Source organism: Bradyrhizobium sp. USDA 3364, from assembly GCF_054056355.1.
This window is the reverse complement of sequence record NZ_JBSRYG010000002.1, coordinates 4,684,130-5,141,802: the sequence shown is the minus strand read 5'-3', so window position 1 is coordinate 5,141,802 and position 457,673 is coordinate 4,684,130. Positions and strand designations below refer to the sequence as shown.

At 64.9% G+C, this 457,673-nt stretch carries 402 protein-coding genes, 1 tRNA gene and 18 pseudogenes (2 of these 421 running past the window's edge); 196 read left to right on the top strand and 225 right to left on the bottom strand.

The features are described 5' to 3' along the window. Positions 1-301: the 5' portion of a hypothetical protein gene (locus ACVILL_RS24325; protein WP_456731346.1), read on the bottom strand. The gene continues 83 nt to the left of window position 1, outside the view; only the first 301 of its 384 coding nucleotides appear in the window; its start codon is at positions 299-301; its stop codon lies beyond the left edge, outside the window. A gap of 276 nt (positions 302-577) precedes the next feature. Continuing rightward, a pseudogene (locus ACVILL_RS24320) lies at positions 578-4,053 on the bottom strand (indolepyruvate ferredoxin oxidoreductase family protein). 240 nt (positions 4,054-4,293) lie between these two features. Here ACVILL_RS24320 and ACVILL_RS24315 point away from each other — a divergent pair. The 4 genes from ACVILL_RS24315 to ACVILL_RS24300 all read left to right on the top strand — a co-directional run bounded on the left by ACVILL_RS24315 (position 4,294) and on the right by ACVILL_RS24300 (position 7,131). After that, positions 4,294-5,247 (top strand): hypothetical protein, encoded by a 954-nt coding sequence (locus ACVILL_RS24315; protein WP_456731345.1) that lies wholly within the window; start codon positions 4,294-4,296, stop codon positions 5,245-5,247. A gap of 47 nt (positions 5,248-5,294) precedes the next feature. Further along, positions 5,295-5,849 carry a carboxymuconolactone decarboxylase family protein gene (locus ACVILL_RS24310; protein WP_456731344.1) on the top strand — a complete coding sequence of 185 codons (555 nt, stop codon included), beginning with the start codon at positions 5,295-5,297 and terminating at the stop codon, positions 5,847-5,849. Between the two features lies 1 nt (position 5,850). After that, on the top strand, positions 5,851-6,651 hold the full coding sequence (locus ACVILL_RS24305; protein WP_456731343.1) for an SDR family NAD(P)-dependent oxidoreductase: 801 nt from the start codon (positions 5,851-5,853) through the stop codon (positions 6,649-6,651). Between the two features lie 261 nt (positions 6,652-6,912). Continuing rightward, positions 6,913-7,131 carry a hypothetical protein gene (locus ACVILL_RS24300; RefSeq protein WP_456731342.1) on the top strand — a complete coding sequence of 73 codons (219 nt, stop codon included), beginning with the start codon at positions 6,913-6,915 and terminating at the stop codon, positions 7,129-7,131. Positions 7,132-7,167: 36 nt separating this feature from the next. On the opposite strand, the gene ACVILL_RS24295 is transcribed toward ACVILL_RS24300, so the two are convergent. Both ACVILL_RS24295 and ACVILL_RS24290 read right to left on the bottom strand, forming a co-directional pair. Next, positions 7,168-10,350: an efflux RND transporter permease subunit gene (locus ACVILL_RS24295; protein WP_456731341.1), complete on the bottom strand. Its 3,183-nt coding sequence runs from the start codon at positions 10,348-10,350 to the stop codon at positions 7,168-7,170. Positions 10,351-10,377: 27 nt separating this feature from the next. Next, positions 10,378-11,622: an efflux RND transporter periplasmic adaptor subunit gene (locus tag ACVILL_RS24290; RefSeq protein ID WP_456731340.1), complete on the bottom strand. Its 1,245-nt coding sequence runs from the start codon at positions 11,620-11,622 to the stop codon at positions 10,378-10,380. A gap of 203 nt (positions 11,623-11,825) precedes the next feature. Between ACVILL_RS24290 and ACVILL_RS24285 the strand changes: the two genes are divergently transcribed. Together ACVILL_RS24285 and ACVILL_RS24280 are read left to right on the top strand one after the other, a co-directional pair. After that, positions 11,826-12,425 carry a TetR/AcrR family transcriptional regulator gene (locus tag ACVILL_RS24285; protein ID WP_456731339.1) on the top strand — a complete coding sequence of 200 codons (600 nt, stop codon included), beginning with the start codon at positions 11,826-11,828 and terminating at the stop codon, positions 12,423-12,425. A gap of 53 nt (positions 12,426-12,478) precedes the next feature. Beyond that, positions 12,479-14,203, top strand: a complete 1,725-nt coding sequence (locus tag ACVILL_RS24280) for a SulP family inorganic anion transporter (RefSeq protein WP_456731338.1) — start codon at positions 12,479-12,481, stop codon at positions 14,201-14,203. 26 nt (positions 14,204-14,229) lie between these two features. On the opposite strand, the gene ACVILL_RS24275 is transcribed toward ACVILL_RS24280, so the two are convergent. The 9 genes and pseudogenes from ACVILL_RS24275 to phnG form a co-directional block, all read right to left on the bottom strand. Next, positions 14,230-14,841, bottom strand: coding sequence for a pyridoxamine 5'-phosphate oxidase family protein (locus tag ACVILL_RS24275; protein ID WP_456731337.1), 612 nt, complete (start codon positions 14,839-14,841; stop codon positions 14,230-14,232). Between the two features lie 19 nt (positions 14,842-14,860). Further along, positions 14,861-15,460 (bottom strand): phosphonate metabolism protein/1,5-bisphosphokinase (PRPP-forming) PhnN, encoded by a 600-nt coding sequence (gene phnN / locus ACVILL_RS24270; protein WP_456731336.1) that lies wholly within the window; start codon positions 15,458-15,460, stop codon positions 14,861-14,863. Continuing rightward, a complete protein-coding gene (locus tag ACVILL_RS24265) occupies positions 15,457-16,611 on the bottom strand; it encodes an alpha-D-ribose 1-methylphosphonate 5-triphosphate diphosphatase (RefSeq protein WP_456731335.1) in 1,155 nt (384 codons plus the stop codon). Before ACVILL_RS24265 ends, phnN begins: the two co-directional genes overlap by 4 nt. Before the next feature lie 13 nt (positions 16,612-16,624). Continuing rightward, entirely contained in the window at positions 16,625-17,323 is a 699-nt protein-coding gene (phnL, locus tag ACVILL_RS24260; protein WP_456731334.1) for a phosphonate C-P lyase system protein PhnL, read from the bottom strand. An 8-nt stretch (positions 17,324-17,331) separates the two neighbouring features. Next, entirely contained in the window at positions 17,332-18,129 is a 798-nt protein-coding gene (gene phnK / locus ACVILL_RS24255) for a phosphonate C-P lyase system protein PhnK (protein WP_456731333.1), read from the bottom strand. Next, a pseudogene (locus tag ACVILL_RS24250) lies at positions 18,122-19,007 on the bottom strand (alpha-D-ribose 1-methylphosphonate 5-phosphate C-P-lyase PhnJ). Before ACVILL_RS24250 ends, phnK begins: the two are co-directional and overlap by 8 nt. Beyond that, positions 19,004-20,107 (bottom strand): carbon-phosphorus lyase complex subunit PhnI, encoded by a 1,104-nt coding sequence (locus ACVILL_RS24245; RefSeq protein WP_456731332.1) that lies wholly within the window; start codon positions 20,105-20,107, stop codon positions 19,004-19,006. Before ACVILL_RS24245 ends, ACVILL_RS24250 begins: the two are co-directional and overlap by 4 nt. A gap of 3 nt (positions 20,108-20,110) precedes the next feature. Further along, a complete protein-coding gene (phnH, locus tag ACVILL_RS24240; protein ID WP_456731331.1) occupies positions 20,111-20,719 on the bottom strand; it encodes a phosphonate C-P lyase system protein PhnH in 609 nt (202 codons plus the stop codon). A gap of 4 nt (positions 20,720-20,723) precedes the next feature. After that, positions 20,724-21,185 (bottom strand): phosphonate C-P lyase system protein PhnG, encoded by a 462-nt coding sequence (gene phnG / locus ACVILL_RS24235; protein ID WP_456731330.1) that lies wholly within the window; start codon positions 21,183-21,185, stop codon positions 20,724-20,726. Positions 21,186-21,289: 104 nt separating this feature from the next. On the opposite strand from phnG, the gene phnF reads away from it, so the two are divergent. Continuing rightward, positions 21,290-22,015, top strand: a complete 726-nt coding sequence (gene phnF, locus ACVILL_RS24230; RefSeq protein ID WP_456731329.1) for a phosphonate metabolism transcriptional regulator PhnF — start codon at positions 21,290-21,292, stop codon at positions 22,013-22,015. A 179-nt stretch (positions 22,016-22,194) separates the two neighbouring features. Here the strand turns inward: phnF and phnE (ACVILL_RS24225) are convergent, their stop codons facing one another. From phnE (ACVILL_RS24225) to phnC, 4 genes are all read right to left on the bottom strand, one after another. Then, a complete protein-coding gene (gene phnE / locus ACVILL_RS24225; protein WP_456731328.1) occupies positions 22,195-23,043 on the bottom strand; it encodes a phosphonate ABC transporter, permease protein PhnE in 849 nt (282 codons plus the stop codon). Next, the gene (gene phnE / locus ACVILL_RS24220; protein ID WP_456731327.1) at positions 23,040-23,924 is read right to left on the bottom strand and encodes a phosphonate ABC transporter, permease protein PhnE; all 885 of its coding nucleotides are present in this window, start codon (positions 23,922-23,924) and stop codon (positions 23,040-23,042) included. The genes phnE (ACVILL_RS24225) and phnE (ACVILL_RS24220) overlap by 4 nt, the downstream gene beginning before the upstream one ends. 80 nt (positions 23,925-24,004) lie before the next feature. Further along, the gene (gene phnD / locus ACVILL_RS24215) at positions 24,005-24,937 is read right to left on the bottom strand and encodes a phosphonate ABC transporter substrate-binding protein (RefSeq protein ID WP_456731326.1); all 933 of its coding nucleotides are present in this window, start codon (positions 24,935-24,937) and stop codon (positions 24,005-24,007) included. 76 nt (positions 24,938-25,013) lie between these two features. Then, positions 25,014-25,829, bottom strand: a complete 816-nt coding sequence (phnC, locus tag ACVILL_RS24210; protein ID WP_456731325.1) for a phosphonate ABC transporter ATP-binding protein — start codon at positions 25,827-25,829, stop codon at positions 25,014-25,016. Positions 25,830-26,031: 202 nt separating this feature from the next. Between phnC and ACVILL_RS24205 the strand changes: the two genes are divergently transcribed. From ACVILL_RS24205 to ACVILL_RS24195, 3 genes are read left to right on the top strand one after another with little or no spacing between them, the layout of a single operon-like run. Beyond that, entirely contained in the window at positions 26,032-26,697 is a 666-nt protein-coding gene (locus ACVILL_RS24205) for a transferase hexapeptide repeat family protein (protein ID WP_456731324.1), read from the top strand. Beyond that, complete coding sequence (locus tag ACVILL_RS24200; protein ID WP_456731323.1) at positions 26,694-27,866, top strand: alpha-D-ribose 1-methylphosphonate 5-triphosphate diphosphatase; 1,173 nt, start codon at positions 26,694-26,696, stop codon at positions 27,864-27,866. The genes ACVILL_RS24205 and ACVILL_RS24200 overlap by 4 nt, the downstream gene beginning before the upstream one ends. A gap of 9 nt (positions 27,867-27,875) precedes the next feature. After that, complete coding sequence (locus ACVILL_RS24195) at positions 27,876-28,565, top strand: DUF1045 domain-containing protein (protein WP_456731322.1); 690 nt, start codon at positions 27,876-27,878, stop codon at positions 28,563-28,565. A 9-nt stretch (positions 28,566-28,574) separates the two neighbouring features. Here the strand turns inward: ACVILL_RS24195 and hemC are convergent, their stop codons facing one another. From hemC to ACVILL_RS24125, 14 genes and pseudogenes are all read right to left on the bottom strand, one after another. Further along, positions 28,575-29,585: a hydroxymethylbilane synthase gene (gene hemC / locus ACVILL_RS24190; RefSeq protein ID WP_456731321.1), complete on the bottom strand. Its 1,011-nt coding sequence runs from the start codon at positions 29,583-29,585 to the stop codon at positions 28,575-28,577. Between the two features lie 64 nt (positions 29,586-29,649). Beyond that, on the bottom strand, positions 29,650-30,270 hold the full coding sequence (gene pncA, locus ACVILL_RS24185) for a bifunctional nicotinamidase/pyrazinamidase (protein WP_456734351.1): 621 nt from the start codon (positions 30,268-30,270) through the stop codon (positions 29,650-29,652). Further along, positions 30,270-31,093, bottom strand: a pseudogene (locus tag ACVILL_RS24180) (aspartate dehydrogenase). The gene pncA and the pseudogene ACVILL_RS24180 overlap by 1 nt, the downstream one beginning before the upstream one ends. Continuing rightward, positions 31,093-32,514 (bottom strand): M20/M25/M40 family metallo-hydrolase, encoded by a 1,422-nt coding sequence (locus tag ACVILL_RS24175; RefSeq protein ID WP_456731320.1) that lies wholly within the window; start codon positions 32,512-32,514, stop codon positions 31,093-31,095. Before ACVILL_RS24175 ends, ACVILL_RS24180 begins: the two are co-directional and overlap by 1 nt. A gap of 130 nt (positions 32,515-32,644) precedes the next feature. Next, positions 32,645-33,133 (bottom strand): RidA family protein, encoded by a 489-nt coding sequence (locus ACVILL_RS24170; protein ID WP_456731319.1) that lies wholly within the window; start codon positions 33,131-33,133, stop codon positions 32,645-32,647. An 18-nt stretch (positions 33,134-33,151) separates the two neighbouring features. Then, positions 33,152-33,559: a c-type cytochrome gene (locus ACVILL_RS24165; RefSeq protein ID WP_456731318.1), complete on the bottom strand. Its 408-nt coding sequence runs from the start codon at positions 33,557-33,559 to the stop codon at positions 33,152-33,154. Beyond that, positions 33,559-35,151, bottom strand: coding sequence for an FAD-dependent oxidoreductase (locus tag ACVILL_RS24160; protein WP_456731317.1), 1,593 nt, complete (start codon positions 35,149-35,151; stop codon positions 33,559-33,561). Before ACVILL_RS24160 ends, ACVILL_RS24165 begins: the two co-directional genes overlap by 1 nt. 124 nt (positions 35,152-35,275) lie before the next feature. After that, positions 35,276-36,028, bottom strand: coding sequence for a 2-amino-5-chloromuconate deaminase CnbZ (gene cnbZ, locus ACVILL_RS24155; RefSeq protein ID WP_456731316.1), 753 nt, complete (start codon positions 36,026-36,028; stop codon positions 35,276-35,278). Positions 36,029-37,001: 973 nt separating this feature from the next. Then, the gene (locus ACVILL_RS24150) at positions 37,002-38,222 is read right to left on the bottom strand and encodes an ABC transporter substrate-binding protein (protein WP_456731315.1); all 1,221 of its coding nucleotides are present in this window, start codon (positions 38,220-38,222) and stop codon (positions 37,002-37,004) included. Between the two features lie 232 nt (positions 38,223-38,454). After that, the gene (locus ACVILL_RS24145; protein WP_456734350.1) at positions 38,455-39,921 is read right to left on the bottom strand and encodes an amidase family protein; all 1,467 of its coding nucleotides are present in this window, start codon (positions 39,919-39,921) and stop codon (positions 38,455-38,457) included. Further along, positions 39,918-40,709 carry a FadR/GntR family transcriptional regulator gene (locus ACVILL_RS24140; protein ID WP_456731314.1) on the bottom strand — a complete coding sequence of 264 codons (792 nt, stop codon included), beginning with the start codon at positions 40,707-40,709 and terminating at the stop codon, positions 39,918-39,920. The genes ACVILL_RS24145 and ACVILL_RS24140 overlap by 4 nt, the downstream gene beginning before the upstream one ends. A 369-nt stretch (positions 40,710-41,078) precedes the next feature. Continuing rightward, positions 41,079-42,005, bottom strand: a complete 927-nt coding sequence (locus ACVILL_RS24135; protein WP_456731313.1) for a hypothetical protein — start codon at positions 42,003-42,005, stop codon at positions 41,079-41,081. Positions 42,006-42,246: 241 nt separating this feature from the next. Further along, entirely contained in the window at positions 42,247-43,368 is a 1,122-nt protein-coding gene (locus tag ACVILL_RS24130) for an ABC transporter permease subunit (protein ID WP_456731312.1), read from the bottom strand. Between the two features lies 1 nt (position 43,369). Beyond that, positions 43,370-44,557: an amino acid ABC transporter permease gene (locus ACVILL_RS24125; RefSeq protein ID WP_456731311.1), complete on the bottom strand. Its 1,188-nt coding sequence runs from the start codon at positions 44,555-44,557 to the stop codon at positions 43,370-43,372. Positions 44,558-44,655: 98 nt separating this feature from the next. Here ACVILL_RS24125 and ACVILL_RS24120 point away from each other — a divergent pair, with 98 nt between their 5' ends. The 4 genes and pseudogenes from ACVILL_RS24120 to ACVILL_RS24105 all read left to right on the top strand — a co-directional run bounded on the left by ACVILL_RS24120 (position 44,656) and on the right by ACVILL_RS24105 (position 48,715). After that, complete coding sequence (locus tag ACVILL_RS24120; protein ID WP_456731310.1) at positions 44,656-45,531, top strand: MurR/RpiR family transcriptional regulator; 876 nt, start codon at positions 44,656-44,658, stop codon at positions 45,529-45,531. A gap of 5 nt (positions 45,532-45,536) precedes the next feature. Next, positions 45,537-46,892, top strand: coding sequence for an aspartate aminotransferase family protein (locus ACVILL_RS24115; protein ID WP_456731309.1), 1,356 nt, complete (start codon positions 45,537-45,539; stop codon positions 46,890-46,892). A gap of 42 nt (positions 46,893-46,934) precedes the next feature. Next, on the top strand, positions 46,935-47,945 hold the full coding sequence (locus ACVILL_RS24110; RefSeq protein ID WP_456731308.1) for an amino acid ABC transporter substrate-binding protein: 1,011 nt from the start codon (positions 46,935-46,937) through the stop codon (positions 47,943-47,945). Between the two features lie 120 nt (positions 47,946-48,065). Next, positions 48,066-48,715: pseudogene (locus ACVILL_RS24105) on the top strand (aspartate/glutamate racemase family protein). A gap of 278 nt (positions 48,716-48,993) precedes the next feature. Here the strand turns inward: ACVILL_RS24105 and ACVILL_RS24100 are convergent. Next, a complete protein-coding gene (locus tag ACVILL_RS24100) occupies positions 48,994-50,328 on the bottom strand; it encodes an MFS transporter (RefSeq protein ID WP_456731307.1) in 1,335 nt (444 codons plus the stop codon). 329 nt (positions 50,329-50,657) lie between these two features. Here ACVILL_RS24100 and ACVILL_RS24095 point away from each other — a divergent pair, with 329 nt between their 5' ends. Next, a complete protein-coding gene (locus tag ACVILL_RS24095) occupies positions 50,658-51,857 on the top strand; it encodes a multidrug effflux MFS transporter (protein WP_456734349.1) in 1,200 nt (399 codons plus the stop codon). Between the two features lie 106 nt (positions 51,858-51,963). Here the strand turns inward: ACVILL_RS24095 and ACVILL_RS24090 are convergent, their stop codons facing one another. Continuing rightward, positions 51,964-52,383 (bottom strand): DUF983 domain-containing protein, encoded by a 420-nt coding sequence (locus tag ACVILL_RS24090; protein WP_456731306.1) that lies wholly within the window; start codon positions 52,381-52,383, stop codon positions 51,964-51,966. 94 nt (positions 52,384-52,477) lie between these two features. Here ACVILL_RS24090 and ACVILL_RS24085 point away from each other — a divergent pair, with 94 nt between their 5' ends. Next, positions 52,478-53,854: an aminotransferase-like domain-containing protein gene (locus tag ACVILL_RS24085; protein ID WP_456731305.1), complete on the top strand. Its 1,377-nt coding sequence runs from the start codon at positions 52,478-52,480 to the stop codon at positions 53,852-53,854. 111 nt (positions 53,855-53,965) lie between these two features. On the opposite strand, the gene ACVILL_RS24080 is transcribed toward ACVILL_RS24085, so the two are convergent. Then, positions 53,966-54,208 carry a hypothetical protein gene (locus tag ACVILL_RS24080; RefSeq protein WP_456731304.1) on the bottom strand — a complete coding sequence of 81 codons (243 nt, stop codon included), beginning with the start codon at positions 54,206-54,208 and terminating at the stop codon, positions 53,966-53,968. 292 nt (positions 54,209-54,500) lie between these two features. Here ACVILL_RS24080 and ACVILL_RS24075 point away from each other — a divergent pair, with 292 nt between their 5' ends. Then, the gene (locus tag ACVILL_RS24075) at positions 54,501-55,757 is read left to right on the top strand and encodes a serine hydrolase domain-containing protein (RefSeq protein WP_456731303.1); all 1,257 of its coding nucleotides are present in this window, start codon (positions 54,501-54,503) and stop codon (positions 55,755-55,757) included. A 494-nt stretch (positions 55,758-56,251) separates the two neighbouring features. Beyond that, positions 56,252-57,256, top strand: a complete 1,005-nt coding sequence (locus ACVILL_RS24070; RefSeq protein WP_456731302.1) for a hypothetical protein — start codon at positions 56,252-56,254, stop codon at positions 57,254-57,256. 72 nt (positions 57,257-57,328) lie between these two features. Here the strand turns inward: ACVILL_RS24070 and ACVILL_RS24065 are convergent, their stop codons facing one another. Further along, positions 57,329-58,561 carry a rhodanese-like domain-containing protein gene (locus tag ACVILL_RS24065; protein ID WP_456731301.1) on the bottom strand — a complete coding sequence of 411 codons (1,233 nt, stop codon included), beginning with the start codon at positions 58,559-58,561 and terminating at the stop codon, positions 57,329-57,331. A 247-nt stretch (positions 58,562-58,808) separates the two neighbouring features. Here ACVILL_RS24065 and glgC point away from each other — a divergent pair, with 247 nt between their 5' ends. After that, a complete protein-coding gene (gene glgC, locus ACVILL_RS24060; RefSeq protein WP_456731300.1) occupies positions 58,809-60,071 on the top strand; it encodes a glucose-1-phosphate adenylyltransferase in 1,263 nt (420 codons plus the stop codon). Next, on the top strand, positions 60,068-61,522 hold the full coding sequence (gene glgA / locus ACVILL_RS24055; protein WP_456731299.1) for a glycogen synthase GlgA: 1,455 nt from the start codon (positions 60,068-60,070) through the stop codon (positions 61,520-61,522). Before glgC ends, glgA begins: the two co-directional genes overlap by 4 nt. Before the next feature lie 7 nt (positions 61,523-61,529). On the opposite strand, the gene ACVILL_RS24050 is transcribed toward glgA, so the two are convergent. The 5 genes from ACVILL_RS24050 to ACVILL_RS24030 form a co-directional block, all read right to left on the bottom strand. Then, positions 61,530-61,844, bottom strand: coding sequence for a hypothetical protein (locus ACVILL_RS24050; protein WP_456731298.1), 315 nt, complete (start codon positions 61,842-61,844; stop codon positions 61,530-61,532). 151 nt (positions 61,845-61,995) lie between these two features. After that, positions 61,996-63,126, bottom strand: a complete 1,131-nt coding sequence (locus ACVILL_RS24045) for a serine hydrolase (RefSeq protein ID WP_456731297.1) — start codon at positions 63,124-63,126, stop codon at positions 61,996-61,998. A 180-nt stretch (positions 63,127-63,306) separates the two neighbouring features. After that, on the bottom strand, positions 63,307-63,474 hold the full coding sequence (locus ACVILL_RS24040; protein WP_456731296.1) for a hypothetical protein: 168 nt from the start codon (positions 63,472-63,474) through the stop codon (positions 63,307-63,309). 155 nt (positions 63,475-63,629) lie between these two features. After that, positions 63,630-64,145 (bottom strand): DUF417 family protein, encoded by a 516-nt coding sequence (locus ACVILL_RS24035; protein ID WP_456731295.1) that lies wholly within the window; start codon positions 64,143-64,145, stop codon positions 63,630-63,632. 163 nt (positions 64,146-64,308) lie between these two features. Then, positions 64,309-64,944: a TetR family transcriptional regulator gene (locus ACVILL_RS24030; protein ID WP_456731294.1), complete on the bottom strand. Its 636-nt coding sequence runs from the start codon at positions 64,942-64,944 to the stop codon at positions 64,309-64,311. A 248-nt stretch (positions 64,945-65,192) separates the two neighbouring features. Here ACVILL_RS24030 and ACVILL_RS24025 point away from each other — a divergent pair, with 248 nt between their 5' ends. From ACVILL_RS24025 to ACVILL_RS23990, 8 genes are read left to right on the top strand one after another with little or no spacing between them, the layout of a single operon-like run. Then, positions 65,193-66,503, top strand: coding sequence for a phytoene desaturase family protein (locus ACVILL_RS24025; RefSeq protein WP_456731293.1), 1,311 nt, complete (start codon positions 65,193-65,195; stop codon positions 66,501-66,503). Positions 66,504-66,508: 5 nt separating this feature from the next. Further along, positions 66,509-67,363 (top strand): ABC transporter ATP-binding protein, encoded by an 855-nt coding sequence (locus tag ACVILL_RS24020; protein WP_456731292.1) that lies wholly within the window; start codon positions 66,509-66,511, stop codon positions 67,361-67,363. Further along, complete coding sequence (locus tag ACVILL_RS24015) at positions 67,360-68,151, top strand: ABC transporter ATP-binding protein (protein WP_456731291.1); 792 nt, start codon at positions 67,360-67,362, stop codon at positions 68,149-68,151. The genes ACVILL_RS24020 and ACVILL_RS24015 overlap by 4 nt, the downstream gene beginning before the upstream one ends. A 53-nt stretch (positions 68,152-68,204) precedes the next feature. Then, positions 68,205-70,085, top strand: coding sequence for an AMP-dependent synthetase/ligase (locus ACVILL_RS24010; protein WP_456731290.1), 1,881 nt, complete (start codon positions 68,205-68,207; stop codon positions 70,083-70,085). After that, positions 70,086-70,958: a branched-chain amino acid ABC transporter permease gene (locus tag ACVILL_RS24005; protein ID WP_456731289.1), complete on the top strand. Its 873-nt coding sequence runs from the start codon at positions 70,086-70,088 to the stop codon at positions 70,956-70,958. Further along, positions 70,958-72,004, top strand: a complete 1,047-nt coding sequence (locus ACVILL_RS24000) for a branched-chain amino acid ABC transporter permease (protein ID WP_456731288.1) — start codon at positions 70,958-70,960, stop codon at positions 72,002-72,004. Before ACVILL_RS24005 ends, ACVILL_RS24000 begins: the two co-directional genes overlap by 1 nt. 33 nt (positions 72,005-72,037) lie before the next feature. Next, positions 72,038-73,198, top strand: a complete 1,161-nt coding sequence (locus tag ACVILL_RS23995; protein ID WP_456731287.1) for an ABC transporter substrate-binding protein — start codon at positions 72,038-72,040, stop codon at positions 73,196-73,198. A gap of 4 nt (positions 73,199-73,202) precedes the next feature. After that, complete coding sequence (locus ACVILL_RS23990) at positions 73,203-73,946, top strand: NAD(P)H-dependent oxidoreductase (protein ID WP_456731286.1); 744 nt, start codon at positions 73,203-73,205, stop codon at positions 73,944-73,946. 1 nt (position 73,947) lies between these two features. Here the strand turns inward: ACVILL_RS23990 and ACVILL_RS23985 are convergent, their stop codons facing one another. From ACVILL_RS23985 to ACVILL_RS23960, 6 genes are read right to left on the bottom strand one after another with little or no spacing between them, the layout of a single operon-like run. Beyond that, positions 73,948-75,141, bottom strand: coding sequence for an acyl-CoA dehydrogenase family protein (locus ACVILL_RS23985; protein WP_456731285.1), 1,194 nt, complete (start codon positions 75,139-75,141; stop codon positions 73,948-73,950). Next, complete coding sequence (locus ACVILL_RS23980) at positions 75,138-76,070, bottom strand: alpha/beta hydrolase (protein WP_456731284.1); 933 nt, start codon at positions 76,068-76,070, stop codon at positions 75,138-75,140. The genes ACVILL_RS23985 and ACVILL_RS23980 overlap by 4 nt, the downstream gene beginning before the upstream one ends. Before the next feature lies 1 nt (position 76,071). After that, positions 76,072-76,821: an SDR family NAD(P)-dependent oxidoreductase gene (locus ACVILL_RS23975; RefSeq protein WP_456731283.1), complete on the bottom strand. Its 750-nt coding sequence runs from the start codon at positions 76,819-76,821 to the stop codon at positions 76,072-76,074. A gap of 1 nt (position 76,822) precedes the next feature. Then, positions 76,823-77,617 carry an enoyl-CoA hydratase/isomerase family protein gene (locus tag ACVILL_RS23970; RefSeq protein WP_456731282.1) on the bottom strand — a complete coding sequence of 265 codons (795 nt, stop codon included), beginning with the start codon at positions 77,615-77,617 and terminating at the stop codon, positions 76,823-76,825. A gap of 13 nt (positions 77,618-77,630) precedes the next feature. Then, entirely contained in the window at positions 77,631-78,128 is a 498-nt protein-coding gene (locus ACVILL_RS23965; protein ID WP_456731281.1) for an aromatic-ring-hydroxylating dioxygenase subunit beta, read from the bottom strand. Beyond that, positions 78,128-79,387 (bottom strand): aromatic ring-hydroxylating oxygenase subunit alpha, encoded by a 1,260-nt coding sequence (locus tag ACVILL_RS23960; protein ID WP_456731280.1) that lies wholly within the window; start codon positions 79,385-79,387, stop codon positions 78,128-78,130. Before ACVILL_RS23960 ends, ACVILL_RS23965 begins: the two co-directional genes overlap by 1 nt. Before the next feature lie 525 nt (positions 79,388-79,912). On the opposite strand from ACVILL_RS23960, the gene ACVILL_RS23955 reads away from it, so the two are divergent. The 4 genes from ACVILL_RS23955 to ACVILL_RS23940 all read left to right on the top strand — a co-directional run bounded on the left by ACVILL_RS23955 (position 79,913) and on the right by ACVILL_RS23940 (position 85,025). Beyond that, complete coding sequence (locus tag ACVILL_RS23955; RefSeq protein WP_456731279.1) at positions 79,913-80,146, top strand: hypothetical protein; 234 nt, start codon at positions 79,913-79,915, stop codon at positions 80,144-80,146. 281 nt (positions 80,147-80,427) lie between these two features. Next, on the top strand, positions 80,428-82,767 hold the full coding sequence (locus ACVILL_RS23950) for a TonB-dependent siderophore receptor (protein WP_456734348.1): 2,340 nt from the start codon (positions 80,428-80,430) through the stop codon (positions 82,765-82,767). Position 82,768: 1 nt separating this feature from the next. Beyond that, positions 82,769-83,794: an extracellular solute-binding protein gene (locus ACVILL_RS23945; RefSeq protein ID WP_456731278.1), complete on the top strand. Its 1,026-nt coding sequence runs from the start codon at positions 82,769-82,771 to the stop codon at positions 83,792-83,794. Further along, the gene (locus tag ACVILL_RS23940) at positions 83,787-85,025 is read left to right on the top strand and encodes a PepSY-associated TM helix domain-containing protein (RefSeq protein ID WP_456731277.1); all 1,239 of its coding nucleotides are present in this window, start codon (positions 83,787-83,789) and stop codon (positions 85,023-85,025) included. Before ACVILL_RS23945 ends, ACVILL_RS23940 begins: the two co-directional genes overlap by 8 nt. 2 nt (positions 85,026-85,027) lie before the next feature. Here ACVILL_RS23940 and ACVILL_RS23935 read toward each other — a convergent pair whose 3' ends face one another. Then, positions 85,028-85,726, bottom strand: coding sequence for a DUF4269 domain-containing protein (locus ACVILL_RS23935; RefSeq protein ID WP_456731276.1), 699 nt, complete (start codon positions 85,724-85,726; stop codon positions 85,028-85,030). A gap of 48 nt (positions 85,727-85,774) precedes the next feature. Then, positions 85,775-87,412 (bottom strand): isocitrate lyase, encoded by a 1,638-nt coding sequence (locus tag ACVILL_RS23930; RefSeq protein ID WP_456731275.1) that lies wholly within the window; start codon positions 87,410-87,412, stop codon positions 85,775-85,777. Positions 87,413-87,556: 144 nt separating this feature from the next. On the opposite strand from ACVILL_RS23930, the gene ACVILL_RS23925 reads away from it, so the two are divergent. Further along, positions 87,557-88,996, top strand: a complete 1,440-nt coding sequence (locus ACVILL_RS23925) for a helix-turn-helix domain-containing protein (protein ID WP_456731274.1) — start codon at positions 87,557-87,559, stop codon at positions 88,994-88,996. A 9-nt stretch (positions 88,997-89,005) separates the two neighbouring features. On the opposite strand, the gene serA is transcribed toward ACVILL_RS23925, so the two are convergent. From serA to ACVILL_RS23910, 3 genes are all read right to left on the bottom strand, one after another. Next, a complete protein-coding gene (gene serA / locus ACVILL_RS23920; RefSeq protein ID WP_456731273.1) occupies positions 89,006-90,259 on the bottom strand; it encodes a phosphoglycerate dehydrogenase in 1,254 nt (417 codons plus the stop codon). Between the two features lie 373 nt (positions 90,260-90,632). Next, positions 90,633-90,938: a BA14K family protein gene (locus ACVILL_RS23915; protein WP_456731272.1), complete on the bottom strand. Its 306-nt coding sequence runs from the start codon at positions 90,936-90,938 to the stop codon at positions 90,633-90,635. A gap of 209 nt (positions 90,939-91,147) precedes the next feature. Beyond that, a complete protein-coding gene (locus ACVILL_RS23910; RefSeq protein WP_456731271.1) occupies positions 91,148-91,444 on the bottom strand; it encodes a hypothetical protein in 297 nt (98 codons plus the stop codon). Between the two features lie 533 nt (positions 91,445-91,977). Between ACVILL_RS23910 and ACVILL_RS23905 the strand changes: the two genes are divergently transcribed. Then, complete coding sequence (locus tag ACVILL_RS23905; protein ID WP_456731270.1) at positions 91,978-92,976, top strand: helix-turn-helix transcriptional regulator; 999 nt, start codon at positions 91,978-91,980, stop codon at positions 92,974-92,976. A gap of 30 nt (positions 92,977-93,006) precedes the next feature. Here ACVILL_RS23905 and ACVILL_RS23900 read toward each other — a convergent pair whose 3' ends face one another. The 8 genes and pseudogenes from ACVILL_RS23900 to deoC form a co-directional block, all read right to left on the bottom strand. Next, entirely contained in the window at positions 93,007-94,098 is a 1,092-nt protein-coding gene (locus ACVILL_RS23900) for an ABC transporter ATP-binding protein (RefSeq protein WP_456731269.1), read from the bottom strand. A gap of 83 nt (positions 94,099-94,181) precedes the next feature. Beyond that, entirely contained in the window at positions 94,182-95,639 is a 1,458-nt protein-coding gene (locus ACVILL_RS23895; protein ID WP_456734347.1) for an extracellular solute-binding protein, read from the bottom strand. A 30-nt stretch (positions 95,640-95,669) separates the two neighbouring features. Next, positions 95,670-96,709 (bottom strand): annotated as a pseudogene (locus ACVILL_RS23890) (carbohydrate ABC transporter permease). Further along, entirely contained in the window at positions 96,706-97,581 is an 876-nt protein-coding gene (locus ACVILL_RS23885; protein ID WP_456731268.1) for a carbohydrate ABC transporter permease, read from the bottom strand. The pseudogene ACVILL_RS23890 and the gene ACVILL_RS23885 overlap by 4 nt, the downstream one beginning before the upstream one ends. 7 nt (positions 97,582-97,588) lie before the next feature. Beyond that, positions 97,589-98,512 (bottom strand): ribokinase, encoded by a 924-nt coding sequence (gene rbsK / locus ACVILL_RS23880; protein WP_456731267.1) that lies wholly within the window; start codon positions 98,510-98,512, stop codon positions 97,589-97,591. A 4-nt stretch (positions 98,513-98,516) separates the two neighbouring features. Continuing rightward, the gene (locus ACVILL_RS23875) at positions 98,517-98,972 is read right to left on the bottom strand and encodes an RbsD/FucU family protein (protein WP_456731266.1); all 456 of its coding nucleotides are present in this window, start codon (positions 98,970-98,972) and stop codon (positions 98,517-98,519) included. Positions 98,973-99,075: 103 nt separating this feature from the next. Then, positions 99,076-101,460, bottom strand: a complete 2,385-nt coding sequence (locus ACVILL_RS23870) for an aldehyde dehydrogenase family protein (protein WP_456731265.1) — start codon at positions 101,458-101,460, stop codon at positions 99,076-99,078. A gap of 10 nt (positions 101,461-101,470) precedes the next feature. Then, positions 101,471-102,388 carry a deoxyribose-phosphate aldolase gene (gene deoC, locus ACVILL_RS23865; protein ID WP_456734346.1) on the bottom strand — a complete coding sequence of 306 codons (918 nt, stop codon included), beginning with the start codon at positions 102,386-102,388 and terminating at the stop codon, positions 101,471-101,473. Between the two features lie 345 nt (positions 102,389-102,733). Between deoC and ACVILL_RS23860 the strand changes: the two genes are divergently transcribed. Beyond that, a complete protein-coding gene (locus ACVILL_RS23860) occupies positions 102,734-103,531 on the top strand; it encodes a DeoR family transcriptional regulator (protein ID WP_456731264.1) in 798 nt (265 codons plus the stop codon). Between the two features lie 264 nt (positions 103,532-103,795). On the opposite strand, the gene ACVILL_RS23855 is transcribed toward ACVILL_RS23860, so the two are convergent. The 3 genes from ACVILL_RS23855 to ACVILL_RS23845 form a co-directional block, all read right to left on the bottom strand. Then, the gene (locus ACVILL_RS23855; protein WP_456731263.1) at positions 103,796-104,947 is read right to left on the bottom strand and encodes a substrate-binding domain-containing protein; all 1,152 of its coding nucleotides are present in this window, start codon (positions 104,945-104,947) and stop codon (positions 103,796-103,798) included. Positions 104,948-105,053: 106 nt separating this feature from the next. After that, on the bottom strand, positions 105,054-106,046 hold the full coding sequence (locus ACVILL_RS23850) for an ABC transporter permease (protein ID WP_456731262.1): 993 nt from the start codon (positions 106,044-106,046) through the stop codon (positions 105,054-105,056). After that, on the bottom strand, positions 106,043-107,617 hold the full coding sequence (locus ACVILL_RS23845; RefSeq protein ID WP_456731261.1) for a sugar ABC transporter ATP-binding protein: 1,575 nt from the start codon (positions 107,615-107,617) through the stop codon (positions 106,043-106,045). Before ACVILL_RS23845 ends, ACVILL_RS23850 begins: the two co-directional genes overlap by 4 nt. A gap of 250 nt (positions 107,618-107,867) precedes the next feature. Here ACVILL_RS23845 and ACVILL_RS23840 point away from each other — a divergent pair, with 250 nt between their 5' ends. Continuing rightward, positions 107,868-109,706 carry an outer membrane protein assembly factor BamB family protein gene (locus ACVILL_RS23840; protein ID WP_456731260.1) on the top strand — a complete coding sequence of 613 codons (1,839 nt, stop codon included), beginning with the start codon at positions 107,868-107,870 and terminating at the stop codon, positions 109,704-109,706. A gap of 371 nt (positions 109,707-110,077) precedes the next feature. Then, positions 110,078-110,764: a hypothetical protein gene (locus tag ACVILL_RS23835; protein ID WP_456731259.1), complete on the top strand. Its 687-nt coding sequence runs from the start codon at positions 110,078-110,080 to the stop codon at positions 110,762-110,764. A gap of 18 nt (positions 110,765-110,782) precedes the next feature. On the opposite strand, the pseudogene ACVILL_RS23830 reads toward ACVILL_RS23835, so the two are convergent. Beyond that, positions 110,783-110,935, bottom strand: a pseudogene (locus tag ACVILL_RS23830) (DUF1194 domain-containing protein); the annotation flags it as partial. Positions 110,936-111,214: 279 nt separating this feature from the next. Between ACVILL_RS23830 and ACVILL_RS23825 the strand changes: the two are divergent. After that, positions 111,215-113,059, top strand: a complete 1,845-nt coding sequence (locus tag ACVILL_RS23825) for a caspase family protein (RefSeq protein WP_456731258.1) — start codon at positions 111,215-111,217, stop codon at positions 113,057-113,059. A 203-nt stretch (positions 113,060-113,262) separates the two neighbouring features. Here ACVILL_RS23825 and ACVILL_RS23820 read toward each other — a convergent pair whose 3' ends face one another. From ACVILL_RS23820 to ACVILL_RS23810, 3 genes are all read right to left on the bottom strand, one after another. Then, the gene (locus tag ACVILL_RS23820; protein WP_456731257.1) at positions 113,263-113,907 is read right to left on the bottom strand and encodes a DUF4384 domain-containing protein; all 645 of its coding nucleotides are present in this window, start codon (positions 113,905-113,907) and stop codon (positions 113,263-113,265) included. Between the two features lie 20 nt (positions 113,908-113,927). After that, positions 113,928-115,706 carry a caspase family protein gene (locus ACVILL_RS23815; RefSeq protein WP_456731256.1) on the bottom strand — a complete coding sequence of 593 codons (1,779 nt, stop codon included), beginning with the start codon at positions 115,704-115,706 and terminating at the stop codon, positions 113,928-113,930. A gap of 137 nt (positions 115,707-115,843) precedes the next feature. After that, positions 115,844-117,565 carry a hypothetical protein gene (locus ACVILL_RS23810; protein WP_456731255.1) on the bottom strand — a complete coding sequence of 574 codons (1,722 nt, stop codon included), beginning with the start codon at positions 117,563-117,565 and terminating at the stop codon, positions 115,844-115,846. A 156-nt stretch (positions 117,566-117,721) separates the two neighbouring features. On the opposite strand from ACVILL_RS23810, the gene ACVILL_RS23805 reads away from it, so the two are divergent. Further along, positions 117,722-118,003: a hypothetical protein gene (locus ACVILL_RS23805; protein ID WP_456731254.1), complete on the top strand. Its 282-nt coding sequence runs from the start codon at positions 117,722-117,724 to the stop codon at positions 118,001-118,003. Positions 118,004-118,082: 79 nt separating this feature from the next. Continuing rightward, positions 118,083-119,063, top strand: a complete 981-nt coding sequence (locus tag ACVILL_RS23800) for a DUF4424 domain-containing protein (RefSeq protein ID WP_456731253.1) — start codon at positions 118,083-118,085, stop codon at positions 119,061-119,063. A gap of 8 nt (positions 119,064-119,071) precedes the next feature. On the opposite strand, the gene ACVILL_RS23795 is transcribed toward ACVILL_RS23800, so the two are convergent. The 9 genes and pseudogenes from ACVILL_RS23795 to ACVILL_RS23755 form a co-directional block, all read right to left on the bottom strand. Continuing rightward, on the bottom strand, positions 119,072-120,871 hold the full coding sequence (locus ACVILL_RS23795; RefSeq protein ID WP_456731252.1) for a serine/threonine-protein kinase: 1,800 nt from the start codon (positions 120,869-120,871) through the stop codon (positions 119,072-119,074). Next, positions 120,868-121,644, bottom strand: a complete 777-nt coding sequence (locus ACVILL_RS23790; RefSeq protein WP_456731251.1) for a PP2C family protein-serine/threonine phosphatase — start codon at positions 121,642-121,644, stop codon at positions 120,868-120,870. Before ACVILL_RS23790 ends, ACVILL_RS23795 begins: the two co-directional genes overlap by 4 nt. A gap of 6 nt (positions 121,645-121,650) precedes the next feature. Beyond that, entirely contained in the window at positions 121,651-122,352 is a 702-nt protein-coding gene (tagF, locus tag ACVILL_RS23785) for a type VI secretion system-associated protein TagF (RefSeq protein ID WP_456734345.1), read from the bottom strand. Next, complete coding sequence (gene tssM / locus ACVILL_RS23780; RefSeq protein WP_456731250.1) at positions 122,349-125,897, bottom strand: type VI secretion system membrane subunit TssM; 3,549 nt, start codon at positions 125,895-125,897, stop codon at positions 122,349-122,351. Before tssM ends, tagF begins: the two co-directional genes overlap by 4 nt. A gap of 46 nt (positions 125,898-125,943) precedes the next feature. Next, the gene (gene tssL, locus ACVILL_RS23775) at positions 125,944-127,158 is read right to left on the bottom strand and encodes a type VI secretion system protein TssL, long form (RefSeq protein WP_456731249.1); all 1,215 of its coding nucleotides are present in this window, start codon (positions 127,156-127,158) and stop codon (positions 125,944-125,946) included. Positions 127,159-127,466: 308 nt separating this feature from the next. Next, positions 127,467-128,804 carry a type VI secretion system baseplate subunit TssK gene (gene tssK / locus ACVILL_RS23770; RefSeq protein WP_456731248.1) on the bottom strand — a complete coding sequence of 446 codons (1,338 nt, stop codon included), beginning with the start codon at positions 128,802-128,804 and terminating at the stop codon, positions 127,467-127,469. A 48-nt stretch (positions 128,805-128,852) separates the two neighbouring features. Continuing rightward, positions 128,853-130,226 carry a type VI secretion system-associated FHA domain protein TagH gene (gene tagH, locus ACVILL_RS23765; RefSeq protein WP_456731247.1) on the bottom strand — a complete coding sequence of 458 codons (1,374 nt, stop codon included), beginning with the start codon at positions 130,224-130,226 and terminating at the stop codon, positions 128,853-128,855. A 12-nt stretch (positions 130,227-130,238) separates the two neighbouring features. Continuing rightward, positions 130,239-130,802, bottom strand: a complete 564-nt coding sequence (locus ACVILL_RS23760) for a DUF6931 family protein (RefSeq protein ID WP_456731246.1) — start codon at positions 130,800-130,802, stop codon at positions 130,239-130,241. A 5-nt stretch (positions 130,803-130,807) separates the two neighbouring features. Continuing rightward, positions 130,808-132,677: pseudogene (locus ACVILL_RS23755) on the bottom strand (type VI secretion system Vgr family protein). A gap of 352 nt (positions 132,678-133,029) precedes the next feature. Between ACVILL_RS23755 and ACVILL_RS23750 the strand changes: the two are divergent. The 9 genes from ACVILL_RS23750 (at position 133,030) to ACVILL_RS23710 (ending at position 144,994) form a co-directional block, all read left to right on the top strand. After that, on the top strand, positions 133,030-134,343 hold the full coding sequence (locus ACVILL_RS23750) for a type VI secretion system protein TssA (protein ID WP_456731245.1): 1,314 nt from the start codon (positions 133,030-133,032) through the stop codon (positions 134,341-134,343). 122 nt (positions 134,344-134,465) lie between these two features. Further along, positions 134,466-134,993, top strand: coding sequence for a type VI secretion system contractile sheath small subunit (tssB, locus tag ACVILL_RS23745; protein ID WP_456731244.1), 528 nt, complete (start codon positions 134,466-134,468; stop codon positions 134,991-134,993). A 16-nt stretch (positions 134,994-135,009) separates the two neighbouring features. Further along, the gene (tssC, locus tag ACVILL_RS23740) at positions 135,010-136,512 is read left to right on the top strand and encodes a type VI secretion system contractile sheath large subunit (protein WP_456731243.1); all 1,503 of its coding nucleotides are present in this window, start codon (positions 135,010-135,012) and stop codon (positions 136,510-136,512) included. A 52-nt stretch (positions 136,513-136,564) separates the two neighbouring features. Beyond that, complete coding sequence (locus ACVILL_RS23735; RefSeq protein WP_456731242.1) at positions 136,565-137,050, top strand: Hcp family type VI secretion system effector; 486 nt, start codon at positions 136,565-136,567, stop codon at positions 137,048-137,050. A gap of 69 nt (positions 137,051-137,119) precedes the next feature. Further along, a complete protein-coding gene (tssE, locus tag ACVILL_RS23730; RefSeq protein WP_456731241.1) occupies positions 137,120-137,668 on the top strand; it encodes a type VI secretion system baseplate subunit TssE in 549 nt (182 codons plus the stop codon). A gap of 1 nt (position 137,669) precedes the next feature. Further along, positions 137,670-139,637, top strand: a complete 1,968-nt coding sequence (gene tssF / locus ACVILL_RS23725; protein ID WP_456731240.1) for a type VI secretion system baseplate subunit TssF — start codon at positions 137,670-137,672, stop codon at positions 139,635-139,637. Continuing rightward, positions 139,601-140,665 carry a type VI secretion system baseplate subunit TssG gene (gene tssG / locus ACVILL_RS23720; protein WP_456734344.1) on the top strand — a complete coding sequence of 355 codons (1,065 nt, stop codon included), beginning with the start codon at positions 139,601-139,603 and terminating at the stop codon, positions 140,663-140,665. Before tssF ends, tssG begins: the two co-directional genes overlap by 37 nt. A 100-nt stretch (positions 140,666-140,765) precedes the next feature. Continuing rightward, a complete protein-coding gene (gene tssH, locus ACVILL_RS23715) occupies positions 140,766-143,402 on the top strand; it encodes a type VI secretion system ATPase TssH (RefSeq protein WP_456731239.1) in 2,637 nt (878 codons plus the stop codon). A 5-nt stretch (positions 143,403-143,407) separates the two neighbouring features. Continuing rightward, a complete protein-coding gene (locus tag ACVILL_RS23710; protein ID WP_456731238.1) occupies positions 143,408-144,994 on the top strand; it encodes a methyltransferase regulatory domain-containing protein in 1,587 nt (528 codons plus the stop codon). A gap of 82 nt (positions 144,995-145,076) precedes the next feature. Here ACVILL_RS23710 and ACVILL_RS23705 read toward each other — a convergent pair whose 3' ends face one another. Beyond that, the gene (locus ACVILL_RS23705) at positions 145,077-145,706 is read right to left on the bottom strand and encodes a hypothetical protein (RefSeq protein WP_456731237.1); all 630 of its coding nucleotides are present in this window, start codon (positions 145,704-145,706) and stop codon (positions 145,077-145,079) included. Between the two features lie 62 nt (positions 145,707-145,768). On the opposite strand from ACVILL_RS23705, the gene ACVILL_RS23700 reads away from it, so the two are divergent. Together ACVILL_RS23700 and ACVILL_RS23695 are read left to right on the top strand one after the other, a co-directional pair. Continuing rightward, complete coding sequence (locus ACVILL_RS23700) at positions 145,769-146,710, top strand: hypothetical protein (RefSeq protein ID WP_456731236.1); 942 nt, start codon at positions 145,769-145,771, stop codon at positions 146,708-146,710. 39 nt (positions 146,711-146,749) lie between these two features. Next, positions 146,750-148,132, top strand: a complete 1,383-nt coding sequence (locus ACVILL_RS23695) for a hypothetical protein (protein ID WP_456731235.1) — start codon at positions 146,750-146,752, stop codon at positions 148,130-148,132. Positions 148,133-148,278: 146 nt separating this feature from the next. Here the strand turns inward: ACVILL_RS23695 and ACVILL_RS23690 are convergent, their stop codons facing one another. Further along, complete coding sequence (locus ACVILL_RS23690) at positions 148,279-149,367, bottom strand: M91 family zinc metallopeptidase (RefSeq protein ID WP_456731234.1); 1,089 nt, start codon at positions 149,365-149,367, stop codon at positions 148,279-148,281. 309 nt (positions 149,368-149,676) lie between these two features. Here ACVILL_RS23690 and ACVILL_RS23685 point away from each other — a divergent pair, with 309 nt between their 5' ends. Both ACVILL_RS23685 and ACVILL_RS23680 read left to right on the top strand, forming a co-directional pair. Further along, a complete protein-coding gene (locus ACVILL_RS23685; RefSeq protein WP_456731233.1) occupies positions 149,677-150,183 on the top strand; it encodes a hypothetical protein in 507 nt (168 codons plus the stop codon). A gap of 163 nt (positions 150,184-150,346) precedes the next feature. Continuing rightward, positions 150,347-150,763 (top strand): annotated as a pseudogene (locus ACVILL_RS23680) (tyrosine-type recombinase/integrase); the annotation flags it as partial. A 135-nt stretch (positions 150,764-150,898) separates the two neighbouring features. On the opposite strand, the gene ACVILL_RS23675 reads toward ACVILL_RS23680, so the two are convergent. Next, positions 150,899-150,975, bottom strand: a tRNA-Pro gene (locus ACVILL_RS23675). A gap of 79 nt (positions 150,976-151,054) precedes the next feature. Here ACVILL_RS23675 and ACVILL_RS23670 point away from each other — a divergent pair. From ACVILL_RS23670 to ACVILL_RS23655, 4 genes are read left to right on the top strand one after another with little or no spacing between them, the layout of a single operon-like run. Further along, a complete protein-coding gene (locus ACVILL_RS23670) occupies positions 151,055-152,044 on the top strand; it encodes an L-threonylcarbamoyladenylate synthase (protein WP_456731232.1) in 990 nt (329 codons plus the stop codon). A gap of 30 nt (positions 152,045-152,074) precedes the next feature. Further along, on the top strand, positions 152,075-153,502 hold the full coding sequence (locus ACVILL_RS23665; protein WP_456731231.1) for an FAD-binding oxidoreductase: 1,428 nt from the start codon (positions 152,075-152,077) through the stop codon (positions 153,500-153,502). A 14-nt stretch (positions 153,503-153,516) separates the two neighbouring features. Beyond that, positions 153,517-153,960 carry a GNAT family acetyltransferase gene (locus ACVILL_RS23660; protein ID WP_456731230.1) on the top strand — a complete coding sequence of 148 codons (444 nt, stop codon included), beginning with the start codon at positions 153,517-153,519 and terminating at the stop codon, positions 153,958-153,960. 19 nt (positions 153,961-153,979) lie between these two features. Beyond that, positions 153,980-154,561, top strand: a complete 582-nt coding sequence (locus ACVILL_RS23655) for a GDP-mannose pyrophosphatase (RefSeq protein ID WP_456731229.1) — start codon at positions 153,980-153,982, stop codon at positions 154,559-154,561. Between the two features lie 310 nt (positions 154,562-154,871). Here the strand turns inward: ACVILL_RS23655 and ACVILL_RS23650 are convergent, their stop codons facing one another. Next, entirely contained in the window at positions 154,872-155,312 is a 441-nt protein-coding gene (locus ACVILL_RS23650; protein ID WP_456731228.1) for a hypothetical protein, read from the bottom strand. Positions 155,313-155,556: 244 nt separating this feature from the next. On the opposite strand from ACVILL_RS23650, the gene ACVILL_RS23645 reads away from it, so the two are divergent. Further along, positions 155,557-155,811: a hypothetical protein gene (locus ACVILL_RS23645; protein WP_456731227.1), complete on the top strand. Its 255-nt coding sequence runs from the start codon at positions 155,557-155,559 to the stop codon at positions 155,809-155,811. An 88-nt stretch (positions 155,812-155,899) separates the two neighbouring features. Here the strand turns inward: ACVILL_RS23645 and ACVILL_RS23640 are convergent, their stop codons facing one another. Beyond that, positions 155,900-156,373, bottom strand: coding sequence for a hypothetical protein (locus tag ACVILL_RS23640; RefSeq protein ID WP_456731226.1), 474 nt, complete (start codon positions 156,371-156,373; stop codon positions 155,900-155,902). A 125-nt stretch (positions 156,374-156,498) separates the two neighbouring features. Between ACVILL_RS23640 and ACVILL_RS23635 the strand changes: the two genes are divergently transcribed. Both ACVILL_RS23635 and ACVILL_RS23630 read left to right on the top strand, forming a co-directional pair. Beyond that, on the top strand, positions 156,499-157,266 hold the full coding sequence (locus ACVILL_RS23635; RefSeq protein WP_456731225.1) for an SDR family NAD(P)-dependent oxidoreductase: 768 nt from the start codon (positions 156,499-156,501) through the stop codon (positions 157,264-157,266). Positions 157,267-157,435: 169 nt separating this feature from the next. Continuing rightward, positions 157,436-157,696, top strand: a complete 261-nt coding sequence (locus ACVILL_RS23630; RefSeq protein WP_456731224.1) for a helix-turn-helix domain-containing protein — start codon at positions 157,436-157,438, stop codon at positions 157,694-157,696. Positions 157,697-157,823: 127 nt separating this feature from the next. Here ACVILL_RS23630 and ACVILL_RS23625 read toward each other — a convergent pair whose 3' ends face one another. After that, positions 157,824-158,825, bottom strand: a complete 1,002-nt coding sequence (locus ACVILL_RS23625) for a hypothetical protein (RefSeq protein ID WP_456731223.1) — start codon at positions 158,823-158,825, stop codon at positions 157,824-157,826. Between the two features lie 103 nt (positions 158,826-158,928). Here ACVILL_RS23625 and ACVILL_RS23620 point away from each other — a divergent pair, with 103 nt between their 5' ends. After that, positions 158,929-159,456 carry a collagen-like protein gene (locus ACVILL_RS23620; protein ID WP_456731222.1) on the top strand — a complete coding sequence of 176 codons (528 nt, stop codon included), beginning with the start codon at positions 158,929-158,931 and terminating at the stop codon, positions 159,454-159,456. 51 nt (positions 159,457-159,507) lie between these two features. On the opposite strand, the gene ACVILL_RS23615 is transcribed toward ACVILL_RS23620, so the two are convergent. Together ACVILL_RS23615 and ACVILL_RS23610 are read right to left on the bottom strand one after the other, a co-directional pair. After that, a complete protein-coding gene (locus ACVILL_RS23615) occupies positions 159,508-159,735 on the bottom strand; it encodes a hypothetical protein (protein WP_456731221.1) in 228 nt (75 codons plus the stop codon). Between the two features lie 85 nt (positions 159,736-159,820). Then, positions 159,821-160,087, bottom strand: coding sequence for a DUF2277 domain-containing protein (locus ACVILL_RS23610; RefSeq protein WP_244066877.1), 267 nt, complete (start codon positions 160,085-160,087; stop codon positions 159,821-159,823). A gap of 120 nt (positions 160,088-160,207) precedes the next feature. Here ACVILL_RS23610 and ACVILL_RS23605 point away from each other — a divergent pair, with 120 nt between their 5' ends. Next, a complete protein-coding gene (locus ACVILL_RS23605) occupies positions 160,208-160,453 on the top strand; it encodes a DUF2188 domain-containing protein (RefSeq protein ID WP_016840968.1) in 246 nt (81 codons plus the stop codon). Positions 160,454-160,466: 13 nt separating this feature from the next. Here ACVILL_RS23605 and ACVILL_RS23600 read toward each other — a convergent pair. Together ACVILL_RS23600 and ACVILL_RS23595 are read right to left on the bottom strand one after the other, a co-directional pair. Continuing rightward, positions 160,467-161,182 (bottom strand): annotated as a pseudogene (locus tag ACVILL_RS23600) (IS5 family transposase). A gap of 411 nt (positions 161,183-161,593) precedes the next feature. After that, positions 161,594-162,283, bottom strand: a complete 690-nt coding sequence (locus tag ACVILL_RS23595) for an ArsR/SmtB family transcription factor (protein WP_456731220.1) — start codon at positions 162,281-162,283, stop codon at positions 161,594-161,596. Between the two features lie 140 nt (positions 162,284-162,423). On the opposite strand from ACVILL_RS23595, the gene ACVILL_RS23590 reads away from it, so the two are divergent. The 5 genes and pseudogenes from ACVILL_RS23590 (at position 162,424) to ACVILL_RS23570 (ending at position 165,433) form a co-directional block, all read left to right on the top strand. Beyond that, a complete protein-coding gene (locus ACVILL_RS23590) occupies positions 162,424-162,825 on the top strand; it encodes a nuclear transport factor 2 family protein (protein WP_456731219.1) in 402 nt (133 codons plus the stop codon). A gap of 111 nt (positions 162,826-162,936) precedes the next feature. Next, complete coding sequence (locus ACVILL_RS23585; protein WP_456731218.1) at positions 162,937-163,998, top strand: alpha/beta fold hydrolase; 1,062 nt, start codon at positions 162,937-162,939, stop codon at positions 163,996-163,998. A gap of 32 nt (positions 163,999-164,030) precedes the next feature. After that, positions 164,031-164,435 (top strand): MmcQ/YjbR family DNA-binding protein, encoded by a 405-nt coding sequence (locus ACVILL_RS23580; RefSeq protein WP_456731217.1) that lies wholly within the window; start codon positions 164,031-164,033, stop codon positions 164,433-164,435. Between the two features lie 60 nt (positions 164,436-164,495). Beyond that, positions 164,496-164,850 (top strand): annotated as a pseudogene (locus ACVILL_RS23575) (hypothetical protein). A gap of 169 nt (positions 164,851-165,019) precedes the next feature. Continuing rightward, on the top strand, positions 165,020-165,433 hold the full coding sequence (locus ACVILL_RS23570) for a hypothetical protein (protein WP_456731216.1): 414 nt from the start codon (positions 165,020-165,022) through the stop codon (positions 165,431-165,433). A 96-nt stretch (positions 165,434-165,529) separates the two neighbouring features. On the opposite strand, the gene bfr is transcribed toward ACVILL_RS23570, so the two are convergent. Further along, a complete protein-coding gene (gene bfr / locus ACVILL_RS23565) occupies positions 165,530-166,018 on the bottom strand; it encodes a bacterioferritin (RefSeq protein ID WP_026193251.1) in 489 nt (162 codons plus the stop codon). A 236-nt stretch (positions 166,019-166,254) separates the two neighbouring features. Continuing rightward, positions 166,255-166,527: a (2Fe-2S)-binding protein gene (locus ACVILL_RS23560; protein WP_016843730.1), complete on the bottom strand. Its 273-nt coding sequence runs from the start codon at positions 166,525-166,527 to the stop codon at positions 166,255-166,257. A gap of 388 nt (positions 166,528-166,915) precedes the next feature. Between ACVILL_RS23560 and ACVILL_RS23555 the strand changes: the two genes are divergently transcribed. Both ACVILL_RS23555 and ACVILL_RS23550 read left to right on the top strand, forming a co-directional pair. Further along, entirely contained in the window at positions 166,916-167,221 is a 306-nt protein-coding gene (locus tag ACVILL_RS23555) for a hypothetical protein (RefSeq protein WP_456731215.1), read from the top strand. 235 nt (positions 167,222-167,456) lie between these two features. Beyond that, positions 167,457-167,741, top strand: coding sequence for a hypothetical protein (locus tag ACVILL_RS23550; RefSeq protein ID WP_029084043.1), 285 nt, complete (start codon positions 167,457-167,459; stop codon positions 167,739-167,741). A 155-nt stretch (positions 167,742-167,896) separates the two neighbouring features. On the opposite strand, the gene ACVILL_RS23545 is transcribed toward ACVILL_RS23550, so the two are convergent. From ACVILL_RS23545 to ettA, 3 genes are all read right to left on the bottom strand, one after another. Further along, entirely contained in the window at positions 167,897-169,096 is a 1,200-nt protein-coding gene (locus ACVILL_RS23545) for a lytic murein transglycosylase (RefSeq protein ID WP_456734343.1), read from the bottom strand. Positions 169,097-169,248: 152 nt separating this feature from the next. Further along, complete coding sequence (locus ACVILL_RS23540; RefSeq protein ID WP_456731214.1) at positions 169,249-169,833, bottom strand: TIGR00645 family protein; 585 nt, start codon at positions 169,831-169,833, stop codon at positions 169,249-169,251. A 162-nt stretch (positions 169,834-169,995) separates the two neighbouring features. Next, positions 169,996-171,645 (bottom strand): energy-dependent translational throttle protein EttA, encoded by a 1,650-nt coding sequence (gene ettA / locus ACVILL_RS23535; RefSeq protein ID WP_456731213.1) that lies wholly within the window; start codon positions 171,643-171,645, stop codon positions 169,996-169,998. A gap of 273 nt (positions 171,646-171,918) precedes the next feature. On the opposite strand from ettA, the gene ACVILL_RS23530 reads away from it, so the two are divergent. Together ACVILL_RS23530 and ACVILL_RS23525 are read left to right on the top strand one after the other, a co-directional pair. Next, complete coding sequence (locus tag ACVILL_RS23530) at positions 171,919-172,170, top strand: hypothetical protein (RefSeq protein ID WP_456731212.1); 252 nt, start codon at positions 171,919-171,921, stop codon at positions 172,168-172,170. Between the two features lie 117 nt (positions 172,171-172,287). Continuing rightward, entirely contained in the window at positions 172,288-173,250 is a 963-nt protein-coding gene (locus tag ACVILL_RS23525; protein WP_456731211.1) for a D-2-hydroxyacid dehydrogenase family protein, read from the top strand. A gap of 20 nt (positions 173,251-173,270) precedes the next feature. Here ACVILL_RS23525 and ACVILL_RS23520 read toward each other — a convergent pair whose 3' ends face one another. Beyond that, entirely contained in the window at positions 173,271-174,014 is a 744-nt protein-coding gene (locus tag ACVILL_RS23520) for a DUF4336 domain-containing protein (protein WP_456731210.1), read from the bottom strand. 98 nt (positions 174,015-174,112) lie between these two features. Continuing rightward, positions 174,113-175,342 carry a L,D-transpeptidase family protein gene (locus ACVILL_RS23515; protein WP_456731209.1) on the bottom strand — a complete coding sequence of 410 codons (1,230 nt, stop codon included), beginning with the start codon at positions 175,340-175,342 and terminating at the stop codon, positions 174,113-174,115. 330 nt (positions 175,343-175,672) lie between these two features. On the opposite strand from ACVILL_RS23515, the gene ACVILL_RS23510 reads away from it, so the two are divergent. Next, the gene (locus ACVILL_RS23510; RefSeq protein ID WP_456731208.1) at positions 175,673-176,551 is read left to right on the top strand and encodes a hypothetical protein; all 879 of its coding nucleotides are present in this window, start codon (positions 175,673-175,675) and stop codon (positions 176,549-176,551) included. Between the two features lie 65 nt (positions 176,552-176,616). Here ACVILL_RS23510 and sseA read toward each other — a convergent pair whose 3' ends face one another. The 3 genes from sseA to ACVILL_RS23495 all read right to left on the bottom strand — a co-directional run bounded on the left by sseA (position 176,617) and on the right by ACVILL_RS23495 (position 179,228). Next, entirely contained in the window at positions 176,617-177,474 is an 858-nt protein-coding gene (gene sseA / locus ACVILL_RS23505; protein ID WP_456731207.1) for a 3-mercaptopyruvate sulfurtransferase, read from the bottom strand. A gap of 31 nt (positions 177,475-177,505) precedes the next feature. Then, positions 177,506-177,919 (bottom strand): rhodanese-like domain-containing protein, encoded by a 414-nt coding sequence (locus ACVILL_RS23500; RefSeq protein WP_050422006.1) that lies wholly within the window; start codon positions 177,917-177,919, stop codon positions 177,506-177,508. A gap of 133 nt (positions 177,920-178,052) precedes the next feature. After that, entirely contained in the window at positions 178,053-179,228 is a 1,176-nt protein-coding gene (locus ACVILL_RS23495; RefSeq protein WP_016847779.1) for a vWA domain-containing protein, read from the bottom strand. A gap of 181 nt (positions 179,229-179,409) precedes the next feature. On the opposite strand from ACVILL_RS23495, the gene ACVILL_RS23490 reads away from it, so the two are divergent. The 4 genes from ACVILL_RS23490 (at position 179,410) to ACVILL_RS23475 (ending at position 184,210) form a co-directional block, all read left to right on the top strand. Continuing rightward, complete coding sequence (locus ACVILL_RS23490) at positions 179,410-181,308, top strand: diguanylate cyclase (RefSeq protein WP_456731206.1); 1,899 nt, start codon at positions 179,410-179,412, stop codon at positions 181,306-181,308. Positions 181,309-181,422: 114 nt separating this feature from the next. After that, entirely contained in the window at positions 181,423-181,668 is a 246-nt protein-coding gene (locus ACVILL_RS23485; RefSeq protein ID WP_456731205.1) for a GlsB/YeaQ/YmgE family stress response membrane protein, read from the top strand. 93 nt (positions 181,669-181,761) lie between these two features. Next, positions 181,762-182,604, top strand: coding sequence for an AAA family ATPase (locus ACVILL_RS23480; RefSeq protein ID WP_456731204.1), 843 nt, complete (start codon positions 181,762-181,764; stop codon positions 182,602-182,604). Between the two features lie 103 nt (positions 182,605-182,707). After that, positions 182,708-184,210 carry a flavin-containing monooxygenase gene (locus ACVILL_RS23475; RefSeq protein ID WP_456731203.1) on the top strand — a complete coding sequence of 501 codons (1,503 nt, stop codon included), beginning with the start codon at positions 182,708-182,710 and terminating at the stop codon, positions 184,208-184,210. A gap of 200 nt (positions 184,211-184,410) precedes the next feature. Here the strand turns inward: ACVILL_RS23475 and ACVILL_RS23470 are convergent, their stop codons facing one another. The 6 genes from ACVILL_RS23470 to ACVILL_RS23445 all read right to left on the bottom strand — a co-directional run bounded on the left by ACVILL_RS23470 (position 184,411) and on the right by ACVILL_RS23445 (position 193,197). Then, positions 184,411-186,054, bottom strand: a complete 1,644-nt coding sequence (locus tag ACVILL_RS23470) for a GMC family oxidoreductase (RefSeq protein ID WP_456731202.1) — start codon at positions 186,052-186,054, stop codon at positions 184,411-184,413. 29 nt (positions 186,055-186,083) lie between these two features. Beyond that, positions 186,084-186,677 carry a GNAT family N-acetyltransferase gene (locus ACVILL_RS23465; RefSeq protein ID WP_456731201.1) on the bottom strand — a complete coding sequence of 198 codons (594 nt, stop codon included), beginning with the start codon at positions 186,675-186,677 and terminating at the stop codon, positions 186,084-186,086. 107 nt (positions 186,678-186,784) lie between these two features. Next, the gene (locus tag ACVILL_RS23460; protein WP_456731200.1) at positions 186,785-187,711 is read right to left on the bottom strand and encodes an SMP-30/gluconolactonase/LRE family protein; all 927 of its coding nucleotides are present in this window, start codon (positions 187,709-187,711) and stop codon (positions 186,785-186,787) included. Positions 187,712-188,129: 418 nt separating this feature from the next. Beyond that, positions 188,130-189,017 (bottom strand): 4-(cytidine 5'-diphospho)-2-C-methyl-D-erythritol kinase, encoded by an 888-nt coding sequence (locus ACVILL_RS23455; RefSeq protein ID WP_456731199.1) that lies wholly within the window; start codon positions 189,015-189,017, stop codon positions 188,130-188,132. A 318-nt stretch (positions 189,018-189,335) separates the two neighbouring features. Next, positions 189,336-191,123, bottom strand: coding sequence for a tetratricopeptide repeat protein (locus ACVILL_RS23450; RefSeq protein ID WP_456731198.1), 1,788 nt, complete (start codon positions 191,121-191,123; stop codon positions 189,336-189,338). A gap of 415 nt (positions 191,124-191,538) precedes the next feature. Continuing rightward, the gene (locus ACVILL_RS23445) at positions 191,539-193,197 is read right to left on the bottom strand and encodes an electron transfer flavoprotein-ubiquinone oxidoreductase (protein WP_456731197.1); all 1,659 of its coding nucleotides are present in this window, start codon (positions 193,195-193,197) and stop codon (positions 191,539-191,541) included. A 192-nt stretch (positions 193,198-193,389) separates the two neighbouring features. Here ACVILL_RS23445 and ACVILL_RS23440 point away from each other — a divergent pair, with 192 nt between their 5' ends. Then, positions 193,390-194,211, top strand: coding sequence for a uracil-DNA glycosylase (locus tag ACVILL_RS23440; protein WP_456734342.1), 822 nt, complete (start codon positions 193,390-193,392; stop codon positions 194,209-194,211). A gap of 107 nt (positions 194,212-194,318) precedes the next feature. Here ACVILL_RS23440 and ACVILL_RS23435 read toward each other — a convergent pair. From ACVILL_RS23435 to ACVILL_RS23420, 4 genes and pseudogenes are all read right to left on the bottom strand, one after another. Continuing rightward, positions 194,319-195,828: pseudogene (locus ACVILL_RS23435) on the bottom strand (glycosyltransferase family 39 protein). 394 nt (positions 195,829-196,222) lie between these two features. Continuing rightward, positions 196,223-196,988: pseudogene (locus ACVILL_RS23430) on the bottom strand (ribonuclease HII). 78 nt (positions 196,989-197,066) lie between these two features. Further along, a complete protein-coding gene (locus tag ACVILL_RS23425; protein ID WP_456731196.1) occupies positions 197,067-197,513 on the bottom strand; it encodes a VOC family protein in 447 nt (148 codons plus the stop codon). 145 nt (positions 197,514-197,658) lie between these two features. Continuing rightward, positions 197,659-198,825 (bottom strand): PA0069 family radical SAM protein, encoded by a 1,167-nt coding sequence (locus ACVILL_RS23420; RefSeq protein ID WP_456731195.1) that lies wholly within the window; start codon positions 198,823-198,825, stop codon positions 197,659-197,661. Positions 198,826-198,989: 164 nt separating this feature from the next. On the opposite strand from ACVILL_RS23420, the gene ACVILL_RS23415 reads away from it, so the two are divergent. Continuing rightward, positions 198,990-199,559: a glycosyl transferase gene (locus ACVILL_RS23415; RefSeq protein WP_456731194.1), complete on the top strand. Its 570-nt coding sequence runs from the start codon at positions 198,990-198,992 to the stop codon at positions 199,557-199,559. Positions 199,560-199,603: 44 nt separating this feature from the next. After that, the gene (locus tag ACVILL_RS23410; RefSeq protein WP_456731193.1) at positions 199,604-200,542 is read left to right on the top strand and encodes a bifunctional helix-turn-helix transcriptional regulator/GNAT family N-acetyltransferase; all 939 of its coding nucleotides are present in this window, start codon (positions 199,604-199,606) and stop codon (positions 200,540-200,542) included. A gap of 258 nt (positions 200,543-200,800) precedes the next feature. On the opposite strand, the gene moaB is transcribed toward ACVILL_RS23410, so the two are convergent. The 3 genes from moaB to ACVILL_RS23395 form a co-directional block, all read right to left on the bottom strand. Continuing rightward, positions 200,801-201,364, bottom strand: a complete 564-nt coding sequence (moaB, locus tag ACVILL_RS23405; protein ID WP_456731192.1) for a molybdenum cofactor biosynthesis protein B — start codon at positions 201,362-201,364, stop codon at positions 200,801-200,803. 144 nt (positions 201,365-201,508) lie between these two features. After that, on the bottom strand, positions 201,509-202,444 hold the full coding sequence (gene ypfJ, locus ACVILL_RS23400; protein ID WP_456731191.1) for a KPN_02809 family neutral zinc metallopeptidase: 936 nt from the start codon (positions 202,442-202,444) through the stop codon (positions 201,509-201,511). Between the two features lie 96 nt (positions 202,445-202,540). Further along, on the bottom strand, positions 202,541-202,717 hold the full coding sequence (locus tag ACVILL_RS23395; RefSeq protein WP_456731190.1) for a hypothetical protein: 177 nt from the start codon (positions 202,715-202,717) through the stop codon (positions 202,541-202,543). Positions 202,718-202,825: 108 nt separating this feature from the next. Here ACVILL_RS23395 and ACVILL_RS23390 point away from each other — a divergent pair, with 108 nt between their 5' ends. Further along, the gene (locus ACVILL_RS23390) at positions 202,826-203,959 is read left to right on the top strand and encodes a DNA methyltransferase (protein ID WP_456731189.1); all 1,134 of its coding nucleotides are present in this window, start codon (positions 202,826-202,828) and stop codon (positions 203,957-203,959) included. Positions 203,960-203,983: 24 nt separating this feature from the next. Here the strand turns inward: ACVILL_RS23390 and ACVILL_RS23385 are convergent, their stop codons facing one another. Both ACVILL_RS23385 and ACVILL_RS23380 read right to left on the bottom strand, forming a co-directional pair. After that, positions 203,984-205,714: an EF-hand domain-containing protein gene (locus ACVILL_RS23385; RefSeq protein ID WP_456731188.1), complete on the bottom strand. Its 1,731-nt coding sequence runs from the start codon at positions 205,712-205,714 to the stop codon at positions 203,984-203,986. A gap of 313 nt (positions 205,715-206,027) precedes the next feature. Next, complete coding sequence (locus ACVILL_RS23380; RefSeq protein WP_456727712.1) at positions 206,028-207,344, bottom strand: ISNCY family transposase; 1,317 nt, start codon at positions 207,342-207,344, stop codon at positions 206,028-206,030. 196 nt (positions 207,345-207,540) lie between these two features. On the opposite strand from ACVILL_RS23380, the gene ACVILL_RS23375 reads away from it, so the two are divergent. After that, a complete protein-coding gene (locus ACVILL_RS23375) occupies positions 207,541-207,867 on the top strand; it encodes a hypothetical protein (protein WP_456731187.1) in 327 nt (108 codons plus the stop codon). A gap of 133 nt (positions 207,868-208,000) precedes the next feature. Then, positions 208,001-208,687 carry a glutathione S-transferase family protein gene (locus ACVILL_RS23370; protein ID WP_456731186.1) on the top strand — a complete coding sequence of 229 codons (687 nt, stop codon included), beginning with the start codon at positions 208,001-208,003 and terminating at the stop codon, positions 208,685-208,687. 70 nt (positions 208,688-208,757) lie between these two features. Here the strand turns inward: ACVILL_RS23370 and ACVILL_RS23365 are convergent, their stop codons facing one another. Beyond that, positions 208,758-208,976 (bottom strand): DUF1127 domain-containing protein, encoded by a 219-nt coding sequence (locus tag ACVILL_RS23365; protein WP_456731185.1) that lies wholly within the window; start codon positions 208,974-208,976, stop codon positions 208,758-208,760. Further along, positions 208,936-209,379, bottom strand: coding sequence for a nuclear transport factor 2 family protein (locus tag ACVILL_RS23360; protein ID WP_456731184.1), 444 nt, complete (start codon positions 209,377-209,379; stop codon positions 208,936-208,938). The genes ACVILL_RS23365 and ACVILL_RS23360 overlap by 41 nt, the downstream gene beginning before the upstream one ends. A 151-nt stretch (positions 209,380-209,530) precedes the next feature. Here ACVILL_RS23360 and ACVILL_RS23355 point away from each other — a divergent pair, with 151 nt between their 5' ends. Then, a complete protein-coding gene (locus ACVILL_RS23355) occupies positions 209,531-210,445 on the top strand; it encodes a LysR family transcriptional regulator (RefSeq protein ID WP_456734341.1) in 915 nt (304 codons plus the stop codon). A 165-nt stretch (positions 210,446-210,610) separates the two neighbouring features. Here the strand turns inward: ACVILL_RS23355 and ACVILL_RS23350 are convergent, their stop codons facing one another. Then, positions 210,611-211,231 (bottom strand): glutathione S-transferase family protein, encoded by a 621-nt coding sequence (locus ACVILL_RS23350; protein WP_456731183.1) that lies wholly within the window; start codon positions 211,229-211,231, stop codon positions 210,611-210,613. A gap of 171 nt (positions 211,232-211,402) precedes the next feature. Between ACVILL_RS23350 and ACVILL_RS23345 the strand changes: the two genes are divergently transcribed. Together ACVILL_RS23345 and ACVILL_RS23340 are read left to right on the top strand one after the other, a co-directional pair. Then, positions 211,403-212,668 (top strand): flavin-dependent oxidoreductase, encoded by a 1,266-nt coding sequence (locus ACVILL_RS23345; protein ID WP_456731182.1) that lies wholly within the window; start codon positions 211,403-211,405, stop codon positions 212,666-212,668. A 202-nt stretch (positions 212,669-212,870) separates the two neighbouring features. Beyond that, positions 212,871-214,202: an IS1182 family transposase gene (locus tag ACVILL_RS23340; RefSeq protein ID WP_456728556.1), complete on the top strand. Its 1,332-nt coding sequence runs from the start codon at positions 212,871-212,873 to the stop codon at positions 214,200-214,202. 108 nt (positions 214,203-214,310) lie between these two features. Here the strand turns inward: ACVILL_RS23340 and ACVILL_RS23335 are convergent, their stop codons facing one another. Together ACVILL_RS23335 and mutY are read right to left on the bottom strand one after the other, a co-directional pair. Beyond that, a complete protein-coding gene (locus tag ACVILL_RS23335) occupies positions 214,311-214,730 on the bottom strand; it encodes a PaaI family thioesterase (protein ID WP_456731181.1) in 420 nt (139 codons plus the stop codon). Between the two features lie 74 nt (positions 214,731-214,804). Beyond that, positions 214,805-215,917 (bottom strand): A/G-specific adenine glycosylase, encoded by a 1,113-nt coding sequence (gene mutY, locus ACVILL_RS23330; RefSeq protein ID WP_456731180.1) that lies wholly within the window; start codon positions 215,915-215,917, stop codon positions 214,805-214,807. A 141-nt stretch (positions 215,918-216,058) separates the two neighbouring features. Between mutY and ACVILL_RS23325 the strand changes: the two genes are divergently transcribed. The 8 genes from ACVILL_RS23325 to ACVILL_RS23290 all read left to right on the top strand — a co-directional run bounded on the left by ACVILL_RS23325 (position 216,059) and on the right by ACVILL_RS23290 (position 226,126). After that, positions 216,059-216,538, top strand: coding sequence for a DUF721 domain-containing protein (locus tag ACVILL_RS23325; protein WP_456731179.1), 480 nt, complete (start codon positions 216,059-216,061; stop codon positions 216,536-216,538). 121 nt (positions 216,539-216,659) lie between these two features. Continuing rightward, a complete protein-coding gene (locus ACVILL_RS23320; protein WP_456731178.1) occupies positions 216,660-217,316 on the top strand; it encodes a DsbA family protein in 657 nt (218 codons plus the stop codon). A 334-nt stretch (positions 217,317-217,650) separates the two neighbouring features. Further along, positions 217,651-221,115, top strand: a complete 3,465-nt coding sequence (gene smc, locus ACVILL_RS23315; RefSeq protein WP_456731177.1) for a chromosome segregation protein SMC — start codon at positions 217,651-217,653, stop codon at positions 221,113-221,115. Positions 221,116-221,268: 153 nt separating this feature from the next. Then, the gene (locus tag ACVILL_RS23310) at positions 221,269-222,294 is read left to right on the top strand and encodes a small ribosomal subunit Rsm22 family protein (protein WP_456731176.1); all 1,026 of its coding nucleotides are present in this window, start codon (positions 221,269-221,271) and stop codon (positions 222,292-222,294) included. Between the two features lie 212 nt (positions 222,295-222,506). Beyond that, positions 222,507-223,067 carry a LemA family protein gene (locus tag ACVILL_RS23305; RefSeq protein ID WP_456731175.1) on the top strand — a complete coding sequence of 187 codons (561 nt, stop codon included), beginning with the start codon at positions 222,507-222,509 and terminating at the stop codon, positions 223,065-223,067. Between the two features lie 34 nt (positions 223,068-223,101). Next, positions 223,102-224,358, top strand: coding sequence for a M48 family metallopeptidase (locus tag ACVILL_RS23300; protein ID WP_456731174.1), 1,257 nt, complete (start codon positions 223,102-223,104; stop codon positions 224,356-224,358). Between the two features lie 225 nt (positions 224,359-224,583). Continuing rightward, complete coding sequence (locus tag ACVILL_RS23295; RefSeq protein WP_456731173.1) at positions 224,584-225,327, top strand: hypothetical protein; 744 nt, start codon at positions 224,584-224,586, stop codon at positions 225,325-225,327. A 130-nt stretch (positions 225,328-225,457) separates the two neighbouring features. Beyond that, a complete protein-coding gene (locus ACVILL_RS23290) occupies positions 225,458-226,126 on the top strand; it encodes a hypothetical protein (RefSeq protein ID WP_456731172.1) in 669 nt (222 codons plus the stop codon). A 287-nt stretch (positions 226,127-226,413) separates the two neighbouring features. Here the strand turns inward: ACVILL_RS23290 and ACVILL_RS23285 are convergent, their stop codons facing one another. From ACVILL_RS23285 to ACVILL_RS23275, 3 genes are all read right to left on the bottom strand, one after another. Continuing rightward, positions 226,414-227,454: an IS110 family RNA-guided transposase gene (locus ACVILL_RS23285; RefSeq protein ID WP_456729119.1), complete on the bottom strand. Its 1,041-nt coding sequence runs from the start codon at positions 227,452-227,454 to the stop codon at positions 226,414-226,416. Between the two features lie 196 nt (positions 227,455-227,650). Next, positions 227,651-228,190 (bottom strand): adenine phosphoribosyltransferase, encoded by a 540-nt coding sequence (locus tag ACVILL_RS23280; RefSeq protein ID WP_076867121.1) that lies wholly within the window; start codon positions 228,188-228,190, stop codon positions 227,651-227,653. A gap of 144 nt (positions 228,191-228,334) precedes the next feature. Beyond that, positions 228,335-230,500 carry an anthranilate synthase component I gene (locus ACVILL_RS23275; RefSeq protein WP_456731171.1) on the bottom strand — a complete coding sequence of 722 codons (2,166 nt, stop codon included), beginning with the start codon at positions 230,498-230,500 and terminating at the stop codon, positions 228,335-228,337. Positions 230,501-230,840: 340 nt separating this feature from the next. On the opposite strand from ACVILL_RS23275, the gene ACVILL_RS23270 reads away from it, so the two are divergent. Further along, a complete protein-coding gene (locus ACVILL_RS23270) occupies positions 230,841-231,839 on the top strand; it encodes a VOC family protein (RefSeq protein WP_456731170.1) in 999 nt (332 codons plus the stop codon). A 57-nt stretch (positions 231,840-231,896) separates the two neighbouring features. Here the strand turns inward: ACVILL_RS23270 and ACVILL_RS23265 are convergent, their stop codons facing one another. The 3 genes from ACVILL_RS23265 to petA all read right to left on the bottom strand — a co-directional run bounded on the left by ACVILL_RS23265 (position 231,897) and on the right by petA (position 235,481). Further along, positions 231,897-232,571 (bottom strand): dienelactone hydrolase family protein, encoded by a 675-nt coding sequence (locus tag ACVILL_RS23265; protein ID WP_028333180.1) that lies wholly within the window; start codon positions 232,569-232,571, stop codon positions 231,897-231,899. A gap of 234 nt (positions 232,572-232,805) precedes the next feature. After that, complete coding sequence (locus ACVILL_RS23260) at positions 232,806-234,878, bottom strand: cytochrome c1 (protein WP_456731169.1); 2,073 nt, start codon at positions 234,876-234,878, stop codon at positions 232,806-232,808. A 72-nt stretch (positions 234,879-234,950) separates the two neighbouring features. Beyond that, the gene (petA, locus tag ACVILL_RS23255) at positions 234,951-235,481 is read right to left on the bottom strand and encodes a ubiquinol-cytochrome c reductase iron-sulfur subunit (protein ID WP_456731168.1); all 531 of its coding nucleotides are present in this window, start codon (positions 235,479-235,481) and stop codon (positions 234,951-234,953) included. A gap of 277 nt (positions 235,482-235,758) precedes the next feature. On the opposite strand from petA, the gene ACVILL_RS23250 reads away from it, so the two are divergent. The 6 genes from ACVILL_RS23250 (at position 235,759) to ACVILL_RS23225 (ending at position 239,268) form a co-directional block, all read left to right on the top strand. Further along, complete coding sequence (locus tag ACVILL_RS23250) at positions 235,759-236,229, top strand: tRNA (cytidine(34)-2'-O)-methyltransferase (RefSeq protein WP_456731167.1); 471 nt, start codon at positions 235,759-235,761, stop codon at positions 236,227-236,229. A gap of 10 nt (positions 236,230-236,239) precedes the next feature. Further along, positions 236,240-236,872: a 7-carboxy-7-deazaguanine synthase gene (gene queE, locus ACVILL_RS23245; RefSeq protein WP_456731166.1), complete on the top strand. Its 633-nt coding sequence runs from the start codon at positions 236,240-236,242 to the stop codon at positions 236,870-236,872. 34 nt (positions 236,873-236,906) lie between these two features. Continuing rightward, the gene (locus tag ACVILL_RS23240; RefSeq protein ID WP_456734340.1) at positions 236,907-237,272 is read left to right on the top strand and encodes a 6-pyruvoyl trahydropterin synthase family protein; all 366 of its coding nucleotides are present in this window, start codon (positions 236,907-236,909) and stop codon (positions 237,270-237,272) included. Positions 237,273-237,274: 2 nt separating this feature from the next. Then, complete coding sequence (gene hemF, locus ACVILL_RS23235) at positions 237,275-238,171, top strand: oxygen-dependent coproporphyrinogen oxidase (protein ID WP_456731165.1); 897 nt, start codon at positions 237,275-237,277, stop codon at positions 238,169-238,171. Then, a complete protein-coding gene (locus tag ACVILL_RS23230) occupies positions 238,162-238,902 on the top strand; it encodes an HAD family hydrolase (RefSeq protein ID WP_456731164.1) in 741 nt (246 codons plus the stop codon). The genes hemF and ACVILL_RS23230 overlap by 10 nt, the downstream gene beginning before the upstream one ends. Positions 238,903-239,007: 105 nt before the next feature. After that, positions 239,008-239,268 carry a DUF2158 domain-containing protein gene (locus tag ACVILL_RS23225; RefSeq protein WP_456731163.1) on the top strand — a complete coding sequence of 87 codons (261 nt, stop codon included), beginning with the start codon at positions 239,008-239,010 and terminating at the stop codon, positions 239,266-239,268. A 133-nt stretch (positions 239,269-239,401) separates the two neighbouring features. On the opposite strand, the gene ACVILL_RS23220 is transcribed toward ACVILL_RS23225, so the two are convergent. Genes ACVILL_RS23220 through ACVILL_RS23205 form a run of 4 tightly spaced genes read right to left on the bottom strand, consistent with a single transcriptional unit; the run spans position 239,402 to position 242,227 of the window. Beyond that, positions 239,402-240,661 carry a CCA tRNA nucleotidyltransferase gene (locus ACVILL_RS23220; RefSeq protein ID WP_456731162.1) on the bottom strand — a complete coding sequence of 420 codons (1,260 nt, stop codon included), beginning with the start codon at positions 240,659-240,661 and terminating at the stop codon, positions 239,402-239,404. Continuing rightward, positions 240,658-240,921 (bottom strand): DUF6111 family protein, encoded by a 264-nt coding sequence (locus ACVILL_RS23215; RefSeq protein WP_050403977.1) that lies wholly within the window; start codon positions 240,919-240,921, stop codon positions 240,658-240,660. The genes ACVILL_RS23220 and ACVILL_RS23215 overlap by 4 nt, the downstream gene beginning before the upstream one ends. Next, positions 240,918-241,553 (bottom strand): CoA pyrophosphatase, encoded by a 636-nt coding sequence (locus ACVILL_RS23210; RefSeq protein ID WP_433995426.1) that lies wholly within the window; start codon positions 241,551-241,553, stop codon positions 240,918-240,920. Before ACVILL_RS23210 ends, ACVILL_RS23215 begins: the two co-directional genes overlap by 4 nt. A gap of 32 nt (positions 241,554-241,585) precedes the next feature. Then, on the bottom strand, positions 241,586-242,227 hold the full coding sequence (locus ACVILL_RS23205; RefSeq protein ID WP_456731161.1) for a DUF1285 domain-containing protein: 642 nt from the start codon (positions 242,225-242,227) through the stop codon (positions 241,586-241,588). A gap of 229 nt (positions 242,228-242,456) precedes the next feature. Here ACVILL_RS23205 and ACVILL_RS23200 point away from each other — a divergent pair, with 229 nt between their 5' ends. The 6 genes from ACVILL_RS23200 (at position 242,457) to ACVILL_RS23175 (ending at position 252,373) form a co-directional block, all read left to right on the top strand. After that, positions 242,457-243,461 (top strand): AAA family ATPase, encoded by a 1,005-nt coding sequence (locus ACVILL_RS23200; protein ID WP_456731160.1) that lies wholly within the window; start codon positions 242,457-242,459, stop codon positions 243,459-243,461. Next, positions 243,461-244,402: a DUF58 domain-containing protein gene (locus ACVILL_RS23195; RefSeq protein ID WP_456731159.1), complete on the top strand. Its 942-nt coding sequence runs from the start codon at positions 243,461-243,463 to the stop codon at positions 244,400-244,402. The genes ACVILL_RS23200 and ACVILL_RS23195 overlap by 1 nt, the downstream gene beginning before the upstream one ends. After that, a complete protein-coding gene (locus ACVILL_RS23190) occupies positions 244,402-247,212 on the top strand; it encodes a DUF4159 domain-containing protein (RefSeq protein ID WP_456734339.1) in 2,811 nt (936 codons plus the stop codon). The genes ACVILL_RS23195 and ACVILL_RS23190 overlap by 1 nt, the downstream gene beginning before the upstream one ends. A 1-nt stretch (position 247,213) precedes the next feature. Continuing rightward, on the top strand, positions 247,214-249,277 hold the full coding sequence (locus tag ACVILL_RS23185) for a hypothetical protein (protein ID WP_456731158.1): 2,064 nt from the start codon (positions 247,214-247,216) through the stop codon (positions 249,275-249,277). Positions 249,278-249,449: 172 nt separating this feature from the next. Then, positions 249,450-249,872 carry a DUF2946 family protein gene (locus ACVILL_RS23180; RefSeq protein ID WP_456731157.1) on the top strand — a complete coding sequence of 141 codons (423 nt, stop codon included), beginning with the start codon at positions 249,450-249,452 and terminating at the stop codon, positions 249,870-249,872. Positions 249,873-249,994: 122 nt separating this feature from the next. Further along, positions 249,995-252,373: a TonB-dependent receptor gene (locus ACVILL_RS23175; protein ID WP_456731156.1), complete on the top strand. Its 2,379-nt coding sequence runs from the start codon at positions 249,995-249,997 to the stop codon at positions 252,371-252,373. 116 nt (positions 252,374-252,489) lie between these two features. On the opposite strand, the gene ACVILL_RS23170 is transcribed toward ACVILL_RS23175, so the two are convergent. The 5 genes from ACVILL_RS23170 to ACVILL_RS23150 all read right to left on the bottom strand — a co-directional run bounded on the left by ACVILL_RS23170 (position 252,490) and on the right by ACVILL_RS23150 (position 255,435). Further along, the gene (locus ACVILL_RS23170) at positions 252,490-253,419 is read right to left on the bottom strand and encodes an IS3 family transposase (protein WP_456731050.1); all 930 of its coding nucleotides are present in this window, start codon (positions 253,417-253,419) and stop codon (positions 252,490-252,492) included. Further along, entirely contained in the window at positions 253,416-253,823 is a 408-nt protein-coding gene (locus ACVILL_RS23165) for a transposase (protein ID WP_456731051.1), read from the bottom strand. Before ACVILL_RS23165 ends, ACVILL_RS23170 begins: the two co-directional genes overlap by 4 nt. A gap of 140 nt (positions 253,824-253,963) precedes the next feature. Continuing rightward, positions 253,964-254,281 carry an EthD family reductase gene (locus tag ACVILL_RS23160; RefSeq protein ID WP_038386021.1) on the bottom strand — a complete coding sequence of 106 codons (318 nt, stop codon included), beginning with the start codon at positions 254,279-254,281 and terminating at the stop codon, positions 253,964-253,966. Positions 254,282-254,394: 113 nt separating this feature from the next. After that, positions 254,395-254,907, bottom strand: a complete 513-nt coding sequence (locus tag ACVILL_RS23155) for a GNAT family N-acetyltransferase (protein WP_456731155.1) — start codon at positions 254,905-254,907, stop codon at positions 254,395-254,397. A 39-nt stretch (positions 254,908-254,946) separates the two neighbouring features. Then, positions 254,947-255,435 carry an NUDIX domain-containing protein gene (locus ACVILL_RS23150; RefSeq protein WP_456731154.1) on the bottom strand — a complete coding sequence of 163 codons (489 nt, stop codon included), beginning with the start codon at positions 255,433-255,435 and terminating at the stop codon, positions 254,947-254,949. 147 nt (positions 255,436-255,582) lie between these two features. Between ACVILL_RS23150 and ACVILL_RS23145 the strand changes: the two genes are divergently transcribed. Further along, positions 255,583-256,470 carry a metallophosphoesterase family protein gene (locus ACVILL_RS23145; RefSeq protein WP_456731153.1) on the top strand — a complete coding sequence of 296 codons (888 nt, stop codon included), beginning with the start codon at positions 255,583-255,585 and terminating at the stop codon, positions 256,468-256,470. On the opposite strand, the gene ACVILL_RS23140 is transcribed toward ACVILL_RS23145, so the two are convergent. From ACVILL_RS23140 to ACVILL_RS23130, 3 genes are all read right to left on the bottom strand, one after another. Then, on the bottom strand, positions 256,467-257,237 hold the full coding sequence (locus ACVILL_RS23140; protein WP_456731152.1) for a glycine-rich domain-containing protein: 771 nt from the start codon (positions 257,235-257,237) through the stop codon (positions 256,467-256,469). The genes ACVILL_RS23145 and ACVILL_RS23140 overlap by 4 nt on opposite strands. 140 nt (positions 257,238-257,377) lie before the next feature. Continuing rightward, positions 257,378-257,956, bottom strand: a complete 579-nt coding sequence (locus tag ACVILL_RS23135; protein WP_456731151.1) for a hypothetical protein — start codon at positions 257,954-257,956, stop codon at positions 257,378-257,380. A 228-nt stretch (positions 257,957-258,184) separates the two neighbouring features. Then, a complete protein-coding gene (locus tag ACVILL_RS23130) occupies positions 258,185-258,394 on the bottom strand; it encodes a DUF4170 domain-containing protein (protein ID WP_016839740.1) in 210 nt (69 codons plus the stop codon). Between the two features lie 242 nt (positions 258,395-258,636). On the opposite strand from ACVILL_RS23130, the gene ACVILL_RS23125 reads away from it, so the two are divergent. After that, positions 258,637-260,094 carry a helix-turn-helix domain-containing protein gene (locus ACVILL_RS23125; protein WP_456731150.1) on the top strand — a complete coding sequence of 486 codons (1,458 nt, stop codon included), beginning with the start codon at positions 258,637-258,639 and terminating at the stop codon, positions 260,092-260,094. A 50-nt stretch (positions 260,095-260,144) separates the two neighbouring features. Here ACVILL_RS23125 and ACVILL_RS23120 read toward each other — a convergent pair whose 3' ends face one another. Then, positions 260,145-260,402 carry a high-potential iron-sulfur protein gene (locus tag ACVILL_RS23120; RefSeq protein ID WP_456731149.1) on the bottom strand — a complete coding sequence of 86 codons (258 nt, stop codon included), beginning with the start codon at positions 260,400-260,402 and terminating at the stop codon, positions 260,145-260,147. 620 nt (positions 260,403-261,022) lie between these two features. On the opposite strand from ACVILL_RS23120, the gene ACVILL_RS23115 reads away from it, so the two are divergent. Both ACVILL_RS23115 and ACVILL_RS23110 read left to right on the top strand, forming a co-directional pair. Continuing rightward, positions 261,023-262,015, top strand: coding sequence for an SPFH domain-containing protein (locus ACVILL_RS23115; RefSeq protein WP_456731148.1), 993 nt, complete (start codon positions 261,023-261,025; stop codon positions 262,013-262,015). Further along, complete coding sequence (locus ACVILL_RS23110; RefSeq protein WP_456731147.1) at positions 262,008-262,220, top strand: hypothetical protein; 213 nt, start codon at positions 262,008-262,010, stop codon at positions 262,218-262,220. Before ACVILL_RS23115 ends, ACVILL_RS23110 begins: the two co-directional genes overlap by 8 nt. A 280-nt stretch (positions 262,221-262,500) precedes the next feature. Here ACVILL_RS23110 and ACVILL_RS23105 read toward each other — a convergent pair whose 3' ends face one another. Next, positions 262,501-262,836, bottom strand: coding sequence for a GYD domain-containing protein (locus tag ACVILL_RS23105; protein WP_456731146.1), 336 nt, complete (start codon positions 262,834-262,836; stop codon positions 262,501-262,503). Between the two features lie 518 nt (positions 262,837-263,354). Here ACVILL_RS23105 and ACVILL_RS23100 point away from each other — a divergent pair. Continuing rightward, positions 263,355-264,305 (top strand): aldo/keto reductase, encoded by a 951-nt coding sequence (locus tag ACVILL_RS23100; protein WP_456731145.1) that lies wholly within the window; start codon positions 263,355-263,357, stop codon positions 264,303-264,305. 269 nt (positions 264,306-264,574) lie between these two features. Here ACVILL_RS23100 and htpX read toward each other — a convergent pair whose 3' ends face one another. Together htpX and ACVILL_RS23090 are read right to left on the bottom strand one after the other, a co-directional pair. Beyond that, positions 264,575-265,507 carry a zinc metalloprotease HtpX gene (gene htpX, locus ACVILL_RS23095; protein WP_456731144.1) on the bottom strand — a complete coding sequence of 311 codons (933 nt, stop codon included), beginning with the start codon at positions 265,505-265,507 and terminating at the stop codon, positions 264,575-264,577. 235 nt (positions 265,508-265,742) lie between these two features. Continuing rightward, positions 265,743-267,395, bottom strand: coding sequence for an ATP-binding protein (locus ACVILL_RS23090; RefSeq protein ID WP_456731143.1), 1,653 nt, complete (start codon positions 267,393-267,395; stop codon positions 265,743-265,745). A 182-nt stretch (positions 267,396-267,577) separates the two neighbouring features. On the opposite strand from ACVILL_RS23090, the gene ACVILL_RS23085 reads away from it, so the two are divergent. From ACVILL_RS23085 to ACVILL_RS23070, 4 genes and pseudogenes are all read left to right on the top strand, one after another. Beyond that, on the top strand, positions 267,578-268,924 hold the full coding sequence (locus tag ACVILL_RS23085) for a lytic murein transglycosylase (protein ID WP_456731142.1): 1,347 nt from the start codon (positions 267,578-267,580) through the stop codon (positions 268,922-268,924). Positions 268,925-269,186: 262 nt separating this feature from the next. Further along, on the top strand, positions 269,187-269,690 hold the full coding sequence (locus ACVILL_RS23080) for a DUF1993 domain-containing protein (protein WP_456731141.1): 504 nt from the start codon (positions 269,187-269,189) through the stop codon (positions 269,688-269,690). Positions 269,691-269,905: 215 nt separating this feature from the next. Continuing rightward, positions 269,906-270,766, top strand: a complete 861-nt coding sequence (locus ACVILL_RS23075; protein ID WP_456731140.1) for an SDR family NAD(P)-dependent oxidoreductase — start codon at positions 269,906-269,908, stop codon at positions 270,764-270,766. Between the two features lie 86 nt (positions 270,767-270,852). Further along, a pseudogene (locus ACVILL_RS23070) lies at positions 270,853-271,957 on the top strand (alkene reductase). A gap of 290 nt (positions 271,958-272,247) precedes the next feature. On the opposite strand, the gene ACVILL_RS23065 reads toward ACVILL_RS23070, so the two are convergent. The 24 genes and pseudogenes from ACVILL_RS23065 to ACVILL_RS22950 all read right to left on the bottom strand — a co-directional run bounded on the left by ACVILL_RS23065 (position 272,248) and on the right by ACVILL_RS22950 (position 300,069). Next, positions 272,248-273,990: an ABC transporter substrate-binding protein gene (locus ACVILL_RS23065; RefSeq protein ID WP_456731139.1), complete on the bottom strand. Its 1,743-nt coding sequence runs from the start codon at positions 273,988-273,990 to the stop codon at positions 272,248-272,250. Positions 273,991-274,105: 115 nt separating this feature from the next. After that, on the bottom strand, positions 274,106-274,432 hold the full coding sequence (locus ACVILL_RS23060) for a DUF2160 domain-containing protein (protein WP_139864503.1): 327 nt from the start codon (positions 274,430-274,432) through the stop codon (positions 274,106-274,108). 9 nt (positions 274,433-274,441) lie between these two features. Further along, positions 274,442-275,248 carry a carbohydrate ABC transporter permease gene (locus ACVILL_RS23055; RefSeq protein ID WP_456731138.1) on the bottom strand — a complete coding sequence of 269 codons (807 nt, stop codon included), beginning with the start codon at positions 275,246-275,248 and terminating at the stop codon, positions 274,442-274,444. Next, positions 275,248-276,150 carry a carbohydrate ABC transporter permease gene (locus ACVILL_RS23050; RefSeq protein ID WP_456731137.1) on the bottom strand — a complete coding sequence of 301 codons (903 nt, stop codon included), beginning with the start codon at positions 276,148-276,150 and terminating at the stop codon, positions 275,248-275,250. Before ACVILL_RS23050 ends, ACVILL_RS23055 begins: the two co-directional genes overlap by 1 nt. Next, positions 276,150-277,235 carry an ABC transporter ATP-binding protein gene (locus tag ACVILL_RS23045; protein ID WP_456731136.1) on the bottom strand — a complete coding sequence of 362 codons (1,086 nt, stop codon included), beginning with the start codon at positions 277,233-277,235 and terminating at the stop codon, positions 276,150-276,152. The genes ACVILL_RS23050 and ACVILL_RS23045 overlap by 1 nt, the downstream gene beginning before the upstream one ends. A 12-nt stretch (positions 277,236-277,247) precedes the next feature. After that, positions 277,248-278,336: an ABC transporter ATP-binding protein gene (locus tag ACVILL_RS23040; RefSeq protein WP_456731135.1), complete on the bottom strand. Its 1,089-nt coding sequence runs from the start codon at positions 278,334-278,336 to the stop codon at positions 277,248-277,250. After that, positions 278,333-279,877 carry a glycerol-3-phosphate dehydrogenase gene (glpD, locus tag ACVILL_RS23035; RefSeq protein ID WP_456731134.1) on the bottom strand — a complete coding sequence of 515 codons (1,545 nt, stop codon included), beginning with the start codon at positions 279,875-279,877 and terminating at the stop codon, positions 278,333-278,335. Before glpD ends, ACVILL_RS23040 begins: the two co-directional genes overlap by 4 nt. Further along, entirely contained in the window at positions 279,772-280,344 is a 573-nt protein-coding gene (locus tag ACVILL_RS23030) for a hypothetical protein (RefSeq protein ID WP_456731133.1), read from the bottom strand. Before ACVILL_RS23030 ends, glpD begins: the two co-directional genes overlap by 106 nt. Before the next feature lie 2 nt (positions 280,345-280,346). After that, the gene (locus ACVILL_RS23025; protein WP_456731132.1) at positions 280,347-280,502 is read right to left on the bottom strand and encodes a hypothetical protein; all 156 of its coding nucleotides are present in this window, start codon (positions 280,500-280,502) and stop codon (positions 280,347-280,349) included. Then, on the bottom strand, positions 280,493-281,146 hold the full coding sequence (locus ACVILL_RS23020; protein ID WP_456731131.1) for a hypothetical protein: 654 nt from the start codon (positions 281,144-281,146) through the stop codon (positions 280,493-280,495). Before ACVILL_RS23020 ends, ACVILL_RS23025 begins: the two co-directional genes overlap by 10 nt. Before the next feature lie 76 nt (positions 281,147-281,222). Further along, positions 281,223-282,059 (bottom strand): DeoR/GlpR family DNA-binding transcription regulator, encoded by an 837-nt coding sequence (locus ACVILL_RS23015; RefSeq protein WP_456731130.1) that lies wholly within the window; start codon positions 282,057-282,059, stop codon positions 281,223-281,225. Positions 282,060-282,253: 194 nt separating this feature from the next. After that, positions 282,254-282,928: an HAD family hydrolase gene (locus tag ACVILL_RS23010; protein ID WP_456731129.1), complete on the bottom strand. Its 675-nt coding sequence runs from the start codon at positions 282,926-282,928 to the stop codon at positions 282,254-282,256. An 80-nt stretch (positions 282,929-283,008) separates the two neighbouring features. Further along, positions 283,009-283,203, bottom strand: a complete 195-nt coding sequence (locus ACVILL_RS23005; protein ID WP_456731128.1) for a hypothetical protein — start codon at positions 283,201-283,203, stop codon at positions 283,009-283,011. Positions 283,204-283,368: 165 nt separating this feature from the next. After that, positions 283,369-283,800 (bottom strand): acyl-CoA thioesterase, encoded by a 432-nt coding sequence (locus tag ACVILL_RS23000; protein WP_456734338.1) that lies wholly within the window; start codon positions 283,798-283,800, stop codon positions 283,369-283,371. An 11-nt stretch (positions 283,801-283,811) separates the two neighbouring features. Next, on the bottom strand, positions 283,812-285,908 hold the full coding sequence (locus ACVILL_RS22995) for a 3-hydroxyacyl-CoA dehydrogenase NAD-binding domain-containing protein (RefSeq protein ID WP_456731127.1): 2,097 nt from the start codon (positions 285,906-285,908) through the stop codon (positions 283,812-283,814). A 2-nt stretch (positions 285,909-285,910) separates the two neighbouring features. Next, positions 285,911-287,194: an acetyl-CoA C-acetyltransferase gene (locus ACVILL_RS22990; RefSeq protein ID WP_456731126.1), complete on the bottom strand. Its 1,284-nt coding sequence runs from the start codon at positions 287,192-287,194 to the stop codon at positions 285,911-285,913. Next, positions 287,194-289,462: pseudogene (locus tag ACVILL_RS22985) on the bottom strand (acyl-CoA dehydrogenase). The gene ACVILL_RS22990 and the pseudogene ACVILL_RS22985 overlap by 1 nt, the downstream one beginning before the upstream one ends. A gap of 324 nt (positions 289,463-289,786) precedes the next feature. Further along, positions 289,787-291,010 (bottom strand): SMP-30/gluconolactonase/LRE family protein, encoded by a 1,224-nt coding sequence (locus ACVILL_RS22980; protein WP_456731125.1) that lies wholly within the window; start codon positions 291,008-291,010, stop codon positions 289,787-289,789. 265 nt (positions 291,011-291,275) lie between these two features. Beyond that, the gene (locus tag ACVILL_RS22975) at positions 291,276-291,899 is read right to left on the bottom strand and encodes a flavin reductase family protein (protein WP_456731124.1); all 624 of its coding nucleotides are present in this window, start codon (positions 291,897-291,899) and stop codon (positions 291,276-291,278) included. Between the two features lie 209 nt (positions 291,900-292,108). Further along, the gene (locus ACVILL_RS22970) at positions 292,109-292,717 is read right to left on the bottom strand and encodes a TetR/AcrR family transcriptional regulator (RefSeq protein WP_456731123.1); all 609 of its coding nucleotides are present in this window, start codon (positions 292,715-292,717) and stop codon (positions 292,109-292,111) included. A 21-nt stretch (positions 292,718-292,738) separates the two neighbouring features. Beyond that, positions 292,739-295,876 carry an efflux RND transporter permease subunit gene (locus tag ACVILL_RS22965; RefSeq protein WP_456731122.1) on the bottom strand — a complete coding sequence of 1,046 codons (3,138 nt, stop codon included), beginning with the start codon at positions 295,874-295,876 and terminating at the stop codon, positions 292,739-292,741. A gap of 124 nt (positions 295,877-296,000) precedes the next feature. Continuing rightward, positions 296,001-297,107: an efflux RND transporter periplasmic adaptor subunit gene (locus ACVILL_RS22960; protein WP_456731121.1), complete on the bottom strand. Its 1,107-nt coding sequence runs from the start codon at positions 297,105-297,107 to the stop codon at positions 296,001-296,003. Positions 297,108-297,350: 243 nt separating this feature from the next. Beyond that, positions 297,351-298,676 (bottom strand): MFS transporter, encoded by a 1,326-nt coding sequence (locus tag ACVILL_RS22955; protein ID WP_456731120.1) that lies wholly within the window; start codon positions 298,674-298,676, stop codon positions 297,351-297,353. Between the two features lie 229 nt (positions 298,677-298,905). Beyond that, on the bottom strand, positions 298,906-300,069 hold the full coding sequence (locus tag ACVILL_RS22950; RefSeq protein WP_456731119.1) for a winged helix-turn-helix domain-containing protein: 1,164 nt from the start codon (positions 300,067-300,069) through the stop codon (positions 298,906-298,908). Positions 300,070-300,235: 166 nt separating this feature from the next. On the opposite strand from ACVILL_RS22950, the gene ACVILL_RS22945 reads away from it, so the two are divergent. After that, entirely contained in the window at positions 300,236-300,868 is a 633-nt protein-coding gene (locus ACVILL_RS22945; RefSeq protein ID WP_456731118.1) for an OmpA family protein, read from the top strand. Between the two features lie 226 nt (positions 300,869-301,094). Here the strand turns inward: ACVILL_RS22945 and ACVILL_RS22940 are convergent, their stop codons facing one another. Beyond that, entirely contained in the window at positions 301,095-302,399 is a 1,305-nt protein-coding gene (locus ACVILL_RS22940; RefSeq protein WP_456731117.1) for a phospholipid carrier-dependent glycosyltransferase, read from the bottom strand. Between the two features lie 236 nt (positions 302,400-302,635). On the opposite strand from ACVILL_RS22940, the gene ACVILL_RS22935 reads away from it, so the two are divergent. Both ACVILL_RS22935 and ACVILL_RS22930 read left to right on the top strand, forming a co-directional pair. Continuing rightward, positions 302,636-303,346, top strand: a complete 711-nt coding sequence (locus ACVILL_RS22935; protein ID WP_456731116.1) for a FecR family protein — start codon at positions 302,636-302,638, stop codon at positions 303,344-303,346. Positions 303,347-303,348: 2 nt separating this feature from the next. Beyond that, a complete protein-coding gene (locus ACVILL_RS22930; RefSeq protein ID WP_456731115.1) occupies positions 303,349-304,545 on the top strand; it encodes a hypothetical protein in 1,197 nt (398 codons plus the stop codon). A 47-nt stretch (positions 304,546-304,592) separates the two neighbouring features. Here ACVILL_RS22930 and ACVILL_RS22925 read toward each other — a convergent pair whose 3' ends face one another. The 3 genes from ACVILL_RS22925 to ACVILL_RS22915 all read right to left on the bottom strand — a co-directional run bounded on the left by ACVILL_RS22925 (position 304,593) and on the right by ACVILL_RS22915 (position 306,658). Beyond that, positions 304,593-305,081 carry a VOC family protein gene (locus ACVILL_RS22925; protein WP_456731114.1) on the bottom strand — a complete coding sequence of 163 codons (489 nt, stop codon included), beginning with the start codon at positions 305,079-305,081 and terminating at the stop codon, positions 304,593-304,595. Between the two features lie 25 nt (positions 305,082-305,106). Further along, positions 305,107-305,541, bottom strand: a complete 435-nt coding sequence (locus ACVILL_RS22920) for a VOC family protein (protein WP_456731113.1) — start codon at positions 305,539-305,541, stop codon at positions 305,107-305,109. A gap of 103 nt (positions 305,542-305,644) precedes the next feature. After that, entirely contained in the window at positions 305,645-306,658 is a 1,014-nt protein-coding gene (locus ACVILL_RS22915; RefSeq protein WP_456731112.1) for an alpha/beta hydrolase, read from the bottom strand. Positions 306,659-306,968: 310 nt separating this feature from the next. Between ACVILL_RS22915 and ACVILL_RS22910 the strand changes: the two genes are divergently transcribed. Next, entirely contained in the window at positions 306,969-308,495 is a 1,527-nt protein-coding gene (locus ACVILL_RS22910; RefSeq protein WP_456731111.1) for an amidohydrolase family protein, read from the top strand. Between the two features lie 110 nt (positions 308,496-308,605). Here the strand turns inward: ACVILL_RS22910 and ACVILL_RS22905 are convergent, their stop codons facing one another. Together ACVILL_RS22905 and ACVILL_RS22900 are read right to left on the bottom strand one after the other, a co-directional pair. Continuing rightward, positions 308,606-309,343 carry an enoyl-CoA hydratase/isomerase family protein gene (locus ACVILL_RS22905; RefSeq protein WP_456731110.1) on the bottom strand — a complete coding sequence of 246 codons (738 nt, stop codon included), beginning with the start codon at positions 309,341-309,343 and terminating at the stop codon, positions 308,606-308,608. A 48-nt stretch (positions 309,344-309,391) separates the two neighbouring features. Then, positions 309,392-309,907 carry a cupin domain-containing protein gene (locus ACVILL_RS22900; RefSeq protein ID WP_456731109.1) on the bottom strand — a complete coding sequence of 172 codons (516 nt, stop codon included), beginning with the start codon at positions 309,905-309,907 and terminating at the stop codon, positions 309,392-309,394. A 130-nt stretch (positions 309,908-310,037) separates the two neighbouring features. Between ACVILL_RS22900 and ACVILL_RS22895 the strand changes: the two genes are divergently transcribed. Continuing rightward, entirely contained in the window at positions 310,038-310,253 is a 216-nt protein-coding gene (locus ACVILL_RS22895; protein WP_456731108.1) for a CsbD family protein, read from the top strand. A 58-nt stretch (positions 310,254-310,311) separates the two neighbouring features. Here ACVILL_RS22895 and ACVILL_RS22890 read toward each other — a convergent pair whose 3' ends face one another. From ACVILL_RS22890 to ggt, 3 genes and pseudogenes are all read right to left on the bottom strand, one after another. After that, entirely contained in the window at positions 310,312-311,319 is a 1,008-nt protein-coding gene (locus tag ACVILL_RS22890) for a D-2-hydroxyacid dehydrogenase family protein (RefSeq protein ID WP_456731107.1), read from the bottom strand. 46 nt (positions 311,320-311,365) lie between these two features. Continuing rightward, the gene (locus tag ACVILL_RS22885) at positions 311,366-311,821 is read right to left on the bottom strand and encodes an FKBP-type peptidyl-prolyl cis-trans isomerase (RefSeq protein ID WP_456731106.1); all 456 of its coding nucleotides are present in this window, start codon (positions 311,819-311,821) and stop codon (positions 311,366-311,368) included. Between the two features lie 35 nt (positions 311,822-311,856). After that, positions 311,857-313,444 (bottom strand): annotated as a pseudogene (ggt, locus tag ACVILL_RS22880) (gamma-glutamyltransferase). A 183-nt stretch (positions 313,445-313,627) separates the two neighbouring features. Here ggt and trhO point away from each other — a divergent pair. Beyond that, a complete protein-coding gene (gene trhO, locus ACVILL_RS22875; protein ID WP_456731105.1) occupies positions 313,628-314,419 on the top strand; it encodes an oxygen-dependent tRNA uridine(34) hydroxylase TrhO in 792 nt (263 codons plus the stop codon). After that, the gene (locus ACVILL_RS22870) at positions 314,412-314,627 is read left to right on the top strand and encodes a SlyX family protein (RefSeq protein ID WP_431015206.1); all 216 of its coding nucleotides are present in this window, start codon (positions 314,412-314,414) and stop codon (positions 314,625-314,627) included. The genes trhO and ACVILL_RS22870 overlap by 8 nt, the downstream gene beginning before the upstream one ends. A 30-nt stretch (positions 314,628-314,657) precedes the next feature. Here the strand turns inward: ACVILL_RS22870 and ACVILL_RS22865 are convergent, their stop codons facing one another. Next, positions 314,658-315,545 (bottom strand): LysR family transcriptional regulator, encoded by an 888-nt coding sequence (locus ACVILL_RS22865; RefSeq protein ID WP_456731104.1) that lies wholly within the window; start codon positions 315,543-315,545, stop codon positions 314,658-314,660. Between the two features lie 398 nt (positions 315,546-315,943). On the opposite strand from ACVILL_RS22865, the gene ACVILL_RS22860 reads away from it, so the two are divergent. Genes ACVILL_RS22860 through ACVILL_RS22850 form a run of 3 tightly spaced genes read left to right on the top strand, consistent with a single transcriptional unit; the run spans position 315,944 to position 318,361 of the window. Next, positions 315,944-316,357 (top strand): TadE/TadG family type IV pilus assembly protein, encoded by a 414-nt coding sequence (locus ACVILL_RS22860; protein ID WP_028338572.1) that lies wholly within the window; start codon positions 315,944-315,946, stop codon positions 316,355-316,357. Position 316,358: 1 nt separating this feature from the next. Next, positions 316,359-318,029: a pilus assembly protein TadG-related protein gene (locus tag ACVILL_RS22855; protein ID WP_456731103.1), complete on the top strand. Its 1,671-nt coding sequence runs from the start codon at positions 316,359-316,361 to the stop codon at positions 318,027-318,029. A 44-nt stretch (positions 318,030-318,073) separates the two neighbouring features. Beyond that, positions 318,074-318,361 (top strand): PilZ domain-containing protein, encoded by a 288-nt coding sequence (locus ACVILL_RS22850; protein ID WP_456731102.1) that lies wholly within the window; start codon positions 318,074-318,076, stop codon positions 318,359-318,361. A 121-nt stretch (positions 318,362-318,482) separates the two neighbouring features. Here ACVILL_RS22850 and ACVILL_RS22845 read toward each other — a convergent pair whose 3' ends face one another. Next, complete coding sequence (locus ACVILL_RS22845) at positions 318,483-318,668, bottom strand: hypothetical protein (RefSeq protein ID WP_456731101.1); 186 nt, start codon at positions 318,666-318,668, stop codon at positions 318,483-318,485. Between the two features lie 137 nt (positions 318,669-318,805). On the opposite strand from ACVILL_RS22845, the gene hemE reads away from it, so the two are divergent. After that, the gene (hemE, locus tag ACVILL_RS22840; protein WP_456731100.1) at positions 318,806-319,852 is read left to right on the top strand and encodes a uroporphyrinogen decarboxylase; all 1,047 of its coding nucleotides are present in this window, start codon (positions 318,806-318,808) and stop codon (positions 319,850-319,852) included. A 227-nt stretch (positions 319,853-320,079) separates the two neighbouring features. Here the strand turns inward: hemE and ACVILL_RS22835 are convergent, their stop codons facing one another. The 4 genes and pseudogenes from ACVILL_RS22835 to ACVILL_RS22820 all read right to left on the bottom strand — a co-directional run. After that, a complete protein-coding gene (locus ACVILL_RS22835; RefSeq protein WP_456731099.1) occupies positions 320,080-321,690 on the bottom strand; it encodes a GMC family oxidoreductase in 1,611 nt (536 codons plus the stop codon). A gap of 172 nt (positions 321,691-321,862) precedes the next feature. Further along, a complete protein-coding gene (mhpA, locus tag ACVILL_RS22830) occupies positions 321,863-323,452 on the bottom strand; it encodes a bifunctional 3-(3-hydroxy-phenyl)propionate/3-hydroxycinnamic acid hydroxylase MhpA (protein WP_456731098.1) in 1,590 nt (529 codons plus the stop codon). A gap of 1 nt (position 323,453) precedes the next feature. After that, positions 323,454-323,900 carry a VOC family protein gene (locus ACVILL_RS22825; protein ID WP_456734337.1) on the bottom strand — a complete coding sequence of 149 codons (447 nt, stop codon included), beginning with the start codon at positions 323,898-323,900 and terminating at the stop codon, positions 323,454-323,456. Between the two features lie 448 nt (positions 323,901-324,348). Beyond that, positions 324,349-324,450, bottom strand: a pseudogene (locus ACVILL_RS22820) (hypothetical protein); the annotation flags it as partial. Between the two features lie 282 nt (positions 324,451-324,732). On the opposite strand from ACVILL_RS22820, the gene ACVILL_RS22815 reads away from it, so the two are divergent. Beyond that, positions 324,733-326,694: a putative bifunctional diguanylate cyclase/phosphodiesterase gene (locus ACVILL_RS22815; protein WP_456731097.1), complete on the top strand. Its 1,962-nt coding sequence runs from the start codon at positions 324,733-324,735 to the stop codon at positions 326,692-326,694. A gap of 14 nt (positions 326,695-326,708) precedes the next feature. On the opposite strand, the gene ACVILL_RS22810 is transcribed toward ACVILL_RS22815, so the two are convergent. The 3 genes from ACVILL_RS22810 to ACVILL_RS22800 are packed head-to-tail and all read right to left on the bottom strand — an operon-like array spanning position 326,709 to position 329,503. Continuing rightward, positions 326,709-327,689 (bottom strand): PDR/VanB family oxidoreductase, encoded by a 981-nt coding sequence (locus ACVILL_RS22810; protein ID WP_456731096.1) that lies wholly within the window; start codon positions 327,687-327,689, stop codon positions 326,709-326,711. 12 nt (positions 327,690-327,701) lie between these two features. Next, a complete protein-coding gene (locus ACVILL_RS22805; protein ID WP_456731095.1) occupies positions 327,702-328,448 on the bottom strand; it encodes a GntR family transcriptional regulator in 747 nt (248 codons plus the stop codon). A gap of 5 nt (positions 328,449-328,453) precedes the next feature. Beyond that, positions 328,454-329,503 carry an aromatic ring-hydroxylating dioxygenase subunit alpha gene (locus ACVILL_RS22800; protein ID WP_456731094.1) on the bottom strand — a complete coding sequence of 350 codons (1,050 nt, stop codon included), beginning with the start codon at positions 329,501-329,503 and terminating at the stop codon, positions 328,454-328,456. 191 nt (positions 329,504-329,694) lie between these two features. Between ACVILL_RS22800 and ACVILL_RS22795 the strand changes: the two genes are divergently transcribed. The 8 genes from ACVILL_RS22795 to ACVILL_RS22760 are packed head-to-tail and all read left to right on the top strand — an operon-like array spanning position 329,695 to position 336,406. After that, complete coding sequence (locus ACVILL_RS22795; RefSeq protein WP_456731093.1) at positions 329,695-330,408, top strand: GntR family transcriptional regulator; 714 nt, start codon at positions 329,695-329,697, stop codon at positions 330,406-330,408. Positions 330,409-330,466: 58 nt separating this feature from the next. Further along, positions 330,467-331,432, top strand: coding sequence for an ABC transporter substrate-binding protein (locus tag ACVILL_RS22790; RefSeq protein ID WP_456731092.1), 966 nt, complete (start codon positions 330,467-330,469; stop codon positions 331,430-331,432). 1 nt (position 331,433) lies between these two features. After that, positions 331,434-332,189 carry an ABC transporter permease gene (locus ACVILL_RS22785; RefSeq protein WP_456731091.1) on the top strand — a complete coding sequence of 252 codons (756 nt, stop codon included), beginning with the start codon at positions 331,434-331,436 and terminating at the stop codon, positions 332,187-332,189. Continuing rightward, complete coding sequence (locus tag ACVILL_RS22780) at positions 332,168-332,974, top strand: ABC transporter ATP-binding protein (RefSeq protein WP_456731090.1); 807 nt, start codon at positions 332,168-332,170, stop codon at positions 332,972-332,974. The genes ACVILL_RS22785 and ACVILL_RS22780 overlap by 22 nt, the downstream gene beginning before the upstream one ends. Positions 332,975-332,981: 7 nt before the next feature. After that, a complete protein-coding gene (locus ACVILL_RS22775) occupies positions 332,982-333,782 on the top strand; it encodes an ABC transporter permease (RefSeq protein WP_456731089.1) in 801 nt (266 codons plus the stop codon). A 12-nt stretch (positions 333,783-333,794) separates the two neighbouring features. Next, the gene (locus ACVILL_RS22770) at positions 333,795-334,454 is read left to right on the top strand and encodes a polysaccharide deacetylase family protein (protein WP_456731088.1); all 660 of its coding nucleotides are present in this window, start codon (positions 333,795-333,797) and stop codon (positions 334,452-334,454) included. Between the two features lie 6 nt (positions 334,455-334,460). Further along, on the top strand, positions 334,461-335,330 hold the full coding sequence (locus ACVILL_RS22765) for a fumarylacetoacetate hydrolase family protein (protein ID WP_456731087.1): 870 nt from the start codon (positions 334,461-334,463) through the stop codon (positions 335,328-335,330). A gap of 32 nt (positions 335,331-335,362) precedes the next feature. Beyond that, a complete protein-coding gene (locus tag ACVILL_RS22760; protein ID WP_456731086.1) occupies positions 335,363-336,406 on the top strand; it encodes a 5-methyltetrahydropteroyltriglutamate--homocysteine methyltransferase in 1,044 nt (347 codons plus the stop codon). Positions 336,407-336,470: 64 nt separating this feature from the next. Here ACVILL_RS22760 and ACVILL_RS22755 read toward each other — a convergent pair whose 3' ends face one another. From ACVILL_RS22755 to ACVILL_RS22740, 4 genes are all read right to left on the bottom strand, one after another. Continuing rightward, a complete protein-coding gene (locus ACVILL_RS22755) occupies positions 336,471-337,463 on the bottom strand; it encodes a DUF2778 domain-containing protein (RefSeq protein ID WP_456731085.1) in 993 nt (330 codons plus the stop codon). 262 nt (positions 337,464-337,725) lie between these two features. Beyond that, entirely contained in the window at positions 337,726-340,107 is a 2,382-nt protein-coding gene (locus tag ACVILL_RS22750) for a putative bifunctional diguanylate cyclase/phosphodiesterase (protein ID WP_456731084.1), read from the bottom strand. Between the two features lie 146 nt (positions 340,108-340,253). Then, positions 340,254-340,664 (bottom strand): DOPA 4,5-dioxygenase family protein, encoded by a 411-nt coding sequence (locus tag ACVILL_RS22745; RefSeq protein WP_456731083.1) that lies wholly within the window; start codon positions 340,662-340,664, stop codon positions 340,254-340,256. 24 nt (positions 340,665-340,688) lie between these two features. Then, positions 340,689-341,309 carry a class I SAM-dependent methyltransferase gene (locus ACVILL_RS22740; RefSeq protein WP_456731082.1) on the bottom strand — a complete coding sequence of 207 codons (621 nt, stop codon included), beginning with the start codon at positions 341,307-341,309 and terminating at the stop codon, positions 340,689-340,691. Between the two features lie 149 nt (positions 341,310-341,458). Between ACVILL_RS22740 and ACVILL_RS22735 the strand changes: the two genes are divergently transcribed. Next, positions 341,459-342,163 (top strand): hypothetical protein, encoded by a 705-nt coding sequence (locus ACVILL_RS22735; RefSeq protein WP_456731081.1) that lies wholly within the window; start codon positions 341,459-341,461, stop codon positions 342,161-342,163. A 12-nt stretch (positions 342,164-342,175) separates the two neighbouring features. Here ACVILL_RS22735 and ACVILL_RS22730 read toward each other — a convergent pair whose 3' ends face one another. Then, entirely contained in the window at positions 342,176-342,829 is a 654-nt protein-coding gene (locus ACVILL_RS22730) for a PilZ domain-containing protein (RefSeq protein WP_456731080.1), read from the bottom strand. Between the two features lie 389 nt (positions 342,830-343,218). Between ACVILL_RS22730 and ACVILL_RS22725 the strand changes: the two genes are divergently transcribed. After that, positions 343,219-344,031, top strand: a complete 813-nt coding sequence (locus tag ACVILL_RS22725) for an enoyl-CoA hydratase (protein ID WP_456731079.1) — start codon at positions 343,219-343,221, stop codon at positions 344,029-344,031. Positions 344,032-344,259: 228 nt separating this feature from the next. Here the strand turns inward: ACVILL_RS22725 and ACVILL_RS22720 are convergent, their stop codons facing one another. Then, positions 344,260-345,045 carry an SDR family NAD(P)-dependent oxidoreductase gene (locus ACVILL_RS22720; RefSeq protein WP_456731078.1) on the bottom strand — a complete coding sequence of 262 codons (786 nt, stop codon included), beginning with the start codon at positions 345,043-345,045 and terminating at the stop codon, positions 344,260-344,262. 328 nt (positions 345,046-345,373) lie between these two features. Between ACVILL_RS22720 and ACVILL_RS22715 the strand changes: the two genes are divergently transcribed. Continuing rightward, positions 345,374-346,837, top strand: a complete 1,464-nt coding sequence (locus ACVILL_RS22715) for an MmgE/PrpD family protein (RefSeq protein ID WP_456731077.1) — start codon at positions 345,374-345,376, stop codon at positions 346,835-346,837. A gap of 23 nt (positions 346,838-346,860) precedes the next feature. Here the strand turns inward: ACVILL_RS22715 and ACVILL_RS22710 are convergent, their stop codons facing one another. From ACVILL_RS22710 to ACVILL_RS22685, 6 genes are read right to left on the bottom strand one after another with little or no spacing between them, the layout of a single operon-like run. Next, complete coding sequence (locus ACVILL_RS22710; RefSeq protein WP_456731076.1) at positions 346,861-347,805, bottom strand: DUF1932 domain-containing protein; 945 nt, start codon at positions 347,803-347,805, stop codon at positions 346,861-346,863. Continuing rightward, a complete protein-coding gene (locus ACVILL_RS22705) occupies positions 347,805-348,674 on the bottom strand; it encodes an ABC transporter substrate-binding protein (protein WP_456731075.1) in 870 nt (289 codons plus the stop codon). Before ACVILL_RS22705 ends, ACVILL_RS22710 begins: the two co-directional genes overlap by 1 nt. Before the next feature lie 19 nt (positions 348,675-348,693). Then, positions 348,694-349,428, bottom strand: coding sequence for a TetR/AcrR family transcriptional regulator (locus tag ACVILL_RS22700; protein ID WP_456731074.1), 735 nt, complete (start codon positions 349,426-349,428; stop codon positions 348,694-348,696). Positions 349,429-349,487: 59 nt separating this feature from the next. Then, positions 349,488-350,366, bottom strand: a complete 879-nt coding sequence (locus tag ACVILL_RS22695; RefSeq protein ID WP_456734336.1) for an SMP-30/gluconolactonase/LRE family protein — start codon at positions 350,364-350,366, stop codon at positions 349,488-349,490. 35 nt (positions 350,367-350,401) lie between these two features. Further along, positions 350,402-351,472 carry an aldose epimerase family protein gene (locus tag ACVILL_RS22690; protein ID WP_456731073.1) on the bottom strand — a complete coding sequence of 357 codons (1,071 nt, stop codon included), beginning with the start codon at positions 351,470-351,472 and terminating at the stop codon, positions 350,402-350,404. A 4-nt stretch (positions 351,473-351,476) separates the two neighbouring features. Beyond that, complete coding sequence (locus tag ACVILL_RS22685; protein ID WP_456731072.1) at positions 351,477-352,406, bottom strand: Gfo/Idh/MocA family protein; 930 nt, start codon at positions 352,404-352,406, stop codon at positions 351,477-351,479. Here ACVILL_RS22685 and ACVILL_RS22680 point away from each other — a divergent pair. Further along, entirely contained in the window at positions 352,405-352,647 is a 243-nt protein-coding gene (locus ACVILL_RS22680) for a hypothetical protein (protein WP_456731071.1), read from the top strand. The two genes, ACVILL_RS22685 and ACVILL_RS22680, sit on opposite strands and share 2 nt — an antisense overlap. Here the strand turns inward: ACVILL_RS22680 and ACVILL_RS22675 are convergent. Then, positions 352,644-353,669, bottom strand: a complete 1,026-nt coding sequence (locus ACVILL_RS22675) for a histone deacetylase family protein (protein WP_456731070.1) — start codon at positions 353,667-353,669, stop codon at positions 352,644-352,646. The genes ACVILL_RS22680 and ACVILL_RS22675 overlap by 4 nt on opposite strands. A 151-nt stretch (positions 353,670-353,820) precedes the next feature. On the opposite strand from ACVILL_RS22675, the gene ACVILL_RS22670 reads away from it, so the two are divergent. Further along, positions 353,821-354,429, top strand: a complete 609-nt coding sequence (locus ACVILL_RS22670) for a TetR/AcrR family transcriptional regulator (protein WP_456731069.1) — start codon at positions 353,821-353,823, stop codon at positions 354,427-354,429. 3 nt (positions 354,430-354,432) lie between these two features. On the opposite strand, the gene ACVILL_RS22665 is transcribed toward ACVILL_RS22670, so the two are convergent. Continuing rightward, complete coding sequence (locus tag ACVILL_RS22665) at positions 354,433-355,377, bottom strand: fatty acid desaturase (protein ID WP_456731068.1); 945 nt, start codon at positions 355,375-355,377, stop codon at positions 354,433-354,435. A 14-nt stretch (positions 355,378-355,391) separates the two neighbouring features. Beyond that, positions 355,392-356,423 (bottom strand): alpha/beta fold hydrolase, encoded by a 1,032-nt coding sequence (locus ACVILL_RS22660; protein ID WP_456731067.1) that lies wholly within the window; start codon positions 356,421-356,423, stop codon positions 355,392-355,394. Between the two features lie 214 nt (positions 356,424-356,637). Between ACVILL_RS22660 and ACVILL_RS22655 the strand changes: the two genes are divergently transcribed. From ACVILL_RS22655 to garD, 6 genes are all read left to right on the top strand, one after another. After that, the gene (locus tag ACVILL_RS22655; protein ID WP_456731066.1) at positions 356,638-357,975 is read left to right on the top strand and encodes an MFS transporter; all 1,338 of its coding nucleotides are present in this window, start codon (positions 356,638-356,640) and stop codon (positions 357,973-357,975) included. A gap of 257 nt (positions 357,976-358,232) precedes the next feature. After that, complete coding sequence (locus tag ACVILL_RS22650; protein WP_456731065.1) at positions 358,233-359,138, top strand: LysR substrate-binding domain-containing protein; 906 nt, start codon at positions 358,233-358,235, stop codon at positions 359,136-359,138. Between the two features lie 124 nt (positions 359,139-359,262). Then, a complete protein-coding gene (kdgD, locus tag ACVILL_RS22645) occupies positions 359,263-360,204 on the top strand; it encodes a 5-dehydro-4-deoxyglucarate dehydratase (RefSeq protein WP_456731064.1) in 942 nt (313 codons plus the stop codon). A gap of 31 nt (positions 360,205-360,235) precedes the next feature. Beyond that, entirely contained in the window at positions 360,236-361,591 is a 1,356-nt protein-coding gene (gene gudD, locus ACVILL_RS22640; protein WP_456731063.1) for a glucarate dehydratase, read from the top strand. 21 nt (positions 361,592-361,612) lie between these two features. Then, complete coding sequence (locus ACVILL_RS22635; protein ID WP_456731062.1) at positions 361,613-363,061, top strand: aldehyde dehydrogenase family protein; 1,449 nt, start codon at positions 361,613-361,615, stop codon at positions 363,059-363,061. A gap of 227 nt (positions 363,062-363,288) precedes the next feature. Continuing rightward, complete coding sequence (garD, locus tag ACVILL_RS22630; RefSeq protein WP_456731061.1) at positions 363,289-364,830, top strand: galactarate dehydratase; 1,542 nt, start codon at positions 363,289-363,291, stop codon at positions 364,828-364,830. Positions 364,831-364,979: 149 nt separating this feature from the next. Here the strand turns inward: garD and ACVILL_RS22625 are convergent, their stop codons facing one another. Beyond that, positions 364,980-366,485, bottom strand: coding sequence for a CYTH and CHAD domain-containing protein (locus tag ACVILL_RS22625; protein ID WP_456731060.1), 1,506 nt, complete (start codon positions 366,483-366,485; stop codon positions 364,980-364,982). A 441-nt stretch (positions 366,486-366,926) separates the two neighbouring features. Here ACVILL_RS22625 and ACVILL_RS22620 point away from each other — a divergent pair, with 441 nt between their 5' ends. Continuing rightward, positions 366,927-367,103, top strand: a complete 177-nt coding sequence (locus ACVILL_RS22620; RefSeq protein WP_456731059.1) for a hypothetical protein — start codon at positions 366,927-366,929, stop codon at positions 367,101-367,103. A 45-nt stretch (positions 367,104-367,148) separates the two neighbouring features. Here ACVILL_RS22620 and ACVILL_RS22615 read toward each other — a convergent pair whose 3' ends face one another. Genes ACVILL_RS22615 through leuC form a run of 6 tightly spaced genes read right to left on the bottom strand, consistent with a single transcriptional unit; the run spans position 367,149 to position 373,078 of the window. Further along, on the bottom strand, positions 367,149-368,021 hold the full coding sequence (locus tag ACVILL_RS22615; protein ID WP_456731058.1) for an ABC transporter permease: 873 nt from the start codon (positions 368,019-368,021) through the stop codon (positions 367,149-367,151). Next, a complete protein-coding gene (locus ACVILL_RS22610) occupies positions 368,018-368,851 on the bottom strand; it encodes an ABC transporter ATP-binding protein (RefSeq protein ID WP_456731057.1) in 834 nt (277 codons plus the stop codon). The genes ACVILL_RS22615 and ACVILL_RS22610 overlap by 4 nt, the downstream gene beginning before the upstream one ends. Next, on the bottom strand, positions 368,848-369,906 hold the full coding sequence (locus tag ACVILL_RS22605; RefSeq protein ID WP_456731056.1) for an ABC transporter substrate-binding protein: 1,059 nt from the start codon (positions 369,904-369,906) through the stop codon (positions 368,848-368,850). Before ACVILL_RS22605 ends, ACVILL_RS22610 begins: the two co-directional genes overlap by 4 nt. Beyond that, positions 369,906-371,039, bottom strand: a complete 1,134-nt coding sequence (gene leuB, locus ACVILL_RS22600) for a 3-isopropylmalate dehydrogenase (RefSeq protein ID WP_456731055.1) — start codon at positions 371,037-371,039, stop codon at positions 369,906-369,908. Before leuB ends, ACVILL_RS22605 begins: the two co-directional genes overlap by 1 nt. Next, complete coding sequence (gene leuD / locus ACVILL_RS22595) at positions 371,036-371,671, bottom strand: 3-isopropylmalate dehydratase small subunit (protein WP_456731054.1); 636 nt, start codon at positions 371,669-371,671, stop codon at positions 371,036-371,038. Before leuD ends, leuB begins: the two co-directional genes overlap by 4 nt. A 3-nt stretch (positions 371,672-371,674) precedes the next feature. After that, on the bottom strand, positions 371,675-373,078 hold the full coding sequence (leuC, locus tag ACVILL_RS22590) for a 3-isopropylmalate dehydratase large subunit (RefSeq protein ID WP_456731053.1): 1,404 nt from the start codon (positions 373,076-373,078) through the stop codon (positions 371,675-371,677). 143 nt (positions 373,079-373,221) lie between these two features. On the opposite strand from leuC, the gene ACVILL_RS22585 reads away from it, so the two are divergent. The 3 genes from ACVILL_RS22585 to ACVILL_RS22575 all read left to right on the top strand — a co-directional run bounded on the left by ACVILL_RS22585 (position 373,222) and on the right by ACVILL_RS22575 (position 375,484). Continuing rightward, positions 373,222-374,010, top strand: a complete 789-nt coding sequence (locus tag ACVILL_RS22585; protein WP_456731052.1) for an IclR family transcriptional regulator — start codon at positions 373,222-373,224, stop codon at positions 374,008-374,010. Positions 374,011-374,150: 140 nt separating this feature from the next. Further along, a complete protein-coding gene (locus ACVILL_RS22580) occupies positions 374,151-374,558 on the top strand; it encodes a transposase (RefSeq protein WP_456731051.1) in 408 nt (135 codons plus the stop codon). Beyond that, entirely contained in the window at positions 374,555-375,484 is a 930-nt protein-coding gene (locus ACVILL_RS22575; RefSeq protein WP_456731050.1) for an IS3 family transposase, read from the top strand. Before ACVILL_RS22580 ends, ACVILL_RS22575 begins: the two co-directional genes overlap by 4 nt. A gap of 106 nt (positions 375,485-375,590) precedes the next feature. Here the strand turns inward: ACVILL_RS22575 and ald are convergent, their stop codons facing one another. Beyond that, complete coding sequence (ald, locus tag ACVILL_RS22570) at positions 375,591-376,706, bottom strand: alanine dehydrogenase (RefSeq protein WP_456731049.1); 1,116 nt, start codon at positions 376,704-376,706, stop codon at positions 375,591-375,593. A 126-nt stretch (positions 376,707-376,832) separates the two neighbouring features. Between ald and ACVILL_RS22565 the strand changes: the two genes are divergently transcribed. Continuing rightward, on the top strand, positions 376,833-377,321 hold the full coding sequence (locus ACVILL_RS22565; protein WP_456731048.1) for an Lrp/AsnC family transcriptional regulator: 489 nt from the start codon (positions 376,833-376,835) through the stop codon (positions 377,319-377,321). Positions 377,322-377,473: 152 nt separating this feature from the next. On the opposite strand, the gene ACVILL_RS22560 is transcribed toward ACVILL_RS22565, so the two are convergent. Further along, positions 377,474-378,034 carry a cytochrome b gene (locus ACVILL_RS22560; protein ID WP_456731047.1) on the bottom strand — a complete coding sequence of 187 codons (561 nt, stop codon included), beginning with the start codon at positions 378,032-378,034 and terminating at the stop codon, positions 377,474-377,476. 310 nt (positions 378,035-378,344) lie between these two features. On the opposite strand from ACVILL_RS22560, the gene ACVILL_RS22555 reads away from it, so the two are divergent. Both ACVILL_RS22555 and ACVILL_RS22550 read left to right on the top strand, forming a co-directional pair. Beyond that, positions 378,345-379,295 (top strand): hypothetical protein, encoded by a 951-nt coding sequence (locus tag ACVILL_RS22555; protein WP_456734335.1) that lies wholly within the window; start codon positions 378,345-378,347, stop codon positions 379,293-379,295. Positions 379,296-379,380: 85 nt separating this feature from the next. Further along, on the top strand, positions 379,381-380,094 hold the full coding sequence (locus tag ACVILL_RS22550) for a type 1 glutamine amidotransferase (protein WP_456731046.1): 714 nt from the start codon (positions 379,381-379,383) through the stop codon (positions 380,092-380,094). 9 nt (positions 380,095-380,103) lie between these two features. Here ACVILL_RS22550 and ACVILL_RS22545 read toward each other — a convergent pair whose 3' ends face one another. Both ACVILL_RS22545 and ACVILL_RS22540 read right to left on the bottom strand, forming a co-directional pair. After that, positions 380,104-380,415: a hypothetical protein gene (locus tag ACVILL_RS22545; RefSeq protein WP_456734334.1), complete on the bottom strand. Its 312-nt coding sequence runs from the start codon at positions 380,413-380,415 to the stop codon at positions 380,104-380,106. Between the two features lie 246 nt (positions 380,416-380,661). Continuing rightward, positions 380,662-381,597, bottom strand: a complete 936-nt coding sequence (locus ACVILL_RS22540) for a LysR substrate-binding domain-containing protein (protein ID WP_456731045.1) — start codon at positions 381,595-381,597, stop codon at positions 380,662-380,664. Positions 381,598-381,777: 180 nt separating this feature from the next. Between ACVILL_RS22540 and ACVILL_RS22535 the strand changes: the two genes are divergently transcribed. The 6 genes from ACVILL_RS22535 to ACVILL_RS22510 all read left to right on the top strand — a co-directional run bounded on the left by ACVILL_RS22535 (position 381,778) and on the right by ACVILL_RS22510 (position 390,273). Next, positions 381,778-382,764 carry a hydroxyacid dehydrogenase gene (locus ACVILL_RS22535; protein WP_456731044.1) on the top strand — a complete coding sequence of 329 codons (987 nt, stop codon included), beginning with the start codon at positions 381,778-381,780 and terminating at the stop codon, positions 382,762-382,764. Between the two features lie 95 nt (positions 382,765-382,859). Continuing rightward, on the top strand, positions 382,860-384,191 hold the full coding sequence (locus ACVILL_RS22530) for an MFS transporter (RefSeq protein WP_456731043.1): 1,332 nt from the start codon (positions 382,860-382,862) through the stop codon (positions 384,189-384,191). Positions 384,192-384,220: 29 nt separating this feature from the next. Beyond that, positions 384,221-385,549, top strand: coding sequence for an MFS transporter (locus ACVILL_RS22525; protein WP_456731042.1), 1,329 nt, complete (start codon positions 384,221-384,223; stop codon positions 385,547-385,549). A gap of 34 nt (positions 385,550-385,583) precedes the next feature. After that, the gene (locus ACVILL_RS22520; RefSeq protein ID WP_456731041.1) at positions 385,584-386,609 is read left to right on the top strand and encodes an amidohydrolase family protein; all 1,026 of its coding nucleotides are present in this window, start codon (positions 385,584-385,586) and stop codon (positions 386,607-386,609) included. 186 nt (positions 386,610-386,795) lie between these two features. After that, entirely contained in the window at positions 386,796-387,470 is a 675-nt protein-coding gene (locus ACVILL_RS22515; RefSeq protein WP_456731040.1) for an RraA family protein, read from the top strand. Between the two features lie 250 nt (positions 387,471-387,720). Continuing rightward, positions 387,721-390,273: a TonB-dependent receptor domain-containing protein gene (locus ACVILL_RS22510; RefSeq protein WP_456731039.1), complete on the top strand. Its 2,553-nt coding sequence runs from the start codon at positions 387,721-387,723 to the stop codon at positions 390,271-390,273. Between the two features lie 18 nt (positions 390,274-390,291). On the opposite strand, the gene ACVILL_RS22505 is transcribed toward ACVILL_RS22510, so the two are convergent. The 3 genes from ACVILL_RS22505 to ACVILL_RS22495 form a co-directional block, all read right to left on the bottom strand. After that, positions 390,292-391,065, bottom strand: a complete 774-nt coding sequence (locus ACVILL_RS22505) for an SDR family NAD(P)-dependent oxidoreductase (protein ID WP_456731038.1) — start codon at positions 391,063-391,065, stop codon at positions 390,292-390,294. A gap of 105 nt (positions 391,066-391,170) precedes the next feature. Beyond that, positions 391,171-391,788, bottom strand: a complete 618-nt coding sequence (locus ACVILL_RS22500) for a hypothetical protein (protein WP_456731037.1) — start codon at positions 391,786-391,788, stop codon at positions 391,171-391,173. A gap of 117 nt (positions 391,789-391,905) precedes the next feature. Continuing rightward, on the bottom strand, positions 391,906-392,103 hold the full coding sequence (locus ACVILL_RS22495; RefSeq protein ID WP_456731036.1) for a hypothetical protein: 198 nt from the start codon (positions 392,101-392,103) through the stop codon (positions 391,906-391,908). Between ACVILL_RS22495 and ACVILL_RS22490 the strand changes: the two genes are divergently transcribed. Then, positions 392,102-392,470 carry a DUF2946 family protein gene (locus ACVILL_RS22490; RefSeq protein WP_456731035.1) on the top strand — a complete coding sequence of 123 codons (369 nt, stop codon included), beginning with the start codon at positions 392,102-392,104 and terminating at the stop codon, positions 392,468-392,470. The two genes, ACVILL_RS22495 and ACVILL_RS22490, sit on opposite strands and share 2 nt — an antisense overlap. 149 nt (positions 392,471-392,619) lie before the next feature. Further along, positions 392,620-394,893, top strand: coding sequence for a TonB-dependent receptor (locus ACVILL_RS22485; protein WP_456731034.1), 2,274 nt, complete (start codon positions 392,620-392,622; stop codon positions 394,891-394,893). A 44-nt stretch (positions 394,894-394,937) separates the two neighbouring features. On the opposite strand, the gene ACVILL_RS22480 is transcribed toward ACVILL_RS22485, so the two are convergent. The 3 genes from ACVILL_RS22480 to ACVILL_RS22470 all read right to left on the bottom strand — a co-directional run bounded on the left by ACVILL_RS22480 (position 394,938) and on the right by ACVILL_RS22470 (position 397,479). After that, positions 394,938-395,798: a DMT family transporter gene (locus tag ACVILL_RS22480; protein WP_456731033.1), complete on the bottom strand. Its 861-nt coding sequence runs from the start codon at positions 395,796-395,798 to the stop codon at positions 394,938-394,940. 70 nt (positions 395,799-395,868) lie between these two features. Beyond that, complete coding sequence (locus ACVILL_RS22475) at positions 395,869-396,501, bottom strand: TetR/AcrR family transcriptional regulator (protein WP_456731032.1); 633 nt, start codon at positions 396,499-396,501, stop codon at positions 395,869-395,871. A 69-nt stretch (positions 396,502-396,570) separates the two neighbouring features. Continuing rightward, a complete protein-coding gene (locus ACVILL_RS22470) occupies positions 396,571-397,479 on the bottom strand; it encodes a LysR family transcriptional regulator (RefSeq protein WP_456731031.1) in 909 nt (302 codons plus the stop codon). A 136-nt stretch (positions 397,480-397,615) separates the two neighbouring features. Here ACVILL_RS22470 and ACVILL_RS22465 point away from each other — a divergent pair, with 136 nt between their 5' ends. After that, positions 397,616-398,389: an SDR family oxidoreductase gene (locus ACVILL_RS22465; RefSeq protein ID WP_456731030.1), complete on the top strand. Its 774-nt coding sequence runs from the start codon at positions 397,616-397,618 to the stop codon at positions 398,387-398,389. Positions 398,390-398,505: 116 nt separating this feature from the next. Here ACVILL_RS22465 and ACVILL_RS22460 read toward each other — a convergent pair whose 3' ends face one another. Both ACVILL_RS22460 and ACVILL_RS22455 read right to left on the bottom strand, forming a co-directional pair. After that, on the bottom strand, positions 398,506-402,855 hold the full coding sequence (locus ACVILL_RS22460; protein WP_456731029.1) for a translocation/assembly module TamB domain-containing protein: 4,350 nt from the start codon (positions 402,853-402,855) through the stop codon (positions 398,506-398,508). After that, entirely contained in the window at positions 402,855-404,798 is a 1,944-nt protein-coding gene (locus ACVILL_RS22455) for an autotransporter assembly complex protein TamA (RefSeq protein ID WP_456731028.1), read from the bottom strand. The genes ACVILL_RS22460 and ACVILL_RS22455 overlap by 1 nt, the downstream gene beginning before the upstream one ends. Positions 404,799-405,611: 813 nt before the next feature. Here ACVILL_RS22455 and ACVILL_RS22450 point away from each other — a divergent pair. The 20 genes from ACVILL_RS22450 to ACVILL_RS22355 all read left to right on the top strand — a co-directional run bounded on the left by ACVILL_RS22450 (position 405,612) and on the right by ACVILL_RS22355 (position 427,652). After that, on the top strand, positions 405,612-406,862 hold the full coding sequence (locus ACVILL_RS22450) for an ABC transporter substrate-binding protein (RefSeq protein ID WP_456731027.1): 1,251 nt from the start codon (positions 405,612-405,614) through the stop codon (positions 406,860-406,862). 138 nt (positions 406,863-407,000) lie between these two features. Then, positions 407,001-407,819 carry a helix-turn-helix transcriptional regulator gene (locus tag ACVILL_RS22445; RefSeq protein WP_456731026.1) on the top strand — a complete coding sequence of 273 codons (819 nt, stop codon included), beginning with the start codon at positions 407,001-407,003 and terminating at the stop codon, positions 407,817-407,819. Between the two features lie 135 nt (positions 407,820-407,954). Further along, complete coding sequence (locus ACVILL_RS22440) at positions 407,955-408,965, top strand: branched-chain amino acid ABC transporter permease (RefSeq protein ID WP_456731025.1); 1,011 nt, start codon at positions 407,955-407,957, stop codon at positions 408,963-408,965. A gap of 1 nt (position 408,966) precedes the next feature. Further along, positions 408,967-410,052, top strand: a complete 1,086-nt coding sequence (locus tag ACVILL_RS22435) for a branched-chain amino acid ABC transporter permease (protein WP_456731024.1) — start codon at positions 408,967-408,969, stop codon at positions 410,050-410,052. Next, positions 410,045-410,827 carry an ABC transporter ATP-binding protein gene (locus ACVILL_RS22430; RefSeq protein WP_456731023.1) on the top strand — a complete coding sequence of 261 codons (783 nt, stop codon included), beginning with the start codon at positions 410,045-410,047 and terminating at the stop codon, positions 410,825-410,827. Before ACVILL_RS22435 ends, ACVILL_RS22430 begins: the two co-directional genes overlap by 8 nt. After that, positions 410,820-413,030, top strand: coding sequence for a Tm-1-like ATP-binding domain-containing protein (locus ACVILL_RS22425; RefSeq protein WP_456731022.1), 2,211 nt, complete (start codon positions 410,820-410,822; stop codon positions 413,028-413,030). The genes ACVILL_RS22430 and ACVILL_RS22425 overlap by 8 nt, the downstream gene beginning before the upstream one ends. Positions 413,031-413,033: 3 nt before the next feature. Continuing rightward, on the top strand, positions 413,034-413,867 hold the full coding sequence (locus ACVILL_RS22420; RefSeq protein ID WP_456731021.1) for a phosphoenolpyruvate hydrolase family protein: 834 nt from the start codon (positions 413,034-413,036) through the stop codon (positions 413,865-413,867). A 26-nt stretch (positions 413,868-413,893) separates the two neighbouring features. Further along, positions 413,894-416,791: a flotillin domain-containing protein gene (locus tag ACVILL_RS22415; RefSeq protein ID WP_456731020.1), complete on the top strand. Its 2,898-nt coding sequence runs from the start codon at positions 413,894-413,896 to the stop codon at positions 416,789-416,791. A gap of 9 nt (positions 416,792-416,800) precedes the next feature. Further along, positions 416,801-417,238, top strand: coding sequence for an SRPBCC family protein (locus tag ACVILL_RS22410; protein WP_028338488.1), 438 nt, complete (start codon positions 416,801-416,803; stop codon positions 417,236-417,238). Positions 417,239-417,241: 3 nt separating this feature from the next. Next, positions 417,242-417,685 (top strand): SRPBCC family protein, encoded by a 444-nt coding sequence (locus ACVILL_RS22405; RefSeq protein WP_456731019.1) that lies wholly within the window; start codon positions 417,242-417,244, stop codon positions 417,683-417,685. 14 nt (positions 417,686-417,699) lie between these two features. Next, complete coding sequence (locus ACVILL_RS22400) at positions 417,700-418,518, top strand: FAD binding domain-containing protein (RefSeq protein WP_456731018.1); 819 nt, start codon at positions 417,700-417,702, stop codon at positions 418,516-418,518. Positions 418,519-418,523: 5 nt separating this feature from the next. Beyond that, positions 418,524-419,003 carry a (2Fe-2S)-binding protein gene (locus ACVILL_RS22395; protein WP_018273433.1) on the top strand — a complete coding sequence of 160 codons (480 nt, stop codon included), beginning with the start codon at positions 418,524-418,526 and terminating at the stop codon, positions 419,001-419,003. Between the two features lie 12 nt (positions 419,004-419,015). Next, positions 419,016-420,608 (top strand): xanthine dehydrogenase family protein molybdopterin-binding subunit, encoded by a 1,593-nt coding sequence (locus ACVILL_RS22390; RefSeq protein ID WP_456731017.1) that lies wholly within the window; start codon positions 419,016-419,018, stop codon positions 420,606-420,608. 2 nt (positions 420,609-420,610) lie between these two features. After that, a complete protein-coding gene (locus tag ACVILL_RS22385; protein ID WP_279708375.1) occupies positions 420,611-421,633 on the top strand; it encodes a xanthine dehydrogenase family protein molybdopterin-binding subunit in 1,023 nt (340 codons plus the stop codon). Positions 421,634-421,642: 9 nt separating this feature from the next. Next, positions 421,643-422,524, top strand: coding sequence for an AAA family ATPase (locus tag ACVILL_RS22380; RefSeq protein ID WP_456731016.1), 882 nt, complete (start codon positions 421,643-421,645; stop codon positions 422,522-422,524). Then, entirely contained in the window at positions 422,521-423,639 is a 1,119-nt protein-coding gene (locus ACVILL_RS22375) for a vWA domain-containing protein (protein WP_456731015.1), read from the top strand. The genes ACVILL_RS22380 and ACVILL_RS22375 overlap by 4 nt, the downstream gene beginning before the upstream one ends. Continuing rightward, on the top strand, positions 423,636-424,526 hold the full coding sequence (locus tag ACVILL_RS22370) for an amidohydrolase family protein (RefSeq protein ID WP_456731014.1): 891 nt from the start codon (positions 423,636-423,638) through the stop codon (positions 424,524-424,526). Before ACVILL_RS22375 ends, ACVILL_RS22370 begins: the two co-directional genes overlap by 4 nt. A gap of 50 nt (positions 424,527-424,576) precedes the next feature. After that, entirely contained in the window at positions 424,577-425,425 is an 849-nt protein-coding gene (locus ACVILL_RS22365) for an MBL fold metallo-hydrolase (RefSeq protein ID WP_456731013.1), read from the top strand. A gap of 18 nt (positions 425,426-425,443) precedes the next feature. Continuing rightward, positions 425,444-427,015, top strand: a complete 1,572-nt coding sequence (locus ACVILL_RS22360) for an isochorismatase family protein (protein ID WP_456731012.1) — start codon at positions 425,444-425,446, stop codon at positions 427,013-427,015. A gap of 10 nt (positions 427,016-427,025) precedes the next feature. Further along, complete coding sequence (locus tag ACVILL_RS22355; protein ID WP_456731011.1) at positions 427,026-427,652, top strand: FMN-dependent NADH-azoreductase; 627 nt, start codon at positions 427,026-427,028, stop codon at positions 427,650-427,652. 469 nt (positions 427,653-428,121) lie between these two features. Here ACVILL_RS22355 and ACVILL_RS22350 read toward each other — a convergent pair. From ACVILL_RS22350 to ACVILL_RS22340, 3 genes and pseudogenes are all read right to left on the bottom strand, one after another. Beyond that, positions 428,122-429,057: pseudogene (locus ACVILL_RS22350) on the bottom strand (sensor histidine kinase); the annotation flags it as partial. A 424-nt stretch (positions 429,058-429,481) separates the two neighbouring features. Then, positions 429,482-430,174, bottom strand: coding sequence for a response regulator transcription factor (locus tag ACVILL_RS22345; protein ID WP_456731010.1), 693 nt, complete (start codon positions 430,172-430,174; stop codon positions 429,482-429,484). Between the two features lie 146 nt (positions 430,175-430,320). Further along, a complete protein-coding gene (locus ACVILL_RS22340; RefSeq protein WP_456731009.1) occupies positions 430,321-430,848 on the bottom strand; it encodes a hypothetical protein in 528 nt (175 codons plus the stop codon). A 370-nt stretch (positions 430,849-431,218) separates the two neighbouring features. On the opposite strand from ACVILL_RS22340, the gene ACVILL_RS22335 reads away from it, so the two are divergent. After that, a complete protein-coding gene (locus ACVILL_RS22335; protein ID WP_456731008.1) occupies positions 431,219-432,682 on the top strand; it encodes a catalase in 1,464 nt (487 codons plus the stop codon). A 44-nt stretch (positions 432,683-432,726) separates the two neighbouring features. Here ACVILL_RS22335 and ACVILL_RS22330 read toward each other — a convergent pair whose 3' ends face one another. From ACVILL_RS22330 to ACVILL_RS22320, 3 genes are all read right to left on the bottom strand, one after another. Then, on the bottom strand, positions 432,727-435,063 hold the full coding sequence (locus ACVILL_RS22330; RefSeq protein WP_456731007.1) for a Tex family protein: 2,337 nt from the start codon (positions 435,061-435,063) through the stop codon (positions 432,727-432,729). Between the two features lie 222 nt (positions 435,064-435,285). Beyond that, a complete protein-coding gene (locus ACVILL_RS22325) occupies positions 435,286-436,140 on the bottom strand; it encodes an amidohydrolase family protein (protein ID WP_456731006.1) in 855 nt (284 codons plus the stop codon). After that, entirely contained in the window at positions 436,137-437,183 is a 1,047-nt protein-coding gene (locus ACVILL_RS22320) for an aldo/keto reductase (RefSeq protein ID WP_456731005.1), read from the bottom strand. Before ACVILL_RS22320 ends, ACVILL_RS22325 begins: the two co-directional genes overlap by 4 nt. A 315-nt stretch (positions 437,184-437,498) precedes the next feature. Between ACVILL_RS22320 and ACVILL_RS22315 the strand changes: the two genes are divergently transcribed. Next, on the top strand, positions 437,499-438,629 hold the full coding sequence (locus ACVILL_RS22315) for a hypothetical protein (RefSeq protein ID WP_456731004.1): 1,131 nt from the start codon (positions 437,499-437,501) through the stop codon (positions 438,627-438,629). 35 nt (positions 438,630-438,664) lie between these two features. On the opposite strand, the gene ACVILL_RS22310 is transcribed toward ACVILL_RS22315, so the two are convergent. After that, entirely contained in the window at positions 438,665-438,979 is a 315-nt protein-coding gene (locus tag ACVILL_RS22310) for a monooxygenase (RefSeq protein ID WP_456731003.1), read from the bottom strand. A 77-nt stretch (positions 438,980-439,056) separates the two neighbouring features. Between ACVILL_RS22310 and ACVILL_RS22305 the strand changes: the two genes are divergently transcribed. Both ACVILL_RS22305 and ACVILL_RS22300 read left to right on the top strand, forming a co-directional pair. Further along, entirely contained in the window at positions 439,057-439,635 is a 579-nt protein-coding gene (locus ACVILL_RS22305; protein WP_456731002.1) for a TetR/AcrR family transcriptional regulator, read from the top strand. 36 nt (positions 439,636-439,671) lie between these two features. After that, on the top strand, positions 439,672-440,079 hold the full coding sequence (locus ACVILL_RS22300; protein WP_456731001.1) for a GFA family protein: 408 nt from the start codon (positions 439,672-439,674) through the stop codon (positions 440,077-440,079). Here ACVILL_RS22300 and ACVILL_RS22295 read toward each other — a convergent pair. Then, positions 439,990-440,640 (bottom strand): annotated as a pseudogene (locus tag ACVILL_RS22295) (class I SAM-dependent methyltransferase); the annotation flags it as partial. The gene ACVILL_RS22300 and the pseudogene ACVILL_RS22295 sit on opposite strands and share 90 nt — an antisense overlap. Before the next feature lie 144 nt (positions 440,641-440,784). Beyond that, entirely contained in the window at positions 440,785-441,903 is a 1,119-nt protein-coding gene (locus tag ACVILL_RS22290; protein WP_456731000.1) for a branched-chain amino acid ABC transporter substrate-binding protein, read from the bottom strand. 751 nt (positions 441,904-442,654) lie between these two features. Between ACVILL_RS22290 and ACVILL_RS22285 the strand changes: the two genes are divergently transcribed. Continuing rightward, positions 442,655-442,810 carry a hypothetical protein gene (locus tag ACVILL_RS22285; protein WP_456730999.1) on the top strand — a complete coding sequence of 52 codons (156 nt, stop codon included), beginning with the start codon at positions 442,655-442,657 and terminating at the stop codon, positions 442,808-442,810. 85 nt (positions 442,811-442,895) lie between these two features. Next, on the top strand, positions 442,896-444,923 hold the full coding sequence (gene paaZ, locus ACVILL_RS22280) for a phenylacetic acid degradation bifunctional protein PaaZ (protein WP_456734333.1): 2,028 nt from the start codon (positions 442,896-442,898) through the stop codon (positions 444,921-444,923). 10 nt (positions 444,924-444,933) lie between these two features. Here paaZ and ACVILL_RS22275 read toward each other — a convergent pair whose 3' ends face one another. The 3 genes from ACVILL_RS22275 to ACVILL_RS22265 form a co-directional block, all read right to left on the bottom strand. Continuing rightward, positions 444,934-445,593, bottom strand: coding sequence for a TetR family transcriptional regulator (locus ACVILL_RS22275; protein WP_456730998.1), 660 nt, complete (start codon positions 445,591-445,593; stop codon positions 444,934-444,936). Positions 445,594-445,775: 182 nt separating this feature from the next. Beyond that, the gene (locus ACVILL_RS22270; RefSeq protein WP_456730997.1) at positions 445,776-446,534 is read right to left on the bottom strand and encodes an SDR family NAD(P)-dependent oxidoreductase; all 759 of its coding nucleotides are present in this window, start codon (positions 446,532-446,534) and stop codon (positions 445,776-445,778) included. A gap of 78 nt (positions 446,535-446,612) precedes the next feature. Further along, complete coding sequence (locus ACVILL_RS22265) at positions 446,613-447,884, bottom strand: ROK family protein (protein WP_456730996.1); 1,272 nt, start codon at positions 447,882-447,884, stop codon at positions 446,613-446,615. 253 nt (positions 447,885-448,137) lie between these two features. On the opposite strand from ACVILL_RS22265, the gene ACVILL_RS22260 reads away from it, so the two are divergent. The 8 genes from ACVILL_RS22260 to ACVILL_RS22225 all read left to right on the top strand — a co-directional run. After that, positions 448,138-449,091: a sugar-binding protein gene (locus ACVILL_RS22260; protein WP_456730995.1), complete on the top strand. Its 954-nt coding sequence runs from the start codon at positions 448,138-448,140 to the stop codon at positions 449,089-449,091. A 63-nt stretch (positions 449,092-449,154) separates the two neighbouring features. Continuing rightward, the gene (locus ACVILL_RS22255) at positions 449,155-450,681 is read left to right on the top strand and encodes a sugar ABC transporter ATP-binding protein (RefSeq protein ID WP_456730994.1); all 1,527 of its coding nucleotides are present in this window, start codon (positions 449,155-449,157) and stop codon (positions 450,679-450,681) included. Further along, a complete protein-coding gene (locus ACVILL_RS22250; RefSeq protein WP_456730993.1) occupies positions 450,678-451,739 on the top strand; it encodes an ABC transporter permease in 1,062 nt (353 codons plus the stop codon). The genes ACVILL_RS22255 and ACVILL_RS22250 overlap by 4 nt, the downstream gene beginning before the upstream one ends. Before the next feature lie 312 nt (positions 451,740-452,051). Further along, positions 452,052-453,404 carry a carbohydrate porin gene (locus ACVILL_RS22245; protein ID WP_456730992.1) on the top strand — a complete coding sequence of 451 codons (1,353 nt, stop codon included), beginning with the start codon at positions 452,052-452,054 and terminating at the stop codon, positions 453,402-453,404. Between the two features lie 41 nt (positions 453,405-453,445). After that, on the top strand, positions 453,446-454,210 hold the full coding sequence (locus ACVILL_RS22240) for an ATP-binding cassette domain-containing protein (protein ID WP_456730991.1): 765 nt from the start codon (positions 453,446-453,448) through the stop codon (positions 454,208-454,210). Next, entirely contained in the window at positions 454,210-455,292 is a 1,083-nt protein-coding gene (locus tag ACVILL_RS22235; protein WP_456730990.1) for an ABC transporter permease, read from the top strand. The genes ACVILL_RS22240 and ACVILL_RS22235 overlap by 1 nt, the downstream gene beginning before the upstream one ends. A gap of 95 nt (positions 455,293-455,387) precedes the next feature. Next, complete coding sequence (locus ACVILL_RS22230; RefSeq protein WP_456730989.1) at positions 455,388-456,320, top strand: sugar-binding protein; 933 nt, start codon at positions 455,388-455,390, stop codon at positions 456,318-456,320. 588 nt (positions 456,321-456,908) lie between these two features. Further along, positions 456,909-457,673, top strand: the beginning of a protein-coding gene (locus ACVILL_RS22225) for a chloride channel protein (protein ID WP_456730988.1). 1,023 nt of this gene lie beyond the right edge of the window; 765 of the gene's 1,788 nt are visible here — the first part of the coding sequence; its start codon is at positions 456,909-456,911; the stop codon falls past the right edge of the window.

The following is a 457,673-nucleotide window of genomic DNA, read 5'->3' as shown; positions in this document are numbered from 1 at the left end:
TGGAATGCCGCCGCGCGAGCTTGGCGCGGGCGGGAACGCGCGCAACTGCGCGCTTCCGCTCATGCGGCGCCGTCTCATGCGGCGTCACCCTGGTGGTCCGCACGGGCTTCTGCCGCTCGACTTTCGGCTCCTCGACCTTCGGCTCAACGGCTGCCCGCTGATCCGGACCGTGGTCGGACTTTGCCTCGACCGGAACCGGCTCGAACTGCGCCGGCGGGCCAAGCGGCTTCGGCGACAGCACGGCCCGGGAGAGATCGAGGCTGAAGAACTCGCTTGGGCGATAGTCGTCGGCAAGCGCCACGCCGCCCCAAGCCAGGCACGCGGTACAAACGGTTGCAACAAAAACGGTTTTCAGGACCGTCAAAAGGGCCTCCTGAAATCACTCGAACAGAACAGCTATCATGTAGGGGCCTGGCCGCACGAATCCAGCCACAGCTTGCGGGCAAGGTTACCAGTCAACGATGGCAGCAGCCGAAAGTTCCCGCGAGCCCGTTCCGATGGAATCGGAACGGAGCTCTAGATTCTGTTCTGGCGCATCCTCTTCACGCGAAGCCCCTTCGCTCGAAAACGCTTTGGCCTATTCAGCCGCCTGCGCCAGCGGCTGGCCGATCGCGCGCTGCAGCCGCGCACATTCGGTGCGGTAGCGGGCGACGTTGCCTTCCTTGATGTGGCCATAGCCGCGCACGAGGTCAGCAGCCTTCGCCAGCGCCACGAGGCGCGGCAGATCGAGCGGCTTCTTGCCGTCGAGATGACGCAGGATCATCGCCGAATACTCGACAGGCAATGCGCGCTCCATCTTGCGCTCGGCGGTGTAGCCGAAGATGTCGAACGCGGTGCCGCGCAGGCCCTTCAGCCCCGCCAGCAGGCCGAACGCCTTGAAGATCCACGGCCCGAACTCGCGTTTCTGCAAACGCCCGGTGACGGGATCGCGCTGCGCCAGCAGCGGCGGTGCCAGCAGCACCTTCAAGCCGGACTTGCCCTCGAACTGCTCCCGCAACGCCTTGCTGAATTCGCCGTCGGAATAGAGCCGCGCGACCTCGTATTCGTCCTTGTAGGCCATCAGCTTGAACAGGCCTTTTGCAAAAGCCTCGGTCAGGTCCTGCGAGCCCGGAGCTGACGCGGCCTCGGCTGAGCGGACGCGCGCGACGTCGTCGAGATATCGCTTGGCGTAAGCCGCGTCCTGATAGTCGGTGAGGAACTTGGCGCGGAACGCGATCGCCTCATCGAGCGTCTTCTTTGCCGGCACGGTGCCTGCATTCTTGAAGCGCGCGGCACTGACCACGCGCGGCAGATCGTGCGCGGCAAGCCGGCCCCAGGAGAACGCGGTCTTGTTCATCTCGATCGCGGCGCCGTTGAGCTCGATCGCCTTCAGGATCGCCTCCAGCGACAGCGGGATCGCGCCGCGCTGGAACGCGAAGCCGAGCATGAAGGCGTTGGTGGCGATGCTGTCGCCCATCAGCGCGGTGGCAAGCCCCGTGGCATCGAGGACGTCGAGATCGCCAGGCGTCACCGCACCGTCGAGCGCATCGCGCATCGAGCTGGCCTCGAAGTCGATGTCGGGATCGATCACGAAGCTCGCGGTCGGCAGCAGGTCGGCGTTGACGACGGCGCGGGTGACGCCGCGTTCGGCGCGGCTCAGCGCCGGCACGCTGGTGGCGACGACGAGGTCGCAGCCGAGGATCAGATTGGCATTGCCCGGCGCGATGCGGACCGTGGTCAGCATGTCGGAACTGGGTGCGAGCCGGACATGGCTCATGACAGCGCCATTCTTCTGCGACAGGCCGGTGAAGTCGAGCGTCGAGCAGGCGAGCCCTTCGACATGCGCGGCCATGCCGAGCAGCGCGCCGATGGTGATGACGCCGGTGCCGCCGATGCCGGTGATCAGGATGTTGTAGGGGGCGCTCAGCGCGGCCACCGGCGGCGTCGGCAGATCGGCGAACAGCGCCTTCGGATCCGCGGCGGTGCGGTCGGCCTTGCGCAGCTTCGGATCCTGCACCATCACGAAGCTCGGGCAGAAGCCCTCGATGCAGGAGAAATCCTTGTTGCAGTTCGACTGGTCGATGCGGCGCTTGCGGCCGAGCTCGGTCTCCAGCGGCTGCACCGAGACGCAGTTCGACGCGACCGAGCAGTCGCCGCAGCCTTCGCAGACACGCTCATTGATGAAGACGCGCTTGGCCGGATCGGGAAACAGCCCGCGCTTGCGGCGGCGGCGCTTCTCGGCGGCGCAGGTCTGGTCGTAGATCAGGACGGTGAGGCCCTCGATCTCGCGCAGGGTGCGCTGCACGGCGTCGAGCTCGCGGCGATGATGGATGGTGTGGCGCCGGACGGGAAATAATTGGCGGGATATTTGTCGGGATCGTCGGAGACGATCGCGAGCTTCCTGGTGCCCTCCGCCCAGACCTGATGCGCGATCTGCGAAACCGTGAAGCCGCCTTCGGCCGGCTGGCCGCCGGTCATCGCGACCGCGTCGTTGTAGAGGATCTTGTAGGTGATGTTGACGCCGGCCGCGGCCGCCGCACGCAGCGCCAGCAGACCCGAATGGGTATAGGTGCCGTCGCCGAGATTCTGGAACACGTGCTGTTCGCTGGTGAACGGCGCCTGCCCGATCCAGCTCACGCCCTCCGCGCCCATGTGCGAGATGGTTTGCGTATTGCGGTTCGGCACCGACAGCGCCATGCCGTGACAACCGATGCCGGCCATGGCGCGGCTGCCATCGGGAATCTTGGTCGACGAATTGTGCGGGCAGCCGGAACAGAAATACGGCGTGCGCGACAGCTTGGCGGTGCCGGTGCCCTCGGCCGGGCGATCGAACGCCTCGAGCTTTGCAAGTCGCTGCTCCAGCAGCGGGCTGCGGTGGCCGAGCTTGCGCAGCCGCGCCACCACGGCCGCGGCGACCATGGTCGGCGTCAACTCGCCCTCGCTTGGCAGCAACGGCGCGCCGCTCTCGTCGCGCTTGCCGACCACCGAGGGACGCCTCGCAGCGTCCATGTTGTAGAGGATGCGGACCAGCTGGTCCTCGATGAAGCCGCGCTTCTCCTCGACCACGAGGACGTCCTGCAAGCCTTCGGCGAAGGCACGCGCGCCGCCCGCTTCCAGCGGCCAGGTCAGCGCCACCTTGTAGATGCGCAGGCCCAGCATCTGGGCATCGGCATCGGTGATGCCGAGATCGGCCAGCGCCTGGCGCAGATCGAGATAGGCCTTGCCGGTCGCCATGATGCCGAGCCGCGCCGGCTTGGAATCCAGCACGATGCGGTCGAACCGGTTGACGCGGGCGAAGGCCGCGACCGCCTCCATCTTGGGTCCGTGCAGCCTGCGCTCGGCGTCGAGCGGCGGATCCGGCCAGCGGATCGAGAGCCCGTCCGGCGGCATCTCGAAATCGTCGGGCATGATGATCTTGATGCGATCGGGATCGCTGACGATCGAGGCCGAGCTTTCGACCGTCTCGGAGATCGCCTTGAAACCGACCCAGCAGCCGGAATAGCGCGACAGCGCGAAGCCGAGGATGCCGAGGTCGAGATAATCCTGCAGCGTCGCGGGATTGACCACCGGCATCAGCGCCGAGGCGAACACCTGCTCGCTCTGATGCGCGAGCGTGGAGGACTGGCAGCCATGGTCGTCACCGGCGAGCGCGATCACGCCGCCATTGGGCGAGGTACCGGCGGAATTGGCGTGCTTGAGCGCATCGAGCGAGCGGTCGACGCCGGGGCCTTTGCCGTACCAGATGCCGAACACGCCATCGACCTTGGCGCCAGGGAACATGCCGACCTGCTGGCTGCCCCATACCGCGGTCGCCGCCAGATCCTCGTTGAGGCCGGGAACGAAGGCGATGTCATGCTCTTTCAGGAACGATTTCGCCCGCCACAGCGCATGGTCGTACATGCCGAGCGGCGAGCCGCGGTAACCGGAGATGAAACCGGCGGTGTTCAGCCCGTGCACGCGGTCGCGTTCGCGCTGCAACATGGGCAATCGGACCAGCGCCTGGGTACCGGAGAGGAAGATTCGTTTCGTATCCAACCGGTACTTGTCGTCCAGTCCAACTTCCATCAACGCCATCAGTTTCCCCGTCAGTTATTTCATGCCGGTTCGCACCGGTCTCATTATCTTGATCTTGCACATGATCATGCATCAGCATGCACTGATTTTGTTATGCATGAACAGCGCCGTTCCATGGCCGCAGCACATATCTCATGTTGCGCATGCGAGGCCTTGTTGCCCTGCGAGGCCTTGTTGCTCGGCGAGGCCTTGCCGAACCCCGGCATCTTTGAAACGGTGGCGCGCAAAGGGAGACCAAGGATGATTACAGTCGAATCCGCGTTCACGACGGAAATCGTGGAGAACGGCAATCTGCTGGTGGGTCCCTGGCGCAGCCCGAAGCAGATGCTGCAGGCCCAGACCTACGACTCCCACGCCTCAATCCACGACGATGCCACCGCGCAGAAGCTCGGCTTCCGCGGCGGCACCATCGAGGGGCCGACCCATTTCAGCCAGTTCGCGCCGCTCGGCGAGCGAATCTGGGGCCGCGCCTGGTTCGAGACCGGCTGCCTGTCCGCGCATTACCGCAACCCGGTGTTCGAAGGCGAAGAGGTGCAGGCCCAGATCGAGAAGCCGCAGCCGGGCCAGACCGTATGCGAGATCGGGATGATCAAACGCGACGGCACCGAAATCCTGCGCGGCACGGCCTCAATCGACGGCGATGGCACCGAGACGGCTCTGAGCCGCCGGCTCGGTGAATTGAAACCGCTGACCGATCCCGTGATCCTCGCCGACATCAAGGTCGGCATGAAGACGGCCCGGCAGGCGATCAAGATGGATTTCGACCAGAACATGGGCGACCTCTATCCCTTCTCGCTGGCCGACAAGCTCAAGGTGATCACCGAGCCGTCGGATGGTTACTACGCGCAGGAGCACAATCCATGGGGGCGGGCCATCATCCCGATGGAGATGCTGAGCGTGCTGTTCCAGTACCGCGCGCGCGAGGACCGACTGCCGGTCCGCGGCCCCGCGGTCGGGCTGTTCGCCGATCAGGAGATCCGGCTGCTGCGCGGACCGCTATTCCCGGGCGAAACCTATTGGGTCGAGCGCGAGGTCGTGGCGCTCTCCGGCAGCAAGCGCACCGAGAGCATGTGGGTGCGCTCGACCGTGTTCGATGCCGACAACGCCGTGGTCGCAACCATGCTGCTGAACGGCGCCAGCATGAAGGACTCCTACGCCAACTATGCCAGCGAGCATAAGGCACTCTACGGCTGAAGCGACAGCCGCCCTCTCCGCAAGCCGCCGAAACAAGGACAACAACAATGGCCCGCCTGCCTTATCTCGAAGCCGATCAGGTCGCTCCCGAATATCGCGACATGCTCAAGCGCAACACCAATCTGCACAAGCTGCTGGTCAACTCGCCGGACATGGCGCGTGCCTTCAACGGTATCGGCGGCTATATCCGCTTCAAGAGCAAGCTCGACCCACGGCTGCGCGAGCTTGCCATCCTGCAGGTCGGCTGGCTCGAGAAGTCGGAGTACGAGTTCACCCACCATGTGAAGATCGGCAAGGAGTTCGGCGTCACCGACGAGGACATCAAGGGCCTGATCGCGGAGACCGACGGCAACCCGTCGAAGCTCGAACCGCTGGCGAAAGCCATCCTGAAGGGCGCCCGCGAGATGGTGCGCGAGCTCGCGATGTCGGATGCGACCTTCGCCGAGATCAAGCAGCATCTCTCCGACGAGTACATGACCGATCTGGTGCTGACGATCGCATTCTACTGCGCCGTGGTGCGCGTGCTCGCCACCATGCAAATCGACAACGAGCCAACTTACAAAGAGGTACTGCAACAGTACCCGTTACAGGGAGTGAAGTGACATGCGCCTGCAAGATCGCGTCGCCATCGTCGTCGGCGCCGGCCAGAGCCCCGGCGAAGGCATCGGTAACGGCCGCGCCACCGCGCTAACCTTCGCCCGCGAAGGCGCCAAGGTGCTCTGTGTCGATCACAATCTGGCATCGGCGCAGGAGACCGTCGACCTGATCGCGGCCAAGGGAGGCACCGCCTCGGCTTTCAAGGCCGACGTCACCAGCAATGCCGACATCAAGGCGATGGTGGCGGATGCGCATGGCCGCTGGGGCAGCGTCGATATCCTGCACAACAATGTCGGCGTCAGCCTCTCCGGCGGCGACGCCGAACTGCTCGACATCACCGAGGAGGCATTCGACCGCTGCGTGGCGATCAATCTGAAGAGTTGCATCCTCGCCGCCAAGCACGTGATCCCGATCATGCGCGAGCAGCAGCGCGGCTCCATCATCAACATCTCGTCGATGGCCGCGATCACGACCTATCCCTACGTCGCCTACAAGGCGACCAAGTCGGCGATGATCGCCTTCACCGAACAGCTCGCCTACCAGAATGCGCAATACGGCGTTCGCGCCAACGTGATCCTGCCGGGGTTGATGAACACGCCGATGGCAGTGGACACGCGCGCCCGCGAATTCAAGAAGAGCCGCGCCGAGGTCGAGGCCGAGCGTGACAGCAAGGTGCCGCTGCGTCACAAGATGGGCACCGGCTGGGATGTCGCCAATGCGGCGCTGTTTCTCGCCTCCGACGAGGCCAATTTCGTGACCGGTGTCACGTTGCCGGTCGACGGCGGCGCAAGCGTGCGGCGTGGTTAACCAGCCGCTTTAACCCGATTAATCCCAGACGATTAACCCGATTAATCTTGGCGATTAACCTATGTGACCACGCGCGGTTAATCTCTGTGACGCAATCACGCGCTATTGCGCCGCAACGATTCGAAAAAATTGAAGTATTCCAATGACACGGCGATGTGACGGCGCGTCCACATAAATCGAAATCCTGACTCGTTGTGGTCGCACGAAATTCATCTGCGCTCTGTATCTCGCACGCCAAGAACTTCTGGAGTGCCTGGACCAATGAGCGAAGAATTCGAACTCAGACCCGATCAGTGGGATGCGCTGAAAGCGTTGCGGGCTCCCGCAGCAAACCCCTCACGGCTAAACCGGTTTGCCGTCGAGAGCCTGATCACGCTCGGTTATGTCGCGGTACGAGGCGACGCGTTTGAGCTGACGCCCGCGGGCCGCAAGGTGCTGGTCCGCGGTTCGTCACAATTGCTGCTCGATATCGCAGCCTGATCCTTCGAAGCTGACATCAAGCTTACACACGCGGCATCATGCCGCGTGTGCTTTTCCGGGAATGGTCGCCTCGCCGTGCTGCGTCAGCGGCTTCATACCGGTGACGCTACGCAGCAGCACGTAGAACACCGGCGTCAGGAACAGACCGAAGATCGTGACGCCGATCATGCCGGAGAACACCGCGACACCCATCGCGCGCCGCATCTCCGAGCCCGCGCCGGTCGACAGCACCAACGGCAGCACGCCCATGATGAACGCCATCGACGTCATCAGGATCGGCCGCAGCCGCAGCCGGCTCGCCTCGATTGCGGCTCTGATCGGCGAACGCCCGGCGAATTCGAGCTCGCGCGCGAATTCGACGATCAAGATGGCGTTCTTGGCCGACAATCCGACCAGCACGATCAGGCCGATCTGGGTGAAGACGTTGTTGTCGCCCTTCGACAGCCAGACGCCGAACATCGCGGCCAAGAGGCCCATCGGCACGATCATGATGATCGAGAGCGGCAGCGCCAGGCTCTCATAGAGCGCGGCGAGCACCAGGAACACCAGGAGGATCGCGAGCGGAAACACCCAGATTCCGGAATTGCCGGCGATGAACTCCTGATAGGTCAGGTCGGTCCATTCGAAGGCGAAGCCCGGCGGCAATACTTCGGCCGCGATCCGCGTCGCCGCCTCCTGCGCCTGGCCGGAGGAGTAACCGGGAGCGGCAGCGGCGTTGATGTCCGACGACAGGAAGCCGTTGTAGCGAATGGCACGCTCCGGGCCTGCGCTCTGACGGACCTTCAGCAAAGCCGACAGCGGCACCATGTCACCGGACGACGAACGTACCTTCAACTGCCTGATGTCGTCGGCCCGTGCGCGGAACGGCGCGTCCGCCTGCACATAGACCGAATAGGTGCGGCCGAATTTGTTGAAGTCGTTGACGTAGTAGGAGCCGAGATAGATCTGCAGCGTGTTGAAGACTTCGGTGACCGGTACGCCGAGCTGCAACGCCTTGGTGCGGTCGATGTCGGCAAACAGCTGCGGCACGTTGACCTGGAAGCTCGAGAACACGCCAGCGATCTCCGGCGCCTTCTGCATCGCCGCCATGAATGCCTTGGTGGTGTCGTTCAGCGCCTCATAGCCGAGGCCGGCGCGATCCTCGATCTGCAGCTTGAAGCCGCCGATGGTGCCGAGGCCGTTGACCGGCGGCGGCGGGAACATCGCGATGAAGGCGTCCTGGATGCCGGCATATTTCTTGTTCAGCGCGGCCGCGATCGCCGGACCGCTCAGCGACGGATCCTTGCGCTCGTCGAACGGCTTCAGCGTCGAGAACACGATGCCGGCATTCGAGGAGTTGGTGAAGCCGGAAATCGACAAGCCGGGAAACGCCACGGAGCTTTCGACACCCGGCTGGGTTAGCGCGATGTCGCTCATCTTGCGGATCACCTCCTCGGTGCGATCGAGCGTCGCGCCGTCGGGCAGCCGAGCAAAGCCGACCAGATACTGTTTGTCCTGCCCCGGCACGAAGCCCGACGGCACCTGCTTGAACAGCACGCCGGTGAGGCCGATCAAGAGCACATAGAGGCCGATCACCACGGCCTTGCCATAGATCACCTTGGTGACGGTACGACCGTAGTTCTCGGAGGACTTGGTGAACACCTTGTTGAAGCCGCGGAAGAACCAGCCCAGCGACCTTTCCATGCCCCGGGTCAGCCAGTCCTTCGGCTCGTGATGGCCCTTCAGCAGCAGCGCCGACAGCGCCGGCGACAGCGTCAGCGAGTTGATCGCAGAGATCACGGTCGAGATCGCGATGGTCAGCGCGAACTGCTTGTAGAACTGCCCGGTGAGGCCGGAGATGAAGGCGAGCGGCACGAACACCGCGATCAGCACCAAGGCGATCGCGATGATCGGGCCGGACACTTCGCGCATCGCCTGGTTGGTGGCGTCGCGCGGCGACAGGCCGGATTCGATGTTGCGCTCGACGTTCTCGACCACGACGATGGCGTCGTCGACCACGATGCCGATCGCGAGCACGAGGCCGAACAGGCTGAGCGCGTTGATCGAGAAGCCGAACACATGCATCACCGCGAAAGTGCCGACGATCGACACCGGAACCGCGATCAGCGGAATGATCGAGGCGCGCCAGGTCTGCAGGAACAGGATCACGACCAGCACGACGAGCGCGATCGCCTCGAGCAGCGTGTGGATAACGGCTTCGATCGAGGAGCGCACGAACTGCGTCGGGTCGTAGACGATCTGGTACGACACGCCTTCCGGCATGTTCTTCTTGATCTCGGCCATGGTGGCGCGGACGTGGTCGGAGATCTCCAGCGCGTTGGAGCCCGGCGCCTGGAAGATCGGGATCGCAACCGCCTGCTTGTTGTCGAGCAGCGAGCGCAACCCGTATTCGGAGGCGCCGAGCTCGATCCGGGCGACGTCACGCAACCGCACCACCTCACCGTTTGCGCCGGTCTTGACCACGATGTCGCCGAACTGCTCTTCGGTCGACAGCCGTCCCTCGGCGTTGACGGAAAGCTGGAGGTCGAGACCCTTGACGCTGGGCGAGGAGCCAACAACGCCCGCAGCGGCCTCGACATTCTGCGCCTGGATCGCGCGCACCACGTCGCTCGCCGTCAGCGAATGCTCGGCCGCCTTCTGCGGATCGACCCAGACCCGCATCGAATAATCGCCGGCGCCGTAGAGCTGGACGTCGCCGACGCCGTCGATCCGCGCCAGCCGGTCCTTGACGTTGAGGACGGCGTAGTTGCGCAGATACGTCATGTCGTAGCGGTTGTTCGGCGACAGCAGATGCACGACCATGGTGAGGTCGGGCGAGCTTTTCTTGGTGATGATGCCGAGCTGGCGCACCACGGCCGGCAGGCGCGGCTCGGCCTGCTGCACGCGGTTCTGCACCAGCTGGGTCGCCTTGTCGGGGTCGGTGCCGAGCCGGAAGGTCACCGTCAGCGTCATCGCGCCGTCGGTGGTCGCCTGGCTGGACATATAGAGCATGCCCTCGACGCCGTTGATCTGCTCCTCGATCGGGGTTGCGACCGTCTCGGCGATCACCTTCGGATTGGCGCCGGGATAGGTTGCGCGCACCACGACCGATGGCGGCACCACGTCGGGATATTCCGAGATCGGCATCGCCACCAGCGAGATCAGGCCGGCCAGGAAGATCAGGATCGATAGCACGCCGGCGAAGATCGGCCGGTCGATAAAGAATTTTGAGAGATTCATGGCTCCGCCCCCCCCCGCGCGCAGCGCCTAGCGCTGCACGACGTGCTGGTTGGTTTCAGTGGATGCGTGCTGCATGCCGCGGGCGCCCATCTCGGCGACCTCCATCTTGAGGAGTGCGCCGGGTCGCACGCGCTGCAGGCCGTTGACGACGATGCGGTCGCCGGATTTCAGGCCTGCGGTGACGATCCGCAGGCCGTCGACCGAACCGCCAAGCGTGACGGTGCGATAGACCGCGCGGCTGTCGTCGCCGACCAGCATGACGAACTTCTTGTCCTGGTCGGTGCCGACGGCACGCTCGTCGATCAGCACCAGCGTCTGCTGCTTGGGCTGGCCCATGCGCACGCGGGCGAACTGCCCGGGGATCAGCCGGCCGTCGTCGTTCTTGAACACGGCGCGGACCCGGATCGTGCCGCTCTGCCCGTTGACCTGGTTGTCGATCAGCTGGATGTGCCCCTTGGCGCTGAGACCGCCCGACGTCACCATGTCGACCGGGATCTGATCCAGATTGCCGCGCTTGCCGGAGGCATCCGCGATCGAGTTCAGCGCGCGCAGTACGACTTCCTCATCCGCGTCGAAGCTCGCATAGATCGGATTGACCGAGACCAGCGAGGTCAGGACCGGCGACGAGGTGCCCGCCGCGACGAGATTGCCGACGGTCACCTCGATCCTGCCGACCCGGCCATCGACCGGTGCGCGGACCTCGGTGTAGTCGAGATTGAGCTTTGCGGTCTGCAGCGCGGCTTCGGCGGCCTTGACGTTGGCGATCGCCTCGCGATTGGTGTTGTCGCGCTGGTCGAAATCGCGCTTGGTCACGATGTTGTTGCCGACCAACTGCGCGCCGCGCTCGACCTCGTTGGCGGCAAACACCGCGCGGGCCTTCGCCGCGTCGAGCTGTGCCTGGGCCCGATCGACCTCGGCCGCGTATGGCGCGGGGTCGATCTTGAACAGGATGTCGCCGGCCTTCACCAGCGCGCCCTCGGTGAAATTGGTCGACAGGATCGCGCCCGCCACCCGCGGCCGGAGCTGGACGCGGTCGACGGCTTCGAGCCGGCCCGAGAAGTCATCGAACAAAGTGGTCGGGCGGGGCTGGATCACGGCAACCGTCACCGGCACCGCGGGTTCGGGCGCAGCGGCGGTAGCGGTCGCCTGCGCGGCATGGAAATAATGGCCGGTCGCGATCGAGCCGGCCACCCCAAGGGCGCCAAGGATCACGACACCGCCGACGACGCGTCGGAAACGGCCGGAACGGGGATTTTGGGTTGACGAAGGCATTCACGCGCTCCAGAGATCTGTAGTGTTCGCTACAGATGTGGAGCTGGACGCCGCTTCGCAAGATACTTATGTATCGGACGCTACGAATTTCTTATCTCATTCATGGGGAAATGGGAAGTCGCGGAAAAACATCACGTTCAACAAGAGGATAAGCCAGGGACAATCCGCCAAAGAAACGGCCCCGGCTTAGGGAGTGACGACAAATGGGAATGGGACGCCCCCGCGCTTTCGACGCGGACGCTGCTTTGGACCGGGCCATGGACGTGTTCTGGCGCCACGGTTACGAGGGCGCGACGATCGCGCAGCTCACCGAGGCAATGAGCATCAATCCGCCGAGCCTCTATGCCGCCTTCGGCAGCAAGGAAGGCCTGCTGAAGGCTGCGCTCGACCGTTACACCGAAAAGCGCGACGCCTGGATGGACAGGGTGATCGATGCCCCGACCGCGCATGAGGTGGCCGAGCGATTTCTGATGGAGCATGCGGACGCCCAGACCGACCCCGCCAACCCGCCCGGCTGTCTGCTGGTCCAGGGCGGCCTGGCCTGCGGCACCGGCTCGGAGAATGTTCCGTTCGAACTGGCGGCGCGGCGCACCCGCACCGAGGACCAGTTGCGCGAACGCTTTGTCCGCGCCAGGGCCGAAGGTGACCTGGGCGAGAGCGTCGACCCAGCCACGCTTGCGCGCTATCTCTCCGCGGTGACATCAGGCATGTGCGTGATGGCCTCCTCGGGTGCGAACCGCGAGACGCTACGTGAGATCGCGGCGGTGTCGCTGAAGGCGTTCGAGGAGCAGGCGAAAGGATAGAGCGGTTCACGTCAAGCGCATGCGAGCTCCAACGGGGTTGGAAGTGACCGGCGATGAATCATTGGACCGGCTGGCTACCAGGTCTCAACACGCTCCGTCGATATCAAGGGGCCTGGCTTCCACACGATATCTTCGCCGGACTTGTGCTCGCGACCATGCTGGTCCCGGTCGGCATCGCCTATGCGGAAGCGTCGGGCTTGCCCGGCATCTACGGACTTTACGCGACGATCATCCCGCTCCTCGCCTATGCCGTGTTCGGACCGAGCCGTATCCTCGTCCTCGGACCGGACTCGGCGCTTGCTGCCGTCATCCTGGGCGTCATCGCTCCGCTGTCGGGCGGCGATCCCAAGCGCGCGGTAACCTTGGCCGCCATGATGGCGATCGTCTCCGGAACGATATGCATCGTTGCGGGCCTCGCGCGGTTGGGTTTCCTCACTGAGCTTCTGTCCAAGCCGATCCGCTACGGCTACATGAACGGAATCGCCCTGACGGTGCTGATCAGCCAGCTGCCAAAGCTGTTCGGCTTCTCGATCGAAGGCGACGGGCCGCTGCGCAGTCTCTGGGCGATCGTCGGCGCGATCCTCGACGGAAAGACAAATGGGGCCACCCTCGTGATCGGCCTTGCGACATTGGCGGTGATCCTGCTGCTCGCGCGGAACAAGCGGCTGCCGAGCATTCTGATTGCCGTCGTTGCGGCGACGGTCGTCACCGGCGTGCTCGGTCTCGGGACGCGCTATGGCGTGAAGGTTCTCGGTCCGCTTCCCGAGGGCCTGCCGGGCTTCGCCATTCCCTGGATCGGCTACGGCGATATCGTGCAGGTGCTGATCGGCGGTTGCGCCGTCGCGCTGGTGTCATTTGCCGACACCAGCGTGCTTTCGCGATCCTATGCGGCAAGATTGGGCGATCGCGTCGATCCCAACCAGGAGATGGTGGGGCTCGGCGCGGCCAATCTGGCGGCCGGCTTTTTTCAGGGCTTTCCGATCAGCAGCAGCAGTTCACGCACGCCGGTAGCTGAAGCCGCCGGAGCGCGCACCCAATTGACCAGCATCATCGGCGCGCTTGCCATCGCCCTCCTGCTGCTGATGGCGCCGAACCTGCTCCAGCACTTGCCCAACGCCGCGCTGGCCGCCGTCGTCATTGCGGCCGCGCTCAGCCTGTTCGAGATCAGCGACCTCAGGCGAATCTACCGCATTCAGCAGTGGGAGTTCTGGCTATCGGTGGTCTGCTTTGTCGGCGTCGCCGGGCTGGGCGTGATTCCGGGAATAGGCCTCGCCATCGTGCTCGCCATCGTCGAGTTCCTGTGGGACGGCTGGCGGCCGCATTCCGCCGTGCTGGGCCGCGCCTCCGGCGTGAAGGGCTATCACGACATCACGCGATATCCGGGCGCCCGCCAGGTCCCTGGGCTCGTCCTGTTCCGCTGGGATGCGCCGCTATTCTTCGCCAATGCCGAGTTCTTCAGGGAACGCGCGCTGGCTGCCATCGCGAAATCTCCGACGCCGGTGCGCTGGCTGGTGGTTGCGGCCGAGCCGGTCACCAGCGTGGACGTGACTGCCGGCGACATTCTGGCCGAACTGGACGAGACGCTGCACGCGCGGGCTATCGAGCTTTGCTTTGCCGAGCTCAAGGATCCCGTGAAGGACAAGCTGAAGAAATTTGGCTTGTTGGCGCAACTTGGCGAGGACAACTTCTTCCCGACCATCGGCGTCGCCGTTTCGCGCTACCTCGAGGTGAATGACGACGTGACCTGGGAGGACTGGGAAGACCGCACTGAATCCTAGGTTCGATCCCGGCGGTCCGGAGCGCGTCACCACATCGTCTGCCGCGCGCGCTCCGGCCATTCGCGGTCGTACTTCTCGCCGCCGACCGTGTGTTCGCTCATCTCGGCGAGGATCTGGCCCGGCGTCGGCAAGGTTCGCGGATCGACCTGCTTGTCCGGATTCCAGAGATCGGAGCGCACGATCGCGCGGGCGCACTGGAAGTAGATCTCCTCCACATTCATCACGATGACCGTGCGCGGCGCCTTGCCTTCCATCTTGAAGGAAGCCAGGAGCTCCGGCTCGGCCGTGACATAGGCGCGGCCATTGACGCGCAGCGTGCTGCCGGAGCCCGGAATCAGGAACAGCAGCCCGACGCGGGGATCGCGCACGATGTTGCGCAGCGAATCGCAGCGATTGTTGCCGCGGCGGTCCGGCATCATCAGCGTCTTCGCATCATGGATGCGCACAAAGCCCGGTAGGTCGCCGCGCGGCGAACAGTCGAGCCCCTCGGGGCCCGAGGTCGCGAGCGACACGAATGGCGATTTCTCGATGAGCACACGATAGAGCGGCGTCACGTGGTCGGCGACCTTCACGGTCGACGCGTCGTTCGGAAAACCGTAGATCGCCTCAAGCTGCTCGACCGTCTCGATCACCGACATTCGTGCTGTTCTCCTGTTGCTAGCCGTCCCAGCGTTCGCCCTTGATGATGCGGACAAGCTGCCGCGCGTGATATTCGGCGGTGCCGGAATTGACGATGGTGAAATCGGGCGCCGACGTGCTCTCGTCGATGGTGCGGGCCAGCCGCTGCGCGAGCGGGCCGTCGCTGCCACGGGCCCGCGCGGCCAGTCGCGCCGCCAGTACGTCGGGCGGTGCCGTGACCGACACCACGACCGCATTGGCATAGTTGCGCCGCGCCGCAGCGATCACCGTGCGCGAGACATTCGCGATCACGGTGCGGCCGGCACGGATCTCGTCGTTGATCTGCCGCGACAGCGCGTAGCGATGGCCGTGCGCCTCCCAGTGCATGGCGTAGTCGCCGCCGGCTGCCGCGCGCTGGAAGGTTTCCGCGCTGACCTCTTCATTATCCTCCGACGCCGAGGCCTGGCGGGTGATCAGCCGGCGCGGAAACACGACGTCGCGATCGCCGGCGCAGGCGGCCTTGGCCAGCCCCAGCAGTGTGTCCTTGCCGGCGCCGCTCGGGCCGACCATCAGGATCAACCGGCCGGGACCGATCGTGGTAGCGTGCTGCGCGGCAGCGGCGGCAGGGACTTCGCTCATGCGACCCTGGCTCCTTCGCGCCAGACGCTGCGCACGACCGGCAGGTCGCGCGCGACGTGAACGCGGATCAGGTCGGCCCGCCTGCCGACCGCGATCTCGCCGCGATCGGACAGGCCGACCGCTTCGGCCGGCGTCTTGGTCACGGTGCGGACGGCGGAGGCGAGATCGATCGCCGGCACGTGCTGCGGCAGCTGTAGCGCCGCCATCAACAGGCTCGACGGAATGTAGTCCGACGACAGGATGTCGAGGATGCCTTCCCGAGCGAGATCGACGGCTGCGATATTGCCGGAGTGCGAGCCGCCGCGCACCACGTTCGGCGCGCCCATCAGGATGTCGATGCCGGCCGCGTGCAGGCCGCGCGCGGCTTCCATCGTGGTCGGGAATTCCGCGACCGCGACCTTGTCGTTGATGGCGTCCACCACGTTCTCATCCGTGGTGTCGTCGTGGCTCGCCAGCGGAATCCGGTACTGATGCGCCAGCGCGACGATCGCACGCATGTTGGTCGCGGCATATTCCTTCTGATAGGCGAAGCGCCGGGCGAACAGCACGTCGAGCTGCGCGTCCGTCATGCCGCCGCCCTTGCCGCGATAGTAGTCGCGCAGCTTGACCTCGTCGCGGAACTGGCGCTGGCCCGGCGTATGATCCATCAGCGACATCAACCGCACATCGGGGCGATCGATCAATTCCTTCGCCTCTTCGACCACGTCGGGCATCGGGATTTCGCAGCGCAGATGCAGGAAGTGATCGGCACGCAGCAGGTTCTCCTCGCGCGCCGCCGAGATCGCCGCCGCCAGCACGCCGGCGCGGCCGTCGACTTCCTCGGCGCCGTCCTCGCGCCAGACCCGCAGCGAATCCAGCACCGTGGTGATGCCCGAGGTCGCGAGCTGCCCGTCATAGGAGATCACGGCGGCGACCGGATTCCAGAACACCTTCGGCCGCGGCACGTAGTGCATCTCGAGATGGTCGGTGTGCAGCTCGATCAGCCCGGGCATCAGGAGATCGCCGGCGGCATCCTCGGCCGCCTCGGGCGCCCTGCCCTCGCCGAACTCGGCGATCTTGCCGTCAACGATTGCGACCCAGCCCTGCTCGATCACGCGATCGGCGAGGACCAGCCGGGCGTTGCCGATGAGGGTGTCTTGCTTGGCGGTCATTTCAAACGGTCCTTCAGGCAGCAGCCGCAAACGAGGTCACATCGACGATCCGGTCGGCAATCAGATGCCGGATTTCGTCGTCATGGACAATCGCGACCATCGCGACGCCCTTGGTCTTTTTCTCCGCAACCAGCTCGACCACTACTGCGCGATTCGCCGCATCGAGCGAAGCGGTCGGTTCGTCCAGCAGCAGGATCGGCAGGTCCGAGATGAAGCCGCGCGCGATATTGACGCGCTGCTGCTCGCCGCCGGAGAAGGTCGAGGGCGGCAGGGTCCACAGCCGCTCCGGAATGTTGAGCCGGCGCAGCAGCTTCCCGGCGCGTTCGCGGGCCTCCTCGCGCGCCACGCCGTTGACGATCAGCGGCTCGGCGACCACGTCGATCGTCGCCACCCGCGGCACCGCGCGCAGGAACTGGCTGACATAGCCGATGGTCGAGCGGCGGATGCTCAGCACCTGGCGCGGCTCGGCGCTGGCGAGGTCGATCACCTGGCCGTGGTGGCGGATGCCGATCCGGCCGCTGTCGCAGCGGTAGTTGCCGAAGATCATCTTCAGGATCGAAGATTTGCCGGCGCCCGACGGGCCCGACAGCACCACGCATTCGCCTGCGACGACGTGGAACGACACGCCGCGCACCACGGGCAGCTCGACGCCACCCTGCAGATGCATGGTGAAGGTCTTCTCGGCGTTGGCAAGTTCGATCATCGCGGTCATTGGCAAGCTCATGGCGGAAGAATCGAGGAAACGAGCAGCTGCGTGTAGGGCTCGCGCGGATCGTCGAGCACCTGATCGGTGAGGCCGGTCTCGATGACGCGGCCGCCCTTCATCACCATCACGCGATGCGACAGCAGGCGCGCAACGGCGAGATCGTGGGTCACGACGATGGCGGCAAGGCCGAGCTCGCTGACCAGATTGCGCATCAGGTCGAGCAGCCGCGCCTGCACCGAGACGTCGAGGCCGCCGGTCGGCTCGTCCATGAACACCAGCCGCGGCTCGGTGACGAGGTTGCGCGCGATCTGCAGCCGCTGCCGCATGCCGCCGGAATAGGTCTTCGGCGCATCGTCGATGCGGCCGACATCGATCTCGACCCGCTCCAGCCAGGTCGAGGCAGTGTCGCGGATCCGGCCGTAGTGATTCCAGCCGACCGCCATCAGCCGCTCGCCGACATTGGCGCCGGCCGACACGCCCATGCGCAGGCCCTGCGCCGGGTCCTGATGCACAAAGCCCCAGTCGGTGCGGAACAGGAAGCGCCGCTCCGCTTCGCCGAGTTCGGCGAGATCGCGCAGCACGCCGTCGCGCATCCGGTAGGACACCCGGCCCGCGCTCGGCGCGAGCTGCGCCGAGAGCAATTGCAGCAGCGTCGACTTGCCCGAACCGGATTCGCCGACGATCGCCAGCACCTCGCCCGGATGCAGCGCAAACGAGACATCGCGGCAGGCCGCGAGCCGGCCGTAATTCTTGGCAAGCCCTTCGGCCACCAGCAGCGGCTCGTCGTTGTCGAGGCTCGAAAGGTCAGACATGCGCCTTCTCCTTGTGCGGCGCTGCACTCTCGGTGCCGTGATGGCCGGCCGCCTGGCGCTGCTCGCAGAAGTCGGTATCGGAGCAGACGAACATCCGCCCGCCTCTGTCGTCGGTGACGATCTCGTCGAGGTAGGAATCGTCGGCGCCGCACAGCGCGCAGGGCGCGTTGAAGCGGTAGCGCGTGAAACGGATGATCCTCGAAATCCAGCGACACCACGGTGGTGTAGGGCGGGATCGCGTAGATGCGCTTCTCGCGGCCGGCGCCGAACAGCTGCAGCGCCGCGCAATTGTCCATTTTCGGATTGTCGAATTTCGGCGTCGGCGACGGGTCCATCACGTAGCGCGCATTCACTTTCACCGGGTAGGCGTAGGCGGTCGCGATGTGGCCGAAGCGCGCGATGTCCTCGTAGAGCTTGACATGCATCAGCCCGTATTCGGCGAGCGCGTGCATGCGCCGCGTCTCGGTCTCGCGCGGCTCGAGGAAGCGCAGCGGCTCGGGGATCGGCACCTGGTAGACCAGCACCTGGCCTGCATGCAGCGACGCCTCGGGAATGCGGTGGCGGGTCTGGATCACGGTTGCGTCCGTGGTCGAGGTCGTGGTCGCAACGCCCGCGGTCTTGCCGAAGAATTTGCGGATCGAGATCGCGTTCGTGGTGTCGTCCGAACCCTGGTCGATCACCTTCAGCACGTCGTCGGGCCCGAGGATCGCGGCGGTGACCTGCACGCCGCCGGTGCCCCAGCCATAGGGCATCGGCATCTCGCGGCTCGCAAACGGCACCTGGTAGCCGGGGATCGCGATCGCCTTCAGGATCGCCCGGCGGATCATCCGCTTGGTCTGCTCGTCGAGATAGGCGAAGTTGTAAGTCGGCGCGTTCATTCCGCGGCCTCCCGCAGTTCCGGAGCCTGATTGGCTTCGGCAAATTCCTGCCGCAGCTTGCGCAGCAGGCCGAGCTCGGACTGGAAGTCGACGTAATGCGGCAGCTTGAGATGCTCGACGAAGCCGGTCGACTGCACATTGTCGGAGTGCGACATCACGAACTCCTCGTCCTGCGCCGGCGCCGCCGCCTCCTCGCCGAGCTCGCCTGCACGCAGTGCGCGGTCGACCAGCGCCATCGACATGGTCTTGCGCTCGCTCTGGCCGAACGCCAGGCCATAGCCGCGGGTGAAGCACGGCGCCTCGGTGGTCGAGCCCTTGAACTGGTTGACCATCTGGCACTCGGTCAATTCGATCGAGCCGAGCGGTACGGCGAAGCCAGCGTCCTCGGCGAAGAATTCGACCTCGACCTCGCCGAAGCGGATCTCGCCGGCGAAGGGATGGTTGCGGCCGTAGCCGCGCTGCGTCGAATAGCCGAGTGCGAGCAGGAAGCCTTCATCACCGCGCGCGAGATTCTGCAGCCGCAGATCGCGATCGGCCGGGAAGCTCAGCGGCTCGCGCGTGAGGTCGCCGACCACAGCGTCGGCATCGGCCTGCGGCGAGGATTCGATCAGGCCGTCGCGGCCGAGAATGTCGGTGACCCGGGGCGTGGCCGCCTGCGCGGCCTCCGCGGTCGCCGGCTGCTCCGGCACAAAGCCTTCCGCAAGCTGCGGATCGAGCAGGCGATGGGTGTAGTCGAAGGTCGGCCCCAGGATCTGGCCGCCCGGCACGTCCTTGAAGGTCGAGGAGATCCGGCGCCGCACCTGCATCTCGCCGGTGTTGACCGGCTCGGTGGCGCCGAAGCGCGGCAGCGTCGCGCGGAAGGCGCGCGCCAGGAAGATCGCCTCGATCATGTCGCCGCGCGCCTGCTTGATCGCCAGCGCCGCGAGCTCGCGGTCGTACAGCGAGCCCTCGGTCATCACGCGGTCGACACCGAGCGCGAGCTGTTCGGAGATCTGCGCCAGCGTCACCTCGGGCACATCGCGGTCGCCGCGCCGCTCATGCGCGAGCAGGCGATGGGCGTTCTCGATGGCGCGCTCGCCTCCCTTGACGGCTACATACATCGCTCACACTCCGCTTGCGATCAGCCGCGTGGTGCGCGGGATCGCGACAATATTGTCGTCATGGACCAGCACGACATCGATGCCGCGCGGGAACAGGGCCTCGTTGATCGACAGCCGCTGGAACAGGTCGCGCGGCTTGATCATCGCCTGCAGCAGCGCGCTGCCGTCGATGCCGGGCCCCTTCAGCTCGAAGGCCGGGCCCTGCGCCAGGCTGTCGACCTGCAGGATCAGCGTGGTCGAGCGATCGGGATATTCGCTGCTGCCGAACGCGAAGCGTTCCAGCGCCGGCAGGTTCGCGGCGTCGCCGATCAGCGCGAAGCTCGCGATCGAGGAATCCGAGATCACCGGCGCACTGGCATGAAACTTCAGCCAGCGGGCGACATCGGGCGTTGCCGACATCGCGGCGTCGAGCCAGATCGGCGTGTCGTGATCGAACAGCGTTAGCGCGATCGCGGCCGCGCCGCGCATCATGCCGGCCGGCGTTCCGACGCTGGCGGCGACGCGCTGCACGCTGCCCGGCCGCGCCATCGCATCCATCACGGAGCGGAAAGTTGATTGCGCCGACAGCACCTTGTCGGCAAAGCCCGCGGGCATTTCGGCAATCGTCGTCATTGCATCATCCCTCACCGCGCACCATCGTGTAGAAATCGACCCGCGTCGCCGCGGTCTCGGCGGCCTTGCGGCTGCGTTCGGCGTTCATGGCGAGGCGCAGCGGCGCGATCACCTTGGCCTCCACCTCGCCGGACAACTCCGCCGACTGCACCATGGCGTCGCACAGCGCGATCATCTGCGCCTTCTTCGCATCGCGGCCGAGCGTGTAGCCGAAGCCGACCTCGCCGGTCGCAAGCCGCACCGCGGCGCGCGACACCGTCGCCTCGCCGAGATTGAACGGCGCGCCGTCGCCGCCGATTCGCCCGCGCACCATCACAAGGCCGTTCTCCGGCTCGCGCAAATTCTCATGCGCAGGCAGCGTGATCGCCGCCAGCCGGCCTGCGATGTCGGCGGCGGCGGAGTGCGCCAGCACGCTCATCGCGGCCTTGCGCTGGGCCTGTTTACTGCTGGGTCCGGTCGAACTCATGAGCAACCTTGTCTGCATCAAGTTGTCTATGATAATAGACAACTTGATAGCGGAGCGCCATGACTGTTTCGTGACAAACCAACGATTTCTGGTATCACCGCGACATGAGCATGCAGGAAAGTTCCGGTGTCGCCTTGTGGCGGCAGGTCGCCGACGGCATCGAGCGCGGTATCGCTGACGGCCGCTTTGCCGCGGGCGAAAAGCTGCCGGGCGAGATGGAGATCGCCGAGACCTACCGGGTCAACCGCCACACCGTACGGCGGGCTCTCGCCGCATTGGCCGAGCGCGGCCTGGTGCGCGCCGAGCGCGGCAGCGGCACCTATGTCGAGGCCCAGCGCCTCGCCTATCCCCTGCGCTCACGCACCCGATTCTCGGAGATCGTCGGCGCCGGCGGCCACGAGCCGCGCGGCCAGTTGATCGAGGCAAGCAGCGACATCGCCAACCGCGAGATCGCGCGTGAACTGGGCCTGAAGATCGGCGCGCCGCTGATCCGGATCGAAGCGGTGCGCCTCGCCGACCGGACGCCGATCTGCGTTTCCACCACCTGGCTGTCGGCCGAACGGTTTCCCGACGCAGGCAATGTGTTCGCCGACGTTCGCTCCATGACGAAGCTGCTCGGGCATTACGGCGTCAAGGATTACCACCGCTCCTCGACGCGGATCACCGCGGCGATCGTCGATGCGACCGACGCCGCGCGGCTCGACCTGCCGCTGGGCCGGCCGGTGCTGGTGGTCGACGCGACCGACGTCGACATGCTGGACCAGCCGCTGGTGACCAAGCGCTCGCGCTTTGCCGCCGAGCGCGTCGAGTTTCTAGTCGAGAACGGGTGACGGCATACGCCCTCGCCCGCACGATTTCGGAATATTGGAAATGTATCCCTGAGTTGCCCGACGTGTCAAGTTGACTCGTCGAACGCCGGCAGCCGCCAGCTCCTTTGCATGGGGTTGTTTTCGATATTTTGGCTGCGCGCCGCCGCGGCGGCCGCGCGCGAGGACAGGCGAAGGAGCAGCTACACCACCGCCCGCTGGCCGATGATGGCAAAGCGCAGCTTGCTCGAGATGAAGTCGATCGCGGCGACCGCGATCAGGATCATCAGGATCAGGAACGACACCTTCTGCCATTCCAGCACGCGGATCTGCTCGGCGAGTTGCAGGCCGATGCCGCCGGCGCCGACGATGCCGATGATGGTGGCCGAGCGGGTGTTCGATTCGATGAAGTACAGCACCTGGCCTGCGATCACGGGCAGCACCTGCGGCAGCAGGCCGAAGCGGATCTCATGCAGTGCGTTGCCGCCGGAGGCGCGGATGCCCTCGACCTGCTTGCGGTCGGCCGCCTCGATCGCCTCGGAGAACAACTTTCCGAACGCGCCGAAGTCGGACACCATGATCGCGAGCACGCCGGCGAACGGGCCGAGGCCGACGACGTTGATCCAGACCAGCGCCCAGATCAGCGTGTCGATGCCGCGGATCGAATCCAGGAAGCGGCGCACCGGAAAGCGGATCAGGTTCGAGGGGATGATGTTGCGCGCAGCCAGCAGGCTGACCGGCAGCGCCAGGAGCGCCGCGAGCGTGGTGCCGAGCAGCGCGATCGACAGCGTCTCGCCGAGCGCCTGCATGTAGAGCGGGAACGACGAGCCGGGATTGGGCGGGATCATCAGCATGGTGATCCAGCCGAGCTGGCTGAGGCCGCCGATCAGCCTGGAGGGCGAGAAATCGAGATCGACCAGGCCGTAGACGAAGATCGCGAGCGCGGCCACGATCATGGCCGGCATCGCCAGCCGTGCCGACGCAGGACGCTCGAACACGCCGGGGTATTTTGCACGCAGTTCCGCGGCGTCCGGCTTCGGCATCTGGCTCATCGGCGGCTCTCCTTGCCGAACAGCCGGCCGCGCAGCCAGCCGGTCGAGATGTCGATGATGAAGACGGTAACGATGATGGTGACGAGGATGGCGCTGACGTCGGAATAGTAGAATTTGCGGATCGCGACCACGAGCTCCTGCCCGATGCCGCCGGCACCGACGAAGCCCATCACCGAGGCCTCACGCACATTGATCTCGAAACGCAGCAGCGCATAGCTGGCATAACCCGCCGAGACCTGCGGCAGGATTGCGAAGCGCATGCAGGACAGCCAGCTCGCGCCGGTGGAGCGGATGCCCTCGACCGGCTTCATGTCGGCGTTTTCCACTATCTCGGTAAACAGCTTGCCGAGCGCGCCGGTGGTATGGATCGCGATCGCCAGCACGCCGGCCATCGGCCCGAGGCCGAACGCGATCACGAAGATCAGCGCGAACACGATGCCGGGCACCGTGCGGGCGAATTCCAGCAGGCGGCGGATGATGAAGCGCACCCACGGCCCCGGCGAGGTGTTCTGGGCGGCGAAGAAATTCAGCGCAAACGCGAACACGGCGCCGGTCAGCGTGCCGACATAGCTGATCAGGATCGTTTCGCCGAGCATCCGCAGCCATTTGTGCCAGCCCCAGAACCATTCGGGCAAATCGGTCCAGACCCGCGCGCCCGAATCGAGCGTCAGGATGCGGTCGAAATAGCTGACGAAATTGCCGAAATAGGTGAACAGCGTGCGCAGGTTCACTTCCGCGCCGAAGGCCGCGACCACGAGGACGGCGCAGAACAAGGCAGCCGCCAGCGCGGCCTTCAGCCGCTTGCGCGCAACCGCCTTGCGGTAGGCATCTTCCAGCACCGCCAATTGCTGCGCTGGAAGAATGGATACGGCAGTTGCCATCGTTCTGGTCAGCCGGGCTGGAGGTTAAACGGAAAGGAGCCGGGTCATGGAACCCGGCCCCGCGTGTCTCCGTCGTGAGATCAGCTCGCCTTCTTGCGCAGCCTGTCGACGAACTTGATCAGCTCGATCGTGCTGTCCCAGTCCTTGGTGGTGGCGGGATGGAAGCCCTTCTTCTGGCCGTCGGAGAGGCGGTCGAAGGCGGCCTTGTCCTTGGTCGGCGCGTCGAAGAAAGCCTTGGCGATCGCCGCCTTCAGGTCTTCCGGAAGGTCGGCATTGTAGGCGTAGGGGCCGTTGATGATCGGCGCCGACTTGTTGATGATGCGGAAGTCTTCCTTCTTCATCGCCGAGCCGTCGGCGTTCTTCAGCATGCCCTTGGTCAGCATCTGCGCAAGCGTCGAGTCGTCTTCGTTGGTCCACTGGTTGGCCGCCATGTCGACCGTGCCCTGCGCGAGCGCCAGCACGGCGTTCTCGTGGCTGCCGGTGAACACCACCTTGCCGAAATAGCCCTCGGCATCGTGGATGCCCATCTTGTCGAGCTCGAAGCGCGGCACGTTGTTGCCCGAGGTCGAATTCGGATCGACCAGGCCGAGGTTCTTGCCCTTCAGATCATCCACCTTCTTGTACGGGCTCGAGGCCTTGACGAAGAACACCGAGTAGTAGCCGGTCGAACCGTCGGCATTCATGTCGTTGGCGAACGCGTCGGTCTTGACGCCGGTCAGGCGGGCGCGGGCGAACGAGGCCGAGCCGTAGCTTGCGATCTGAATGTTACCGGCGCGCTGACCTTCGATGACGGCCGCGTAGTCGTTGGCGATGCGCAGCGTGACCTTCACGCCGAGCTCCTTCGACAGATACGCGACGAACGGCGTCCAGCGTTCGGTGACGCCAGAGGCGTTCTCGGCCGGCACCACCGCGAAGGTGAGTTCCGGATATTTTGCCTTCCAGTCCTGCGCGGACGCTGAACCAGCGAATGCCAGCGCGGCAGCGCCGGCCAGAATGATGCGACGAGTGATCATGACTACCCCCTTGTTGTAGTTACACCTGTTGGCCGGGCCAAATGCCCGGCTTTCCGGATTGAGAAATGCGCGACGCTCAGGCCGCGGCAGCCGAGCCGAGCGCCGGAGCAGTTGCGCCGTCGGGCGCAGGCAACGGTGCCGCGCCGATGACGTCATTGGCCTCGAGGTCATAGAGCTCTCGGGCGATATGGTCGGTGAGCGCCGCGGGGGCGCCATCGAACACCACGCGACCCGCCGCCATGCCGACCAGGCGATCGCAATAGGTCCGCGCCAGGTCGAGCGAGTGCAGGTTGCAGAGCACCGTGATGCCGAAATGCTTGTTGATGCGCAGCAGCGCATCCATCACGATCTTGGTGTTGCGCGGGTCGAGCGAGGCAATCGGCTCGTCGGCGAGAATGATGTCGGGCTCCTGCACCAGCGCGCGGGCGATCGCGACGCGCTGCTGCTGGCCGCCGGAGAGCTGATCGGCGCGCTGTGCGGCGAGCTGGGCGATGTCGAACTGCTCGAGCGCCGACAGCGCGAGCGCCCTGTCCTGCTCCGGCCAGACCTGCGCCAGCGAGCGCCAGGACGGGATCTGGGCCAGCCGGCCCATCAGCACGTTGGTCAGCACGTCGAGGCGGCCGACCAGATTGAACTGCTGAAAGATCATCGCCGAACGCGCCCGCCACTGCCGCAGCGCCTTGCCGCGCAGCGCGGTCACATCAGTGCCTTCGAACAGGATACGGCCGGAGGTCGGATCGGCGAGGCGGTTGATCATCCGCAGCAGCGTCGACTTGCCGGCACCGGAGCGGCCGATGACGCCGACGAAGCTGCCCGGTGCGATCGAAAAAGACGCGTTATCGACTGCGGCTTTTGTGCCGAAACGGCACGTCAAACCTTCTACCACCAGCATGTATTGCTCCAACCGCGTCGCGTTGCGCCATCGCTATCCCCGGCGTTTTACAGTTATGTGACGACCGCGCTGCGGTGCGGCGATCGTCCACACCCTCTCCCTTGCCGTCATCGCAACGTCATGATGTTGTCATCAAGCATCCTGAAGACGAGCGCGCATCCCCCCGGAAGCCCAAGATTCTTCGACATTTGCGGAGGCCCTGATGGCCGGAAAAACACTCTCGGTTGTGCCGACCGTCGACCCGACTGCGTCGGTTCGCGAGAGCAAACTCGGCAAATATACCGAGGTCGGCGCGCGCACGATCCTGCTTGAAGTCAGCATGGACGACTATTCCTACGTCGTGAACGACAGCCAGATCACCTACACCTCGATCGGCAAGTTCTGCTCGATCGCGGCGATGACCCGCATCAATCCCGGCAACCACCCGATGCATCGCGCGACTCAGGCGCATTTCACCTACCGCGCCAGCGCATATTTTCCCGGAGAGAGCGACGACACCGACTTCTTCAACTGGCGACGTGCGCATCACGTGCATATCGGCCATGACGTCTGGATCGGTCATGGCGCGATTCTTTTGCCGGGACGGAACATAGGAACCGGCGCGGTCGTCGCGGCCGGAGCGATCGTGACCAAGGATGTACCGGCCTACACCATCGTTGCCGGCAATCCGGCGCGTCCGGTGAAGCGGCGCTTCTCCGAGACAACAGCGGATCGCCTCGCCGCGCTCGCGTGGTGGGACTGGGACCATGAGACGCTCCGCCGCGCTCTCCCCGACTTTCGCAGGCTCGCGGTCGAAGAGTTTCTCGACAAGTACGAGGCCGAGGACGTATCCCAATCAAAGAACAAACAACGGAGCGCCGCGTCGTGACTGATATCTTCATCGAAGGTGGCCGCGCGCTGGTTGACGGCGCGTTCGTCGAGACCTCGCTGCGGACCTCGGGCCGCGACATCGGCGCGATCGACGCCGAGCAGGGTCGCACCGCGCTCCACATCGATGCCGGCGGCCTGCTGGTGCTGCCCGGCATCATCGATCTGCACGGCGATGCGTTCGAGCGGCAGATGATGCCGCGCCCGAGCGTCGACTTCCCGACCGACGTCGCGCTTGTTGACAGCGACCGGCAGGCGATCGCCAACGGCATCACCACCGTGTTCCACGGCACGACCTGGTCGTGGGAGCCGGGGCTGCGCAGCGCGGAGAATGCACGCAAGCTGCTCGATGCGATCGAGGCGCTGCGGCCGCAACTTGCCGCCGACACGCGGTTCCATCTGCGCCACGAGACCCACAATCTCGAGGCCGAGGCCGAGATCATTCAATGGCTCACCGAGGGCCGCATCGACCTGTTCGCCTTCAACGACCACAGCAACGTCAAGCCGAAGAAGCGCAACCAGCTTGCTGAACGCACCGGGCTCTCGATCGACGCCGTCAACGACATGCTCGACCGGATCGTGGCGCGCCGCCCGGAGGTGCCGGCCTCGATCGCGCGGCTGGCCGCCGCTGCTCGCGCGGCAAACATCCGCATGCTCTCGCATGACGACAACAGCCCGGAGATGCGTCAGGAGTTTCGCGCGCTGGGCGCCGCGATCGCGGAATTCCCCGTCAATGTGGAGACCGCGCGCGATGCCGCGGTCGCGGGCGACTTCATCGTGTTCGGCGCGCCCAACGTGGTGCGCGGCGGCAGCCACACCGGCTGGACCAAGGCATCAGACATGATCGCACAGGGCCTTTGCTCGGTGCTGGCGTCGGACTACTACTATCCGGCGCAGCTGCTCGCCGCGTTCCGTCTGGTCGCCGACGGGACCCTCCCGCTTGCCAAGGCTTGGGACCTGATCTCGTCGGCGCCGGCGCGCGCCGCGGGCCTCACCGATCGCGGCGTGCTCGCCGCGGGCCACCGTGCCGACATCATCGTCGTCGACGACAAGGTGCCGCTGCGGCCGCGCATCGTCGCCGTGATCTCGGCCGGACGGCTGGTGCATCTGGCGGACGCGAGCTGCCTCGTTCACTCGCTGGCGCCGCGCAAGACCGTTGCGGCAGCGTAGCCCAGTCCTATGGCCACCACTCCGCGCTACGCAATCTATTATGCGCCGTCCCCCGACAGCGCCCTTCATCGTTTTGGTTCGACGCTGCTCGGCTATGATGCGGTGTCGGGCGATGACCTGCCGTTCCCCGATGGCGTGCTGCCCGACTGGCGCGAGGTAACGGAAGACCCGCGCAAATACGGCTTCCACGCCACGTTGAAGGCACCAACCGCGCTCGCCGACGGCAGGAACGAGACCGAGCTGCTCAACGCCTGCGCCGCCTTCGCCGGCCGCGCCCGGCGCATTCCGGTGATCGAACCGGTGGTCGATGCGATCAGCGGCTTCATTGCGGTGATCCCGGCCAGCCCCTCGGATGATCTGCAACAGCTCGCCGCCGACTGCGTCACCGAGTTCGATGCGTTCCGCGCGCCGCTGACGGCGACGGATCGCGCCCGGCGCAAGCCCGAGCGGCTCACCGCGCGGCAACGCGACTATCTCGATCGCTGGGGCTATCCCTACGTCATGGAAGAATTCCGCTTCCACATGACGCTGACGGGACGGCTGAGTGACGAACGGCGCGGCCCGATCGTGGCACAGCTGCGCGAGCGGTTCGCGGCGATCGACCTCACGAGGCTCACGATCGACCGCATCGCGTTGTTCAAGCAGATGGATAGCTCGTCACGCTTCCAGATCATCGGAAGCTGGCCGTTGCGCGCGTAACGGCGGCCGCTACGCGTCGACCCTTGTGCGGGCGATGATCTCGGCGGCGCCCTTCGCGAGCAGTTCCATCCCGACGGCGCGGCCGAGCTCACGCGGCCGATCGGCGGGCCCGCTCCGCACCACCTCGATGAAGCCGGCTCCGGCCTCGTCGAGCACCGAGGCGCGCAGCGTCATCTCGGCTCCCGCGAGCGTGGCGTGGCCGGCGATCGGCGAATTGCAATGGCCGTTGAGCACCCACAGCACCTCGCGCTCGGCCTCGGCGGCAAGCCGCGACGGCGCGTTGTCGATCTTGGCAAGCCGCGCCCGCGTCGCCCAGTCGGTCTCGACGCATTCGACCGCGACGATGCCCTGGCCGACCGCCGGCAGCATCTCGTTGACGGAGAAATCATGCGCGATGCGCGCGGTCATGCCGATCCGCTCGAGGCCGGAGCGCGCCATGACAAGCGCATCCGCGGGCCCCACCTCGCCGCCGTCGGGCAACCGCTGCTTGTCGCCGCGATCGAGCTTTGCCACCCGCGTGTCGGCGGCGCCGCGATAATGGATCACGGTCGCTTCCGGAAACAGCCGGCGCAGATAGGCGGCACGGCGCACCGCGTTGGTGCCGACCATGTAGCCCTTGCCGCGTGCGGTGCGGATCGTCTCCAGCGACAGGCCGGGCCGCAGCACGAGGCTGTCATTGGCGGCATCGCGCGCCAGCATCGCCGCGATGACGAGACCCGGCGTCTCCTCATTGCCCGGCACGTCCTTCAGCGAATGCATCGCGGCCTGCAGCGTGCCTGCGCGCATGGCCTCGCGGATCTCGGCGACGAAGGCGCCGCCCTTGCCGCCGTGCCGCAACAGCTTGCTGGCCTGGTCCTGGTCGCCTCGAGTCTCGAACTTGACGATTTCGACGGCAAGGTCGCCCGCCGAGGCGCGCAGCAGCCGCGCGACTTCGTCCGTCTGCGCGAGCGCCATCGCGCTCTTGCGCGTCCCTATCCGCAAAACCTGTCTCGACACGGAATCTCCGTTGCGCGTGATCATCAACGGCTGGGGATTAGAACAAAAGATCAGTCAAAACAATGGTTTTTGCCCCAGCTCGGCCCGCTCAGGCGATCTCCTCGACCAGCGCGACGCCGGCGCCGCGCATCGCCGCGGCGGCTGATGCAAGCGAACCGCCGAGATCGATGGCACGGCAGCCCGACAGCACGACCGTGGTCTCGAAACCGAGCCGCCGCGCATCGAGCGCCGAATACTGCACGCAAAAATCCGTCGCGAGCCCGGCCATCACGACGCGCCTGAGGCCGCGCTCGCGCAGATAGCCGGCGAGCCCGGTCGGGGTCGTCCTGTCGTTCTCGAAGAACGCCGAGTAGGAATCGATCGCGGGTCGGAACCCCTTGCGGATCACGAGCTCGGCGCGGTCGGTCGCAAGCCGAGGATGAAACGCCGCGCCGGCGGTGCCCTGGATGCAATGATCCGGCCACAGCGTCTGCGGCCCATAGGGCATGGTGATCGAGGAGAACGGGGCCGCGCCCGGATGCGAGGTCGCAAACGAGCTGTGGCCTGCCGGATGCCAGTCCTGGGTCAACACGACATGATCGAAGCGCGCGGCGAGCTGGTTGACCACCGGCACGACGGCGTCGCCATCCGTCACCGCCAGCGCGCCACCGGGGCAGAAATCGTTCTGCACGTCGATGATCAGCAGCAGATCGTTGGGCTCGATCTTCATCATGTGCCGATCCGCAAGGATGCACGCAGCTTGCGCAGGCAGGCGAGGCGATCACCGACAGTGCGGTGATGCGGCCGGTCTTCGGGTTCTCCGAGGGGATGTTCTCGATCATCATCGAGAACCGCGCGGAGTCGGAATCGACCTCGATGCGGTGGGTGTTGCGCGTCACGGTCGGGTCCGCCCAGATCTCGACCCTTGTGCGATCGGGGCCGATGCCGGCGAGCGACAGCGCCACCGCGACGTTCAGGTTAGCCGGAAAGCCCTTCGCGGCCTCGCGCGCGGCCCCTTCGAAGATGCGCAGCGGCTCGGTGATGCCTTCAATCCGGATGTTGTTCTCGACCAGATGCGGCGCGCCAAGCAGGCCCGCGACCGGCTTCCGCGTCACGAGCTTTACCGAATGAATGGTCCCGATCGCCGCCGCGGTCACCGCATCGAGCCCGATCAGCGCGCCGGTCGGCACGATGATCTGGCCGCCATGGGCTCTCGCGAGTTCGACGAGGTCCTCGTTCTGCAACAGCGCGCCGACGCTGAGCACCACCGCGGTCTTGCCGCGCTCGACCACCGGCGCCACGATCGCGCGGACCACCTTGCTCGGCGCGCACTCGACCACGATGTCGGCGATCTCGGCAAGCTCTTCGATCGGCACCAGCTTCGGCGCAGAGCTGAGCTCCGCGACCCAGCCGCGATGCTTGTCCGGGCTGTTCGCCGACACCGCAACCAGCGTCAGGCCCTCGATGCCCTCGTCGAGCGCCTTGACGACATCGGCGCCGATCGCGCCGAGACCGGCGACCGCCACCCGCAGCTTTGTCTTCCCGTCTGCCATCATTTCCCGCCGGCGAGTTGCTTGACCAGGCGATAGAGGTACTCCTCGCCTTCGTAGAACGATTTGACGAGCACGCGCTCGTCCTTGCCATGATTCCTGTTGTCATCGACATCGGCGGCCAGCCCGGAATGGCCGTAGGTTGGAATTCCGGTATTGCGCAGATAGCTGCCGTCGGTCGCGCCGGTGCTCATCACTGGAATGATCGCGGCATCCGGCCAGAACTCCTTCGACAGCTTCTCGATCGACCCCATGATCTCTTCGTTCAGCGGCGACGGCGGGCTCAGCACCGCCTTGCCGGTCGGGGTCACCTCGATCTGCTTGTCGGCCAGCACGCGCTCGATCGCGGCCTGCACGCCGTCGACCGGCTCGCCGGGCAGGATCCGGCAGTTCACCTTGGCGGTTGCCAGCTGCGGCAACGCGTTGATGGCGTGGCCGCCCTCCAGCATAGTCGCGACGCAGGTGGTACGGAGCTGCGCGTTGTAGCCGGGCTTGTCCGACAGCCGCGCCAGGGCCGACGGGTCGGGCTGCGGCGCCAGGATCGCCCTGATATCGTCGGCATTCTCCTTGCTCTCGGTCTCGGCGGTCTTCGCGAAATAGATCCGCGTGGTCTCGTTGAGATTCATCGGGAAGCTGTAGTTGGACAGCCGGACCAGACCTTCGGCGAGCCGGTAGATCGCGTTGTCCTTGCGCGGCAGCGATGAGTGGCCGCCGCGATCCTTCACCGTGAGCTGGTAGCCGACCGAGACCTTCTCGCTGGTCTGTACGCTGTTGCGGATCGCCTTGCCGTTCTTCAGGCCGACGCCGCCGCCTTCGTTGAGCGCGAACTCGGCGTCGATCAAGTCGCGGTGGTTCTTGATCAGCCACTGCATGCCGAGACCGTTGGCATCGAGGATCTCCTCGTCGGTCTCGAGGGCGACGATGATGTCGCGATCGGGCTTGTAGCCTTCCTTCTTGTAGCGGATCAGATTGGTGATGAAGGCGGACGCCATGTATTTGTCGTCGCTGCTACCGCGACCGTAGAAATAGCCGTCCTGCTCGCTGAGCTTGAATGGATCGACCGTCCAGTCCTCCCGGAGGGCGGGGACGACGTCGATATGGGCGACCAGGAGGATCGGCTTGCGCGCGCCGGAGCCGTGCAGCCGCGCCACCAGATTGCCCTTGTGCGGCGCCGGCGAGAACACGTGCACGTCGGCCTCGGGGAAGCCGGCCGCACGCAGCCGCGCGCCCATCGCCTCGGCCGCCTTCTGCGTATCGCCGGTCGCGGTGGTCGTGTTGATCTCGACCAGTTCCTGGTAGATGCCGCGGGCAAATTGCTGCTGCTCGGTCAGCCCCTGCGCCGCCGCGCCGGTTGCGAGCAGCGCTGGAGCGAGCGCTGCCGCGAGCTGCAGCGATCGAACCATGTTTCGGGCCTTGTGCGACATCGTGCTCTCCCAGAACTCCACCACCTGATTGGAGATGAATTCAGACAGGCGACACGCGCTTTGGCAAGACGGCGAGCCCTTCAATTTCCGCGCGCATGCTCCGCAGTTTCGCACACGCTACCAGGAGTCCTTATTTCGCGTCCTTGACCGCGATCACCTCGATCTCGACCAGGAAGCCCGGATTGGCGAGGGCCGCGACGCCGACCACCGAGCGCGCCGGCAGGTGCGGCTGGCTGCCGCCGAAGAACTGGGTGTAGCCCTCCATGAAAGCCTTGAAGTCCATCGGCGCGGACGTGGTGTGGACCAGGAACACCTGCATCTTGACGACGTCGCCCATGCCGAGCCCCTGGCCTTCCAGAATGGCCTTGATGCGGTTGAGCACGCCGACGGTCTGGGTCTTGGTGTCGCCATAGGCCTGCGGGCTCGACGGATCGACATCCTTGTTGGCGACGGGCGGCACCTGGCCGCTGACATAGACCGTCGTCGCGTTGCCGGTCACCGTCACGGCCTGTGCGATCGGGAATGTGGAATTGGGAATCGGATGCCTGACCACATCCGCACAGGCAGCGGTCGCAACCGCTGACAGCGCGGCGCCCAATGCGATACCGATGAACCTCATCAAACTCTCCAAATATTGCTAGCGGCGGGCGTCCTGGACATCCTTGGTCGTCACCGCGTCCTGATAGTTGTTGCCGAAGTGCGTCCGCAAATAATTCACAACGGCGGCGATCTGACCATCGGTCATCATGTCGCCGAAAGCCGGCATGCCGCGGCGGCCATTGATGACGAGGAAGATCGGATAGGTGCCGGCCTCCAGATTCTTGTTGCCGGCGAGCGATGGATAAGTGCCGGCGCCGCTCGCGCCTGTTGCATCCCCCATGTGGCAGCCCTGGCAGACATTGCCGAACAGTTCTTCGCCGGTCATCTCCACGAAACGATAGCCCGACGAGAAGGTGCGCTTGCCCGCCGGGCTGTCCTGCCCGAGGGCTGCGGTCGCCGACAGCAACGCCAGCGCGGCGGCGACAGATGTTCCGGTCCGCATCATCACGTCTTCACCACGCGTTCGTGCAATCGGGTAATGGCATCGAGCGCGGACAGGATTGCGCCCTCCTGCCAGGCCGGCAGTTGCGAGGCGTGCTCGCCCGCCAGCGCGATCCGGCCGTCGATCTGGCAGAGATTGCGGTAATGCTGCGCCCGTCCGGCCTCGGTCCATTCGCCGGCGCAGCCGAGCGTGAACGGCACGCGATGCCACGCTACCGCGACGCCATTCTCGAATTCGCTCTTGTATTGCGGATGGATCTTGGAGCCGAACTCGACCGCGCTGGCGACCCGCTCGGCCGGCGTCATCGCCGTGAACTCGAAGGAATTGGCGCCCTCATACAAATAGGCGCCGAGCAGGACGCCACGGCCACCGCGGTTGAAGCCATAGTTCGGATAGCCGATATTCCGGATCGGCAGGTCGGTGTAGCTGATGCCGCCATAGATCGCCTCATCCTCCTCCCAGAACCGCCGCCTGAATTGCAGTCCGACCTTCACCGAGGCGGCATAGGGCAAGGAATCGATCGCACTCTTCATCGGCGCACCGACATCGAGCGGGAGCTGGCTCAGGATCGGCAGCGGGATGGTGCAGATGCACCAGTCGGCGGTCGCCTGCTGCACCGCGGACGAATTGGCCGTATCGACATAGCTCACGGTGACGCCGGAGCTGCTCTGCTGGATCTGCGTCACCTTGGAATTGTAGCGGATGAGATCGCCGACTTCGCGCACGAACGCCTTGCCGATCATGTCCATGCCGCCGACCGGCTGGAACATGGTGGTCTGGAAATCGTAATGCGCAAAGCTCTGGACGTAGCGCCACATTCGCGACCGCAAGAGCTCTTGCAGCGAGATCGGGTCGCTCGGCAGCGGATCGGGCATCAGGCCGCCGCCGGGATCGCGCGCATAGCCGCGGACATCGGCTGAGCGGAGGTTGGCATTGTACTTGTAGTCGCGATCCAGCGCGCCCCAATCGCGCAACGCCTGCAACAGGATCTCCTGATCCTCCTTGCTGACGGTCTCGTCGAGCTTGCCCTGCTGGGTGACCTTCGCGAGCAGCTCCGATACCTGGCCCTGGAAGTCCGCCTTGATGCTGCGAAAGCGCTGCGGCTTGCCCTCGAATGCACGCGTCGCGTGCAGATAGGCATTGTGGTTGAGCTGAATGAAGGGTTCCAGCGTCACATTGAGCCGGCGGCAGTAATCGAGCAGCGCGCGGTGATGATAGGGAATCCGCCACGGGCCGGGATTGAGATAGAGCCCCTGCTCGAACTCGCAGGTCTGCTTGAAGCCACCGAGCTCCGTAAAGCTGTCGCCGCCGCGGATCGACCAGTTGCGGCCGCCGGCGCGGCTGTTGAATTCGAGGATCTGAACCTTGTAGCCGGCCTTGCGCAGCTCCAGCGCCGCCGTCATGCCGGCAAGCCCCGCGCCGAGGATCAGCACAGAAGTGCCCTTCACGTCGCCCGCGAGCTTGAGCGGCCCGTTGTAGGCGGACTCGGACGCGAAGCCGAGGCTCGTCATCGCGTGATACATCGCCGAACTGCCGGCGATGGTCCCGATCAGTGCCAGCAGATCCCGCCGCCTGATCACAGATTCGTTCTGCACCCGCGTTCACCCAGCCACTGAATTCGATGGCGAAGGGAAACGGTTGACGCGATCCGTGTCAAGAAAGGGCACACGCTTCCACATGCACCCACACGCGCTTTTGATGCGTGACGCGACCGATACATCACACCACACGCTCGCGATGCACGCGCCGGCAATCCATCTCGAAATCGAGCCCGACCACCGGCGGCCGGTCGAAATGCCAGGTCAAGCCGTTGCGAAGCACGCCGCGGCGGCCGAGCGCGCTTTCGAGCACCGGATAGGCATCGTGCACGGTATAGAGCTGCACCGCGGTGGTGTCCTGCCAGGAGCTGTCGAACGCGCTCATCCGGCGTTCCATTTCACCGAGCACAAACTTCGCCTTCGCCAGGATACCGGCGGGGCTGGTATCGCCGGGCGCAACCGTGTGATCGCGGTAGTTGGCCTTACCCTCGACCGACTCACCGCTGCCGGCCACGACGAAGCTGCGAGGCGCGTCCTTTGCGGCCGGCAACGTGTAGCAGAAGGCGTGGAAGCTGGGCTCTCCGGGCGGATCGAGCTTCGGACAGACATTGCTGCGCGCCACCGGATTGACGCCGTCGCGCATCACGCCCCAGGCGATCAGCGTCTCGATATAGATCTCGTTGAAGGCCCTGAATCCGTCCTCGGTGAACGGCGCAGGCGAGCGCAGTTCGCAGGCGGCGAATGCCGTCAGCGGGCGCCCGACGGCCTCGAGGATCTTTGCAATTCGCTCGAAGCCGGCTTTCAGCGGCACAGGCTCAAGGAACCTGACGCGCTCGATGGCAAAGCCGGGTAGCGCGCCGACGCCACAGGAATATTGGCTGACGCCGGGCATGAAGCGGTAGCCGCCGTCGGAAGCCTCGATGGTGCTGGTCATGGCGCCTCTTGATAGATGCGGTCACGACGACGTCGTTCCGCGATGCAGGATACACTCGAACGACTCGATTTCATCACAGCCGTCGTCCTGGCGAAAGCAGGGACCCATACGCCGCGGCGGGTGTTGCAGGCGGGACTCGTCATTCCAACATTGCGTAACAATTTGCATTTGGGGTTATGGGTCCCGGCCTTCGCCGGGACGACAGCGTGTTTGTTGCGCTGTCTGTGAGTCACATATCCGCGTTCTCGCGGCATGAATTGCCCGAGCTTTGCTCTTGGTTCCGCCCTCTCACTTCACAGAGGGCGCAGGGAAAGCCGGGTGCCGATCGCACCCATGGGCCCCGAGCAATGGGTAGAAAGCTCGGGGGTAGGACCACAGGTGTAACCGGAGCAATCCGGCTTTCCCTGCACGATGGGCTACGGCTTATACGTGCTCTCCCCGGCGAGACTGGGCTTTGTTGTCACCGCCTTCGCAAGAACGCCTAAGCGTTCTGCGAGAGGACACCTGCCACTAGGGCGTCAGGCCTGCACGACTTCGCCGTCCGCTTCATGCGCACTCGTCAGCTGCGCAATCGGCGTCCACCGCATCTCGACCCGCGTTCGTGACGACCGCGAAGCGCCCCTCGATCGGGCGAGACTTCGGATTTATAGCATTGAACCATACTTCGGATAAAGCGAAATATTTTTGTCGCGGGGGCTTGCGCCGTCGGGCAACTCAGTGGCACGCGCGCGTGAGGGAGCCACCGGCGGAAGGGCTCCCTCTCCCCTTGCGGGAGAGGTTAGGGAGAGGGGCCCACACGGCGTGCCCTCTCCAGCCAGGCGAGCACGCACCGCACATAGCCGAGTTTGCTCGCGCGAACTTCACGCCAATCATCTCGCCCGGGTCACCCCTCTCCCCACCCTCTCCCGCAAGGGGAGAGGGAGCCTGAGAGGTGTGCTCACCTCACACGTTCCGAAACATCGCGCCTCGCGCGCTAGTGCGCTTTGCCGACGTAGGGGCAGCCGCCTTCATCGAGCGGACGGAAGGCCTGGTCGCCAGGGACCGTCGCGAGATATTCGTAGACGTCCCATTTGCTCTTGGACTCTTCCGGCTTCTTGATGCGCATCAGGTACATGTCATGCACCATCCGGCCGTCCTCGCGCACGACGCCGTTTTGGGCAAAGAAATCATTGACCGGGGTCTTGCGCATCTGCGCGATCACGGTCTCCGAGTCCACCGAATTGGTCGCGGCGACCGCCTTGAAGTAGTGCCGCAGCGCCGAGTTGACGCCGGCCTGGTAGGCCGTCGGCATCGCGCCATGCCGCTTGAAGAACTCCTGGGCGAAGACGCGGGTCTCGGGCGTGCGATCCCAATAAAAGGAATCGGTGAACAGCAGATCGTGCGCATGCGCGAGGCCCAGTGCAGGCACGTCGGTGAGCGTCACCTGCAGCGCGACCACCTGCATGCTGGCGCGGATGTTGAACTCGTCGGCCTGCGACACCGCGTTGCGGAAGTCGGAGCCGGCATTGGCGAGCGCCAGGATCTTGGCGCCGGAGGACTGGGCCTGCAGCAGGAAGGACGAGAAATCGGCGGTGTCGAACGGATGGCGGACCGCGCCCAGCACCTTGCCGCCGGCCGATGTCACGGCCTTGCTCGCGTCGCGCTCCAGCGCCTGGCCGAACGCATAATCCGCGGTGAGGAAGAACCAGGGCGTGCCGCCGCGCGCAACCACGGCCTTCGCCGTCGCGTTCGAGGAGGCGTAGGTGTCATAGGTCCACTGCACGCTGGTCGGCGAGCATTGCTTGCCGGTGAGATCGGACGAACCGGAGCCCGAGATCAGGAACAGCTTCTTGCGTTCGCGCGTCACGGTCTGGATCGCGAGCGCCACCGCGGAATTGACGCCTTCGGCGACCACGTCGACACCCTTGTTGTCGATCCAGTTGCGGACGATGCCGGTCGCCACGTCAGGCTTGTTCTGGTGATCGGCCGAAACGATCTCGATCTTGCGTCCCGCGACCGTGCCCCCGATTTCCTCCGCGGCCATTTGGGCCGCGATCACCGATCCCGGGCCGTTGCCGTCCGAATATTGCCCGCTCATGTCGGTGATGATGCCGACGCGCAGGACGCCATCCTCCGCTCGGACAGCACCGGCAGTGAATGAAAGACACACGGCGGCAATTGCGATCAGGACATGCGAGCGTTTCGTGATGGACATTTCGTTCCCAGAGTTCGGATGGTTCGGACGATCTCCTGAAGGAATTGGAGATCACCGACAACCCCGTTCGCCAGCATGGCGCTCTGCGATTCCCTTCAGAAATTCCGGGAGAAGGAACATGACCGAGGCACCGGCACGATCGCGGCGCCGCTCATGCAAACGCCGCGACAATTTCGTCGCGGCGTTCCCAGGATCATACGATTGGATAATGCGCAGTGGCGTCGAGGTCGCCTCAGCCTCGCTCCCACAATTGCCGTGTCAAAACGCCGGCCTTGCGCTCGATCGCCTCGGCGGCGTCGAGACACAGGTCCTCGCGATACCGCGAGCCGACGATCTGGACACCGACCGGCAAGCCTTCATGCAGCCCGACCGGCACCACCGCCGCCGGCAGTCCCAGCACGTTCATCGACGAAATGAAGCGCAGGTCATTCCAGAACAGATCCTTGACGCGCTGATTGCCGCCGAGATCGGCATTGACCTCCGGCGTCCTGCGCACGGTGGTCGGCATCAGCACCAGTGGGTGCTGCTCAAGGAAGCTCATCCAGTTCCTGATGTGGCGCGAGCGCTCGGCGATCGCCTTCATGTAGCCGGCCTGGTCGAGCTGATTGGCGAGCGCGATGAAGCCGTGGAACGTCTTCCGGAAGTCGGCGCTGGAGTTCGCCAGCATTTGGTCCTGCAGCAGCACGCGGGTCTCGGTCATGATCAGGTCGCACCAGAGCTGCCAGACCTTGTTGAGGTCGGGGACCTCGACCTCGCTGACCGCGTAGCCGGCATCGGCCAGATGATCGGCCGCCTTGCGCTGAAGCGCGATCACGCCGCGATCGGTCGCCATGTCCTCCGGGATCTTTGCCAGCGCGACCTTGACCGGCGCCACGGGCTTCGGCCCCGTCAGCGGCGCCGGCACATACCAGGGATCGCGCGGGTCGCGCTGCGCCATCACCTCGAGGCCGAGACGGACGTCTGCGACGTGGCGCGCCAAGGGTCCCTGCGACGACATGAACTGCGCCATCAGCGGCCGCTCCGCGGTGGCGCTGGGATTGAACGCGGGAATGCGGCCCTGGGTCGGCTTGATGGTGGCAATGCCGTTGCAATGCGCCGGCCAGCGCAGCGAGCCGCCGATGTCGTTGCCATGCGCGATGGTGCCGATGCCGGCTGCGACCGACGCGCCGGCGCCGCCCGAGGAGCCGCCGCAGGTCACGTCGGCGTTCCAGGGATTGCGCGTCAGGCCGTGCAGCGGGTTGTCGGTGAAGCCGCGCAGCGAGAATTCCGGCGTGTTGGTCAGGCCGATGATGACGGCGCCGGCCTTCTTGAGATTGGCCGTCACCGGCGAGTCGCCCGGCGCGATATTGTCCTTGAACGCGACGACGCCGTTCGAATTGGCCTGGCCCTCGACGTCGATGTTGATCTTGATCGTGACCGGCACGCCGTGCAGCGGCCCGACAGCGCCGCCTCCGCGCTTGCTTTGAGCCAGCGCCTCGTCCGCGGCCTTGGCGGCCTTCATCGCGGCGTCGCCGAGGTCGACGACCACGGCGTTGAGCGCCGGGTTGGCGTCATGCATGCGGTCGAGATGGGCGCGAACCACCTGCTCCGACGTCACTTCGCTATTCCTGATCGCCTTTGCCGTATCCACGGCCGACCATTGCCAGATCGGTGCATTCGTCACGTTATTTCCTCCACTTGTTTTTGCTGCTTGGTTCAGTCGAGCCGCAACGGCTCGCTAAAGACGGGCTGATCCACGCGGTCCTCTGGGGGAACGACCACCGCTTCGGCGCTGAGCACATGATCGAGCATCACGCGCCGGGCCCGCGCGGCATTGCCGGAGCGGAACGCGCTCATCAGACGCTTGTGAAACTCGATGTTCTCGCAGGTGAATTCAGACGCAAACCGCTGCACGCCCTGCTCGCTGATCAGATGACGGATCGCCTCGTTGACGAAGCGGGCGACCAGGCCGAGCAGCCGATTGGGACAGGCCTCGATCAGGATGTCGTGGAAATCGATCTCCGCGTGGCGGTGATGCTCCCAATCCGCGGTGCCGCCGGGATGGTGCTCCTGGACCGCGATCGCCTTGCCGAGCGCCGCGAAATGCTCCGGCGTGAGGTGGCCGATCACGCTGAAGGCGAGCTCCGGCTCGATCAACCGGCGGATCTGGTAGATCTGCGCGATCGAGACCGACTGGAAATAGAAGTAGTTGCTGAGCAGCCCGACGATCCGGTTGATCGACACCGGCGCCACCCGCGCGCCGCCGCCGGGCCCAGTGGTGTTCTGCACCAGCCCCTGCACTTCCAGTGACTTGAGCGCCTCGCGGATGGTCGAGCGGCTGCAGCCGAACATTGCGATCAGCTCACCCTCCTGCGGCAGCCGGTCGTTGGGCTGCAACCCGGCCTGGAAGATATGGCTGCGGATCAGGTCGGCGACGGCGTCCGAGCGCTTGCGCTTGATCGAGGCGCGCCGAGAGGGGTCGAGGGACGCTAAAACCGATTTATCCATTTTATAATCATAAATAGGTCTGAAACGGCTTGGCAAGGGGCCTTGCTCGGCTTCCCCTCTCCTTGTCATGCCCAAGCTCGGCCCGAGCATCCGCGTCTTGGCGACCGCATCGGGAAAAGACGCGGATGGCCGGGATATACGGAAGCGACGTCGTCGTTCGGACGGCTATGCCGGCCATGACGGATACGGAACAGCACGCCAACGCTCTGATGTCTTGTGCGATCGCCCTGCAAACTCTGGGCGTGTCGAATCAGCGCGTGCTTCTCCCGGCAGGACAGCCCGAGTACGCGCGACACCGCCTGCAATCCGCCGCGCACGACTTCGGTGAGATAGGCGCCGGCATGGTTGCGGCAGGCGAGCGATGGGCCGCTATTGTGAAAACGCCCAGTACAGGTGCGTCTCGTCTTCCGACAACAGTCTCACATGGTTGATAAAGTCCCAGACCATTTCTCCGAAGGCACTGCCGCCGCCCTGGCTTGACTTGGCGGATACCATATCGAGCTCGTGCCAGCCCCTGTACATTTCCTCGTCGATGCTTTCCAAGCGGTCCTTCATGGCCTGAGCATTGAAAGCGCGACAAGAGTCGGTGAACAGGCTTCTGACCGGATGGATTTGCCACATGCCGCGATGGCGCTCTTCGCTGCCCTGCTGCCCGTAGACACCCGACTCTCCACTGAACGGAAACGCGCCGCGCGTCGCCTTGATCATCTCGCGGCGCTTGGCGTTGCCTTCCTTGATGTCGACATACACCGATATGACCATATCGTTGTAGTACCAGAGGTCCAGGCACGCCGGATATCCAGCGTTCAGGATCACTTGCACTAGCTTCTTGATGCGCTGCCCCTTGTAGCCCTTCATGCCCTGCGCAAGCGCAAGGAGGCGCATCAGAAACGTCTTCGCATCGTTTGGAGTCCAGACGCAGATATCCTCGGCCTCGAAATCGATCGGATCATGATCGACGGGTGGGATGTAGATGATTCCGGGATTGGCCGAATTGCTGAACATCCAGTTGTTGCCGCTGGGGCTAACCTTGACACATCCCACATAGCGGCTGAGGTACCAGTTCACCACATCGGGGTCGTCGGTCATGAAGTTGAAATAGATCAGTTCCTTGACTCCGACACCGAACTTCTCAGCGACGGTGTACCAGTCTTCCTGAGGCCGGGTATCTCCCGGTCGGACAGGGCCGTGCGGCCGGTAGGGAATGCCGCCTTGCATTAATCCCCAATTGCGTGGGACGGGCATGCCCTTTGGTGGTCGTTCGATAGGATGAGGCGAGCGTTTCGGGGGTGCCATGGCATCAGCCTCCTCACATGCAGCGTGATCGCATCACATGAGTGCAAGTTGCCGCTGCCGGGGTTCACGCACTCACGGAGATGTTTTCCGCTTTCGCAAGCTTGTCCAAATGGGGCATATCAGGTTCTGCGCAAAGCGGATCGATCCATCCCGGCAGGCTCCAAAAGGCGTCCTATGCGAACGATGCGACCCAGATAAACGCATAGAGGCCGAGGCTTCTCTCTCGAACGTGGTCACGGCCTCAGCCGTGCCCGCGCTGTGCCTCGAGACTGCGGCTGTAGCGCGACATCGCAAAGCAGAACATGAAGTAGATGACGCCGACGAAGACGTAGACCTCGACACTGAAGGACTGCCAGGCCGGATCGACGATCGCGGTCTTGGCCGTGGTCAAGAGATCGAAGATGCCAATGATCAGGACCAGGCTGGTGTCCTTGAAGAACGCGATGAAGGTGTTGACCAGCGGCGGGATGACGTGGCGGATCGCCTGCGGCAGCACGATCAGCGCGTGCTTCTCCCAATAGGACAGGCCGAGCGCATCGGCCGCTTCATACTGTCCGCGCGGCACCGCCTGCAAGCCGCCGCGCACGACTTCCGCAAGGTAGGCGCCGGCATAGAAGATGAAAGCGATCTGCGCGCGCAGCAGTTTGTCGATGTTGACGCCGTCGGGCATGAACAGCGGGAACATCACGCTCGCCATGAACAACAGGCTGATCAGCGGTACGCCGCGGATCAATTCGACATAGAGCACGCAGAGCGAACGGATCGCCGGCAGCTTCGAGCGACGGCCGAGCGCGACCAGAATGCCGAGCGGGAAGCCGAACGCCAATCCGAAGGTCGCGAGGATCAGCGTCACCGGCAACCCGCCCCAGCGATCCTGCGTGACAAAGGACAGGCCGAGGAAGCCGCCCCACATCAGGCACCCGATCACGATCAGGGCCGCGGCCCACAACAGGAACAGCTCCTTGCGCCAGAAGCTGCGGCGGCTCGAGACCGCGAACAGCGCGATGAAGATCAGGACCACGAGCGCCGGCCGCCACTGCTCGTCGAACGGATAGGTGCCGAACAGGATGAAGCGGTACTTCTCGGGGACAACTGCCCAGCAGGCGCCGATGCCGCGCAGCGCGCGGCAGGCGCTGCTGTCGTTGCCGGAGACGATCCAGACCGCATTCGCGATCCCCCATTGCCAGAACGCGAAGCACGCCTTGCCGAGCAGGAACAGCAGCAGCAGGGTCATGATGCTGGACGGGATCGAGGCGAACAGGTTGGCACGCAGCCACGCCGTGAAATGGCCGCCGAGCGCCCGCGGTGCGGGGCGCGGGCCGATCGGGAGCGGATCCTGCGGAAGGTGTGCCACCGAGCTCATGTCAGCGCTCCACCAGCGCGATCCGCGCATTGTACCAGTTCATGAACAGGCTGATGCCGAGGCTGATGGTGAGGAACACCATCATGATCAGCGCGATCGACTCGATCGCCTGCCCGGTCTGGTTCAGCGTGGTGTTCGCGATCGAGACGATGTCCTGGTAGCCGACCGCGACCGCGAGCGAGGAATTCTTGGTCAGGTTCAGATACTGGCTGGTCATCGGCGGGATGATGACGCGCAGCGCCTGCGGCAGCACGATGTGCTGCAACACGAAGCCGCGCTTCAGCCCGAGCGCCTTGGCGGCCTCCGACTGGCCGCGGGGCACCGCCTGGATGCCGCTGCGCACGATCTCGGCGATGAAGGCCGAGGTGTAGGTGACGAGCGCGATCAGGAGCGCGAAATATTCCGGCGCCAGAGTCAGCCCACCGACGAAGTTGAAACCGCGCAGTTCCGGCAGCGCAATGCTCCAGCTCGCACCCAGAAGCCATGACACCAGCGCAGGCAGTGCGACGACGAGGCTGAGCGCGTACGGCCAGGCCGGCCGCGCCCGGCCATCGACCATCTGCTGCGCGATCAGGCGGCGCCGGACGAAGCGGAAGGCGACCAGGCCAGCCACCAGTGCGAGGATGGTCCACCAATTGGACGCGCTGAGCGGGACCGACGGCAGGATCAGGCCGCGATTGGAGAGATAGACGCCCTCGACCGGCTTCCACGCCTGGCGCGCCGCCGGCAGCCCCTGCATCAGCACGTACCAGAACAGCAGCTGCAAAAGCAGCGGCAGGTCGCGCAACACCTCGACATAGACCGCGGCGAGCCGCGCCAGCAACCAGTTCGACGACAGCCGCGCGATGCCGACCAGTGTGCCGATCACGGTCGCCAGCACGATGCCGATCACGGCGACGCGCAGCGTGTTGACGATGCCGACGATGAAGGCGCGCAGATAGGTGTCCCTTGGCGTGTAGTCGATCCACGAGTCGGCGATCGGCATGCCGGCCTCGCGACCGAGGAAGGCAAAGCCGGTCGAGATCCGCCGCACCGAGAGATTATGCAGCGCGTTCGACCACAGGAAGGCGACGATGGCGACCGCGATGCCGACCACCAGGACCTGCCAGAACAGGCCGGCGACGCGGGGATCGCTGAGCGAAAGCCGCCAGGGTCGGGCGGGAGGGCGTTTCGGCGTCGATGTCGTCACAGCACAAGGATCCTTGTGAGGATTGCATCGGAACGGGAAGCTCCAGACTGCGCACTTCATATGTTGCACCAAATTAAGATTCATGCAACATATGTTTCATGGCCCAGGCCCAGCCGAAACCATCGCCCCTCAACGAATTGTGCAGCGCGCTGCCGTCGCTGCCGATGCGGTTGCAGGAGGTCGGCCGGTTCGTCGCTGCCAATGATTACGACGCCACCACCCGCTCGATGCGCGAGCTTGCCTCCGTCGCCGGCGCCGATCCTGCCTCGTTTACGCGTCTGGCAAAAGCGCTCGGCTATTCCGGCTGGGACGAGTTGCGCGCCGCACTGACCGAAGCGCGCAGGCCCGCGCAGGGTTCCCCCTTCTCCGGCCGCGCCAGGAGCCGCCGCGCCGGGCCGAATGCCGATGTCAAACTGGTGCATGACAAGCTCGAGGCTGAAGCGGCGGGGCTCGCGCGGATTTCCGCCAACGCGATTGCAGATGCCGCGCGTGCGCTGCACACGGCGAACCGGATCTGGATCACGGGCTTTCGCAGCTGCCGCAGCGTTGCGGAACTGCTGACCTATCAGCTCCGCTTGTTCCGCCCCGACGCGGTGCAGCTGGTCGGCGGTTCCGGCCCGTTCGATCTCGACCATGGCGCCTTCCGCGCCGACGACGCCGTGGTCGTGATCGGCTTTGCACCCTACACCCTGGTCAGCGTCGAGACGGCGCGTGCGGCGCATCAGGCGCGCGCCACGCTGATCGCGATTGCCGACACGATCGCAGCGCCGATGGCCGAGGGCGCCGATCATCTGCTGCTGTTCGAGGCCGCCTCCTCGCCCGGCTTCTTCCCGAGCCTCACCGGCGCGATCGCAGTCGCGCAGTCGCTGGCCGCCGTCGCCTTCACGCTGGGCGGCGCAGGGGCAAAACGCAAGCTGGAGGAGACCGAGGCCAGGCTTGCCAAGATGTCGCAATACACTGTCGAGAAAGGATGACCGTCATGGCCGCCAGCAAGAGCCGCGTGATGCATCGCAGCCTGCGCGAGACCCCGCCGAAGGCGATTGGCGGCGAAGGCGTCTGGTTGATCGGAGAGGATGGCCACCGCATTCTGGATTCCTCCGGCGGCGCCGCCGTGTCCTGCCTCGGCCATCAGCACCCGCGGATCCTGGCCGCGATCGCCAAGCAGGCCTCAAAGCTTGCTTACGCTCACACCAGCTTCTTCTCGTCGGAGCCCGCGGAAGAGCTCGCCGAGCGGCTGGTCGGCCACGAGCCCGGCGGCCTCGGTTACGTCTATTTCGTCAGCGGCGGGTCGGAGGCGATCGAGGCCTCGATCAAGCTGGCGCGGCAATATTTCATCGAACGCGGCGAGCCGAAGCGCGCGCGCTTCATCGCGCGCCGGCAGAGCTATCACGGCAACACGCTCGGCGCGCTGTCGGCCGGCGGCAATGCCTGGCGCCGCGAGCCCTACGCGCCGCTGCTGTCGCCATCGTTCAGCCACGTCACGCCGGCCTTCGCCTATCACGAGAAGCGCGACGATGAATCGGAGGCGGCATTCGTGGCGCGGCTCGCCGCCGAGCTCGACGCCGAATTTCAGCGGCTCGGCCCCGATACGGTCGCGGCCTTCATTGCCGAGCCCGTGGTCGGCGCCACCGCCGGCTGCGTGCCGGCGCCGGAGGGCTACTTCAAGGCGGTGCGCGAGATCTGCAATCGTCACGGCGCGCTGCTCATCCTCGACGAGGTGATGTGCGGCATGGGTCGCACCGGCACGCTGCATGCGTGGGAGCAGGAAGGCATCTCGCCCGACATCCAGGCGATCGCCAAAGGTCTCGGCGGCGGCTATCAGCCGATCGGCGCGATGCTCGCCAGCGGCACCATCGTCGACGCCGTGCGCAACGGCTCCGGCGCGTTCCAGCACGGCCACACGTATCTCGGGCATCCGCTCGCCTGCGCCGCGGCGCTCGAGGTGCAGAAAACGATCGCTGAGGAGAAGCTGCTCGACCAGGTCAAGGAGCGCGGACGCCAGCTCGAGCAGCGGCTGATTGAACGCTTCGGCAATCACCGCCATGTCGGCGACATCAGGGGCCGCGGCCTGTTCTGGGGCATCGAGCTGGTCGCCGACCGCGGCACGCGGCAGGCATTCGATCCGAAGCTGAAGCTGCATCAGCGGATCAAGTCCGCGGCGTTTGCCGGCGGGCTCGGCTGCTATCCGTCGGGCGGCACCGCCGACGGCCAGCGCGGCGATCACGTGCTGCTCGCCCCGCCCTATATCGCAACTTCCGGCGACATCGACATGATCGTCGAAAGGCTCGGCGCTGCGGTAGACAGCGCGTTGAAGGACATTGGTCACGGAGCATGATCCGGAGAGGATGATGCTGAAACAAGAAGGGAGGAGGACAAAATGAGGAAGGTATTGATCGGGGCGAGCCTGCTGGTCGCAGGGCTCTCGACCGCAAGCGCGGCGACGCTCGACACCGTCAAGCAGCGCGGCACGCTGGTGTGCGGCGTCTCGACCGGCTTTGCCGGCTTCTCGGCGCCGGACTCGCAGGGCAATTTCAAGGGCCTCGATGTCGACTATTGCCGCGCGCTCGCCGCCGGCATCCTCGGCGATCCCGCCAAGGTGCGCTACGTCGCGCTGACCGCCCAGAACCGCTTCACCGCGCTGCAGTCCGGCGAGATCGACGTGCTCTACCGCAACTCGACGCAGACCTATCTGCGCGGCACCACGCTCGGCCTGCGCCAGGGCCCGGTCAATTTCTACGACGGCCAGGGTTTCGTGGTGAAGAAGGACCTCGGCGTGAAGGAGCTGAAGGATCTCAAGGGCGCGACCGTCTGCGTCGCCCAGGGCACCACGCATGAGGTGACGCTGGGCGATTACGGCCGCGCCAACGGCATCGACTGGAAGCCTTTGGTGTTCGATCGCCCCGACACCATGTACCAGACCTTCTTCGGCGGCCGCTGCGATGCCATGACCCAGGACGCCTCGGCGCTCGCCGGCGCGGTCGCGACCGCAGCACCGAAGGCCGACGACTATGTCGTGCTGCCGCAGACCATCAGCAAGGAGCCGCTCGGCCCGTTCACCCGCAATGGCGACGAGGTCTGGAGCGACATCATCACCTGGCTGCACTACGGGTTGGTCGAAGCCGAAGAGCTCGGCGTCACGCAGGCCAATGTCGACGAGATGACGAAGTCGCAGGTCCCGGCGATCCAGCGCCTGCTCGGCGCATCCGGCGATCTCGGCTCGCGGCTCGGCCTCGACAACAAATGGCTGGTCGGGGCGATCAAGGCCGGCGGCAATTACGGCGAGATCTTCGAGCGCAATGTCGGCAAGGCAAGCCCCTTGAAGCTCGAGCGCGGCCTCAACGCCACCTGGAGCAAGGGCGGCCTGATGTACGCGATCCCGTTCAAGTAAGCGAAGTCACGTGGCCCCTGCGCCTGTCTCGCCGAAGCCTTGGCGAAGGCGGATGCGGGGAGAGCCTTTCACCCAACCTCTCCCCGCGAACAGCGGGGAGAGAGAGAAGAAACAGCGATCATGCGCATCACGCTCATTCATGCCCTGAAGCACTCGATCGTGCCGATCGAGACCTCGTTCGCACGTCATTGGCCGGAGGCGCGGCTGATGAATTTGCTCGACGATTCTCTCTCGGCCGACCTCGCGCGCGACGGCAAGCTCACGGAGCGCATGACCGAGCGCTTCCTCACCATGGGCCGCTATGCCGCAAGCACCGGTGCCAACGGCATTCTGTTCACCTGCTCGGCGTTCGGGCCCTGCATCGAGGCGGTGGCGCCCGCGAGCACGCGCCGATGCCGGTCCTGAAGCCGAACGAGGCGATGATCGAGCAGGCGGTTGCGCGGGGAAAACGGATCGGTCTGCTCTCGACCTTCCCGCCGACGCTGGTGTCGATGCCGCCGGAATTTCCGTCGTCCGTGACGCTGGTGGCCAAACTCGCCGAGGGCGCGCTGGCGGCACTCGATCGCGGCGATCGCGCCGAGCACGACCGCATCGTGATCGAAGCGGCGAAGGATTTGCGCGACTGCGATCTGATCGCGCTCGCCCAGTACAGCATGGCGCCCGCGGCAGAACGCGTCGCTGAAGCCACCGGCCGCGAGGTGTTGACGACGCCCGACAGCGCGGTGCTGAAGCTGAAGGCGATGCTCGGGATCAAAAAAGCACAACCATAAACGCCGAGTCCCCGACGGCTTTTGCCCGTAGCCGACAAACGAGTCTGTCGATAGTGTGCCGCGCGGCCTCGGCGGAGGCTCATGTGATGTCATCTTCCGCGCGTCACACAATCTTCCCAGGCTGAGGCGGCCAACTTTCGGCTGAGATGAGGGCAAACTCCCGATGCGAAACATCTCCCCCCTTGCGATTGCAGCCTTCGTTGCTTGTTGAGGCCCTTATTTGCTTCGTCGCTTCGGTCCTCGCAATGACGGAGGAGCGAACCCGGGCCGTACTGATCCTACGTCTTCGCGTCAGTCACGTTGAGATCGACGCCCTGCGGATCCCTAATCGTCGACACCGTGATCAGCGAGATCAGCGACAGCACCGCGATGTAGACGCCGACGCGCCAGGACTGGCCGTAGGTGCCGATGATCCATTGCGCGATCATCGGCGCGAAAGCGCCGCCGAAGATGGCGCCGAGCGCGTAGCCGATCGAGACACCGGAATAGCGCACCTTGGCCGGAAACAGCTCCGCATAGAGCGCGGCCTGCGGACCGTAGGACAGGCCGAGCGCGACGGTGAGGCCGACGGCGCTGCCGAAGAACAGCAGCAAGTTCTTGCTGTCGATCAGGAACCACATCGGCACCGCCCACAGCACCATCAGGGAGTAGCCGATTTGGAAGCAGCGGACGCGGCCTATTCTGTCGCCGAGGATACCGCCGACCAGCGTGAAGATGAACCAGCTCACCGCCGCGAGTGTACCGATCAGCAGCAGCTGCTCGGACGGCATCTTCAGCGTGTTGGCACCGTAGCTGATCAGGAACGCGATCAGGATGTAGCCGGCCGCATTGTTGGCCATGAAGATCAGCGCGGTGCGGAGAATCTCCTTGCTGTGGTTGCGCATCAATTCCTTGAGCGGCGCGGAGGATTCCTTGTGCCGCCGCTGCATCGCCTGGAACACCGGCGATTCCTCGACGGTACGGCGGATCACGATGCCGACGACGATCAGGAGGATCGACAGCAGGAACGGGATGCGCCAGCCCCACTCGATCATCGCCTGCTTGCCGAGCGTCGTGGTGAGCACCCACAACACGCCGGTCGCGAGGATCATGCCGAGCGGCGTGCCGATCTGCGGGAACGAGCCGAAGAAGCTGCGCTTGTCGCGAGGCGCCGACTCCACCGACATCAGCGCCGCGCCGCCCCACTCGCCGCCCGCCGAGAAGCCCTGCAGGATGCGGAGAAGAATAAGGAGTGCCGGCGCCCAGGCGCCGATCTGCGCATAGGTCGGCAGCAGGCCGACCAGCGCGGTCGCCGCCCCCATCAGCAGCAGCGTAACGACCAGCATGTTCTTGCGCCCGAAGCGGTCGCCGAGATGGCCGCAGACGATGGCGCCGAGCGGGCGGAACAGGAATGACAGGCCGAGCGTCGCAAACGCGACGATCTGCGCCAGCAACGGATTGTTCGCGTTCATCGGCGCGAAGAACAGCGCGCCGAACACCAGGCCCGCCGCCTGGGCGTAGACGAAGAAGTCGTACCATTCGATCGTGGTGCCGACGAGCGTTGCCGTGAGGACCTTGCGCTCCTCATCCGACAGCGTAGCGCCGCGCGAGCGCGCGGACATTTCGATGGACATGTGGCCTCCCCAAAACCCGTTCTTGAACTTGTTCTTGGCCGTGCGGGCGCGAACGGTGGCGAGGCGCCTGTCCGGCACGGATGCTGGCCCCGGGATTAGCAGAGGTTTTTGCGCGGCACGAGCAAAATAGTTGCAGCAGCAACGATATGGCTGTTGGAACACCAGCAAGCCCGGTTCCATGACCGGATTACCTCAGCCACCGCCGACGGTCTCCCATCCCGAAACGCGGATTGTGCAACGCAGCAAGAGCATTATGATCCCGGCTCTCCAAGAGGTCTTAAGTGTCTGACATCAATGCCGATGCCTGGGTTTCCTCAGGCCACCGCCCGATGGGTTTTCCCGAATTTGTCGTCGTCATCGCCTCCATCATGGCGCTGAACCCGCTGGCGATGGACATGATGCTGCCGGCGCTGCCGAACATCCGCTCCGCGTTCCAGATCGCCGACGCCAACCGGCCGCAGATGGTGCTGTCGATCTTCCTGGTCGGCTTCGGCGTCGGCCAGTTCGTGATGGGCCCGCTGTCGGACCGCTTCGGCCGCCGCCCGGTGCTGCTCGGCGGCATGACCGTCTATACCATCGCCGGCCTGCTTGCGATCATGGCGCCGTCGTTCGAGACGCTGCTGCTGGCGCGCGCGCTGCAAGGCCTCGGCACCGCGGCAACGCGCGTGATTGCGACCTCGATCGTGCGCGACTGCTACGCCGGACGGCGCATGGCAAGCGTGATGTCGCTCGCGATGATGGTGTTCATCGCGGTGCCTGTGATCGCGCCGTCCTTCGGCCAGGCAGTGATGCTGCTGACACATTGGCGCGGCATCTTCGTGCTTTTGATGATCTATGGCGTGATCGCACTGGCGTGGAGCGCGATGCGGATGCCGGAGACGCTGCCGCAGGAGATGCGCAAGTCGCTGGCGATCCCGGAGGTGCTGTCCGCGTTCCGCCAGACCGTCACCAACCGCCAGACGCTCGGCTATGCGCTTGCCGCCGGCGGCGTGCAGGGCTCGCTGTTCGCCTTCGTGTTCTCGTCGCAGCAGATCTTCACCGAGATATTCAAGCTCGGACATTACTTCCCGGTCGCCTTCGCCGCATGCGCGGTCGGCGTTGCGATCGCCGGCTTCCTCAATTCACGCATCGTCGGCCGCATCGGCATGCGGGTGATCTCGCACGCCGCGCTGACCGGCTTTGCCGCGGTCGCCGGCGCGCTGCTGCTCGCGGCGAAGACCGACACGCTGTCGCTGCCGCTGTTCATGGCGCTGTCGGGCCTGATGATGTTCGCCTTCGGGCTGATGATGGCGAACTTCACCGCGCTCGCGATGGAGCCGCAGGGCAGGATCGCGGGCACCGCCTCCTCGCTCTACGGCACCATCACCACGCTGCTCGGGATCGGGGTGGGCACCACGATCGGCCAGGATTACAACGGCACGCTGCTTCCGTTCGCGACCGGCTTCTTCCTGTGCACGCTGGCCGCGCTTGCGGTCGTGCTGGTGACGGAGAAGGGCCGCATGTTCCGGCCGCATCACCATCCGGTTTGAAGATCCGCAGCCCGGATGGAGCGAAGCGCAATCCGGGACGGTATCGCCCGTGGGACGACCCCGGATTTCGCTGCGCTTCATCCGGGCTACAATTCCGTAGTCCGCCTCAAGCTTCGCGAGTCCGCCCGACGCCATTCCGCACCGGCGCAACCGCTCGCCGCGTCGCCGCGAATCCCTCCATCCCGAGTTGCCACTGCAGGCCGACGATCGCGCCCTTGGTCGGCTGCAACAGCGCGAGCGCGCTGAACAGGGTCACCGGCAGCCAGATCGCCAGTTGCAGCCAGGCCGGCGGCGCGTAGGTCATTTCCATCCAGAGCAGGGCCGGCACCACGACGTGGCCGACAACGACGATCACGAGATAGGCCGGGAAATCGTCGGCGCGCTGCGGGGTGAAGTCCTCTCCGCAAGCCTCGCAATGGTCCGCCACCTTCAGAAAGCGCCCGAACAGATGGCCGCGCCCGCAGTTCGGGCACTTCATCGCAAAACCGCGCATCATCGCCTTTGGCAGGGAAACCGTCTCGGTCATTGCCGTGTTCCTTTGGCTGTTGTCCTTGACCTGATCTGATGATCCATACAATATGCGCTCGATAGCATACAATCAAGACAAAGCGCCGAATTGCATGGATTGGATCCCTACAGTTTCGGAATGGCACGGCCCGATATTCCTGCGCATCGTCGATGCGCTTGCCGCCGATATCGCGAGCGGCCGGCTGGTGCGCGGCCAGCGGCTGCCAACCCATCGCGCGCTAGCGACCGCGCTCGACATCGATCTCACCACGGTGACGCGCGCCTATGGCGAGGCGCGGCGGCGCGGACTGCTCGATGCCCGCGTCGGCCAGGGCACCTTCGTCTCGGAGACCACCCAACGCGCAGCGTCCGACCTGCCCGCGCCCGTCAACATCGACCTGTCGATGAACCTGCCGCCGCAGCCGGTCGAGGCCAATCTCGATCTGCGCATCGCGCAGGGACTTGCCACCATCCGCTCCGAGGCGGGGTTCTCCGCCTATCTCGGCTATACGCGTCCCGGCGGCACCACTGAGGAACGCCAGATCGGCGCCGCGTGGCTACAGCCGCGCGTGCCGAACGCATCCGCCGACCGCATCGTGATCTATCCGGGCGCGCAGGCGATCATCTTCAACGCCCTGCTGGCACTGACGTCGCCCGGCGACGTGGTGCTGACCGAGGCACTGACGTTTCCCGGCATCAAGGCCGCGGCGGCGCGGCTCGATGTCCGCCTGGTCGGCGTTGCGATGGACGCGGAGGGCGCGAGGCCCGACGCGCTCGACGAGGCCTGCCGCAAGCACAAGCCGAAGGCGGTGTACCTGATTCCGACGCAGCAGAATCCGACCACCGCGACCATGGGCGCGGCGCGGCGCAAGGCGATCGCCGATATCATCAGCAAGCGCGGCTGCGTCCTGATCGAGGACGACGTCTACGGCCCGCTCGAACCGCAGATGGCGCCGATCGCAACGCTGATTCCGGAGCGCACCTACTACGCCGCGAGCATCGCAAAATGCATCGCGCCGGCGCTGCGCGTCGCCTATCTCCTGGCACCCGATGCCGCCGCCGAGCAGCGCATGCGCGCCGGCATGCAGGCCACCATGCAGATGCCGCCGTCGCTGATGGTCGCGCTGGTCACGCAATGGCTGCGTTCCGGCGTCGCCGCCGAGATCATCCGCGCCGTCCGCAACGAGGCGGCCGCGCGCCAGCTGCTTGCGACCCGCTTCCTCAAAGGCGTCAGCTATGCGGCGCGGCCGGCGAGCCACCATCTCTGGATGCCGCTGCCGAAGCATTTCGACGGCACCGACCTGCTGTCGCATCTGATGCGCAACGGCCTCGCCGTGGTCGGCGAAGACGCCTTTGCGGCGGGCGAAGCCGCGCCGCGTGGCCTGCGCGTGTCGCTGGGTGCGGCGCGCAACCGCGCCGAACTGGGCCAGGCGCTGCAGGTGCTGTCGAATGCGGTGCGCACGCCCGTCGGCGCGACGCAAATTGTGTAAATTCAGGACTGGCCTGGTTCCAGCTAACCGGCCTGATTGATCTTGCCGGTGGTCTATTTCGATTTTCGGACGGCTGGCGAACTCCCGAGGTGGTGACCCGGGCTTCCTGCTTTAGAGTCGTACCGAACTGGGCGACTGGCATTCTCGATTAAACAAAAAAGCCAGAAAACGATTATCAATGCACGGTCGCGGCGGGAGGCAGCGCCAGCCGCCGCCTTCGTACTTCGATACGCGTATTGCAGCCAAGCCGGGCGGGCAGTCCGGCTTGGTAAGCGAAATTGCAATCCAAATCAGGCCGATCAAGATGAATGCCGCAAGCAGCGACAGCGAGACGACTTTGGTTTCTGCATCCATCTGATAGGGGCCGATCGTCCTGTGGATTCCCATGGATCGCAAAACTAAGTTGCAGCCGCCTTAAGAAATTCCTTAGAGCATCCGGTTTTCTCGATAAGACCTGCTGTGGCAGTATGGTAAAGCTGCTTCGGCGAGCACCCAAATTTCGACCATCGTCCGGGAATAAACTCGCCCGAAAAAGATTATTGTGCTGGGGCGTTCGCGCTAAAAAATCGAGCGTTCAAGGCATCAGGCAGGGGCAGGCTTTCCAATGACGTGCGGATATCATCGGGCAGTCCGGATTGCCGTGCGGATGCTTTGTCAGGCAGTGGCCGCGATCTTGTGTCTTGCGTTTGTCACATCGGGCACGGCGCGCGCCTCCGACGCCCCTGCCCCGTCGCCGGACAAGCTCGAACGCATCACCGAATTCTTCAACAACGAGGTCAACAGCGGGAAGATTCCCGGCGCGGTGATCCTGATCCAGCAGCACGGCAAGCAGGTCTATCTCAAGACCTTCGGCTATCGCGACGTCACGACCAAATCGCCAATGCGGCCGGACACGATGTTCGCGCTGCATTCGATGACCAAGCCGATCACCAACACCGCCGCGATGATGCTGGTCGACGAGGGCAAGCTGTCGCCGCAGGACCCGCTGTCGAAATACATTCCAGCCTTCGCCGACGTGAAGGTCGCCATCGAACCGGACGGCGGCAACGATCCGGCCAAGGTGGAACTGGTGCCGCCGATCCGCCCGGTGACCATCGAAGATATCATGCGGCACACTTCGGGCATCACCTACGAATATATCGGTGCCGACTGGATCCAGAAGATCTACCGCGCCGGACATCTGTTCGACGGCAAGTTCGACAACAAGGAATTCACAGCAAGGCTCGCCAAGCTGCCGCTGTCGCGGCAGCCCGGCACGCTGTGGCGCTACGGTCATTCCACCGACGTGCTCGGCCGGGTAATCGAAATCGTCTCGGGCAAGACGCTCTATCAGTTCGAGAAGGAGCGCCTGTTCGATCCCCTCAAGATGAACGACACCAGATACGTGCTCGATGCCGAGACCGAGCGGACGCGGCTGGCCGAGCCGCTGCCCTCCGACAAGATCCTGATCGAGGGCGAAAACGACCGGCGTGCGCATCCGGAATGGGAATCCGGCGGCGGCGGCCTGGTGTCGACTATTCTCAACTATGCGCGGTTCGCGCAGATGCTGCTCAACGGCGGCGAGCTCGACGGCAAACGCTATCTCAGTCCGGCCGCCTTCAAGACCATGACGACGGACCATATCGGCCCGGGCTCCGGCGTCGGCCGCGACTACTGGTACTTCCCCGGCGACGGCTTCGGTTATGGCTACGGCATCGCCGTGCGCACCGATCCCGGCATCGCTAAGCCGCCGCCGCCCGGCTCGATCGGCGAGTTGAAATGGGACAGCGGCAGCGGCACCTATTTCGGCGTCGATCCGAAGCTCGACATGATCTACATCATGCTCGAGCAGACCCAGAACGAACGCCAGCGCATCACGCCCGCGTTCCGCAAGCTGGTCTACGACGCGTTCAGCCCGGACTAAGTCACTCCGTCATTGCGAGCGCAGCGAAGCAATCCATCTCTCGGCAAAGGGATAGATGGATTGCTTCGTCGCTTGTGCTCCTCGCAATGACGGAACCGGAAGCATCCCGCCTTATGACCTCCGCCGCACCGCTTCCTGCCTGCGCCCGTGCTGCGGCCGCGATCATGCTCACGGTGCGTTCGTTGCAGACGAACGCACACTGATCCGTAAACAGGCCGATGCACGGTTCGAATCCGACCGCACCATTGTCGGCGAGCCGTCGATGACGCCACCGCAGCACACGCATTGGTGGTACGATGCCAATTCCTGTTCCATGACGCGCTCTTCAGCGCTCGCTGCTTCCCGTACGCTATATACTATCGTATATATCGAACCCGACAAGGCAGGCGGGTGAACAATCCGGTCGGGAACCCTGCGCACAACAATCATCGGCCGGAGACGATCGCCTCACAATTCCTGCCTGGTCCAACCAGCTCCATCGAGGAAACGCGATCATGATAAAGAACAAAGGCGACGCGGGACGTCCGCACGCAACGGGAGAACTGCTCAAGATCCGCCGCGCAGCCCTGCTGAGCGCGACGGCCACCGTTCTCGCGCTTGGCTCGGCCACCATAGCACGCGCCGAAACAGCTCCGGTCGGCGTTCCCGACAAGAGTTTCCCGGAGAGCGTGACCTCGACCTCCGACGGCACACTATATGTTGGCAGCTTCAATCATGGCGGCGTGACCAAGATCTCGGGCGGCAAGGCCGAGCAGCTGGTCAAGCCTGGCGCTGCCGACAGCCGCTCGACGCTCGGCGTGCTCGCCGACGAGAAGAGCGGCACGCTCTATGTCTGCTCCAACGACATCAGCGCGATGGGCGTCGCGGGGCCGGGCGACACCAAAGGCGCATGGCTGAAGACCTTCGATCTCAAGAGCGGCGCACCGAAAGGCAGCTTTGCCCTAAGCGATCCGAAATCGTTCTGCAACGACATCGTGGTCGGCGCCGACGGCACCGCCTATGTCAGCGATTCCTTCGCGCCGTTGGTCTACAGCCTGAAGCCCGGCGGCACCGCGCTCGCGACATTCGCCACCGATCCGCAGCTCGCGCCGGCCAAGGACGGCGTCGGGCTCGACGGGATTGCGATCGGCGCCGACGGCAATCTCTATGTCACGACCTTCATCCCGGCAAAATTGTTCAAGATCGAGGTGAATGACGGCAAGGCCGGCGCCGTGACCGAGCTGAAGCCGTCGCGGCCGCTCGACCACGCCGACGCGCTGCGCGCCCATGGCAGCGGCTTCCTGCTGATCGAGGGCAACGGCAAGCTCGACAAGGTCACGGTGAAGGGCGGCGAGGCCACGATCGACACCATCAAGGATGGTCTGGCCGAGCCGGTCTCAGTGACCGAGGTCGGCGACGTCGGCTGGGTCGCCGAGGGCAAGCTGTCCTACGTGATCGGCGAGAACAAGGGCAAGGACCCCGGCCCGTTCAAGCTGACGCCGATCGCGCTGCCGAAGTAGCGGCCGCCGCCGCCATGGCCGGGCTTGTCCCGGCCATGACGGATACGGAAAACTCCCGCGCCGCGTGGCAGACTAGATCACATAAAACCCATGCGTGCCGTCGCGTCGGAGCTGGTCAACGAGGCCGTACTCCCAATCGAGATAGGCCTGCATCGCCTGCTCCGCGACGCCGGTGCCTTCATAAGGGCGCCGGTAGCGATGTGCGGGGTCAGGCCGCGGTACGACGCGTGGCGGGCCGACGTCCAGCCGGCCGTCATAGCCGCCGTCGAGCACGTAAGTTTCCCAGCCCATCTGCGCGAGCCAGGATGCCGTCATGTCGGCGCGGATGCTCCTGTCGTCGGTCAGCACGATGCGCGCGCCGCGCACGGGCGCGGCCATGTCGATCTCCTGGACCAGCTGGCCGCCGGCATAATGGCGGAAGCCGGCAAGATGGCCTGCGGGATATTCCTCCGCATCGCGGACGTCGAAGCGGTACAACGTGCGATACGCGTCACCCTCCAGCGCCACGAGTTCGCTGGTGCCGATGTGACGGACGGCGGCGCGATAGGCGACGTCGCGCGCATTGGCAGCAGCGCCCGCGAACGGCCCGACGTCGCCGCGCTTGCCGGCGCCGTGTTCGAGATGGTGTTTCGCGAGCGTCCAGCCGATCGTGCCGTTGCGCAGCGCCCGCACCTTGTTGGGCAACCCCGCGTTGATCAGCGACTGGGTGCCGATGATCGAGCGGGTGCGGCCGGCGCAGTTGACGATGATCGTGGTGTCGGGATCGGGCGCCGCGCTTCCCGCGCGCAGCACCAGCTCCGCGCCGGGCACGCTGACCGACCCCGGGATGTTCATGGTGGCATATTCGTCGAAGCGGCGGACATCGAGGATCGCGATGTTGGCCTTGGCCGAGATCAGCGCGGCGACCTCGTCGGCGCTGAGCGAGGGCGTATGCCTGCGCGACTCGACCAGCTCGCCGAACGCCTTGGCATAGGAGTTGACGTCCTCGAACACCTCGTAGCCGGCCGCCTTCCAGCCCTGCAAGCCGCCTGCGAGCGCGGCGACGTTGCCATAGCCCAGCGCCCGCAACTGGTCGGCCGCGGCAGCGACCAGTCCCTCGCCATCGTCATAGAGCACGATCGGCACGTCCTTGCGCGGCAGGCGCAGCTCGGCTTCGAGCGCGATCCGGTCCGCCGCCATGTTGGCGGCAAACAGCGGATGGCCGGTGGCGAATTCCGCCTCATGCCTGACGTCTAGCAGCGCGATCTCCCGGCGCAGTAACAGCGTTGCACGGATGTTCTGGGAGGTGACGGAAGAAAGTGTCATGAGTTGCTGGCCTGGGCGAGAAAATGCGCAGGCCTGCTCTAGGCCGAAATCGCGTCTCGTCAATAGGCTTAACCAGCCCGCAACCCCGATCCTCATGAGCCAGGGTCCGGGGAACGAAAGTCTGCCATCCGCTTTGCTCAACCGGGGCGCGCTTGCTAACGTTCCAATCGGCCCCATTGGCGCCCGATCAGGCCTTCCGGACAAGAGAAGGTAGCGGAGCCACGCCTGAAGTTCTGGGAGGATGACCATGAGACCAGTCGGAAATGAACCATTGTCGCGTCACGCCCTCGCTTTCGTGCTGGCCGGCGGACGCGGCAGCAGGCTTCAGGAGCTGACCGACAAGCGCGCCAAGCCCGCCGTCTATTTCGGCGGCAAATCCCGCATCATCGATTTCGCGCTCTCCAATGCGGTGAATTCGGGCATCCGCCGCATCGCGGTGGCGACCCAGTACAAGGCACACAGCCTGATCCGGCATCTGCAAGGCGGCTGGAACTTCTTCCGCCCGGAACGCAACGAGAGCTTTGACATCCTGCCCGCAAGCCAGCGCGTGTCTGAAACGATGTGGTACGTCGGCACGGCCGACGCGGTCTACCAGAACATCGACATCCTCGAGGCGCACGGCACCAAGTACATTTTGGTGCTCGCCGGCGACCATGTCTACAAGATGGACTACGAGATCATGCTGAAGCAGCATGTCGAAAGCGGCGCCGACGTCACGGTCGGCTGCCTCGAAATGCCGCGCGCGGAATCCAGCGCCTTCGGCATCATGCATATCGACGACACCGGCCTGATCCAATCCTTCCTGGAGAAACCCGCCGATCCGCCACCGATGCCCGGCAAGCCCGACAAGTCGCTCGCCAGCATGGGCATCTATGTCTTCAATTCGGAATTTCTGTTCGACGAATTGCGCCGCGATGCCGCCGACCCGAACTCGGCGCACGATTTCGGCAAGGACATCATTCCCCATATCGTCAAGCACGGCCGGGCGATCGCGCATCAGTTCAACGATTCCTGCGTCCGCTCCGGCGACGATCCCCGCTCCTACTGGCGCGATGCCGGCACCGTCGATGCCTATTGGGGTGCCAACATCGATCTCACCGACGTGGTGCCGGAGCTCGATCTCTACGATCGATCATGGCCGATCTGGACCTATGCCGAGATCACTCCGCCCGCCAAGTTCGTCCACGACGAGGACGGACGGCGCGGCCAGGCGGTGACCTCGCTGGTCTCGGGTGCCTGCATCATCTCAGGGGCGTCGCTGCGACGGTCGCTGCTGTTCACCGGTGTCCACGTCAATTCCTACGCCAGTGTCGAGAACGCGGTGATCATGCCCTATGTGAACATCGGCCGCGGCGCGCGGCTCAAAAACGTCGTGATCGATCGCGGCGTGCGGATTCCGGAGGGGCTCGTGGTCGGCGAGGATCCCGAATTCGACGGCAAGCGCTTCCGCACCACCGAGAACGGGATCACGCTGATCACGCAGTCGATGATCGACAGGCTCGTCACATGACGCAACTGCGCGTCCTCGCGGTCGCCTCGGAAGTCTACCCGATCGTCAAGACCGGCGGCCTCGCCGACGTGGTCGGCGCGCTGCCGGCGGCGCTGCAGCAGCACGGCGTCACGACGCGGACGCTGGTGCCCGGCTATCCCGCTGTGCTGAGCGCCCTGGCCTCGGCCGAGACGCTGCTGCACTGGCCGGAGTTTTATGGCGGGCCGGTCCGCGTGCTCGGCGGCACGCATGACGGCCTCGATCTTCTCGCGCTCGACGCGCCGCACCTTTATGCACGCCCCGGCAATCCCTATGTCGGCCCCGACGGACGCGACTGGCCCGACAACGGCATCCGCTTTGCGGCGCTGTCGCGGATGGCGGCCGACATCGGCCGCGGTGCGATCGCCTCCTTCATCCCCGATATCGTGCATGCGCATGACTGGCAGGCCGGCCTCGCCCCGGCCTATCTGCATTATGGCGGACAACCGCGGCCGGGCACGGTGATGACCGTGCACAACCTGGCCTATCAGGGCCAGTTCTCGCCGGAGATGCTGGCGACGTTCGGCCTGCCCGGCGAGGCCTACTCGCTGCACGGCGTCGAATATTACGGCACCATCAGCCTGTTGAAGGCCGGCCTGCAATTCGCCGACCGCATCACCACGGTGTCGCCGACCTATGCGCAGGAGATCCAGACGGACGAGGGCGGCATGGGGCTCGGCGGCCTGCTGCGCGAACGCGCCGACGTGCTGAGCGGCATCCTCAACGGCATCGATATCGCGGTGTGGAATCCGGCGATCGACCCCGATATCGCGGCGCGCTTCAGCGCCCCGCAGATACCGGAGCGCGCGGCCAACAAGGCGGCGCTGCAGCGGCGCTTCGGGCTTGATCCTGCGCCGGATGCGATGCTGCTCGGCGTCATCAGCCGGCTGTCATGGCAGAAGGGCCTCGACCTGCTGCTCGAGAACATTCCAACCCTGCTTGCCGAAGGCATTCAGCTCGCGCTGCTCGGCAGCGGCGATCGCGATCTGCAGGATCGCTACGCCGCGCTGGCGCGCGACAATCCGGGACGGATCGCAGTCGTGATCGGCTATGACGAGGCGCTGGCGCACCTGATCCAGGCTGGCTCCGATGCGCTCGCGGTGCCGTCGCGGTTCGAGCCGTGCGGCCTCACCCAGCTCTGCGCGTTGCGCTACGGCGCGATCCCGATCGTTGCCAATGTCGGCGGCCTTGCCGACACGGTGCTAGGCTTCGACGAAGCCACCGTCACCGGCAGTGCGGCAACCGGCATCAAGTTCGCCCCCGTGACTTCGGAGGCACTCGCCCACGGCTTGCGCACGGCGAACCTGCTGTTCAACGACAAGGTGACCTGGCGCCGGCTGCAGCAGGCCGGCATGGCCACCGATGTCTCCTGGCACAACCGCGCCGGCCGCTATGCCGCGCTCTATCGCGAGCTCGCAGCCGCGCGCAGATGAAGCACGCTTAATTCAAGAGATCGCAGGACGCGATGCGGTTGATATCGGCGAGGCGGCGGTCGGGATTGCCCTTCAGATCAAGGCTTGCGACGAGATCGAGCAGGCGGCCATAGGCGCGGTCGGCGACCGCAACCGGCAGCGGCTCCTCATCGAAGGCTTCGACGTAGTTGCCGACGAGGCCGCTCAACAGCCGGCAAACGCCGCGTTGCTCCGGGTCGGCCTTGCTCAAGATCTCGAGTTTTTGCTGGAAATTCCTGAAGGTCCGCAGGCCGTGGGGCTGTTGCGACAGCCAGATGTGCAGATCAGGATTAATATCGGTCATATCAGCCTCTTCAAGCGGGAGAAGAAGCTACCGGCTTATACAGCCGATCGGGGTGTTAGGCCATCACGATTTTCGCATGCGTCCTCTGCCCCGCCGCACGGACCGTGTCATCGGATTGGCACGCGATGTAGCTAAAGTGCTTTCGTTTTGATCAGAGTCGCACGAGTGCCGGAAGAATCCTGTAGCGTGCGATCTCGTGCGGATAGTCGCCGCGATTGGCGAGCAGCACGATGCCGAACCTGCGCGCAGGCACTAGGCCGATATAGGCCGAGGCATTGTTGAGCCCGCCGGGCTTGTCGATGACGGTGACGCCGTCCAGCCGCACATGCTCCCATGCCATCGCCTGGCCGAACTTCGCATCGACGCGAAAGCTCTCGCGCTCGGTCATCTGCAACGCCGCGCGCAATTCGGGATCGATCACCGCGCCGTCGAGACAGGCGCGCAGCAAGGTGCCGAGATCGCGCGCCGACGAGAACATCTGACCGGTGCCCGGAAAATCGTAATAGCTCTGCTGATCGCCGATTGGGCCGATCGGCGTGCCATCGTGGGCGTAGCCCTGGACCATGCGCTGCATGATCTCGGGCGCGACCGTCGCGCGGTTGTCTTCGGCACGGTCAGGAACGAAGGTCGATGTCATTCCGAGCGGCTTGAGGATGCGGCTCTCGATCAGCGTCGCGATCGGCGTGCCGTAGCGCCGCTCCAGCACCAGCTGCAACAGGACATAGCCGGCGTGGCTGTAGATGCGCTGCTTGCCGGGCTCGACGCCCTCAGGCGGCGTCCATGCATTGAGCATCGCGACGAACTGATCCCGGCTGAAGGTCTCGTTAGGCCATGGCGGATGATCGGTCGGCAGCAGCAGCCCCGACGTATGGTTGACGAGTTCGCCGATGGTGACGCGGCTGACATAGTCGCCGTGCAGTTCGGGCAGATATTTGCCGACGGGATCATCCAGCCGCAATTCGCCGCGCTCGGTGCCGAGCGCAACCAGCGTCGCTTCGACCAGCTTGCGCAGCGAGGCGAGATTGAACAGCGTGTCTGAAGTGATCGGCCGCTTCCCGGCAGCGTCCGCGAAGCCGTAGTTGAAGAAGCCGACCCGGCCGCCGGCATAGACCGCCGCGGCAAGGCCGCCGGGATCGGCTGCAGTCACGGTCGGCGCCAGTTCCGTCGTGACGATATCCCTGATCTGCGCATCCATGTCGGAATCCGCGCGCGCCGCCACAATCGCGCTAGCAGCGACGGCAAGCAGGACGGCCGCGATCCGGACCGGGAACCATTGTTTCATCAAGAGCGAAATCGGGACGATGTTGCGATGTACCCCGCAGGCAAACCCATTCAGCCATCCAGAGATGGCGACATCGCGATCCTAGCGATGGAACCTACGCGTCCGAATTCACGATTGCGCGCCTTCCACCGTTACCTGCCCCAGCCGGGAAAGGGGCGGCCCGATCGCTTGTCCCGGGGGTCACTCCCGGAAATCGCGATCGCGGCCGCCCTCCCACTCCAGCCACGGTGCGGGAACTGAAATCACACTAAAAAAAGCGGGGTGTTTGAAAATGTCGGGAGCGTGCTTCGACGCAAAGGCAAGACCAACGCTTTCCGGGCCGGCCATCGATATGTCTGACTTCGTCACATTCCGCTCCCAACCGGGGACCGTTTCCTAGTAGCAACAATTCGTCAATCAACGGTTGCATAGGCTGATCGGATTCGAGTGACAAGACGTGCCCGCCTGCGGCGAATTGTCCTGTTCCGGATGCTCGCGCCACACAATCGCGGATTAAGCGTGAGTTAACCATCGAGCGCGAGGTTCGGGACCTTTGCGGCGCGCGAGCGGACGATCGACCGCGGCAACGACGCCAACAGCAGCACCAGGCAGACGCACAGCAGCACGATGTCCTTGAACAGGAACTCGCCGGCCAGGTTCCAGGCCATTGGATCGGTCGACAGGCTCCATTTGACCACCCCGGGAGTCGTGAAGAAGAACGACCACGTGATGGCAAAGGTGATCACGCCCATCAGCGAACCGAGCGCCGACAGCAGCGGGCTGAACGCGCCGGCGGCCAGCAGCACGGCGATGCCGAATTCGGCGACACCGAGCACATAGGCCTCGCCGCGGAGGCCGAACACGGAAAGCCACGAGATAAACGGGCTATTGCTGATGAACTGCACGATGCCTTGCGCCGATTGCAGCGTGAACTTCTGCATGCCGAACGCCACGAAGATCACCACCATGACCCAGCGCAGGATGGCAAGCGGACGATAAGATCCCTCGCCTTGTTCGGCGATTTTGAACGACAGATTCATGCGGATGTCTCTTCCTCGCTGCGATGCCACCATCGGCCGCTGTTGCGGCGCTCGTGGCAGACTACGCAGCGCGCCGTGGGCGCGTTACGCGCGGAACATCGCCGCGCTGTTCACAAGGATGTGCAGGCGAGGTGATGACGTCCGTCGTCCAACCGCGACGGTCTCAGGCGCGCTGTCGCAGTGGCCGCGCGGCGTCCTTGGCCGGCACCGGCATGGTGAAACCGTACAGGAACAGGTCCACCACCATGTCGGCGAACTCCCTTGGATCGATCCCGCCCTTCGGGTCGTACCAGGTGTGGCTGAAGTTCAGGATGCCGAACAGCATCATGCTGTAGATCTTCTTGGTCCGCCTGACGATCTTGCCTTCCTTGTCGAGCTTGGCCAGGAGATCGGAGACGGTGTCGACCAGTTGGCGCTCCAGCGCCTTGATCGCATCCTGCTCGGTCTCGCCGAGGAACGAGAGATCGTTGAGGATCACGCGCTGCTCGTCGCTGGAACGCGCATTGAGCGCGACGATGGCCTGGATCGCGGCGCGAAACTGCTCCAGCACCGTTGCCTTGCCGGCCATCGCGGCGTCGACATCCGCAATCATCTCGCGGATATGCGCATCGAGGATCGCGAACAGGATCGCTTCCTTGGAGTCGAAATAATGATACAGCGCGCCGCGCGACAGCTTGCAGGCATCCGCAAGGTCGGCGATCGAGGCACGCATGTAGCCCTGCCGCGCGAACAGGCCGCAGGCGGTGGTGAGAATGCCCCGCTGAATCTCGTCGTAATTTTCTGAGCGCGTCCGCGCCATACCTGTCTCTCTCGTCCACCATCGGCGCCGCCGGAATCGCCCGGCCGCCGTCTCTCTATACTACTGCCGCTCCGCGCCCTCCCCCTCTTTGCGGGCACCATCCACCAGAACTGTTCGACCGCTCGTGAGGCTTCGACCTGCTCAAAAAATAATTTGAACGACCGGTCGGATTATATTAGACTGCCTGTCATCAAGCAAGTGGATTGCGCATGCCGGGAGCAACCCGGCGGCATCGAGGGAGGCTGCGCGTGGATGCTCACAAGGTCGATGCCGTCGTGATCGGAGCCGGCGCCGGCGGGCTGTGCGCCGCGGCGCGCCTCGCCCATGGCGGGCTGCATACGCTCGTCGTCGACGACAAGGACCGGCTCGGCGGACGCGCCTCGACCGAGGAGATCGATGGCTTCAAAGTCAATATCGGCGCGATCGCGATCGAGTTCGGCGGCGTGTTCGAGGAGACCTTCCACACCGTCGGCGCCCCGCTCGACATCCGCGCCCCGGAGCCCGCGAGTTCGTTCTTCATCGACGGCAAGGTGATTGATGTCGGCCGCGGCGGCTGGTCGCTGCTGCTCGGGCAGCTCACAAAACAGGCCTCGCGCATCCTGGAGAAATTCGCGGACGCCCGCTCCGGCAATCTTCCCGACGGGCGGCAATCGACCGAGGACTGGCTGAAGGGCTACACCAGCAACGCCACGGTGCACGCGCTGTTCCGCAATCTCTGCGCCGCGATCTTCGCCTGCAACGCCGCCGAACTGCCGGCCCGCGCCTTCCTCACCTATTTCACCAGCAAGGGCGCGTTCAAGAAGTTCGGTTTCTGCCCGCAGGGCACGATCGGCGTCTGGAACAGCCTTGGTAATGCGATCCGGCGCAATGGCGAGATCTGGCTCGAAACGCCGGCGACGGCGATCCACACCGCGAGCGGCCGCGTCGAGGGCGTCACCGTGCTCAGGAACGGCGAGCGGGTGCGGATCGATACCGATCTCGTCATCAGCAACGCCGGGCCGAAGGCCACCGTCGCGCTTGCCGGCAGTGACGCTTTCCCGGCAGATTATATCGCCAGGGTGAAGGACGACCTTCGCCCCGCCGCCAACATCGTCATCAATGTCGCGAGCCGCGAGCCGCTGATCAACCATCCCGGCATCGTCACCTTCGGCAAGACACGAAGGCTCTGCAACATGGCGAACCTGTCCGCCACCTGTCCGGAGCTCGCTCCACCCGGCTGGCACCTCTATGTCGCCTATGCCGTGCCGGTGCCGGCGCTCGGCAATTTCGACGCGGATGCCGAGGTCGCGCTCGCACTCGAAGACCTCCGCGAGCAGTTCGCGAATTTCGACCAGGCAAGAATCCTCTCGATCCGGGTGATGCGCGACGATTGGCCGGCGCAACGCAGCTGCGCCGGCTACGACCTGCCGCGCGAGACCGGCATCGAGGGCCTGTGGTGCGTCGGCGACGCGGTGAAGCAATATGGCAATGGCGGCACCCAGGCCTGCGCCGAAACCGCCAAGATCGTCACCGATGCGATCTTTGCCGCGCGCCCGCACCTCGCGGCCGGCCGGGTCTGATCGCGATGCCGACGACCATCCCGCATCCGACGCCGCAAGCAGCGCCGCTCACCGCGCCGGAGCGGGACTGCCTGCTCGAATTCCGCAACATCCGGATCGTCTACGACAACGCGATCGAGGCGATCCGCGATGTCTCGATCGCGGTACCCGAAGGCAACATCGTCGCCCTGCTCGGCGCCAACGGCGCCGGCAAGTCGACGCTGCTGAAGGCGATGTCCGGCATCCTCTATACCGAGGAAGGTGTGATCGAGAACGGCAGCATCCGTTTCCGCAACGACGAGGTGCATCGTCTCGCGCCGGACGAGCTGGTCCGCCGCGGCATCGTGCAGGTGCCGGAGGGCCGCCGCGTGTTCGCGGCGCTGACAACAGACGAGAATTTGCAGATGGGCGGCTACACCCAGACCGGCGCCGAGGCGCGCGAGCGGCGCGACAAGGTATTCGCGCTGTTCCCGCGGCTCTATGAGCGGCGCGACCAGATCGCCGGTTACATGTCCGGCGGCGAGCAGCAAATGCTGGCGATCGGCCGCGCGCTGATGACCGATCCCGTGCTGCTGGCGCTCGACGAGCCGTCGCTGGGGCTGGCGCCGCTGATCATCGACCGCATCTATGAGGTGATCGTCCGGCTGCGCGACGAGCTGAAGATGACCGTGCTGCTGGTCGAGCAGAACGCGCAGCGCGCGCTCGACATCGCCGACTACGGCTACATCCTGGAGACCGGCCGCGTCGTGCTCGACGGTACAGCAAGGAAGCTGACGGCCAATGAGGACGTCCAGGAATTCTATCTCGGCGTCTCCTGCGCCGGCCGCAGGAGCCTGCGGGACGTCAAGCATTACAAGCGTCGCAAGCGGTGGCTGTCGTGACCGCGCTGCTCACGGTCGAGAACCTGTCAAAACGCTTCGGCGGCCTGCAGGCGGTTGCCGATGTCAGCCTTGAGGTGACGCCAGGCGAGATCTGCAGCGTGATCGGCCCGAACGGCGCCGGCAAGACCACGCTGTTCAACATGATCTCGGGCATGCTGCGGCCGAGCGGCGGCAGGATCACCTTCGACGGCATCGACCTTGCGACCATCTCGCCGTGGAAGTTCGCCGCCGTCGGCATCGGCCGCACCTTCCAGAATCTCGCGCTGTTCAAGCACGGCACCGTGGTCGAGAACATCCTGACCGGCCGCCACACCCATCTGCGCTCGACCGTGCTCGACGCCGTGGTGTTCTTCGGCCGCACCCGAAAAGAAGAGATCGCGGCCCGGCAGCGCGTCGAGCACATCATCGAATTCCTCGAGATCGAGCACATCAGGGACGCCGTGGTTGGCACGCTGTCCTACGGCCAGCAGAAGCGCGTCGAGCTCGGCCGCGCGCTCGCCTGCGAGCCGAAGCTGTTGCTGCTCGACGAAATGGTTTCCGGCATGAATCAAGAGGAGACCGAGGACATCGCCCGCTTCGTGCTCGACATCCGCGACGAGCTCGGCATCACCGTCGTGATGATCGAGCACGAGATGCGGATCGTGATGGACATCTCCGACCGCGTCCATGTGCTGAACTTCGGCCGCAAGATCGCCGAAGGCACGCCGGACGAGATCAAGCGCGATCCGGCGGTCGCGGAGGCCTATCTCGGCGGCCAGCGCGCCGAGACGATGAAGGTGGGCGCGTGATGTCGACGCTGGACAGTTTTCGTACCGCTCATCCGCCGCTCCAGGCGAACGCCGTGCGCACTGTGCCCACGGCGGGCGCCGACGCGTTCCAGGCCGCGCTTGAGGATGCCGCCACCACCATCCCGCAATTGCTGCGGCAGCGCGCCGCGATGCACGGCGAGGCGCTGGCCCTGCGCGAGAAGGATTACGGCATCTGGAACCCGTATTCCTGGCGGCATTATTACGAGACCGCGCGCGCCGTGGCGCTCGGCCTGCTGTCACTCGGCATCAAGTCGGGCGACCGCGTCGCCATCGCCGGCGAAAACACGCCGGAATGGTTCTATGCGGATCTCGGCGCCCAGATGATCGGCGCGGTCGCAGTCGGCATCTACCCGACCAATCCCTGGGTCGAGCTGCAATACATCGTCAAGCATTCCGGCGCGCGCGTCGTCGTCACCGGCGATCAGGAGCAGACCGACAAGGTGCTCGACGCGATGGCCAAAAATGGCGGCCTGCCGGACCTCGAGGTCATCGTCTGCATCGACATGAAGGGCCTACGCCATTACCGGCAATCGGAGCTGATGTCGTTCGCCGCGCTGTGCGAGCGCGGCAGAGCCTACGCGCAGGAGACCCCAGAGGCCAACGCCACGCTCGACCGGCTGATCAGCCAGGCCGCGCCCGACGATGTCTGCATCCTCGTCTATACCTCGGGCACGACCGGTCCGCCGAAGGGCGCGATGCTGACCCATCGCAATCTCGTCTACGCCGCCTATGCCTACGCCAAGACCGTAGGGATCGCTGACACGCCGTTCGAGGCGGTGAGCTATCTGCCGCTGTGCCACGTCGCCGAGCGCTGCTACGGCACGGTGACGCATCTGGTGCTCGGCGGCACCGTCTCCTTCGCCGAATCGATCGACACGGTTGCCATCAACATCCGTGAGATCGCGCCGACCTTCTTCGTCGGCGTGCCGCGCATCTACGAAAAATTGCAGCAGGGCTTTCTGTTCCGCCTCGGCGAGAGCGGCCGGCTGCGACAGGGTTTCACCAAGGCCTGCCTCACCTGGGGCCGCAGGCTGTCCGACCGCCGGCAGGCCGGCAAGGCTAATGTGCTCGATCACACCGCCTACGGGCTGCTTTACCTGCTGATGTTCCGCAATTTGCAGCGCCACCTGGGCTTTGCCCATAGCCGGCACCGGCTCTGCGCCGGCGCCTCGATCTCGCCGGAGACGCTGCGCTTCTTCGACATCATCGGCCGCCCGGTGTCGCAGGGCTATGGCCTCACCGAAAGCGGCGGCGTCGCCTTCATCCAGACGGAAAGCCATCACCGCATCGGCGGCTGCGGCATCCCCCTGCCGCAGACCGAATGGAAGTGCGATGCCGACGGCGAGATCCTGCTGCGCAATCCCGGCGTCTTCAAAGGCTACTTCCTCGACGAGAAGGCCTCGACCGCATCGCTCGAACAAGGCGGCTGGCTGCGCACCGGCGACATCATCGATGTCCTCGACAATGGCGAGATCGCCGTGGTCGACCGCAAGAAGGCGATCATCATCACCGCCGGCGGCAAGAACATCGCGCCGTCCGAGATCGAGAACGCGCTGAAGGATTCCGAGTTCATCAAGGAGGCGATCGTGGTCGGCGAGGCCAGGAAGTATCTCGGCGCCATAATCCAGGTCGATTACGACAATGTCGGCCGCTGGGCCCGCGACCGGGCGATGGCCTACACCAACTACAAGTCACTGTCGCAACTGCCCGAGGTTCACGAGCTGGTCGAGCGCATTGTTAACGAGACCAACAAGCGGTTCGCACGGGTCGAGAACATCAGGCGCTTCGCCATCCTCGAGAAGGAGCTCGACCATGACGACGGCGAGCTGACCGCCACGCAGAAGGTGCGCCGCGCCATGATCGAGAAGAAGTTCGCGCGCGAGCTTGCGGTCATCTACCAGGCGGAGGGCTGAATGCAGTATCTCGTCCAGCTCCTGATCTCGGGGCTCGCGATCGGCGCGATCTACGGCCTGATCGCGATGGGCTTCGCGGTGATCTACAAGTCGACCGGGCTGGTCAATTTCGCGCAGGGCGAGATGACCATGATCACGGCCTATATCGCCTGGACGATCTCGATCACGGTCAGCGGCAATGTGTTCGTCGTCGCCGTCGGCGCCATCCTCGCCGCGGTCGTACTCGGGCTCGTGATCGAGCGGCTGGTGATGCGGCCGATGCTGGGCGAGCCGGTGTTCGCGACCGTGATGGTCACGATCGGCCTTGCCGTGATCCTGCGCTCGGCGATCAACTTCATCTGGGATGCCTACCCGCACGGTCTCGATATCGGCATGGGCCGCGGCATCGTGCATCTCGGCAGCATCGGCGTGCGCACCGGGCAACTCGCCGTGATCGCGACACTGCTGTTGCTGCTCGCTGCGATCTGGGCGTTCTTCCGCTACAGCAAGGTCGGCGTCGCGATGCGCGCGGTCGCGGCCGACGACCGCACCGCGCTGTTGATGGGCATCAGCGCCACCAAGGTGCATGCGCTGGCCTGGGCCGCGTCGTCGGTGATCGCCGGCATCGGTGGTGTTTTCTTCGCGCTGTCCTACGACCTGTCGCCGGCGATGTTCCAACTCGGGCTGAAGGCGTTTCCGGCCACCATTCTGGGCGGGCTCGACGCGGTGCTCGGCTCCGGCCTCGGCGGCCTCCTGATCGGCATCACCGAGAACCTTGCCGGCGGCTATCTCGGCTCCGGCATGAAGGAAGTCGCGGGCTTTGCCATGATCATCGTGGTGCTGATGGTCCGCCCGTTCGGCATCTTCGGCGAACGCGACATCGAGAGGGTGTGATGCGCACGGGCGATTACAAACAAAGCTATGGCGAGTTGGTTGCGCTGATCGATTCCCCTCCGGTCTGGCTCTGGTCGGCCGTACTGCTGCTGACGCTGATCGCGGCACCCTACTTGCTGAACTCCTACGCGCTGTCGTTCCTGATGATCATCCTGATCACGGTGACCGGCGCGCTCGGGCTCAACATCCTGACCGGCTACACCGGCCTGATTTCGCTCGGCCATGTCGGCTTCCTCGTCACCGGCGCCTATGCCTATGCGGTGCTGGTCTCGAAGTACCACATGCCGCCGCTGGTCGGTTTCCTCGGCGCCGGCGTGGTGCCGGCACTGGCGAGCCTGATCGTCGGCGCGCCGTCGCTCCGCCTCAAGGGGCTCTATCTCGCGATCACGACGCTCGCGTTCTCCTTCATCATCAACACCGTGATCCTGGAAATGCGCTGGCTCACCAACGGCGCCCGCGGCATCCAGGTGCAGCGGCCGGAGATTTTTGGCATCAGCTTCGACAGCGATACAGCGTTCACCTATCTCTGCCTCGCCATTGCGGCGCTGACGCTGCTTGCGACGCTCAACATCCGCCGCAGCCGGGTCGGCCGCGCCTTCGTTGCGATCCGGGACAACGACACCGCGGCCCGCGTCATGGGCATCAATTTGCACGCCTACAAGCTGTTCGCCTTCGTCACCTCGGCGTCCATCACCGGCATCGCCGGCGCGCTCTACGGCATCTATCTCTCCTTCGTCAGTGTCGAGGGCTTTCCGTTCCTGCTTTCGATCGAGGCGCTGGCGATCCTGATCGTCGGCGGACTCGGCTCGGCGCTCGGTGCCGTGCTCGGCACCATCCTGATCGTGCTGCTGCCGGAGGCGACACGGATCGTCTTCAGCCTGTTCAGCGCGCAGATGGACGCGACCTTCACGACCGGGGCGCAGGAGCTGAAGAGCATGCTCTATGGTCTTGTCATCATCCTGTTCCTGCGCTTCCAGCCGAGAGGGCTGGTCGGCGCCTGGCACGACATCAAGCGGACCTGGGTGCACTGGCCGCTGCGCTACTAACAAGAAAAGACACAACACCATGAGGAGGAAACAATGATCAGACATCTGGCGGCGGCTTCGCTGCTGCTTTCCACCGCCTGCCTTGCCATCGGCCCGGCTGCGGCCGCCGATCGCGGCATTACCGACACCGAGATCCTGATCGGCGACGTCGAGCCGCTAACCGGCCCGCCGGCGCTGCTCGGCGTCGCAGCCTCGATCGGCCACAAGATCGCGATCGCGGAAGCCAACGCCGCCGGCGGCATCAACGGCCGCAAGATCAAATATGTGCTGGAGGATGACGGTTACGTCACCGCGCGCACCATCCAGGGTGTCAAGAAGGTGATCGACGTCGACAAGGTGTTTGCGATGCTCGGCATCTCGGGCTCGGGCCAGTCGATCGCCGCGATGCCGGTGCTGGAGAAATCCGGCATCCCGACCGTGATCGACGTCGCGCCGGTCAAGTTCCTGTGGGAGCCTCCGCGCAAGAACGTGTTCGTGGTCGGACAATCCTACGAGGAAGGCATCGTCCACCTCGTCAACTTCCTCGCCGACAAGAGCCCCGGCAAGAAGTGGGGCCTGATCACCCAGGACGACGACTACGGCATCACCGTGCGCGACGGCTTCGACTCCGTCGTCAAGGCGAAGAAGCTGAACGTCGTCTACAGCGGCAATTACAAGAAGGGCCAGCAGGACTTCTCGTCCGACATGCTCCAACTGAAGGAGTCCGGCGCCGAGGTGTTCCTGGCCGGCGGCATCATCGCCGAGAACATCGCGATGATGAAGGAGCTCGAGAAGCTCAGCATCAAGCCGGTGACCGGTATCTTCTGGCCCGGCCGCATCGAGCCGGTGCTGAAGCTGATGGGACCGGCCGGCGACGGCATCTACGCAGTCGACTATGTCGAGCCGTTCGCGGGGGCCGCCGGCAAGGCGTTCCTGGAGAAAGCCAAGCCGCTGGTCTCGGAGGCCGAATTCAAGGGCATCAACCGCTACACTATGACCGGCTACGCCGCCGCGAAGGTCTTGGTCGCGGCGATCGAGCGTTGCGGCAAGCAGCCGACCTGGGCCTGCACCATCGCGGAGCTGGAGAAGACCAAGAATGTCGAGACCGGCGTGATGGCACCGATCAGCTTCGGCCCCGGCGTGCGCTTCTCCAACCAGAAGCTGCAGATCATGCAGGCCGACGCGGCGACGCTCAGCTTCAAACCGGTGGACTAGAGCCATGAAGGTCCTGATCGTCTTTGCTCATCAGGAGGCGCAGTCATTCAACGCTGCAATGCTGGCGCGGTCGGTTGCCGAATTGACCGCGCTCGGGCACATGGTCAGGATCTCCGATCTGTACGCCATGCGCTTCAACCCGGTGGCGACATCAGAAGACTTCGGCGAGCGCCGGTTTCCCGACCGGCTGCAATATGACCGCGAGCAGAAATACAATCTGCAACAGGGCGCGCTCAGTGGCGACATAGCCGCCGAGATCGAGAAGCTGTTGTGGTGCGACGTCCTGATCCTGCAGTTTCCGCTGTGGTGGTTCTCCGTCCCCGCCATCATGAAGGGCTGGATTGATCGCGTGTTCGTCAACGGCGCGATCTATGGCTCGGGCCGCCGTTACGACACCGGCGGCCTTGCCGGCCGCCGCGCCATGGTCGTGACCTCGACCGCCGCCTATCCCGGCATGTGCGCGCCCAACGGGCTGGTGGGCGCGCTCGATGTGGTGCTGTGGCCGATCCAGAACGGCACGCTGGCCTATGCCGGCTGCAAGGTGCTGCCGCCCTTCGTGTCGTATTCAGTGAACTTCGTCGACGAGGCCGCGCGGCACCGCTATCTCGACGACTATGCCGAGCGGCTGCGGCAGATCGAGGCCACTGAGCCGCTGTTCTTCCATCCGCTCGCGGATTTCGGCAAAGACTGGCGGTTGAGGCCGGGTGTGACCGCGCAGACCGTCGGTCAGGGCAAGCCGACGGCGTAACTCACATTCGCTTGGCGACTTCTTCCAGCATTACTTCGGTGGCGCCGCCGCCGATCGTCAGCACCCGTGCGTCGCGCACCATGCGCTCGATCGCCGTACCGCGCATGAAGCCGCTGCCGCCGTGCAGCTGCAGGCAGCCATGCACGACCTCGTGCAGCACCTCCGGCGACAGCGCCTTCACCATCGACACTTCGCGCAGGCAATCCTGCCCGGCCGCGGCGAGCTCGGCGGCATGATAGGCCAGCGCCCGCGCGGCGGCCGCCTTCGCGGCGAGCTGGGCGAGCTTCAGCCGCACCCCCTGCTGGTTCCAGAGCGGGCCGCCGAACGCCTGCCGTGTCTTCACATAGTTCGTGGTCAGCTCGATCGCCTTGGCGGATTCGCCGGCGCAGATGCCGCCGATGCAGATGCGCTCGTTCTGGAAGGTCTCCATGATGCCATAGAAACCCTTGCTCTCCTCGCCGAGCAGATTCTCCACCGGCACGCGCACATCCTGGAACGCGAGCTCGGCCGTATCCGAACAGAGCCAGCCATGCTTGTCGAGCTTGGTCGCCGTGATGCCCGGCGTGTTGCGCTCGACGATGAACAGCGAGATGCCGCGGCTGCTCTTGGCGTGCGGGTCGGTGCGTGCGGCGACGATCAGGATGTCGCCATAGACCGCGTTGGTGATGAACATCTTTGCACCGTTGATCACCCAATGATCGCCATCGCGCCGCGCGCGCGTCTTCAGGCCTGCGACATCAGAGCCGGCATCGGGCTCGGTCACCGCAATCGAGCAGACCGTCTCGCCGCGGATGATCGCCGGCAAGTACTTCTGCTTCTGCTCCGGCGTGCCGCGCAAGGAGATGTGCACCGCCGACATGTCGGTGTGAACCAGAATCGACGAGGTGAAGCCGCCGAAACTCGAGCGTCCGAGTTCCTCGGCGAACACCATCGACGCCAACGGCCCCATGTCGGTGCCGCCATATTCGGCGGCGTGACGCATGCCGAGAAAGCCGAGCGCGCCCATGCGGCGATAGATCTCGCGCGGGATCTTGCCGTCGTGTTCCCACGCCTCGGCATGCGGCACCACTTCCTTCTCAACGAAGCGGCGGACCTGCTCGCGCAACATGCGCAGCTCCTCGGGCAGATTGGGCTGCTCCGTGAAATGGAATTCGGTCTCGGTGAGCTGGCGCGGGTCCGAGGTCATGACGTTCATTGTGACGCCCTCTCATGGCCGATGTGAAGATGGTTGCGCAGGAATTTCGCAAGCGACGCGATCGCTTCTCGCGCCTGCGGAATCTCGGGAAACATCTGGAAGACGTGGATCATGCCGTCCCAGACCTCTAGCTCGACGTCGACGCCGGCGGCTCGCGCGCGCGCAGCCAGTTCAGTCGAGTCGTCGCGAACGGTTTCGCGATCTCCGACCTGCACCAACAGCGGCGGCAGAGGGGCGAGATCGGCATAAAGCGGCGAGGCCAGCGGGTCGCGGGGATTGCCGTCCTTGCCGAGATAGTTCTTCGCCAGCGCCAGGATCATCGCGCGCTGGTGGATCGGATCGGCTTCGGCCCTGCTTTCGTAGCTCGCGCCGGTCGCAGCGAGATCGGTCCATGGCGACATCAGCGCACCGGCCGCCGGCAGCGGCAGACCACGGTCGCGCGCCGCCAACATCGCAGCGAGCACGAGATTGCCACCGGCCGAGTCGCCGGCGAAGGCAATGTCCGCCGGGCGCAATCCCTGATCGCGCAGATATTGATAGGAAGTCAGCGCATCATCGAGCGCGGCCGGGAAGCGATGCTCCGGCGCGAGCCGATAATTGATCGCGAGCACGCGGCAGCCGGATGCATCGGCGATCCGCGCGATCAGCTCGCGATGCGAGACGACCGAGCCGATGCGAAAGCCGCCGCCGTGAAGATAGAGGATCGCCTTGCCGCGCGGTGCGTCTGCCGGCGCGATCCATTCGGCCTCGACGTCGCCGGCAGAGACAGGCTGGCACGTCACCGGAACCGAACAGCCGGCAAAGGCCAGGTCCCAATCGCGGCGCATCTGCGCCACTGACGTGTCGCGGAACCAGTTGCGATAGATCGTACGCAGGCGCTCGACGGCACGATCGACCGGGCTGATTGCGATATCGTCTGCGCCGCTCATCTCAGCCGCCGATGCCCATGCCGCCGGACACGCCGAGCGTCTCGCCGGTGATGTAGGCGGCCTGGTCGGAGGCGAGGAACAGCGCGGCGGCCGCGACCTCCTCCGGCTCGCCGAGGCGGCCGAGCAGCGTTGCGCCCGTCATGGCCTGCAGGATCTTGTCGCCGCCCTTTGCGACTGCCTGCTCCAGCATCGGCGTGCGGATCGGCCCCGGCGCGATCGCGTTCGCGGTGATGCCATAGCGTGCATTCTCCCGTGCGATGCTCCTGGTGAAGGAGATCACGCCGCCCTTGGCCGCGGAATAGACCGCGCCGCCCTTGGAGCCGAGCCGCGCCGCCTCCGAGGTGATGTTGATGATGCGGCCGAAGCGCGCGGCCTGCATTGCGGGCAATGCGGCGTGGGTGCAGGCCAGCACCGAGGTGAGATTGATCGCGATCAGCCGAGCCCAATCCTCCGCATTGGTGTCGGTGAAGAAGGCGTGCTGATCGATGCCGGCATTGTTGACGACGATGTCGAACGGGCCGTCCTGCGCCATCACGGCCTGGACCGCGGTGGCATCGCTGACATCGAGCCCTGCGACCACAGCTCCCGTCTCGCGCGCGAGCTCGGAGGCTGCGGCCACGTCGAGATCGGCGATCACGACCCTGGCGCCTGCCCCGGCAAAGCTGCGGGCAATCGCGGCACCAATGCCGCGCGCGCCGCCGGAGATGAAGGCGCGGCGGCCATCGAGACGCCCGAATGGCAAGGTCGCCACCTCAGCGCCCCGTGAATGCAGGCTTGCGCCGCTCTATCACGGCGGCGAGCCCCTCGCGCGCGTCGGCCATCCCCGAGAGCTCGGCGACGGTGCGCGCCTCTTCCGACAGGCATTGCTCGATGCTGGTGCCGGTGCCGGCCCAGACCAGTCGCTTGGTCGCTGCCAGCGCCTTCGGCGCGCCAGCGGCAAGTTCGCGCGCCAGCGCCAGCGATGCATCGACAAGCTCGGCATCGGGTACGACCTTGGTCACGATACCCATCTGCAACGCCTCAGCCGCCGGGATCACCGGATTGGTCAGCAGGATCGACATCGCCCGCCGCAGCCCGACCAGCCGCGACAGCGTGACGGAAACGCCGGCGTCCGGCGCCATTGCCACCCGCGTCGCGCCGGCGAGGAATTTGGCCGATTCCGCCGCGATCACGATGTCGGAGGCGCAGACCAGGCCGAACCCGCCGCCGCCCGCGGCGAAACCTTGCACCGAGGCGATGACCGGTGCCTCCAGCCGCAGCAATCCGGTCACCGCATTCTGCAGATAGGCGGTGGCCTGCCGGATATAGTCCGGCAGCTTCTCGCCCTTGGAAGCAAAGGCGCGGACGTCGCCGCCGGCGCAGAAATTCGTGCCCTCGCCGCTCAGCAGCACGACGCGCAGATCCGGATGGCCGTGGCAGACCATGATGGCGTCGCACAGCGCGCTCAGCAGCTCGGCGCTCATGCCGTTGGCCGCATCAGGACGATTGAGCCGCAGCTGTGCGATGCCGTCGGTGATGTCGAGCAGAACGGGGCCCTTGTCGATCATGGCAAAATCTTCCCTAAACCAGGAATGACAGCGTGTAGATCGCCTTGTCGTTGTTGACGAGGATGACCTTCTTGGCGGCCATCCGCAGTTCGCCGTCGACATGGCGCAGTCGGTATTCATTGCGCGCCGCCCACAGCGTGTCATCGCGCAGGCTCGACTCGAAGATCAGGCTGTTGCTGGCGACCGCGATGTCGCCATTGTCCGGCTGCTCGTCCATCAACTCGATGTTGGAGATCAACCGGCGCAGGTTCGACTGCGGCGTCTGGGTGAAGTGCTTGCCGGTCATCAGCTGCCGAACCCGCAGCGCGATCCGCGAGCGGTTGTCGTAGATGATCGACATCTGCCGTTCGGGATCGATGTCGGCGCCGTTGGCCGGCACCCAATAGACCCCGTCATCGGTCCAGAGCTTTTCCCAGGCCTCGTATTGATGCTCGTCCTGCAACCGCGCCTCGCGATAGAGCAAGGTGGTGATGGCGCTCATCAGCGTGGCGCTGCTCTCGCGCGACAGCATCAGGCAGGCTCCATCAGCTTGCGATAATGGGTCCAGATCCCGCGCGACGGCACCTCGTCGGTGACGTGGCCAACCGTGAAGCCGAGCTCGTCCTGCCGCTCGCGCTTCTCGCCGCGGCCGAGGAATATCCATTCCGGATTACGCGCCAGCACGCCGCGGTGGCAGCGCTCGTACATTTCGGAATCATCCGCCAGCAGGAAGCCGGCCGGGCCGACCGAGCCCATGGTCTGCTGGCGCAGCCTTCGGTTCAGGTCGGGGGCGCCCTTGAACTGCAGCGCGGTGACGTGCTGCACGCTGTCGTCGACGCCGAGCGGCTGGATCACGAACATCTGGATCTCGGCGATGAACAGGTTCGGGAAGATCATCACATGCGGCGTGCCGTCGACCATGATCTCGCGCGCCGCGGTGTCGCCGTAAGCCGTCTTCATCCGTGCGGTGTAATCGGGCAGCCGTTCCTCGCTGGTGCCGAACCAGCTCATCGGCGCGTCGCGCTTGCGGAATTCGGGCCGCAGGTCGATCTCGGTATGGCCGTTGCCGTAGTCGCGCGTCAGCGCGGTCGATGCGCCGCCATAGAGCTTGCCGATCATGCTGTCGGCGACGCCGAAGATCGAGGTGTGCACGAAGGCGGGATGATAGCCGTCGCACTCGTTCTCCAGGATGAACTTCCAATTCGCCTTGACGCGGTGCTTGAGGAAGCCCGCCGTGATCTCGACCTCGCCCTCGGGCGAAGTGCGCACCAGGCGATCGATGGTCTCGGCGGCCCCGCCGAGATGCTTCTTCAGGGTTGGGCCATCGGCGGCGAAGGAACCGAACACGAAACCGCGATAGGACTCGACGCGCGTCACCCGCCCGAGCGCGAGCTGCGACTTGTCCTGTCCCTCGTAACCGTCCGGGAAGGCATAGCCGACCAGGCGGCCGTCATTGGCAAAGGTCCAGGAGTGGAACGGACAGGTGAACGAACGCGCATTGCCGCGGTCATAGGAACAGATCTGGTTGCCGCGATGCGAGCAACGATTCAGCAGCAGGTTGACCTTGCCCCGCTCGTCGCGCGTCATGATCACGGATTGAGGGCCGATCGACTTGACGACGTAGTCGTTGGCGTTCGGCACCTCGCTCTCGTGGCCGACATAGACCCAGGTTCGGTACCAGATGTTCTTGAGCTCGGCCTCGAAGATCTCGGGGTCGGTATAGAGCGATCCGTGGACCCGGTCGGGCCGGATCAACCGTTCCCACGGCGGGACGCCGGTCATCATGTTCATCGCTCCGTCTCCCTCGCCGGCCGCTTGCCGCGGATACTTTCACCGACCGCCAATAATAATCCGAACGGTCGTTTGATCAATAGATAGCACGGGCGCCGCGGACGGGCAAGCAGCATTACGGACGCCGGACATCCCCGGCGCAGCGCGCAAGGTTGCAATCCCCGGTGGTCGGCGGTGCCACGGTCTCAGCCTGGTGCGGTGGTCGTCGCGTTCGCGTCGGCCACCGATCGCGCGCGTCAATGACCGCGACGGAACGATTGCTCACGACTTCAATCCAGGAGGCCCTGATGGTGCATTCGAACGGCGATGCGTCAGGCACGCCTCGAGAGTTGAGGCCGCGCCGTGATCGCGGCTGAGTTGCAGCCGTTGATCGTCAGCGGTTCCACCGTCTGTTGAATGCCGGCAACACCATCAGACAAAAACGCGCAATCGTGCAGATTGTGCGTTTTGAATCACGAAGGTGCCGCATCCCTGTCAAATCCTGCTTGCGGGTGGCGCAACAAGAACACTATGGGGAAAATCTACATGCAGCAGGCACCGCTGGGCGCACGGAGTGCGGAATCGTCTGGATATGTTCTCTACTTCCAGCTCGCCAGCAATGGCACGAGACGCGCGTGCAGTCTGACGATCCAGGCGGAAACCGCCGACGAGGCGGCGCGCATTTTCCGCGAGAACTGGGGCACGATCGAATCGATGGCACGCGACGGCGTGAGCACGGGAATGGTCGGCTCGGCGCCCGTCAGCCTCGCGATGTCCTGAGGCACATCGTTCGACCTCCCGATCACACTACACTTGAGGCGTGACAGGATGACGACCGCAGCTTGACGCCGTGATCGCGCGCCCGTCTGACGCGCTAACGCGACAATCAAGTCATGAGGTGCAGGGCTCGCGCACATGCACGAGCCCTGCCTCGTCTTAGAACGCTTCAAATCCGATCCAGTTAGAGGGATTTCAAGTCTGCTCCGGTTCTTTTCACGCGCGCCGACTGCTAGAGGCGCGGCGTGAACGTGTTCGCGTGAATCGGAAGTCCAAGAGTGCCTGTGAATGCTGATGGCCGCCTTGTCGGCGATCGTCGAAATGCCGCCGACAAGGGCCGCACTTACCTGCTGATCGGTACAGCATTCCTGCTTGCCGATGTCTCCTCCGCGGCGACGCCGGCAAACGCCCAATCGAGCGTCCCGTTGCCGCCCGTTTCGGTCGACCAGCCGATGCAGAAGCGCAAGCCGGCAGCCGCTACGGCAAGGCCGGCGCAGCGAACCCAGGCGGCTGCCGCGGCACGGCAGCGCAGCCGCAATACCCAGTCGGCGCCCCCGACACCGTCGGAGCGCGCGGCCGCGGCCGCAGCAGTGCTGAACGAAGCCAAGCTCCACTATCGCGCGATGCCGAGCTCGACCACGCTGCGCAGCGGCGCCTCGCCGCTCGACACCTCGCAGACGGTCAATGTCGTGCCCGAGCAGGTGTTGAAAGACCAGCTGCCGCGCAACCTCGACGACGCGCTGGCCAATGTCAGCGGCGTCACCCAGGCCAACACGCTGGCCGGCACCCAGGATGCGGTGATGCGCCGCGGCTTCGGCGACAACCGCGACGGCTCGATCATGCGCAACGGCATGCCGCTGGTGCAGGGCCGCAGCCTCAACGCCTCGGTCGAAAGCGTCGAGGTGCTGAAGGGCCCGGCGTCGCTGCTCTACGGCATCATGGATCCCGGCGGCATCGTCAATACGATCAGCAAGCGCCCCGAGCTCTACCAACACGGCTCGGTGACCCTGCTCGGTTCGACCTACGCCAACAACAAGAGCGGCGCCGACGGCACCATCGACATCACCGGCCCGATCGGCGATCGCGGCCTCGCCTACCGCTTCATCGGCTACGACGTCAGCGAGGATTACTGGCGCAATTTCGGGCGCCACCGCGAGATGCTGGTGGCGCCGTCGCTGGCCTGGTACGGCGAGAACACCACCGTCCAGCTCAATTACGAGCACCGTGAATTCATCACGCCGTTCGACCGCGGCACCGCGTTCGATCCCGCAACCAAGGCGCCGCTTAAGATCCCGGCGACGCGCCGGCTCGACGAGCCCTTCAACAACATGTGGGGAACCTCGGACCTGATGCAGGCCTCGGTCGAGCACCGCCTGAACCAGGACTGGAAGCTGTTCGCGGCCTACAGCTACAACACCGAGACATTCAGCGCCAACCAGCTCCGTATCACCGGTATCAATACCAAGACCGGCGTCGAGACCCGCAGCAATGACGGCACGCAGGGCTCGCTCAGCAATGCGAGCTACGGCACATCCTATCTGCAGGGCAATGTCTGGCTCGGCGGTTTCCGCAACGAGGTGCTGTTCGGCGGCGACGGCCAGTACCGCACCATCTATCGCGACAATCTGATCCGGCAGTCGACGCCAAGCTTTAACTTCTACAATCCGGTTTACGGGCTGATCACGCCGGGCACCACAGTGTCCGCTGCCGATAGCGCCCAGACCGACAAGCTCGGCCAGTGGTCGCTGTTCTTCCAGGACACGCTGCACCTGACCGAGCGCTTCGCGCTGGTCGGCGGCGTACGCTACATGGATTACGACCAGCTCGCGGGCAAGGGACGGCCGTTTATCACCAACACCAACGTGTCCGCCGACAAGGTGCTGCCGCTCGGCGGCGCCATCTTCAAGCTCACCGACGAGCTTTCGCTCTATGCGAGCTACACCCAGTCGCTGAAGCCTAATTCGACGATCGCCCCCCTGAGCAATGGCGGCGGCGTCGTGCTCGGCTCGAACATCGCGCCCGAGGAAGGCACGCAATACGAAACCGGCCTCAAATTCGACCTCAACAAGCGGCTCTCCGGCACGGTCGCGGTCTACGACATCGAGAAGCGGAACGTGCTGGTCAGCCAGATCGATCCCGCAACCGCCCTCAACGTGTACACTGCGGCCGGCAAGGTGCGCTCGCGCGGCGCCGAGTTCGATGTCACCGGCAGGCTATCAGACAATTGGAGCTTGATCGGCAGCTACGGCTACACCGACGCGCGGGTGACAGAGGACCCGACCTACGCCGGCAAGCAGTTGCAGAACGTCGCCCTGAACACGGCCTCGCTCTACCTCGTCTATGATTTCGGCACGGCGCTGCCCGGCCGGCTTCGGCTCGGCGGCGGCGCGCGCTATGTCGGCGATCGCCCCGGCGATGCCGCCAACACCTTCGTGCTGCCGTCCTACGCGGTGGCGGACATCTTCGCGACCTACGAGACCAAGGTCGAGACGCTGCCCGTGATCTACCAGTTCAACGTCAAGAACCTGTTCGATACCGTCTACTATCCGTCCGCCGTCAACAATCTCAACGTGGCGATGGGCGATGCCCGGCGCTTCTCGCTCTCGGCGACGATGAAATTCTAGCATGGCCATGGCGCGGACAGCGATCGGACTGCTGGCCGGCCTCGCCGCGACCGCTGTCACCTGCACCACGGTTCGTGCCGACGAGCTCACGCTCTACGCAACCCGGGAAGCAAATTTGCTCGAGCCTGTCATCGCGGCCTTCACGGCAGAGCGCGGCACTACCGTCAGGGCCGTCTTCGTTGAAGACAGCCTGGTCAAGCGCCTGACGGCGGAAGGCGACAACTCGCCCGCCGATGTCCTGCTCACCATCGGTCTCGACAAGACGACCCAGCTTGCGGCGCGCGGGCTGACGCAGGCGTTCGCATCGCCAGCGCTTGAGCAGGCGGTGCCGGCCAACCTTCGCGGCAACGGCGGCCAGTGGGTCGCGCTCGCCATCCGTCCGCGCGTGGTGTTCACGCGCAAGGACAGTCTCCTCGCCGCGATCGGCTATCGGGAGCTCGCCGACTCGAAATGGCGCGGAAAATTGTGCATGCGATCGCCCTCGCACCAGAACAATGTCGCGCTGATCGCGGCCTATCTCGCCCATCACGGATCGGACGCGACAGAGACCTGGCTTGCCGGCGTGAAGAACAATCTCGTCCACAGGCCGGCCGACAAGGACAACGACGTGGTTCGCGAGATCGCGGAGGGACGCTGCGACATCGGGATCGGCAACACGGTCGCGCTCGCACAGCTCCGCGGCGGCCGTGAAGGCAGTGACTGGCGCGCATGGGCGGACGCGGTGAAGGCGGTGCCGACCGCATTCGAGAGCGGTGGCAGTCACGTCAACCTGACCGGCGCGGCGATCGCCCGGCATGCCCCGCATCCGGCGGCCGCGCGTGCCTTCCTCGAATTCCTCATCACGCCGGAAGCCCAGACGATCTTTGCCGCCGCCGAGCTGGAATATCCCGTGCTCGCGACCGCCAAGCGGGCTCCGATCGTCGAGGGGCTCGGATCGTTCCCCGCCGATGCGCTGCCGATCGACGAGATCGCCGCGCATCAGGCCGCCGCAATCGCGCTGATCCGAAAGGCCGGATTCGATGAGTGACCTCCGACGTCCGATCAAGGCCGCGCTGTTGCAGGTTCATTCCATCGCCGGCCTCACGCTGGCGCTGCTCTGGGCCGTGGTCGGTCTCACCGGCGCGACGATGGCTTTCGAGGACGAGATCGTGGCCAGCCTGAACAGCCAGATCATGCGCGTCGACGCCAGCGCGGCCCGGCGGCTCACGCCGGACGAACTGGTCGCGCGGCTCCAGGCGGGGGGCGATTTCGGCAAGGTCTCGGCCATATCGATGGCCAGCGATCCATCGGCCGCGGCGCGCATCCGCTTCGCGCGCAGCGACGGCGGCGCGCGGCCGTCCTCGGTCTATGTCGACCCCTATGACGGACATGTGCTCGGCTCGCCGCTCGGCGAGGACTTCTTCGCCACCGTCCGCAAGCTGCATCGCTGGCTGCTGTTGCCGGGCGACGGCAACGGCATTGGCCGCAAGATCACCGGCACTGCCGCGATCTGCCTGATCGTGATGCTGGTCACCGGCCTCGTGCTGCGCTGGCCGCATCGGGCGCGCAGCGTGAAGATGTGGCTGAAGCCAAATCTCGGACTGCGCGGGCGCGGCCTGCACCGCTCGCTGCACGCCGTGATCGGCACCTGGGTGCTGCCGGTCTATCTGGTGATGACGCTGACCGGGCTGTGGTACTCGTTCGAATGGTACAAGGCCGGCGCCAACTGGCTGTTCGCGCGGCCCCAAGCCGCGGCCGCGGCGATGCAGGCCAAGGCGCCGCGCGCGGCGGGTGCCGAGAAGGGCAAGGTTGAAGCCAAGTCTGAAGCGAAGTCTGAAGCCAAGACCGATACCAAGCCCGAGGCAAAGCCGCTTGTTTTCGATCACGTCTGGTCGGCGTACCTGCAGCAGGAGAATGGCAGCTACGGACGGGCCCTCCTGACCCTGCCCGCCGGCGCCGGCACGGCGGTGCGCGTGCGATCATGGGGGCAGGATTCGTCGCTCGAGAGCGTGCGCGACGAATTCCGTATCGATGCCGTCACCGGACGCGTCATCTCGTCGGACCGCTATGCCGACAAGACGTTCGGCGAACGCATCCTTGCCGGCGTGCTCGATATCCACCGCGGTGCCATCCTGGGATGGCCCGGCAAGCTCGCCTTCATGCTGGCCGCCGCCATGATGCCGCTGTTCGCCGTGACCGGCCTGCTGCTCTATCTGTCCCGCCGCAGGCACCGGCGGCTGGCGCGGCCGCCGGTCGCTCACCTCGTTCCGGGCGAGTGAATTCACGAGCCGAAATCACACGCCGCGAGCCGGGCGCGCAACGTGGCGTCCGTCTCCGCAGCAAGTTCGATCAATCCCCGATAGGGATCGCCCGATATCCCGAGCACGGCGGCGAACGCAGGCTCGGTCTTGGCGCCGCCCGTCCTTAACTCTCTGATGGCTCGCTGCAGCCGTCCATCATCGAGCGCGAGCAGCCGCCGTTCGACCTCGAAATGAATCCAGCCCGGCTGCTGCTCCACCGGACGCTGATCGCCGAACAGTTCGAACGCCCAGCCATCCCATACGAAGCGGGCAATCACCGGCCGCGTTGGAGAGGTCCAGCGGTAAAGGGTGAAATCATCGGCCGATTGATAGTGGGTCCAGACGATGTCCGCGAAAGCGTTCGGGTCCGGCGCATGGCAGACGATATCGACGTCGCTGCCGGGCACTGCGAGCCCGAGCGGCAGCGTTCCGACGATGCGGGGATCGAACGGCTTGAGCCGCTCCATCGCGGCGGAGCTGGTGACGGCGGATGTGTAATGCCCGACTGTCATCGCGTGGCATGCCCTCGAGATCGCGACGACGCAATACCACGCGCGCGTGGAAGGCGTGAAGCTCTGCAGATGGGCGGAAACCTGCGGAAAGCGGCTTCGGAAACGTTGCGGGGCGACCTCGACCGCGTCGCCGTGGTCGAAAATCGCCCCGCTGAGGCGGACAGGCATGCTGCTCGCGCGCCAACCCGTCCAGCCGAGAATGATCCGTTCGATCGATTAGCCGAACTGGTTCATCGTGTTGTGGGCGCCGCCCGCCTTGAGGGCAGCCTCACCGGCGAAGTATTCCTTGTGATCGTCGCCGATGTCGGAGCCCGCCATGTTCTGATGCTTGGCGCAGGCGATGCCCTGACGGATTTCGGCGCGCTGCACGTTTTTGACGTATCCGAGCATACCCTGTTCCCCGAAATACTCCTTCGCGAGATTATCGGTCGACAGCGCGGCCGTGTGATAGGTCGGCAGCGTGATCAGATGGTGGAAGATGCCGGCGCGCTTGGCCGAATCCGCCTGGAAGGTACGGATGCGCTCGTCGGCCTCGATCGCCAGCGGCGTCTCGTCGTATTCCGGCTTCATCAGCTCGGCGCGGTTGTACTTGCTGACATCCTGGCCGGCTTCCTTCATCGCGTCGTAGACCTGCCAACGGAAGTTGATCGTCCAGTTGAACGACGGCGAGTTGTTGTACGCCAGCTTCGCGTTCGGAATGACCTTGCGGATGCGATCGACCATCGAAGCGATCTGCTCGATATGCGGCTTCTCGGTCTCGATCCACAGCAGGTCGGCGCCGTTCTGCAGCGAAGTGATGCAGTCGAGCACGCAGCGATCCGCACCGGTACCGGGACGGAACTGGTAGAGGTTGCTGGCAAGCCGCTTCGGACGCATCATCTTGCCGTTCTGGTTGATGATGACGTCGCCGTTGCGCGCATTGGCGGCCGTCACTTCCTCGCAATCAAGGAAGCTGTTGTACTGGTCGCCGAGGTCGCCGGGCTTGTGGCTGACGGCAATTTGCTGCGTCAGGCCGGCACCGAGCGAGTCGGTGCGGGTCACGATGACGCCGTCCTCGACGCCGAGCTCGAGGAACGCATGGCGGCAGGCGCGGATCTTCGCGATGAACACCTCGTGCGGCACGGTGACCTTGCCGTCCTGGTGGCCGCACTGCTTCTCGTCGGAGACCTGGTTCTCGATCTGCAGGGCGCAGGCGCCCGCCTCGATCATCTTCTTGGCGAGCAGGTAAGTCGCCTCCGCATTGCCGAAGCCGGCGTCGATGTCGGCGATCACAGGCACGACGTGGGTCTGGAAGTTGTCGATCTTCTCGATCAGCGCCTTTTCCTTGGCCTTGTCGCCTTCCTTGCGGGCCGCATCGAGCGCGCGGAAGATGTCGTTGAGCTCGCGGGAATCCGCCTGACGCAGGAAGGTGTAGAGCTCCTCGATCAGGGCCGGCACCGAGGTCTTCTCGTGCATCGACTGATCCGGCAGCGGGCCGAACTCGGAGCGCAGCGCCGCGATCATCCAGCCGGACAGATACAAATAGCGGCGGTCGGTATTGCCGAAGTGCTTCTTGACCGAGATCAGCTTCTGCTGGGCGATGAAGCCGTGCCAGCAGCCGAGCGACTGGGTGTACTTGGTGCTGTCGTTGTCATAGGCGGCCATGTCGGCGCGCATCAGCGCAGCCGTGTAGCGGGCGACGTCCAGACCGGTCTTGAAGCGGTTCTGCAGGCGCATGCGCGCCACGGCTTCGGCGGTGACGCCGTTCCAGGTGTCCTTGGTCTTGAGCAGCGCCTCGGCCGCCTCGATCTCGCTCTGATACGAAGCCGGTCCCTGGATAGCCCGGTCGTTGATCCCGCGCGGTTGGAAGTTCATGTCCGTGATCCCTTCGGTGACGAAATAACTGGGCTCTTTTGTAAGCCCAGCCTCGCCGGGAGCTAGACCTGGCGCGGAAAACTTGTCATAACTTACAAGAAACTGATGTATTGTTGTAAGAATCTTACAAAAACGGATTTGGCCATGGCAACCTCAAGCGCCCGCTCCGTCTTCATGGGACCCCGGCTACGTCGGCTGCGGCGAGACCTGGGGCTGACCCAGACCGACATGGCGGCGGATCTCGAAATCTCGGCCCCCTATGTCGCGCTCTTGGAACGCAATCAGCGACCGGTGACGGCGGACATGCTGCTGCGGCTCGCCCGCACCTACAAGATCGATCTGGCCGATCTCGCCGGCGACGGTGGTGCCGATCACACCGCGCGGATGCAGTCGGTGCTGAAGGAACCGATGTTTGCCGACATCGACATTCCCGCGCTCGAGGTCAGCGATCTCGCGGTCAGCTATCCCGGAATGACCGAGGCATTTCTGCGCCTCTACACCGCCTATCGCGAGGAACAACTGGCCCTGGCGGAACGACGGGCGCCGGATCTGGCGGGCGCCGGGGCGCACCCGGGTCAGGAGAACTATGACGCCAACGATCCCGTCGCAGAGGTGCGGCGCTTCCTCGCCGCGCGCCGTAACAACTTCGCCAATCTTGACGATGCCGCCGAGCGCCTCGTCCACGAACCTGCCGGGCCGGCTGGATTCATCGAGCGGCTCCGGGAGCGTCACAAACTCCAGGTCCGCTATCTGCCGCCGAACGTCATGCTCGGTTCAATCCGTCGGCTCGACCTGCATCGCAGGCAGTTGCTGCTCGAGGACTCGCTCGATACCGCCGGCCTCAACTTTCAATTGGCCAAGCAACTGGCCTATCTGGAACTGGAAGGCGAGATCAGCGCGGCCGTCGAAGCCGGCAAGTTCACCACCAAGAGCGCCGAGCTACTGGCCCGTCGAGCACTTGCAGCCTATGCCGCGGCCGCGCTCATCATGCCCTACTCGGTGTTTGCCAAGGCGGTCGAGGCGCGTCGCTACGACCTCGAGGCGTTGGCGCGACAATTCGGCACCAGCTTCGAGCAGATCGCGCACCGCGTCACGACCCTGCAACGGCCGGGCCTCGAGAAGGTCCCGTTCTTCCTGATCCGCGTCGATCCGGCCGGAAACATTTCCAAGCTGCTTGACGGCGCCGGCTTCCCGTTTGCGAAGCACGGCGGCGCGTGCCCGCTGTGGTCGGTCCACGACATCTTCAAGACGCCGCGCCAGATCGTCACGCAATGGCTGGAATTGCCCGACGGGCAGCGCTTCTTCTCGATCGCGCGTACCGTGACCGCCGGCGGCGGCGCGTTCGGCGCCATCCGCGTCGAGCGGGCGATCGCGATCGGCTGCGCCGCCGAGCATGCGGGCCAGTTGATCTACGCGCGCGACGGACAGGGGCCGAACCCGGACGAGCCGACGCCGATCGGCGTCGCCTGCCGGGTCTGTCATCGCCCGAGATGCGCCGCGCGATCGGCGCCGCCGATCGGCCGCGAGATTCTTCCCGACGACTTCAGGACCTCGAGCGTTCCGTTCGGCTTCTCGGCGGACTGAGGCGCTCGATCACCCCTGCGGCCGGGTCTGGTCATACAGCACCCGCACGCGGATCGTGCCGTCAATGGCTCTCAAGTCGGACAGCAGCCCCTCGCCCTCGCCGCCGACCACGTCGGTCTCGAGCACGACATAGCCGACTTCCGGATCGGTCTGCAGATATTGCGCCAGGATGTTGATGCCGTGCCGGGAGACCGCGTCGTTGACCTGGCGCATGACGCCCGGAACGTTGCGGTGAACGTGGATGAAACGGGTGCCGATCGGTCGCGCCGGCAATTGCACCTGCGGAAAATTGACCGCGCCGAAGGTCGACCCGACATCGGAATAGTCGATCAGCTTGCGTGCAACCTCGCCGCCGATGCGATCCTGCGCCTCTTCGGTCGAACCGCCGACATGCGGCGTAAGGATCACATTGGGAAGGCCCTGCAGCGGCGAGACGAAGCGCGCCTCGTTCGACACCGGCTCGACCGGAAACACGTCGACCGCGGCGCCCGCCAGCCGGCCCTCACGCAGGGCGCTCGCCAGCGCATCGAGATCGACCACGGTGCCGCGCGAATTGTTGATCAGGTAGGCCTCGGGCTTCATGAGCTGGAGCTGGGCCGCGCCAATCATGTTGGCGGTGGCCGGCGTCTCCGGCACATGCAGCGACACGACGTCGCTGGCCGCGAGCAGCTCGTCGAGCGTATCGACCGGCTCGGTATTGCCGTGACGGAGCTTGTCGGTGTGATCAAAATAGATCACGCGCATGCCCATCGCTTCCGCGAGGTTCGACAGCTGCGAGCCGATGTTGCCATAGCCGACGATACCGAGCGTCTTGCCGCGCACCTCGCGGCTGCCTTCGGCGGACTTGTCCCAGCCGCCGGCATGCGCGGAAACCGACCGCGGAAAGATTCGGCGGAACAGCATCACGATCTCGGCGATCGTCAGCTCCGCCACGCTGCGGGTGTTGGAATATGGCGCGTTGAAGACGGGGATCCCGAGCTTTCGCGCGGCGTCGAGATCGACCTGATTTGTGCCGACCGAAAAGCAGCCGACAACGAGCAATCGATCAGCGGCCTCCAGGATTTCCGCGGTCAGCTGGGTCCGTGAGCGAATTCCCAGCATATGGATGCCCGACAGCGCTTGCCGGAGCTCCTTGGGTCCCAGCGCCTTGGGCAGACGCTGCAGCTCGGTATAGCCGTTCGCCTCGAACATCCGGGCCGCGGAATCGTTCACGCCCTCCAGCAGCAGCACGCGTATCTTGGTTTTGGGAAGCGACAGCATCATCGAGATCCAGATTCGTAGGTTCGGGCAGGTCTCTGCACGAGCTCAGTTTCGATGGATCACGTGATAACATAGAAAACAATCGGGCCAGAGGCGCCATGGCGGCTGGCCCAACGATTCCCGATCAAGTCCCCTCGATCCGCGCATCCAGACGCGGGGGAACCGATTCAGTCAGATGTCCTGGTCAATTCGCCGGCAGAGGCCCCGTGGCAGCGGCCCCTGGGGCGTTGGAACGCCTGCTCCGGCTCACCGACCGGAGCTCCGTCAATTCCGGTTGGTGCTCGGCTCAGCGGGGGGTTATGTCCGGAGCGGCGGTTTCACTCCGCCGCTCCGGTACCCCGCAAGTCTGCTGCAGTTGTGGCAGCATCCCAACTGCTTACTGGCAGGGATAGCGCCGGCCGTCCTTGGCCTGGAACGTATTCGACGCCGGATCGTACGAGCGATAGCGCTGGGCGCAGGACGCCGCGTGCTGCTGGGCGGCAGCAGCTTCCTGCTGCGCGGCCGCGTTGGCCGCACCGGCCGCGATGACGCCCCCGATGAGGCCGCCGACCAGCCCGCCGACGGCAGCGCCGCCATCGCACTGCCCGTAGCGGCACCAGACCTTCTCGGTCACTGCGGGCACTGCCGCCGCAACACCAGCGTCGTGCTGCAACGGAGCCGAGATCGCGGAGACGGAAAACATCATAACGCCGGTGGTGGCCGTCAAAACGACTTTCAAAAAGCGAGCCCTACGCATCATATCTCCTGCTTCATTGCTGTGGACGCAGGCCGGCGCCAGCGTCCTGATTCCCTCTACATGGATGGGCTCGTCCGGTCCCGGACCGGACGACACCCGTACACGCGCGGCCGGTTACAATTCGCGCGTCAGCCTGCTTCACGGACGGGCGGAGTTCATTGGCCGGCTGCGTTCACGACGCGGCAGAGGTTATCGCCAATGCCTGGAGCCAACTGTCCCGGCGGCAAGATGAAGGTCGCATCGATGCGGCTGCCCTTGACGTCCTTACGGACGACAACTTGCAATGTTTGTGGCCGGCCGGATCCGGTGGTCTCCTGCTGCGTAGTCACTGTGCCGAGTTTCTTGTCGACGTTCACACCGACAAAACCCTCCGCCGCAACGGCGCGGGACACCTTGTCGAGGGCAGCACCGGGATTGACCGACGGGAAGATCATCCAGGTCTTGTGCGTCATGCCCGTGACCATCGGAACGCCGGTGCTCTGGACGTGATCTGCGCAACTATCGGCGAGCGCAGGTATGGACGAAAGAACCGTGAGTGCGAGTACGCAAGTAATCCTTGTAAGCATGCTTTCATAACCCGTTTGAGTTGGTCGAGAGCATTTAGGCCAAATGGCCTACGAGTCCATGGATGCCGTCGCATTCCGGATGGATGCATTCGGATTGTGGCTAGAGCGATCGATCGCGAAAGCGGCGCCTTCGCTCGCGCTCTCAAACGTCGGCGCGGCTGGCCAAAGGCCGAACTTTCGTGCAATTTCGGATAGTGAACTAGATCACATGCTACCTTTGGCACCGAATTGCGCGATTTGGATACCTGCTTCGAAAATCGGATACTGAAGGGATCAAGGAGAGTTCAGGCCGGATTTGTCAAAGCTGTGCTAGTGTGACGATGCGGTCTATGCGTGTGGCGAACGTTCCCAGCGATGGATCTCCGGTCGGATGGATCGAGGCATTTCGCGGACGGCAAACATCCAATGGTTAGAATTTGATGGTCGAAGACGTACTCGCTGCACCACCCACACGGTCGGGATCTTCGTTTGACGAACTGCTCGAAATGCTCAGACCGCACGGGATCAACGCGCACTCCTCGCCGCGGCCTGAAGACGCGTTTCGTTGGCATGCGGACATTGCAATCGGAGCGGAAATCGACGTCGTAAGGGCGGAACTCTCCGCCGGCTGGGATTGGGACTATTCATACGAGGACTCTGCTGGAGAGCTCGCGATAAGCCTGCTGAATGCCGGCAAGGCCGAGATGCTCATTGCAGGAAAGAGCGTCGAGCGAACCCCGTCCGAGATCGCCATCGTCCCGCTTCCGACGATGCAGGCGCAGCGCGTCGCAGCGGTCGATGGACGATACTCGAGCGTCACCCTCACCCTGCATACGGGCATGGTGACGAAGGTGCTGTCTGCGGCGTTCGGGAGCACGGCGCTGGAAGACCTCAACCTGACGCCAATCGTCGATTTGTCGACGGGCGTTGGGCAGACTCTTCTTCAGCTCGTGCGTGCGAGCACCGCCGGTCTGTATGACGGGATCCTGGCGCGCTCTCCGAAGGCCAGCGCGCTGCTGTCGGAAGCTGCGATACAGCTCATCCTCGAGAACGTCCCCCATCGGCTGATCGACCGCCTGAACCGCCACCCGCTGGATGCGCCGCCACGCTACATTCGGCGGGCTGTCGAGTATATGCGGGCCAATCCACACCTGCCGCTGACGATCTCGGATATCGCCGCAACGGTCGGCGTCAGCAGCCGGTTGCTACAATTGGGCTTCCGCAAGATCCACGGCACTACGCCCGTCGCCTATCTGCGCAAAATTCGGCTCGAGGCCATCCACGACGAGCTGTCGCGACCGGAGAACATGCTTCCGATCAGCGAAGTCGCATTGAAGTGGGGCTTTACCCATATGGGCCGGTTCGCTGCGGTGTACCGCTCGGCGTTTGGCCTCTATCCGTCCGACACCGTCCGGCGCGCGCGAGGTTTTTGCAGCTAGGCGGGCGGTTGTCGGGCCCGCAGCGGCGGATCAGGAAATCGCCATCCCCGATGCCTTGTCGAACAGATGCGTTCGTTCGAGGTCGAGCGCGACTTCGATGAATTGATCCGGCTCCGCGGCGACGCCGACCTGCATCTGCGCCGTGAACGCGAATGCGCCGACGGTCCCGACCACGAGCGTGTGCGGCCCCAGCGGCTCCACGTCCTTCACGAGCATGCGGACGGAAGAGCCCGCCGTCACGCCCTGCCGCAACACATGATCGGGCCGCACGCCAAGCACCACGCGCTTGCCGACGCTGCCGGCATAGGCCGCCTCGCGCGACTTCGGCACGCGCAGCGCCGTGCCCGACGGCTCGGTGAAGATGAGCGCACCGTCGCGGGCTGCGATCTCGCCATGGATGAAATTCATGCTGGGTGCGCCCATGAAGCCTGCGACGAAGAGATTGCTGGGCCTCTCGTAGATCGTGATCGGATCGGCCGCCTGCTCGATCCGGCCCTTGTTCATCACCACGACGCGGTCGGCCATCGTCATGGCCTCGACCTGGTCGTGCGTGACATAGACGATCGTCTTGGCGAGCCGGCGGTGCAGCGCCTTGATCTCGGTCCGCATCTCGATGCGGAGCTTGGCGTCGAGATTGGACAGCGGCTCGTCGAACAGGAACACGTCCGGGCTACGCACGATGGCGCGGCCGATCGCGACGCGCTGGCGCTGCCCGCCGGACAGCTGCTTGGGCCGGCGTTGCAGATATTGCTCGAGGTCGAGGACGCGTGCCACGTCATTGACCGCTTTCTCGATGCTGGCGCGCTGCTCGCCCCGCACCTTCATGCCGTAGCCGATGTTCTCGGCGACCGTCATGTGGGGATAGAGCGCGTAGTTCTGGAACACCATCGCGCAATTGCGCAGACCGGGGCGCAATTGCGTCACGTCGCGGTTGCCGATGCGGATGGTTCCGCTGGTCACGGCCTCCAGTCCCGCGATCATGCGCAGCGTCGTGGTCTTGCCGCAGCCGGACGGGCCGACCAGCACGACGAACTCCTCGTCGGCCACGTTGAGGTCGAGCCCCTCGATGATCTTGTAGGGTCCGTATGCCTTGCTGACGTTCTCGATCTCGACGTGCGCCATGGAATCCTTTTCCGTCCCTTCGTCGACGGCAAGCCAAGTCCCGGATGACACTCGCGCATCATCCGGGACGCCTCGGTTGAAAGTTAGTTCTTCGACGGCAGGCCCATCGCCGCGCGATAGGCCGCGAGCTGCTTGGCCCTACCGAATTCGTCGGTCAGGCGATTCCACTCCTTCGCCATCGCGTCGAGCGCCGCCTGCGGTGTGGTCTGGCCGGCCAGCGCCTTGCCGAGCTCGATCTCGACGACCTCGGTATAGGAGAAATAGCCGGGCAGACGCATGTCGAGCGCGACGTTCTTGGCGTTGATGGAGTCCGATTGCGCGCCGAGATATTCCTTGGCCTCCTGCGGCGAGAAGATCTTGCTCCACAGCTGCAGATTGGCGGTGTGCGATTTGCGATAGGGATTGACGCCGCTGCCGCCGGTGATCGCCGCCTGGCCCGACACCTCGGGGCTCGTCAGCGTCTTGACGAAGTCCCACGCCGCCTGCTGGTTCTTGCCGGCCTTCGGCACGGCGATCTGCCAGCCGCCGAATGCCATGAACGGGCCCGGCAGGACGCTCGGGAATTTATCCCATTTCTTGGTCTTCGCGTTCCAGATCTCGTCCGAACCGGGCAGCATCGCCGAGCCGACCTTGCCCGAGATCTTCGATTGCTTCGGGTCGGCGGCGATCACACCCGTGTCGCCCCAGCCGATCGATTCCGCCACCTGGCCGCCAGCGACCGCCGCGTTCACCTCGCCGAACGAGAAGTTCAGCGCGTTGGGCGGTCCGAGCTTGGATGCGCGGATGTATTCCTCGAGCCCCTTCACCCAGCCCGGATTGTTGATCTGCGCATCCATCGTCTCGGGATCGAAGAACATCGCGCCCGGATAGTTCGGATTGTTGGTGTAGGCGGCCGCATGGCTGAAGAAGAACCAGAACTGCTGGCCGCCGCGACGGAAGGCTTCCGCCGTTCCCCACAGCCCCTTGTCGGGCCGCTGGAAGAACTCCGCGATGTCGAGATACTGCTTCCAGGTCTTCGGCGGCGCGAGGTCGTAGCCGTATTTCGCCTTGAAGGCGTCCTTCTCCTTGGGATCGCTGAACAGGTCGGTGCGGTAGGTGTAGGTGTGGACGTCGCCGTCCATCGATTGCGAATAGATCTTGCCTTCCCACACCATCAGGCGTTCGCGATAGGCCGGCTCGATGTCGTCCCAGTCCTTGCCGGACTGCATCTCCTTCGGCATCTCGCTGAGATAGGGCACGAAGTCCGGCAGCCAGGCCGGCGCGAAGCTGACGAGATCGAACGTCGCGTCCGATGCCGTCAGCGATGTCGCGATCTTCGGATAGAGCTCGGACCAGGGAAACTCGACGACATTGACCTTGCCGCAGGTCTTCTTGGCCCATTCATCCGCGCCGAGCTTGAGGGCGGAGGCGATATACGGCCCGGTCTGCGACGCCACCGTCAGGGTGACGCCGGTGTAATCCGGACTACAGGCAGCGTTCGCCTGGCTCGCGGCGCAGGCCAGCGCGAGCGAGGTGGTCAACATCAGGAACGTCCGTCGCAACATCGTGTAGTCCTCCCTACAAAGTTTTTGCTATTTGATGGCCCCGAGCAGCAGGCCCGACCGCATCATCCGGCTGAGCAGGCCCGCCATGATCATCATGGGAACGATGGCGACGAGCGCCGCGGCCGAGATCGCCCACCATTCGTCGCCGCGCTGGCTGTTCTGTCCCGCGACCAGGATGGGGGCAGCGTCTGCCATCTCGAATTGGTCAGGAACAGTGCGAACAGAAACTCGTTCCAGACGAAAGCCAGCGTGATCATGAACGTCGCCAGCAGCCCGTTCATCGACATCGGCACCACGATGCCGATGAAGATGCGCCAGCTCGGCACGTTGTCGACCATCGCGGCTTCCTCGACCTCGATCGGGATCGCCTCGAAGAAGTCGCGCATCAGCCAGACCACGATCGGCAACGAGAAAGCGACGTAGCACAGCGTCAGGCCGACAAAGCTATCGATCAGCTGGAAACCCAACCGGCCGATCTCGCTGTAGAGCAGATACAGCGCAAAGGCGGTGACGATCGGCGGGAACATGCGTTGGCTGACGAACCAGAACAGGATGTCCTCATTGCCGAGGATCGGTCCAGGCAGCGGCAGGCGATTGGCGACCACAGCCACGACCAGCGCGATCGGAAAGGCGAGCAGCAATGCCTGCGGCCGCGTGAAGGCGAACATCGTGTTGAACAGCAGGTAGCCGCCGAGCGCGAGCAGGAAGAAGGCGAGGCCCGCGCCGAGGCGGACCCTGAATTCGAACCGCACCAGCGCATAGGCGGCCATCGCGCCGATCGCGGTCGCGATCGCCGCCGCCGACAGCCCCACGATGGTCGAGTTCAGGAATGTCCGGAAGAACTCGCCGCGGATGCCCTGATAGAGATCGATGAACGGCTGCAGGGTCGGCGTGAAATCGATAAACGGCAGATAGGTCGGCCCGCCGACGACGCCCGGCGGCGTCTTGAATGCGGTCACCACCACCCAATAGAGCGGAAACACCGTGATCAGGCACCAGGCGAGAACGCCGACCGCGACCAGGCGGCGGCTCCATGGCGACAGTCCGGTCAAGCCCTGTCCGCTCATCGGCGCTTCTCCAGATGCGGCCGTAGCAGCGCCAGATAGGTGACGCCGATGATCGTGATCGCGATCAGGAACAGGAAGCTGAGCGCCGACGTGTAGCCGAGATTGAACTTCTTGAAGCCTTCCTGATAGGCGAACAATGTCAGCGTCTCGGTGTCCACGCCGGGCCCGCCGCCCGTCATCACGAACACCGTATCCATGATCTTGTAGCTCTCGATCAGGCGGATGAAGACGACCGCGGCCGAGATCGGCAGCATCATCGGAAAAGTGATGCCCCAGAATTGCTGCCAGGCGCTGGCATTCTCGAGCTCGGCGGCCTCGTAGACATCCTCGGGAAGGGTTTGCAGGCCGGCCAGCATCATCAGGATGACGAACGGGGTCCACTGCCAGACCTCGACCGCGATGATGCAGGCGAGCGCCCAATGTCCATTGGTGAGGAACGGCAGGTTTGCAAGGCCGAACTTCGACAGGAACTGGTTAAGCGGCCCCATGGTCGGGTTGAAGATCATGCGCGCCACCAGCGCGACCGCGACCGGCGCTAGAAGCATCGGCAGCAGCAAGGCGACGCGAAACAGCCGCTCGCCGGGCACACGCGCATTCAACGCGAGAGCCACGCCGAAGCCGATCGCGTATTGCAGTCCGACCGCGATGAGCGCAATCAGCGTCGTGGTGAAGAGCGCGTTCCAGAACCGCGGCTCCTGCAACAGCGTGCCATAATTGCCGAGCCAGACGACGCGAGGCGGGATCGGCGGAATCAGGCGATAGCTGAGGAAACTCGTGGTGAGCGAATAGATCAGCGGAAAGATCGAGATCGCCAGCACGACGAGCACCGCGGGCCAGATGAAGACATGCTTGATCGGATCATTCCGCATCATCGCAGCATCAACCCTTTAGCAGCGCGTCGATCTCTGCGCGCTGCGGCATCGCGGGCGCTGTGCCCGGCCGGGTCACCGAGATTCCCGCCGTGGCCGAACCGAACCGCGCGGCCTCGAGCGGATCGACGCCGTCGGCGAGCGCCGCCGCGAAGCCGCCGACGAAGGCGTCGCCCGCGCCGGTGGTTTCGACCACCTTGCCGGCGGCAAAGGGCGGCACGTGCAGCGAGCGGTCGCGCCCATGGAACAGCGCGCCGCGCTCGCCGAGCGTGATCAGCGCGGTGCCTGCGCCCCTCGCCAGCAAGGCGTCGCCGGCGCGGCGGGCGCCGGCGAGGTCGCCGACCGCGATTCCGGTCAGCGCTTCGGCCTCGGTCTCGTTGGGAACGACGTAGTCGCAAAGCGCAAACAGGCTGTCGTCGAACTTGATCGCCGGCGCCGGATTGAACACCGTGATGCTGCCGGCCGCGCGCGCGATCTCGAGCCCGCGCATTGCCGCATCGACCGGCTGCTCGAGCTGCGTCACGAACACACGGGAGTCGCAAATGGCGTCCGCCACCGCATCGACATCGGCCGGGCTGATGCCGCCCGCGGCGCCCGGCACCACGATGATCGCGTTGTCGCCGCGCGTCTCGTGGACATAGATGAACGCCGCGCCGGTCGGCGCTTCAGCAGTCCTTGCCACGCGCGGCCGGATTCCCTCGGCCTCCCAGGTCTTGATCGCAAGCTCGCCGAAGGCGTCGCTGCCGATCCGGGAGATGAAGCTCACGCCGGCGCCGGCTCGCGCGGCCGCGACCGCCTGGTTGGATCCCTTGCCGCCGGGCCCCATGGCGAAGCCTGACCCAGCGATCGTCTCGCCGATCGCCGGCATGTTGCCGGCGCGGAACGCGAGGTCGACGACGAACACGCCGAGGACGGCGACGCCATTCTTGCCCATGTCGTCACTCCCCGTCCGGCGCGATGACGCCCTTGCTGAACAAGAAGCAGCCGTAGAAGCGGCGCTCGCCGGTCGCGATCACGCAATAGGCCGCCTTGGCCTTCTCGTAGAACGCATGGCGCTCGACGCCGACCAGAGGCCAGGATCGTCCCTCGGCGCGATCGATCGCGGCCTGCACCTCGTGCTGTACGGGGGGCACTTCCTGCGGCTGGCCGACAATCTCCATGCGGATCGCGGCATCATCGACGAACGTATCGAGCGGCATCACTGAGAGCACGGCTTCGACGGCCTTGGCGGCGCTCACATTGTCGATGCGCAGCAACTCGCCGAACACGCTCTGGCGCGCGATTGAGTCGGCCGGAAAATTGGTGTCGCACACCACCAGGCGATCGCCGTGCCCCATCGCCCGCAGGGCATAGAGCACGTCGGCATTGAGCAGTGGATTGATGCCCTTGAGCATGTTGCGTCCCTCCCTCGTCTTCAAATTTGCCGAACTCTGACGGTCCGGATCCCCCATCCGTATCACCGCAAGGTGATGTCTCTAGAACTCGCTCGAAAACGCGCTAGTCGCCATACGGAATCCAGATGTTCTTCACCTGCACGGCATGGCGGAGCAGGATCGGGCCCTCGCTCGCGGCCTTGTCGTACCAGTCGAGCGCCAGGCCATGATCGACCAGCGTCCGCTTGAGATTGCCTATCGACAGCCGTTCGGCTGCCGCCGAGGCCTCCTGCGATCCGAACGCCCAGAGCGCGTCGACATCGTCGTGCTCGGCAAGCACCTTGACCAACTCGTTGCGATCGCCGGTGACGATGTTGACCACGCCAGCCGGCACGTCCGACGTCTCGAGCACCTGGTAGAAGTCGGTCGCGGCGAGCGGATGCCGCTCGCTCGGCACGGCGACGACCCGGTTGCCCATCGCGATCAACGGCGCCACCAGGCTGATGAAGGCAAGCAGCGGCGCCTCGTCCGGACAGGCGACGCCGACCACGCCGATCGGCTCGTGCATCGCGAGCGCCACGCCGCGCAGCGGCGGCGCGTGGATGGATCCCTCGAACTTGTCGGCCCAGGCGCCATAGCTGAACAGCCGCTCGATGCTCGCATCGACTTCCGCGTGCGCCTTTGCCGGCGATACGCCGGTCATGTCGGCGATGCGCCGGGCGAACTCGTCGCCGCGCGCGGAAAGGTTCTCGGCAAGGTAGTAGAGGATCTGGGCGCGATTATGCGCCGTCGCCCGCGCCCACGATTCAGCGGAGCGCGCTGCCGCCACCGCATTGCGGATGTCCTTGCGATTGCCCTCGCCTGCCTCGCCCAGGCGCCGCCCCTTCGGCGAGAGCACCGCGCGCGAATAATTGCCGTCCGGACGCACCTGCTTGCCGCCGACGAACAGCTTTGCCGTCCGATCGATCGGCGGCACGTCGAATCCGGCGCCGGCCCCGGAAGCCGTCGGCAGGGGCGATGCCTTGACCCGGGGCTTGCGCCCGCTCCAGGCCTTCGGCTTGAGGTACTCAACCATGCCTTCCCGGCCGCCCTCGCGGCCGAAACCGGACTCGCGATAGCCGCCGAAGCCGACGCTGGCGTCGAACAGATTGGTGGCGTTGACCCAGACCACGCCGGCCAAAAGCTTCGGCGCGATGTCGAGCGCCAGCCCGATCGTCTCGCTCCACACGCTGGCGGCAAGGCCGTAGCGCGTGTTGTTGGCGAGCATCACGGCCTCGTCGGGCGTACGGAACGTCATCGCCACCAGGACCGGGCCGAAAATCTCTTCGGTCGCAACCGTCGAGGATGGATGCACGTTCCAGAGCAAAGTCGGCGGATAGAAGCATCCTTCCGCCGGGATCGCGCCGGACGCCTGATATTTCTCGGCGCCCTCCTTCACCCCGGTCTCGACCAGCGACTTGATCCGCTCGAGCTGCACCGGCGCCACCACCGCGCCCATGTCGATCGCCTTGTCGAGCGGCATGCCGACGCGAAGCGTCTCCATGCGGCGGATCAGGCGCCTGCGGAAGGTCTCCGCAATACCCTCCTGCAGCAGCAGCCGCGACCCCGCGCAGCAGACCTGGCCCTGGTTGAACCAGATAGCGTCGACAACGCCTTCCACCGCACCATCGATATCGGCGTCGTCGAACACGATGAACGGCGATTTGCCGCCGAGCTCAAGCGTCAGCGATTTGCCGGTGCCTGCGGTCGACTGGCGGATCAGCCGCCCGACCTCGGTCGAGCCGGTGAAGGCGATCTTGTCGACAGGACTTTCAACCAGCAACGCACCGGTCGCGCCGTCGCCGGTCACGACGTTCAGCACGCCCGGCGGCAGGCCGGCCTCGGCTGAAAGCTCGGCGAACAGCAGCGCCGTGAGCGAGGTGAACTCCGCCGGCTTCAGCACCACCGTGTTGCCCGCCGCGAGCGCCGGCGCGATCTTCCAGGCCAGCATCAGCAGCGGGAAATTCCACGGGATGATCTGCCCGATCACCCCGATCGGCGCCTGATCGGCGAATTCCCGCTCCTGCAACTGCGCCCAGCCGGCGTGATAGTAGAAATGGCGCGCGGCAAGCGGCACGTCGAGATCGCGGGTTTCCCGGATCGGCTTGCCGTTGTCGATCGCCTCCAGCACCGCGAACAGCCGGGCATGACGTTGCAGCATGCGCGCCAAGGCATAGAGATGACGCGCGCGGCCGTGGCCGCCGAGCTTCGCCCACGCGGCCTGCGCGGTGCGCGCGGCGTTGACCGCAGCCTCGACGTCGGCGGCAGCGCCCTGCGCGATGCGCGCCAGCGTCTTGCCGGTGGCGGGCTCGGTCGTGGTGAGGTGCTTGCCCGCATGCGGCGCCGTGAACTTGCCGGCAATGAAATGCCCGAACGTGGCGCCATGCCGCGCCAGCCAGGCGCGTGTCTCGCCGTCCGCCTCGGGCGCGGGGCCATACTCCATGGTCTCGAAATAGTTTGCGACGCTCATCGCTGGAGTCTCATCCCACGGGGTGGCGGTTGAAGGCCGAGTAGTGGCCGGTCACGTGATGCTCAAGCTGCCGCTCGATGTCGGCGAGCAGGCTGGAGGCGCCGACGCGGAACAGGTCCGGCTCAAGCCAGTCGCGTCCCAGCTCCTCCTTCATCAGGAACTGGTAGTTGAGCACGTCCTTTGCCGTCGAGATTCCGCCGGCCGGCTTGAAGCCGATCTTGAAGCCGGTGCGCTCCTGATAGACGCGGATCATCCGCAGCATCGCCAGCGTCACCGGCAATGTCGCGTTGACGCCTTCCTTGCCGGTCGAGGTCTTGATGAAATCGGCACCGGCCATCATGCAGACCATCGATGCCTTGGCGACGTTGCGCAGCGTCTTGAGGTCGCCGGTGGCCAGGATCGTCTTTAGATGCGCGTTCTCGCAGACGGCGCGGAAATCCTGCACCTCGGCGTAAAGCGCCCGCCAGTCGCCGGCCAGCACATGCTCACGCGTGATGACGATATCGATCTCCTGCGCGCCGTCGCGCACCGACGCCTCGATCTCCTTCAGCTTGAGTTCGTGGGGAACGAGCCCCGCCGGGAAGCCGGTCGAGACCGCGGCGACCGGGATGCCGGATCCATCGAGCGCTTCGACGGCCGTGCCGACAAACCGGTGGTAGACACAGACCGCGCCGGTATGCAGTTCGCGCCCGGCGAAGCCGAGCTTCTCGATGATATCGCCGCGCACGGGCGCCTTGGCCTTCGCGCAGAGGCGCTTCACCCGCTCGGTCGTATCGTCGCCATTGAGCGTCGTCAGGTCGATGCAGGTGATCGCCTTGAGAAGCCACGCTGCCTGCGCATCCTTCTTGACCGTGCGCCGGCCCGGCAGGCTCGCGACCCGCCGTTCGGCGGCCGACAGATTGATCCTGATCTCGTCGACCCAATCCATCTCGAGCGCACGGCCGCTGTTGCGCGGGAACGCACGCTCCGCACCCGGAGAGGACGGCTGCGCAGCGAATGCCGACGGATTCTGTATGAAGACGCTCTGCGTCATGACGGCGCCGTGCGGTCCTAGCGAATCGACGAAATCGCCAGATAGACTGAATGTGTCGATCGCAACATGTGATCCTCCCCTGACCTTGCCGCTGGGTTTGCCGACTGCCTGGGAACGACATCGTTCCGACCACCGGATCAGCCCGTTGGACTGAATGTTATTATTGTAACAAATCGACGTTGATAAACTCACAACATTGTAAGATCATTGTCAATCGGATAAGCAAGCCCGGCGATCAAAATGGCTGAAACATCGAACGCACGACCAAGCGAGACGCGCGTCCAGCGCCTGCAGAGGCTCCGCCGCGCCGTCGAGTCGAGCGGCACGTTGCATCTGAAGGACGCCGCCGAGCTCCTCAAGGTTTCCGAAATGACCGTCCGGCGCGACCTCGCCGGGCCGGACGCCGCGCTCGCGCTGCTCGGCGGCTACGTCGTCAATGCGGCGTCGCCGACCGGGATCAAATACGCGTTCGAGCAGGAGATCGATCAGCACACCCAGGACAAGCGTCTCGCCTGCCGGGCCGCGGCTGCCCTGATCCAGGCGGATGATACGATCTTCGTCGACTGCGGCACGACGATGCAGTCACTGGCGGACTGCCTGCCTGAGGACCTGCCGCTCTCGGTGATCTGCTATTCGATGAACGTGGCGTCGATCGTCACGCGCCGGCCGGCCACGCAGGTGATGCTGATGGGCGGCCTCTATCATCCCTCGTCGCAATCCTTTGCGTCGGACGACGGGCTGTCCTACCTGCGGCGGCTCGGGATCAACAAGGCCTTCATCTCCGCCGGCGGCGTGCACTGGACCCGCGGCGCGAGCTGCTCCAATTTTCACGAGGTCGCCGTCAAGCAGGCCGTGATCGAGACCGCGATGGAGAGCATCCTGGTGGTCGACGCGAGCAAGCTCGGCAGCCTGAAGTCGGCATTCTTCTCCGATATCGGCGCGTTCTCGCGGATCATCGTCGGTGGCACGGCGTCATCGGACATGCGCAAGCACTTCCGCAGCCTTCCCGTGGAATATGTGACCAGCGCAATCTCTTGATGAGATTAGGTTGAACCGGCAGAGGTTCACCTCTCCCTTGGGAGAGGTCGGCGCGCAGCGCCGGGTGAGGGGTTACGGTCGCTCTTTGGAGCTGCGCCCCCTCACCCGATTTGCTCTGCAAATCGACCTCTCCCCATGGGGAGAGGTGAAACGAGCGCGCAGCCTTCGCTCGAATACGTTCTGACCCGGGCGGGGGCTGGCTCGCCCGGGTCAGCTTCGTCCACGATGCACGCCGTTGCGACACCGCGCATCGCTGGCCAAAGATCAGTTGCAGGCCGGCTTCGCCTTGTTGCAAGCGTCGGTCAGCTCCGGCGGCGGCTCCTTCTTGAACACCGTCTTGTAGGATTCCAGCACGTTCGACTGCGTCACCGGCAGCGACTGCACACCGACCCAGGCCGGCGTTTCCTTGCCGAGCAGCGCGTTCATCATGGCCATCGCCTCCGCGGCGCCCTGATCATAGGGACGCTGCGACCCGGTCGCCTTCAGCGGCCCGCCTTTCGCGATCTCAATCGCCGATTGCAGGCCGAGATCCACGGTGGTGACCGGAACGTCGATACCCTGTGCGCGCATCGAGCTCAGCGTATCCAGCGCCGGCTGATCCCAGACCGCGAACACGCCCTTGACGTCGGGATTGCCGGTGAGGAAGTCGCCCGCGATCTGCGACACCTTCGGCGGATCGGTGAAGTCGACCTGCTTCATCTTGATGTCCGGCCGGTTCTTCTGCATCCACTCGCGAACGCCCTTGGTGCGCTCGTTGGTGCTGAAATAGTCGACGCCGAAGTTGACGAGACCGATGGTGGCGCCCTGCGCCATGCAGGACGCCAGGATCTGCGCCGCTATCTGCCCATTGCCCAGATTGTCCGCCGAAATCATCGAGGCATATTCGTCGGGATGCTTGAGGCCGGTCGGAATGCTGTCCATCAGCACCAGCTTGATACCGGCCTTGGCGACCTTCTTGTAGGTCGGCGCGGTCGCGGTGAAATCGACCGGAATCGAGATGATACCGTCCGGATGCTGCTGGATGGTGTTCTCGATATCGGCGATCTGCTTGTCGACCTGATATTCGGCGGACGCGACACCCGTCACCGTCACGCCGTACTTCTTCAGCGTATCGGTGATGCCCTGGATCTGCAGTTGCGCCCAGTCGAGATTGACGGTTTGCATGGAAATGCCGACCTTGAAGTGCTTCTCCTTGATCTTGGCGGCGTCGGCGTCCGACAGCGCGAGCACCTCGGGCGATGCAGCCTTCTCGCCGTGCGGCCCCTGGCCGACGATCGATTTCGGCCCGAGCGTCGCGAGATCGACACCCTTGACGCAGGTCGCGGGCACTTCGGCGCGGGCCGAGGGGACGATCGTAATGGCCGTCGCCGCGATCAGCGCGGTCAGCGGCAGGGTTTGTCGCAAGATTGGCTTCATTGTTTCCTCCCGTGTTGGTCGCCGATTGACCGGAGGCCGGCGACCTTGCCCCTACCTCGCCGCGCAGCGGCTTGCGGCCGATGCGCGGCACTTTCCGGATCACGCTCTAGCGTTTCGTGAAGGCGACGGCGGCCACGATGATCGCTCCCTTGATGACGAGCTGCAGTGGCGAGCTGACGCCGAGCAGCACGAGGCCGTTGTTGAGTGTGCCGATGATGAGGCTGCCGAACAGCGTGCCCAGGATGTAGCCGCGGCCGCCGAACAGGCTGCAACCACCGAGGATCACGGCGGCGATGACGTCGAGCTCCATGCCCTGCACGACGTCGGGCCGCGCGGCATGTGAGCGCGCCGACAGTACAAGCGCCGCCAGCCCGGCCAGCGCGCCGGTCAGCACGAAAGCCGCGGTCGTCACCCATTTGGTGTTGATGCCGGAATAGAGCGCCGCGGTCGGATTGCCGCCGACCGCATAGATGCGGCGGCCGAACACGTTGTAGTGCAGCAGCAGGATGCCGACGATCATCGCCACCAGCGTCCAGGCGATCGGAACGGGTATGCCCAGGAACGAGCCTTCGCCGAAGATCGCGAAATAGGTCTCGTTGGTGATGATGACAGGCTTGGTGTTGGTCACCATCATCGCGAGGCCCCGCGCCATGCTGAGCGAGCCGAGCGTGACCAGGAAGGACGGGATCGAGAGCTGCGTGGTCAGGATGCCGTTGAGCAGCCCGACCAGCGCACCGGTGCCGAGGCCTGCGACGGCGCCGACGATCCAGCTGTTGTTGATCTGGCTCATGGCGAGTGCCGCCGCCATGCCCGACAGTGCCAGTGTCGATGCGACCGACAGATCGATCTGGCGCGCGATGATCACGAAGGTCATGCCGACCGCGATGATCGACACCAGCGTGGTCTGGCGTCCGATGTTCAAGAAATTGTCGACCGACAGGAACCAGGGCGAGGACAGGCTGAACACGACCAGCAGCACCACGAAGGCGATGTACAGCATGTAGGGCCGCTCGCCCCGCAGCAGATTCCGCAAGAGCTTGCGGCGACGATCGGATCGGGTCGACGGAGCGACGACGTTGGGCGCGGTCAGTTCGGTCATGCGGGCAGCTCTTGCAATACGCCTTGTCCGGAAGCTTGGTAGATCTGCAGCAGATGATGGAGCTCTTCGGCATCATCGATCTCGCCGCGCGCAAGCGTCCGCGCCACGCGCCCATCGACGATCACCGAGATGCGGTCGCAAAGCTCGATCAGTTCGACGAGGTCCGACGAGACCACCAGGACGCCGCTGCCGTCGCGGGCGGCATTCCTGATGACGCCATAGATCTCCTCGCGTGCGCCGACGTCGACGCCGACCGTCGGTTCGTCCAGCAGCAGCACGCGCGGCCGCGGATCATTCCACTTTCCGAACACGACCTTCTGCTGGTTGCCGCCGGACAATGTCCTGACCAGGCTGGAGGCGCCCTGCGCCTTCACCGAAAGCCGCGCGACCGCAGTGTCCGCGCGCCTCGCGGCAGCGCGCTGCTGCATGAAGCCCCAGCGCGAGAAATGCGGAATCCGCGGCAACGTGATGTTGCGCTCGATCGAATGATCCAGCACCAGACCCTGCACGTGCCGGTCTTCCGGCACCAGCGCGACGCCCTGCTCGATCGCATCGGCTGCGCTCTTCGGCAGCCACGGTCGCCCTTCGATTGCGAGCGTGCCGCTTTCGACCGGTTGAAGTCCGAAGATGGTCTCCAGAATCTCGGTGCGTCCGCTGCCGATCAATCCGGCAAGGCCGTGGATCTCGCCCTTCATCACGGACAAGTCGACGGCGGACAAACGGTCGTTCGACACCCCCGACAGCGACAGGACGGGCGACGGATCGAACGAGCGCGTTGCGGCAGGCACGACGCGCGCCGCAGCGGGCGCCAATCGATCGGTGCCGATAATGGCGTTGACCAGCCGCTTCATGTCGGTGTCGGCAGTGACGAAGGTGCCGGCATTGGCGCCGTCGCGCAGCACCGTGACGCGTCGCGAGATCTCGAACACCTCGTTGAGCCGATGGGTGACATAAATCACGCCGACGCCGCGGCGCGTCGCCTTGCCGATCGCATCGAACAGAATGCGGACTTCATCCGATGTCAGCGAGGAGGTCGGCTCATCGAGGATCAAGAGCCGCACTTCGCCCATCAGCGCCTTGGCGATCTCCGTCATCTGGCGGTAGGCGAACGGCAGCGAGCCGACGGTCGCTCTGGTGTCCAGTGGAATGCCAAGCTCGCCCAGGAACGCTTCGGCCCTGGCCATCAGCTCGCGCTTCCGGACAAAGCCGAACCGCGCGCGCGGCTCGCGGCCGAGCAGCAGATTGTTGGCGACGCTCAGCGATTCAACGAGGCTGAGGTCCTGATAGACGACGGCAATCCCCGCCTCGCGCGATCTTGCCGGACTGTCGAAGGTCACTGGTTTGCCGGCGATTTCGATGGTGCCGCTGTCGGCCGCATGAACGCCGCTGAGGATCTTGATCAGCGTGGATTTTCCGGCCCCGTTCTCACCCAGCAGCGCATGCACCTCGCCGGCTCGGACCTCGAGGTTGACGTCGCGCAATGCCCGCACGCCGCCAAAGCGCTTGTTGATGCCACCGACCATCAAAAGCGACGTCGACGGCCGAGGCTCGGCCGCGATCGAACCGGACAATTCCAAACCTTCCTCCCATCACCCGCGCGAGGCGCTGATACGATGATGACACATTGTTATTTTTGCAACTTATTGTGTTATAATTCTATCACCTCGGGCGGCCTGTCAATGGGAGATCACGCCGGCAGGCGTCCGAATTGAGGTCGGCCGGCCGCGCCGCCGCCGGCCTCCGCTGGGCACGACGACAACCATCCGGGTTGTGCTACGCTTCGATCGCCCGTCTCATCAACGCCAACGCCGGTGAACCCAGATGAAACTGAGTGCTGCGATTGCCGTGGTCCTGATCGGGTCTTGCCTGCCTGCAACGGCGCAGCAAGGCGGCGGCGCCGCCGCCCTCTACGCGCAGCGCTGCGCGCAGTGTCACGAGGGCACCAACACGGATGTTCGCGCGCCAAGTCGCGCCGCGCTGCAATCAAGATCCTACGACGAGGTTCTGGGCGCGATCACCACGGGCTCGATGGCATCGTTCGCGCAGGGGCTGACCGGTGACGAGCGTGCGGCGATCGCCTCGCTCGTCACCGGAAAGACCGCTTCGCACGCGGCGGCCGAGAATGCAGGTCAATGCGCGCAGAGCGAGGCCGGCTTTCCGCAGGCGATCGACGGACCGCGCTGGAACGGCTGGGGCGCCGACATCAACAACAGCCGGTTTCAGCCGGCGGCCATGGCCGGTCTCTCGCCAGACCAAGTCCCCCGGCTGCATCTGAAATGGGCCTTCGGATTCCCTGACACGTCCAACGCCAACGCGCAGCCGGCCGTGGTCGGCGGCCTGCTGTTCGTCGGCGGCGGCGATCGCAAGGTCCACGCCCTCGACGCCAAAAGCGGATGCACCCGCTGGGTGTTTCCGACCGAGGCGCCGGTCCGGACCGCCGTCAGCTTTGCACCGCTGGATAACAACCAGTTCGCCATCTTCTTTGGCGATGTGCGCGCCAACGTCTACGCGGTGAATGCGACGACCGGCGCGCTGATCTGGAAAAGCAAGGTCGAGGATCATCTGGCCGCCCGGATCACCGGAGCACCCGTCTTCCATTCCGGCGTCGTCTATGTCGGCGTGTCGTCGATCGAGGAGGCGATCGGGTCTCGCCCGACCTACCAATGCTGCACGTTTCGCGGCAGCGTCGTTGCGCTGAAGGCCGAGAGCGGCGCGCAGATCTGGAAGTCCTATACGATCCCTGAAGCGCCGCATCCGACGCGGACCAACGCCCTCGGCACCCAACTGTTCGGCCCGGCCGGCGCCTCGGTCTGGTCCGCGCCGACGATCGACGTGCGGCGCCAAGCGCTCTATGTCGCGACGTCGAACAGCTATGCCGATCCGGCAACCGACACCAGCGATGCCATCCTCGCGTTCGATCTCGCGACCGGCCGAATGCTCTGGCATCAGCAGGCGACGCCCAAGGACAGCTTCGTCGTTGCGTGTTTCGGCGCCGACCAGAGCAATTGTCCGCAAGACCGCGGCCCCGACCATGACTTCGGACAATCGCCCATCCTGGTGAGCTTGCGGGACGGCAAACGCGTGCTGGTGATCGGCCAGAAATCCGGCGTGGTCCACGCGCTGGATCCCGACCATGAAGGCAAGATCCTGTGGCAGACGCGGATCGGCAAGGGTGGCGCGCTCGGAGGAACCGAGTGGGGCTCCGCCGCGGACCAGGACCGAATCTATGTCGCCAACTCGGACGTCCGGTTCCTTCGCGACGGCACGCGGCGCCTGAATTCAAGCGAAGGCGGCGGCCTGTTCGGCCTCGACCTTGCCACCGGAAAGATCGCGATGCAGGTGGCGCCGGTCGCCTGCGGCGATCGCCCCCAGTGCAGTCCCGCCCTGTCCGCAGCGATCACCGTGATTCCCGGCGTCGTCTTCTCGGGCGGCGTGAGCGGCTTCCTGCGCGCCTACGCAACCGATGATGCAAAGCTGCTGTGGGAAATCGACACCGCGCGCGACTACACCACGGTGAATGGCGTTGAGGCCCATGGCGGCGCCATGGACGGACCCGGCCCGGTCGTCGTCGATGGCATGCTGTATGTCAATTCCGGCTACGCGCAATGGAGCGGATTGCCCGGCAACGTCCTGCTGGCCTTCGAGGCCGGCAATCCCTGATCCCTGACGAGCGCAATGTCGACGAGATTCTCGTCAAGCCATGACGGCACCAAATTCATGGCGCACTTGCAGTCCTCGGGGCGGGTAACGACGACCTCGCCTTTTGCGCGCAGCGCTACCAACGGTACGGCGATGGTCGATCTTACCGTCACTGGCGTCCAAGCGAGCCAGGTAAACTTCTGAACAGAATCGCGGCTGGCGCCCGATGATGCTGCCGAGGCATCGGGACTGCATCTCCATTAAGACGGCTCAGCATGTTCATGCCTGCGGCAATCCGACACACCGCTGCAAGGTCAACCGTCATCAATCGAGCAAGGACAAACCTTTCAGCGCGCCTCGTCCGACCGCCGCTGGATATATGGAAGGTCACCATGCCCGACACCCATACCCGCGACCCCTCGTGGAAAACCGACCTGATCTGGCACTATTTCCACAGCGTCACGACCGCGGCCAAGGCGCCCGCCGCTTATCGCAAGTTCTACAGCAACCGAGACCCCAGCGACGAATTGGACAACCGCCATCGTGTCTATGAAATGCTGGTGGACGAGCCGCTTAACACCCGTCCCATTCTGCTGGCGACCGCGGACGAGTCGATGGAAAACTACAAGAAGAGCAAGCTGCCATGGAACCAGAACAACGGCGGATTCCTGAAGGCAGTGAACAATGAATATTGGTGCGGTTCGATCCTCAAGATCGTATTCGTCCGCTACATGGGTTGGAAAATGGTCGAACCGACGGCTCGCGACCAGGTGAGCGCCGGCCGCGATCCCAGCAAAGCGGTGGATTGGACAATCAAGAACCTCGAAAACAAGGTGCCGGTACGAGCCTCACTCGGCGGTGCCCACTATGTCGGCATCGTCGGCCACCGCACTACAGGAGCCGACAACAAGGTCACAGAGTTTCTGTGCCTCGACCCATGGGCATATGGCATCGACGGCGGCAACATGGACATGAAATATGCCGGTACAAAGACCGCGTTTCTCGGGGTCAGCAAACGCGACGGCGCGATATGGACTTATAGCAACAAGGCCGTCGCCTTCGTTGAACGGCCATCCTAGAAAATCATGGCGGCGGGTTGCCATCATTGTACGTGAACCTCGGTGCAATGGGGCCTTCATGATTTCATCCGCCACAGCACCAGCGGATTCCGGCCCATCAATCACACGCCAGGGAATAATAACTTTCTGATCGCTCGACGCCGACCGCTCGATGTATGTGACAGCTATCCTGCTAGAGCACAGCCAGCCATCAGGTTAAAAAGCAAGGGCAGAAACTATAACTATTTCAATATCTTATCGCACCCCGCACCGGGTGGTCCGTGGCTTTACACTCTTCCGTGTGCGGTTGAACGTCTTCGCCACCCTGAACGACCATACTAGGAATGGATTGAACCGAAGATTGGTACTTGTACTGAGGAAGGCCTTCCGACGCTTGCAGAGCTTGACGCGGCCGAGTTTGTCCGGGGCCAACTTCGATAGAACTGGTTCGGGCGATTCTGGACGGTGGCCATGAGCTTGTACACACACTTCAAAGTTTTTGTTCTTCTTGCCGCTTCGGCTCTTCTGGCTTCGCAGCCTGCGTGGGCAACGAAGCGGGTGGCTTTGGTAGTCGGAAATTCGAGCTATCAAAATGCGCCACTACTTCCGAATCCTGCCAATGATGCCACCGCTATCGCCGCGACCCTAAAGAATGCCGGGTTCGATTTGGTGGAGTCTCGTCTCAACCTGACCTCAAGCGACATGCGGCGGGCACTGAGGGATTTCGCCGATCAAGCTCGCGATGCAGACATCGCCATCGTCTACTATGCGGGTCACGGAATCGAGATCGACGGGACGAATTATCTGATTCCAACGGATGCCAGACTTGAACGCGACACTGATATTTATGACGAGGCCTTCTCGCTCGATCGTGTCCTGCTGGCAATTGAGCCCGCGAAGCAACTGCGCGTCGTGATCGTTGACGCCTGCCGCAACAATCCGTTCGCCGATACGATGAAACGAACCGTCGCTTCGCGCGCGATCAGCCGCGGGCTCGCCCGGGTAGAACCTTCGGTATCCAACACGCTGATCGCATTTGCCGCCAAAGCCGGACTGACCGCACTCGATGGCAACAGCAAGAACAGTCCTTACGCGACGGCGCTAGTCAAGTATATCGCAAAGCCTGGGCTCGATTTGCGCAAGGCTTTCGGCTTCGTCCGCGATGACGTCTTGCAAGCGACGGGCAACCGACAGGAGCCTTACGTCTACGGTTCACTGGGGGGCGACGATGTCGCGCTCGTGCCGAAGGCAGAGGAGCAGGTGCCGCCGCCGGTCAACGCATCGTCGGAAATTCGTCGCGACTACGAATTGGCCCTGCAACTCGGCAACAAGGCCGCTATGAGCGCGTTCCTCGCCCAGCATCCCGATGGCTATTACGCAAATCTGGCCAAGCTTCAGCTCAATCAGATCGACGCAGAGGACGCACGCATTGCCGCAACCCGGAAATCGCAAGAAGCGGAGGAGCAGAAGGCTCGACTTGCGTCCGAAGGTGCCCAGCCCGCCGCGCAGGAAAAGGCGGCCGCAGATTTCAAGGCCGCGGAAGATGCCCGTATCGCAGCTGAAAGAACAAAGCTGGCAGCGCAGGAACAAGCTGCCGAGGCTGAACGGAAGCGGGCTGCATCCCAATCGTCGACGGTCGCCATGCTTTCCGCCAATGGACCCGTCCCCGACGGTGCCAAGCCGGACAGTCCCGCACCCGCCGTCCCGTCCTCGAATAGCGGGGGCACGAAGGTTGCCGCCTTGAACACGGCACCGCCGCAGGAGGATATTGCCAAATCAGTCCAGAGCGAATTGAGCCGGGTTGGGTGTTTCACAGGCTCCATCGACGGTGAGTGGAACGCCGCATCGCGTCGTTCCCTGAGCCTCTTCAACCGGCACGCCGGGACCAAATTTGACGTCAAGCTAGCAAGCCTCGATGCGCTCGATGCAATCAAGCTGAAACCAGCCCGGGTTTGCCCGTTGATTTGCGAGCAGGGCTATAGAGCGGACGGCGATCAGTGCCGCAAGATCACCTGCGCCGAAGGCTCGTTTCTGAACGACGACAACGAATGCGAGAAGCGCCGCGGGAAAAAGCCGGTGGCGAAGCGCAACATGGATGAGCGCCCGTCGCGCGCGGATCGTCCGCTACGCGGTATCTCCGAGCCGCAAGCCGATTTCCCCAAACGAAGGCAAGCGACCGCTAGGCCCGCTGGTGGCAGCGGCCAGATCGTGTGCGATGCTTATCTATGCCGCCCGGTCCGTCGCGGGTGTCATCTCGATTACCGTGGCGGCGGAGGTCCCGGCGGCGGTACCGGCAATGTTGAAGTCTGCAACTAGGACAGCATGCAGGGCGGCGCGCTCGACATCGTGTACGGGCCGCCGTCCCCTCCGCAATTTCCGCAATTGACGAGCCCAAGCCGCAGCTCCCTGGACGCAAGGAGCCGAACAGCAGCCTCGGCCGCGAGAGTATTCACCACATGATCGCGCGCGGGAGTGTGTCCTCAACCGCCTGAGTAAGCCGGAACAACGCGATCGCTTGCCTACTTGATAGAGTATGATTTGATGTCGAACGACCAATTGTTCGGCACCAGCTTTCCGCTGCCGCTGTCCGTTACACGCAACTGACGTGTCCAATCCGACAGATAGCTCAACGTATCGGCCGGCCCCTGAATCTTGCGCCGAATATCTGGCAAATCAAGCAATTGCACACGTCGCTCGCTCAGGATCGCAACGATCACAGCGGACCCGGCCGGCGGCGCGACGACATACTCAAATCCATGTTGTTGTGCTGCGGGAGTCGGAACAATGAACTGAACACCAGGCTTCACGAAATTGATGTCCCGTTCGATCGACTGCGCCAATAGCTCGGCGGTTGGAAAGATCTGGGACATCCGCCCTTCCGCATCAACATCCACGAGCATCAGATAGCCAGGCTTCTTGGCCGTTACGCCGAATGATACCTTGCCGCCAATGCTAACAGTTGGACCCGGCAGAATTTCAAGCGACACGCTGGCAGCGTTTGCCGAGCCGCGGGGGGCCTGCACATGCCACAGCAAGGTAGTATCTCTTACGGCAGATGGAAATGCCGATGGCAGCGGCGCGGCGCTCACGATCCCGCTTCCCGCCAGCGAGAGCACCAGCGCGAGCCATGATTGCTTCGGGAAAACCGGCTTCGCTGACGACATGACCTGCAGTCACAGCATTGTCAGGGAACGCTGAAAAAGCCGATAGACGCGATCCGCGCGTCCGCCGGCAGATAGCGCTCCAGACTCTTGATCATCTGCCCCGAGGCGCGGCGCCGGTTGAGCTGCATCAGGACCGTCTCCAGATCAACCATCCGCTGTTGCGAAGTCACCGCAACGATCTGCTCGGCACCGAACGGCTCGCCCACCCGAAGAGGCAGCCGCAGATTTACCGATCGAGCAAGCGCGGCATCGGAACCCACCGGATACAGCATTTGGATAGTTCCGTCTCCGGACACGTTGAACAGCAGCACCGCCCGCGAACCGACGTCGGACAATTCGACCTCGACGGTCTGGCCGCTGCGCTGTTGTCGATCATCCGGCCAAATACGCATCGCCTGCGGCGATCGCGTCGCGATGCGCTTGAGCTCCCGAATTGCCGCAGTTCTGTTGACCACCGTCGTCAAGCCGTCAACGTCAACACCATAAGCAACCACGTCGCCCCAGGCAATTACGTCATGCGACACGGGGTCCCAGATCAGGTCGGGATTATCAGTTGGTTGAACAGCCTGCACACTGGCGTCCTGTGGTTTGACGTTCGCGAAATAGGTGATCTTGCCGTCAAGCGCCGCCAGGCGGATCGGTGTTAAGAGACGGAAGGGCGACAGCGCGGCACCGGGCGCGGCCGAGCCGGGCGCGGCGACGCCGGCCAGAGCGGTTTGCGAAGTGGCCGTAACGGCCGGTGGCGCGGGGGCTTGTTTCTCGGCAGGCGCGAGGGCAGGAACCTGACCGGGAGCAGCTCTCGCGGCCGTCCCTTGGATCAGCACTACGCCGCGCGTCAATTCGAAGGCCACCTCGGTCTCCGGCGTCTGCGCCGGCGACGATACCGTCACGATGTTCTGGCGTTGGTCGGACAATTGATAGACCACCTGCCGAACATTGCTGAAGAGCTCCTTCAGCGTCACTTTTCCATCATGATTGATGTCCGCGTTGCCCTCCACGGCTCGCGCAACGGCATAACTCAAAGCGCCGCGCAAGCCATCGATCCCGGGAATTCGCACTTCCGGCGCCTTGGTGTAACGATCAACCGCGGCGATAAACGCAGTGTGGTCGAGATCGAGTTCGGACTTCGGGTCGTCGCTGCTCGACACTGGCTTCAATTCATCAACCAGCAGTGTGTAGCGTGGCACCTGTCGAAAGCTCATCTCCGCCGCACGCGGATCGATATCGCGCACCATTCCGCCGCCGTGGCAGGTATCCGCAACGAAAATCACTTTTGCGCCACGCAATTCGAATTGCCGGATGAAATGGTTGAATTCGCTTCCCAGAATCCGCTCGGCCGATCCGGCCGGCGTGGTCGCAAATTCGGGCAGCAGGAACACGTTCTCCATTCCGTCCGGTTCGGAGCCCTTGACGCGCTCGGGTTCCTGCGTGCCGTGACCTGCAATCGACAGGAAGATGAGATCGTTGTTCCTTGTCCGCTCCACCAGTGAGCTGATCTCACGCAGCACGCTTGCCCTATCAGCTTGTGCGTTGGTCAGCTCCACCACATCGCTGACGCCCATGGTCCGCAAGCTGGACACGATGTCATTGGCATCCGCGACCGCGCCCTTCAATTTGCGGACATGCTGGTAGTCGTCGATGCCGATGACGAGCGCTCTAAGAGCTGCACCGTCGGGATTGCTTATTGACAGTTCACCCGCCGCGCGCGCGTGCTGGAGTGGCAGGCCGATCAACGCAGCGAGCAGGATGGCTGCACACAGCCAACCGGCCCTTTGATCAAAGCCCCTGAGCCTTCGCATCGTGATCCACCTCGATATCAAGCAGGCCCGCCCTGGAACCGCACCGGCATGGCAGAGCGGCAGGACGCCTGGATCTCCAGAAACCAGCGCAGAGGCGGTGATCCATGTTCATCTGTAGCCCTAGGGAGACCACAGGTTCAGCGCCGCCTGTTCGCCGTCTTACGGCCCGTCGGCGCCTCGGTCTCCTGATAGGCGCTCACGGAAACAGTGGTCTGATCATCTGCGAACGCGCGAAAGCGGACCGGAACGTAACCGCGTGCGAGCAGGCTTGCGAGCGGATAGACGTTGCGGCAGACCCTGCCGTTGCAGCCGCCCGTCGAGGATTCCATGACCTCCGCCTTGCGATCCGGCGTGAACCGCAGGAACAACATCACGTGGGAACCCGGTTTGTTCAGGGCGTCACCGGGCTTGAGATCCCATGGGTTGGTCACGGGTGCGGCGATCGCGGGGATCGCGGCGGTCGTGTAGTGGACCGAAAGTCCCCATGTGGCGCTGACGAACGCCGAACAGTCGACCCCCGCCACATCCGGTCGCGGTTCGTTGCGGGTGCAGACATTGCCCGCAAGCGTCCCGCTTTCGATCCGCTGTCGGAAATTCGCGAGCGAACCATGGCAACCCCAGCAATAGGGCACGCCCCGCACTTCCTGGTTTACCTTGCCCTGCAGATACCAGGGCCGGCGAATCCGGCTGAAACCGGAGCATTGGCTGTCGGGATCGCTGCCGTAGTTCGCCGGTGTCAGCTTCCACTGAATGCCCTCGAAGGCGAAGGCCGTCTCGATCGCCTGCTGGCGATTGGACGGCCGCACGGCGGCGGTCGCGTTGAACTTGATATCCGGCTGCGCCGCCGGCGCGACCGCCGTACGCGACGGCCTGACGTCAATGACGGATACCTTTCCCATGGGCCGGAAGCCGACGCCAACCACCTCGACACCCTCCGGCTTGGTCCGCAGAAAATAGACATCGCCGTCGCCTGAGACGGTGACAAACCGCCGGGTAACGGGTGTGTTCTCCAGAGGCAGCTCGTAGATGCCCTCAAGGCGTCCGTTCGCGGCATAGCGTGCGACGAATGTAGAGGCATTCTTGCCCGACGGAGGAATGTCCTCGGCCAGCACGTAGAAGCGGTCACTGTTGTCGATCTCAAGAAACTCCACGGTGCCGAGCTGGCTGCGGACACGCAGGCCGAGCTGACCGATGGTCTCGTTGGAGACCATGGTCTGGATTTCGACCCGAACGCTGGCATTGCCCTTGTCGGGAATAATGTCGGCGATCACCGATCCCTTGCTGCGCGAGGCGATATACTGCCGGTCGGGCTGCCGCGTCGTCCTCACGATGGCCGCGCGCGTATTCTGATCCAGCAAATCGGTAGGGCTGCTCGGCGCCTGCGAGCCCATCTGTGCGAAGGCCGAAATGGCGACCTGATCGTCCGCTCCGCGGGATGAGACTTCCTCCAGCTGGATCACGTCTCCGCCCAGCCCGCGGGTGGACTGTCCCGGTGCCGCCTTCAGCATGCGCACGCCGCCGTCCCAGACCATGATGTCGTCGTTATGGACGACGAGGTCGGTGGGCTGCACATCGCCAGGCATCTTAAGGATGTCGGGAGCCGCGTTCGGTTGTTTGGGGTCGAACTGCAGAATGCGGCCGTTGACCTGATCAAGCACAAACAGATTTCCCTGTCCGTCCGCGCTGAGCGCTTGCGGGCCCGCAAGTTCGACGTCCTGGCCGGCCGGGACGATCCCGACCATGGATGCAGCCGAACCGCTGGCAAAGCTTCGCACCACGGCATCGTCGGCCCTTGCCCTGCTGGCAACGATGGTCGCGCAGACGACAAAGAGCCAGATCCAGCTAGATCGACGAAGCATATCCGCCTCAATGTAACCGAACCGAATGCGGCGTCAGTCCGACTAATCCAAGACCGCGCAAGTGCAGCATCAATTAGTGGCGAGCAACCCCAATCCCGTTCAACTCTCTCACTGGACGGTGATAGTTCCAATTCCTTCAGCTTGCAGTGCAAAATCATGGCCAGAAACAGATTTGAGCAAGTCAGCGAAATCCAGCCCGATGCGATCACTCTGGTCTTGAGGCGCGACGACGGGGGCGCCTCCGGGTCAATCGTGTTGCCAGCCGCCGCAAGCGGAGGACGCTTGAGCAGCGACCAGGTCAGCGCCCAACTACCTGCCCAGGATGCCTTTCGCGGCGCGATCCGTCTCGCCAATGACATGAAGCTGGCGATCGTGGTTTGCGACCCGGATGGTGTCTGGAAGCCGGAATGGGGAGATCTCTACCAGGCGATCAATTGATCCCGCGCTGCGGCGCCGCATGGAGGCCGGCATGGCAAGTGGAGCGTTAAGCGGGCAGTCATTGAGATCGCAAGCCCTGATGATCGCCCTGTTGGCCGCAACCGGTTGGCCCGCGCAGGCGAACGACTCCGCGGCCGAATTGTCCATTGGCGGGCTGCAATTCGTTCGCACCAAGGACGTGGCCATGGCGAGCGAGGAGCTTCGTATCGGGTTGGACAGGGTCAGCGTTCGCTACCAATTCGTCAACCAGACAAGCAAGCCGGTGGCACTCACGGTCGCCTTTCCGCTGCCCGACATCGATTTGTCCGAAGCCGAGAACATTGCTTTTCCATCAAGCGATCCGGTCAACTTCGTCGAGTTCGAGACCAAGATCGACGGCAACGCGGTGCCGCTGACCATCGACCAACGCGCCATGGTCGGCAGCAAGGATGTGACCGCCCTCCTCCGTCAATTTAGGCTGCCTTTGCTGCCGCTCGGCGATCGGGATATCCGGATCGCCGACCTGCCTGCGGCGACCCGAACCAAGCTGATCGATGACGGCCTTCTTATGCCTGCCGGCATGAACGACAACGGTCGCCAGCAATACATGCCTGGCTGGATAACCAAGACTTCGGCTGTTCGCGAGCAGGTGTTTCCTGCGGCGCGTACCGTCATTGTCGAACATCAATACCGCCCGAGCGTCGGCTCCAGCCCTGACACGGTCCTGCGCTCGGGTCTGCGCCGCAACGCGGCGCTAGCTCCCAAGGTCGAGCGATACAGGCGAGACTATTGCATTACGGATGCGTTCCTTGCCGAATTGGACAGGCGCGCAGGCAGCGACCAGGCGAATACCGCAGGACTGCAGGAGCGGCGCATTTCCTACGTGCTCAAGACGGGCGCGAACTGGGCGGGTCCAATCCGGTCCTTCACATTGACGATCGATCCGGGAAGTGACGACCGCCTGGCTAGTTTTTGTCCCGGGCGGCTCAAGCCGTCATCTGCCAACAACTCGCGCCAATTTACGGCGAGCGACTTCACGCCGGATGCCGACCTGAAGATCTTGATAATCGGCAAGTTCTAAAGAGCAGCTCAATTCGTGAGCATCACATAGCGCGCGGCCGCAATGATGGTCACGTTGCTGCGCTGAGCTTCGCTCGTCGCCTGCAGGAAGAATGTGTCGGCAGCCATCGGTCGCGGCTGGCGCAACGAATCCAGAACCCGCGGGACCGCAACGACCAGCAGGAGTTGCGGACCAGTCGTCCGCTCCATCGGCAGGGCAAAGGAAAGCGAGTCGATGCCTGGCTTCAGGAGATAGGACAGGCTACGCACCTCGCCGCGGTCCGAGACCATGAGCAGTTCCACCACCCGGTTGGCAAAATTCTCAACGGTCCCATTGAGGGTCTCGCCGGCCTTCAACTCGGTAGCTGACAGGTTGATGCGCGGGGCACGTGTCTGGTCGCTTCCGACCTGGCTCAGGAATCTGACGGCCGGACATTGTGCTTGGTTCACCTGCCTGACGCCGACAGTGGCCTCAAATCCCTGCTCCTTTCGAAACGCTTTGTCGAAGGTATCGAACGGCGCTGTCGAAGCACCGTAACCTTCAATGACGGCTGCGCTTGAACTCACCGCAACAGGCAGGATGAAGAAGCAGTCTCCGCCCGCATATTGGGCGACATATTTGCGGATGCGCTCGGCTCGCCCCGGTCCATCGGGATACGGAGACGACGTCGCCGTCGGCTGAGACGGCAGCTTCACCGGCTCCTGACGTGCTAGCTGCGAAGGGACAGGCTCGCTCGGCGGCGCGGATGCCCCGGCGAGTTTCGGAGGCGGCGGTAAGGCCGCCAATCCCGACGTTTTCCAGACAAATCTATAGTAGGTGTACCCACCGCCGCCCAGAACAAGCAGCAGCCCCGCGACGCAGGCGCCGACCCAGATGCGGCGAGCTCTCCGCAACGGCGCCCGCTCCTGCGGCGCAGACGTGCCAGCTTGCGACTTCGCCAATTGATCGAAGCCGTAGAGCGGTGCTGCGGACGACTGAGCCGAACCCGCCGGTCCCCAGTTGGCGATCTCAGCCATGGTCGGGCGCAAGGCCGGGTCCGGCTGCAGCATCTTCTCGAGAAGCGGCCTGATGCGCATGTCCACTGCGCCGAGATCCGGCACACGCCGACGTTTCTCGACCAGTTGGAACTGGCTGCCGCCCATATCGAGCTTTTGTCCGGTCAAGGCATGGAACAGCACGAGACCAAAGCTGTAGACGTCGGACTTCGCGGTGACATCATTGCCGTACAGGCCGACCTGTTCCGGCGAGGCGTAATTGTCCTTGCCGGCGAAGCCGGAACCGATGATGGTCTTGTCACCCATCTGGGTCGACCGGGCGATCCCGAAGTCGATGATCTTCGCCCGCCTTACATCATCGAGCGGCACGATGATGTTGTCGGGGGAGACATCGCGATGGACAATGCCGTGCTCGTGAGCGGCCTGAAGGCCCGACGCGACCCGCCGCACCAACTTGACCAGCGCTTCGAAGGTCAGCGGCCCATCGTCGAGCATGTTTGACAGCGAGCGCCCGTTCACAAATTCCATCGCGAGATACGGGCGCTGCAGCACGGGTTCGACCGTGAACAGGAAGTAGCGAACGATTGCTTCATGCGGAAGATTGTGAAGAGCCGCCGCCTCCCGGCGGAACAGCGCGAGTGCCGCCTCGTTCTCGACCATGTCGGGTAGCAACATCTTGACCGCGACCGGCGATCCGGTCTGGATCTCGCGGCATCGGTAGACCTCCCCCATGCCGCCTGATCCGATCATCGCTTCGATTTCGTAAATGCCGTTGAGCCGGGTGCCGGCCGGCACGCCGCGGTAGGATGACCGAAACGGATCGTTCGCGGTCATGGTCGCGGCTCCCGATTGAGCGGCGTCCTCGTGGGCTCTGAGGATCGCGGCGCGAGCAATCGCACGATCAAGATCGTAACGTTATCGAGCCCGCCGCGATCAAGCGCCAGCGCAAGCATGTCGTCGCAGGCTGTCTGAGCAAGTCGAGTGGCCGCGTGCTGCTGAATCTCGTCATCCTGCACGTGTCGCGTCAAGCCGTCGCTGCAAATCACGAAGATGTCTTCTGGTTCGGCTGGACCGGTCACCACCTCAAACTCGGGCTCGGCGACAACGCCGACAGCCCGGGTGATGGCATTGCTCGGCCAATCCTGGACCTCTTCGCGCGATAGTGTGCCGCCGGCGATCAGTTCCTCCAGTTCGCTATGGTCGTGCGACACCTGCGTGATACCGTAGCGATTGATCAGGTATACCCGGCTGTCGCCCGCCCAAATACAGGCATAGTGGCCGTCGCGCACGAGCAGGACTGCCGTCGTGGAGCCGACAATGGCACCCTGCCTTGCATGGCTGAGTGCCAGGATCTGCTGGTTGGCGCTGAACAGACGCGCTTCGCATTGCGCCAACAGATCGGCGGCCGAGTCCGTCGCGCCGATCGCATCAAGCGACTGCACTACGATGCGGCTCGCAAGATCGCCGGCCTCATGACCGCCCATGCCGTCAGCGACGGCCCATAGGCCGACGTCGGTTCTGACCAGGTATGAATCCTCGTTTCGCGCCCGCACCCGTCCGGCGTGGGTGACGCTACCGACATCGAACAGGGACGGGACGTGTACCATCGCGCGTCATCCCGTCCCGGACACCGCGCGGCCGACGTCGCCGGTCAGCAGCGTGGAATAGTGAAAGGGATCCGGCAGTCCGCGGCAACAGAGCGTCATCGGCGGGAAACCCTCACCTCCGGCGGTCCACCAGAAACTTGCCGCGGCATAGACTTGCGGGTTGGCGCCGCAGAGCGTCCAGAGCGACTCGCCAAACCCATCGACCTTCGAAACCATTCCCAGCGTCGCCTCATTCAACGCCACGATGGACGATGCATCGGTCCGCGGCGTCAGCAGACGCGGGAGCGCGAGACGATCCACCGCATCAGCGATCCGCTCGAACGTCGCAGCCCGGTCCAGGGTCGATAGCAAGAACGTCTCCACTTGCCCGAACCACTCGTCCTGCGGATCGATGTGCGGCGGCGGCAACGCGGCGGCGTCATCCGATACCGAATGCAGCGTCAACGGATAGTATCGCCCTACGCCGTCAAGCGACGGCATGATCGCTCCCGCGACGGTGGTGCCGCAGATTGCGGCACCAAGCCAGAATCGCCACACCGGCGCGGTCAGGAATGCTCCCTGCCAAGCGACGCCAAGTTGATTGCGGCTCGCGGAGACAGCAGCCTGCACCCACGGCTCCCAGACTTCAAGGAAGCTCCGCGGCGTCGCGATCGCGATGAAATCACGCTTGGCGCCGATCTTGCCGAATAAGCCGCACCGCATGGTCAAATTCCGGTTGGGCAACGAAACTCGCGCAGCACCGACAGGTTTAGCGGATTGCGCAACGATCCTGTCGAAATCTGATAGTTGAGCTCACGTCCGGCAACGATGAAGGTTGCGCTGGCGGTTTCCGCCTTCGCGACCAGCGAGCCGGCCTCCAGCATTCGGAACAATGACCAGGGGCCGACGCGCTCAAGTACGGATGGCGAGCCGGTCTCGTTGCTGACCGAAATTGCTGTCCGCGGCGACGGCCCGGGCCAGAGGACCGTCGTCGGTGAATTGCTCTGCTGCGGTGGTGGAGCAGCGGGCTGCGGCGCACCGAACATGGAGGGAGCTGCGGCAGGTCCTGGCGTCGTGGGGCTGGTGATCGTCGTGCCGCCGATCTCGGTCTTGACTGTGATGCCCGGTCCGCCCGCAGGTGGCGGCCGGATCGCAAGGGACACTGCCGGCACGCCGCCGCCAGTCTGGAAAAAGGCATCGCGGATATAGGCGGCACTCTGGAACTGCTTCAATGTGTCGGGCGAGAAAGATCGACCGACAGGGCTCTCCTTTCGCCAAACCCAGTCCGAACGCGACGTATCTGCGTAGGGCGCCAGGAATTGAGTGAAGAACTTGTCCATGATGCCGTTCGGACTGAACAGCTTGGCGAAATCCGCGAGCGGCACTTCCTGACCGCTGCTCCGCACAAACGGATAGCGGTTGGTCACCGTCTGCTGGCAGACCGGCGTAACTTGATCGCGCAACGACTGCAGGATCTGACCGGCCGTGGAGGCGGCGATGCTGCCTTCGAACTCCGCAGCCGCCGCTCGGAGCATGTCGGAAAATGGCGGCGGCATGCGCGAGGCGTTGTTGCGCAGCGCCGCAACCTGGGTCTGAAGCCCCGCAGTCGCCTGCGCCGTCAGTTGCGGATTCTCCACCATCAACGTCAGATTCTGTGCAATGTCGTTCAGGTTTGCGATCGTCGAGTCGATTGGCCGGCGCGTGCTCTCCCCTTCCAGCACCGCATGGTAGGGCTTGAACTGCGACTCGATCGCCGCGCCCGGCGTGCCATCCCGGGCATTGTTGAACAGTGCGGGCGTGGTGACCGCAGGCGGCGCTGCAGGCGTGCCGGAACTTGCCGGCTTCGGGCGTTCCTTGGTCAGCATCGTCTCGTCGCGCACCGACTCCAGGATTTGCCGCATCGGCGAGGTCGGCGCCGAAAGCGCCCTCAGCACCTCGTATTTCGGCTTGTCGGCGAGCAACTTTTTCAGACGCAGACTGCCAAGCGCAGTCCGCCACGTCGTCACGAATTCATTGGAGTAGATGCTGAGCAGATCGCCAGCCAGGTTGTCATACTGCTGGTCAATGGCCGACTGCTGGCCGGCGTCGCCCAGGACCCACCGCTCTCGCTTCATGCGCTCCGACAATCCGGGCAGTCGAGCGATGAACTTCTGATTGAAGCCGTTGTAGGTGAAGAACTCGGGTACCCGCACGTTGTCCAGGGGCTGGCCGGTCGTGGTTTCGAAGACAACTGCCACGTCCGGACCGCCTCGGCGGCTGGCGATCCAGTCGCCGGCGGTCGATCCACGAGCCTCCGACTTCAGGAACTCGTAGGCACGTTGCGACACGCTGAGGCGCGCCAGCGAATTCTGGGCCTGCTTGATCAGCCGGCCGTCAAGCTCGACCAGCGGCGGCTGCTCGGTTTCGAGGTCGAACATCGCAACAAGGTTTTCATCGAGCAGACGCCGTCCTTCGGCATTGGTCGCGCCGGGATAAAGGTTGTCCGCCCAGTCGCGCTGCATCCAGGAGCGGATCAGCTCGCGGTCCGGGGATTGCAGGCCGCCAAGCATCAGGTAGACCTTCAGCGCCTCATAGACGAAGGCAGGCTCATTGATACGCGCATTGAGCTGCTCTTCCAAACGGTACAGCAAGCGAGGCCTGAACATGCGCTCGAGCGCAGTGTGATATGCTGCCTTCGCGGGCGACAACAGGCGCGCGCGCTGACTGAGTCCGTAGCGTGCCGAGAGCGCTACCGGCTCATTTCGTGATGCATAGCCGGCGGGGGCATTCCGCAGTCGGTAGAGCAGCGGCAGCACCTTGTCGAGATCGTGATCGGCGATCAGCGTCTGCTTGATGAGCGGCGCCCCGGCGGCCGCATACTCCTTGTCCGCCTGCAGGCTCTGCTCGATCAAGTCGGAGTTGCGCTTGTAGCTTGTCAGCCAGGCACCGATCAGTCCGATCGCCACCAAACCTATCACCGACAGCGCCGCGGTCTTGAGGATCAGGGCACGGCGCACTGCAGCACGGTCGGTCGAAACCCAGTCCGCCTCGCCGATGATAACCTTCGAAATCAAATCGGCGAGGAAATAGCTCTTGCCGGTTCCGGAGTATGATCCGGCACCGACTTCCTCCGCGCCAAATGTACGCGCCAACGATCCGATCAATTGATCGATCGGCGTACCCTGCTGAGTGCCCGAGGTGAAATAGAACCCACGCAGATTGGCGTTCACGTGGTACCGTGTCGGCTCAAAGATCTGATTGAGGAAATCGTGCATTTGCGGCTTGAGCCGCGCCATCTGCGCCGGGAAGCCGAACAACTGCACCCGATGCTGCGGCGTAGGCTCGTCCTGGAGACGGTCGAGCGTTTCCTCGCTCAGGCGCTCCAGCAGGCGATCGAACTCGACCGGGACCTGCCCCACCAGATTCTGGGTCTTGTCGGCGGTCTGGAAAGTGGCGCCCCAGACCTGGCGCCGGCCGGCCTCGCCGAGATAGGCGAAATATTCGGTGAAACCGGCAACCAGATCGGCCTTGGTGAACAGCGCGTAGACCGGGAAGCTTACTTTCAGCCTTTGATGCAGTTCGAGGAGCCGCATCCTGATGGCATCGGCATGAAGTTCGAGCTCCTGCTTGGGCAGCGTCAGCACGTCCTCCAGACTGATTGCGACGAGAACGCCGTTGATCGGCTGGCGCGGCCGATTTTTTTTCAGGATGTCCAGAAACGACAGCCAGCTTTCCTTGTCGGCCTTGCCGTTTGAGTCCTGGGTTGTGTAGCGACCGGCGGTATCGATCAGCACCGCTTCGTCGGTGAACCACCAATCACAGTAGCGAGTGCCGCCGACCCCGGCGATCGCCGCCGGCGTTGCCCCTCGCGCGAGCGGAAACTTGAGCCCCGAATTCACCAGCGCGGTGGTCTTTCCCGCGCCGGGCGGACCGATGATGACGTACCAGGGCAGATCGTAGAGATAACCGGACTTGTTGCCGCTCGCGGTCTTAAGCGTTGCGAGCGCATCCTTCATGCGCTCCTTGAGCACGGGCTCGTCGCTGACGGCCTGATCCGCACCGCTGACGCCGTCAGCGATTTCCTTCGCATTCCTGCGTCGCTTGAAGAAATGAAGACCGGCGACACCTGCTGCCGCGGCGCCGAGCAGCAGGATCGCGATCTGGCGAATGATGTGATTTTCCAATGGATGCCAGTCGCCGAAAGCAATGAAGGGACCGGCAAGGTAGATCACTGCTCCAAGCGAGCTGAGTCCGACTCCATAGAGAACGATGCGTAGTATGTCCTTGGCGAGCATATTGACCGATACCTGTCGCTTATCGCGTGGAGCTTCTGGCGTCCGCCTATTCGCTACGTTCGATGAAGATTTCGACCCGACGGTTTTTGGCACGCCCCTCGGGTGTCGAATTGCTGGCAATTGGTGAATCCGATCCCTTGCCGTCGACATCGACGCGCGAACCATCGGCCAAGCCGGGTTTCAGCGCGGCGGCTACCGCCTTGGCGCGCTCGACCGACAATTCGAAATTCGAGGGGAAACGCACGGTGCGGATCGGCGAGCTGTCGGTATGGCCAACCACCCGGATGCGGCCGGGCTCCTTGTCGAGCGTCGCCGCAACGCGGGCCGCGACCGGCTTGAAGCCATCCAGGATGGTTGCCTGGCCCGAGGCAAATAATGCGAGATCGCAGACCCTGATCACGATGAAGCTCGCCGTCTGATCCGCCGTCATGGCGCAAGCCGTCTTCTCCTGTGCAAGCGCGTTGCGAATGCGCTGCAGCTGGGTGATGCGATCTGGGGGTGGCGGCGGAGGTGGAGGCGGCGGCGGCGCAACGACGCGGCGCTTGAGCTCGATTGGATCGCCGGGATGCAATGCCAGCGCGACTTCGGCGGCATTCTCTGCACGGCCAGCCAGCAACGTCCGCAGCACAAAATAGGATCCCGTGAGCAGCGCGGCGACCACGGCCGCCACCAGCCAAACCGGAATACGGAGGTGCTTCCGCCGACCGGCCAAGGCCTGGCCGCGCCAGTGGGGCGACAAATCATTGGTTGGCTTGGGTCGAACCCGGCGCAACGTCTCATAGAGGTTGCGCTGGATCACCTGAAGGTTCGCAAGCCCGCCCGGCGACGTCCGGTGAATGCCCTGGAACCCGAGTGCAAGACAGGCGTGCTGGAGTTCGAGCACCGGATAATTGACCAGCGGATCAGTCTTCAAATGGTCGAGAATCTCAAAGAAGCGTACGCCACCGACGCGTTCGCCGAAGAACCGGCTGAGCATCGAGTATTGCGCCCAGACGTGCCGATCGTCGGTCGGAATGTGTTGCACGATGTCGTCGGCAGTAGCGCACAGGATGTACTTCGCCGTATTGGCCTGGTGCTCGGAAATGCCGGCCGAGCGGATATCCTTCTCGAAGAACTTGATGGCGTCGGCGACTTGCTCCATCAGGCTCGCGAATGACGCCCGCATCAGCGCTACGCGCAGCCGGCCAAGCAGCTGCAGCAAGGGGCCGCCGGCGCGCATCACCGGATTGGCGTTTGGCGCGACCAGATCGTCGACACGCAAGGGCGGCCCGGGCGGCAAGATCGGTTGCTGCGCCGGAGCCTGCGCCGGCGTCGAAATCCATTCCTCCGACGGCTGGCTGGTCGGCGGGGCAGCGTAGCTTGCGCTTTGTGGTACGGGAGAAAATGAAGGCGGAGGCGACGGGCTACCCGGCGAAGCCACGGGCGATGGCGAGTACACTGGACGGCTTGCAGGCCCCTCGCCTGCTGGAGGTTGAGGAGCCGGAGCCGGCGGCATCTTCCCGCCGGGGTTCGGACGGATGATGGTCCGCTCACCCCGACCGAAAGGGTTAACCGGCTTGTCCCTGTCGGTCATGGCCGCTCTTCCAGGATCGCCCAAAGGTACAGCTCAAGCTCCGGCCAGTCGCCGGAAAAATGCATCCCGATCGACGCCGCAGTGCTGAATTCTGGCCACAACGGCGACTTGCGATCGAGATAGAAATAAACGTGGTCCGTGATGGCTCGGATGTGCGGTGGCGGCGTCGGCAAGTGCACCAGGGTCAAACCCGGGAGATTTGCGTGCACAATCTCGGTCATCTTGGTATTGGGCCCGACCTTGAACAAATGCGGGAATTCGTTCTGGATCTCGACGAGAGGTCGCCGCGCGGCAACCTCCAGCACCAAGGTAGCATTTCGGAACAACGCCCGATCGCGGATCGGCGATACGAACGCGTTCTGGGCGCGTTCGATGATCTCCAGACGGATCGCTCGCCTGCCGAGCCGCGCGCTGAGGAAGTCCTGGATGTCGCGCACCAGAGGCGTGAAGACGTATTCGAGGTTATCGTGATCGTATGCCGGGTAGTCCCGTGCGCGTCGTTCGGTGGTCGCGAAAGTCGCAAGCTCACCGGCAAACCTCAATAGCTCCTCGTACAGCCGCTCCGGATGCACGCTGCCGGACCGCTTGAAATGAGTCAGCACGGGAATAGTCCGGTTCAGCACCTGCAGCACCAGGTAATCGACGCTCTGCAAGCCGCCGCCGGACGATGGATCGACCGCGTAGCGTGCGAGCTCATCGAGCTTGGTCTCAACCCAGCCAATGATTCGATTGAGCCAACCATCGACGACCGGATGTGCAGCGCAGACCAGCATCGGCGGCACAAACTTGTCATCGAACAGGATATTCTTGTCGCGTACTTCGAGGATACGGGCAATGCCGAGGCCCATGTATCCCGGCTTGCTGGTCTTGCGCAGTTCGAACGACAGCCGCGGATAGACAATGTCAATCTCTTCCTCGATGCGCAGCGCCGAAGTTGAATCGATAAACGTCTCGGAAGTCCGAACGTAGCGACTTGCGCTGTCGGTGCGATCCTCATCCACCTCCCGCGTGTTGGGCGCAGCGACCGGCATCATCAGCCAGACGATCTGGCCTGCGGCTGAATCCGGCACCTCGATCGCTTCCGGGATCGGACTGTCGGCGGGGATATCGAACGGCGTCCCATCGGGCATGACGCCGGTCGCGCTGCGCACGGCGAATTTGCTCTGCTGTGTAAGATCGTTGTCGATCTCGAGCTGCGCAAAGCCCCACGGGTGCGGTGTTGTGTAACGAACGCGCTTTTCCAGCAGATGCTCGAGATAACGATCGTTCTGCTGCAGATGATGCGGCCGCAGAAACAGACCTTCCGACCAGAAAACTTTGCTGTACCAGGACATTCCTGCATCCACTTGGCAATGATCGGCGACGGCATCGTCACCGACAGTTCACTTTGACCCCGACTTGTCTGCGCGGTCGTAATATTCAGAGAAATGAAGCATGAAGGTATCGATCGGCGCGCTTTCGTCGCGACCGAGATGCGCCTTCCAGCGCGTCAAGAATTCATCCCACAACTTACTCTTGTTCGAGCCGAAAAAGGATCTTGCTCCGCGCTGAAGCTCGAGCTCGCGCGCCATCAGCGTCGGATCGATACTGGCGATCAGCCCGCTGACGGCATGCTGCATTGCCGCATAGGTCTTCAATTGATGGGATTTGAGATCCTTGAAGCCCTGAGCGAAGGCATGCGGCGCATCAAGGTAACTGCGCGTCGGCGGCCCGAACAGGATGCGCATCGCGTCTTCCGCGGTCGGCGAGAATTTCAACGGATTGTTCTCGATGGCCTGGATGGTGGTTTGACTGGTGCTACGCGTCAGCTGCTTGGCCTGGGTCCGCGCCTGCAGCAGAGCCATCAAACTTTCCACCGTCATGCGCAGTATGATGCCAAGCTGCTCCGCGAGTTCGGCCTCGGTCTTGTCGGCAAAGAAATTCTCCGGCAATCCGGCAGCACGCGCCACCAGGCGCGCGAATTCGAGATTGCCGCTCGAGGTGGCTGTAGCCGGCCCTGGTTCGGCCACCTGCGGCCGCGGCGCTCCCGTATGCCCCCCCGGTGGCGCCGGCGGTGGCGGGACAGCCGGTTCATCGTCGACCCAGACCGATGGCCGGCGCGGCGTCGGCATCGCGTGCTGCACGTCGACCGGCGGTTTGGGCGTGGCGACCGGACCGCCTGCCCAGCTCATGTCGTCGTGCGGAGGCAGCTCTCGTTGAGGCATCTGGGGCGAATGCCGGACGGGGTCGACGCCCGCCGGCGGAACGCTCGCCGCCCAGTCCAGGAATTCCGCATTGACGGGCCGCGCTGCTTCGCGCGGCTTTCTCAACTGCTGCGGGTCGATTGGCGGCGGCACGTCGCGACCGGGAGCCCACAGCTCCTGGTAATCGGCGTGCTGCTGCGCGAGAGGAGCTTGCTGCTGCGCGCCATGGCTCGGAGTGCCCTCGGCACGTTCGTCCAGGTCCAGCGAAACGCCAATGACATAATGGCCGATGACGAGCCGATCGCCATTGCGTAGCCGATGCGCTCCCCGCATGCGCTGGTCGGCGCCGTTGAGAAAGGTGCCGTTGGTCGAGACGTCGTGCAACCAGTAGCCGCCGTCGCGATAGTGGATCTCGCAATGCTTCCCCGAAATCATCCGGGACGGATCGGGCAATGTCCAATCGAGATGACGATCGCGGCCTATATCGACCGAGCGCCGGCCGGTGACCGTAAATGACACGGGTCCGCCATCGGGGAGGTTGGGCTCGTTCTCGATGTTGAAGCGAAGCACCATCACATCGTCTCGTCAGCGCAGAGGGCGCGGTTCGCCGCGTGCCAATTGAATACCATCCTCCAGGCAGGCCGTCATTATCCGGTCCCTGGACTCACGGGTAAGCCGGCAAAGTCCGATCAAAAGAGCCGCGCGAACCGCCCGCGCCGTCTGATCTGGCTTGGCTTCGACCGGAGCAAATTCGGCAGGGACGACGCTCCCGCCGGACCAGCCCGCCGCCAGCGCCAGCCAAGTCGCCGGCTGTTCGGGATCGTTGGCATTGCCGACCGCCAACGCCTTGTTGCGCGATTGCTCGTCTGGCTGCCGGACCCAGGTCTCTGCAAAGCTGAGTGACCTGCCTTCATTGGCGTCGAAATTGTCGAACATCTGCCGAAGCGAGCGACATCCCCAGGCGACAGCCACGCGCCTGGGGAGCAGGTACGCGCAGAAGGACACAGCCTGGTGCCAGTTGCCTGCATCAGCGGCCTCCTGCAGGAAATCCAACGAGAGCTTGTCCGGGGCAGCGTTGCCGACGTCGTATCGCGCCAGCGGATAGGCTTCAAACAGATCGCGGACTGTGCTGAACCGAACTTGACCCATGGCCGTCAGCCGACAATGGTTGGTGTGCCGTGGGCAACCAACGGGCCGCCGGCCGCGAGCGCCATGGCGGCCTGCGCGGTCATGGTGATGGTCGGTGCGTTGATGACGATTCCGGCGGGGGACAGGATGATCTGGCTGGGACCAACCTGGAGGGTGATGTTGACATTGGCCGTAAGCGTGATGCTCAGCCCTGCATTGACGGACTGATCCATCGCCAGCTTGATGTGCTGACCACCCAATTCGATATCGAGCTTGTCGTTGCCGTTCTTGAGTGTGGTCTTGCGGGTATCGCCGCCGAACGCGGCTTCACCGATGGTCCTGGTCTCGGTGTCGCGGACCGTGACGTCGTAGTCCTTTTCGGCGTGCAGGGTGATCTTCTCGGACCCTTTCTTGTCCTCAAAGTTCCATTCGTTGTAACCGCCCCCTCCCTTGGTCGAGTCGGACTTCAATCCCGCGATTGTCTTCTTGGACGGCAGATCGTAGGGCAGCTTGTATTCATCGTTATACACCGTACCGATAAACCAAGGGCCGGTCGGGGTCTCCTTCCAGGAATTCCACGACGACTTCCTGCCCGACGCGCGGGATGATCTGACCGCCCCAGCGCTTGCCGGACCAGACCTGGGCCACGCGCAACCGGCACGACCGCTTCTTCTTTCGATCCCAGAAAAAGCGAACGTAGATTTCGCCCAACGATTCGACGTCGATTTCCTCGCTCGAATTGTCGTCCTTGGTGACGACCTTGGCCGTCTGGATACCATTGATCCTCGGCTTCGGCGTCATCATGGGAGATCGAAACGGCCGATCGCTTGGCAGAAATTCATAGCTGCCGAAGTAGACGTGCTGTCCACCGTCGCCGGGACCGCCAGTGCGGTAGGACTCGATGGAAAACGAGTGAGCTGCTCGTACGACGAGATATTCAACGTTCTGCGAGTCTTTCGAATGCTTCTCGAGCTTGGTTAGTCCGCCGGGGAACAGATTGACGGCGTCGCCGTTGCCGCGGCGGCGCCGATCCATCGCCTGCTCGGCCTGAAGCTGGATCTTGGCGTATCGCTCGCCCTCGGATTTCTCCTTGAACTTGCCGGGATAGTCGTAGAATTCCATCTCGGATCGCGTGTAGTGCTCGGCGCCCTTGGCGTCGCTGATCATCTGCGCGTTGGGTTTCTGGTAGTTGTAGTCGTTGAGCTCGAACTTTCCGGTGCGAAACCGGCGCTCGGAAACCCATTCATAAATATGCTGCTCCTCGCGGCGGTCGGATCCGGTCAGCGGGACATAGGGGATCTTTGCGAGACCGTTGATTGGGCTGTGCGAGGACTTGGAGTCAGCCAGCACCAGCGTATGCTTGCCACCCTCATGCTTGAAGAAGTAGTAGATGCCGTGCTGCTCCATCAGACGGCATACGAAATCCAGATCGCTCTCGCGATATTGAACGCAATACTCGAGCTTTGGACATGAGCCTTCTTCGGTAAGCTTGGACTCATAATCCGTGAAGCCACGTTCGTTGAAGACCTCCTTGATGATGTCGGGCGCCTTCTTGTCCTGAAAAATCCTGCAATCGGTAGTGCGCGACAGTAGCCATAACCAGGGCCTCAGCACGATCCGGTAGCTGAAATAGTCGTTCCTGACCCCAAGCCACTGCGCTTCCGTGAGGATGCCGCTGAACTCGCGCTCCTTCCCGTGCAACTTGATGGTGAGCGTGCACTGCTGGCCGATCGCACGATCAAAGTCGAGATCGGCGTCCTCGCTGAGGCATTCGATACGATATTCGAAAAGTTCGCTCAGACCTTCAGAGGCCTCGAACCTGACAAAAACCAGAACGTCCTTGCCAAGGGGGGTCTTGAGCTCGCAAAGGCGGGTATCCTGGGTAAGCTGGCCCATGTGGGCGTTAAACTCCTTCGTTGACCGCACGATCCGCGCAACGGGCGCATCAGGTCGTCAAGCACGAAACAACTGAGATCCGAGCCAGCCATCGGTGGGACGACCGGCCAGCCTGCCCGGTGTAGCCCTCTCCTGACGCGCCAAAGCTCGCGCCCGATGGAACATCCCGGCACTCATGTAGTCGGCTCCAAGAGCTTGTTGGTTCACGCGAAACGGTCGTGGCCGCCGGGAATGAACCGAGGTCATCGTTGATCTGACCTAACAGACGATCGGATCATGATCCCCGCCTGATCCGCCGCTAGTGACGGACTTGGCAAAGGGGGCCAGGGCCCCGCAGACGGACCATCTTGGCATGCTCGATGTTACATCCCTGACCCAGCCCATAGCCCCGGACGATCCTTGCGGGCCTGACCTCGATGCGGCCGGGGATGTCCAGTACCTCAATTTCTTCGCAGGTGCGGAATCGCTGCTTCCAATGTCGTATTTCGAGGTCGTCAACGCCAACGGAGAACGCGGACGCTTCGACCCAAAGGCCATCGACATTGCCGGCCAGTTCGCCGCCGCACAGCCGCTCTTGGCACGCACCCGCGATCTGCGCCTGACCATGCTGCTCGCCAAATTCTCCATCTTGAACCGCGATCTCGACGGCTTTCTCAGCTGCCTGAAAGCGACCACCCTGTTGCTGCGCGAACAATGGGAATCGGTTCACCCGAGAGGCGAGGACGGCGACTATGCTTTTCGCGCCGTCACCGTCGAGGCCATCGACGTGTTTCCGACGGTGATCAACCCGCTCCAATTCCTTCCCCTGATCGAAAACCGCAGGCACGGCAGCCTCAACTACCGTGCCTATCAGATTGCCAAGGGCGAAATTCCCGCCGCTGACGCCGATGTCGAGATTCCCGATCTTGCAACCATCGAGCGTATTGTCGGCGAGACCGATCTCGACACCCTGAAGGCGGTCAGCGCCCGCTGTTCCGCGGTCGCGGCCGAGATCGCCGACATCAAATCGGTTTGGCACGAAAAGTTGAACTCGGGGCAACCCATCAGTCTCGACAGGGTGGCGGGTGTCGCGAATGGCATGGCCAACTGGCTCGCGGCTCTGGTCACCGCACGCGATCCGGCCGCAATTGCTCCATCCCCGGACGAGACTGCTCGAGACGGCCCGCAGCTTGCGATCGAAATCGTCGGCGCGGTGACCTCGCCAGGACAGGCATCTGCGGCGCTAGCGGCCGCTGCCGACTATTTCGCGCGGAAGGAACCGTCGAGCCCGGCGCTGCTGCTGGTGCGGCAGGCACAGGACATGGTTGGCAAATCGTTTATCGAAGTGATGCGGATGCTGATGCCCGACCAGGTCGAGAGCGCGGCCATCAATATCGGTCGTGACAAGGTTTTCGACCTGCCGATCCAGCGCATGGCGGAATTGGCGGCAGCGCTCCCGGCGGCAACGGAAAGCGACACGCAAGATGCTGGTTTTACAGCAGAAAATAGAGCGCAGGCGTTGGACTTGCTGAGCAAGGTTGCATCGTTCTTCCGGACCGCAGAGCCGTCCAGCCCGATCCCGTTCCTGGTCGATCGCGCACGCGAACTCGCGCAGCGAGACTTCCTCAGCCTGCTGAACGAAGTCCTGCCCGAGGGCGCTCTGAAGGTGATCGACAAATCGAATTGAACCCGCCTTCCGTTCGACGGGACTAACCAAACAGAAGGAAGCCCGCCGACGAAGACCAAGGCACTTCCCTGCCTCCGTCGCGCAAGTCGGCTTCCGCAGAGATTTTTTGAAGAGGGCATCCAATGGCAACCGATAGCGGTCAAAAATTCATTCGCCGGAACCGCGCACCGCGCGTGCACATCACTTATGAAGATCCGTATGATGCCGAGCGCTTGATCGAATTGCCGTTCGTCATGGGCGTCTTGTCCGATCTTTCCGGCAACAACCCCGGCGTCGAAAAGGCGAAGGTCGAGGAGCGCAAGTTCCTCGAGTTCGACATGGACAATTTCGACAACCGCATGGCGGCGATCCAGCCCGGCGTGACGGCACGTGTCGCCAATCGTCTCAGCGATGGGTCTGACGAAAAGATCTCCGTCAACCTCCGCTTCAATAAGATGTCGGACTTCACACCCGTGGCGGTCGCCCGCCAGGTACCCGCGACGGCCACGCTGCTCCAGGCACGCGAACAACTCGCCAACCTGCTGCGCTACATGGACGGCAAGGTGGGCGCCGAGGACCAGCTGAAGAAACTCCTCGCCGATCCTCAACTGATGGCCGCACTGCGCGAGCGCGCGGCCAGCCAGTCCACCGAACCCGACACCAACAGCTAAGGGAAGGATGGGGACCATGGCCAAGGAAGCAACCCATAAAGAGACCACCACCCAGGTCGGGACCGTCGAGGCTGACGAGTTTGCTGCCCTGCTGAAGCAAAGCTTCAAGCCGCGCACCGAACGTGCGGCAACCGAAGTCGAGAACGCGGTGTCCACGCTCGTTCAAGAGGCGCTCAAGGACACCAGCGTCATCAAGTCGGACGTGCTCGACACCATCGAGGAGATGATCGCGCGGATCGATCAGAAGCTGACCGCGCAGATGAACGAGATCCTGCACGCACCCGAATTCCAGGCGATCGAGAGCGCCTGGCGCGGCCTCCATTACCTCGTCTTCAATTCCGAGACCGACGCCAACCTCAAGATCCGGGTGATGAACGTCTCCAAGACCGAGCTGTATCGGAACCTGCGGCTTTATCCCGATGCGCGCTGGGATCAGAGCCCCCTGTTCAAGCAGATCTACGAGTACGAATTCGGCCAGCTCGGCGGCGAGCCGTTCGGCTGCCTGATCGGCGACTACTATTTCAGCCACCTCCCGACCGACGTGCAGCTGCTTCGCGATCTCAGCAAGATCGCCGGCGCCGCGCATGCCCCCTTCTTCAGCGGCGCCGAACCTACGCTGATGGGAATGGACTCCTGGACCGAACTGTCCAATCCTCGCGACATCGGCAAGGTGTTCGACACGCCGGAATACGCCGCATGGAAGGGACTCCGCGATCAGGACGACTCGCGCTATCTCGGCCTTTGCATGCCGCGTGCGCTGGGCCGCCTGCCCTACGGTGCCAAATCAGAGCCCGTGGAAGAATTCGCCTTCGAAGAGGAGACGGACGGACACACCGGTGACAAATACGGCTGGATCAACGCCGCTTATGCGATGGCAGTGAACATCAACCGCGCCTTCAAGGAGTTCGGCTGGTGCACGCGCATCCGCGGCGTGCAGTCGGGCGGCGAGGTCATCAACCTGCCGACGCATACGTTCCCGACCGACGACGGTGGCGTCGACCTGAAATGCCCCACCGAGATCGCGATCAGCGATCGTCGCGAGCACGAGCTTGCAAAGGCGGGCCTCATCCCGCTGATCCACCGCAAGAATACCGACAAGGCCGCCTTCATCGGTGCCCAGTCGCTCTACAAGCCGAAAAAATACTTCGGCGAGAAGGGTGTGGACGCAACCGCATCCGACAACCTGTCGTCACGTCTGCCTTACATGTTCGCAGTGTCCCGCTTTGCGCACTACCTGAAATGCATGGTTCGCGACAAGATCGGATCCATGAAGGAAAAGGATGAGCTGACGGTCTGGCTGCAAACCTGGATCAACGAGTACGTTGATGCCAATCCAGCCTTGTCGTCGGAGGCGCAGAAAGCGCGCAAGCCGCTGGCCGCTGCGAAGGTGGAAGTCATAGCAAACGAGGAGAACCCGGGATACTACAACGCGCGCTTCTTTCTCCGTCCACACTTTCAATTGGAAGCGATGGACGTCGGTCTCAGCCTTGTTTCGCGCCTTCCAGGCCCGAGCTCCTGACGCCGCGTTATCGCAACCGTCACCCATCCAGTTTTTTTGAAAGGGCCATGCTATGGCTGTCGACATCTTTCTGAAGCTTGATCCGATCAAGGGCGAATCGCTCGACGACAAACACAAGGACGAAATCGACATTTTGAGCTGGTCGTTTGGCGAGAGCCAGAGCGGCACCTTCCACAGCGGGTCGGGCGGCGGCGCCGGCAAGGTCAACGTTCAGGATCTCCACTTCACGCACTTCGTGGACAAAGCCACGCCTGAACTGTTCAAAGTCTGCGCCAATGGCAAGCACATCGATACCGCGATCCTCACCGTCCGCAAGGCCGGTGAAAATCCGCTGGAGTATCTCAAGATCGAGATGAAGCACGTGCTGGTCTCCAGCGTATCGACCGGCGGATCGCATGGCGAAGATCGTCTCACCGAGAACGTGAGCTTGAACTTCGCGAAGGTGAAGATGATCTACAAGACCCAGACGGAAAAGGGCGGCGCCGGCGCATCGCCGACCTTCGGCTGGGACGTTCCGGCAAACAAGGAATGGGCCTGATCGTAAGCATCCTGTCCGGCGCCGGTTGCCAGCAATGGCAATCAGCGCCGGCGGTACAGGGGATTGTCAATGACTGTTGCGCCAAAGAAGGATCGGCTCTCTCCGCCATTGATGCTCGCCTTTCGTGCGGCTTACGACGCTCGTGATGCGCGCAAGCCACTCGAACTGCGCGATCAGTACGGTGAGCGAGTGATAGCGGGACGGCGCAGCACTGGTCGTTTCCCGATCTCGGAGACGTTGCTAAGGCGGGAGGTTTCGCATGACGTTGAAACGCTCCTTAATACTATCGCCCTCGAATCGACGCTCGACCTGACTGGCCAAGGCTGCGTTCGCACCTCGATTTTAAACTATGGTTTTCCCGACATCGCAAACCGTTCGATCGACGAAGTCACCGACGAAGAGCTCAGCGACGCCCTGCGCATATCGCTCACGACGTACGAGCCGCGGCTCGATCGCAAGTCCATACGGGTGCGGCGCGACAGCTCCGTAGGCCCCGAACAGCTCAAGCTGCGCTTTGTCGTGCAATCCGACCTGAAGTGCGAGCCGCTCAACGTGCCCGTGGAATTCATCGCGGACGTCGACCTCGACAGCGGCGATATACAGATCAATCGACTATAACATGGATCGCGAGTTCCTCGACTTCTACAACCGTGAACTGTCGCTGCTGTACGAGCACGCGGAAGACTTCGCCGACGAATATCCTGGCATCGCGGAGCGCCTCGGCGGGCTGATCCGCGATCGCTCGGATCCAATGATTTCGGGCCTGCTCGAAGGCGCCGCGTTCCTCGCCGCCCGCGTTCAGCTCAAGCTCAAACACGAATTTCCGGAATTCACGGCAAACCTGCTCGAACAGCTGGTTCCGAACTATCTCGCGCCAACTCCATCAGCCATGCTGGTCAAGGCACAGCCCCCCTATGCCGATCCGGCATTGCGCGACGGGAGGAAAATCGCGCGGGGCGCCTACTTCGATGCAAGCTACCGCGAAAGGGAACGGAGCCTCGCCTGCCGATTCAGGCTTTGCCGCGATATCGTGCTTTGGCCCTTTGACGTCACCGGTGCCGAATATTTTGTGACCTCGGGCGCATTGCAGGCCCTCGGGATTCCAGTCGGCGGAGAGGTCATTGCGGGGCTCAGGCTCTCGATGACCCACCGTACCGCCGCGCGGCTCGACGAAGAGCCGGCAGACGCGGAGGCTCGCAACAAGCCGGAAACCTGGTTCGCGGGCTGCCGCACCAGCGAATTGCCCATCTATCTGACCGGCGCCGAATCTGACGCTATCGCGCTCTACGAACAGCTGATTTCGAACTGCGTCAGCGTCTATTTTCGCTATCTCGACGATTTCGGTGATCCGGTCGTCATCCGGGCTCCGAACGACTGCGTGCAACAAGTCGGCTTCGGCGAGGACGAATCCCTGTTTCCCAACGATAACCGGGTCTTTCGCGGCTCGGAGTTGTTGCGGGAATATTTCGTGTTTCCGCGCAAGTTCCTCGGCATCAATCTGACGGGACTTCGCGCTGTGATGCCGCGGCTGCGCAGCAAGTCAATCGATGTCGTCTTCGCGTTCGATGAGCACAACTCTCGGCTTGCTGCCTCCGTCCGGGCAGAGACTTTCAGTCTCTACACTGCCCCGGCAATCAACCTGTTCGAGAAAACCACCGATCGCATCCCTGTCAAATCGAATACGCACGAATACCACGTGGTGCCCGACCGAAGCCGCTATCTCGAATACGAGCCGCACCAGGTGCTGGAGGTATACGCGCACTTTCCTGCAGAAAAGGACAAGCGGCACGTGCGTCCGCTTTACTCCGCCGCAGTCGACCGGACGGCCGCATCGGTCGAGGGACTTTATTTTACGGTTCGTCGGCTACCGAGGCGCCGCACCGTCGAGGAAAAGACATATGGCGCGGCCTCGGACTACACCGGGACGGACATGTTCCTTTCGCTGCTCGAACCTGGCGACCTGAGCGGCGACAGATCCGCCGCCGAGTTGAGCGTCCGGGCGTTGTGCTCAAACCGGCATCTCACGGAACATCTGCCGGTCGGCCAGGGCGGAGCCGACTTTCGCCTGTTGGATGACACCTCGCTCGATCTAATGTGCATAGCCGGTCCCACTCGGCCACGCGAGCCGGTGGTGGCGCAGTTGCGCAGTCGCAGCGAAATCGCCAACAGCGGCGTTGTCAGCTGGCGCCTGATCAACATGCTGAGCCTGAACTATCTCGGCCTCGTGGAACGCAGCGGCGGCAAGAATGCCGGAGCACTGCGGGAGATGCTGTCACTGTTCGCCGACCAGTTCGACGACGCTACGGAACGAAAGATTCGCGGCGTTCGCAGCGTCGAGAGCAGGCCCGTGGTGCGACGGGTGCGAGAGCGTACCGGCAGTGGCGCAGCGCGTGGGCTGGAGATCACCGTCACTCTCGACGAGAAGGCATTCGAAGGCAGTGGCGTGTTCCTGCTCGGGGCTGTGCTGGAGCGCTTCTTCGCCGACTATTCGGGCTTCAACACCTTCACCCAAACCGTCATCTCGACTTCGGAACGCGGCGAGATCATGCGCTGGCCGGGCCGCATGGGCACCCGGAGGCCGCTGTGACGCTGATCGACCAGATGAAGGCCGAGCCTTGGCGATTCGATTTTTTCCAGACGCTCCGCCAGCTCGAGCGATCCAATCCGGATCAGCCGCGGATCGGCGACAGTGCCGTGCGTCGCGAGGAATTTGTTGAGCTGGGCCAAACCCCCTATCTGGAATTCCCCGCTTCCAATCTGAGCTCGGTCGAAGACCGCGATGGCAGGCTCAGGATCCTGGTCAAATTCCTCGGCTTGCTCGGACCGCAGGGCGCACTGCCGCTGGCCACCACCGATGAGAGCGTCGGCTGGCAGTTGATGCGAGACGATGCTTTTCCGCGCTTTCTCGACCTTCTCAATGGACGCTTTCTACAATTGTTCTTTCGTGCCTGGGCGGACGCACGGCCGATCGCACAGCATGACAGGCCATCAGATGACCGCTTCATCGCCTATGTCGGCTCCTTTGCCGGCCTCGGCTCCGACGTCTTTGCCAATCGCGACACGGTACGGGACATGGCGAAGCTCAGCTTCGCTGGGCTGGTCTCACCCAGGGCGAAATCCGCGTCGCGACTGGCCCGGCTGCTGCAGGGGCTGTTCGATGTCAGGGTCGAGATCGACGAATTTGTGGGCACCTGGCTCCCGTTCGACGCGAACTATTGCAGCCGCCTCGGCACGGCGCACGCCAGGCTCGGCCACGACGCGCTTCTGGGCTCGCGGGTGTTCAGCGTCGAAGACAAGATCAGGGTTCGCGTTTTCGTGAGGGATTTCGCTCAATACGAGCAGTTCCTGCCCACCGAAGTGCCTAACCTGTCCGAGCCGCTGGCTGACGCCGTCTACTTCTATATCGGCGACGAACTCGAGTGGGAGGTGGAACTCGCCATTCCGGCGGGAGCGGTCGTCCCGACCAAGCTGGGACAGAGCGGACGCCTTGGGTGGACCAGCTGGGTCTCACCGAACTGGGCCTCGACCGAGGAATACCGCCGCGATGCTCGCTTTCACCTTGCCGAGCGTCTGAGAGCCCGGCGAAGCACCGCGACAGACGCCCCGCCCATTTGAACCTATGCACCGGCCCGATTGTCCTAACATCATGGAATTCGCGCCAATTTCCACGATGAGCAGGGTATCGCCCCCGGGGGATTGAGCAGGAGGCTCCACCGTGACCGACATCAGCCTTGAGGCCGTGACTGGAAAGCTGAACCGCGCTGGCTACGACGCCTTCATACAAGCCCTGCGTCACGCCAAAAGCGCGAGCAACCGCAACGTCGAGCTCGCACACTGGCTGTTTCACATCCTGCAACAGGAGCGAACCGACCTCAGCCTGTCGGTGGATCACTACAAGCTGGACCGCGCGCGGCTGCTGTCGGACCTCGCAGGCGTGATCAACGGCTTCCGCAAGAACGAAACCGACATGCCCGGGGTCGCCAATTCGGTGATCGATATTCTCGACCGCGGCTGGCACTACGCCACGCTGTTCTTCGGCGAGACTCAGATCCGCACCGGCCATCTCCTGGTCGCCGGACTGAAATCGAATGAGATCCGTCGTGCGCTCAACAGCATCTCGCAGGAATTCGCCAAGATAAACGTAGACGCATTGGCAGCCGAGCACCGCGCCGTCTGGGCAGGCTCCGAGGAAGAGACCATGCGTCCGATGGACGGCTCTGGATTGGCCGGTGCCGCCTCTGACGGTGCAGACCGGGCAAATCCCAAGGGAACGACGCCGCTCGACAGGTTCTCGCAGGATCTCACCGCCAAAGCCAGATCGGGCGAGATGGATCCAATCCTCGGTCGAGACGACGAAATCCGCCAATTGATCGACGTGCTGATGCGCCGACGGCAAAACAATCCGATCCTCACCGGCGAGGCCGGCGTCGGCAAGACCGCCGTGGTCGAGGGATTTGCTCAGCGCATTGCTGCCGGCGAGGTGCCGCCGCCACTGCGCAACGTCAGGCTCTGCGCGCTGGATATCGGCCTGATGCAGGCCGGCGCCTCGATGAAGGGTGAATTCGAGCAGCGCCTGCGCTCGGTGATCGACGAGGTACAGAATTCTCCCACCCCGATTATCCTGTTCATTGACGAAGCTCACACGCTGATCGGGGCCGGTGGCACGGCCGGAACCGGCGACGCGGCCAATCTCCTTAAGCCTCCCCTCGCCCGCGGCACGCTGCGTACCATCGCCGCGACCACCTGGGCAGAGTATCGCCAATACATCGAAAAAGACCCTGCACTCACACGGCGCTTTCAGCCGATCCAGGTCGACGAGCCGGATGTCGAGACCTGTTGCATCATGCTGCGCGGCCTCCTGGGTCCAATGGAGAAGCACCACGGCGTTCGGATTTCGGACGCCGCGATCGTGACCGCAGTCAACCTGTCGCATCGCTACATTCCATCCCGACAGCTGCCGGACAAGGCGGTCAGCCTGCTGGACACAGCCTCGGCGCGGGTAGCCATCAGTCAAAGCGCGACGCCAGCCCTGATCGAGGATGCTCGCGTCGCCATTGCGGCTCACGAGGCCGAACGATCAGCGCTGGTCAGCGACGGCGACCTCGGGGACGAGAACAGCGAGCGCATTGCCGCGGTCGACGGCGACATAGCTACGCTAAAGGACAAGCTGACCGGTCTTGAGGCCGACTGGGCCAGGGAACAGGAGCTCGTCAAGGACATCCGCAGCATTCGCGAAATTCTCTCCGAGAACGGCGACGAAGATCGAGCAGCGAAACGCATGGAGCTGCGCGGCAAGTTCGAGACACTGGAGGGCATCAATCCGGAAAAGCGGATGATCTATGCCCATGTCGACCAGCAGTCGGTGGCCTCTGTCGTGTCCGACTGGACCGGCATTCCGACCGGCAGAATGATGCGTGACGAAATCGAGACCGTCTTGAAGCTACCCGAAATTCTCAATCGCCGCGTCGTCGGCCAGTCTCACGGGCTGACAATGATTGCCAAGAGAATCGAGACCAGCCGCGCCAAGTTGGACAATCCGTCCAAGCCGATTGGCGTTTTCATGCTGGCCGGACCGTCGGGCGTGGGCAAGACGGAAACCGCGCTCGCGCTTGCTGAAACCCTTTATGGCGGCGAGCAGAACATGATTACGATCAACATGTCGGAGTTCCAGGAGGCCCATACGGTCTCGACCTTGAAAGGAGCACCTCCGGGCTATGTCGGATATGGTGAAGGCGGTCGGCTCACCGAAGCGGTCCGGCGCAAGCCCTACAGCGTTATCCTGCTCGACGAGGTGGAGAAGGCCCATCCCGACGTCCATGAGATATTCTTCCAGGTGTTCGACAAGGGCGTCATGGAAGACGGTAACGGCCGGCGAATCGACTTCAAGAACACATTGATCATTCTGACCACGAACGTCGGCACCGATCTCATCATGGGCCTGGCGCGCGATCCAAAGTATCGCAACGAGCCGGAGGAGCTGGCCAAGCTGCTGCGGCCGGAGCTGCTGAAGGTGTTCCCTGCCGCGTTGCTTGGGCGCATTGTCTCGATCCCCTACTTTCCGCTTTCAGACGAGATGCTTGCGGGCATCGTCAGCTTGCAGCTCGACCGGATCGGACAGCGTCTCCGCGACAATCACAAGGCCGCCTTCGGCTATGACGATGCGGTTGTCCAGCACATCGTATCCCGTTGCAACGATCCGGACTCCGGCGGGCGGATGATCGATAACATCATCACCAACACGCTGTTGCCCGAACTGTCGCGTGAATTCCTCAGGAAGTCTCTCGCCAAGGAGGAAGTCAAACAGACGCACGTCTCGATCGTGAACGACAAGTTTGCATACTCGTGGAACTGACTGCGATGAACATCCAGACCGAGCACCGCCAGCCGGCCACCGGAGCCACACCATACGATGAGGTGTATTATCCCGGGCATGTCTACGGGCTCACTCACCCGAACCATCTGGCAACGATCGCGACCGTCTACGGCATGCGGCCGGCTCCAGTCGAGCACTGCCGGGTTCTGGAGCTCGGCTGCGGCGTTGGCGGCAATCTGTTGCCGATGGCATTCCAGTATCCGGACAGCGAATTCATCGGTATCGACCTGAGCGGTGTGACGATCGAGCGTGGGCAGAGAAACATCGCCGCATTGGGCCTGAGCAACATCAGGCTTCTACATTGCGACATCATGGATGTCGACGCGGCCTTCGGACAGTTCGACTACATCATCGCCCATGGCGTGTATTCATGGGTGCCGCCGATCGTGCGCGAGAAGATGATGACCATCTTCAAGCGGAATTTGGCACCGCAGGGGCTCTGCTACGTCAGCTATAACGCGCATCCGTTCTCGCATCTTCGCGACATGGTCCGCGACATGATGCGCTACCACACCCGAAGCATCACCGGGATGAAGGAGAAAGTTGGACAAGCCCGCGCCATCGTGAAATTTCTCAGCGAAGGGTCAAAGTCCAGCTCGGTGCACGGCGCGGTCATGCGCGATCAGTGTCACCGCGTCCTCAATGCTCCGGACGAATTGCTTTTTCACGACGATCTGGATCAGGGTGCGACAGCCTTCCTTTTGCACGAAGTCGTCGAAGATGCCGGCCGACACGGCCTGCAGTATCTGAGCGATGCCGATTTCTCACGACGCCATCTTGCCGGCTATACCGAGGAGGTCCGCGCCACGCTGCAGCGCTTTCCCGAAAGCGAATTCATGGCGCGCGACCAGTATCAGGACTTCATTGACGGCAACGGCTTTCGGCGTACGTTGCTCTGCCACCAGGACATCTCTCTTGACCGCCGGGTCGACCTCGACTTCGTCACCGGATTCTATCTGCTAGGCACCTCCAGCCCACGCCGATCCGACGCCTGCCTCACCGACGATTCCGAGATGGAGTTTGAAAATCAGAACGGGAGCCGAATCACGGTGACCGATCCGCTCCTGAAGGCTGCACATCTTTGTCTCGGCCGGGCCTGGCCGCGCGCACTCTCGTTCACTGAACTGCTCGATGGCGCCCGGTCGCTGCTGGAGGGCCGGCAAACAGGCGACGACCAACGGAAATTAACGGAAGCGCTCTATATCCTGACTCGCAGTGGAGAGGTCTCCTTTCTGAAATCACCGCCCTTTCTCGTGACAGAAGTCATGGATCGGCCGCACGCGAGCCTGCTCGCCCGCAAACAGGCGCAGACCGGCCCGCTGGTCACTAATCTGCTCCACCAGACGGTGCAATTGGAGGACGACAGGACGCGGCACTTCCTGCAGTTGCTCGACGGCTCTCGGACGATCGAGCAGATCACGGCCGAAATGATCGAAGCCTTTGGACCGACCATCGAGGTCAAGCAGATCGACGATGCCGGGCGGCCCGCCGAGCCGTTACTGCTGTCGACCCGACAAAGCGTTGGCCGTTCGCTGGCGACGGTCGGCAAGTTGGGTTTGCTAGTTTCCTGAGACCTGCAACTGTCGACCTCGGCAAAGATGGACGGCAAGGAGCCGGCCTATCATGTTGCGGCGCGGACGTCAGCCCCGGCGATTAGCCATCGTGGGTGTATTGCTGGCCAAGGAGCCAACCAGTGAGAATGCCGCCCGGTCCGCCGGCATAGACCGGATCGAGGCCTACACCGGCGCGCAGCATCCGCCACTCATGCTCGCCGACCCAAGGAATCCCGGGATCACCCTTCTGATATTGCGACAGCAGCGTTCGGGCGACCTCCGCGGCATTCGCGTAGATCGGGCCATTCGCCCAGCGGGGTCGCGGTAGGCCCGTCATGCGGCAGTAAAGCGCTGTGCAGACATACGCGGACGCCTCCTCCGCATTGCCGTCAAGGCCGGTGCGCAACAGGTCGTAAGCCGCATGCAAGGCCTCGTGAACGATATAGGCCTCGTCCAGCCTTCCCGTCGCCGACACGACTTCCAGCGTATTCGCCGCAACGGCCGTGCCGTCCGCCCGGGTTCGCGCGACATCATTATATTGCGCCGCAACGCCTGCCGCGAGATCGGTCGGAATCCCGACGGTGACCTGTCCCAACCGGATCGCGCGTGCGACGTGATGGAACGTTTGCGGCGCAATCGTCACGTGGCTGCCACGGATCGGAAACCGGAAGCGAATGCGCGCGACGGCCGGGCCGTGGAGTACGTCTAGCACCCTGCTTCGCAATGACATCGGATCGTCCTTGTCCTGACTGCTCCATGGATCGTTGTCGGCACTTCCAGTTGAGAGGTTCATTGAACCCGACCACGTCGGGGCTAGACCAATTGGAGATAGACTCCGACCCGGAGCGCGGCCTCGTGACGACCACCGACCCGACCACGACCGACACCTACCGGAAGATCGCGGCGCGGCTAAGCATGCTTCGGCCGCAGATCGATCTGTCGAAATATTTCGCGGGACCGAATCCCAATGTCCGCCTTTATGACGAAAAGGCGTATATCCGACGTCAATTGGAGAAGTACGGCGTGGCGGCCGCGACGAGCACGCTCGACGGCGTCACCTTCCTGCCCAAGGATTGGGAAGACCTGATCAAGACGCTGCGCATTGCCAAGACGTCGGACGGATTTGATGCCTTCGCCGAAGGCAAGAGCCCGGAGAAACCGTCGCATTGGGCCCTTGATCTGTCGATGGCAGCCACGATCGGCAAGGGATTTCGAGAGATCTGGCGTCCGAAGCTATCCGACAGGCCACTTTCAACGCGAGACCTCCCGGGCCGGCACGGCTTCGGGCTTGGGCGCGGCAGAGGCCAATGGAGCGACGACTATAGTGCGCAGTTCGGCAAGGACCCCCAGCCCCAAGACATCACGTCGCTCCATTTCGCAGTAGCGCCTGATCGGGTCAACGTTCACATCGACGAGACAGGCTTCGTGTTCGAAGGCGCAGACGGCGCCCTCACGGTCGGACCGAATTTCGGGCATCACGCGGTCAACGAACTGTTCTGGAAGAGCAACCCCCATTTGCCTCGCTGGGCAATCGATCACATCGACCTGATCCTGCCGAACAGCGCCAATGACTTTTCGCGATTTGGCATATCGGTCGACCTATATCAGCGCAAGGACCTACGCGTCACCGTCACCGGGTCCTGCGGAATTTTCGGAGGCTTCGAGTGCTCGGGAACGTTGAGCGTCAGTGGAACGCACGATTTGCTTGGCTCCAAACCGAGAGGCACACGCTGACGCGGTTCGTAGTTCTGCGGTCCGGATCTGGGAGGCGATATGCCGCAGTTGAAAGACAAGGTCGGTCGGTTTGCGACGACGGGTCGCAGCTGCCAGAACTGGAAGCAAGACCAGGAGCTGGTCATCTCGCTGCTCAACAAGATCGCCATTTCCGACGGGGGTGCGGAGAGCACACTCAAGCCGCAAATGGTCGTGACAGGTCATGCCAGCGACAGCCTCTACACCTCCATTCTGTTTTTCCAGCAAAAGAACTTCGCGGGCACCCCTGACGGCTATATTCGACCTGGCGGGCCAACTTTCAGCAGGCTCGTCGACCTTTCGACGAAGGCGGCCGCCAAGCCTCCCTCTCCAAAGGGCCAGTGGGATGGAATCACGACCCCATCCGTCGATGCCGCACTCCGCAAGGGTTTGATCGACGATTCAAAGCTAGATTACGCGGAAGTGGTTGACATCATCAGGGCGACCGTCGCGGACGGCACGGTTACTGCATTCGAGCTGGACGATCTGACGACCATTGCGAGCACCTCCAGAACGCTCTCGCCAACTTCAAAAAAGCTCATCACGCTCTTCGTCGGCGACGAAAAGAAGAAGTGGCTTGGGGTTGGACCGTACGACCTCAATTCGGATCAGAAGAAACTCGCCGCGGAGATGGTCTGCGATTTCCTGAAGAACACGAGGACTACGTTCTTTCCGAAGCTCGATCCGCACCGCGTCGGGATAGGCATTCTCAGGCGTGTTGCGAAGCCGAGCCTCATCGATCAGGATCAGGCAAGCCTGTGCGGACCGTCCGCGCTGATGTTCAGCTACGCATCCGACAAGCCGGGGCAGTATGCGCGGTTCGCCATCGACCTGTATCAGAAGGGGCAAGCGAGCCTCGGCCGCCTGCTGATCAAGCCGGGAAAGGACGTAAAGAACTACACGCCGCCCTATTCGTTGGACCACGTCGATTGGCTGACATGCGCCTCCATCCGCGACTCCGAAAATTGGTTCCTCGATTTTGACGACACCGGCAGAATAAGCGATGTCGCTGGAATCACCGTGCCGAGCGAAATGGAGCAATGGTTCCGGAAGGCGGGATACCAGGACGTGCGGGAGGAGACCAATCTGAAATTCAGCAAGGGCATCGACAACGTCATGGAAGCCAACGCCCTGCTCGCCGGCGGATACCGCGTATGCCTTTTCATAAGCGCCAACATGATCGAATATGACGACCAGTCTGACGAAGGTTCCGTGCTCACGCGGCACTGGGTCGTCTTACGCGACAAGATTCAAGTGTCGAACGGAAACGTGACGACAACGATCTTCACCTGGGGCAAGGGAGATTACGCGATCCCGCACCCGAGCAAAGGCGGGGCTCTGAAGCCCCTGCCCCTTGCGGATTTTCTGATGAATTATTACGGCTACGTTGCTGCCAAGGCGTAAGCGGCGCTCGCCGGCATTCGCCGGCTACCGAGACGCTTTCCAACCGTCCCAACGCTGCCCAGCCGACAACAAGACCTTGGCCATGAACCCACCGTCAACATGGCGGCCCGGAGAGCGGTGACATTGCGGTTTCGCTGGAAACTTCTTCACGGTCGACCAACCATCGGCCTGCGCGCAAGCGTCCGTCCTTTGATCCGGATCTGGTCGTACCAGTAAATCCAATTGTACTTCCTTACCAACCCGCCCATGGGTGGCAGACGAGCGAGCCTCCAGTACAGGTCGGGCTGGCTGAGCCTGAACCGCTCGATTATCTGCACGGGCGATGGAGATGTGTTCTGCGGATTGTCAAGGAAGACGGCCGCTTCCCACAACGCATCATCGGGCGCAGGATCCTTGCCTTTATAGGGGCCTTCGGTCGGCGCATAGAACGCCCTGAAAAGCGGAGGCCCGCCCTTATCGGACACGTATATGTTCGTCAAAATGACTGCGAGGTACTCTTCAGAATCCTGGTACCAATGGTCTGCTGGGGCAAAGTTCATCACGCCCGATATCATTCGTGAGGCGTGAACGAGTTCGTGGTACAGCACCTCGTCAGTTGCCATTGCGGGGGCATGGCCATGGTGAGCCTTCTTGAATTTCTTTCGAAGAAGCTCTGCTTTCTCGGGCGAAAACAGGACATCACAATTTGCGCCTCCGCCTTTCCCGACGACTTTGAACATTTCCTTTTTCTTTGGATCGGCAGTAAGGCGGGCACCGCGGGCAATAATATATTGCTGTTGATCAAGGTCGTCGGCCACCGTCAGTGCGTTGGCGTCATCCAGGTTATATGGGCGGATTCTCGCGAACGACGGTTTGCTGGTGCCGAATTCGTCAAGCAAGGCCCGGCCAGTCGGGTGGCTTTGTATTTGTTTCAGGAGATCGACAATCTGACGCCTGTAGCTGTTCTTGGCCGCCAAGTATTTCTGCTTCAGCGCATCAAATTTTCCGGCATGGGTGTCGGCACTCTCATGGTTCACCACCATCCACGATCCCATGCTTCGGAAGGCTATGAGAATGCTGTTCGGCAGTCCTTCATCTACCACGGGATCGCCTAGATCCCACTGCAACATCGAAGCCTCGAGCGGCGATGCATGCTTATCGATATATTTGTTGAACTTTTTATACTGCTCGTTCTGCTGAAAGGTAAAACCTAAAAAATCGTAGTCCAGCTCCGTAAGATCAACATCGTTGGCCATGGCAACTCTCCACACTATGCATTCGGCCACGCGATGGTCCGCCGAGACACTACGCTGAATAGTCGCAAAGCAGATGCGAACGGTTCGTCCGCTCACGAACACACGACCGTGAGGGGTAGCGACGCGGTTCCACGCCGGTTGAACCGATTTGAACAGGGACGAGACATATCTCGAGGACCTGTCTCGACCTTCTACGGGGGCCGCATCGTGGCGTGTACGGAACCGGAGATTACGCCTTGGCCCGAACGGGTCCGGCGCACGGGTGAGCTAAAGATATTCCCTGGACCAAGTTTCACTCCAAGCGTTTGGGTGAATGATCTCGATACAGCGATCACGACGATCAACGAGCTTCTCAAGCAGAACGGCATCTATCTGGCGTTCAAAAAGGCTGACGGTGCAGCTGGCAGCCCGATCGTGGCCGAAACGTATCCGGGTTCCGGCCTCCACGGCAGCGCCGTGCAGACCATCGTCGACTCGCGTAGTGGCCCTTCGATGAGTTCAGTGAAGCTGCGAGTGCCTGCAACTCCGAAAGTCGGCCGCGCTGACGCTGGCCAGGCAATGCGGCTCCATATCCTGGTGCACGAACTCGTCCATTGCATCGGCCTTTCGAATTGCGCACATAGCAACGATGACGTCTTCATAGGGACACTCGTCATCGATAGCAGCGGCACGGTCCCACCCCCGAAACTAGGCGGGCACACGATCTCAAGAATTAAGAAGGCGTGGCCAGAGACATGGGTCAGCGTGCAAGGCGGCGCTCTCGCCAAACAATCGGCCGACGAGCTGAGAAAATCGATGGAAGGAATCAAACTCTAGTGGGAGTCGCCGGTCCGGCCCGGCGCGGCTGTATTGTGGGCTTTATGGGTGCGCTCGGAAGGCGCTCGCATTTCGTGCGATTTCAACAGCATACTTGGATGGGTGAAGAAGCAGCGCACGTTGCCCGCTAAAGGGTGCTTTCACCCTGCTTTTAACATCAAGGTTGGGTCGCGCCACACCGGCACGCGGGCGGGGTGCGATCGCGGCGGCATCACCGTACCCCGAAGCTGGGCACTCGTACGTCGATCTCGAGCGTGGTATCTTTTACCGGAGGCCGATCGGGAAGCGAGCAACCAAGAAGCGTCAGACGCCAGCCCCGCTTCCGCCCCGGCTACTGGCTCATATGCGTCGTTGGAAAGACCGCATGCTGATGAGCACCTGCTTCGTCGAATTCGATGGCAAGCCGGTCGCTTCCGTGAAAAAGGGCTTCAAATCTGCCGTGGACCTGGCCAAGCTGCCCGGGAAAGTCACTCCGCACACGTTGCGCCATGCGGCAGCGACCTGGTTGATGCAGCGCGGCGTGTCGATCTGGGAGGCGGCCAAGTTCCTCGGCATGTCCCCGGAGGTCCTGCAGGAAACCTATGGCCATCACCATCCCGATCATTTGCACGGGGCGGCGGCAGCCATTGGGCAAAAAGCGCGGTATGTTGCGGTGGTCAAATCGGTGGTTGACTCGGGAACGGCCACCGATGAGAACAAAAAACCTAAGGAAATCTGGTCGGAGTGGCAGGATTCGAACCTGCGACCCCTGCGTCCCGAACGCAGTGCTCTACCGGGCTGAGCCACACTCCGACTAAGAGCCGGGCTTATAGCGTCGGGTTTCGGGGACCGCAAGGGACCACAAGGCACCCAATTGAGGATTCTAGTCACAGTGGATACAGGCCTGAAAACCCATGTTCTGCCCGCCGGCGCCGCCGCCACGGCGACCGCCGCCGGGGTCCTGGCCGAAGGCGGCCTGGTCGCGTTTCCGACCGAGACGGTTTACGGCCTCGGCGCCGATGCCGGCAACGCGGGGGCGATCGCCCGGCTGTACGAGGCCAAGGGCCGGCCGGCCTTCAATCCGCTGATCGCCCATGTCGCCGATCTCGGCGCCGCCCGCCGGATCGCCCTGTTCGACGGGCAGGCCCTGCGGCTTGCGGAAGCGTTCTGGCCGGGTCCGCTGACCCTGGTGCTGCCGAAGGCGTTGTCCTGCCCGGTCGCGGAACTCGCGACCGCCGGGCTCGACACGGTCGCGATACGCATCCCGGCCCACAAGGTGGCGCGCGACATCATCAAGGCCTTTGGCGGTGCCGTGGTCGCACCGTCGGCCAATCTGTCCGGCCATGTCTCGCCGACCACCGCCGAGCATGTGAATGGCGATCTCGCCGGCCGCATCGACCTGATCGTCGACGGCGGCCCGGTCGAGGTCGGGGTCGAATCAACCATCGTCGGCTGCTTCTCCGATCCGGTGCTGCTGCGGCCGGGCGGGCTGACCCGCGCCGAGATCGAGCGCGTGCTCGGCCATCCCTTGCAGTCGCCGCCGCACGACGCCGAGGCCGACGGTCAGCCGGTCGCCCCCGGCATGCTGGCCTCGCATTACGCGCCGCGGACCCCGGTCCGGCTCAATGCCAGCGACGTCCATGTCGGCGAAGCCCTGCTCGCGTTCGGGCCGGCCAAGGTCGCACGGCGCGAATGTGCGCTGGTGGTGATGAACCTGTCCGAACGCGGCGATCTCGCCGAGGCTGCCGCCAATCTGTTCGGCTACCTTCGCACGCTCGACAAGAGAAGCGCGGATGCTATTGCGGTGATGCCCATCCCCGAGGACGGGCTGGGCGAAGCCATCAATGACCGGTTGCGCCGCGCAGCCGTTGGACGGGGTTAAATCCCTGCTCGCGTGAAAGACCAAGAAAAAATGAACATCGTCCAATCAGCGGCGCCGCCGCTTCCGCCCGAATTGCTCGAAAAATTCCGCGCCATCGTCGGTGCGAAATATGCCGTGACCGACGCCGCCGACATCGAGCCCTACGTCACCGAGGAGCGCGACCTGTTCCACGGCCGCTCGCCGCTGGTGCTGCGCCCGGGCTCGACCGCCGAAGTCGCCGCGATCTGCAAGCTCGCGACCGAGCACAGGATCGCGCTGGTGCCGCAGGGCGGCAACACCGGGCTGGTCGGCGGCCAGACCCCGCACAATGGCGAGGTCGTGGTGTCGCTGCGGCGGCTGGACAAGATCCGCGACATCGACGTCGAATCCAACACCATGACCTGCGAGGCCGGCGTGGTGCTGCAGATCGCGCAGCAGAAGGCAGCCGAGGTCGATCGGCTGTTTCCGCTGTCGCTCGGCGCCGAAGGCAGTTGCACGATCGGCGGCAACCTCTCGACCAATGCCGGCGGCACCGCGGCGCTCGCCTACGGCGTGGCGCGCGAGATGGCGATCGGGCTCGAGGTCGTACTGGCCGACGGCCGTGTGCTCAACGCGCTGTCGAAGCTGAAAAAGGACAACACCGGCTACGACCTGCGCAACCTGTTCATCGGTGCCGAGGGCACGCTCGGCATCATCACCGCGGCGACGCTGAAACTGTTTCCGCGGCCGCGCGCGGTCGAGACCGCCTATGTCGGCCTGAAGTCGCCCGCGGCCGCGCTCAAGCTGCTGTCGATCTCGCGCAACGAGGCGGCTGGCAGCCTGACCAGCTTCGAATTGCTCGCCGACATCGCGGTTGACTTCTCGATCCGCCACGGCATCGATATCCGCGATCCGCTCGAGAGCAAGCACCCCTGGTACGTGCTGATGGAATTGTCGTCGTCGCGCGACGATGCGCGCGACACGCTGGAGGCGATCCTCGCCCAGGGCATGGACGACGGCATCGTCGACGACGCCGTCATCGCCGCCAATCTGAGCCAGCGCCAGGCGTTCTGGAAGCTGCGCGACGAGATGTCGGCGGCGCAGAAGCCGGAGGGCGGCTCGATCAAGCACGACATCTCGGTGCCGGTCGCCGCCGTGCCCGCCTTCATCGCGGAAGCCAATGCCGCGGTCGTGAAGCTGATCCCGGGCGCGCGGCCGGTGCCGTTCGGCCATCTCGGCGACGGCAACATCCACTACAATGTCAGCCAGCCGGTCGGCGCCAATGCGGCCGATTTCCTGGCGCGCTGGCACGACGTCAACGCCGTCGTGTTCGAGATCGTGCTGCGGATGGGCGGCTCGATCTCGGCCGAGCACGGCATCGGCGTGCTGAAGCGCGACGAACTGCCCGACGTCAAGGACAAGGTCGCGATCGAGCTGATGCGGCAGGTCAAGGCGATGCTCGATCCGCTCGGCATCATGAACCCGGGCAAGGTGCTGTGACCGTGCAGGCGACAATGCCCTCCCCTTCCCTCGCGATTGCAGCGATCACCGACGCCGACGTCGCCGACGTCGTCGCGCTGTGGCAGGCCTGCGGCCTGACACGGCCGTGGAACGATCCCACCTCGGATATCGCGCTGGCGCGGCGCGGACCGAATTCGGCGGTGCTGGTCGGCCGCGATGCAAGCGCGATCGTGGCGACCGCGATGGTCGGCCATGACGGCCATCGCGGCTGGGTCTATTACGTCGCGGTCGATCCCAACCGCCAGGGCGAGGGACTTGGTCGCGTCATGATGACCGCGGTCGAGGGCTGGCTGCGTCAGGCCGGCGTGCCGAAGCTGCAATTGCTGGTGCGGCGGGAGAACGCCAAGGCCAGTGCATTCTACCAAACGCTCGGCTACGAGGAATCGACCTCGGTGATGCTGGCCAAATGGCTCGACGGTCGCGAAGCGACGCCGTGAGCGAGTTGAGGATCGACGCATGAGCATCGCCGACCGCGTCCGCGTCAAGGACGTCGAGCTGCTTTCGAAGCGCCGCTACGAGCTGAAGAGCGCGACTTTCGATTACCGCCGCAGCAATGGCGAATGGCAGACCCAGGTGCGCGAGGTCTACGACCGCGGCAACGGCGCGGTGCTGTTGCCCTACAATCTGAAGGCCCGCACGGTGGTGCTGGTGCGGCAGTTCCGCTACCCCGCTTTCGCCAACGGCTATGATGATCTCCTGATCGAGGCCGCCGCCGGCATGCTCGACGACGCCGCGCCGGAAGCACGCATCCGCGCCGAGGCGGAGGAAGAGATCGGTTATCGCCTCGAGCACGTGCGAAAAGTGTTCGAAGCGTTCATGACGCCGGGCGCGGTGACCGAGAAGCTGCATTTCTTCGTCGCCGAATACGACGCCGCGATGCGGATCGGCGACGGCGGCGGGCTCGCCGACGAGGGCGAGGACATCGAGGTGCTGGAGCTTGCGATCGACGACGCGCTCGCCATGATCAGCGACGGCCGCATCGTCGACGCCAAGACCATCATGCTGCTGCAATACGCAGCACTACATCTGTTCAAGTAGGTACCGCCGCGGCCACTTGCAGGGAGGCGCGCTGCCAAAATATCGAAAACAACCCCATGCAAAGGAGCCAGCAGCGGCCGGCGCTCGACTGCGGCCGGCGCTCGACTTGACACGTCGGGCAACTCACGGATAGGCTTCTAATATTCCGAAATCACGCGAGCGCACGCTGGCCCCTATCCCCGTCACCCTGAGGTGCGAGCCTCTTCGGCGAGCCTCGAAGGATGAATCGGCCACCGGCCGGGCCGTGCATCCTTCGAGACGCGCGAAGACGCGCTCCTCAGGATGACGGGGATAGATCGAACGAAGCGTACTACTGCATCGTGATCGCAAGGCCGCTCAGATCGGCATTCGCCATCAGGCCGACCTGATGACCGGTCAATTCGAGCACCGCGCCCTTCTGGTTGGTCAGCACGATCGCGCGGGCACCGCGGCCGAGGGCGAGCCCTGCCCCGGCCGCGCCGTAGACGCCGGCAACGTCGGACGGACGATTGATGTTGCTGACGCGGCCGCGCAGCACGGTCTTGGAGCCGCCGAACACCAGGCCGTAATCGAGACCGCCGGTCGAGAGCGGATAGGAGCGGCCGCGGAACGTCAGCACGCCGCTGCCGCCGGAGCCGCCGATGATCCATCCGGCCTTGTAGATCGTGAGCCTGACGAAGCCGCCGTCGGCACGGGCCGCGGACGAGAAGGCAAGCCCCGTGAACGCGATCAGCGCGACCAGTGCGGCGCGAGGGGTGGATGAAAGTTTCATGTGCGGTCTCCCCAGGAATGGCTCACGTCGCGACGTGGATACGAATCGCAACCCGCCGACTGTAGCAAGCACTCAACCCGACGCAATTTGGGACAGCGGGGGCCGTTCACCCGAATTGCTTCGGCGCAAGACGCATTGAACCTGTTCCCGGGACGGCAATACTCACTGCATGTCCGGGGCGATCGGCCCCAGAGCTGCAAGATTTAACTCGCTGAGCCCATATTTTTCGAACCGGAGATTTCCCATGCGTCGTCTTACGATTGCCTGCGCCGCCGTTGCTGCCACCGTGTCCGTGCTTGCCACGGCAAGCCCGGCCAGCGCCACGCCCTATCACCTGATCCGCTGGCAGGACACCGGCTTCTGCCAGATCTGGGACCAGAGCATCCCGACCACGCCGTGGCCGGCGAACTATGCGATCGTCAGCGAGGAGCTGCCGACTTTCGACGCCGCCTTCGTCTACAAGACCGGTCTCCTGAACAACGGCACCTGCGCGTTCTGAGCAATCGCCGATCGATCACGCGCCGGGCGGGCACGCGGTGATGCCGCGGCGCCCGCCCGCGTGTTGTCCGGAATGACGCGATCAAGCGTCAGTGATGCTTGATCAATGCGTCGCGCGCGGCGGCGAGTTCGAGGAACGCCGCGCCGTTGCCGCCGCCGTCGGGATGCACCGTCTTGGCGGCGCGCTTGAACGCCTGCTGGACTTCGGTCACCGCAAGGTGGCGGCCGAACGGCAGGCCGAGCAATTGCCGGTAGCGCTCGTCTTGCGTCAGCGCCTTCGGCGTCAGGCCGCGACGACCGAACTGCGGCGCGGACAGCATGTGCAGCGCATCGCTGACGATGCCGAGGCGGCGCTGCGCCATCGACTTGGTGCGGCGGTCGGCCGATTTAATCGCCGCCTGGCGCAGGATCGGCAGCACCTGTGCGGCCGCATGCCGCAGCGTCTCGTCGATGTCGGTCGCGGCGATCTCGGCGACCATTTTGGCCATCTCGCGATAGTCGGGATCCGGCGCCGCGCAGAAGCGCTCGATCGCAACTTTCCAGTGTCTGATATGCGGGTCCATGATCGGTCCGTACTGTCATCCGAATCCGGATAACAGCAACGCGCAAACGCGGCTTGGCGTTTCGGTTGGCGCAGTTTTGAATAGTGTTGTCGACAACGCTCACAAATCAGAAACGAGGAAACGCCATGGCCCTTCTCGACAATCACATCGCCGTCATCACCGGTGCAGGCTCGGGGATCGGGCGCGCCATCGCATTGGGTTACGGCCGCGAAGGTGCGCGCGTGGTGCTGCTCGACATGAACGGCGATGCGGCGGCGGAAGCGGCCAGGGAGATTCGCGACGCCGGCGGCAAGGCGGAGAGCTTTGCGCTCGACGTCACCGATCGCGACGCCTGTATCGCGATGGCGAAGCAGGTGGCCGACAAGGTCGGAGCGGTCTCGATCCTGGTCAACAACGCCGGCATCGCGCGCCGCAACGGCATGCTCGGCACCGATGAGGCCGTGATCAAGGACTGGGAAGACATCATCTCGATCAATCTCACCGGCGTCTTCAACGTGACGCATTCCTTCCTCGCGCCGCTGCGCAAGAACAAGGGGCGCATCGTCAATATCGGTTCGATCCAGTCCTTCGTGCATCTGCGCACGCCGAGTTCGCCGGCCTACACCGCCTCCAAGCACGGCGTGCTCGGCTTCACCAAGGCGCTCGCCGCCGAGCTCGGCAAGGACGGCGTGCGCGTCAACGCGATCGGCCCCGGCTTCATCGAGACGCCGCTGAACGAGAAGGTGCGCGCGACCAATCCCGACCTCGTGAAAGTCTTCATGGACCACACTCCGCTCGGCCGCGCCGGCAAGCCGGAAGACATCGTCGGTCCCGCGATCTTCCTCGCCTCGGACCTGTCGGCCTATGTCTCGGGATCGATCGTGATGGTGGACGGCGGCTACCGCACATTGTGACCGATGGAACCGCAATCGTGGCGATTTCTGGGTATTTTGCTTACAGAGCAGGGAGTTAGCGGCGCGTTAAGGGCTTGTTAACCAAACCGGCACACCGTGGATCTACGGGGTAGTTGGTTCTCGATGTCTTCGCTTCATCGACGAGGCGGGCGTTGATCGGGAGGAGTTCATGTCTTACGCATCCACCGTACCTTCGCCGGAAGCACTGCTGCCGTCGCTGGCTCCAAATCAAATTGTCCCACTGCTGATCGGCGCAACCGTCGATGAAGTCGAGCGGGAACTGGTGCTGCAAACGCTCGCACGCTGCGACGGCAACCGCACCCGCGCTGCGCGGGTGCTCGGACTGTCGGTCCGGACGTTGCGGAACAAGATCCGCGAATATTCGGCCGAAGGCATCGACGTGCCGCTGAGCGAGCACGCCGCGGCCTAACACACTAAGGCGCGATGAGATCACGAATCGTCATCGCGCTTTATTTTCTTGGTTGGGAATGGTCTTCGCGCGAGCGCCTGGCGTTTGCCGCAAGGGAAAGCGGCTTCGCGCGTTTCAAGATCATCTTCTAGATCGGCAGGTCGATCGCAAGGCGCCGCCAGCGCGTCAGCAACTCGCTGGCGTCCTCGCCGAGACAACGTGCGAGACGCACGTCGGCCGCCGCAGATTGTTGCAGCATCTGCGCGACCAGAGCCGTCGCATAATCCCAATAGTCGCGGCGTCCATGCGGATCGTCATCGACGAGAGATTTGGCCAGGATCTCGATATAAATCGCCCTGACCGCTTCTTGCCAGAGTTCACCGACGCGCATCTCCACAAGGCGCGCGCCGGCCCGCGCCTTCCACATCAGCCAGTAGCTTTCCTCGCCAGCTGCCCAATCCGATGACGGCAGTGACGAATCGAGACATGGCGAGCGACACGCTATTGGCCGCATCGTGCGCGTGTCGCTGAAGACTGAATAGCCGAGCTTGTCGTACCAGCCGACGCGGAGCAGTCTGCGGATCTCGGCCTGCTCATCCGCCCCGAGTTGCTGCCTGCCGGTTCGTCCGAGATCATCGATGATCGCGCCGAGGCGATCGCGATCGTACGGCTCGACCTCGAGCACCACGCCGATATTGCGCGGAAACAGCGCATCGAGCATGGCGACCATCTCGCGGTAGAACGCGCGCGCCAGCCCGCCGCCACGCCACGCTTTTGCGACGCCGACGTAGTTGCAGTAGATCAGATCGCTTGCGTGATCATAGGTGAAGAAGCCGAGCCCGATCGCGCGCCCGGCGGCGCGCAGGATGAAGCAGCGCGAGTCGAGACGATAGGACATCTGGCGGCCGCCGACGCTGAATTGTCTGATCTCGCCGACATCATCCGACAGCAGCCAGCGCACGATGTCGTCGGGGCTGTCGCGCTCGCTCGCGGGAAACAGCTCCTCGTAGAGGTCGAGCACGCCGGTGCTGCGAAAGGCCGCTTCGTCGAGCACATCGTGCCGCGTCACGACGATGTCGAGCGGTTGCGATGCTTCGCCGTAGCTGCCGACCAGAACCCGCAACACGTCCTCCGTTGTCATAATGCCCATGGAATTATGACTGTTGATCGATTGCATCGGTGCCGATGGGCAGAATTGAAGCTGTCGTCCAACCTCTGTTACAAGCGGCTTCAAATCGCGACGGAGTATATCAGTGGCTGACGAGACAATTTCCCGCCAGGGGGCACGAGGTGCGCAGGGACCGCAGGGCCGTCAGGGCGAGCCGGGAAAGCCCGGACCACAGGGGCACCCGGGACGGCCGGGGCCGGAAGGTGCGCGCGGCAAGCCAGGCCCCGAGGGCAAGGCTGGAGCGGTTGGAAAGGCAGGTCCGCAGGGCAAGCCGGGGGCGCAAGGCAAGGCTGGCGTGCAGGGTCCGCGCGGCGAAGCCGGTCCTCAGGGACCGCAGGGGCCGGCCGGCCCGCGTGGTGAAGCCGGCCCGCCCGGCCAACTGCCGTCGATCGAGCAGGTGATGCCGTGGCTGCACATGATCTTCGACGCCTGGGAAGACTACAAGCGCATCAAGGAGCGTGAGGCCGCGGAGCTCGCCGAGCACGATGCCGCCGAGCGTGCCGCAGCGGAGGCGATCGCGCTTGACGTCGACGCAGTCGATTTCGCTGAGGATGACGACGAAGACGACGATCACAAGAAAAAGAAGAAGCACCGCAAGAAGGACAAGAAGTAAGCCTTCTTTCATTGCGACGACACGGCCAGCCATGTCCGGGTCGCGCGAAGCTTACCGCTCGGTCCCGGGTTTGGCCGGAGGATCGGAGGGCCGGCCGAGCTGCATGAGCTGAAAGACCCAGCGCATCGCGTAGTACCAGGCCACACCCGCGAACGCGCCGCACGCCGACAGGATGATGACGTTGGCGAGGTCGATCGTGCCGCTCGACCACAGCATGCCGCAAGTCCAGAGCACGGCGAACGCAATCGAACAGAATGTGAGCAGGGCGGCAGGCTTCATGGCGTTGCTCCGGATCGGGCGGACGGCAATGATGCCCCGGGAGGGAAGCGCCGTACCGTGACCTGCATCACGGAATGCCCTGACCTCAGCCGAACCGCAGGCGCGAACGCTCCCTCGCCTTCTCCGCCTCGACCTCGCGATCGCGCGCCGGCGCCGCGGTCTGCAACGAGATCAGAAGCTTGCGCGCGGCGTCCGAGACCTCGGTCACGGCAAGGTTGAAGGCGGCCTCATTGGACTGCGACGGCTTGTTGAAGCCGGACAATTTGCGCACGAACTGCAGCGCCGAGGCGTGGATCTCATCCTCGGTGGCGGGCGGCTCGAAGTTGAACAGCGTCTTGATATTGCGGCACATGTCGGTCTCCCCTCGCCCGCAGGGGCGGGCGGCTGTCTCAAAGACGATCGGCTGCTGCAAAATACGACATCGTGGTCTATTCTGGCAGCCCCATCGTCCACGGCGGGAGCGAGGTTCCGGATGAGCCACGTGATCTACAAGGTGGTCCAGCACGACGGCGGCTGGGCCTATACCGTCAACGGGGTGTTCTCGGAACCGTTTCCAACCCATGCCGCGGCGCTTGCCGCCGCCCGCCGCGCCGCCAATGAACAGCGTGTTCCCGGACGCACCGAGGCGATCCAGTACGAAACGTCGGACGGCAAATGGCTGACCGAGACCGCCTCCGGCAACGATCGCCCGGAGACCGAGGTCGAGGACGGCCGCTAGGTGGTGTGGACACTTATCGTGTCCATAGGACGATTGCAGCGAGAGTGACGACGGCTCGGTAATTTCGGGCTGTCTTTTCGAAGCGCGTTGCGACGCGGCGGAACTGCTTGAGTTTGCTGAAGCAGCATTCGACGAGATGCCGCTGGGCATAGAGATGCTTGTCGAGCGGATGCTTGAGTGCACGTGACGGGTTGTTGGGGATGACGGCGAGCGCGCCCTTGGCCGCGATGGCTTGGCGCAAGTGATCGGCGTCATAGGCCGTATCGGCCATGACCACCTCGGCGGGCAATCCCTCAATCAAGGTGGCGGCTTGCGGTGCATCGCCCTTCTGGCCCGCGGTGAGCGTGAACCGCACGGGGCATCCCAAACCTCGGACGGCCATATGTATCTTGGTGCTCAAGCCGCCGCGCGAGCGGCCGATCGCCTGATCTTCAGACCCCCTTTTTTCGCCCCGGCGGCGTGCTGATGCGCCCGGACGATGGTGGAATCGACGATCAGATATTCGAAGTCCGGATCATCGGACATCGCCTCGAAGATCCGCAACCAGACACCCTTGGTGCTCCATCGACTGAAGCGCCGGAACACGCTGTTCCAATCCCCAAACGCCTCCGGAAGATCACGCCAGGGAGAGCCGGTGCGAACGATCCAGAGCACCCCTTCCACGAACATCCGGTTGTCGCGTCCGGTCGAACCCTTCTGGTCAGGCCGGCCGATGATGAGCGGCGCCATGCGCTCCCAAGCCGCGTCGCTCAACACCAAACGATCCATCACACCCAAGGCCGCCTCCCAAAACAAGCCTTGAATCTGATTTGCCCTCAAAAGGGAATCCTTAGAGTCCACACCGCCTAGAGCATGATCCGGAAAAGTGGAAACCGGTTTTCCGAAAAGATCATGCTCAAACAAAGAGATGAGAGCGCGATGAGTTTTGGTTGAATCGGCTTGGTGCGGTCTTGCTTCACCTCTCCCCGACGGGGAGAGGTCGGATTGCGAAGCAATCCGGGTGAAGGCTCTTGCTCTCTCGATAGACCGTAACCCCTCACCCGATTTGCTGCGCAAATCGACCTCTCCCAAGGGAGAGGTGAACTTTTGACGCCGTTCCAGCTCAACCCAATCTCATCAGGCTTTAGTCCGGCCGCGGCTTCAGAACGGAACCTGCACGCCGAGCCGATCGAAGAAGGCCCGCCCGCGATCGGTGACCCGCAGCGCGCGTGGAATCCGGTGCGGCGCAACGCCGCGCATCTCGACCAGCCGTGTGAGCACGGCATTGGCAAACGGACCCGCGAGATGCGGCACCCGCTCGGTCCAGTCATTGCAGAGCCTGAGATGCGGCTGCCGCGCCGGATCGAAGTCGATCTCTTCGGCACGGCACCAGGCCAGCCCCTGCTCGGTCACCCGGCCAACGCGGCCGTCGATGATGACGAGGCGGCGGCGGATCAGCGCATTCGACAGCAGCACGCCGAGCTGCCCGGCGAGGTGATGGTAGCAGGTGCGCGATTGCCTGAGCTGCTCGGCCGGCATCGCACGCCGGCGCCCGGCAGTGCCCTTGGCCGCGAGATCGACGAGGTTCTCGATCAGCGCCGCGACGTCGTCGTCCCTGATCCGGTAATATCTGAACCGGCCCTGCGCCCACACCAACAGCACGCGCGCGTCGACCAGCTTCTGCAGATGCGCGCTGGCGCCTTGCGGCGAAATGCCGGCGACCGCGGCGAGCTCGCCCGCGGGCAGTGCCTTGCCGTCGGCCAGCGCGCTGACCATGGCCTCGCGCACCGGATCGCCCAATGCCTCGGCGATCCGCGAAAATCCCGTCTGCACCGGTTGGGATGATCCCACCGCACCGTCCTCCAGTTCACGCTGGAACCGTCCTACGCGCATTCGCAACATCGCGAAACTCATTTCAGATTTTCCTGAAACGTCGCGACGGCCGCCTCCGCTCAAATCGGCTTCAGTCAACGAAACACAAGGGAACAATCATGACAGCAGGCAATAGCGACGCGGAACGCATCTACAGGCTTTGGGACGAAGCCCTCGGCAACAAGGACCTCGAGGCGGCACTGGCGCTCTACGCGCAAGACGCCTCGATCGAGAGCCCGCTGGTGCAGCATTTGATGCAGAGCAAGGACGGCATCGTCCAGGGCCGCAACGCGCTGCGCGAATTCGTCACACGCGTGTTCCGCACCAACCCGCCGCAGCGGCGGCGCTTCAAGCAGGGCTTCTTCAGCGACGGCAAAATTCTTACCTGGGAATATCCGCGCCAGTCTCCGGACGGCGACCAGATGGATCTCGTCGAGGTCATGGAGATCAGGGACGGCCTGATCCAGCGCCACCGGGTCTATTGGGGTTGGTATGCACTGAACGTACTGAAGGCGAGCTAGCGGGACACATCTTCGCCAGCCGCGCGGCGCAGCTCTCGGACAACGCTTTCCGTCATGCTAGGCTTGCGCCGCCGCGGCTGGACAAACGCGCCGCGCATGGGGAGAAGCACTATGATCCGTTTGTGCGCGGCGCTTCTGGCCGCCCTCGTCTCGATGTCGGTACCGGCCATGGCTGCAGATTATCCCGCGCCGCAAGATGGCGAGTGGATCGCGAGGGACTTCAAGTTTCACAGCGGCGAGGTGATGCCGGAACTGCGGCTGCACTACACCACGGTCGGCGCGCCGACCGGGCAGCCGGTGCTGGTGCTGCACGGTTCCGGCGGCTCCGCCGCCAGCATGCTGACGCCGGCCTTTGCCGGCCAGTTGTTCGGCCCGGGCCAGCCGCTCGACGCATCGAAGTACTACGTCATCATCCCCGACGGCATCGGGCACGGCAAATCGTCGAAGCCGTCTGATGCGATGCGGACGAGCTTTCCGAAATACGACTACAACGACATGGTCGATGCGCAATACCGGCTCGTCACCGAGGGGCTCGGCATCAAGCACCTGCGGCTCGTGATCGGCAACTCGATGGGCGGCATGCACACCTGGATCTGGGGCGTGCGCTATGCGCAGATGATGGATGTCCTGGTGCCGATGGCCTCGCAGCCGACGGCGATGGCGGCGCGCAACTGGATCCTGCGGCGGACGATGTTGGACACGATCCGCAACGATCCCGACTACAATGGCGGCAACTACACCAGCCAGCCGCGGATGATGAAATACGCCATCGCGACCTATCGCTTCGCGAGCGCCGGCGGCACGCTCGGCTACCAGACGCTGGCGCCGACTGCGCCGCAGGCCGACAAGATGGTCGACGACCAGCTGGCGCTGCCGGTCACCGCAGATGCCAATGACTACATCTATCAATGGGAGGCCTCGCACGATTACGACCCGTCGGCGGGAATGGAGAAGATTGAGGCCACCCTGCTCGCGATCAACGCGGCCGACGACGAACGCAATCCGCCGGAGACCGGCGTCACCGAAGCGGCAGTGAAGCGGATCAAGAACGGCAGGATCTATCTGATCCCGGCGAGCACCGAGACGCGCGGGCATCTCACCACCGGCGATGCCAAGTTCTATGCGAAGCAGTTGCAGGAGTTGCTGCAGACCGCGCCGCAGCGGACGATGTAGGTGTCGCGGAGATCAGAGCCGAGATCAAAGCGATGTCGCAAGACCGCTTCCGCAAGATCGCACTGAGTCTCTCCGAGGTGGTCGAAGGCGCGCATCACGGCACCGCCGACTTCCGCGTCGGCACGCGCATCTTCGCAACGCTCGGCTATCCCGACAAGGACTGGGGCGTGGTCAAGCTGACGCCGGAGCAGCAGGCTGTCGTGGTCGAGGCCGAGCCGGAGATCTTCCGGCCGGTGCCGGGCGGCTGGGGCAAGGGCGGCAGCACCAATGTCCGCCTCGCGAAAGCCGACGCAACGACGCTGCGCAGCGCACTGACAATGGCGCGGGACAATATCGCGGCGAAGCCGGCGAAGAAGGCCACGCGCGAAGACGCCGTCCTGAGTGCCATGATCCCGCACTGCATCAAGCAGGACCACACTGCTTCGCTCATTCTTTGAGCATGCATCCCGCACGCGGTTCGTGCCTAATCGCGCAAAAGGTTTTCGCGGAGGAATGCAATGCGAAGGCTCACGCATATCGCAGTGCTCGCGTGGCTCGCGATGAAGGCGGGCGCTGCGCTGGCTTTCGACAACGGCCAATACGACAACGTGCCGCCTGACATCCGCGCCTGGTTCAAGAGCGTGATCGCGCCGAACGGCGTGCCGTGCTGCGATATCTCCGACGGCCATCGCACGAGCTATGATGTTCGCAGCGGCGCCTATTGGGTGCCGATCGAGGGCGAATGGATGATGGTGCCGGAGCGCGCCGTGATCCGCGATCGCGGCAATCCGGTCGGCGAGGCCGTGGTGTGGTACGTGCACCACCGCGGCAACATCATCATCAGCGTGCTTCGTTCCGGCGGACGCGGTCTGAGGCGGTGCCCCCCGCTGCGCAGAGCCCGCGCCCGAGATCGCGCCAATTTGAGACAAATACTCTTTGTTAACCTTACTTTTTAACCAATAATTAAGGATGAGTTTGCGGGCGCAGCGCGGCCCGGCCTAGCGTCCGCACAATGCTCCGTAACCACGGGTTGGTGCGTGCCATGAGCTTTCGAACAAATGGGGCGCTGATTGCGTCCCTTGGTGTTGCAGCGCTGCTGCTCGCGTCCTCGACCGCGACCGATGCGAGATCCGCAGGCGCGGCGCGCGGTACGTTCTCCTCGCACCATCCGGCATTCCGCCATCATGTGCGGGTGCCCGGCATCGTGTTGCCCGGGACGAGCGGATATTACGACGACGCATTGGCGGCTGCTCCGATCGCCGCCGAGGTCCCGCCGCCGGTCTCGAACGACGTTCGTTACACCTACACCCAGGACGTGCCGTGGGACTGGGCGCATCGCTATCCACCGGCCGTGGTGCCGTCGGATCGCCCCTATGTCTCGAGCTGCCCGACCGAGAGCGTCACGGTGCCCGGCCGCAACGGCGACCGCACCGTCAACATCACGCGGTGCTACTGAGAAAGCACGCGACCAGGATCGCGCAAGAAAAAGAGGCCGCCCGCAAGGACGGCCTCTCGTATTTCCGGCGTCGCTCTCCGCGCGCGAAGCAGGCGATCAGGAATCCTCGCCCTTCAGATGGCCGACGTGCTTCTGGGTATAGAGCTCAAGACCAATACGCTTGATCAGGTCGAGCTGGGTCTCGAGGAAGTCGATGTGGTCTTCCTCGTCCTTCATCAGCTGCTCGAACAGGTCGCGGCTGACATAGTCCTTGACGCCGTGGCAGTAGGTCGCCGCCTCCTGGTAGAGCGTGCGGGCGCCGATCTCGGCGGCGAGATCACACTCGATGATCTCCTTGACGTCCTGGCCGATCTTCAGGGGATCGAGCACCTGCAGGTTCGGGAAACCGTCGAGAAACAGGATGCGATCGACGAATTTGTCGGCGTGCTCCATCTCCTCGATGGACTCCTTGCGCCAGACCTTGGCCATCTCCAGGAGGCCCCAATTGTTGAGCATCCGGTAGTGCAGCCAGTACTGGTTGATGGCGGTCAGTTCGCTGCGCAGCCCCTTGTTCAGATAATCGATGACCTTCGGGTCGCCTTGCATGATCCACTCCACCTGTCGCGGCCAAATCGGCCAGCACCGTATTTAGAATGCTTCTAAATCAGATTACCGGAGAGAGCAACCCTTCGCGGAAGCAGCGCGCGGATAATCGGATTTGGGGGATTTGGCGGAGACAGGGCCATCGTGCGGCGCAGGAGAAGCCGATTCGCGTGAAGACAGCACGTCAAGACAAGAAAGCTGAGGCGTCGGGTCGGATTCGAGGCGAACCGGAAATCGCTCTAGCAGGCCGCGAGTGCGAACTCGGCCGGCTCGGCGTCCTCGTTGGCGGCGTGCGGATGGCCGCTATGGGGGCAACCGGAGCAGCAGGCCTTGGCGCAGGGACCAAGCGCCTCGTCGATGATCGCCTTGATGGTGCGCGCGCAGCGGCCGCATTCGGCACTGCAGCCGAGGCAGCCATACACCTGCTTGGCATTTCGGGTCACAGACCCGCCGCCATTCACGGCATTGCGGACATCATGGTCGCTGAGGACGTTACAGGAACAGACAATCATCGGAGAGAGGCAGGGTCCAACGGTGATGCTTGGCAATATGGATATTGTCGGCGCCTGCGCGATGCAAAAGGAAAAAGCGGTTTTTGTAGCAATTCCAAACTGATGCGGGATTCATATTGGAATGAGTCTAAAACGCATCGGGTTCGGGAATACCAAGCCAGGCGGCCTCACGGGCCGATCCGCGCCGCCATCACCACAAACCGCCCCGAGAATCCGCGTCGGCCCGGCACTACAAGCTTGTGCGTTGCAAGATATTCCAAAAGCTGCAAGCATTTGGACGCGAATACGGCAGCGTCGTTCATTGATCATTCAAGCTGAATATGGAACCTTCGGCGTCAGACAGATCGCCAGCGCACGCTGTCACTGCTCCCGTGAGAAAGGTGAGGCCATGAAGAAGACATTGGTGGCGCTTTGCGCCGTTGCCGCTGTGGCGGCTTCGACCGTGGCGGTGCCCGCCCCGGCCCATGCACAACGCGGTGTCGCCGCCGGCGTCGCTGCGGGATTGATCGGTGGTGCCATCGTCGGCGGCGCGATCGCATCGCAGAACCGCTATTACGGTCCGGGCTATGGCTACTACGCACCCGGTCCGGCTTACGTCGCCGAGCCAGGTTACGGCCCCGACTGCTTCTGGCAGCGTCAGCGGTTCTGGGACGGCTACACCTGGCGCGTTCGCAGCGTCCGCGTTTGCGATTGATCCCGTTCATCTCGATTAAATCGAACCAGATGTCCCGGAAAACCGACTGTTTCTCCGGGACCTCTGCTGTCGAAGGCCAGAAAAAACCGCTTTTCTGCGCGATCAGCCTGCGGACGTTTACTTTCGGTTGACTGTTCTGCGCTGTTTAGCAAGACAGCAGTTCGAGATCAGCGTGCGAGTCACCTAAACCCGGCGTCGAGCCACGACGCCACCACCTTCCAGGAGAGCCAAAGACATGAAGAAGACTTTAGCTGCCCTTGTCGCCGTTACCACGATTGCCGGTTCGCTGGCCGTTGCTCCGGCTGCCAAGGCTGGTGACGGCGGCGCCGTCGCGGCCGGCGTTGCCGGCGGCCTGATCGGCGGCGCCCTGCTCGGCGGCGCGATTGCAGGCGCCCGCCCCGCTCCGGTCTATGTTGCACCGGCCCCGACCTATGTCGAAGAAGCTCCGTGCCGCTGGGTTCGTGAGCGCTTCTGGGACGGCTACGGCTGGCGCTTCCGTCGCATCCAGGTTTGCGACTGATCGACCAACACGTGATCTGCATCACCCTCGAAAACCCGGCTTCGCGGCCGGGTTTTTCTTTTCTACTGCGAAACAATCCTGGCAGTCGTTCTTAAGGCTCTTTGTTTGCGCATGATCTTTTCGGAAAACCGCTTCGTACTTTTCCGGATCATGCCCTAGCGCTGTCCGTTCATCGCGCGCAGCACCGCCTCGCTCGGCCAGCAATCGACCTTCAGCCCGGCCTGCTTCTGGTAGGCGCCGAGCGCCGCGCGGGTCTGCATCCCGGCCTTGCCGTCGAGCTTGTCCTTGTAGAGGCCGATCTTCGTCAGCTGCTGCTGCATCGCCTCGACATCGGCCGAGCGCAGCTGCTTCGACGCCGACCACGGCGTCGCGAACGGCTGCGGGCTCGTCATGCGGTCGGCGAGATGGCCGACGAACAGCACGTAGAGATCGGAGAAATTGTACTCCTTGATCACGAAGTAGTTCGGCGTGGTCAGGAAGGCCGGACCGTAGATGCCTTCCGGCTGCAGCAGCGAGGCCGATTGCGCCTGCTCGGTGGCGTTGAGCTTTTGCCCGCGCACCGGCACGAAGCCGGCGCGCAGCCACTGGCTGATCGGCTTTGTCACCTCGGGCACGCCCATCGTGCAGTCGGCATTGGACGGCGCCGTGACCTCGTAGGCCCAGCGCACGCCGGGCTGCCAGCCCTTGTTGACCAGCTGCTGCGCCGCGGAAGCGAGCGCGTCGGGCACCGAGTGCCAGATGTCGACCTTGCCGTCGCCGTCGAGATCGACGCCGTGCTTGTAATACTCCGACGGCAGGAACTGGGTGTAGCCGGTCGCGCCCGCCCAGGAGGAGGTCATCTCCTTGCGCGTCACGGCGCCCTCGCCGAGGATCTTCAGCGCGAGGATGAACTCGTTGCGGTACTGATCCTTGCGGCGGCCGACATAGGCCTGCGTCGCCACCACGCGCAGCGTGTCGTAGGGCAGCGCATAGCGGCCATAGTCGGTCTCGCGGCCCCAGATCGCCAGCACGATGGGGGCCGGAACGCCGAACCGTCTCTCGATCGCATCGAGCGCCGGACGATACTTCTGCAACAGCCGCTGCCCCTCCGCGGCAAGCCGCGTGATCGAGGCTTCCTTGATGTAGTCGGCCGGCACCTGCACGAACTCGGCCTGCGCCGGCGCGCCGGTCTTGGGACGTCCGGGCAAGATCAGGTCGGGCAGCTTGTAGTCGGGCTCGAGGGAGCGCGTCTCGCGCTCGAAGGTCGCGCGCGACACGCCGGCCGCCTGGACCTCCGGCCATAGCGAGGCGATGAACTGGGTGAAGGCAGCGTCGGCCGCGCGCGCAGGCGAGACGACGGATGAGGATGCAAGCAGAAGCCCGAAGGCAAGCGCGCGGAGGAATGCCAAATGCAACAACCTGTTCACGCAGCGGTCCAATGGGCGCGCCATCCGGCGGACACCCGCGATATCCAGTGTCGTGAGCCTTATCACGACACTGGATTGCTGTGAACCTTCTCGCAGGCGCGCTAATGCCCCGCCTGCTGCTTGGCGCCCTCGATCGAGTCGTTCGACAGCTTGTCGACGATGGCGATGCCGATGGCCGACAGGATGAAGACGCAGTGGATGATGGTCTGCCACATCACGCCGGTCTCGGTGTAGTTGCCCTTGCCCGACGACAGCGCGCCGGCCTCGATGAAGGTGCGCAGCAGATGGATCGAGGAGATGCCGATGATCGCCATCGCCAGCTTGATCTTCAAGACGCTGGCGTTGACGTGGCTGAGCCATTCCGGCTCGTCGGGATGGCCCTGCAGGTTGAGGCGCGAGACGAAGGTCTCGTAACCGCCGACGATCACCATCACCAGCAGGTTCGAGATCATGACGACGTCGATCAGGCCGAGGACGGCCAGCATGATCTGCTGCTCGCTGAAATCGAAGGCATGGGCGAACAGGTGCCAGAGCTCTTTCAAGAAGAGCACGACATAGACGCCCTGGGCGATGATCAGGCCGACATAGAGCGGCAATTGCAGCCAGCGCGATCCGAAGATCAGCATGGGAACGGGACGCAGCGACCGGCCCTTGAGCGGAGCGCGCGCCTCGGAAAGTGCGGACATGTTGGAGTGCTCGCAGGATTCGATTTGCGGGAGCGCTCTATCTACGCAATCCCGCGCGCTTGAAAAGCGACAACAGGCCGCAGATTGCGCCGCGCTGCCGTCACGATCTTGCAAATAAGGAACCGTCGAACGCGGCACGATTGCGGCGCTCGACCGAACCGATCACCGCGTCAGCTTCTTGTACTTCACGCGGTGCGGGATGATGCTGTCCTGGCCGAGCCGGCGCATCTTGTCCTTTTCGTAATCCTGGAAGTTGCCCTCGAACCACTCGACATGGCTGTCGCCCTCGAAGGCCAGGATGTGGGTCGCGATGCGATCGAGGAACCAGCGATCGTGGCTGATGATGACGGCGCAACCGGCGAAATCCTCCAGCGCCTCTTCCAGCGCGCGCAACGTGTCGACGTCGAGGTCGTTGGTCGGTTCGTCGAGCAGCAGCACGTTGGCGCCCGACTTCAGCATCTTGGCGAGATGCACGCGGTTGCGTTCACCGCCGGACAGCGCGCCGACCTTCTTCTGCTGGTCGGCGCCCTTGAAGTTGAACGCCGAGCAATAGCCGCGTGAATTGACTTCCTTCTTGCCGAGCAGGATCAGTTCGTTACCGCCGGAGATCTCCTCCCACACCGTCTTGTTGCCCTCGAGCGCATCGCGCGACTGGTCGACATAGCCGAGATGCACGGTCTCGCCGACCGTGATGGTGCCCTTGTCAGGCGTCTCCTGCTTGGTGATCATCTTGAACAGCGTGGTCTTGCCGGCGCCGTTCGCGCCGATCACGCCGACGATGCCGCCGGGCGGCAGCTTGAAGGTGAGATCGTCGATCAAGAGCCGATCGGCAAAGCCCTTGCTGAGGCCCTCGAAGTCGACGACGTTGGCGCCGAGCCGCTCGGCGACCGGGATGATGATCTGCGCGGTCTGGGTCTGCTTCTCGCTCGCCTTCTTGAGCAGATCCTCGTAGCGCTGGTAGCGCGCCTTCGACTTGGCCTGGCGGGCCTTCGGCGACGACGCCACCCATTCCTGCTCGCGGGCCAGCGTCTTCTGGTGAGCTGCGTCCTCGCGGCCCTCCTGCTCGAGCCGCTTCTGCTTCTGCACCAGCCAGGACGAGTAATTGCCCTCGTAGGGAATGCCGCGGCCGCGGTCGAGCTCGAGGATCCAGCCGGTGACGTTGTCGAGGAAGTAGCGATCGTGGGTCACGATCAGGATCGCGCCGGGATAGTTGCGCAGATGGCCTTCCAGCCACGACACCGACTCGGCGTCGAGATGGTTGGTCGGTTCGTCGAGCAGCAGCAATTCCGGCTGGTCGAGCAGCAGGCGGCACAGCGCGACGCGGCGGCGTTCGCCGCCCGAAAGCTTGGTGACGTCGGCATCGTCGGGCGGGCAGCGCAGCGCGTCCATCGCCTGGTCGACCTTGCTGTCGAGATCCCACAGGCCCTGGGCCTCGATCTCGTCCTGCAGTTTGGTCATCTCATCGGCGGTCTCGTCCGAGTAGTTGACGGCGAGCTCGTTGTAGCGGTCGAGGATCGCCTTCTGCTTGGCGACGCCCTGCATGACGTTTTCGCGGACCGAGAGCTTGGGGTCGAGATGCGGCTCCTGCTCGAGGTAGCCGACGCGGGCGCCCTCGGCGACCCAGGCCTCGCCGGTATATTCCTTGTCGAGGCCGGCCATGATCTTGAGCAGGGTCGATTTGCCCGAGCCGTTGACGCCGAGCACGCCGATCTTGGCATCCGGGTAGAAGCTCAGATGGATGTTATCGAGCACCTTGCGGGTCGGGTAGCTCTTGGTCAGACCCTGCATGAAATAGATGAACTGGCGAGCCATCCGCTGTCCCTGGAATTGATCCGATTTGTGGAAATTTTGCTGCCGCCGATGTAACGGCCGGCCCCCGAAAGCGCAACCGCGGGGCGTGCGTTTTCCATCCGTTCACCACGTTCCGTCCATTCACCACGGGTGATTACGGGTTCGACACCATGTGTGCGCCGAATCACGACAATTGAAACCATCTTTTAATAAATCAGGCCAAAACTCGTTCTCAACGCTGGAAAACGGCGATTTTCGCGGCAAAACCGCGGCCAAAACAGTTGAGGCCACGTCATGGCTACCATCATTTCAGCACCTCTTTCGCGCCCGGCCAGCAAAGGCGAGGCGACGATGTTCGACGAATTCCGCACCTTCTGGCGGGCCTTCGTTGCCAAGGCCTTCAATCCCTACCGTCCGGAACTGCATTACATGCGCGGCCCGGGCCCGGCCTGCCGCGCCAAGCAGATGGCATTGTCGCCGGCGGTCCGCTCGATGCTTGCAGACATCCGCTCCACGAAGGCGCGGAAGCCGTCCCTGCCGGCATGACGCTCGCCCTTATTTGAAAGCGCGGCCGCTTGCGCGCCCGCCGATTGCGCGCGACCATGACGGGTCTTCCGACGGTTGATCTCCCGCCGTCGCCCTCACCCTGAATGGACCTTTCCGATGACGCGGCTCCGCTGTGCAATCCTCGACGACTATTTCGACATCGCGCTTTCGGTGGCCGACTGGCCAAAGGTCGAGGACCGCGTCGAGGTCACCGTGTTCGACAAGCCGTTCGCAAGCGAGGCGGAGGCCGCGGCGAAGCTCAGGGAATTCGAGATCATCTGCGCGATGCGCGAACGCACCCCGTTCCCGAAGAGCCTGATTGAGGCACTGCCCAAGCTGAAGCTCCTGATCACGTCGGGCATGCGCAACGCCGCGATCGACATGGAGGCAGCCAAGGCGCGCCAGGTGGTGCTGTGCGGCACCCAATATAGCCAGGATCCCACCGCGCCGCTGACCATGGGGCTGATCCTGGAACTGACGCGCGGCATCGGCCGCGAGAATGCACGCATGCACGCCGGCGAGGCGTGGCAGACCTTTGCCGGCACCGAGATCGAGGGCAAGACGCTCGGCGTCATCGGCCTCGGCAAGCTCGGCAGCAAGGTCGCCGGCATGGCCAAGGTGTTCGGCATGAACGTGATCGCCTGGAGCCCCAATTTGACGCCGGAGAAGTGCAAGGAGGCCGGCGTCGGCTACGCCAGCAAGGACGAACTGTTCGCGAACGCCGACATCATCACCATCCACGTCGTGCTCAGCCCGCGCTCGCGCGGACTGGTCGGCGCCGCCGATCTCGCCCGCATGAAGCGGTCGGCCTATCTCGTCAACACCGCGCGCGGGCCGATCGTCGACGAGGACGCCCTGCTCGCGGCGCTGCGCGACAAGACAATCGCGGGCGCCGGCATCGACGTGTTCTCGGTCGAGCCGCTGCCGCCGGATCACCCGCTTCGCAAGCTCGACAATGTCGTGATCACGCCGCATCTCGGCTATGCGACGCGCGAGAGCCTGCAGACGCATTATCAGCAGATGGTCGCGTGCATCGACGCCTTCACCAAGGGCAGCGAGCCGCCGCGGCGGCTGGCCTGACGGAGCCTTCGCGGCGGCGGCTAGCCGAGCCAGCGGAAGGCGCGTTCGAGTTCCGCGCGGCCGTTGCGGTCATACCAACGCCCATGGGCGAGGATGATCCGCTCCGGATTCCACTCGATCATGCGGGCGACGGCCGCCTTCAGCGCGTCACTGTCCTGCGAGAACGACGAGCGCAGATCGGTTGGCATACTGCCGTCGGGATCGCGCACGCCGCCCAGCCAGGTCAGGAACCGCATCAGGGGCGAGCGGACTCGCTTGGCCTCAAAATTCTCGATCAAGTCCGTCAGCAGCAATGTCCGCGACGGCAGATGAAAGAACACGACCTCCGTCATATAGCTGCCCGCCACCGGCAGCGTTGCGATCCACTGATCCCAGGGATAGCCGGATGATTGGTCCAGTGGCTCGCCTTCGACGGTCAGTCGGTCGCCGGCTTGTTGCGTGATCTCGCGCGCGAGGAAGATGCGCGCGTCCGGATAGGCTGCATGCCATTCCGGAATCCACCAGCAATGCAGACGATTCGGACCGATGATCCAATTCGGTACGCCGAGTTCAGTGACTGCGGCCTCGAGTTCAGCCGCCAATGGTGTCGGCGAATGAATGAACAGCCGCCCACCCGGCAGACGAATGATTGTCGCGCGCGTTGGAAACGGCATTTTGAACCAGCGCGGACCAAACCGGATGATCGGACCATCGATGATCCAGATGTCATCGGCGACCGGCTTCAGCGTATTCAGCGGCGGATAGGTCTCGCAGACGTCGTGCATCGCGTTGCCTCGTGGCGGCAACGTCGAGACAGACTGACTCGTTGCAACAAAAAAGGCGCGCTGTTCGCGCGCCTTTTTCAGATTGATTGCCGGCTGGCCTAGCGCACCGTGACCGGCGCGGGCAGCGGCTGCACCGCGGTCGGCTGCGTGCCCGGCAGCGGCGCGGCCTGAGCCTGCGTCGGCGCGGGGGCCATCGGGTTCGGAGGCGGCGCGGCTGAGGCCGTCGCCGTTCCCGGCGGCGGGCCGCCGGGCAGCACCACCACGCGGGTGCCGACCTTGGCGCGGTCGAACAGATCCGAGACGTCCTCGTTCAGCATGCCGATGCACCCTGACGAGACGAACTTGCCGATCGTCGACGGCTGGTTGGTGCCGTGAATGCGGTACACGGTCGAGCCGAGATACATCGCACGGGCGCCGAGCGGATTGCCGGGTCCGCCGGCCATGAAGCGCGGCAGATAGGGCTGGCGCTCGATCATCTCGGTCGGCGGATGCCAATCCGGCCACTCGGCCTTGCGGGTGATCTTCTGCACGCCGGTCCAGGTGAAACCGTCGCGGCCGACGCGGACGCCGTAGCGGACCGCCCGGCCATTGCCCAGGATGTAATAGAGGTAGGTGTTCGCCGTATCGACGACGATCGTGCCGGCCGGCTCCTTGGTCGCGAACGCCACTTCCTGGCGGCGCAGGTTCGGCGCCAGTTGCGCCGGGCCGTTTTCCGGCTGCTCATCCGGCGGCAGCGCTGCGATCTGTACCGGCTTGCCATTGGCATCGACCGGCGCCTGCTGCTGCGGCACGGCTCCGGTGACGCCCTCGGGCGGACGCATGCCGCCGCGGTCGTCGCCATAGGAAACACCGGCGGCCGGAACACCGTTGTCGCGGTTGGCCTGTTGCGCGCCCGGACGATCGCCATAGATCACCGGCGGCGGCCCCATGGGACGGCCATAGCGGGGATCATCGGGCGACATCACGGGGCCGGTCGGCGCACCACGGTCGGAATAGACCGGGGCGTTCATCGGACGGCCATAGCGCGGATCGTCCGGCGACATCACGGGACCGGTCGGCGCGCCACGATCGGAATAGGCCGGCGGACGGCCATAGCGCGGGTCGTTCGGCGACATCACCGGGCCGGGCGGCGGCAGCGAAGCCGAATCCTGCGGCTCGTCGTCATTCAGGGCGTCGAAATCCGGCAGGTTGCCGGGCGGATAGGGCTGAGGCGCTGTCGAATAGGCCGTGCCCTGGGGCGCCGGATAACCCTGCTGCGCATGCGCAAGCGAAGTTCCTGCCACGCCGAGAGCCGCGGCAGCGCAAATCGTCAGAATGCGGTTGATCATCATTGCTCTTGTATAGTCCCCAAGCCACACCGGACCGTTAACGGCCCAATGAAGGAAGATAGCGGCGCATTCAAGACAATTCCGCGAAACCCGGGCTATTCCGGGCACATTGTGAATTCGCATCATTGCTGCGGCAAAGATGTCTCACGACGCGGCAAAGTCCGTCTACGTGGCCAAAGTCATCGATCGCCGGCATTTTGTAACGAACAGTCCCGGGGCGTTGCGATATTCTCGAATCGGCCTGATTCGCGCTTGCGACGCCGGCCTTTTGTGTGGTCACCGCGTTCCCTCGACATCGACACCCTCCCGTAGAAGGGGGAACCCGCGCCCATGCTTCCCGGCCTTCGTTTCCTGTTCGCTGCGATCGTACTGGCGACCTCGCTTCTGGTGTTCGGGTTGGGGGCAGCCTCGCTGTTTCGCGCGGCGCATGAGGAATTCGCCAGCATTCCGGCCCGACGGGCCCCGCCCGAGCCGCAATTCGCACAGCAGCCCGAGGCCCCGCCGGTGCTTGCCATGGTGCGGGTCGACCCGCCCGCTGCGGACAACGTGGCGGACGACAGCCCGGCGCCCCCGCCCGAGCCAGCCGCATCCGAGCCCGCGCCTCGAGCCGAGGCCGCGCCTCCCGCCGAAGCCCCGCCTGCTGCCGAGCCGGAGCAGGTCGCCGCCGTGAAGGCCGATGATCCGCCTCCGCCTGCCCCACCGACGCCGGAAGCCCAGGCCGCGGAGGCCCCGGCGCCGCCAGCCCAATCTGCCGACACTGCGGCACAGGATCCGGCCGCGGATCCTGTGCCCGCATCGCCGCCGACACCGGCTGCCGCCGACGCGGCGCCGGCCGCTGCCGAGCCGGCACCGGCCGCAGCCGAACCCAAGGTCGCCACCGTGGCGGATCCGCCCGCCGCAGCCAGCGAGCCCGCGCCGGCGCCACCCGCCCCGGCAATGACCGCGGCGGAGGAGCCCGCACCGCCGCCGTCACCGGAGGCCATCGCGGCCGCGACCAAAATTGCAACGCTGGGCGGGCCGGAAGTTGTCGTCGAACAGCCGGCGGCGCCGAAGGCCGTTGAGGCGAAGAAGCCGGAGCGCAGCGCGACCAGCAAGCCGGCGCATCGCAAGGAGCGGCGGCGGATCGTCCGCGCGCATCCGGTCCGGCAGATGGTTCAGCAGGTCGATCCGTTCGGTCAGACGACCCTGGTGCCGGTCACCCGACGCTAGAGCTCTTGTTTTGACGCGTTTTCTTCACGCGAACCGGCATCCACTTCGCTCGAAAACGCTCTCGTTCAGGCTGGTCCCGTCGCGATCGGCGGGCCGCTCGCCTGTCCCCATTCCGACCACGAGCCGTCATACAGCGCGGTATCGGTGACACCGATCCGGTAGAGCGCAAGCGTCAGCACGCCGGCCGAGACGCCGGAGCCGCAGCTGGTGATGATCGGCGCGTCGAGCGTCACGCCCGCACCCGCGAACGATTTGCGCAGCTCGTCGAGCGGCTTCATCTCGCCGGTCGCGGCATCGAACAGCTGATTGTAGGGCACGTTGCGGGCGCCCGGGATGTGGCCGGCGCGGATGCCCGGCCGCGGCTCCGGCGCACGGCCCTCGAAGCGATCGGCGGCGCGCGCATCGATCACCTGCTCGGCACGGCTTTCGACATTGGCGATCATCTGCTCGATGCTGCGCACGCGCTTCGGATCATAGCTCGCCTTGAACGTCGCAGGCTTCGGCTTGACCTCGCCGCTCTCGACCGCCCGGCCCTCGGCGCGCCACTTCTTCAATCCGCCGTTGAGAATGCGCACGTTGCGATGGCCGTAGGACAGGAACATCCACCAGGCGCGGGGTGCTGCGACCCAGCCGCCGGCGTCGTAGATCACGACCGTGTCGGCATTGCCGATGCCGAGCGCGCCGATGTCGTGGCCGAACTGCTCGGCGCTCGGAAACATGTGCGGCAGCGGATTGGAATGGTCCGACACCGCATCGACGTCGAAGAACACCGCGCCGGGCAGATGCGCGGCGAGATAATCGTCCTTCGGCAGCGGCAGCACGCCGGGCAGCTTGAAGGTCGCGTCGAGCACCTTGACGTTGGCATCGCCGAGATACGCAGCCAGCCATTCGGTCGAAACGAGCGGATCGTCGTGAGCGGTCATGATTTGATGTCCTTGCAGGCGTGAGGGCCCTTCAGCCCTTCTTCTTCGGCTCCCACGCCTCGATCGGACCGCCGGCCTCGCGCCAGGCGGCAAAGCCGCCGCCCATGTGCGCGACCGGCTTCAGGCCCATGTCCTTCGCGGTCTTGGCGGCAAGCGCCGAGCGCAGGCCGCCGGCGCAGTGGAAGATGAACTTCTTGTCTTCCTGGAAGATCGGCTTGGCGTAGGGGCTGTTCGGATCGATCCAGAACTCGAGCATGCCGCGGGTGCAGGAGAACGCGCCGGGGATCTTGCCGTCGCGCTCGATTTCGCGGGGATCGCGGATGTCGACGATCACGACGTCGTTCTTGCCGATCATGGTGATCGCATCGGCCGCGCTGATGGTCTCGATCTCGGCATTGGCCTCGTCGATCATCACCTTGATGCCGCGGTGGATGTTCTGGGGCATGGGGCTCTCCCTGGCTTTTTGTTGTTGGTCATTCCGGGGCGATGCGGCAGCATCGAACCCGGAATCTCGATCGAATTTCATCAGCTCGAGATTCCGGATCGGTCCTGCGGACCGTCTGGAATGACGCGATTGTTTACCGCACCAGCTCCCGCATCGCGTTCTCCAGACCTTCGATCGTGATCGGATACATGCGCTCGGAGAACAGGCGGCGGATGATGGTGGTCGATTCCGAATAGTCCCAGTGCTTCTGCGCCACCGGATTGAGCCACACCGCATGCGGATAGGTGCGGATGATGCGGTCGAGCCAGACCGAGCCGGCCTCTTCATTAACATGCTCGACCGAGCCGCCGGGAACCATGATCTCGTAAGGCGACATCGAGGCGTCGCCGACGAACACCACCTTGTAGTCGTGCGGGTATTTGTGCAGCACGTCCCAAGTCGGCGTGCGATCGGTGAAGCGCCGCTTGTTCTGCTTCCAGACGCCTTCATAGAGGCAGTTGTGGAAGTAGAAATATTCCATGTGCTTGAATTCGCTCTTGGCGGCCGAGAACAATTCCTCGACCTGCTCGATATGCGAATCCATCGAGCCGCCGATATCGAAGAACACCAGCACCTTGACCGCGTTGCGCCGCTCGGGGCGCATGTGCACGTCGAGATAGCCGTGGTTGGCGGTCTCCTTGATCGTGGTGTCGAGGTCGAGCTCGTCGGGCGCGCCGGTGCGCGCGAACTTGCGCAGCCGCCGCAGCGCAACCTTGATGTTGCGGATGCCGAGCTCGACATTGCCGTCGAGATCCTTGAACTCGCGCTTGTCCCACACCTTCACGGCGCGGTTGTTGCGGTTCTTCTCCTGCCCGATCCGCACGCCCTCGGGATTGTAGCCGTGGGCGCCGAACGGCGAGGTGCCGGCGGTGCCGATCCACTTGCTGCCGCCCTGGTGGCGGCCCTTCTGTTCCTCGAGCCGCTTCTTCAAGGTCTCCATGAGCTTGTCCCAGCCCATGGCCTCGATCTGCTTCTTCTCTTCCTCAGTGAGATATTTCTCGGCGAGCTTCTTCAGCCACTCCTCGGGGATCTCCGCCTTGCCCATGGCGTCGAGCAGGCTCTCGAGCCCCTTGAACACGGTGCCGAACACGCGGTCGAACTTGTCTAGATTGCGCTCGTCCTTCACCAGGGCAGCGCGCGACAAATAGTAGAAGTTCTCGACCGTCTGTTCGGCGAGATCGGCGTCGAGCGCTTCCATCAAGGTCAGATATTCCCGTAGCGTCACGGGGACCTGGGCGTCGCGCAGTGATGTGAAGAACTGCAGGAACATGGTTACTTAAATCGCCCGCCCTGCCGGTGCCGTCAAGGGCCCCTCCCCAGCCCGTTCCGGCGGATCAGCCATTCACTTTCACTTAACCACCCCGGCGAGCTTCGGTCCGGCCCCCGAAACGTGACGTTAAGATGGGACGTTGATCACTGGAGGTAACACGACGCCAGTGGACCCGATCGACGTGCCCAACAGCCCTGCCAAGCTGCCGAAACTGTTTTCGCCGACGGCGATCGTCGCCGCCGTCGTGACGGCGATGAGCGTTTTCGTGCTCGGTCTGTTGATCTGGAAGGCGGTCGAGTCGCGCACGACGGCGCTGGCGCAGGGCGAGCGCGACATCCGCAACCTCACCCACTCGCTGGCGGAGCACGCCTCGCACTCGCTCCAGGCGATCGACGTATCCATGAACGCCATGGTCGACCTTCTGAAATACCAGAAGCCGCGCGTCGACCGCTTCAACGCCGCCCTGCGCAAGACCGCAGACGCGCTGCCGCAGATCAGGGAGATCGGCGTGATCGACCCCGACGGCAACCGGATCTATTCGTCGGCCGCGGAGTTGCCCGCGCACAACAATGCCGATCGCGGCTATTTCATCAGCCATCGCGACTCGCCGGATGCGACGCTGCACATCAGCGAACCGTTGCAGTCGCGCCTCACCGGCCAACCGACCATCGTGCTGTCGCGGCGCGTCACCAGGGAAGACGGCAGCTTCGGCGGCGTGCTGTTTGCGACCATCGAAAGCAGCTACTTCGACAAGTTCTACCAGGCCTTCAAATTCGGTCCGCATGCCGGAATTACCCTGCTTCGCCTCGACGGCGTCGTCCTCGCGCATTGGCCGACGGGCAAGTGGAGCAAGGAGGTTTCCGCGGCCTTCAAGGCGCAGATCCAACAGGACCGCGCGGGCTACACGAAGACCACATCGCCGTTCGATGGCCGCGTCAAATTTCTCGGTTTCGAACGCGCATCGCAGTATCCGATCGTGGTCACCGTCGCGCTGCCGGAAGCCCAGGTGCTCGCCGCATGGCACGAGGATCTGCGCAACGACCTGCTTGTCGCCATCATCCTGATGGGAAGCGTCATCCTGTTCGCGATCCTGCTCGGCAAGGAATTCGCCAAGCGGGCCAAGGTCGCGCGGATGCTGAGGGAACGCGAGGCGCGCTACCGGCTGCTTGCCGACAACATCGCCGACGTCGTGATCCTGCTCGACCGCGACGGCCGCTTCCTGTTCGTGTCGCAGTCGGTCGAGACAATCCTCGGCCGTAAGCCCGACGACCTGATCGGCAAATCCTGCTTCGACTTCGTGCATCCCGATCACCTCGCCGACGTCGCCAGGGCGACAGCGGAATTGACCAACTGGACCACCACCAAGACCGTCGAATTCAAGACCTTCCGCGCCGACGGCAGCGAAGTGTGGGTGGAGATCAACTTCAAGCTGGCCGGACTTGCGGAAGATCACCAGGCCATCGAGGTGGTCGGCGTGCTGCGCGACGTGACCGAGCGCCGCAAGATGGAGGACGAGCTCAACGCGCTGAACCTCCGCCTGTCGGAGCTTGCGACCACCGACGGCCTGACCACGCTCGCCAACCGGCGCAGCTTCGACAGCGCGCTGCCGCGCGAATTCCGCGACCGCGAGGTGATCTCCCTGATCATGCTCGACATCGATCACTTCAAGGGTTTCAACGACACGCAGGGCCATCAGGCCGGCGACGAATGCCTGAGGCGGGTGGCGCGCGTGATCGCGGATGCCACCACCAACACGACGGCGATGGCGGCGCGATACGGCGGCGAGGAATTCGCGATCATCCTGCCCGGCGTCGGCGAGCAGGATGCGCTGAAGGTCGCCGAAGCCATGCGCCTGACGGTACGATCGCTGGCGATCGCCAACCCGGCGGCGCGGCGCGGCGTGGTCTCGATCAGTCTCGGCATTGCCAGCCGATCGGCTGCGACCGCGAACGAGACCGAATTGCTCGGCCAGGCCGATCTCGCGCTCTACGAGGCGAAGCGTTCGGGACGCGACCGCACCGTGCTGGCCTCGTCGCTTGCCGGTGACAATCATTCCGCGGGGCGGAAACAGTACGCCTGACATACTATGCGCCAGGTGCCATCCAGGGTACCGCTGCGCTGCGGAATCCGCCCTAGACCGCCCGGCTTTTTCAATTACAATTGCGCCTGACAAGACATTGGGCAGGACGTTTGAATGGGCATCATTGCGGCACTGGTGATCGGTGCGATTGCCGGCTGGCTCGCTGGGCTGATCGTGCGCGGCGCGGGCTTCGGGCTGATCGGCAACATCGTCGTCGGCATCATCGGTGCGCTGGTGGCGAGTTGGCTGTTGCCGCGACTGGGCGTCAGCCTCGGCGGCAGCGCGATCCGCGACATCGTCAACGCGACGATCGGCGCCGTGATCGTGCTGGTGATCCTGTCGGTGATCAGACGCGCGTGACCGGAAAATCCGCATCCCCAACGACCGCTGCGAGAGCGGTCGTTTCATGTTGAGGCCGAACCGGCCAGCGAACGAAGCAAGGCAAACAGATAGATGAAATTCACGGGTACCAAGGACTACGTCGCCACCGATGACCTCAAGGTCGCCGTCAATGCCGCCATCGTGCTCGAGCGCCCGCTGCTGGTGAAGGGCGAGCCCGGCACCGGCAAGACCGTGCTGGCCGAGGAAGTCGCCAAGGCGATCGATGCGCCGCTGCTGACCTGGCACATCAAGTCGACCACCAAGGCGCAGCAGGGCCTCTACGAATACGACGCGGTGTCGCGGCTGCGCGACAGCCAGCTCGGCGACGCGCGGGTGTCCGACATCAAGAACTACATCAAGCGCGGCAAGCTGTGGGAGGCCTTCACCCACGAGAAGCGCCCGGTGCTGCTGATCGACGAGATCGACAAGGCCGACATCGAATTTCCGAACGACCTGCTGCTCGAACTCGACCGCATGGAGTTCCACGTCTACGAGACCGGCGAGACCGTCAAGGCGAAGCTGCGCCCGATCGTGATGATCACGTCGAACAACGAGAAGGAACTGCCGGACGCCTTCCTGCGCCGCTGCTTCTTCCACTACATCAAGTTCCCCGACGCCGACACCATGGGCAAGATCGTCGACGTGCACTTCCCCGGCATCAAGAAGCGGCTGGTTGAGGAAGCACTGCGGATCTTCTTCGAAGTCCGCGAGGTGCCGGGCCTGAAGAAGAAGCCGTCGACCTCGGAGCTGCTCGACTGGCTCAAGCTGCTGTTGAACGAGGACATCACGCCCGAGATGCTCAGGGAGCGCGATCCGCGCAAGCTGATCCCGCCGCTGCACGGCGCGCTGCTCAAGAACGAACAGGACGTGCATCTGTTCGAGCGGCTGGCCTTCCTCAGCCGCCGCGAAGTCTAGTTTCGACAACGGCAGGCGCCGGGCGATGGCTCCGGCGTTTTGCTTCGATAGCTCAACGAACAATCCAACAAAAACAATCCAACAAACAAGAAGACCAGGGAAGATGAACGTCCAGACCCAGATCCGGGCCGAAGAGCCCGTCACGACAGAGCATTTCGACGTCCTGATCGCCGGCGCCGGCATCTCCGGCGTCGGCGCCGCCTACCACCTCGCCACGCAATGCAAGGGCACCAGCTTCGTGGTGCTGGAGACGCAGAAGACGTTCGGCGGCACCTGGTCGACGCATCGCTATCCCGGCATCCGCTCCGACAGCGACCTGCACACCTTCGGCTATCGCTTCAAGCCGTGGACCAGCGCGCCGATCGCGACCGCGGCCGAGATCCTGAAATACATGGGCGAGGTGATCGAGGAGAACGATCTCGCCCGCCACATCCGCTATCGCCACACCATCACCGCGGCGAAGTGGTCGAACGAGACCAATCTGTGGACCATCGATGCCACGCGCATCGACAGCGGCGAGCGGCTGCGCTTCACCACCAACTTCTTCTGGATGTGCCAGGGCTATTATCGCCACGACGCCGGCTACACGCCCGAATGGACCGACATGGCGAAGTTCAAGGGCACGGTCGTGCATCCGCAGACCTGGCCCGACGACCTCGACTACAAGGGCAAGCGGGTGATCGTGATCGGCTCCGGCGCCACCGCGGCGACCTTGATCCCGGCGATGGCCAAGGACGCCGGCCATGTCACCATGCTGCAGCGTTCGCCGACCTATTTCCGCACCGGCCGCAACGCGATCGAGATCGCCGAGGAGCTGCGCCGGCTGCAGGTCGACGAGCACTGGATCCACGAGATCGTCAGGCGCAAGATCCTGTTCGAGCAGGACGCCTTCACCAAGCGCACCTTCGCCGAGCCGGAAGGCGCCAAGAAGGACCTGCTGGCGGCGGTCGAAGCCGTCCTCGGCAAGGACTACGACATCGCCACCCACTTCACGCCGAGCTACCGGCCGTGGCGGCAGCGCATCGCCTTCGTTCCGGACGCCGACCTGTTCCACGCCATCAAGGGCGGCAAGGCGTCCGTCGTCACCGACGAGATCGATCGCTTCACCGAGAAGGGCATCCTGCTCAAGTCCGGCAAGGAGCTCGAGGCCGACATCATCATCACCGCGACCGGCTTCCACCTCTCCGCCAATGGCGGCATCGACTTCGAGATCGACGGCAAGCCGCTCGACTTCGCCGACACCGTGACCTATCGCGGCATGATGTTCACCGGCGTGCCTAACCTCGTCTGGGTGTTCGGCTATTTCCGGGCCAGCTGGACCTTGCGCGTCGACCTCGTCGCCGACTTCGTCTGCCGCATGCTCAAGCACATGAAGGAGACCGGCGTGAGCAAGGTGACGCCGGCGCTGCGCCCCGAAGACCACAACATGCCGCTGCTGTCGTGGATCGATCCGGAGAACTTCAACCCCGGCTACATGATGCGCGGCATGCACCTGTTGCCGAAGCGCGGCGACAAGCCGGAGTGGCAGCACAACCAGGACTACTGGGCCGAGAAGGACGAATTCCCGGCGATCGACCTCGAGGACAAGGCATTCGTCTACGGCTGAGCTTCTTCTGCTTTCCGGTCTCCAACGGCGACACACCCACCGCTGTCGTCCCGGCGAAGGCCGGGACCCATACTCCGCGGCGTATGTTGTCGACGGGGGCTCGTCATTCCACCGGCGCTCAACAATGAGTTTCGGTGGTTATGGGTCCCGGCCTTCGCCGGGACGACGCTGAGCGATCATCGTCGCGCCCAGCTCTTCCCTCACGCATATTCCGGCAGCTTCGCCGCCGCTTCGGGGGTCTTGCCGCGGATCATGTCGGAGGCCTTGTCGGCGATCATCAGGGTCGAGGCGTTGAGGTTGGCTGAGATCATCCGCGGCATGATCGAGGCGTCGATCACGCGCAGGCCCTCCATGCCGTGGACCCGAAGCTGGTCGTCGACCACGGCCCACGGCGCGTCGGCCGGTCCCATCCGGCAGGTGCAGCCGGGATGAAAGGTGGTGGTGCCGCGCTGGGTCGCGGCCGCCAGCAGCTCGTCGTCGCTCGTAACCTTCGGACCAGGAAAGTCCTCATAGGCGTAGTACGGGCTGAGCGGCTCGGAGGCGAGCAGCCGGCGCGCCAGCTTCATGCCGGCAACGACAACACGGCGGTCGATTTCCTCGGCGAGATAATTGGTCTGGATGATCGGCGGCGCAAACGGATCGGCGGAGCGGATCCGGACGTAGCCGCGGCTCTCCGGCCGCTGCTGCCATGACGCCACCGTCATGCCGGGCTCGTCCTCGAGCTGGCCCTGCACGCCTTCCTTGTAGCTCGCCGGCGTGAAGGTGAGCTGCAGATCGGAGCTCTCGGTGGTCTCGCCGGAATGCCAGAAGCAGTAGACCATGGTCGGAGACAGCGACAGCAGGCCGCGCCGCGTCGTCGCCCATTTGATCGCCTCGCCCCACAGGCTGAGGCCGCGGCGCATTTCGTTGATGGTCCGGATGTTCTTGACCCGCGCCACCGAGCGCGGCGCGTAGTGATCCTGCAGGCCTTCGCCGACACCCGGCAGCGCGTGGCGCACCTCGATGCCGTGCGCCTGCAACAGCTCGGGCGAACCGACGCCGGAGAGCTGCAACAGCTGCGGCGAGTTGTAGGCGCCGCCGGAGAGGATGATTTCCTTGGTGGCGCGGATCTCCAGGGGATCGCCGTGCTTGCCGCCGCGGTTGTAGCGCACGCCGACCGCGCGCTTGCCCTCGAAGATGATGCCGGTGACATGGGCATGCGTGCGCACGTCGACATTCGGCCGACGCCGCGCCGGATGCAGGAACGCGGTCGCGGCGCTGACCCGGCGGCCGTTCAGGATGGTGCGCTGGCAGTAGGACACACCCTCCTGGATCTGGCCGTTATAGTCGGGGTTGCGCGGAATGCCGAGCGAGACCGCGCCGGCCATGAAGGCCTCGCAGAGCGGATCCTGCCAGTCCATCGTAGTCACGGTGAGATTGCCGTCGCGGCCGCGATAGGTGTCGTCGCCCTCGCCGATCCGCCTCTCCATGCGCCGGAAATACGGCAGCACGTCGGGATAGCCCCAGCCGCGATTGCCGAGCTGCGCCCAAGTGTCGAAATCCTGGCGCTGGCCGCGATTGTAGATGTGGCCGTTGATCGAGGATGAACCGCCAAGCGTCTTGCCGCGCGGCGCGTAGATGCTGCGCCCGCCGGTATAGGGACCCGGCTCCTGCTGGTAGGCCCAGTTCACGCTCTTCATATGGAAGGTCTTGATGAAGCCGGCCGGCAGATGGATGTAGGGATGCCAGTCGCTCGGCCCCGCCTCGAGCACGCAGACCCTGGTGCCCGCGTCTTCGCTCAACCGGTTGGTCAGCACGCTCCCGGCGGAGCCTGCGCCGATAATCACATAATCGAACGTTTCCATCGTCTCGTTTCTTGGCGATGACGTCAGCGTCAACGCACCTTTTCGTGGAGTTGATAGTTGAGATGGGCCTTCACCGTCGGCCATTCGCTGGCGATGATGCTGTAAACCACGGTGTCGCGCAACGTGCCGTTGGGCGCGATCTGATGGCTGCGCAGAATGCCGTCCTGTTTGGCGCCCAGGCGCTCGATGCCGCGCCGGCTCTGGTGATTGAAGAAATGCGTACGGAACTCGACCGCGATGCAATCGAGCTTCTCGAACGCGTGCTGGAGCAGCAGCAGTTTGCACTGCGTATTGACTGCGCTGCGCTGCACACGCTTCGCGTACCAGGTCGAGCCGATCTCGACGCGGCGGTTCGGCGTGTCGATGTTCATGTAGGTGGTCATGCCGGAAATCCGGTCTTCGACGTCGAACACCGTGAACGGCAGCATGGTGCCGGCGGCCTGCAGGCCGAGCCTGCGGTCGATCTCCTTGGCCATGTTCTCCGGCTGCGGAATTGCGGTGTACCAGAGGTTCGAGAGGCCACCGTCCTTCACCGCTTCGACCAGCCCGTCGCGATGATCGTGGGACAGCGGCTCCAGCCGCGCATGCGCGCCGCGAAGGGTGACCGGTTCAAGCCAGGGCATTTTGCATCCTTTCCGTCATTGCGAGGAGCGAAGCGACGAAGCAATCCATCTCTCCGCGTCCGTGGCTACATGGATTGCTTGGCTTCGCTCGCAATGACGCTCCTACGTCACTTGTTCAGAAAATTCAGCGGCAATCCCGGGCGCGACCAGTCCATCGCGATCAGCTCGCCCTTGCCCGATAGCGTGATGTAGGCGGTCTTCAGATCGGGGCCGCCGAAGGCGATGTTGGTGGTGACGCGGTCGCCGGTCGGCACCTGCTCGACCACGGTGCCGTCGGGCGCGATCACCGAGATGCAGCCCGAGATCAGCGTCGCGACACAGACATTGCCGTTGGCTTCGACGGCGAGCGAGTCGAACATCTGGTAGCCGCCGAGGCCAGCGATCGGCTTGCCGCGCTCGCCGCGATAGATCACGTCGCGCGGCTTGATGGTGCCGGGCTCGGAGACCTCATAGGCCCACAGCCGCGCGGTCGGCGTCTCCGCGATGTAGACGGTCTTCTCATCCGGCGAGAGGCCGATACCGTTCGCCGGCAGGATGCCGTGCACGGCCTCGACGATCTCGTTCATGCCGGGCTTCAGATAGTAGAACGCGCCGACATCCATGTCGCGGGCACGGCGCTTGCCGAGATCGGAGAACCACAGGCCGCCCTGTCTGTCGAACACCAGGTCGTTCGGCCCGCGCAGTTCGTGCTCGCCGCACTTCGTCACCACGGTCTCGACTTTGCCGGATTGCAGATCGACGCGCTGGATCGAGCCGCCGAGATAATCCTCCGGCTGCGGCCCCGGCATGATCATGTTGCGGGTCGGGATCCAGGAGAAGCCGCCATTGTTGCAGATGTACATCTTGCCGTCGGGGCCGAGCGCCGCGCCGTTCGGGCCGCCCGGCACCTTGGCGACGATCTCCTTGCGGCCATCGGGATAAACCCGGGTCAGCCGCTGGCCGCGGATTTCGACCAGCACGACCGAACCGTCCGGCATGACGACCGGACCTTCGGGAAACTCGAGATCGGTGGCGAGAACTCGGATATTGGCCATGGCATCCTCCCGGCTCTTTGGCTGCAGGCGGATTCCAAACGGTCCCGCATGCGCAACGTTGTTGTTTCATCCTGTTATCGCAAACGGGGTTTGGCTTGCCAAGCAATTGCCCCGCAACGCTGCCCGGCGTTGCGGTGGGATGGTGCGGCATCCAACGCTGTCGCTACCGTGACTCTGTCAAATCCGTCATCCTGAGGAGACGCGAAGCGGCGTCTCGAAGGATCGGCGGCCACCAGCCGGGCCGTGCATCCTTCGAGGCTCGCTCTGCTCGCAGGATGACGGGAGAGACATCACGCAATTCGAAGCACGCAGGATACAACATTGTATTCTCGCGGCATGAACTGCCGGAGCTTTGCTCCCGCCCTCTCCCCCTCACCGGGGAATGACGATGGAGAGGGAGCCGCGCGCCGCGATTGCGTCAGCTCAGCGAGCCCGCATGCACCCACCAGCCGGGGTGATCGGTGCGGAGCTTTTCGCCGGCGGCCTCTGCGTCGGCGTCGGTGGCGAAGACCGAAAAGCAGGTCGCGCCGGAGCCCGACATGCGCACGAGACGAACGGACGTCGTCTCGCGCAATGCGGACAGCACGTCGCTGATCACGGGCTCGATGCGCGCGGCAGGGCCTTCGAGATCGTTGGTGCCGCGCGACAGCGCCTCGATCCAGTCGTCGATTACACAGCCGGCCTCCGGCCAGGACGGCGCCTGGATCATGACATCGGTGGCGCCGATCAGCAGTTCGCCATGGCGCAGGCCGAGTGCATTGAAGACATCCTTGGTCGCAACCGGCACGCGCGGATTGACCAGCACGCAGGGCATCTTCGGCAGATCGAGCGGCAGCAGGCCTTCGCCGACGCCGGTCATGTCGCAGGCCCGCGAGGCGACGCACACCGGCACGTCGGCGCCGGTCTGCAGCGCGACCTCCATGATCCTGCTGTCGTCCAGCGAGAGCTCGTTGAGCCGCGCCAACAGCCGCAGCGCGGCCGCGGCGTCCGCCGAGCCGCCGCCGATACCGGCCGCAACCGGCAGCACCTTCTCCAGCGTGAAGTGGCCGACCTCGAGATCCGCGACGCGCTCGCCGAGCAGGCGCGCGGCCTTGAGCACCAGATTGTCCGATGTATCGCCGCAGGCATCGGCCAGCGGTCCCGCCATCGTCAACGACAGCTCGCGGCCCGGCTCGAGCGTGAGACGATCGGCGCAATCGGCAAACGCGACGACGCTCTCCAGGTCGTGGAACCCATCGACGCGCCGCCCGACAACCTTCAGTGTCAGGTTGACCTTGGCACGCCCTTCTTCAATCAGCGCCGGCACGGCGATAAACCCCTAAAAACAAACATCATGATGCGATTAGCGTAAATCGCCGTACGATCCTATCCCTTTGTTTGCATGGAAATTCCGCGATTTGGGGTACATCCGAGGGCGCCTCACAGTGATGCCCATGTCTGCTCCGTCATTCCGGGGCGATGCGCAGCATCGAACCCGGAATCTCGAGATTCCCCGATGCGCAATTGCGCATCTGAGGTTCGCCCTTCGGACGCCCCGGAATGACCGGGCTGGTGGATCGACGCAAATGCCCGGGGAGAGCCCGGGCATCGCGGTATTTCTGGAAATGCAGTGCGAGGACGCGGACTAGCCGCCCTTGCCGTCGTCGTCCTTCTTCTTGTCGGCGGCGGCGGCGTTGGAGGTGTCGTCGGGCAGGCCGTTGTCGATCTTGGCCTGGATCTTCGGCAGCTCCTCCGGCTCGGGCTTGAGGTCGCGGGCATGCGCCCACTGGAACTTGGCTTCCAGGGTACGGCCGACGCGCCAATAGGCATCGCCGAGATGGTCGTTGATGGTCGGATCTTCCGGCTTCAGGTCGATCGCGCGCTCGAGGTTCTTCACCGCCTCATCGTAATTGCCGATGCGATAGTAGGCCCAACCGAGCGAGTCGACGATGTAGCCGTCGTCGGGGCGCTGATCGACGGCACGCTTGATCATCTTCATGCCTTCGTCGAGGTTGATGCCCTGGTCGATCCAGGAATAGCCGAGATAGTTCAGCACATGCGGCTGCTCGGGCTGCAGCTCGAGCGCCTTGCGCATGTCGGCCTCGGCCTTGTTCCACTGCTTGGAGCGCTCCTCACAGATGCCGCGGTAGTAATAGGTGACCCAGGCATTCTTGTCGCCGCCGGCGGCCGGCAGCGCGTCGATCGCCTGCGAATAGGTGGTGGCGCAGTCGGCGAACTTCTTGCGGCCGCGCTCGATATTGCCGAGTGCCAGGATCGCCTCGATGTCCTTCGGCTGGTCGGCCGTGACTTCCTTGAGGATCTTGATCGCCTCCTCGCTGCGGTCGGCGGCGTCGAGATTGGTCGCGAGCTGGATCTGCGCGTTGCGCTTCAGCGGCGAGGACGCCGGCATCCGCTCATAGACCTTGATCGCCATCTGCGGCTTCTTCACCGATTCATAGAGATCGGCGAGCGAGAGCAGCGCCAACGGATGGTTCGGCTGCAGATAGAGCGCGAGCTGCAGATAGACCAGCGCGAGGTCCTCGCCGCCGCGGCGGGTCAGCGTCGCGCCGATGCCGTACAGCGCTTCCGCAGCGCCGGCCTGCGGTGAATCGATCAGCGGCGGCAGCTTCTTGCCGGCCTTCGTCTCCTTGATGCCTTCGAGCACCAGCGGATGCCGCGGCAGCTTCTTGTCGAAAGCCTCGTACATCGCGGTGGCGGCGGCGGCATCCTTGTTGCGCGAGGTCCAGCGCGCATATTCGTCGACCGTGCGCAGCATCGAATCGTCGAGCTTGTAGACCTTCTCGAAGCGGGCGCCGGCATCCTTCTCCTTGCCGGCGAGCTCGTAGATCATGCCGGCATGCAGGTCCTTGAAGATCGGATACCACTCGGGGCCGGTCAGCTTGTCGATCGAGGCGACCGCAGCCTTGCTGTCGCCTGAGCCATAGGCCGCCCAAGCCGACAGCAGCGTGGCCACGAGGTCGGTTATCGGGCCGCGGACCGACTGGTTGATGTTGGACTGCGCGGCGGCGTATTTCTTCAGCCTGAGGTCGCGCACGCCGACCACGAGGCGGGCGACGCGGTTGGCCTTGTCCTGGGTCAGGATGCGGTCGGCGAGCTTGACCGCCTCCTCGATGTCGCCGTCGGCGAGCGAGGAGATGAAGGCGCGGTCGAGCAGCTCGGAATTCTTCGGATCGGTGCGCAGCGCCGAGCGGTAGAACGCCGCGGCCGAGGCCGCATCGCGCTCGACGCTGGCATGGCGGGCGGCGAGATAGCTGCCGGCTGTCGTCAGCGACTTCAGGTCGTTCTTGGACGGGAATTGCGCGGTATTGTCGGTCGGGTGGTCCGGCGTTTGCGCCGACAGCTGCGCAGGCGCGGCGAGCGCCGCGGCAGCGAGAAGGGCAATCGTCAAGCGGTTGAAACGGGTGGACAGCATCACGGTCGCCTTGCTCCAGGGATGTACAGCCAAGATGGATTTTACGGCCAAGATCTTGCGATCAGTCTCAAAATGCGAACCCAAGCGGCGGCATCACGGCGAGCCGACAATGCCGCTTTTGGCGTTTATCCGCAAGGATCGCCCGTCGCGAATCAATTGACAGATTAGGCCTTTAGACCCGCCGATCCAGCCAGCCCCACCGCAAGACGCTCCCACTATGGCGGTATCGTGACCGGGCTGGGCATATTCGCGCGCAGACGCAAAAAGCGCCCGATCCTGGCGCCACGGCCCCCTTGTTCCGCGTCTCCCAATGCATCCGACGGTGCAATCCGGCCGCTCCACGCGCGGAGAGGCCAAGCGGTGGTTGCCGCAGGAAGCGCTGCGGCTCACGCAAATGTGGTCGGCCGTTTGGGCCTTACATCGCCTCGTAGTTCGGACCGCCGCCGCCCTCCGGAGGAACCCAGGTGATGTTGCCGTTGGGGTCCTTCACGTCGCAGGTTTTGCAATGGACGCAGTTCTGCGCGTTGATCTGGAAGCGCGGCGCGGAGCCCTCCTCGACCCACTCATAGACGCCGGCCGGGCAGTAGCGGTTGGAGGGACCGGCGAACACGTCGTGCTCCGACGTCTTCTGCAGGTTCATGTCGGCGACCTTGAGGTGGACCGGCTGGTCCTCCTCGTGATTGGTGTTGGACAGGAACACCGACGACAGCTTGTCGAACGAGATCTTGCCGTCCGGCTTCGGATAGGCGATCGGCTGGTGCTGCTTGGCCGGATCGAGCGTCTTGCGGTCCGGCTTGGCGTGCGACTGGGTGCCGAACAGCGAGAAGCCGAGCGTGTTGCACCACATGTCGAAGCCGGACACCACCATGCCGAACATGGTGCCGAACTTCGACAGGAACGGCTTGGCGTTGCGGACCTTGAACAGGTCCTTGCCGATCGACGACGAGCGCCAGGCGTTTTCGTACTCGACGAGTTCGTCGTTGGCACGGCCGGCACCGAGCGCGGCGGCGACGTGCTCGGCGGCGAGCATGCCCGAGCCCATCGCGTTGTGGACGCCCTTGATGCGCGGCACGTTGACGAAGCCCGCGGCGCAGCCGATCAGCGCGCCGCCCGGGAACGAGAGCCGCGGCACCGACTGGTAGCCGCCCTCGGTGATGGCACGCGCGCCATAGGCAAGGCGCTTGCCGCCCTCGAACAGCTCGCGGACGTCGGGATGCGTCTTGAAGCGCTGGAATTCGTCGAACGGCGACAGATAGGGATCGTCGTAATTGAGATGCACGACGAAGCCGACCGCGACGCGGTTGTCGTCGTAGTGATAGAGGAACGAGCCCCCGCCGGTCTTGTCCTTCAGCGGCCATCCGAGCGTATGCTGCACCCGGCCCTTCTTGTGCTTTGCCGGGTCGATCTGCCAGACTTCCTTCAAGCCGATGCCGAACTTCGGCGGCTCGCTCTTGGCATCGAGCTGGTACTTCGCGATCAGCTGCTTCGACAGCGAGCCGCGCGCGCCCTCGGCGAACAGCGTGTACTTGCCGAGCAGCTCCATGCCGCGGGTGTAGGAATCCTTGTGGCTGCCGTCCTTGGCGATGCCCATGTCGCCGGTCGCGATGCCGCGCACCGCGCCGTTGTCGTCATAGAGCACCTCAGTGGCGGCGAAGCCCGGATAGATCTCGACGCCGAGCGCCTCCGCCTTCGGCGCCAGCCAGCGGCAGACATTGCCGAGCGAGCCGATGTAGCAGTGATGATTGTGCATCAAGGGCGGCATGATGAAGTTCGGGATGCGGAACCAGCCCTGCGACGTCGTCAAATAGAAGCGGTCGCTCGTGACCTGCGTCTTCAGCGGGCAGTCGGCATCCTCGCGCCAGTCGGGCACCAGCTTGTCGAGGCCGGCCGGATCGATCACCGCGCCCGAGAGAATGTGCGCGCCGACCTCGGAGCCCTTCTCCACCACGACGATCGAGAGCTCCGGATTGAGCTGCTTCAGCCGGATCGCGGCCGACAGGCCCGACGGGCCGGCGCCGACGATGACGACGTCGAATTCCATAGACTCGCGCGGAGGAAGGTCTTCAGCACTCATGATCTTGATCTCAGCCCATTGAGAACGCTTCTAAGCTTTTCAAAAGTCGTTGTTTCCGATTTTTCGCGGAAGGACAACCATGGAATTGCGCTTCGATGGGTTTGCACGGCCCCGATCCCGCAGAGAATAATCTTTTCCGAAAACCGGCCTCCACTTTTCCCATTCATGCTCTAGATTGCAGACATCATGGCCCTGATGCCCGAGCCCACCCCTACACTGCAGCAATTGCTGGCCTTTTACCTCGAGGCCGGGGTCGATTGCGCGCTTGGCGACGAGCCGATCAACCGGCTCGAGGAGCCGGAGCCAGTTCCCGCTCCCGCCGCGCCGCGGCCGGTGGCGCTCAATCCGCTGCGTCCGCCGCCGATGCCGGCAGTTCCGCGCAGCGAAATCACCGTCGCGCCTGATGCCGCGATCGCCTCGGCGCGCGAGGCGGCGCGGACCGCGCCGACGCTGGAAGCGTTGCGCACGCTGATGGAGACGTTCGACGGCTGCGCGCTGAAACACACCGCGACCAGGCTGGTGTTCGCCGACGGCAATCCGCAGGCGCGCGTGATGTTCGTCGGCGAGGCGCCGGGCCGCGACGAGGACATCGAGGGGCTGCCGTTCGTCGGCCGCTCCGGCAAGCTGCTCGACCGCATGATCGCGGCGATCGGGCTCGACCGCAGCAAGGCCTATATCGCCAACGTCATCCCGTGGCGGCCGCCGGGCAACCGCACGCCGACGCCGCAGGAAACGCAGGTGTGCCTGCCCTTCATTCAGCGCCACATCGAACTGGTGAATCCCGACGTGCTGGTGACGCTCGGCAACCCCTCGACGCAGGCGCTGCTCGGCACGCGCGAAGGCATCATGCGCACGCGCGGCAAATGGATCGACTACGACACCGGCACGCGCGCGATCCGTGCGGTTGCGACGTTCCACCCGGCGTATCTGCTGCGCTCGCCGTCGTACAAGAGATTGTCGTGGCAGGATCTGCGCGCGATTTCGAAGGTGCTGCAGCAAGCAACGGCTTCATGACTTCGTAGCCCGGATGGAGCGAAGCGCAATCCGGGTCAGGCCGCAGCAAGTTGAGAAAGCGGCCCCGGATTTCGCTACGCTCCATCCGGGCTACTGCTAACCGACCCTCACGTCCCCTTCGGCCGCACGATCGCCCAGCCGATCCGCAGCACCGGCTGCCGTCCATTGACCAGCCGGTCGAACGAGCGCGGCACTTCCGGCACCAAACCCGGAAAGCGCTGCGCGAGTTCAGGCGGCGGCGTGCCGGCGGTGTCCTGCGCGCGCCAGACCACGACGCCGCCGGTCTCGTTGAATTTTGCAACGGACAGCCACGGCGTCCGCTGCGGCGTGGCGTCGAGCAAAAGATGCGGGCGGCGCCCGTTCATCGCGATCAGGCTGGCGATTTCAGGGTCGCCGGCCACCGCGCGCAGGCGCTGGTTGGTGCGGCGCTCATAGGCGTCGTCGAAGAAGCGCCCCATCGCGGCTGCCGGCAGCGAGGTCGGCACCTCCTTCGTGCTGGTCCAGGGCAGGAACAGCGCCGCGGCCAGCGCCACCGCGGCGGGCGCAGCGATGGCCAGGGCCCACACCGAGCGCAACAGCCGCTGCCGCCGGAGCGAGATCAGATCGCCGGTTGCGACGACGACGGCGAGCCCCGACATCAACAGCGCCACGCCGGCGCCGCCGAAGGCGCGATCCAAATCGAACAGCCCGGAGATGAAGCTGCTCACGATCGCCGGCGCGAACGCGAAGAAATAGACGAATTGCTGCGCCAGCGGGCTGACGGAGGGGCGATAGATGATCGGCGCGTCCTCGGCGTCGCGGGCGAACCAGCGCGAATTGAGGATCGCCAGCAGCACGATTCCACCGGTCGCCACGATCAGCCCGCCGAGCACGACGCCCCAGCGCAGCGCGCGCGCCTTGAGATCGGCAGCCGCGGGCAAGGCCGGCGGCGCCAGCACGTGGGCGCGGACCAGCCAGATCAGATAGGGCAGCGCCAGCACAATGATGACCAGCAGCGCGTAGAGCGGATCGATCGACTTGAGCGTGCGCCGCCCGCGCTCGGTCGCCAGCGCAAAACCGACCACGAGCAGGATCATGCCGATCGCCGCCGGCGTCGTCAGCAGCAGCAGGCGCGCAATCGATCGACCAGGCGAACCAGGCGCTGCGCCGGTTCTGCCCGATCAACTGCCAGGAATGCAGCAGCAGCAGCGCCCAGAGCGGACGCGCCAGGATCAGCGGGCCGAACTCGACGCTCGGCGAGGAGAACACCACGACCGTCATCGACAGCAGCACCGCCAGCACGCCCTGCGGGCCGCCGACGATGGCGCGTGCCAGCTGGTAGAGGGCGATGAAGGTTGTGATCTCGCAGACCTGCGCCAGCAGATAGACGCCGAACACGTGATTGCCGGCGGCGCGGAAGGCGATGTCGGCGAGCCAGAACGCCAGCGGCGGCCCCATGTCGGTGCCGACCTGATATTCGCGGCCGAAGGCGAGGATGGTGGCGAGATCGCCGGGCGGGCTGCCGTAGAAGATCAGCGGCAGCAGCAGCCAGATCGCGGCCTGCACCAGCACCACGACCCAGACCACGAGGCGCGGCCGGGCGCGGATCAGTTCGACAACCAGGGAGGTAAACCGCATGAAACGCCTGAAATGCCCCAGCCACCCGCGAGCATGATCCGGAAAAGTGCGAAGCGGTTTTCCGAAAAGATCATGCTAAAACACGGCGGCGCCATCTGATCCCGAGGGTTTTGATAAACGGCGAAGGCTGTGGAGGCAACCGGCCTCGAGTATGCCGGTGCACTTAACCTCAAACTCCGCTGTCGTCATCCCGCGAAAGCGGATGATCCGGTACGCCGGGGCCTCTCGCGAAAACGACCGTCGCTGGAATACTGGATCGCCCGGCCCCGTCTACGCCAATGCTTCGACGCGGCATGCGGACCTGGGCGCGCCGAAGCTTCAGCGAAGGCGGCGAGCCGGGCGACGACACCGTTGTGTGCGTTGGCGCCGCTGCCTGGGCGGTCGTCGTCGCCCTCTAGGCCGCCTCTGACGCCGCGGCTTCGCTTTCCGCATCGACCTTGAACAGGTCGGGCTCGGCGAGAAGCGGGAAATGCTTGAGCCGCGCGGCGACGACGGGGGCGAAGAAGCTGCGGTGATGGGTGGTCGGCCCGAGCCGGTCCAGCGCCTCGAGGTGCTCGGGCACGCCATAGCCCTTGTGCTGTTCGAAGCCGTAGCCGGGGCAATCCAGCGCCAGCTGGCACATCAGGCGGTCGCGCGTCACCTTGGCGATGATCGAGGCGGCCGCGATCGAGGCCACGATGCCGTCGCCGCCGATCACGGCGTCGCAGTCGCAGGGCGTGGCGAGCTTGTCGCGGCCGTCGACGAAGACGTGGTTGGGCATTTCCGGCAGCGCATGCACCGCGCGCGCCAGCGCCCACAGCGAGGCGCGCAGGATATTGTCGCGGTCGATTCGCGCCGGCGAGGCCACCGCGACCGAGAATGCGGCAGTCGCGCAGATCTCCTCGAACAGTTCCTCGCGGCGCTCGGCGGAGAGCCGCTTGGAATCGTCGAGCCCCTTGGGAACGCGCGCAGGATCGAGCACCACGGCGGCGGCAACCACCGGCCCGGCCAGCGGGGCCACGCCCGGCCTCGTCGCAGCCGGCGACCGGCCAGACGCCGCGCTTGATCAGCGCGCGCTCACGCCGGAAGCTCGGCCGCGTCACGACGGTGATGCGCTTGTCCGGCTTGGCTGATTTGGCCGGCGCCTTCTTGGACGTGGTTTTGGACTTGTCCCGAATCATGCGGGGATGGTGATCAAGCTGGCCCGGCGGCGCAACCGGGAACCTGATGCCCTTCCCCGTTATTCAAACCGGCTCGCTCTAATCCGGAATCGACACCCGCCCGTTATCGAGAACCTCGAAACCCGGCGCGCGCACCACTTCCCAGGCGTGGCCGTCGGGATCGCCGAAATAGCCGCAATAGCCGCCATAGCTGGTCGGCTGCGCGGGCTTCAGCAATGTGGCGCCCTTCGACAGCGCGAACGCCATCACCCGATCGACCTCGGCGTCGTCGTTGCAGTTCCAGGCGATCGAAACGCCGCGGAATGCAGCCGGCCGCGGCTGATCGGGCAGCCCGACATCGTCGGCGAGCAGATGCCACGGAAACAGCCCGAGCACGCTGCCGCCGGTCTCGAAGAACGCAACCTCCTCGCCGGTCGCGCGCATCTTCCTGGTGAAGCCGAGGGACTCGTAGAAGGCGATGCTGGCGCGCATGTTGCTGACGCCGAGCGTGAGGACGGTGAAGCGTGCGGTCGGGGCGTTACTCATTGTTGCACTCACTCTATTTATGGATCTATGCGTCGTCGCCTTGTTGTTCTTCGTAGCCCGGATGAAGCGAAGCGCAATCCGGGCCTCGTGTCAGCGGCAAGATTCCCGGATTTCGCTGCGCTTCATCCGGGCTACTGGATTTCGGCTAGAACAAGCTCAGCTGCTGCCCGTTGCGTTTCGGCTTGGCGAAGTGATCGGTGGTCAGCTTGGTGCGCCGCTTGTTGAGGCCGAGCTTTTCGCAGGCGATTTCGAAGCGGCGGCCGATCATCCAGGCCATCGGGCCGGTGCCCTTCATCCGCGTGCCCCACTGCGAATCGTAATCGCGGCCGCCGCGCATGTCGCGGATCAGCGTGAAGACGTGGCGATAGCGGTCGGGATAGTTTGCCATCAGCCATTCGCGGAAGAGATCGCGGACCTCGAGCGGCAGCCGCAGCAGCACGTAGCTCGCCTCCCTGGCGCCGGCGTGCACGGCGGCATCGAGGATGCGCTCGATCTCGGAGTCGTTCAGCGCCGGGATCACCGGTGCGACCATCACGGTGGTCGGGATGCCGGTATCGGCAAGGCGCTTGATCGCCTCGAGCCGCTTCGGCGGGGTCGAGGCGCGCGGCTCCATGGTACGGGCGAGCTTCGGGTCGAGCGTCGTCACCGAGAGTGCAACCTTGGCCAGGTTGCGCTTGGCCATCCGCGCCAGGATGTCGATATCGCGGGTCACCAGCGCCGACTTGGTCACGATACCGACCGGATGGCCGGCGCGCTCCAGCACCTCGAGGATCCCGCGCATGATCTTCCGTTCGCGCTCGATCGGCTGATACGGATCGGTGTTGGTGCCGATCGCGATCATCCGCGCCTCGTAGTCGGGCGCCGCCAGTTCCTTCTCGAGCAGCGCGGGCGCGTCCGGCTTGGCGAACAGTTTTGACTCGAAGTCCAGCCCCGGCGACAGGCCGAGATAGGCGTGGGTCGGCCGCGCGAAGCAATAGACGCAGCCATGCTCGCAACCGCGATAGGGATTGATCGAGCGATCGAAGCCGATGTCGGGCGAGTCGTTGCGGGTGATCACCTTGCGCGAGGTATCGAGCGCGACCGAGGTCTGGAACGGCGGCAGGTCTTCGAGGCTCTGCCAGCCGTCATCGAAGGCTGTCCGCGCCTCGGCCTCGTAGCGGCCGCTGGCATTGGACTGCGCGCCGCGGCCGCGCCGCCGCTCGCGCTCGATAGCGACCGCAAGCTCGGGAAAAGGGGTGGGTGCACCCGCCGGGTTATCGGAGGGCGCCGTTACCGGCGGGTGCTTGAGGGCATGAGAGGATGCTCGGCTCATGCTCTGAAGCTAGCACAGCCTAGGAACAAATCAAGAACACGAGCGGAGAAATTCCACAAAGTGATGGCGCAAAAATCTGCAGGCGAACAGGCTGCTTTGAATATGACAAGGTGATAACACGGCCGGAGTTTCCAGAACCATTTGAGCCAGCGAAGCCTCAAATCATGCTGAGCGTGATCATTCCAACCGACGGGATCGAGCGCACCGCGGTCGCGACATTGGCGGCGCTGGTGCCGGGCGCGGCCGCCGGTGTGATCCGCGAAGTGCTGCTGGTCGACCGCACCAATACCGACATCATGGAGCGCGTCGCCGACGTCGCCGGCTGCCGCTTCCTGCGCTTCGAGGGCACCCGCGCCGCGGCGCTCGCGGCCGGCGCACGCCAGGCGCGCTCGCCCTGGCTGATGTTCCTGCATCCTGGCGCGGTGCTCGATGCCGGCTGGATCGAGGAGACCACCCAGTTCATCCAGATGGTGGCGGCCAGCGGCAAGGACCGCGCCGGCATCTTCCGCTACGCCCGCGCGCCCTACTCCGACCCCGGGCTGCGCGACGGCCTCAAATTCGTCGCCCGGATGATCGCCGGCCCCTCGGCGGAACAGGGCCTGCTGATCGCGCGCCAGCATTACGAGCGGATCGGCGGCTACCGGCCGGACGCCCCCCGCTCCGAGGCGCGGTTGTTGCGCCGGCTCGGCCGCTCCTCCCGCACCATGCTGCGCAGCCGGATCATGGTGGCTTGAGAAAGCGCTTGCAGATTGTTTGATTCCGTCAAATAATATGTTTGATGAAATCAAATTCCAATGCCACCCTCGAGAGCCAGGTCGCCGCGGTCCGCGGCTTCAACCGGTTCTATACCCGCAAGCTCGGCATCATCGAGCCGAAGCTGCTGCAATCCCCGTTCACGCTGCAGGAAGCGCGGATCATCTACGAGCTCGCGCATCGCGAGGACTGCACCGCGACCGACCTGGTGCGCGATCTCGACCTCGATGCCGGCTTCGTCAGCCGCACGCTGGCGGCACTGCAGCGCCGCCAGATCGTGACGCGCAAGCCGTCGAAGGCCGACAAGCGGGTCAATGAGGTGGCCCTCACCGCCAGGGGCCGCGCCGCGTCCGCCGACCTCGAAAGCCGCTCGCGCGCCGAGGTCGGCGCGCTGCTGAAGCAGATGGACGGCGACCGCCGTGCGGCCGTGGTGCGTGCGATGGGCACGATCGAGCAGTCGCTGCAGCCACCGGCTGAGAAGCCGGTCGGCTTCCTGCTGCGCAGCCACCGCGTCGGCGACATGGGCTGGGTCGTCTCGCGTCAGGGACAAGCCTACGCAGAGGAATATGGCTGGGACATCAGCTACGAGGCGCTGGTGGCCGAGATCTGCGCGCAGTTTCTGCGATCGTTTGATCCGGCCTGCGAGCATTGCTGGATCGCGGAGGTCGATGGCGAGCCGGTCGGCTCGATCTTCCTGGTCAACGGCGGCGACGGGGTCGCCAAGCTGCGGCTGTTGCTGGTCGAGGAGAAGGCGCGCGGGCTCGGCGTCGGCCGCGCGCTGGTCGAGCAATGCATCCGCACCGCGCGCGAGAAGGGCTACAGGAAGATGACGCTGTGGACCCAGAGCATTCTGGTCGCCGCACGCGGCATCTACGCCCGCGCCGGCTTTCAGCGCGTGAAGGAAGAGAAGCACCACAGCTTCGGCGTCGACCTCATCGGCGAGACCTGGGAGCTAGATCTGTGAGACCGCAGCGCCGCGAAACCGGGCGGCGCGTCACGGCGGAGCTCATCACATTCTATACCCGCAGGGCCCACGCGCTGCGGGCCGAGGCGTATCGCAGGGCGGTTCGGGCGGCGTGGCGCGGCTTGAATAGAATCTTTAGGGGTCGTTGATCAGTTCGCGCGCGTCATTCCGGGGCATCGCGCAGCGATGAACCCGGAATCTCGAGATTCCGGGTTCGTGCTTCGCACGCCCCGGAATGACGATGGAGAGATACAAGGACTACGCGCTTGCGCCTTTCGCCTTCGGGCGGCGCAAATGTTCGTCGAGCCGCGGCATGATCTCGACGAAATTGCAGGGGCGCGTGCGGTAGTCGAGCTGCGCGGCCAGGATGCCGTCCCAGCCGTCGCGGCAGGCGCCGGGCGAACCGGGCAGGCAGAAGATGAAGGTTGCGCCCGCGACACCCGCGGTGGCGCGGCTCTGGATCGTCGATGCGCCGATCTTGGCGTGGCTCAGCATGTGGAAGGCGATCGAAAAGCCGTCCATCCGCTTCTCGAACAGCGGCTCGACCGCCTCCGGCGTCACGTCGCGGCCGGTGAAGCCGGTGCCGCCGGTGGTGATCACGGCATCAACGCCCGGATCGGCGATCCAGCGCCGGATCACGGCTCTGATGGCCTCGACATCGTCGGTGACGATCTCGCGCGCCGCGAGCTTGTGGCCGGCCGCGGTGAGCCGGTCAGCCAACGTGGTGCCCGACTTGTCATCCGCCAGCGAGCGGGTGTCGGAAATCGTCAGCACCGCGATGTTGAGCGGGATGAATGATTTGGATTCGTCGAGTGAGGACATTTTCGATCACCTCGTGTCCCGGACGCGGTGCAGCGCTTCAGCGCTGCTCCGCAGGGCCGGGACCCATCTTGCATCGCGGCAGGCCCCGGAACAGCAGCGCAGCATTTCATGCCGCGCTGCATCGGGGGCATGAGAGCACCAAAACTAACCGCCGCCGAACGTGTTGCAGGCCTGCACGGTGCCCTGCTGGAAGCCGGTCATGAACCATTGCTTGCGCTGCGCGGCGGAGCCGTGGGTGAAGGAATCCGGCACCACCCTGCCCGTCGCCTGCCGTTGCAGCGTGTCGTCGCCGATCGCATTCGCGGTAGTCAGCGCGGCGTCGATATCGCCGGCCTCGAGGAAGCCCGGCCGCTTCTTCTCCTCGCGGTTGACCCAGACGCCGGAAAGGCAATCGGCCTGCAACTCGACCTTGACCTGCAGCGCGTTGGCTTCGGCCTTGCTGCCGGCCTGCTGTTGCAGCCGGTTCACGCGCGGAATGATGCCGAGCAGGTTCTGGATGTGATGGCCGGCCTCATGCGCGATGATATAGGCCGTGGTGAATTTGCAGGCGTTGCCCGAGCAGCCGCGGAAGCGCGTCTCGACCTCGCGGAAGAAGCCGGTGTCGAGGAAGATGGTTTTGTCCGGCGGACAGTAAAACGGTCCCATCGCCGACTGCGCCATGCCGCAGCGGCCGCCATTGGTGGCGTTGCGGAACAGCACGATCTTCGGACCGGTGTAGGTCTGGCCGGAGGCCTGGAAGATCTCGCTCCAGCGATCGTCGATTTCACCGAGGATGCCGGCGATCATGCTGCCCATCTCGTCGGTCGGCGCGCCGCGCTTGGTCTGCCCGCCCGACGACTGCCTATCGGTCTGGTAGGTCGGCGCCTGGTTGCCGCCGGTCAGAATCTCGGCGCCGCCGATCAGGATGCGCGGGTCGATACCGAAGGCATAACCGAGCAGGCCGAGCACGATGATGGTGCCGATGCCGAGCCCGCCACCGCCCATCGGAATGCCGAAGCCGCCACCCCCGCCTCCGCCCATCCCGCCTTCGTCGCGACGGTCTTCGATGTCGTCGCTGCGGCGGAAATCATCGTAGCGCATGGCGGTTTCCCTTCATTCCAGTCGGCGCCCCAATGCGGGACACACCAACTTAAAATTTCCATTCTGTTAATCAATATCCTGCCCGGCAAAAATTGCCTAGCCCGGAAGACGCACCTCGTTTGCGGTGCGAACGCTGCATGCGCCGGCCAATTTACCGGTCGAATCGTGCCGGTTTGATGATCCGCAAATTTTTTCGCCGAACGCGCTGATGTTGCAGCACAACGCCGACGACAACGCGTCATGCCGCGCAAAAGATGCTGCAATCTTTTGCATGAAGATTTCCAATTAAGTCGATTTTTACTTTGCCGGGTCAATGTGACGCCAGTCGGTTGTTTAGTCCCGCGTCGCCGACAGCGTCGCCTGAGTCAGAGTTCTTGAGTCATGGTAGTGTCGCGTCGCGGGGCGTCTGCAAAGGCGCCCCGCACTAAATTTGAGAATGCCCCGTCGAGCCGAATCGTCATTGGCGATTGCGTCGCCGAGTTGTCGAAGCTTCCGTCAGGCTCGGTCGATCTGGTGTTCGCAGATCCTCCCTACAATCTGCAGCTCAAGGGCGATCTCAAGCGCCCCGACGAGTCGCATGTCGATGCCGTCGACGACGACTGGGACAAGTTCTCGTCGTTCGCCGCCTATGACGATTTCACCCGCGCCTGGCTCTTGGCCTGCCGCCGCGTGATGAAGCCGTCGGCAACGCTGTGGGTGATCGGCTCCTATCACAACATCTTCCGCGTCGGCGCCATCATGCAGGACCTCGGCTTCTGGCTCCTGAACGACATCGTGTGGCGCAAGTCCAATCCGATGCCGAATTTCCGCGGCCGCCGCTTCACCAACGCGCACGAGACCATGATCTGGGCCGCGCGCGACGAGAAGGCCAAGGGCTACACCTTCAACTACGAGGCGCTGAAGGCGTCCAACGAGGACGTGCAGGCGCGCTCCGACTGGCTGATCCCGCTGTGCACCGGCGAGGAGCGCCTCAAGGACGACGACGGCAAGAAGGTCCATCCGACGCAGAAGCCTGAGCAACTGCTCGCGCGCGTGCTGCTGTCGTCGTCGAAACCCGGCGATCTCGTGATTGATCCGTTCAACGGCACCGGCACCACCGGCGCCGTCGCCAAGCGGCTCGGCCGCAGCTACATCGGCTTCGAGCGCGACCGGACCTATGCCGCCGCCGCCGAAGCCCGCATCGCCGCGATCGAACCGCTGCCGGAAGCAACGCTGGCGCCGTTCATGACCGCGCGCGAGGCTCCGCGCGTGGCGTTCTCCGAACTGATCGAGCGCGGCATGATCGTGCCCGGCGCCAAGCTGGTCGACGCCAAGAAGCGCCACGGCGCGCTGGTGCGCGCCGACGGCGCCATCATGCTCGGCGACAAGGTCGGCTCGATCCACCGCATCGGCGCGGTCGCGCAGGGCTCCGGCGCCTGCAACGGCTGGACCTTCTGGCACGTCGAGACCAAGACCGGCCTCAGGCTGATCGACGAGCTGCGCGCCGAGATCCGCTCCGAGATGGCGGCGGGCTGAGCAAGCCTGCCGCGACCCGCGTCACTAGTTGCAGGCTTTGAACCTTGGGTCGGCCGGCTGATTTTCCACGGTGACGCAGGAGTGCCCGGGATCGCCTTGTGGCAGCGGCGAATCGCGAAGCACCAGGAATTTCACGGAATGAGCACCGTGCAGGCCCGCCGGAAAGCGCATCGGCTTCTGGACGATATATTCGCCGTGGCGATTTTGCGTCAGCGCACCTGATTCCAGCAGCTGAACCAGTCCGGCCTCCTGCGGAAAGACCTCGTAAGGCTGCACCGGGAGGCTGGCGATCACGGACTTCGGATCGATCGTGACGAGTCCACCCGGAGAATAACTATAGAGATCGTCGCGCGCCCGGCTCGGACCTGCGCGCACGATGATATTGGAGGCGTCGCCGTCGATCCGCAGCGTACCGGAATTCTTGATGACGGTAAGCCTGTTCTGCTGCCGATCGAGCGTTTCGACGCTTCCCGACGGCAAGCTGACGCTGGCCAGCGAATGTGCGGCAAGCACCTTTGACGGATCCCTGCCGGTCGCCTCGCGCACGGCACCGACTGCGCGGATCGACGGGCTCGATGGAATGTCGTCGAAATAGCTGAGGCAAGAGCTCCATCCGAGGAAAGACACCCTGTCCTTAGGCAGGCCAGTGGCGCCGGCCAGCGATCGCTGCTTGCCGTCCGACCGTTCGAGACCGGTCGCCATGCTGCTGACGACCAGCCGCTCGACGCGGTCGACCGCGCCGCTGAACTGCCAGATCACGGGCGAGAAGGTCGGCATCACGAGATAGAGCGGCTCAGCGCCGGGTTCGATGACGACACGCCCGGCATGAATCACCGCGTCCTGCGGCCCGATCGTCACGCTCGAAAGGGCTTCGGTGCTGTAGGCACTGAACAAGACGACCTTCGCATCCGCGGACGGCGCCGGCATCGCACAAGCGGCCCGTTCGGCGTCGATCGCGACCTGCCGCTTTCGTGCCAGTTCCTCCTGCTCGCGCAGGCGCCTTTGCGCAGCGTCCGGGTCGCTGGAGGGAGGCATGGGCGCGCGCCGGAATTCCATCAATTCCTGCTGCGAGATCTTCCCGTCATGGTCGGTATCGACCGCACGAAACAGCGCCTCGCCGGCGGCCTCGTAGCCGGCGCGCGACAGTTCGCCTGATGTCGTCGCCTCGAGCGCCAGCGCAAGACGGGTTTTCGCCGCAAGGCCGTTCAACGCAGCGGCCTGCCGCTGGCTTGCCTCGTTGAATTTCGCCGCTTCGGCAAGGCTGACCTTGCCGTCCTTGTTCACGTCGAGCGCCATGATCATGGTGACCGCGCGCTGGACCACTTCCTCGCCGCGGCCAAGCGGCGACTTGCCGATCATCGACTGCGCGCGTGACCACCGCGACTCGTAAGTGGCGCTTCTGCGAACCTCGTCCTCGGTCACGAAGCCGTCGCCGTCGAGGTCGTAGCGCAGCACGGACATCCAAGCGACGGACCTTGCCTGGACTGCTTCCATCAGCGCATGTAGCTCGACATCGCGCTGCGTGAGCTTGCCGTCGCCGTCGGCATCAAGGTTGAAGAACTCGCTGCGAAGCTGCTCGAGGCAACGATCCAGCGGCTGCCCTGCCGGTAGCCGCAACAGCAGCTGCTCCTGGGCGACCTTTGCGGGCGAAGGCGGCGACCCGGCCGGCGCTTGCGCGACGGCGGGCTGTCCGGCCAAGGCAGCGATGGCGAGACCGGCCAGGCCGGCATGACGGAGCGATGATACCAAGGGCATGCGAGTTCTCCCGATCCCCGGCATTAGGCCGCGCGTGCGCGCCGGACAAGCCGCTACCTCCTGTTGAATCCGGGAACGGTAAACGGCTGCTTGAGGCGGCATCCGGCCTTCCGCGGATGTCCAAACAACGACGTTAAGCATCGCCCGGCACGGTTTGCTCCCGATTGTCGCGGCGCACGGAATGACGGGGTATTGAATGCCCCCATCTGTCCGTAGCGGGTGAAGATGTCGTGTTTTTGTAGCTCGTGATCTGTCGCCTTCGTTTTGGAGTTTTAGGCGCCCCCGGAAGGCGTGGACGGGTGCGCCGAGTTTGTCATGCCATGGATAGAGGGGTCTGGTCAGCCCTGCGGGTCGGTTTCTTTGTTCGATTTGAAGCCCGTTTCTCCGTCCCGACCCGCGCTTTCTCGACGGCGGCGCGCGCAGGAGCGGTCAAGGACGCGCGCTTGCGCGCCCGCCAGGGCTTGTCCTTGACGGCTCCGAGCACGCTGCCAGGCTGAGGCGCGTCGGGGCTGAGCTGCTGTCCGTCAGGCGCAAACCTTGCCAATCGATGCGGGCCAAAGAACACGCTGAGGGTGCCATCGGGATACTCATGCACTCGCACCAAGGCCCTGACGAAGTGAGGCCTGAGCCGGCTCTGCGGCAGCTGCAGCCGCCGACCGTTCCATGCAACGGTATTGTCGTTGGCGACGGTTCGCTCCTCGATCACGCACAGCGCCTCGCGCCAGGCCTCGTGGCGGTCGGCCACGAAGGCGGTGCCTTGCTGTTCGGCCTTGATCGCAAATGCGGCGTTGTGCTCGGCGATGTAATGCGCCTTCAACCACGCATTGGCGGCTTCGACCGTCCTGATCCCGGCGAGCCGCAGCTCCTTTGGCAGGCGGTCCTGCAGCGTACCAAACAGCCGCTCGGAGCGCCCGCGCGCCTGCGGCGAATAGGCCGCAATATGCTCGATCCCAAGATGCGATAAAGCCCGTCCCACCTGGGTTTGTTGCGTCTTCGAGACCTTCTCGCCAGCTTTTGGGGTAAGGAAATAATGGCTGCCGCGATCGGTGTAGAGCGCACAGAACAAGCCACGCTCGCCAATCACTTCGCGCAAGGCCTGGAACGTCGAGGTCGTGCCTTCTTCCTCGACCAGCAGCATCGAGTAGACCTCACTGGTCGCATCGTCCATCGTCACGATCAGGTCCATCGCCGGCAGATCCTCGATCCAGACGTGGCGCGACCCGTCCTGGTGCAACAGCATCCCCGGCAGCGGCCGGCGTGGGCGCTTCTTGCGGTGCGCCGAACGCTTCGGCGCCTTCCGTACCAGGCCCGCCGCCTGCAGGGCGAGCTTCGTCACCGTATAGCCCAGCATATAGTCATGCCGCTTTTGCAGCTGCTCGTGGAAGTGCTTCACCGTGAAGTCCGCGTACTTGTCCCGGAACAGTCCCAGCATCCGCTCCAGTTCTTCCTCTGGAGCCCGCCGCGGCGATCGCCGTCCCATGCGTCGGTCGACCAGCCCCTCATCGCCCTCCGCCTCATAACGCTCCGCCCAGCGTTGGAAGGTCCGAACACTGATCCCGAGAACCTCCGCAGCAGCCTCCTGCGTCAGTTCCCTCGCCTCCGTCCGTTCCAGCAAATCTGAAAACCGCATCCGTCGTACACCCTCGTGAATGGATGCCGTGCCCATCGTGCCCCCCTCGTTCCGGGGCACCGAAAACACGACACTTCACGAGCTACAAACAGGCGACAGATCACGAGCTACTGACAATTGAATGCCCCCATCTTGATGCACCGGCGGAGCGGGCCTACGCTCTGCCCCGTCACTCGCCGTTTCGATTGGTCGTCCGATGCGAAGACAATCCGAGACATTGCTGCTGGTGCCGCTGCTGCCGATCTTCCTGCTCGGCATGTTTCCGATGCTGCTGATCGGCCTGCTCGGATTCTTCGGCCTGATCATTTTCGGCATCCTGCTCGTCTGCGTCGGACTGACGCTCGCCCTCGAGGCGCATGGCGAGTTCAATGAAGAGATCATCGTGCACGGCTATGCCCGCGGCTCCGAGCGCGCGACCCAGGTGTCAAACCTGCATGCCGCGACCCGCTCCGCCGCCATGCTGGACATCGCGGGAGTTGCGCTGGTCGCAGCGGGTACCCTGGGCTGCCTCCTGGCCGGCTGACCAGCGCGCCACGCGACCCTGATTCACAAACTCGTCGCTTGCGCATCGCAGCGAATTTTGCGCATGAGGGGTCCAGCGGCTTTCCCCGCCCATCCCGATCTCGCCGGTCACAAGAACCAAGGGAGTCCCCTTCATGATCAAATTCTATTTCAACGGGTCGCCGAACCCGACCAAGGTCGCGCTATTTCTGGAAGAGTCGGGCCTGCCGTTCGAGGCGATCCCGGTCGACACCCGCAAGGGCGACCAGTTCGCGCCGGAATTCCTGAAGATCAATCCGAACGCCAAGGTGCCGGCGATCGACGATGACGGCGTGCTGGTGTTCGATTCCAACGCGATCCTGCTCTACCTCGCCGAGGAGCACGGCAAGTTCCTGCCCGCCAACACGCCGGCCAACCGCGCCGCGACGCTGTCCTGGCTGATGTTCATCGCGACCGGCCTCGGCCCGTATTCCGGCCAGGCCGTGCACTTCAAGCATTTCGCGCCGCAGGTCATCGACTACGCCCACAACCGCTACCAGTTCGAGGCGCATCGTCACTACAAGGTGCTCGACGATCATCTGGCGAAGTCGCGCTACATGGTCGGCGACAGCTACACGATCGTCGACATGGCGTTCTGGGGCTGGGCACGGATGGCGGTGTTCATTCTCGGAGAGGAAGGCTACGCCAAATATCCGAACGTGAAGCGGCTGGTCGACGAGATCTCGGCGCGGCCGGCGGCGGCGCGCGCGCTCGCGCTGAAGGACAAGCACACCTTCAAGGCCGAGATGGACGACGCGGCGCGCGACTTCATGTTCCGCCACCTCAAGAACAAGGTGGCGTAAGCCTCCTTAAACGGTACGCGGGGTGGGCGCGCTTGCGTGTTGCCCACCCCGCGCATGTTCGCATCGCGCCTCATGGCGGCCAGTACGGCCTGCCCTTGTCGTGCCGGCCATGATGCGAGATGTCGGCGCGGCACACGCCGACATCCTGCAGCTCGCGCTCGCTCATGGCGGCAAGCTGCCGCCACGCGCGCCGGTTCTCACGCCATTGCCTGAACCAGACCAGCGCCGCGACTGCCGCCGTGAGTGGTTCAACCCGCCGCGCGAACCTCGGCAGCCGGAAACGGACCAAGGGCCTTTTCGGTCAAGACCGAGTCGCAATATTCCCTCACCTCCTTGATCCTGCCGCCATCGAAGCGGAACACCAGGCAATAGTCGTTGTCGTAGCGCTGACCTTCCTTGGTGAGGTTGTTGCCCTTGGCCTCGACCACGACGATGTCGCCATCGGCGATGATCCGATGGGCGACGGTGCGACCGCGCTCGACCAGTCTCGAGCGGACATGGCCGTGCAGGTCGGTCATGATCGATTGCTTGCCGGTGAAGGTGCGCGACCAGGAATATTGCCCGGTCACTGTCCAGATCGCGTCGTCGGCAAGCGTTGCCATGAACAGCGATTTCTCGCGCACCGCGGGATCGGGACTGCCCGCGATCACGAACATCTCCTGCACCAGTTTCTTGTTGTCGGCTGCGCTCATGGCGCGTCTCCTTGCGATGGGTTGGCTGTGATTTCAGGCGCTTCCTCACGCGAAGCCCTAACCGCCGCGCGCGAGAACGCCTTGCTTTCCGATCCTGCGGCGCCGGCGAACATTCTTCCAATCGATAGGTAGTATGATATATATTCACCTGATGAATTTGAATTCGCTTGACCTCAATCTGCTGGTCGCGCTCGACGCCCTGCTGCGCGACGCCAGCGTCAGCCGCGCCGCGATGCGGCTGCATCTGTCGCAGCCGGCGACCAGCCACGCGCTGCAGCGGCTGCGCGATCTGATCGGCGATCCGCTGCTGGTGCGCAACGGCGCGCGGATGGAGCTCACGCCGCGGGCGCAGGCGCTGCGCTTGCCGCTGGCGCAGGCGCTCGACCAGGTGCGCACGCTGTTCATCTCAGATGCTTTCGACCCGGCGCGCAGCGAACGGCATTTCCGCCTGATGATGCCCGACCTCGCGGTCGAGCTGTTGATGCCGCCGCTGATGGAAAAGGTGACGCGGCTGGCGCCGAACGTCACCATCGACGTGGTGCCGTGGCGGAGCTCGCCGATCTTCACCCCCGATTTCGCCCGCACCATCGATCTCGTGATCTCGATCGGCGACTCCTTCAAGGGCTTTCACCGCCAACGCCTCTACACCGACATCGACGCGCTCGCGGTGCGGCGTGGCCACCCGGTCGGCGCCAAACTGAAGAAGCGCGAAGCGTTCCTCGCCGCGCGGCACGTCGGCGTGATCATCCGCGGCCACAACGAGGATCTGATCGACACCTGGTTGCGCACCAAGGGCATCGAGCGGCGGATCGCGCTGGTGGTGCCGGGCTATATCGAGGCGCTGCACGTCACCGCGCGCACCGACCTCGTCGCCTTCGTGCCGCGCCGGCTGATCGCGGCGTTGTCGAAGCAGCTCTCGCTGGTCACGGTGACGCCGCCGCTTGATCCCGGGATCGACGAGCAGCACATGTTCTATCCGACACGCGCGCAGATGGATCCGGGCTCGATCTGGCTGCGCAAGCTGATGCTGGAGACGGGACGCGAGCTGGAGACGGGGAAGGCGTAACGGCACGCTCTATCCCCCCGTCGTCCCGGCGAAGGCCGGGACCCAACCCCAAATCTTCGTGTGGCGCGACGCTGGGGCCACAGCCCTGTTCAACGACTGGCAGCGGTGGTTATGGGGGTCCCGGCTCGCGCTTCGCTTGGCCGGGACGACGCCGAGTTTTTTTGCCTACGCCCTCTGCTCCGCCAGCACCTTCTGCACCGCCGGGCGGCTCTCCATCGCCGCGCGATGCGCCTTCACCTTGGGCAGGGTCGCGATGTCGACGCCGTCGCCGTCGAGCCAGAGGGTGAGCGTGTAGAGATAGGCGTCGCTGACCGTGTAGCCGTCGCCCATCACCCACGGGCCCTTCAGCATGTCGCGCTCGATCAGATTGAAGCAGGCGCCCATGGTCTTCGGGATCATGGTCTTCATGTCGGCAAACGAGCTCTCCTGGGTCGCCCAGCGCGCACCACGCATCTTGTGGGCGTGGCAGACATGCACCGTCGAGCAGAGATAGGAATTGAAGGCCTGCAGCCTGGCGAACTCGAAGGCGTCGTCGAGCGGCGCGAGCTTCGCCTGCGGATAGGTCTGCGCGATGTAGGCCAGCATCGCCGGCGTCTCGGTCAGCACGCCGCGGTCGGTGACCAGCGTCGGCACCCGGCCCTTCGGATTGATCTTGAGATATTCCGGGCTGTTCTGCTGGTTGTTCTTGAAGTCGAGCCGCTCGACCGTATAGGGCGCGCCGGCTTCGGCCAGCGCGATATGAGAGGCGAGCGCACAGGTACCGGGGGCGGTATAGAGCTTGAGCATGTCGTTGTCCTCTGCGGGCCTTGTCGGTCCGTCGCGAACCCGGCCCTTACCTTTTTATGGGATGCGGCGGACGTTAGCGGCACCACCCGTCGCCGTCCACCCCGCGGTACCGCGGAGCTTGCCCGCGGCGTGGCCGACGTGCGATGACCATGGCCGATCGAGAGGGATTTCATGACTGTACTCATTGCGGGCGGCGGAATTGGCGGGCTGACGCTGGCGCTCAGCCTGCACCAGATCGGCGTGCCCTGCCGTGTGTTCGAAAGCGTGCCCGAGCTGAAACCGCTCGGCGTCGGCATCAATGTGCTGCCACATGCGGTGCGCGAACTGATCGAGCTCGGCCTGCACGACGTGCTCGACGCGACCGCGGTGCGCACACGCGAGCTCGCCTATTTCTCCAAGCACGGCAAGCCGATCTGGAGCGAGCCGCGCGGGCTCGAGGCTGGCTATAAATGGCCGCAGTTCTCGATCCATCGCGGCCGCTTGCAGCAGCTGCTGCTCGATGCCGCGACCGAACGGCTGGGACGCGAGAATATCCTGACCAGCCATCACCTCACCGGCTGGAGCGAGACCGCGGACGGCGTCCGCGCCGACTTCATCGACCGCGCCACCGGCAAGCCAGCCGGCAGCCATGACGGCGCGGTGCTGATCGCCGCCGACGGCATCCATTCTGCGGTGCGCGAGAAGCTCTATCCGCAGGAGGGGCCGCCGATCTGGAACGGCCGCATCCTGTGGCGCGGCATCACCCGGGCGAACGCCTTCCGGACCGGCCGCACCATGATCATGGCCGGCCACGAGATCCTGAAATTCGTCTGCTACCCGATCTCGAAGGAGGCAGGCGCGGACGGCAAGTTCGACATCAACTGGGTCGCCGAGCGGCACATGCCGCCGACCTATCAGTGGCGCCGCGAGGACTATAACCGCACCGCGAAACTCGACGAGTTCCTGCCGTGGTTCGAGAACTGGAACTTCGACTGGCTCGACGTTCCGGGCCTGATCCGGAACTGTCCGCACGCCTACGAATATCCGCTGGTCGATCGCGATCCGATCCCGCAATGGACGTTCGGCCGCGTCACGCTGATGGGCGACGCCGCGCACCCGATGTACCCGATCGGCTCGAACGGCGCCTCGCAGGCGATTTTGGATGCACGCACGCTGACGCGCGAGATTCTGGCGCATGGCCCGACGCAGGGCGCGCTCGCGGCCTACGAGGCCGAGCGGCGACCCGCGACCACGGATCTCGTGATGCTGAACCGGCGCAACGGCCCGGAACAGGTGATGCAGCTCGTCGAGGAGCGCGCGCCCGATGGCTTCAAGGTCGTCACCGACGTGCTGTCGCAGCAGGAGCTGGAAGACATCGCCGCCAACTACAAGCGCGTCGCAGGCTTCCAGGTCGAGGGGCTGAACGCCAAGCCGCCGATCGTGCAGCGGAAGGGCTGACGCAAACCGAGCTGCAATCTATTCGCGTCATCCTGAGGAGCGCGTAGCGCGTCTCGAAGGATGCACGGCCGCGGCCGGTGGCCGTCGACCCTTCGAGACGCGCTACGCGCTCCTCAGAGGGTGTGAATCTTTGTTCGGGATGAGGGTTGAGTTTTCCTACGCGGAGTGATTCCTGCAGCTGTACTATCCGAGAGGTGCAGCGATGCCTGGCGACGAACTGTTTGCCGATCTTCCGGTACAGAAAGCTGAGCGGGAGAGCGATCCGGGGCAGCCGCGGATGCGGGAACCGGTACGCGATCAGATCGAGCTTCGGGCAGTCGATCTGGAGGCGCTGGTAGCCGCCGATCATCCAGTCCGGGTGATCTGGGCTTACGTCGAGAAGCTTGATCTGGGCGAGCTTGAAGAGGCGATTAGAGCTCGAACCCACACGGCGGGACAGGCCCCGGCGAGCCCGCGGCTTTTACTGGCACTGTGGCTTTATGCGACGAGCGAGGGGGTTGGCAGCGCGCGAGCGCTGGCCAGGCTGTGTGAGAGCCACGACGTCTATCGGTGGCTCTGCGGCGGGGTGAGTGTGAACTATCACGGCCTTGCCGACTTCCGCACGGCGCATCCGGAGCTTCTGGATCGGCTGTTGAGCGAAAACATCGCCAGCCTGTCGGTGGCCGAGATCATCGACCTCGATGAGGTGGCGCAGGACGGAGTGCGGGTACGTGCCTCGGCTGGGAGCAAGTCGTTCCGCCGCCGCAGGAAGCTTCACAAGGAGTTGCGCAAGGCGCAACGATTGATCCGACAGCTGAAGGACGAAGCAGCCGACGATCCGCAAGCCAGCAGCCGGCGGATCGCTGCGGCCAACGAACGGGCCCTGCGTGAACGCGAGCAGCGCGTGGCGGCAGCGCTGAAAAAGCTGGCCGAGATCGAGGCGGAACGCGAACGGCGCAGCAAGACCAACAAGAAGGAGGTCGAGAAGCAGAAGGAGCCGCGCGCCTCCACCACCGACCCCGATGCCCGCGTCATGAAAATGGCCGATGGCGGCTTCCGCCCCGCCTACAATTGCCAGCTCTCGACCGTCGCCGGTGGCCAGATCGTGATCATCCCGGACGTCAAAACCGTCGGCTCCGACCGCGGCTTGGCCCGGCCGATGCTGGAGGAGATCAACCGCCGCCATGGCCGATGGCCGAAGCGGTTGCTGATCGACGGCGGCTTCAACAAGAATGAGGATACCGAGTGGGCGGCTGACCGCGGCATCAAGGTCTACGGGCCGCCTTCACGCAGCAAGCACCAGCGCGACCCATATGAGCCACGCGACAACGATGGGCCCGGCGTCGCCGCCTGGCGAGCCCGCATGAAGAGCCCACGTGGCAAGTCGATCTACAAGCGTCGAGCCCAGGCGGAGTGTATCAACGCTCGCTTCCGCAACTGGGGCCTGCAGCAGTTCACCGTACGCGGCCTCAAAAAGGTCCAGACGGTCCTGCGCTGGTTCGCACTCACCAACAACATCCTGGCCGGCCACCGCCTGCTCCAGGCTGCAGCTTGAAGCCTGGCCATCAAATCGTCAAAGCCCAATCCCGCTTTACCGCAGCTGCTAACTTCAAATAGGGTCACAGCCTCTCAGGGTGACGGATTAAGCTGGAGCGCAAGCGCCCTACCGCAGCGCCCGCGCCGCTTCCACCAGGCGGATGCTGCTGCTCGCCGTCGCGAGCAACGTGCCGTCTGCGGCCGTCAGCCGGCCTTCGACAAAGGCGATGGTCTTGCCGAGCTGGGTCACCGTCGCCTCGCCGGTGATCGGCCCGGGCTTTGCCGGCGCCAGGAAATTCACAGTCATGGAGATCGTCGTGGTGAAGAGCCTGCCCTCGGTCATCACGAACACCGCCGGTCCCATCGTGTCGTCGAGCATCGCCGAGAGCATGCCGCCCTGGATGAAGCCGGCCGGATTGCAAAAATCCTGCTTGCCGTCGAACGCCATCCTGATCCACCCGTCGTACGGACGTGCGTCGAGCAGGCGCCAGCCGAGCAGTCTTGCGACAGGCGGCATCGGAATGTTGTCGAGCGCGGTTGCGACCATGACGGCCCCCGTTGTGCTGCGGTAGGTCGTAGCTGGTCGCTGCTGACAGCATGGTGTCAGCAGGGCGCCATCCTCTAGAGATCGAGCCCGTGCGCGACGACCTTGCGCATCAAATTGGGAAACGCCTCGCCGTCCAGCGTCGCCACCGGCACCCAGCGCATGCCGTCCGGCGCGCGTGTCCGCGGCGGAACACTGGCGGTGTAGACGACGAGCTCCAGCGGAAAATGCGTGAACACGTGGGTGACGGCACCGGCCTTGCGGTGCCAGCGCGCGATGCCCTTGAGTTCCGGCGCCTGCGCCAGTGCGGCGGCATCCTCCTGCCCGGCAAGCCATTGCGATCCCGGCACCTCGGTCATGCCGCCGAGCAGGCCCTTTTCCGGGCGCGAGCGTACCAACAGTTCGCCGCCCCGCGTCACCACGAAGGCGGCGCCGCGGCGCAAGATGCCGCTCTTCTTCGGCGCCTTGCGTGGAAACGTCTCCTGGTCGCCGCGGACGCGTGCAGTACAATCGTCATTCAGCGGACACAAGGCGCAGGCCGGCTTCTTCGGCGTGCAGATCGTGGCGCCGAGATCCATCAAGGCTTGCGCGCTGTCACCGGCGCGGGACTTCTCGTCGCCGGCGCGGGCCGGGCCGAGCAAGGTCGCCGCCATCTGCTGGATCAGCGGCTTGGCCTGCGGCAGCGCCTCCTCGATGGCGTAGAGCCGGGTGACCACGCGCTCGATATTGCCGTCGACCGGCATGGTGCGGCGGTCGAACGCGATCGCGGCGATCGCGGCCGCCGTATAGGGCCCGATCCCGGGCAGCGCGCGCAGCCCCTCCTCGGTGTCCGGAAAGACCCCGCCATGATCGGTGAGCACCGCGACCGCGCAGGCATGCAGGTTACGCGCCCGCGAATAATAGCCGAGCCCGGCCCACATTCTGAGCACGTCGTCGAGCGAGGCACGGCCGAGCGCGGTCACGTCGGGCCAGCGCAACAGGAATTTCTCGAAATACGGTCCGACCGCCCTCACCGTGGTCTGCTGCAGCATGATCTCCGACAGCCACACGCGATACGGATCCGCCCGCTCCCCCGCCGCCGCGCGCCACGGCAGCCGGCGGCGATGCCGGTCATACCAGGCAAGCAGCCGCGCCGGGCGGTCGGCCTTCCGGTCGGGCGATCTGGTTTTGGCGGCCGCGCGAGAGCTCATGAACGCATCTTAAGGCACATCTCGCCACGTCATGCCCGGGCCTGACCCGGGCATCCACGTCTTTCTTCGCCGGGCACCGAAACGTCGCCACAATGATGAACATTGTTTCGGCCGCATCGCCGGCGCTGCTATAACCCCGTCATGTCAAAACCCGGCCCGATCAGCGCAAAGCCCCTGTCGATCCTGCTCAGCGACGTCTTCACCGACGCCTATGCCAAGCAGGGCTTTGCCGCGCGCGAACTGGTGACGCGCTGGACCGAGATCGCGGGCGAGCGGATCGCGGCCTATTGCGAGCCCCTGAAGATGCAATGGCCGCGGCCCGTCGAGGGGCAGCCGCAGGAGCCGGCGACGCTGGTGCTGCGGGTCGAGGGGCCGATGGCGCTGGAGATCCAGCATTCCTCCGACGTCATCCTGGAGCGGGTGAACCGCTTCTTCGGCTGGCACGCGGTCGGCCGCCTGACCATCCGCCAGGCGCCCCTCTCACGCCGCAGCCGCCCGGCGCGGCCGCGTCCGCCCGACGCCAAAACCATCGCCCGGGAGGCGGCCAACCTTAGCGCTGTGGAGGACGACGACCTGCGCGCGGCGCTGGCCCGGCTGGGTGCCTCGATCAAGCGAAATTGACGCTTTTCGGCTGCTTTCCCGCGAGATCGCGGCATTGCCACAATGGTCGTTTCAAGCTAGCGAAGGCTTCTTTTCGGGACCCCTTCATTCCGGCGTGAATGCGCCAATCCGGGAGCTGACCTTGATCATCACGCGCCGCGCTTTCACCACCGCTCTCTCGCTGACCGGCCTTGCCGCCCTCGCCGGCCTGTCGCCGCTGCGCCTGATCTCGGATGCGTTCGCGCAGTCCGCCGCCGAGGTCGCCAAGCCGCAGTCGCTGCCGGACATGGCGCTCGGCCCGCAGGACGCCAAGGTGACCATTACCGAATACGCCTCGATGACCTGCCCGCACTGCGCCAACTTCAACGAGACCGTGTTCCCGAAGATCAAGTCGACCTACATCGACTCCGGCAAGGTCCGTTACGTGTTCCGCGAATTCCCGCTCGACATCAAGGCGGCCGCCGGCTCGATGCTGGCGCGCTGCATCGCCAAGGACGATGCGCCGAAATACTTCGCCGTGATCGACCTGCTGTTCCGCCAGCAGAACGACTGGGTGGTCAAGAACACCACCGAGACGCTGACGCGGATCGGCAAGCAGGCCGGCCTCAGCCAGCAGCAGGTCGAGGACTGCCTGAAGGATCAGAAGCTGCTCGACAAGATCGCCGCCGACCAGAAATACGCCAACGACGTGCTGAAGGTGAACTCGACGCCGACCTTCTTCATCAACGGCGAGATGCTGAAGGGCGAGACCTCGTTCGAGGATTTCAGCAAGCACATCGATCCGCTGCTGAAGAGCTGATCGCGCGCCTTTGAACCTGGCGTCGTCGTGCCCGGTTTTGAGTCGGGCACGATAATTGTGGATGATTTGCGATCACGGCATGCGGCCGTCGCATTATTTCGTTGTTGAAAACCTGATTCGCTTGATGCGAATCTCAGAGGACATGCGGAGGCCACAAAACCCCTGCAAATCCCTTGGGAAAAGCTGGGTCAAGCGGTTGCCCTGACGCGCAGGCGTCGCCATTGTCGCCGCTCATGAGAGCTGCACGCAGCTATTCACCCCAAACACCGACATTGCCATCCATGGTATTGTCACGGCAGGGAGATTCGCGCCCGGCCAAACGAGATTTGTGTACATGAAGCTCACGCGCCTCCGCCTGCACGGTTTCAAGTCGTTCGTTGAACCCACCGATTTCATGATCGAGCCGGGCCTGACCGGCGTCGTCGGACCGAACGGCTGCGGCAAATCCAATCTCGTCGAAGCGCTGCGCTGGGCGATGGGCGAGACCTCGCACAAGTCGCTGCGAGCCGCCGACATGGATGCGGTGATCTTCGCCGGCTCCGGCAACCGTCCGGCGCGCAACCACGCCGAAGTCGTGATGACCATCGACAATTCCGATCGCTCGGCGCCGGCTGCTGTCAACGACAGCCAGCTGCTCGAAATCTCCCGCCGCATCGAGCGCGAGGCCGGCTCGGTCTACCGTATCAACGGCCGCGACGTGCGCGCCCGCGACGTCCAGATCCTGTTCGCCGACGCCGCCACCGGCGCGCGCTCGCCGGCGCTGGTCCACCAGGGCAAGATCGGCGAGATCATCCAGGCCAAGCCGGAGCAGCGCCGCCGCGTGCTGGAAGACGCCGCCGGCGTCGCCGGCCTGCATGCCCGCCGTCACGAGGCGGAGCTGCGGCTCAAGGCGGCCGAGACCAATCTCACCCGCGTCGAGGACGTGATCGGCCAGCTCACCGGCCAGATGGAAGGCCTGAAGAAGCAGGCCCGCCAGGCGATCCGCTACCGCGAGGTCGCGGCCAAGGTGCGCAAGTCCGAGGCCATGCTGTTCCACCTGCGCTGGATCGAGGCCAATGCCGACGTCAACGACGCCGCGCATACCCATGATATCTCCGTGCGCGAGATGGCCGAGCGCACCCGCGAGCAGGCCGAATCCGCCCGCATCCAGGCGATCCGCGCCGCCGAACTGCCGGCGCTGCGCGACGCCGAGGCGCGCGCCGCTGCCGGCCTGCAGCGCCTGACCAATGCGCGCGAGATGCTCGACCGCGAGGAGCAGCGCGCCAAGGAGCGCGTCGGCGAGCTCGATCGCCGCCTCACCCAGTTCGCACAGGACATCGCGCGCGAGCAGCAGCAGACCTCGGATGCCGACATCGCGCTGCAGCGGCTCGACACCGAAGACGCCGAGCTGAAGGAAGAGATCAAGTCGCGCGTCGAGAAGCGCTCCGGCGTCGACGAGCGCGCTGCCGAGGCTGAGGAGATTCTGGCTGCAACCGAGCGCCAGTTCTCCGAGCTGACCACGCAGCTCGCCGATCTCACCGCGAAGCGCAACCAGTTCGAAGCCGGCGTGCGCACGCATCGCGACCGGCTGGCGCGGCTCGACCAGGAGATCGCCAACGTCCAGGCCGAGGAGACCAAGCTCGCGCAGGAGACCGGCAATCTCGGCGACATCGACGCGCTCGCCGCCGCGATGGAGATGGCGCAGCAGACGCTCGCCGAATCCGAGGCGACCGTGCAGTCGAGCGAGGCGCACCACGCCGCCGCGCGGCAGACGCTGGAAGCCTCCCGCAATCCGCTCACCGAAGCGGAGAAGCGCGTGCAGCGGCTCGAGACCGAAGCCCGCACCATCTCCAAGCTCGTCACCAGCGAGACCAAGAATCTGTGGCCGCCGATCATCGACGGCATCACGGTCGCCAAGGGCTATGAGAAGGCGATCGGCGCCGTGCTCGGCGACGACCTCGATGCTCCAGTGGATTCCTCCGCGCCGATGCGCTGGACCAATGTCGGCGAAGCCGCGGGCGATCCTGCGCTGCCTGACGGCGTCGAACGGCTGGCCGATCACGTCCAGGCGCCGCCGGAACTGGCGCGCCGCCTGGCCCAGATCGGCGTGGTCGCCAGGGAACGCGGCGCCGCGCTGGTGTCGCAGCTGAAGACCGGCCAGCGGCTGGTGTCGCTTGAAGGCGACGTCTGGCGCTGGGACGGCTTTGTCGCCGACGCGCATGCCCCGACCGGCGCCGCGCGCCGCCTCGCCGAACGCGCCCGCCTGGTCGATATCGAGCATGAACTCGAACAGGCCCGCATCGATGCCGCCGCCAAGCGCCAGGCGCTGGAGGCCGCCGAAGAGGAATTGCGCTCGGCGTCCGCCGCCGAGGGCGCCTCGCGCGAAGCCGTGCGTGCCGCCCGCCGCGAGACCGATGCGGCGCGCGAGCGCCATGCCGCGACCGAACGCGAGATCAACCGCCACGCCGCGCGCAAATCGGCGCTGACCGAGGCGCACAGCCGCGTCGCCGCCGACCGCGCCGAGGCCGAAGCCGCGCATGAGAGCGCCGTTGCCGCGCTGTCTGAGTTGCCGCCTGGTGTCGAGACCGAGGCCCAGCTCGCCGCGGTCCGCTCCGAGATCGACAACCAGCGCCGTGCCGCGGCGCAAGTCCGCGCCGAGGCGCAGGCGCTCGCCCGCGAGGCCGAACTCGCCGACCGCCGCGTGCAGGCGATCGTTGCCGAGCGCAACGAGTGGCAGAACCGCAAGACCAGCGCCGCTTCCCAGGTCGAGACCGTCGAGGCGCGTATCGCCGAAGTCTCGGCCGAGCGCGAGGAACTCGCCAATGCGCCGGAAGTATTCGCCGAGAAGCGCAGCGCGCTGATCTCCGAGATCGAGCACGCCGAGGGCGATCGCCGCATCGCCGCCGATGCGCTCGCGACCGCGGAAGCCGCGATGGCGGAGACCGATCGTCTCGCCAAGGCCTCGCTCGAAGCGCTCTCGTCGTCCCGCGAAGCCACCGCGCGCGCCGAAGAGCGCATGGAAGGCACCCGCCGCCGCCTCGCCGATATCGAGCGCGAGATCCACGACATGCTCGAGGTCGAGCCGAGCGCGGTCGTCGGCATGGCCGAGATCGAGCCCGGCGCCGAACTGCCGCCGGTCGCGCAGGTCGAGGAAGAACTCGAAAAGCTGCGCCGCGACCGCGAGCGGCTGGGCGCCGTCAATCTGCGCGCCGAGGAGGAGTTGAAGGAGGTCGAAACCCAGCACACCGCGCTGACCACCGAGCGCGACGACCTGGTCGAGGCGATCAAGCGGTTGCGGCAGGGCATCCAGAGCCTCAACCGCGAAGCGCGCGAGCGTCTGCTGACCTCGTTCGAGACCGTCAACAACCACTTCAAGCGGCTGTTCACCGAGCTGTTCGGCGGCGGCGAAGCGGCGCTACACCTGATCGAGAGCGACGATCCGCTCGAAGCCGGCCTCGAGATCATCGCCAAGCCGCCCGGCAAGAAGCCGCAGACGCTGTCGCTGCTCTCGGGCGGCGAGCAGGCGCTGACGGCGCTCGCGCTGATCTTCGCGGTGTTCCTCACCAACCCGTCGCCGATCTGCGTGCTGGACGAGGTCGACGCGCCGCTCGACGACCACAACGTCGAACGGTTCTGCACCCTGCTGAACGAGATGACCGGCTCGACCGAGACGCGCTTCATCATCATCACGCACAATCCGATCACGATGGCGCGGATGAACCGGCTGTTCGGCGTCACCATGGCCGAGCGCGGCGTGTCGCAGCTGGTCTCGGTCGATCTGCAGGGCGCGGTCGACATCCTCGACCAGAACGTGGCGTAACGCGACACTCGCCCAAGCACCGTCATTGCGAGGAGCTCGGCGACAAAATTGCGGAGCAATTTTGCGCTGAAGCGACGAAGCAATCCATGCTTCAGCAAGCGGCGCTATGGATTGCTTCGCTTTGCCCGCAATGACATGGGAATGGTACGGCACATGACCTCACCCGACCTCCCCGCCGAACTGCGCGCAGCCCTCAACGCCAGGCTCGAAGGCCTGTCGCGCAGCGATGCCGCCGGCCGCGCCGCGATGATCTCGCAGACCTATCGTGAAGGCGGCGGCTCCTCGACGATCAGGACCGAGACCGACGCGCTGGCATACGCGCTGGCGCGGATGCCCGCGACCTATGCCGCCGTGGTGGCGAGCCTCAATGCGCTGAGCGAGATCCGGCCGGACTTCGCGCCGGCGAGCCTGCTCGATGTCGGCGCGGGCCCGGGGACGGCAAGCTGGGCGGCCGCGGAAGCCTTCCCGTCGTTGCAGGAGTTCACTCTGCTCGATGCCAATGAGGCCCTGCGCACGCTGGCGCTGGACCTCACGCGCCGGAGTGACCGCCTGCGCCGCGTCACCTACGAGCTCGGCCAGGCCCGCATTTATGCGGCGCACGCCGAGCCTGCTGAGCTTGTGATCGCGAGCTACGTCATCAACGAGCTCAATGACACCGAGCGCGACGCGCTCACCGATGTCATGTGGGAGAAAACCAGCGATACCCTGCTGGTCGTCGAGCCCGGCACCCCCGCCGGCTATGCGCGGATCATCGCGCTCCGCGCCCGATTGATCGCCGCCGGCGCGCATGTCGCCGCGCCCTGCCCGCATGACGGCGGCTGTCCGCTGGTTGCACCCGACTGGTGTCATTTCTCGCAGCGCCTGCAACGCTCGCGCGCCCACAAGCAGATCAAGGGCGCCGACGCACCGTTCGAGGACGAGCGCTTCGCCTATGTCGCGCTGACACGGGCGCCACTGGCAACACGACCGTCCCGCGTGCTGGCGCAGCCGGACGTCGGCAAGGTCGAGATCGCGGCCAAGCTGTGCACGATGGGCGGCGTCATCGTCGCCAAGGTGCCGCGCCGCGCCAAGGCCGAATACGCCCGCGCCCGGCGCTGGCGCTGGGGCGATGCGGTCGAGATATCCAGTGCGGGTCGTCCCGGCCTAGTGCGCAGTGCGCACGGGGGCCGGGACCCATAACCACCGATCTCGGTCGTGAAGCAAAGCCGACGCCGCTTGTGCCCTTTTCACGGGCCGCGGCGTATGGGTCCCGGCCTTCGCCGGGACGACGATGTTGAACCAATCCCCGCCAGCCCCGACCAACCCTTTGCCCACCTTTTCGCGGCGGGCTGCCCTGCGCCCCGATCTTGGGCTACGGTGCCGCCGTCTCGTCCATCAGGAGTTGCCCTGTCATGTCGACCAGCTGGATCGTTATCGGCGTCATCGTCCTTCTCGTGCTGTTTGCGTTCGGCGCCTACAACCGGCTGGTCGCGCTCAGCCAGCGGGTCGGCCAGGCCTTCGCCGACATCGACGTGCAGCTCAAGCAGCGCCACGACCTGATCCCGAACCTGGTCGAGACCGTGAAGGGCTATGCCGCGCATGAGCGCGGCACGCTCGACGACGTCATCAAGGCGCGCAACTCGGCGATCTCGGCGCAGGGTCCGGCGCAGGTCTCGGCGGCGGAGAACCAGCTCTCCGGCGCGCTCGGCCGGCTGATCGCGTTGTCGGAGGCCTATCCGGACCTCAAGGCCAACGCCAATTTCCAGCAGCTCGCATCGGAGCTTTCCGATCTCGAGAACAAGATCGCCGCCAGCCGCCGCTTCTTCAACAACGCGGTCCAGGAGTACAACACCGGCATCCAGCAGATGCCGGCCGCGCTGTTCGCCGGCATGTTCGGCTTCACCCGCAAGGATTTCTTCGACCTCGGCGCCAGCCGCACGGAGGTCGAGGCGGCACCGAGCGTGAAGTTCTGAGGCGCAACGCACGCCGGCGAGAGGCTGCTCCGTCATGGCCGCCTATGGTCTCTACACGCATATCGCATCGAACAAGTTTCGTTCGATGCTGCTGCTCGCCGGCCTGTTCCTGCTGATCTACGTGCTGGTCTATGCCGGCGCGCTGGTCGCGGAGGTGATGATCGATAGCGGCCGCACGGTCGACTATTATGTGACGCGGGCCTCGCGCGACCTGGTCTCGGCCTTCCCATGGGCGACGATCGCAGCGATAGCCTGGATCGTGATCGCCTATTTCTTCCATCAGAAGATGATCGACGCCGTCACCGGCGGCGAGAGCGTGACGCGGCAGCAGCAGCCGCGGCTCTACAATCTCCTGGAAAATCTCTGCATCTCGCGCGGCATTCCGATGCCGAAGCTGAAGGTGATGGACAGTTCAGCGCTGAATGCGTTCGCGACCGGACTGAACCCACGCCAATATTCCATCACGGTCACCACCGGTCTCCTGAAGGCGCTGAACGACCAGGAGATCGAGGCCGTGCTCGGCCACGAGCTCACCCATATCAAGAACGGCGACGTGCAGCTGATGGTGATCGCCGTGATCATCGCCGGCGTGGTCGGTTTCTTCGGCGAGTTGTTCTTCCGCCTGTTCACGAATCTGTCGTGGAACTCGAGCGGCGGCGGAGGCGGCTGGTCGTCCTCGTCATCCTCGCGATCGTCGTCATCCTCCTCGGACCGCGACAGCAAGGGCTCGGGCGGCGGCGCGATCGTCGTCATCATCATCGCGGTCGCGCTGATCGTGCTGGCCTGGCTGCTGTCGCAGGTGGTCAAGCTCGCGCTGTCACGCTCGCGCGAATTTCTCGCCGATGCCGGATCGGTCGAGCTGACCAAGAACCCCGATGCGATGATTTCGGCGCTGCGCAAGATCGAGAACCGCGGCGAACTGCCGGACGCCACTTCGGCGGTGATGGAACTCTGCGTCGACAATCCGCGCGAGGGCTTTGCCGACCTGTTCGCCACCCACCCGTCGGTGAAGTCCCGGGTCGATGCGCTGGTGAAATATGCCGGCGGCCATGATCCGGGACCGCTGGCGCTGCCGGATGAGACATCGGACGCGACGGAGGCGCAGGACCAGCCGTCGACGGCTGGCGACCAGCCTCCGCCGGTGACCCACGGCCCGTGGGGCGACAAGCCGCCGGCACAACCGAACAATCCGCCGCCGCTGCCGGGCACCAGCCCCACGCAAGGACCGCTCGGCCCGCTTCAGGGACCACTCCAAGGCCCGCTCCAAGGCCCCTGGGGGCGGCATCGATAATCATGATCTCGGCGCAAACGCCCCGCGTCCGTCGCGAGGAAACCGCTGCGCACTTTTCCGGATCATGCCCTAGCCTACTCAGTCCATTAAGGAAATCGCTACCAAACCAATTGTGGACGCCTTAAGGAATTGAATTATCCCTCGTTTCTGCCATGTTCGCGCCCAAAGCAGTGTGGGGACTTGCCGATCGCCATCGCGGTCGGGAGCGCGCTTTAAGGGACTTCCATGGCAAAGCCGGTTGTGATCGTGGTGGGCGCTGACAAGGGCGGGGTCGGCAAGACCACCGTCTCGCGGACGCTCCTGGACTATTTCAGTGCCAACAATGTGCAGACCCGGGCGTTCGACACCGAGTCGCCGCGCGGCACGCTGAAGCGCTTCCACCCCGACGTCACCGAGATCGTCGACATGACGACGACCGCGGACCAGATGAAGATCTTCGATACGCTGAGCTCCGGCCCCTCGGTCACCGTGATCGACGTCCGCGCCGGCCTGTTGTCGCCCGCGCTCGCCTCGCTGCGCGACATCGGCTTCCTCGACGCGGCGCGCTCCGGCCAGATCACCTTCGCGGTGTTCCACATCCTGGGCCCGTCGATCGCCTCGCTGGACGAGATCGCCGAGACCGCCGGCTTCATGGGCGGCGCGAAATACTTCCTGGTGAAGAACTTCATCAACGACACCCAGTTCTTCCAGTGGGACCAGGCGACCTACAACTCCTACTTCCACCGCATCAAGGACGCGACCGACCTCACGATCCCCAAGCTCAACGAAATGGCCTATGAGCAGGTCGAGGTCTCCTCGGTTCCGTTCCTGAAGTTCGTCGCCAACAAGCAGATCAACGACGACGCCGCGAACTACTCGTTCGTGCTGCGCGGTTATGTCCGGCACTGGCTCGCCAATGTCTGGAGCGAGTACGACCGGATCAAGCTGACCGACCTGGTCGGCGCCAAGTCGGCCAAGGGCGAAAAATAGTCGCGCTTAAAGGCATCGAAAAAGTCGCGCCCGGGGCAGCGGAAAGTCGCGCCCGGGGTAGCGAAAAAAGTCGCGCCCGGGGCGGCAATAGGGCTGGATTAGGCGAAAATTTGGCCTGATATAGCGGGCGATGTCATCCACGCCCGTTTACATCATCTGCTCGCCCCGCCCGCAGGTCGGCAAGACGCTGATCGCGCGGCTGCTCGGCGAATTCCTGCTGCTCAAGAACGGCGATGTGGCCTGCTACGACATCAATTTGAAGGAGCCGTCGCTGCTCGACTATCTGCCGCGGATCACTGAAACCGCAGACGTGATCGACACCTACGGCAAGATGCAGCTGATGGACCGCGTCATCGTCAATGACGGCATCGCCAAGGTGATCGACCTCGGCTACCACGCCTTCGACGAATTCTTCAAAATGTGCGACGAGATCGGGCTGATGAAGGAAGCGCTGCGCCGCCGCGTCGCGCCGGTCATCCTCTATGTCGCCGATACCGACCGCGCTTCGGTGCGCGGCTACCAGACGCTGCAGGGCCTGATCCCGCCGAACGGGCTGATCGTCATCGACAATGAATTCGTGGTGCGCGGCGAGCTGCCGCCGGTGATGTCCGCCAGCCGGGTCCTGCGCTTCCGCGCGCTGCCGGTGTTCCTGAAGACCTATATCGACCGGCTGACCTTCTCCTTCACCGGCTATTTGCGCCAGGAGAGGGATTCATCGACCGAGCTGCATCAGTGGATCCGGCGGAATTACACCACGTTCCGCGATCTCGAGCTGAGCGTGTTATTGCAGAGGTCGTGATCGTCGTCCCGGCGAAGGCCGGGACCCATATGTGGACGGCCCCCGTGGCACAAGAGGTTTCTGGAACTGGTCGGATCGCTGTCATCCATATGTCCGGCCTGTTTGATGCGGTCGGATTGACCGCTGGGCCAAGATGGTTTCCGCGACGCGAGTGCCAAACAACCTGGCGACCTTCTGAAGGCCAATGGGTCCCGCGGCTTGTCTCGCGTGCTGGATCGATCGATCATTCCATCTGCTCTTGCAGCTCCGGTTCGGCCGGCGAGTGCAGCGTCCGGCCGGCCAAACTCTTAGGTGACGATTGCCGGCGCGGCATTGATCCGTGCGGCGTCGTAGTTCTCGCCCGTGACCATCAGCTTCCAGGCGATGCGGGCAACCTTGTTGGCGAGCGCCACCGCCGCCAGCTTCGGCGGCTTACGCTTGAGCAGCGCAACGAGCCAGCGCGAGGGCTGGCCGCGTCCGAGCCTTGCTTGCCGGATCACCGCAGTGGCTCCTGCCACGAGCAGCCGACGCAGGGTCTCGTCGCCGGCGCGGGTGATCTTGCCGAGCCTGGTCTTGCCGGCGGTGGAATGGTCTTTGGGTGTCAGGCCGAGCCAGGCCGCGAACCACCGGCCGGAGCGGAACGCGTGCGGGTCGGGGGTCTTCATCACCAACGCCGTCGCAATGATCGGACCGACCGAGGGGATCTGGGCCAGACGGCGGCTCGTGGCGTTGGCCCGGTGCCAGGCCAAAAGCTTGGCCTCGATCGTCTTCAGTTCGCCCTGCAGCTGCGTGTAGTCGCGGCCCTGCATGGCGAACAGCTCACGCGCCAGCGCCGGAAGGCTCTCGTCCTGCGCAATCCGTGCCAGCAGCGGCTCGATCTTGTCCAGTCCCTTGGCGGCGACCAGGCCAAACTCCGCCGCATAGCCGCGGATCGCATTGCTGAGCTGGGTGCGGCGGGCGATTAGCCCGTCGCGGACGCCCGTCAGCATCAGCGCGGCCTGCTGCTCGGCGCTCTTCACCGGCACAAACCGCATCCGCGGCCGGCTCATCGCTTCGCACAGCCCGTCCGCGTCTCGCCCGTCATTCTTGTTGCGTTCCACATACGGCTTCACCAGCTGCGGCGCCATCAGCTTCACCTCATGGCCGAGCTTGCCAAGCTCCCGAGCCCAGTAATGGGCCGCACCGCACGCCTCCATCCCGACCACGGTCGGCGGCAGTTTGGCAAAGAACTCCAGCACCTGCTTGCGCGACAGCTTCTTGCGCAACACCGCCTGCTCCGCCGCATCAACCCCATGCAGCACAAAAATATGCTTCGACGTATCCATTCCAATGCGGATAATCTCTCTCACGGACGGCTCCCTTGTCTGAGATTTGCAACAACCTCATTCTGGCACACTGATGCCGTAGGGGGCCGTCCACCCCATCAACCACAGGGTAGCGTCGTTGAAACACGCTGTGGCCTCAGCATCGCGCAACAATTTGCATTCGTGCTAATGGGTCCCGGCCTTCGCCGGGACGACGTATGGAGAGAGGAGCGCTAGCTAGCTAATGCCCCTCGAACGTCATCAGCGTGCGCACCGGAACGTCCATCGCGCGCAGCTTGTCGGCGCCGCCGAGGTCGGGCAAATCGATGATGAAGCAGGCGGCGACCACATTGGCGCCGATCTGGCGCAGCAGCTTCACCGCGCCCTCCGCGGTGCCGCCGGTCGCGATCAGATCGTCGACCAGGATCACGCGCTCGCCGGGCTGCACTGCGTCGGCATGCATCTCCATCTCGTCGATGCCGTATTCCAAGGAGTAGGCGATCCGCACCGTGGTGTGCGGCAGCTTGCCCTTCTTGCGGATCGGCACGAAGCCGGCGGAAAGCTGATGCGCCACCGCGCCGCCGAGGATGAAGCCGCGGGCCTCGATGCCCGCGACCTTGTCGACCTTCGCCCCCGCCCAGGGATGCACCAGCTCATCGACCGCCCGGCGGAAGGCACGGGCATCCGCCAGCAGCGTCGTGATGTCACGAAACAGGATGCCCTTCTTCGGGTAGTCCGGGATGGTGCGAACGGTCGCCTTGATGTCGTGGTCGAAGGTCATTTCTGTCTCGCTTTCTCCGCGTCGTCATTGCGAGGAGCTCGCGGCAAAATTGCAAGGCAATTTTGCGCTAAAGCGACGAAGCAATCCATCTCTCCCCGGATTGAGGCATGGATTGCTTCGCTGCGCTCGCAATGACGGTCCAAATCAATTCACTCCCGGATTAAGCCGGAATGCATTCTCGACGATGCGCAGCCCCACCTCGTTGCCGAGCGACATCAGCGATTCCGGATGGAATTGGACGCCGCCGACCGGCAGGGTCTTGTGCTCGATCACCATCGCGACGCCGTCTTCGGTGGTCGCGGTCACCGCCAGCACCTCGGGCACGCTGTCGCGCTCGACATAGAGCGAGTGGTAGCGTCCGATCACGATCTCATTGGGCAGGTTGCGCATCAGCCTGCCGCCGCGCACCTGGACGCGCGCCGGACGGCCATGCGCGGGCTGGCCGAGCTGGCCGAGCTGCCCGCCGAAATACTCGCCGATCGCCTGCACGCCGAGGCAGACGCCGAAGATCGGCAGCTTCTTCTCAAGCGCGGCGTCGATGGTTTTCGCGATGCCGAAATCCTCGGGGCGCCCCGGGCCGGGCGACAGCACCAGCAGGTCCCAGCCCCTCTTCTTGAGCATGTCCTGGGCATGGACATGCCGGACCACGGTGACGTTGGCGCCGACCTGGCGGAAGTAGTCCGCCAGCATGTGCACGAAGCTGTCGTCATGATCGATCAGCAGCACGTTCTTGCCTGAGCCGGTGGCGTCGGGCGCGAAGTCGGACAGCGGCTTCGGCGGATCGCCGCGCAGCGCCTGGAACAGCGCGGCCGCCTTGACCTGGCACTCGCGATCTTCCGCGGCCGGATCGGAGTCGAACAGGCAGGTCGCGCCGACGCGCACCTCGGCGAGCCCATCCTTCATGCGGATGGTGCGGATGGTCAGCCCGGTGTTGATGCTGCCGTCGAAATTCACGCAGCCGATCGCGCCGGCATACCAGCGCCGCGGCGACCGCTCGTGGTCCTCGACGAACTGCATCGCCCAGAGTTTCGGGGCGCCGGTCACCGTCACGGCCCAGGCGTGGGTCAGGAAGGCATCGAGCGAATCGAAGCCCGGCCGCAGCATGCCCTCGACATGATCGACGGTGTGGAACAGTTTTGAGTAGGTCTCGATCTGCCGCCGCGCCAGCACCTTGATGGTGCCGGGCACGCAGACACGCGCCTTGTCGTTGCGGTCGACGTCGGTGCACATGTTGAGCTCGAACTCGTCCTTCTCCGAGTTCAGGAGCTTGCGGATCTGCTCGGCATCGCCGATCGAGTCCGAGCCGCGCGCGATGGTGCCCGAGATCGGGCAGGTCTCGACCCTTCGGCCGTCGGAGCGCACGAACATCTCCGGCGAGGCGGAAACCAGGAACTCGCCGTCGCCGAGATTCATCAGCGCGCCATAGGGCGACGGGTTGATGCGGCAGAGCCGCTGGAACACTTCCGCCGGCGAGCGCTCGCAAGGTTCGGCGAACAGCTGCCCGGGCACCGCCTCGAACAAATCGCCACGCGCGAACGCCGCGCGCGCGACTTCAACCGTCGCCTGGTATTCGCCAGGCGCATGGTCGGCAAAGCCCTGCCGCCCGGTCTTGGCGTAGAGGCTCGGCGCGGTCTCGTTCGACTGGCCGGCGGTCGACTGGCCTTTCCAGGAGAACTCGTAATTCAGCGCCACGCCGCGGCCGGTGGCGCGGTCATAGGCCAGCAGCCGGTCCGGCACGTAGAGCACGATGTCGCGCTGGTCGGCCTCGCGGGCGCGCTTCTGCACGAGGTCCTCGATCTGGAACACGAGGTCATAGGCAAAGGCGCCAAACAGGCCGAGCAGCGGATCGGCATTGGAGGTGAATGCCGCGACCATGTCGCGCACCAGCGACATCACGCTGGCGCGGCGGGTGCGCTGGTCTTCCTCGACCGGCGCTTCGCCGCGGATGATATGGCCGGCGAGCCGCGTTGCGCTGCGCTCCGAGACCACGACGCAGGGCTCGCGCAGCACGTCGCCGAGGAAGGCGATCAGGACCTCGCCGCGCGGGTTCAGCGCCTGCAACGAGAAATCGGTGCCCGCGGTTTCCAGCACCAGCGGCGGATCGGCGAAGCCGAGGTCAAAGCTCTCGTAGCGGCCCGGCACCGTGGTGCCCGAGGACAGCACCACGCCGCGGCAGCGGTCCAGCAGCGCGATCAGGTCGTCGAGGCGGTTGGCGCCGCCGGTGAACTGCTCGACCATGCGTGCGACCGCGAGGCCGCCATTGGTCAGGTACTCGCTCTTGGCCGGCAGGGAGAAGACTGTCCTGTTCATGTGATCCTCTTACGAGACTTGCCGAGAGAGCGCCACACAGGACAAAGGAAGGTACCGTCGCACTGCGATGGCGACCTTCGACGTTTGTGAAAAAAGAAAACGCACCGGCCACCTATGAGAAGGTGGGCCACCAACGACGGGATGGACTGGCGACGGTGCTCATGACCCGTTACTCACCACCCGGCGCGGGCCGTGTCAAGGGATGGCCTCACACCCCGCCCCAATCCTGGACGCCCTCTGGGCGGCATTTTCGGGTTTGAAGGAACGGGAATCCGCGTAGGATTTGTCGAAATGGCGGCCGGTCGGCCGCCCAAGAAACAGACAGATGGCGGAGGCGCAGATGGCGATTTTGGGTCTCGGATATGCCGGCTTCGGCTCCGACGCGCTCGACGACTGGCGGCAATTCGGCACCGGCCTGGTCGGGCTGCAGGCGGTCGAGCGCGGCAATTCGCTGCTCGCCTTCCGGATGGACGACCGCAAGCAACGCATCGTGATCGACCGCGCCCAGGGCGAAGGCACAAGGTTCTTCGGCTGGGAGGTCGCGGACGCCGCGGCCCTCGACGCGCTGGCGGCGCGGCTGGAGCATGCCGGCGTTGTCGTGGCATCAGAGCCGCAGGCGCTCGCAGATAGCCGGCGGGTGCGTGGGCTGATCTCGTTTCGGGATCCCGCCGGCAACCGCCTGGAGGCGTTTCATGGCGCCGAGATCGACGACACGCCGTTCAGGCCGGGACGTTCGATCTCCGGCTTCCGCACCGGCGCGCTCGGGCTCGGCCATGCCGTGCTGACGGTCGAGCACATCGCGCCCGTGATGGCGTTCTACGTCGACGTGCTCGGCTTCGGACTGAGCGACTACATCGAAAAACCGTTCCGCGCCTATTTCTTCCACGTCAATGCCCGCCACCACTCACTGGCGCTGATCGAGACCGGCACGAACGGCATGCATCATCTGATGGTGGAGCTGTTCTCGCTCGACGATGTCGGCCAGGCCTATGACGTCGCGCAGCAGGAGGACCGGGTCAACGTCACGCTCGGCCGTCACACCAACGACCTTATGACGTCGTTCTACGCCAAGTCGCCGTCCGCCTTCATGGTCGAGTGCGGCTGGGGCGGCCGCGAGATCGACCCGGCGAACTGGACGCCGTTCGAGATGCATGACGGCCCGAGCCTGTGGGGCCACGAGCGCGTCTGGCTGTCGCCGGAGGATCGCGCGGTTGCGCGCGAGATGCGGATGCGTGCCGCCTCTGAAGGCAAGCGCGCACCGGTCCAGGTGCTGGAAGGCAATTTCAAGCTGATGTCGGGGACCTGCCCGTGGTGGGACGGGGTAAAGGCGGAAAACTAGTTCTCCGTCGTCCCTGCGCTTTCGCAGGGACGACATCGCATTTTGCGGCTGGGTCACCTACCCCAGATGCTTCTTGAAGAAGTCCGTGGCGCGGCCCCAGGCTAGTTCGGCGGCCTCGCGATCGTGGACCGACTGGCGCTGCTCGTTGACGAAAGCGTGCTCGGCGTCATAGCGGAACAGCTCGAGCGACTTGCCGGCGGCCTTCATCGCTTTCTCGAAATTGCCGACCAGCTCCGGCGTGCACCAGTCGTCCTTGTTGGCGAAATGCGCCTGCAGCGGGATCCTGACGTCGGCGGGCTTGGCGGCCTGCTCCGGCGGGATGCCGTAGAACACGACGCCCGCGGTCAATTCCGGCACGTGCACCGAGCCGATGATGGTTACCGCGCCGCCGAGGCAGAAGCCGGTCAGGCCGACCTTGGCGCCGTTCTTGGCGAGATATTGCGCGGCGCCGCGCACCGTCTGCGTGGTGGCGTCCATGAAGTCGAGCGAGTTCATCTCTTTGCCGGCCGCATCGGTGTCGTGATACGGCACCACCTTGCCCTTGTAGAGATCGGGCGCCAGCGCATCGAAGCCGGCCACCGCGAAGCGATCGCACAGGCCCTTGATCTGGTCCGACAGGCCCCACCATTCCTGGATCACGACGACACCAGGCGCGTTACCGCGCGCGGCGTTGGCGAGATAGCCCGACGCTTCCTTGCCGTCCGGACGCTTGAAGCTGATGCTGGTACCCATGAGTTCCTCCGCAATGTTTGCCGGCTGATTGGCCGGCATCTTGTCCGCACTCGGCGGCAGACGCAATTGACGACACTGTCATTCCGGGGCGATGCGGTAGCATCGAACCCGGAATCTCGAGATTCCACGGTTCGCGATTGCGAATTGGGGTTCGCTCTGATGAGCGCGCCGGACTGACTTGCATCAAGCAAAAAGCCCCCGAAGGGGCTTTTTCAGATCGTTCTGCGCCAAGCCTTAGTGGGCGTCGGCCCAGACCTTGCGCTTGGTGAAGTACATCAGGATCGCGAACACGATCAGGAAGAAGAACACCTGCATGCCGATCCGCTTGCGCTCCTCCATGTGCGGCTCGGCCGCCCACATCAGGAAGGTCGTGACGTCGTGCGCGTACTGCTTGACCGTCGCCGGCGAACCGTCGTCGAAGGTCACCTGACCGTCGGACAGCGGCTTCGGCATCTTGATGGCGTGGCCGGGGAAGTACCTGTTGTAGTACGAGCCCTCGGGAATCGTGACGCCGGCCGGAACCTTGTCCTCGAAGCCCTGCAGAATGGCATCGACGTAGTCGGGCCCCTGCTCCTGATAGGTGGTGAAGAAGTCGATCACGAATTGCGGGAAGCCACGCTTGTAGGACCGCGCCTTGGTGATCAGCGACAGGTCCGGCGGCGCTGCGCCGCCATTGGCTGCGCGCGCGGCCTGCTCGTTCGGGAACGGCGACGGGAAGTAGTCCGCCGGGCGGCCCGGACGCTCGAACATCTCGCCCTGGTCGTTCGGACCGTCCTTGATCTTGTACTCGGACGCGAACGCCGCCGCCTGCGCCGGCGAGTAACCGGGGCCGCCGGGATCGGCGAGGTTGCGGAACGCGACATAGGACAGGCCGTGGCAGGCCGAGCAGACTTCCTTGTAGACCTTCAGGCCACGCTGCAGCGAGCCGCGGTCATACTTGCCGAACCAGCCCGAAAAGGACCACTGCTGCTGCGGCGGCGCATTGCCGCCCTCCTCCGCCTTGGCGTTCTGGGTGCTGCCGGCGAACAGGCCACCGGCGACCACCAGCGCGAGCATCACGGAGGCTGCGGTCGCGGCCCTGCCCTTGCTCTTCGCCAGCACGTCGTCGGCGATCGAGTTCGGCACCGGCCGCGGCGTCTCGATGCGGGCGAGCAGCGGCAGCACGATCAGGAAGTAGGCGAAGTAGCAGACCGTCAGGATGCGGCCGGCGATCACATAGATGCCTTCCGGCGGCTGCGAGCCGAGGTAGCCGAGCAGGATGCAGACCACCACGAAGATCCAGAAGAACTGCTTGGCCAGCGGACGATACTTCGACGACCGGGTCCGTGCGCTGTCGAGCCAAGGCAGGAAGCACAGGATGATGATCGCCGAGAACATCGCCACGACGCCGGCGAGCTTGTTCGGGATCGAACGCAGGATCGCGTAGAACGGCAGGTAGTACCATTCGGGCACGATGTGCGCCGGGGTCACGCCCGGGTTCGCCGGGATGTAGTTGTCGGCGTCGCCGAGATAGTTCGGCATGTAGAAGATGAACCAGGCGAAGAAGATCAGGAAGCACGACACGCCGAACGCGTCCTTGATCGTCGCATACGGCGTGAACGGAACGGTATCCTTCTCGGTCTTGGCCTCGACGCCGGCCGGGTTGTTCTGACCCGCGACGTGCAGCGCCCAGACGTGCAGCACGACCACGCCGGCGATCACGAACGGCAGCAGGTAGTGCAGCGAGAAGAAGCGGTTCAGCGTCGGGTTGCCGACCGAATAGCCGCCCCACAGCAGGGTCACGATGCTCTCGCCGAAATAGGGCACGGCCGAGAACAGATTGGTGATGACGGTGGCGCCCCAGAAGCTCATCTGGCCCCACGGCAGCACGTAGCCCATGAAGCCGGTTGCCATCATCAGGAGGTAGATGATGACGCCGAGGATCCACAGCACCTCGCGCGGCTCCTTGTACGACCCGTAGTAGAGGCCGCGGAACATGTGGATGTAGACGGCGAAGAAGAACATCGACGCGCCGCAGGCATGCATGTTGCGCAGCAGCCAGCCGTAATTGACGTCGCGGACGATCAGTTCAACCGACTTGAAGGCGAGGTCGGCGTGCGGCGTGTAGTGCATCGCCAGGATCACGCCGGTCAGGATCTGCAGCGCCAGCATCATCGAGAGGATGGCGCCGAAGGTCCACCAGTAGTTCAGGTTGCGCGGCGTCGGATAGGCCACGAACGAGGAGTGGATCAGGCCGAAGATCGGAAGGCGCCGTTCGATCCACTTCAAGGCGGGGTTGCTCGGTTGGAAATCAGATGGTCCGCTCATTGATGCGATCCTGAAGAAGAAAAACGACGCGATGGGTCCAAGGGGAAGCCGAAGTCCCGGAGGGGCCGGGACTTAGCCGATCTGGATTTTGGTGTCGGAAAGGAAGGCGTAGGGCGGCACCGCCAGGTTGGCGGGCGCCGGCCCCTGGCGGATACGACCGGAGGAGTCGTACTGCGAGCCGTGGCAGGGGCAGAAGAAGCCGTCGTAATTGCCCTCATGGGCGATCGGGATGCAGCCGAGATGGGTGCAGATGCCGATCACGACCAGCCACTGGTCGTGGCCGGCCTTGACGCGGGCCGAGTCGGGCTGCGGATCGGGCAGGCTCGAGAGCGCGACGCTCTGGGCCTCCTGGATCTGCTTCTTGGTGCGATGGCTGATGTAGATCGGCTTGCCGCGCCAGAAGACCTTGATGTCCTGGCCCTCGGCGATCGGCGTCAGATCGACCTCGATCGGCGCGCCGGCCGCGATCGTCGCGGCGTCGGGGTTCATCTGGGCAACCAGCGGCCAGATGGTGGCGGCTGCGCCGACCGCGGCGGCAGCTCCGGTTGCAACAAAGAGAAAATCACGGCGTGTGGGATGGTCCGCCGAAGACGCTGTCGTCACGATTCCTAGCCCTTTCTTTTCTGCAGCCGGTGGAACCGCCCCAGAGACGTGGAACACGCCCCAAGAAAGGCTGCCGGCGCCCGCGGCCCCCGCGGCGGCAGAAAACTGCCATTCCACACCCCAAATGGCGGAACAGCAGTCCAGAATCGTTCTATTGGCACCCTTGCCGGACGAGCGCAAGCCCGCTATCGGCTCGCACACGTGCAATGCACGAAATCCGCGCCGAGCGATGTTTTATTGAGACAATTTCATCCGGATTTCACAGGCCGCCCGCACCATGCAGATCGCGCTGTTCCAGCCCGACATCCCTCAGAACACAGGGACGATTCTGCGCCTCTGCGCCTGCCTGAACGTGGCAGCCCATATCATCGAACCGGCGGGATTCGACACCTCGGACCGGAATTTCCGCAGGGCGGGTATGGACTATCTCGACCATGTGCGGTTGAAGCGTCACGACTCATGGTCGAAATTCAAGGAATGGCGGGCCGAGGCCGGATGCCGGCTGGTCCTGTTCACGACCAAGGCGGCGAAATCCTACCTTGATTTCGCGTATACGGCCTCCGATGTCCTGCTGTTCGGGCGCGAAACGGCAGGTGTGACCGACGCGGTGGTGGCTGCCGCGGATGCGCGGCTGGTGATTCCGATCAGGCCGACCATGCGGTCGCTCAATGTGGCCGTCACGGTGGCCATGGCCGTCGGCGAGGCGCTGCGGCAGACCGGTTCGATGACGGCCGGTTCGCCAACTTAAGGGATTTTTGGTGAGCTACGCGGTCAAGGAGATCTTTCTTACCCTGCAGGGCGAAGGCGCCCATGCGGGCCGCGCCTCCGTGTTCTGCCGCTTCGCCGGCTGCAACCTCTGGAGCGGCCGCGAGCAGGACCGCACCGGGGCCGTCTGCCGGTTCTGCGACACCGATTTCGTCGGCACCGACGGCACACTCGGCGGCCGCTATGCCGACGCGGCCGAGCTCGCCGGCACCATCGCCGCGCAATGGACCGGAGGCGAAGCCGACCGCTACGTGGTGCTGACCGGCGGCGAGCCGCTGCTGCAGGTCGATACAGCGCTGATCGGGGCCCTGCATGGCCACGGCTTTGCGATCGCGATCGAGACCAACGGCACCATCGCGCCGCCCGACGGGCTGGACTGGATCTGCGTCAGCCCGAAGGCCGCATCCGAGCTCGTGGTGCGCAAGGGGCACGAGCTCAAGCTGGTCTATCCGCAGCCGGAGAACGCTCCGGAGGATTTCGCAGGGCTCGCCTTCGAGCGCTTCTCGCTGCAGCCGATGGACGGCCCCGACGTGATCGAGAATACCGAACGGGCGATCGCCTATTGCCTGAAGCACCCGCAATGGCGCCTCAGCGTGCAGACGCACAAGACGCTTGGGATCAGATGAACTCTACTTTGCCAGAACTGGATTGTTGAACGAGATGTGGGAATTGACGAAAGCGTTTCGGTTCGAGGCTGCGCATGCGCTGTCCGGAACGACCTTTGGCACCGCCAGCGAGGAGATTCACGGTCACTCGTTTCGAGCCGAGGTTACCGTCCGCGGTACGCCCGATCCGGCCACCGGGATGGTGATCGATCTCGGCCTGCTCGAGCGCGCCATGGCCGAGGTACAGAAGACGCTCGACCACAAGTTCCTGAACAAGATCGAGGCGATCGGCGTGCCGACCTTGGAGAATCTCTCGCGCTTCATCTGGGAGCGGCTGCAACATGCGGGCAAGCTGACCCGCGTCAGCGTCCATCGCGACAGCTGCAACGAGAGCTGCACTTACTTCGGCCCGCAAGGTTAGTCATGCTGCCAACAGACCCTGCCATCATCGAGGACCGCAAGGCGCGTGCGCGCGGCTGGTTCGAGGCGCTGCGCAACGACATCTGCGCGGCCCTCGAGAAGCTCGAGGACGACGCCTCCCCCGCGCTCTATCCCGGCCACGCCGGCCGCTTCACGCGCACCCCGTGGGACCGCACCGACCACACCGGCAAGCCCGGCGGCGGCGGCGTGATGTCGATCATGAAGGGCCGGCTGTTCGAAAAGGTCGGCGTGCACTGCTCGACGGTGCATGGCGAGTTCGCCCCCGAATTCCGCGCACAGATTCCCGGCGCCGCAGACGATCCACGATTTTGGGCCTCGGGCATTTCGCTGATCGCGCATCTGCGCAATCCGAACGTGCCCGCCGTGCACATGAACACCCGCTTCGTCGTCACCACCAAGGCGTGGTTCGGCGGCGGCGCCGACCTGACGCCGGTGCTGAACCGGCGGCGCACCCAGGAAGACCCCGATACGATCGCCTTCCATGCCGCAATGAAAGCGGCGTGCAGCGGGCCGAACGGCGTCGCCGACTACGACAAGTACAAGAAATGGTGCGACGACTATTTCTATCTGCCGCATCGCAAGGAAGCCCGCGGCATCGGCGGTATCTTCTACGACTGGCACGACAGCGGCGACTGGGAAGCCGATCTCGCGTTCACCCAGGACGTCGGGCGCAGCTTCCTGAAAATCTATCCCGAGCTGGTGCGGCGCAATTTCGAGGCGGCGTGGAACGCGGAGGACCGCGACGAGCAGCTGGTCCGCCGCGGGCGCTATGTCGAGTTCAACCTGCTCTACGATCGCGGCACCATCTTCGGACTGAAGACCGGCGGCAATGTGGATTCGATCCTGTCGTCGCTGCCGCCGGAGGTGAAATGGCCGTAACGAGCCTGCCGCGCGCAATGCTGATCGACATGGATGACACCATCCTGTCGGCCTATGGGCGCCCCGAGATCGCCTGGAACACGATCACCACCGAGTTCGCCGCGGAGCTGGCTCCCCTGCCCCCCGAAATGGTCGCGACTGCGCTGCTCGCATATGCACGGCAATTCTGGTCGACGGCCGAACCGATCTGGCGGATCAAGCTCGGCGAGGCGCGGCGGCTGACCGTGAAGGGCGGCTTCGCTCAGCTTGCGGCCTCCGGCCACCGCGCGCTACCGGACGAACTCGCAGACCGCATCGCCGATCGCTTCACCGCCTATCGCGAGGAGGAGATGTTCGTCTTCCCCGGCGCACATGAAGCGATCGATGCGTTCAAGGCGCTCGGCATCAAGCTCGCGCTGGTCACCAACGGCGCCGCCGACATGCAGCGCGCCAAGGTTGAGCGCTTCGCGCTCGGCCATCGCTTCGATCACATCCAGATCGAGGGCGAGCACGGCTTCGGCAAGCCGGAGGAGCGCGCCTATCTGCACGCGATGGAGGCGCTCGGTGTCACCGCAGCGGACACCTGGATGATCGGCGACAATCTCGAGTGGGAAGTCGTGGCGCCGCAGCGGCTTGGCATCTATGCGATCTGGATGGACGTGCACGGTGTCGGGCTGCCGGTGGGATCGACGATCAAGCCGGACCGCATCATCCGCTCGCTGACCGAACTGGTTCCGGCCAAACGCAAATAGCCGTTTTCCACGTCAATTCCATCGCACCCGGCGCCGGCCGTGATTTGACTGTCATCACCGGTCGCTAGCCTGCCGCCCGCGTCATCAAGCGCGGAGGGATTACCGATGGAACTGAAACCAGGCGATGTCGTCATGCTGAAGTCCGGCGGCCATCCGATCACGGTGGTGGAAGTCGAGGAAGACAAGGTCGATTGCCTGTGGATGGGCACGGACGGCGATCTGTTTCGCGAAACCCTGCCGCTCGTCGCACTCGAGTCGACCGAGATCGATCCGGAAGACGATGAAGAGGAAGACGACGACGAGGAAGAAGACGACGAAGACGAGGACGACGACGGCGACCGCAAGAAGAAGCGCAAGGCGGCGTGAGATTTGTTGGAGCGATGCTGCCTGGCAGGCGCCGGCGGCATCGTCTCCATGCAACGTTCGACTGATCGTCGTTCAGCGAATCGTCACCATGCCGCCGATGATCACGGCGGCATCGAGATGCCGGCAATAGAACTTAGAGTCGGTGGTCGCGGGTGAAACGGGCCGCGGTCTGGTCGGCGATATCGGACAGTTTCTTGGGCTCCAGCGGAAAATCCGCGGCTAGCCAAGCATCCTCGGCCAAGGTCAGGACGTGTCCCAGTGCCGGTCCCTCGGCAATCCCGCGCGCGATGAAATCCGATGCCCGCAACGGAAAATGCGGCGCGCGCCAGCGTCGCGGCAGCGTCACGAGTCCGCGCCACTGATCGACATCGTGGCCGACGCCGGTTCGCGCCCAGGCGAGCAGCAGGCGGTCGCGATAGGGCTCCTCGTCGAGCCGGTACAGCCTGCGCTTGGCATGCGCCTCGTCCATGCCGGGCAAGCGCCACCAGCGATGGCCCATCGAATCGAGCGCCTTGGCCTCGGCGTTGGAGAGCCTGAGCCGGCTCGCGATGCGCCGCCGCGCGTCCTCGGTCACGGCGACCGTCAGCGCGGCGAGCCGGCGCATCGCGCTCGGCGCGAGCTCCATCAGCTTCTCGATCTCGATCATCGCCGCGAACGGCCCGGTATAGGCGAGGCCGCCGAACAGCGGCAGCAGCAACCCGCCGTCGCTCATCGCGACCACCGCGCCGGCTGCACCGTTCGCAACCACGAGCTTGAGCATCTCCATGCGGATGCGCTCGGCCGAGAGGGCGGCAAGACCGGCGCGCCCACCGACGCAGGCGAGATAGCCGGCGCGATCGACCTCGCCTGCGCCATAGGCGGCGTGGAAGCGGAAGAAGCGCGGGATACGCAGATAGTCCTCGGCAATCCGCTGCGCGGGATCGCCGATGAAGCGCACGCGACGCGCCTCGATGTCGGCGAGGCCGCCGACGTGATCATGCACGACACCCGAGGCGTCGACCGACAGGCTGTTGATGGTGAAGTCGCGCCGCTCTGCATCGCGCACCCAGTCGCGCCCGAACGCCACCTTGGCCTTGCGGCCATAGGTCTCGGTGTCCTCGCGCAAGGTCGTCACCTCGAACGGCTGGCCGTCGACCACCAGGGTCACCGTGCCGTGTTCGATGCCGGTCGGCACGCTCTTGATGGCGGCTCGCTTGGCGCGGCGGATGACCTCTTCCGGCAGCGCCGTGGTGGCGATGTCGATGTCGGCGAGCGGAATCTTCATCAGCGCGTTGCGCACCGCGCCGCCGATCACGCGTGCTTCCTCGCCGTCGGCATTGAGCAGACCGAGCACGCGCGCCGCGGGCCCCGCAGCGAGCCACGGCGCGTCGGACAACAAGCGCACCTCGCTCATTTCTCAGCTCCCGGCACCAGCCTGCCATTCTCGATATGGGCGGGAACGTAGGTCGAATTCGGCGGCGCGCCGGTCAATTCGGCCAGCAGCACGAAGCTCACGATGACCATCACCAGCGCCGCCAGCGTCAGCTTCGCGATCATGTCGAGCGGCCAGGACGCCGGCAGCGTCACGCCGGACCGCGTCGCGATGAGGAAGATGGCATAGACCGCGAAAGGGATCAGAAAGATTCCGATCTCGGTCAACACCGTGCGGATCATGACAGATAGATCCGCTCATATAGCACACGCAGGATGCCTGCGGTCGCGCCCCAGATGTAGCGCTCGGCGAACGGCATCGCATAATAGGACCGGTCCATGCCGCGGAATTCCTTGGTGTGAATCTGGTGATTCTCCGGATTCATCAGGAAGGCGAGGGGCACCTCGAACGCATCGACGACTTCGGCCTCGTTGATCTCTAACGCAAATCCCGGCTTCACCTTGGCGACCGTCGGGAGGATGCGGAAGCCGAACGCGGTGCCATAGAGGTCGAGATAGCCGACCGGGTCGATGAATTCCCGCCTCAAGCCGACTTCTTCGCAGGCTTCGCGCAACGCGGCATCGAGCGGCGAGGCATCGGTGGCGTCGATCTTGCCGCCGGGAAATGAGATCTGGCCGGCGTGGCTCGACAGATTGGGCGAGCGCTGCGTCAGCAGCACGGTCGGCTCGGGATGATCGACCACCGGGATCAGCACCGCGGCCGGGCGAACCGGCTGCTCCTGTGCGACGATCTCGAGCATGCGGTCGTTGCCGGAATCTCCTGTGCGCGGAATGATATGCGGATCGACCAGCCCCGGCGGCACTTCGAAATTGAGCCGCGTGCGGGCCCGCGCGAAGAATTCCGTCGAGCTGATCGTCGCCGGCTTCACCTTCAGCAACGGCTCGTTCAAAGTGCGTCCCTCACCTGGCTCGCATCGGCCATCGCGAAAAATTCGCCGCCGGACTCGATGCCGAACATCTCCTGACCATCGACCATCCGCTGCTCGCCCATGTCAACCAGATCGTAGTAGAGCGCGCGGGTCACCTTGGCCCACAGATCGGCGCGGACATGCAGATAGGGCGTCAATCCGCCATCTTCGGCGGCCTCGAATCTGAGGCCGTGGCCCTTCTCGCAATCGACCCAATCGTCGACATTGGTGCGGAACCTGAGCAAACGGCCGCGCGCGTCTTGCTCGGTCCGCATTTCCACGGCAAGGAACGGCGCGTCGTCGACGCGGATGCCGACCTTCTCCACCGGTGTCACGAGAAAGTGCTTGCCGTCCTCGCGCTTCAGAATCGTGGAGAACAGCCGCACCAGCGCGGGGCGGCCGATCGGCGTTCCCATGTAGAACCAGGTGCCGTCAGGCGCGATTCGCATATCGAGATCGCCGCAGAATGGCGGATTCCACAGGTGAACCGGCGGCAGGCCCTTGCGTCCGGCCGGACCCGACGTCGCAGCTTGATTGGCAGCGCTGGTGAGCCCTTCGAGGCCCTTGCCTCGGATGCCCGTAGTTTCACTGCCGGAATCGCTCTGCCCTTGCTTCGCCATTGTTTGCCTTAAAGTTTCCTACCTTCAATCTGGCACGTTTGGTGCACATATCGTGAGATGTGGTCGGAAGGATATTCTCGCCACATCGTGATGCCGTTCATATCCTGAAATACCGATAAGGTGGGGATAGTTTAATTCAACGAATACATGGCTTTCGCGCAGGTTTAGCATGAGGGCCAGGAGATGACGACGCAGGAATCAAGCGTATCGTCGAGAAGGAGCGGATCGAATGGCTGGTGCAGACAGCGTCGAAAAACTGGAGGATGTGATCGTCCGTTCGGCCGAGCAGGTCGCGGGCCAGATCAAGGCCGCCAAGGAAGCGGTGTCCACGGTCATTTTCGGCCAGGACCGGGTGATCGAAAACACCCTGGTGACGATCCTATCCGGCGGCCACGCGCTGTTGATCGGCGTCCCCGGTCTGGCCAAGACCAAGCTGGTCGAGACGCTCGGCGTCACGCTCGGGCTCGATGCCAAGCGTATCCAGTTCACGCCCGATTTGATGCCGTCGGACATTCTCGGCGCCGAAGTGCTCGACGAGAGCTCCGCCGGCAAGCGCTCATTCCGCTTCATCTCGGGTCCGGTGTTCGCGCAGCTCCTGATGGCTGACGAGATCAACCGCGCCAGTCCGCGCACCCAGTCGGCGCTGCTGCAGGCCATGCAGGAGCAGCACATCACCATTGCCGGCGCGCGACACGATCTGCCGAAGCCATTCCACGTGCTCGCGACGCAGAACCCGCTCGAGCAGGAAGGCACCTATCCGTTGCCCGAGGCTCAGCTCGACCGCTTCCTGATGGAAATCGACGTCGATTATCCCGATCGCGACGCCGAGCGGCGCATCCTGTTCGAAACCACCGGCGCCGAAGAGGCGCATGCCAAGCCGTCGATGGACGCGGAGACGCTGCTCACGGCGCAGCGCCTGGTGCGCCGCCTGCCGGTCGGCGATTCCGTGGTCGAAGCGATCCTGACGCTGGTCCGTGCCGCGCGTCCCGGCACCGAGGGCGGCGATGCCGGCAAGCTGATCGCCTGGGGACCGGGTCCCCGCGCCAGCCAGGCCTTGATGCTCGCGGTGCGCGCCCGCGCACTGCTCGACGGACGGCTCGCGCCGTCGATCGACGACGTGCTCGATCTCGCCGAGCCCGTGCTCAAGCACCGCATGGCGCTGACCTTCTCGGCGCGCGCCGAAGGCCGCACCATTCCCGACGTGATCAAGCAGTTGAAGTCCCGGATCGGTTGATGGCCGCAGAAAACAAGCACCAGAACGAGGAGATCCTGGCGGTTCGACGTGCAGATGGCGAAAGCCGAACGCTCGCCGCATCGTTGCCGCGCCTGGTGCTTGAGGCCCGCCGTGTCGCTGCCAACGTCATCCACGGCCTGCACGGCCGCCGCCGCGCCGGCGCGGGCGAAAACTTCTGGCAATACCGCCGCTTCGTCTCCGGCGAGCCGGCCCAGCGCGTCGACTGGCGCCGCTCGGCACGCGACGACCATCTCTATGTGCGCGAACAGGAGTGGGAGGCCGCGCACACCGTGTGGATCTGGCCCGACCGGTCGCCCTCGATGGCCTTTGCCTCACGCGATGCGCGCGACAGCAAGCTGGAGCGCGGACTGATCGTCGCCTTCGCGCTTGCCGAGCTGCTGGTTGCGGGCGGAGAACGCGTCGGCATTCCCGGCCTGATGAACCCGACCGCAAGCCTTAAGGTGATCGACAAGATGGCGGAAGCGATGTTGCACGACGACAAGACTCGCGCGAGCCTGCCGCCGTCCTTCGTGCCATCGTCGCTGGCCGAAGTGGTCGTGCTGTCGGATTTCTGGTCGCCGATCGCTGAGATCACGACGATGCTGGCCGGGCTTTCCTCCTCCGGCGCGCACGGCACCATGATCCAGGTCGTCGATCCGGCCGAAGAGACCTTCCCCTATTCCGGCCGCATCGAGTTCATCGAGCCCGAGGCCGGCAGCGTCATCACCGCAGGGCGCGCCGAGAGCTGGGCCAGCGACTATGTCGCCCGTGTCGCGCTGCATCGCGAGCAGATCCGCGCCGAGACCAACCGGCTCGACTGGCTGTTCTCGACCCACACCACCAGCCGCTCGGCGGCTGAACTGCTGTTGTTCCTGCATGCCGGCATGATGGTGAGCAAGGGCGGCGGCCGCTCAACCGTCAAGGCGGGACGCAGCGCATGATCGCAGGCCTCCCCCTCTCCTTCGCCGAACCGCTGCTGCTGCTGGGACTGGTCAGCCTGCCGGTGCTGTGGTGGCTGCTCCGCGTGATGCCGCCGCGGCCGCGCCGGATCGAATTTCCGCCGACGCGGCTGTTGTTCGACATCGCGCCCAAGGAGGAGACGCCGTCGCGCACGCCTTGGTGGCTGACGCTGCTGCGGCTCGCCGCCGCCGCGCTCGTGATCTTCGCCGCCGCCGGGCCGATCTGGAATCCGCAGACCGGCATCGCCTCGGGCAAGCAGCCGCTGGTGATCCTGCTCGACGACGGCTGGAGTGCGGCTTCGAGCTGGGATGCGCGGATTAGGGCCGCCGACGAGCTGATCGCCAATGCCGACAGCGACCGCCGCGGCGTCGCGCTGGTGCCGCTGTCCGAGCCTGCACGCGACATCACGCTGATGCCGGCCGGCGCCGCCCGCGTCGCGCTGCGCCAGCTCGCGCCAAAACCCTACTCGATCGATCGCGTTGAAACCCTCGCCACGCTTGGACGTTTCCTCAAATCGACCGGCGACTGCGACATCGCCTGGCTGTCCGACGGCGTCGACACCGGCCGCGGCAGCGAATTCACTGAAGGTCTCGGCAAGTTGATCGAGAGCCGCAATCTGACGATCTATGCGGGCGGTACGCAGTCGGCGCAGGCGCTGGTCGCGGCCGAGAACGCCGCCGCCAGGATGACCGTGAAGGTGCTGCGCACCGAGAGCGGCATCGCGGCCGGTACGGTGCGCGCGCTCGACGCCAAGAGCTCGCCGATCGGCGAGGCCCGCTACACATTCGGCCCGCAGGATCGCGAGACCGAAGCCGCCTTCGATCTTCCGGTCGAATTGCGCAACGACATCGCGCGGCTCGAAATCTCCGGCGAGCATTCGGCCGGCGCCGTGCAGCTGCTCGACCGGCGCTGGCGCCGCCGCGCCATCGGCGTGGTCTCGGGCGCGAGCAACGACACCGCGCAGCCGCTCTTGGCGTCGACCTTCTATCTCTCCCGCGCGCTATCGCCGTTCGCCGATGTCAGATTGGGCGATCGCGGCGCGCCGCAGCAGGTGATCGGGCAATTCCTCGATCAGCGGTTGCCGATGATCGTGATGGCGGATGTCGGCACGCTGTCGCCGGAGATCCGCGACCGGCTCAACGCCTGGATCGAGCAAGGCGGCGTGCTGGTGCGCTTCGCCGGCCCGCGCCTCGCGCAGGCCGATGACGACCTCGTTCCCGTCAAGCTGCGCCGTGGCGGACGCACGCTCGGCGGCAGCCTGACCTGGGAGAAGCCGCAACACATGGCCTCGTTCGCCGCCGATGGTCCGTTCGCGGGCCTCACCGTGCCGAAGGACATCACCGTCAGCCGCCAGGTGCTGGCCGAGCCCGACGCCGTGCTCGCGACCAAGAGCTGGGCCTCGCTGGAGGACGGCACGCCGCTCGTCACCGGCGAGCATCGCGGCAAGGGCGTGGTCAGCCTGTTCCATGTCGGCGCCGACATGCGCTGGTCGGATCTGCCGATGTCCGGCACGTTCGTCGAGATGCTGCGCCGGCTGATCGACATGTCCGGCTATACCTCGAAGCCCGGCCCAGGCGTCGCCAGCGATCCCAATGCCGAGACGGTCACGCCGCTGCGCACGCTCGACGGCTTCGGCGTGTTCGGCCCGCCGCCGTCGACTGCGAAGCCGATGTCGGCGGACTATCGCGACCGCGGCACCGCCGACCATCCGCCCGGCTTCTACGGCACCACCGAGAGCCCGATCGCGGTCAACACGCTCGCTTCCGCCGACCGCATCGCGCCGCTCGACATCTCTGGCCTGCGCGCGAAGCGTGCGAGCTACACCAACGCCGAGCCGCGTGACCTGCGCGGCATCATGCTGTCGGCGGCGCTGGCGCTGTTCCTGCTCGATGCGATCGTGGTGGCGATGCTCGGCGGCGGCCTCGCCGCGCTGATCCGGCGGCGCGCCGCGCCCGCGGTGCTTGCCTTGGCCTTCATCCTTGCGACCACGATGGTGCCCTCGCCGACGCACGCGCAGAACGGCAGCAGCGACGATTTCGCCATCAAGTCGGTGTCGCAAACCCGGCTGGCCTATGTCGTGACCGGCAATGCGGACGTCGATTCCATCGTCAAGGCCGGGATGTCCGGATTGACGCTGTTCCTCGGCCAGCGCACCGCGCTGGAGGCCGGCGATCCCGTCGGGATCGATCCGGCGCGCGACGAGCTCGCGTTCTTCCCGCTGATCTACTGGCCGATCGTGCCTGGTGCGCCGAAGCCGCCGCAGGACGCCATCAACAAGATCGACGCCTACATGAAGCAGGGCGGCACCGTGCTGTTCGACACTCGCGACGCCGTCGAGGCGCCGCCGGGCGACAACGGCGCGTCGCAGACACCAGCCATGCAGACGCTGCGCGAATTGCTGTCGACCCTCGACGTGCCCGAGCTCGAGCCGGTGCCGCGCGAGCACGTGCTGACCAAGACCTTCTATCTGCTGCGCGACTTCCCCGGCCGCTTCAATTCGGGCCAGACCTGGGTCGAGGCGCTGCCGCGCGAGGACGACGACGAGGCCGCGCAGCGCCCGGCGCGCGGCGGTGACGGCGTCTCGCCGATCATCATCACGTCCAACGATCTTGCCGGCGCCTGGGCGATCCGCCCCGACGGCCAGCCGATGCTGCCGCTGACACCGGGCGAGCCGCGCCAGCGCGAATTCGCCTTCCGCGCCGGCGTCAACATCGTGATGTACACGCTGACCGGCAACTACAAGGCCGACCAGGTGCACGCGCCTGCCCTGATCGAGCGGCTGGGACAATGATATGAACTACGGTATTGCGTTCACACCGCTGGTTCCCTCCCTCGTGCTGTGGCTCGCGCTCGGCGCGATCGTCGTCATCGCGGTGCTGCTGCTTGTGTCGCGCGCACGCGGTGCCGCGGTGCGTGTCGCCGCGCTGGCGCTGATCCTGCTCGCGCTGGCCAATCCCTCGTTCACGCGCGAGGACCGAGAACCGTTGTCCTCGGTCGCCGCGGTCGTGGTCGACAAGAGCCCGAGCCAGAATTTCGGCACCCGCAACCAGGAGACCGACAAGGCCAAGCAGGCGCTGGTCGACAGCCTGAAGCAGATCAAGGGCCTCGAGGTCCGCGTCGTCGAGGCCGGCCAGGCCGACGGCGAAACCGACGGCACCAAGCTGTTCGGCGCGCTGACGTCGGCGCTGTCGGACGTTCCGGTCGAGCGCGTCGCCGGCGCGTTCATGATCACCGATGGCCGCGTGCACGATATTCCGGCCAACGCGCAGGCGCTTGGCTTCCAGGCGCCGGTGCATGCCTTGATCACCGGCCGCAGGGACGAGCGCGATCGCCGCATCGCGATCACGGCCGCGCCGCGTTTCGGCATCGTCGGCCAGACCCAGACCATCACCTTCCGGCTCGACGACCAGGGCGTCACGGGCGAACGCGCCAAGGTCACGATCCGCCGCGACGGCGAGGTGGTCAACGAGCGCACGATGACCTCAGGCCAGACCTCGAGCGTCGACATCGACATCAAGCATGCCGGTCCCAACATCGTCGAGATCGAGGCCTCGCCGCTCGAGAACGAGCTGACGCCGGTCAACAACCGCGCCGTGGTCGCGATCGACGGCGTGCGCGACAAGCTGCGCGTGCTCTTGGTCTCCGGCGAGCCGCATGCCGGCGAGCGCACCTGGCGCAACCTGCTGAAGTCCGACCCCAGCGTTGATCTCGTGCACTTCACCATCCTGCGTCCGCCGGAGAAGCAGGACGGCACGCCGATCAACGAGCTGTCGCTGATCGCGTTTCCGACCCGCGAGCTGTTCCAGCAGAAGATCAACGAATTCCAGCTGATCATCTTCGATCGCTACGCCCGTCAGGGCGTGCTGCCGATCGCCTATTTCGACAACATCGCGCGCTATGTCCGCGCCGGCGGCGCGGTGCTGGTGTCGGCCGGTCCCGACTACGCCTCGACCACCAGCATCTGGCGCACACCGCTGGATTCGGTGCTGCCGGCCGAGCCGGTCGGCGTCACCGAGAAGCCGTTCTACGCGCATTTGAGCAATGCCGGGAAACGCCATCCGGTGACGCGCGGGCTGGAAGGCTCGAATGCCGAGCCGCCGCACTGGAGCCGGTTCTTCCGCACCGTCGACACCCGCAATGCGATCAACCCGCCTGTCATGACCGGCGCCGACGGCAAGCCGCTGCTGCTGCTGTCGCGATTCGGCGAAGGCCGCGTCGCGCTCCTGCTCTCCGACCAGATCTGGCTGTGGGCGCGCGGCTATGAAGGCGGCGGCCCGCATCTCGATCTGCTGCGGCGGGTGTCGCACTGGCTGATGAAGCAGCCCGATCTCGACGAAGAGGCGCTGCGCATGCAGGTGCAGGGCAAGGACCTCATGGTGGTGCGACAGACCATGGCCGACACCGTGTCGCCGGTCACCGTGACGTCGCCGAGCGGCGCCACGCATGAACTGACCTTGACCGCCGGCGATCCCGGCGAGTGGCGCGCCACGCTGCCCGCGAGCGAGCTCGGCCTGTGGCAGGCCACCGACGGCACTCTGAAGGCGCTGATCAATGTCGGCCCGACCAACCCGAAGGAATTCTCGGAGGTCACCTCGACCACCGACATGCTGAAGCCGCTGGCCCAGGCGACCGGCGGCGACGCGCGGCGCATCGTCGACGGATCGAGCCTCGACATGCCGCGCATCGTGCCGGTGCGCGCCTCCTCGATCTTCCGCGGCGATGGCTGGCTCGGCGTCAAGATGCGCGACGCCAGCGTGGTCAAGGGCGTCGGCGTGCTGCCGATGTTCGCCGGCCTGGTCGGCCTCTTGCTGTTGCTCGGCGCATTCGCGGCCACCTGGCTACGCGAGGGACGCTGAGTTCGGTCACGCCCTGACATCCCAGCCGACCCGTTGCTTCAATCACACACCAGCAACGGATCGACACAGTGTGCCGGAACCACCGTTGACATCGCGGGTGCCCTCCGATGTTATAATGTAACATCGGGCGGCTGGGGAACGAGCGCCGTCCCGTTGGGTGGGCTCAATCGGCATGAAGTGGTTCCGGAAACACATCAGGACTGGCTCGCGGCTGGCGCTGTTCGCGCTCGCCGTCCAGTTCGTGCTGTCGTTCGGGCATTTCCACCCCATTGCGGCCGCCCAAGCGGCGCCCGCGACGCATACCGGCCTGTCGCTGGTCGATCTTGCCTATATCGGGACCTCGGCGACGCCGGACCTCGCGGTCCAGGTGACCGGGACCGCGCCGCCCGCCAGGCACGACAACGACCGGCATCCGGCCGACCATTGCGCGATCTGCACCGTCATCTCGCTCGCGAGCAGCATGCTGTTCACGGCGCCGCCGGTGCTGTTGCTTCCGGAAGCCGTCGAGCTTCTGCTCCGCACCACCAATGCCGAATTCGTCCATCTGAAGTCGGCGCACGCGGCCTTTCATTCCCGCGCACCTCCACTGTCCTGACATCGACTGATTGCTGCACGCCCTGAACGGACGGCCGCGTCATAGTTGCGGCCTGCTCCCGCGGGGCAAATCGGGATCGATCCGTCATGTCGACGGATCTGGATCGGATTTGGATCGGGACAATGACACTTCAGAAGAAACGAGCACTCCACATCGGAGGCGCGAGCTGGCTATTGCTCGGCGCAATGCATCACGGCGCGCTGGCGGACGACACGCCGACGCAACTCCCTGACATCACCGTGACGGCGCCAAGCCCGATCCAGCGGCACCGGACCGCGCCAACACGCACGCCGACCCACGTGGTCCGGGCCGCGCCGAGCCGCAACCGCGAACGCGCCGCAGCGGTGCAGCCGACGCCTGCGCCAACGGCGCCGGCACCGCAGCAGGGCGTGCTGCCCGTCGTCACGGACCAGTTCGCGACCGTGACCGTGATCCCGAACGAGGAACTGCGGCGCTCCGGCGGCGCAACGCTCGGCGATCTGCTGTTCTCGAAACCCGGCATCACCGGTTCGAGCTTCGCACCCGGCGCATCGAGCCGGCCGATCATCCGCGGCCTCGACGTCAACCGCGTCGGCATCGTCGAGAACGGTCTCGGCGGCGGCGGCGTCTCCGATCTCGGCGAAGATCACTTCGTGCCGATCGATCCGTTCTCGACCAACCAGATCGAGGTGGTGCGGGGACCTGCCGCGCTGCGCTACGGCTCGACCTCGATCGGCGGCGTGGTCAGCGCCACCAACAACCGGATTCCCGACGCGATGCCGACCTGCGCGGCGACGCCGTTCCAGACCTACGGCCTGCCGGTGAAGGCGCCGCTCGCCGATGCCGGCGGCCCGGGCTGCCTCAATGTCGAGACCCGCACGTCGGTGAGTTCGGTCAATCGCGGCGTCGAGGGAGGCATGCTGCTGGACGCCGGCGGCAACAATGTCGCCGTGCATGCCGACGTCTATGGCCGTACCACCAGCGATTACAGCATTCCGAGCTATCCTTATCTATTCGTCCCGGGCCAGCCGTTTAACGGCCGCCAACCGAACTCCGCGACGCAGTCGGACGGTGCGTCGGTCGGCGCATCATACTTCTTCCAGGGCGGCTATATCGGCGCGGCGATCACCCAGAACGATTCGCTCTACCACATCCCCGGCACCGACGGCGCCGATCATCAGACAAGGATCGACGCGCACCAGACCAAGATCGCCGTCAAGGGCGAGTACCGGCCCGATGCGGCGGCGATCGACGCCGTGCGGTTCTGGGTCGGCGCGACCGACTATCGCCACAACGAACTCGGTCTTGCCGATCCGGCCGACCTGTTCAGCGACGGCGTGCGCCAGACCTTCACCAACAAGGAGCAGGAAGCCCGCGTCGAGGTGCAGATGATGCCGTTCAACGCGCGTTTCGCGGCCGTGACGACGGCGTTCGGCCTGCAGGCCGGCCATCAGGAATTGAGGGCCCCAAGTCCGGACGATCCAGGCAGCCCGCTCAACGGATTGTGGGACCCTAACAACAACAACAGGGTCGCCGGTTACGTCTTCAACGAGCTGAAATTCAGCGAGACCACCAAGGCGCAGATCGCCGCACGCATCGAGCACGTCAACCTCTCCGGGACAACGCCGGCATTCATACCTGACGTGTTCGACGTCAACACCGACCCTGCCAGTATTGGTCCAGCCACGCCGCGCGATCTGCACTTCACGCCGAAAAGTGCGAGCATTGGCGTGATCCAGAACCTGCCGTGGGATCTGGTTGCGAGCATTACCGGCCAATACGTCGAACGCGCGCCGAAACCGGCAGAGCTGTTTTCGCGCGGCGCCCATGATGCGACCGCCACCTTTGACATCGGCAATTCCAATCTCGGCATCGAGACGGCAAAATCGATCGAGGTCGGACTACGCCGGGCGACGGGGCCGTTGCGATTCGAACTCACCGGCTACTACACGAAGTTCAACGGCTTTATCTACCGCCAATTGACCGGCAACACGTGCGACAGTGCAGCTTGCGTGGACATAGCCAATCCGGACCAGCTTGAGCTGAACCAGGCGAGATACGCGCAGCGTGACGCGATCTTCCGCGGCGCCGAGTTCCAGAGCCAGCTCGATATCGGACCGCTCAACGGCGGCATCTGGGGCATCGAGAACCAGTTCGACGTGGTGCGCGCCACCTTCACCGACGGCAGCAACGTGCCGCGGATTCCGCCGGTGCGGCTCGGCAGCGGCGTCTACTGGCGCGACAGCAACTGGTTCACGCGCATCAACCTGGTGCACGCCTTCGCGCAGAGCGACATCGCCGTGACCGGCGAGACCCCGACCGCGGGCTACAATCTGCTGAACGCGGAGGTCACCTACAACACCAAGCTGAATTCGTCATGGATCGGCGCGCGCGAGATGACGCTTGGCCTGGCCGGCAACAATCTGCTCAACCAGAACATCCGCAACTCCGTCTCCTACACCAAGGACGAGGTGCTGATGCCGGGCCTGGGCGTGCGGGCTTTTGCCAATCTGAAGTTCTGAGACAAGCGTATCCCTCTGCCGTCAGCGGCAGAGGGATTTATGTCGCGTAGCCCGGATGGAGCGAAGCGCAATCCGGGACTACTTTTGAACTGCACCCCTGATGTGAGACACGATAATCAGGGACAGGTGCCAACCGCCTGGTGCGGCTGGGCGGGTTGATGGGTTAGGGCCGCGACGCGGGGCTGCTGCGCAGCAGCCCCGCGTCGCGGTAGGTTTGCTTCGAACTCGGCCGGCGGCCGGTAGGCCAGGGCCGAGTGCAGCCGTTGACGATTGTACACGTCTTCGATGAAGGCGCCGATCGCATTTCTGGCATGCTGCGCATCGCGGTAGGTCTGACCGTTGACCTCCTCCTGTTTGAGGGTCTTCATGAAGCTCTCCGCCCTGGCGTTGTCATAGGGATTGCCGACCCGGCTCATGCTGGGAGCAATGTCGCGCTGCTGGAGCAGTTCGGTGTAGTTGCCGCAGGCGTATTGGATCCCGCGGTCGGAGTGGTGGATCAGGCTGCCGGGCGTCGGTTGGCGCGCCGCCAGCGCCATCGAGAGCGCGGCAACCGCCAGACGAGCTTCCAGATGCGTCTCCAGGGCCCAGCCGACCACGCGCCGGCTGAAGGCATCGAGCACGATGGCGAGATAGGCGAACTCCTCCCGCAGACGAATGTAAGTGATGTCCGCCACCCAGAGCTGGTCGAGGCCATCAGGCACCATGCCGCGGGCCAGGTTCGGGACCACCCGCCACGGATGGCGCGAGTCCGTCGTAACCGGCACGAACGGCCGCTGCCGCAAACACAGCAGATTATCCTCGCGCATCAGGCGCAGCACGCGTTTGTGGTTCACCGCAAAGCCCTCGCGGCGCAACTGCGCGGCGATCCGCCGATAGCCGTAATGCCTGTAAGAAAGCGCCAGCCGCTGGATCGCGTCCCGCACGCCAACCTCTTCGGCACGTGGCGCGGAAGCCGCCCAGTGCCGGTAATAGCCGGCCCGGCTGACACCAGCCAACCGGCACATCCGTTCGATCGTCAGTTCGCCTTGCTGCGAGGGGACCGTCATCGCTTGGATGACCGCGTAGACCCCGTCACGCCAGGCTCGCTGCTCGGCCGGCGTGCTTCCTTGACCCGCCGCAAGGCTTGCCGAAAAAAATCCAGTTCAATCTGCTGCTGGCCGATCTTGCGCTCAAGTTCCGCAATCCGCTCCGGCGCACCAGGGTCAGCAGCCGCGACTTCGCGCGCCCGCACCCTCACTCTCGGCGCAACGGCATCGCTCTTGCGCGGCCGACCGATCGGTCGCAGGGCTTCCGCCCCGCCCGCACGAAACAGATCGCGCCACGCGTACAGATCCTTGCGCAGCACCTTCAGCTCTTGCGAAAGCGCCCTGATGCGCTCCCCCGCCAGAATGCGGCGGACTGCCTCGAGCTTGAACTCGCGGCTGAAAACACGGGGTGATTTGTTGGGCATCCGTTCTCCGTTAGAGAACTGTCCCTAATTTCCCGTGTCTCACTTTTGGGGTGCACTCCACTTTTGCCGTGGACGGTCTGTCCCGGATTTCGCTTCGCTCCATCCGGGCTACGAATTTTCTCCGTGCGGGCGCTTGGCGATCAGTGGCCGACGACGACTTCGCTGATCTGAATCACCGGCTGCTGGTCGGTGTAATTCGGAATGTCGCCCAAGATCTCCTGGGCGTGCTTGCCCATGCCGGCCGCGAAGGCCTCGACCGAGTCACAGAAGATGTGGCACATGCCGACATAGGTGGCGGGTTGGCCCGGTGCGCCGCCGGCGATGCCTTTGTCGACGGTGTAGTATTTGCAGGCGTCGCCCAACCGCGCCTTCACCAGGGGCATGTGCTTGTCGCGGTAATAATCGTGATCAAAGCGTGCGCCTGGATTGTTCGGATACATCACACTGACCTTGATCATGGCGCGCACTCTCCCTGTTGATATGACATGCGCCGGTCTTGTCCCGGCGCTTGCCTCAACTGTGCGTCAGATTGCCGGAGGGCGCAACCGTTCCGGCAGTGCTCGCGCAGACGTCAGATCGCCTTGCTCCAGTCCGGCTGGATCTGCCCGGACACGCCCTCGAACGCGCCGTCGACCAGTTCCATGACAAGCAGACGACTGTAGTCGACCGGGCCGGGCATCGTCATCCGCCCCTTCGCCACCGGTTTGAAGCCGACCCGCGAATAATATGGCTCGTCGCCGACCAGCACGATCAGCCGATGGCCCTTGGCGCGGGCGTCATTGATTGCACGTTCGAGCAGCGCGCGGCCGACGCCGCGGCTGCGGAACGGCGGCTCGACCGTCAACGGCCCGAGCATCAGCGCCGGCGTATCGCCGATCGTGATCGGCAGCTGGCGCACCGAGCCGACCAGCAGCGTGCCGATCCGCGCGGTGAAGGAGACGTCGAGCAGATGATCGACATGCTCGCGCAGCCGGTAGGCGCTGAGCACGAAGCGGCCGGGCCCGAAGGTGCGCTCGTGCAGGCGCTCGATCGCCTGGGCGTCTTTCGGGGTCTCGGGCAGGATGGTCAGGGACAATTCGGTCATTGTGGGGCGCGGGATAGCATCTGGCGCGGGCGCGGTCCATCACCGCCATGTCGCCGCGGGCTGCCTGCCCTCGAGCACCTCCGCGATCCGCAGCCGCGTCCCGGGGGTGGTCTCATCAGGCAGATCGGCCGGATCGAAGAAGCCGCACGCCACGATCTCGCGATTCGGATCCGGCAGCCGGTCCTGCCGGTAGTTCCTGACGACATAGACCGCGACATGATCGCGCGGCGAGACGTGGCTGTTGTGGAAGATACCGTGCAGCACCGGCTCGCCGGCGAGCTCGATCCGCCCCTCCTCCTCCAGCTCGCGCCGCAGCGACTCGATAAAACTTTCGCCAACCTCGACCCCGCCGCCGGGCAGGTACCAGCCATGGACATAGCTGTGCTTGACCAGGAACACCTTGTTGTCGGCGTCGAGCACCACCGCGCGGACCCCGAGCGTCATGCTGCGGACCAGCCGCCAGTAGAAGTGAAACACCCATCTGATCTGCGGCTCGAAGCGCTTGCGTAAATCCAGCAGGATCGTCACTGAACCCCCGATATCATGGTGTTTGATCCTGGCTTTGATCCTTGCGCGCCCGCGCAGCTCTTGCCAATACAGGACAGCACGTTCGGGATAGCACGACATGACCGGCTGCCGGCCACTTTTCGCGGACAATCCGAAGGGAATTGCCTGATGGCGGCGTTCCGCCTCGCGCATCTGTCGGACCCGCATCTGCCGCCGCTGCCGGCGGCACGGCTGCGCGACCTCGCCGGCAAGCGTGCCTTCGGCTATCTGAACTGGACGCGCAACCGTCACAAATTTCACCGCCGCGACGTGCTCGACGCGCTGGTGTCGGACATGCAGGCGCAACAGCCGGACCATGTCGCCGTTACCGGCGATCTCGTCAACCTGGCGCTGGATGCCGAGTTCAATCCGGCCCGGCAATGGCTGGAGGGGGTAGGCCCGCCTGCCGACGTCACCGTGGTCCCCGGCAATCACGATGCCTATGTGCGCGCGACCCGGCATCGCTTCGTCAGCCATTTCGGCGACTATCTGCGCGGCGATGCCGATGGCGCGGCGAGCCATTTTCCGTTCCTGCGCCGCCGCGGCCCGGTGGCGCTGATCGGCGTCTCCTCGGCGGTGCCGACGCCGCCGCTGATGGCGACCGGCTGGCTCGGCCATGCGCAACTCGGCGCGCTGGACACGATCCTCGCGCAGCTGTCGCGGGAGAACTCCTTCCGCGTGCTGCTGGTGCATCACCCGCTGCACTCCGACGGGCGCGCCAAGCGGCTGACCGACTCGCATCAGCTGCTCGCGCTGCTCAAGCGGCATGGCGTCGAGCTGGTGCTGCATGGCCATGACCACATCCATTCGACGATGTGGTTCGACGGCCCCGAGCGGAAGATCCCGGCAATCGGCGTGCCGTCGGCATCGGCGCTGGCGCGCAAGCACTATCCGGCGGCGGCCTATAATCTGTTCTCGATCGAGCGCGACGGCAACGCCTGGCGCTGCGAGCAGACCGTGCGTGGCCTCGGCGATCACGACGGCATTCGCGAATTGAAGCAAACGCGGCTGTCCTAATCTCCGCCCCCGCCGCCGCCACAACCACCGCCGCAGCCGCCTCCGCTGTCGCCGCCACCTCCACCGTCGCCGCCGCCTCCATCACCGCCGCCGTGGCCGCCGTCATCGCCGCCACTTCCGTCGCTGCCGGCATCGCCGAAGCCTGCCGACGATCCATCGATCGACGAGTCCGAGAAGTCGCCGCCGCAATAGGGGCTGCTGCCGCCGATGCCGCTGCGGCGCAGCGCCCCGCAGTCGGTGTGATAGATGAAGCCGTTCGTGATGTTCAGCTTGGCGTCGAGCGCGAACAACAGCGGCAGCCGCGTCGGCCTGACGGGATCGATGTTCTCGTATTTGCAGCAGTACCACCACACCCGCCGCAGCCCCTCATTGCTCCTGCGCTGCTCCTTCACCAGCACGACGGCCGGCCTGTGATGCAGGAAGCCACCGAAGGCGCGGCGGCAGAACGCGTCGTATTCGCGGGTGTAGAGGATGAATTCGTGCCAGAGGTCGTCGGCGGCTTGCGAGGGCATCGAGACGAAACGCTTGCCGCTCATCAGATAGGCGAGGAAGAACTGCCGCAAGCCGCGCGAGACCAGCGCGCTGTCCTTGCGGGTGAAGCCGGGATGATGCTTTTCGAGCCGGGCCAGCAGGCCCTGTGGCCAGTTGAAGGTGCGGATATATTCGGCGCGCCGCAGCGTCTGCCATTTGCCGAACAGCACGGCGCTGCCGATCACCGCGGCCGCCGCCAGGACGCCGAAAAATGCCGAGGCGGGTGTTACGACCACGATGCCCCCCCGCCGTCAGCGGCTAAAGCGCGATTGAATCGTCATCGCGCTTTAGCTCCCTTTTTGCGCATGATCTCCGCGCAAACGCGTTCCGCGTTTTTCGCGAGGGAAAACCGCTTCGCGCTTTTCCGGATCATGTTTCAGAAATTCTGCAAGCTCGCCAGCAGCGCGAGGCCGAACAGCGCCAGCGCGCCCATCACGAAGCCTAACACGAAGACGCCGACCCGGCCGCGGCGCTTCGGCGGTGCCGCCACCGGGGCGGGCGGCGGTGCCGGCGGCTCGGCGACCGGAAGCGGCGTTGCCACCATCGCATGCTCGCGCTCGATCAGGCGCCGCGCCACATAGTCGGTGACGGCATCGACGATCACGGCGACGTCGTGCGATTCGGCGAGCACGATGCGGCCGAACCTCGTGTCCTGCACGAAGCGGTAGATCCGCTTGTCGCGGCCCATCAGCACGTGGGCGACCACATCGATCCACAGCCGCGGTGTCTCGCCCTGACTGATGCCGCGGTCGAACAGGTCGACCTTCTCGGGCACCTGCGCAAACAACGGATCGAGCGCATCGTTGAGGATCTCGAGCCGCGCCACCTCGGCGTCGCGCAACTCGACGACGACGCCGGTGCGGTCGGCAGCCTCGATCCGCGCCCGCCGCAGCGCCTCTCGCAGCGTCGGCCGCATCTCGCGCGCCTCGCTGCCGGTGTTCTGCGGATCGGACATGCCTCGCGGGGCCTCGTGGTAACGGGTTTCCTACCCATTAACCTATCAGCAACCATGACGTCCGCAAAGGACGTTGGTTCCCAAGCACTTAGGCTGCCACTTATCCCCAGATCAAAAACCCCTCGCATTGTCCCAAAGCGGTCGACCCCACCCGGATGAACCGGATGGGGCCGCCGTCCTTGGACGTTTTCTTAGCTTTGAGAATCTTGGCTTTGAAAATCCCGGCCGTTACGCCGAAACCCGCGACGGCTCCTCGACGATCGAGAAGCGCACGCCGGCCTTGTGGCGGCTCTCTTCGGAGACTTCCTTCCAGCACTCTTCGGCTTCCTTGCGGGTCTTGAACGGACCGCGGACCTGGGCGGAGCCTTCGACGAGCTTGTGGAAGTTCATCGACCCGAACTCGCCGCCGATCACCCAGAAATTGCTGCCCTTGCTCATCGTCAGTCTCCTTTGAAAAACCGTGCTGCCTTTGCTCAGCCGCCTGAAACTTGATCCTCGCTGCCTGTTCGCCGGTTCGACATTCTTGACAGAGCATTGCGAAGTGCGTGTCAGGAGATAAACGCGAAAAGGCGAAGTTCGTACAGATGCCTTGTTTTTTATTGGTGATGTCATGTAACATCTGAACTTGTAATAAATGTCGATTTGTAAATTTTGTCGCAACATAGGTCAGAAAGCCTGCCATGTCTGGCGAGTCCGGAAAGAAGCTGTTCGTCGGTCCGCGGTTCCGGCGGATCCGCCAGCAATTGGGGCTGTCGCAGACCCAGATCGCCGAGGGGCTCGGCATCTCGCCCTCCTACATCAACCTGATCGAGCGCAACCAGCGCCCGGTGACGGCGCAGATCCTGCTGCGGCTGGCCGAGACCTACGACCTCGATCTGCGCGACCTCGCCACCGCCGACGAAGACCGCTTCTTCGCGGAACTCAACGAGATCTTCTCCGATCCCCTGTTCCGCCAGATCGACCTGCCGAAGCAGGAACTGCGCGACCTCGCCGAGCTCTGCCCCGGCGTGACGCACGCGCTGCAGCGGCTCTACGCCGCCTACACCGAGGCGCGCCGCGGCGAGACACTGGTGGCGGCGCAGATGGCCGACCGCGAGGGCTCGCAGTTCGACGCCAACCCGATCGAGCGGGTGCGCGACCTGATCGAGGCCAACCGCAACTATTTTCCGGAACTCGAGACCGCGGCGGAAAATCTGCGCGACGAGCTCAACGTGCCGACCGAGGGCCTGTTCACCGCGCTCGCCACGCGCTTGCGCGAAAAACATTCGATCGTCTGCCGCGTGATGCCGGTCGACGTGATGCCGGTCGACGTGATGCGCGAGACACTGCGCCGTTTCGACCGGCATCGCCGCCAGCTCCTGATCTCCGAGCTGGTCGACAGTTCCGGCCGCAGCTTTCAGCTCGCGCTGCAGATCGGCTTTGTCGAATGCGGCGCGGCGATCGACGCCATCGTCAGCCGCGCCGGCACGCTCGACGACACCGCGCGCAGGCTCTACCGCATCACGCTCGCCAACTACTTCGCGGCCGCCGCGATGATGCCCTACCAGCCGTTTCATTCCGCGGCCGAAGCGTTGAGCTACGACGTCCACGTGCTGGCGCAGCGCTTCAACGCCGGCTTCGAACAGGTCTGCCACCGCCTCACCACGCTGCAACGGCCGAACGCCCGCGGCGTGCCGTTCTTCCTGCTGCGCGTCGACAATGCCGGCAACGTGTCGAAGCGGTTTTCCTCCGGCACCTTCCCGTTCTCCAAGTTCGGCGGCACCTGCCCGCTCTGGAACGTGCATTCGACCTTCGACATGCCCGACCGCCTGCTCAGCCAGGTGATCGAGCTTCCCGACGGCACGCGCTACTTCTCGATCGCGCAGATGGTGCGCCGGCCGGTGGCGCCCTATCCGCAGCCGCAGCCGCGCTTTGCGATCGGGCTCGGCTGCGAAATCCGGCATGCAGCAAAGCTCGTCTATGCGACCGGCATGGATCTGGAAAAGGTCGAGGGCACTCCGATCGGCGTCAACTGCCGGCTCTGCGAACGCGAGAACTGCAGCCAGCGCGCCGAGCCGCCGATCACGCGCACGCTGATCCTGGATGAAACGACCCGGCGGGTGTCGTCCTTCGCGTTCTCGAACGCACGGGAATTGTAGTCTCGTTTTCTCATCTTCCCCTGGAGGGCCCTCCAGGGGAGGGTCAAGAGTCAATCCACCGGCGCAAAGGCCTTGCACCAGCCGTCCTTGCTGATCGAGCCCTCGACCACCTTGCAGCCGTCGGGCGCGACGAACAGCGTGCACAGGCCGCAGGAGTAGATGCCGTTCGGCGTGTCCTGATAGTCGGCCTGCGGTTTTGTCATTTTGTCGGAGGCTGCGGCACCTCGCAGCAGAAGCGTCGCGGGAAGTCCCGCGATGGCAACACCGATGACGGCGCGCCGCGAACGTCCTGATCGTTGTTTGGCCATGGTGTTCACCCCATGCGTCGTCCCGGCCAGGTGTGCAGTTGCGCACGGGGCCGAGACTCATACTCCGCGGCAGACATTGTAGACGGGATCCTTCGTTGTCGTCCTGGCGAAAGCCAGGACCCATAACCACCGCATTTCATTGTGAATGAGATTGTGGCCCTAGCGTCGCGCAGCAATGCGCATTCGTGGTAATGGGTCCCGGCCTTCGCCGGGACGACGCTGAGTATGTGTTGTCGCTTGTGAGTCAAACATCCGCAGTCTCGCGACATCATCTGCCCGAGCTTTGCTCTTCGTTCGGCGGCTCTGAAATCAGACGGCGCAGCGAAAGCCGGGTGCCGATCGCACCCATGGGCTCCAAGCAATGGAGATAAGCTCGGGGGCAGACCACAGCTGTAACCGGAAACGCTCAGGGCTTTCGCAGATTGAGCGAGGAAGCGCAGGTTGAGTGGGTGCCACATTTCGGGCGGCGGCGCTTCGCCGGCGACCCGCCTACACGATTGTTCTGGCTGGCAAATATGTCCGTCGCGCCAATGTCGGCGACAGTCCTCTTTCGTCTTGGCATATTTTATGATATCAAAAAATATCAGCAATTATGCTGGACGCATCGGGGAGTTGCTCCCATGACCATGCAAGATCATGCCACTTCGAGCCCGTCCACGATCAGGGTCAGGGTCGACGACCGCCCGGCCATCCTCGTCGGCAGCGGCTATGTCGCACTTCTGCTCGCGCTGATCTTCCTCGCGCTCACCTGCTGGATCACCTATGGCGCGTTCACACGCAACGCCTATGGCGATCTCCATGCCTCGACCTGGTCGCTGCTCGGCGCGCTGCTGTGCCTCGTCATCGCGATCCTGTTCGGCTCGTCGATCTATTCGTTGCAGCCGAACGAGAGCGCGGTGCTGACGCTGTTCGGCGCCTATGCCGGCACGGATTCGGCGCCCGGATTGCGCGCGACCGTGCCGTTCTTCAAGATCGCGAAAGTATCGCAGCGGGTCCGCTACCATGAATGCGGCAAGCTGAAGGTCAACGATCTGATCGGCAACCCGATCGAGATCGGCGCCGTGGTAGTCTGGCGCGTCGACAACAGCGCCAAGGCGATCTTCCAGATCGACGATTATGCGGACTTCGTCGGCGCGCAGACTGAATCGGCGCTGCGCCACATCGCCGGCCGCCATCCCTATGATTTCGACGAAGCGGTCGCGCATGCGAGCCCCGATGAAGCGGTCAGCCATGCCCAGGTGGCGGCGCGCACGCTGTCGCTGCGCGAGAGCGGCGACCAGGTCACCAACGAGTTGATCGTCGAGCTCAAGGAGCGCCTTGCGGTGGCCGGCGTGACCATCGACGAGGCCTGGATCAACCATCTCGCCTACGCGCCGGAGATCGCCCCGGTGATGCTGCGCCGCCAGCAGGCGAGCGCGGTGATCGCGGCGCGCAAGCTCGTCGTGTCCGGCGCGGTCGACATCGTCAAGGAAGCGCTCGACAAGCTGAAGGAGCAGACCGACATCGACCTCGATCCCGAACGCAAGGCGGCCATGGTGTCGAACCTGCTGGTCGTGCTGGTCTCCGACAAGGACGCGACGCCGGTCGTCAACACCGGGACGCTGTATGCCTAAGCGCGGACGTCCCAAGGGGCCGGACAAGGAGCCGATCCTGCTGCGGCTCGGCAGTCCGCTGCTGGACATCCTCGATCGCCTGGCCGCCGCGGAATTCCGCTCGCGCCAGGGCCAGATCGAAAAGCTGCTGCACGAGGCGCTGGTCCGGCGCGGCGCCTGGCCGCCGAAGGCGAACACGGACGAGCAGTCATCGGACTCCAACTGATACGCTCGTGGCCAGGACGCCGGCGTGCCGTCAGACATCGTCGCAGGTCGGCTGCGCGCCGCAGCGAGGGGACGGACATCATGCGACAGCACAACCGGCCGGGGCTATGCGAGCCAGCATGCGCGCGCGACATCCGCCTGAGCTATGCCCATCCGTTGAACGCGCCCCGGATCTGTGGCGCGCAACGGCCCCCGCCTCCGCGCGGGGCGCTGCGAAGCGCCGCCGCGCGAGAGTGACATCGGCCATCAGGTCGATCTACGCCGTGTTTGGTTCGTAGCCGTCAGCTACCCGGCGGCGAGTAGGCTGCCTTGAGCTTGCTTGCGTGCTGACGCACCACCTTGATCTCGTCCGGCGTGAACAACCGGATCAGCTTCACATTCTGCATGGCGCCGGCCGCCACCACCACGCCGCTGATGGCGGGTGCGACGGTCGGATCCGGCACGTCGAAGATCACCATCACGCCGGGACCATCGACTGATGTGCTGTACATCGAAATCAATTTTCCTCCGCCCGCCTCGATCAGCTTCTTGGCGGCCTCGTATCGATTGGTCGCCGGGTTCTCCATGATGTTGTTGAGAGAGCGCGGCGTATATTCACCCGAGAAGCAGAAATGCATGGCAATCGCTCCAGTTGGCTGGGAATGAAAACAACATTCACCCGGGCATGGACCCAGGCAGAAGACAATTACGTCATGAAATGAGGAAGAAGAGGCCTGCCGATGGCCAGTCGCGCTGCCGCTCATTCTCCGGAATTCGGCGTGACCGGTGGCAGCTCGCCGCGCAATCTACATCAAACATCGTGCAAATGAAATCGCATTCCTGCGCCACGAATAGATCGATCCATGATCAACGCGGCGCTGAGGGGCAGCGTGCCTGACCTGACGCACGAGCGAGCAAGCCCCGCTGTCCCGAGTCCCCCGCCAAGAACGAGAAGCGTGGGATGGGTGGAGCGCAGCGATGTCAATCATTCACGCGACAGGCGATCGATGGGCATCGCCTCGCTCCACCCATCCTGCGAGCGGTCAAGCGCCGCATGGCGTCTGCCGGTCGTTGTGGCCGGCTCAGCGCCTTGCAAACAAGGCCGATCTGCCGCAGTGTCCGGCGCCTGCCATCAAGAACAAGCGAAAGAACAAACATGAAGCATCGCGCGCTCGGCCGCTCCGGCCTCACCGTTCCTCCCCTTTGCTTCGGCTGCAACGTGTTCGGCTGGACGGTCGACGAGGCCTCGTCGTTTCGCCTGCTAGACACCGCGCTCGATCAGGGGCTGACGTTCCTGGATACGGCCGACGTCTATTCGCGCTGGGTGCCGGGCCACAGCGGCGGCGAGTCCGAGACGATCCTCGGCAAATGGATGAAGGCGCGCGGCAACCGCAACTGCATCATCCTCGCCACCAAGGTCGGCATGGACATGGGCAATGGCAATGTCGGGCTGAAGCCGGACTACATCGCCCGCGCCGTCGAGGACTCGCTGCGGCGGCTGCAGACCGATCACATCGATCTCTACCAGTCGCACAAGGATGATGAGACGACCCCTCAGGAAGAGACGCTCGCGGCCTATGACAGGCTGATCAAGGCCGGCAAGGTCAGGGCGATCGGCGCCTCGAACTTTTCGCCTGAGCGGCTCCAGAGTGCGCTCGATATTGCCAAGGCGAACGGGCTGCCCCGTTACGAGAGCATGCAGCCCGAATACAGCCTGGCGGAGCGAGCGAGCTACGAAGGCGCGCTGCAACGGGTCTGCGAGGAGAACGACGTCGGCGTAATCACGTTCTTCTCGCTCGCCGCCGGCTTCCTGACCGGCAAATATCGCTCGGAAAGCGACTTCGCCAAGAGCCCGCGCGGGACGCGCAGCATTCCGAAATACATGAACCCGCGCGGCATGCGCATCCTGGCCGGTCTCGACGAGGTTGCAGCCGAGACCCGCACCGAGCCTGCCGCTGTGGCGCTGGCCTGGCTGATGGCAAAGCCCTCCATCACCGCGCCGATCGCCAGCGCGACCAAGCCCGAGCAGCTCACGACCCTTGTCGCGGCAACGAAGCTCGAGCTGACCAAGGCGCAGGTCGAACGGCTGGACGCCGCGAGCGCGTAGCTCGGCTTACAACTCCGGGCGTCTTCGCGGCCATCCTTCGAGACGCCCGCCTTAGGCGGGCTCCTCCAGCGACAAAGGCGGAGCCTTTGCGCGGGGATGAGGCCTTGTTTTGCGGCACAATTCTAGACCCTCATGGTGAGGAGCGCCGCTTGCGGCGCGTCTCGAACCACGAGGCCCAGCTCCCGCGCAGCCGCCGAGGGCGCGAGATGCAATAGCCCCGCCGCGCGCGGGGCGCATTCAAGCGAAGCCCGCGCTCAATTCATTCCGCCCTATCCCCACGGTCCGCGCTGGCCCGACGATCCGCCCCACGGGCTGCGCGGCGGATAGGTCGCACCGGCCGGGCGCGGCGCGGTCTGGGTGCCGAGCTCGGCGGCGAGCTGCTGGAGCGCGGCGATGCGGTTCGCGGTCGAGGGGTGGGTGGCGAACAGATTGTCGACGCCGTGGCCCGACAGCGGATTGATGATGAACATGTGCGCAGTAGCCGGATTGCGCTCCGCTTCCATGTTCGGCACCTGATGCGCCGAATTCTCGATCTTGGCGAGCGCGGAGGCCAGCCACATCGGCTGGCCGACGATGCGCGCGCCATAATTGTCGGCGGCGTATTCGCGGGTGCGGCTGATCGCCATCTGCACCAGCATCGCGCCGAGCGGCGCCAGGATCATCATCGCGATCGAGCCTATGATGCCGGGGCCGTTGTTGTTGCGGTTGCCGCCGAAGAACATGCCGAACTGCGCCAGCATCGAGATCGCACCGGCGATCGTCGCCGTGATCGTCATGGTCAGCGTGTCGTGATGCTTGATATGCGCAAGCTCGTGCGCGATCACGCCGGCGAGCTCCTCGCGGCTGAGCTGCTGCATCAATCCTACCGTGACGGCGACCGCCGCGTTCTCCGGATTGCGCCCTGTCGCGAACGCATTGGGCTGGGCCTCGTCCATCACGAACACGCGCGGCATCGGGAGCGCCGCGCGCTGCGCGAGGTCGGCGACGAGATTGTAAAGGTCCGGCGCCGAGCGCGCGTCGACCTGATGGGCGCCGTACATCGACAGCACCATGCGATCGGAATTCCAGTAGGTGAACAGGTTTGTCGCAGCCGCAACGATCAGCGCGATCACGGCGCCGGTCCCGCCGCCGATCAGATAGCCGACGCCCATGAACAGCGCGGTGAGGCCGGCAAGCAGGAGCGCGGTACGAAAATAGTTCATCGTGGTTCCCTGGCGGCAGGCGGAATGCTGCCACAACTGACGCCGCTGAGGTAGGGATTTTGCCGATCGCGCCGCAAGGGGAACCAGTGCGTCGCAGCGACGCGGCGCGGATTAACAATCGGTCATCCGTAGGCACTCATCCGTAGCCCGGATAAACCGCAACGAAATCCGGGTATGCCCGCGGCGAAAGTGATCCCGGATTGCACTTCGCTTCATCCGGGCTACCGGCCCCTGCCTACTCCGCCGGCACTCGTGCGGTCACCGCCGGCGCCTCGCGCAGCGCGACCCGGAGTATGCGGGCGAGCTGGGCGCGGCTGTACGGTTTTGCCAGGAACAGGATGCCCTGTTCGAGCTTGCCGTCCTGGTCGATGGCATCATCAGTGTAGCCCGACGTGAATAGTACGCGCAGCCCCGGGCGGCGCTTTTTCGCCTCGGTGGCGAGGTCGCGGCCATTCATCGCACCGGGCATGATGACGTCGGTGAACAACAGATCGACCGGCGCGCCGCTGTCGAGCACCGCCAGCGCCTCGCCGCCATTGTTGGCCGACAGCGTGGTGTAGCCAAGGCTCTCGATCTGGGTCAGCACGTAGGAGCGCACCAGTCTGTCGTCCTCGACGACGAGCACGATCTCCCGCGCGCCACGGACCTCCGGCTGTCGCCGCTCGGGCACAGCGGCCGGCGAGATGGCCGCCGCGCGCGGCAGGAACAGCATGACCCTGGTGCCGCGGCCGAGCTCGCTCTCGAGCACGATGTGGCCGTTCGACTGCTTGACGAAGCCGTAGACCATGCTCAAGCCCAGGCCGGTGCCCTTGCCGACGTCCTTGGTGGTGAAGAACGGCTCGAACACTTTTGTCAGATCGGCTTCCGCGATGCCCTGACCGTTGTCGATCAGGGAGATCGCGACATAGTCACCGGCGGCCAGCCCGTCATGGCCGTACACGTCCGATGGCTTGAGCTCGGCGGTGCGGGTCTCGATCCGGAGCCCGCCGCCCTTCGGCATCGCGTCGCGTGCGTTGAGCGCAAGATTGATGATCGCGGTGACGAGCTGGTTGGCATCGACCAGCGCGCGCGGCAGATCGGGCATCGGACGGAAATCGATGTCGACATGATCGCCGATGGTCGGCCGCAGCAGCTCGATGGCGTCGACCATCAACGCATTGATGTCGACATCGCTCGGTTGCAGCGGCTGCTTGCGCGCGAACGCGAGCAGATGCCGCGTCAGCGATGCGCCGCGCTCGGCGGCGTCGCGGATCAGCCCGGCGATCTCGACGAGCTGGCGGTTGTGGGTGACCGCGTCGGCCAGGATGTCGATGGTGCCGGTGATGACGGTGAGGATGTTGTTGAAGTCGTGCGCGATGCCGCCGGTGAGCTGGCCGACCGCTTCCATCTTCTGCGCCTGGCGGATCTTGCTCTCATTGGCCTCGGCCTCGCGGAAGCGCTCGAGCAAAAACTCCGAGCGCTGGCGCTGCCGCCCCTCCTCTGCGAGCGCGACATGCGCCTCGCGCAGCTGCGCCTCGGTCGGGATCGCGAGGATCCGCGGGATCAACGGCCAGAGCAGCACCGCGGTGAAGATCGAGGCGATCGCGGTCAGCGCCTTGAGCAGCCCTTCGAGACCGTAGATCGGCACCCACAGCGTGTAGATCGAGAACACATGCGTGAGGCCGCAGGCGAGGATGAACGCGGCGAACGGCCAGGCCATCCAGCCGAACTGAAAATCGCGCCGTTTGGAGACGAGGATCGCCAGCGCAAACGGGATCGAGAAATACGAAGCGGCAATGATCGCGTCTGAAATCACATGGAGCCAGATCAGTTCCGGCTCCCACAACAGGCAGATGCCGTGTGGCGAGAACGTCGACGAATCCAAAAGACGCTCGAGAAAACTCCACATGGGTCCCTCCGGGCGTGATCGATCCACCGACACCCCTGCCCGCGAATCACCGACCGATCATAGCGACGGCGCCTCTGCTTCCCGTAGCGCAATTGGTCTAACAGCGGCACCCCGTTGTTGCCCGGTGTCGCCCTGGTGTATGCAGGATCGGCCCGTTCCCCTTCTCCCAGCCGGTGACATCGATGCCAGCTTTTCCCCTCCGCGCCCCGATCATGATCGCAGCGATCGCAAGCGCGTTGGCACTCTCCTCGCTTGGTCAGGCACAACAGTTGCTGCCCAATCCCGCCGGGCCGGCCCCGGTGAGGCCGCGCCCGGCCGCCGTCGCCTCGCCGAGGGCTGCGTCGTGCCACGACGGGCAGAGCTTCGATCGCTTCCTCACCGAGCTGAAGCAGAAGGCGGTCGCCGCCGGCGTCTCGCAGCGCACGATCGCCGAGGCCGCGCCGTACCTGGTCTACGACCAGGGCATCGTCAACCGCGACCGCGGCCAGCGCGTGTTCGGACAGATCTTCACCCAGTTCGCCGGCCGCATGGCCGCGAATTATCGGATGCAGCAGGGCCAGCAATATATCCGGACCTATGCGGCCGCGTTCGCGCGCGCCGAGAAGGAATACGGCGTGCCGCCGGCCGTCATCGCCGCGTTCTGGGGACTGGAGAGCGACTTCGGCGTCCAGATGGGCAACCTGCCGACGCTGAAATCGCTGGTGTCGCTGGCCTATGACTGCCGCCGCTCGGAGATGTTCCAGGGTGAGACCATCGCGGCACTGAAGATCATCGAGCGCGGCGATCTCACGCCCGACGAGATGATCGGCTCGTGGGCCGGCGAGCTCGGCCAAACGCAATTCCTGCCTACGCATTACTTCAACTACGCCGTCGACTATGACGGCGACGGCCATCGCAATCTGCTCGCCAGCGGTCCCGACGTGATCGGCTCGACCGCCAACTACATCGCCAACGGATTGAAGTGGCGACGCGGCGAGCCGTGGCTGCAGGAGGTGCGCGTGCCGCAGGCGGCGGACTTTCCGTGGGACCAGGCCGATCTCACCATCAAGCTGCCGCGCTCGAAATGGGTGGCGCTCGGCGTCACCTTGACCGACGGCAAGGCCCTTCCGAACGACGAAATGCCGGCCTCGCTGCTGCTGCCGATGGGCCGGATGGGCCCGGCGTTCCTGGCCTACCCGAATTTCGTCGCCTACACCGAGTGGAACAACTCGCTGATCTATTCGACCACCGCGGGCTATCTCGCCGGCCGCATCGCGGGCGCACCGCCGATGCAGCGGCCGCGCGCGCCGGTCGCGCAGCTGCCGTTCAACGAGATCAAGGAGCTGCAGGGGCTCCTGGCGCGCGCCGGCTACGACGTCGGCAAGATCGACGGCGTGCTCGGCCAGGCGAGCCGCAGCGCGGTGAAGGCGATGCAGGTGAAATACGGGCTGCCAGCGGATTCCTGGCCGACCGCCGAGCTGCTGGCACGGATGCGCGGCGGCGGCCGCACGCAGCCGGCCGCGGACGCCGCGATGCCGGGGATGCGGTAGAGTGGGGATCGCTCGGCCCTTTCTCCCCGTCACCCTGAGGAGCGCGTAGCGCGTCTCGAAGGGTCGACGGCCACCGGCCGGGCCGTGCATCCTTCGAGACGCCGCTACGCGGCTCCTCAGAATGACGGTCGAACGGTGGCGCCACGGAAAATATTTGACCGACTGTTACAGCTCCCCGCAGTTGTATTCTTCCCTTTGCAGCCCCACTTGCAGCATCGCCGTTCGGTAACATCCGGACCTCATCAGACCCAGGGAGCATCACATGTCCTTTCATGACGCCGTCGTCCCCGCCTATTTGCAGATCCTCAACAGCCTCACCGGCGAGCTGACCAAGGCCGAAGCGCATTGCGAGGCGAAGAAGATCGCACCCGAGGTGCTGCTGGGATCGCGGCTCTATCCGGACATGCTGCCGCTGACCAAGCAGATTCAGCTGGTCTGCGACCATGCCTCGCGGGGCTGCGCGCGGCTGACGCACAGCGAAGTGCCCTCGACGCCCGACACCGAGACCACTTTCGCGGAACTGAAGCAGCGGCTGGCGAAGACGATCGACTATGTGAAGTCGTTCACGCCGGCGCAGTTCGAGGACGGCGACGCCAAGGATGTCACTTTTCCGATCGGCGCCGGCAACACCATGACCTTGAAGGGTCAGCAATTCCTCAACGCGTTCTCATTCCCGAACTTCTATTTCCACGCCGTCACCGCGCACGGCATCCTGCGCCACAATGGCGTCGAGGTCGGCAAGCGCGATTTCCTCGGCGTGAGCTGACGCGAAGCGCTCCTCATGGTGAGGAGCGCGTCTTCGCGCGTCTCGAACCATGAGGCCCCACTCGGGCCGCATCCTTCGAGACGCCGCTGCGCGGCTCCTCAGGATGAGGATCACCTGGTCGCGAGGTGATATTCCCCCGCCGCGGGATTTTAGCCTCGCACGCAGAGCCGTGCTACTGCTCCCTGACAACAACAAGACGTCAGGGAGCACGCCATATGTCGACCACAACCCACGCACCGAAAGCCATCGATCCCTCTTCATCGCTGCATGCCGAAGCGTTGGGACTGGCTAAGAACCACGGCCGCCTCGCCGGCCGGCGCATCATTGTGGTCGGTGCGGGACAGCGCAGGACTGTCGACGAGGAGCCGCCTGTTGGTAACGGCCGCGCCATGAGCGTGTTGTTCGCGCGCGAGGGCGCGTCGGTCGCCTGCCTCGACGTCAACAAGGAAGCCGCCGACGACACCGTCGCGCAGATCACGAAGGAAGGCGGCAAGGCCTTCACCGACGTGGTCGATGTCTCCGACGTCGCGGCGATCGCGCCTGCGGTCGAACGCTGTACGCAAAAGCTGGGCGGGCTCGACGGGTTGGCGCTCAACGTCGGCATTTCCTCCGGCCTGTCGCTGCCCAAGATGACGGCGGAAGCCTGGGACCGCGACTACGCCGTCAACGTGCGCAGCCACATGCTGTTCGCGCAGAAGGCGCTGGAGGTGATGGCGCCCGGCGGCGCGATCATCCTGATCTCCTCGATGGCGAGCCAGCGCGCCGGCGGCCGCAACCCGGCCTATGAATCCTCCAAGGCGGCGCAGATCGCGCTGGGCCGGGCGATCGCCCGGGCCGGCGAGGACAAGGGCATTCGCTGCAACGTGATCGCGCCCGGCTTCATGGATACGCCGATGGGTCGCGACGCCAGCCGCAGGCGATCGGACCGCGCCGTGACAGTGCCTTTCGGCCGCCAGGGCACCGGCTGGGAGGTCGCCTATCCTGCGCTGTTCCTGATTTCGAATGAATCGTCCTACGTGAACGCGCACACTTTGTTCCTCGATGCCGGCCACATGGGCGGAATCGTGCGCGGCTAGCCTGCAAACAGCGAATACCCGGGCCATTGCGCTCGTCGCGGCAATGCACAACTCTCCCTCATCAGTCACTGTCTGGAACATTTCACATGAGCCAATCGACCAAACTCCTCGAGCCCTTCAAGCTGGGCGCGCTGACCTTGCCGAACCGCCTGGTGATGGCGCCGCTGACGCGCAACCGCGCGGTGCCGCCCGGCATGGTGCCGAGCCCGCTCGCGGTGGACTATTACGGCCAGCGCGCCTCCGCCGGCCTTCTGATCACCGAAGCGAGCCAGGTGTCGCAGCAGGGCCAGGGCTATCAGGATACGCCCGGTATCTATTCGAAGGAGCAGGTCGAAGGCTGGCGCAAGGTCACCGATCGCGTGCATGAGTGCGGCGGCCGCATCTTCATCCAGATCTGGCATGTCGGCCGCATCTCGCACACCTCGCTGCAACCGAACGGCGGCGCGCCGGTGGCGCCGAGCGCGATCCGCGCCAAGGGCAAGACCTTCGTGAACGGCACCTTTGCCGACGTCTCCGAGCCGCGCGCGCTCGAACTGTCGGAAATCGCCGGGATCATCGAAGACTTCAAGCGGGCGACCTCGAATGCGCTGGCCGCCGGCTTCGACGGTGTCGAGATCCACGGCGCCAACGGGTATCTGCTCGACCAGTTCGCCCGGGACGGCACCAACAAGCGCACCGACGCCTATGGCGGCGGAATCGAGAAGCGCGCCCAGCTGATGCTGGAAGTGTCCAAGGCGGTCACCATCGAGGCCGGCGCCGAGCGCACCGGCATCCGCATCTCGCCGGTGACGCCGGCCAACGACATCACCGACTCCAATCCGCAACCGCTGTTCGACCACATCGTCGACCAGCTCAATGCGCTGAAGCTGGCCTATATCCACGTCATCGAGGGCGCCACCGGCGGCCCGCGCGACAACGCGCCGTTCGACTACGCCTCGCTTCGCAAGCGCTTCAAGCAGGCCTATATCGCCAACAACGGCTACGACTTCGCGCTGGCGGAGAAGGTGCTGGAGGCAGGTGCCGCCGACCTGATCGCGTTCGGCAAGCCGTTCATCTCCAACCCCCGACCTGGTCGAACGGCTCAAGGCCGGCGCCCCGCTCAACGAATGGGACAAGGCGACCTTCTACGGCGGCGGCGCCAAGGGCTACACCGACTACCCGACGCTGAAAGCGACCGAGGCGGCAGAATAAAGTCGGCCTCGCTCCCTCGCGATCGTCATTGCGAGGAGCGAAGCGACGAAGCAATCCATCGACCCGCATACGCGGAGGCATGGATTGCTTCGCTTCGCTCGCAATGACGGAGGGAAAGAAAGCCGCAACATCCCCAGGTCGTCATTCCCCCGGTGCGCAATTGCGCACCTGAGGATGCGCCGCCAGGCGCAGACCCGGAATGACGAATGAAATGCTGAAACGGCAGTGAAACAAAAAGGCCGGGATCGCTCCCGGCCTTTCGCTGTTTTCGGATGGCGTGACGACGAAGCTTACTTGGCTTCGGCGCGCTTGGGCGGGTTGGCCGGCCACGACTTGATCAGCGTGTCGTAGTCAACAGTCTCGCCCTTCGGCTTCTCGTTCGCGAGCTTGCGCTGCGGAGCGATGGTGCCGTCCTTCTCGGCCTTCTTGTACCAGAACTCGGCGGTTTCCTTCTTGTTCAGCTTCGGTCCGCAGGCGCCCTGCACACCGGACTTCTCAAGACGCTCCATCACCGAATCCTGGGCCGCGGCCAGCGCATCCATCGCCTGCTGCGGCGTCTTGGTACCGGACGACGCATCGCCGATGTTCTGCCACCACAGCTGCGCGAGCTTCGGATAGTCGGGCACGTTGTTGCCGGTCGGGGTCCATTGCACGCGCGCAGGCGAGCGATAGAACTCGATCAGGCCGCCGAGCTTCGGCGCACGCTCGGTGAACGACTTGTCCCAGATATCGGACTCACGGATGAAGGTGAGGCCGACATGGCTCTTCTTCAGCGACACCGACTTGGAGATGATGAACTGGAGATAGAGCCAGGCCGCCTTGCGGCGATCCGGCGGGGTCGACTTCAGGAGCGTCACGGAGCCGGCGTCCTGGTAGCCGAGCTTCATGCCTTCCTTCCAGTAGGCGCCGTGCGGCGACGGAGCCATACGCCACTTCGGCGTACCGTCCGCGTTCATCACGGCGATGCCCGGCTTCACCATGTCGGCGGTGAAGGCGGTGTACCAGAAGATTTGCTGGGCGATGTTGCCCTGCGCCGGCACCGGACCTGCTTCAGAGAAGGTCATGCCCTGGGCCTGCGGCGGAGCGTACTTCTTCAGCCAGTCGAGGTACTTGGTGATCGAGTAGACCGCGGCCGGGCCGTTGGTGTCGCCACCACGCTCGACCGAGGAGCCGACCGGGCGGCAGCCTTCCATGCGGATGCCCCACTCGTCGACCGGCAGACCGTTCGGAATGCCCTTGTCGCCGTTGCCGGCCATCGACAGCCACGCGTCGGTGAACCGCCAGCCGAGCGAGGGATCCTTCTTGCCATAGTCCATATGGCCGTAGATCTTGACGCCGTTGATCTCCTTGATGTCGTTGGTGAAGAACTCGGCGATGTCTTCATAGGCCGACCAGTTCACGGGCACGCCCAGGTCATAGCCGTACTTGGCCTTGAACTTGGCCTTGTACTCGGGGTTGGTGAACCAGTCGTAGCGGAACCAGTAGAGGTTCGCGAACTGCTGGTCGGGAAGCTGATAGAGCTTACCGTCCGGCGACGTGGTGAACGACTTGCCGATGAAGTCGTCGACATCGAGCATCGGGTCGGTGACGTCCTTGCCCTCGCCCTTCATATAGTCCGAGAGCACGATGGTCTGGCCGTAGCGGAAGTGCGTACCGATCAGGTCGGAGTCGTTGATCCAGCCGTCATAGACGTTCTTGCCGGACTGCATCTGGGTCTGCAGCTTCTCGACGACGTCACCTTCCTGGATGATGTCGTGCTTGAGCTTGATGCCGGTGAGTTCGGAAAACGCCTTGGCCAGCGTCTGCGACTCATATTCGTGCGTCGTGATCGTTTCCGAGACGACGTTGATCTCCATGCCCTTGAAGGGTTCGGCCGCCCTGGCGAACCACTCGAGCTCCTTCTTCTGGTCGTCCTTCGACAGCGTCGAGGGCTGGAATTCCGCAATCCACTTCTGGATCACGGCGTCGTCGGCAGCGCGGGCCGGCGTGGCGATCGCGAGCGAGGTCGCGATCAGCGCGGCGGCGCTGGTCATAGTCAAAAGACTATCCCTTGTCGTTCTCAAATGTCGCATAGTGATTCCTCCGGTTGCAGCGACAAACAAAACCCCAGGCCCGGGTAGACCCCGGATCTGCTCTTCTTCGCTTTCGTCAGACGGTGCGAAAGATCGCCACGGCCGACAGAAGCGAAATCAGCGTTGCGAGCCACAGGCTCGAAATTTCCACGCCCTCGCCGATCGGCAGGGTGAGGATTGGATCGGTGCCGACGAGGCCGATCCACACCAGGTGGATCACCGCCGCCAGCACCAGCGAAATGAACAGACGATCACCGCGCGTCGTCGGGATGCGCAGCACCCCGACCCGCTCGGCCTCGGGATAGACGGCCGCGAGCCAGGTCATCACGCCGAGCGTCGAGGCGAGCAGCGCGAAGAAGATCGCGGTCGGCAGCGTCCAGGCCATCCATGCGATGGATTCCATGATTGCCTCCTAGACCCGGCCGAGCGCGAAGCCGCGCGCGATGTAGTTGCGGACGAACCAGATCACCAGCGCGCCCGGAATGATGGTGAGCACGCCCGCGGCGGCGAGCAGCCCCCAGTCCATCCCGGCGGCCGAGACCGTGCGCGTCATGATCGCCGCGATCGGCTTGGCCTGCACCGACGTCAGCGTGCGCGCGAGCAAGAGCTCGACCCAGGAGAACATGAAGCAGAAGAACGCGGCGACGCCGATGCCGCTCGCGATCAGCGGCACCAGGATCTTGATGAAGAAGCGCGGGAACGAATAGCCGTCGAGGAAGGCGGTCTCGTCGATCTCGCGCGGCACACCGGAGACAAAGCCTTCGAGGATCCACACCGCGAGCGGCACATTGAAGATGCAGTGCGCGAGCGCGACCGCCCACGGCGTATCGAACAGGCCGATCGCCGAGTAGAGATTGAAGAACGGCAGCGCGTAGACCGCCGCGGGCGCCATGCGGTTCGACAAAAGCCAGAAGAACAGGTGCTTGTCGCCGAGGAAACGGTAGCGCGAGAACGCATAGGCCGCCGGCAACGCCACCGCGATCGAGATGACGGTGTTGAGCACGACATATTCGAGCGAATTGATGTAGCCCGAATACCAGCTCTCGTCGGTGAAGATGCGCTTGTAGTGCTGCAGCGTCGGCGTGTGCGGCCACAAGGTCATCGTCGAGACGATCTCGGCGTTGGTCTTGAAGCTCATGTTGACGAGCCAGTAGATCGGCAACAGCAGGAAGATCAAGAACAGCGCCATGATCAGGCGGCGGCCGGGGATCGAGTGCATCACGCCGCTCCTTCCTTGGCCGGACGCTCGGTGCCGGCATTGGTCATCACGGTGTAGAACACCCAGCACACGATCAGGATGATCAGATTGTAGACCAGCGACAGCGCCGCGGCCTTGCCGAGGTCGAACTGGCCGAGCGCGATCTTGACGAGCTCGATCGAAACGAAGGTCGTCGAGTTGCCGGGACCGCCGCCGGTGACCACGAACGGCTCGGTGTAGATCATGAAGCTGTCCATGAAGCGCAGCAGCACCGCGATCAGCAGCACGCGGTTCATCTTCGGCAGCTGGATCGCCTTGAATACCGCCCAGCGCGAAGCGCCGTCGATCTGTGCCGCCTGGTAATAGGCGTCAGGGATCGACTTCAGGCCGGCGTAGCACAGCAACGCAACGAGGCTAGTCCAGTGCCAGACGTCCATCACGATCACGGTGACCCAGGCGTCGATGTCGTTGGAGACGTAGTTGTAGTTGAAGCCAAGGTAGTTCAGCGTGTAGCCGAGCAGGCCGATATCGGGACGGCCGAAGATCTGCCAGATGGTGCCGACCACGTTCCACGGAATCAGAAGCGGCAGCGCCAGGATGACGAGGCAGGCCGCGACGCTCCAACCCTCGCGCGGCATCGACAGCGCGACGATGATGCCGAGCGGCACCTCGATCGCGAGGATGATCGCCGAGAACAACAAATTGCGGCCGAGCGAGGCCAGGAAGCGGCCGCCGAGATCGGTCGAGGGATCCAGCAGCTCCTTGAACCAGCCGACGCCGTTCCAGAAGAACTGGTTGTTGCCGAAGGTGTCCTGCATCGAATAGTTCACGACGGTCATCAGCGGCAGCACAGCCGAGAACGCGACCACCAGGAACACCGGCAGCACCAGGAACCAGGCTTTTTGGTTGATGGTCTTGTCCATCAGGCGACCCCTTCCACCAAATGGCTGTCGGCATAGACGTGGACATGCGCGGGATTGAAGACGAGGCCGGCGGTGTCGCCGGAAACCGAGAAGCCCGGCGGCACGCGCGCCGCGAGCTTGGTGTTGCCGACGCGCACACGGGCGAACTGGATGCGGCCGAGGTCGTCGATCCGCTCGATGCTGGCCGACAGCAGCCCTGACGCCGGCGCCGCGACATCGACGAATTCCGGCCGCACGCCGATCTCGATCTTCTTGCCCGCCGGCAGGACACCGTAATTGCGGTGCAGGCCGATGACATGGCCGTCGATCCGCGCCTCGTGGCCCGAGACCTCGGCGGGCACGATGTTCATGCCGGGCGAGCCGATGAAATAGCCGACGAAGGTGTGCGCCGGCTTGTCGAACAATTCGGCCGGTGTGCCGCTCTGCACCACGCGGCCGTCATGCATGACGACGACGGTGTCGGCGAAGGTCAGCGCCTCGGTCTGGTCGTGGGTGACGTAGATCATCGTGAGGTCGAGCTCGCGATGCAGCGCCTTCAGCTTGGAGCGCAGCTGCCATTTCAGCTCGGGATCGATCACGGTCAGCGGCTCGTCGAACAAGACGGCGGCGACGTCGGAGCGCACCAGGCCGCGGCCGAGCGAGATCTTCTGCTTGGCGTCGGCGGTGAGCCGCGTCGCCTTGCGCTTCAGATACGGCGTGAGGTCGAGCAGATCGGCGATCTGCCTGACCCGCGCATCGACCTCGGATTTCGCGACGCCGCGGTTCTTCAGCGGGAAGGCCAGGTTCTGGCCGACCGTCATGGTGTCGTAGATCACGGGGAACTGGAACACCTGCGCGATGTTGCGCTTCTGCGTCGACAGCGGCGTGATGTCACGGCCGTCGAACAGGATCTGCCCGCGCGACGGCGTCACGATGCCGGAAATCAGATTGAGCAGCGTGGTCTTGCCGCAGCCGGACGGCCCGAGCAGCGCATAGGCGCCGCCTTGCCGCCAGGTCATGGTGACCGGCTTCAGCGCAAAGGATTCCTGCGGCGCATCGTTGCCGCCGTAGGAGTGCGCGAGATCGACGAGGTCAATGCGGGCCATGAAGCATCTCCCTCACTTTGAAAAAGCTGTCGCAGGTGAAGCGACGAGGCGATTGGCCGCGTCGAACACGAAGATGTTGTCGGGATCGAGCGCGGCGTCGAGCACCTGCCCGGGTTCATATTCATGCACGCCATGCAGCACCGCGACCCAGTTCGAGCCGTGGACATGGACGTGGACAAAGCTCTCCGAGCCGGTGATCTCGGTCACCGTCACCGCGGCGGAGAATTTGTGGCGGCCGGCCGCAACGCTGCCGACCTCGAGCTGATGGGCGCGGAAGCCGATCCGGTAGGCGCCGTCAGGCAGATTGGCGTAGAGGCCGGCCGCGGGCGCCTGCTCGCCGCCGGCATAGATCACCTGGGCGCCCTTCTTCTCGATGCCGATGATGTTGAGCGGCGGATCGGAGAACACCTGCGCGACCCGCAGCGTGTCGGGATGGCGGTAGACCTTTGGCGTCGCGCCGGTCTGCAGCGCCTGGCCCTCCCACATGCACACCGTGTCGCCGCCGAGCAGCAGCGCTTCCGACGGCTCGGTGGTGGCATAGACGAAGATCGCACCCGACGCCTCGAAGATCCGCGGCAACTCGGCGCGCAGCTCCTCGCGCAGCTTGTAATCGAGATTGGCGAGCGGCTCGTCGAGCAGGACCAGGTCGGCCCCCTTGACCAGCGCGCGCGCGATCGCGGTGCGCTGCTGCTGGCCGCCGGAGAGCTGCAACGGCGTGCGCTTCAGATACGGCTCGAGCCGCAGCAGGCCGGCCGCTTCCGCCACCCGCTTCTCGATCTCGGCCTTCGGCTTGCCCTGCACCCGCAGCGGCGAGGCGATGTTCTCGTAGACCGAGAGCGAGGGATAGTTGATGAACTGCTGATAGACCATCGCGACCGAGCGCTGCCGCACGTCGGCGCCGGTGACGTCCTTGCCGTCGACCAGCACGCGGCCGGTGGTCGGCTTGTCGAGGCCGGCGAGCAGCCGCATGATCGAGGTCTTGCCCGACAGCGTCGGCCCGAGCAGCACACTGAGCGTGCCACGCTCCAGCGTCAGCGAAACGTCGCGGATGGTCGCAATGCCATCCACGGTTCGCGTGACGTTCTGCAGTGTAACGCTCATGCCCGTCCTCCCGCTTCGCGGAGGGGACGTTCACCGGACGCGCGGTTGGCGGACATCCACTCGTCGAGCGCGGCGATTTCACCCGCTGTCATCCGCAAGCCCAGCTTGGATCGTCGCCAGACGACATCGTCCGCAGTCCGAGCCCATTCGTTCGCCATCAGGTACCGGACTTCACTCTCCGTCAAGGTGGCGCCGAACGAGCGGCCGAGATCTTCGGCCGATGCTGCATTGCCCAAGACCTTGCTGGCGCGCGTGCCGTAGGCGTGCGCGAGACGGTCGGCATGTGATGGCGCGAGGAACGGATGGTTGTGAACCAGCTCGGCGGCGAGCGCCGCGACCGCGGAGACATCCATGTCGCCGCCGGGCAACGGCGCCTTGCCGGTCCAGCCCACCTGCGCCTTTGTGCCGCGGAGGTAGGGCGACAGCCGCTCCAGCGCCTCCTCGGACAGGCGACGATAGGTCGTGATCTTGCCGCCATAGATCGACAGCAGCGGCGCACCGCCGGGCGTATCGAGCTCGAACACGTAGTCGCGGGTCGCGGCCTTGGCTTCGCTGGCGCCGTCGTCATAGAGCGGACGCACGCCGGAGTAATGCCACACCACGTCTTCGGGCTTCACCGGCTTGGCGAGGTATTCGCTGGCGGAGGCGCAGAGATACTGGATCTCCTCCTGCGACGCCTTCACCTTGGCCGGATCGCCGTCATAGTCGCGATCGGTGGTGCCGATCAGCGAGAAATCGTCCTGGTAGGGAATCACGAAGATGATGCGGCCGTCGGCATTCTGGAAGATGTAGGCGCGGTCGTGGTCGTAGAGTTTCGGCACCACGATATGCGAGCCCTGCACAAGGCGCACCTTGGCGCGCGCGTTGACGCCGGCGCCCGACGCCAGCACCTGCTCGACCCAGGGACCGCCGGCGTTGACCAGCACGCGCGACTGGATCGTCTCGCGCGCTCCGCTCGTGGTGTCCTCGACCGTGACGTGCCAGACGCCGTCGACCTGCCTGATCTCGACCGCGCGGGTACGGGTGCGGATCACGGCGCCGCGATCGGCGGCGTCGCGCGCGGTGAGTGCCACCAGCCGCGCGTCGTCGACGAAGCAGTCGGAATATTCGAAGCCCTTGGTGTAGCGGCCCGGGATCAGCGGCTTGCCGACCACGTCACGGGTCAGATCGAGCGAGCGCGTCGCCGGCAGCAGATGCCGGCCGCCGATATGGTCGTAGAGGAAGAGGCCGAGCCGCAGCAGCCAGGCCGGGCGCAAGCCGGCATGGTGCGGCAAAACGAAACGCAACGGGCGGATGATGTGGGGCGCGATCTGCCAGAGGATCTCGCGCTCGATCAGCGCCTCGCGCACCAGACGGAACTCGTAATATTCGAGATAGCGCAGGCCGCCATGCACGAGCTTGGTCGACCAGGACGACGTCCCGCTGGCCAAGTCATTCATTTCACAGAGGAAAACAGAGTTTCCCCGGCCCGCCGCATCGCGCGCGATGCCGCAGCCATTAACGCCGCCTCCGATGATGGCGAGGTCGTAAATTCGATCCAAAGAACGCTTCCCCCGGCAACCGCCTTCGCTTTGACGGTTTTACTTTCGGATTGGAGTAAATCACAACCAAAAACGAAAGCAAACCGAAAATGGGGAACTTTAGTTGGGGATTTTTTGAGCGGAGTGATCACGGCGCGGGCTTTGGGAGACCGGACGGGCCGCGCAACGCTTGAGGTAGCACCGGACGAGACGGTGGCCGAAGATAAGGGGCGCCGTGGCGATCGTCCGACACGCAATTCCGGCAAAGCCTTCTCCGGGTCGTAGGTGCGGCGAACCTCACCGCCCACGCGCCTTGCGTACGCGCGACTGTCGCGCACGTACCAAACCATGAGTGCAAGCACGCCGATCGCGGCGAGCAACGCATGACCGCTGGCAAGCAGAAGGTAGAACAGCGAGCACGCGACGAACAAGATCGCATACCATTTGAAGGCGAAGCGGAAATAGATTCCCGCGACGGAACGATCCATGTTCACCGGATCGACCGATTGCTTGGCAGCGACGCCGACATCACGAGAAAGAACAGCGGAAAAAGCACGAAGACCACGACGTAGGCCCAGACATATCCGCCACCGAGCGCCACTTGCAGGCCGCTGTGTCCCGTCGATTTTCGATACGTCAGCAGCACCCAGAATCCGAAGGGAATATCGGCAGCAGCAGATAACGCCACTGCTCGCGCCAATTGCGCAGGATCGTCACGAGATCGCCAAGCAACGCTATCAGGAGCAGGGAAAACGTGACGGCGTAGAGCGCGACCAGCGGCAGGAAGAGATGCTCGAACCTGACACGCGCGACGACTGCGTCCGCCGGAATCGGGATCGCGTCCGCAAAGAGGTTCGCGAGCGACGGGATGGTGAGCAAGCGCATGTCGAAGCCCATCGCCTGGCCGAGCCAGAACAGGACGATCGCCACCGCACCGATTGCCGCCTGCGCGAGGAAAGCGCCGCTCGCGATGCACTGACACAGCGATCCCGACAGGAGAATCCGCGACAGTCCATAAAGCAGTTTCCTGCCACGACCATTCTGCTGCTCCAGTTCTGCAAGCCAGGCCGGGCCATTCCCGCTACCGAAGCGAAAGATATCGGCACGGAGGCGCTGCGGTGGCGGCTTTGTCTCGGCCTCGAAAGCGTGCATCATCGCGCGTGCAGCAACACCGCCAGCCAGCGCCGTTGCGCACGCGGATGCGGTACTAAAGCCAAGGGCAAACGAGACGATGCCGAACATCGCCGCAATGCCCAAAGACGAGACGATCTTGAATTGCGCGCTGACCAATGGACGCTCCACCCTCGGGCAAGCCTACAGCAGCCGTCGGAAAGCATCCGAAACAAGTTCGCTAAAACTTGAACAATCAGGCGCCCTGCGCGCTGCGCAGCGTCGCCGGTGGCGCGTCTGCGTTGTCATCGATATCGACGGCCGGCTTGTCCATCGCGACCACCACCTCGATACCGCGGCTGTGACAGATGTTGGCGAGGCCCGCAGGCAGCGGCGAATCGGTGACGAAGGTCTGGATCTGGCTCATATGCGCGATGCGCACCGGCGCGCTGCGGCGGAGCTTGGTCGCATCCGACACCAGCATCACGTTGCGCGCATTGGCGATGATCGCCTGCGCCACCTGCACCTCGCGATAGTCGAAGTCGAGCAGCGCGCCCTCCTCGTCGATCGCGGACGCACCGATGATGGCGTAGTCGACCTTGAACTGGCCGATCAGCTGCGTCGCGGTGGAGCCGACCACGGCACCGTCGGCCCGGCGCACCGTGCCGCCGGCCACCACCACCTCGATGCGCGGATGCCGGTACAGCAGCATCGCGACGTTGAGGTTATTGGTGATGACCAGGAGATCCTCGTGCGAGGTCAGCGCGCTGGCGACCTCCTCCGTCGTGGTGCCGATATTGATGAACAGCGAGCAGCCGTTCGGAATCCGGGCGGCCGCGGCGGCGCCGATCGCCTTTTTCTCCTCGGCGGCGACGAAGCGGCGCGCCTCATAGGCGAGGTTCTCGACCCCCGAGGCGATGATCGCGCCGCCATGAATGCGGGTCAGCGACCGGTCGTCGCAGAGGTCGTTGAGGTCCTTGCGGATGGTCTGCGCCGACACCTCGAATCGCTTGGCGAGGTCTTCGACCATGACCCGGCCGAACGCGCGCGCGATGTTGAGGATTTCAGTCTGGCGGTGGGAGAGTCCGGCCACGGCGGCCCCCTTGAAACGGCAATCGGGTGGAGCAGGATCATTTCGGAAAACCGGTTTGCACTTTCCCGGATCGTGCTCAAGCCTATGGTGCGACCGTTCGGCACGGAGGTCAACGAGCAAGCATCGGTGGGGTTAAGAACTGCGTTGCAGCATGTCGGCCAGTGCTTCCGGCATGATCCTCACCACGCCAATCCTCACCACCCCATGGCCGAGGCGACCAGGCGAATCAATTCCGGATCGTCGAACGCCCCGGCGCTCGCGACGGCGCCGGCCGCAAGCAGGTCGGCATGACTGAGCCCGGTTCGCATTCCGACCGTCGCGATGCCTGCCGCCGTCGCGGACTGAATGCCGGAGCGCGAATCCTCGAACGCCAGCGACGCTGACGCCGACGCGCCCGCGAGGCGCAGTCCCTCGAGATAGGGCAAAGGATGCGGCTTGCCGTGCGCCAGTTCGTCGCCGATCACCAGCGCCCTGAAGCGGTGCGCGATGCCCAGTCCGGCGAGCAGCAATTCGGCGTTCGCGCGCGGCGCATTGGTCACCGCCACCATGGGCACGCCGGCGCGATCGGCGCGCTCCAGCAGCGCCATCAATCCCGGCACCGGCACGATCTGGCCAGTGACCAATTCGCGGAAGATCCGCTCCTTCTCGGCAAGAATGCCGGCGCGGCGCTCGGCCGGCTCGTGTGCAAGGAAGCGCTCGCCGATCGACGCGTTGGAGAAGCCCTGCAATTCCTTGCCGAAGCGCGCGTGATCGAACGAATGTCCGTGAGGGCCGAACACCTGGTTGAACGCCGCCAGATGCAGCGGATCGGTGTCGGCGAGCGTGCCGTCGATATCGAAGAGCAGCGCTCTACTTTGTGTCTGCGACATCCGGGAGATGTTTCCGTGAGCCGGATGCATCAATACAGACTCTTGCGGCGCGCGCAAACGGCGCGCCGCCAAGCTCCTTGTCAGGAGGCCAGCTGCAGAATCTGCCCAGTGACAAGGCGGCGCGCTGCACGCTCGGCCTCGCGTGCATTGCGGAAGATCTGGCCCTCAAGAGCCCGGAAGCGGTGCGAGGCTGCAAAGAATTCGTATCCGCGTGCATCGCGCACCACGATACCCGCGGTCTCTGAACTTACCTCGATGACGTAGCAGTCTGACATTATCGGCCTCGGTTTAATTCCGGGCCGACAACGGTGTCGCTGACCGTTTGTTCCTCGGTTTATTTGCGAACCGAAGCGCCGTTTTTGCCTTCAAGCCGCGCTCCGGCCCCAGTTTCGACGCGTTTCTCCCGAGCCCGAATCGGTAACGCTTTTGTGCGAACGACGTCAGGTCGAAATCGTCGCACCGTCGCGCTGGATCGGTTGCGGATGACCCTGATCGTCGATCGAGACATAGGTGAAATTGCCGTCGGTCACCAGGATCGACTGCTGCTCGCGGCGGCGCAGCACCCAGGCTTCGAGATGCACCGTGATCGAGGTGCGGCCGACGCGCACGAGGTTGGCGTGCACCGAGACGAGATCGCCGACATAGACGGCCTTGCGGAAGTTCATCGCATCGATCGCGACCGTCACGGTGCGCGACTTCGCGACCTTTCCTGCGAACACGCCGCCGCCGAGATCCATCTGGCTGAGCAGCCAGCCGCCGAAGATATCGCCATTGGCATTGGTGTCGGCCGGCATCGCCAGCGTGCGGATACAGAGATCGCCCTGCGGCTCGTTGCCGCTGATCGGCGGCGCGTGAACGTGGGTGTCGGTCACTTGCGAGTCGGTCACTTGAAGGCCTCCCAGCCGGGATCCGGCGCAAATCGTCCGCCGAACTTGCGCATCAGCGTCTGCATGGTCGACACCACATTATCCGCGCCGCGGCTGCGCGCATAATTGAGCGGGCCGCCGCGGAACGGGGCGTAGCCGGTGCCGAAGATCATCGCGCCGTCGACCATGTCGGGGTTGTCCACGATGCCTTCGCGCAGGGCGGCGACGCAGACATTGGAGATTGGCAGCACCAGGCGGTCGATCATTTCGTCGGGCACACGCGGTCCGGTCTCCGGCAGCGGCGTCTTCTCCGCCTTGCCGTCCTTCCAGGTGTAGAAGCCCTTGCCGGTCTTGCGGCCGAGCTCGCCCCTGGCGACCTTCTCGCGCAGCCAGGCCGGCGTCGGCGGCAAGGTGTCGCCAAACTTCGAGCGCAGCATGTCGCCGACATCGAGGCAGATATCGAGGCCGACCTGGTCGGCGAGCTCGATCGGGCCCATCGGCATGCCGAACTCGACCGCGGCCGCGTCGATCAGGCGCTGGTCGGTCTTCTCGTCCAGCATCATCATCGCTTCCAGCATGTAGGGCGTCAGCGCGCGGTTGACGAGGAAGCCCGGCGAGCTCTTCACCGGCAGCGGCAGGCGGTCGATGGCGCCGACGAAGGCCAGGGCCAGCCTGAGCAGGCCGGCATCGGCACTGTCATGGCTGACGACCTCGACGAGCTGCAGCCGCGACACCGGATTGAAGAAGTGCAAGCCGAGCAGCCGCTCCGGCGTTGCGAGCGTGGTACGCAGATCCTGCAACGGGATGCTCGACGTGTTGGTAGCGAGGATCGCGCCCTGCTTCATCTTCGGCTCAAGCGAAGCGTAGATCTTCTGCTTCAGCTCGAGCTTTTCAGGCACCGCCTCGATGATGAGATCGGCATTGCGGACGCCCTCGCCATCCATGTCCGGGATCAGCCGGTCGAGCGCGTCGCGCTGGTCGATCTTCTTGCGCATGATCTTGCCGAACAGCTCCGCGGCCCGCTTCATCGCGCCCGCGATCGGCTCGGCCTTCATGTCGGCGAGCGTGACCCGCATGTCCTGGTTGGCGCACCAGGCCGCGATATCGCCGCCCATCGCACCCGCGCCGATGACATGGACGTGCTGCACCTTGTTGCCGGAGCCTGCCACCTTCTTCATCTGCTCGCGCAGGAAGAACACCCGGATCAGATTCTGCGCCGTCGGCGTCACCATCAGATTGGCGAACGAGGTCTTCTCCGCATTGAGCATCGCCGCGCGATTGCCGGCGTGCTTTTCCCAGAGATCGATCAGCGCGTAGGGCGCCGGATAGTGCTTGCGCGGCGCCGCCTTCTCGGCCTCGCTGCGCATCCGCGAGGCGAGGAAGCCCCTGACCGGACCGATGTTGAGCAGCGAGTTGAGCGCGCCCGGCTTGGCGCGCTTCAGCCGGCCGAACACCGCGTCCTTCACCGCATTGCGGACGTGGCGTTCCTGGGTCACGGCGTCGACCAGGCCGAGCGCTTTGGCGCGCCGCGCATCGATCGTCTTGCCGGTCAGCATCAGGGTCATCGCCTGCATCGGGTTGACCAGTTCGGTGAAACGCACCGTGCCGCCGAGGCCGGGATGCAGGCCGAGCATCACCTCGGGGAAGCCGAAGCGGGCATCATCGATCGCGATCCGCATCTGGCAGGCCAGCGCGACCTCGAGGCCGCCGCCGAGACAGAAGCCGTGGATGACGGCGACCGACGGCACGCGCAGCGCCTCGAGCCGGTCGATCACCGCGTGGGCGCGGCCAATCTGGGTCTCGACCGCGCGGGGGTCGCTGACGCCGCGAAACTCGTTGACGTCGGCGCCGGCGATGAAGCCGCTCTTCTTCGCCGAGCGCACCACGAGGCCGGTCGGGCGCTGGTTCTCCAGCGCCGTGACGATGGCGTCGAGCTCTTCGAGCAGATCGGCGGACAACGTATTGGCGCTGACGCCGGCGCGGTCGAACAGCAGCCAGGCAATGCCGTCCTCGTCGCGGGTCAGCTTGAAATTCCTGTACGGACTGTCGGCGGCCGGCGTCGGCCCGAGTTCGAGCACACGGTCGGCGAGAAGGTCCATGATCCGTGAATCCATGATCACACCGTCTCTATCAACATCGCGCCGCCCTGACCGCCCCCGATGCATTCGGTGGCGACGCCGCGCCTGGTGCCGAGCCGCTTCATCGCATTGACCAGATGCAGCACGATGCGGTTGCCGCTGGTGCCGACCGGGTGGCCGAGGCTGATCGCGCCGCCGTCGACGTTCAACTTGGCGCGGTCGATCTCGCCCGCCTCGCCATCGAGCCCGAGAATCTCGCGGCAGAATTTCTCGTCTTTCCACGCCGCGAGGCAGCCCAGCACCTGGGTCGCAAAGGCCTCGTTCAGCTCCCAGGTCTCGACGTCCTGCAACGTCATTCCGTTGCGCTTCAAGAGCGCGCTTGCCGACAGCACCGGGCCGAGGCCCATGATCGAGGGATCGAGCGCCGACCATTGGCTGTCGAGGATGACCGCCTTCGGCGTCAGCCCGTGCTTGGCCACCGCCTTTTCGGACGCCAGGATCACCCAGGAGGCGCCGTCGGTGATCTGCGAGGAATTGCCGGCGGTGACCTGGCCCCAGGGACGCTCGAACACCGGCTTCAGCTTTGCCAGGGTCTCGGATGTCGAGTCCGGGCGGACGCCGTCGTCATGGTCGTAGAACTTGCCGTCGCGGGAGAACGCCGTCTCGACTTCACCCTTGAGGAAGCCTTCCTTCTGCGCATTCGCCAGCCGCTGATGGCTCTCGGCGGCGTAGGCATCGGACTGCGCGCGGGTGATGCCGAAGAGATGGCCGACCTTCTCGGCGGTTTGCCCCATGTTGAGCTCGGTGATCGGGTCGGTCAGCCCGCGCTCGAGGCCGATGATCGGCTTGAAGTAACTCGGCTTCACCCTCAGCGCTGCGGCGATCTTGGCCCCCAAGCCCTTGGCGCCGGCAAAACCGGCGAACCAGCGCACGCCGGAATTGGGCCAGACCAGCGGCGCGTGGCTCAGCGCCTCGGCGCCGCCGGCGAGGATCAGGTCGGAGATGCCCTCGCGGATATAGCGATAGCCGGTGTCGATCGATTGCATGCCGGAGCCGCAATTGATCTGCACCGTGAAGGCGACCATCCGTTCGCCCATGCCGAGCCGGAGCGCCGCGACCCGCGCCGGATTCATCTCGTCGGCGATCACGTTGACGCAGCCGAGGATCACCTGGTCGAAGGCGGTGGGCGCGAAGGGCTGCCGCGCCAGCAGCGGCCGGCCGCATTGCACGGCGAGATCGACCGGGGTGAACGGGCCGGGACCGGAGCGCGCCTTCAGGAACGGCGTCCTGCTGCCGTCGACGATAAAGACTGGTCGCGCCATCAGCTCGCCGCCCTCTGCTCACCCAGCTCCTGGAAGAACTGATGCACGTCGGCGGATTTCTTGTAAATCGGGGACAGCGCCTCGGGCGCAAAATCATCGACCTCGATGACTTTTGTGACGGCTTCATGAGCAGCGCGCAAGCCTTTCACCGTCGGCCTGGTTGATGACGCCCTTCTTGATTGCCTCCTGCCAGTCATGCAGGCGCGCAGCGCGCATCTGCCGGGCAGCGTCCTCGGCCTCGTGCACGAGGCGGAAGGCCTTCTCCAGCCGCGCGATGCCGCCGTCGTCCTCGACAAAGGCGAGGTCCGGCGTCAGGCGGTCGCGCGCCGCCGATGGTGACAGCACGAGCTGAGCGCAGAGATGCACGACCCGGTCCGACGGGCCGGTGACGCGGGCGCCGAACGGCTGGATCAGGAATTTCAGCATCCACGCCACGGGGCGGTTGGGCAGATTGGCAAGGATCTCCGCAAAACGGTTCTCGATGGTCTTGAAGCCCGATGCCATGCACCATTCGAGCGCCGGAAGATCCTCCTTCTGCCGACCCTCGTCCTGCCAGCGTTTAAGCGCGGCCGAGAGCAGGTACAGCTCGGACAGGATGTCGCCGAAGCGCGCGGAGAGCATCTCCTTGCGCTTCAGCGCGCCGCCGAGCGTGAGCAGCGCCATGTCGGCGCACAGCGCGAACGCCGACGAATAGCGCGACAGCTGGCGATAGAACTCAGTGGCATCGCCGGCATCCGGCGCCGGTGCGAACAGGCCAAAGCTCCAGCTGCGGCCCCAGGCGCGGAACATGGTCGCAAAACTGTGGCCGACATGCTTCCAAAACGCGGTGTCGAACGCGGTCAGGCCCTTGTCGCGATCGGTTTCGCCGAGCGCGTTCATCTCCTGCAAAAGATAGGGATGCGCGCGGATCGCGCCCTGCCCGAACACGATCAGATTGCGGGTCAGGATGTTGGCGCCCTCGACCGTGATGCCGACCGGCACCGAGCGGTAGAGCCCGCCGAGATAGTTCTGCGGCCCGTCGATCACCGCCTTGCCGCCATGGATGTCCATCGCGTCGTCGATTGCGATCCGCATCCGCTCGGTGGCGTGCAGCTTCATGATCCCGGAGATCACGGCGGGGTGATGCCCCTCGTTCAGCGCAGCACAAGTCAGCCGCCGCGCGGCGTCGAGCAGGTAGGCGGTGCCGGCGATGCGCGCGAGCGGCTCCTCGATGCCCTCGAACTTGGAAATGGAAATGCCGAACTGCTCGCGGATGCGGGCATAGGCGCCGGTGGTGCGCGCGGCATAGGCGGCGCCGGCGGCCGACAGCGACGGCAGCGAGATGCCGCGGCCGGCGGCGAGCGCCGTCATTAGCATCTTCCAGCCCTGGCCGAGTCTCTCCTGGCCGCCGATGATGTAGTCGAGCGGGATGAAGACGTCCTTGCCCCAGTTCGGGCCGTTCTGGAACACCTGCATCGCCGGCAGGTGGCGGTGGCCGATCGAGACGCCGGGCAGATGGGTCGGGATCAGCGCGACCGTGATGCCGAGCTCTTCCTCGTTGCCGACGAGGTGATCGGGATCATAGGCCTTGAAGGCAAGCCCGAGCAGCGTCGAGACCGGACCCAGCGTGATGTAGCGCTTGTGCCAGTTCAGCCTCAGCCCGAGCACCTCGCGGTCTTCGAAATTGCCCTTGCAGATGATGCCGGTGTCGATCATCGAGGCGGCGTCGGAGCCGGCCTCGGGGCTGGTCAGGCCGAAGCAGGGAATGTCCTGGCCGGAGGCGAGGCGCGGCAGCCATTTGTCCTGCTGCTCTCTGGTGCCGAAGCGCATCAGGAGTTCGCCCGGCCCGAGCGAGTTCGGCACCATCACGGTGACGGCCGCGGTCAGCGAGCGCGACGAGATCTTGCGCACCACTTCGGAATGCGCGTAGGGCGAGAAGCCGAGCCCGCCGAATTCCTTCGGAATGATCATGCCGAAGAATTTCTTGGCCTTGATGAAGGCCCAGACCTCGGGCGGCAGATCGCGCCATTCCCAGTTGATCTTCCACTCGTCGAGCATTGTGCAGAGCTCGTCGACCGGACCGTGCAGGAAGGCGGTCTCCTCGTCGGTCAATTTGGCCGGCGCATAGGCCAGGAATTTCGACCAGTCGGGATTGCCGGTGAAAAGATCGGCATCCCACCAGACGTCGCCGGCTTCCAGCGCCTCGCGCTCGGTGTCCGACATGGTCGGCAGCACGCCACGCGCCCAGGAGAAGATCGGCTTGGAAAGGTAATCGCGGCGGAAGCTCATGGTGGGGTCCCTCATGGATCGGCGCGGATGGTGGCATCCTAACGGAAAGTGCCGGTCACGGGTGAACACTTCGCCTCGCAAATAAAGCGAAATTGACGCGGCCACGGCGCCGTTTGTTAACGGCACGCGACGCGTTCAGTTCCGAAAGCTGAGCTGCGACAATCAGGTAGCGAGGCATGGCGCCGGCGGGTCACGCCGGCGCTTCCGCTTCATCCCCTCATCCTGAGGTGCCTGCGCAGCAGGCGTCTCGAAGGATGAGGCCGCCAGCCGGGCCTCATGGTTCGAGACGGCCAAGGGCGCCTCCTCACCATGAGGATCGACAGCTTACGCCGGCCCGGCGCCCTGGGTCGCGGTATAGACCGCGTAGAGCGACTGGCTTGCGGCCATGAACAGGCGATTGCGCTTGGGGCCGCCGAAGGTGATGTTGCCGCAGACCTCGGGCAGCCGGATGCGGCCGAGCAGCTTGCCGTCCGGCGACCACACCGTCACGCCGTTGTAACCGACCGCGCGGCCGGCATTGCTCGAGCACCAGACATTGCCGTTGACGTCGCAGCGGACGCCGTCCGGTCCGCACTTCACGCCATCGATCGTGAAATCGCTGAACCGCTTGCCGTTCGAGAGCTTATTGTCGGCGCCGACATCGAACACGAAGACGTCGCCCTTGCCGCCCGCGCCGCTATCGCCCGGTCCCTTGCCGGTCGAGACGACATAGAGCTTTTTGTAGTCGGGCGAGAAGCAGAGGCCGTTGGGATCCGGCACCTGGTCCTCGCTCACCACGAGATCGACGCGGCCGGAGGGATCGATGCGATAGCAATTGGTCGGCAGCTCGCGCTTGGCCGGCACGAAGCCCGCCGGCTGGCCGATCCGGGGATTGAGCTTGCCGGCCGCGTTGCTCGGGCCACCCGCAGCGTCGGGCTCGCCCTCATAGAGCTGGCCGCCATAGGGCGGATCGGTGAACCAGTAGCTGCCGTCGGGATGCGCGACGACGTCGTTCGGCGAGTTCAGTCGCTTGCCGTTGTAGGAATCGGCGAGCACGGTCGCGGTGCCGTCATTCTCGTAGCGCGTCACCCGGCGGGTGAGATGCTCGCAGGACAGCTGGCGGCCCTGGAAGTCGAACGAATTGCCGTTGCTGTAATTCGACGGCATGCGGAAGACGCTGACATGGCCGTCATCCTCCGACCAGCGCATCTGCCGGTTGTTCGGAATATCGCTCCACAGCAGATAGCGGCCCTGCGAGCTCCAGGCCGGGCCCTCGGCCCATAGCAGCCCGGTATGGAGGCGCTTGATCGAGGTGTTGGGCTGGGCCAAATCGTTGAAGGACGGATCGACCGCGATGATGTCGGGGTCCCAGAAATAGGTGGTCGGCGCACCGCGCGGACTGAAATCGCGCGGCGGGGTCGTGATCGTGGTCGGCGGCCCGACCGGCGCGGGCGCGTTCTGGGCCAGCGCGCCACTGACGCCGGTTGCGGCAGCAGCCGCCCCCACCGCCAATCCCTGGACAAGTGTTCGCCGTGAAACGTTCGGATCGCGCCGCTCTCGACGTGTCATCGCATCATCCCACTCTGTTGGCCGGCCGTTGATCCGGCCTGGCGCGCGGGAGGTTAGACTGCTCGCCCCGAGGTTGCGAGTGACGGTTTTTCATCCCCGAGGGCGGAAATTTCACATTGTTGTGGTTTCTGCTTCCGTCATCGCGAGGAGCGAAGCGACGACCTGTCCGCCGAAGCCTTGGCGAATGCGGAAGCAATCCATCCACCCAGCCCGTGGACGGATGGATTGCTTCGCTTCGCTCGCAATGACGGTTATACGGATCGGCTCAATCCGGCCGGATCATCTCGAACATGTTTTCCGGCTTGATCTCGAAATAGTCACCTCTCCGCCCGGCGCGGACGATGGGGTGCGCGAGGCCGGTCTGGTAGACGCCGTCCTTGATGAAGGCCTTGTCGATGTGGACGGCGACCACCTCGCCGAGCGTCAGCCAGGCCTCGGCCTTCTTGCCGTCGGCGCCCTGGAGCTGGATGATCTGGCTCACCTTGCATTCGAACGACACCGGGCTTTCGGCGACCCGTGGCACGTTGACGAGCTTGCCGGCGACCGGCGTCAGCCCAGCGATCTTGAACTCGTCGACATCGCGCGCGACATGCGCCGCGGTCGCGTTCATGTGCTTGGCGAGATCCATCGTCGCCAGGTTCCAGACGAACTCGCCGGTGTCCTGGATGTTGGCGACGCTGTCCTTCCAGTTGGTGGAGGAGAAGCCGATGATCGGCGGCACGTAGCAGAAGGCGTTGAAAAAGCTGTAGGGCGCGAGGTTGACGTTGCCGCCCTTGTCACGGGAGGAAATCCAGCCGATCGGCCGCGGCGCCACGATGGCGTTGAACGGGTCGTGCTTCAGGCCGTGGCCGTTCTTCGGCTCGTAGAAATGCAGGTCTTTTGCGGTCACGGCTCAGCCCCCTAAGTAGCCCGGATGGAGCGCAGCGCAATCCGGGACGGTCTCGCAAGCGGATCGAATACCCGGATTACGCGGAGCCTGTCATCGGGCGCGCGATCGCGCGACCCGTTGGCTCCATCCGGGCCACAAACTCGATTTGCCTGCAATGACGGGAGAGTCAACTGACGAAAATGTCAGGGCTGGCGCTCAAGGGTTGGCGCTCAGTTGGCGCGGGAACGCGGCGACAGGCCGGCAATCACGAAATCGATCATCTGGTCGATGGTCGGTCCCGGCTTGGTTGCGCATTGGGCGATCATCTGCGGATGGAAGAACCGCATCATCGCGGTGCAGGCGCACAGCGACGCGAGTTGCAGGTCCGGCGCCTCGAACTCGCCCGACGCGGCTCCTTGCGCGATCACCTCGCCAATAATGGAGGCGATACACTCCATATGGGCGACGCAGACGTCCCAGTCCTCCTGCATCGCGATCTCAACCATCTCGTGCAGCTTGGAATCGCCGACATAGCGCTCGGTGTTCATGCGATTGATGGTCGTCATCATCTGGCGCAGGCGCGGCGCGGCCGGCCCCTCCGACCGTGCGATGCGCTGCGCCTCGATCTCGACCTCGCCCATCAAGCCGCGGGCCACGCTTTCGTGGATCGACTTCTTCGAATCGAAGAAGCGGTACACGTTGGCGGGGCTCATCCGCAGCTCTTTGGCGATGTCGGCGACCGTGGTCTTCTGGTAGCCGATCTGCCGGAACAAGCGCTCCGCCACCACGAGAATCCGCTCGCGGGTGTCGGTTTCGCTATGTTCCGAGATCAGTGTCATGTTGGCCTGCTCAATCTTCAATTATTCGGCCGCCTCAGCAAGTGGAAATGCGTGTTGCGCATCGCCGGCATGCTGCGGCGCAGTATCTGTTTGCTCGGGGCCGCTTTCCTCGAGGGTCTTGCGGAACCAGAGGGCGTAAAGGCCCGGCAGATACAGCAAGGTCAGGAAAGTCGCAACAAACAAACCGCCCATGATGGTGATCGCCATCGGACCCCAGAACGCCGAGCGCGACAGCGGGATCATGGCGAGGATCGCGGCGAGCGCGGTCAGCACCACCGGCCGGGCGCGCCGGACGGTGGCTTCGACGATCGCCTCGCGCCGGGTCAGGCCGGACGCCACGTCGCTCTCGATCTGATCGACCAGGATCACCGCGTTGCGCATGATCATGCCGGCGAGCGCGATCAGGCCGAGCAGCGCCACGAAGCCGAACGGCTGGTTGGCGACGTTCAAGCCGAGCGAGGCGCCGACGATGCCGAGCGGCGCGGTCAGGAACACCAGGAACAGGCGCGAGAAGCTCTGCAGCTGGATCATCAAGAGCGTCAGCATCACCATGACCATCACCGGGAAGAGGATGAAGATCGACGCATTGCCCTTGGCGGATTCCTCGAACGCGCCGCCCGGCTCGATCCGGTAGGCCGGCTCGAGATGGGCCTGGATATCCCTGAGCTTCGGCGAGATCTGGTTGGTGACGTCGGGCGCCTGCACGCCGTCGACCACGTCGGAGCGCACGGTGATCGCCATGTCGCGGTTGCGCCGCCACAGGATCGGCTCCTCATGCGCATATTCGATTTTTGCAATTTGCTGCAGCGGGACCGCCACACCATTGCGTGACGTGATGGTGAGGTCGCCGACCCGACCCAGATCGAGCCGTTCGGACGGCACTGCACGGGCGATCACGCCGACCTTTTCGATGCCGTCGCGGATCGTGGTGACCGGCGCGCCCGAGATCAGCATCGCCAGCGCCTGCGAGACGTCCTGCGGGGTCAGGCCGAGCGCGCGCGCCCGGTCCTGGTCGACGGCGAGCTTCAGGTAGGGTGACTGCTCGTTCCAGTCGAGCTGGACGTCCTTGACGTTCTTATTCTGGCGCATGACGTCGCGGACCTGGTAGGCGATGTCGCGCACCTTGTTGGCGTCGGGGCCGATCACGCGGAACTGGACCGGGAAGCCGACCGGCGGACCGAAGTTGAAGCGGTCGACGCGAACCCGCGCTTCGTTCAGCGCGCCGTCGGCGGCGGCCTGCTCGATCTTCGCCTTGACGCGCTCACGCGCCTCGACGTTCTTGGCGAGGATCACGATCTCGGCGAAGGCCTCGTTCGGCAGCTGCGGGTTGAGGCCGAGCCAGAAGCGCGGCGAGCCCTGGCCGACATAGGCGGTGTAGGTCGCAATATCCTGGTCGCCCTTCAACAGCCCTTCGGCCTGCTTCACTGCCTTCTCGGTGACGTTGAAGGCGGTGCCTTCGGGCAGGCGGAGCTGCAGGAACAGCTCGGGCCGCTCCGACAGCGGGAAGAACTGCTGCTGGACGTGGCCGAAGCCTACGATCGCGGCGACGAACACGCCGACGGTCGCCGCCACCACCTTGATGCGGTGATCGACGCACCACTGCACGACGCGGCGCAGGCCGCGATACATCCGCGTCTCGTAGATCGCGTGCGGATCGTGGTTCTGGTGCACCTTGATGTTGGGCAGCAGCTTGACGCCGATATAGGGCGTGAAGATCACCGCGACGAACCAGGAGGCGACCAGCGAGATCGCCACGATCCAGAAGATGCCGCCGGCATATTCGCCGACCGCGGAATTGGCAAAGCCGATGGGGAGGAAGCCGGCGGCCGTCACCAGCGTTCCCGTGAGCATCGGAAACGCGGTGGATTCCCAGGCAAAGGACGCCGCCTTCATGCGGTCCCAGCCCTGCTCCATCTTCACCACCATCATCTCGACCGCGATGATGGCGTCGTCGACCAGCAGGCCGAGCGCAATGATCAGCGCGCCGAGCGTGATGCGGTGCAGATCGAGGGACATCGCGTTCATCACGATGAAGACGATGCCGAGCACCAGCGGCACCGACAGCGCCACCACGATGCCGGTGCGCCAGCCGAGCGCGACAAAGGAGACGAACAGCACGATTGCGAGGGCCTCGACGAAGGAGTGCACGAACTCGCCGACGGCGTGCTCGACCACTTTGGGCTGGTCGGCGATCTGCTTGATATCGATGCCCTGCGGCACCGCCTTCATGAACTCGGCGGTCGCCTGCTGGACCTCCTTGCCGAGCTCGAGGATGTTGGCGCCCTTGGCGGTGACGACGCCGATGCCGAGCGCGGGCTTGCCCTCCTGGCGAACCTTGAAGCTCGGCGGATCGACATAGCCGTGGCTGACGGTCGCGATATCGCCGAGCCGGAACACGCGGCCGTTGCTCTCGACCGGCGTTTCGGCAACCGCCTTGACGCCGTCAAGCGCGCCGGTGACGCGCAGCGGCACGCGCTGCGACGAGGTCTCGACGGTACCGGCCGGCGTGACGTTGTTCTGCTTGGCGAGCGAGTCGAACAGCGCCTGCGGCGTGATGCCGAGCGTCGCGAGCTTGGCATGCGAGAACTCGACGAAGATGCGCTCGTCCTGGATGCCGTAAAGGTCGATCTTGGTGACGCCCGGCACCTTCAGCAGGCGCTGGCGGAAACCTTCCGCGACCTTCTTGAGCTGCGCGTAATTGGCGCCGTCGCCGGTCATCATATAGAGGATCGAATCGACGTCGGAGAATTCGTCGTTGACGACGGGACCGAGGATGCCGGAGGGCAAGTCGCCCTGCACGTCGGCCAGCTTCTTGCGCAGGAGATAGAAGAAATAGGGCACGTCCTTCGGCGAGGTCGAATCCTTGAAGGAGACCTGCATCGCCGTGAAGCCCGGCTTGGAATAGGTCTGCACCTTGTCGAAGAACGGCAGCTCCTGCAGCTTCTTCTCGATGGGATCGGCGACCTGCATCTGCATTTCCTGCGAGGTCGCGCCCGGCCACATCACCGAGACGTTCACCACCTTGACGGTGAAGAACGGGTCCTCGGCGCGGCCGAGCTTCTCGTAGGAGAAGAAGCCGGCGGCGCCGAGGATGATCATCAGGAACAGCACCAGCGTCGGATGGCTGACCGCCCAGGCCGAAAGGTTGAAGCGCTTCATCGAACTCTCCAAGTCCAAATCGTATCGACTTCAATCGTCATTGCGAGCGAAGCGAAGCAATCCATTCTTCAGTGCGTCGCGACGTGGATTGCTTCGTCGCTTCGCTCCTCGCAATGACGCGGGACTAAAACGACAGCGACGACACGACCCGCACCTTCTGGCTCGGATCGAGTTTCTGCACACCGAGGGCGACCACCTTGGCGCCATCGTCGACGCCGCCGGAGATGACGACGTTGCTGCTCTCATAGGCCTTCACCTTGACCGGCTTCAGCGCGATGTCACCCTTGTCGTCGACGATGTAGAGCGAGGGATCGCCGCCCTGGCTGTACAGCGCCGACAGCGGCAGTTTCGCTACCCGCTCGCTCGCCTTGTCGGCCAGGGTCAGCGTCGCGGTCATGCCGAGCGAGACGGCCTCGTCGGCATCCGGCAGCGAGAACTTCGCGAGATAGGTGCGGGTGGCGGGGTCCGCCTGCGGCGCGACCTCGCGCAGCTTGGCGGCATAGCTCTTCTTCGCGTCCGACCACAGCGTCACCGTGGCAACGCCCGACCTGGCACGAGCAAGAAGCGTCTCTGGGATCGCGACGACAGCTTCCTTCTCGCCAAGTCGGGCGACACGGATCGAAGCCTGACCCGCGGCAACCACCTGGCCGGGCTCGATCATGGTCGCTGTGACGACACCCCGGGTGTCGGCCACGAGCGTTGCATAAGAGAGGGAATTCCTGGTCAGCTCGACCGAGCGCTCGGCACGGTTCAGCCGCGCGCGGGCCTCGTCGCCGGCGGCCTTGGCGGAATCGAGCGCCGCGTCGGTGGTCCAGCCCTTCACCTTCAGATCCTTGGCGCGCTGCTCGGCGGCCGCGGCCTGCGCCAGCACGCCGGTGGCGGCGCGGAATTCGGCCTCCGCCTGCTCGGCCTGCAGCTTCAGATCGACCTCATCGAGCGTGGCCAAGGGCTGGTCGACGTCGACTGTCTGTCCGACCTCGACCAGCCGCTTGGCCACCTTGCCGGCAACCCGAAAGCCCATATCGGCTTCGATACGGGGCTTGATGGTGCCGACAAAGCTGCGCTCAGGGGTTTCAGCTTCATAATGGACGGTCGCCACCAGAACGGGGCGTCCCGGATCGGCCTGTTCGGCCGCCTTTTCGTTGCAGCCGGCCAGCGCGAACACCGCGAAAGCTAACGATGCTCCCGTCAAGAGCCTGTAGTAGCTCGAGAAAATGGAACGGCCGAACATCTGAATTCTCCATCGGGCTGATGACTGATGAAGAGTATCGATTTATCACTGATGAATGTCAATATTCGTCAATAGTAACCTATTCGTGAGGACGAGCCGGGATCGGCGCGGGAAGTGGCAATTCTTTGGGGTTGCGTAACCCGGATGGAGCGAAGCGAAATCCGGGAGGTCAGCCGATGAGGTGATTGGCCATGGACTACGCTTCGCTCCATCCGGGCTACGAGCGACGACGGCTTGCGCCGGCTACTTCGCGCCGGCGAACTCGGTCTTGGTCTCGTGGCCGCCGAGGAACACCAAGAGGCCGCCGATCAACGGCAGCAGCGACAGCACCAGCAAGCCCGTGGACGTGCTGCCGGTCGCCTCCTTGACCCAGCCGATCAGATATGGCCCGAGGAAACCGGCGAGGTTGCCGATCGAGTTGATCAGCGCGATCGCGCCGGCAGCGGCGGTGCCGGCAAGCCAGGCCGTCGGCAGCGTCCAGAACACCGCGAAGGTGCAGAAGATGCCGATCCCGGCGACCGTCAGCACGACCATGGTCAGGGTCGGATCGCTGATATAGCTCGACACGGCGAGCGCCAGCGCAGTCAGCAGCAGCGGCGCGCCGACATGGAACACGCGCTCGCGCGTCGCGTCCGAACGGCGCGCCCACAGGATCATCGCGACAGTGCCGAACGCATAAGGGATCGCGGTGACGAAGCCGGTCTGCGCGTTGGTCAGGCCGAACGCCTTGACGATCTGCGGCAGCCAGAACTGCACGCCATAGAGCGCGCCGACGAAGCCGAAATAGATCGCGCTGAGCGCCAGCACCTTCGGCGAGGACAGCGCCTCGAACAGCGTGAAGTGCCTCGCCGCCTGCTTGGCCGCGACCTCGGCATCGAGCTTCGCCTTCAGCCACGCCTTCTGCTCGGCCGAGAGCCAATCGGCCTTTTCCGGCCGGTCGGTGAGATAGAACCAGGTGACGATGCCGAGCAGCACCGAGGGGATGCCCTCGATCACGAACAGCCACTGCCAGCCCTTCAGCCCAATCGCGCCGTCGAGGCCAAGCAGCAGGCCGGAGATCGGCGCGCCGATCGCGGTCGACACGGGCACGGCGATCGCGAAGGCGGCGAGGAAGTGCGCGCGATACTCGGCCGGATACCAGTAGGTCAGATAGAGGATGATGCCGGGGAAGAAGCCGGCCTCCGCCACGCCGAGGAAGAAGCGCAGCGCGTAGAAACTGTTCTCGTCATAGACCGCCGCCATCAGCGCCGACAGGATACCCCAGCTCACCATGATGCGGGCGATCCAGCGCCTGGCGCCGAACCTCTCCAGCGCCAGATTGCTCGGCACCTCGAAGATGAAATAGCCGATGAAGAAGATGCCGGCGCCGAACGAGAACACCACCGGCGAGAACTTCAGCTGGGCATTCATGGTCAGCGCGGCGAAGCTGAGATTGACGCGGTCGAGATAGGAGAAGAAGTAGGCCAGGATCAGGAACGGGATCAAACGCCAGGAGATCGCGCGGATCGTCGAGGTCTCGATCTCGCTGCGGGCGCCACGATCCGGCGCGACGGTTGCGGTCTGGCTCATCGGTTTCCCCCCAAAGCTATTGCTTGCCTTGAGGATTATTGCGTGGCTCAGCCTTCGGCAATGGCAAAAACTCGCAGCACACAGCGCAAACGGGGACCCCTTGCCGGGCTGAAAGACCTTGCACCGCGTCATTGCGAGCGAACGAAGCGACGAAGCAATCCATCGGTCGGCATGCGCGGTGAAATGGATTGCTTCGCTTCGCTCGCAATGACGGACGCGACAGTCAGCCCTACTCGGCGAGCTGGAAGCGCGCGAAGCGATCGAGCTCCTCCTCTATGCGGCGCTTCAGCTCCTTGCGCCCCGCCTGCTTCTTGCCGTTGCCGACCCAGCTCCATTTCTGCATCAGCAGCTTCTTGTTCTGCCGGTCGGTCTTGAGGTCGAGAGCGGCAACGATGTCGTCGCCGACCAATACCGGCAGCGCGAAATAGCCGAACAGGCGCTTCTCCTTCGGCACATAGGCCTCGAAGCGGTGGCCGTAGCCGAAGAACAGCTCGGTGCGCTTGCGCTGGATGATCAGGGGATCGAACGGCGAGAGGATGTGAACCAAGGAGGGATCGCCCTCGCCGGTCGCTTCCAGCACCTCGGGCCGCGCCCAATGCTCCTGCTTGCCGGCGCCCTCGAGCGCGATCCGCACCAGCTCCTTGCGGCGCACGCGCGCCTCGATCAGGCTGCGCACCGCCTTCTTGCTCGGCGCGTCGAGATGGCAGATCGAGTCCAGGCTGACGATGCCCTGCGAGCGCAGCGCGCGGTCGAGCAGATAGGCTGTTCGGGCCGAGGCGGGTGCGGGCTTCGGCGGCTTGTCCCAGCCGAAATGCCTGCTCATCAGCTCGTAGGTCTTCAGCATGCCGGCGCGTTCGCTGATCGTGACGACGCCGCCATAGAAGGCGAGCTGCAGCGCACGCTTGGAGGGTTTGCGGCTCTGCCAGAGATGCTCCTTCTCGGTCAGCACGTCGTCTTCGATGTCGCGGATGGTCAGCGGCCCCTCGCGCAGCAACCGCATGATCTTGCGCGTGTCCGCCGGCGTCACCGACGCGAACCATTTGTGGCCCTCGCGCTTGTGCGCCTTCATGACAGGCAGAAAGATATTGATGTCCTTGGACGGCACGTAGGACAGCGCGTGCGTCCAGTATTCGAACACGCTCTTGTCCTGGCTCTGCGCCTGCTTGAGGTCGGCGCGGCGGTAATCCGGAATGCGGGTGAACAGGATGTGGTGATGGCAGCGCTCGATCACGTTGATGGTGTCGATCTGCACATAGCCGAGATGGTCGACGGCGGCGGCCACCGCCGACGCCCCCTCCCCGAACGGCGCGTTGGTATCGAGCCGCTGCGCGCGCAGCCAGATGTGGCGGGCGGCGGCAGTGTTCAGGGATAAGGGTTCGGCGGCGCGGGGCATTGCCCCGGCAATGTAGTGAGATTCGCGCGGCTGTGGAGACCTGGGTCACCGGCCCGAATCCGAATGTGACCTAAATCACATTCCGGGCCTTGAGCCAGTCCTAGGTTCCCAGCATCAAGACGACAGCAAGCCCGATTGGCTAGCCTGACATTTAAGGACGAAAACCATGATCCGCTCCCTTGCCTTGTCTCTTTTGACAATCGGCGCCGCGCTGTCGATGACGGCGGGCGTTGCACTGGCCGGCAGCGACACCGTTCCGGCCGCCCAGATCCTCAATGCGCTGAAGCCGAAGCAGGCCACCCGCAGCCTCTCCGCCGGTGCGCAGGCCGACCCGGCCGCCTCGGCCAGGGAGGCGAGCTTCCTCAATACCGTTCGCAACCGCCAGACCCGCTCGCTGTCGATGGGCGAGCGCCAGGAGATCGCCGACATCGCCGCCAACAAGCCGAAGATCGATCTGGAAATTCACTTCGACTACAACTCCGCTGACATCAGCAGGGGCTCGACCCAGACGGTGCAGGAGCTCGGCAAGGCGCTGTCCGACGCCAGCATGAAGGGCTCGACCTTCGTCATTGCCGGCCACACCGATGCGATTGGCAGCGAGGCCTATAACCAGGACCTGTCGGAGCGCCGCGCCGACACCATCAAGAGGTATCTGATCGAGCATTACGGCCTGAACGGCTCTGATCTCGTGACCGTCGGCTACGGCAAGACCCGGCCGAAGGATCCGAACGCGCCGATGGACCCGACCAATCGTCGCGTGCAGGTCGTCAACATGGATACCAAGAAGGCCTCGCAGTAATCTCCCGCATTGGCGGCTATGAACGTGCTCGGCCTCGTGGTTCGAGACGCGCCGCGAGCGGCGCTCCTCACCATGAGGGTCTAAGATTTCGCCGGGAACAACACCTCATCCTGAGGAGCCCGCCAAAGGCGGGCGTCTCGAAGGATGGGCGGCAACGCCCCCCTGCCACGTTCCTTCATGTGCGACAGCTCTGGTCCGGCTGGCGGATCGCGTGCTTCCGCGATTCTTAGATCCAGTTCTGGAAAAGCATCAGCCGATTGAAGGTCGCCATCGAGGTCTCGATGGCGGCCGCTGTGACCGGCAGCATGGCGATGAAGCCGGCGCCTCCGACCGCCACGAAAGCCCACAGCAGCCAGCTTGGCACTCCCTTGCGCGTCAGCGCATGGACCAGCACGAAGCTCGCCGTCGTCGCGGCCGGCAGATAGTAATAGATGAAGCCGAGCGTGCGCGGCAGCAGCGCCCAGGCGAGATATGGGCCGAGATAGAACGCAAGCACCAGAAACGCCCCGCGGCTGCGCCCGACGATCCAGTCGCGCAGCGCGACGATCAGCGCGATCAATGCCGGCCACAGCACCAGCGGATTGCCGAGGAACACGATCGCGGCGAACCTGTCGTCGCCGACCTTCTCGAACAGATACCAGACCGGGCGCACCAGGAGCGGCCAGGACGGCCACGAGCTCATATAGGTGTGGCCCGCGATCGCGGTCGTGGTGTTGTCGGCGAAGATGCGGCGCTGCGCCTCTATGAGGTCGGTGAAGGATAGACCGTAGAGCGGCACGAAGGTCGCGAGATAGACGGCGGCCGGGATCAGCACGAAACAGACGATGAAGTGCGGGAGACGGAAATCCGGCCACAGGTCCGGCCGGTACCAATCCTCCGCATTGGCGTCGGCAAAGCGCGTGCGCCAGCCCTGCATCAGGTGGATCACAACGACAATCGCGATGCAGGTCGCGAGCACGAACAGCCCGCTCCATTTGCAGCCGCTCGCAAGCCCCGCGGCCAAGCCCGCCAGCGCGAAGGCGGAGTGCGGCCGCGTCTGCCTGAAGCCGTGGATGAAAGCCGCGATCGCGAACAGACAGAAGGCGAGTGCGAAAATATCCAGCATCGCAATCCGCGACTGCACGAACAGCATCTGGTTGAAGAAGGCGAGCAGCACGGCTGCGATCGCGCGCTGCTGCGACGCGAACAGCGCCAGCGCACCGAGATAGACGCCGACCAGTGCAAGCGCACCGAACAGCGCCGCCGGATAGCGCCATCCCAGCGGCACGTCGCCGAACGCCTTGATCGAGAGTGCGATGATCTCCTTGGCGAGCGGCGGATGCATCGGGTTGAGGATCGGGCCCTCGAGCACCGGCAGCAGCATCTGCCGCGCCGCCGGCACGTAATGCACCTCATCGAAATAGAGCTTGTCCGGCGTGGTGATCCCGAGCAGCAGCACGACATGGGCGACGATGAAGATGATCGCCGCGACGATCGCCGTGCGCGCGGCGGGACGCCGCAGAACGGAACGGGATTCGGATGCGATGTTCAAAGCGCAAGCACGCCGCGGGCGGAACGAGTGTGAGCGAAGTGTGAGCTCGGACTGCGCGTGTGATGTGCGCGCGCGTGACGTGTGTGATCTGAACTCACGTATCCGCAGCGTTGAATGCAGTCGCATCGACAGACACTAACCATCCAGTTCACCTCGGCTCGGCTTGTGACAAATATACAATATCAGGCGCGTGCACGATCCGGTACGATGACAACGTTAAGTCGATCGGTATTGCAATGAATTCGCCTCACAGCTTTTTCCCCTTGCTTGCACTCGGTCTTGCCGCCGCACTGACGGCGCATCCTGCTCAGGCGCAGACGCGCGTCGGCGAAGCGGCGATGGTGAAGAACGAAGTTGTCCGCGTTGCGGCGGCGACTACGCCGATCAATGTCGGCGACGCGCTGCTGCGCGACGAGACGGTGCGCACCGGTCTCGAGAGCGCGGCGCGGCTCGTGATGGCCGACAGCACCAATCTCTCACTCGGGCCGAATGCCTCGCTCAAGCTCGATCGCACAGTGTTCGACGACGAGCATCACTATCGCGATGTCGCGATCCGCCTGACATCGGGCGCGTTCCGCTTCGTCACCGGCCACTCGGACAAGGCCGCCTACAAGATCGTCACGCCGCTCGCGACCATCGGCGTTCGCGGCACGGTGCTCGATATCCTCTCACAGCGCGGCAAGACCACGGTGGTGTTGCAGGAAGGCGCATCGACGGTGTGCACGTCGAGCCGGCAGTGCATTGACCTGACCCAGCCCGGTGACACCGCGATCATCACTTCGAGCGGCGGCCACACCATGATCCAGAAGACCAACAACCCGCCCTGGACTTTTGCCGCGACTTGCAGCCAGGCAGCCGGGCTCTGCACCGTCACCCAGTACGCCGACGCGACGCCGGTGACGCCGCCGGTCGACGACGATCCGACCGGCATGCTGTGCGGGCGGTGAGCATGGCGCGCCGCATCCGTCACTTGATCCTGCCGACAGCTCTGACGATCGCGCTGTCGCTCGCTATGCTGCAGACGCTGGCTGCACCGGCCGAGGCGCAAACCCCGAGGCCGACGTCGACGCCAACCACAGGCTGCACGTCGATTCCCGATACCGAATTCGCGGTGTCGCCGAACTGTGGATCGAGTCCCACGCCGACGCCTACTCCCGCAGCAACACCACCCCCCACGCCGACACCGACGCCTAGCCCTTCGCCCAGTCCCTCGCCGACTCCAACTCCGACACCAACTCCGCCGCCGATCACCGGGGCGCCGTCGAGCGGCAGCTCGATCAACGGTCTCGCGGACCAGCGCTTCAACCAGATGATCACCAACCGCGTGCTCGGCACGGTGCTGCTCGGCGTCAACGAGCAGGTCAATTGCAGCGACTGCATCAGCGCGTTTGGCTCGGCCGGCTCGTTCTCGGCCGGCATCCATGGCCGCAAGACCATCACGCCGAACCTGTCGCTGCTCGCCGGCATCGCCTACACGCAGTATGGCGAGGGCGGCTACAACGTCACCAGCGCGCCGATCGGCGCCTTCGCGTTGCGCTACGACTTCGTCGACTGGGGCTCGTCGCGGCCGTTCTTCGATATCGGCACCATCCTCTCGCCGTCGGAGAGGGTGCGCTACACCCGCAGCTATGCCACGAGCCTGGGCCCGGTGTCGGTCACCAGTCAGACCTCAAGCGAAAATTACGGCGTGTACGGACGCGCGGGCTGGATCAGCCGGCTGTCGGCGCGCGACGAGGTCGCAGCTTCCGTCGAGGTCTGGCAACTGTGGCAGCGGGTCAAGGGCTACAGCGATCCCGCCATGGCCTTCAATCCGTTCGACGCCACCATCGCCGACGGCACCGACCGCACCAGCCTGGTCAAGGTCGGCGGCCAGTGGACGCATCTGTTCGGATCGAGCGTCGAGACCAACATCAATGGCGGCTGGGTGCAATCCTTCGCCGCCCATTCCGGCATCGTCGCGACCGTCACCGGCGACGGCACCATCGTGCCGACGATGGGCAACCAGGGCTGGTTCGAATATGGCGGCCGGGCCGGCTTCCGCATCACCAAGGGCTGGATCGCCGACCTGTTCCTCAACGGCACCGCCGGGCCGCAGCCGGTCGGCAACACGGTTCACGGCGGCATCGGTCTGCGGATCAATTATTGAAGCAAGCGCTTCCCCGCCCCGCAGGCGCGGAGCGAGGAAGAAGTGGCTCAGGCCGCCGCCTTGCCTTCATAGGCCCGGCGCAGGCCCTCGACGTCGAGCTTGATCATGCCGAGCAACGCCTGCATCGCGCGCGCGGCGCCCGCCGCGTCGGGGCCGCCGATATAGCTGTGAAGTTCGCGCGGCACGATCTGCCAGGACACGCCGAAGCGGTCGCGCAGCCAGCCGCACTGCTCCTCCTTACCACCATCAGCGAGTAGCGCGGCCCAGAGCCGATCGACCTCGGCCTGATCGACGCAGTCGATCGAGAACGAGATCGCGTGGGTGTACTCCATCTTCATCCCGCCGTTCAGCGCCATGAAGCGCTGACCGGCCAGGGTGAATTCGACCACCAGCACGGTGCCGGCCTTGCCGGCCGGACCGTCGATGGTGTTGTGCTGGATCTTGTCGATCCGGGAGTCCGGCAGCAGCGAAACATAGACGTTCGCGGCCTCCTCGGCCTCGCCGTCGAACCACAGGCAGGGTGACACCTTTGACATCGATGAACTCCGCGCCGGCGGGCGATCAGGCGGTGGCAGCGGCGGACTGCTTCGTCGCAGCCTCGACGTCCATCCACATCACTTCCCAGATGTGACCATCGGGATCCTCGAAGCTACGGCCATACATGAAGCCGTAGTCCTGCTTCGGCGACGGATCGGCGGTGCCGCCCGCGCCGGTGGCCTTGGTCACGTAACCGTCGACCGCGTCGCGGTTCTCGGCGGAAAGGCAGACCAGCACTTCGCTCGTGGTCCTGGCGTCGGCGATCTTCTTCGGCGTGAACTGCCGGAATTTGTCGTGGGTCAGCAACATCACGAAAATGGTCTCCGAGATCACCATGCAGGAGGCGGTGTCGTCGGAGAATTGCGGATTCTTGGTGGCGCCGATCGCCTCGTAGAATGCGGTGGCATGGGCCAGATTGCTGACCGGCAAATTGACGAAGATCATCTTGGGGTTGGCCATGAACGGCGCTCCTTTTGCGGGTTGTGCGCGGAGGACGAACCGCATAGCCGCTTCCCGACATCGGCGCGCAGATTTTTATTGCGACGTCGTGCCGCAGGCGACTTCAGGTCACGATCGGCGTCGGCATGGTCAGAAATGCCCGCGTCACATGCCAGAACAGCTCGCGATTGGTGGCAAGCGCCACCGAATGGGCGGTGCCGGGCAGGATGATGAACTGGCGGTCGCCGTTCGGCAGCTTGTTGAAGAACTCCTCGAGGTCGGGGACCGCCGCGATCCCGTCATATTGGCCGCGGACCAGCAGCACCGGCGCCAGCACCTGCTCCGGATGCACCACCGGCAGATTGGCGGTCATGTCGAGATAGGTGCCGGTCGGGATCTGGTCGCCGAACTGCATCTCGACATCGGCCAGCACTTCCATCACCGCGGGGTCCGACGTGCCGGGCCTGTCGCGGGTCGCAATCGAACGGATCATGTCGCGGTCGCGCTCGCCCTTGTTGTGACTGCGGTAATAGGCAAGCTGCTCGGCGCGCTTCGCCAGCGTCGGCGAGCCCTCGCCCTTGTAGGTGAAGGCGGCGAACACCAGCCGGTCGATCCGCTCGGGGGCCGCCATCGCGAACGCGCCGGCGCGCAGCGCGCCGGAGGATTCGCCGAGGAAGTGATATTTCGTCTGCCCGGTCTCGCGCGCGATCACCTCGACCGCGGCCTTCAGGTCCTCGACACCGCTCGCGATATCCGCATTGCCCGACGTGCGGCCGGACTTGCCGTAATTCTCATGGTCCATGGTCCAGCAGTCGAAGCCGTAGCGCGCGAAGGTGTTGAGCAACGAATACTCGCCCTTGCCCGGCACGGTGAGGTCGAACACCCTCGATGTCACCGACGAGCCGTGAACGAAGAACACCACGGGCCGCGCCGGCTCGCCCGGTTTCGGCGCGCCGATCCGCTTGCGGAACATCCACAAGGGGATCTCGCCCTTCTTCGCCCAGTATTCGTTGCTCCATACTTCTCCCTCGGCGGGAACGGCGGTCGCGGCTTGCGCGGGCGCTGCTGCGAGCGCGCCGGCGGCCGCAGCAGTGCCGATACCCTTGATGATGGTACGCCGCGAATGGTCGGAATGCATCTTGGCCGGCCTCCCCTTCGGAACAACGGGACTTCGTTCGTCCGCCGGATTGTACGATGCTAGCATCCACAACCGTCATTGCGAGCGCAAGCGAAGCAATCCATGGCGCTGCTTGCGGAAGCATGGATTGCTTCGTCGCTTCAGCGCAAATTGCTTTGCAATTTTGTCGCGAGCTCCTCGCAATGACGGCCAGTGGATGCACGATTTTGTGAACGCGCATTCCGGCGTTCGGCGCGGACGACGGACGGACTTGGCCCTAGTCTCCGCGGCGATCCGACCGGAAACATCCGGCGAGAAGCGGGAGCGAAGAATGAGCAGCAATCTCACCGACGAAGAACTTGCCGCCTTGATGCCCTCCGAACTGTGCCAGCACCAGACGCCGATCCCGACCCAGATCGTCTCCAGCGACGAGTTCTATCCCGACCCGCAGAACGAACGGCAGCGCGAGGTCGAGGCGCGACTGCTCGCGATGGCCGACGATCTCGGCGGCAAGCACGGCCTCGACCGCCGGAGATTCTTCCAGACCGCGGCCGGCATGGCCGCCTCCTTCGTCGCGATGAACCAGGTCTACGGCGAACTGTTCGACGTGACGCCGGCGGAGGCCGCGACACCCGCGATGGCGCAGGAGCGCGCCAACGGATTGAAAGACCAGTTCATCATGGACATGCACACGCATTTCCTGCGCGACGACACCCGCATCATGGGCTTTGTTGAAATGCGCAAGGCGGTCGGCAAGGCCGGCTGGAACAAGGAGCTCAACGATCACGAACAGACCATCGAGGATCTCAAGTTCAACAACTACAAGAAGGAGATGTTTCTCGATTCCGACACCAAGATCGCGCTGATCTCCTCGGCGCCCTCGGATATCGAGCAGGACTGGTTCCTGACCAACGAGCAGATGGCCGACGCGCGCAAGAAGATGAACGACGAGGCCGGGTCGCGGCGCGTGTTCTGCCACGCCATCTTCACGCCCGGGCAGCCCGGTTGGCTCGACAAGCTCGACGCCGCATTGGCGCTGAAGCCGGAATCCTGCAAGGGCTATACGATCGGCGACAACACCCACAAGGAGATCAGCCGCTACCCGTGGCGGCTGGACGACGAGAAGGTCGCCTACAAGGGCTATGAGAAGATGGTCAAGGCGGGCATCAAGAATGTCTGCGTCCACAAGGGACTGTTCCCGCCCGGCATCGAGAAGCAGTACCCGAACCTGCGCGGCTTCGCCGACGTTGCCGATGTCGGCCAGGCGGCCAAGGACTGGCCGCAGCTCAACTTCATCATCTATCACTCGGCTTATCGCCATGTCGGCGGCGACCCGAGGGTCGCGCTCGCCGAATTCGAGCGTACCGGCCGGATCGCCTGGACCTCCGACCTCGCCGACATCCCGGCGCAGTACGGCGTCAACAATGTCTATGGCGATGTCGGGCAATTGTTCGCGACTACCCTCGTCGCCGAGCCCAATGTCTGCGCCGCGCTGATGGGCACCCTGATCAAGGGGCTTGGCGTCGATCACGTCTGCTGGGGCACCGATGCGTTGTGGACCGGCGCGCCGCAGTGGCAGATCGAGGGCCTGCGGCGGCTGGAGATCCCCGAAGTGATGCAGAAGAAGTTCGGCTACGCGCCGCTCGGTCCCGCCGACGGGCCGGTGAAGACCGCGATCTTCGGCGACAACAACGCCCGGCTCTACAACATCCAGCCGAAGCGCGCGATGCTCGACCTCAAGGGCGATCGCTTCGCGATGATGAAGGCGCAGTATGAGAAGGCCGGCCCCGAGCCGTCACACACGCGCTACGGCTACGTGGTGCCAAACGCAGTGATCGATCACCGGGTGTTTGTGTGACGCTCTAGCCCGTCATTGCGAGGAGCGACAGCGACGAAGCAATCCATTCATCCGCATGCAAGGAAAGATGGACTGCTTCGCTTCGCTCGCAATGACGAGCAGCCGGAGTTTCACCGTCCCTGAAATTTCGGCTTGCGCTTCTCGCTGAAGGCCTTGACGCCTTCCTTGAGATCGTCGCTGTCCCTGACTTCATCGAGCAGCCGCCGCACGTCGGCGACCGTCTCCAGCGGCCCCTTCGGCATGGCTTCACGGGCCAACCTCTTCAGCGCGCGGACCACCAGCGGCGCGTTGCCGGCGATCTTCGCGGCCATCTCCTGTGCAATCGCGATATGTTGTCCCTTTGGCACAACCTTGTTGACGAAACCGATCTGGTAGGCACGCTCCGCCGACATTTCCTCGCCGACCAGCAAAAACTCCATCGCGATCTTGTGCGGCATGCGCGCCATCACCGACGAGACGCCGCCCGCCGTGGTTCCGATCTTGCCCTCGGGATAAATGAAACGCGTCGTCTCCGACGCCACGCACAAATCGGCCATCTGGACCAGCACGAAGGCCCCGCCGACCACCCAGCCAGACGTCGCCGCAACGACCGGCTTGTCCAGCTCGACGCCCAGACCGGGGACCGCGTGCCACATATTGGCTGGAAGGTCGGCGACATCGGCGCCGACCGAGAAATACTTCTCCTCCGAGGAAGCCAGCACCGCGACGCGATCGTCGCTGTCGCGGAATCGCAGCCAGGTATCGCGCAACTCGCTGCACAGCGCATTGTTCAGCGCATTGTGCTTTTCGGTGCGGGTCATCGTGATGGTGGCGACGTGATCCGCACTCTCGTAACGAACGAGCGTCATGCTGGCCTCCCTGTTTTGTTGTTCTTTCAACGCGGCCTGGCCGCGTCGTCACTTCTTCTCGTCGGGATGCCGGTGCACCGGGTCGACCCACAGCACGTGCTCCGGCTTCTCGACCGGCTCGATGTCGAGATTGATCGCGACCGCCTCGCCGTCGGAGCGCACCAGCACGCATTCCAGCATCTCGTCGGGGCTGGCATTGATCTCCTGGTGCGGCACGTAGGGCGGCACGAAGATGAAATCGCCGGGGCCGGCTTCGGCGGTGAACTGCAGCTTCTCGCCCCAGCGCATCCGCGCCTTGCCCTTCACGACATAGATGATGCTTTCGAGGTGACCGTGATGATGCGCGCCGGTCTTGGCGTCCGGCTTGATGCTGACGGTGCCTGCCCACAATTTCTGCGCGCCGACGCGCGCGAAATTGATCGCGGCCTTGCGGTCCATGCCGGCGGTCGACGGCACATTCGGATCGAGCTGGTTGCCGGGAATCACACGGACGCCGTCGTGCTTCCAGCGCTCGTCGTCGTGATGGTGGTCGTGGGAGTGGGGGTGATCGTGGGAACCGCTCATCGTTCTTGCTCTCGTTGGTCGATTTTCGTGCCTGGAACGCTAGCGAAAAGCGCCCCTGCAGGCGAGCGCAAAATGGGAACATCGCCATGTGCCGGCGCGTTGCATCAGCGTATTCAGAAGGAGTAATTTCATGGGTAGCACGACCGACAAGATCAAGGGCACGGCCAATGAGGCGATCGGGAGGTTCAAACGGCGTCTTGGCAAGGTCACCGGTTCTCCGGCGATGCAGGGCAGAGGCGTGATCCTGGAAGCCAAGGGCAAGGGACAGAAGGCACTCGGCGGCGTCAAGAGCATCGTCAGACACACCGTCAATAGGGTGACCGCAGCGGCTCACTGGCCTCGCTGAAAGAGAGACGAGACGGCCGGTCCCATCGAGCCGGCTGCTCGAGCATGAGCAACGTTGGTCAGTTGCGCGGGCGCGGATGTGCCAGCACATCCGGATGTGCCAGCACATCCGGATTGACCACATTCGTCGGCGCACCGGCGGCGTAGGCCAAGATCTGATCGAAGATATCGGTGAACTGGATCTCGTATTCGTCGCGCGAGACATAGCCGAGATGCGGCGTGCAGACCACATTGTCCATGTTGAGCAACGGGTCCGACGTGTCGCGCAGCGGCTCCTTCTCGTAGACATCGATCGCCGCCATGCCGGGCCGGCCGGCGCGCAGCGCATCGACCAGCGCGCCGGGCTCGAGCAGCGGGGCGCGGCTGGTGTTGACGATCAGCGCAGTCTCCTTCATCCGCGCGAGGTCCTCCGCCTTAACGATGCCGCGCGTCGCGTCGACCAGCCGCATGTGCAGCGACAGCACATCGCAGCGGGCAAAGAAATCGGCCTTGCTGGCCGCGGTCTCGTAGCCGTCGGCGCGCGCCTTGGCCATCGCAGGTTCCCGCGCCCAGACCAGCACGTTCATGCCGAACGCCCTGCCATAGCCCGCGACCACGGCGCCGATGCGGCCGTAGCCATAGATGCCGAGCGTCTTGCCGCGCAGCGTATGACCGACGCCGATCTGCCAGTTGCCGGCCTTCAGCGCCGCCATCTGTTGCGGGATCGCGCGCATCGCCGCGAGGATCAGGCCCCAGGCGAACTCGGCGGTGGCGTAGGACGGCGTATCGGCATGCTGGCTCGACGACACGATGATGCCGAGCCGCGTGCAGCTGTCGATGTCGATATGCGGATAGACGCTGCGCTGGCTGATCAGCTTCAGCTTCGGCAGGCGTTCGAGCAGCGGGGTGCGGATCTGGGTGCGTTCGCGGATCAGCACCAGCGCGTCGGTGTCGCGCAGCCGCCCGGCAAGCGCATCGACGTCCTGGACGTGGTCGTTCCAGATGGTGACGTCGTAGCCGTCGAGCTTGCGGAAGCAATCGAGGGAGCGCAGCGTGTCGAAATAATCGTCGAGGATCGAGATCTTCATCGCTGCGCCCTCTTTCTTGTGGGCCGATGAGCTGACGGCCGGGAGCTTACTTCACGCCGAGCAGTTCGACGTCGAAGATCAGCGTCGCATTCGGCGGGATCGCGCCGCCGGCGCCGCGCGCACCATAGCCGAGGTTCGGCGGGATGATCAGCGTCCGCTTGCCGCCGACCTTCATGGTGGCAACGCCCTCGTCCCAGCCCTTGATCACGCGGCCCTGGCCGATCGGGAATTCGAACGGCTCGTTGCGGTCGACGGAAGAGTCGAATTTCTTGCCCTTCTGGCCGTTCTCATAGAGCCAGCCGGTGTAGTGCATGACGCAGGTCTGGCCGGTCTTCGGCGAGGCGCCGGTGCCGACCTTGCTGTCGATGATCTGGAGGCCTGAAGCTGTGGTCATGGGCTTTCCTGCGGTTTGGGCCGTTGCCGTTCCGGCAGCGGACGTGGAGACCGCCGCCGCAAGGCCGGCGAAGGCAGTCTTGATGATCGTGCGTCGTGAAGATTGCATCCCGGACGTCCTTCCTTGATTGATAGCGATCCCGATCAGTAGCCGAGCGCGCAGCCGTCCTTGCGCGGATCGGAGCCGCCGGTCAACGTACCCTTGTCCCAGTCGATCCAGATGCCCTGGCCGCCGCCGAGCGGGGCGACCACGCTGGTGGTCTTGTGGCCGATCTTCTTCAGGCCCTCGACGATCTCCGCCGGCACAGAGTCCTCGAGCTGGTAGACGCCCTCGTAGTGCAGGCCGCGCGGCATGTCGATCGCCTCCTGGATGTCGCAGCCATAGTCGAGCATGTTGGTCAGCACGTGGGTCTGGCCGACCGGCTGATACTGTCCGCCCATCACGCCGAACGGCATCACGGCACGTCCGTTTTTGGTGGCCAGCGCCGGGATGATGGTGTGCAGCGGCCGCTTGCCCGGCGCGATGCAGTTCGGATGGCCGGGCTGGATGCGGAAGCCGCCGGCGCGGTTCTGCAGGAGGATGCCGGTCTTGTTGGAGACGATCGCCGAGCCGAACGAATGCGCGATCGAGTTGATGAAGGAGCAGACGTTGCGATCCTTGTCGACCACCGTGATGTAGACCGTCGACGGATTCATCGGCGGCGCGACGTTCGGCAGGTCGAGCAGCCGGTCCATCCGGATGTTCTTGATGTGCTCGTCGGCGAACTCCCTGGAGAGGATGCCGGCGACGTCGACATGCACCTGCTGGGGATCGCCGATATGCTGCTCGCGCATCATGTAGGCGATCCGCGCGGCTTCCGCCTCGAGGTGGAAGCGCTCGACGCTGAGCGGCTTGAACTTGGTCAGGTCGAAGCGTGACAGGATGTTGAGCATGACCAGCATGGTGATGCCGGGGCCGTTCGGCGGGCACTGCCAGACGTCGTGGCCCTTGTACATCGTGCCGATCGGCGAGGTCGTCTCGGTCGCATGCGCCGCGAAGTCCTCCAGCGTGTGCAGGCCGCCGATGCCGCGCAGCGTGTCCACCATGTCGGCGGCGATCTCGCCGCTATAGAAGGCGTCGCGGCCCTTCTGCGCGATCGCGCGCAGCGTCTTGCCGAGCTCGGGCTGGCGGATCACGTCGCCGGCGACCGCAGGCTTGCCGTGCGGCAGCAGGTAGCGCTCGGTGTTGGTGCCGTTCTTCAGCTTCTCAAAACCGTTCTTCCAGTCGAAGGCGATGCGCGGGGCGACGACGTAGCCCTCTTCGGCGGCCTTGATCGCGGGCTGCAGCAGCCGGTCGAAGCCGAACTTGCCGTGATCCCTCAGGATCACGTCCCAGGCATCGATGGCGCCGGGAATGCTGACGGCATGCGCCGAGGTCAGCGGCACTGAATGGATCTTGCGTTCGAGATACCACTCGGCGGTGGCCGCCATCGGCGCCCGGCCGCTGCCGTTGTAGGCCGTGATCTTGCCCTCGCCCTTCGGCTGGATCAGCGCGAAGCAGTCGCCGCCGATGCCGGTCGATTGCGGCTCGATGACGCCGAGCAGCGCGCAGGCCGCGACCGCAGCGTCGGCAGCGCGTGCCGCCCTCGCGCATCACCTCGATGGCCACGAGTGCCGCCTCCGGATGCGACGTCGCCACCATCGCGTTCTGGGCGTGGACGGTGGAACGGCCGGCGAAATGGAAATTCCTCATAACGGAGTGCTCGCTTGATCGTGATGGTCTGATGGTGCGGCGGCGGATGGATGCCAAGGGGTTACAAAGTACATGGCACATTCATCCCCGGCAGGGCAATGCCTGGCATGCCAGAGGAATTATCCCGATAATGCATGGCTTTGCGGGGTTTCGCGGGCCGTGTTGGCCTGATAAACCCCGGCCATGCCCCTCAAGGTCGCTGCCTTCTACCAGTTCGCCGCGCTGCCCGACTTCCGCGCGCTGCGCGAGCCGCTGCGCGCGTTCTGCACCGAGCTTGATCTCAAGGGCAGCGTGCTGCTCGCCCATGAGGGCATCAACGGCACCATTGCCGGTACCGGTGAAGCCATCGACCGCTTCGTCGCCGAGCTCAGGCACGGGCCGCTGTTCGGCGGCCGCCTCGACAATCTCGAGCTGAAATTCTCCGAAGCTGCGCAGATGCCGTTCCAGCGGCTCAAGGTGCGGCTGAAGAAGGAGATCGTCACGCTCGGCGACGCCACGGTCGATCCGACGCGGCAGGTCGGCTCCTATGTCGATGCCGCCGACTGGAACGAGCTGATCGCCGCGCCCGACATCATGCTGCTCGACACCCGCAACGCGTTCGAGGTCGCGATGGGCACCTTCGAAGGCGCGGTGGATCCCAGGATCGCGAGCTTCGGACAATTCAAGGAGTTTGCCGCGCGGCAGCTTGATCCCCAGAAGCACCGCAGGATCGCGATGTTCTGCACCGGCGGCATCCGCTGCGAGAAGGCGAGCGCCTATCTGCTCGCGCAGGGCTTCGCCGAGGTCTATCACCTCAAGGGCGGCATCCTCAGATATCTCGAGGAAACGCCGCAGCAGGACAGCCGCTGGCGCGGCGACTGCTTTGTGTTCGACGAGCGCGTCGCGCTGGGCCACGGCCTGCGCGAGCGTGCAACGGCATTGTCGGGCAAAGCGGAGAGCGCAAGCGGCTCTTGCGAGGCTGCGGTCCATGAATGACACGGCAAGGCTGAGCGAACGGATCGATGCGCTGGAAGTCCGCCTGACCTACCAGGACGAAGCCATCGAGACGCTGAACCAGACCATCACGGCACAATGGAAACAGATCGACGCGCTGACGCGCCAGATCGCAGAGTTGCGCGACCGGCTTCAGGAGGCCGAACGCCAGGCTCCCGGCCCTGCCAACGAGCGCCCACCGCATTATTGATCGATGCCGACCGACTGCGGCGGCATCCGATTACATGTTGCTCACCTGACGCATCGGCTTCGCGCCGCTGAAGAACAGGCTGGACAGCCGCTGCACCATCGCCGTCGCGCGGCTGCCTTCGAGGCCCGGACGAACGCACAGCAAGCGTTTCTGCACCGGCAGTTCCGGAAGATAATAGTCCTTCGCCGAAACCAGGGAGGACGGAATCATCCGTTCGGGGCACGCCGTCAGGCCGTAGCCGGCCCGTGCGGCTTCCAGCCGCAGTTGGTGGTTCGGGCTGCGGAAGACGATCTTGTACGAGATGTTGTGCTTGGTGAGCGTCCGGATCATCCAGTCGTCACCGGGCCACGCCAGGATCGGGATCGGGGCGCCCGGCCGCAGAACAAAGTCGCGTGACCGCACCCACACCGAACGCTCGTCGGCCTCGGCGGCGATCGTCACCTCGTCTTCGCTCTCGAGCGAAGGATTGCTGTAGACGAAGGCGATGTCGATGTAGCCGTCGATCAATCCCCTGATCACGATCGGCGACATGTCGGCGTGAACCAGCACATCGGCGAGCGCGTCGGCCGGATGCAGCTTGAGGAATTCCTCGGCGAGCATCGTGCTCATTCCGAGCCGCAATGGCTGCGGTCCTTCATGATTGCCGCCGAGCCGCAGCAGTTGATCGTTCGCTTCGAGGATTCGCCTTGCCTGCTGCACAGCAACCTTGCCGAGCTCGGTGGTCGTGGTGCCATTTGCGGTTCTGATGAACAGCGCGCCACCGACCAGGCTTTGCAGTCGCTTGACCTGCGAACTGATCGCCGGCTGACTGAGGCCGAGACGCTCACCGGCCTTCGACAGACTTCCCGTCTCTGCAATCGCAACGACGGTGCGAACGATCTCGGTAGGAATATTCAAATGCTGACGCGGTCTGTGCATCGCGGGCCCTCCAATCTCAGCACGGGACGCAAATACGTTCTCCAGTATGTGATTCAGCTATACTAACATTTGGTTGCACTTTCGTTTAGTTTCAATTTGTCGCGACACCACCGCGATTGCAGTCCTTATGTATTGTTACGTGCATTGCCACGTAGAGCTACGGTATCGGACGGCTGCATCTGCACACGCGCGTAGCGCTGCAACGGCAGGCGTCCCCGGATTTCTGCGGACACGGCATCAAACATTTTGATTACCCCATAACGCAGCGATCCCTCGATCAGTTCTAGCGCTGCCATCCATCTGAATTGCCGTCACTGATTCGCGAAAGCGTTTTCATAGTTTTCCTTAATCAAAGCCCCGCAACGTGACGCAGTAGCTCGCGTTCCGAGGTATTGCCAATGACCAGGTTCTTCCGCTGCCGAAGCGGCGCTTCTGCTGTCGAATTCGCGCTGATGCTGCCGCTGTTTCTCGCCTTCATTTTCGGCATCATCGTATTCGGCTCGTACCTCGCCATGGTGCATGGCGTTCAGCAACTCGCCGCCGAAGCGGCGCGGTCCTCCATCGCGGGAATGACCGACACCGAACGCAACAGCCTCGCGACAAATTACGTCACCGCCAACGCATCGACCTATCCGTTGCTCGTTCCCGGCAATCTCACGGTCAACGCCGCGCCGTCGCCATCGAATGCCAACGTCTATGTCGTGACGGTCAACTACAACGCGGCCGGCAACTTCATCTACAAGCTGCCCTTCGTCCCGGCGCCTGCGAGCACCATCGTCCGCTCCGCGGCGATCCAGTACGGGGGATTCTAGAATGAGAGGCGTCCTCATTCTGATGCAGCGCTTCGGCGCCGACGAGCGCGGCAATTTCGCGATGATCTCGGCCGGCCTGATGACGCTCCTGATCGGATGCGCCGGGCTTGCCATCGATCTCGGCTCGATCTTCGCCGACCGGCGCAAGACGCAGAGCACCGCCGACCTCGCCGCGATCGTCGCCGCCGCCAATTTGAGCAATCCGGTCAACGCCGCCAGCGCGACGGTGACGCAGAACAATTATCCGGCCAGCGCGCTGGTCAAGGTCGAGACGGGGACCTACACCGCAAACAGCGCCATCGCGCCACAGTCCCGTTTCGTGACCCCGGCGGTCGGCATTCCGAACGCCGCGCGCGTCACACTGACGACCAAGACGCCGCTCTACTTCGCGCGCTACCTCACCGGCGCGAACAGCTTCAACATCACGACGACCGCCACCGCGACATCGACCGAAATGGCTTCGTTCGCGATCGGCTCGCGGCTGCTCTCGGTCAACGGCGGGGCGCTCAATGCGCTGCTCGGCTCGATGCTCGGCACCACGCTGTCGCTCTCGGTGATGGACTATAATTCGCTGATCAGCGCCAAGATCGACGCATTGGACTTCCTGTCGGCGCTGGCGACCCGGGTCAACCTGACCGGCATCACCTACAGCGACCTGCTGAGCAGCAACATCAAGGTCGGCGACATCATCGCGGCCGCGCTGACCACGCAGCAGATCACCAACGGCGCGGGCGCCGCGACGACCGCGCTGTCGACGATCTCCCAGGCGGTCACCGGCTCCTCGACCAAGATCTCGCCGGGCACCCTGGTCGATCTCGGCCCCTTCGCCAACCTCACGGTGGGGCAGAAGCCGAAGGTCGGCGCCAGCGTTTCGGTGTTCGACCTCATCAACACGGTGGCGCAGATCGCCAACGGCAACCACCAGATCGCAACCTCGATCAATCTCGGCCTGCCCGGCATCGCCAACGTGTCGGTGATCGCAACGATCGGCGAGCGCCCGGTCGGCTCGAGCTGGATCGCGATAGGCACCCAGGGCGTCAGCGTCCACACGGCGCAGACCAGGATCCTGGCGACGGTCAACGTCCTCGGCTCCGGCAGCGTTTCCGCGGTCAACCTCCCGGTCTATGTCGAGGTCGCCTCGGGTACCGCGACGCTCAATGCGGTGTCGTGCGGCCATCCGAACATCAGCACCTCGCAAGTCACGATCGGCGTCACGCCGGGCATCGTGGACGCCTGGATCGGCAACGTCACGGTTGCCGACATGACCAACTTCACGACCAAGCCCAATCCGCCGCCGGCGACGCTGGTCAATCTTGGTCTCGTCACCGTCACCGGCCGTGCCCATGCCGGCATGGGCAACACCACGTCGACCAACGTCAATTTCAGCTACAGCGACATCCAGGCGGGGACGAAGAAGACGGTGACGACGACCAACTTCCTGTCGTCGCTGACCGGAAGTCTGCTCGGCGACCTCTCGCTGACCATCAATGTCGGCCCGCTCGGGCTTCCGATCCCGGGATTGGGTGCGCTGGTCATGAGCATCCTGAACGGCGTGACGAGTTCGGTCGATCAGGTGCTGGCGTCCTTGCTCTCGACGCTCGGCATCGGACTAGGCCAGGTCGACGTCTGGGTGCTGGGCGTCCGCTGCGACGGCGCGGTCCTGGTGAACTAGGGGACCAGTCGCGACGGGCATCACATCGGGGTAGGGAGACTGCGGTGAGTACAACAATAAGATACAAGACCGACAGCCAGCGAACGGCCTTGATGAAGCGCGGAACGATCTTCTTCCGCAACACCAGCGTCGGATGTCTCGTGCTCAACATCTCGACCGGCGGGGCCGGGCTTGCGGTGGAAAGCGATGCCGCACTCCCGTTCGCGTTCGACCTCGAGATCGAGAGCGAGCCGATCCGACGGCATTGCATCCTGGTCTGGCGGCTCGAGCGCCGGCTCGGCGTGACCTTCGAGTTCGACCGGATGCAGCGCCCCGAAGGCGGCCCGGTCTAGTTATCCCGACGACCGCAATATGCGGCGGCTTCGCGCCCCCAGGGCCACGGGCGGCGCACTTCGTTCTCCGCAAGGTCGAACTCATTCTGGATCGTGGTTAGCAACCGCTGGGATATACCAGCTAATTGTCCCGATCGCCGTCGTGCTTCGACGGCGCGGGCTGCGTGGCGCTGACCGGATCGGACGCCGGGAAGGTATCCTCCAATCCCTCCTTCAGCGGGGTGCGGGCCTTGCGCTCGGCAGCCTGTGCCTCGTGCGGCTTCTCGGCATGCTTGTCATGCGGGGCAGGATCGAATTTCCGGGCCATATCGTCCCTCCATTTCCCCCAAGACAACGTCCGGAGGACAACGCGCCCACGCAAACGGGGGTTCCAGAACCGCCTTGGCCCGTTGCGCCGCAGCGTGTATCAGGGGCGCAAATTTGACCTGATCAGGAACTATCCGCGTGCCCCAGGATCCCACCAAGAAGCCGCTCATCGACGTCCTGTCGGGCCACCGGCAGGCCGTGCCGCCGCTCTGGATGATGCGGCAGGCCGGCCGCTATCTGCCGGAATATCGCGAACTGCGCGCCAAGGCGGGCGGCTTCCTCGATCTCTGCTTCACGCCCGAATTCGCGGCCGAGGTCACGTTGCAGCCGATCCGCAGGTTCAATTTCGACGCCGCGATCATCTTCTCCGACATCCTGGTGATCCCCTACGCGCTCGGCCGCTCGGTGCGCTTCGAGGCCGGCGAAGGGCCGCGGCTCGATCCGCTGGCAACTCCCGGTGAGATCGCGACCCTCGCCACCCATGCCAATTTCGACCAGCTTGAGCCGGTCTTCGAAGCCCTGCGCCGGGTCCGGCGCGAACTCGCCCCCGAGATCGCGCTGATCGGCTTCTGCGGCGCGCCATGGACGGTTGCGACCTACATGGTGGCCGGACAAGGCACGCCGGACCAGGCACCGGCGCGGATGCTCGCCTACCGTCATCCGGACGCCTTCGCCGGGATCATCGACGTGCTGGTCGAGAACTCGATCCACTATCTGGTCGGCCAGCTGAAGGCCGGTGCCGATTGCCTGCAGATCTTCGACACCTGGGCCGGCGTGCTGCCGCCGCGCGAGTTCACCCGCTGGTCGATCGAGCCGACGAAACGCATCGTTGCCGGGGTGCGCAAGCAGGTCCCCGGTGCCAGGATCATCGGCTTTCCGCGCGGCGCGGCCGGCATGCTGCCGGCCTATGTCGAGCAGACCGGCGTCGATGCCGTCTCGATCGATTGGGCAACCGAGCCGTCGATGATCCGCGAGCGCGTGCAGGGCCGCGTCGCCGTGCAGGGCAATCTCGATCCGCTGGCCCTGATCACCGGCGGCGCCGCGCTCGACCGCGCGGTGGACGATGTGCTGGAGAATTTCGGCCAGGGCCGGCTGATCTTCAATCTCGGCCACGGCATCCTGCCGGAGACGCCGATCGCCCATGTCGAGCAGATGGTCGCGCGGGTGCGGGCGTATAAGGGCTAACGTCCTGCAGCCCGGATGGAGCGCTGCGCAATCCGGGACTCTCTCGCCGGTCGACGGACCGGCCCCGGATTACGCTTCGCTTCACCCGGGCTACGCCACTGCTCTATCACCGTCACCCTGAGGCGGCCGCTTCTCCAGCGGCCCTCGAAGGGTCGACGGCCCGGCCGGTGGCCGATTCATCCTTCGAGGCTCGCTCCGCTTGCACCTCAGGATTACGGGTCGAGATGTTACCTTGCGTCCTCCAAAATCATGTCCGCGGCCTTTTCCGCGATCATGATCGTCGGCGCGTTGGTGTTGCCCGACATCAGGTCCGGCATGACGGAGGCATCGACCACGCGCAGGCCATCGATGCCGCGCACCTTGAGCCGCTGGTCGACGACCGCGAGCGCATCGTTGCCCATTCGGCAGGTCGAGGTGGGATGATAGACCGTGCTGCCGGTGCGGCGGCAGAAATCGAGCAGATCGTCGTCGCTGACCACCTTGGCGCCGGGATCGACTTCGCCGACCGAATATGACTTCAGCGCCGGTGCGGCCAAAATCTTGCGCAGGATGCGGATGCCGTCGATGAAGGCGCGGCGGTCGGTCTCGGTCGCGAGATAATTGATGCGGATTTCCGGCGGCACGCTGGGGTCCGCGCTCCTGATCTTCAGCGAGCCGCGGCTCTCCGGGCGCAGCTGGCAGACCGATGCCGTGAAGCCCGGGAACGGATGCAGCTTCTCGCCCATCCTGTCGGTCGAGAACGGCAGGAAGTGGATCTGGATGTCGGGCGACGCCAGCCGCGGGCTGGTCTTGAAGAACGCACCCGACGTGCCGGCGGCGATCGTCAGCGGTCCCTTGCGCAGCGCTGCATAGCGCAGGCCGGCCATCACGCGGCGCACCGGATTGTTGATGACGTCGTTCAGCGTGACGGTCTGCGCGCAGCGGGTGACGATGCGCACCTGCATGTGATCCTGCAAATCGTTGCCGACGCCCGGCGCATCGAGCACGATCTCGATGCCGTGCTGCTTCAAGAGATCGGCCGGCCCGACGCCGGAGAGCTGCAGCAATTGCGGCGAGTTGTACGCGCCGCTCGACACCAGCACCTCCTTGCGCGCCCTCGCCTTGCGCAATTGCCCGTCCCGCTTGTAGGCGACGCCGCTCGCGCGGATGCCGTCGAACAGGATGCGCTGCGCCAGCGCCGAGGTCTCGACATGCAGATTGCCGCGCCTCAGCGCCGGCCGCAGATAGGACCGCGCCGTCGAGGCGCGCCGGCCACGCCGCGTCGTGGTCTGGAAGAAGCCCGCGCCCTCCTGGCTGGCGCCGTTGAAATCCGGATTGGTGGGAATGCCGACCTCGGCCGCGGCATGAACGAAGGCTTCCGACAGCGGATCGTGATGCCGCCAGTCCGATACCGGCAGCGGTCCGCCGGCGCCGTGATATTTGTCGCCGCCGCGCTGCTGATCCTCCGCCTTCCGGAAATACGGCAGCACGTCGTCATAGCCCCAGCCGGCGTTGCCGCGCTGCCGCCAGCGGTCATAGTCCTGATGCTGGCCGCGCACATAGAGCAGGCCGTTGATCGAGCTCGAGCCGCCGAGCACTTTTCCGCGCGGCTGGAACACCTGCCGCCCGTTCAGGCCGGGCTCGGGCTCGGTCTGGTACATCCAGTTGACGGATTTTTCCTTGAACAGCTTGCCGTAGCCGAGCGGCACATGGATCCAGATGTTGGTGTCCTTCGGCCCGGCCTCGAGCAGCAGCACCGAGTGCTTGCCGTCGGCGCTCAGGCGATTGGCGAGCACGCAGCCGGCCGAGCCGGCGCCGACGATGACGTAATCGAACTCGGCCGCATCATTGTTGTTCACTGGTTTCCCCCGACAAGTCTTTTTCCGGAATGTCTTTCTTCCGGTGGTACAGACAAAGCGGCGGCTTGAAAAGGCTAGAGCTCCATTCCGATTTGATCGGAACGGAGCTCTAGCTTTTTGTTTTGACGCGATTTCTTCACGCGAACCGGTGTCCACTTCGCTCGAAAACGCTCTAGTGCCATGCGCTGAGGTTCTGGAGCAGTTGCCCGACAAGCATATTGAGCTCGTCGGCGTTCCCGGCCGCACCGAACACGTAGCGATCAGGCCGCACGATCACGGCCGCGGCGCCATGTTGCCGCATCCAGTCGGCGAACAGACCGTCGCGCTCGACCACGCTCAGGATACCGCTTGCATCAGAACTTGCACCAGATGTCGCGATGACGACGCGCTCGCCGGCGAGATGCTGCCAGGCGGCACAGCACGCATCCGACAGCCACGCCATCGGCTCGGCCGCCGCCGTCACGATCGCAAATTCCGGTTTCAGCAGATCGTCGAGCCGGCATGTCCGCCCGTCCGGCGCGCGCACATGCGGCTGCACGAACAGCCGCCCGGCAAGACCGGTATCGCGCGCAATAAGCCCTGAGACGAGATCGGGGATGAATTTCTGCCTGATGGTTTCTGCCTTGCCGGCCATCAGATCGGCGCGCAGCCGCGCGTCGCGTGCGGCGGCAGCGTCCGGATCGAGCTCGCCGATGATCTTGCCGAACTCCTTGGCGCTGGCGACGACGGCGCGGACATGCGGCTTGCGCTCGATCTCGTAGCTGTCGAGCAGCGTCTCGTCGGCATCGCCACGCAGCACCAGGCGGAGCTTCCAGGCAAGGTTGACCGCATCGCGGATGCCGGCACACAGCCCTTGCCCGAGGAACGGCGGTGTCTGGTGCACGGCGTCCCCCATCAGCAGCACGCGGCGGTCGCGCCAGCGCTGCCCGAGCAGCGCGTGGAAGCGATAGACCGCCGAGCGCCAGATGGTGAGGTCGGAAGTATCGGTGAAGCCCTTGAGCAGCTTCACGACGTTATCAGGCGCGCCGGCCGCCTCCGGATCCTCGCCGGGCAGCAGCTTGATCTCCCAGCGCCGCAGGTTGCGCGGGCCTGGCACGAAGGTGCCCGGACGCGTCGGCCAGCAATACTGGAAACTCCTGGCCGGTCGCTTGGCGGGATCGCTGGTCAGCGTATCCACCACCATCCACCATTCATCGAAGGCGAGATCTTCGAGACCAATGTCGAGCTGCTTGCGCACAAAGCTGTTGGCGCCGTCGCAGCCGACCAGATAGCGCGCGCGGATCAGGAACTCCTCACCTCGCTCGCGCCGCGCAGTCAGCGTCACCATGCCGTCGTCCTGCTCCAGCGCCACGCCGGCGGCAGCAAGGAAAACGTCCGCGCCCGAATAGTCGGCGAGCTTGTCGCGCAGCGCCCGCTCGACGTCCGGCTGCACGAAGGTGACGTTCGGGATCCAGCCGAGCGGGAACGGTGGCGGCATCGGGTCGAAGATCTTGATGATCTCGCCGTCGACGCCGAGATAGTGCGAGCCGTTATGCGGCGCGATCGCCTGCTCCATGAAGTCGCCGAGCCCGATCGCCTGCAGCACGCGCAGCGCCTCGTGGTCGAGCGTGATCGCGCGCGGCTTGTCGTAGATCTCGGCAACGCGCTCGACGACAGCGACGCGCAAGCCGTCCTTTGCGAGCAGATTGGCGAAGATCGCGCCGACCGGCCCGAGACCGACGACGGCCACATCATGGATGGGGGTTGCCGCTGACAATGCCATGCTACTTCGCGAGGTAGCTCTCGAGCGTCAGCGGTTTCGGCTTCACCTGCGGCTCGCGGATCGCAACATCGGCAAACGGCGTCGCCTCCTCGAACCAGGCCTGCCGCGCCGGCAGTCCCCATGGAAACGAGATCTTGTGGTCGGACGGGTCCCAGCCGATCGGCTCGTTCTCGATATCCATGATCTGGTAGTGCGTGTTGAACAGCTCGACGCGATGCCCGTCGGGATCGCGCATGTAGACATACATCGCGTGTCCGGGCCCATGCCGCCCCGGGCCGCGTTCGACGGCGGCGCCATAGCCGAGCTCGCCGGCGAGATCGCAGGCGTTCAGCAAATGATGGATCTCGGGCGCGAGGAACGCGAAATGATGCAGCCGCCGGTCCGGCGCCGTTGAAGAACACGATGTCGTGCGGATTGCCCTTGCGCTGCAGGAACGCGCCGCGCAGATCGAAGGTGCCGACGGGCGCGATATATTCGCTGAGCCGGAAGCCCGCCGCGGTGTAGAACTCGCACGCCTTGCGCACCTCTGGCGTCAGCACCTGATAATGATCGAGCCGCAGCGCCGAGCCGCCGGCATGGCGGGTGAATTGGGTGATCATGCGCGGCTCGACCGGCATGGTCGCGCAGAACTCCAGCGGCGTGCCGGCCGGATCGGTCGCATGCAGCGTGCGGCCCTGATGTGGAACCTCGGCCCACGCGGCGCGGCAGCCATGCGCCTCGAAGAAGGCCTTGAGCCGGTCGAGGTCGTCGTCCCTAAACACCCGCAGGCCGAGCCGTGCGCAGACGGCGCCTTCGCCCTTGCGCAACACGAGGCTGTGATGACAGGCCTCCTCGACGCCGCGGAAATACAGCGCCTCGCCCTCCTCCGCGGTCAGGATCAGTCCGATCACCTTTTCGTAGAACTGCCGGCTCGCCGCGAGATTACGGACGGTGAGGACGACATGGCTGGCCCGTGTGATACGAAACCCGGGATCGTGGTTCGTGGTCGGGAGGCTCATGCGCACCTTCTGGTTTTGCCGCTCGCGGGAACCCGACTCTTTGCGAAAAACTGGCGGGCGATCAAGCAGGGCCGCGCTGGGCAGGCTTTGCCGGTCAGTGACGTCCCGTCACGCATTTGTATCGATTTGTTAGCAATGCCCGCCGGTGGAACCGGAACACACGCCCGCCGCGGCACGGTCCGTTCCAATAGTTCATATTTTGTCAAAGGTTTGCAGAGAATTCTTCGTCACTGCGCCATCGCCAAACCGCGCAGGCGAGTGACGCGCAGGCAACGTAGTGAGATGCGTACCTATCTCAGATCATATTTCGCGACCCTGTTCGCGGGCGACCTCGCGGCCTTCGGTGCGCCACCGACCGATGAAGCGCTTGCCGGCCACATCCGCGCCGAGCAGGTTTCGCTCGTGCTCGGCTATTCCTTCGGCATCATGCTGGCCAATGCCTGCAACGCGCTGGTGCTCGCGGTCGCGCTATGGCAATCGCCGGACTGGGCCTTTGCGCTGGTGTGGGCGGCCGCCGTGAGCAGCGCGGCGCTGTTCTTCGGCCTGCAGGCGCGCGCATCGCGCCGCATCGCCAAGCCGCAATTCGTCTCGCGCCGAACCATGTACCGGCTGGTGCGCAATGCGCTGGCGCTGGGGACCGCCTGGGGCGTCGTCCCGGTCGCCTTCTTCGCGAACGCATCGAGCGGCGCGCAATTGGTGATCACCTGTCTTTGCGCCGGCATGCTGGCGGGCGGCGCCTTCGCCTTCTCCACGATTCCGATCGCCGCGATCGCGTTCACCGCGCCGATCTTCGTCGGCACGGCGATCTGCCTCGGCCGGGACGGCGACTTCGTCTATCTCCTGATGGCCGTGCTGGTCGTGGTCTACGGCTCGGTGCTCCTGCGCGGCGTGTTCGTCAACGCATTCGAGTTCAGGCGGCGGATCATCGCCCAGCACGAGGCCGAACGGACGGTGCGGCAGGATCCGCTGACGCATCTGCCGAACCGCGTCGCCTTCAACGAGGCGCTCAACGGCGCGCTGAACCGCCTGTCGCGCTCGGGCGAGGAATTCGCCGTGCTGCTGCTCGATCTCGATCGCTTCAAGGAGATCAACGACAGGTTCGGCCATCCGGCAGGCGACGAGTTCCTGGTGCAGGTCGCGGCCCGGTTGCAGCGCTGCACGCGCGCGGCCGAGCATGTCGCGCGGATCGGCGGCGACGAGTTCGCGCTGATCATGTCCAATCTGACGCGACCCGAGGATGCGTTTGCGATCGCCGAACGATTCGTCGCGACCTTTGCCGACCCGTTCACGATCGACGGGCTCGAGGTCGTCAGGACGATCAGCATCGGCATCGTGCTGGCGCCGCGGGACGGCAGCACGTCCCACGACCTGCTCAAGCATGTCGACATCGCGCTCTACCGGGCGAAGAAATCCGGCCCCGGCACGATCTGCTTCTTCGAGGCGAGCGACGACCAATCGGCGCGCGACCGCCGCGCCCTGCAGCGCGATCTGGAACAGGCCATCGAGGCGGACCAGCTGTTTCTGGTCTACCAGCCGTTCCTCGACATCCGCACAGGCCGCGTCACCGGCTTCGAGGCGCTGCTGCGCTGGCAGCATCCGACGCGCGGCCTGATCCCGCCCAGTATCTTCATCCCGATCGCCGAGGAGAGCGGGCTGATCCACCAGCTCGGCGAGTGGGTGATCCGCCATGCCTGCGCGATGCTGTCGCGCTGGCCGGACGACATCAGGATCGCGGTGAATTTCTCCGCGGTCCAGTTCCAGAACGTGGGCATCCTGCAGACCATCGTCGACGCGCTGGCCGAGGCGAATGTCGCGCCGAACCGGCTCGAGATCGAGATCACCGAGTCGATGCTGATCTCGAAATACGGCTCGGCACCCGCGATCCTCAACGGGCTGCTCGAGCTCGGGCTGACGGTCGCGCTCGACGATTTCGGCACCGGCTTCTCGTCGTTGACCTATCTGCGCAAGCTGCCGTTCAGCCGCATCAAGATCGATCAGTCCTTCATCCGGGACATGCTAAGCCAGCCGGATTGCGCCGCGATCGTCAAATCGGTGATCGGGCTCGCGCAGGACCTGCAGATCGGCGTGGTGGCCGAAGGCGTCGAGACCGCGGATCAGCTCGAATATCTGCGCCAGACCAGCTGCGACGAGGTTCAAGGCTATCTGATCGGCCGGCCGATGTCGGCCGGCGAGATTGCCGCGCTGCTCGATCACGATCCGCGGCACTCGGTGCACGCCGCGTAGCAGGTCCGCGCGCGTCAGAGCGCGTCGGCGCGATGCAGGGTGTCGACCGTGATGGTGCCGCGGGCGCGCGACACGCACGCGCAGATCTTGCGGCTCTCCCGCTTCTGATGGTCGCTGAAGAAAACGTCGCGATGGTCGATCTCGCCGTCGACATCGACCACGTCGAGCGCGCAGACCCCGCATTCGCCGCGCCGGCAGTCGCTCATCACCTCATGGCCGGCTTCGTTGAGCACGTCCAGCATCGAGCGATCGCGCGGGATCACGAACTCGGTCCCCTCGTCCCTCAACCGCACGCGGAACGCTTCGGTCGGCAGCAACCCGCTCGATCCGAAGGTCTCGTAGCGCAAGTCGGTCATCGGGCGCCCGGAGGCTTCCCAGGCCCGTCGCGCTGCATCGAGCATCCGCATCGGGCCGCAGAACAGCGTCATGGTCCCCTGCGGTAGGCTTGCGAAGACGCGCGCGAGGTCGAGCCGCCTGCCCTCGTCACCAGCATGGAGGACGAGACGGTCGCCGAGCAGTTGTTCGAGCGTATCGAGGTACGCTGCATCGCCGCGCGTTCGCACCGCATAGTGCAGCACAACGCCGGCGTCGCGGCGGGCCAGCGCCTGCGCCGCGCCGACAATCGGCGTGATGCCGACGCCGCCCGCGATCAGGCAGAACTGCCGCCGCGTCCAGTCGAGTTGCACCAGCGAGGCGGGCTGCGTGATCTTGAGCCGCGCGCCCGGCGCGAGCGACCACATGTAGCGCGAGCCGCCGCGGGAATCCGGCGTACACCGCACCGCGATCCGATAACCTTCCGGACCGGCTTCGCCGACCAGCGAATAGGACCTGACCTGCGGCCGGCCGTCGATGGTGACGCCGACATCGATATGGCTGCCGACCGGATAAAGCGCGCCCGAGAAATTGTCGGGCCGCAGCAGCAATTCGCGGATGCCGGGCGTGAGGTCGCGGGTCGCGAGCAGCGTCGCCGACGTCCAGGTCTCGATGAATCGCATGGCGCGCTCCGTTCAGCCTGATGTGATCAGCGCCAGCGCCGGCAACAGATCGAGATGGGTGCGGTTGCGCAGCGCCAGCCGCAGATTGCGCGCCGCAAGCCGGGCATGCTCGCGCATAACAGCCTCGGCGCGCGCGCCCTCGCGGTTCTCGATGGCGTCGACCACCACGCGATGATGATCCTGCGCGATCAGCAATATCTGGCGCGCCTCCGGCAGCGCCGATTGCGCCATCACGAAGGCGCTCGGCGAGGCGAACGGCAGCGCCGAGGCGCGATCGATCTGCCGGATCAGCGGCGGACTGCGCGACAGTTCGGTCAGCAGCGCATGGAAGCGTGCGTTGAGCGCGACATAGGACGAAAACGCTTCGACGGAGATCGGGTCCTGCCGCACCAGGCCGTCGATCTCGTCGAGGCATTGCTTCAGCGGTTCGAGATCGCGCGACGACACGCCGCGTTCGGCGGCAAAGCGCGCCGCCAGCCCCTCCAGCGTGCCCCGCAGCTCGATCGAATCGAGAATGTCGCGCTCGGAAAACGCCTTCACCATGAAGCCGCCGGACGGGATCGCCTCCAGCAGGCCTTCCTCCTCCAGCCGCACCAGCGCCATCCGCACCGGCGTGCGCGACACCCCGGTGATCTCGACCGCCTGCAACTCGGAGATGCGCTCGCCCGGCCGCAGGCGGCCGGAGAGCACGAGGTCGCGCAGCGCAAGCTGCGCCCGCACGGTCTGCGACACGGAGCGATCGGCCTCGCGGTCCGCCATGCCTCTTACTCCGCTGCCTGCAGCCGCTGCGGCGGATCTTCCTTCGCCACCATGCGGTCGATGACGCGCCGCGCCCACATCGCGCCGGCGTCGATGTGGAGATTGTAGAACACGCGATCCGGATTCTCGTCCATCGCGCGCTGCTGCGCTTCCAGGATGATCTCGTCCTCGTGAAAGATGCCGGCGACGCCGTCGCGGATTTCGGTAGTCAGGCGCTGCTCGGTGATGCGGTGGTTGCGGACGAAGGCCCAGAAGTAATGGCAGGTCTTCTCGGTCTCCGGCGTGATGGTGTTGAGCACATAGCCGTTGACGCCCTGCGAGCGATCGCCCTCCGGCGCGCCCGATCCGGCCGGCGCGACGCCGACGTCGATATTGACGGTGCACGGCGCCTCGAAGCGGATGATCTGCCAGCGATCGACCGGGCCCGGCTTCTGCAATTGCCTGGCCCAGAACGGCGGCGCCTCGATGCCCTTCATCCAGCGCGTGACGGTGACGGTCTTCTCGCCATGGGTGACGTCGAACGGCGCTTCGGCGACCGCGTCGTTGCCGATGCTCGAGCCGTGCACGAAGGTCTCGTGGGTCAGGTCCATTAGATTGTCGACGACGAGTCGATAGTCGCATTTGACGTGAATGGTCTTGCCGTCGCCGGCCCAAGCCGGATCGTGGTTCCAGTGCATGTCGGGCACCAACGCGGGATCGGCGAGCGCGGGATCGCCCATCCAGAGCCAGATGAAGCGGTGGCGCTCAACGACCGGATAGGCGCGCACGCAGGCCGACGGATTGATCGTCTCCTGCGACGGCATGAACGTGCAGCGGCCCTGCGCATTGTATTTCAGGCCGTGATAGCCGCAGACCACGGTGTCGCCGTGGAGCCGCCCCTTGGACAGCGGCACCAGGCGATGCCAGCAGGCATCCTCGAGCGCCGCCACCTCGCCGTCGCCCTTCCGGTACATCACGACGTGCTTGCCGCAGATCGTCCGCGGCAACAGCGCGTGCTTGATCTCGGCGTCCCAGCCCGCCGCGTACCACGCGTTCATTGGAAAGGGCTTTGGCATGAGCTTCTCCCTACTCTGCATTCTCTTTGTATACAGAAATCGCCTCCGTACAGGAAAATCTATAAGTAAATTGGATACACCGTCCCGAATAGCCTAACCTTCGGTATACAAATGCGTCAACAACTGGAAAATCGATTTTCGATTGACGACGACAACGCGGTCAGCCAGTCTGCCCGGCCATGAACATCGGGTTGAGTTTTCGCGAGGGCTTGGCCGGCGCAGGGCCGCGAAGCCTGACATCGGCGGTTCAGGAGCGGCTGCGGGCCGACATCCTGTCGACCCGGCTGCTTCCCGGCCAGAAGCTGCACATTGCTGGCCTCGCCAAGCAGTTCTCGGTCAGCCTCGCCGCCGTCCGCGAGGCGTTGTCGCGATTGGTGGCCGACGGCCTGGTGCAAGCCTCCGACCAGCGCGGCTTTCGCGTTTGCCCGGTCTCGCTCGCCGATCTCGCCGACGTCACGCAGACGCGGATCGACATCGAGGGGCTCGCGATCCGGCGCTCGATCGAGCGCGGCGACGAGACTTGGCGGTCCTCGGTCGCGGCGGCCTGGGAAGCGCTGAAGGCCGTCCCCTATCGCTACCCCGACGATCCAACCGTGCACTACGAGGAATGGGTGGCCCGTCATCGCATCTTCCATCGCGCGCTGGTCAATGCCTGCGGTTCGCAATGGCTGCTCGGTTTCCGCGACGTGCTGCATGAGCAGAGCGAGCGCTATCGGCGGCTTTCGATCCGCCGCGAGGTCGGCAGGACCCGCGACGTCGAAGCCGAGCACGCCGCGATTGTGGACGCCGTTTTGGCGCGCGATGCGGATGCGGCAGTTCGCGCATTGTCAAAGCACTTCGGTATCACCAAGGAATTCGTCGAGCTCGCTGCTCCGCGCATAGCGGAGGTCAACGGCACGACCTGATCGACGGCGCGCCAGGCGCGGAAAATAACAACAATCGATATCCGGGAGAAACAGAACCATGAACATCACGCGCCGCCGCGCGCTGGCAACCCTGATCGCCACCACCTTGCTGGCCGGTCCCGCCTTCGCCGCAGAGACAATCCGCGTGGGCCTGCCCACCAAGACCTATTGGCCGACGACGATCGCAGAGACCGCGGTACGTCAGAAACTGTTCGAGAAGGAAGGCATCAAGGCCGAACTGACCATCTACCGCAGCGGCGCCGAGACCTTCGAGGGCATGGCGGCAGGCGCCGCCGACATCATCCTCGATCCGCCGTCGCTGGTATCAGCCGGCCGCAAGAAGGGTGTGATGTCGCGGATCGTCGCCAATGCGGCGATGGGCAATTTCGGCTGGCAATTGATGGTCCCGGCCAAGTCGACGCTCGAGGTCAAGGATCTCAACGGCAAGAAGGTCGGGATCACCGCAGCAGGCTCCGGCTCCGACCTGCTCGCGCTCTGGACCATCCAGGACAGGAAGATCGACTTCACCCGCGTGCCGGTCGGCGGCGGCGGCCTGGTGCCGAACCTGCTCGCCGGCAACGTCGATGCCGCCGTGGTCTATTCACCGCTCAGCTTCCAGGTCGCCAAATCGGGCGAAGCGAAGACCATCCTCGATTATGCGACCGCAGCGCCGCCGAACCTCACCGCGGGCTGGATCGTGCTCGACAAATTCGCCGAGGCCAAGCCCGAGGTGGTGCAGAAGGCCGTCAACGCGCTCTATGGCGCCGTGCAATTCATGCGCGCCAACCGCGACGTCACCGTGAAGCTGATTGCCGACCTCTACGAGATGCCGGCCGAGATCGCTGCGATGGAATACGACAGCACGATCATGAAGCTCGAGACCGACGGCAATATGGGCGCGGCCAATGTGCCGGCGGCGGTGCAGTTGTCGCTCGATCTGGCAAAACTCGGCGGATTGAAGGACATCGTTCCGGTCGAGGACGTGATCTCCACAAAATTCAAGCCAGTGCCGACCAAGCCGTAAGATGCAGGCCACCCTCACCATCAAGCTCGCGCGGGTCGCGATCGTGATCGCGATCTTCGCGCTGTGGGAGGCGCTGTCGCGGACCGGGCTCGTCAATCCGCGCCTGCTGCCGTCGGCATCGGACACCCTCGTGACGCTCGGCGACCTCCTGCAACGGTCGAGCGTCCGGACCGACCTCATGGTGACCGCGACCGAGGTGCTGACCGCCTTCGCGCTCGCGGTGCCGATGGGCGCGCTGATCGGCTTCCTGATCGCGGAGAACCGCTATTTTGCCGATGTCGCAAAGCCGCTGCTGTTCTTCGCCTTCAGCATCCCGAAATCGATCTTCCTGCCGATGTTCATCCTGGTGTTCGGGGTCGGCTTCGCCCAGAAGGTCGGCTTCGGCTTCTTCTCGACGATCTTCATCGTGATCATGTCGACCACGACGGCCGTGGAATCGGTCAAAGTCGAACACCTGACGGTGGCCCGCTCCTACGGCGCCACGCGCGCGCAGACCGCGTTCCGCGTCTATCTGCCGAGCATGCTGCCGATACTGCTGGAAGCGCTGCGGATTTCGATGATCTTCAACCTCACCGGCGTGATCCTCGCCGAGATGTACGCCTCGCGCGACGGCATCGGTCACCAGATCGCGACCTGGGGCGAGAACTTCCAGATGAAGCAGCTGCTCGCCGGCGTCGTGATGGTCGCCGCGATCGCCATGATCTTCAATGAACTCATCAGATGGGTGGAAACACGATGCAGCCATTGGCGAACGTGACACCGTTGAAGCCTCCGCCGCGCGCCGGCGCAATCGAGGTCAGGAATGCCGGCCAGGTCTTCCGGACCAGGTCCCAGGACGTCGTCGCGCTGGAAGACGTCTCGCTCGACATCAAGCCGGGGCGCTTCGTCGTGCTGGTCGGCCCGAGCGGCTGCGGCAAGTCCACGCTCCTGATGATGATGGCCGGCCTGCGCGCGCAGACCTCGGGCACCATCACCATCAACGGTGCGCCGATCCCGCAGCCGGACCCGAACCGCGTCGGCGTCGTGTTCCAGGAAGCAAGCCTGTTTCCGTGGCTGACCGCCGAGGACAATGTCGAGTTTCCGCTGGCGCTGCGCAGCGTCGCCAAGGCCGAGCGGCGGGCCAAGGCGCAGGACGCCCTCAAGCTGGTCGGCCTCGAAGGTTTCGGCAAGCGGCACCCGCACGAGCTGTCGGGCGGCATGAAGCAGCGCGTCTCGATCGCGCGCGGCCTGGTGCAGGATCCGCCGGTGCTGTTGATGGACGAGCCGTTTGCCGCGCTCGACGAGCAGACCCGCATGACGATGGGCGACGAGTTGCTGCGCATCTGGGCCGCGACCGGCAAGACCGTCGTGTTCGTCACCCACAGCCTGACCGAGGCGGTCTATCTTGCCGACGACGTCGTCGTGATGTCGCCGCGGCCCGGCCGCATTGTCGATCAGTTGCAGGTCACGCTGCCGCGGCCGCGGACCTACGAGATGCTGAGCGGAGATGCTTTCGGCGCGCTGCGCGACCGCATCTGGCGGCACATCCGCAAATCGGCGTGAGACGGCGATGAGCGCGAAAACACTTCGTCATCTGATCGTCATCGGCCTACTCGTGCTATGGGAGCTGTTGCCGCGCACCGGCCTGATCCCGGAACTGTTCCTGCCGTCGTTGTCCTCCACCCTGCTCGCCGGCTGGAATGAAGCCGCCGAATATGGTCACGCACTCGCGGTGACGCTTTACGAAGTCGCGGTTTCGATGGCATTCGCCTGTGGCGGCGGCATCTTGCTCGGCGCGGTCGTTGGCAGCCTGCCAAGGCCGCGTCTCCTGATCATGCCGATGGTCTCGAGCCTCTATGCGGTGCCGCTCGTGATCCTCTATCCGGTGTTCACGGTCTGGCTCGGGATCGGCGCGGAATCCAAAATCGCCTTCGCCTCGATCTACGGCTTACTGCCCACCATGCTGGCGACCGCCGCCGGAATCCAGACCATCGATCCGCAACTGCTGCTCGCCGCCCGCAGCATGGGCGCGACGCTGAGCCAGCGGCTGGTCCGCGTCATCATCCCCGCGGCGATCCCGACCGTGCTGTCGGGACTGCGGATCGGCGGGGCGCTCGTCATTGTCGGCGTAGTGGTCTCGGAGATGCTGATTTCCTCGGCCGGGATCGGCTATCTGATCTCGCGCTACCGCACCATTCTCGACAGCCCGCACGTGTTCGCCGGCGTGCTGCTGGTGTTGTTCATGGCGATCGCCTTCAGCACGGCGATCCGCTGGGTCGAGCGCAAGGCCGCGATCTGGCAGACCGGAACGCGCGCCGGCCAGGGCGCCGCCGACGAGGTCGGCTCCGGTGCGATGCAGCCGGCCACGTAAGGGGATCGCGACGTGTTCGACCTGACCTTGACGTTCGACAATGGACCCGAGCCCGACGTGACGCCGTTTGTGCTCGACGTCCTGGGCGAGCGCGGCATCAAGACCACGTTCTTCGTGATCGGCGGGAAGCTCGGCGATCCCGCACGCCGCCGCCTCGCCGTACGTGCGCATGACGAAGGCCACTGGATCGGTAATCATACCTATACGCACAGCGTCCCGCTCGGGCAGCAGCCCGCCGCGGACACGGCAGAGCGCGAGATCGGCCGCACGCAAGCTGCGATCGGCGACCTCGCCCATCCGAGCCGCTGGTTCCGACCGTTTGGCGGCGGCGGCAATCTAGACGACCGGCTGCTGAAACCCTCCGTGGTCGATTATCTCTCGCACAACAAGCACAGCTGCGTGCTCTGGAACGCGGTCCCGCGCGACTGGGACGATCCTGACGGCTGGACCGAGCGCGCGCTCGATCAATGCCGCGCGCAACCATGGACGCTATTGGTGCTGCACGACCTGCCGACCGGTGCAATGGCGCATCTCGACCGCTTCCTCGATCGCGCCGGCGCAAACGGCGCCCGCTTCCGCCAGGATTTTCTGCCGCAATGCGTTCCGATGCGCGACGGCAAGATCGCGCTTCCCATCCGGGACTATGTTTCCTCCATTGAAGAGAGTGAGTGAGAGACCATGAAGATCGCAAGTTTCAAGGCGGCGGGCACCGCAAGCTACGGCATCGTGACTGATGCCGGCGTGATCGACGCCGGCAAGCGGCTGAAAGCGTACCCGACGTTGAAGGCGCTGCTGACGAGCGGTTCGCTGGATGATGTGAAGAAGCTGCAAGGCGAGAACGCCGATCACGCGCTGAAGGACATCGTGCTGCTGCCGACCGTGCCCGACCCCGACAAGATCTTCTGCATCGGCGTCAACTATGCGACGCATCTAGCCGAGAGCGGCCATCCGACGCCGCCGCATCCGATGATCTTCACCCGCTTCGCCAACAGCCAGGTCGGCGCCGGGCAGCCGATGATCCGGCCGCTGGAATCCGAGCGCTTCGACTATGAAGGCGAATTGGCGGTCATCATCGGCAAAGCTGGCCGCCGCATCCCGCGCGAGGCCGCGCTCGGCCATGTCGCCGGCTATGCCTGCTACAATGACGGCAGCATCCGCGACTGGCAGCGCCACACCTCGCAATTCGCGCCCGGCAAGAATTTCGTCGGCACCGGCGGCTTCGGGCCGTGGATGGTGACATCAGACGAACTGCCCGACATCAGCAAGCAGCATATCGCGACCCGCCTCAACGGCGTCGAGGTGCAGGCCGCGCCGATCTCGGATCTCGTGTTCGACGTCGCGACCCTGATCGCCTATTGCTCGACCTTCACCGAGCTCGTGCCGGGCGACGTCATCGTCACCGGCACCACCGGCGGCGTCGGCGCCTATCGCACGCCGCCGCTGTGGATGAAGGACGGCGACGTCGTCGAGGTCGAGGTTTCCGGCATCGGCGTGCTGCGCAACCCGGTCAAGGACGAAGCCGCGGCAACCGCAACGCGTGCGGCCTGATCGGGCCGCGCAACAACAAGAAGGAGGACGTCATGAACCTGCCCAGGCACCTGCTGCCGACCACCGTCGTCGGCAGTTACCCGCAGCCGGAATGGCTGGTCGATCGCGCCATGCTGTCGAAGTCGGTGCCGCGCACCCGCATGCATGCGATGTGGCGCCTGCCGGCCGAGCATCTCGAGGAATCCCAGGACGACGCGACGATCGTCGCGATCCGCGACATGGAGCGCGCCGGCATCGACATCGTGACCGATGGCGAGATCCGCCGCGAGAGCTACTCCAACCGGTTCTCCACCGCCCTTGAGGGTGTCGATGCCGACAATCCCGCAATGATCACCGCACGCACCGGCAACACGCAGACGCCGGTGCCGCGCGTGGTGGGCCCGGTGAAGCGCAGAGGTCCGGTGGAACTGCACGACATGCAGTTCCTGCGCAAGAATACCGATCGCGCCGCCAAGATCACCCTGCCCGGCCCGTTCACGATGAGCCAGCAGGCCAAGAACGAGTTCTACAAGGATGACGAGGAGCTCGCGATGGCCTTCGCGGAAGCCGTCAATGCCGAGGCACTCGATCTCGAGAGGGCCGGTGCCGACGTCATCCAGCTCGATGAGCCCTGGGTGCGCAACAATCCGGATCTGGCGAAGCGCTATGCCGTGAAGGCGATCAATCGCGCGCTGCAGGGCATCACGATCCCGACCGTGGTGCATCTCTGCTTCGGCTATGCCGCAGTGGTGCCGGGTTCGACCAAGCCGGCCGGCTACTCCTTCCTCGCCGAGCTCGACGATACCGTCGCCGACCAGATCTCGATCGAGGCGGCACAGCCGAAGCTCGATCTCGGCGTGCTCAGGGATCTGTCATCGAAGAAGATCATGCTGGGCGTGCTCGACCTCGGAGATCCCGGGATCGAATCCGTCTCCGTCGTCGCCGATCGCATTCGCAACGGCCTGAAGCACGTGCCGGCGGAGCGGCTGCTGGTCGCGCCGGACTGCGGCATGAAATACATGCCGCGCCAGACCGCATTCGGAAAGTTGAAGGCGATGTGTGAGGCCGCCGCGACGGTCAGGAAAGAGATCGGCTAACCGCCCTCGCCGCCCGGGCACGGCAAGATCGGTCGCCAGCGCTGCCGGCGACCGGCCTCTCGGCCTACGAGTTCGACGCCGAACGGCTCGAGGCCGATTGCGTGTCCTTGATGCTGATCACGACAGCGATCCGCTTGACGGTACCGTTGCGGTAGGCCTGCAGGAACCGGTCGTAGTGCTTGACCGAGATGCAGCCGTTGGAGTCGCCGTTCGGCCCGAGCATGTAGCTGTGGACCAGCAGGCCGACGCGCCCGAAGGTCTCGCTGCCGTCGACCGGGGTCATGCGCAGCGCGGGCACGCCGTGGAACAGCTTCTCGCGCGGCTTCATCTCATAGATGCCGGGCGGCGTCGCGCCTGCGTTGCGGGCTTTCACATGCGCCGGATCGTCGAGCAGATTGCCGAGGCCGGAATGCGCCTCGAACTTGGTGCCGTCGGGCATGTACACGATGCGGCCGGTAATGTCGTAGACCGCCGTGGTGCTGTCATAGCCGAGGGCGCCCAGATTGGGGCTCGGACCGGACAGCAAGCCGTCATTCGGATCGAGCGAGGCCAGCTGCAGCTTGCCCGGCATCATGTCGGCGATCTTCTGGAAGAACGTCCGGTTGTCGCCCTGCTGCACCGGCGCCTGCGGCGGTGGCGGCTGATCGTTCCGTGCAAGCAGATTGGCCTCGGCCGGCCGCGACCGCGGCATCGGCACCGTGGTTGTCGTCGCCGTGGTCGTGGCGGCGACGGATGCCGTCGCCGCCTGGCTGGTGGTCGGCAGGTCGGTCTGCGTGTCGCGCAGCTGGCCGGCCAGCGCGTCCTCGATCTGACCGAACTCGGAATTGAAATCGCCGCGGCTCGAACGGAACCCGCGGCGCAGTGGATAGTAGAGTGAGGACGTATTGATGGTGGAGCGGGAGCCGAAGCGATCGTCGAAGTTCAACGAGGCGGTGGTGTTGGCGAATGCCGGTCCATGCAGCCATGCGGTGGGGTCGATGCCGACCATCCAGGCAGCAAGGCCAGACGATATCGCAAGCGCGCTCACGGCAAACGCCGTGCTGCCCACCAGAGACATGCCGCGGCTTGACCTACGCCCGGCAGCTTTCGTCGTTCGTTGACCCATCCATCCCCAAGTTCGGTGCTCTGGGGCCTGTTGCCCGGCCCACGTGGGATTCACCGATCGCTCATCATATCAGGGAATTAGAGTAAGGCATAATCGAGACGAAGCGGGCAACGACAAGTTTTTTAAACGTTTTTCGGATCGAAAGTGCCAGAGAATCAGTCCGAGGAGGGCCGAAACGTCCAAAAAAGTCCCGATTCGGGACAATTTCGGCGACTCAGGCGATCTTTTCTTCCCAGAGGGTGAGGACCGGAACCGGCTTCCCGATCGCGTATCCCTGGGCGTAGTCGACCCCGATCACGCGCAATTCGTCCAGGATCGCGAGGCTCTCGACGAATTCCGCGACCACCTGCTTCTGCATGATCTTCGCGGTCTTGGTGATCATCTCGACCATCGCGCGATCGACCTTGCTGTTCAGGATCTCCTTCACGAACGAACCGTCGATCTTGATGATGTCGACCGGCAGATGCTTCAGATAGGCGATCGAGGACATGCCGGTGCCGAAATCGTCGAGCGAGAAGCTGCAGCCGATGTCGCGCAACCGCGCGATGAACTTCTGCGCCTCGTCGAGATTGGAGATCGCGCTGGTCTCGGTGATCTCGAAACACACCAGGGCCGGCGAGATGTCATGCTGCGCGAACAACTCGGCGACGAAGTCGACGAAGTCGCCATCACCGATGGTGGCGCCGGAGAGATTGATGGCGTAGCTCGCAATCTTGCGCGGATGGTGCTTGCGCTCGGCGATGATCTCGAAGGCGCGGCGAACCACCCAGCGATCGATCAGCGGCATCAGCCCGTAGCGCTCGGCGGCGGGCAGGAAGCTGCCGGGCGGCACCAGGGCGCCGCTCTCGTCGCGCAGGCGCAGCAGCAGTTCGCGCCGGTCGCGGCCCTTCAGCGCGCCGTTGATCGGGCGGATTTCCTGCTCGTAGAGGCAGAAGCGTCCCTCGTCCAATCCCTTGCGGATGCGATTGACCCAGCTCATCTCCGCGACGCGCACCGCCATGCCGGTGTCGGACGGACGATGCTCCTGGACGCGGTTGCGTCCCTTGTCCTTGGCGAGGAAACAGGCGACGTCGGCAAGCCGCAGCGCATCCTGCACTCCGGCGCTATCGGCCAGCGCGACTAGGCCGATGCTCGTGCTGATCCGGAAGCTCGAGCCCTCATGGACGAAACTCGACTGCTCGACCACCGCCCTGATCCGCTCCGCGACGTCGGCAGCGACGTCATGCGTGGCGGAGCCGTCGTCGCGCAGCAGGATGCCGAACTCGTCGCCGCCGAGCCGCGCGACCAGCCCGCTGTCGCCGACCTCGGCCGCCAGCAGCCGCGCGATCTGCTTCAGCAACCGGTCGCCCGCCACGTGGCCGCAGGTGTCGTTGACGATCTTGAACTGATCGAGGTCGATCAGCATCAGGTCGGCGCCGATTCCCTCCGCGCCCGACATCGCCTTGTGCAGCTCGAACTCGAACTGCCGCCGGTTGGCAAGGCCGGTGAGCGCATCATGGGAGGCGGCCCAGGCCAGTTCCTCGACCAGCCGCCGCTCGGCGGTCATGTCGTGAATGATCATGACGCGGCCGGCCGGCTCGCCTTCATGCACGATCGGGGTCTCGACCACAGAGACCGGCACGCTGGAATGATCCGGCCGCACCAGCAGCCGCTGCTGCGGCCGGCTGTCGTCATCGGCATCCGCGCTCTGGAACGACCCGCGCACCGGCTGCTCGGCAATGCTGAACAGCGACGAAAGCTGCCATCCGGTCACATCCTGCCCCGACGCGATCAGCCGTTGCGCGGCGGCGTTCATGTAGCCGACGCGATCGTCCTGCGTGGTCACGATCACGGCGTCGCCGATCGAGGCCAGCGTGAGCTGAGCGCGCTCCTTCTCGACGGCGAGTGCAGTCTCGGCAAGCCAGCGCCGCCACAGCATCCGCCGCGTATGGACCAGCACGATGCCGGCAAGGCAGCCCGCGATCACGAGATTGACCAGCAGCAGCAGCGCGGAGACCTGGCGCGACGCCTTGCCCAATTCATCCGAGAAATCGACGGCAAGCGTGCTCAACGCGGCGTCGACCGCGCCGATCCGCTCGGCCCAGTGCCTGATGGTCGCAGCCGACGGATCATGCAGCGCGACGTCGTTCGCGGCCTCGTTCCTGATCTCGATCAGCTGATCGAGCAGCGCATCCGAATTGCGCCATGCCGTCACCGCGCCGGCCACGTGGTGCATCGTGCGGAAATACTTGAACAGCCAGATCAGGCCGCCGATGTCGTCATCATGATTGCCGGCTCTGGCGAAACCTTCGCGGGCCACTGCGTCGTTGTTGCCGGGCGCTTCCAGCGCGCGCCGCGCCGTGCGATCGGCCAGCGGCACTGCGATCGCGGCATCGAATTTCTGCAGATAGAGCGGCGCGCCGGTACTGACATAGGTTTGAAGATAATGAATGGCGTCCTTCTGCCCCTTGGACCAAAGGCTCTCGCCTGCCACATAGGCGCGCACCGCGGACATCACCTGCAGGCTGCCGGCCGACAGACCGCCCAGCAGCAGGACGATCGCCAGCAGCGGCCCCACCACCCGCCACAGCGACCAGCTCCGAAATGAAAAGAACATGCCCAATGCGCCCTGACCTAAAATGATCGGCCGAGCCTAGGAACCGTGACTTAACCTCACGTTGCAAAACGCCATGAGTTTGAACCGACTTGCCTCTAGCACAATTGCGTCAAACTTTACGCATCGGACAACCTGGATCGCGACGTTCAGGGACGCAAGGTCGGCGACGTGTTCGGCGCCGGCGCCTGCTCCATCTCGGCCTCATCCGGCAGCTTGTCGACATGGACGGCCAGCGGTGTGCCGATCCAGAGCGGATCGTCGCGATGATCGCGACGCGGATTGGTCGTGTTGGGATGCACCAGGATGCTCAAGCTGCCATGGTTCAGCATCAGCCACGGCACCAGCGTCGGAAACAGCTCGGCCGCGAACGCCACCTGATACATCGCCTGGTCGTGCGGGCCGACCTTGACGTCGTGCCAGCGCCCGAGCGTGACCAGGAAGCGCTCGCCCATCCAGTTGCGCAGCCGCTCCGCCTCGCCCCGGCTGGTTGCAGGATCGTAGTAGACATGGGCGTGGTAGCTCGCGATCTCGCCGATCGTCCGTGGCGCGTCCGTCATCTCACCCTCTCCTTCTGCGACCGGTCAGCTGCGCCGCAGCACGCTGAACTGGAACGACTGCGTCGCGCCCCAGGGCGTGACATGCCGATGCTGCTCCCCGGCGATCAGCTCGAATCCCGGACCAATGGTCCGGCTAAGCGTTGCGGGATCATAGCGCTGCACCGGCAGACCGCTGCATTTCTCCGGACCGTCCAGCGCGAAGGTACCGATCACGGCATGTCCGCCTGCCCTGACACCGCGATGCAGCCTCTCGATATAGGCCGCGCGATCCTTCTCCTCGACCAGAAAGTGAAACGCCGCGCGATCATGCCAGACGTCGAAGGCCTGCTGCGGCTGCCAGATCGTCGCGTCGGCAGCGACCCAGCGCACGGCTGCGCCCGTCGCTCCGATCCGCTGCCGCGCGCTTGCCAGCGCAGCTTCGGAGAGATCGAGCACCGTGAGATCGTGGAAGCCGCGCGTCAGCAGCGCATCGACGAGGCGCGAGGCCCCGCCCCCGATATCGATGATCGATGCGTCGCGGCCGGGCACGACGGATTCGATCAGGCGCAGCGATGGCTGCGGATCGGCCTGCGACCAGCTCACCTGCTGCTCGCCCTTGGTCTGATAGACGGTCTGCCAATGCGAATGGCGATCAGAAGCAGTCATGGCGATCGATCCCGAAAGGTTTAACCATGAGCTAGGCGCGGCGGTTTCCCGCGTCAACCGGCAGCGGCCGCGCAACCGCAAATGCCGCATTTGCATCGCCGCATTTTCCAACTAACCTGACGGACAGGTTGAGATCGAGGCGTCCGGGGATGGCCAATTTCGGCTGGACACGCGTCAACAAGCCTGCACCTGCGGAGGACGCCGCCAGCGATTTGCGCGGCCTCACCGACCCATTGGCGTTTCTCGCCGCGCTCGACAAGGTAGTGCCGCGCTATCTCGATCTCGCCGACAACGGCGTGCTGGTCTATCCGGCCTGCAAGCGCCGGTCTGGCGATCTGCTGGGCGACGACCGCGCGATCTGGGAGCACACGCGGCTCGAGGCGATGCGCTATGTCCCGATGGTGCCGCGGCAAGACACTTCGTTGCTGGCCGATCCATCGCGCCAGGCCGAGATGATCGATGCCTTCCTGCGTCAACGCGCGCACGACAAGACCGTCGTCGACTTCACGGGCACCGCGATCGAGGATTACGGCATCGCGATCTACGCCGGTTTGAACTGGCTCAACCATTGCGGTTCCATCGTGAATGCAGATCCGCAGAAATTCTCCGGCAGGCTGCGGGCCTTCCGCAAGGTCATGGTGGTCGCCCGGCAGTGGTGGGCACTCGACGGCGCCGCGGATCGCTGCCGGCAGCTGCTGGAGGCGCGCGAGCGGCCGCCACTGGTGTTCTTCCTGCTATGGGCCGAATGCACCAATCTGGCGCGGGAGATCGCGATCGCGGCAGCCGGCACGGCAGCAACCGAAGAAAATATCGCGCGCATGCGCAGAGCCGACGATCCGGAACAGCTGACGTAGGAAAGCTCGTGGTCAGGCAACGGGGTCTACGTCGGCGGACACCGACTGCAATTCCTTGGACTTGCGCGCGATCAAGCGGGCCAGCTCGCTCTGCTTGTAGGTTTCGACGAATTTGATGGCGAAGCCGTTCGGCAGATGCCGGACCACGCGCCCGACGCAGGCGCCGATCGCAAGCGGCATGCCGACCGGCGGCTGCACCTCGGACGACACCGCCGCGCCCGACAGCGACATGTCGATGATGAAGCAGCTCTGCATGGTGCCGTCCGCCAGCGTCAGCATGGCATGCGGTGCGACCGGAACGAAGCGCGGGTTGTTGCGGGCCTCGCGGATGCTCGGATCCTTCTGCTTCTTCTCGATCCAGGTCAGCTTGTCGGCGAACTTCTCGCGCATCGCATGCGTCATCTCGAGCTCGAGCAGGAAACTGCCGCTCATCGTGTCGGTGATGCAGCCGTCGAACTTGCCGAACTCCTCGAAATACGAGGTTAGCCGGTCGCCGATCTTGCCGACGACAGGCACGTCCACGATCATGCGGAACGGCGACACGCGCGTGGTCCGGCAGGCGAAGGTGCGCAGCTTGCCCTGCGCGTCATACCAGTTCGGCAACGTGTAGCTGCCGTTGACCGTGATCCTGACTGCGCGTTGCTTGAGAAACTTTTCGACAGACACGACTGAACCTCGCCCGAGGCGATGTGAATACACGGAGGTCGGGGGTTGACCGGCGTCCTTGCCGGTCCGGTGGGGGGACGTCCGCTACCGACGCGATGGCAGCGGATGGCTGCGACACGCATCCCAGCGCGTCGCGGAATGCTCCTGGCGCGCAGGTACGTACGGTCGTACCGTCGAAAAACTAGGAAAACGTTAAGCCGGGACGGAGCGCGGCGGCGCACTCTATGGCGCAACCCTTGCGCGGCAGTTTATTTTGCGAGCCGTACAACTACCGGGAGAGTTGTCGCACGCCGGTGCAATCGGGCCGTGCTCCAAACCGCCTGCCTCGGCTTCCGGCCGGATGCTAGCTTGGCGGAAAATCAGAGCGGACCTCATCAGAGCGGACCTATATGGCAAACATCTCGGACAAATCGCTTGCCGACGGCAAGATCCTGCAAAGCGTGGTCGACGGCGTCGGCGTCATCACCTTCAACAACCCCGACAAGCGCAATGCGATGTCGCTGGAGATGTGGGAAGGGCTCGGCGAGGCACTGACCGCGCTGCGCGACGATCCGGCGGTCCGCGTCGTCATCCTGGTCGGCGCCGGCGACAAGGCCTTCGTGTCGGGCGCCGATATCAGCCAGTTCGAGAAGACCCGCCACAACGCGGAAGCCTCCGAGGAATATTCGCGGCGTAGCGCCGCCCAGCGCGCTTTGCTCGCCGACTACCCGAAGCCGACCATCGCCTGCATCCGCGGCTTCTGCCTCGGCGGCGGCATGCAGGTCGCGATGCTGACCGACATCCGGATCTCCGGCTCGAGCGGCCAGTTCGGCATTCCCGCGGCCAAGCTCGGCATCGCCTATGGCTATGACGGCTTGCGTCATCTGGTGTCGCTGGTCGGCCCGTCCTGGGCGCGGCTGATCATGTACACGGGCATGCGAATCGACTCCGCGGAAGCGCTGCGGATCGGCCTCGTCGATCGCGTGCTGCCGGATGCCGAGCTGTGGGATGCGACCATGGAGATCGCGCGCACGATTTCGGGCAACGCGCCGCTGGCGATCAAGGCCGCCAAGATCACCATCGCGCAGGTACTGAAGGATCCCGCCGATCGCGACATGGCCGCGATCAAGCAGATCGGCATCGACTGCATGGACAGCGCGGATTTCCGCGAGGGCCGCAACGCATTCATGGAAAAGCGCAAGCCGCAGTTCAAGGGCCGGTAGCGCGGCAGTCTTGCCCCGCCCCGCCAGCGGCCCTGCCCTGCCGCCGCAGGTGCGCGCTTGCCAAAATATCGAAAACAACCCCATGCAAAGGAGCCGGCGGCTGCCGGCGTTCGACAGGGTAACTTGACACGTCGGGCAAATCAGAGATACATTTCCAATATTCCGAAATCGTCCAAGCGCCCCTGCCGGGAGGGAAGCACAGCTTCAACGCCCTCGCGACGATCCTGCCTACTTCCTCTGTTCGTTGATCGGAACCGTATAGTTCAGGATCAGCCGCCCGCCGTCCGGATAGATGGTCTGGCCGGTGATGTAGGAGGCATCGTCGCTGGCGAGGAATGCCACGACGGAGGCGACCTCGCTCGGCTCGCCGCAGCGGCCGGCCGGCGTGCGCGACAGCACGCTGCGCCGCGCGTCCTCCGACGAGAAGATCGCGGTCGCCACCATCTCGGTCAGGATCGTGCCCGGCCCGACCGCCACGACGCGAATGCCGTGCGGCGCCAGCGCTACCGCGGCCACCGAGGTGAGCTGCTTCATCGCGCCCTTGGACATCGCATAGGTCGCAAGCGAGGGGATCGCGAGCAGCGCATTGACCGAGGACATGTTGACGACGACGCCGCCACCGCCCTGCGCGATCATCTGGCGCGCCGCGGCCTGGACGCCGAAGAACGCGCCCTTGAGGTTGATCCCCATGACGTCGTCGAACTCGGCCTCGCTGATATCGAGGAAATCGCGGTTGCGCGCGACGCCGGCGTTGTTGACCATGACGTCGAGCCGGCCGAACTCCTTCACCGCGTGAGCGACGATGCGGTCGACATCGGCACGCTTGCTGACGTCGGCTTCGACGGCCCGCAACCGATCGTCATGTCCGAGTTCCTGGGCGGTGTGGACCAGCCCGGCGGCATCGACATCCGAGATGACGACCCTGGCGCCATCGGACAGGAAGCGCGCAGCGCAGGCCTTGCCGATGCCGCGCGCCGCGCCGGTGATGGCGACGACCTTGCCGGGATTCTTCATGGGAGTGCCTCCAGGATTTTCGGTTTGCGTGTTCCGCCAGCGCCGGATGCAAGATGCGGTCCGAGCAATAGCCTATAACGCGGCGTCGGGGAACGCGACGGATTCACCGTCACCTGCTGCAATCAGGGCGTCATACTATAGTGCACGCTGCTTGCTCGTGCCGTTCCGAACCGCGCTTCAGAAACGACTCCGACGTCTTCGTCAAGCGGTCGCGGCAGCGAAGCAGGCCACCACTTCGCGCGCCTCCTCCCGCCCGAGATAGCCTGATATAGCCCGCCGAGATCGGCTCGCTCAGCCGCCCATACCAATCTCGCCCCGGGAGACCACCATGTCGATCACTGACCGCCGATCGCTACTGCAGGCTGCGGCCACCATTCCCTTCGTCGCATCGGCTGCAACCACGGCGCTGGCGCAGACGCCGGCCGAACCGGCCAAGCCCGCGCCTGCGCCCGCAAAGGACGTGACGCGCAAGCTGGCGCATTATCTCGTCGAGGCGAATTACGAGGACTTGCCGGCCAATGTCCGCAAGGAAGGCGTCCGCACGCTGCTGAACTGGGTCGGCGTCGCAATCGGCGGCTCGCATCATCAGACCGTCGACATCGCGGTCTCGGCGCTGGCGCCATTCTCGGGCCCGGCCCAGGCCTCGCTGTTCGGGCGGCACGAACGCTTCGACATCATGAACGCCGCCTTCCTCAACGGCGTGTCGAGCCACATTTTCGACTATGACGACACCCATCTGAAGACGATCATCCATCCGGCCGGGCCGGTGGCGTCCGCCATCCTCGCACTGTCGGAGATGCAACCGGTGTCGGGCAAGGACTTCCTCAACGCGCTGGTTCTGGGTGTCGAGACCGAATGCCGAATCGGCAATGCGGTCTATCCCAACCATTACGACGTCGGCTGGCACATCACCGGCACCGCGGGCGTGTTCGGCGCGGCCGCTGCGGTCGGCAAGCTCTTGAACCTCAACGAGCAGCAGATGGTGTGGGCGCTCGGCCTTGCCGCGTCACAGCCGGTCGGCCTGCGCGAATCCTTCGGCTCGATGAACAAGAGCTTCAATCCCGGCCGTGCCGCGTCGAACGGCATCTTCGCCGCGATGCTCGCCTCGAAGAATTTTACCTCCTCCGACAGCATGATCGAGGCCAAGCGCGGCTGGGCGAACACGATCAGCACCAAGCAGGACTACAACGAGATCCTCGGCGACCTCGGCAAGCGCTATGAAGCCGCGCTCAACACCTACAAGCCGTTTGCTTGCGGCATCGTGATGCATCCGGCGATCGACGCCGCCATCCAGCTGCGCAACGAGAACAAGCTGACCGCCGACCAGATCGAGCGCGTCGATCTCAAGGTGCATCCGCTGGTGCTCGAGCTGACCGGCAAGAAGACGCCGCGCGAAGGGCTCGAAGGCAAGTTCAGCATCTATCATGCGGTCGCCGTCGCGCTGGTCGAAGGCGCCGGCGGCGAGAAGCAGTTCAGCGACCGCGCGGTGACCGACCCGACCATCGTCGCGCTGCGCTCTAAGGTGATGCCCGTGGTCACGCCGGGCATCGATCCGGCGCAGGTCGACATGACCGTCGTGCTCAGGGACGGACGCACGCTGCACCGCTACATCGAGCACGCCATCGGCAGCGTCGAGGTTCCGATGACCGACAAGCAGCTCGAGACCAAATTCGCCGACCTCGCCGACGGCATCATTCCGGCCGCGGCGGCTCGCCGCGTCATGGATACCTGCTGGAATGTCGAGACCCTGCCGAACGCGGCCGAGATCGCCAAGCTGTCGGTCTCGACCTGACCCGGCGCAATGCCGCCCGGCGGTCACGCCGTCGCCTTGCGTGATCCCGGATTGATGTGCGCGAGAATCCGGTCGGCCTCGGTACGCCAATCGGCGCTGCGGGCGAAGTCCGCCGTGCCCCTTGGTCCAAACACGCCCTCGTCGGCAAGATCGGCGATCCAGCCCTGCCGCTCGGCGGTGCCGGAGGCGGACCATGGCGTCAGCCCGGCCTCGCGCACGGTCTCCGCCACCTCGCGCACCTCCTCGGCGCGCCGGCGGCCGTGCTCGATCACCCGCTGGAAGAAATAGGCGCCCTGCTTCTCCCAATCGATGCTAGGGAAGGTCTCCTTGAGCGAGACGAGCACCGCATCCTCGACGCCATAGGCGCGTGCGGTGGTGAAGCTCTCGATCACCATCGCCTCCAGCCCCTTGATCATGATGCTGCGGCACATCTTGACCGCCGAGGAAACGCCGAGCTCGTCGCTCGCGACCTTGGCCGCGAAGCCGAGCGCGACCAAAAGCGGCGCCAGCTCGCGCGCGCCACGGCCGCCGAGCAACAGCGGCACCTTGATGCGATGCGGCGGCAGCGAGGTCATCACCGCGCCCTCGACATAACGGCCACCGGCGCCGTCGATGTGGGCCGCCGCGCGCTGCTTGGCGCCCGGGGACGCCGAGTTGAAATCGAGAAACCACGCGCCCTTCCCGATTGCGGGCGCGCACGCCTCGGCCACCGGCACCGCCTGGCTCGCCGTCACCGCCGAAATGATGAAATCGGCTCGCGCCGCCAGATCGGCATGGGACTGCGCGAGTTCGACGCCGATCTCCGCCGCGTGCGCGCGCAACGGCGCACCCTGCCCGGCGTCGAGCTTGATGTCGTAGGCTGCGACCTTGACGCCCTGCTTGCGCAGATCTTCGGCCAGGATGCGGCCGACCTCGCCATAGCCGAGCATGCCGATCTGCCACTGCCGCGGATCGCTGGAGATTGTCATCAGCTCAGGTCCCGTGTTGTGGCGTCGAAGAGCGCATCGACCGCGACGCGCCGGGGGATCAGCGCCTGCTGGGCGCAATAGTCGATCATCAGTTCGAGCTGCTTGCGGTTCGCCTCGACGCCGAACGGCACCATATCAGGCACCCCGGGCGGACTCGCCTCTGCCTTGCTGCGTTTGAGGAGATCGTAGAGGCTGCGCACCACGTCGGGCCGCGACGTCGCGAGCCGCTCCGTCACCACGACCAGGTGATTGACAGGCACGACGCCATGCCGCGCGTACCACCGCGCCGCCTCTGCGGCCGGATCGGCGAACAACGGCTTGAGCGCCGGATCGCTCGACGTCTCGCCCAGCACGGCATCGAGCTCGCCGTCCTTCAGCATCTGGATGATGGTTTTGCCCTTCGGCGCGCGCTCCGTGCTGTCGACATATTCGGCGACATGCGGATCCTCGAACGTGACCCAGCTGACGCGGTCGAGGTTCACGCCATGGTCATTGGCAAGGATGCCGCGCATCCATGCCCCCGTCGTGGTCGTGAACGAGCGGATGCCGACCCGCTTGCCTTCGAGATCGGCAGGCGTGAGCGTGCCGCGATCGGCACGACAAAGCGCATGGCCATGCTGGAAGCGACCGACCATCGCCGCCGGCAGCAGCAGCAGCGGCTTGCCGTGCGCGCGTGCCATCAGATAGGTCACGATCGCCATCTCGCAGACGTCGAACGCCTGCTCGCGCACCATCGGCTTGAACGCGGCGTTGGTCGGCGAGAACTCGGTGAAGTCGAGATCGAACAATTCCGAGCGCAGCTCGCCGCGCTTCACCGCTTGGATGTGCGGGTGATTGCCAAGCACGGTGTGCAGCCGAAGTTTCTCCATCGCGACGAACTCCGCAGGGTCAGGTCAGGGCTCGTCCGGGATTCGCGCCCGCCGGCTTGCGCGGCGCGGGCGCACTCTGGTCGAGCGGCGCGGCCTGCAGCGCGGCGACGGTCGCGCGCACCAGCTCCTCGATGGCGTGGCCGGCGTCGGTGCCGTCGGCGCTCCCGCGCGACAGCCGCGAGACGCGCTCCGGCGTCACCAGCGTGTAGTAGAGCGCGCCGAGCAGGAAGTGACCGCGCCAGACCAGGTCGGTGCGCGGAATATGCGGCAGGCTCTCATGGATCGCATCGATGAAAGCGTGGCTGGTGTCGTCGAAGGTCTGCGCGATGATCTTGCGCACCACCTCGTTGCCCTCGGCCGACATGATCGCGCGCAGCCGCGTGAACCGCGTCCCGCCGCCGGCAAGGTCGCTGCCCGAGGTGAAGGCCGGCAGCACATAGGCGCGCACGATCGCCTCCAGCCGGTCCTGCAAATCGCGCACCCGCCGCGCTGCGGCCAGCAGCTCGGAGCGCCGCCGGTTCATCGGGCCGCAATGGCGCCGGTAGATCTCGAGCAGCAGACCATCCTTGGTCTTGAAGTGATAGGTCACGCTGCCGGGATTGGCGCCGGCGGCCTGCGCGATGTCGCGCACCGAGACGGCGTTGAAGCCGTAGGTCGAGAACAACTCCTCCGCCGCGGCGAGGATCGCCTCGCGCATGTTCGGCTTGCGGGTGCTGGCGGCCTTGAGGTCGGATTTGACGGGCTTGCGGACCATATTTGTACTATCGTCCAAATAATCAGGTCGCGTCAACAAGGCGGCCCGCAGGCCCGCGGTCAGGACAGCTTGACGTCGGGCTCGGCACGACCGCGCGCCGCGGCATCGAGCAGGAAGGTCTGGCCGTGCCCTGGATCGGCGCAGCGTTGCGCCGCGTCCATGTCCTGCCAGGCCGAGGTGACCAGCACGCGCGAGAAATCGCGGCCGACAAAGGCCGGACAGCTCGATTGGCTCGCCGGCACCTTCAGCGAGCGCAGGTGCCGGCCGGCGGGATCATAGATATCGATGCGACCGCCGCCCCAGCGCGCATTCCAGATCATCCCGTCGGCATCGACGACCGCACCGTCGAGTCCGCCGATGCCTTGATGCCTGATCAAATCGATGGGCTCGCCGGTCGGCAATCCCGTTGCCGGATCGAGCGGTACCCGATGCAGCACGTTGGTCGCGGTATCGGCGAAATAGCCGATATCGCCCGCGGGTGAGAAGCAGATCGCATTCGGGATCGTGATCCCGGGATAGAGCCGCGTGATACGGCCCCGATGCAGGGCGTAGATCGCACCGGCGCCTTGCTCGGCCTGGCGCCCCATGGTGCCGAGCCAGAAGGTGCCCGACGGATGCACGCGCGCATCGTTGGAGCGCGTCACCGGGTTGTCGGCCTCGAGCGCTGCGAACAGCTCCAGGCGGCCGTCGGCGACTTGCCGGACATAAAGTCCATCCTCGGTCAGGATCAGCTGCTGCTCGCCGTCGATCCGCGCCAGTGCGCTCGCCATTTTCGGCAACGCATGAATGACGGTGCGGCCGCTCGCAAAGCGATGTTCGAACAGGCGCCGCTCGCGGATGTCGAACCACCACGCGGTGTCGGTCGATGCGTCATAGGTCGGGCCTTCGCCGAGATGACAGCGCTCGGCCGACAGCACGGATGTCGGCACCTGTTCCATCGGCGGCTCGGCGGCACGGTCGGTCATTGCGTCACTCACAGGGTTGAAAAGCGGTAGACGATGCTGCGCCGATAGATCTGCCCGGGATCGAGCCGCGCCGACGGAAAGTCCGGCCGGTTCGGCGTATCCGGCCAGGCATGCGGCTCGAGACAGAGTGCATCGGATTGCCGGTACAACCGATCGCCCTTGCCGGCGGTGGAACCGTCGAGGAAATTGCCGGAATAGAACTGCAATCCGGGCTGATCCGTGAACAGCTCCATCACGCGGCCGCTGTGCGGCGCCTCGAGACGCGCAGCGAGGCGAAGGCCCGTCCCCGAGGCCAGACAGAAATTGTGGTCGTAGCCGCGCCCGAGCCGCAGCTGCTCGTCATTCATCCTGATCCGCGCGCCGATTGCGATCGGCGTGCGGAAATCGAACGGCGTGCCGTCGACCGGCCGCGGCGGGCCCGGCAGCGGGATCGCGGTGGCGTCCACCGCGAGGAAATGGTCGGACGGGATCGTCAGCAGGTGATCGAGGATTTGCCGCCCAGAGCGCGCGCCGTCGAGGTTGAAGAAGCTGTGATTGGTGAGATTGAGGCAGGTCGGCCGGTCGGTCGTCGCCTCATAGGTGACCGAGAGTTCCATCGGACTGCGGATGCGATAGGTCACGCGCATCGCGAGATTGCCCGGATAGCCCTCCTCGCCATGCGGGCTGTCGCGCTCCAGCACCAGCGTCGGCCCCGGATCATCTGACAGTTCGACGATCCGCCACAGCTTGCGATCAAAACCCTGCACGCCGCCATGCAGCGCGTTGAGACCGTTGTTGGCCTCGAGCTTCACCGTCTCGCCGTCGAGCACGAAGCGTGCGCCGGCGATCCGGTTGGCATAGCGCCCGATCGTCGCGCCGAAGAATTTGCGTTGCGCCAGATAGCCATCGAACTCGTCATGGCCCAGCACGATGTCGTCGCAATGCCCGTCGCGATCCGGTGTCGACAGCAATTGCAGCGCGGCGCCAAAAGGGATGATGACGGCCTCAAAGCCGCGCGCACCGCGCAGCGTCACGCGCTCCACGACGGTGCCGTCAGGCATTTTGCCGAAGGGCGCGCGTGCAATTCCGGCTGATGTCATGTGGTCAGTCCCCGAACGCCTCGACGAGGCGCCGTCGCCCCAGCATGAAGCTATCGGCGACAAGCCGCAAGGGCGCGAGGTCGACGTCGGATTTTCGGTCCGACGTCAGCGCGACGAAACGGCGATACAGCGCGGGATATTCCTCATCCGCAGCATCGACCACCAGCATGTTGCCATCGCGCAGCTGCCTCCCGCCTTTCGACAGCATCACGGGCCCGGCCTCGGTCTCGCACAGGATGTCCCAGATCGGCGGGCCGGGCTGGCGGAAATCGAAAGCGGCGTGGATCGGCAGGCCGCTCGCATCGGAGAGCTCGATTGCCGCTGCAATCGGCGCCTCCCGATTGGAGGGAAAGTCCAGTACCGCGTTCCTGACAAAGGGCTGATGCGGCAGGATCTCGGTCAGGATCGACAGCGCATTGATGCCGGGATCGAACACGCCGAAACCACCGGCCTCGAAGATCCAGGCTTGGCCGGGATGCCAGACGCGCACGTCTTCCTTCCAGGTAATGGTCACCTTGTTGATGGTGCGGCCCGCAAGCAATTTTCGCGCCGGTCCGACCGCGGGCGCACAGCGCGAATGCCATGTCGCGAACAACGTCCTGTTCGCATCATGCGCAGCCGCAAGCAATGGTGCGAGTTCGTTGACGGTCGCGCCCGGCGGCTTCTCCAGCAGCACATGCTTGCCGGCGGCGAGCGCGATGGCAGCCTGCGTGTGCCGGATCTGCGGTGGCGTGCACAGCGCGACCGCATCGATCTCCGGCCCGTCGCGCAACAATTCCTGCAGATCGCGGAAGTGCGGCAGGCCGGGCGGGGTCTTGGCGGGATCGACCACCGCGACGAGTGCCGCGCCTGACGTCTTGGCGATCGCAGGGACATGCTGCCGGCACGCGATCTCGCCGAAACCGACGATGGCGATACGAAGCAGATCGCTCATGGCCGTCCTCGCGTTCATGCCCACCCGGTCGGCCGATGCCGCCAGGCAAGGTCAGAAGCCAGCGCCGAGTACCAACGGCATGATCCGGTTTTGGTTGCAACCACGCAAATCCGCGACGTCCTGTTGTGCGTCGCGCGGCCCGGGCATCGGTCCTGTTCAATCAAAACCGATGCTCCAGATCCTTGATTTGACGCACGTTCTTTCGCGCGAACCGGTCACCACCCGCCCGAAGCCGCGCTAGCGCGCGGCCTCGAATCCGCCGAGCACGGCCGTCAGATTGGCACCGAGGATATCGGAAAGATAGCCGCCCTCCTGCACCAGCACCGTCGGCAGTCCGAACCGGGCCAGCCCCTCGCCGATGCGGCGGAAACCGTCGGTGGTGACGGCGAGGCCCGCGAGCGGATCCTTCTCGGAGGCGTCGAGACCGAGCGCGACCACCAGCGCGGTCGGCGCGAAGGCGCGGATCGCCTTCTCCGCCGCCGCAAGCGCCTTGATGTAGTCGTCGTCGCCGGTGCCCTTGGCGAGAGGAATGTTGAGATTGGTGCCTAGGCCGGGCCCGGCGCCGCGCTCATGCGCATAGCCCCAGACGAACGGATAGAAGAACGACGGATCGGCATGGATCGAAACGGTGAAGACATCCGGCCGCTCGTAGAAGATGCCCTGCGTGCCGTTGCCGTGATGCACGTCGACATCGAGGATCGCGACGCGCTCGTGCTTCTGGCGCAGATGCTCGGCCGCGATCGCGCTGTTGTTGAGGAAGCAGAAGCCACCGGCGAGATCGCGATAGGCGTGGTGGCCGGGCGGACGGCACAGCGCGTAGACGGCATCCTCGCCGTCGAGCACCATCTGCGCGGCGGTGACCGCGACGTCGCTCGAGGCGCAGGCGCCGGCCCAGGTGCCGGGGCCGATCGGGGCCGCGGTGTCGACCGTGTGCCAGCCGAGCTTGCCGACAATGTGGGTCGGATAGGTGCCGGCGTTGCGCACCGGATGCATGTTCGCGATCATCTCCGGTCCGGCATTGCCGAGCGCCGACCATTCCTCCCAGGCGCCTTCGAGAAAGCTCAGATATTCCGGACTGTGCACGCGCGCCCGCGGTCCCTGTCCGAATTCGGTCGGCTCGATCAGCGTGTGCCGGCCGGCCTTCAGGCCCGCCAGCAGGCGGTCGGCGCGCTCGGGCTGCTCGGTGGTGCGCTGGACCACACCGCGGACCAGGAAGAATTGCGGATCATGGCTGCGGTGCAGATCACTGTAGACGGCCTTCACGGGTCACTCCTGTTCGATGGGCAGCTGGGCCGAGCCTTCGCTGGCACGTCATACACTATCAGCGACAGCGATGATCTGAAACCGAGCGCGATTTCATGCTATGTCCGCATGCAGCGCAATGATTCAAAGACGCAGGACACAAATCCCGGCCATGGCGAGCAAGGTGGTGACGGAGGATGCGGCAACGGGGCGGCGCGGCCGGCCGCGTTCCGCCGCGACCACGGCCGCGATCCTGCAAAGCGCCTATACGCTGATGGCGACCACCGGCCTCGCCGCCACCACCATCGACGCGATCGCCAGACATTCCAACGTCTCGAAGATGACGATCTACAAATGGTGGCCGTCGCGCGAAGCGTTGCTGATCGATGCCTTCCTCGATCAGGCCTCGCGGGCCGTGCCGCTGCCGGAGGCGGGCAATCCCGTGGCCCGCATCCGCCGCCATGTCGCGACCTATGTCGAGGCGCTGCAGGGCGAATTCGGACGGGTGCAGCTTGCGGTGATCTCGGAATGCATCTCGAAGACCGGCACGGCGGAATTGTTCTACGAACGTTACCTTGGCCTTCGCCGCGCCAGGATGCTTGAGATCATCGCGGCGGGCCAGAAGGACGGCAGCATCGGCGCGCCGGGCGTGCCGGGCGACATCTATGATGCGATTTATGGCAGCCTGTTCTATCGCTATGTCTTCGGCATCAAGCCGCTGACGCCGGCCTACGCCCGCAACCTCGTCAATCTGGTGCTGCGACCGCGCGCGGACGTTTGAATGTCAGGCCGAGCGCTGGCGGCGGAACCAGGCCCAGGTTTCGCGCGTCACCGCGCGGTAGTTTCTTCCGCGATACACGATGTGACCATCGACGATGGCGTTCAGCTTCGGCAGCGCATGGAACGGCACCGTCGGGTAGGCATGGTGCTCGACGTGATAGGGCATGTTCCAGGCAAACCATTTCATGATCCGACCGGTCATCGTGGTGCGGGTGTTCTCGAACGCACTCCGGGTCCGCTCACACCCGGTATGCTCCGCATAGAGATAGGGACGCAGGATGAGCTGGCCGGCCAGCAGCGGCACGATCCACACCCACAGCAGGATCGCGCTGTGCAGCGCGAACGATGCCACGAGCAACAGCAGGTAACCGGCGAGATAGAGCCTCGCCTCCAGCACGATCGCGGCGCGCTTGTGCTGGGGAATCCACGGCACGACCACCTGTCCCGTGAGTGCATGCCGCAACATCAGCCGGATCCGGACCAGCACCTGCAGAAGCCCCGAATACGCGATTGCAAGCTGGGTATCCGATGCGGGCTTGGGACCGACGATCAACTCTGGGTCCTTCTCCGGATCCTGCGTATAGCGATGATGGTCCCAGTGAAACAGGCAGTAGTATTGATAGGGCAATCCGATCATGAAGGCGGACAGATTGCCGACCGCCAGATTGAGCGCAGGGCTGCGGAACGCTGTCTTGTGCGCGGTCTCATGCACCACCATGAACAGAAACGCGACGAAGTAGCCCTGCACGGCAATCAGCGGCAGCGCCCATGCCAGGCCGGAGCGCGACGACACCAAAGAGATCAGCGCGCCGACGATCACGATCATCCCGTAGTGGCTGGCCGCGCGCACCGTGCCGGCAAGGTTCGACTTGGTCGACAGATCGCGGAGGATCAGCGGGCTGAGCGGCTTCAGGCGGGGTCCGGCATCACTGGTCTCTGCGGTGCTCATGGTCGTCTCACCTGTCAGCGTTGCAGCAGCGCCGCGATCTCGGCGTTGATGAAGGCGCGGTCTTCGGCGTTGTTGATGGGATTGCCGGCCCGATGCCCATGGATCGAGGGAATCGCGTGCAGCGCCGCGGAGCGGGCGTTGACCAGGCGGCCGAGCTCGTCCTCATTGTCGCGCGGATCGAAATAGCGGTCGGTGCGACCCGGCATCAGCAGGACGTGCGCCTTGATCGCGGCCAGCGCCCGGTCGAAATCGCCGCCGAATTCGTCGCAGCGGCTGATGTCGCCGGCTTGCCAGATCGCGATCTGCGCCAGCAGGTCATTGGCATCGCGCCGCGCGAAGGCGCCATCCCATGATCCCGCGAGGTAGTCTTCCAACGAGGTGAAGCCGGCCTTGCGCCAGACTTCCTCGCGGTAGAATTCATGCGACATCGCCCAGCCGGCATAGACGCGTCCCATCGCGCGCAGGCCCGCCGCAGGCTTGGCGACGAAACGGCCGTCCCGGAAGGCCGGATCGGCGGTCAGCGCGGCCTTCACGCCTTCGAGAAAGACATGATTATACGGCGAGCACCTTGCGCTGCCGCAAACCACCGCTGCGCGCTCGACCATATCGGGATAACGCGCGGCCCAGTGATAGGCCTGCATGCCGCCCATCGACCAGCCGTAGACCAGCGCGAGCTTCGCCACACCGAACCGCTCGACTAGCAGCCGCCGCTGGATCGTGACCGCATCATGATAGGTGAAAGCCGGAAACGGCGCGCCGCCGAGCACCTCGCCCGAATTCGACGGCGAGGACGACAGGCCGTTGCCGAACAGGTTTGCGATGACGATGAAGTAGCGCTGCGGGTCGAGCGCCCCGCCCGGCTGCACCAGCCATTCGATGTCGGCATGCTGTGCGGCGAACGACGTCGGATAGAGGATGACGTTGTCCCTCGCCGCATTCAGCGTGCCGAACGTCTTGTACGCGAGCCTGAGCTGCGGAAATACCGCGCCGCCCTGCAAGGTCACCTTGCCTGCCTCGAACACCTCATAGTCGCGTGGCGTGGTCATGCGCATTCGACCTCGATCGGCAGGGCGCAACGCTGCGTCGCCAATAACTGTACTAGACGTACACTAATTAAGGAACCGACGCAACAGCGGCGAAGGTGGCATGACACCGGGCCGATCCATTCAAAATCGGTATGGATCAATACCCGTTTCGGCTTGGACCCATTGTCGTCATCTCTCTAGGACAGACCCCGAGGAAATTTTCGAGGAGGCGCTAATGAGCGCAATTGTGTCCGCCACGGATGCGCGGCGGTCCCGCGTCCGGCTGTTGATCGTGACGATGCTGTTTCTCGTCACCACCGTGAATTATGCCGATCGCGCCACGCTCTCGATCGCCGGCCCCGCTCTTTCCAAGGAACTGCATCTCGATCCCGTCGCGATGGGCTACGTGTTCTCGGCGTTCGGCTGGTCCTATGTGATCGCGCAGGTGCCGTGCGGCTGGCTGCTCGATCGCTTCGGCTCCAAATGGGTCTATGCGATCAGCATCATCGTGTGGTCGGTGCTCACCGCGCTGCAGGGCATGGTCGGCTTCCTGGCCGCGGGAACCGCCGTCGTCATGCTGTTCGCGCTGCGCTTCCTGGTCGGCATTGCCGAGGCGCCGTCATTCCCGGCCAATGCGCGCATCGTCGCGGCCTGGTTCCCCGGCAATGAGCGCGGCACCGCATCGGCCTTCTTCAATTCGGGGCAGTATTTCGCGACTGTGATCTTCGCGCCGCTGATGGGCTGGATCGCGCATGAGCATGGCTGGAGCCACGTGTTCTACGTGATGGGCGGGCTCGGTATCATCATGGGGATCGTCTGGATCAAGACGATTTACGAGCCGAAGGATCACCCTGGGATCAACGAGGCCGAGTTCGACTACATCAAGCAGGGCGGCGCGCTGGTCGACATGGACGCGGCGAAGGACGGCAAGGCGCATGACAGCGGCCCGCGCTGGGACCACATCCGCCAGCTGCTCGCCAATCGAATGATGCTCGGCGTCTATATCGGCCAATACTGCATCAACACGCTGACCTACTTCTTCCTGACCTGGTTCCCGGTTTACCTCGTGAAGGAGCGCGGGCTGTCGATCCTGCAAGCCGGCTTCGTCGCGACCTTGCCGGCGCTGTGCGGCTTCATCGGCGGTGTGCTCGGTGGCGTGATCTCGGACTACCTGCTGCGCCGCACCGGCTCGCTGACCATGGCGCGCAAGGTCCCGATCGTCGGCGGCATGCTGCTGTCGATGGTGATCATCGGCTGCAACTACGTCGACAGCCAGGCGCTGGTGGTCGGATTCATGGCGCTCGCCTTCTTCGGCAAGGGCATCGGCGCGCTCGGCTGGGCGGTCGTCTCCGACACCTCGCCGAAGGAAGCCGGCGGCGTCTCCGGCGGCCTGTTCAACACCTTCGGCAACCTGTCCTCGATCACCACGCCGATCATCATCGGCTACATCCTGGCCGCCACCGGCTCGTTCAACGGCGCGCTGGTGTTCGTCGGCGCCAACGCGCTGGTCGCGGCGATCGCCTATCTGTTCATCGTCGGCGAGATCAAGCGGGTGCAACTGAAGGCGGCCTGAGCCGAACGGTGGTTCGACAGACCATCTCCTCATCCTGAGGAGCCCGCGCAGCGGGCGTCTCGAAGGATGCAGGCCACAATCGGACCTCATGGTTCGAGACGCGCGTTCCGCGCTCCTCACCATGAGGGGCTGACACGCAAAACCAGAACGGCGGCTGCAGCCGCCGTGCTTGTCTGCTTGTTTGTCTTCTTGGCCAGCGGGAGGCATCGATGCTAGAACGTACAAATCCCCGAGCGATCCATTCCGGGTTAGCATCGATGTTCGACCTGAGCCAGCTCCGCTGTTTCGTCACGGTGGCCGAAGAATTGCACTTCGGCCGCGCCGCGGCGCGGCTCAACATGACGCAGCCGCCGCTGAGCCGGCAGATCCAGGTGCTCGAGCACATCATCGACGCGCCGCTGCTGGAACGCACCAGCCGTTCCGTGCGGCTGACCCCGGCGGGCCGCAGCTTCCTGCCCGAGGCACGGCGCATCCTCAAGCTGGCGGAGTCGGCCTCGCAAGTCGCCCGCCGCATCGCGCTCGGCAAGACCGGCTCGCTCAAGATCGGCTTCACGGCTGCTGCGGCCTACGGCTTCCTGCCCGATCTGATCGCAGCCTGCCGCTCCCGCATGCCCGAGGTCGATTTTTCCCTGAAGGAGATGGTCTCCGGCGATCAGTTCGAGGCACTCACCACCGGCCAGATCGATGCCGGCCTGCTGCGCCCGCCGATCGCGCGGCCGGAATTCGCGAGCCGGCGCGTCGTCGCCGAACCGCTGCTTGCCGCGATCCCGAAGAAGCATCCGCTGGCTGTGGCCGAGACCGTCAGCATCAAGGATTTCGACGACCAGCCCTTCGTGATGTATTCGCCGTATGAGGCGCGCTACTTCCACGATCTCCTGGTGTCGATGTTCACCCGCGCCGACGTGCTGCCGCGCTACGTGCAGCATCTCAGCCAGATCCACTCGATCCTCGCGATGGTGCGCGCCGGGCTCGGCGTCGCCATCGTGCCGGAGGCGGCCGCCAGCCTGAAGATATCGGACGTCAAGCTGAAGCCGCTGAAGCTGCGCACGGCGGTGCCGGTCGAACTGTTCATGGTGTGGCGGCGCGATCACGAGAACCAGTTGCTGCCGTCACTGATCGAGATCGCGACCGAAATCGCCGCGCCGCAGCTGCGCGGCGATTGATGCAGAGTTAGCATCGCTCGATACCGCGTTTGGCTTGGACGCGCATCGAAGCATTTCCTAAGAATTCCGCCATGGACGCGCGCTGCTCGCGCATCCTTCCCAACATCATTCAAGGAGTGGCGCCATGAGCAAGATGACCCCTCAGGAGATGGCCCGGCAAATCGGTGGCGGCCTCCTGTCTTTTCCGGTGACCCCGTACAACGCGGACTACTCGTTCGACGAGGCAACCTATCGCGCCAACATGGACTGGCTGTGCGGCCATGACGTCGCCGGCTTGTTCGCCGCGGGCGGCACCGGCGAGTTCTTCTCGCTGACGCCGAGTGAAGTGCCGCAGGTCGTGAAGGTCGCGGTCGAGGAGACCAAGGGCCGCGTTCCCGTGCTGGCCGGCACCGGCTACGGCACCGCGATCGCGCGCGAGATCGCAATCGGCGCCGAAAAGGCCGGCGCTGACGGCCTGCTGCTGCTGCCGCCCTACCTCACGCATGCCGAGCAGGACGGCCTCGCTGCCCACGTCGAAGCGGTGTGCGCGTCGGTGAAGATCGGCGTCATCGTCTACAACCGCGACAATGCGATCCTGCAGCCGGATACGCTGGCGCGGCTGTGCGAGCGCTGCCCGAACCTGGTCGGCTACAAGGACGGCATCGGCGACATCGAGCTGATGACCCGGGTCTACACCCGGCTCGGCGACCGCCTGACCTATATCGGCGGACTGCCCACGGCGGAAACCTTCGCGTTGCCCTATCTCGACATGGGCGTCACGACCTATTCGTCGGCGGTGTTCAATTTCGTGCCGGAATTCGCCACCAAATTCTACGCCGCGGTGCGCCGGCGCGAGCATCAGACCATCCATGCAGGCCTGAAGGATTTCATCCTGCCGCTGATCGCGATACGCAACCGCAAGAAGGGTTACGCCGTGTCGATCATCAAGGCCGGCATGAAGGTGATCGGCCGCGATTCCGGGCCGGTGCGGCCGCCGCTCACCGATCTCACCGGGCAGGAGATCGCGGAACTCGCGGCGCTGGTGGCAAAGCTGCCGCAAGGCGTAGCCCAGCAGGCAGCGGAATAAGCCGAACGGCAAACGACGAAGGGAGGAGCCCATGATTCAAGACACGATCCGCAGCGGCTTTGCCGGCGCCCCTGTCGTCACGGCGATGGAGGTGATCCCGGTCGCCGGTCGCGACGGCATGCTCCTCAATCTGAGCGGCGCGCATGCGCCGTTCTTCACCCGCAACCTCGTCGTCCTCACCGACAACTCCGGCCACACCGGCGTCGGCGAGGTGCCGGGCGGCGAAAAAATCAGGAAGACGCTCGAGGATGCAAGCGGCCTCGTCGTCGGCCAGACCATCGGCGCCTGCAACAACATCCTGGCCTCGATGCGCCAGGCCTTCGCCGACCGCGACGCCGGCGGCCGCGGCAAGCAGACCTTCGACCTCCGCGTCACCATCCACGCCGTGACCGCGGTGGAATCCGCGCTGCTCGATCTGCTCGGCCAGCATCTCAATCTCCCCGTCGCGGCGCTGCTCGGCGAAGGCCAGCAGCGCGCTGATGTCGAGACGCTTGGCTATCTCTTCTTCGTTGGCGATCGCAAAAAGACCAGCCTTCCTTACGTCGAGGGCGAGACCGGCAAGGTAGACTGGTTCAACCTGCGCCATCAGGTGGCGATGACGCCGGAGGCAATCGTGCGCCTCGCCGAGGCGACGCAGGCGCATTACGGCTTCGCCGACTTCAAGCTCAAGGGCGGCGTGCTCGCCGGCGAAGCCGAGATCGAGGCCGTCACGGCCATTGCAAAGCGGTTCCCGAAGGCACGCGTCACGCTCGACCCGAACGGCGCCTGGTCGCTCGACGAGGCGATCCGGCTCTGCAGCAACATGGGTGGCGTGCTCGCCTATGCCGAGGATCCCTGCGGCGCCGAGGCCGGCTTCTCCGGCCGCGAGATCATGGCCGAGTTCCGCCGCGCCACCGGGCTGCCGACCGCGACCAACATGATCGCGACCGATTGGCGCCAGCTCTCCCACGCGCTGCGGCTCGGGGCCGTCGACATTCCGCTCGCCGATCCGCATTTCTGGACCATGCAGGGCTCGGTGCGGGTGGCGCAGACCTGCCGCGACAACGGCCTGACCTGGGGCTCGCACTCCAACAACCATTTCGACATTTCGCTCGCGATGTTCACCCATGTCGGCGCCGCCGCGCCCGGCAAGGTGACCGCGATCGACACCCACTGGATCTGGCAGGACGGCCAGGCGTTGACCAAGGAGCCGCTGCAGATCAAGGGCGGCAAGATCGCAATCCCGGATCGGCCGGGCCTCGGCATCGAGCTCGATCGCGGTGCCATCGAGGCCGCGAACGCGCTATACAAGCAGCATGGCCTCGGCGCCCGCGACGACGCGCTGGCCATGCAGTTCCTGATCCCCGGCTGGACCTTCGACGACAAGCGTCCCTGCCTCGTGCGCTAACAAGAAAGGTTGGAGAGAAACATGACCGCTCACCAGAAGAACTTCATCGCCGGCGAATGGGTCGACGGAACAGGCATCACGCGGGACATCAACCCCTCCAACACCAAGGACGTGGTCGGCGAATACGCCAAGGCCGACAAGACGCAGACCGAAAAGGCGATCACCGCCGCGAAGGCCGCCTTCCCGGCCTGGGCGCGCTCGACGCCGCAGGAGCGCTTTGACGCGCTGACGAAAATCTCCGTCGAAATCCTTGCCCGCAAGGAAGAGCTCGGCCGCCTGCTGGCACGCGAAGAAGGCAAGACGCTGCCCGAAGGCATCGGCGAGGTGGCGCGCGCCGGACAGATCTTCGCTTTCTTCGCCGGCGAGGCGCTGCGGCTGATGGGCGAGAAGGGTGCATCGGTGCGCCCGGGCCTCGACGTCGAGATCACGCGCGAGCCGGTCGGCGTCGTCGGCATGATCACGCCGTGGAATTTCCCGATCGCGATCCCGGCCTGGAAGATCGCCCCGGCGCTCTGCTACGGCAATTCGGTGGTGTTCAAGCCGGCCGAGCTGGTGCCGGGCTCCGCGCACGCGCTGTCCGACATTATCGCCCGCTCCGGGATTCCGGCCGGCGTCTTCAACCTCGTGGTCGGCTCGGGCTCGGTGGTCGGCCAGACCTTGCTCGAACACCCTGATGTCGCCGCGATCTCCTTCACCGGCTCAGTGCAGACCGGCCGCAAGATCGCGCAGGCCTGCGTGCTCTCCAATCCCATGAAGAAGTTCCAGCTCGAGATGGGCGGCAAGAACCCGCTGGTCGTGCTCGACGATGCCGACGTCAAGGTCGCCGTCGAGGTCGCCGTCAACGGCGCCTATTTCTCGACCGGGCAGCGTTGCACGGCGTCGTCACGCCTGATCGTCACCGCGGGAATTCACGATCGCTTCGTCGACGCGATGACCGAGCGGATGAAGGGGCTCTCGGTGGACGACGCGTTGAAGAGCGGCGTGCATGTCGGCCCGGTGGTCGACCAGAGCCAGCTCGACCAGGACCTCCGCTACATCAAGATCGGCCAGGACGAAGGCGCCCGCCTGCACTGGGGCGGCGAGCTGCTCAACCGCGAGACGCCCGGCTTCTACCTGCAACCGGCGCTGTTCACCGGCGCGACCAACCAGATGCGCATCGCGCGCGAAGAGATCTTCGGCCCGGTCGCCTGCGTGATCCGCGCCAAGGATTACGAGGAGGCGCTGGCGATCTCCAACGACACCGAGTTCGGCCTCGCCTCGGGGATCTGCACCACCAGCCTGAAATACGCCTCGCATTACAAGCGCAACAGCGAGGCCGGCATGGTGATGGTCAACCTGCCGACCGCCGGCGTCGACTACCACGTGCCGTTCGGCGGCCGCAAAGGCTCGAGCTATGGCGCGCGCGAACAGGGCGCCTATGCCCGCGAGTTCTACACCACGGTGAAGACGGCCTACACCTTCCCGGGTTGAAGATGGATTTGCATCTGTCTTCCCGACGGAAGTGCTCACCTCTCCCCTTGTGGGAGAGGTCGGAACGCATCGTCAGATGCGTTCCGGGTGAGGGGTTGCGCCCTCTCGTGGGACCTGTACGCCCTCACCCGCGCCTTCGGCGCGACCTCTCCCCGATGGGGAGAGGTGGGAGTTCGCAGCTCCGTCTGATTGATCAACGAACCCTTTGCTCGTGAGGAGCGTAGCGCATGGACCAATCCACTGGCGCCAGAGAGCAGCCCCGCTATATCAAGCTCAACGCGCGCGACAATGTCGCGATCGTCGTGAATGATTTCGGCCTGCCCGCCGGCTCGCGCTTCGCCTCGGGCCTGACGCTGCGCGCCTTCGTGCCGCAGGGCCACAAGACCGCGCTGGAAGACATCGCCGAGGGCGCGGCGATCATTCGCTATGGCGAGGTGATCGGCCATGCGCTGTCGCCGATCCTGGCCGGCGAATGGGTCGACGAGGCCCGCATCCGCATGCCGGACGCGCCGCCGCTCGACCAGCTCGAGATCGCAACCGCGGTGCCGCCGGCGCTGCCGCCGCTCGAAGGCTTTACCTTCGAGGGCTATCGCAATCCCGACGGCTCGGTCGGCACCAAGAACATCCTCGGCATCTCTTCGTCAGTGCAATGCGTCAAGGGCACGATGGAATATGCGGTGAAGCGCATCCGCGCCGAGCTGCTGCCAAAATATCCCAATGTCGACGACGTCGTACCGCTGACCCACGCCTATGGCTGCGGCGTCGCGATCACGGCGCCCGATGCCGTGGTGCCGATCCGCACCCTGCAGAACCTCGCGCTCAATCCGAATTTCGGCGGCGAGATCCTGGTCGTCGGGCTCGGCTGCGAGAAGCTTGCGCCGGAGCGGCTGGTGCCGGAAGGCGTTGGCGATGCCATCGTGCGGATGCAGGACGAGGCCTTCGACGGCTTCGGCGCCATCGTCGATGCCATCATGACCCAGGCGGAGGCGCGGCTGAAGGTACTCAACACGCGCGAGCGCGAGACCTGCCCGGCCGCCGATCTCGTGATCGGGTTGCAATGCGGCGGCAGCGATGCGTTCTCCGGCGTCACCGCGAACCCCGCGGTCGGCTTCGCCGCCGACCTGCTGGTCCGCGCCGGCGCGACCGTGATGTTCTCCGAGGTGACCGAGGTCCGCGACGCGATCCAGCTGCTGACCCGCCGCGCCGTCAACGCGGATGTCGGCCGCGCGCTGATCCGCGAGATGGCCTGGTATGATGCTTATCTGGCCCGCGGCGGCGCCGACCGCAGCGCCAACACGACGCCGGGCAACAAGAAGGGCGGGCTCGCCAACATCGTCGAGAAATCCCTGGGCTCGATCGTCAAGTCGGGCTCCGGCCCGATCGCCGGCGTGCTGTCGCCCGGCGAAAAGGCGCGTCAGAAGGGCATGCTGTTCGCGGCGACTCCGGCGAGCGACTTCATCTGCGGCACGCTGCAGCTCGCCTCCGGCATGACGCTGCAGGTGTTCACCACCGGCCGCGGCACGCCCTACGGCCTGGCCGCCGCACCCGTCATCAAGGTCGCGACCCGCAGCGAGCTGGCGCGGCGCTGGAAGGATCTGATCGACTTCGACGCCGGCTGCATCGCGACCGGCGAGAAGACCATCGAAGAGACCGGCTGGGACCTGTTCCACCTGATCCTCGACGTCGCAAGCGGCCGCACAAAACCGTGGTCGGACCGCTGGGGCATCCACAACGATCTCACGCTGTTCAACCCGGCGCCGGTGACCTGAACGCTACGCTGCCCACGCGCGTCATTCCGGGGCGCGCAACGCGCGAACCCGGAATCCTTTCATCCATCTGCTCTGCGGCGCGATGGATTCCGGGTTCGACGCTGACGCGTCGCCCCGGAATGGCGAGTGGGATTTGCGCGTCGCACGCGTCAAAACTCCTTCAGTCCCCGCACTTCATTCGCGGCGGTCTTGATCAGCGGCTTGACTGCCTGCTCCTCGCGACCCAGCACCACGCCGGATGCAAAGGCACGGTCGCGCTCCCTACGGTGCGGGGCCTTCAGCGCGGCATCGACCGCCAGCCTGCGGTGCGCGACGAAATCGTTGAGCGAGCCGAGCGCATTCTGGATCCGCTTCAGGTGCTTTGACAGCCGTTTGAGCTGCTTCCGTTCGTGCTTGCCCGGGAAGAGGCTCTCGAAGAAGTCGATAGCGTATCTGATCTTCTTGGCCCTGATGCGCACCTTATGCCGCTCGCGGGCCGACAGTTCGTCGAGATGCCGGCCGTCCTTGCGCAGCTTCCTGATGCGGCGATGCAGCACCGCGGCGGCGAACTCTCCGATCGGGCCGCCTTCGTCATCGGCAGTGATCGTCTGTCTTGCTTCGATCCATTGCACGGTATCGATCAGCATCGACCGATAACGCTGCGAATCGACCGCCTGCCTCGCGCGGGCAAATGCCCGGTCGCGACGGCCGGAGAAGTCGCGCCGGATCGCCCTGCCGCCCCGTCGCAACAGCGCGTCATGCAACGCGGGCTCGATGTCCTGCTTGACGAACACATCCAGTTCGCGCGCCGGCGCGAGCGCATTGGTGAGCCACTTCAACTGCGCCTTGACCTCTTCAGTCGAGGCCGTGGACAAGATCTTCGAGAACAGCGAGATCGTCGCCCGCAGCCGCCGCAGGCCGACCCGCATCTGGTGAACGCCTTCCGGCTCACCTTCGCGGATGGCATCAACATTCGATGAGAAGTGACGAAGCGTGGCGCGCGCGATCACCCGAAAGGCCTCGCCTGCCGTGAGCCCGGAATCAAGCACGACGCTTTCGGCGGAGACGAAGCCATGCTCGCCATTGCCGGCGAGTTCATACCCACGCTCAGCCTTCGAACAGAGATCGAGCTCGGCGTCCGACCGCCGCTCCAGCGCCCTGGCAATCCGGAACAGATCGAGCACCCGCCCGCTCTTCAGCTCGAGCTCGACCTCCTGGATCGGACGGGACCGACGGCCAGCTGTTGTGTGTCCGCGATCGATGGCGAGTTCGATCTCGCTCCGTTTGGTGCGCAGCGGCACCGTGATGCGCCGCACCGACGTCTCGAACACCGGCTTCAGCTTGCGGCGCAGCCTGCCGGACGCGAGCTCCTCGAGCGGTGTACCCTCGGCCTTGTCGAGATCGAGCGCATCATCCTCGAGTTCGGTCTCCCATTCACCCCGCTCAAACTGCGGACCCGCCCTGGACTTGATCGTCTGAACATGGTCGCGACCGTCGCTGCGCACGCGCAGCGTGAGCCCATGCCGCTTCAGCTTGTGCCTCGCGGTATCAAAATAGGTCGAGACGAGATCGCTCGCGGACGGCTCACCACTCTTGGCGCCGGCGATCCGCGGCTTCTCCAGCGCCCTCAGCTTGCGCCCGGGAACGCGAAATTTGAGCTCTGTCTCGACGGCCATTGCCTCTCCACGGATCAGGCGCCGCGATAAGGTGACAAGCACAAGTCCGCCGAGACGGGATCTCGGCGGACTCTGGATCACACGGCCGCTCAACCGTCAGTCGTCATCGTCGTGATGGATGATGGTCTTGCTGCGATTGCCGTACTCGTCCTGTCTCTTGGTCACAGTGGTGCGGTCACGACGCGGTTCGCGCTCCCTGATTACCGTGGTGCGGTCACGATCGCGGTCGCGATACCTGCCAGTTGTGATGTGAAGGACGAACGTCGGCTACGACATACAGTTCCTATGCCGGCTCTGCTGCAGATGCTCATACGCATATTTCGAAACATCGAGCAGGGAACTCGCTGAACAGGCATTCACGTGTGTGGCGAAATGCTCATGTTCCGCGCGTTGAATAGCCTGATTTGATGTCCCACGTCCTCACTAACAGGAGGACGTTCCATGAAGCAATCACAGCACTTCCTCGACAATGCCGAGAACTGCGCGCAGCTTGCCGAGCACGCCGACGACGAGCCGACCTACAATCGCTTCAAGCGAATGGAAGCGGCCTGGCGCGCGCTGGCCATCGAACAGGACTGGCTCGACGGCGAGACCTCGCCGGCGCAGAGCGCTGCCTAGATCCGGGCTCGTGGCGGCGATTGCGACGCTGCCACGGCTCCCACGCTACTCGGCGCTGCGCTGCCGTTGCCAGCGCAGCAGATAGGCCTGCAGCCGCCAGATGATCGCCGACAGCACGACGCCGACCAGCATCAGCACTACGACCGCGACCATCATGCCGGAGGCTTCGCCGCGCGCCTCGGACTCGATGATGAGACGGCCGATGCCGCGCTCGGCGCCGATGAATTCGCCGACGATCACGCCGATCAGCGCGAACGAGATCGCAGGCGTCAGCGAGGCGAACACCCAGGCCATGGTCGAGGGGATCACCACGGTGCGGGTGATCTGCCACTCGCTGGCACCGAGCAGCCGCGCGGCGTTGGTGAACCCCTCGTCGATCGAGCGCGCGCCCTCGAAGGTGTTGAAGAACACCAGGAACACCACGACGATCCAGGAGGTCACGATCTTCGACATGTCGCCGATCCCGAACGCCAGCACGATGATCGGCGCCAGCGCGATCCGCGGGATCGAATTCACCGCGGTGATGAAGGGCTGAAAGATCGCGCTGAGGCGATCCGATCGCCCGAGGATCAGCCCGGCGACAAAGCCAGAGACCACGCCGGTGACGAAACCGAAGAAGGTGTTCTTCAGCGTGATCGCGGTCGCGGCCCACAGATTGTTCTCGTTGCGCGCTAGGCACTTTGCGAACTCGCCGTTGAACCAGCCGTTGAACGTGCCGAGCTTCGAGGTCAGGCAGCTCTGGATCAGGAAATTGTCTGATATCATCGACGGTTTCGAGATGAAGTACGGATCGAGCAGATCGGGCACCAGCCACGGCAGCTTGGTGCGGAGGTCATAACCCCATTGCCAGACCGACAGCACGACGGCGCAGATCAGGACCTGCCAGCCGATCGTGCCGAGCGTGCCGTACCTCTTCATGCGCTGCGGCCCTTGACGAATTCCTCGCCGAGCGAGTGCCAGATGTGCTGGAACAGCTCGGCATAATGCGGGGTCTCGCGCACCTTCACGGCATCGCGCGGGCGGTCGAAATCGACCTCGAACATGTCCTTGATGCGGCCCGGCCGCGCCGAGAACAGGATGATGCGGTCGGCCAAAGTCAGCGCCTCGCCGAGATCGTGGGTCACGAACAGCACGGTCTGCTGCTCGCGCTCCCAGATCCGCAGCAGCACCTCGTGCATGTCGATCTTGGTGTGCGTGTCGAGCGCGCCGAACGGCTCGTCCATCAGCAGGATTTGCGGCTCGACGATCAGGGTCCGCATCAGCGCCGCGCGCTGCCGCATGCCGCCCGACAGCGCCGACGGATAGGCGTTCTCGAATCCTCTCAAGCCGGCTTGCGCGACGCATTCCGCGATGCGCTCCTTGCGTTCCGACACGGGCACGCCCGATAGCTCCAGCCCGTAGCCGATATTGTCGCCAACAGTCCGCCACGGAAACAGCGTATCGCGCTGGAAGACATAACCGACATTGGGCGTCGCCTTGCCGGGGAGGACGCGCTTGCCGTCAATCAGGATCTCGCCGCCGGTGGGGCGGATCAGCGAGGCGATCATGTTGAGCACGGTGCTCTTGCCGGAGCCCGACGGGCCGAGCAGCGCGACGAACTCGCCGCGGCGGACGTCGAAGGTGACGTCACGCACCGCCTCGATTGTCGTTTTGGCGAGCTGGAACGACTTGCTCAGGCCCTTGACCTCGACGCGGCGGTCGGCCTGCGCGCGCGGCAATATGGTTGCGCTTGTCTCGAGCGCGCTCAACCCGGATAGGCCTTTCGCGCCGCGTCGATGAGGTTGGAATTGACCACGTCGGCGATCTTGAGCGGCTTGATGCCGGTCATCTCGCGGAACCAGACTTTCTCGCCGCGCGCGAAGCTCGCCGCGTCGACGGTGCCCTCATAGTCCGCGACCTTCTGGATCGCCGTGATCTCGAGCAGATTGGCGTCGCGCGAGGTGCTGCCGACATAGGGTTCGATGGCGTCGTAGACCTCGGTCGGCTTGTGCGCCTTGATCCATTGCGAGGCGCGCCACAGCGCGGTGACATAGGCCTGCATCTTGGCGGGATCCTTGTCGATGGTGGCCTGCAGCGTGAAATGCGCGGTCACCGGGACCTTGCCGCCGATATGCTTGTTCCAGATCGCCTCGTCGGTGCCATCGAACAGGAGTTCGCCCCAGCCCTGCTGCTGTGCGTCGTTCAACAGCGACAGCGAGCTGACGAGGATGTCGACCTGCTTCGATTTCAGCGAGCCCAGCATGGTGTCGACATTGCCGGTGCCGATCCAGGTCACCTTGTCGTCGAGCCCCATGGTTTCCATGTAGTAGGACGCCCAGACATGGTTAGTGCCGCCGAGCGAGGACACCGAGACGATCGGCTTGCGGCCGTCCGGCCGTTTCCATTGCGCGAAGGCCTCCAGCGAGTTGATGCCTTGGTCCTTCAAATCCTTGCGCAGGATGAACATCACCGAGTTCGACCGCGTGTCGACCGGCAGCAGCACCCGCGCGGCGCGGCCGTGATTGGTCAGCTGCATCGGATGGGTGACGTCGCCGATGCCGATATCGCCCTGCGACGAGGCGATGATCTCGCGGGTCTTCACACCGCTGCCGCCCTGCACCAGCTTGCAGTCGAGCCCGGCTTCCTTGAAGTAGCCGATCCGATCAGCCACGAACTGCGTCTGATAGACCGGCACCGCGACCGGATAGATCGCGCGGCCGGTGATGGCCTGCGCCGATGCCCTCCCGGTCGCCAGCGCCGCGCCGCCGGCGATCACCGTCAGGGCCGATCGCCGCGACAGGTTGGGCACCGCGATGCGCGCCATCACGCGTGCTCCTTCGCCGAGATCCTGTCGAGCGCGCCGAGCACCGCATCGCCCATCTGGACGGTCGAGAGTTTCTTCGCTCCGGTTTCGGCGATATCGGCCGTGCGCGCGCCGGACGCAAGCGCGGTCTGCACCGCCTGCTCCAGCAAGTCGGCGTCATCGGGGCGGTTCAGCGTCAACCGCAGCAGCATCGCTACGCTGAGGATCGAGCCGAGCGGATTGGCGATGCCCTTGCCCGCGATGTCGGGCGCGCTGCCATGCACCGGCTCGTACAGCGCCTTGCGGCGGCCAAAGCGATCGACCGGGCCGAGCGAGGCCGACGGCAGCATGCCGAGTGAGCCCGACGCCATCGCCGCGCAATCCGACAGGATGTCGCCGAAGATATTGCCGGTCACCATCACGTCGAACTGACGCGGCTCGCGCACGATCTGCATCGCGGCGTTGTCGACATAGAGATGGGTCAGCTCGACGTCGGAGAACTCCTCCTTGTGCAGCTTGATCACCTCTTCGCGCCAGACCACGCTGGTCTCCAGCACATTGGCCTTGTCGACCGAGCAGACCTTGTTGCGCCGCGTCCGCGCCAGCTCGAACGCCGAACGCGCCACGCGGCGGATCTGGTTTGTGGTGTATTGCTCGGTGTTGAAGCCGCGGCGCTGCCCGTCCGGCAATGTCTCGATGCCGCGCGGCTCGCCGAAATAGATGCCGCTGGTCAGTTCGCGGATGATGACGAAATCGACGCCGTCGAGCACCTCAGCCTTGAGCGGCGCGGACGCCGACAGCGCCGGGCTCGCCATGATCGGGCGCAGATTGGCGTAGAGATCGTATTTGCTGCGCAGGCCCAGCAGGCTGCCGGCCTTGCGCGCGGCCGCGGGCACTTCGGTGGTCTCGGGTCCGCCGGTCGCGCCCCACAGGATCGCGTCGGCCTCGTCCATCGCTTCCGCGGTGTCCTCGGGCAGCACCTTGCCGGTCGCCAGATACGGGATCAGGCCGTACTGCGCCTCGCGCAGCGTCATCGGCACATTACGTTTCGCGGCGAACCAGTCGAGCACACGGCGCGACTGCGCGGTGACCTCGGGTCCGATGCCCTCGCCGCCGACGACGGCGACCTTGACCATGTTGGATTGCGTGCTCATGCGGATATCCTTGTGGAGTGAATCCAGGGCCGCGCGGTGCGGTCGGCAGCCTGGAACGCGTGGATCTCGTCATCGCGCCGCAATGTCAGCGCCACCTCGTCGAGCCCCTTCAACAGTCCCTCGCGCCGCCGCGGGTCGATCTCGAAGGAATGCCGGGCGCCGGACGGCGAGACGATGGTCTGGGCCTCGAGGTCAATCGAGACCTTGCCGGCGCCCTGTGTCGCCTCGATGTCGGCGGCGAGCTGATCGACCACCGCCTTGTCGACGATGACGGGCAAAATTCCGTTCTGGAAGCAGTTGGCGAAGAAGATGTCGCCGAAGCCGGAGCCGATGATGGCGCGGACGCCGCGCTCCTGCAGCGACCACACCGCGCCCTCGCGCGACGAGCCGCAGCCGAAATTCGGTCCCGTCACCAGGATCTCGGCCTCCCGGTACGGCTCGCGGTTGAGGATGAAATCCGGGTTCTCCGAGCCGTCGGGCAGGTAGCGCAGCGAGCCGAACGCCCATTTGCCGAGCGTGCCGCGGATCGAATTGCCGACCAGCCGCTCGATGCGGATGATCACGTCGGTATCGATATTGCTGCGCATGATCGGCGCGGCGGTTGCGGTGAGCTTGTCGAACGGTTTCGGCATCGTCTAGCGCCCCATCATCCTGACATCGGCGATCGCACCCGCAATGGCCGAGGCCGCCGCGCTCGCGGGGCTTGCCAGATGCGTCCGTGCGCGCGGCCCCTGCCGGCCGACGAAATTGCGGTTCGAGGTCGAGACCGAGCGCTGCCCGGGCGCCACCACCTCGCCATTGGCAGCCAGGCACATCGAGCAGCCCGGCTCGCGCCACTCGAAGCCGGCGTCGATGAAGATCTTGTCGAGCCCTTCGGCGACCGCCTCCCGCTTGACGTTCTCCGAGCCCGGCACCACCCAGGCACGGACCCCGGCCGCGACCTTGCGGCCGCGCGCGACCTCGGCCGCGGCGCGCAGATCGCTGAGCCGGCTGTTGGTGCAGGAGCCGATGAACACCCAGTCGACCGGCGTGCCCGCGATGGGCGCGCCGCCTTGCAGGCCCATATATTCGAGCGCGGTCTCGATCGCGGCGCGCCGCAAGGGATCGTCGACCGCCTTCGGATCGGGAATGACGCCGTCGACGCCGACGACATGTTCGGGGCTGATGCCCCAGGTCACCTGCGGGATGATCTTTTCGACGTCGATCACGACCTCGCGGTCGAACACCGCGTCGGGATCGCTCGCCAATTCGCGCCATGCCTTGACCGCGAGATCCCACATCTCGCCTTGCGGCGCATAGGGACGGCCGCGCAGGAATTCGAAGGTCTTCTCGTCGGGCGCCACCATGCCCATCTTGGCGCCGAGCTCGATCGAGAGGTTGCAGATCGTCAGCCTTCCCTCAATCGGCAGCGCGCGGATCGCACTGCCGGCATATTCGACCGCATAGCCGGTGCCGCCGGCAGCGCCGATATGTCCGATCAGCGCCAGGATCATGTCCTTGGCGGTGACGCCGGGCGGCAGCTTGCCCTCGAAGCGCGCGCGCATCGTCTTGGGCCGGCGCTGGATCAGCGCCTGGGTCGCCAGCACATGGGTGAGCTCGCTCGATCCGATGCCGAAGGCGAGCGCGCCGAGGCCGCCATGGGTGCAGGTGTGGCTGTCGCCGCAGACGATCGTCGCACCCGGCAGGCTCAGGCCGAGCTCCGGCCCGATGACGTGGACGATGCCTTGGCCGGGCTGATCGACATCGAACAGCGTGATGCCGCTCGCCGCGGTCTCGACCCGCAGCGCGGCCAGCAATTCCATGCCGATCTTGCTGGTCCCGGCGCGGCCGGGCGCCGTCGACAGCGCGTGATCCGGCGTCGCAAACGTCAGCTCGGGATTATGGACCTTGAGGCCTCGGCTCTTGAGATCGAGCAGGCCGCGCGAGCCGCCGAGATCGTGCAGCAGATGGCGGTCGATATGAAGAAGATCGGTGTCCTCGCTCAAACGGGCAATGACATGCTGGTCCCAGATCTTCTCGAGCAAACTTCGGCCGGGCATCCGCCTTCCCCTGTGCTCTGCGTTTCCATGCATCTTGATCTTATTGGCGCCAATCTGTGCCAAAGTTGTCGTCAAGTGAAGCAGTTTCGGCCTAACATCACATATGTGATGGGGCGGGCAATTGACCCGCCGCGGAGACAGCCATGCCGAACGCGAATAAGACGGCGATCGTCAAATCGGCCATGCGGACGTTTGCAGTTCTGGAGTTCTTTCGGGAAACGAAGCGGGCCGCTTCCGTGACTGAAATAGCTTCCGCACTGGAGATGCCCCAATCGAGCACGTCAGTGTTGCTTCGCAGTCTCGTTGAATTGAACTACCTCGAATACGAGCGAAAGACGCGGCGCTTCATCCCGAGCTACCGGGTCAATCTGCTTGGCGACTGGATCCGTCGTTCTCCGTTCCGTGACAAAAAGCTCACCGATCTGATGGAGGAACTCTGGACCGCAACGGGCGGCGAAACCGTCATGCTTGGGCAGCAGGCCGGCGCCGCCGGGATGCAATATCTGCACGTTGTCCCCGGCGGCTCTCAGCTTCAGTACACTGCGCATGCCGGTCAAATACGACCGATGGTTCGGACCGCGCTCGGACATGTGCTGCTGAGCCAAATGCCGAACACCAAGATTCGCGGCATTATCCGCCGCAACAACGCCGAGGAGCCGAGTCTGCCGGCGCGCGTTCGCGAAGCGGCGTTCCTCGAAGAGGTCGAGCGCATTCGTCGCCGCGGCTTTTCCGAGACGAGCGGCCGTACGACGCCGGGCGCAAGCACCATAGGCATGCTTGTTCCCCTGCCAAAGCGACGCGCTCCGCTGGCTATCGGCATCGGCGGACCGATCGAACGGATCGCGGCAAAGCGCGAGCAGATCATTGGAGTCATGCAGAGCCGGCTGAAGGAACTGGCAGATGAAGCCGGGTCAAGGTTCGTCGAGAAATGACCTCACGGACGCTTGACGCGTCGTGCGGACGACAGAAGCGTAGCCCCGGATGGAGCGAAAGCGAAATCCGGGAGCGCGCCTGGAGTGCACCCCAAAAGTGAGACACGGGAAATTAGGGACAGTTCTCTAACGGAGAACGGATGCCCAACAAATCACCCCGTGTTTTCAGCCGCGAGTTCAAGCTCGAGGCAGTCCGCCGCATTCTGGCGGGGGAGCGCATCAGGGCGCTTTCGCAAGAGCTGAAGGTGCTGCGCAAGGATCTGTACGCGTGGCGCGATCTGTTTCGTGCGGGCGGGGCGGAAGCCCTGCGACCGATCGGTCGGCCGCGCAAGAGCGATGCCGTTGCGCCGAGAGTGAGGGTGCGGGCGCGCGAAGTCGCGGCTGCTGACCCTGGTGCGCCGGAGCGGATTGCGGAACTTGAGCGCAAGATCGGCCAGCAGCAGATTGAACTGGATTTTTTTCGGCAAGCCTTGCGGCGGGTCAAGGAAGCACGCCGGCCGAGCAGCGAGCCTGGCGTGACGGGGTCTACGCGGTCATCCAAGCGATGACGGTCCCCTCGCAGCAAGGCGAACTGACGATCGAACGGATGTGCCGGTTGGCTGGTGTCAGCCGGGCCGGCTATTACCGGCACTGGGCGGCTTCCGCGCCACGTGCCGAAGAGGTTGGCGTGCGGGACGCGATCCAGCGGCTGGCGCTTTCTTACAGGCATTACGGCTATCGGCGGATCGCCGCGCAGTTGCGCCGCGAGGGCTTTGCGGTGAACCACAAACGCGTGCTGCGCCTGATGCGCGAGGATAATCTGCTGTGTTTGCGGCAGCGGCCGTTCGTGCCGGTTACGACGGACTCGCGCCATCCGTGGCGGGTGGTCCCGAACCTGGCCCGCGGCATGGTGCCTGATGGCCTCGACCAGCTCTGGGTGGCGGACATCACTTACATTCGTCTGCGGGAGGAGTTCGCCTATCTCGCCATCGTGCTCGATGCCTTCAGCCGGCGCGTGGTCGGCTGGGCCCTGGAGACGCATCTGGAAGCTCGTCTGGCGGTTGCCGCGCTCTCGATGGCGCTGGCGGCGCGCCAACCGACGCCCGGCAGCCTGATCCACCACTCCGACCGCGGGATCCAATACGCCTGCGGCAACTACACCGAACTGCTCCAGCAGCGCGACATTGCTCCCAGCATGAGCCGGGTCGGCAATCCCTATGACAACGCCAGGGCGGAGAGCTTCATGAAGACCCTCAAACAGGAGGAGGTCAACGGTCAGACCTACCGCGATGCGCAGCATGCCAGAAATGCGATCGGCGCCTTCATCGAAGACGTGTACAATCGTCAACGGCTGCACTCGGCCCTGGCCTACCGGCCGCCGGCCGAGTTCGAAGCAAACCTACCGCGACGCGGGGCTGCTGCGCAGCAGCCCCGCGTCGCGGCCCTAACCCATCAACCCGCCCAGCCGCACCAGGCGGTTGGCACCTGTCCCTGATTATCGTGTCTCACATCAGGGGTGCAGTTCACCCTCAACGGAGGGGCCGGCCCCGGATTTCGCTTCGATACATCCGGGCTACAATGCTCGACCTTGCGTCGAATCCCTACGACGCCAGCGCTTCCTCGGGCAGCACGGCCGCGAGATGCTGGCTCTCGGCAACCGCACGGTTGGTGATGCGGCCGCGATGGACGTTGAGGCCGGCGCGCAGGTGCGGATCCTCGACCAGCGCGCGCAGTCCCTTCGCGGCCAGCGCAAGGCCGAACGGCAAGGTGGCGTGGTTGAGCGCGTGGCTCGAGGTGACCGGCACAGCACCCGGCATGTTGGCCACGCAATAATGCACGATCTCGTCGACCAGATAGGTCGGCGCCTGGTGCGTGGTCGCTTTCGAGGTCTCGAAGCAGCCGCCCTGGTCGATCGCGACATCGACCAGCACCGCGCGGCGCTTCATGCCGCCAAGCTGCGCGCGCGACACCAGTTTCGGCGCGCTGGCGCCGGGCACCAGCACCGCGCCGATCACCACGTCGGCCGCGAAAACTTCCTGCTCGATCGCTTCCAGCGTGGCGTAACGGGTGCGGACGCGTCCGATGAAGAGGTCGTCGAGCATGCGGAGGCGCGGCAATGAACGGTCCAGAATAGTGACATCGCTGCCGAGCCCCGCCGCCATCCGCGCCGCATGGGTGCCGACCACGCCGCCACCGATGATCGCGACGCGCGCGGGCGGCACGCCCGGCACGCCGCCGAGCAGCTTGCCCATGCCGTCGGCGGATTTGCGCAGCGCGGCGCCCGCGGCCTCGATCGCGAGCCGGCCGGCGACCTCGCTCATCGGCGCGAGCAGCGGCAGCCCGCCATGCGCATCGGTCACGGTCTCGTAGGCGATCGCCGTGCAGCCGGAGGCGATCAGCCCCGCGGTCTGCGGCACATCGGGCGCGAGATGCAGATAGGTGAAGAGGATCTGTCCCTCGCGCAGCCTGATCCATTCGGACGGCTGCGGCTCCTTCACCTTCACGATCATCTCGGCGACCGAGAACACCTCTTCGGCGGTATCGGCGATCCGCGCGCCGGCCTGGGTGTAGGCATCGTCACCGGCACCGATGCCGTCACCGGCGCCGCGCTGCACCACGACCTCATGCCCATGCGCCACATATTCCCGCACCGAGGCGGGCGTCAGCCCGACCCGATATTCCTCGACCTTGACTTCCTTGGGCACGCCGACGCGCATGGTCCGCTCCTTGCAAAACTGGTTTCCGCCGACCACAAGGCTATGCCCCGTCACACGGCGTTTCTCAGCGAAATCCGGCTTGCCCACAGCGTGATACGCTCATATCCTTCGCATTCGGCTCGGCTATTGAAGGAAAGCTGCGTGGACGGTCTCGATCGTATCGACCTCAGAATCCTCGCCGAGCTGGTCGCCGATGCCCGCGCGAGCCAGATCGAGCTTGCCGAGAAAGTCGGTCTGTCGCCGACCGCCTGCGCGCGGCGCATCCGGCATCTCGAGGAGATCGGCGTGATCCGCGGCTACCGCGTCGACCTCGAACCATCAACACTCGGGCTGGTGACGACGGTGGTCGTCACCATCACGCTGGAGAGGCAGAGCGAGGATTATCTCGCAGCCTTCGAGGCCGCAATCGCGCGCTGCCCCGACGTCGTGTCCTGCCATCTGATGTCGGGCAGCGACGATTATCATCTGCAAGTCATCGCCCGCGACATCGCCGACTTCGAGCGCATCCACAAGCAGCATCTGTCGCGGATGCCGGGCGTCGCCCGCATCCATTCCAGCTTCGCGATGCGCGAAGTGGTTCGCCGCACCATTCCCGAGACCGCGCTGCGCGGCTGAGCAGCACAGAAGGTTCACCTCTCCCTTTGGGAGAGGTCGGCGCGCAGCGCCGGGTGAGGGGTTGCGGTCTCTCGTTAGGACAGAAGCCCCTCACCCGATTTGCTCTGCAAATCGACCTCTCCCCGCTGGGGAGAGGTAAACCGAAGCCGCGGTCAAGACGATCGCGCTCTCGCGCGCGGCCACATCCGCGCCAGCGTCTCGTCCTGCTTGACGAGAGCATGCCAGAGCGTGGCGGCGATATGCAGTGCGACCACGGCATAGACGACATAGGCGAGCGCGCCATGCGCAAGCTCGCCGGCCTGTGCGACCGCCTTGTTGTCCGCGAACAGCCGCGGCCAGCTGAAGGTCCAGAAATAGCGCAGCGAATAGCCGCCGGCCGACGAGAACATGTAGCCCGTCACGGGCATCACGAAGAGGATGGCGTAGAGCGCCCAGTGATTGAGCTTTGCTACGATTCTGACCAGCGGCGAGAATGATCCCGGCTCCGGCGGTGCCTTCGTCGCGGCCCGCGCGATCAGCCGCAGGATCGCCAGCAGGAATAGCGTCATGCCGAGCGACTTGTGCACCTCGAGCAGCTCGCGCCGCGGCGACGTCCCCGCCGGCTGCAGCCTGCAATAGAGCCCGATCAGCATCGCCGCGATGAACAGCACCGCCGTCGCCCAGTGAATCCTGCGCAGCAGCGGGTCGTAGCTGGCTGTCTTGTCCGTCGTCACAGGGCGCCTTCGTGTGAAGCCAGCCCGTGCGGGTTCGGCCCGAAAAAAGGAAGGCCGTTCAATAGAGGATCGGGCGGAGCCTGCCTACCGGCGCGAGCGCCACATTGGATCACGATCGCGAAGGCCCAGCTTCACGCCGAGTCATGCCCGGGCGCGCTGTCACAAACGCCGCGCTGTCACAAACGCTGTCACAATGCGTAGCCGCCCGGCCCGCTCCACACGCATTTTTTAGTCGTGATTCGCCGCCTTCTATGACAGAATTACTACAGTTCAATATCAATTCGGTTACACGCGGAGCGGGTGAATGAGCATGGAACGTCGGGCACGGCCGGTTTCGCTGGCCTGGTCGAATCCGGTGGTCCGGTGGTGGGGCCTCTTGAGCCTCGTCAGCGCCGCCAACATCGCGGTGTGGTTCGCGCTGTACCGCGAGTTCCATGAGCAGGCGAGCGGCAGCTTCAGCAACACGTCCGGCATCGGCCTGATGCTGCTGCTCTGCGCGGCCTATGTGTTCGGCTGCGCCTTCCGCTCGGTCTTGCCGCGCGCCGACGTGCAGCGCATCTGCCTGTTCGACACCTGGCTGTCGAGCGTCGTGGTCGGCCGCACCGTCGCCACCGTCGCCGAGGTCTGCTTCGCCGCGCAATGGGCGATCGTGCTGCATCAGCTCGGCACCATGACCGGCGCCGAGACCACCGTAACCATCGCGTGGATCATCGTGCCGCTGATCGTGATCGCGGAATGCTTCTCCTGGTATGCGGTGCTGACCACCCATTATCTCTGCAACGCGATCGAGAACTCGATCTGGGCCGTGGTGTTCTTCCTGGTCGGGATTGCGCTGTGCCGGCTGCTGCCCGAGTTTCACGGCCCGGTGCGCTGGGCCTTCATCGTCGCGATCCTCGGCATCGCCGGCTTCCTCGCCTTCCTGATGACCATCGACGTTCCGATGTATCTCAACCGCTGGCGCGCCAATCTCGCCGCCGGCGGCACGCTGCTGCATCCGCTCGACGGCCTGCGCGACGTCAGCCGGCGCTGGGTCGTGACCCATGACATCGCCGAGTGGCGCGAGGAGATCGCCTGGATGTCGCTGTATTTCAGCATGGCGGTGTGGTCGAGCCTGGCGCTCTGCGTCGGCTATTCGCTCGAAGGTCAGCTGCCGCGCTACCGCACCGAGCCGGCAATCGTCGCGACGACGCCTGCGACCGTGAACACGACGCCGGCGCAGCACACCGCGACGATCGACGCGGCGGCACCGTCGCGGAATTGATCGGCAGCCGCCGCGCCTGGCTTGTGGCCCCCGGCGCTTTCGGAGTAAGGGCCGGGTGATCCTCGCTCCTCCGTCAGCGCGTTCCATGTCCCGCATCACCATCATCGAAACCGGACTCGTCAGTCCGCAATACCGCGAGCGCCACGGCAGCTATCCGCAGATGTTCCAGCGGATGGTGGCATCAACCGATCCGACGGTTGCCTGCCACGTCGTGAGCGTCGCCAACGGCGAGGCGCTTCCCGATCCCGCCACGCTGGATGCGATCCTGATCACGGGATCATCGGCCGGTGTCTACGATGATGTCGCATGGATCGCACCGCTCGAAGCCTTCGTGCGCGCGGCCCATGACAGCCGCGTTCCGATGGTCGGCGTCTGCTTCGGCCATCAGCTGATTGCGCAGGCGCTCGGCGGCACGGTGCGCAAATCCGAGAAGGGCTGGGGCATCGGGCGTCACGTCTATCGGCTCGCCCAGGACAATGGCTTGCTCGAGGGCGAGACGATCGCGGCCGCCGCCTCGCATCAGGACCAGGTGATCACTCCGCCCGCCGCCGCACGCACCATCATGTCATCAGCGTTCACGCCGCATGCCGGGCTGCTCTATGCCAACGGCACGACGCTGTCGGTGCAGCCGCATCCGGAATTCACCGCCGATTACGCCGACGCGCTGTGCGACCTGCGCCGCGGCCTCGCGCCCGATGCCGTCGTCGACACCGCCAAGGCATCGCTCACCGCGCCGCTCGACCACGCCACGCTCGGCGGCGTGGTCACGCGCTTCCTCACGCGACATGCGCCCGCCTGAGAGAGTTCCTCAGGTCATGCTGCCCAGCATGAAGCAGCGCACGCGCGGGTGGCCGTCGATATAGTGCTTCCAGACCATGGTTCGTCCGACCTTGTTCGGCTCGGTGATCAATGCCTCGTCCGGCACCACGACCCATTCGTCGTCGATGTGCACGCGATAGTGCCCGTGATCCGATTCCCAATCGGGATCGGCGACCACATAGCCATCGGCGTCCGAGCAGCATTGCCCGTAGCCGCTGCGCAGGCTTTCGAACCAGGGCTTTAGGGGTGAATTGGCGTAGCGGCCGTCGTCGCGCGCCAGGGCCGGCGATGCCATCCACATCGTGGATGTCAACCACACCGTCCCAAGCAGCAGTGCCGCACGCGTGATGGCGTGCACGTTGTCGTCTCCGTAAGTGTCGATCCAGCTGCGGGCGCGCATCACAGACTGTTCGCCCGCAACACTGCCGTTGCAGGCAAGAACACGACACATCCGCGCCCCAGCACCTGGCATTCAGCCATGCAAGAGCAACGCCAGACTGCGTTCCGGAAAACTACGGAAGACGAAAGTATGGGGTACGCAGCACGATCAACGGCTCGCTGCTGCCACCTCGGGGACCAGCGGCGGAGCGCTGCGCGACGCCGCTTGCAGCGCGCATTCGACGAACCGGCGCGGCAGCAGCGAGGCGTTCGAGCGCATCGCCACCAGCATGCGGCTCTCCGCGTCGGGCGTATCCAGCGGCTTGGCCACCACATTCATCACGCCGGCCTGCTGGTAGCAGGACGGCAGGATCGAGAGCCCGATCCCGGCTGCGACCAGGCTGAGCACGGTGCGCAGCTCATGCGCCTCCTGCACCACGCGCGGCGCAAAGCCCGCCCGCCGGCACAGCATCGCGGCCTGGTCGCCGACACCACAGCCGCTCTCGGCCATGCCGACGAATTCATGCTCGGCAAGATCGGCCATCTCGAGCGCGCCTTTGGCGCCGGCGAGCGGATGATCCAGCGGCAGGAACACCATCAGCCGGTCGCGCCACACCACATGCACCTGCAAGTCCGCGGCCGGCCTGAAATCGAGCGGCGGCCGCATGATCGCGACATCGAGCTCGGCGTCGGCGAGCGCACGCAGCTGCGTCGCCGTCGACATGTGCCGGAGCTCGATCTTCACCCGCGGATAGTTGGCGCGAAAGCTGCGGAACAGTTCGGCGAACATGTCGAGCATCGGCACCGAGCCGGTGAAGCCGACACGGATCATGCCGGCCTCGCCGCGGGCCGCACGGCGCACCGTCTCCGACGCGAGGTCGAGCTCGCTGACCGCGCGCCGCGCATGTTCCAGCAGCAATTGCCCGGCCTGTGTCAGTTCCACCGCGCGCCGCGTTCGCGCCAACAGGCGCGTGCCGAGTTCTTCCTCCATCGCCTTGATCTGCGTGCTCAGCGGCGGCTGGCTGACATGCAGGCGCTTGGCGGCGCGGCTGAAGCTGAGTTCTTCGGCCACCGCGATGAAATAACGAAGCTGCCTGTAATCCATCGCTTATTCCGATTCCCTATAAGTCGGGGGTCAACAAGGTATTTGACCTCACGGGGCCGTTTCCCGATCTTCGCGCGAAATCACCTGTCCTCCAAGGGAGAAGCCCGAGAAATGCGTCAGGTTCAGGCAGAATGGCGCGGCGCACGCAGCGGGGCAGCCATGCAATATCGCAGATAGACGATGACCGCTCCGTTCCGCGTTCTCGTCACCGGCGACACCCTCGCCCCCGCGGCCGTCGATGTCCTCGGCGAGATCGGCGCAGATGTCGTGCTGATGCGCGATGCCGTGACGCCCGATCGCCTCATGCACGAGATGGCGACGGCGCCGACACAGGCGATCCTGATGCGCGGCAATCCGGTCATCTCGTCTGCGATCATTGCCGGCAATCCGCATCTGCGCGTGATCGCAAAGCACGGCGCCGGCGTCGACAGCGTCGATATCGATGCGGCGACCGCCAGGCGCGTGCCGGTGATGTTGGCGGGCGACGCCAATGCGCCGGCAGTTGCCGAGCACACCATCGCGCTGATCCTCGCGCTCGGACGTGACGTCGTCAGCCTGAACGCACGAACCCATTCCGGTGCCTGGGACCGCGCCACCTATCGCGGCCGCGAAGTCCGTGGCCGCACGATCGGCCTGATCGGCTTCGGCCGCATCGCACGGCACGTCGCGCGCGCAGCGGAGGCACTCGGCATGACCGCGGTCGCGCTCGGCCGCACCAAGGGCCGCGTCGACCCGGCGCTGGCGCGCGAAGCCGCCGATCTCGCCGAGCTGCTCGCGGTCTCCGACATCGTCAGCCTGCACGCACCGCTCACCGACGCGACGCGCGGCATGATCGATGCCGGGCGGCTCGCGGCGATGAAGTCCGGCGCCATCCTGATCAATACCGCGCGCGGCGCGCTGGTCGACGAGGACGCATTGTGCGCGGCGCTGCGCAGCGGACATCTCGCCGGGGCCGGCCTCGATACGCTCGCGGAAGAGCCGCCCGCGAAGGACAGGCCGATCCTGCAGGCGCCGAACGTGATCGTGACGCCGCACATCGCGGCGCAAACCGGCGCATCGATCACGCGGACCGGCGTCGAGGCCGCGCGCAACATCGTTGCCGTCCTGACGCAGCGCGACATCGATCGCGCCAACGTGGTGAACCCGGCAGCGCTGGACCCGCCTTAAGGCGCGCCGGGAAGTGCGAAGCGGTTTTCCGAAAAGACCATGCTCAAACAAAGCAACGGCCCAACAAGAGGCCGGCATCATCAGGGGAAACGAACATGAATCTGGGGTGGCTGTCCAAGCTGTCCGCCGTCGAACGCAAGACATTCTTCGCCGCCTTCGGCGGACTTGCGCTCGATTCGATGGACACCACGATCTACGCGCTGGTCACGCCGGCGCTGATCGCGACGCTCAGCCTGTCGCGGCCCGACGCCGGCATTCTGGCGTCGAGCTCGCTGATCGGCACCGCGGTCGGCGGCTGGCTCGCCGGCATTGCCGCCGACCGGTTCGGCCGGGTCCGCGTGCTGCAATTCACCATTCTGCTGGTCGCGGTCTCGACCTTTGCCGCCGCCTTTGCCCACGGCTTCTGGTATCTCCTGGTCGCACGCGCGATCCAGGGCATGGGCTATGGCGGCGAGGCCGCCGTCGGCGCCGTGCTGGTCGCGGAAGTGGTTTCGGCCGGCATGCGCGGCCGCGTTGCCGCCGCGATCCAGAGCGGATATGCCGTCGGCAACGCGCTATCAGTGGCGGCATTTCCCGTCATCTTCGGCTGGCTGTCGCAGGACATGGCCTGGCGGGTGTTCTTCGCGATCGGAATCCTCCCCGCGCTGCTCGTCTTCTTCGTCCGCCGCTTCGTGCCGGAGTCCGCGATCTTCGTCGAGGAGAAGGCGCAGCGCGCCACCTCGGCGACGAGCAACTTCTGGACCATCTTCACCGGCGAGCATCTGTTCAAGACGCTGGTCGCGACGTTCTTCACCACGGGCACGCTGGGCGCGGCCTATGTGATGATCACCTGGCTGCCGACCTATCTGCAAACCGGATTGCATCTGCCGGTCACGCACACCGCCGGCTATCTCGCCGTCAACATCTTCGGATCGTTCGTCGGACCGATTGCGTTCGGCCTGATCGCCGACCGCATCGGCCGCCGCAAGGGCTTTATGCTGTTCCTGATCTGCCAGGCGCTGAACGTCGCCGCCTATACCCAGGCGCCGATCGGCCAGGGCATCACGATCATCCTCGGCTTCTTCCTCGGCGCGTTGCAGGCCGGCCTCGCCTCGGGCCTGATGCCGACCTTTGCCGAGCTGTTCCCGACCAATATCCGCGCCAATGGCGCAGGGTTTGCGCTGAGCGCGGGACGCGGCCTCGGCTCGATCGTGCCGGCGACCGTCGGCATTCTCTCGACCCGGATGCATCTCGGCGATGCCATGGCGATCTGCGCGATCTGCGGCTACACGGCCGCCTTCTGCGCCGCAGTGCTGCTGCCCGAGCAGCAGGGCATCGACCTCAGAACGATGGCAGCAGCCTCCGCGCCTGACGGCACTGAACGCCTGCCGGCCGGGCGCGAGGCCAAACACCCCAACAACATCCGAACTGGCGTCGCGACCCAATGAACGCCATCCCATTGAACGGGAGGACTGCAATGAGTGGTGCGTCCGTCAGCGAGCTGGAACAGCAAACCATCCGCCGGGTCTATTGGCGGCTGATCCCGATCCTGTTCGCGATGATGTTCTTCAACTACCTCGACCGCATCAATCTCGGCTATGCCGGACTGACGATGAACAAGGATCTCGGCCTCAGCCCTGCGATCTTCGGTTTCGCGGCCAGCATCTTCTTCCTCGGCTACATGGTGCTCGAAGTCCCGAGCAATCTGATGCTGCACTGGCTCGGGGCCCGGATCTGGCTGGCGCGGATCCTGATCACCTGGGGCCTCGTCGCCACGCTGACCGCCTTCGTCTGGAATCCGTTCAGCCTCTATGTGATGCGGTTCGGCCTCGGCGTCGCGGAGGCCGGCTTCATGCCCGGCGTCGTGCTTTACCTGACCTACTGGTTCCCCGCGCGCTATCGCGCCCGCGCGGTCGCCGGCTACATCATCGCCGGCTCGTTCTCGGCGGTGTTGGGCGGGCCGATCTCGACCAGCATCATGACCTGGTTCGATGGCGCCGCCGGCCTGCATGGCTGGCAATGGATGTTTCTCGCCGAGGGCGTGCCGACCATTCTGCTCGGCCTGTTCACGCTCTATTATCTGACCGACCGCCCGGCCAAGGCGAGCTGGCTCACCAAGGAGCAGGCCACCTGGCTGGAGAGCGAGCTCGCCGCCGAGCGGGCCGAAATCGAACAACAGGGGCAGCACAGGTTGATCGAATGCGTCCTCGACATCAGGGTCTGGCTGCTGGCGGCGCTGTTCGGTTGCGCGCTGGTCGGCATCTATGGCCTGCTGCTGTGGCTGCCGCAGATCATCAAGGGCATGGGCAATCTCAGCAACATCCAGGTCGGCTTCCTCTCGGCGATCCCGCCGCTGCTCGGCGTGATCGGCACCATCGTGGTCAGCCGCAGCTCGGACAAGACCGGCGACCGCAAGTTTCATCTCGCGGCCGTCTATCTGCTCGCCGCGGTCGCGATGCTCGGCAGCGCCTATGTCGCGAGCCCGGTGCTGGCCTTCGTGTTCCTGTGCATCGTCGGCTTCAGCCTAAACGCCGGCAATCCGCTGTTCTGGAGCATCAATGCCTCGCTGCTGACAGGTGCGGCCGGCGCCGCCTCGATCGCCGTGGTCAATACGCTGGCGCAGTTCGGCGGGCTGATCGGCCCGTGGTGCATCGGCCTGATCAAGGACTCCACCGGAAGCTTCTCCTGGGCGCTGGTCGGCATCGCCGGCTTCCTGGTCGTCGCCTCCGCCATCGCCGCCACCATGCGCGTCAAGCCGCGCGAGCCGGAATTGACGGCCGCGATCCCGTCATCCGTCACCCACTGACAACCCTGCCAAGGAAGCAATTAAGGAAGCAACCATGATCATCGACTGTCACGGCCACTACACCACCGAGCCGGCCAAGCTGCAGATCTTCCGCGACAAGCAGCTCGCTGGTCTCGCCGACAAGGCGCGCCGGCCGCTCACCACCAATCTCGGCATCACCGACGACGAGATCCGCACGAGCGTCGAGGGCGCGCAGCTTCGCTTGCAGAAGGAGCGCGGCACCGACGTCACGATCTTCTCGCCGCGCGCCGCCGGCATGGCGCATCATGTCGGCAAGGAAGCGACCAGCCGCGAATGGACCACGATCTGCAACGACCTCGTGCACCGGGTCTGCACGCTGTTCCCGCAGAACTTCGTCCCCGTCTGCCAGCTGCCGCAGAGCCCGGGCGTGGCGCCCAAGAACTGCATCGAGGAGCTGGAGCGCTGCGTGACGCAGCTCGGCTTCGTCGGCTGCAACCTGAACCCCGATCCGGCCGGCGGCTACTGGTGCGATCCGCCGCTATCAGACGAATGGTGGTATCCGCTCTATGAGAAGATGGTCGAGCTCGACGTGCCGGCGATGGTCCATGTCTCCTCGTCCTGCAATCCCTGCTTCCACGGCACCGGCGCGCACTATCTTAACGGCGACACCACCGCCTTCATGCAGTTCCTGACCTCGGACCTGTTCAAGCGATTCCCGACCCTGCGCTTCATCATCCCGCATGGCGGCGGCGCGGTGCCCTATCACTGGGGCCGCTACCGCGGCCTGGCGCAGGACATGAAGCTGCCGCCGCTGTCGGAGCATCTCCTGAAGAACGTGTTCTTCGATACCTGTGTGTATCATCTCCCCGGAATCGAGCTGCTGACCAGGGTGATCCCGGTCGAGAACATCCTGTTCGCATCCGAGATGGTCGGCGCGGTGCGCGGCATCGATCCCCAAACCGGTCATCACTTCGACGACACCCGCCGCTATATCGACGCGCTGCCGCTGAGCGCCGCGGACAAGGCCAAGATCTTTGAAGGCAATGCCCGCCGCGTCTACCCTCGCCTCAACGCCCATCTCGACCGCCGCGCGCACTGAGCGGTCACGAAACAACGCTCTATCCCCTCATCCTGAGGAGCCCGCAGGGCGTCTCGACGGATGCAAGCCACAGACGAGGCCTCATGGTTCGAGACGCGCGTTCCGCGCTCCTCACCATAAGGGTCTAACCAGGCAGCAAGACCGACAAACGACGTCAAGCAAGCATCGCAGACCCGGAGAAAACCGATGGCCATAGGATTTGCAATTCACAAGGCGAAGCGGAAAGTGTCGCCCGATCTCGTCGCGCGCTACCGCACGCTGCCGGTCGCCAATATCAGCGATTCGATGTCGCGGATCGCAGGCACCAACCGGCTGCGGCCGATGCATAAGGGCGGCTGGCTCGGCGGTCCGGCGCTGACCGTGAAGACCCGGCCCGGCGACAATCTGATGGTGCACAAGGCGATCGACATGGCCCAGCCCGGCGACGTGATCGTGGTCGATGCCGGCGGCGTGCTCGTCAACGCGATCATCGGCGAGATCATGTCGACGCTGGCCGAGAAGAAGGGCGTCGCGGGCTTCGTGATCGACGGCTCGATCCGCGATGCCGGCGCGATCCGCGCCGGCTCGTTTCCGGTGTTCGCCGCAGGCATCGCCCATCGCGGGCCCTACAAGGACGGCCCGGGCGAGATCAATTGCGCCATCTCGATCGACGGCATGATCGTCGAGCCCGGCGATCTCATCGTGGCCGACGACGACGGCGTGCTCTGCGTGCCCCATGACGACGCCGAGGCGATCTGCAAGCTGACCGAGGCCAAGAAGGCGACCGAGGAAAAGGCGATCCAGCAGATCCTCGCCGGCACCAGCGACCGCCGCTGGGTCGATGAGGCCTTGCAGCGCCTCGGCTGCGAGTTCAAGGACTGACCTGCCGAAGCCCAAGACGCGGGAATGCCCGCATCTTGGGCACCAACCAGGGAAAAGCCGGCCGGAATCACCCGGTCGGCGGCCCGTGACGACACTCGCGCCCGGCATCGGGAATTCTTCCCGATTACGGATGGAAAAGAATCCCGATCCCCCGGAACACATCTTGTTTGCCAAAGCCGCAGCGCTCCCGCAGTCTCCAGCCAAGGTTCGTCGGGGATAAAAGCCGAACCGCGGCTAAGGGGTGGGCGTCATGGCTGGTACGTTGTTGCGTACGGCAACACGGTTTTTGTCTTCTTCGGTCTACACGCGCGGCGCTGCGGCGGTTCTCACCGCCATCGGAGCCGCAGCGCCGCTGACCGTGGCCGCCCAGACCCCCGCTCCGACCGAACTGCCGCCCGTCAACGTGATCGCGCCCACACCTCTGGCCGGCACCCGCAGCGCAAGGCCGGCGGCACGGCCGGTGGTTCGGACCACGCGAACCGCGCGAACCCGAACCGGACCTGTTGCTCCGGCAGCGGCAGCTGATATCGGCACCACGACCCCCGGCCCATCCGATCGCGACGCCACCCTGATCGACCGCGACAAGGTCCCGTCCAACACGGCGGTGATGACGACGCGGGATTTCAGCCACGACTACACGACCAACTTCCTCGATGCGGTGAACCGCAAGCTGCCGGGCGTTTCGCTCGGCGATCAAACCGGCAATCCGTTCCAGCGCGATCTCAATTATCGCGGCTTCAACGCCTCGCCGGTGCAGGGTACGCCGCAGGGGCTCGCGGTCTATCAGAACGGCGTGCGCATCAACGAATCCTGGGGCGACGTGGTCAACTGGGACTTCATCCCGGAGAAGGCCATCGGCAGCATGGCGCTGTTTCCCAACAACCCGGTGTTCGGCCTCAACGCGATCGGCGGCGCGCTCAGCATCCAGATGAAGAACGGCTTCACCTATCAGGGCTCCGAGGCTGAACTGTTCGGCGGCTCCTACGGGCGCGTGCAGGGCAACGTGCAGGCCGGCGGCCAGAGGGACAACATCTCCGCCTATGCGGCGTTCGAATCCGCGTATGATCGCGGCTGGCGCGACTACGCCAACTCGTCGCATATCAACCGCATGTATGTCGACGTTGGCGCACGCAACGACGACACCGAATTTCACGTCAATTTCACCGGCGCCAGCAACCTGCTCGGCAATGTCGCGGCGACGCCGGTTCAGATGCTGGGTCAGCGCTGGTCGAGCGTCTACACCTGGCCGCAGTCGACGCTGCTGCAGCTCGCCTTCGTCAACGCCACGCTGAACCATAATTTCTCCGACACGTGGTCGTTCCAGGGCAACGCCTATTTCCGCGGCTTCCGGCAGTCTCACACCGACGGCAACGGCACCGATGTCGAATCCTGCAATCGTGGCCGCAATCTGTGTCTCGACGGTCCGGAGGATAATATGCCGATCTTCGGCGCGACGCCGGTCCCGAACACGCTCGGCACGGCTTTCCTTGGCGAGATCGACCGCAACAACGCCGCCACCAATTCGTACGGCGGCACCGCGCAGCTGACCAACACCGACCAGATCTTCGGCCACAACAATCATGTCGTGATGGGCGTCGCCGTCGACCACGGCAACACCAAGTTCAACGCGACCAGTGAGCTCGGAACGATCAATCCGAACAACCTGTTCGTGAACGGCACCGGAATCTTCATCGACCAGCCCGATGCCGGTCTCGCCCCGGTCGACCTGCGCGCCACCAACACCTACGCCGGCGTCTATCTCACCGATACCTTCGACGTGACGAACAGGTTCTCGGTCACGGCCGGTGGACGATTCAACTATGCCCAGATCGATTTGCAGGACCAGACCGGGACCAACGATGCGCTCAACAGCAACAACCGCTTCCAGCGCCTCAACCCGGTGATCGGCGGCACCTACAAGATCACCCCGAACCTCACCTTCTATGCCGGCTATTCGGAGGCCAACCGGGCGCCGACGCCGCTCGAGCTCGGCTGCTCCGATCCGGCGCGCCCCTGCGTCATCGATGCCTTCCTGGTGTCCGATCCACCGCTCAAGCAGGTGGTGTCGCACACCGTCGAGGCCGGCTTCCGCGGCACCTGGGGCAACGACGCCAGGACCGGCATGCTGAGCTGGGGCCTCGGCGCGTTCCACACTCTGTCCGACGACGACATCATCCGGGTGCAGAGCCCCATCGGCACAGGCAATTTCGGCTATTTCCAGAATGCTGGACAGACCCTGCGGCAGGGCATCGAAGCGAAGCTCGAATATCAGGTCAACCGCTGGAACGCCTATGCCAACTACACCTTCGTCGACGCGACCTATCGAAGCGCGAATACGTTGCCGGCTCCCGACAACCCGAACGCCCTGACCGACCCGGACAACGATGACGTCCGGTTCATCAACGTCAAGCCCGGCGATCATATCCCTGGCATTCCCGCGCACCGCTTCAAGGCCGGTGTCGAGTACCTCGCCACTGATGCGTGGAAGATCGGCGCCGACGTCAACGTCGTCGGCAGCCAGTGGATCGTCGGCGACGACACCAACCAGAGCCCGAAGGTCCCGGCCTACGCGGTGGTGAACCTGCACACCTCCTACAAGATCACGCCGAACATCGAGGTGTTCGGCCTGATCAACAACGTGTTCAACCAGCATTATTATCTCGGCGGCGCCTTCTTCGAGACCGGTGGCTTCGCCAGCACCACCCGCGGCGTGCCCAACCTGATGGCCCAACTGACCGATCCACGCACCTTCGTGCCCGGCATGCCGCTCGCGGCCTATGCCGGCATCAGGGCGAAGTTCTAGGGCAATTCCTGGAAGACGCTACGCCACCGTCCCGCCGTCGACCGGCATCGCGATGCCGGTGACGAACGACGCCTTGTCCGACAGCAGGAACACCGCGACCTCCGCGATCTCCTCGGGGCGCGCCGCGCGGCCCATCGGGTTGCGGGTCACCGCGGCCTTGATCAGTTCCTCGGGATCGGCCTCGTTATGGCCCGCCTGGTCGGGCCGGTTGACGAACACCCGCAGCATCGGCGTGTCGATCGCGCCGGGACAGATCGCATTGACGCGCACGCCGTCCTTGGCGTGGCGCTTGGCAAGCGCCCGCGCGAGACCGATCACGCCGGCCTTGGCCGCCGAATAGGTCGGGCTCCAGGGCGAGCCGACCAGGCCCGAGGTCGAAGCGGTGAACAGGATGCTGCCCTTGCGCCGCGCCGTCATCTCTCCGAGCGCCGCATTGGTGGTGATCAGCTGCGAGCGCAGATTGAGGTCGACGCTGAGATCCCAGCCTTCCAGATCGTCGATCACGGACGGACCGGGAATGCCGAGATGATTCCAGACGCAGTCGAGCGCGCCGAATTCCTTCATCGTCGCCGTGACGATGTCGCGCGAAAAACCGTCGTCGCGCAGATCGCCGGTCAGCGCCAACGCACGCCCGCCACCCTTGTTGATCTCGTCGGCCACCGCCTTCGCGCCGGCCTCGTTCTGGTCGACCACCGCGACCGCCGCGCCCTCGCGCGCGAGGATGCGTGCGCCGGCGCGGCCGGCGCCCGACGCTGCGGCGGTGACGAGTGCGATCTTGCCCTGCATGTCCATGTTTCGATCCTGACTGTGCCCGTGACCTCGAGCCTTCTTGGTGCTGGTTGAGATTCTGGTTGGATCAGGACCGCGGCGCGGCCGTCTTGCGCTGAAGCGCTATCTCTAGCGGCCGCCGAACAGGACCGGAGACTGGCCGGGCAACAGCTGCGAATGAATGTCGCTGTCCATGCGCTCCGCCCCCTGCTGGGTGAAGCTCGCTCCGAACGAGAGGCTGAGATTGGAGGTCGGACGGAACTCGACGCCCGCGCGCGCCGAATAGCCGGCGTTGACGCCGGGATTGCCGCTGAACGGCGCCAGCGGCCCGCCGGCGCCGGGCGGATTGTATTTCAATGAGTCGAACCCGGCGAAAAACGTCACGGGTGTATTGCCGGCGCCCTTGAAATTGTAGCCGAACTGCGCGCCCTGATATTCGAGCGAGCCGAATGCCGCCGACTGGTTGAGCGCGCTCCAGCCGTAACGGCCGCCTTCGCTGCCGACGAACCAGCCGTCCGGCCGGCCGTTCAGATAGGCGGAACCGCCTTGCGCGCCGGTGGCGTCAAAACCCGGAAAGTTGCCGTAAGTGTCCGCCTTCTGGCCATCGGCCAGGCTGCCGCCGAAGCCGAACAGCGACCCCGGCGTCCAATACTGCACAGGCCCGGCCTGCGCATTGGCCTCCTGGCCAGCGAGGCACAGCGCCAGGAATGGAATTGCGAGACCGAGCTTGCTTGCGAAAGTGGACATCAGGTTACCGTCATGTACCCGGAAACTATACGCTTTGGGGGTCGACAATGCCAGCGGGGCAGCTCGGTCAGGATATGGCTAGTCTGAGCAGGTCGAACCTGACAGCCAACCTACACCTCACTCGATCACATGAAGCGCGGTCGTGTCCCTGCCGACATCGCGACGTTTGCAAAGTCGTCCGATCGCCTGGAAATTGGTCACATCAACCAGCAATGCGGATTGACAGGCTGACACGTTTTCGAAACTGTGCGACACCGCGTCGCATGCGCCGTCCGTTGGTCCTATGACCTTGCGACGCGGGAATGGCGTCGTCATGAAGTGGTTTCGTTCGAACATCAGGCACGGGGCTCGGCTGGCGCTTCTGGTGCTGTCGATCCAGTTCGTGCTGTCGTTCGGCCATTTTCATGCCATTGCGTCGGCACAGGCGACGACCAACGCGGCGCATCTCGAACACACCACGCGCGACGCGCCTCCTTCAACTCCCGATTCCGATCAGGCCCCAGACCTCTGCGCCATCTGCGCCGTCGTTGCGATGACGAGCACGGCGACGCCGGCACCGGCGCTGCCGCCACTGCGATTGCCCGATGCCGTCGCTCTGCTTTCCTGGCACATCGACAATCATGCGACCCCGGTCGACATCGGCCGGCTTCACTTTCAGCCGCGCGCACCTCCGATCTCCTGACATTCCACCACGACTGAACTTCGAGCGCAGCCGCACGCCGGCCGCCGCTTGAGCAATGGGGAATCTGGCCGTCGCGCATCGACGGCGGGCTCGACCGCGTCCTTTTCAGGAAGGATCCGGCTCGCGGCCTGATGAGATCGGGAATCAACATGTCAGGAAATATCAGACGACACGCAGCCGTCGGCGCGGCATCGCTCTTGTTCTGCGGGATGAACGGCGCGGGATTGGCGCAGACCACAGCGCCGACCACCGAACTTCCCGACATCACGGTGACGGCGCCGCAGCGCCACACCGCGCCATCAGGGCCGAAGAAACCGAAGACGCGCGTTGCGACCGGGACCGGCCGACGCGCACGAAGAGCGGGTGCGGTATCGGCTGCGCCCGAATCCGCCGAGCAGGCTCAAGCGCGGGGCATCGCCGGCCAGAATGCGCGGCTCGACCAGGCCCGCGCTGCTTTGCTGGCCCCGACCGGCGCCGGCACCTACCAGATGAGCCAGCAACTCCTGGAGTCGCTGCCGCAGGGCACCAACACCACGCTGGACAAGGCGCTGCTGCAGGCGCCGGGCGTCTCGCAGGACTCGGCCGCCAGCGGCGAGTTGCACGTGCGCAACGAGCACGCCAACCTGCAATACCGCATCAACGGGATCATGCTGCCGGACGGTGTCGGCGCCTTCGGCCAGATCATCGATACCGGCATCGTCGGCAGCATGGCGCTGATCACCGGCGCGCTGCCTGCGCAATACGGCCTGCGCACCGCCGGCGTGCTCGACATCCAGACCAAGGCCAATGCCTTCGACAATTCCGGCAGCATCAGCGTCTATGGCGGCAGCCACGGCAACTTCACGACCAGCGTCGACTATGGCGGCACTGTCGGGCAAACCCAGTACTACGTCTCCGGCCGCTATTTCGGCAGCGACGTCGGCATCGAGAATCCGACGCGGGCCTATAACGCCATTCACGACCGGACCGATCAGGAGAAGGGTTTTGCCTATGTCTCCACCGCGATCGATCCGACCAGCCGGTTGACCTATATCGGCGGCGTCTCCAACGGCTCCTACCAGATCCCCAACAATCCGGGGCAGCCGCCGGCGTTCACGGCCTACGGCGTATCGAACTTCGATTCCGCGCTGCTGAACGAACGGCAGCAGGAATTGAACCAGTTCAACGTCGTTGCCTATCAGAAGTCGGGCGACGGACTCGATTACCAGATCGCCTATTTCAATCGCTACAGCCAGCTGCACTTCATGCCCGATCCGGTCGGCGATCTCGTCTTCAACGGAGTCGCCTCGGACGTGTATCGCCAGAGCTATATCAACGGCATCCAGGAGGACACCTCCTACAGGCTCGGCTTCGCGCACACGTTGAAGTTCGGCATGTCCTTCAGCGCCGAGCGTTCGCTGGTCAACAATGGCTCGACCGTGCTGCCGCTGGACGATGCCGGCAACCCGATCGACGCGCCGCTCTCGGTGTTCGATTCCAGCGCCAAGACCGGATATCTGTTCTCAACCTACGTCGCCGACGAGTGGAAGATCACCAACCAGCTGACGCTCAACGCCGGCCTGCGCTTCGACCAGATGTGGCAATATGTCGATGCCAACCAGCTCAGCCCCCGGATCAGCCTGACCTGGAAGCCCACTGAAGGCACGACCTTCCATGCCGGCTATGCGCGCAACTTCACGCCGCCCGAGCAGGTGCTGGCGGCGCCGACCAACCTGGCGCTGGTGCAGAACACGACGGCACAGCCCGGCGTCACCGCCAACGATCCCGTGCGGCCGGAGCGCTCGCATGTGTTCGACATCGGCGTCACGCAAAAGGTCTATGCGATCCCCGGCCTCGAGGTCGGCATGGACGCCTATTACAAGATCGCGACCGACCTGCTCGACGACGGCCAGTTCGGCGCGGCCTATGTGCTGACCGCCTTCAACTACGCGAAGGGCACCAATGAGGGCGTCGAGCTGAAGGCGACCTACGACCACGACAATCTGCATCTCTACGGCAATGTCGCGATCGCGCGGCAGGTCGCCACCCAAGTCGTGTCCAACCAGTATCTGTTCGATCCGGACGAACTGGCCTTCATCGCCGGCAATTACGTCAACACCGACCATGCCCAGACGCTGACCGCGTCGGTCGGCGGCTGGTATCAATGGCACGACACCAAGTTCAGCGCCTCGATGATCTACGGCTCGGGTCTGCGCGACGGCTTCGCCAATACCGGCACGGTGCCGGCCTACACCCAGGTCAATCTCGGCGTCTCGCACGACTTCAATATCGTCGCGCCGAACAAGCCGACCACACTGCGCTTCGACGTCGTCAATTTGTTCGACACCATCTACCAGATCCGCGACGGCTCCGGCATCGGCGTGTTCGCCCCGCAATACGGTCCGCGCCGCGGCTTCTACGCCGGCATCACGCAGAAGTTCTGACGAGAGACTCCAACCCGGACGTAGCCACTGCGCGACTTCCGGTTTCAGGTCGGTCGCGCGGCCGGTCTGACTTGTGTCATGGCGACGCCGGAGATCGCGAGCAGTCCGCCGACGATCAGCTTCAGCGTCACGCGCTCGCCAAGGAACAACACGCTCGACATCAAGGCGAACACCGGAAGCAGCAGGCCGAACGGTGCGACGCGGCCCATGGAGCAACGCCCGATCAGCCAGAACCACAGGCCAAACCCGGCAATTCCTCCGATGAAGATTGTGTAGGCGAGCGCCAGCCAGCCACGCTCATTCGCCGTGACAAGGCTCGCCGCTTGTCCATGTTCAAGGAGCAACGACATCAACATGACCTGCGGCACCGTGAGCAGCGAGAACCACCCCATCAACATCAGGGGATCAAAAGGACCGTAGCGTTTCGTCAAGACGTTGGACACCGCGAACGCGAAGGCTGCCCCGACCACGAGCAGCAACGGAAGCGCGTTTGCCGAGAGCCCAGGCCCCGTTGCCAACACGACCACACCGACGAATGCAAGCACCACCCCGGCGGACGTGGTGAGAGACGGCCTCTCCGCGAGCAGCGGCCAAGCCAACAGGACCGTGAAGGGCGGAGCGAGTTGATATGCGACGGCCGAGATGCTTCCCGAGCCGAGCCCAAGGCCGACATAGAACAACCCGAAATTCAACCCACCAAGGAAAAGCGAAATGGCGGCGATCGGGCCGAACTGCTGCCGCGTGGGCCTTTTGACGAACGGAACAAGCAGCAGCGCGATGGCCAGAAAGCGCAGTGCGAGAAAGAAGAGCGGTGGAAACTCCATAACGCCCACCTTGATGGCCACGAACTGATAGCCCCAGAGCAGGGGCACGAGCACCGCGCAAACGATCTGGATGGGAGACATAGCTTTCTTCTTTCAAGACCGATCGGTCTATATATCGGCGCACCAACAGAAGAGGCGTCGATGGGTTGTCTTACTTGATGAAGCGGTCGAGAAAAGCGTCAACGGTGGCTTGCGAAATGATCCGTGTCGGTGCCGTTTTACCGACCACCCGCAGGCCCTCGACGAAACAGACGAGAATTCGGGCGGCACTCGAAGGCTCGACGCCATCGGCCAACTTGCCCGCTGCCTTCGCACGGGAAAGTGCACCAGCCACCCGGGTCTCCATGTCTTTGAAAAAGCCCCCGATGCGACGATCAACGTCGGCATCGCGGCCAGCCAGTTCCATCGCTGTGGCTACCAACAGGCATCCGCGTCGACCATTGGCACCGCTGTTGCGCTCAACGTAGCCGGCAAGATAGGTCCGCAGGCCGTCGACCGGCTCTCGGCTCGGATCGAGTTCGGTATCCATCCGTGTCAGCGCATCGGCAATATAGCGATCGAGCGCATGCAGGAAGAGCGAGTGCTTGTCACCGAAAGCGGCGTAAAGGCTGCCACGCGAGAGCTTCGTCGCACGAAGCAGGTCAGGGAGCGCCGTCGCGTGGTAGCCGCGCGACCAGAACACATTCATCGCGCGCTCGACAGCGACCTCGACGTCGAAACTTCTGGGGCGGCCACGGGGCTGCCGCGCTGGGGTCTGGCGGCTCATGACCGATATATAGATCATTCGGTCTATATATCGCAAGTGCCGCTTTGAGCCATCCGTAAGATGAGTGGAGCCAACGGGCTCCATACCTTAGTTCGCGACCAGCAGGTTTTCCTTCAGCAGGGCTGCCAGCCAATCGGCAAACACCTGCAGCCGCCGCGACAGATGCTGGCGGTGCGGGTACAGCAACGTCATCGGCATCGGCGTAGCGCGGTGCTGCGGCATCAGCTCGACGAGTTCTCCGGCATCGAGATGCCGCTTCACGTCATAGGCTGGAATCTGGATCAGGCCGAGGCCGGCGAGGCAGCAGGCGATATAGGCCTCGGCGCTGTTGACCGTGACGCGGCCGCGCATCGCAATCGTGCGCGCCGCGCCCTGCTCGCACCACTCCCATTCCTCGATGCGGCCGGTCGACGGCGAGGCATAGTTGACCGCCCAATGCGCGCCGAGATCTTCAGGCGCCCGTGGTGTGCCGTGACGCGCGAGATAACCGGGGCTTGCGACATTGATCAGCGTCAGATTGCCGAGCGGCCGCGCGATCAGGCCGGAATCGCCGAGCGGGCCGACGCGCACGGCGCAATCGACGGAGTCCTCGATCAGGTTGATGGCACGGTCGGTGACGCCGAGATCGATGTCGATCTGCGGATAGCGATCGAGAAAAGCGGGCAGCGCCGGCGCGATGACCAGGCGGCCGATCCGTCCGGGCACGTCGACCCTGAGCCGGCCCGAGGGTTCGGCGGCGGCCTGGCGAAACAGGCCCTCGGCCTCCTCGACATCGGCGACGACGCGCAGGCAGCGTTCGTAGAACGCGGCGCCGTCATGCGTGGGCGACACCTTTCGCGTCGTGCGATGCAGCAGCCGCGCGCCGATGCGCTGCTCCAGCTCGGCGACGGCCGCCGAGACCGACGAACGCGGCAGGCCGAGCGTGTCGGCCGCGCGCGTGAAGCTGGAGCACTCGACGACGCGGGCGAAGATGCGGAAGAGATCGATGCGGTCCACGATCAGGCCCCATATTGTTCGCGACTTCTGACAAGTGAAGCCAGAATTGGCAGCTTTATCGGCGAATCCTAGACGATACCGTTAGCTCCGGAAAGCGGCCGCAGGTGCGGACGCGAGACCTGAGGAGACGAGCGTCATGACCGACGACAGCATCAAGGGCAAAACCGTCATCATCGCCGGCGGCGCGAAGAATCTCGGCGGCCTGATCGCGCGCGATCTTGCGGCGCACGGCGCGAAGGCGATCGCGATCCACTACAACAGCCCGGCGACCAAGACCGATGCGGACGCGACCGTGGCGGCGGTGCAGGCCGCGGGCGCCAAGGCAGTCGCCTTGCAGGCCAACCTCACGACGGCGGGCGCAATGGAAAAACTGTTCAGCGACGCGGTCGCCGCGATCGGCCGCCCCGACATCGCGATCAACACGGTCGGCAAGGTCCTGAAGAAGCCGATGGCCGAGATCTCGGAGGCCGAATACGACGCGATGAGCGCGGTCAACGCCAAGTCCGCGTTCTTCTTCCTCAAGGAGGCCGGCCGTCACGTCAACGACAACGGCAAGATCTGCACGCTGGTGACGTCGCTGCTCGGCGCCTACACGCCGTTCTACGCCGCCTATGCCGGCACCAAGGCGCCGGTCGAGCATTTCACCCGCGCGGCATCGAAGGAGTTCGGCGCACGCGGCATCTCGGTCACCGCCATCGGCCCGGGCCCGATGGACACGCCGTTCTTCTATCCCGCCGAAGGCGCGGACGCGGTCGCCTACCACAAATCGGCCGCGGCGCTGTCCGGCTTCTCGAAGACAGGCCTCACCGACATCAAGGATATCGTGCCCTGGATCCGCCTCTTGGTATCGGACGGCTGGTGGATGACCGGCCAGACCATCCTGGTCAACGGCGGCTACACGACGAAGTGAAGCGCGATCTCAATTGCCGGAATCCGCGATGCTCGCCGTCGCGCGCGCCGGGTTGCAGGCGAAGACGATCGACAGGGGCTGCTCTCGGACGTGCGGCTGAAAGCCGCGTTCGCGCGTCACCATTCGAATCGCGTGCCGACCCCGACGGATGTCGAGCCCTTCGCATCGACATCCGATTCGACGCGGATGTGGCGCGTCACGTCGACATTGGCCGACACTCCTGACTGGCTGGCGCTCGCGCCGGTCCGCACGCCGACGCTCAGCCTGTCGCCGATTGCGCGCGAGGCGCCGACCATCGGACCGCCCGCCCCGGCGCCCACGTCCAGATTGTCGACCCCAAGCGAGCGGCGCATACGGTCCACCGTGCCCTCACCACCGCTCGCGAACTGAGCCGCAGCCCCCGCGAGCTGCACGGCCTGTGAGGTCGTCAGGCTGCCGGAAGCTTTCTGAAAGAGAATGCGCGACAGGATCTCGTCCTGCGGCAGTTCAGGCTGCGAATGGAAGGCGAAGACCGGCGCGGCCGCGGGGCCCGAGATTCCGACCTGCGCGGTGATGTCGGAGGCCTGTATCTCCGCCGCGAAATCGAGCTCGGGCGCGAGATCGCCATTGAAGGAGAGATTGCCCTTGGTGAAGGTCAGCGTCTTTCCGAGCACCACCAGCTTGCCCTGATAGAGCGAGAAGGCTCCCTTCGGAACCGGCGTGTTGCTCGTGCCGCCGACGTGAACGGAGCCGCCGAGTTCCGCGGTCACCCCGCGGCCATGGATGAAGACGTGGTTCGGCGCCGAAACCGTCACGTCGAGCGCGGCGTTGAAGAGCGCCGGGCGCTTCTTGTTGCCTTTCGGCGTCTCGGCCTGGCGCGCAGCCGCGAGCCGTGCCGCGGCCTGTCCCGAGGCGTTCACATGGTTGATGCCGTCGATCGGCTTCAGTGTCGACGGCAGGCGGTCCGGAATATCGACGTTAACGCGGGTCAAGTCGACGCGCCCGACGATCCGCGGATCGCGCGCCAGGGCGCCTGTGACGTCAATAGCGAGATTGGCCTGCGCGGTCGCGAACGCGCTGGAGGCAAGCGTCGCCTGCTGACCGCGAACCGAGACCGTTCCGGGAAAACCTGCATCCGGGGCGACCCGTACCTGACCGGAGCCGGACAACGTGCCGCCGTTGGGCGTCACCGCGGCCAGGCGTTCAACGACGATGCGGTCTCCTTCGGCGGTGATTCTCGCCTCGACGGCATCGAGGCGCGTGCCGAGCATGCTGTCGCGGAAGGTGCCCCCGCTCATGGTGACGACACCGCCGATCTGGGGCTTGGCGCGCGTGCCGCCGACACGAGCATCGAGCGCGACGTTGCCGGACACGGTACGGCCGGAGGCGGAAAGCGCGGCATTGGCGACGGCGGCATCGAGGCGGCCCTTCGCAGTGAGCGCGATCGGACCCGTGGCGTCGAGCGGCACTGTGCCCGACGCCGTGATCGTGCCGGCTCGTCCCGCGGCAATGGTGGTGTTCAGGCTCGCGCGGCTCCCATCGAGCCGCCCGTCCGCGGCAACGTCGATCGGCGGCAGGCCGGCGCTTCTGGTCTGCGGCGCCGTCAGCTGCTTGACGGCGACCTTGTATTGCCCGATCGGCGCGGTCGCGGAGCCGGCGATCGTGGCTGAGGCGTCAAGCGTCCCGGCGAGCCCCAAACCAGGCACCGCGACATCGGCCTCGCCGAGCGGGATCGCGCTTGCCACCGCCTTGAGGTCGAGCGTCTTGCCGGCCTTGCCATCGACCGTGAAGCGGCCGCTTCCAATCCCGAGCGCCAGGTGCTCGATCAGCACCGTGCCATCGTCGCGCGTGAAGCTCGCGGGGCCCTGCAGCACGATTGCCTTGGCGCCACGCCGCGCGGTGAAGCGGTTGAGATCGAACCGCACCCGCTCCCTGGACATCAGTGCGCCCGCGGCGTCGAGATCGAAGCCGGCAGCCTTGGCGGACAGGCCGATCGTGCTCGCATCGGCATTGCCCCTGGCCGTCAGCGTGACGTTCGAGACCGTCTGACCGCCGAACTCGACACCGTTGACCTGCGCATCGGCATTGAGCACCGGATGGCTGTAGAGATCGGCGCCATCGGCACGCAGGTCGAAACTGCGGACGGCCGCACCGGCGGCGCGGATCCGCGCCCCCTTGCCAACGAGACGGACGGATTGCTGGCCGCCATCGGCCGAAGCGGCAACGTCGAGCGAGGCCGAACCGGCGAGCTCTGTGAGGGCAAGCGGCGAGAGGTCGGCGAGCGTTCCGGCTGTGAAGCGAATCTGTCCGCTGGCGAATCTCTGTGCGTCGATCGTTGCTGCCCCCTTCAGCGATGCCGACCCGATCGCGATGTCGATGGTCTTTGCGTGCCATCCGGCAAAGGCGGGAGCTGCGCGATCTTCGGGCTCCGACGATCCGCGGCTCACCTGAACAATCCCGCGCGCCGGGTTGCCGTCGACGGAGCCGTCGAGCCTGACGTCGATGGCGCAGAGCCCATTGATGTCGTTGACCGTCGCGGCGAGTTCGAGATGCGGAATCGGGCGCCGCATCGCGGTGGCGCGATCCACCGAGGCTGCGAGCGAAACCCCGGGATGCGCGAGCCCGCCGGTCAGGCTGACGTCGAGAGCGCCCGCACCGGTGAGGCGCGTGTCGGCCGCCGAGAGATCCGGCAGGTCTACACGCGCCGACAGGTCGCTCGAGTCGCGCGTCACCGTCCCTTTGGTGCGAACCGCAACATGGGCACCATCGAGCGACGCGCTGCGGACCGTGTAGGTGTCACGGCCATCGGCGGAGATGTCGGCTGCAAGTGCGAGCCGGGGCCCCACGAACCCATCGAGCGCCGCAACTCCCGTCGCAAGCTTCTCGCCGGCACCCGACATTCTCATATCGAAGCTGCCACGCTGGAAATCCGTGTCGAGATCGAGGCCGAGCGCCACCGAACCCTTGAGCTTCAGCCCGGCAAGGTCGGCAAAGGCGCCGAGGTCGGGCACGGTTCCGGTGGCACGGCCATGCAGGCGATCGGCGCTGACATCACCCGTATAGCTGGCCTGAACCGTAGATGTCCCGATCTCGAATCGCTCGATCCTGGCATGGCCGCCCAGGTCCGTGTCGCCGTGGAGCACGAGCGACGCAGTGTCGCCGATCGCGGCCACCAAACTCGCATCGCGTGGCGCCATGCCGGTGGCGCGCAGGTTCGCGTCAAGGACGATGCGCGTCGCGGGATCGCTGGCTTCGGCACGCGGGACGGCTGTGATGGCAGCATCAAGCGCCGCGACATCTCCGTCCGGCAGATGAGCGCCCGACAGCGCGAGCTTGACCGATGCCGTGGGAGCCTTGATTGGGCCGTTGACGCGGCTGTCGAAGACGAGGCTTCGGATCGAGCCTTGGTCGGTCTCGGTCACGTCGCCGTTGCTTGGCAAGGCGCGGATCGAAGCTGCGAAATCCACGACCTTGTCGGCTCCGAGCAGACCTTTCGCGTCGAGCCGCGCGAGACGGCTCGTAAGCGTCAGCCCGTCGAGGGCAACGCTGCCGTCGTCACCAAATCGCGTCGTACTGTCGAGGCTGGTTTCACCGGCGAAGACCGGCGCGGCGATCGCCGGCAACAACGGCCCGAGATGGCTGGAGAGCCTGGTCGCGAGCACGCGGCCCGCCCCGTTTCGGTCGAGCGTAATCGTACCGGTCGCATCGATCGTGGGGCCGGCCTGCAACTTCAGGGCACCACGAAAGCTGTCGAGCGTGCCCTTGCCGCCCAGCGCGAATGTGACGGGCGGCTCGCCCGGCAGATGGCCGAGCTTCGACATGAGTCCGTGGGCAGGCTCGTCGAGCGTGACGTTGAGGGTCAGCGCATTTCCCTGCGGAACGTAGGCGAGAGCGGCCTTGAAGTGGCCCGGGAAATCCTTGCGGGCGGCATCGAGATTGAAGACGAGCCCTTCCGAGGGCGAGCCGAGCTCGGCATTGCCGGTCGCCGCGACACTGAGGGCCTCCCCCAGAACCGGCTGTCCCAGCGTCAGGGCCCGCAGGTCGAAAGCCTTCACCTGCACCTTGACCGGAAGGTCGGGCAGGATCGGCTGATCGGACTCGGCGGCAGGCTGGTCGGACGGCAGCGGCTTTCGCTTGATCCCAAGCGTGCCGATCTCAAGGCGGTCGATTTCCAGTCGCCCCAGCAACAGTGCGCTGCGTCGCCAGACGAGACGCGCCTTGTCGAGCGTCAACCAGACTCCGTCCTTGTCGGTGATGCTGACGTCGCGCACCGTTGCATCCGAGGACAGCACGCCATCGACGGCGCCGATATGGACCTGGGTCGCCGGCGTCGAGAGCGTCCGCGAGACGAGGCTGGCCAGGAAATCCTGCTGGTTCTCGCCGCTCCCGCCCGCCATCGCGTAGAGAACGACACCGAACACCGCGGCCGCAATGAGGCCCAGGGCCGCGGCAGCGGAAGCGATGATGAACGGCCGTCGGATGCGCATCAGAAGGCTTGCCCAATGCTGACATAGATCGCGTAGCGGCTGTCGCCGGGGCGAGGATTCAGCGGTGTCGCAACGTCGAGGCGGATCGGGCCGACCGGCGTGAGATAACGCAAGCCGAGCCCCGCGCCGTAGCCCACATAGTCGTCGAAGCCCGGCAGGGATGATCGGGAGGCGGTGCCGAAGTCGAAGAATGGCACGAGGCCGATAGTCGGCGTGATCCTCACCCGCACCTCGGCGGAGCCCTCGATCAGGCCGCGACCACCGGTGATTTGACCGAACATCATCGGCGAAATGGTGTTGAAGCCGTAGCCGCGCACGGATCCGCCGCCGCCGGCGAAGAAGCGATGCGCATCCGGAATCTGGTCGAGCGGCGCGCCCGCAAGCGAGCCTGCGGCCAGGCGACCCGCCAGAACGTAGTCGGCCTGCTCGTCGAGCGCATAGTAGGCCGAGCCCGCAACCCGCGCCTCGAACAGATCGATCGTGGAGCCCATCAGCTTCGGATAGGCATTGACGGTCGCCGAGAGGCGCACACCGCGCGTGGGGTCGAGCGGATTGTCTGTCGTGTCGTAGCGGCCGGTCGCCGTGAAGCCGATCAATGTCGCATCGACGCGCCCCAGCACGTCCTGCGATTTCGATTGCTCGACCTGAAGACCGGCCTGCAGCGAAGCCGCCTCCGAAAAGCGATGGATCACGCCGAACGTGCCGCGCACCGTATCGTCGGTGTAACCGCCGAGGTCGTTGTTGCCGACACGCTCGCGGAACGCAGTGGCCTCGATCAGAAGATCGTTGGCCGTACCGAACAGGCCTGGCTTGATGAAAGTGCCGGTAAATCGTGCACCGAAATCCGAGGCGTGCAGATTGTTGAAGCTGGTAACGGACGTGCCGTCGATCCGTTGCAGAAGCGAGGCGGACGCTTCGAGCCTCAGGCGCTCGCCGCCGCCGAACATGTTCCGATCCTCGTAATAGCCTGCAATGCCGGGACCATCGACGGTGGAATATTTCGCCGAGAGGCCCACCACGTGCCTGGGCCTTTCCGTCAAGTCGATGAAGACCGGCAGATTGCCATTGGCATCGAGCTTGTCGGCCTCGCGGACCCGAATTCCCCCGATCGCCGGGATCCTGGCGATCGAGGTTTTCGCCAGGGCGAGCCGCTCTGGCGAATAGGGCTCGCCTTCTCTCAGATAGACATGCGTGGCCACCACTCGCGGATCGACGTCTCCGCCCGCGATCGTCATGGCGCCGATGCCGGCCTTGGGACCTGGTTCGACCCGCAACCGAAGGTCCATCGCGGCGGCGGCATGATCGACGGTGGCCTTGACGTCGGCGATCTTCGCGAGCGGATGTCCGTTGCTGCGGAACCAGTCGACGAGTTTCAACTGCGCGGCGCGCAGATCGGCGGAGATCGCGGGATCGCCGGACTTCAGCGCAAACGCGCGGCGCGGCAATCCCTGCGGCGCCTGGTCGCGCGGATAGTCTACATCAACGGCGCGCAGCTTGAACAACGGACCAAGTCGCGCGACGACCTTGACGGGCACGACGGTCCGATTGCGAAAGCCGTCGGCCCGGCGTGCTGCGGCGGCAAGCCCGGCCTCGTCGAGGGAGATTGGAACTCCATCTATCGTCACATCGATCTGGGCGTTGTAGCGGCCAAGCCCCCAAAGGGCATCGAGCAGCGGATTGACGTCAGCCTGAAGCCGGCGCGCGAGACCTTCGCCGCCCGGTGGCGGTTCCTGTCGAAGCCGATAGGTGCCCGCGGCATCGCGCAATGCCTGTTCGGCGTCGCTATCGCTCTTGCCGTCCGGCGTCTTGGCTTCGATCTGCAACCGATAGGACAGCGTCGTCGCGCTGACCGGCGGCGGATCGTCGGAACCGAACAGGCCAAAGAAGTCGAGCGCGTGGGCCTGCTCGCACAGCGAGCAACCGACGACGGTGACGCATGCCAAACGAAGAACGCGTCGCGCTGCAGCGATGAAATACCTTCGCCTTGCCCGCGCCGGCAGAGGCGGCAGGCATCGACGCACCACGATTTGCTTGATTGTTCCGCTCCGCCCTCGCCTGTTGACACGACCCGAGTCTCCGCACTTCGGGTTCCGGCGATCCCCTGTCTCCGCATTCAACAGGCACCACACGCGAAGTTGATACACTCATGATGGACAATGTTGGGCAAACGTGAGGGAACCTCGATGTTCGTCGCAGTTATCGACTCTCCGATGCGCGTCACCATCGGTTCCGGCAACCATACCTTGTCGACAATCCACCACGCGCATCGCGTCATCGGGATTGCTTGGCGCTGATGCTGGAATCGTCGCCAGCTACTAGAGGCACAGTGCAAGCTCGGCCGATCCAATTCGCAAATGCAGAGGGGCAGGATCAGGCCGAGCCGGCAGACTACTGCCGCGGCCGATCAACGCGGAGCCCGTCATCGCGCGGCGCGTTGCGCGGCCCATGGGCCAATCCGGCCCTGCCGCCGATTTGTTAGACGGCGCAAGCCTCCGCCGCAAAGGCATTTCCGTTTATCGGAATCAAGACTCAGTACGACACTCGCTCGAGCACCGCACATTGCGCAACCTCCGCGACATTGCGCCGCGAACTGCGCTGCGGCGCAACAATCAAAATGAGACTGCCCGTTAAGCCATCGGACGGCGACGACATCCGGGCCGCGCCCGCCTTCGGCTAGCTTTGCCGCCAACAACCGGACGCCATCCGCCTTCGTCAGGCCAAATGGACGCCGGCGACAACAGCGAGGGAGGAGAGCGATGTTGAAAGGCAGTTTAGGACTGATTGCGTTGAGCAGCCTGTTGCTTTCGGGCACGGCGTTCGCTCAGGAGAAGATCAAGGTCGGCGTCACCGCAACGCTCGAAGGCACCTATACGGTGCTCGGCGAGGACGGCATGCGCGGCTTCCAGACCGCGCTCAACGTGCTCGGCAAGAAGATCGGCGACAAGGAGCTCGAATTCGTCGTCGCCTCGACCGACGCGACGCCGGACTCCGCGGTGCGCGCGGTGCGCAAGCTGATCGAGCAGGACAAGGTGCAGATCCTGCTGTCGCCGCTGTCCGGCGACGAGGGCATCGCGGTGAAGAATTTTGCCAAGACGCATCCCGAACTGACCTTCGTCAACGCCGCGTCCGGCGCGCAGGAGACGACCTATGTCGATCCGGCGCCAAACTTCTTCCGCTACAACATGGACGGCGCGCAGTGGCAGGTCGGCCTCGGCAAATACGCCTATGAGACCAAGGGCTATCGCAAGATCGCGACCGTCGGCGAGGACTACTCCTTCATCTACACCCAGGTGTTCGGCCTGGTGCTCGAGTTCTGCGGCGCCGGCGGCCAGGTCACCAACCGGCAATGGGTGCCGCTCGGCACCAAGGATTTCGCCTCGGTGATCGCGGCACTGCCCGACGATGTCGATGCGATCTATCTCGGCCTAGGCGGCGCCGACGCCGTCAATTTCCTCAACCAATATCAGCAGGCCGGCGGCAAGGCGCATCTGATGGGCGGCTCGATCATGATCGATCAGACCATCCTGTCGTCCAAGGGTAACGCCAAGAACGCGCTGGTCGGCACCATCGCCGCGAGCGGCCAGGCCGATACCTGGGAGGATCCGGGCTGGCAGAAATTCGTGAAGGCCTATCAGGACTCCTTCCCGGAGAGCAAACGGTTCCCGAGCCCGTCGCTGCTCGCCACCAACTATTACGGCTCGACGATGGCGCTGATCCTGGCGCTGCGGCAGGTCAATGGCGATCTCTCCAACAACCAGGCCAAGCTGAAGGACGCGCTGGCCAAGATCGAGATCGACGCGCCGAACGGCAAGATCAAGCTCGACGCCAACCGCCAGGCGATCGGCACCAATTTCGTCACCGAAGTGGTCGATGACGGCAAGGGCGCGCTGTTCAGCAAGGTCGTGAAGGTGATCCCAAACGTCAACCAGACCCTGGGCTACGACCCGGCTGTTTTCGCCAAGATCGGCCTGCCGAGCCGCACGGTGCCGGAGTGCAAGAAGTACTGACGTATTTGTTGCAGGTGCGAGCAAGCCAGCCGTGACGGAGGCGCGCGGTTGCATCGAGTGCCCTGCTCGCCCTTGCTTTCCGCGGGCGGATGATGAACGCTTGTCGAAAAGACAAGAACATCCCGCGGGAGGGGAGGCATGAGCAGGGCGCTTGCCGTCTTCCACGGCCGGTTCGGTCGCGCGACGGTCTATCAGTTGAACCGTCCCTTCAACGTGCATGCGCACCGCGAGGGGCACCTGATCTTTCATGTCGGCGGCACGCCGGCGCAGATCGACGTCTCGGAGCAGCGCCTGCTGCTCAAGGACGACACCGTGGTCGCGGTCAACCCGTGGGAACCGCACAATTTCCTGCCGACCGACATGGATCACGGCGCGATCTTCTTCGTGCTCTATGTCAACGCCGAATGGTTCACGCCGCAGCCCGCCAGCGCACAGGGCCTGCGGTTCGGCCGTACCTTCTTTCCGCGCACCGAAGCGCTCGACCGGCTGATCCGCCGCACCGCAGCACTGGTGTGCGGCGCGCCGTCGCTGCGCAGCCTTGATTGCGAGCTCAGGCAATTGATCGACTCCTGCTACGAGGAGAGCTGGCAGGCCGCGCAGGACGCGCGCGCCGCCGCGGCGGTGACCGATTTCCGCGTCCGCAAATCGATCAGGCTGATGTCGGAAAGCCCCGGCGCCGAGATCGAGCTCGATGCGATCGCGCGCGAGGCTGGCCTGTCACGGCCGCATTTCTACCGGCTGTTCCGGACGCAAACCGGCGTCACCCCTCACCTCTACATGAACACGCTGATCATGGAGCAGGCGCTGGATGCGCTGGTCGCGACCGAAGCGCCGATCGCCGATATCGGCTTCGATCTCGGCTTCTCCTCGCAGAGCGGCTTCACCCGCTTCTTCGCCGCCAATGTCGGCATGGCCCCGACCGACTATCGCCGCGCCGCCAAGGTGTTGCGGCCGTGAAGCGAGTTCCCGAGAAAAGCGATAAAGGGAAACGATAAAAGATACTCTCGATCAAATCCGGCGCTTTCGCCCTCGGTAGGATATCAGACACGCGGCCCGGCAGACGGCCGCGACGTCAGAGGGAACGCGACGGAGATGGCCAGGTTCATCGAACGCCATCCGGCCTGGGCGCTGATCGTGATCATCGCGGTCGCGGTGCTGGCGTGGCTGGTGTTCGCGATCTGGCCGCCGGGGCTGGAAGCCGCGATCGGCCGCAAGCGCGTATTCCTCAACGCCGTGCTGAACGGCATCACGCTCGGCGGGCTGTACTTCCTGGTGGCGAGCGGCTTCACGCTGATCTTCGGCCTGATGCGCAACGTCAACCTCGCGCACGGCTCGCTCTATCTGTTCGGCGGCTATATCGGCTACGCGATCAGCACCTGGACCGGATCGTGGATCCTGTCCTTCATCGTCGCCTTCATCGCGGTGGCGCTGGTCGGCGTGATCCTGCAGCTCGCCGTGTTCCGCCGCATGGAGGGCCAGGACCTCAGGCAGACCATGGTCACGATCGGGCTCTCGATCGTGTTCGCCGACCTGATGCTGTGGGTGTTCGGCGGCGACTTCTACCAGGTCCAGACCCCGAGCTGGCTGATCGGCCCGGTGCAGCTGCCGCTGCTCACCGCGATCAAATCATCCGGCGAGCCGGTCTATCTGCAATATCCGCTGGTGCGGCTGGTGATCTTCGCCGCCTCCGTCGTGATCGGGATCGCGATGTGGCTCGCGCTCAACCGCACCCGGATCGGCATGATCGTGCGCGCCGGGGTCGACGACCGCGACATTCTCGCGGCCACTGGCGTGCGGATCCAGCTCGTGTTCGTGCTGGTATTCGCGCTCGGCGCCGGCCTCGCAGGGATCGCCGGCGTCGTCGGCGGCACCTTCCAGTCGCTGTCGCCGGGCGAGGACACCCGCTTCCTGCTCGCCTCGCTCGTCGTCGTGATCGTCGGCGGCATGGGCTCGATCCCGGGGGCTGCGCTCGGCGCCGTCATCATCGGCCTCGCCGAGCAGCTCGGCTCGGTCTACATCCCGACCTACGCCATCGTCGTCACCTTCCTGATCATGGTGCTGGTGCTGGCGCTGCGGCCGCAGGGCCTGCTCGCGAGGCGATGAGATGTCGTTGCTCCAGAGCACCCAGTTCCGCCCCGACCGTTCCGCCAACGCGACCCGCCGCGCCCTGGTCCGCGCCTGGCCGGAATTCCAGAATCCGGCGGCCTGGCTGGTCGCGCTGATCCTCGTGATCATGCCGCTGATCGCCAACGGCTTCTTCCTGATCGAGATCTTCGCCACCACACTGATCCTCGGCATCATCGCGCTCAGCCTGATGTTCCTGGCCGGCTATGGCGGCATGGTCAGCCTGATGCAGCTCACGATCGCGGGCTTCGCCGGCTACATGGTCGCGGTGTTCGGCATGAGCGGCAATGCCAATATCAGCCTGGGCTGGCCGTGGTGGCTCGCAACGCCGATGGCGCTGGCGCTGGCGACGCTGTTCGGCACGCTCGGCGGCGCCCTCGCGGTGCGCACCGAGGGCATCTACACCATCATGATCACGCTCGCGATCGGCGCGGCGTTCTACTACTTCACCAACCAGAACTGGGCGATCTTCAACGGCCACACCGGCATCAACACCGTCGCGACGCCGCATTTCTGGGGCGTCGACTGGCGCGCCGATATCGCCTTCTACTATGTGACGCTCGGCGTCGCCGCGATCTGCTACTTCGCCGTCCAGTATGTCTCGCGGGCGCCGTTCGGCCTCGCGCTGCAGGGCGTGCGCGACAATTCCCGCCGCATGGCGGCGCTCGGCTTCAACCCCAATGCCCATCGCATCGCGGCCTACGCCTTCGCCGCCTTCATCGCAGCGCTCGGCGGCGTGCTGCAGGTCTGGAACTACCGGCAGATCTCGCCCGGCTCGGTCAGCGTCGGCGCCTGCATCGACGTCCTGATCATCGCCGTGGTCGGCGGCATCACGCGGCCGATCGGCCCATTCATCGGTGCGCTGATCTTCGTGCTGCTGCGCACCTTCGCGCTCGACGTGCTGATCAAGTTCGGGCTCGACGGCAACCGCTTCCGGCTCTTGATCGGGCTCGGCTTCCTCGCCATCGTGTTCTGGTCGTCCGACGGCGTGATCGGCCTGTGGGAACGCTGGCGCCTGCGGAATGCTTCCGCGACGCAACGTTCCGGCGGAGGCCGCCATGGATAGCGTCGCGCAGCGCCTGTCCGCGGTCGGCGCCGGCGCGGCGCTGGAGCTGCGTGGCGTGACCCGGCTGTTCGGCGCGCTGGCGGCGCTGACCGACGTCACCATCACCGTGCGCCCCGGCGAGCGTCGCGCGGTGCTCGGCTCGAACGGCGCCGGCAAGACCACGCTGTTCAACTGCATCACCGGCGACTTCCCGCCCTCCTCCGGCACGATCCGCTTCTTCGGCGAGGACATCACCCAGTTCCCGCCCTATGAGCGGATTCGCCGGGGCTTGCGCCGCACCTACCAGATCTCGGCGCTGTTCCCCGGGCTCACCGTGCAGGACAACATCTACCTCGCCTGCCGCGGCGTCTCGCGTGGCCGCTTCTCGTTCCGCCGCCCGGGGCAGCACGATGCGCTGATGCACGCGACCGAAACGCTGGTGCAGGCCGTGCACCTCGCTGATGTGAAGGACCAGCGCGTCGCCGAGCTGGCGCATGGCCAGCAGCGGCAGCTCGAGATCGCGCTGGCACTGGCCGGCGCGCCGCGCTTCATCCTGTTCGACGAGCCGGCGGCAGGGCTGTCGCCGACCGAGCGGCGCGAGCTGATCGAGATCCTGACCTCGCTGCCGGCGCATATCGGCTACATCATCATCGAGCACGACATGGACGTCGCGCTGCGCGTCGTCGAGAGCGTGACGATGATGCACAACGGCCGCATCTTCAAGGAAGGCCTGCCGCGCGAGATCGAATCCGATCCCGAGGTGCAGGAGCTTTATCTCGGAGGCGGCCATGAATGACCGCCGCACCGCTCCCGCGCTCGAAGTGAAGGGCCTTGACGTCTATTACGGCCATTCGCACGCGCTGCAGGGCGTCGACCTCACGCTCGATGGCGGCGTGTTCTCGGTGGTCGGCCGCAACGGCATGGGCAAGACCACGCTGTGCAAGGCGATCATGGGCCTGGTGCGCGCCAGCGGCGGCTCGATCCGGGTTCGCGGCGAGGAGGTCACGCGGCTCAATCCGGCGCGGATCGCCCGGCTCGGCGTCGGCTATGTGCCGCAGGGCCGGCGGCTGTGGCGTTCGCTGACCGTCGACGAACACCTGGCGCTGGCCGCCGGCCTGCGCCGCGGCGCCTGGACCATCGAGCGCATCTACGACACCTTCCCGCGCCTCGCCGAGCGCAAGAACAATGGCGGCAACCAGCTTTCCGGCGGCGAGCAGCAGATGCTCGCGATCTCGCGCGCGCTGCTGACCAACCCACATCTCCTGATCATGGACGAGCCGACCGAGGGCCTTGCGCCCGTGATCGTCGCCCAGGTCGAGGACATGCTGCTGCGCCTCGGCGACGAAGGCGATATCTCCGTCCTGGTCATCGAGCAGAACATCGGCGTCGCGACGGCGGTGTCGCGCAACGTCGCCATCATGGTCAATGGCCGGATCAACCGCATCATCGACTCCGCACGCCTCGCGACCGACCGCGAGTTGCAGCAGCGATTGCTCGGCGTCGGCACTCACGGCTCGGACGAAACCGACGCCGAGGCCGCACCGGCAAAGGTCGAAGCGGCCGGCGCGCCGCAGCCGGAACGCAAGGGGCCGGCCCGCATCTACGTCTCCAATCCCGTGCTGCCGACGCGCTGGTCGCAGCCGGTGCCGATAGCCCGGATCGAGGCCGCCGCACGGACGCAGTCCGCCGCCGTCACGCGGCTCGAGGAAGCAACCCGCACGCGGCGCGAACCGACAACGTCCCGGACATCCGGGCCGCCGGTCGTGCTGGTCGTCGGCACGCTCGACACCAAGGGCGCCGAGCTGCGCTTCATCCGCGACATCGTCGCGGGCACTGGCCTGCGCACGCGGCTGGTCGACGTCTCGACCAGCGGCAAGGCGGCGAGCTGCGACGTCACCGCGCAGGAGGTCGCACTGAACCATGGTCGCGGCGGCTCTGGCGTGTTCGGCACCGATCGCGGCGCTTCGGTGACGGCGATGGCGGAGGCATTCGAACGCTGGCTGCGGCGTCAGGGCAATATCGCCGGCATCATTTCGGCGGGTGGCTCCGGCGGTGCGTCGCTGGTCGCGCCCGGCATGCGCACGCTTCCGGTCGGCGTGCCGAAACTGATCATCTCCTCGGTCGCCTCCGGCGACGTCGGTCCCTATGTCGGCCCCGCCGACATCACCATGATGTATTCGGTCACCGACGTGCAGGGCCTGAACTCGATCTCACGCACCGTGCTCGGCAACGGCGCCCATGCGCTCGTCGGTATGGTCAAAGCGCGGCTCGATGAGCAGGCTGGCAAACAGCGCGATACCGCCGCCGGTCTCCCCGCCATCGGCATCACCATGTTCGGCGTCACCACGCCGGCGGTGCAGAAGATCTCCGCCGACCTGCGCGAGGATTTCGAATGCCTGGTGTTCCACGCCACCGGCGTCGGCGGCCGCTCGATGGAAAAGCTGGTCGAGTCGGGCCAGCTCGCAGGGGTCATCGACCTCACCACGACCGAGGTTTGCGACCTCCTGATGGGCGGCGTGTTCCCGGCGACCGAGGATCGCTTCGGCGCCATCATCCGTAGCCGCGTGCCCTATGTCGGCTCGGTCGGTGCGCTTGACATGGTCAACTTCGGCGCGCCCGATACCATCCCGGAGCGCTACCGGCAGCGCAAGTTCCACGTCCACAATCCGCAGGTCACCTTGATGCGGACCACGCCGGAAGAGAACGAGCGCATGGGCCGCTGGATCGGCGAACGCCTCAACCAGATGGACGGCCCGGTGCGTTTCTTCCTGGCCGAGGGCGGCGTCTCCGCGCTCGATGCGCCCGGCCAGCCGTTCTGGGACCCGGATGCCGACGCCGCGCTGTTCCGCGCGCTGGAGCGCACCGTGCGCCAGACCAGCAACCGGCAGATCATCCGCATCAAGCGCAACATCAACGATCCCGAGTTCACCGCTGCCATCGTCAGCGCGTTCCGACCACTGCTCGGACGCGCCGGTGGCCGGCGGAGAGTGGCGAGGTGACCCATGGCGAGCTTTGAACGCGCGGCGCTGTTGAAGAAGTTTCACGCCATGATCGCACGCGGCGAGCCGATCGTCGGCGGCGGCGCCGGCACCGGGCTGTCGGCGAAATGCGAGGAGGCCGGCGGCGTCGACCTGATCGTGATCTACAATTCCGGCCGTTACCGCATGGCCGGCCGCGGCTCGCTCGCCGGGCTGATGCCTTATGGCGACGCCAACGCGATCGTCGTCGAGATGGCCGGCGAGGTGCTGCCGGTCGTGACCAAGACGCCGGTGCTCGCCGGCGTCAACGGCACCGATCCATTCCGCGACATGGACGTGTTCCTCGATCAGCTCAAGGCGCTCGGCTTCGCCGGGGTACAGAACTTCCCGACCGTCGGGCTGATCGACGGCACCTTCCGCGCCAACCTTGAAGAAACCGGCATGTCCTACGCGCTCGAGATCGACATGATCGCGAAAGCGCATGACAAGAACATGCTGACCACGCCCTATGTGTTCAGCGAGCAGGAGGCGGCCGCGATGGCGATCGCCGGCGCCGACATCATCGTCTGCCACATGGGCCTGACCACGGGCGGCACGATCGGCGCGCAGACCGCGCCAAAGCTCGCCGACTGCCCTGCCCGCATCGAGGCCTGGGCCGACGCCGCGCTCAGCGTCAATTCGAACATCATCGTGCTCGCGCATGGCGGTCCGATCGCGGACCCCGAAGACGCCGATTTCATCATGAAGCAGACCCGCAACTGCCACGGCTTCTACGGTGCTTCCTCGATGGAGCGCCTGCCGGTCGAGCGGGCGCTGACGGATCAGGTTCGCAAATTCAAGGCGATCGGCGCGCGCTAGAGCCGCCGTGACCAAGGGAGGAAGAGATGTCGGGGATGCTGGTCGGTGAATTGATCCTCTGGCTCATCGTCGCGATCGTCGCGATCGTCATCATCGTCTATGTCGTGAACTGGCTGTATCACCGCTCCTCGAAGGAGGTCTCCTTCGTCCGCACCGGCTTCATGGGCGAACGCGTGGTAATCAACGGCGGCGCCTTCGTGCTGCCGTTCATCCACGATTACACGCCGGTCAACATGAACGTGCTGCCGATGGGGATCGTGCGCTCCCGCCAGGACGCCGTGATCACCCGCGACCGCATGCGCGTCGACATCGAGGCCGATTTCTACGTCCGCGTTCAGCCGACCCGCGAGGCGGTCTCGATCGCCGCCGCCACGCTGGGCCGCCGAACCATGGAGCCGCAGCAGCTGCACACCCTGCTTTCCGGCAAGTTCATCTCCGCGATCCGCTCGGTCGCGTCCGAGATGACGATGGAACAGATGCACGAGCAGCGCGGTGACTATGTCGCCCGCGTCAAGGCCAATGCCGCCGAGGCGCTGGCGCAGAACGGCCTCGAACTGGAGTCGGTCGCGATCACCGATCTCGACCAGACCGACCTCGAATATTTCAACCCCTCGAACCGGTTCGACGCCGAAGGCCTGACCCGGCTGATGGAGGACATCGAGGCCAAGCGCAAGCTGCGCAACGACATCGAGCAGGACTCGATGATCAAGATCCGCTCCCGCAATTTGGAGGCCGAGCGGCAGGCGCTGGAGATCGAGCGCGAGAGCGAGACCGCCCGCCTCGAACAGGAACGCGACATCGAAATGCGGCGCGCCCTGCAGCGCACCGAAGTCGCCCGCGAGCGCGCGCTGCGCGAGACCGAGGCCGAGCAGGCCCAGATCACCGCGCGCGAAGCCATCGAGAAGGCGCGCATCGCCAACGAGCAGGCGATCACCGAAGCCCGCATCGCCTCGGAGCGCGAGACCAGGCACAAGGAGATCGAACGCACCCGCGCGGTCGAGGAAAAGGAACTGCTGGCCCGCGAGGAGATCGAGAGGGTCAGGATCGCCAACCAGCGTTCGGTCGACACCACGCGGATCGCGTCGGAGCGCGAGGTGCGCCAACGCGAGATCGAGCGGATGCGGACGGTCGAGGAAGCCGAGATCGCCGCCCGCGAGGCGATCGAGAAGGCGCGCATCCAGCAGGATCGCGTCGTCACCGATGCCCGCATCGCCAATGAGGAAGAGACCCGCCGCCGCGAGATCGAGCGCACCCGCGCCGTCGACGAGGCCGAGATCGCGGCCCGCGAGGCCACCGAGAAGGCGCGCATCGCCCAGACCATGACGGTCAATGTCGAGCGCATCTCCTCCGACGAGCGCACCCGGGCGCTGGAGATCCAGCAGGTCCGCACCATCCAGGAGGCCGAGATCGAGGCGCAGAAGGCAGTCGAAGCCGCCCGGATCGCCCGCGAGAAGACGCTGGCTGCCGAGCGCATCGCCGCCGATCACACCACCCGCAAGCTCGAGATCGAGCGCAACCAGGCGGTCGAGATCGCCGGGATCAGCGCCCGCGAAGCCACCGAGGCGTCGCGGATCGCCCAGGAAGAGCATGTCCGCTCGCTCGAGATCGCGCGCACCCGTGCGATCGAGCAAGCCGACATCGCCTCCCGCGAGGCGATCGAGGCGGCACGCATCTCGCAGGAGAAGTCGGTCGCCGCGCAGCGCATCCAGGCCGAGCGGGAAACCCGCGGGCTCGAGATCGCGCGCACCGAGGCGATCGAGGCGGCCGAGCTGAACCGGCGCGACGCCATCGAGCGGCAGCGGATCGACGTCGAGCTGGCGCTGGAAAGCGAGCGGATCGCCTCGTCCCGGACCCGCGAGGTGCTCAATATCGACCAGAAGAAGACGATCGAGCTTGCTGATGAGGAGCGCGTGATCGCGCTCGCCGCCAAGCGCTCGGAACGGATCGACGCCGACCGGCAGGTCCGGCAGGCCGAGATCGTGGCGCGCAAGGACATCGACACCACCGACGTCTCGCGCGAGCAGGCGCTGGAGGCAGCCCGGATCGCACGGCGCCGCGCGATCGAGCAGCTCGAGGTCGCCCGCAACCAGTCGCTGCAGGAGGCCGAGATCGCCGCACGCGAGGAGGTGGAGCGCGCCCGCATTGCCTCGGATCGCGGACTCGACGAGGCGAGGGTCGGCCGCGAGCGCGAGCTCCGCAAGCTCGAGGTCAACAGGGAGAAGGACGTCGAGACCGCGCTGATGGAGAAGGCCATCGCGCTGCATCAGAAGTCGCTGGAAGAGTCTGCGGCGCGCGCCGCGGCCGAGGATGCGCGGATCCGTGCGACGGAAGCGGCCGAGCGCGTCGTCACCGCCCGCGAGAGCGAGATCGCAAAGCGGCGCAAGACCGTCGAGGTGCTGCTGGCCGAAAAGCAGGCCGAGGAGACCAGGATCGCGGCCGAAGCCGAACGCGTCCGCGCCGCGGTCGAGGCCGAGGCACAGCGCATGCTCAACGAGGCCGAGAACGTGCTGACCGATCAGGCGCGCTACTCGCTGTTCCGCCGCAAGCTGCTCGACCGGATCGAGGGCATCGTGCGCGAGAGCGTCAAGCCGATGGAGAAGATCGAGGGCATCCGCATCCTTCAGGTCGACGGCCTCAACGGCAACGGCAATGGCGGCGGCAACGGCCGCAGCGCCACCGACGAGGTGATCGACTCGGCGCTGCGCTACCGGGTGCAGGCGCCGCTGATCGATTCGATCCTGTCCGATATCGGCGTCGAGGGCGGCAGTCTCGCCAGGATGCCCGGCCTGATCCGTGAGGCCCGCGACATGCAGGGCATCAAGGACTCCACGCGCAAGAGCGGCGGTGACGCCAAGCCGGCGGCGCCCGAGGGCGGCGGCGAGCCGGCGGCGCGCCCTGAGCGCACGCCGCGCAAGAAGGACTGAGCTGACGCCATGGCACGGGTTTACGTCTCCACCGTCGTCAACGCCCGCAATGACCGGGTCTGGGCCCGGGTGCGCGATTTCAACGGGCTGCCGAACTGGCACCCCGCGATCGCGGAGAGCCGGATCGAGGGCGGCGAGCCCTCCGACAAGATCGGCTGCGTCAGGGATTTCCGGCTGCGCAACGGCGATCGCATCCGCGAGAAGCTGCTTGGGCTGTCCGACTACGACATGTTCTGCACCTACTCGATCCTGGAATCGCCGATGGGCGTCGAGAACTATGTCGCGACCTTGCGGCTCACGCCGGTCACCGACGGCGACCAGACCTTCCTGGAATGGACCGCCGAGTTCGACTGCGCGCCGGAACGCGAGACCGAGCTCGTCAACAATATCGGCGGCGGCGTGTTCCAGGGCGGCTTCGACGCGCTGAAGCGGGCATTCGGAGGATAGGCCGTGCCGCACATCGTCAAAAGCACGATCCTGAATGCACCGACCGATGCGGTGTGGGCCGTGCTGCGCGATTTCAACGGCCATGACCGCTGGCACCCGGCAGTCGCGACCAGCGGCATCGAGCGCGCGCAGCCCTCGGACAAGATCGGCTGCGTCAGGCGCTTCAAGCTGAAGGACGGTGCCGAGCTGCGCGAGCAGCTGCTGGCGCTGTCCGATCTCGAGCAGTCGTTCAGCTACTGCCTGCTCGATACGCCGATCCCGATGTTCAACTACGTGGCGCATGTCCGCCTGCTGCCGGTCACCGACGGTGACCGCACCTTCTGGCACTGGGAATCGCGTTTCACGACGCGGACCGAGGACAGGGACGGCATCACCCAGATGGTTTCCGAAGACATCTACCAGGCCGGTTTCGAGGCCATCCGCCGGCATCTGAAGGAGGCCGCGTAAGCGGGAAGCACATCATGCCAGTCACGGTGAAGACCTTCACCAGCAGCCATGACGCCGCGGCGGCGCTGTCGTCGGACCGCAGCGCCCGCTATCTCGGCGGCGGCACGCTGGTGATGCGGGCGCTGAACGAGGGCGACATCTCGATCTCGACGGTGGTCCGTGCCAGCGACCATGCGATGACGCGGATCGACGCGTCAGGCTCGCGCATCACGCTCGGCGCCGGCATCACCTTCGCGCGCATCCTGGCCGAGCGCGATCTCGGCTTCCTGCATGGCCCTGCCCGCTCGATCGGCGGACCGGCGGTGCGCAACATGGGCACGGTCGGCGGCAATCTGTTCGCGCCGGTGCCGTATGGCGACTTCACGGTTGCGATGCTCGCGCTCGACGCCGTCGTGTCGGTGCAGGGCGGCCTCGGCGGCCGCGAGATCCCGATCGACGAGTTCCTGCAATCGCGCGACCGCCAGACCGGCGTGCTGGTGCTCGCGATCTCCTTTGCAAAACCCGGCAGCACTGAGGCCTTCCGCTACCGCAAGATCGCGCGGACGAAGCCCAAGGGCGGTGCCGTCATCACCTTGGCTGCGCACCTTCCGATGAATGGCAGCCGCATTGTCGGCGCACGCGTCGCGCTCGGCTCGATGGCGCCGACGCCGATCCGCGCCCGCGCCGCCGAGCGCGCGCTGGAAGGCCGCGCGCTCGACGCCTCCACCATCGGTGCGGCCGCAGCGGCAGCGGTCGAGGGAACGTCGCCCGGCGACAACGCGCTCGCCAGCGGCTGGTATCGCCGCGAGATCGTCGGCGTGCATCTCCGCCGCCTGTTGTCCGGTCAGGAATAATCGTGATGGCCAAGACTGCGCTTCAGTTCCAACACAACGGCCGCGACGTCGCGATCTTCGTCGACGGCGGCACCAACCTGCTGGTCGCGCTGCGCGAATTGATCGGAGACATGACGCCGAAATTCGGCTGCGGCCAGGGCGGCTGCGGCACCTGCAGCGTGCTGATCGACGGCGAGCTGCATCTCTCCTGCCTGACGCTGGCCGAGACGGTCGCCGGCCGCTCGGTCGAGACGCTCGACGGCATCAAGGACGGGCCCAACCTGCACCCGCTGCAACGCGCCTTCGCCGACAATTTCGCCGCGCAGTGCGGCTATTGCACCCCGGGCATGCTGATGGCCGCAAAGGCGCTGCTCGACCGCAATCCGCAGCCCAGCCGCGCCGAAGTCGTCGAGGCAATCTCCGGCAATATCTGCCGCTGCACCGGCTATGAGCCGATCATCAACGCCGTGCTGGCTGCCGCATCCGGCGGCCGGGCCCGCGCGTAAGGAAACAGTGCCATGCTGGAATTGCGCAAGGACCTCTTCGCCGACGAGCGCGACGACAATTTGAAGGAAATCGGCAAGGGCACGCAGCGCCAGGACATGCTCGGTCATGTCACCGGCACCTCGCCCTATTTCGACGACCACAAGCTGCAGGGCATGCTGCACCTGAAAGTGGTGCGCAGCGTGCATCCTCATGCAAGACTGCGCCGCATCGACACCTCGGAAGCGGAGCGATCGCAGGGCGTGCGGCGCGTGATCCGCGCCGCCGACGTACCGCGCAATCTGAACACGCTGCTCTCGCTGATCAATTTCGGCAAGGACGACGAGCCGTCGCTCGCGGTCGACAAGGTGCGCTACAAGGGCGAGCCGATCGTTGCCATCGTCGCCGACAGCCCGCGCGAGGCCTTTGAGGCCATCGCCAAGGTCAAGATCGACTATGAGCCGCTGCCGGCGGTCTTCGACGTCGAGGACGCGCTGAAGCCGGGCGCGCCCGTGGTCAACGAGGTCTATCCGAAGAACACCTTCACCTATCACGAGACCTACGATCACCAGCAGCTGCGCTTCGGCGATTCCGATCGCGCGCTCGCCACGGCCGACCACGTGCTGGAGCAGCGCTACCAGATGTCGCCGATCGAGCACGCGCCGACCGAGACCAACGGCTCAATCGCAGCGCCCGACACCAACGGCCGCTACATCGTCTACACTTCGACCCAGGCGCTGTTCTTCTCGGTCGACACCTGCGCCAAGATCCTCGACGTGCCCTCCAACACCTTCCACTTCATCGGCGGCACCGTCGGCGGCGGGTTCGGCGGCAAGGTCGATACCCTGACCGAGCCGCTCTGCATCCTCGGCGCGATGCTGACCGGGCGGCCGGTGCGCTACGTGTTGGGGCGCGAGGAGGAGATGCAATACGGCCCGCCGCGCGGCGCCGAGCGCATCTACATCAAGGACGGCGTGATGCGCGACGGGCGCGTCGTCGCCCGCAAGGTGCGCGCCTATTTCGACAGCGGCGCCTACACGCGGCTGTCGAGCTATGCGGCGGTGAAATGCGCCGCCCATCTGCCCGGCCCCTACACGATCCCGAACGTGCATGGCGACGTCTATTGCGTCTTCACCAACCGGACGCCCGCGACCGCGATGCGCGGCTTCGGCGTCACGGCGATGGATTTTGCGATCGAATGCCAGATGGACAAGCTCGCCCATCTGGTCGGCATGGACCCGATCGAGTTCCGGATCCTCAACGCGTATCGCGACGGCGACATGAAGGCGCACCGCCGCGAGGCCAAGAACACCGCACTGATCGAATGCGTGCAGGTCGCTGCGGAGAAGGCGAAGTGGCCGATCCGCGAGGACTTCAAGCGGATGTCGTCACGCAAGGATGGCGGCGGCGCCCGCGCTGCAGTGACGCCGACGCCGCGCGAGATGCATGCGCCGCCGGCGGCAGCATCCCAGCAGCGTACGACGTATGATCGCGCACCGGTCGCGACCCGCGAGCCGCCGCCACCGCCGCCTTCTTCTCCGCCACCGTCACCTCCGCCGCCGCGGCCTAGCGCGCCGTCGCATGGCGCCACCCGCTTCTCTTCCGTCTTCGGCACCAGGAGGCGCTGACCATGACCCGGCATCGCGGACGCGGCATCGCGTCGGTCAACTATCCCATCGGCATGAATCTCGGCGGCGACCCGAGCCAGGCGCTGGTGCATTCCAACCCGAGCGGCAAGTTCACCGTCGCATTGTCGTCGATCGACCTCGGCCAGGGCATGAAGTCGGTGACCCGGCAGATCTGCGCCGAGACGCTCGGCGTGCCGGTCGAGGACGTCTATGTAGACACCGCGGATTCCGACACCGGTCCGCACTGCATGGGCTCGTTCGCCTCGCGCGGCACCCATCGCGTCGGCAACGCCGTGATGGCAGCGGCACGGGAGGCGCGCGGCGTGATGATGGAGGCGGCCGCCGAGGAGCTCGAGGTGAATGCCGCCGATCTCGATACGGACGGTCGCGGCAACATCCACGTCAAGGGCGCGCCGCACCGCTCGATCTCGACCAAGGACGTCGCGATCGCAGCCCAATTCAAGCAGGGCAAGACGATCTCCGGCCGCGGCATCTTCCTGGTGCCGCTGTCCGACGTCGACCCCGAGACCGGCGAGATGTCGCCGGCGACCTGCTACGCGCATGCCTGCCTAGTCGCCGAGGTCGAGGTCGACGACGAAACCGGCGAGGTCGACATGGTCAGGATGGACTCGGCCTATGAGCTCGGCCGTGCGCTCAATCCGCGGCTGGTCGAGCAGCAGCTGGTCGGCGGTGCCTGGATGGGCGTCAGCCACGCGCTCTACGAGACGCCGGAGCCTTACTATCCGGAGCCGGTGCATGGCCCGCGCGATTTCGTCGAATATCTGATGCCGGGGCCCGGCGACATCTGCCCGCACGACATCGCAGTGCTGGAACGCCCGGCGCCCGACGGCCCGTTCGGCGCCAAGGGACCGGGCGAGATGTGCGCCAACCCGGTGCTGCCCGCGGTCGCCAACGCGATCTTCAACGCCGTCGGGGTCCGGATCGACGATCTGCCGATCACGCCGGAGAAGGTGTTGCGCGCGATCAAGGCGCAGGGCGGCGCGCGGCCGCAACCGCGGCGCTGAGGTTTTGACATGCCGGTCCGCAGCAACATCGTCGGCATCGACAGCCCCGAGGCGCTGGAGAAGGCGCTGCGCGCGGCCTATTACCTCGCCGACGACGGCATCGCCACCGCCTCCTATCTCTCGCTCGCACTCGGCAAGCCGCTGCTGCTCGAAGGCGCGCCGGGAGTCGGCAAGACCGAGGCCGCGAAGGCGATCGCCGCCGTGCTCGGCCGCCGGCTGATCCGGTTGCAATGCTATGAAGGCATCGACGCCGCCGCTGCGCTCTACGAGTGGAACTATCCGCGCCAGATGCTGGCGATCCGGCAGGCCGGCGAAGAGAGCATCGACATCTACGGCGAGTCGTTCCTGATCGAGCGACCGATGCTCGCCGCGTTGCGCGCGCCTGACGCGACTGTGCTGCTGATCGACGAGATCGACCGCGCCGACCAGGAGTTCGAGGCGTTCCTGCTCGAATTCCTGTCCGACTTCCAGATCTCGATCCCGGAGCGCGGCACCGTGCGCGCCGCCGAGCATCCCGTCGTGGTGCTGACCTCGAACCGGACACGTGATTTGCACGAGGCGCTGCGGCGGCGCTGCGTCTATCACTGGATCGACTATCCGAACGCCGAGCGCGAGGCGCGCATCGTGATGATGCGGGCGTCCAGCGTCGCCGAAGCCACTGCCCGCGCCGTGGTTGCCGCCGTCGGCCGGCTGCGCCGCGAGCCGCTCAGCAAGGCGCCGGGCATCGCCGAGGCGGTAGATTGGGCCGAGGCCGCGACCCTGCTCAACAAGGGCGGCGCGCGCTGGCCGGATGCGTTCAAGCGCTCGATCGGCGTCGCGCTGAAGGACGAGGAGGACCTGCATTTCATCTCACCTCGGCTCGACGCGATCATCGCGGAGGCGGCCGCGTGAGCGCCGACCTCGAGCTGCCGCGCGCCGCGCGGATCTTCGTGTCGTTTGTCGCGCTGTTGCGCGCCAACGGCTTCTCGGTCGCGCCGGAGCAGACGATGAGCTTCCTCGCCGCGATCGAGCTGCTCGGACCTCGGAGCCTGGAACACATCCGCCGGGCCGGGCTCGCGACGCTGGCGCCGCCGCCGGAGCGCCGCGCGACCTATGACCGGATGTTCGACATCCATTTCCGCGGCGCCGAGGCGATCGAGCAGGCCGAGGGCGAGGACGAGGAGACCGTCCGCCTGCAGGAAGAAGGTCGCGGCCAGGACGAGCCGCCGCTCGCCGATGAAGCCAATGAATCCGGGCTCGCCGCGGCGCGGGCCGAGGCGCTGGTCGAGCGCCGCTTTGCGCAAGTCCCGACCAGCGATCCGCTGCGAAGACTGTCGCGCGAGGCGGCCCGGCGGCTGCCGCGACGGCGCGGCCACCGTCGCCGCCGCGCGCGCAGCGGCCCGTTCGCCGACCTGCGCCGTACCTTGCGCGACAGCGTGCGCAATGACGGCGAGGTGCTGCGGCTCGGACGGATGCGCCGCCTCCAGCGGCCGCGCAAGATCCTGTTGTTGATCGACGTCTCCGGCTCGATGAAGGCGCGCACCGAGGAGAACATGCGGCTCGCGCATGCGCTGATGCAGGCGGCCGGCAATGTCGAAGTGTTCACCTTCGGCACGCGGCTGACCCGGGTCACCTCGGCACTGCGGCTGAAGCGGCGCGAGCAGGCGCTGAACGCAGCGTCGTTCCTGGTCAGCGACTGGGATGGCGGCACCAGGATCGGCGATGCGCTGCAGGCCTTCCTCGCGGTGCCGCGGTTCGGCGGATATGCCCGCGGCGCGGCCGTCGTGATCGTCTCCGACGGTCTCGAGCGCGGCGATCCGGCCGCGCTGCGCGATGCCGTGGCAAAGCTGTCGCGGCGGGCCTGGCGCGTGAGCTGGCTGACGCCGCTGGCGACCGCAGCCAACTTCAAGCCGCAAACCGAGGCGCTGATCGCGATCCAGCGCTTTGTCGATGATCTCGTGGACGGCGGATCGAGCGCGGCCGTGGTCGCACATCTGCTGTCGCTTGCAACAAGGAGAGCTGCGTGACCGGACTTGTCGACGGACATCATCACATCTGGCGTCAGGCCGATCTTGCCTGGCTGTCCGGCCCGATGCAGCCGCGCATCTTCGGCCCCTACGAGCCGATCCGCCGCGACTATCCGATTCAAGAATATCTCGACGACCTCAAGGGCACCGGCGTCACCCGCTCGGTCTACGTCCAGACCAACTGGCCGAGCGGCCAGTTCGAGGATGAGGCGGCCTGGGTGCAGCAGACCGCCGACCAGCACGGCTGGCCGCACGCCCTTGTCGCCTACGCCGATTTTTCCTCAGGCGACGTCCGGCCGCAACTGGATCGCCTGAAGCGCTACCCGCTGATGCGTGGGGTGCGCATGCAGCTGCACTGGCACGAGAACCCGCTCTATCGTTTCGCCGCGCGTCCCGATCTCTGCACCGATCCGGTGATCCGGCGTAATGTCGGCCACCTCGCCGACTATGGCTGGAGTTTTGACCTGCAGGTGTTCGCGCCGCAGATGGCTGATGCGGCCGGCCTCGCCGCAGCCTGCCCCGACGTGACCTTCATCCTGCAGCATGCCGGGATGCTCGAGGATCTGTCGCCGCAGGGCCGCGTCGCCTGGCGCGCCGGCATGGCGCAGCTCGCACAATGTCCGAACGTGGTGTCGAAGCTATCCGGGCTCGGCACCTTCATCCATCGCAACGATGCCGCGCATATCGCCGGCGTGATGACCGACACGGTCGCGATCTTCGGTGCGGAGCGCTGCCTGTTCGGCTCGAACTTTCCGATCGAGAAGCTCTGGACGAGCTACCGCGATCTGATCGACGCCTTCAAGACGGCAGCGGAGCGGTTGGGCCCGGAGCAGCGCGAGGCGGTCTTCAGCACGACGGCGGCGCGGGTTTATCGGCTGGAGCCATAGACGCGCCGCGAGCAGAGACACAACGACGAACAGGAATTGGAGGGAGCGAGATGCCGTTGGAGATCAAGATCCTGGACTATGGCGATATCGAGCTGGAATCGAGCTTCCTCGTGCTCGGGCACAATTGCGGCCGCACCCGCCGCGTGCTGACGCTCGGCTTCCTGATCCTCGGCGGCCCCTACCCTGTGCTGGTCGACACCGGCTATCGCTCCAACCAGATCATGGAGACGCTCGGCATGCGCGGCCTCCAGTTCCACGAGAACATGATCGAGAACCAGCTTGCCCGCCACGGCGTGCGGATGGGCGACGTCCGCTTCGTCTGCCACACCCATCTGCACATCGACCATGCCGGCAAGGACGACCTGTTCCCGATGAACACGACCGTCGTGCTGAACCGCAAGGAACTGGAGTACTCCGTCTCCGGCCTGATGCACCCGCAATATCCCGCGCCCGACATCAAGCACCTGATCGACCGCCTGCACACCAAGAGCGCGCTGCGTTTCCTCGACCTCGAGATCACCGGTCCGGTCGAGCTGATGCCCGGCGTCTATTGCGACGCCGCCAACGCCCACACCGAAGGCTCGATGAACATTCACGTCCACACCGCCGACGGCATCGCCACGATCTGCGGCGACGTGATCTACGATTTCAACGACCAGATCGTCACGCCCTTCAACGAGATCCACGACGCCGAGCCGCGCACCACCGGCAACCACGGCACCAGCAAGCGCGCCGAGAAGGCCGCGATCAAGAAGCTGCTCTCCAGCTCGCGCTATCTGCTCCCGGTCCATGATCGCCCGGCCAAGATCGAAGGCGGCACCGTGGTCGGCCGCCTCCACGACCAGGTGCCCGGGCCGGTCGTGCAGAGCCTGCCGCAACGAAGCTGGTTCCCGGCGTAAGCAACGAGGACGAATGCGATGACGCATGTCACGCTGCGCACCGAGTTTGAAGACCTGATCGACCCGTATGCGCCGGTCGGCCAGGTCGGCACCGGCTTCGATTTCACGGAAGGGCCGATCTGGCACCCCGTCGATCACTTCCTGCTGTTCTCCGATATGCCGGGCGACGTGCGCCGGCGCTGGGACGCGCGGCGCGGCGTGGTCGAGGTCAGGCGTCCGTCGAACAAATGCAACGGCATGACTTACGACGCCGACCTCAACCTGATCGTCTGCGAGCATGCGACGTCCTCGCTGATCCGCGAGCGGCCCGACGGCCGGCGCGAGGTGCTGGCCTCGCATTACGAGAACCAGGAGCTCAACAGCCCGAACGACGTCTGCGTCCATTCCTCCGGTGCGATCTATTTCTCCGATCCCTGGTATGGCCGCATGCCGGTCTATGGCGTCGAGCGGCCGCGCCAGCTCGGCTTCCAGGGCGTCTATCGCGTGCCGCCGGGCGGCGGCGCGCCGAAGCTGCTGGTCGACCGCTATCTGTTCGAGCAGCCGAACGGGCTGTGCTTCTCGCCCGACGAACGCGTCCTCTATGTCAACGACACCGTGCAGGCGCTGATCCGCGCCTTCGACGTCGGCGCCGACGGCTCGCTCAATAATCCACGTGTGTTCGCCTCCGGCATCCGCTCCGAGCTCGAACCCGGCCTGCCCGACGGCATGAAATGCGACCAGCGCGGCAATGTCTGGGTCACCGCGCCCGGCGGCGTCTGGGTCTATTCGCCTGATGGCAATCTGCTCGGCAAGGTTCGCCTGCCCGAGCTCGTCGCCAACCTCGCCTGGGGGGGCGCCGATTTCCGCACGCTCTATCTGACCGCGACCCATTCGGTCTACGCGATCTCGACCAAGGTCGGGCCGCGCCACGAGCCCTATATGAGCGGCACGCGCGGCGGCGCCGGCGCGGCAGCGTCCCCCGCGGCGCCGAACCTGACTACCGGCGAGATGCAGCTCGATCCAGCGCGCTGCGCGATGATCATCCAGGACATGCAGAACGACGTCATCATGGACGGCGGCGCGTTCGCCGAATCCGGTGCGCCTGCCCATGCCCGCCAGCAGCACGTCGTCGAGAATGTCCGCCGCGTGGCCGAGGCGGCGCGTGCGCGCGGCGTCGCCATCATCCATGTCTGGTTCGTGGTCGAGCCGGGCGCACCCGGCGTGACCTTGAACGCACCGCTGTTCGAGGGGCTGGTCGACAGCAAGGCGATGGTGCGCGGCAGCTGGGGCGCCGCGCCGGTCTCGGGGCTCGAGCCGCGCCCGGGCGACTTCGTGGTCGAGAAGATGCGGATGAGCGCCTGGGAAGGCACGCGGCTCGAGACCATCCTGAAGGCCACCGGCCGCGACATGATCATCAACACCGGCGCCTGGACCAACATGTCGGTCGAGCACACCGCGCGCACCGGCGCCGACAAGGGCTATTTCATGATCGTGCCGGAGGATTGCTGCTCGACCATGAATGCCGACTGGCACAATGCCGCGGTCAACTTCGCGCTCCAGAACGTCTCCGTCGTCACCAACGCCGACACCGTCATCAAGGCGCTCGGCTGAGGGAGGCGCGGTGCCGAAACTGCTGCATCTCGCCTGCTCTCCCCGTGCCGATTCGGAATCGGCTGCCGGTGCACGCGTCTTTGTGGAACGCTTCCGCCAGGCACGCCCGGACTGGGAGATCGATGCGATGGATCTCTGGCGCGATGCCCTGCCCGAGTTCCAAGGCGATGTGCTGGAGGCCAAATATGCCCGCATCGATGGCAAGGCTTTCAGCAATGCGCAGCGCGACGCCTTTGCGGCCGCCGAGCGTCTCGCGCTGCGGCTGTCGCTGGCGGATCGCGTGCTGATCTCGACACCGATGTGGAATTTTTCCATTCCCTACAAGCTCAAGCAGTGGCTCGATGTCATCATCCAGCCCGGACTGACCTTTCGCTTCGACCCGGCACAGGGCTATCTGCCGCTGCTCAAGGACCGCCCGACGGTCGTGATCCTGGCGAGCGGCAGCGACTTCGTCACCGGCATGAACCGCGGCCGCATCGACATGGCGACGCCGTACTTGCGCGAAGCGCTCCGCTTCATCGGCATCAACGATGTACGCTTCGTGCCGATCGGCCCGACCACCGGGCCCACGGAGCCGATCCGCGCGGCGCGGGAGGCGGCACACCGCAGGCTCGCGGAGATGGCGGCGAGGTTTTGATACGCGCTTCGCCAGGCCATCTGCGTCATTGCGAGCGAAGCGAAGCAATCCATCGCTCCGCCTACGCTGAGCGATGGATTGCTTCGTCGCTTCGCTCCTCGCAATGACGGGGAGAGACCGTTGATTCACTTGTCAAGCAGCCAAGCTATCGACGTCATCATCATCCGCGCATGCGGGTAGTCCAATGTCCACGGCTCTTCCCACTGCGTCGTCCCGGCGAAGGCCGGGACCCATACACTGCGGCGGATACTGTGAACGGCACTCGTCGTTCCAGCGTCGCGCAACAAGCCGCATTTGGGGTTCTGGGTCCCGGCCTACGCCGGGACGACGGCGAGTATGTTGCACGGCCTGTGACTCATGCTTCCGCAGTCTCGCGACGCCCATTTGCGTGGCGAGAGTCGCTTACAGCGCGGCGATTGCGGCGGCGCGCACCTAGCGAGGAGTTCCTCCATTGTCATCACCTACGTTTCTATGTTTCCGCGGCGGGAAAGACGAGCCTGAACAGCAATCCCGGCGCGTTGTCGCGCAGCTCGATCCTGGCGCCGTGCAGGCTCGCGACCGCCGCAACGAGGCTGAGGCCGAGGCCGTTGCCCGGGGTGTAGCGGCTTTGTTCGAGCCGGTAGAAGCGCTTGAAAACACGATCGTGCTGGTCGGCGGGAATGCCGGGGCCGTCATCGGCGACCGAGATCACCGCTCCGCCCTCGTCATTGTCGCAGGTCACCGTCACCCGTCCACCCGGGCGGCCGTGCTTGATGGCGTTGTCGACGAGGTTGGCGATGGCGTCGAACAGCAGGTCGCGGTCGCCGGTGGCCAGCACCGCCCGATCGCCGGCAAGCGCGAGATGGGTGGTGACCTCTTCGGCCGCGGCATCGTAGAGCTCGACCACCTCGCCCGCGATCTCGGCGAGATTGACGGTCCGAAACGCGCCCTTGCGGGCCCGCGTCTCGATCTCGGAGATCCGCGTGATCGACGCGAACATCCCGAGCACTGCATCGAGATCGGCGATGGTGTCGCCGATCAGCGCCGCGTCGCCCTCCCCGTTGCGTGGCGCATGGTAGGCCTTTTCCAGCCGGCCGCGCATCCGGGTCAGCGGCGTGCGCAAATCGTGCGCGATATTCTCGCTGACCTGCTTGACGTCTCCCATCAGGGTCTGGATGCGGTCCAGCATCAAATTGAGGTTCTCGGCGACGCGATCCCATTCGTCATGGCTGCCATGGAGCGGGATGCGCTGGTCGAGGCCGGAGAGCATGATGGCGCGGCTGGTCGTATTGATCGACTCGATCCGACCGACCGTCCGCCGCGTGACCCCGATGCTGGCAGCCGCGGCCAGCGCGATGATCAGCACGACAACGGCGATGCCCGCGGCCCTGATCTGCGCCATGAAGCCGTCGAGATCGCTGATGTCGCGGCCGACCAGCAGCCGGTCGCCGTTTGACAAGGTCTCCGTCACGGCTCGCGCCAGAGAGGTTCCCGGAGAACGCTGCGGCAGCGAGACCCGGAATTCGGTCCATCCCTGTCCAGCGGCCTCCGCCGGCCACTGCTTGAGATTTCCTGCAAGCACCGCCGCACCGGGGTCAGCCAACAGATAGACATGATCGGCAAAGTCCTTGTCCGCGATGCGTTGCGCGATCAATGCGGTCAGGCCATCGCGGCCGGACCGCGCATACGCATCGTCGAGGCTCGCCAGCTCGGTCATGATGGCGCGGTCGGACCGATCGCGCACATAGGACAACGTCGACCAATAGACGTAAGCGAAGATCGCGGACACGATCAGGCCGAAGATGCCGATGGCGATCAACGCCAGGCGGAACGTCGACGAGCGGAAGGTCTTAGCCAAGAGCACGGAGACAGTATCCGATGCCGCGGATCGTGTGGATCAACGGATAGGCTTGCTGGTCATCGACCTTGCGCCGCACGCGCCCGACATAGACGTCGATGATGTTGGTCGAGGGATCGAAGTGCAGGTCCCAGACGTGCTGCAGCAGCATGGCGCGCGACACCACGCGGCCCTCGTTGCGGGCGAGGTATTCGAGCAGCTGAAATTCCTTCGGCAGCAGCGGGATCTTGCGGCCGCGGCGGCTTGCCGTCCGCGCGATCAGGTCGACCGCGAGATCGCCGACGCGCAGGATGGTCTCCTTGGCGACCGTCTCGCTGCGGCGGCCGAGCGCCTCCAGCCGCGCCAGCAGCTCGACAAAGGAAAACGGCTTGACCAGATAATCATCGCCGCCGGCGCGCAAGCCCCGCACGCGATCATCGACCTCGCCGAGCGCGCTGATGATCAGGAACGGCACGGCGATGCCGTCGTCGCGCATCTGGCGCATCACCGTGATGCCGTCGATATCGGGCAGCATGCGATCGATCGTGATCACGGCGTAGTCGCGCGACGCGCCCTGGCTCAGCGCCTCACGGCCGTTCGCAGCCAGATCGACGTCATAGCCGCTGGTGGTGAGCTCTTCGACGAGCTGACCCGCGGTTTCAGGATCGTCCTCGACGACGAGGATACGGCGGTGAGCTCCGGTCATTGTCTCGAACTCTCCGAGTTGTCTCGAACTCCCCGAGTTCTCAAACTCTCCGAGCGCCCCGCGACGGTCGCCGCCAGACTATCCCATTCCGGGGCAGGATGGAACGTCTGGCGACGGCCGCGACAACGGTGCGGTTGATTGGGCGATCACCAATAGTCCCCGCACACATTGACCCATTGCAGTCCGTAGGGCGTCCACGTCCTGCGCCAGCAGCTGTAGTCGTAGCCGGCATAGAGGTACGGCGCGCCGAAGAACGCGAAGCGACGGTGGAAGCGGTGATGATGGAAAAAGCCGCCATGATGGAAGAAGCGCGAGCCATGGAATCCGGCGCCGGCAAATCGCGGTCCGAATGCCGGTGCGCCCGCGAAGCGGGGACCGCCACCGAAATGACCGCCGGCGAAATGCCCACCGCCGCCCATGGCAGCGAACGCCGTGCCGCCGCCACGCATGCCGCCGCCAAAACCGCCGCCATGCATTCCACCGCCGAAGCCGCCGCCATGCATGCCGCCACCCATGGCGCCAGCAAAGCCACCACCGTGGCCGCCGCCGAAGCCACCGCCACCGCCATGTCCACCGCCTCCGCCGCCGCCCCCTCTGGCGATGGCTGCAGGCGCAAGCGCAACACTGGCCGCGAGCGTCGCCGCCGTGAGAAACGTGAAGAGTCTGTTCTTCATGAAATCCTCCCTGATTGGGACCGCGGCGAACCTCGTATCGCCGCACGCCGAGGATGATCAGAAGACGCACGTCCGACTTCAACTGACAAATGCGCCAGATTCTGACGCCGGATTTAGGATTGGCGCGTCGACGCGCCGGTGCGGTAAATGCGTGGATCGGGAGCCGCGTCGGCGTTGGCCGGGTTCGACGGACATTTGGCTGAAATCAGCGGATGGCTGTCGTTGAAGCGATCAGGCGAGTTTTCTAATCGTGAGCCAATCCAAGACGGACGACGTCGTCGAGAGATCGGTCGCCTGATCACATTATGTCGATCATCGGGCTCTCCCTGTTCGCCGGCCGCAACCCAATGCGCGATGCAAGGAGCTTCCGATGAGCGACGAAATCAAAAAACCATTTCTGACCCACGCCTCCGGCGCCCCCGTTGCCGACAATGTGAACATCATGACGGCGGGGCCGCGCGGGCCGGCGCTGCTGCAGGACGTCTGGCTGATCGAGAAGCTGGCGCACTTTCACCGCGAAGTGATCCCGGAGCGGCGGATGCACGCCAAGGGCGCCGGCGCGTACGGCACCTTCACCGTGACCCACGACATCACCCGATACACCAAGGCCAGCATCTTCTCCGAGATCGGCAAGCAGACGCCGATGTTCGCGCGGTTCTCGACGGTCGCCGGAGAGCGGGGCGCGGCGGATGCCGAGCGCGACATCCGCGGCTTCGCGCTGAAATTCTACACCGATGAAGGCAATTGGGACGTGGTGGGCAACAACACGCCGGTGTTCTTCTTCCGCGATCCCTTGCGCTTCATCGACCTCAATCACGCCATCAAGCGGCATCCGCGCACCGGCGTGCGCGACCCCGACATGAACTGGGATTTCTGGACGCTGCTGCCGGAAGCGCTGCACCAGGTCACCATCGTCATGAGCGAGCGCGGCATCCCGAAGAGCTTCCGTCACCAGCACGGCTTCGGCAGCCACACTTACAGCATGATCAACGCCAATAACGAGCGCGTCTGGGTAAAATTCCACTTCCGCACCCAGCAGGGCGTGCAGAACCTGACCGATGCCGAGGCCGAAGCATTGGTCGGCAAGGACCGCGAGAGCCATCAGCGCGATCTGTTCAACAGCATCGAACGCGGCGACTTCCCGCGCTGGACGCTGTTCATCCAGATCATGACGGATGCGCAGGCCAAGGCGTTCCCGTTCAACCCGTTCGACCTGACCAAGGTGTGGCCGAAGGCGGACTATCCCTTGATCGAGGTCGGCTATTTCGAGCTCAATCGCAATCCAGAGAACTTCTTCGCCGAGGTCGAGCAGGCCGCGTTCACGCCGGCGAATGTGGTGCCCGGCATCGGCTACTCGCCGGACAAGATGCTGCAGGCCCGCCTGTTCTCGTACGGCGACGCGCAGCGCTACCGGCTCGGCGTCAACCACCACCAGATCCCGGTGAACGCGCCGAAATGCCCGTTCCACAGCTATCACCGCGACGGCGCGATGCGCACCGACGGCAATCTGGGCGGCACGCTAACCTACTGGCCGAACAGCCACGGCGAGTGGACCGACCAGCCGCAGCTCAACGAGCCGCCGCTCGAACTGTCAGGCGCGGCCGCGCATTGGGATCATCGCGTGGATGACGATCACTGGCAGCAGCCGGGCAATCTGTTCCGCAAGATGAGTGCCGCCGAGAAGCAGGCACTGTTCGACAACACCGCCCGGCAGGTCGGCAACGCGTCGAAGCATATCCAGGAACGGCACATCGCGAATTGCAGCAAGGCCGATCCGGCCTACGGCAACGGCGTCGCCGAGGCGCTGGCAAGGTTCGCGGCCGGAAAGCTGTAACGACAATGAGGGCGGCGAGCTCTGCTTGCCGCCCTTCTCACGGCTCAGGTCGGCTTGCCGCGCCCGCTCTTCTCGGCGGCGCGGCGCAGCGCGTCGGCGAGCGCACCGCCGGACTGCTCCTGCGGGCGGCGCGGCGCTGACGACGTCATCTTCGCAGAGCCACGCGAAAAATCGCGCGACGGTCCCGACGACTCCTTCTTCGGCCCGATCTCGTCGTCGAGCCGCAGCGTCAGCGCGATGCGCTTGCGCGCAACCTCGACATCCAGAACCTTGACCTTGACGATGTCGCCCGGCTTCACCACCTCGCGCGGATCCTTGATGAAGTTCCGCGACATCGCCGAGATGTGCACGAGCCCATCCTGATGCACGCCGATGTCGACAAAGGCGCCGAAGGCGGCGACGTTGGTCACGGTGCCCTCGAGGATCATGCCGGTCTTGAGGTCCTTGACCTCCTCGACGCCTTCCTTGAACACCGCCGCCTTGAACGCCGGACGCGGGTCGCGGCCGGGCTTCTCCAGCTCGCGCAGAATGTCGGTGACGGTGGGCAGGCCGAAGGTGTCGTCGACGAAGGATTGCGGCTTGAGACCCCGCACCACGTCGGCGTTGCCGATCAGCGCCTTGATGTCGCTCTTGGTCGCCTCGAGGATGCGCCGCACCACCGGATAGGCTTCCGGATGCACGCCGGATGAATCGAGCGGATCCTCGCCATTGCTGATGCGCAGGAAGCCGGCGCACTGCTCGAACGCCTTCGGCCCGAGCCGCGGCACCTCCTTGAGCGACTTGCGCGACTTGAACGGGCCGTTGGCGTCGCGGTGCTGCACGATGCTCTGCGCCAGCCCCTGGCCGATGCCCGACACCCGCGCCAGCAACGGCACCGAGGCGGTATTGGCATCGACACCGACCGCGTTCACGCAGTCTTCCACCACCGCATCGAGCGAGCGCGCCAGCTTGGCCTCACCGAGATCGTGCTGATACTGGCCGACGCCGATCGCCTTCGGATCGATCTTGACCAGCTCGGCCAGCGGATCCTGCAGGCGCCGCGCGATCGAGACCGCACCGCGAATGGTGACGTCGAGATCCGGCAATTCGTTCGAGGCAAAGGCGGAGGCCGAATAGACCGACGCGCCGGCCTCGGAGACCACGATCTTGGTCATCTTGCGCTCGGGTAGCCGCTTGACGAGCTCGGCGGCGAGCTTGTCGGTCTCGCGCGAAGCGGTGCCGTTGCCGATCGCGATCAACTCGACGCCGTGCTCGATCGCGAGCTTGCCGAGGATAGCGAGCGCCTCGTCCCAGCGCCGCTGCGGCTCGTGCGGGAAGATCGCCGTATGCGCCACCACCTTGCCGGTCGCATCGATCACCGCGACCTTGACGCCGGTGCGATAGCCGGGGTCGAGCCCCATGGTGGCGCGCGCGCCGGCCGGCGCCGCAAGCAGCAGGTCGCGCAGGTTCGAGGCGAACACGCGCACCGCCTCGGTCTCGGCCGCGGTCCACAGCCGCATCCGCAGGTCGATGTTGAGATGGATCTGGATCTTGGTGCGCCAGGCCCAGCGCACCGTCTCGGTCAGCCACTTATCGCCCTTGCGGCCCTGGTTGGAGATCGCGAAGCGGTTCATGATCCTGAGCTCGTAGAGGCTGGGCACGCCTACGACGGGCTCCTGCGCCTCCGGCTTGATGGCGAGGTCGAGGATCTCCTCCTTCTCGCCGCGGAACAGCGCCAGGATGCGGTGCGACGGCAGCTTCGGCAGCGGCTCGGAGAAATCGAAATAGTCCTTGAACTTCTCGCCTTCGGTCTTCTTGCCGGTGCGGACGGTCGAGCCCATGATGCCGTTCGACCACATCTCCTCGCGCAGCGCGCCGATCAGGTCGGCGTCCTCGGCGAAGCGCTCGACCAGGATCGCGCGCGCGCCGTCCAGCGCAGCAGTGACGTCGGCAACCTGCTTCTCGGCATTGACGAAGGGAGCGGCGGCCTCGTTCGGATCGTTCGCGGGCTTCGTCAGCAAGAGATCGGCGAGCGGCTCGAGCCCGGCCTCCTTGGCGATCTCGGCCTTGGTGCGGCGCTTCGGCTTGTACGGCAGATAGATGTCTTCCAGACGGCCCTTGCTGTCGGCGGCCATGATCTGGGCTTCGAGCGCGGCATCGAGCTTGCCCTGCTCGCGGATCGAATTGAGCACCGCGGTGCGGCGCTCCTCGAGCTCGCGCAAGTACGTCAGCCGCTCTTCCAGCGTGCGCAGCTGCGCGTCATCGAGCGCGCCGGTGAGCTCCTTGCGGTATCGCGCGATGAACGGCACCGTGGCGCCGCCGTCGAGCAGCGTCACCGCCGCCTCGACCTGCTCGTCGCGAACCCCCAGCTCCTGCGCAATCTGATGATGAATTTTTGCCACGCTCGTCTCTCTCGAGCATGGTGATCCGATCGAATAGGATCATCATGCTCTTGCCTTTTTGTTTGGTCGCGTTTTCTTAACGCGAACCGGTTGCCACTTCGCTCGAAAACGCTCTCACCCCGTTGCGCCGCCGGATCACCGACGGCGCGGACGCCGCTTATGGACCATCCCGGAATGATTCATCAAGGCGCGCTGTGGATCAAATTTGGCGCCTCGCGCACGCTATTTCTGGGATGTTGCCCGTCCGCGGCTTGACAAATAAACCCGCGCCGCATTGCCGCCGAAAATCGCAGCGCTCGCCTCACTTGACAAATCAGCGAGCAAGGTCTCCGCGGCAGCGAACCAGTGCGCATAACCGCCGGCGAGATTGACGACGGGCCAGTCGCTGCCCCACAGCATCCGCTGCGGCCCGAAGCATGCGAGTGCATGATCCACCGCCTCGCGCAGATCGGCGACCTGCCAGTTCGGCGCAGTCTCCGTGGCGAGGCCCGACAGCTTGCAGACGACGTTGGACCGCGTGGCCAGGCTTGCAATGTCGTCCTTCCAGGCCGCGATCTCGCCGGTGGCGAGATTCGGCTTGCCGAAATGATCGAGCACGAATTGCAGATCCGGATGCCGGTCGACCACCTGAATGAGCCGCGGCAAATGGCGCGGCAGCACCAGCGCGTCGAATACAAGGCCGTGCCGCGCCATGGCCTCGAGCGGCGCCGCCAGTTCGGGGCGCAGCAGCCAATCGTCATCGGCGATGTCCTGCACCATCGGCCGCAAGCCGACCAGGAGCTCGCGTTCGGCAGCCGCGTCAACGCGCGCCACGGCATCATCGGCGTCGAAGTCGATCCAGCCGACCACGCCGCGCACCTGCTCGGCGCGCTTGGCGACATCAAGCAAAAATGCCGTCTCCGCCTCGGTCGGTGCGGCCTGCACCAGGATCGTGCCTTCGATTTGGGCGGCTTCGAGATACGATGCGAGATCGGCCAGGCCGAAGTCGCGATAGATCGGCCCGCGCTCGGGCGTCAGCCAGCCATAATCGGCGCGCGCCAGGGTCCAGACGTGGTGGTGGGCGTCGATCCGCATCATGCCGGCACCGGCGCATGCTGGTCGAGCAGCCCCTCGGCCTTCAGGTCACGCCACAGCGCAGCGGGGACCGATGCCGAGAGCGCGGCGACGTTGCGCTCGACCTCCTGCGGCGCCTGGGCGCCGAGCACGACGCTTGCGACCGCCGGATGGCCCAGCGCGAAATGCAGCGCAGCGGTCGGCAGCGCGACGCCATGGGCGCGGCAGACGTGCTCGATCGCAGCAACCTTCTGCATCACATCCGGCGGCGCGTCCTTGTAATTGTACTTGGCGCCGGCAACCGCGCCGGTGGCCAGGATGCCGGAGTTGAACACGCCGCCCAGCATCATGCCGATACCCTGCTTCTGCGCGAGCGGCAGGAACTCGGCGAGCGCCGGTTGCTCCAGCAGCGAGTAGCGGCCGGCGAGCAGCATGGTGTCGAACGTGCCCGCCTTGGCGAAGCGCACGCACATCTCGGCCTCGTTGACGCCGATCCCGATACCCCTGACCACGCGCTCGGCGCGCAGCTTGTCGAGCGCCACATAGGCGCCCTCCATCGCCTCGCGAAACCGCGCCTCGATCGCGTCAGCGCCGTGGGTCCAGACGTCGACGTCGTGGATCAGCAGCAGGTCGATGCGATCGGTGCCGAGCCGCAACAGCGACTGCTCCACCGAGCGCATCGTGCCGTCATAGGAATAATCGACCACCGCGCGATGCGGCTGGCCGCCGACGAAGTTAGAGCCGTCGCCGCGACCGCGGAACGGGTCCATCCAGCGCCCGACCTTGGTGCAGACGACGACCTCGTCGCGCGCCACGCGGCGCAGCGCCGTCCCGCTGCGATGCTCGGCGAGGCCATGCCCGTAAAGCGGCGAGGAATCCAGCAGGTTGACACCCAGTGCAAACGCCCGCTCCGCCGCCGCGATCGCGGTGGCGTCGTCGAGCCGCGCAAAGAGATCGCCGAGCGGCGCGGTGCCGAAACCGAGGATGGAGACATCGAGCCCGGTGCGGCCGAGCCTGCGGCGCGGCAGCGCCGCGGAACCTGGATCGGAGGATTGTTGTTGGGTCATTGCGGCCTCCCGCCGTCGTTTCTTGTTAGCCCCTCCGACCAGACTAGCGTCGTCGGCCGGGATCGTGAAGAGATCTCGGCGCGCGCATCACGCCGCCGATGCAATGAACAACTTCACGTTGCCAGTCGGCGAGAAATGGGCTATGGGAACGCTCCGCAATTTCAATCAAGGAGGCGACGATGTTCAGGACTGCGCGCTTCCCGGGTTTGCCGCGCGATATTTGATGCGTGTCCCGGGATCGGATCCCGGGTGAAATCCTGACACCCACCACACAATCGAATCTGCCTCAGGCTCCGCGCTTGCGGAACTATTGTCATGACCTCGACGCTTCTGCTGACCTCTCGTCGGGAGGCCGCACGCTCCGCGCTGCTCGAACGTCAGCTGCGGAGATACCATCCGGACGTTCAGGGAAAGGTCCGCGCGCTGGCCAGGCGGCACATGCGCGTGGCGGACCTTGCCGTAAGCTTTCCTGCGCTGTTGTTCACGCTGGCGGTCCCGCGAGCCGGGGTCGATCCAGCGGCCGCACTTGCATGCGTCATCGAGGGGTGCTCCCTCGCCGACGCTGCGGCCGCGGCCGGCATTCCGCTGTGGCTGCGAAAACTGCCGCCGGAAACGTTCACGGGGCCGATCACAGGATTGCCCGATGACGAGCTGTTTCGCCGGCAGATCGCGAACCACCTGCCGCCATCACCGAAGCTGGCGCCGATCTGGCTGAGATCCGTCGCCACCATCGCCGAACTCGCGCATGGACCGGCGACCGTCTGGATCGCGCGCGAATTGGTCCGTGTGCCGCCGCGCGCCGATCCCGCCCGATTGCGGCTCGTCAGCCTGTGGGCGTGGTTCTCGACAGAGCCGGCGACGTTGGGGCATGCGCTGATCGACCGGAGGTGGACACCGGGCATACAGTTCGGCTCGGCGCTCGCGGCTGCCGACGCGTGGCGCACGATGATCGCGCTGCATGTCTGCCTCGGCTCCGAGCCGATCGCGGACATGTGGCTGCGGCCAGGCCGCGTCGCCGGTTACGACTTCGTCCCGCTGAACTCGACCGCGGACATCTCGGAGGAGGCCGAAGCCATGCAGAACTGCCTCCGCACCTACGGCTACAATCTCGCTCACAATCGCTCGCGGCTGTGGAGCGTCAGGCGAAGCGGGCAGCGTGTCGCCACCCTGAGAGTTGCGGCGCGTTTTGAGGGTCCATTGCCAGGTATCGCCGAGCTCACCGGTATCCGAAATGCCGAGATGCCGCGCGAGGTTTGGTGGGCAGCGCGCCAATGGCTGCATACCCATGACCTGTTGCGGATGGAGATCCAGCAACGCAGATGGGGCACCGCGCCTTTCGACCGCTCGACCTGGCACGCGATTTGGCGGCCGTACTGGCTCGCCAGGCGCCGGATCCCGGAATGGCTGCCGCTCGCTCCGTCGCACAAAGTGCTCAATGCGCTGTGACGTGCCTCCGCCATCGCCGCCTTGCGGGCGCCCTGCTACTCGTCGGCAACAATCTGCTGGGCAAGGTTGTCGACCACCACGGGACTTTCGAAATAGGTCACCGTCGGATCGGCGCCGTATTTCTCCCGGACGTGGGCGCGCCACGCATCGGTGTACAGAGCGTCCGCCTCCGCCCTCGAACTCCAGAAATAGATGCCGCCGGCCGTCATGCCGTCCTCGGACAGCAGATAGGTCTTGCGGAATAATCCCTGAACGCCGCGATAGATCGGCGCAGTGCTGAGGAAGATGTCGCGCGCCTGCTCGCGCGTGACCGGCTTGGGCAATTTGAAAGACGTGACGGCGGTAATCATCCTGATCTCCCGGGGCATCATTCTTGACATCATTGTCATTCTCGACGATAGTGTCAAGAATGATCGGAGCGAGCCGAATGGCAGGTGTGCGTCAGTTCAACGAGGACGAGGTGATCGCGACCGCGCTCGACGTGTTCTGGCGCAAGGGCCTGCACGACGCGACCATGCTGGATCTCGCGGAGGCGACCGGCGTGCAGCGCGGCAGCCTCTACAACGCCTATGGCGACAAGGAAGCGATCTTCCTGCGCGCCTTCGATCAATATGCCGAGCAATTCCTGGAAGCGGCCGGCAACGCGCTGGCGCAGGGCGGCACCGCGGCGGGGCTCGGCAATTTCTTCGACATGATCATCGTCAACATGACGGGTGGCTCGCCGCCGCGCGGCTGTCTGACCACGCGCACGGCGCTCGACGCGGCCATCTCGAGCACGGATGTGCGCCAGCACGTGCAGGCCGTGCTCTCCCGGCTCGAGCAGCTGATCGCCAAGGCCATCAGCACTGCGCCGGGCAAGCGAAGCGCCGCCGATGCAAACCGCCTGGCGCGCGTCATCGTGACGTTCACGCGGGGCCTCGCCGTGATGGAGCGCGCCGGATACAGCCGCAAGCAGCTGAGGGAGTCAGCCAGGACCTTCATCGACGCCGTGACCGGCAATCCCTGATGCCTTCCCGTTCCGGTGACCAATAGCGGAGAAATCATGATGCAGGATCGGATCGGTGGCTGCCTCTGTGGAGCGGTGCGCTATGCGCTGAAGGGCGAGCCGCGGGGTGCCGCGATATGTCATTGCACGCATTGCCAGAAGCAAAGCGGCAGCTTGTTTTCGTTCAACCTCGTGATCCGGGAGGCCGATTATCAGCAGTCCGGCGAGACCACGGTGTTCATCGACCAGGGCGATAGCGGCCATCCGGTCCACCGCCATTTCTGCGGGCGCTGCGGGTCTTCGCTTCTTGCGAGGACCGCATTGATGCCCGGAAAGGTCGTGGTGAAGGCCGGCACGCTCGACGACATCGAGGGGCTACGACCTCAAATCGAAATCTATACCGATCATGCCGTGACATGGCTCACGCCGGTCCCGGGCGCTGCGCGCTTTGGCCGGAACGTGTAGCCGTCCGGATCGGCCGCGAGCGCCGCGAGGTTCAGCCGGGTTTGCGCGACCATGCGCCGACGAAGGTCGGCGGCGCAAACACGCCCTGCATGCCGACCACCTCCGTGCGCAGGCGCGCGGCAAAGCTATCCGGCGCCAGCTCGGCCTCGGTAGCGACGCCGAGCTTGACGATATGCGGCTGGTTGCTGCGCAGTCCGCTCGCCCCATGTAGTCGTAGCCGTCGAAATCCGCACCGCCGCCGACGGGAGCAAACAGGCTCATGCGCGGCGCCGGAAGCCCGGCCGCGACGAAGGCGCCGTGCAACGCAAAGCCCATCCGGTTGTTGAGCCCGGCCCGGGGGAACATCTCCATCACATAGCCCCATGCCTGCGACAGCAGCGGCGACGGCGGGTCGGCGATCGGCCCCTCGCCCCAATCGAGATCCTGGAACGCCACGATGCCATCGGGCTTGAGGTGACCGAGCAATTGCCGAACCAGCGCCGCGGGATCCTTCACATAGATCAGGACGAGCCGGCCGACGACCGCATCGAAATCCCGTTCCAGCTCGATCGTGCTGATATCGCCGACGCGGAACTACACCTGGCTCAGGCCGAGCGAGGGCGCCGCGCCAACACCCCGGGGCTGGCGCGAGGGTTGATCCGTTGGCGCTGTGAGCCGGCCGCCGCGACATCGACAAGGGAGGAGCGCCGATGTCGCGGCCAACGATCATTGACCGGCCGGCAGTTCGGCGTAGTTGCCGTCCTTGTCGCGGCGGTACACGACGTAGTCGATCAGGGTGATGTCACCCTTCGGCGTATAGCTGATGTTGCCGAGCACGGTATCCCAGCTTCCGGCCTTGATCGCCGCTGCGACCTTCTTGGCGTCGGTGGTCTGGGCGCGGCTCGCGGCCTGGCTCCAGATCTGGAACGCGGCATAGCTGTAAAGCGTGTAGCCGTCGGGATCGATGCCCTTGTCCTTGAATTTCTTCAAGGTCGCGGCCGCGGTCACCTTCTTGCGCGGGTCGGGCGAGAAGGTGAACAGCGACCCCTCGGCAAGCGGACCCGCGATCGCGGCGAACTGCTTGTCGACCAGGGCGTCGCCGCCCATCAGCACGGCATTGACGCCCTGCTCGCGCATCTGGCGCAGGATCAACGCAGCTTCGGCGTAGTAGCCGCCGACATAGACGAAATCGATCGACTCCTTCTTGAAGCGGGACACCAGCGCGGCAAAGTCCTTGTCGCCCTTGGTGTACGCTTCATAGAGCTTTTCCTTCACGCCCGCCGCGTTGATGGCGTTCTTGGTTTCGTCGGCGAGGCCTTTGCCGTAGGTCGTCTTGTCGTGGATGATGGCGACGTTCTTGCTCTTGTAGTTCTTGATGATGTAGGCGGCCGCGACCATGCCCTGCTGGTCATCCCGGCCGCAGACACGGAACGTGTTCCACAAGCCGCGCTCGGTGAACAACGGGTTGGTCGAGCCCGGCGTGATCTGCAGCACATTGCCCTCGGCATAGGCATCCGAGGCGGGGATCGAGGTCGACGAGCAGAAGTGCCCGACGACGAACGGAATCCGCGCGCCCGCCATCTTCTCCGCAACCGACACCGCCTGCTTCGGATCGCAGGCGTCGTCGCCGACCTCCAGCTTCAGCTTCTTGCCGAGCACGCCGCCCGCCGCATTGATGTCGGCGATGGCGAGGTCAGCACCGTTCTTGAACTGCTGGCCGAAACTCGCCTCCGAGCCGGTCATCGGCCCGACCACGGCAACACTGATGTCCTGTGCCATGGCGGCGCCGGACAAGGCCAGGCTCGCGCCGAGCGCAAGAAAATATCCTCGAAGTGTAAACTTCATCACATTCTCCTCGATGGTCTCAAGTCGCCTCAATGCATCGCAATCGACTCATGTCGCCGGGTGCGACGATCACCGGGGGCTGCCTTGCATGCGCGCGATAGCCGGCAGGCTCGGACTGAGGCGACGGGGGATTGGACATATGCGACATCGGGCAACATTGTGAAACACGTTGCCGTGCATTGGTGCATGGATTGATACGCACGACCGGCATGATCGAAGCGGCCTGTGTGCGTGACGGCACATAACACTCGGATATTTGATCACGGTCGCACCAGCGGCGGGGCTCTTCCGACTTGACGTGCGCGCCGACCGGTCCTGCGGCCTCGACGGCGTCCTTCAACCCGATCTCATAGTAGCCGCCGACCTTGACCGCGCCGCATTGCGTCGAGACCGCGAGGTTGTTTCTCTGTCGTGCGGGCAGATCGGCATCGGTGTGTCGGTGCGCGACCCTGCCCTGAGACAGGACTTCGATGTGCGACAGCCAGGGCCGCGTGCGTCGCCATGCTGATGTGCGCGAATGAGCGAACGCTGCCAGCGCAGTGTCAGCAGCGGCTGATCGAACAGATCCGGCGGGTGCCTGGATGCGGCGAGCCGTAGGCACGCAGCACGACTACTCCGCCAACGGAATGAACGTCTGGTCAGGAACGCCGCGGCGCGCGGAGAATCATAATTGACTGACCGGACGGTCAATAGTAATTCAAGCGCAGGTCACGCGAGTTGCGGTCATCAGAAGCCGCAACGGGAGGCAATCATGGCCAGCGATCTGGTACTGACCGATATTCGTGCCGGGTATCGCGTCCTGACACTCGACAGGCCCGACCGCCTGAATTCGTTCAGCGCCGATCCGCACGTCGCATTGATGGCCGCGCTGATCGCGGCAGAGCACGACAATCCTGCCGCGCGCTGATCCTGAACCCAGGATTGAACGTTCGGCCGGCAAGCCGCGACGCATCATTGATCACAGGTCAGAGGGTCCAATTTCGATGACAGTCATGAAACTCGACAGCTTCGTTCGTGGAAAGTGGTCGGGCGCGGGCGCGCCGGCCGCCGAGATTCACAGTGCCGTGACCGGCGATGTGGTGGCGCTCGCGACCAGAAGCGATCTCGACATGCGCGAGATCCTCGCCTATGGCCGCACGGTCGGCGGCAAGAATCTCCGCAAACTGTCGTTCCACCAGCGCGCGGGCCTGCTGAAGGCGCTGGCCGACCATCTGAGCCAGCACAAGGACCGGCTCTACAAACTGTCGTTCCTCGCCGGCTGCACCCGCACCGACGCCATGATCGACGTCGACGGCGGCATCGGCACGCTGTTCGCCTATGCCAGCAAGGGACGCCGAGAGCTTCCGAACACCAGATTCCTGCTCGACGGCAACGTCGAAGGGCTCTCCAAGGGCGGTGCGTTCGCCGGTCAGCATATCGTCACGTCGTTGCACGGCGTTGCCGTGCATATCAACGCATTCAACTTCCCGTGCTGGGGCATGCTGGAGAAACTGGCGCCGGCGCTGCTCGCCGGCGTTCCCGTCGTCACCAAGCCCGCGACGGTCACCGCCTATGTCGCGTACGAATTGGCCCGGATGATCGCCGAATCCGGCGTGCTGCCGGAAGGCGTCCTGCAATTCATCGTCGGATCGACCGGCGACCTGTTCGACCATCTGACCTGCCAGGACGTGGTGTCCTTTACGGGCTCGGCCGACACCTCGCAAAAGCTGCAGCGGCATCCGGTCATCGCGCGTGAGGCCGTGCGGTTCATCGCCGAGCGGGACTCGCTCAACGCCGCGATCCTCGCTCCGGACGCCGTGCCGGGAAGCCCGGAGTTCGATCTCTTCATCAAGGAAGTCGCGAAGGAAATGACGGTCAAGACCGGGCAGAAATGCACCGCGATCCGCCGCGCGCTGGCGCCGTCGGCGCAGCTCGATGCCGTCATCACCGCCCTGCGCGAGCGCCTGGCCAAGGTCGCGATCGGCAATCCTGAAAGCGACAAGGTGCGGATGGGACCGCTGGTCGGCCTCGGCCAGCGCAGCGATGTGCTTGCCCATGTCGCAAAGCTCCGCACCGAGGCCGAACTCGTCGCCGGCGATCCCGACAACTTCCCGCTGGTCGACGCCGACGCGAAGCGCGGCGCCTTCGTCCCGCCGCTGCTGCTGCATTGCGTGAAGCCGATCGTCGCCACGGCCGTGCACGAGATCGAGGCGTTCGGGCCGGTCTGCACCGTGATGGGCTATGACGATCTCGACCAGGCCATCGCATTGACCAATCGCGGCGGCGGCAGCCTGGTCGCATCGGTCTACACGCACGACATCCCGACCGCGACCGAGCTCGCGTTCGGCATCGGCAGCTTCCACGGCCGTGTCGCGATCATCGACCGCGACTGCGCGACCGAGCACACCGGACACGGTTCGCCGATGCCACAGATGGTTCACGGCGGCCCGGGCCGCGCCGGCGGCGGCGAGGAATTGGGCGGCGTCCGCAGCCTGCAGCACTACACGCAGCGCACCGCGTTGCAGGGCTCCCCTCGCATGCTGAGCGGCGTTACCGGCCGCTGGTTCAAGGGCAGCCCGATGCTGGAGGGCGACCTGCACCCGTTCCGCTATCACTACGACGATCTCGAGATCGGCCGCACGCTGGTCTCGAAGGCGCGGCAGATCACGCTCGAGGACATCGAGCACTTCGCGCATTTCACCGGCGACACCTTCTACGCCCATATGGACGAGGAAGCGACCAAGGGGCATCCGTTCTTCCCGGGCCGTGTCGCGCACGGCTATCTGCTGCTGTCGTTCGCGGCCGGCCTTTTCGTCGATCCCGACTACGGCCCGGTGCTGGCGAATTACGGCCTCGACTCGCTGCGCTTCCTCAAACCGGTCCAGCCGGGCGAACAGATCCAGGTGCGCCTGACCGCGAAGGAGAAGACGCCGCGCAACAAGCAATATGGCGAGGTGCGGTGGGACGTCGAGATCACGACCGGGACCGGCGAGACCGCGGCGACCTATGAACTGCTGACGATGAACGCGATGCGGGCCTAGCGGCCCCGTCTCAGAGCAATTCGGCCTGCCGGCTGCGGCCGGCCGATTTCGCCTTGCTGCGCGGACGGGTGGCGGCTGCTGCCGCCTCCTCCGCACCGGCCAGCACCAGCTGCGCGACGAAGCCGGCATAGTCGGCGCGGGTCATCGGCCCGCCCTCGCGAAACCACATATAATGCCAGTTCAGCATGCCGAACACGCTCATCGTCAGCGGCTTGAGCACGCGCTTCTGCTTCGCCGCCGGCACGGCGGCCGCCAGCGCGTCCGACATGATCCCGACCAGGATCCGCTCGCTCGCCAGCAGCGGTTGCTGCTTGTCCTTCGGCAGCAGCTTGAGACTTGCGATCTGGACCTGATGCTCGGCGTCGGCATGCCGGTAGAGTTCGAGCAGGGTCGCAACGATCGTCCTGAAGCGCTCGACGGGATCGCCGGCCGCCGCGCTCGCCTTGCGAACCGCCGCCACCAGCTTCGTAAGATGCGACGACAGGATATCGAACAGGATCGCTTCCTTGTCGGGATAATAATGATAGAGCAGCGCCTTCGAGACACCGCACGCGTCGGCGATGGTATTCATCGACGTGCCGACATATCCCGAGGCGGCAAACAGCTCGGCCGAGCGATGCAGCATCGAGAGGCGCTTGTCGTCGTAGTCCTTGGCGCGCGATCGGGCCATGTCGTTCCGTTCCACCGACCGGCCGTCCGGCCGTCGACCAGAGATGTGTATCAACAATAGTTCCAGGGCCACGACCCTGCTTCCGCAGGGCGCGTCCGAACCATCATTTATTGACCACCCGGTCGAACAATTCCATGGCCGAGTTGGAATGGCGCCTCTGTCTCGAGGTCACGCCATGGCTGCTAGACCCAGCCGCCATCGACGATATGGCTCTGGTTGGTGCAGGCGCCGCTGTCGTCGGCGGCGAAGAACAGAACGACACGGGCGATGTCGTCGGGCACCAGCTTGCGCTTGAGGCATTGACGCTGCATCAGCTCGGCGACGCCTTCAGGCGTCAACCACAGATCCTGCTGCCGTTGTGTCATGATCCATCCGGGCAGGATGGAATTGACCCGCACATTGTGCGGTCCGAGATCGCGGGCCAGCGCGCGGGTGAGGCCCTGAACCGCCGATTTGGCCGTGGTGTAGCAGGGCATGTTGCCCTGACCGATCACCCAGCTCACCGAGCCGATGTTGATGATCGAGCCGCCGCCGGCCTGCTTCATGTCCGGCGCAACCGCCTGGGCGCTGAAGAACTGATGCTTCAGGTTGACGGCGATCCGCTCGTCCCAGAATTCGGGTGTGACGTCCTCGATCGCGTGACGGTCGTCGCGCGCCGCATTGTTGACCAGGATGGTGATCGGCCCGAGTGCCTCGCGGATACCGGCAATCGCGCGGCGCAGCGCGCCGATGTCGCGCAGATCGGCGTGTTCGAAGTGCACGCGGGCTTGCCTCCCCAGATCGGACAGCAACTGCTCCGAGGACGTCAGGTCGATGTCGATGAATCCGACCCGCGCGCCCTGATTGATGAACTGACGGACGATCGCCTCGCCGATCCCTGAACCGCCGCCGGTCACCAGCACGGTTCGGTCCTTGAGGCTTGGATAGATGGCACCCTGCATTGGCATCCTCACGATTTGGCGCCTGAAGGGCGTCGATTGCATTGCCGCGGCCCAAACCAAGGGCCACAGCTCCGAGGTTCACTCGGTTGTCTCCATGTGGTTTCGGTCCACGACCCGCAGCGTCCGCCGCACCATGCCGTCGACAATTGTCGCCGACTCGCTCGGATGCACATGGATTGCCGTGGACTTGAGCAGCCACGGCAACACCGCCTGCTCCAGCCGCTCCTCATAGGCACTGCGCATCATGTCAAATGCCTCGAGGCCGGGACCTGCGAGGACGACATGGTGCGGGCGCAGCACCGATATCGTTGTGGCGACCGCCTCGGCAAGCGCGCGGCCTGCCTGCTGGAACAAGTGCTCGAGACGGGGATCGCCGCTCCGTGCCCGCGCGCGCAGCAGAGCCATCTGGGCCTCGGACGGTTGCTGCGACACCGCCGGCGGCAGGTCGAGAAAGGTGCGGGCGTCGCGGTAGAGCGCATAGTCGGCGAGATGGGCCTCGATGCAGCCGCGCTGACCGCAGCGGCACTGCGGACCGTTCGCCGCCAACTTGACATGGCCGATCTCGCTGCCCGCGCCGGCACCCCAGCGCGCTTCACCGTCGACGACGATGCCCATGCCGATGCCGTGACCGACCATGAGCGTGGCCGTGAGACCCTGCGCCAGGGCCGGCTCGGCCGCCACGAGGGCCAGCGCCACCGCGACCGCGTCGTTCGCCATCACGACTTCGACGCCGAATTCCTGGCGGATCGGCTTTGCCAGATCGACGTCGGTGATCGACAGTGCCGGGCTCCACAGATGCCGGCCGGTGTCGCCGTCGACGATGCCCTGCAGCGCGATCCCGATTCCGAGCAGCCGATGGCGCGGCGTGGCCGTCGCGTCGAGCATGGCCTCGATCTGCGCGATCACGAGATCGCACAACGCGTCTGCATCGAGGCCGCGCGTCGTCAGTTCAAGCCGCGATTGCGCGAGGGCAGAGCCGCTGTAATCAGCGATCAATGTCTCGATCAGATTCATGCGCAGCGAGACCGCAATGATGCGGCCGAATTCGGGGTTCAGGGTCAGCAAGACCGCCGGCCGGCCGCGGCGTCGGCTGTTCAGACCTTCCGTATCCTCTTCGTCGGTATCGTCCGGCCACGACGTCGCCGCATCGGTCTCGGCTTCGCAGAGCAGGTCTTCCGCCATCAGCTTCGATGTGATGGCCGAAATGGCCGGGAAGCTCAGGCCCGTGCTGCGGGCGAGTTCGACCCGCGGCAACGGCCCCTGACGCCGCAAGACCTCGACGAGACGGTCGCGGTTCGATCCGCGGGCCAGACTTGAAGCACGTCTCAGCGGTTCGGACTGCTCGTTCATACCGGCTTTTTTAATTCGCTTGATAAAATTATTCAACGGACGTGGCCCGGATGTTGGTCAAAAAGCGCTGATAGCGGCGGAAATACATCACCTCATCACTATTTTTGCTTGAAGGCTTGATCATGAGCATCCTTGACTGGACATTTTGTCGCGCTAATTTATTAGTTACGTGAATAAAATAAGGCGTGAAAAGCGCCGGGCGTGAAATCCCCCCACCGGGGATGTCGACAGGGAGGTGCATATGAATGACTCAATGAAAAGATTGATCGTGCCGCTATTGGCGGGCGCGGCCGCGCTCGCCATGACAACGGGGATAGCACAGGCACAGCAGAAAAAGACCATCGCGCTGGTGACCAATGTCGCGGCCGACTTCTGGACCATCGCAGGCCGCGGGCTCGAGAAGGCGCAGAAGGAGCACCCGGACTACAATATCGAGCTGATCGTCACCAACGAGGGGACGGCGGCAGGCCAGCGGCGCGAGCTGGATGACCTGCTCGTGCGCGGCGTCGCCGGTATCTCGATCTCCGTCGACGACGCGCCGCATGCAACCGAAGAGCTCAACAAGGTTGCCGCCAAGACCGTGCTGATCACGACGGATAGCGATGCGCCGCAGAGCAATCGCCTCGCCTATATCGGCACCGACAACGTTGCGGCCGGGCGGCAGGCCGGCGAGGAGATCAAGAAGGCGCTGCCAAGCGGCGGCAAAATCGCGCTGTTCGTCGGAACGATGGACGCCGACAACGCCCGCGAGCGTGTGCAGGGCATCAAGGAATCGATCGCCGGCACCAAGGTCGAGCTGGTCGACGTGTTCACCGACCAGGTCGACTTTGCCAAGGCCAAGGCGAACATGGAGAACGTGCTCGTCAAATATCCTGATATCGCGCTGCTTTCCGGGCTGTGGAGCTACGAGACCCCGCTGATCTATGACGCGGTGAAGGCCGCGGGCAAGGCCGGCAAGGTGAAGATCGTCGGCTTCGACGAAGACCAGCGCACGCTGCGCGGCATCTCCGACGGCACGATCGAATCCACCGTCGTGCAGCAGCCCTACGAGTTCGGCTACCTCTCCGCCACCAACATCATCAAGACGCTGAACGGCGACAAGTCCTGGATCCCGAAGGACAGCAAGCTGATCGTGCCGACCAAGGTGATCAACAAGAGCAACGTCGCAGAGTTCGCCGCAAATCTGAAGGATCTGCTGAAGAAGTAACTTCAGTCGGCTTCGCCGCCCGGCCGCCACAGGCGCCGGGCGGCGTGCAGGAGGATATGCCGAATGGCGGAGACGCTGCTCGAACTCAGCGGAATCAGCAAGACCTATCCCGGCGTCAGGGCGCTTGACGACGTCAATTTGCGCGTCTGTCGCGGCGAGGTGCTGGGCCTGATCGGCGAGAACGGCGCCGGCAAATCGACGCTGATGCGCGTGCTGGCCGGCGTGATCGCGCCGAGCGCCGGCGTGATCCGCATTGGCGGCATCGAGCACTCCCGGATGACGGTGACCGAGGCGACCCTGGCCGGCATCGCCTTCGTGCACCAGGAGCTGAACCTGTTCGAGAATCTCGACGTCGCAGCCAACGTCTTCATCGGGCGCGAGAAGCTTGCCGGCGGTCCGCTGAAGCTGGTGGACAATGCCGAGATGCGTGCCCGGGTGATGCCGCTGCTGGAACGGCTGGGCGCCGATTTCACGCCGGGCACGCTGGTCGACAATCTGTCGATCGCGGAGCGTCAGATGGTGGAGATCGCCAAGGCGCTCTCGATCGACGCCCGCGTGATCATCATGGACGAGCCGACCTCGAGCCTGACGATTTCGGAGACGGAACGGCTGCTGGCGGTGATCGCCGACCTGAAGGCGCACGGCATTTCGGTCATCTACATCTCGCACCGGCTGGGCGAGATCATGAGCTGCGCCGATCGGGTCGTGGTGCTGCGCGACGGGCGCACCGTGGGCGAGCTGGCACGGGACGAGCTGAGCCATGCCGCGATGATCCGCCTGATGATCGGCCGCGACCTGAAGGCGCTGTATACGCCGCCGGCGCACGCGCCGCAGCCCGGCGGCTGCGATATCGCCGGCGTCGTGACGACGGCGTTTCCCGACCGGAAGATCAATCTATCGGTCAAGCGCGGCGAGATCCTCGGCCTCGCCGGGCTCGTCGGCGCCGGCCGCACCTCGCTTGCCCGCGCGGTGTTCGGCGTCGACCCGCTGCTGGGCGGCGAGATCAGGATCGACAACATGGCGGTCGGCGTCGCTTCGCCGCGCGACGCCATCAAGCAAGGAATCTACCTGGTGCCGGAGGATCGCAAGAAATCCGGGCTGGTGCTGGAACTGCCGATCCGGGAGAACGTGACGCTCGCGAGCCTGCTGGAGCATGCGCGGATGTGGCTGGTCAACGGCGCAGCCGAGCGCAAAATCGCGCAAGATCAGGCGCGACGGCTGTCCATCAAGGCGCCGACCATCGACATGGAAGCCGTGACGCTCTCCGGCGGCAACCAGCAAAAGGTGGTGCTGGGCAAGTGGCTCTCCATGCAGCCGCGCGTGATGTTCTTCGACGAGCCGACCCGCGGCATCGATGTCGGCGCCAAGAGCGAGATCTATGCGCTGATGCGCAGCCTCGCCGACCAGGGCGTCGCGATCGTGATGATCTCCTCGGATATGGAGGAAGTGATCGGCGTCTCCGACCGGGTGGCGGTGATGCATGAAGGCAGCGTCAGCGGCGTGCTCGAGCGCGACCAGTTCAGCGAATACAACGTGTTGAGGCTGGCGGTCGGCCAGGCGCTCGAAACCATGGAGACCGCGGCGCCATGATGAAGAAGGAACTCGGCCTGTTCCTGCTGCTGGCGGTGATCTCCGCCATCACGGGCGCGATCAATCCGGCCTTCCTGTCGTTCGTCAACCTGCTGAACATGGCCAATCTGATCGGCCTGTTCGGTGTGTTCGCGCTCGGCGAAGGATTGGTCATCATCACCGGAGGCATCGATCTTTCGCTCGGCTCGATGTTCGCGCTGCTCGGCGTCATCTTCATCGATCTGCTGACGACCTATCAGGTGCCCTGGCCGTTCGCGCTGCTGCTCGTCCTGATGGGCGGGCTTGCGCTGGGAGGCATCCAGGGCTTCCTGATCACGCGGCTGAAGATGCAGCCGTTCATCGTGACGCTGTGCGGGTTGCTGATCTATCGCGGCGCCGCGCGTTACTACACCAGCGACTCGACGCGCGGCTTCGGCTATGGCGACGAGGCCAGCACGCTGAGCAACATCGCCTCCGGCAATGTCGCAGGCATTCCGAACACCTTCATCTTCCTGATCATCCTTGCGCTGATCCTCGGCGTGCTGCTGCATCGTTCGGTCTACGGGCGCTGGCTTTATGCCGTCGGCAAGAACGAGGAAGCGGCGCGCTTCTCGGGTATCAATACCAATGTCGTGATCGCGACCGCCTATGTCATCAGCGGCGGCCTCGCCGGCGTTTCGACGGTGATGTTCGTCTTCTACACCAACTCGGTCTCCCCGAGTTCGTTCGGCAATTTCTACGAACTCTATGCGATCGCGGCGGCCGTGCTCGGCGGCTGCAGCCTGCGTGGCGGCGAGGGCTCCATTCTCGGTATCGTGCTGGGGACGGCGCTGCTGCAGGTGTTGCAGAACCTCGTGAACATCCTGGGCATTCCCAACTCGCTGAACTTCGCGGTCATGGGGACCGTGATTCTGATCGGCGTACTGGCGGATCAGCAGTTGCAGGCCCGTCGGCGGCGCAAGGCCGCGCTCGCGGGCCTCGCCCGCACGGCGCCGAAAGCAAAAGACAGCACACGTCTGCAAAACGCGGCTGCGCACGGCGCGGCTGCGGTGCCGACGACGACGGGCGATCAGGCATGACAATTCGATAGGGAAAGCCGCGACCGGACACAGCAAACAGGGTCGCGGCGACGTGAGTAGAAGAACCGGGCAGTTCGATGCGCAGGATTGATGAAGCACACGACGCTCGCGCCCATGTTGGCGCCGCAGGCCGAGGCCGGACGGACCGCGGACCGACCCTCACAACCGCATTGAAGGGCTTTGGTGTGCGTACGTTTTCCATCTCAAGTTGAGAGATCGGTGCACTGAAAGGGGCGCGTTCCACGCTGAAGGGCTTTGGGCGGGAACGTGACACAAAAATCGACAAAGCCGGGGACGCTGGGAGTGCAGGAAATGTCACTTGGATCTGTAAACACCGCGTGGGCGTGCGGCGTGGGGATCGCCCTATTATCTCTATTCGGCGGCGGCGGCGCGCATGCGGCCGATCTGCTGACGAAGGCTCCGCCCGTGCCTTACACGGAAACCGACGACTTCTGGACGAGACCGTATCTGTTCGGTGATCTCGGCAGGACGCAGCTGAAGGAACGGGGTATCTCGCTGGCGCTGACGCTGGGTGACGAAGCTGTCGGCAACCTATCGGGCGGCAACAGGAACACCGCGACCCAGGCCGGACAGCTGTTCTTCCAGGCCAAGTTCGACATGGCGAAGCTTGCCGGCATCCAGGGCGGCACGGTTGGCCTCACGCTGGTCGACCGCTTCGGCCGCAATCTGAACGACGAGGCCGGCATTCCGGCCCTGCAGCTGACCAACGAAGTGTTCGGCCGCGGCAGCATCCTGCGGCTGACCGAACTCTACTACTCGCAGAAGCTGTTCGACGATCGCCTCGAACTGAAGGGCGGCCGTCTGCCGGTCGGCTCCGACTTCTTCTTCGGCCTGTGCGAGTTCATCAACCTGACCTTCTGCGGCGGCCAGCCCGGCAACATCCAGGGTGGCTACATCTACAACTGGCCGGTCAGCCAATGGGCCGGCGTGGTCCACTACAACTTCGCCAAGGACTTCCAGCTGTCGATCGGCGTCTACGACGCCAACCCGAACTACCTGACGACGTCGGACTCCGCGACCTATTTCCTGCCCGGCGCGCCCGGCTCGAGCCCTGCCTCCGGCGTGCTGGTCCCGGTCGAGTTGGTCTGGGCACCGAGCGGTCCGTTGAACGGCACCTGGCGGTTCGGCGGCTGGTATGACAGCGCGTCGACGATCGACGGCGGCCTGCCGGGCATCATCGCGATCTCCCCGGGCATCGGCGGTGTCCCGGATCAAAATCTGGGAGATCAGCGCGGCCGCTACGGCGTCTATGAATCGATCCTGCAGCGGCTGACCGTTGAGGGTCCCAAGGCGCAGGGCTGGTACACCTTCCTCAACACGACCGTTGCCGATCACCGCACGGCGTATCAGGACTACCAGGTCGCGCTGGGCTTCAGGCACACGGGAACGTTCTCCTGGCGTCCGGAAGACGAAGTCGGCTTTGCGGTGGGCACGACCCACGTGAATTCGGCCGCGCTCACCCCGAACGCCGGCGGCAACGAAGTGCCGATCGAAGCCTGGTACGGGTGGCAGGCGACCGGCTGGATGAACCTCAAGTTCGACGCCCAGTATGTGATCAATCCGGGCGGTCGCGGGTACAACGCCGCAGGCGTGAAGACCGAAAACGCCTGGGTCCTTGGCCTGCGCACGCTGGTGCACTTCTGAGCCGGAGGGTGATCCGCCGGCATGCCTGAGCGAGGCCAGCCATGGTAACCCCTCACGACGCCGGACTGGCGGTCCTGGAGTTGAAGGGCATTGGCAAGGAGTTCGGCGCCATTCGTGCGTTGCATGGCGTCGACCTGCATATCTCCCCCGGCGAGGTTGTCGGCCTGATGGGCGACAACGGCGCCGGCAAATCCACGCTCGTCAAGATCATCGCCGGCAACTTCCCGCCAAGTCACGGCGAGATCCGCTTCGACGGCCAGGCGGTCCATTTCGCCCGGCCGATCGATGCCCGTGCGGTCGGGATCGAGGTGGTCTATCAGGACCTCGCGCTCGCCGACAATCTCACGGCGGCGGCCAATGTCTTCCTCGGCCGTGAGCTCAAGCGCAAGCTTGGTCCGTTCGCCTTTCTCGACCACAAGGCGATGGCCGCGCGCGCGCTGGAGCTGTTCGGCGAGCTGCGCTCGGAGACCCGTCCGGACGATCTCGTCAAGCAGATGTCGGGCGGCCAGCGCCAGGCGGTCGCGATCGCGCGGACGCGGCTCTCCAACGCCAAGCTGGTGATGATGGACGAGCCGACGGCCGCGATCTCGGTTCGCCAGGTCGAGCAGGTCCTGGGCCTGATCCATCGCCTGAAGGAGCAGGGCGTCGCGGTCATGCTGATCTCGCACCGCATGCCCGACGTGTTCGCGGTCTGCGACCGCGTCGTCGTCATGCGCCGCGGCGAGAAGCGCGCCGACAAGGCGATCGGCGACACCAGCCCCGAGGAAGTCACCTCCCTCATCACGGGAGCGAAGGAGGCTGCGTGATGGCCACGCCCCTGGAATCTCCCCTCACCTTCACCAATGTCGGCAGGGCCAAATGGTGGCGAAGCGGCTTCTTCGCCTCGCAGACCGGCTACGTCCTGCTCGCGCTGGTGGCGCTGTTCGTGGTGATGAACTTCGCCAGTCCCTATTTCCTCACCGAAGGCAACATCCAGAACGTGGCGAAGAACTTTTCGTTCATCGCCATCGCCACGCTCGGCGTGACCTTCGTCATCATCACGGGCGGCATCGATCTCTCGGTGGGCTCGGTGATGTGCTTTTCCGCGATGATCACCTCGATGGTCATGACGCACGTCTCGACACCGGGCATGCCCGGCGCGGAGTGGTTCGTGCACCTGGCCGACGACGGCAAGACCGTGGTCGCCAATGTACCCGGCTTGGTCCTGCTGGTCTCGATCCTCGCGGGACTCGGCGTCGCGCTCGTGGTCGGCCTCGTCAACGGCTTCTGCATCGCGGTGCTTGGACTGTCGCCGTTCGTCACCACGCTCGGCATGCTCTCGATCGTGCGGGGCCTCGGCTATGTCGTCTCCAACGGCCGCGGCAGCTTTCCCAGCGGCCCCGACGCCGACTATTTCTACAAGCTGACATCGGGCGTCGTGTTCGGCATGCCGGCGCCGTTCATCTATCTCGTGGTTCTCGCGGTGGCGATGGCGATCGTGCTGCATCACACCAGTTTCGGGCGGCACGTCTTTGCCGTCGGCGGCAACGAAAAGGCGGCCGCCCTGACCGGCATTCCGGTCGTGCGGGTCAAGATCGAGATCTATGTGATCTGCGCGCTCGCCGCCGGCCTGCAAGGCATCATCATCTGCGGCTGGCTGGGATCGGCGCCGGCGAACATGGCGACGTCCTACGAGCTCAACGTGATCGCAGCCGCCGTCATCGGCGGCGCCAATCTCGCCGGCGGCATCGGCGGCCCGCTCGGAGCCATTGTCGGCTGCGTGCTGCTCGAGGTGATCCGCAACGGCCTCGTGCTCGCGCAGGTCAACTCCTACTGGCAGCAGACCCTGGTGGGCGTGATCATCATTGCGGCGGTGCTGGTCGATCGCCTCCGCTCGCGCATGGCCTGACAAGTTCGTCCCGGAGGGTTCATGAATATCCGCCTATCCACCTCCGGGAGCCGCTGAGTTCGAGGGATAGGCACAAGAACAATGTGGAGGGAACAATGAGGAAGGCACTTCTTGCCGCCGCGATCGTCGCCTTGATGACGACGCCGGGCTTTGCCCAGAACTACAAGTTCGTGATCGTGCCCAAGGCAATGAACAATCCGTTCTTCGATTTCGCGCGCGACGGCTGCCAGAAGCGCGCCAAGGAGATCGGCACCGTCGAATGCATCTACAAGGGTCCCGTCGAGCACGAGCCGGCGACGCAAGCACAGATCATCCAGGATTTCATCACCCAGAAGGTGGACGGCCTCGCCATCTCGGTCGCCGACGTCGCGGCGATGACCAAGTCGATCGAGGCCGCAACCGCGGCCGGCATTCCCGTCATCACGTTCGACTCGGACGCCCCTGGCTCGAAGCGGATTGCCTATATCGGCACCGACAACAAAGAGTTCGGCGTCGCGCTCGGCAAGCAATTGTTGAAGCTGCGGCCCGATGGCGGCAAATACGCGATGATCTCCGGCGGGCCGGGTGCGGCGAATCTGGCCGAACGCGTCGATGGCGTCCGTGAGGCGCTCAAGGGCTCGAAGTGGACCGAGGTCGGGGGCTCGCCGACCTTCTGCAACGACGACCCCGCACTGGGCGTCCAGCAGATGACCGATCTGCGCACCGCGACCCCCGACCTCGCCGCGATCATCCCGGTCGGCGGCTGGCCGATGTTTGCCCCGGAAGGCTTCAAGGCGTTCGCCAGCAAGAGCAGGAAGGACATCGACGCCGGCAAGTTCACGCTCGTCGTCGCCGATACCCTCAGGATGCAGCTCGAGCTGCTCAACGAGGGTTATGCCAACGCGCTGATCGGCCAGCGTCCGTTCGAGATGGGCGAGAAGGCGATGGATACGCTGTTTGCCATCAAGAAGGGCCAGAAGGTGCCGCAGATCATCCACACCGGGCTCGACGTCGTGACCAAGGACAACGTCGCGACGATGTTGAAATAGGCAGCTCCGCGGCGCCTGCCGGCGGGCTCGGCCGCAGCCGTGGCCTGCCGAGGCGACGGACCACCCTGCGGCCAAGCGCCGCCGCACAGTGCAGCAACGCCAGCCTGAGGTCAGGCTGGTGACGGTTGCGATGTTCAATTTCGTGTCGGTGGCGCAGACATCGTGGGCCAAGCTCGCAGCCGTGTCTGTTCTTGCCATGCTGCCTGTCGTCGTGCACTGGCCGCGCGGCATCCAGGAGAAGGGCGGCCCTGCGGCACAATCCGAGCCGGCTGCCGGACGTCATGGCGACGATCGTCGACGTGACCGGTGCGAGCTACCCGGAAGAGTATGGCGGAAACGGCATCCTGCCATTAGAAGCGGAAATCCTGGTGCCATCGTTCGCTTCGGCCTATGAAGGCGCGGACCGCTGCTCTGGGAGCATGAGGGCAACGCCGCGGTTCGCATCGACAAATGGAAGCCGGCGCGCAAGTATCCGGGGACTTGGGAACTCTATGACATGGAACTGGATCGCACCGAGACGAACGATCTGGCCGCCAGCAGCAATATCGGCTTCCGCGTCGTGCGCTTCGAGACGATGCAAGGCCCAGCATGACGGTCACATCGCCGGTCAACATTGCCAAACCACCGACGGTTCGTCTGCTACCGGCTCCGCTGCGCAATTTTGTCCGCAGCCGGGAAACCGGCCTGGTCACCGTCGCGATCGTGATTGGGCTGCTGTCGGGGCTGCTGGTCGCAGCGATCTCCCACCTTAGCCAGGTCGCGCACGCCCTTCTCTTCGACATTCCACTCGACGGCCACCTCAGCGCCACCGGCGTCATTTCCTGGCAGCGGACGCTTCTGATTCCAGTGATCGGTGGAACCACGCTAGCGGGTGTCGGCCTGTTGTTCGCCAAGCGCGTCAAGGGACAGCAGCTCGCGGACGCGATCGAGGCAAATGCGCTCTACGGCGGCCGCCTGTCATTCAGGGGCAGCCTCCTCATTTCACTGCAGACCTTGCTGTCCAACGGATTCGGCGGATCGGTCGGCCTCGAAGCCGGCTATACCCAGATCTGCTCGATGTTCGGCTCGCATATCGGCCAACGGCTGGCGGCGCGGCGCAACGACATGCGACTGCTGGTTGCCTGCGGCGCCGCCGGCGCCATCAGCGCCGCATTTTCCGCGCCGCTGGCCGGCGCATTCTACGCGTTTGAGGTCGTGCTCGGCGCCTACACGTCCGCCGGCCTCGTCCCCGTGATCGCGAGCGCAGTGACAGCCTGGCTGGTCGCGCGCCAGCTGACCCATCAATCATTCCTGATGGTCCCGGGCTTTCCTTCCCCGGTTTCGGTCGAGATGATCGGGCAGACCGTCGTCATC

Excerpts from the sequence above, each read along its gene's own strand:
- ACVILL_RS24315 (WP_456731345.1), top strand. The coding sequence starts at position 4,294 with ATGATTACAGTCGAATCCGCGTTCACGACGGAAATCGTGGAGAACGGC.
- ACVILL_RS24310 (WP_456731344.1), top strand. The coding sequence starts at position 5,295 with ATGGCCCGCCTGCCTTATCTCGAAGCCGATCAGGTCGCTCCCGAATAT.
- ACVILL_RS24305 (WP_456731343.1), top strand. The coding sequence starts at position 5,851 with ATGCGCCTGCAAGATCGCGTCGCCATCGTCGTCGGCGCCGGCCAGAGC.
- ACVILL_RS24300 (WP_456731342.1), top strand. The coding sequence starts at position 6,913 with ATGAGCGAAGAATTCGAACTCAGACCCGATCAGTGGGATGCGCTGAAA.
- ACVILL_RS24295 (WP_456731341.1), bottom strand. The coding sequence starts at position 10,350 with ATGAATCTCTCAAAATTCTTTATCGACCGGCCGATCTTCGCCGGCGTG.
- ACVILL_RS24290 (WP_456731340.1), bottom strand. The coding sequence starts at position 11,622 with ATGCCTTCGTCAACCCAAAATCCCCGTTCCGGCCGTTTCCGACGCGTC.
- ACVILL_RS24285 (WP_456731339.1), top strand. The coding sequence starts at position 11,826 with ATGGGAATGGGACGCCCCCGCGCTTTCGACGCGGACGCTGCTTTGGAC.
- ACVILL_RS24280 (WP_456731338.1), top strand. The coding sequence starts at position 12,479 with ATGAATCATTGGACCGGCTGGCTACCAGGTCTCAACACGCTCCGTCGA.
- ACVILL_RS24275 (WP_456731337.1), bottom strand. The coding sequence starts at position 14,841 with ATGTCGGTGATCGAGACGGTCGAGCAGCTTGAGGCGATCTACGGTTTT.
- phnN (WP_456731336.1), bottom strand. The coding sequence starts at position 15,460 with ATGAGCGAAGTCCCTGCCGCCGCTGCCGCGCAGCACGCTACCACGATC.
- ACVILL_RS24265 (WP_456731335.1), bottom strand. The coding sequence starts at position 16,611 with ATGACCGCCAAGCAAGACACCCTCATCGGCAACGCCCGGCTGGTCCTC.
- phnL (WP_456731334.1), bottom strand. The coding sequence starts at position 17,323 with ATGACCGCGATGATCGAACTTGCCAACGCCGAGAAGACCTTCACCATG.
- phnK (WP_456731333.1), bottom strand. The coding sequence starts at position 18,129 with ATGTCTGACCTTTCGAGCCTCGACAACGACGAGCCGCTGCTGGTGGCC.
- ACVILL_RS24245 (WP_456731332.1), bottom strand. The coding sequence starts at position 20,107 with ATGTATGTAGCCGTCAAGGGAGGCGAGCGCGCCATCGAGAACGCCCAT.
- phnH (WP_456731331.1), bottom strand. The coding sequence starts at position 20,719 with ATGACGACGATTGCCGAAATGCCCGCGGGCTTTGCCGACAAGGTGCTG.
- phnG (WP_456731330.1), bottom strand. The coding sequence starts at position 21,185 with ATGAGTTCGACCGGACCCAGCAGTAAACAGGCCCAGCGCAAGGCCGCG.
- phnF (WP_456731329.1), top strand. The coding sequence starts at position 21,290 with ATGAGCATGCAGGAAAGTTCCGGTGTCGCCTTGTGGCGGCAGGTCGCC.
- phnE (WP_456731328.1), bottom strand. The coding sequence starts at position 23,043 with ATGAGCCAGATGCCGAAGCCGGACGCCGCGGAACTGCGTGCAAAATAC.
- phnE (WP_456731327.1), bottom strand. The coding sequence starts at position 23,924 with ATGGCAACTGCCGTATCCATTCTTCCAGCGCAGCAATTGGCGGTGCTG.
- phnD (WP_456731326.1), bottom strand. The coding sequence starts at position 24,937 with ATGATCACTCGTCGCATCATTCTGGCCGGCGCTGCCGCGCTGGCATTC.
- phnC (WP_456731325.1), bottom strand. The coding sequence starts at position 25,829 with ATGCTGGTGGTAGAAGGTTTGACGTGCCGTTTCGGCACAAAAGCCGCA.
- ACVILL_RS24205 (WP_456731324.1), top strand. The coding sequence starts at position 26,032 with ATGGCCGGAAAAACACTCTCGGTTGTGCCGACCGTCGACCCGACTGCG.
- ACVILL_RS24195 (WP_456731322.1), top strand. The coding sequence starts at position 27,876 with ATGGCCACCACTCCGCGCTACGCAATCTATTATGCGCCGTCCCCCGAC.
- hemC (WP_456731321.1), bottom strand. The coding sequence starts at position 29,585 with ATGATCACGCGCAACGGAGATTCCGTGTCGAGACAGGTTTTGCGGATA.
- pncA (WP_456734351.1), bottom strand. The coding sequence starts at position 30,270 with ATGAAGATCGAGCCCAACGATCTGCTGCTGATCATCGACGTGCAGAAC.
- ACVILL_RS24175 (WP_456731320.1), bottom strand. The coding sequence starts at position 32,514 with ATGTCGCACAAGGCCCGAAACATGGTTCGATCGCTGCAGCTCGCGGCA.
- ACVILL_RS24170 (WP_456731319.1), bottom strand. The coding sequence starts at position 33,133 with ATGAGGTTCATCGGTATCGCATTGGGCGCCGCGCTGTCAGCGGTTGCG.
- ACVILL_RS24165 (WP_456731318.1), bottom strand. The coding sequence starts at position 33,559 with ATGATGCGGACCGGAACATCTGTCGCCGCCGCGCTGGCGTTGCTGTCG.
- cnbZ (WP_456731316.1), bottom strand. The coding sequence starts at position 36,028 with ATGACCAGCACCATCGAGGCTTCCGACGGCGGCTACCGCTTCATGCCC.
- ACVILL_RS24150 (WP_456731315.1), bottom strand. The coding sequence starts at position 38,222 with ATGTCCATCACGAAACGCTCGCATGTCCTGATCGCAATTGCCGCCGTG.
- ACVILL_RS24140 (WP_456731314.1), bottom strand. The coding sequence starts at position 40,709 with ATGGATAAATCGGTTTTAGCGTCCCTCGACCCCTCTCGGCGCGCCTCG.
- ACVILL_RS24135 (WP_456731313.1), bottom strand. The coding sequence starts at position 42,005 with ATGGCACCCCCGAAACGCTCGCCTCATCCTATCGAACGACCACCAAAG.
- ACVILL_RS24130 (WP_456731312.1), bottom strand. The coding sequence starts at position 43,368 with ATGAGCTCGGTGGCACACCTTCCGCAGGATCCGCTCCCGATCGGCCCG.
- ACVILL_RS24120 (WP_456731310.1), top strand. The coding sequence starts at position 44,656 with ATGGCCCAGGCCCAGCCGAAACCATCGCCCCTCAACGAATTGTGCAGC.
- ACVILL_RS24115 (WP_456731309.1), top strand. The coding sequence starts at position 45,537 with ATGGCCGCCAGCAAGAGCCGCGTGATGCATCGCAGCCTGCGCGAGACC.
- ACVILL_RS24110 (WP_456731308.1), top strand. The coding sequence starts at position 46,935 with ATGAGGAAGGTATTGATCGGGGCGAGCCTGCTGGTCGCAGGGCTCTCG.
- ACVILL_RS24100 (WP_456731307.1), bottom strand. The coding sequence starts at position 50,328 with ATGTCCATCGAAATGTCCGCGCGCTCGCGCGGCGCTACGCTGTCGGAT.
- ACVILL_RS24095 (WP_456734349.1), top strand. The coding sequence starts at position 50,658 with ATGGGTTTTCCCGAATTTGTCGTCGTCATCGCCTCCATCATGGCGCTG.
- ACVILL_RS24090 (WP_456731306.1), bottom strand. The coding sequence starts at position 52,383 with ATGACCGAGACGGTTTCCCTGCCAAAGGCGATGATGCGCGGTTTTGCG.
- ACVILL_RS24085 (WP_456731305.1), top strand. The coding sequence starts at position 52,478 with ATGGATTGGATCCCTACAGTTTCGGAATGGCACGGCCCGATATTCCTG.
- ACVILL_RS24080 (WP_456731304.1), bottom strand. The coding sequence starts at position 54,208 with ATGGATGCAGAAACCAAAGTCGTCTCGCTGTCGCTGCTTGCGGCATTC.
- ACVILL_RS24075 (WP_456731303.1), top strand. The coding sequence starts at position 54,501 with ATGCTTTGTCAGGCAGTGGCCGCGATCTTGTGTCTTGCGTTTGTCACA.
- ACVILL_RS24070 (WP_456731302.1), top strand. The coding sequence starts at position 56,252 with ATGATAAAGAACAAAGGCGACGCGGGACGTCCGCACGCAACGGGAGAA.
- ACVILL_RS24065 (WP_456731301.1), bottom strand. The coding sequence starts at position 58,561 with ATGACACTTTCTTCCGTCACCTCCCAGAACATCCGTGCAACGCTGTTA.
- glgC (WP_456731300.1), top strand. The coding sequence starts at position 58,809 with ATGAGACCAGTCGGAAATGAACCATTGTCGCGTCACGCCCTCGCTTTC.
- glgA (WP_456731299.1), top strand. The coding sequence starts at position 60,068 with ATGACGCAACTGCGCGTCCTCGCGGTCGCCTCGGAAGTCTACCCGATC.
- ACVILL_RS24050 (WP_456731298.1), bottom strand. The coding sequence starts at position 61,844 with ATGACCGATATTAATCCTGATCTGCACATCTGGCTGTCGCAACAGCCC.
- ACVILL_RS24045 (WP_456731297.1), bottom strand. The coding sequence starts at position 63,126 with ATGAAACAATGGTTCCCGGTCCGGATCGCGGCCGTCCTGCTTGCCGTC.
- ACVILL_RS24035 (WP_456731295.1), bottom strand. The coding sequence starts at position 64,145 with ATGAATCTGTCGTTCAAAATCGCCGAACAAGGCGAGGGATCTTATCGT.
- ACVILL_RS24030 (WP_456731294.1), bottom strand. The coding sequence starts at position 64,944 with ATGGCGCGGACGCGCTCAGAAAATTACGACGAGATTCAGCGGGGCATT.
- ACVILL_RS24020 (WP_456731292.1), top strand. The coding sequence starts at position 66,509 with ATGCCGACGACCATCCCGCATCCGACGCCGCAAGCAGCGCCGCTCACC.
- ACVILL_RS24005 (WP_456731289.1), top strand. The coding sequence starts at position 70,086 with ATGCAGTATCTCGTCCAGCTCCTGATCTCGGGGCTCGCGATCGGCGCG.
- ACVILL_RS24000 (WP_456731288.1), top strand. The coding sequence starts at position 70,958 with ATGCGCACGGGCGATTACAAACAAAGCTATGGCGAGTTGGTTGCGCTG.
- ACVILL_RS23995 (WP_456731287.1), top strand. The coding sequence starts at position 72,038 with ATGATCAGACATCTGGCGGCGGCTTCGCTGCTGCTTTCCACCGCCTGC.
- ACVILL_RS23990 (WP_456731286.1), top strand. The coding sequence starts at position 73,203 with ATGAAGGTCCTGATCGTCTTTGCTCATCAGGAGGCGCAGTCATTCAAC.
- ACVILL_RS23985 (WP_456731285.1), bottom strand. The coding sequence starts at position 75,141 with ATGAACGTCATGACCTCGGACCCGCGCCAGCTCACCGAGACCGAATTC.
- ACVILL_RS23980 (WP_456731284.1), bottom strand. The coding sequence starts at position 76,070 with ATGAGCGGCGCAGACGATATCGCAATCAGCCCGGTCGATCGTGCCGTC.
- ACVILL_RS23970 (WP_456731282.1), bottom strand. The coding sequence starts at position 77,617 with ATGATCGACAAGGGCCCCGTTCTGCTCGACATCACCGACGGCATCGCA.
- ACVILL_RS23965 (WP_456731281.1), bottom strand. The coding sequence starts at position 78,128 with ATGCTGTCGCGCGAGAGCAGCGCCACGCTGATGAGCGCCATCACCACC.
- ACVILL_RS23960 (WP_456731280.1), bottom strand. The coding sequence starts at position 79,387 with ATGAACATGATGACCGGCGTCCCGCCGTGGGAACGGTTGATCCGGCCC.
- ACVILL_RS23955 (WP_456731279.1), top strand. The coding sequence starts at position 79,913 with ATGCAGCAGGCACCGCTGGGCGCACGGAGTGCGGAATCGTCTGGATAT.
- ACVILL_RS23945 (WP_456731278.1), top strand. The coding sequence starts at position 82,769 with ATGGCCATGGCGCGGACAGCGATCGGACTGCTGGCCGGCCTCGCCGCG.
- ACVILL_RS23940 (WP_456731277.1), top strand. The coding sequence starts at position 83,787 with ATGAGTGACCTCCGACGTCCGATCAAGGCCGCGCTGTTGCAGGTTCAT.
- ACVILL_RS23935 (WP_456731276.1), bottom strand. The coding sequence starts at position 85,726 with ATGCCTGTCCGCCTCAGCGGGGCGATTTTCGACCACGGCGACGCGGTC.
- ACVILL_RS23930 (WP_456731275.1), bottom strand. The coding sequence starts at position 87,412 with ATGAACTTCCAACCGCGCGGGATCAACGACCGGGCTATCCAGGGACCG.
- ACVILL_RS23925 (WP_456731274.1), top strand. The coding sequence starts at position 87,557 with ATGGCAACCTCAAGCGCCCGCTCCGTCTTCATGGGACCCCGGCTACGT.
- serA (WP_456731273.1), bottom strand. The coding sequence starts at position 90,259 with ATGATGCTGTCGCTTCCCAAAACCAAGATACGCGTGCTGCTGCTGGAG.
- ACVILL_RS23915 (WP_456731272.1), bottom strand. The coding sequence starts at position 90,938 with ATGTTTTCCGTCTCCGCGATCTCGGCTCCGTTGCAGCACGACGCTGGT.
- ACVILL_RS23910 (WP_456731271.1), bottom strand. The coding sequence starts at position 91,444 with ATGACGCACAAGACCTGGATGATCTTCCCGTCGGTCAATCCCGGTGCT.
- ACVILL_RS23905 (WP_456731270.1), top strand. The coding sequence starts at position 91,978 with ATGGTCGAAGACGTACTCGCTGCACCACCCACACGGTCGGGATCTTCG.
- ACVILL_RS23900 (WP_456731269.1), bottom strand. The coding sequence starts at position 94,098 with ATGGCGCACGTCGAGATCGAGAACGTCAGCAAGGCATACGGACCCTAC.
- ACVILL_RS23885 (WP_456731268.1), bottom strand. The coding sequence starts at position 97,581 with ATGATGCGGAATGATCCGATCAAGCATGTCTTCATCTGGCCCGCGGTG.
- rbsK (WP_456731267.1), bottom strand. The coding sequence starts at position 98,512 with ATGGGCAAGAATGGCGTCGCCGTCCTCGGCGTGTTCGTCGTCGACCTC.
- ACVILL_RS23875 (WP_456731266.1), bottom strand. The coding sequence starts at position 98,972 with ATGCTCAAGGGCATCAATCCACTGCTCAATGCCGACGTGCTCTATGCC.
- ACVILL_RS23870 (WP_456731265.1), bottom strand. The coding sequence starts at position 101,460 with ATGAGCGTCGCAAACTATTTCGAGACCATGGAGTATGGCCCCGCGCCC.
- deoC (WP_456734346.1), bottom strand. The coding sequence starts at position 102,388 with ATGGATTGGGTCGACGAGATCAGGATCAATCTGTCGGCCGCCGAACGG.
- ACVILL_RS23860 (WP_456731264.1), top strand. The coding sequence starts at position 102,734 with ATGGCTGAAACATCGAACGCACGACCAAGCGAGACGCGCGTCCAGCGC.
- ACVILL_RS23855 (WP_456731263.1), bottom strand. The coding sequence starts at position 104,947 with ATGAAGCCAATCTTGCGACAAACCCTGCCGCTGACCGCGCTGATCGCG.
- ACVILL_RS23850 (WP_456731262.1), bottom strand. The coding sequence starts at position 106,046 with ATGACCGAACTGACCGCGCCCAACGTCGTCGCTCCGTCGACCCGATCC.
- ACVILL_RS23840 (WP_456731260.1), top strand. The coding sequence starts at position 107,868 with ATGAAACTGAGTGCTGCGATTGCCGTGGTCCTGATCGGGTCTTGCCTG.
- ACVILL_RS23835 (WP_456731259.1), top strand. The coding sequence starts at position 110,078 with ATGCCCGACACCCATACCCGCGACCCCTCGTGGAAAACCGACCTGATC.
- ACVILL_RS23825 (WP_456731258.1), top strand. The coding sequence starts at position 111,215 with ATGAGCTTGTACACACACTTCAAAGTTTTTGTTCTTCTTGCCGCTTCG.
- ACVILL_RS23820 (WP_456731257.1), bottom strand. The coding sequence starts at position 113,907 with ATGTCGTCAGCGAAGCCGGTTTTCCCGAAGCAATCATGGCTCGCGCTG.
- ACVILL_RS23815 (WP_456731256.1), bottom strand. The coding sequence starts at position 115,706 with ATGCGAAGGCTCAGGGGCTTTGATCAAAGGGCCGGTTGGCTGTGTGCA.
- ACVILL_RS23810 (WP_456731255.1), bottom strand. The coding sequence starts at position 117,565 with ATGCTTCGTCGATCTAGCTGGATCTGGCTCTTTGTCGTCTGCGCGACC.
- ACVILL_RS23805 (WP_456731254.1), top strand. The coding sequence starts at position 117,722 with ATGGCCAGAAACAGATTTGAGCAAGTCAGCGAAATCCAGCCCGATGCG.
- ACVILL_RS23800 (WP_456731253.1), top strand. The coding sequence starts at position 118,083 with ATGATCGCCCTGTTGGCCGCAACCGGTTGGCCCGCGCAGGCGAACGAC.
- ACVILL_RS23795 (WP_456731252.1), bottom strand. The coding sequence starts at position 120,871 with ATGACCGCGAACGATCCGTTTCGGTCATCCTACCGCGGCGTGCCGGCC.
- ACVILL_RS23790 (WP_456731251.1), bottom strand. The coding sequence starts at position 121,644 with ATGGTACACGTCCCGTCCCTGTTCGATGTCGGTAGCGTCACCCACGCC.
- tssM (WP_456731250.1), bottom strand. The coding sequence starts at position 125,897 with ATGCTCGCCAAGGACATACTACGCATCGTTCTCTATGGAGTCGGACTC.
- tssK (WP_456731248.1), bottom strand. The coding sequence starts at position 128,804 with ATGTCCTGGTACAGCAAAGTTTTCTGGTCGGAAGGTCTGTTTCTGCGG.
- tagH (WP_456731247.1), bottom strand. The coding sequence starts at position 130,226 with ATGGTGCTTCGCTTCAACATCGAGAACGAGCCCAACCTCCCCGATGGC.
- ACVILL_RS23760 (WP_456731246.1), bottom strand. The coding sequence starts at position 130,802 with ATGGGTCAAGTTCGGTTCAGCACAGTCCGCGATCTGTTTGAAGCCTAT.
- ACVILL_RS23750 (WP_456731245.1), top strand. The coding sequence starts at position 133,030 with ATGCTCGATGTTACATCCCTGACCCAGCCCATAGCCCCGGACGATCCT.
- tssB (WP_456731244.1), top strand. The coding sequence starts at position 134,466 with ATGGCAACCGATAGCGGTCAAAAATTCATTCGCCGGAACCGCGCACCG.
- tssC (WP_456731243.1), top strand. The coding sequence starts at position 135,010 with ATGGCCAAGGAAGCAACCCATAAAGAGACCACCACCCAGGTCGGGACC.
- ACVILL_RS23735 (WP_456731242.1), top strand. The coding sequence starts at position 136,565 with ATGGCTGTCGACATCTTTCTGAAGCTTGATCCGATCAAGGGCGAATCG.
- tssE (WP_456731241.1), top strand. The coding sequence starts at position 137,120 with ATGACTGTTGCGCCAAAGAAGGATCGGCTCTCTCCGCCATTGATGCTC.
- tssF (WP_456731240.1), top strand. The coding sequence starts at position 137,670 with ATGGATCGCGAGTTCCTCGACTTCTACAACCGTGAACTGTCGCTGCTG.
- ACVILL_RS23710 (WP_456731238.1), top strand. The coding sequence starts at position 143,408 with ATGAACATCCAGACCGAGCACCGCCAGCCGGCCACCGGAGCCACACCA.
- ACVILL_RS23705 (WP_456731237.1), bottom strand. The coding sequence starts at position 145,706 with ATGTCATTGCGAAGCAGGGTGCTAGACGTACTCCACGGCCCGGCCGTC.
- ACVILL_RS23695 (WP_456731235.1), top strand. The coding sequence starts at position 146,750 with ATGCCGCAGTTGAAAGACAAGGTCGGTCGGTTTGCGACGACGGGTCGC.
- ACVILL_RS23690 (WP_456731234.1), bottom strand. The coding sequence starts at position 149,367 with ATGGCCAACGATGTTGATCTTACGGAGCTGGACTACGATTTTTTAGGT.
- ACVILL_RS23665 (WP_456731231.1), top strand. The coding sequence starts at position 152,075 with ATGAACATCGTCCAATCAGCGGCGCCGCCGCTTCCGCCCGAATTGCTC.
- ACVILL_RS23660 (WP_456731230.1), top strand. The coding sequence starts at position 153,517 with ATGCCCTCCCCTTCCCTCGCGATTGCAGCGATCACCGACGCCGACGTC.
- ACVILL_RS23655 (WP_456731229.1), top strand. The coding sequence starts at position 153,980 with ATGAGCATCGCCGACCGCGTCCGCGTCAAGGACGTCGAGCTGCTTTCG.
- ACVILL_RS23650 (WP_456731228.1), bottom strand. The coding sequence starts at position 155,312 with ATGAAACTTTCATCCACCCCTCGCGCCGCACTGGTCGCGCTGATCGCG.
- ACVILL_RS23645 (WP_456731227.1), top strand. The coding sequence starts at position 155,557 with ATGCGTCGTCTTACGATTGCCTGCGCCGCCGTTGCTGCCACCGTGTCC.
- ACVILL_RS23640 (WP_456731226.1), bottom strand. The coding sequence starts at position 156,373 with ATGGACCCGCATATCAGACACTGGAAAGTTGCGATCGAGCGCTTCTGC.
- ACVILL_RS23635 (WP_456731225.1), top strand. The coding sequence starts at position 156,499 with ATGGCCCTTCTCGACAATCACATCGCCGTCATCACCGGTGCAGGCTCG.
- ACVILL_RS23630 (WP_456731224.1), top strand. The coding sequence starts at position 157,436 with ATGTCTTACGCATCCACCGTACCTTCGCCGGAAGCACTGCTGCCGTCG.
- ACVILL_RS23625 (WP_456731223.1), bottom strand. The coding sequence starts at position 158,825 with ATGGGCATTATGACAACGGAGGACGTGTTGCGGGTTCTGGTCGGCAGC.
- ACVILL_RS23615 (WP_456731221.1), bottom strand. The coding sequence starts at position 159,735 with ATGAAGCCTGCCGCCCTGCTCACATTCTGTTCGATTGCGTTCGCCGTG.
- ACVILL_RS23610 (WP_244066877.1), bottom strand. The coding sequence starts at position 160,087 with ATGTGCCGCAATATCAAGACGCTGTTCAACTTCGAGCCGCCCGCCACC.
- ACVILL_RS23605 (WP_016840968.1), top strand. The coding sequence starts at position 160,208 with ATGAGCCACGTGATCTACAAGGTGGTCCAGCACGACGGCGGCTGGGCC.
- ACVILL_RS23590 (WP_456731219.1), top strand. The coding sequence starts at position 162,424 with ATGACAGCAGGCAATAGCGACGCGGAACGCATCTACAGGCTTTGGGAC.
- ACVILL_RS23585 (WP_456731218.1), top strand. The coding sequence starts at position 162,937 with ATGATCCGTTTGTGCGCGGCGCTTCTGGCCGCCCTCGTCTCGATGTCG.
- ACVILL_RS23580 (WP_456731217.1), top strand. The coding sequence starts at position 164,031 with ATGTCGCAAGACCGCTTCCGCAAGATCGCACTGAGTCTCTCCGAGGTG.
- ACVILL_RS23570 (WP_456731216.1), top strand. The coding sequence starts at position 165,020 with ATGAGCTTTCGAACAAATGGGGCGCTGATTGCGTCCCTTGGTGTTGCA.
- bfr (WP_026193251.1), bottom strand. The coding sequence starts at position 166,018 with ATGCAAGGCGACCCGAAGGTCATCGATTATCTGAACAAGGGGCTGCGC.
- ACVILL_RS23560 (WP_016843730.1), bottom strand. The coding sequence starts at position 166,527 with ATGATTGTCTGTTCCTGTAACGTCCTCAGCGACCATGATGTCCGCAAT.
- ACVILL_RS23555 (WP_456731215.1), top strand. The coding sequence starts at position 166,916 with ATGAAGAAGACATTGGTGGCGCTTTGCGCCGTTGCCGCTGTGGCGGCT.
- ACVILL_RS23550 (WP_029084043.1), top strand. The coding sequence starts at position 167,457 with ATGAAGAAGACTTTAGCTGCCCTTGTCGCCGTTACCACGATTGCCGGT.
- ACVILL_RS23540 (WP_456731214.1), bottom strand. The coding sequence starts at position 169,833 with ATGTCCGCACTTTCCGAGGCGCGCGCTCCGCTCAAGGGCCGGTCGCTG.
- ettA (WP_456731213.1), bottom strand. The coding sequence starts at position 171,645 with ATGGCTCGCCAGTTCATCTATTTCATGCAGGGTCTGACCAAGAGCTAC.
- ACVILL_RS23530 (WP_456731212.1), top strand. The coding sequence starts at position 171,919 with ATGGCTACCATCATTTCAGCACCTCTTTCGCGCCCGGCCAGCAAAGGC.
- ACVILL_RS23525 (WP_456731211.1), top strand. The coding sequence starts at position 172,288 with ATGACGCGGCTCCGCTGTGCAATCCTCGACGACTATTTCGACATCGCG.
- ACVILL_RS23520 (WP_456731210.1), bottom strand. The coding sequence starts at position 174,014 with ATGCACGACGTCTGCGAGACCTATCCGCCGCTGAATACGCTGAAGCCG.
- ACVILL_RS23515 (WP_456731209.1), bottom strand. The coding sequence starts at position 175,342 with ATGATCAACCGCATTCTGACGATTTGCGCTGCCGCGGCTCTCGGCGTG.
- ACVILL_RS23510 (WP_456731208.1), top strand. The coding sequence starts at position 175,673 with ATGCTTCCCGGCCTTCGTTTCCTGTTCGCTGCGATCGTACTGGCGACC.
- sseA (WP_456731207.1), bottom strand. The coding sequence starts at position 177,474 with ATGACCGCTCACGACGATCCGCTCGTTTCGACCGAATGGCTGGCTGCG.
- ACVILL_RS23500 (WP_050422006.1), bottom strand. The coding sequence starts at position 177,919 with ATGCCCCAGAACATCCACCGCGGCATCAAGGTGATGATCGACGAGGCC.
- ACVILL_RS23495 (WP_016847779.1), bottom strand. The coding sequence starts at position 179,228 with ATGTTCCTGCAGTTCTTCACATCACTGCGCGACGCCCAGGTCCCCGTG.
- ACVILL_RS23485 (WP_456731205.1), top strand. The coding sequence starts at position 181,423 with ATGGGCATCATTGCGGCACTGGTGATCGGTGCGATTGCCGGCTGGCTC.
- ACVILL_RS23480 (WP_456731204.1), top strand. The coding sequence starts at position 181,762 with ATGAAATTCACGGGTACCAAGGACTACGTCGCCACCGATGACCTCAAG.
- ACVILL_RS23475 (WP_456731203.1), top strand. The coding sequence starts at position 182,708 with ATGAACGTCCAGACCCAGATCCGGGCCGAAGAGCCCGTCACGACAGAG.
- ACVILL_RS23470 (WP_456731202.1), bottom strand. The coding sequence starts at position 186,054 with ATGGAAACGTTCGATTATGTGATTATCGGCGCAGGCTCCGCCGGGAGC.
- ACVILL_RS23465 (WP_456731201.1), bottom strand. The coding sequence starts at position 186,677 with ATGCCCTGGCTTGAACCGGTCACCCTTCGCGGCGCGCATGCGCGGCTG.
- ACVILL_RS23460 (WP_456731200.1), bottom strand. The coding sequence starts at position 187,711 with ATGGCCAATATCCGAGTTCTCGCCACCGATCTCGAGTTTCCCGAAGGT.
- ACVILL_RS23450 (WP_456731198.1), bottom strand. The coding sequence starts at position 191,123 with ATGCTGTCCACCCGTTTCAACCGCTTGACGATTGCCCTTCTCGCTGCC.
- ACVILL_RS23445 (WP_456731197.1), bottom strand. The coding sequence starts at position 193,197 with ATGAGTGCTGAAGACCTTCCTCCGCGCGAGTCTATGGAATTCGACGTC.
- ACVILL_RS23425 (WP_456731196.1), bottom strand. The coding sequence starts at position 197,513 with ATGAGTAACGCCCCGACCGCACGCTTCACCGTCCTCACGCTCGGCGTC.
- ACVILL_RS23420 (WP_456731195.1), bottom strand. The coding sequence starts at position 198,825 with ATGAGCCGAGCATCCTCTCATGCCCTCAAGCACCCGCCGGTAACGGCG.
- ACVILL_RS23415 (WP_456731194.1), top strand. The coding sequence starts at position 198,990 with ATGCTGAGCGTGATCATTCCAACCGACGGGATCGAGCGCACCGCGGTC.
- ACVILL_RS23410 (WP_456731193.1), top strand. The coding sequence starts at position 199,604 with ATGAAATCAAATTCCAATGCCACCCTCGAGAGCCAGGTCGCCGCGGTC.
- moaB (WP_456731192.1), bottom strand. The coding sequence starts at position 201,364 with ATGTCCTCACTCGACGAATCCAAATCATTCATCCCGCTCAACATCGCG.
- ypfJ (WP_456731191.1), bottom strand. The coding sequence starts at position 202,444 with ATGCGCTACGATGATTTCCGCCGCAGCGACGACATCGAAGACCGTCGC.
- ACVILL_RS23395 (WP_456731190.1), bottom strand. The coding sequence starts at position 202,717 with ATGCAAAAGATTGCAGCATCTTTTGCGCGGCATGACGCGTTGTCGTCG.
- ACVILL_RS23390 (WP_456731189.1), top strand. The coding sequence starts at position 202,826 with ATGGTAGTGTCGCGTCGCGGGGCGTCTGCAAAGGCGCCCCGCACTAAA.
- ACVILL_RS23385 (WP_456731188.1), bottom strand. The coding sequence starts at position 205,714 with ATGCCCTTGGTATCATCGCTCCGTCATGCCGGCCTGGCCGGTCTCGCC.
- ACVILL_RS23380 (WP_456727712.1), bottom strand. The coding sequence starts at position 207,344 with ATGCGGTTTTCAGATTTGCTGGAACGGACGGAGGCGAGGGAACTGACG.
- ACVILL_RS23375 (WP_456731187.1), top strand. The coding sequence starts at position 207,541 with ATGCGAAGACAATCCGAGACATTGCTGCTGGTGCCGCTGCTGCCGATC.
- ACVILL_RS23370 (WP_456731186.1), top strand. The coding sequence starts at position 208,001 with ATGATCAAATTCTATTTCAACGGGTCGCCGAACCCGACCAAGGTCGCG.
- ACVILL_RS23360 (WP_456731184.1), bottom strand. The coding sequence starts at position 209,379 with ATGAGCGCAGCCGACAACAAGAAACTGGTGCAGGAGATGTTCGTGATC.
- ACVILL_RS23355 (WP_456734341.1), top strand. The coding sequence starts at position 209,531 with ATGAATTTGAATTCGCTTGACCTCAATCTGCTGGTCGCGCTCGACGCC.
- ACVILL_RS23350 (WP_456731183.1), bottom strand. The coding sequence starts at position 211,231 with ATGCTCAAGCTCTATACCGCCCCCGGTACCTGTGCGCTCGCCTCTCAT.
- ACVILL_RS23345 (WP_456731182.1), top strand. The coding sequence starts at position 211,403 with ATGACTGTACTCATTGCGGGCGGCGGAATTGGCGGGCTGACGCTGGCG.
- ACVILL_RS23340 (WP_456728556.1), top strand. The coding sequence starts at position 212,871 with ATGCCTGGCGACGAACTGTTTGCCGATCTTCCGGTACAGAAAGCTGAG.
- ACVILL_RS23335 (WP_456731181.1), bottom strand. The coding sequence starts at position 214,730 with ATGGTCGCAACCGCGCTCGACAACATTCCGATGCCGCCTGTCGCAAGA.
- mutY (WP_456731180.1), bottom strand. The coding sequence starts at position 215,917 with ATGAGCTCTCGCGCGGCCGCCAAAACCAGATCGCCCGACCGGAAGGCC.
- ACVILL_RS23325 (WP_456731179.1), top strand. The coding sequence starts at position 216,059 with ATGTCAAAACCCGGCCCGATCAGCGCAAAGCCCCTGTCGATCCTGCTC.
- smc (WP_456731177.1), top strand. The coding sequence starts at position 217,651 with ATGAAGCTCACGCGCCTCCGCCTGCACGGTTTCAAGTCGTTCGTTGAA.
- ACVILL_RS23310 (WP_456731176.1), top strand. The coding sequence starts at position 221,269 with ATGACCTCACCCGACCTCCCCGCCGAACTGCGCGCAGCCCTCAACGCC.
- ACVILL_RS23305 (WP_456731175.1), top strand. The coding sequence starts at position 222,507 with ATGTCGACCAGCTGGATCGTTATCGGCGTCATCGTCCTTCTCGTGCTG.
- ACVILL_RS23300 (WP_456731174.1), top strand. The coding sequence starts at position 223,102 with ATGGCCGCCTATGGTCTCTACACGCATATCGCATCGAACAAGTTTCGT.
- ACVILL_RS23295 (WP_456731173.1), top strand. The coding sequence starts at position 224,584 with ATGGCAAAGCCGGTTGTGATCGTGGTGGGCGCTGACAAGGGCGGGGTC.
- ACVILL_RS23290 (WP_456731172.1), top strand. The coding sequence starts at position 225,458 with ATGTCATCCACGCCCGTTTACATCATCTGCTCGCCCCGCCCGCAGGTC.
- ACVILL_RS23280 (WP_076867121.1), bottom strand. The coding sequence starts at position 228,190 with ATGACCTTCGACCACGACATCAAGGCGACCGTTCGCACCATCCCGGAC.
- ACVILL_RS23275 (WP_456731171.1), bottom strand. The coding sequence starts at position 230,500 with ATGAACAGGACAGTCTTCTCCCTGCCGGCCAAGAGCGAGTACCTGACC.
- ACVILL_RS23270 (WP_456731170.1), top strand. The coding sequence starts at position 230,841 with ATGGCGATTTTGGGTCTCGGATATGCCGGCTTCGGCTCCGACGCGCTC.
- ACVILL_RS23265 (WP_028333180.1), bottom strand. The coding sequence starts at position 232,571 with ATGGGTACCAGCATCAGCTTCAAGCGTCCGGACGGCAAGGAAGCGTCG.
- ACVILL_RS23260 (WP_456731169.1), bottom strand. The coding sequence starts at position 234,878 with ATGAGCGGACCATCTGATTTCCAACCGAGCAACCCCGCCTTGAAGTGG.
- ACVILL_RS23250 (WP_456731167.1), top strand. The coding sequence starts at position 235,759 with ATGCAGATCGCGCTGTTCCAGCCCGACATCCCTCAGAACACAGGGACG.
- ACVILL_RS23240 (WP_456734340.1), top strand. The coding sequence starts at position 236,907 with ATGTGGGAATTGACGAAAGCGTTTCGGTTCGAGGCTGCGCATGCGCTG.
- hemF (WP_456731165.1), top strand. The coding sequence starts at position 237,275 with ATGCTGCCAACAGACCCTGCCATCATCGAGGACCGCAAGGCGCGTGCG.
- ACVILL_RS23230 (WP_456731164.1), top strand. The coding sequence starts at position 238,162 with ATGGCCGTAACGAGCCTGCCGCGCGCAATGCTGATCGACATGGATGAC.
- ACVILL_RS23225 (WP_456731163.1), top strand. The coding sequence starts at position 239,008 with ATGGAACTGAAACCAGGCGATGTCGTCATGCTGAAGTCCGGCGGCCAT.
- ACVILL_RS23220 (WP_456731162.1), bottom strand. The coding sequence starts at position 240,661 with ATGAGCGAGGTGCGCTTGTTGTCCGACGCGCCGTGGCTCGCTGCGGGG.
- ACVILL_RS23215 (WP_050403977.1), bottom strand. The coding sequence starts at position 240,921 with ATGATCCGCACGGTGTTGACCGAGATCGGAATCTTTCTGATCCCTTTC.
- ACVILL_RS23205 (WP_456731161.1), bottom strand. The coding sequence starts at position 242,227 with ATGGCGAAGCAAGGGCAGAGCGATTCCGGCAGTGAAACTACGGGCATC.
- ACVILL_RS23200 (WP_456731160.1), top strand. The coding sequence starts at position 242,457 with ATGGCTGGTGCAGACAGCGTCGAAAAACTGGAGGATGTGATCGTCCGT.
- ACVILL_RS23195 (WP_456731159.1), top strand. The coding sequence starts at position 243,461 with ATGGCCGCAGAAAACAAGCACCAGAACGAGGAGATCCTGGCGGTTCGA.
- ACVILL_RS23185 (WP_456731158.1), top strand. The coding sequence starts at position 247,214 with ATGAACTACGGTATTGCGTTCACACCGCTGGTTCCCTCCCTCGTGCTG.
- ACVILL_RS23180 (WP_456731157.1), top strand. The coding sequence starts at position 249,450 with ATGAAGTGGTTCCGGAAACACATCAGGACTGGCTCGCGGCTGGCGCTG.
- ACVILL_RS23175 (WP_456731156.1), top strand. The coding sequence starts at position 249,995 with ATGACACTTCAGAAGAAACGAGCACTCCACATCGGAGGCGCGAGCTGG.
- ACVILL_RS23170 (WP_456731050.1), bottom strand. The coding sequence starts at position 253,419 with ATGACGGTCCCCTCGCAGCAAGGCGAACTGACGATCGAACGGATGTGC.
- ACVILL_RS23165 (WP_456731051.1), bottom strand. The coding sequence starts at position 253,823 with ATGCCCAACAAATCACCCCGTGTTTTCAGCCGCGAGTTCAAGCTCGAG.
- ACVILL_RS23160 (WP_038386021.1), bottom strand. The coding sequence starts at position 254,281 with ATGATCAAGGTCAGTGTGATGTATCCGAACAATCCAGGCGCACGCTTT.
- ACVILL_RS23155 (WP_456731155.1), bottom strand. The coding sequence starts at position 254,907 with ATGACCGAATTGTCCCTGACCATCCTGCCCGAGACCCCGAAAGACGCC.
- ACVILL_RS23145 (WP_456731153.1), top strand. The coding sequence starts at position 255,583 with ATGGCGGCGTTCCGCCTCGCGCATCTGTCGGACCCGCATCTGCCGCCG.
- ACVILL_RS23135 (WP_456731151.1), bottom strand. The coding sequence starts at position 257,956 with ATGTCCGATCCGCAGAACACCGGCAGCGAGGCGCGCGAGATGCGGCCG.
- ACVILL_RS23130 (WP_016839740.1), bottom strand. The coding sequence starts at position 258,394 with ATGAGCAAGGGCAGCAATTTCTGGGTGATCGGCGGCGAGTTCGGGTCG.
- ACVILL_RS23125 (WP_456731150.1), top strand. The coding sequence starts at position 258,637 with ATGTCTGGCGAGTCCGGAAAGAAGCTGTTCGTCGGTCCGCGGTTCCGG.
- ACVILL_RS23120 (WP_456731149.1), bottom strand. The coding sequence starts at position 260,402 with ATGGCCAAACAACGATCAGGACGTTCGCGGCGCGCCGTCATCGGTGTT.
- ACVILL_RS23115 (WP_456731148.1), top strand. The coding sequence starts at position 261,023 with ATGACCATGCAAGATCATGCCACTTCGAGCCCGTCCACGATCAGGGTC.
- ACVILL_RS23110 (WP_456731147.1), top strand. The coding sequence starts at position 262,008 with ATGCCTAAGCGCGGACGTCCCAAGGGGCCGGACAAGGAGCCGATCCTG.
- ACVILL_RS23105 (WP_456731146.1), bottom strand. The coding sequence starts at position 262,836 with ATGCATTTCTGCTTCTCGGGTGAATATACGCCGCGCTCTCTCAACAAC.
- ACVILL_RS23100 (WP_456731145.1), top strand. The coding sequence starts at position 263,355 with ATGAAGCATCGCGCGCTCGGCCGCTCCGGCCTCACCGTTCCTCCCCTT.
- htpX (WP_456731144.1), bottom strand. The coding sequence starts at position 265,507 with ATGAACTATTTTCGTACCGCGCTCCTGCTTGCCGGCCTCACCGCGCTG.
- ACVILL_RS23090 (WP_456731143.1), bottom strand. The coding sequence starts at position 267,395 with ATGTGGAGTTTTCTCGAGCGTCTTTTGGATTCGTCGACGTTCTCGCCA.
- ACVILL_RS23085 (WP_456731142.1), top strand. The coding sequence starts at position 267,578 with ATGCCAGCTTTTCCCCTCCGCGCCCCGATCATGATCGCAGCGATCGCA.
- ACVILL_RS23080 (WP_456731141.1), top strand. The coding sequence starts at position 269,187 with ATGTCCTTTCATGACGCCGTCGTCCCCGCCTATTTGCAGATCCTCAAC.
- ACVILL_RS23075 (WP_456731140.1), top strand. The coding sequence starts at position 269,906 with ATGTCGACCACAACCCACGCACCGAAAGCCATCGATCCCTCTTCATCG.
- ACVILL_RS23065 (WP_456731139.1), bottom strand. The coding sequence starts at position 273,990 with ATGACCAGCGCCGCCGCGCTGATCGCGACCTCGCTCGCGATCGCCACG.
- ACVILL_RS23060 (WP_139864503.1), bottom strand. The coding sequence starts at position 274,432 with ATGGAATCCATCGCATGGATGGCCTGGACGCTGCCGACCGCGATCTTC.
- ACVILL_RS23055 (WP_456731138.1), bottom strand. The coding sequence starts at position 275,248 with ATGCACTCGATCCCCGGCCGCCGCCTGATCATGGCGCTGTTCTTGATC.
- ACVILL_RS23050 (WP_456731137.1), bottom strand. The coding sequence starts at position 276,150 with ATGGACAAGACCATCAACCAAAAAGCCTGGTTCCTGGTGCTGCCGGTG.
- ACVILL_RS23045 (WP_456731136.1), bottom strand. The coding sequence starts at position 277,235 with ATGGCCCGCATTGACCTCGTCGATCTCGCGCACTCCTACGGCGGCAAC.
- ACVILL_RS23040 (WP_456731135.1), bottom strand. The coding sequence starts at position 278,336 with ATGAGCGTTACACTGCAGAACGTCACGCGAACCGTGGATGGCATTGCG.
- ACVILL_RS23030 (WP_456731133.1), bottom strand. The coding sequence starts at position 280,344 with ATGGATCGTTCCGTCGCGGGAATCTATTTCCGCTTCGCCTTCAAATGG.
- ACVILL_RS23010 (WP_456731129.1), bottom strand. The coding sequence starts at position 282,928 with ATGTCGCAGACACAAAGTAGAGCGCTGCTCTTCGATATCGACGGCACG.
- ACVILL_RS23005 (WP_456731128.1), bottom strand. The coding sequence starts at position 283,203 with ATGTCAGACTGCTACGTCATCGAGGTAAGTTCAGAGACCGCGGGTATC.
- ACVILL_RS22995 (WP_456731127.1), bottom strand. The coding sequence starts at position 285,908 with ATGGATTCACGGATCATGGACCTTCTCGCCGACCGTGTGCTCGAACTC.
- ACVILL_RS22990 (WP_456731126.1), bottom strand. The coding sequence starts at position 287,194 with ATGGCGCGACCAGTCTTTATCGTCGACGGCAGCAGGACGCCGTTCCTG.
- ACVILL_RS22980 (WP_456731125.1), bottom strand. The coding sequence starts at position 291,010 with ATGACACGTCGAGAGCGGCGCGATCCGAACGTTTCACGGCGAACACTT.
- ACVILL_RS22970 (WP_456731123.1), bottom strand. The coding sequence starts at position 292,717 with ATGACACTGATCTCGGAACATAGCGAAACCGACACCCGCGAGCGGATT.
- ACVILL_RS22965 (WP_456731122.1), bottom strand. The coding sequence starts at position 295,876 with ATGAAGCGCTTCAACCTTTCGGCCTGGGCGGTCAGCCATCCGACGCTG.
- ACVILL_RS22960 (WP_456731121.1), bottom strand. The coding sequence starts at position 297,107 with ATGTTCGGCCGTTCCATTTTCTCGAGCTACTACAGGCTCTTGACGGGA.
- ACVILL_RS22955 (WP_456731120.1), bottom strand. The coding sequence starts at position 298,676 with ATGAGCCAGACCGCAACCGTCGCGCCGGATCGTGGCGCCCGCAGCGAG.
- ACVILL_RS22950 (WP_456731119.1), bottom strand. The coding sequence starts at position 300,069 with ATGCCCCGCGCCGCCGAACCCTTATCCCTGAACACTGCCGCCGCCCGC.
- ACVILL_RS22945 (WP_456731118.1), top strand. The coding sequence starts at position 300,236 with ATGATCCGCTCCCTTGCCTTGTCTCTTTTGACAATCGGCGCCGCGCTG.
- ACVILL_RS22935 (WP_456731116.1), top strand. The coding sequence starts at position 302,636 with ATGAATTCGCCTCACAGCTTTTTCCCCTTGCTTGCACTCGGTCTTGCC.
- ACVILL_RS22930 (WP_456731115.1), top strand. The coding sequence starts at position 303,349 with ATGGCGCGCCGCATCCGTCACTTGATCCTGCCGACAGCTCTGACGATC.
- ACVILL_RS22925 (WP_456731114.1), bottom strand. The coding sequence starts at position 305,081 with ATGTCAAAGGTGTCACCCTGCCTGTGGTTCGACGGCGAGGCCGAGGAG.
- ACVILL_RS22920 (WP_456731113.1), bottom strand. The coding sequence starts at position 305,541 with ATGGCCAACCCCAAGATGATCTTCGTCAATTTGCCGGTCAGCAATCTG.
- ACVILL_RS22915 (WP_456731112.1), bottom strand. The coding sequence starts at position 306,658 with ATGCATTCCGACCATTCGCGGCGTACCATCATCAAGGGTATCGGCACT.
- ACVILL_RS22910 (WP_456731111.1), top strand. The coding sequence starts at position 306,969 with ATGAGCAGCAATCTCACCGACGAAGAACTTGCCGCCTTGATGCCCTCC.
- ACVILL_RS22905 (WP_456731110.1), bottom strand. The coding sequence starts at position 309,343 with ATGACGCTCGTTCGTTACGAGAGTGCGGATCACGTCGCCACCATCACG.
- ACVILL_RS22900 (WP_456731109.1), bottom strand. The coding sequence starts at position 309,907 with ATGAGCGGTTCCCACGATCACCCCCACTCCCACGACCACCATCACGAC.
- ACVILL_RS22895 (WP_456731108.1), top strand. The coding sequence starts at position 310,038 with ATGGGTAGCACGACCGACAAGATCAAGGGCACGGCCAATGAGGCGATC.
- ACVILL_RS22890 (WP_456731107.1), bottom strand. The coding sequence starts at position 311,319 with ATGAAGATCTCGATCCTCGACGATTATTTCGACACGCTGCGCTCCCTC.
- ACVILL_RS22885 (WP_456731106.1), bottom strand. The coding sequence starts at position 311,821 with ATGCAATCTTCACGACGCACGATCATCAAGACTGCCTTCGCCGGCCTT.
- trhO (WP_456731105.1), top strand. The coding sequence starts at position 313,628 with ATGCCCCTCAAGGTCGCTGCCTTCTACCAGTTCGCCGCGCTGCCCGAC.
- ACVILL_RS22870 (WP_431015206.1), top strand. The coding sequence starts at position 314,412 with ATGAATGACACGGCAAGGCTGAGCGAACGGATCGATGCGCTGGAAGTC.
- ACVILL_RS22865 (WP_456731104.1), bottom strand. The coding sequence starts at position 315,545 with ATGCACAGACCGCGTCAGCATTTGAATATTCCTACCGAGATCGTTCGC.
- ACVILL_RS22860 (WP_028338572.1), top strand. The coding sequence starts at position 315,944 with ATGACCAGGTTCTTCCGCTGCCGAAGCGGCGCTTCTGCTGTCGAATTC.
- ACVILL_RS22855 (WP_456731103.1), top strand. The coding sequence starts at position 316,359 with ATGAGAGGCGTCCTCATTCTGATGCAGCGCTTCGGCGCCGACGAGCGC.
- ACVILL_RS22845 (WP_456731101.1), bottom strand. The coding sequence starts at position 318,668 with ATGGCCCGGAAATTCGATCCTGCCCCGCATGACAAGCATGCCGAGAAG.
- mhpA (WP_456731098.1), bottom strand. The coding sequence starts at position 323,452 with ATGGCATTGTCAGCGGCAACCCCCATCCATGATGTGGCCGTCGTCGGT.
- ACVILL_RS22815 (WP_456731097.1), top strand. The coding sequence starts at position 324,733 with ATGCGTACCTATCTCAGATCATATTTCGCGACCCTGTTCGCGGGCGAC.
- ACVILL_RS22810 (WP_456731096.1), bottom strand. The coding sequence starts at position 327,689 with ATGCGATTCATCGAGACCTGGACGTCGGCGACGCTGCTCGCGACCCGC.
- ACVILL_RS22805 (WP_456731095.1), bottom strand. The coding sequence starts at position 328,448 with ATGGCGGACCGCGAGGCCGATCGCTCCGTGTCGCAGACCGTGCGGGCG.
- ACVILL_RS22800 (WP_456731094.1), bottom strand. The coding sequence starts at position 329,503 with ATGCCAAAGCCCTTTCCAATGAACGCGTGGTACGCGGCGGGCTGGGAC.
- ACVILL_RS22790 (WP_456731092.1), top strand. The coding sequence starts at position 330,467 with ATGAACATCACGCGCCGCCGCGCGCTGGCAACCCTGATCGCCACCACC.
- ACVILL_RS22785 (WP_456731091.1), top strand. The coding sequence starts at position 331,434 with ATGCAGGCCACCCTCACCATCAAGCTCGCGCGGGTCGCGATCGTGATC.
- ACVILL_RS22780 (WP_456731090.1), top strand. The coding sequence starts at position 332,168 with ATGCAGCCATTGGCGAACGTGACACCGTTGAAGCCTCCGCCGCGCGCC.
- ACVILL_RS22775 (WP_456731089.1), top strand. The coding sequence starts at position 332,982 with ATGAGCGCGAAAACACTTCGTCATCTGATCGTCATCGGCCTACTCGTG.
- ACVILL_RS22765 (WP_456731087.1), top strand. The coding sequence starts at position 334,461 with ATGAAGATCGCAAGTTTCAAGGCGGCGGGCACCGCAAGCTACGGCATC.
- ACVILL_RS22760 (WP_456731086.1), top strand. The coding sequence starts at position 335,363 with ATGAACCTGCCCAGGCACCTGCTGCCGACCACCGTCGTCGGCAGTTAC.
- ACVILL_RS22755 (WP_456731085.1), bottom strand. The coding sequence starts at position 337,463 with ATGTCTCTGGTGGGCAGCACGGCGTTTGCCGTGAGCGCGCTTGCGATA.
- ACVILL_RS22750 (WP_456731084.1), bottom strand. The coding sequence starts at position 340,107 with ATGTTCTTTTCATTTCGGAGCTGGTCGCTGTGGCGGGTGGTGGGGCCG.
- ACVILL_RS22745 (WP_456731083.1), bottom strand. The coding sequence starts at position 340,664 with ATGACGGACGCGCCACGGACGATCGGCGAGATCGCGAGCTACCACGCC.
- ACVILL_RS22740 (WP_456731082.1), bottom strand. The coding sequence starts at position 341,309 with ATGACTGCTTCTGATCGCCATTCGCATTGGCAGACCGTCTATCAGACC.
- ACVILL_RS22735 (WP_456731081.1), top strand. The coding sequence starts at position 341,459 with ATGGCCAATTTCGGCTGGACACGCGTCAACAAGCCTGCACCTGCGGAG.
- ACVILL_RS22725 (WP_456731079.1), top strand. The coding sequence starts at position 343,219 with ATGGCAAACATCTCGGACAAATCGCTTGCCGACGGCAAGATCCTGCAA.
- ACVILL_RS22720 (WP_456731078.1), bottom strand. The coding sequence starts at position 345,045 with ATGAAGAATCCCGGCAAGGTCGTCGCCATCACCGGCGCGGCGCGCGGC.
- ACVILL_RS22715 (WP_456731077.1), top strand. The coding sequence starts at position 345,374 with ATGTCGATCACTGACCGCCGATCGCTACTGCAGGCTGCGGCCACCATT.
- ACVILL_RS22710 (WP_456731076.1), bottom strand. The coding sequence starts at position 347,805 with ATGACAATCTCCAGCGATCCGCGGCAGTGGCAGATCGGCATGCTCGGC.
- ACVILL_RS22705 (WP_456731075.1), bottom strand. The coding sequence starts at position 348,674 with ATGGAGAAACTTCGGCTGCACACCGTGCTTGGCAATCACCCGCACATC.
- ACVILL_RS22700 (WP_456731074.1), bottom strand. The coding sequence starts at position 349,428 with ATGGTCCGCAAGCCCGTCAAATCCGACCTCAAGGCCGCCAGCACCCGC.
- ACVILL_RS22695 (WP_456734336.1), bottom strand. The coding sequence starts at position 350,366 with ATGGAACAGGTGCCGACATCCGTGCTGTCGGCCGAGCGCTGTCATCTC.
- ACVILL_RS22690 (WP_456731073.1), bottom strand. The coding sequence starts at position 351,472 with ATGACATCAGCCGGAATTGCACGCGCGCCCTTCGGCAAAATGCCTGAC.
- ACVILL_RS22680 (WP_456731071.1), top strand. The coding sequence starts at position 352,405 with ATGGCCGTCCTCGCGTTCATGCCCACCCGGTCGGCCGATGCCGCCAGG.
- ACVILL_RS22685 (WP_456731072.1), bottom strand. The coding sequence starts at position 352,406 with ATGAGCGATCTGCTTCGTATCGCCATCGTCGGTTTCGGCGAGATCGCG.
- ACVILL_RS22670 (WP_456731069.1), top strand. The coding sequence starts at position 353,821 with ATGGCGAGCAAGGTGGTGACGGAGGATGCGGCAACGGGGCGGCGCGGC.
- ACVILL_RS22665 (WP_456731068.1), bottom strand. The coding sequence starts at position 355,377 with ATGAGCACCGCAGAGACCAGTGATGCCGGACCCCGCCTGAAGCCGCTC.
- ACVILL_RS22660 (WP_456731067.1), bottom strand. The coding sequence starts at position 356,423 with ATGACCACGCCACGCGACTATGAGGTGTTCGAGGCAGGCAAGGTGACC.
- ACVILL_RS22655 (WP_456731066.1), top strand. The coding sequence starts at position 356,638 with ATGAGCGCAATTGTGTCCGCCACGGATGCGCGGCGGTCCCGCGTCCGG.
- ACVILL_RS22650 (WP_456731065.1), top strand. The coding sequence starts at position 358,233 with ATGTTCGACCTGAGCCAGCTCCGCTGTTTCGTCACGGTGGCCGAAGAA.
- kdgD (WP_456731064.1), top strand. The coding sequence starts at position 359,263 with ATGAGCAAGATGACCCCTCAGGAGATGGCCCGGCAAATCGGTGGCGGC.
- gudD (WP_456731063.1), top strand. The coding sequence starts at position 360,236 with ATGATTCAAGACACGATCCGCAGCGGCTTTGCCGGCGCCCCTGTCGTC.
- ACVILL_RS22635 (WP_456731062.1), top strand. The coding sequence starts at position 361,613 with ATGACCGCTCACCAGAAGAACTTCATCGCCGGCGAATGGGTCGACGGA.
- garD (WP_456731061.1), top strand. The coding sequence starts at position 363,289 with ATGGACCAATCCACTGGCGCCAGAGAGCAGCCCCGCTATATCAAGCTC.
- ACVILL_RS22625 (WP_456731060.1), bottom strand. The coding sequence starts at position 366,485 with ATGGCCGTCGAGACAGAGCTCAAATTTCGCGTTCCCGGGCGCAAGCTG.
- ACVILL_RS22620 (WP_456731059.1), top strand. The coding sequence starts at position 366,927 with ATGAAGCAATCACAGCACTTCCTCGACAATGCCGAGAACTGCGCGCAG.
- ACVILL_RS22615 (WP_456731058.1), bottom strand. The coding sequence starts at position 368,021 with ATGAAGAGGTACGGCACGCTCGGCACGATCGGCTGGCAGGTCCTGATC.
- ACVILL_RS22605 (WP_456731056.1), bottom strand. The coding sequence starts at position 369,906 with ATGGCGCGCATCGCGGTGCCCAACCTGTCGCGGCGATCGGCCCTGACG.
- leuB (WP_456731055.1), bottom strand. The coding sequence starts at position 371,039 with ATGAGCACGCAATCCAACATGGTCAAGGTCGCCGTCGTCGGCGGCGAG.
- leuD (WP_456731054.1), bottom strand. The coding sequence starts at position 371,671 with ATGCCGAAACCGTTCGACAAGCTCACCGCAACCGCCGCGCCGATCATG.
- leuC (WP_456731053.1), bottom strand. The coding sequence starts at position 373,078 with ATGCCCGGCCGAAGTTTGCTCGAGAAGATCTGGGACCAGCATGTCATT.
- ACVILL_RS22585 (WP_456731052.1), top strand. The coding sequence starts at position 373,222 with ATGCCGAACGCGAATAAGACGGCGATCGTCAAATCGGCCATGCGGACG.
- ACVILL_RS22580 (WP_456731051.1), top strand. The coding sequence starts at position 374,151 with ATGCCCAACAAATCACCCCGTGTTTTCAGCCGCGAGTTCAAGCTCGAG.
- ACVILL_RS22575 (WP_456731050.1), top strand. The coding sequence starts at position 374,555 with ATGACGGTCCCCTCGCAGCAAGGCGAACTGACGATCGAACGGATGTGC.
- ald (WP_456731049.1), bottom strand. The coding sequence starts at position 376,706 with ATGCGCGTCGGCGTGCCCAAGGAAGTCAAGGTCGAGGAATATCGGGTC.
- ACVILL_RS22555 (WP_456734335.1), top strand. The coding sequence starts at position 378,345 with ATGGAACGTCGGGCACGGCCGGTTTCGCTGGCCTGGTCGAATCCGGTG.
- ACVILL_RS22550 (WP_456731046.1), top strand. The coding sequence starts at position 379,381 with ATGTCCCGCATCACCATCATCGAAACCGGACTCGTCAGTCCGCAATAC.
- ACVILL_RS22545 (WP_456734334.1), bottom strand. The coding sequence starts at position 380,415 with ATGTGGATGGCATCGCCGGCCCTGGCGCGCGACGACGGCCGCTACGCC.
- ACVILL_RS22540 (WP_456731045.1), bottom strand. The coding sequence starts at position 381,597 with ATGGATTACAGGCAGCTTCGTTATTTCATCGCGGTGGCCGAAGAACTC.
- ACVILL_RS22535 (WP_456731044.1), top strand. The coding sequence starts at position 381,778 with ATGACCGCTCCGTTCCGCGTTCTCGTCACCGGCGACACCCTCGCCCCC.
- ACVILL_RS22530 (WP_456731043.1), top strand. The coding sequence starts at position 382,860 with ATGAATCTGGGGTGGCTGTCCAAGCTGTCCGCCGTCGAACGCAAGACA.
- ACVILL_RS22525 (WP_456731042.1), top strand. The coding sequence starts at position 384,221 with ATGAGTGGTGCGTCCGTCAGCGAGCTGGAACAGCAAACCATCCGCCGG.
- ACVILL_RS22520 (WP_456731041.1), top strand. The coding sequence starts at position 385,584 with ATGATCATCGACTGTCACGGCCACTACACCACCGAGCCGGCCAAGCTG.
- ACVILL_RS22515 (WP_456731040.1), top strand. The coding sequence starts at position 386,796 with ATGGCCATAGGATTTGCAATTCACAAGGCGAAGCGGAAAGTGTCGCCC.
- ACVILL_RS22510 (WP_456731039.1), top strand. The coding sequence starts at position 387,721 with ATGGCTGGTACGTTGTTGCGTACGGCAACACGGTTTTTGTCTTCTTCG.
- ACVILL_RS22505 (WP_456731038.1), bottom strand. The coding sequence starts at position 391,065 with ATGGACATGCAGGGCAAGATCGCACTCGTCACCGCCGCAGCGTCGGGC.
- ACVILL_RS22500 (WP_456731037.1), bottom strand. The coding sequence starts at position 391,788 with ATGTCCACTTTCGCAAGCAAGCTCGGTCTCGCAATTCCATTCCTGGCG.
- ACVILL_RS22490 (WP_456731035.1), top strand. The coding sequence starts at position 392,102 with ATGAAGTGGTTTCGTTCGAACATCAGGCACGGGGCTCGGCTGGCGCTT.
- ACVILL_RS22495 (WP_456731036.1), bottom strand. The coding sequence starts at position 392,103 with ATGACGACGCCATTCCCGCGTCGCAAGGTCATAGGACCAACGGACGGC.
- ACVILL_RS22485 (WP_456731034.1), top strand. The coding sequence starts at position 392,620 with ATGTCAGGAAATATCAGACGACACGCAGCCGTCGGCGCGGCATCGCTC.
- ACVILL_RS22480 (WP_456731033.1), bottom strand. The coding sequence starts at position 395,798 with ATGTCTCCCATCCAGATCGTTTGCGCGGTGCTCGTGCCCCTGCTCTGG.
- ACVILL_RS22475 (WP_456731032.1), bottom strand. The coding sequence starts at position 396,501 with ATGATCTATATATCGGTCATGAGCCGCCAGACCCCAGCGCGGCAGCCC.
- ACVILL_RS22465 (WP_456731030.1), top strand. The coding sequence starts at position 397,616 with ATGACCGACGACAGCATCAAGGGCAAAACCGTCATCATCGCCGGCGGC.
- ACVILL_RS22460 (WP_456731029.1), bottom strand. The coding sequence starts at position 402,855 with ATGCGCATCCGACGGCCGTTCATCATCGCTTCCGCTGCCGCGGCCCTG.
- ACVILL_RS22450 (WP_456731027.1), top strand. The coding sequence starts at position 405,612 with ATGTTGAAAGGCAGTTTAGGACTGATTGCGTTGAGCAGCCTGTTGCTT.
- ACVILL_RS22445 (WP_456731026.1), top strand. The coding sequence starts at position 407,001 with ATGAGCAGGGCGCTTGCCGTCTTCCACGGCCGGTTCGGTCGCGCGACG.
- ACVILL_RS22440 (WP_456731025.1), top strand. The coding sequence starts at position 407,955 with ATGGCCAGGTTCATCGAACGCCATCCGGCCTGGGCGCTGATCGTGATC.
- ACVILL_RS22435 (WP_456731024.1), top strand. The coding sequence starts at position 408,967 with ATGTCGTTGCTCCAGAGCACCCAGTTCCGCCCCGACCGTTCCGCCAAC.
- ACVILL_RS22430 (WP_456731023.1), top strand. The coding sequence starts at position 410,045 with ATGGATAGCGTCGCGCAGCGCCTGTCCGCGGTCGGCGCCGGCGCGGCG.
- ACVILL_RS22425 (WP_456731022.1), top strand. The coding sequence starts at position 410,820 with ATGAATGACCGCCGCACCGCTCCCGCGCTCGAAGTGAAGGGCCTTGAC.
- ACVILL_RS22420 (WP_456731021.1), top strand. The coding sequence starts at position 413,034 with ATGGCGAGCTTTGAACGCGCGGCGCTGTTGAAGAAGTTTCACGCCATG.
- ACVILL_RS22415 (WP_456731020.1), top strand. The coding sequence starts at position 413,894 with ATGTCGGGGATGCTGGTCGGTGAATTGATCCTCTGGCTCATCGTCGCG.
- ACVILL_RS22410 (WP_028338488.1), top strand. The coding sequence starts at position 416,801 with ATGGCACGGGTTTACGTCTCCACCGTCGTCAACGCCCGCAATGACCGG.
- ACVILL_RS22400 (WP_456731018.1), top strand. The coding sequence starts at position 417,700 with ATGCCAGTCACGGTGAAGACCTTCACCAGCAGCCATGACGCCGCGGCG.
- ACVILL_RS22395 (WP_018273433.1), top strand. The coding sequence starts at position 418,524 with ATGGCCAAGACTGCGCTTCAGTTCCAACACAACGGCCGCGACGTCGCG.
- ACVILL_RS22390 (WP_456731017.1), top strand. The coding sequence starts at position 419,016 with ATGCTGGAATTGCGCAAGGACCTCTTCGCCGACGAGCGCGACGACAAT.
- ACVILL_RS22385 (WP_279708375.1), top strand. The coding sequence starts at position 420,611 with ATGACCCGGCATCGCGGACGCGGCATCGCGTCGGTCAACTATCCCATC.
- ACVILL_RS22380 (WP_456731016.1), top strand. The coding sequence starts at position 421,643 with ATGCCGGTCCGCAGCAACATCGTCGGCATCGACAGCCCCGAGGCGCTG.
- ACVILL_RS22365 (WP_456731013.1), top strand. The coding sequence starts at position 424,577 with ATGCCGTTGGAGATCAAGATCCTGGACTATGGCGATATCGAGCTGGAA.
- ACVILL_RS22360 (WP_456731012.1), top strand. The coding sequence starts at position 425,444 with ATGACGCATGTCACGCTGCGCACCGAGTTTGAAGACCTGATCGACCCG.
- ACVILL_RS22345 (WP_456731010.1), bottom strand. The coding sequence starts at position 430,174 with ATGACCGGAGCTCACCGCCGTATCCTCGTCGTCGAGGACGATCCTGAA.
- ACVILL_RS22340 (WP_456731009.1), bottom strand. The coding sequence starts at position 430,848 with ATGAAGAACAGACTCTTCACGTTTCTCACGGCGGCGACGCTCGCGGCC.
- ACVILL_RS22335 (WP_456731008.1), top strand. The coding sequence starts at position 431,219 with ATGAGCGACGAAATCAAAAAACCATTTCTGACCCACGCCTCCGGCGCC.
- ACVILL_RS22325 (WP_456731006.1), bottom strand. The coding sequence starts at position 436,140 with ATGATGCGGATCGACGCCCACCACCACGTCTGGACCCTGGCGCGCGCC.
- ACVILL_RS22320 (WP_456731005.1), bottom strand. The coding sequence starts at position 437,183 with ATGACCCAACAACAATCCTCCGATCCAGGTTCCGCGGCGCTGCCGCGC.
- ACVILL_RS22315 (WP_456731004.1), top strand. The coding sequence starts at position 437,499 with ATGACCTCGACGCTTCTGCTGACCTCTCGTCGGGAGGCCGCACGCTCC.
- ACVILL_RS22310 (WP_456731003.1), bottom strand. The coding sequence starts at position 438,979 with ATGATTACCGCCGTCACGTCTTTCAAATTGCCCAAGCCGGTCACGCGC.
- ACVILL_RS22305 (WP_456731002.1), top strand. The coding sequence starts at position 439,057 with ATGGCAGGTGTGCGTCAGTTCAACGAGGACGAGGTGATCGCGACCGCG.
- ACVILL_RS22300 (WP_456731001.1), top strand. The coding sequence starts at position 439,672 with ATGATGCAGGATCGGATCGGTGGCTGCCTCTGTGGAGCGGTGCGCTAT.
- ACVILL_RS22290 (WP_456731000.1), bottom strand. The coding sequence starts at position 441,903 with ATGAAGTTTACACTTCGAGGATATTTTCTTGCGCTCGGCGCGAGCCTG.
- ACVILL_RS22285 (WP_456730999.1), top strand. The coding sequence starts at position 442,655 with ATGGCCAGCGATCTGGTACTGACCGATATTCGTGCCGGGTATCGCGTC.
- paaZ (WP_456734333.1), top strand. The coding sequence starts at position 442,896 with ATGAAACTCGACAGCTTCGTTCGTGGAAAGTGGTCGGGCGCGGGCGCG.
- ACVILL_RS22275 (WP_456730998.1), bottom strand. The coding sequence starts at position 445,593 with ATGGCCCGATCGCGCGCCAAGGACTACGACGACAAGCGCCTCTCGATG.
- ACVILL_RS22270 (WP_456730997.1), bottom strand. The coding sequence starts at position 446,534 with ATGCAGGGTGCCATCTATCCAAGCCTCAAGGACCGAACCGTGCTGGTG.
- ACVILL_RS22265 (WP_456730996.1), bottom strand. The coding sequence starts at position 447,884 with ATGAACGAGCAGTCCGAACCGCTGAGACGTGCTTCAAGTCTGGCCCGC.
- ACVILL_RS22260 (WP_456730995.1), top strand. The coding sequence starts at position 448,138 with ATGAAAAGATTGATCGTGCCGCTATTGGCGGGCGCGGCCGCGCTCGCC.
- ACVILL_RS22255 (WP_456730994.1), top strand. The coding sequence starts at position 449,155 with ATGGCGGAGACGCTGCTCGAACTCAGCGGAATCAGCAAGACCTATCCC.
- ACVILL_RS22250 (WP_456730993.1), top strand. The coding sequence starts at position 450,678 with ATGATGAAGAAGGAACTCGGCCTGTTCCTGCTGCTGGCGGTGATCTCC.
- ACVILL_RS22245 (WP_456730992.1), top strand. The coding sequence starts at position 452,052 with ATGTCACTTGGATCTGTAAACACCGCGTGGGCGTGCGGCGTGGGGATC.
- ACVILL_RS22240 (WP_456730991.1), top strand. The coding sequence starts at position 453,446 with ATGGTAACCCCTCACGACGCCGGACTGGCGGTCCTGGAGTTGAAGGGC.
- ACVILL_RS22235 (WP_456730990.1), top strand. The coding sequence starts at position 454,210 with ATGGCCACGCCCCTGGAATCTCCCCTCACCTTCACCAATGTCGGCAGG.
- ACVILL_RS22230 (WP_456730989.1), top strand. The coding sequence starts at position 455,388 with ATGAGGAAGGCACTTCTTGCCGCCGCGATCGTCGCCTTGATGACGACG.